Consider the following 450,709-nt stretch of genomic DNA (forward strand, 5'->3'; position numbering starts at 1 on the left):
CCGACCGGACGGGCCGCAAGAAGCCGCTGCTGGCGGTGGCCGCGTACACCGGTGCCACGGCGACGGCGGCGATGTTCTTCCTCGGCGGGGAGCGCTACCTGCTGGGCGGGTTCCTGCTGATCGTGGCGAACGCGGCCCTGTCGGTGTCGATGGTGCTCTACAACGCCTACCTGCCGCAGATCTCCACCCCGGACGAGCGGGACACCGTCTCCTCGCGGGGCTGGGCCTTCGGCTACACGGCGGGCTCGCTGATGCTCGTGGTGAACCTGGTGCTGTACCTGGGCCACGACTCCTTCGGCCTCTCCGAGGGCGACGCGGTACGGGTCTGCCTGGCCTCGGCGGGCCTGTGGTGGGGGGCCTTCGCACTGATCCCGCTGCGCCGGCTGCGGGACCGTGCGGTGGTCCGGGAGGCGGGCGGCGCGCCGGCCGTCAGCGGCTGGAAGCAGCTGGTGGCCACCTTCAAGGACATGCGGCGCTACCCGCTGACCCTGTCGTTCCTGCTCGCGTACCTGATCTACAACGACGGCGTGCAGACCGTGATCTCCCAGGCCTCGGTCTACGGCTCCGAGGAGCTGGAGCTGGAGCAGTCCACGCTGATCGGCGCGGTGCTGCTGGTCCAGGTGCTGGCGGTGGCGGGCGCGCTGGCGATGGGCCGGCTGGCCCGCACGTACGGGGCGAAGCGGACGATTCTGGGCTCGCTGGCCGCGTGGGCGCTGACGCTGGCCGCGGGGTACTTCCTGCCGGCCCGGACCCCGGTGTGGTTCTTCGCGCTCGCGGCGATGATCGGGCTGGTGCTGGGCGGCAGCCAGGCGCTGTCGCGTTCGCTGTTCTCGCACCTGGTTCCGGCGGGCAAGGAGGCCGAGTACTTCTCGGCGTACGAGATGAGCGACCGGGGGCTGAGCTGGGTGGGGCCGCTGGTCTTCGGCCTGACGTACCAGGTGACGGGCAGCTACCGGGACGCGATCATCTCGCTGGTGGTGTTCTTCGCACTGGGTTTCGTGCTGCTCGCGCGGGTGCCGGTGCGGCGCGCGGTGGAGGCGGCGGGCAATCCTGTTCCGGTACGCCTGTGAAGCGCGGATCCGGACCCGGGCGGGCCCGGATCCGACCCCTCCGCCGCCCGCCCGGGATCCGGACTCACGAACGAATCCCGAACGAATTTCGACGTTGTGGCAAAGGGCCGGTAGTGTACGCCTTTGGCCTGCCAGGCGGACCGTTACTGCGCGCACAAGAAGTGTAGACGTTGGGTGACATCTGCTGCCAGATGTGACAAAACGGGCAGTGGTGGGTACAACAAGGGGCGGCACGACGGGCGACGCATTGACCCGGAGCGGGAATCTATACCGCCGACCGGACGTTGACCGGATGACGACGACAGCGACACCTGTCCTGTGGGCGACAAGCCCGGGAGGCACGATTCATGAGTGAGCGAGCTCTCCGCGGTACGCGGCTCGTGGTTACCAGCTACGAGACGGACCGCGGCATCGATCTGGCCCCGCGCCAGGCGGTGGAGTACGCATGCCAGAACGGACATCGATTTGAGATGCCGTTCTCGGTTGAGGCAGAGATTCCGCCGGAGTGGGAGTGCAAGGCGTGCGGCGCCATGGCACTCCTGGTGGACGGGGACGGGCCCGAAGAGAAGAAGGGCAAGCCTGCGCGAACGCACTGGGACATGCTCATGGAGCGGCGCACCCGCGAGGAGCTGGAGGAGGTGCTGGCCGAGCGGCTGGCCGTCCTGCGCTCCGGCGCCATGAACATCGCCGTGCATCCGCGCGACAGCCGCAAGTCCGCCTGACCCGCGGACACCGTGCAGTAGCCGAGGGGCCCCGCCACATCAGTGGCGGGGCCCCTCGGCTTTCGCGTGTGCCGCTCCCGGGCCCGCCGGCGCGGCCGCCCGCTACGGTGCCAGCGGGGGGCGGTAGGCGGCGTCCGGCCCCGGCGAGCGCGGGGGGCCGTCCTCACGGATCACCTCGCCCTGGACGACCTTGCCGTCGGGGTGGTGGATCCGGGCCCGGGTGAAGGCGTCGCCGAAGCCGCCCGGGGCGCCCGCGGCCATCTTCCGCTCCAGGGTGCGCTCGGCCCGGCGGCCCGCGAAGGCCCGTACGGGCGGCAGCAGCAGGAGCAGGCCGGCCAGGTCGGAGAGCAGGCCCGGCATGATCAGCAGCAGGCCGGCCAGCATGGTCATCGCGTTCCCGGAGCCCCTGGGGGGCTGCGGGGCGGTCGGTATGCCGCCCGCCATCGCCTGCTCCTGGGCCTGCTGGAAGCTGCGGGTGAGGTTCTTGAAGGCACGGCGTCCGGCCCGCTTGATGACCACCACGCCGAGCACCAGGCCGCCGGCGAGGAGCGCCGCCACGGTGAACCCGCCGGCCGCCCCGGCGACCAGGCTGAGCAGCCAGATCTCCAAGATCAGCCAGGCGGCGACCGCCAGGGGGATGAAGGTGCGGGCGGGCGAGCGCCGCCGGGGGGCCGTCGGAGTGCCCGTGCTCGAAGGGCCGATGCCGGTCGTCATACACCCAGTGTGCCTGGACCACCGTAAAACCGGGCTCAGCCGGAGGTACCGGGCATCCCCTAGGGGACGCCCGGCGCCCGAGGGGGTCAGCGGCGCTTGCCGGCCAGCTTGGCGGCGCGCTCCTTCAGGCCCCACTGGGTGACCCGCAGGAGGGCCTCGACCACGATGTCCTTGCTCATCTTGCTGTCGCCCAGCTCGCGCTCGACGAAGGTGATGGGCACCTCCACGACCCGGAAGCCCTTGCGGACGGCCCGGCGGGCCAGGTCCACCTGGAAGCAGTAGCCCGCCGAGGCGACCTCGTCGAGGCCGAGCCCCTCCAGGGTCTCGCGGCGGAAGGCCCGGTAGCCGCCCGTCACGTCGCGGATCGGGACGTCCAGCATGAGCCGGGAGTACGTGGACCCGCCGCGGGAGAGGAACTCGCGGCTCTTGGGCCAGTTGACGACGCGGCCGCCCGGCACCCAGCGGGAGCCGAGCACCAGGTCGGCGCCGCCCAGCGCGGTGAGCAGCCGGGGCAGCTCCTCCGGCTGGTGGGAGCCGTCGGCGTCCATCTCGACGATGACGCCGTAGCCGTTCTCCAGGCCCCAGGCGAAGCCCGCGAGGTAGGCGGCGCCAAGGCCTTCCTTGCCCTTGCGGTGCATGACGTGGACGTGGTCGTCGGCGGCCGCCAGCTCGTCCGCGAGCTTGCCGGTCCCGTCGGGACTGTTGTCGTCCGCGACCAGGATGTGGGCCTCGGGGACGGCGGCGCGGACCCGGCCGGTGATCAGGCCGATGTTCTCGGCCTCGTTGTACGTCGGAATGATCACCAAGGTGGTGCCGAGCGGTCCGTACGTCCGCTGCCCGCCGTCGCTCACTTGTACCCCTTGTGTGTTCTTCGTCCGTCCCGTCACGACAGGATGATTTTAGAACAGCCGGCGACCGGGACCGGCGGCCCTTCGGGCCGGACCGGCTCCCGCTGGCTGCGGGCCGCCGTGACCGTTGTCTACTGGGCCGCCGGGCCCGGTCCGGGGCCACCCTCCGGCACGCGCCGGGAGCCGCCCCGGCCGGCGAAACCTTCCCTCGCCCCCGGGGCGCGGGCGCGCGGAGCGGACGGAGCCGTCCGGTGGGGACGTCCCGTGGTGGGCCCGGCCGAACCTATCCGGGCCGGGCCGCCCGTACCGCACCGGTGCCCGGTGGATCACCCCTGTGGCCGTACGAAAACCTCCCGGCCGCCGACCACCGTCGCCAGGCACACCGGCAGGTCCCCGCCGGGGCTCAGGTCGGGCAGGCCGGGGGTGCCGGAGCGGGGGTCGGTGGACCAGCGGGCGACCCGGTCGTCGGGCGCCTGGACGACCAGTTCCCCGGTCCGCCAGACGGCGTAGTCGGCCGGGGCGCCCGGTACGAGGATGCCCGCGTCGTCGCGGCCCAGCGCGCGCCAGCCGCCGCGGGTGTGGGCGGCGAAGGCGGCCCGTACGGAGATCCGGTGCCCGGGCGTGCGGTGGAAGGCGGCCGCGCGGACCGTGCCCCAGGGGTCGAGCGGGGTCACGGGCGCGTCCGAGCCGAAGGCCAGCGGGACGCCGGCCTTGAGCATGGCGGCGAACGGGTTGAGGGTGCGGGCGCGCTCGGCGCCGAGCCGGTCGGCGTACATGCCGTCCTCGCCGCCCCAGGCCGCGTCGAAGGCGGGCTGTACGGAGGCGGTCAGGCCGAGTTCCGCGAACGCCGCGATCGTCTGCGGGGTCATCATCTCGGCGTGCTCGACGCGGTGCCGGGCGGCCCTGATCCGGGCCAGGCCCACCTTCTCGGCGGCCGCGCGGACGCCCTCGACCACGGCGGCGACGGCGGCGTCCCCGATGGCGTGGAACCCGGCCTGCAGGCCCGCCTCGGTGCAGGCGGCGACGTGCTCGGCGACCTCGGCGGCGTCCAGGTAGCCGGTGCCGGTGTGCGGGGCGTCCGCGTACGGGGCGTGCAGGCAGGCGGTGTGCGAGCCGAGGGCGCCGTCCACGAACAGGTCGCCGGCGGCGCCGACCGCGCCGAGCTCCTCGGCCAGGGCGAGGTCCCGGTCCGCCCAGTAGCCGTGGACGCGCGGCCCGGGGTGCTCGGCGGCCAGGGCCAGCAGGCCCGTGAAGTCCTCGGCGGAGGAGATGTCGGGCCCGCCGCACTCGTGCACCGAGCCGATGCCGAGGGAGGCCGCCCGGTCCAGGGCCGCCCGCTGCGCCTCGGCGCGCTGGGCGGGGGTGACGGCGGCGAGCGCGGCCCGGCGGACCGCGTGGTGGTCGTCCTTGGTGAGCGGCACGTCGTCGCCGTGCGGGTGCACCTGGGGGACGAGGTCCAGCAGGGCCGTGGTGACCACCGCGGAGTGGACGTCGACGCGGCTCAGGTAGAGCGGGCGGCCCCCGGTGGCCTCGTCGAGCTCGGAGCGGCGCGGGGCGCGGCGCTCGGGCCAGCGGGCGGCGTCCCAGCCGTGCCCGAGGAGCACCCGGTCGGCGGGCCGCCGGCCGGCGTACGCGCGGACCAGCCCGAGGGCCTCGGAGAGGGAGCGGGCGCCGCTCAGGTCGAGGCCGGTGAGGGCGAGACCGGTGGAGGTGGTGTGGACGTGGGCGTCGGTGAAGGCGGGCGTGACGAGCGCCCCTCCGAGGTCGACGACCTCGTCCACGCCCTGCGCGAAGGCGTCGGCGGCGCCCTCGGAGCCGACCCAGGCGACGTGGCCGCGCTCGACGACCATCGCGGTGGCGAAGGGGTCGGCGGGGCTGTGCACCTCGCCTCCGCGCAGGAGGACGGTTCGGGAGGGCGGGGTGGCTCCGGCGGCTTCGGCGGAGGGGGTGCGGTCGGTCATGGGGACCAGTCTCGCCCCTCCGCTCGCCGCGGATCTCCCCGGGTGGGGTGGGGGTGCCGCTGCGCGGGCCGGTCCCCTACCCGCCCTTCCACCGTTCCCAGGGGCTCCGCCCCAGACCCCGCGCCTCAAACGCCGGCGAGGCCGGAGCGGGGCGGGGGTGGGTGGGGCGCCTCGAGCGCCGGCGGGCTGGATTCGCGGGGCCGGGATCGGCTAGACGCGCGGCGGGCGGGCTTCGTAGGGGGTGCTGAGGACGACCGTGGTGCGGGTCGAGACGTGGGCCAGGGCGCGGAGGCGGCCCAGGAGGTCCTCCAGTTCCAGCGGGCTGGCCACCCGGACCTTGAGGATGTAGTTCTCGTCGCCGGCGACGCTGTGGCAGGCCTCGATCTCGGGCACGCCGGCCAGCCGGTCCGCGATGTCGTCCGGCGCGCTCGGGTCGAACGGCTTGACCGAGATGAAGGCCGTCAGCGGGAGCCCCACGGCCTCGGGGTCCACGACGGCCGCGTACCCGCGGATGACGCCGCGCTGCTCCAGCCTGCGTACTCGCTGGTGGACCGCCGACGTGGACAGGCCCGTGGCCTTGCCCAGGTCCGTGTAGCTCATCCGCCCGTCCCGCACGAGCAGATCCACGATCTGGCGGTCCAGCTCCTCCATTGCGCTCATAGCCGCACAACCTATTGCCCCGAACGGCTTCCGGCACAGCGGTGTCCACGCAGAAGTGGCACCTGCGGCGGGCATGTGACCAAAGCCACAGGCGTGTACGGGCGTACATCCCGCTCTGGTGGTTACTCGTGCCGCGCGGCGGGAAGTGCTTGGTGTGGCCGTGGCCGAAGTACCTGCCCGCCCGGCCCACCCAAGGGGGAGTACATCCATGCTGAACACCAAGCGCGCCGGTCGCACCGAACCGGAGCCCCTGGAATCCGTCGAGACCGGCTACGCGGACGACGGGGAGTACCTCGAACCCGGCGACGCCGAGTACTTCGAGGTCCGCCACGCCGTCTGCCCGGACTGCGGGCAGTCGATCGCCCTCGTCGCGGACGAGGAGCACCTGCCGCAGCACGCGCTGTGCCTGACCCCGTGGAACCCGTTCGGGCTCACGGTGTGCGCCGGCACCGGCCGCCCGGTCTCCGACGCCCTGCCGACGCTGGGCGCGCTCCTGCCGGAGCAGCAGGAGCTTGAGGCCATCGTGCACCTCGCCCTGCCCCAGGGCCTGGACTGGCGGACGCAGCCGTTCTCGCACGTCGGCGGGCCGGGCTCGCGTCCCGTGCGGCCGGCGGCGGCCGCGCCGCCGAGCCGGAGCCAGCACGCGCAGGCCGCCTGATCGGCGGCTACCAGTAGGTGCCCTGCACCATGCCGGCCAGGCTGGCGTGGTGCAGGATCAGCCCGTCGGGGTCGGCGGGGACCTCCACCTCGCCGAAGTGCGCCTGGCGGTAGGCGATGCGCAGCATGACGATCCCGTGCCGCAGGGCCGCGTACAGGGTGTGGAACTCCATGTCCCTCGGGGTGTGCCCGGTGAGTTCGGCGTAGCGGCGTTCCAGGTCCTCGCGGCGCAGGAAGCCGGGCAGGCCCGGCTGGCCGAAGCTCACGGTCAGGTCCTGGAAGAACCGGTGCAGGTAGACGGTCCAGCCGAGGTCGACCTCGCGCGGGGCGTAGGCCGCCATCTCCCAGTCGAGGACGGCCGCCGGCCGGAAGCCGTCGTAGATGACGTTGCCGATGCGGGCGTCGCCCCAGTTGAGGACCGGTTCGCCCTCGTCGGCGGGCCAGAGTTCCTCCAGCCGGTCGAAGGCCCGCTCCAGCAGGGGCGAGCGCGCCAGCCCGGCCACCACCCACTCGTAGTAGGCGCGCTGCGCGTCGACGTGGCGGCGCAGCGGGCTGCCCTCGCCGTCCGGGAGCAGGAACTCGGCCTCCTTCGCGGGGAACCGGTCGTGCAGCCGGGCGAGGAGGGAGATGCTCGCCTCCTGGAGTTCGGCGCGCTCGGCGTCGGTGGCGGAGTGCAGCCAGTTCCCCTCGTAGGTGTAGGGCATGACGTCGGGCGGTACGCGGCCCTCGGCGCGGGCCATCACGAAGAACGGCGCCCCGAGCGGGGCCGGGTCCTCCTCCAGCCACAGCACGCGCGGGACGGGCAGGTCGGTGTGCTCGGCGACCAGGCTCATCACGCGGTGCTGGCGGGGCATGTCGTAGGTGGGGAAGACGGTGTAGGCGGCCGGGTCGGCGGCCAGCCGCAGGGCGCAGGCGCGGACGGGGGCGTCGGGGTGCTCGATGTCGAAGAGCAGGGTCTCGCTGGACATGCCGTTGGAGCCGGGGACGGTGGTGTTGACGACCTTCGCGCCGGGGAGCCGGCCGTCGAGCCAGGCCGCGAGGCGGCGGCCGAGTTCCTCGGGCTCTCGGGTGGAGGTACGGGGGCGGGGTGCCGTGGCCATGGCCGGTCCTTCCTGTCTCGGGGGCGGGTCAGGGGGCGACGGAGGAGTAGTCGGCGAAGCCGCTGGGGTCGTGGCGGCCGAAGCTGCCGTGTTCGAAGATCCCGAAGCCGGTGCGCCCGTCGAGGGTGAACCGGGCGGAGTGGTCGGTGACGCCGAAGGCGGCCATGGGGTGGGCGGCCGGGTCGGAGAGGTCGTAGGTGCGGCGGTCGGTCCAGCCGCGGCCCTGCCAGGTGCCGTGCTGCCAGTCGGCGGCGGGCGGGTAGCCGGCCCCGACGGCGAGCGGGGAGGAGTTCAGGATCTCGACGCCGAGTTCGAGGGGTTTGCGGGAGGGGTCGGCGAGGTGGACGACGGCGCGCTCGGGGTGGCGGGTGCCGGAGCGGTAGCCGATCTCGGTCTGGGGCCAGCCGAGCTGTACGTCGTGGCGGCCGCTGTCCTCGGGGAAGACCTGCACGGCCTCGTTGAGGGTGCGGTGTCCGTCGGCGTCCTCCTGGACGATGACCATCAGGAAGCGGTCCTCGAAGCGCACGGGTACCCAGAGCCAGTGGAAGCCCTCGGGGCGCATCTCCTCGGCGGCCCGGCCGCCGTCCTCGCCGGGTATCGGGCGCACTCCCCAGCTGCGGTCGCGGGTGCCGGTCCACTCCCCCGGCGTGAGGGTGAACTCCTCGCCGCGGGCCCGGACGGTGCCGGTGACGTTCCCCGCCTGGACGAAGCGGCGGCCTTCGAGCATGAGGCGGTCGCCGCGGCGCTGGACGTGGTGGGGTTCCCAGACGGCGGGGAACTCGGCGGTCCAGGTGACGTCGTACGAAAGGCCGTGCGGGTCCGCCGGATCGGGTGCGCAGCGCAGGGTGAGCTTCTCGAGCGGTACGTCGACGGTGATCGACAGGGGGCCGACGGAGAGGTTCATCCGGTCGTCGGTGAGGGCGTCCGAGGCGCGGACGGCGAGGAGGTCGTCGCCCAGGCGCAGGGTGGCGTAGGCGTCGATGACCCCGGCGTTGGGGTAGACGCCGAGGCCGAGGATGAGGACGGCGCGGCCGGCGTGGTCGAAGACGTGGAAGATGCAGCGGTCGTAGGCGTTCCGGTCGCCGCTGACGTGGTGCTTCATCGACAGCGGGGCCTGGTGGACGGGGTATTCGTCGAGGGCGACGGGGCGGTCCGCGGGCACGGCAAACCTCCTGGGGCGCGGGGGCGGTCAGGGCTGCTGAGCGGATATGACGGTACGTCAGAAACCGTGCCGGGTGCCAGGGTTGCGGCACGCCCTGCCACGGCGGCAAGGCGAGCCACCGCCCGGCTGCGCGAGGCCCCGTTCCGCCCCGCGCGAGGAGGTCAGGGGCAGGTCTCGCCGAACTGGACCACGTTCAGCTCCACCGGCCCGCCGTTGAGGGGGTTGCCCGCCTTCGGGAGCTGGGCGCACACCTGCCAGTTCGTCTCCAGCCGGACCGTCCGGCCCTGGAGGGAGTCCTTCACGGTGACGTTCACGCCGGAGGGCAGGGCGTCCCGGGCCGCCTTCACGGACTTGCGGTAGAAGTCCGGGGTCGCGCCGGCCGCCGCCGACGGCAGCCCGGGGTCCGTGGCGGGGCAGGCCTCTTCGACCTTCACCGCGCCGAAGTCGATCCGGGCGTCGGTGGACGCGGAGCCGGGCCCGGGGCTCTGGAAGCACACCTTCCAGTTCCGGTCGAAGGCCTGGGCGCGCCCGCGGCCCAGCCCGTCGTGCGAGGCGAGGCGGTGGAAGCCGGCGGCCTGCGCCTCGTCCTGCGCGGCCTGGAGCCCCTTGCCGACGAGGTCGGGGAGGGTGCCCTGCTTCGCGGCGGGCGGGGACGCGGAAGCGGGGGCCGAGGCCGGGGCGGAACCGTTCGAGGCCCCGCCGGAGGGCTTCGCGTCCTGGCAGCCGGTGAGCGCGAGGAGCGCGGCGGCGGCCACGACCGCCGGCCGGGTGTGATGTGTACGCATCAGCCCATGATCGCCACCATCCGGGCCCGCGGACAGTGGGAAGGGTCGAACAGATGGGCGCGGACCGGGCCGGGTTACCCCCGTGCCGGGTCCGGCGTTGGCGGTGCATGACCACTCTCGAAACGCCGTCGGCGAGAGCGGGGCGCAGGCGGCGTCCCACCGCGCCGGGTTACGAAGAATCGGTTCAGCGGACGGTCCCGGCCCCGGGCGGCCAGCACGGCCGGCCGCGCCACCCCGACCCGCCCATCTACGGCGACCTCCTCGCCCGCTGGGCCGCCGACGGCCGCACCCTGCCGGGACGGCGCGACCCGGAGTGGTCCCGCATCGCGTCCTCCCCGATCTGGCCGAGCGGGCCGCTGTACGAGTCCTGAGCGGGCGCGCGTCCGCGGGTTCACCGGGATGGGGGCATCATCGGGCCTCCTTCGCGCAGCGTCTTCCAGATGGTGGCGAGCGCAAGGAGCTGCGCCAGGCAGAACGCTACCGAGGCGAAGCGCATCTGGTAGACGTACGCGACGAGGCCGGCGCTGGTCTGCCAGTAACGCCGCTCGCTCTGGAAGGTCTGCACGTCCATCACCAGGCCGGTGAACGTCATGACCGAGGCGAAGGCGGCCATGGCCGGGTTCGTCCCCTCCATGCTCTGGCCGATGGTCTGGGCGATCACCTGGTGGGCGAAGACCGGAACGGCGAACGCGACGGCGACTCCGAACGCCTTGCTCGGCCCGTGGCGGCCGGGGAGGTCGCGCCAGAGCGCCCCCAGGAAGAACCCTCCGGCTACCCAGGTGGACTGCCAGAAGAGGATCTCGGCAAGGATCTGGAGGAAACCGCCGCCGTACCGGGTGGTCACGACCCACGATTCGTTCCGGATCATCTCTGTCCAGTACATCAGGGCCGTAGCGGGCAGGCCGACCCAGCATGCGACGAGCGCACCCCGGCAGGCATTGCCCCACCAGGTGACCATGGGCCCGCAGGCGAACGGCAGGTCAACCGGCCGCACCCCCTCCGGCAGACACCGGTCCAGCTCGTCGATCTCGTGCTCGATCGACTCCTGCGTGGGAGTCCGTTCGCCCGACTGCCCGGCGCCCGCGCGCTGCAGCCGCGACTGAAGGTGTCGGAAGCGTCTTGCCAGGCGCAGCAACTCGGAACGGTCGGTCCTCGAGACGGTCTTCCCCAGCGGAGCGTTGTCCGCCGACGGCTGCTCCAGCACGGACCGGGACTGCCCCAAGGCGAGCAGGCCCCAGGCTGCCGCAAGACTGACGATCAGGATGACGATGTCGCCCGAGAAGCCGTAGTACACGGCATAGCTGGGCACCGCCGTGAGGACGAACAGCGCCACCAGCAGGAACTTTTCGGCTTGGTCGGGCGTGAACGCGTCTTCCGCGCGCTGTTCGGAGCGGCAGACCCGGAGCGCCCCCACCAGGGCCAGCGCGTTCAAGTAGGATGCGACAGGCGTCAGGTTGTAGAGAGCGTCCTGGGGAAATTCCCACCAGCGCGCATCGTAGAAGACCGCCCATTGCTTCCTGTACTCCTGCCAGCCGGGGTCGGCGAGCCACGTGACGTGCTCCCAGTACCGCTGAGAAGCGACGAAGGACCACAGGACCGCCGAGGCCGCCACCACGAAGGAGACCGCCACCACCAGCCGGCGCGGCAGGCCTCCGTCACCCATGAGCAGGGCTCGCTGTCCGAACGAGACCAGCCCGAGGACGCATACGAAGACGGCCGCCAGAAGGACCAGCGGCACGATCCAGGAGCCGGGCGGCTGGATCGTGGCGTCGCTGCTGGTCAGCAGCGTGGATTCGGACCATTCGACATAGACACAGGCTGCCGCCAAAAAGAGGGTGAAAGCGGACGCCCCGATGAGGAAGGCCTTCCCCACCCTGCCCAGGAAGCACAGGACGAGCCCGAGCACCAGCAGGGTGAAGAGCCAGACATCCGACTCGTAGTTCTTCGCCCAGGACATCTGTCGGCTGATCAAGCGGAAGGCGTTGTCGCCCAGGTAGACCACGACGACCAGCAGCGCCTGCAGGAGCACCCAGGTCCTCATCAGCTTGAGCGACCCTTCCTCCCTCGGCGTCATATCGTCCCCCAGACTTCGCCGGAGACTTCTGACACTGAGCAGCAGCAGCACGCTCGCCTCCAGGTACCAGACGACACCCGAGGCGCTCTGGAGGCCGAAGGTCTCCCAGAACTCGCCCGTCGTCCAGGTGATGGCGCTCCACTGCTGGGGCGCGGGCGGGCGGAACACCACTCGGAAGGCCTGCTCGCCCTTCAGGTTTCGCCACCGCAGCTCGGTGCCCTTCTCGCCGAAGGCCGGCGCCGGAGTGACCGACATGGCACCGGGGCCACCCAGCCGGACCTGCACGTCTTCCCAGGTGGCCCGGGCGAGGTTAGCGGGCGGCCGCAAGGCGATGGTCCACTCGTTCCTTTCCGCGCCAAGCTGCCAGGGCCCCACGGGAAACGTGCCGAGCGACCCGACCCATGCGACGGCCTCGTAGTGGACGGTTGTCCAGGTGCCATCCGCCGTCACCGTCAGCGGCTTGAGACGCTGTTCCTGGTCGTAGACCTGCTTCTTGTTGACCTTGCCCAGCAAGCAGCGCAGCGCTGAGCGGTAAAGCGGGGAGCGCGGGTCCAGGAGCAGGTCGGGGGCTGGCCCCCAACCGTTTGGGACCCGGATCTCCATCACGCTGGTGAGGAAGGTGTCGTCACGGCCGCGGTGGTCGAAATCCGCCGATGCCGTCACCTTCGCCCCGCCGAGCTGGTCCGCCCGGCAGGGGTCCGCCGCGGCCCGGGCCCCCGGGGCCTGGACGGCCAGGAAGGCGAGCAGCAGCAGTACGTACGGCAGGAGCAGCCCGGAGCGTCTGAGGCGGGTCACCGGCCATGATCTTCTCCGGCGGGCCCGTACGGCTCCCGGCGACACGGCAGAACCCCCGCGGGTTCAGCCCGGCGGCCGAGAGCCTTTCACCCGTCCGGCGTCAGCGGGTCTCGGGGCCGGCCAGGTGGCGGGCGATGACCATGCGCTGGATCTGGTTGGTGCCCTCCACGATCTGGAGGACCTTCGCCTCGCGCATCAGCCGCTCCACCGGGAAGTCCGCGGTGTAGCCGTAGCCGCCGAGGATCTGCACCGCGTCCGTGGTGACGGCCATGGCCGCGTCCGTGCAGAAGAGCTTGGCCATCGCCGCCTGCCGGGAGAAGGGCTTGCCCGCGTCCCGCAGCCGCGCGGCCGCGAGGTAGAGCGCCCGGCCCGCCTCGATCTTGGTGGCCATGTCGGCGAGCATGAAGCGCAGCCCCTGGAAGTCCGCGATGGGGTGTCCGAACTGCCTGCGGCCGAGGGCGTACGAGACGGCCTCGTCCAGAGCCGCCTGGGCCACGCCTATGGCGCAGGCCGCGATCCCGAGCCGGCCGGCGTCCAGGGCCGCCAGGGCGATGGTGAAGCCCTGCCCCTCCTCGCCGATCCGCCGGGAGTCGGGCACGCGGACGCCGTCGAAGTGCAGCTGGGCGGTGGGCGAGCCCTTCATGCCCATCTTCTTCTCGGGGACGGCCGCCGTCAGGCCGGGGGCGTCGCCGGGGACGAGGAAGGCGGTGATGCCCTTGGCGCCCGGGGCTCCGGTGCGCGCGAGGACGGTGTAGAAGTCGGCGACGCCGCCGTGGGTGATCCAGGCCTTGGTGCCCGTGATCACCCAGTCGTCGCCGTCCCGGACCGCCTTCGTGGTCAGCGACGCGGCGTCCGAACCGGCGGCCGGCTCGGAGAGGCAGTACGCGCCGAGCAGTCCGCCACCGAGCATGTCGGGCAGGTGCGCCGACTGCTGCTCCTTGGTGCCGTAACCGGCCAGGCCGTGGCAGGCCAGCGAGTGGACGCTGACGCCGAGGCCGACGGTCAGACGGGCGGCCGCCAGCTCCTCCAGCACCTGGAGGTAGACCTCGTACGGCTGCTCGCCGCCGCCGAACTCTCCGGCGTACGGGAGGCCGAGCAGGCCGGCCTCGGACAGGAGGGTGAAGACCTCGCGGGGGAACCGGCCGGTCTCCTCCTCGTCCGCGGCGTGCGGGCGGATCTCCCTCTGGGCGATCTCGCGTACGAGCGCGAGGAGGTCCCGGGACTCCTCGGTGGGCAGCTGTCGGTCCACCGGCTGCGGGGCGCGGTCGGTCATGGCGGCGCTCTCCTCCCTCGTCGGGCACGGCGGCGACGCGTGAGGTGTGGGACGCGCCGCCGGGTCTCGGTGCTCTCACAGCCGAATGCTGCCCTCCCGGGTTACGGAACGGCTCGCTCAGCGGCTGCGGCGGGTTGAGTATGCCCGATCAGGCGCTTTACGTCACCGGTACATGATTGCCATGATCATTCGAGCCGCTCGCGGCATCCTCGGGGGCCGCTGGAGGAGCCGGACAGTCGGGGACGAACTCCTCGATCACGGTCAGCGTCGCCCGCAGCTGTCGCACGAGCAGGGCGGCGAGGTCCTCCCGCCCGGGGCGCGCCGCGGCCGGCGGAGTGCCGATCCAGTCGAGGGTGGCGCCCTCGACCCCGGAGAGCCAGCCGACGAGGGCGAGCCGGGCCAGGGGCGGGACCTCGCGGCGGCCGTAGGCGCCCTCGGCGATGGTGGCGACGAGCTCTTCGCGGACGGAGTCGCGGATGGCCTGCACCTCGTCGTCGGAGCCGACCCCGCCGGTGACGATGGTGCGGTAGGCGGCGCGGTGGTGCTCGGCGTAGTGGAGGTAGCCGTCGATGGTGCGGCGGGCCCGTTCGGCGGCCGGCAGGCCGGTGTCCCCGCCGGCGCGGGCGACGAGGCCGGCGACGGAGTCCTCGACGATCGCGAGGTAATAGCCGCGCTTGCTCTTGAAGTAGTAGTAGACGAGCCCCTTGGCGACGCCGGCCTGGCGCGCGATGTCGTCCATGGAGAGGGCGTCGTACGGGGTGTCGGCGAACAACTTCCGTCCGATGGCTATGAGTTCGGCCCGTCGAACCTGCGAACGCAGGGCCGCGCCGCGCTGTTGACTATTATTCAAATTCAGCCCTAGCCTCGAACCGCCACAGGATTTGCCCGCAGTATGGCAGACCTGCCTGTCGCGCTCCTTTCGCACCGATCCTCCGGAATCCACACGGGAGGCACATCATGGGCAAGGGCAACAGAGCGGCCGTCGAAGGCCGGGTCGACTGGCGGAAGTCGGCGCTCGTCGCGCTGCCGGCGGCCGCCCTGGCGGGGGTGCTGGGGGTGGTGACGGCGCAGGGGGCGCTCGCCGCTTCCTTCGCCGTCTCGGGGACATCCTTCCAGGTCTCCTCCTCCAAGCTGAGCAGCAAGGGGCTCGCCTCCTACGTGCACACCGACCGCTCCGTCGACGGCAAGGGGCACCCCGTCGCGCTGCTGGGCATCGGGGAGGCCACCCTCAGCGACATCTGCCAGTCCGCCGAGGTGGACACCCCGCTGGGGAAGGTCGTGTTCAAGCTGACCGCCGGCGGGCCGGCCGGGAACGTGACCGCCAGCAACCTGGTCATCGACGGCGAGGACCTGGGCGGGGACGCCACCTTCGGCACGGCGCAGATCGGCCGGGACGCCTCCACCCTCGACCAGGTGGACGGGGTGCGGGGCGAGCCCGGCAAGTTCGGGCTCCAGGCCGGGAACATCGAGGTGGTGGGCGTGAAGTCGCACGCCTGGTCCGCGACCGGCGGCAACTTCCGGCTCAAGGGCCTGAAGCTGGACGTGAGCCTGGACGGCGGGAAGTGCTTCTAGGGCCCCTGGCGCCACCTCCACCGCAGCCGCCCGGCCCGCGGGCGCGGCTGCGGGCGTGGCGGCGGACCAGGCCGTTCTGGGGCGGGCTGCTGCTGGTCCTGGGCGGGGCCGAGCTGCTGCTGGTCCCGCTCTCGCCGCTGACGGTGCTGGTCAGCCTCGGGCTGGGCGGGATCGCGGCGATCGGGATCGGGGCCGCGCTGATCGTGGCGGGGCTGTTCCTGTGGTTCCTGCCGCAGGCGCGGGCGTACGTGTCGGTGCACGCCCTGCTGCTGTCGGTGCTGTCCTTCGTGGCGACCAACCTGGGCGGGTTCCTCGTCGGGATGCTGCTCGGGATCGCGGGCAGCGCCCTGGGCTTCGGCTGGACTCCGCTGCCCGGGGGAGGGGACGGAGAGGGGGCCGGGGAGCAGGCGGCGGGCGGGGAGGCGGCAGGTGGGGCAGCACGGCTGGCGGCCGCCGTGCTGCCCGTCGTACTGCTGGCCGCGCTGGTCTCGGGGACCCCGCAGGCGCGGGCGGAGCCGGTCGCGGCGGGGCCGCCGGCGGCGGCCCGTACTCCCCCGACGGTCACCACCTCGCTGTTCGCGCCGCGGGGCTTCGCGCTGGCCGGCGTCACCGAGCTGCCCACGGCGGACGGGCCCCGCAGGGTGCTGGTGCTGAGGATGGCGGCGGCGTCGCTGCGCGACTACCGGCTGCACACCCGCGACGGGCGCGAGGAGTACGCGCTGGCGGCCGACTCCCTGGAGCTGCGCGGGGACGTGACCCTGTACCTGACGAGGTTCAGCGGGTGCATCGAGGGGCTGCTGTGCGTCACCTTCAGCCCCGACGGACTGCCGGCCCCGCCGGTCATCCCGCCGTTCGTGTTCATGACCCGGGTCAGCGCCGAGCAGGCGCTGGTCACCTCGGACGTGATCGCCACGGAGGGGCTGCGGCTGGGAGCCTCGTGACGGCGCCGGGCCGGGTCAGAGCAGGCCGGGGGTCAGAGCAGGCCGAGCTGGGTGACGAACATGGCCACGACGACCACCAGGGTCCAGCCGAGCACGTGCTCCAGCCAGGCGGAGTCTTCCTTGGGGCCGCCCGTGCCGACGAGGCGGCGGGCGCGGGCGGAGAGGGCGGCGGTGTGTGCGGTCATGCCGTCCAATGTGCCAGCATTCGCGGCATTCACGGTATATGACGAGGGTCACTGGTGGCTCCGGTCACGCCGCCGGGCCCCGGCGCCCTCCGGTACGCGGAGGTGCTGCCGGGGCCCGGCGGCGGGATGGGCTCCCGCTCAGGTCGTCATGCGCCGGCGCCCGCCCATGGAGACCATGGCGAGGCCCAGGCACAGCATGACCGCGCCGGTGATGACGTTGCTGACGACACTGCGGGTGGTGTCCATCTCACCGGCGATGGCCCAGGGGGCCACGATGGTCCAGGCGCCGATCGCGACGGCCGTCCAGGCCATCGCGTGCGTGCGCTCGTACGCCGTCCCCAGTCCGCCCATGCACAGGCAGAAGGCCAGACCGGCGATCAGGTTGTTGACGGCCAGCGGGCCCAGCACGCTGAACCCCGCTATCCAGGGCGAGGCCGCCAGATACAGGCCCGAGATCAGGGCCAGCGCCTCCACGGCCTGCGCGGCGGGAGTGCTCGTCACCCGCTCGAACCGAGTCCGCATCTCGGCAAGGTCCGGGTGACGTTCGATACTTGAATGGGTGGTCATGGCGGGCTGCCTCCTAGAGAAGCCTTACACGCCCTTTATGCCCATATTCCGCCCGTTAAGCCACACGGGCGAGCGGACCTTTCCCGCCGGCCGGTCCGCCCGCGCCTCACAGCACCCCGACCTCCCGCAGGGCCCTGACCTGGTCCGCGCCGGGCCTGGCCGGGGCGTAGAGGTAGCAGACGCCGCCGGTGCCCGAGACGGTCTTCCCGGCGGCGTTGCGGCGCTTGGTGCGCAGCCACGCGTTCTCCCACTCCCGGCGCCGGTAGACGCGGCGGACGGAGTCGTTGTCCGGCGAGTTCGGGTCGTTGGCGATCACGTCCCCGGCGGCGGTGAAGCCGATCACCGTCATCAGGTGCCCCGCGGTGCCGTAGCCCGCCCCGGTGAGCTCCTGCGCGAGGAAGGACTGCGAGGTGATGACCGGGATCCCCGCGCGGACCAGGGTCTCCAGGTCGGTCAGGGAGGTCAGCCGGGTCACGACGCCGGCCAGGTCGCGGTAGGTGGCCGCGTAGGCGGCGTTGAAGGGCCAGTTCCCGCAGCCCTTGTACGCGGCGTCGTAGGTGGAGCGGGCGGCGTGGCAGACCTGCGGGTCGGCGTAGTCGCGGCGGACCCAGCCCAGGGAGGCGGCGCTGGGCCTGCGCCCCCAGTACTCGATGATCATCTGGGAGGAGGTCGGGCTGCACCAGGCCTCGCCGCCGTTGTCGTACTCGGGGTACTGGCCGGCGTGGACCTCCTGGGAGTAGCGCGGGACCTTCAGCTCGTGCGCCCGGCCCGAGGGGGCGGCCGCCGGGACGGTGAAGCGGTCGGGCACGGCGGAGGCCATCGCCCCGGCCAGCCAGACCCTGGGGCCCTGCGCGGCGCCGGGCCTGCGGTGGAGGGTGAGGCGCAGCTGCCAGCCGGTGATGCGCAGGCCGGCGGCCGCGGCGGGGGCGTCCACGGCCAGGGTGTCGGTCCAGACGGTGGTGCGGCCGTCGGTCTGGCCGTCGACGGAGGTGCGGCGGATGTCGCCGTCGCCGGCGGCCCAGCGGCCCATCACGTACCAGCGGCCCGAGGTGCCGTCGCCGTAGGAGGGGCGCAGTTCGGTCTGGATCCAGGTGCCGGCCGGGGTGCGGGCGTTCCAGGACGCGATGGCCTCGGTGGCGGCGACGGTGGTGCGGTGCACGGGGGAGGTCCAGGTGGCGTACTCCCAGGTGGACTTCCGGGCCGTGTGCGGGTCGGTGTACTCGGTGCGGCCGGCCGGGGCCGCCATCTCCAGCCCCGGCCGGGCGCCGGCGACGGCGGTGGTGCCTCGGTGGGTGCCGGCCTGCCAGTGGGCGTACGCGTACCAGAACCGGTTGTCGACCGTCCGGGCCGGGGCCGCGCCGGCGGGAGCTGCCGCGGCGGTGTCCCCGGGGACGCCCTCGGCGGGGCTCCGGCCGGGGGCGGCTGCGGCCGGGTCGGAGGGGGCCGGGCCGGAGGCGGCCGGGCCGGAGGCCGCCGAGGCCCGTCCGCCGGGGACGGTGGCCGCGGTGGCGGCGGCGAGGGCGACGGCCAGCAGGGCCCTGCGTGGCGTGGGTGCGGTCATCGGCTTGTTCCCCCAGGGGGTCGGTCTGGTGGTGCGGCTGCTCCACCCTTCCAGTTCCCGGCCGTGCGGCGGCGAAGCCCGGGGCCCGTGTCGGGGGCCCTTACCCTGGCCGGGTGGAGCCACAGCAGTCACTTGAGTCACTCGCACGGGAGCTCGCCGCCCTGCCGCCCTCGCTCGGCCCGGTGCGGCTGATCGGCATCGACGGGCACGCCGGGTCGGGCAAGAGCACCTTCGCGGAGCGGCTCGCCGAGGCCCTGGGCGGCGCCCCGGTGCTGCACCTGGACGACGTGGCCACCCACGAGGAGCTGTTCGGCTGGACGGGGCGGCTGCGGGAGCAGGTGCTGGAGCCGCTGGCCGCCGGGCGGCCCGCGCACTGGGCCCCGTACGACTGGGTGGAGCGCCGCTTCGGTGCCGAGCGGGTGCTGGAGCCGGCGCCCGTGCTGCTCGTCGAGGGCGTGGGGGCCGGGCGGCGGGCGCTGCGGCCCCGCCTGGCACGGCTGCTGTGGATGGAGACGCCTCGGGAGAGGTCCTGGGGACGCGGGCGGAACAGGGACGGAAAGGATCTTTCCGACTTCTGGGACGGATGGGAGCGCGCGGAGCTCGCGCACTTCTCGCACGACCCTTCACGCCCCTTCGCGCACACCTTGGTACACCAGAGTGGTACGGGATACGAGTGGACTTCCGGGGCTTCTGCGACGCCGGGAACGCCCCCTTCCGTCACCGAGCGTCACGGACTCCCCCAGGCCTGAGCGGTCGCGCGCCGACGGCCGGACGGGGCTTCCCCGACCCGCTTGACCCGGGCCCGGCAACCGCCGTACGTTCTGAATGCGCGGTCCGCAAGGGCCGCCGCGGACACGAAGCCCCCGATTGTTCCCCCGTGATCGGGGGCTTCGTTCTGCCCCGGACCGGTGCGGGACGCGTCGCTCCGCCCACCCTTGTTCACCCTGAGTTACCCTGCGCCTGCGGGGTACGCCCACGACCCGTGCCCACCGCACCCTGGGTAAGGTGCGTCACCGCAGGTACGATGCAGCCCTGATTTCATCGGCGGGGTCGACAACTCTGGTGCGCGACGCGGAGTTTGCCGCGCACCACGGGGCATGCTTGTGGGGGATGTGATGGACTTCGGCATGCCGGGCAGCGCACACGCTCCGGCCGAACTCGCCTGGCTCCGCGGGGTCGACGCCTGCACGATGGGCGCGTACCCGCAGGCCGAGGAGGAGTTCCGCACGGCCGTCGGGCTCGATCCCACCATGGCCGACGCCTGGCTGGGCCTGCACGCGCTGCGCGTGGACACCACCAACGCCTTATTGCGGATGTACGCCCACCGGGACCGCTTCGGCGAGCAGCGCACCCGCCACCGGCGCACCCTCAACTCCTGGTACTGGCTGGGCTGGTGGGTGCAGCCGGTGCTGGAGAGCCGCCGGGACCTGCTGCTGGCCCACGCCTCGCACTGGCTGGACGGCCGCCACGTGCCCGAGCTGGACCAGGCCCTCGCCGCGCTGCCGCCGGTCGACACCGACCCCCAGGTCCGGTTCCTGCACGCCTGCCGGGCCTACCTGGTCAAGGACTGGGAGCAGCTGGTACGGCACACCGAGCCGCTGGTGCTCGACCCGCTGCTCGGGATCGAGGCGGGGCTCTTCGGCGGGATGGCCCGGGTCCGGCTGGAGATGTACGGGCAGGCGGAACCGATGCTGTCGGCCGCGCTGATGAGGTGCCGCAGCGAGCAGCCCCAGCGCAAGGAGCTGCGGTACTGGCTGGCGCGGGCCCGCGAGGGCACCGGGCGCAGCGCGGCGGCGCTGCCGCTGTACCGGGCAGTGCACCGGGTGGACCCGGCGTTCATGGACACCGCGGCCCGGCTGACGGCGATCGAGGACAGCACCGATCCCGACGACATGGCCGGGCTGGCCGACGCCTTCGGGTACGGCGGGTACGGCGGCCACCTGAGCGAGGGCTTCGCCGGACACTACGCGGCGGTCGCCCTGGGCGGCGGGGGCGGGGGCGGCGGGGGCGGCCCGGTCCAGGACATCGCGCCGGACGGGCAGGTGGACGCCGATCCGCCGACGCCCGGGGAGCCGCCGGGAACGGGCCGGCTGGAAGGCGTACGGCACCGGCTGCCGGTGCCCCCGCAAGGCGCCCCGCCCGGACTGCCCACCGGTCCGCCCGATCCGGCGCTGCTCGCCGAAGCGCTGGCGGAGCTGGAGCGGATGGTCGGCCTGGAGCCGGTGAAGCGGCAGGTGAAGGCCCTGTCGGCGCAGCTGCACATGGCCCGGCTGCGGGCCGCGCAGGGCCTTCCGGTGCAGCCGCCGAAGCGGCACTTCGTCTTCTCGGGCCCCTCGGGGACGGGCAAGACCACGGTGGCCCGGATCCTGGGGCGGGTCTTCTACGCGCTGGGGCTGCTGGGCGGGGACCACCTGGTGGAGGCGCAACGGGCCGACCTGGTCGGTGAGTTCCTCGGGCAGACGGCGGTCAAGGCGAACGAGCTGATCGACTCCGCGATCGGCGGGGTGCTGTTCGTGGACGAGGCGTACAGCCTGTCCAACTCGGGCTACAGCAAGGGCGACGCGTACGGCGACGAGGCCCTCCAGGTGCTGCTGAAGCGGGCCGAGGACAACCGCGACCACCTCGTCGTCATCCTGGCCGGCTACCCGGCGGGGATGGACCGGCTGCTGGCCGCCAATCCGGGACTGTCCTCCCGGTTCACGACCCGCGTCGACTTCCCGAGCTACCGGCCGGCGGAACTGACCGCGATCGGCGGGGTGCTGGCCGAGGCGAACGGGGACTGCTGGGACGAGGAGGCGCGGGAGGAACTGCGCAGCATCAGCGGGCACGTGGTGGAGCAGGGCTGGATCGACGAGCTGGGCAACGGGCGGTTCCTGCGCACGCTGTACGAGAAGAGCTGCGCGTACCGGGACCTGCGGCTGGCGGGCTTCGCCGGCGAGCCGTCGCGGGAGGACCTGGCCACGCTGCGGCTGCCGGACCTGATGCAGGCCTACGGGGAGGTCCTCTCGGGGCGGGGGCCGAGCCCGGCCTGACGCTTCGGCTGCCGCCGCGCCCTCCCCGGGGGCCCGGGCCCCCGCGCTCAATAGGCCGGCGAGGCTGGATTTTGCCGGTAGGGTCGGACTGCAACACGACGCGAAGGGGAGCCTCAGTGGCGCGGGTTGCAGTGATAGGCGGGGGTGTCAGCGGGCTGGGAACGGCCCTCTTGCTCGGGCGGCGGGGCCATGCGGTCAGCCTGTACGAGCAGGACGTACGGGGCGTCGGGGAGGACCTCGACCGGGACTTCTTCGACTGGCACCGGCCCCGGGTCCCGCAGGCCGCGCAGCCGCATTCCTTCCTCGCCCCCGTACGGTCCGTGCTGCGCGCCGAGGCCCCCGACGTGTACGCGGACCTGCTGGCGCGCGGCGCCCGGGAGTACCACGACTTCGACTGGTTCGGCGAGCACCCGCCGGCGCGGGACGGGGACGACGAGCTGGTGACCCTGCGGACCCGCCGCATCGTCCTGGAGGCCGCGCTGGCCTCGGCGGTGCGCCGGGAGGCGGCCGTCGAGGTGCGCCAGGGCAGCCGGGTGAGCGGGCTCCGCTTCGCCGAGGGCAGCCCGCCACGGGTCACCGGCGTGCGGGTGGGGGACCGGGAGGAGCCGGCGGATCTGGTCGTCGACGCGTCCGGGCGGCGTTCGCCGGTTCCCGGCTGGCTCACCGCGGCGGGCTGCCGGCCGCCGGTGGTCGACAGCCACCGCACCGGACTGGCGTACTTCTGCCGCTGGTACGCGCTGCGGCCCGACGGCCCCCGGGACCCGGGGAGGGTGAAGACCGGCTCGGCCGCGCCGTTCGCGCTCGCCGGGGTGTTCCCGTCCGACAACGACACCTTCGCGGTGCACCTGGTGCTCTCCACGGCCGACCCGACCCGCAGCGCGGTCACCGACCCGGCCGTCTTCGAGGCCGCCGCCCGCCGCTTCCCCGCCGCCGCGGCCTGGCTCGGACTGGATCCCGAACCGCGGTCGGCCGTGCTGCCCATGGCGGGCCTGCCCAACCGCTGGACCTCCCTGACCGACGGCGCCGGGCCCGTGGTCACCGGCCTGGTCAACACGGGCGACAGCCTCGTCCACACCAACCCGACCCTGGGCCACGGCGTCGCCTTCGGTCTGCTCGCCGCCCGGTACCTGGCCGCCCACGCCGACGAGACGGCCGCGGACCCGGCCGGCTACCACGACTGGACGGCCCGGACCCTGCGCCCGTGGTTCGACGAGCAGGTGGCCGCCGACCGGGTCAACGAGCGGCGTCTGGCCGAGGGCGCCCCGGCCACCGACCGACGGGCGGCAGCCGTGGGCGCCTGCGCCTTCGAGGACCCGGTCGTCATGCGGGCCCGGGCCAAGGTCCGCCACCTGTTGCTGCCCGCCGCCGACGCCTACGGCACCGAGGAGGTGGACCGGCAGGTGACGGCCTGGCTGGAGGCCAACCCGGACTTCGCGCCGGGGCACGACGGGCCGACCCGGGACGAGTGGGAGGCACTCGTCCCGGGCTGAGCCGGATCAGGCGCGGGCGAAGGGCCGGTGGGCGGGGTCGCGGACCTCGCCGACCAGCATTTCGAGGACGTCCTCCAGGGCCACCAGGCCCAGGATCCGGCCCGACGGGTCGGCCACCTGGGCCAGGTGGGTGGCGTCGCGGCGCATGACGCTGAGGGCGTCGTCCAGCGGGAGGGTGGAGCACAGGGTGGTCATCCGGCGCCACACCCGCTGCGGCACCGCCCGCTCGCGGTCCTCCAGGTCCAGGACGTCCTTGACGTGGAGGTACCCCATGAAGGCCCCCGTCTCGGTGCGGACGGGGAAGCGGGAGTAGCCCGTGCGGACCGTCAGCTGCTCGATCTCGCGGGGCGTGACGGCCGGGCCCACCGTGACGAGGCGGTCCCGCCTGAGCAGGACGTCGGTGACCGGGCGGCTGCCCAGCTCCAGGGCGTCCTCCAGGCGCTCCTGCTCGACCGGTTCGAGGAGCCCGGCCTGCCGGGAGTCCTCCACCAGCCGGCCCAGCTGCGCGCTGGTGTAGACGGCCTCGACCTCGTCCTTCGGCTCGACCTTGAACAGCCGCAGGACCAGCGCCGCGCACGCGCCGAGCGCCGTGGTGACGGGGCCGCAGAGGCGGGCGAAGGCGACCAGGCCGGGGCTGAACCACAGGGAGGTCTTCTCGGGCGCGGCCATGGCGAGGTTCTTCGGGACCATCTCGCCGATGACCAGGTGCAGGAAGACCACCGCCGACAGGGCCACCACGTAGCCGAGGGGGTGGATCAGGCCCTCGGGCACGTGCAGGGCGTGGAAGACGGGCTCCAGCAGCCGGGCCACCGTGGGCTCGGCGACGGCGCCGAGGGTCAGCGAGCACATGGTGATGCCGAACTGGGCGGCGGCCATCATGCGCGGCAGGTTCTCCAGGCCGTACAGCACCTGGCGGGCCCGCTTGGAGCCGGCGGCCAGCGGCTCGATCTGGCTGCGGCGTACGGAGACGAGCGCGAACTCGGCGCCGACGAAGAAGCCGTTGGCCAGGACGAGGAGCAGGGCGAAGACGAGCTGCAGCGCGTTCACAGGGCGGCGCCTTCCAGCTCGGCGGCCGGGCGGCCGCTCGCGGGGGCCGGCACGGCCGTGAGGCGTACCAGGCGCACCCGCTCCGCGCGGTTGCGCCGGACCTGGCGGACGGACAGCTTCCAGCCGGGCAGCTCGGCCCGGTCCCCGGGTGAGGGGATCCGGCCGAGGAGGTCGGCCACGAGCCCGGCGACGGTCTCGTAGGGCCCCTCGGGCACGTCGAGGCCTATCCGGCGCAGGGTCTGCACGCGGCAGCTGCCGTCGGCCTCCCAGGAGGGGCGGCCGTCCTCGCCGGGTACGGCGGCCAGTTCGGGGCTGTCGTCCTCGGCGAGGTCGTGCTCGTCGCGGACCTCTCCGACGAGTTCCTCCACGATGTCCTCCAGGGTGACCACGCCGGCGGTGCCGCCGTACTCGTCGACGACCACGGCCATGGGCTGTTCGCTGCGCAGCCGCTCCAGCAGCGGCTGGACCGGCAGGGAGCCGGGGACCAGCAGCGGGGCGACGCAGATCCGGGCGACGGAGGTGCGGGCGCGTTCGGACTCGGGCACGGCGAGGGCGTCCTTGAGGTGGACGACGCCGGTGACCTCGTCGATGCGCTCGCGGTAGACCGGGAAGCGGGACAGGCCGGTGGCGCGGGTCAGGTTCAGCACGTCGGCCGCGGTGGCCGTGTCCTGGAGGGCGCTGACCTTCACGCGGGGGGTCATGACGTGCTGGGCGGTGAGCTCGCCCAGCGACAGGGTCCGTACGAAGAGGTCGGCGGTGTCCTGCTCGAGGGCACCGGCCTGGGCCGAATGGCGGACCAGGGAGACCAGCTCGCCGGGGGTGCGGGCGGAGGCCATCTCCTCGGCGGGCTCCACTCCGAGCGCCCGCACGAGGCGGTTGGCGACGGAGTTGAGGCCGGCGATGACGGGCCGGAAGGCCCGGGAGAAGACCTGCTGCGGGCCGGCCACGAAGCGGGCCACCTGGAGCGGCCGGGAGACCGCCCAGTTCTTCGGGACGAGCTCGCCGACGACCATCTGCACGGCGGAGGCGAGCAGCATGCCGGTGAAGACGGCGATGCCGGAGACGGCTCCGGCGGGCAGGCCGGTGGCGGCGAGCGGCCCGGACAGCAGGGCGGCGAGCGCCGGTTCGGCGAGCATGCCGACGACGAGTGAGGTGATGGTGATGCCGAGCTGGGTGCCGGAGAGCTGGAAGGACAGCTCCCGCAGGGCTTCGACGACCGTGCGGGCACGGCGGTCGCCCTCGGCTGCGGCGCGCTCGGCCTCGGGCTTCTCGACGGTGACGAGGCCGAACTCGGCCGCCACGAAGAAACCGTTGGCGAGGATCAGTGCGAAGGCCGCCACGAGCAGCAGTAGCGGGATGGTCATGCCGCCGCCTCCGTGGGGAGGGCGGCGCGGGTACTACCGGACGATCCGTCCATTGCTGGAGGGAGTCACTCCTCTGGTCGTAGGGTGCCCACGGGCCACGGGGTCCCGGGGCGGTGGGAGGGCACACGGGTGCGCCCCGCCACCAGGGTAGTCATTGAGATCGCCGCCGCAATGGGACGCAGCGACGAGGCCCGGCCGGGTCAGTGGTCGTTTGTGCCGGTTCCGTGGGTTTCGGCGAGGGCGCGCAGGGCGCGGGCGTCGCCGATGGCCCGGGCCTTGGCCACGCCGGGCTGGATGCCGAGGACGGGAAGACTGGTGCCGTCGTTGAGGTCGAGGAAGACCCACGGGTCGCCGGGGCGGAGGTTGACGCGGAGGATCTGCGCCCACTCCAGGCGGCGGGTGGTGGTGAGGTTCACCACGGTGACGCCGTTCTCGTCCGCGACCACCTTGGGGCGGCTGAGCAGGACGAGGACGGAGGCCATCAGGGCGGCGGTGAAGACGAAGCTGACCCGCTCGCCGGGGCCGAGGTTCTCCAGGAGCAGCCCGATCGCCGTGATGGTGGCGAACATGACGGTCCCGACGCTGAGCAGCACCGCCCGGGTGCGGTTCGGCCGGAAGGTGACCGGCAGGGCGGGCGGGGCGGGGCGGGCGGCGGACTCGCTCATGGTGCGCTGGGCCTTCTGGGGTGACGTACGGGAGGACGGCGCGGGGGTGGTGCGCCGTACGGGGGCGTGGGGGCGGGAGGGTCCGGGTGCGGACCCTCCCGTCCGGAGCCGCCCTAGAGGCGGCAGGCGTGGATCGAGGTGGTGAGGATCGCGCGCGCGCCGAGTTCGTACAGGTCGTCCATGATCCGCTGGGCCTCCTTGGCGGGGACCATCGCGCGGACCGCGACCCAGCCCTCGTTGTGGAGCGGGGAGATCGTCGGGGACTCCAGGCCCGGGGTGAGGGCGACGGCGCGCTCCAGGTGCTCGGCGCGGCAGTCGTAGTCCATCATCACGTAGCTGCGGGCCACCAGGACGCCCTGGAGGCGGCGCAGGAACTGCGCGACCTTGGGGTCCTCGACGCCGGCGCCGGTGCGGCGGATGACGGTCGCCTCGGACTGGAGGATCGGCTCGCCGATGACCTCCAGGCCGGCGTTGCGCAGGCTGGTGCCGGTCTCGACGACGTCGGCGATGACCTGCGCGACGCCGAGCTCGATGGCGGTCTCGACGGCGCCGTCCAGGTGGACGACGGAGGCGTCGATGCCCTGGTCGGCGAGGTGCTTGGCGACGATCCCCTCGTACGAGGTGGCGATCGTCATCCCGCCGAAGTCCTCGGGGCCCTTCGCGGTGCCGGGCTTGGTGGCGTAGCGGAAGGTGGACCGGCCGAAGTTCAGCGGCAGGATCTCCTCGGCGTTGGCGCCGGAGTCGAGCAGGAGGTCGCGGCCGGTGATGCCGATGTCCAGCTTGCCCGAGGCGACGTAGATCGCGATGTCCTTCGGGCGGAGGTAGAAGAACTCGACCTCGTTGTCGGGGTCGACCGTGACGAGTTCCTTGGACTCCTTGCGCTGGCGGTAGCCGGCCTCATGGAGCATCGCCGACGCCGGTCCGGAGAGTGAACCCTTGTTGGGGACGGCGATGCGCAGCATGGGCTTCCTTTGGTGCGTGGGTGCGAAGGGTGTGGGCGGGGCGGGGCCCCGGTACTGCGGGCTCCGGTACGGGGCTCCGGCCTAGAGGTGCGCGTAGACGTCGTCGAGGGAGATCCCGCGCGCCACCATCATCACCTGGACGTGGTAGAGCAGCTGGGAGATCTCCTCGGCGGCGGCTTCCTTGCCCTCGTGCTCGGCGGCCATCCAGACCTCGGCGGCCTCCTCGACGATCTTCTTGCCGATGGCATGGACGCCCTTGCCGACGAGCTCGGCGGTGCGGGAGGTGCTGGGGTCGCCGTTGGCGGCCTTGTGCTGGAGCTCCGTGAAGAGCTCTTCGAAGCTCTTGGTGGGTTCGTTCGCCATGATGCCCTTAGAGTACGGGCTCACCCGGGTCCCGCGGTGCCGGGGTTCACTCCTTGGACTACCGCCAGGGTTCGCTGACGGTACGCAGCGTCATCGCGGTGGCGACGGCGGCGGTGACCGCTTCGTGCCCCTTGTCCTCGTTCGACCCCTCAAGGCCCGCGCGGTCCAGCGCCTGCTCGTCGTTGTCGCAGGTCAGGACGCCGAAACCGACGGGGACTCCGGTGTCGATCGACACCTGTACGAGGCCCTGGGTGACGCCCTGGCAGACGTAGTCGAAGTGCGGGGTGCCGCCTCGGATGACCACGCCGAGGGCGACGACGGCGTCGTAGCCGCGGCCGGCCAGGACCTTGGCGACGACCGGGAGTTCGAAGCTGCCGGGGACGCGGAGCAGGGTGGGCTCGTCGATCCCCAGCTCGTGCAGGGCGCGCAGGGCGCCGTCGACCAGACCGTCCATGACCTTCTCGTGCCACTGGGCCGCGACCACGGCCACCCGGAGGTCTCCGCAGTTCTTCACGCTCAGTTCGGGTGCGCCCTTGCCGCTCACAGCTCTGCTCCTCGGTGTTTCGGTTCGTGTGGGTCTGGTGGGTCGGTGGTTACTGGTTGCCGCAGGCGGAGGTCGGTACGGCACCCTCCAGCCAGGGCAGGTCGTGGCCCATCCGGTCCCGCTTGGTGCGCAGGTACCGCAGGTTGTGCTCGCCGGCCTCGACGGGCATGGGTTCCCGGCCGGCGACGGCGATGCCGTGGCGGACGAGGGCGTCCGACTTGTCGGGGTTGTTGGTCAGCAGCCGGACGCTGCGGACGCCGAGGTCGGCGAGCATCTGGGCGCCGGCCCCGTAGTCGCGGGCGTCGGCGGGCAGGCCGAGTTCCAGGTTGGCGTCCAGGGTGTCGCGGCCGCGTTCCTGGAGCTCGTAGGCGCGCAGCTTGGACAGCAGTCCGATGCCGCGGCCCTCGTGCCCGCGCAGGTAGACGACCACGCCGCGGCCCTCGGTCTGGATGCGGGCCATGGCGGCCTGGAGCTGGGGGCCGCAGTCGCAGCGCTGGGACTGGAAGATGTCGCCGGTCAGGCATTCGGAGTGCATCCGGACCAGGACGTCCTCGCCGTCGCCGACCTCGCCGTGGACGAGGGCGACGTGCTCGACGCCGTCGACGGTGGAGCGGTAGCCGTACGCGGTGAAGTCGCCGGCGGCGGTCGGCAGGCTGACCTCGGCCTCGCGGCGGACGGTCGGCTCGGAGGAGCGGCGGTAGGCGATCAGGTCCTCGATGGAGATGATCGTCAAGCCGTGCTTGCGGGCGAAGGGGATCAGCTCGGGCAGCCGCAGCATGACCCCGTCCTCGCCGGCGATCTCCACGATGGCGCCGGCCGGGCGCAGGCCCGCGAGGCGGGCGAGGTCGACGGCGGCCTCGGTGTGGCCGTTGCGGACCAGGACGCCGCCGGGCTTGGCGCGCAGCGGGAAGACGTGGCCGGGGCGGACGAAGTCGCCGGCCTCCGAGGTGCCGTTGGCCAGCAGGCGCAGCGTGGTGGCGCGGTCGGCGGCGGAGATGCCGGTCGTGACGCCGTGCTCGGCGGTGGCGTCGACGGAGACGGTGAAGGCGGTCTTCATCGACTCGGTGTTGTGCTGGACCATCTGCGGGAGCTCCAGGCGCTCCAGCTCGGGGCCCTCCATCGGCGCGCAGATCAGGCCCCGGCACTCGCTCATCATGAACGCGACGATCTCGGGGGTGGCCTTCTCGGCGGCGATGACGAGGTCGCCCTCGTTCTCGCGGTCCTCGTCGTCGACGACGACCACGGGGCGGCCCGCGGCGATGTCGCGGATGGCCTGCTCGACGGGGTCGAGCCGGAAGGTCTCCTGGTCGGCCGCGTCCGGCACGGACTTGAGGATGGTGGTCATGCCGTTGCTCCTTCGAGAACCGTGGCGGGGGTGGTGCGCGAGCGCTGGTACCAGTCGTAGGCGCCCCACAGGACGAGCGCGAAGTAGACGACGTAGACGAGGCCGGAGAAGGCCAGGCCGCTGTTGAAGGCGAGGGGGACGCCGACGAGGTCGACGAGGAGCCAGGCGAACCAGAACTCGACCAGGCCGCGGGCCTGGGCCACCATCGCCACGATCGTGCCGACGAAGATGTAGGCGTCGGCCCACGGGCTCCACGACAGGTTCGGGAAGAGGGTGAACAGGCCGCCCACGGCGAGGGTGCCGGCGGCGGCTCCGGCGAGGAGCAGTCCGCGCTCCTTCCAGGTGGCGGTGCGGACGGCGATGGAGCCGTCCTGCGCCTTCCGGCGGCCGAGCTGCCAGGCGCGCCAGCCCCAGACGGCGACGGAGATCACCAGGAGCTGCTTGCCGACGCCGCCCGCGAGGTGGGCGGAGGCGTAGGCGGCGACCAGGATCAGGCCGGAGAGGAGCTGGGCGGGCCAGGTCCATATGGAGCGGCGCCAGCCGAGGGCGAGGGCGGCCAGGCCCATCAGGTTGCCGATCATGTCGGACCAGATGACCTTCTGCCCGAAGACCTCGAAGGCCTGGGTGTTGAGCCAGGTCAGGGCGGTCACTGCGCCGTCTCCTTCGCGTGGAGGGGGTTCACGCCGGCGGCCAGCAGGCGCTCGACGTACTTCGCGAGGACGTCGACCTCGAGGTTGACCGGGTCGCCGCTCTGCTTGAGGCCGAGGGTGGTCAGCGCGAGGGTGGTGGGGATGAGGCTGATGGTGAAGTAGTCGGCGGCGGCCTCGACCACGGTGAGGCTGACGCCGTCCACAGTGATAGAGCCCTTCTCTACGACGTACCTTGCGAGGTTCTCCGGCAGGGAGACCTTGACGATCTCCCAGTGCTCCGAGGGGGTGCGGGAGATGATCCGGCCGGTGCCGTCGACGTGTCCCTGGACGAGGTGGCCGCCGAGCCGTCCGCCGAGCGCCATGGGGCGCTCCAGGTTGACGCGGGAGCCGGCGGCGAGGGCGCCGAGGCTGGAGCGGTTGAGGGTCTCCTGCATGACGTCGGCGGTGAACTCGCCGCCCTCGGTCTCGACGACGGTCAGGCAGACGCCGTTGACGGCGATCGAGTCTCCGTGCTTGGCGCCCTCGGTGACGACGGGGCCGCGCAGGCGGAAGCGGGAGGCCTCGGCGAGCTGCTCGACGGCGGTGACCTCGCCCAGTTCTTCGACGATTCCGGTGAACACTCAGTGCTCCTTGGGGGCGTTGGCGGGAACGGCGGTGATGCGCAGATCGGGTCCGGTGCGGACGGCCTCGGTGATCTCGAGGCGTACCGCGCCGGCGATGTTGGTGATGCCGGCGCCGGCGAGGGCGGCGGGGCCGGCGCCGAGGAGGGCCGGGGCGAGGTAGCCGACGACGCGGTCGACGGCGCCGGCCTCGAGGAGGGCTCCGGCGAGGGTGGGTCCGCCTTCGAGGAGGACGGAGCGCACGCCGCGCCCGTACAGCTCGGCGAGGAGGAGGTCGAGGGGGAGGCGGCCGTCGCGCAGCGGCAGCCGCAGCACGTCGGTGCCGGGCAGGTGCGCGGTGTCGGCGTCCTCGCCGGTGACGATCAGGGTGGGGGCGGCGTCGTCGAGGATGCGGGCGGTCGCCGGGAGGCCGGCGCGGGTGTCGAGGGCGACGCGCAGCGGCTGGACGGCTCCGTCGACGCCGCGGACGGCGAGGTGGGGGTCGTCGGCGCGCAGGGTGCCGCCGCCCACGAGGACCGCGTCGGCCTCGGCGCGCAGCCGGTGGACGTCGGCGCGGGACTCGGGGGAGGTGATCCAGCGGCTGCTGCCGTCCTCCGCGGCGCTGCGGCCGTCGAGGGTGGCGGCGTACTTCCAGGTGACGTGGGGACGGCCGAGGCGTACGGAGGTCAGCCAGGCGGTGTTGCCCTGTTCGGCCTCGTCGGCCAGCAGGCCGGCCTCGGTGGCGATCCCGGCGGCGCGCAGGGTGGCTCCGCCGCCGCTGGCCTGCGGGTTCGGGTCGGAGACGGCGTAGACCACGCGGGCGATGCCGGCGTCGGCGAGGGCCTGGGCGCAGGGGCCGGTGCGGCCGGTGTGGTTGCAGGGTTCGAGGGTGACGTAGGCGGTGCCGCCGCGGGCGGCGTCCCCCGCCGCGCGCAGGGCGTGGACCTCGGCGTGCGGGCCGCCGGCCCGCTCGTGCCAGCCTTCGCCGACGACGGCGCCCGCGGGGTCGGTGATGACGCAGCCGACGACGGGGTTGGGGCTGGTGGAGCCGAGTCCGCGGGAGGCCAGCTCGATGGCCCGGCGCATCGCGGTGATGCTCGGGTCGGGTGCTGCCTGCGCGGCGTCTGTCGCCACCGGGTCCTCCTGCCTCATCGGGCACGGACTCCGGGGCCTGTCGGGATACGACAGATGAAGCGGGTAGCGCACGCGGGGACGCCGGGGCCGGGAACACGGTCCTCGGGACGCGTATCCGCTGGGATACGCCGATGGACCGCCGACGGCGGCGTACCGGTGACTGGCCCGCCGCGCACTGCCTCCCATCCGGACTTTAACCGTCGGTCCAGGAATTTCACCTGGTCAACCGGCCGCTGGATGCGGACGGGTCGCGGACTATACCGCCGGTTCGGAATTACACCGACCCCGGAGTGCGCTGCTACTGGTACTAGGGCCAGTGTGCCACGGGCGGTCGGGGGCCATGCGGGTGAGGTGCTGTGGCCTGGCTCACAGGAGGGCCGTTCTCGAGCGCCCCTATGGCGCCGGCGGTGCCCCGGCCTCCCCCCGCCCCGCTTTGGTCCAGACCTATTGACGGGTTGGTCTAGTCCTCTTAACGTTCCCTTCATCTTCCCCGGGAGCCGGCCTGTCGACGTGCGCACGTCACGGGCCAACCAGCGCCACTTTCCTGCCTGTTGCCGCACGTTGGCCCCCTGCCATCCTCCCCTCCCCAGGAGGCACCATGCTGTCCCCCACACGTACGAGAGCGATGCTCCTGGCATCCGGCGCCGCGATAGCCGGACTGCTGGTCGGCGGCCTCTCGGCCGGCGTGTCCCACGCCGCGGACAACGAGAGCTGTCGCCCGGACGGGCTCTACAAGACCGCCGGCGTCGACGTCCCGTACTGCTCGGTCTACGACGCCGAAGGCCGCGAGAAGATGGGCGCCGACCACCAGCGGCGCGTCATCGGCTACTTCACCGGCTGGCGCACCGGCAAGGACGGCACGCCCGCCTACCTCGCCAGCAACATCCCGTGGTCCAAGGTCACCCACCTGAACTACGCCTTCGCCCACGTCGGCGCCGACAACAGGATCTCCGTCGGGGCGGACAACGCGAACAACGCCGCCACCGGGATGACCTGGCCCGGCGTCGCGGGGGCCGAGATGGACCCGGCCCTCCCGTACAAGGGCCACTTCAACCTGCTGAACAAGTTCAAGAAGCAGTACCCGAACGTGAAGACCCTGGTCTCGGTCGGCGGCTGGGCCGAGACCGGCGGTTACTTCGGCGACGACGGCAACCGGGTCGCCTCCGGCGGCTTCTACTCGATGGCCACCAACGCCGACGGTTCGGTCAACCAGGCGGGCATCGACACCTTCGCGGACTCCTCGGTGGAGTTCGTCCGCAAGTACGGGTTCAACGGCGTCGACATCGACTACGAGTACCCGACCACCATGAAGGACGCGGGCAACCCGCTGGACTGGCAGCTGTCGAACGCCCGCCGGGCCGGCCTGGTCAAGGGCTACGACGTCCTCATGAAGACGCTGCGCGAGAAGCTCGACCGCGCGGGCGCCGCCGACGGCAAGCACTACCTTCTCTCCGTCGCCGCCCCCTCCTCCGGCTACCTGCTGCGGGGCATGGAGACGTTCCAGATGCAGAAGTACCTGGACTACGTCAACATCATGTCCTACGACCTGCACGGCGCCTGGAACGAGTACGTCGGCCCCAACGCCTCCCTCTTCGACGACGGCAAGGACGCCGAACTGGCGGCCGCCGGCGTCTACGGCAGCGCGCAGTACGGCGGCGTCGGCTACCTCAACACCGACTGGGCCTACCACTACTTCCGCGGCTCGATGCCCTCGGGCCGGATCAACATCGGCCTGCCGTACTACACCCGCGGCTTCAAGAACGTGCAGGGCGGCACGGACGGCCTGTGGGGCAAGGCCCCGGCCACCAGCTGCCCGGCGGGCGCCGGTCTGACCAAGTGCGGTGACGGCGCGGTCGGCATCGACAACCTCTGGCACGACAAGGACGCCAACGGGGTCGAGTCCCCGGCGGGCTCCAACCCGATGTGGCACGCCAAGAACCTGGAGAAGGGCGTCGTCGGCGACTACGTCACCAAGTACGGCTTCCCCGCGAACACCACCCTGACCGGCGCCTACGCCCGCAAGTACGACTCCACGCTGGTGGCGCCGTGGCTGTGGAACGCGCAGAAGAAGGTCTTCCTGTCCACCGAGGACGAGCAGTCCGTCGCGGCCAAGGCCGACTACGTGGTCGACAGGGGCATCGGCGGCACCATGGTCTGGGAGCTGGCCGGCGACTACGCGTACAACGCCGCCAAGGGCCAGTACGAGGCGGGCGACACGCTCACCTCCCTGATGTACGACAAGTTCAAGGCCGCCGCCCCGTACGGCGCGAAGAAGGCGGGCGCCACCGTGCCGCCGGCGTCGGCCGTGGACATCAGGACGGAGTTCACCGAGTTCAAGCTGGGCGACTCCAACTACCCGATCACCCCGAAGCTCAAGATCACCAACAACACGAAGAGCACGCTGCCCGGCGGCACCGAGTTCCAGTTCGACTACGGCACCTCGGCGCCGGCCAATGCCTCGGACCAGTCCGGTTTCGGTACGAAGGTGATCGCCACCGGCCACACCGGCAACAACGTCGGCGGCCTGAAGGGCGACTTCCAGCGGGTCTCCCTGAAGCTCCCGGCCTGGCAGACGCTGGCCCCGGGCGCCTCCGTCGACCTGGCGTTCAACTACTACCTGCCGGTGTCCACGCCCTCCAACTGGACGGTGAACATCTCCGGCACCACCTACGCCCTCGCCGGCGACCTGGCGCGCGGCACCACCACCGGCGAGCCGGGCGGCGGCAGCACCCCGCCGACCACTCCCCCGACCACCCCGCCCACCACTCCCCCGACGACCCCGCCGACCACCCCCGGGACCTGCACCTCCCCGGCGTACGTCGCGGGCACGGTCTACAACTCCGGGAACGTGGTCTCGCACAAGGGCCACACCTGGAAGGCCCAGTGGTGGACGCAGAACGAGGAGCCCGGCACCACCGGCCAGTGGGGCGTCTGGAAGGACCAGGGCGCCTGCTGACCCCCTGCGGACGAGCGTGAACGAGGACCCGGTGGCCCGGCGGCCACCGGGTCCTGTCGCGTCCGGGGCCCGCCTCCGCGCGGGCTGTCACATTCCGCGGCCCCCGGCTGTCTCCTGGGAGAAGGCAGCCCCACGTGGAAGGACGACCCACCATGAGCACGATCCTCGTCACCGGCGGCACCGGGAACCTCGGGGCCCTGGTCGTCGCCCGGCTGCGCGGCCGGGGCCACGAGGTCCGGGCCCTGAGCAGGTCCTCCGCCGAGTACCCGGTCGACCTGCGCAACGGCAGCGGGCTGGACGCGGCGATGGCGGGCGCGGAGGTCGTCGTGCACTGCGCGAGCTCTCCGCGCGGCGGCGACGACGTCGCGGCCCGGCACCTGATCGCGTCGGCCCGGCGCGCCGGGACCGTCACCAACCTCGTCTACATCTCGATCGTCGGGGTGGACGTGGTGCCGCTCGGCTACTACCGGACGAAGCTGCGGGTGGAGCGGATGCTGGAGGGGTCCGGGCTCGGGGTCACCCTCCTGCGGACCACCCAGTTCCACGACCTGGTGGCCCAGGTGACGGCCGCCGCGGCGAAGCTCCCGCTGGTCCCGCTGCCCAAGGGCGTACGGGTGCAGCCCATCGCCGTCGAGGAGGTCGCGGACCGGCTGGCGGAGCTGGCCGGGCCGGCTCCGGCGGGCCGGGTCGCGGACATGGGCGGGCCCGAGATCCGCACCCTCCAGGAGTGGGGGCGGACCTACCTCGCGGCGACGGGGAGCAGGCGGAGGGTGGTCGCGCTGCCGCTCGCGGGGAAGGCGTACGCGGGCTTCCGGCGCGGCGGGAACCTGGCCCCCGCCCAGGCGGTGGGCCGGACCACCTTCGGGGAGTTCCTGGAGCGGCGGGGGTAGAAGGCGCCCGGCGGGCGCCCCGGCCTCGCGGCCTCAGCCCCCGAACAGGTCGTCCTGGGCGGCGGCCCGGGCGGCCAGGCGGGCTCCCTCCAGGACGGCCGGGCCGCCGAGCGCGGTGGCGCGGACCTCCGTCGGGACGGGGGTCAGGGCGGCCAGGCGGTCCGCGACGCGGGCGGCGAGGCCGGGGCCGCCCGCGTGGCCGAGCTCCCCGCCGAGGACCACGCAGCCCGGGTCCAGGACGGCGGCGACGGCCGCCGCCCCGAGGGAGAGCCGCTCGGCGAGGGCGTCGAGGAAGGCCTCCCCCGCCGCGCCGGCCACGGCCTGCTCCACGGGCCCGGTGAAGCCGTGCTCCGCCGCCAGGGCGGCCACCGCCGCGCTCCCGGCCAGGGAGTGGAAGCCGCCGCCGCAGTCGGTGGCGGAGGGCAGCCCTGCGGTCCCGGGGACGGGCAGGAAGCCGATCTCGCCGGCCCCGCCGGAGGCGCCCCGGCGCAGCCGCCCGTCCAGGACGACGGCGGCGCCGACGCCCGCGCCGAGCCACAGCAGCACGAAGGAGTCCAGGTCCCGCGCGGCTCCGGCGCGCTGCTCGGCGACGGCCGCCAGGTTGGTCTCGTTCTCCACGAGCACCCTGGCCGGCAGGGTCTCCTGGAGCGCGGCCACGAGCTCCCGGTGCCAGGCGGGCAGCCCGCCGGTGTCGCGCAGTCCGCCGTCCGCCGGGGCGACCAGTCCGGGCGCGCCGACGACCACGGTGTGCAGCTCCCGGGCGCCGGCCTCCCGGGTCAGCTCCGCCAGCCGGGCCACGGCCTCGCCGACCGCGTCGACGGGCAGGGCGGCGCGGGCCAGGGGGCGGCCGAGGAGATCGGTGACCACGGCGGTCGCGCTGTCGGTCCGTACGTCCAGGGCGGCCAGGTGGGCGCGGCCCGCGACGATCCCGTAGAGACGGGCGTTGGGGCCGCGGCGCTGTTCGCCGGACTCCCCCACGACCTCGATCAGCCCGGCCGCGCCGAGCCGTTCGACGAGGTCGGCGACGGAGGGGCGGGACAGCCCGGTCAGCCGCTTGAGCTGGGGCGCCGTCAGGGGCCCCTCCTCCTGGAGGAGTTCGAGGGCGAGGCGGTCGTTGATGGCCCGGGCCGTGCTCGGCGAGGCGGGGGACGGCGCGGCCGTCGCGGCGGGGGTCAGCACCTTGGCAGGGGTCACGGCGCCCATCTTAGGGAGGCGGAAGGCTCTAACTATCAGGCAGGCTCCCTGATAGTTTACTTCCCATGACCGGGGAACCCGAACTCAGCCCGGCGCGCCTGCGCCACGCCCGCTTCGCGATCGCCGCCGTCTTCTGCGTCCACGGAGGCGTCACCGGCTCCTTCGCCACCCGCATCCCCTGGATCCAGGAGCACGCCCAGCTCGGCGCCGGCACCCTGGGCCTGGCGCTCGCCTTCCCGGCCCTCGGCGCGGCGCTCGCGATGCCGCTGGCCGGGCGGATCAACCACCGCTTCGGCGCCCGCACCGCCCTGCGCGGGCTGCTTTCCCTGTGGACCCTGTCGCTGGTCCTGCCGGGCCTGGCCCCGAACCTGTGGACCCTGTGCGGGGCGCTCTTCGTCTACGGGGCCACCGCCGGGATGTCGGACGTGGCGATGAACGCCCTCGGCGTGGAGACGGAGAACCGGCTGGGCCGGTCGGTCATGTCCTCGCTGCACGGCATGTGGAGCGTCGGGGCGCTGCTCGGTTCGGCCGCCGGTACGGTCGCCGCGCACGCGGGGGCCGACGCCCGGCTGCACCACCTGGTCGCCGCGCTGGCCCTGACCGCCGCCGGGCTGGTCGCCGTACGCGGGGTGCTGGACCTGCGCGCCGCCCGCGAGGAGGAGGCCCCGCCGCGCTTCGCCCGGCCGCCGAGGGCGGCCCTGCTGATCGGCGGGGTGGGCTTCTGCGCGGTCTTCGCGGAGGGGGCGAGCCTGGACTGGTCGGCGGTGTACCTGCGGGACGTGCTGGGCTCGGCGGCCGGGCCGGCCGCGGCCTCCACCACCGCGTTCGCGCTGACCATGGCGCTGGCCCGGCTGGCCGGGGACCGGGTGGTGGACCGGTTCGGGGCGGTGCGGACCGTGCGGGCGGGCGGGGTGCTGGCCGTCGCGGGCGGGCTGCTGGTGGTCGGCGTCCGGGAGCCGGCGGCGGCCATGGCGGGCTTCGGGCTGATCGGGCTCGGCATCGCGGTGGTGGTGCCGCTCGCGTTCGCGGCGGCGGCGCGCAGCGGGCCGGCTCCGGCGCAGGCCATCGCCGGGGTCGCGACGATCACGTACACCTCGGGGCTGGTCGCGCCGTCGGCGATCGGGGCGGTGGCGGACGCCAGCTCGCTGGTGGTGTCGTTCGGGCTGGTGACCCTGCTGGCGTGCGCGCTGACCTTGGGGGCGGGGATGCTGCGGACCGGGCGGGCGCCGGGCGGGGCCACTCCCGCCAATCGGGACGAACCAGCACCTATCCGGCCGTAATATATCCGCTGGCCCGCTGCGGTGATCCCTTGCCGATCTCCTCGGTGATCTTCCTGGTGATCTACCGGCAGGGGCCAGGATCCTTGATCGGCCGACGGAACGGAAGTGGTGGGACATGGGCTTCGGCGTGCGCTGGACCCTGCACGGAGACGGGCGGACGCCCGCTCCCGGCGCGGTGGTGCGGCCCGAGGAGCGGCTGTCGTGGCCGCGCACCGCCGGACTCGGCGCCCAGCACGTCGTGGCGATGTTCGGCGCCAGCTTCGTCGCCCCGGTCCTCATGGGCCTGGACCCGAACCTGGCGATCATGATGTCGGGCATCGCGACGGTGATCTTCCTCCTCGCGACGCGCGGGCGGGTCCCCTCCTACCTGGGCTGCTCCCTCTCCTTCGTGGGCGTCGCGGCGGCGATCCGGGCGGGCGGCGGGGACAGCGCGGTGGTCACGGGCGCGGTCTTCACCGTGGGCGCGGCGCTCTTCCTCGCGGGTCTGGCCGTCCAGCGGTTCGGGGCGCGGATCATCCACGCGGCGATGCCGCCGGTGGTGACGGGCGCGGTCGTGATGCTGATCGGCTTCAACCTGGCGCCGGTCACGGCCTCGACGTACTGGCCCCAGGACCAGTGGACGGCCCTGCTGACCATGCTGTTCACCGGGCTCGCGGTGGTGTGCCTGCGCGGGTTCTGGTCGCGCATCGCGATCTTCCTGGGCCTGGTGTTCGGGTACGCGGTCTCCTGGGTCTTCGACCTGGTCTTCGGCAAGATCCACTCCACGGTGGGCGGGCCCGAGGCCGTGGACCACTGGCGGCTGGACCTCTCCGGCGTGGGCGAGGCCGACTGGATCGGGCTGCCGTCCTTCCACGCGCCGTCCTTCGAGTGGTCGGCCATCCTGATCGCGCTGCCGGTGGTGATCGCGCTGATCGCCGAGAACGCCGGACACATCAAGGCCGTCGGCGAGATGACCGGCGACCCGCTCGACGACAAGCTCGGCACCGCCATCGCCGCCGACGGCGCGGCGTCCATGCTGTCCACCGCCGTCGGCGGCCCGCCGAACACCACGTACTCCGAGAACATCGGCGTCATGGCCGCCACCCGCGTCTACTCCACGGCGGCCTACTGGGCCGCGGCCGGCTTCGCCCTGCTCTTCGGCCTGTGCCCCAAGTTCGGCGCGGTCGTGGCCGCGATCCCCGGCGGCGTGCTGGGCGGCATCACGGTGATCCTGTACGGCATGATCGGCCTGCTCGGCGCGCAGATCTGGCTGAACGGCCGGGTGGACCTGCGCAACCCGCTGAACCTGGTGCCGGCCGCGGCGGGCATCATCATCGGCGTCGGCGGGGTCAAGCTGCACTTCACCGACAGCTTCGAGCTGGGCGGGATCGCACTCGGCACGATCGTGGTGATCACCGGCTACCACGCGCTGCGCTACTTCGCCCCCGCGCACCTGAAGGAGCAGGAGCCGCTGCTGGACTCCGGCACGTCGGACTACGACGCGGACGCCGACGCGGACACCGACGCCGGGGGCGGCAAGCGGGGTTGACGCCCCTTCGCCCGAACCGGCGAAGCGCACGGCCAAGTTCCCCGCGCGGGGCGTCCGGGCTGGGACGCTGCCCTGCATGGAAGCGGTACTCGCGCGGATGCGCGCCCTGGACGAGCGGCTCCCCGCGCAGGACGGTGTCGCCGTCTTCAACCGGGTGTACATGACCGTGACGCAGACCCTGCACCGGCGGATCGGCCAGGGCGAGTTCCCGGCGCCGCGGCGGGCGCAGACGCTGGCCGTGCGGTTCGCGGAGCGGTACCTGACGGCGGTGGAGGCGGACCGGGCGCCGGCCTGCTGGCGCCCGCTGCTCCAGTACCGGCGCCACCCGGGGGTGCGGCCGCTCCAGCACGCGCTGGCCGGGATCAACGCCCACATCGGGCACGACCTGGCCCTGGCGGTGGTGTCCACCTGCCGCGCCCTGGACTGCCCGCCGACGGCCCTCGAAGCCGACTTCCACCGGGTCGGCGACACCCTGGTCTCCCTGGAGGAGCGCATCCGGGAGGACCTGATGCCGGGCCCCGACCTGCTGGAGGTCGCCGACCCGCTCACGCACCTGCTGGGCTCCTGGAGCCTGGAGCGGGCCCGGGCGGGGGCCTGGGCGTCGGCCCGCCTGCTGTGGACGCTGCGGCGCTCCCCCGACCTGGCGGAGGAGTTCGAGGAGTCACTCGACGCCGGGGTCGGCCTGGTCGGGCGGTGCCTCCTCACGCCGACGGCCCGCCGCTCCGCTGCGCGGTGCTGCCCCTGGTGACCCCCCGCTGCGCGGGCCGCGTGACCGGCTGGTGCCGCCGCGGGTGCGGGGGCCGCTGCGCGGGCTGCTCCCCGCCCCGCCCTTCGCCCGTTCCCTGGGGGCTCCGCCCCCAGACCCTCGCGCCTCAAACTCCCCCAGCTACCGCTGGGAGGTGCCCCCAGGCGGGGCTGAGATGTGCTGCGCACGTCCAGCCCGCGCGGCGTTTGAGCGTACCGGGCGCGGAGCGCCCGGTATCGGGGTCAGGGGCGCAGCCCCTGGGAACGGTGGAAGGGCGGGTAGGGGACCTCGCCCCGCGCAGCGGACAACCACCCGCACCCAACCCCACCACCCCGGCCCAAACGAAACCGGCCCCGCCCCGCACACACCGGACGGAGTCCGGTGCAGCGGCGCGAAGCCGGTAAGGCGCCCTGGCGCCGCACCGCGCGAGCGGTGCGTCGGGAAGGGCTAGTCCTCGGGGAGTTCGACCGGGGCGATCTCGTCGAAGACGTCGCCCGGGCCCGGGTTCGCGGCGTCCGTGGACCCGCCGAGGTGGTGCATGACACCCCAGACGGCGTTCAGCGCGGTCTGCACCGCGCCCTCGGCCCAGCCGGCCGTCCAGGAGATGTCGTCGCCCGCGAGGAAGATGCCGCGCTTGTCCTCGGGGAGGCGGTCCTGCATGAAGTGGGTGTACAGGCGCCGCTGGTAGCGGTAGTGGCCCGGCAGGTTGGCCTTGAACGCGCCCATGAAGTAGGGCTCGTTCTCCCAGGACACGGTCACCGGGTTGCCGATGATGTGGCGGCGGATGTCGACCTTGGGGTAGATCTCGCCGAGGGACTTCAGCATGACCTCCATCCGCTCGTTCGCGGACAGCGGCAGCCACTTGAGGCTGTCGTCGCACCAGGTGTACGACAGGCAGATCACGGCCGGCTGGTCCGGGCCGTTGTCCAGCAGGTACGTGCCGCGGGTCATGCGGTCCGTGAGGGTCATCGACATGACGTCGCGGCCCGTCTCCTCGTCCTTGTCGAGCCAGAAGGGGCGGTCGACGGGGATGAAGAGCTTGCTGGACTCCATGTAGTGGGTGCGCTCGATCGCCGTCCAGTGGTCGATCGGGAAGAGCGTGTCGTCGCACGCGATCTTCGACAGCAGCATCCACGACTGGGCCGTGAAGATCGCGGCGCGGTAGGTGCGGATGTCGCCCGACGCGTCGGTGACGGTGATGCGGTTGCCGGCCGTGCGGTGCAGGCGGGTGACCGCCGGGCGCGGGGTGCCGTCGTGCAGGGACGACAGGGACGTGCCCTGGGCCCAGTACAGGATCTTCTCGGGCTCGCGCTCCCACAGGCGCAGCGGCAGCTGCTGCGAGCCGCCGACGATGCCGCGGTGGTGGTCGTCCGCCTCGGTGTAGACGACGCGCAGGATCTCCAGGATGGAGTTCGGGAAGTCGGTGTCCCAGCCGCCGGTGCCGAAGCCGACCTGGCCGAAGATCTCGCGCTTGCGGAAGGACTTGAAGGCCTCGGACTTGCAGAGGAAGCCGTAGAAGGTCTCGTCGTCGAGCTTCTCGACGAGCTTCGCCCAGATCTCGCGGATGCGCGGGACGTCCCGCTCGCGCATCGCGGTGTTCATGTCGGAGAAGTCGGCGCCCTCGTCAAGGCAGGCGTTCCACGCGGCGGCGACGTCGCGGTAGACCTGCGGGAGGTCGGCGATGGTCTCGGCGTAGTGGGTCTCGCCCTTGAGGTCCACGACCGTCGAGGGGGTGGCCTCGGACAGCGGGTTCGGGAAGGGCTGGGTCTGCAGGCCCACGAGGTCGATGTAGTGCTGGAGCGCGGTGGAGGACGGCGGGAAGCGCATGGCGCCCATCTCCGCGGTCAGGCCCTCGGTGCCGGCGCCCTCGAAGCCGACGGTGCGCAGGCGGCCGCCGATCTGGTCGGCCTCGTACACGACGGGCTTGAGGCCCATCTTCATCAGCTCGTAGGCGGAGATGATGCCGGACAGGCCGCCGCCGATGACGGCGACCTCGGTGCCGTGCTCGGTCGCCGGTATCTGGCCCAGGCCCGCCGGGTGGGCGAGGAAGTCGTCGTAGGCGTACGGGAAGTCCGGCCCGAACATGGTGATCGGGGGCTGGCCGTCGCTGTGCGGAACGGCGGTGGTGGGCACCGTGGACGTCATGGGGGTACGTCTCCTTGCGGCAGAACGGGCGGGGCGGGAGGGCTGGGGGCGGAGCTGGGGCTCAGACGAGGGAGGCGTAGAGCCCGGGGCGGCGGTCGCGCAGGTACGGGTTGGTCTCGCGGGAGGCTTCCAGGAGCTCCGGGTCGACCTGGCCGAAGACCATCTCCTCGCCGCGGCCGGCCCGGGTGCGGGTGACCCCGTCGGGGCTGGCGAGGCAGCTGAGGCCGACGAACTCGAACTCGCCCTCGGGGCCGGTCCGGTTGACGTACGCGATGTACATCTGGTTCTCGAAGGCCCGTACGGGGACCAGCTGTTCGGCGACGAACTGGAAGGGGTGCATCTGCGCGGTCGGGACCAGGAGGAGGTCGGTCCCGGCGAGCGCGTGGGCCCGTACGTTCTCGGGGAACTCCACGTCGTAGCAGATCATGATGCCGACGCGGAGGCCGTTCAGGTCCGCCTGGACGACGGCCGTGTCGCCGGGGGTGAAGGCGTCCTGCTCGAAGCAGCCGAAGAGGTGGGTCTTGCGGTAGTTCGCCAGCCGGGCACCGTCGGGGCCGATCAGCTGCGCCGAGTTGTAGACGGTGTCGCCGTCCCGCTCCGGGTAGCCGTACAGGACGGCGATCCCGTGGCGGCGGGCGATGCCCGCGATGGCGTGGGCGGACTCGCCGTCGGCCGGTTCGGCGTACCCCGGCACTTCCTGGAGGTCCAGCGCGTAGCCGGTCAGGTACATCTCCGAGGTCACGAGGAGCCCGGCCCCGCCCTGTGCGGCGCGCGACGCGGCCTCGTCGAGCCGCTTCAGGTTCTCGGCGGTGTCGCCGAGCCGTCCGGAGCTCTGGAGGAGTGCGGTGCGCAGCGGGGGCATGGGCGTACCTCTGTGACAGGTGGGGTGGGGGTCGTAAAACGGTACGTTCGGGCGTTCGACCTGGACAAGCCGTGACCGTTGCGCTGGGCGCATCGATTCGTTGCGCGTTCCGGTGGATGTGCGGTGATTCGTTGCGCGGCGGGTTTCCGGTGGCCCCGGGGCCGGTGCGGGGGCCCGGGCGGGACCTGACATCCGGGGGAAAACCGGCTGCTCAGCCGGGTCCCGGGGGCTTACCCTGCGGCCGACCGGCACGGCACTCCGGAAGGATCCCGCACGACATGTCCGCCGAGAATCCCGTCTCACCGCTCGACAACCCGGTGTGGGCCTCCCTGAACGGCCCGCACCGTGCCTTCGCCGAGTACGCGGGCAGCGGCGCGGCCCGCTACCTGCGGTCCGCCACCCCCTTCGCCGCCCTCGCCGACCCGCGGGACCCGTCGGCCTGGGCGGACCTGGCGGCGCTGGCCGGCCCGGGGCAGGAGGTGTGGCTGACGGGCCTGCTGACGCCGCCGGCGGGCTGGGAGACGGTGGCCGTGATCCCCGGGGTCCAGCTGGACGGCCGGGCGGTGCGGGTCGAGCACGCGCCGGAGGCGGTCCGGCTCGGCCCGGCCGACGTGGAGGAGATGACGGCCCTGGTGGAGCTGACCGAGCCGGGCCCCTTCCTGCCCCGCACGGTCGAGCTGGGCACCTATCTGGGGATCCGGCACGAGGGCCGGCTCGTGGCGATGGCCGGGGAGCGGATGCGGCCGCCGGGCTGGAGCGAGATCAGCGCGGTGTGCACCCATCCGGACTTCCGCGGCCGGGGCCTGGCGGCCCGGCTCGTGCGGGCGGTGGCGGCGGCGATCCGGGACCGCGGCGACCTGCCCTTCCTGCACGCGGCGGCGGGCAACACGGGCGCGGTGCGGCTGTACGAGTCCATGGGCTTCACCCTGCGCCGGGAGCCGGTGTTCATCGGGGTGCGCTCCCCGAAGGAGTAGATGATCTTCCGTAACACGCTTTAACACGGGGTTCATTGAGTGCCGCCGGAGTTGCCCGTAGCGTCGGCGGTACGGGAGCGCGGGCGGCGGGAAGACGGCCGTGGCGATGAACACGCGGGCAGATCAGCGGTCGTCCGGACCGCCTCCGCGCTCCCGTTTTCCCGGCGGGCGGTTTCAGTGGGCTCCCAGCGGTCACACGCGGGGCGAGGCCACTGGAAGGAGCCGACATGACCGACCTCTCACACCTGCCCGGCGCCGCCCTCCACCACTGGCAGTGGCAGTCGCGGGCCGCCTGCCGCGCGCTCGGACCCGGCAGGTTCTTCCACCCCGCCGGTGAGCGAGGGGAGGAACGCGACGACCGGGACCGGGCGGCGAAGGAGGTCTGCGCCCGCTGCCCGGTCCGCGCGGCTTGCCTGGAGCACGCCCTGCGCACCCGTGAGCCCTTCGGTGTCTGGGGCGGGCTAACGGAGGAGGAGCGCCGCGCGCTCACCGGCCGTACGGCCCGCCCGCTGTCCGTGTGACTACCGCTGCCGCTCTGCCCAGGCGCGGGCGAAGAGCTCGTGCGGGGGCAGTGGTGCGAGCAGGCGCAGCAGCGGCGGGTGGAGGGTCGTGCCCGAGGCGGCTGCCAGGTGCGGGGCCAGTTTGGTGTGTTCCACCGGCAGGTGCGGGGCCTTGAGCTCCGTCCACGGCCCCGGGGTGAACAGGCTGCGTCCCGCGCGGGCCCGCTTGCCGCTCTCCACGGCGCCGGTGGCCGCCAGCTCCGCCTGGGCGGCCTTGTGCCGGGCCGCCGTCCAGCCGTTCCAGCGGCGGACGGCGCGGTCCGTCGGGCGGACCAGGGCCAGCAGCTGGAGGTACAGGGCGGCGGCGTCCGCGCCGACCCCCAGGACACCGGCGGCCTCGGCGACCAGCTCGGGGGCGCTCAGCGCCGGGTTCGCCTCGTAGCCGCCCTCGGGCACCGGCGTGTCCGCGGCGCGGGCGGCCAGCCGGGCGAGGCCGTCGAAGAGGTCCCGGTGCCCGCGCACGACGGTCAGCAGGTAGCCGCCCCGGACGCCGGCGGCGATCCGCTCGGCCCGCGCCAGCCGCCGCGGGTCGGCGAGGGCGGCGATCCGCAGGAAGGCGTCCCCGCTGGGCACGGCCACCACGAAGACCCCGTCGTCGAGGGCCGTGGAGGGGCCGGCGGCGCCCTCCCACAGCGGCTCGGGGCAGGGCAGTACGGGCCCCTCGTACGGGGTGAACGCCGGGTCGTCCTGCGCGATGCCGGCCAGCTCACCGAAGAAGCCGCTCAGGGGGACGAGCGCGCCCGGGCCGTCGAACCGGTCCCGCAGCCGCCCGTACAGGGCCAGGGCGCCCCGGGCCCCGGCGTCGCCGACGGGCCGTTCCGTGAGGGCCCAGGCGATCACGGAGGCGGCGGTGTGGTGGGCGGGTTCCCCGTGGATCCAGCTGCCGGCGGTGCCGTCGGGAGCGGCGTGGTGGAGGTCGATCCCGCCCCTGCGGTTGCCGACGAGTACGAGGCCCTCCGCCCCGGAGGGCGTCCCCTCGGGGGTCCGCCCGGCGGGCAGGGCCCGGGCCCAGGGCAGGGGCAGGCCCAGGTCGGCCTCCAGTGCGGCGGCCAGCTCCTCGTCCACGGGCTCCTCGGAGCCCAGCAGGCCGGTCCACACGGCCGCCATCCGCTCGGCGGCCCGGACGGTCCCGCCCGGCTGCCACAGCTCGGCCACGTCCTGCGGCAGGCCGGCGGCGAGGACGGCGCAGCGGCCCGCGTCGCCGAGTTTCCGGGAGAGCCCCCCGTACTCCTCGGCGAGGGACTTGTTGGCCCTGAACGGCGCGGCGGCCAGCAGCTTGAGGTGCTCGCCGTGGTCCTCGCGGGCCGGGAACCCGGCGAGGACCAGGGCCGCGACGGTCTCCCGGACCCCGGTCAGCCGGGCGAAGGCCTCGCGGGCGGCGGGTTCCGCGGGCAGCGGGCCCCGCTCGGCCAGCAGCTCCAGCAGCCGGGGCAGGCGTACGGAGTCCGCGTCCTCGACGGTGGTGGTCCGGCAGTCCTCGGCGCCTTCGGGGGCGGGGTCGGCGGCCCGCTGGAGGAACCAGGCCCGGCCGCCGCGGACGGCCCCGGAGGCCAGGGTGTGCCCGGCGGCGCGGAGGGCGGCGAGGGCCTCCTCCGCCGCCCGGCCGGTGCGCCAGGTGCCGCCGGCTTCGGCGAAGGGCTGCCCGCTCCAGGTGTCCAGCAGCGCGGCCAGGGCCGTCCGCTCCTCCTCGGGGGTGGTCGCGGCGGCGGCCCGCCAGGCGACGGCGCCGATCCGGCCGAGCAGCGGCTCCCAGGGCTCGGGGTCGGCGGGCCGGGCCAGCACGCGCGCCTCGTCGCCGATCTCGCCGCGCAGGTGGCGCCCGTCGGCGGCGACGGCGGTGAGCATGGCGGGCTGCCGGGTGGGCTCGGGGTCGTTGTAGTAACGGCGGCGGAGCGACAGCAGCGGGTGGAGGGCGGGGGCGAGCACGGAGTCGGGCACCTCGGTGCGCAGGGTGACGACCGGTGCGGCCCGCATCAGGGCGGTGCGGCGGGCGAGCGAGCGCAGCCGGCGCAGCACGTCGGCGGCGAGCCGGGCGGCCCGGTCGGCTCCGGCGGCGATGCGCGGTTCGAGGCCGCCGGGCAGGGCGGGGGCGGGGTCGCCGGCGAGGGCGGCGTCGAGGAGGGCGCGTACGGCGGTGTCGTCGAGGGTGCGCAGGGTCGTGGAGGAGGCCTCGCAGCGCGGGGTGAGGAAGTGCCAGTAGGCGGGCGGCGGTACGGGGCCCGCGGCTTCGCCGAAGCCGGGGGTGTGGCGCTCGTCGGAGCCGGGGAAGCCGGGCACCTGCCACAGGAGGGAGTTGTCCTCGGCGGCGTGGCAGCGGATGGACGCCTGGCCGGTGAGCACCCCGTCCTCGCCACCCTGGGGCATCCGGACCACGCCCCAGGGCCTGCGGCCCAGGCGGCGGCTGCGGTAGGAGGCGCGGCGGCCGTCGATGCCCTCCAGGACGAACGAGGTGGGCGAGGGGCCGGCGTAGGGGGTGTGGTTGAGGACGCGGAAGCCGACGAGCCGGCCGTCCTGGCCGAGCGGGGACGCGGGGGCGCCCTCGGGGAGGGCGGCGAGGGACTGGCAGGAGGCGGAGAAGCGCTGCGTGCCGGGCGGCAGTGCGGCGGCGGTGTGGAACTCCGGGGGCGTGGTGTCGGGGAGCACCTCGCCGGTCTCCGGGTGGACGCGGGTCAGGACCTGTCCGGTCCGCGGGCCGACGCCGCCGGAGCTCCAGTAGCGGCGGCCGTCGCTCATCTGGGCGTCGTAGGAGCCGATGCCCTCGCGGCCGCCGGGGCGCAGGACGGAGCCTCCCTCGTGGCGGCCGCCACCGTCGGGGGTCTGGAAGTGGTAGCCGAGGTCCCTGCTGCCGCCGTAGCCGCGCAGGCCGAGCTGCTGCTCGGGCTCGAAGACGTCCTCCGGGCGGTCGGCCCAGAACGCCCGGTCGCCGGAGGAGGCCTTGGGGGTGGTGCCGTAGGCGACCAGGAAGGCGCCGCCGACGTGGTGCACGGTGTGCGCGGTGGCTTCCCCGGGGAGCCGGAAGGTGCAGGAGGCGCGGGGGCCGGCGTGGTCGACGGTGACGGCGCGGTCGGGGCCGTAGACGGTCAGCAGGGGCCAGGTGCAGGTGACTCCGGTGACCGCGTCGGGGCCGCCGAGGGTGGCGACGGCCTCTTCCAGGGCGGGCCAGCCGTACTCCTCGGGGAGGCCTGCGCGCAGGGCGCGGGCGAGCGGGCCGGTGAGGTCCGGTGCGGCGAGGGCTTCGTCGATGCCGTCGAGGGCGCGGGCGGTGGGCCGGTCGAGGAGGGTGGCGAGCTCGTCGACGGCCTCGTCGGCCGCGGCCAGGCCGCCGCCGCGCAGGGCGGCGAGCAGGCCCTCGATCCGGCCGTGGACCTCGGCGGTGATGCCCGCGTTGTGCGGGAGGCGGGTGATGGCGGTGCCGGAGCCGCGCAGGCGGGCGTGGACGGTGCCCTCCAGGCGGGGGCCGAAGACCGGGTCGGCGGCCAGGGCCTTCAGGTCGCGGCGGGAGCGGGCGTCCCAGAACACCAGGCCGACGGCGGGGCCGGGGTCCTGGACGGCGATGCCCTCGGACAGGCAGGCGTCGAGGAGGTCGGCGTCCAGTCCCCGGTGGGTGTGGCGGTCCTCGTGCAGGCGCAGCGGGCTCTGGGCGGCGCGCAGCCGGGGGGCGAAGAGGGTGAGGAGCTCGAAGAGTTCGGCGGGCATGGGCTGGCGCATGAGGCCGCTGCCGCAGCGGCCGTGGGCGTAGCGGCCGGCGTAGCGGGAGAACCATTCGGTGAGGCCGCCCTGGGGGGCGATGCGCCCGGCCGCGGCGGCTTCGGCGACGCCGCAGCCGAGGAGCAGGCGCAGCCAGGAGGAGGCGTCGGTGCGGCTCTCGGGGAAGAGCTCGAGGAGCAGGGCCGCGGTCTCCTGCGCCGGGGGGTGGGCGGTGAGCGGCTTGGCGGCGGCGTCGAACAGCCGGTCGGGGACCTCCTTGCCCTTCGCGGCGCCGAGGACGAGGCCGAGGACGCGGGCCTCCTCGGCGGTGTCGAGGCCCGCGGCGCGCGCGGAGAGGCGGACGCGGCGGGCCAGGTCGGCGGGGAGTTCGCCGGGCGAGGCGGCCCAGGCGCGCAGGACGCGTACGTACTCCTCGTGGGCGGCGGCGGGCTCCAGGGCCTCGGCCAGCCAGGCCTGGTGGCCGCTGAGTTCGGTGGCGGGGAGGGCTCCGGCGCGGGCGAAGAGCAGGACGTTGGCCCGGTGCCAGTCGGGGTCGACGGGGAGGCGGTGGCCGCGTTCGGCCTTGCGGGCCAGGGTGTAGGCGCGGGCGGCGGAGCGCAGGTGCCAGGCGATGAGCTTGTGGCCGATGGTGTCCCAGAACCAGGGCAGGTGGGCGGGGTCCAGGTCCCGGACGCGCCGCTCCAGGCCGTCCACGTAGCGGCCGGGCTTCTCGTAGGCCAGGTGGATCGTGCCGAGGGCCTCGTCGAGCAGCGCGACGGCGGCCGGCGCGGAGCCGGGGTCGTGGGCGCGGGCCCAGTCGGTGTAGGCGGTCGAGAGGTGCGGGTCGGCCGGCGGCTGGATCTGGATCTTCATGCGCCCGATGGTGGCACGCGCCGCTGACAGCCCCGCGTCCCGTCCCCGGGTACGCCGACGCCCCCGCCGGACGGCCGGCGGGGGCGTGGGGGTGCCCGTTACGCGGGTGCTCCCGAGGTGAAGCGGCGCAGGAGCGGGCTGAGGACGAGTACGGACTTGGTCCGTTCGACGAAGGGTTCGCCCGCGATGCGCTCCAGGACGCGCTCGAAGTGCCTCATGTCGGAGGCGAAGACCTGGACGAGGGCGTCCGCGTCGCCGGTGACGGTCGACGCGGACACCACCTCGGGGTACCGCTCCAGCCCCCGCCGGATGTCGTCCGGAGAGGTGTTGTGGCGGCAGTAGATCTCGATGAAGCCCTCGGTCTCCCAGCCCATGGCGGCCGGGTCGACGCGGACGGTGAAGCCGGTGATGGCACCTTCGGCCCGCAGCCGGTCCACGCGCCGCTTGACGGCGGGGGCCGAGAGCCCGACCTCGGAGCCGATGTCCGCGTAGGAGCGGCGGGCATCCTCGGCGAGGGCGTGCACGATGCGTTCGTCGAGATCGTTCAGTCGCACTGCGGGTGGATCACTTCTCTGCTGTGGCCACCTCAGCTTCGGTGGCCAGTCGGGAGCGGCGGACGCCGTACAGGAAGTAGAACACGAGGCCCACGATCATCCAGCCACCGAAGACCATCCACGTGGCCATATCGAGGCTGAACATCATGTAGCCGCAGGCGAGGACACCCAGGATGGGGGTGACGGGGAAGAGCGCCACCTTGAAGGTGCGCGGCATGTCGGGGCGGGTCCGGCGCAGGATGACGACGGCGACGTTGACCAGGCCGAAGGCGAAGAGGGTGCCGATGCTGGTGGCGTCGGCGAGCTTGCCCAGCGGGATGAAGGCGGCGAGGACGCCGCAGAACAGGGAGACGATCACCACGTTGGCGCGGGGGGCGCCGGTCTTCTCGTCGACCTTGGCGAAGACCTTGGGGACGAGGCCGTCGCGGGACATCGCGAAGAGGATGCGGGTCTGGCCGTAGAGGACGGCGAAGACGACGGAGAAGATCGCGACGATGGCACCGCCGGCGAGGACGACGCCCCAGACGCTGGTGCCGGTGACGTCGGTCATGATCTGGGCGAGCGCGGCCTCGGTGCCCTCGAAGTCCTGCCACGGCATGGCGCCGACGGCGACGAAGGCGACGAGGACGTAGAGGACGGTGACGATGGCCAGCGAGAGCATGATCGCCCGCGGCAGGTCCTTCTTGGGGTTCTTGGCTTCCTCACCGGCGGTGGAGGCGGCGTCGAAGCCGATGTAGGAGAAGAAGAGGGTGGAGGCGGCGGCGCTGATGCCGGTGACGCCGAGCGGGGCGAGGGGGGTGTAGTTGCCCGCCTTGATGCCCATGATGCCGATGCCGATGAAGAGCAGCAGGGTGACGATCTTCACCGCGACCATGATCGAGTTGACCGTGGCGCTCTCCTTGGCGCCGCGCATCAGGAAGACCATCGAGAGCAGGACGACGACCAGGGCCGGCAGGTTGATGAAGCCGCCCTCACCCAGCGGTGCGGAGACCGCTTCGGGGATGGTGACGCCGATGGTCCCGTCGAGGAACTCGTTGAGGTACTGGCCCCAGCCGACGGCGACGGCCGCGACGGAGACGGCGTACTCCAGGACCAGGCACCAGCCGCAGATCCAGGCTATGAGCTCGCCCATGGTGGCGTAGGCGTACGAGTACGAGGAGCCGGAGACCGGGACGGAGCCGGCCAGCTCGGCGTAGGAGAGGGCCGAGAACAGGGCGGTCAGGCCCGCGATGACGAAGGAGATCGTCACGGCGGGGCCGGCCTTGGGGGCGGCGGTGCCGAGGACGACGAAGATGCCGGTGCCCAGGGTGGCGCCGATGCTGATCATGGTCAGCTGCCACATGGTGAGCGAGCGGCGCAGCGTGCCGCCCTCGCCCTGGCCGCCCTCGGAGACGAGCCGCTCGACCGGCTTGCGCCGCATGAGCGGGTTCACGGGCTTGCGCGTCTCCGGGGAGAGCGTGGGTGCCTGGCCCTGATCGAGCACGGGGGGACTCCTTTGACACTGCGGATGGGGACGGTTCGGGCGTCGACCGCAGCGGTCCGGAGCAGTTGTCAGACAGGAGTGAGCCCGTCTGGGCATGAGGGGACCGCCGAGCAGGCGGTCCGCGCCACTCCACGTACAGGGGGTGAGCCTACGAGCAGAGTGATACCGCCCGTAATGCACCATCCTTGCACATTGGCGGACGATCGTTGCGCGGATCCGCCCGGCATGGTCGTTTGTTGCGCACGGATGATCGATCGCTGCACAGGGCCCCGCCGCGGGGGGTTCCCGGCCGCGCCACCCTGGCCGCTCAGTGGTGCGGTCCGCCACGGTCGAACCGGGCCCGCGCGGGGTACGGGTGAACGCAGTGGCCCGGGGGGGTGGACCCCGCGGCCGCCGCACCGCTCGGGCCGGGGGGAAGGAGCGCGACGCCGCCGACGCACCGCCGGGCCGGGTCGCCGAGACCGCCGACACCACGCCCGCCCCGCCCTCCCGCCCCGCCGCCGGCCTCGTACGTGAGGGGCCGGCGCGACGTTCCCGTACCCGACGATCGGAGACCGGATTGAGACCACCACTGGGCCCCGACGGCAGCTGGCAGGACCCCGGGCCCTTCCTGCGCGGGGTCGCCTGGCTGGACCGGGGCCGCCCGGTGCGCGCCGACCCGGACGACACCATGCGCCTGCCCTGGGACACCGGCGAGCGGGCCACCCTCCCCATCGGGGTGCGGCTGGAGTTCACCACGCGCACGGCGCACGCGGTGGAGATCCGCTACCGGGCCGCCGTGCCCGGCCCCACCGACGCGCTGCGCGACCTCTCGCACGGCTTCGCCCTGTGGAACCGGCACGGGCTGCTCACCGAGGTCTTCACCGAGCCCGCCGCGGAGTCCGTCGTACGCCTGGACCTGCCGGAGCAGCGGCAGGGCCCGTTCACCCTGCACCCGCCCGAGGGCCAGTCCCCCCTGATCCTGGGGCTGCGCGGCATCGGCGGCGACCTCGCCCCCGCCCCCGGGGCCCCCCGCTGGGTGGTGCACGGCGACTCCATCACCGAGGGCTGGTGGTCCACGCGGCCCGCCCACGGCTGGCCCGCCGTCGCCGGCCGCGCGCTGGGCTTCGACACCGTCAACCTCGGCTACGCCGGCGCCGCGCGCGGCGAACTCGCCACCGCCGAGCAGCTCGCGGCGCTCCCCGCCGACGTCCTCACCCTCGCCTTCGGCACCAACTGCTGGTCCCGCGTCCCCTTCACGGCCCCGCTGCTGTACGAGACCACCCGCGTGTTCCTCGACCTGGTCCGCCAGGGCCACCCCCGCACCCCCCTGCTGCTCCTGTCCCCCGTGCTGCGCCCCGACGCCGAGCGCACCCCCAACCGCCTGGGCGCCACCCTGGGCGCGCTGCGGGACGCGATGGAGCGGGCCGTCCGGGACCGGATCGCCGCCGGGGACGGCCGGCTGGCCCTGCTGCCGGGCCGGGACGTGCTCGGACCCGAACACCTCGCCGACGGGCTGCACCCCAACGACGCCGGACACCAGGTCCTCGGCCTCGCTGTGGTCACGGCCCTGAGGCGGGCCGGGTTCGACGGCGGGTGAGTGAGACAGGCCATACCGCTCCCGCTGAACAGGGCGCCCCCGCGGTGCCGTGTCCCCCACAAGCAGCCGGGTCCCCGGGCCGCGCACGACGCGGCGGACCGGAGCCGGACCCGGCGGACACACAGTGGGAGAGAACACCATGGGCATCAAGCGCGGAACCACCCTGGCCGCCGTAGCGGTCGTCGTCACCCTGGCGGCGACCGCCTGCGGGACGAACGTCAAGGGCGGCGCGACCGGTCCGGCCGGGGCCGCGTCCGCCCAGGCTCCCGCCGCCGACCCCTACGCCGACGGGCAGCAGCCCGCACAGCAGGCCGGTGCCGCGAAGCCCGCCGGACAGCTGGCGATCGCGGCCACCGACCAGCTCGGGTCGGTGCTCACCGACAGCGCCGGCTTCACCCTGTACCGCTTCGACAAGGACACCGCCAAGCCGCCGGCCTCCAACTGCGACGGGGACTGCGCCAAGGCCTGGCCGGTGGTCGCGGCGGGCGAGGTCACGGCAGCCGCCGGCATGGACCCCGCCCTGCTGGGCGAGGTGGTCCGCAAGGACGGCGGCAAGCAGCTGACGGTGGCCGGCTGGCCCGTGTACCGCTTCGCCAAGGACACCAAGGCGGGCGACCTGAACGGGCAGGGCGTCGGCGGCACCTGGTTCGCCTTCGCCCCCGACGGCAAGAAGGCCGCGAAGGCGGCGGCCTCCCCCGCCCCCGCCGGCGCCGGACAGGCCTCGGGCGCGCTGACGGTGGCCAAGGACCCCAAGCTGGGCGACCACATCGTCGACGGCAACGGCATGACGGTCTACCGCTTCAAGCCCGACACCGCCTGGCCCATGGTCTCCAAGTGCACCGGCGACTGCCTGGCCAAGTGGCCGGTGGTGCCGCCGGTGGACAAGGCGAACGCCAAGGGGATCATCGAGAAGAACTACCTGGTCCTGGACCGCCCCGACGGCAAGAAGCAGCAGACGGTGAACTGCTGGCCGGTCTACACCTTCACCGGTGACAAGAAGGCCGGCGACACCAACGGCCAGGGCGTCGGCGGCACCTGGTACGCCGTCGCCCCCGACGGCGGGCTCATCACCGCCCAGTGACCCCCACCCCAAGTCGCGCGGCCCCCGCCCCCTCCCCCCGGCGGGGGCCGCGCACCGTTTGCCGCGGCGGACGCCTTCCCTAGACTCGGCCCCATGCTGCGCGTACTGGCCGTCGACGACGAGAAGCCGCTCCTGGAGGAACTCCTCTACCTGCTGCGCTCCGACCCGCGCGTGCGCAGCGCCGAGGGCGCCTCGGACGCCACGGAGGCCCTGCGCCGGATCACCCGCGCGGTGGAGAGCGGGCCGGACGGGCCCGACGCTATCGACGTGGTCTTCCTGGACATCCAGATGGCCGGGCTGACGGGGCTGGACATCGCCCGGCTGCTGGCCGGGTTCGCCCGGCCGCCGCTGATCGTGTTCGTCACCGCGCACGAGGGCTTCGCGGTGCAGGCCTTCGACCTGAAGGCGGTGGACTACGTACTGAAGCCCGTACGGCCGGAACGGCTGGCCGAGGCGGTCCGGCGGGCCCGCGAACTGCTGGCCCGGCCCGTGCGGGAACCGCGGCCGGAGCCGGAGCGGGCGGCCGTCCCCGCGCCGCGCCGCACGCCGGGCGCGGCGCCGGCCGTGGAGCGGGCGCCGGAGCAGATCGCCGTCGAACTGGGCGGCGTCACCCGGTTCGTGGCCATCGCGGCCATCGCGTACGTGGAGGCCCAGGGAGACTACGCCCGGCTGCACACCGACGAGGGCAGCCACCTCGTGCGGATCCCGCTGTCCACGCTGGAGGAGCGCTGGGCGGCCCGCGGCTTCGTCCGCATCCACCGCCGGCACCTGGTGGCGCTGGCCCGGATCGACGAACTCCGGCTGGACGCGGGCACCACCAGCGTCCGCGTGGGCGCGGCCGAGCTCCAGGTGAGCCGCCGCCACGCGCGCCAGCTGCGGGACCTGCTGATGCGGCAGGCCACCGGCTGACGGGCCGCCACCCGGCCGCGGGCGGACCGGCGTACGACCGCCCGGCGTACCAACGCGCCGTTCGTCGCGCGGGGAAGGGCGTACGGCGATCCGCCGGGCCCGTCGGCCGCAGGGCCGCCCTCCGTGGTCCGTCGCCGGGGCCGCGCCCGCATATCGTGGATTATCCGGCCCGGGAGGAGCGACATGTCCGAGATCCAGGCGCTGTTGGACGCGCTGAGCGGACTGCCCCGCACCCGCCCGTCGGGGCCCGCCGAGGCCGAGCAGCTGCTGGCCCGGCTGCGGAGCGCGGCCGCCCGCTGGGCCGACGTGCTGTTCGAGGCGCAGGAGGACGCCCGCCGCGTCCTGCCCCCGCGTGCGGAGGCGGCCCTGACGCTCGCGTTCCGGCGCGCGGAGGAGTCGTACGTGGAGCTGGAGATCGCCCTGCGCGACTGCGCGGAACACCGCGATCCGGCGGTGTGATCCAGGGGCCGGATCAGGCCTGTCGTCCCGCCGGAGGCGCTGCGTAGACTCCCAGGATCCCCTCCCCCGTCGAAGGACCCTCCGGTGAACCAGACGTACGCGCTGACCGCGGTCACCGCCGTCGTGCTGGTGACGGTGCTGGTCGGCGCGCTGGGGCTGCGGATATCCCGGACCACCTCCGACTTCTACGTGGCTTCGCGGACCGTCGGCCCCCGGCTGAACGCGGCGGCCATCAGCGGGGAGTACCTCTCCGCCGCCTCCTTCCTCGGCGTCGCCGGGCTGGTGCTGCTCCAGGGGCCGGAGATGCTCTGGTACCCCGTCGGCTACACGGCCGGGTACCTGGTGCTGCTGGTGCTGGTCGCGGCGCCGCTGCGGCGCTCGGGCGCGTACACCCTGCCGGACTTCGCGGAGGCCCGGCTCCAGTCGCAGGCCGTGCGGCGGATCGCGGTGGTGTTCGTGCTCGGGGTCGGCTGGCTGTACCTGCTGCCGCAGCTCCAGGGGGCCGGGCTGACGCTGACCGTGCTGACGGGGGCCCCGCACTGGGCGGGCGGCGTGGTCGTCGCCTTCGTGGTGACGGCGGCCGTCGCGGCGGGCGGGATGCGCAGCATCACCTTCGTACAGGCCTTCCAGTACTGGCTCAAGCTGTGCGCCCTGCTGGTGCCCGCCTTCTTCCTGCTGGCCGCGTGGGCCGGGGACGGGGCGCCGCGGGCGTCCTTCGACGCGCGGGCGGTCTTCCGGGAGCACACCGCGGTCACCGTCGGGCAGGACGTCCGGCTGTCGCTGGACGAGCCGCTCACTGTGACGGTGACGGGGCGGGTGGACGGGCTGGACCACGCGGACGCCCCGGTGACCCTGGCGGCCGGCCGGCACACGGTACGGGCGCACACCCGGCTGGAGTTCGCCCGCGGGGCCGTCGTCCCGCAGACCGCGTCCCGGGCGGGCGCGGCGCCGGACTCCCCCGGCTGGGCGAGGCCGCTGTCGGCGGGCGACCGCGAGCACCGGCTGTACGCCACGTACGGGCTGATCCTGGCCACCTTCCTCGGCACGATGGGGCTGCCGCACGTCGCGGTGCGCTTCTACACCAGCCCCGACGGCCGGGCCGCCCGGCGGACCACCCTGGTGGTGCTGGGGCTGCTCGGGGTGTTCTACCTGCTGCCGCAGGTGTACGGGGCGCTGGGCCGGATCTACGCGCCCGAGCTGGCGCTGACGGGGGACGCGGACGCGGCGGTGCTGGTGCTGCCGGAGCGGATGCTGGGCGGGGTCCTCGGGGAGCTGCTGGGGGCGCTGCTGGCGGGGGGCGCGTTCGCGGCGTTCCTGTCGACGGCGTCGGGGCTGACGATGGCGGTGGCGGGGGTGCTGCACCAGGACGTGCTGCCGCGGCGGGGGGTGGGGAGCTTCCGTCTGGCGGTGGTGGTGGCGATGGCCGTGCCGCTGGCGGGCGGGGCGGTGGGCACGCGGGTGCCGGTGGCGGACGCGGTCGGGCTGGCCTTCGCCGTGTCGGCGTCCTCGTTCTGCCCGCTGCTGGTGCTGGGGATCTGGTGGCGGGGTCTGACCCCGCCGGGTGCGGTGGCCGGGCTGCTCACGGGCGGCGGTGCGGCGCTGGGCGCGGTGCTGGCGACGCGGGGCGGGGTGGCGCCGCGGGGGTGGGCGCACGCGCTGCTGGCCTGGCCGGCGGTGTGGTCGGTGCCGCTGGGGTTCCTGACGATGGTGCTGGTGTCGCTGGCCACCCGGTCCCGGGTCCCGGCGGGGACGGCGGCGGCGCTGGCGCGGCTGCACCTGCCCGAGGGCGTGGCCGGGGAGCGGGCGGCGGGGGGCGCCTGGTGAGCGGGGCCGCGCTCGGGGTGCTGGCGGCGGCGGGGGCGGTGCTGCTGCTGGGGCTGGGATGGGCCGGGGGGCGGTGGCAGGCCCGGCGCGGGGAGCGGGCGGCGGGGCTGGAGCTGGGCACGCCGGTCGAGCGGGCCACCTTCCTGACGCTGCACACGGCTTCGCTGGCCGCTCCGCCGCTGCGGGCGGGCCTGACCGAGGACGCCGCCCGCAAGGCGGCGCGGCGGCTGCGGTCGCTGCTCGGCACGGAGGCGCTGTGTCTGACGGACCGGGAGGCGGTGCTGGCCTGGGACGGCCCGGGTGCCGACCACCACGAGAGGCGGGCGATGGCCCGGGTGGCGGTGATGCTGGAGTCGGGGCGCAGCCAGAGCCTGCGGACGGAGTGCCAGCGGCCGGAGTGCCCGCTGAGGTGGGCGGTGTTCGCGCCGCTGACCGGTGAGGACGGGGTGCTGGGGGCGCTGGTCGCGTACGGGTCGCGGGAGTCGGCGGTGCTGGTGCGGGCGGCGACGGAGGTTGCGCGGTGGGTCTCCGTGCAGCTGGAGCTGTCGGAGCTGGACCGGGCGCGGACGCGGCTGATGGAGGCGGAGATCAAGGCGCTGCGGGCGCAGATCTCCCCGCACTTCATCTTCAACTCCCTCGCGGCGATCGCCTCGTTCGTGCGGACGGATCCGGAGCGGGCGCGGGAGCTGCTGCTGGAGTTCGCGGACTTCACGCGCTACTCCTTCCGCCGGCACGGGGAGTTCACCACGCTGGCGGAGGAGCTGCGGTCGATCGAGCGGTACCTGGCGCTGGCCGGGGCCCGGTTCGGGGACCGGCTGAAGGTGACGTTGCAGGTGGCGCCGGAGGTGCTGCCGGTGGCGCTGCCGTTCCTTTGCCTGCAGCCGCTGGTGGAGAACGCGGTCAAGCACGGGGTGGAGGACTCCACGGAGGAGTGCCGGATCACGATCGCGGCGCGGGACGCCGGCGCGGAGGCGGTGCTGACCATCGAGGACAACGGCGTGGGGATGGATCCGGAGCGGCTGCGGCGGATCCTGGCCGGGGAGCGGGCCGGGTCCGCGTCGGGGATCGGGCTGCCGAACGTGGACGAGCGGATGCGTCAGGTGTACGGGGACGCGTACGGGATCGTCGTGGAGACGGGTCTCGGGGCGGGGACGAAGGTCACCGTGCGGATCCCCAAGTACCGTGCGGGCGTGCACAGTTCGGCCCCGGGCCGGCCGGGCGCGCCGCCGGCGTAGGCCGCCGGGGACGCCCGTGGCCCCGGGCCCGCCGCGAGGGCGGGGCCGGGGCCACGGGGACGGCGGGTCAGCTCCAGCTGGCGTGCAGCGGCTTGCCCTCGGCGTAGCCGGCGGCGGACTGGATGCCGACGACGGCCTTCTCCTCGAACTCGGCCAGCGAGCCGGCACCGGCGTAGGTGCAGGAGGAGCGGACGCCCGCGATGATCGAGTCGATGAGGTCCTCGACGCCCGGGCGGGCCGGGTCGAGGAACATCCGCGAGGTGGAGATGCCCTCCTCGAACAGCGCCTTGCGGGCGCGGTCGTAGGCGGACTCCTCCGAGGTGCGGTTGCGCACGGCGCGCGCCGAGGCCATGCCGAAGGACTCCTTGTACAGGCGGCCGTCGGCCGACTGCTGGAGGTCGCCCGGGGACTCGTACGTACCGGCGAACCAGGAGCCGATCATGACGTTGGAGGCGCCGGCGGCGAGGGCCATGGCCACGTCGCGCGGGTGGCGGACGCCGCCGTCGGCCCAGACGTGCTTGCCGTACTTCTTGGCCTCGGCGGCGCACTCCAGCACCGCGGAGAACTGCGGGCGGCCCACGCCGGTCATCATGCGGGTGGTGCACATGGCGCCGGGGCCCACGCCGACCTTGATGATGTCGGCGCCGGCGTCGATGAGGTCCTTGACGCCCTCGGCGGCGACGATGTTGCCTGCGACGATCGGGACCTTCGGGTCCAGGGCGCGGACGGCCTTGATCGCGTTGATCATCGACTCCTGGTGGCCGTGGGCCGTGTCGATGACGAGGGTGTCCACGCCGGCGTCGAGGAGCTGCTTGGCCTTGCCGACGAAGTCGCCGTTGATGCCGACGGCGGCCGCGATGCGGAGCTTGCCGTTGGCGTCGGTGGCGGGGGTGTACAGGGTCGCGCGCAGGGCGCCCTTGCGGGTCAGGATGCCGACGAGCCTGCCGTCCTTGTCCACGGCCGGGGCCAGCTTGCGGTGGCCCGCGTCGAGCTGGTTGAAGGCGTCGCGGGGGTCGATGTCGGCGTCGATGAGCAGGAGCTCCTTCGACATGACCTCGGAGAGCTGGGTGAAGCGGTCCACGCCGGTGAGGTCGTGGTCGGTGACGACGCCGACCGGGCGGTTGTCCGCGTCGACGACCACTCCGGCGCCGTGGGCGCGCTTGGGCAGCAGCGACAGGGCGTCGGCGACGGTCTGGGTGGGCGCCAGCGTGATCGGGGTGTCGAGCACGAGGTGGCGGGTCTTGACCCAGGAGATGACGTCGGTGACGACCTCGATCGGGATGTCCTGGGGGATGACGACGATTCCACCGCGGCGGGCGACGGTCTCGGCCATGCGGCGGCCCGCGATGGCGGTCATGTTGGCCACCACGAGCGGAATGGTGGTGCCGGTGCCGTCGGGCGAAGAGAGGTCCACGCCCTGGCGGGAGCCGACCGCGGAGCGGCTCGGCACCATGAACACATCGTCGTACGTCAGGTCGTACGGCGGCTTCAGGTCATTGAGGAAACGCACGTGCTGAACATCCCAGTCGATCGAAGGATCTTTCTACGGCCTCGACGGGGCAGCCAGCCGAGGAAACGCACGTACTTCATTCTCCCACGACCTGGCGTTCACGCCGCCCCGGCCGATCGTCCAGGACATTCCGGGCCGCATGGTCTGTTCCTACGGGACCTTGGTCCCGGAGGGCGGGATCGCGGCGTGGCGCGGACAGTGGGAGGTGGACGGATCCACCTTTCGGGACGGAACCCTTCGGGACGGAGGAGCGATGGCGAGGACGACGCGGGAATCGGCGCCCGTCGAGATCGAGGGCGGCGGTCTGGAGGTCCGGGTCGAGGAGATCGGGGGTGACCTCAGCGTGGGGTTCTTCCGGCTCCCCGAGGGGACGGACATGACCGAGGCGGTCAGGGGTCTGCCGGGTGACATGTGCCAGTGCCCGCACTGGGGGTACCTGCTCAAGGGCCGCCTCAGGATGCGCACGGCCGACGGGGACGAGGAGTACGAGGCGGGTGACGCCTTCTACTGGGGGCCGGGGCACATCCCCGTGGCGCTCGCGGACACCGAGTACGTGGACTTCTCCCCGACCGCGGAGTTCCGGAAGGTCATCGACCATGTGAAGGGCCTGCCGGGGTAGCGCCGGCCGGTGCGGGGCGGTGGATCGGGGCGCGGCCGCCGGTCAGGGGGGTCGCGGGGGCCCCGTGGCGGGCGGCGGTGAACTCGGCGGCGATGGCCAGGGCCGTCTCCTCGGGGGTGCGGCCGCCCAGGTCCAGGCCGATCGGTGATCTGAGCCGGGCCAGCTCGGCCTCGGTCACCCCCTCGGCCCGCAGCCGGGCGGTCCGGTCCTCGTGGGTGCGGCGGGAGCCCATGGCGCCGACGTACGCCAGCGGCAGCCGCAGCGCCCGGGTGAGGACGGGTACGTCGAACCTGGCGTCGTGGGTCAGGACGCACACGGCCGTACGGGTGTCCAGGCGCCCGGCGGCGGCCTCCGCGGCCAGGTGCCGGTGCGGCCAGTCCACGACCACCTCGTCGGCGCCGGGGAAGCGGTCCGGGGTCGCGAAGACGGCCCGGGCGTCGCAGACCGTGACCCGGTGGCCGAGGAAGGCCCCGATCCGGGCCAGGGCGGCGGCGAAGTCGACGGCCCCGTAGACGATCAGCCGGGGTCGGTCGGCGGCGGATTCCACCAGCAGGGTGAGCGGGTCGCCGCAGAGCCCGCCGGCGGTGCCCAGTTCGGCGGTGCCGGTCCGCCCGGCCAGCAGCAGGGCCCGGACCCGCTCGGCGGCGGCCCGGTCGAGGGCGGCGCCGCCGCCGAGGCCGCCCTGCCAGGAGCCGTCGGCGTGGACGGCCAGGGCCCGCCCGAGCCGCCCGGGCGGCCCGGAGACCACCCGGGCCAGGGCGGCACGGGTCCCGCCGGCGGCGGCGTCCAGCACCGCCCCGATGACGGGCCGCACGGGGTCCCGGCCGCGTACCGGGGTGACCAGCACCTCCAGGGTTCCGCCGCAGGTCAGGCCCACCGCGAAGGCGTCGTCGTCGCTGTGGCCGAAGCGGTGGACGCCGCCGGTCCCGGTGGCGATGGCCTCCAGGCACAGCTCGTGCACGGCGGATTCCACGCAGCCCCCGGAGAGGGAGCCGAGCGCGGTGCCCCCGGCGTCCACCGCCAGCGAGGCCCCGGGTCCTCGGGGCGCGCTGCCGCTGACGGCGACGACGGTGGCCAGGGCGAACTCCCGGCGCTCGGCGTACCAGGCCCGCAGCCCGGCGGTGATGTCGAGCATCAGCGGATGTAGGCGCGGCGCGCCGACTGTTCGGGGATCAGGGGCCGGGGCGGCAGGACGGCCGGCGGCCGGGGGGCGCCGGGGCCCTGGTAGCGGGCGGGGGCGCTGCGGGGCACCGGGTCGGGGGTCCGCCCGCCGGTGCCGAGGAGCCGGGCCGCGTGGGCCACGCTCGCGAGGGTGGCGTGGTGGTGCCAGCCGCGGAAGGAGCGGCCCTCGAAGTCACGGATGCCGACGGGTTCGCAGGTCTCGGTGAAGTCCAGCGCGACCCGGTCGGTGAGTTTGGCCAGCAGGAAGAGCTGGGCGAGCGGCCGGTCGCCGATGTTGGTGATCCAGAACTCGGAGGGCAGCAGGGAGGTCTCGGTCCAGGCGCCCATCAGGAGCAGCGGGGCGGGCGGCGCGGGCGCGGGGCGTTCCTCGCCGGGGGTGGCGAGTATGGCGGCCGAGGTGAGCAGGGTGACCGCTCCCTCGGTGCGGCCGTGCCGGGTCCATTCGACGACCCGCCGCTGGGAGCGCAGCGAGTCGATCAGTTCGCGGGCGGGCGCGGTGTACGGTCCGGGCCGCTGGCGGCCGGCGCCGCCGAAGGAGACGGGCAGGGAGCCGTCGACCTTGAGGACGAAGGGGATGTCCTGGAGGGCGAAGGCCTCGATGGTCTGCGGGAGGTCGGTGTTGGAGACCTCCATGACGACCGGGCGGCGTTGCAGCTGCCAGGTCGCCGCCATGCGCTGTACGGCGTGCACGGCGTCCTGTGCGGGGGTGAGGGACCGTGCGGTGTCGGGGATCCCGGCCCTGCGGCGCAGCAGTTCGCTGGTCCACGGGGCGGGGAGGGTGAGGGTCCATTCGACGGGGAAGCCGGCCTCGCTGGAGGCGAGCCAGATCCCGGAGGCCTGCTGGCAGTTGGCGGTGCGGCCGAGCTGGGGTACGAACTGCCGGCCGACGCCCACGGAGCGGTCGCCGGCCTTCTCGATGACCATGGGCTGCACCACCCAGGCCAGCGGGCGCTGGGCGGTGCGTTCGAGGTGCTGGGCGAGGGACCGGCGTACGGGGGTCCAGTCCCAGGGTGATTTGCTGATGAACTGCTGGAGGCTCTGCTCGACGGAACTCGCCCCTGTTCCGGCGATGTTTCGGATCGTTTTCTTCCCGGTGGTGCGGACGAGCCCGTTCAGATAAACGCGGGCCCAGTTCCGCTGGTCCCGCCGGGGTAAGGACTCGAAGAAAAGCGCGATCAAATCGTCGATCAATTCGGAGATTTCCCTCGTGGAATCCTCCGGCAGCACTGCGCGAACCATCTGGGCCTCCCCCGCGACCAGACTAGATCCTTGACCCTACTTGACCGCGGAGAACGGCCGTAGGCCCGGGCGGCTACTTCCTGAGGTCGCTGGCAGATTCGAGCCGCTCTTCCTCTACCACGAGCGGGATCGGGATTTGGTTCGCAGCGTAGTAGAGCGCGATCAGGAAGTGTGCGACGAGAGTGAGAGGTGCCGAGAAGAAGGACAGAACGACGGTCAAGGGGTAGGCGACCGCGCCGAGCCCGAATCGGACGCGGGTGGCCCGGGCCCCGTCTTTGTCCACGGTTTCGTGGAAGAGGTGCCCGACCTTGGTGACGTACCACCAGAAGGCCAGGAAGGCGAGAGCGTACACGACGGTCCACGCGCTGTAGAGGATTGCGGCCACATTGGCCGATTCCCCGTCGGTGAGGTGCTCGGCGAGCACGTTGGTGGTGTACGGAATCACCGATACCACCATCAGCACCAGGAGATTCAGGAACAACAGCGGCCTGTCGACCCGCTTGAGGTGACTGAAGATCGTGTGGTGGTTCACCCACATGACACCGATGATGAGGAAACTCACGACATAGGCCGCGTAGTGCGGCCATTGCTCCCAGAGCCCGTGCCACAGCTCCGACCCCTGCCCTTCCGGAACCTTCAATTCCAGCACCAGAATGGTGATCACGATGGCGAATACGCCGTCGCTGAACGCCTCTACCCGGTTGGTTTCCTGCTCCATGGCCTCCCCTTCGTGAAATTCATTCACACGTGCGGGGAGGGCGTGGTCCGCGCCCTCCCCGCACACGCTACCCAGGAAAGGGCCGTCAGCCGCCGAAGCCGGCCGTCTGGCGCCAGATCCGGCCATCGCGGACGACGAGCGTCCCGAACGCGTTCTCCGGCTCGCCGTTCAGGTTCATGATCGCCCGGTAGAAGATGGTGTCCTCGGTCTCGACGTACTCCTGCAGTTCGACCAGCGTGGGCTTCAGGGTGAGATAGCCGGTGAACGTCTCGCGAACCGCCTCGATGCCCACCGACGCCCCCTCGAAGCGCAGCAGCACGGCGTCGTCGGTGTAGTTCTTCATCACCGCCTCGATGTCCAGGGCGGCCAGCGCGTCCATCTGGCGGACGAAGACCGGGTGCAGCCTGGCGATGTCGTACTTGGCCATGTTCGACTCCCTTTCAGGGTGTGGAGGTTGGTTCGGCTCCGGCGGGCGGTTCGGCGCAGGCGGCGGCCGCGTTCAGCGGCAGCCGGACGACCATCCGGGTCTCCCCCGGCCTTGAGCGGGCCGTGATCGACCCGCGGTGGCGCTGGGTCACGATGCGGTAGCTCAGGTGCAGGCCGAGGCCCGTCCCCTTGCCCACGTCCTTGGTGGTGTAGAAGGGCTCGAAGATCCGCGGCAGGGAATCCGCGGGGATCCCGCGGCCGGTGTCCGTGATCTCCACGACCAGGCAGGCCCCCTCGGCGCGCACCCGCAGGGTCAGGGTTCCGGAGCCCTCCATGGCCTCGGCCGCGTTGTCGACCAGGTTGGTCCACACCTGGTTCAGCTCGCTGGGGTAGCCGTCCAGTTCGGGCAGCCCCGCCTCGTACTCGCGCACGATGGTGATGCCCGGCAGCTTCGAACGCAGCACGATCAGGGTGTTCTCCAGGCCGTCGGGCACGGAGAACCGCTGCTCGGGGGCGCGGTCGAGGTTGGCGTAGTCCCGGGTGGCCGAGACCAGCTGGGAGATCCGGGGCCCCGCCGCGCGCAGCTCGGCGGCCAGCGAGCGGGCCTCCAGCAGGGCCGCCAGGTGGTCGAGGGCGGCGGGCAGGGTGGCCTCGCCGATGCCCTCCAGCCGCTCCAGCAGCCAGCCCAGCTCCAGCCCGAGGTCGGCGGCGCCGGAGCCGAGCAGCCCGGGGCGCTCCGCGCCGGCCGCCTCCGCCCAGTCGGCGATCTCCTCCTCGGCGTCCGCCTGGGCGAGCGGGTCGGTGGTGTCCGGCGGCGGGAGCTTGTCCAGCTCCTCGGCGAGCCGGTCCAGCACGGGGCGTTCCGCGCCGGTGGCGGCCGCGCCCCACGCGCAGGCGGTGGCGGTGAGCCGGTCCAGGGCGGGCGCCAGCTCCTGCGCGGCGCGGGCGACCGCGGCGGCCGGGTTGTTCAGCTCGTGCGCGAGGCCGGCGGCCAGGGTGCCCAGGGCCTCGACGGTGGCCCGTTTGCGGGCCTGGACCTCGGAGGACTTGATCCGCCAGGCCAGTACGGGGATCAGGACGGCGGCGACCCCGTGGCAGCGGGTCAGCATCTCGAAGAACACCGGCTTGGGATAGGCGACGACGGTGGTGGCGGGCCCGCTCGCGGACGCGGTGGCCACGTACGATCCGTCGGTCAGCAGCGGCAGTTCCCCGGTGAAGCGGTGGGCGGCGGAGGGTTTGCCGTCGTGGTCCTCGGCGGCCGCGCTCTCCTCCTCGGTGGAGTGCCGGGTGAGGACCTCCTCGCGGCCGTCGACGACCTTGGTGACGACCAGTCCGCCGGAGAGCAGGACGTGGAATCCGGTGGCCTCCTCGCCGTCGCGGAAGAGGACCTCCCCGTCGGCGAGGACGCGCGGCTCGGAGACGGAGGCCAACCAGTCCAGCTGGTCCTCGGTGAGCTGCGCGAAGATCTCCAGTCCGCGCAGCGCCGTTCGCAGTTCCGCGGTGCTCATGCGGTGCTCCCCTCGGCCCTGGTGCGCGCGGCCAGCCGCAGGGTCGTCAGCAGGGCCAGCGCGCACACCCCGGCGACGGCCGCCATGAAGCCGACCGAGGTGCGCTGCAACCCGTGGATGTTGGTCAGGAGTCCGGCGAGGACCGCCGGGACGCTCATGGCGAGGTACGCGAAGACGTATACGGCGGCGGTGAGTTCGCCCCGGTGCGCGGGGTCGGCGAGTGCGCTGAGGGCGCGGAAGGAGCCGAGGAAGGCGGCCCCCCAGCCGCTGCCGAGCACGGCGGTGGCGACGAGGAACACGGCCGCCGAGCCGGTGCCCAGCGAGAGGAGCACCAGGGCGAGCCCGGCGAGCAGCCCGAGCAGGCCGAGCACGGCGGTGCGCAGTGCGTCGGTGCGGCCGAGCAGCAGCTGGGCGGCGGTGGCGGCGCCGGCGAGCAGGGCCACCGTGGCCCCGCCCAGCAGGTAGTTGGTGCTGCGGAACAGGGACAGGGCCAGGTGCGGTCCGAGCGAGAGGTAGAAGCCGCCGACGGTCCAGACGGCCACCACGGTCAGCGCGAGCACCGCGAAGCGCCGCCGCACGGCGGCCGGTACCCGGATCCGGTGCGGGACCACCCGCAGGCGCCCGTCCGCCCCGGGCGCGCTCTCGGCCATCCGGCCGACCCCGACCAGCGCGAGGGCGAAGGCCCCGGCCAGCAGGAGGTAGCTGAGTACGGTGGGGGCGGGCGCGTACTGGACGAGCAGTCCCGCCCCGAGGCCGCCCAGGCCGATGCCGACGGTCGGGCCGGCGCTGTTGACCTGGGCGCCCAGCGCGGGCCGGTTGCTCGGGCTGAGCTCCAGCAGGGCGGCGCCCATCGCCCCGGTGGCCAGGCCCACCGCCAGCCCCTGGACGGCGCGGGCGGCGAGCAGCAGGCCGAGCCCGCCGGCCCCGGCGAACAGGCCCATGGAGACGATCGCCAGGACCAGGGCGGCGGCCAGGACCGGTCGCCGGCCCAGGGTGTCCGAGAGGGACCCGAAGAGCAGCAGCCCGGCGAGCACGGTGACGGCGTACACGGCGAACACCACCGTGACGTCTCCGGAGGACAGCCCCCATTCCTGCTGGTAGAGCACGTAGAGGGCGGAGGGCACGGAGGACGACAGCATCAGCAGGACGAGGACCGCGCCCACCACCCGGAAGCCGGAGGCCCTCGCCGTGCGGGCGGTGCCCCCGCTCGCGGTGTCTCCCGTGTCCCTCGTCTCGGTCGGTTCGGCCACTGCGGTCAACTCCCCTCCTCCCGGCCGCCCGGGGCGGTCAGGCGGTGTTCAGGGCCGCCCGGGCCAGCGCGCGGGCGGTGAGCACGCCCGCGAGGTGGCCCAGGTATTCGGCCGAGGTGCCGCGCCCGGGTACGAACAGCTCCCGGGGCTCGGCTCGGAAGGCCGCCAGCACCGCCTCGGTCGTGTACGGTCCCCCGCGCAGCCGGTCCTCGACCCCGCGCAGGCGCAGGGGGCGCGGGGTGGCTCCGGTGACCGCGATCCGCGGCCCGTCGGGGGTGACGCGTACGGCGGCGGCGCACAGCGGGTAGCGGGTGGCCCGGTCGGCGGCCTTCTCGAAGGCGGCAGCGGGGCCCGCGGCGGGCACCAGCAGGGCGGTGACCACCGATCCGGCGGGCACGCCCGAGGCGGCGAACCGCTCGGCGGTGACGGTGGTGCGCCCGGCGGGGCCGGCGAGTTCCACCCGGGCGTCGGCGGCCAGGGCCGCCACGGGCAGGTCGGTGGCGCGTCCGGCGGCGGCCAGGTTGCCGCCGGCGGTGCCGAGGTTGCGGACCTGGGGGTCGCCGTTGGCGCGGGCCGCGGCGGCCAGCTCCGGTGCCTCGGCGAGCACCAGCGGGTGCGCGGCGAGTTCGGCGAGGGTGGTCAGGGCCCCGATGCGCAGGGACCCGCCGGCCCGGCCGACGCCGCGCAGCTCCGCCAGGTGCCGGACGTCCACCAGCAGCCGGGCCCGCTCCGCGCCGGTGCGCAGGCCGGGCAGCAGGCTCTGTCCGCCGGCCAGTACGCGGGCGGCGGGGTCGGCGAGCAGGGCGAGTGCCTCGTCCAGGGCGGCGGGGCGGACGTAGTCGAATTCGGTGAGGATCACGGGGCTTCCCCTCTCAGGCGGCGCCAGACCTTCTCGGGGGTGAGCGGCATGTCGATGTGCCGTACGCCCAGGTTGGACAGGGCGTCGACGACGGCGTTGACGACGGCGGCGGCGGGCGGCACGGTGGCGATCTCCCCGGCGCCCTTGGCGCCGAGCGGGTTGTGCGGGGAGGGGGTGACGGTCCTGCCGAGGGTGAAGAAGGGCGCGTCGGCGGCGCGGGGCAGGGCGTAGCTCTCCAGGTCGGAGCTGACGAGGACGCCGTTCTCGTCGTACTCGGCGGCCTCCATCAGGGCCTGGCCGAGGCCGTGCACGATGCTGCCCTCGATCTGGCCGGCGACCACCTTCGGGTTGCCGATGTTTCCGGCGTCGTCGACGGCGGTGTAGTCGACGACCTCGGTCTCGCCGGTGAGTTCGTCGACCTCGACGACGGCGATGTGCGTGCCGAAGGGGTAGTTGAAGTCCGGCGGGTCGAAGTGGGTGGTCTCGTCGAGGGCCGGCTCGATCTCGGGGGGCAGTCCCCAGCCGTACCACATGGCCATGGCCAGTTCGGCGAAGGTCTTGGCGTTGTCCGGGTTGCCCACCTCGTGGACCCCGCCGTCCGCGTAGACGACCCGGTCCTCGGGGACGCCGAGGAAGACGGCTCCGGCCCGGACCAGTTTGGCCTTGATCTTGCGGGCGGTGAGCGCGATGGCGGGGGCGGCCATGCTGTAGGAACGGGAGCCGTAGGTGCCCTGTCCGTAGGGGGCCTTGAGGGTGTCGCCCTCGTGGACCTGGACCTGGCCGGGGTCGATGCCGAGCTCGTCGGCGGCGACCTGGGCGAAGACGGTGCCGTGGCTCTGGCCGGTGGAGGCGGAGCCGACGGTGACGGTGACCTCGCCGGTGGGGTGCACGCGGATGTTGGCGCTCTCCCAGGTGCCGCCGAGCATGCCCTCCTTGGACATCCGGGTGGAGGGGCCGACGCCGCAGACGGCGACGTAGGTGGCGATGCCGACGCCGAGGCGCTTGCCGCGGGCGCGGGCGGCGGCCTTGCGGGCGGGCATGCCGGCGTAGCCGGAGAGTTCGAGGGCCCGGTCGAGGTTCAGCCGGTAGTCGCCGGAGTCGTAGGTCCAGCCGAGGCCGTTGTCGTACGGGAACTTCTCCTTGGGCACCAGGTTCCGGCGGCGGACCTCCGCCGGGTCCATGCCGATCTCGGCGGCGTAGCGGTCGACGAGCCGTTCCATCAGGAAGGCGGCCTCGGCGCGCCCGCTGCCGCGCTGGGCACCGAGCGGGACGGTGTTGGTGAAGGCCGCGTACACCTCGCAGAAGGCGGCGGGGATGTCGTACATGCCGCTGATGGAGCGTCCCATCAGGGCGGTGGCGACTCCGGGGCCGATGGTGGAGGGGTAGGCGCCGAGGTTGGCGTAGCTGGTGCAGCGCACGGCGGTGATGCGGCCGTCGCGGGTGCCGGCGAGGGTGACGTGCTGGCGGTGGTCGCGGCCCTGGACGGTGGAGTTCATCAGGCCGGTGCGGGTGTCGACCCATTTGACGGGGCGGCCGCCGAGGGCCTTGGACAGCAGCAGGACCAGCGCCATGTCCGGGTAGAGGTAGCCCTTGGTGCCGAAGCTGCCGCCGACGGTCGGGGCGATCACCCGGAGCTTGTTGAAGGGGATGCCGAGGACCAGCGCGGAGAGCAGGAAGCGGTGGTTGTGCGGGCCCTGGGTGGAGGCGTGGAGGGTGTACTCGCCGGTGGCCGGGTCGTACACGCCGACGGCTCCGCGCGGCTCGATGGGGCTGTTGATGGTGCGCTGGTTGACCAGGTCCAGCTCGACGGTGACCTCGGCGGCGGCGACGGCCGCGTCGGTGCGGTCCTTGTCCCCGCAGGTCCAGTACGCGTTCAGGTTGCCGGGGACGGCCTCGTGGAGCTGGGGCGCGCCGTCGGCGAGGGCGTGGTCGGCGCGGGTGACGACGGGCAGCGGCTCGTACTCGACGGAGATCGCGGCGAGCGCGGCGGCGGCCTGGCGCGGGGTCTCGGCGACGACGACGGCGATCGGGTCGCCGACGTGGCGGACGGTGTCGCCGGTGAGCACCGGACGGGCGCCGGGCAGGCCGTAGGGGTGGGGCGGGAAGTGGCTCTCGACCCCGCCCGGTATCCAGATGCAGGGCAGCGGCATCACGTCGGGGAAGTCGGCGGCGGTGGCCGCCTTCAGGACGCCCGGGAGCTGCTCGGCGGCCTTGGTGTCGATGGAGAGGATCCTGGCGTGGGCGACCGGGCTGCCCAGGATGGCCATGTGGACGGTGCCGGGCAGGTCGATGTCCGCGACGTACGTGGCTTCGCCGCGCAGCAGCCCGGGGTCCTCCCGGCTGTCGAGGGGCCGGCCGAGGACGCCGGCCGGCTCCTGGGAGTCCTGTGCGGGGGTGGTGGTGGTCATCGTGGTCACCGCCCCTCGGGTTCGGCGGGGGCGCAGGCGCGCTGCACGCCCCGGACGACGCTGTGGTAACCGGTGCAGCGGCACAGGTTGCCGGTGAGCCATTCGCGGATCTCGGGCTCGGTGGGGGGCGGGCCGCCGGCGGCGCCCTCGGCGCGCGCGGTCTCGACGAGTTCGCCGAGGGCCATCACCATGCCGGGCGTGCAGAACCCGCACTGGGTTCCGTGCTCCTGGCGCAGTGCCTCCTGGAGGCCGGTCAGCTCTCCGCCGGGGGTGGTGACGCCCTCGATGGTGGTGACCTCGGAGCCCGCGGCGGAGGCGGTGAGGATCAGGCAGCTCTTGACGGACCTGCCGTCCAGGCGGACCACGCAGGTCCCGCACTGGCCGGTGTCGCAGCCCACCTTGGTGCCGGTGAGGCCGAGTCCGTCGCGGAGCCGTTCCACGAGGAGTTCGTTCGGCGGGGCCGCGAACTCCTCGGGTCTTCCGTTCACGTGCAGGGTGAGTTCGATGCGCGTCAGATCCATGCGAGCGCCTGCGCTTCCGTGAGCGACCGGTTGAAGAGGGGACCGCCGGGCTGCTGGAGGATTCCTCCGGAGTGCAGCGGGCCGGTGTCGACGGGGGCGTATCCGAGGTCGGTGATGATTCCGGCGACGACGTCCTTCGCCTTGGGGTCGTCGCCCGCCGTGTAGTGGGCGAGGCGTTCCGACGCCGTGCGGCCGGAGGCGGTGCCGGCGACGGCGAGGGTTTCGAAGTGCATGGTGTTCAGGGACTTCACGACCCGGGCGCCGGGGTACCACTCGGCGACGAGTTCGCTGGATCCGCGGCCGCCGAGGTCGGCGGGGGTGCCGGGGCCGCTGAACGCGTTGGTGGCGTCCACCAGCACCTTGTCCTGCACGACGTGCGGGGGCAGCAGCCCGCGCACTCCGGCGAAGGGCACCATCAGCACCAGCAGGTCGGCCTCGGCCGCCGCCTCGACGGGGTGCGCCGCGGTGGCGGCGGGGCCGAGTTCGGCCAGGAGCGGGGCCAGTGAGTCCGGCCCGGTGGCGTTGGCGAGGACGACCGGGTGGCCGGCGGCCACGAGGATCCTCGCGAGGGCCGAGCCGATCCGGCCGGTGCCGATGACGCCTGTCCGCATGAGTGGCTCCTCGATGATGGGGTGTCAGTCCATGCCGATCCAGACCGACTTGGTCTGGGTGTAGCTCTCCAGGGATTCCGGTCCGCACTCGCGCCCGTAGCCGGAGGCCTTGTAGCCGCCGTAGGGCACCGAGGGGTCGTACTGGTTGTAGCAGTTGACCCAGACCGTCCCGGCCTTGATCTGGGAGGCGACCCGGTGGGCCCGCCGCAGGTCCTTGGTGTGGACCCCGGCGGCGAGGCCGTACGCGCTGTCGTTGGCGATGCGGACGGCGTCCTCCTCGGTGTCGAAGGGGATGATCGACAGGACCGGGCCGAAGATCTCCTCCTGGGCGATCCGCATGCCGTTGTCGACGCCGGTGAAGACGGTGGGCAGGAAGTACAGGCCCTGGCTGGAGGCCCCTTCGGGGGTCCAGCCGGTGCCTCCGGTGCGCAGCAGGGCGCCTTCCTTCTCGCCGACCTCGATGTAGGAGCTGACCTTGTCGAACTGGGCGCGGTGGGCGAGCGGGCCGAAGAGGGTCTCGGGGTCGCGCGGGTCGCCGGGCTTGAGGGCGGCGGCCCGGCGGACCAGGCGTTCGACCAGCTCGTCGTGGACGGGGCGCTGGAGCAGGAGGCGGGAGCCGGCGGTGCAGATCTCGCCCTTGTTGTAGTAGATGCCGAAGAAGGCGAGCTCCTCGGCGGCGTCGAGGTCGGCGTCGGCGAAGACGATGTTGGCGGACTTGCCGCCGAGTTCCATCGTGACCTTCTTCAGGGTGCCCGCGGACTTGCGGATGATCGACTGGCCGACCGCGGTGGAGCCGGTGAAGGCGATCTTGTCGATGCCGGGGTGGCCGGTGAGGGTTTCCCCCAGCTCGACTCCGGGACCGGTGACGACGTTGAGGACGCCGTCGGGGATCTCCGCTTCCTGGAAGAGCTCGGCGATCTTCAGGGCGGTGAGCGGGGTGGCCGGGGAGGGTTTGTGGACGACCGTGTTCCCGGCCGCGAGGGCCGGGGCGATCTTGGTCATGGAGAGCAGGAGCGGGAAGTTGAAGGGGGTGATGGCGCAGACCACGCCGAGGGGTTCGCGCAGGGTGTAGGCGAGCTGTCCGCCGGCGGGTGCCCGGGAGGAGCCGTCGACCCGGGTGACCGCGCCGGCGTAGTAGTGCATCAGCTGGGCGGCCATGGGTGCGTCGACGGTGCTGGAGAAGGCGAACGGCTTGCCCATGTCCACCGTCTCCAGCAGGGCTATCTCCTCCAGGTCCCGTTCGATCAGCTCACCGACGCGGTTCAGCCGCAGCGCGCGCTCCTGGGCGGACAGCCGGCTCCACGGGCCTTCCTCGTAGGCCGCGCGGGCGGCCGCGACGGCGGCGTCCGCGTCGGTCGCGGCGGCCTGGGCGACCGGCACGACCTCCTGGCCGTCGATCGGGCTGATGTCCGGTTCCGTACGGCCGTCCCGGGCGGGGACCCATTGGCCGCCGATGAACAGCTTCCCGGGGTTGGCCAGGGGGTGGTCGCTGAGCACGCGCTTGGTCATGGCTGCACCTTCCGGTGTGGCGGGGGCTAGCCCTCGGCGAGCTGCCGCAAGAAGGTCTCGGCGAGGGCCTTGGAGGAGTAGGGGTTCTGACCGGTCGTGAGCCTGCGGTCCACGACGACGTGCGAGTCCCAGATCGCGTCGGCCTTCTCGTACCGGGCGCCGAGTCTGGTCAGCTCGGCCTCCAGGATCAGCGGGAGCCGGCCGGCCATGTTGGTGACCAGTTCCTCGTCGTGCGAGAAGGCCGTCATGCGGTATCCCTCGAAGGGCCAGTGGCCCTCGCCGTCCCGCAGGGACAGCAGTGCGGTGTGCCCGTGGCAGACGGTGGCGATCGGCTTGTCCTGGCCGATGGCCCAGCGCAGCAGCTGCGCCAGTTCGTCGGACTTGGGCAGGTCGCCGATGGCTCCGTGGCCGCCGCTGATGTAGATGCCGTCGTACTCGGCGACGTCCTTCTCGCCGAGGGACTCGACCGCGAGGGGGTTCTTCAGCTGGGGGGCCTGCTCGATGACGCGGACGTACTCGGCGGCGTTGGCCGCGTCCTCGTCCGGGGAGCCCTCGGGGCGGACCCACCTCAGGAAGTCGGGGTCGATGCTGGTCTGGTCGACCGTGGGGACCCGGCCGCCGATCGTCGCCACGTCGACGGTGTGTCCGGCCGATCGGAAGAGGGTGTAGGGAACGGCGAATTCCTCGGCCCAGAATCCCGAGGGGTGCTGTTCCCCGTCCAGCAGGTGGAGGGTGGCCTTCGCCGTCACGACGACGAGAATCCTCATGATTCTCTCCTTGTTCTGGATCGCTGCCGATTCAACACGCCCCTTCGCGAGGGGCGTAAGAGGACTGCGTCAGGCCCGCGATACTTCGTCACGTGCGCCCAACGCGGTGAGGATCGTGCGGAATTCACCGACCAGGGGGTGGTCGGGAAGGGCTTCCGCGAATATGCGCTCTCCGTAGAGGGCCGCCATTTCCGGAACGTACGGGAGAATTCCGGCCAGGGGGGCGCCGTATACCTCCTCGGCCCTGCGGGCCACTTCCCGCCGGTCCACGCCCTCGGGTGCCATGCTCAGCACCAGGGCCCGCCGGCAGGCCAGCCGCCCGGCCAGGGCGATGGTCTCCTCCGCTCCGGAGAGGTCGACCCGGTCGGCCCTTGCCATGATCATTACGATGTCGGCGCTGCCCATGGCGGTCACCGACTCGTTGTTGAGCCCGGCGTGCGTGTCGAGCAGCAGGAAGTCGAGCGCGTGGCTCTCCGCCAGCCGGTCGAACCCCTCCGGGAGCAGTCCCACGTCGTACCCTGTGGTCATGAGCTCCCGCAGGGCCGCCGTCCCGGTCCGGGCCGGTACGACGTACAGCCCGGGCACGGCGGTGTCCCGGGCCGCGGTCTCGATCTCGCAGCGGCCGAGCAGGTAGTCGGCCAGCGAGCCGGTGCCGGGACCCAGCCGGAACAGCTGGTCCAGGGTGGGTGACTGGAGGTCGGTGTCGACCATCCCCACCCGGCGCCCCGCGGCCGCCAGCAGCAGCGCGAGGTTCGCCAGCACCGCGGACTTGCCGGTGCCGCCGCGGTGCGAGTGCACCACGATGGTCCGGGTCATCACGCCACCACCCGGTAGCCGGTGTCGTCCGCGTGCGGCCCCCGCGCCGCACGCGGCCGGTGCACGGCCAGCATGGTGACGTCGTCGTGCTGTTCGGCGGTGCCGGTGTGCTCGCGCACCGCCCGGTCCATCAGGTCGACCGCGTCCCGGCCGCTCGCCGGGGGGCCGGCGAGCAGTTCCAGCATCCTCTCGTCACCGAGGAAGCTGCCGTCGGGGCAGCGGGCCTCGGGTACTCCGTCGGTGAACACGAAGAGGGTGTCGCCCGGGTTCAACTGGGCGTAGCCGAGGGTGTAGACGCAGTCGGGCAGCACCCCGACCGCGGGTCCCGTGACGTCCAGGGCCCGGGGCACGGAGCCGTCGCCGGAGAGGAGCAGGGGCGGGTTGTGGCCGCCGTTGATGTAGACGAGGCTGCCGGTCAGCGGGTCCAGGACGCCGAAGAACAGGGTGGCGAAGTAGCCCTGCCGCAGGTGGTTGCGGGTGAGGTAGCCGTTGGTGGCGGTGACCGCGTTGAGCAGCGGGGTGGCGCCGACGACCGGGGTGCGGCGGCTGCCGCCGGTGCGGCCGGCGGCCATCAGGTGCTGGAGTCCGCTGTTCTCGGCGGTGTGGCGCAGCAGGGAGCGGATGAGGGCCATGAACAGGGCGGCGCCGACTCCCTTGTCGCAGACGTCGGCGACGACCACGGCGAGGCGCCGGCCCCGGGACAGCTCGAAGACGTCGTAGAAGTCCCCGGCGACCTGCCGGGCCGGCCGGAAGCGGACGTCGATCTCCCAGCCGTCGGGTACGGGCAGGGCCTCGGGCAGGAAGCCGGCCTGGATCTCGCGGCCGATCTCCAGCTCCTTCTCGTACCCCATGAGTTCGGCGCGGGCGTCGGCCTCGCGCAGGGTGCGGCCGAGTCCGGCCCGTTCGGTGCAGCTGTGCACCCGGGCTCCGACGAGGGCGGGCAGGAAGGGGGGGACGAGGTAGTCGTGACCGAGGCGGACGTGCCGCTCCAGGGCGGCGAAGTCCCGGACGGTCCAGACGACGACGATGGGCGCGCCGGCCCAGCGCCGCAGCCGGCGCACCGCGCTGCGTACGGCCTCCCCGTCGGCTTCGGCCGGGGCGAGCAGCACGTCCGCGGCGGGCAGCAGTTCGAGGCGGCCGCGCAGGAGTTCCCCCAGGGTGCGGGGGACGAGCTCGGCGTCCATCCGCCGCAGCGCGTCCAGCAGTTCGATGGGCGGCGGCGGGTACACGTCCAGGATGATCACGGTCGTGGAGGGCATGCGTCCGTCCCCTCATCGGCCTTCACGGTCAGCGTGCTGATGTTGCGGCCGTCCCTGCGGGCATAGGCGTACGAGTCCACGCTGGTCAGGGCCAGGTGGATGCCGAGGCCTCCGACCCGCCGCCGTTCCGGGGGGATCCCGGGGGCGGGGGGCAGGCGGCCGGCGACGGGGTCGAACGCGGGGGCGGTGTCCTCGATGACGATCCGCACCCCGTCGGGGCCGGCGCGGCCGCGGACGGTGATCCGTCCGCCGCCGCCCCGGTACCCGTGCATCACGATGTTGGTGGCCAGCTCGTCCACGGCCAGCCGGATCCGGTAGGTGGCCCCCTTGCCGAGGCCCGCCCGGCCGGCCAGCCTCAGGACGAACGCGGCGATCTCGCCCAGTGCCCCCACCGTCGCGGGCACGTCCAGCACAGCGGGCTTCCTCGCCAGTTCCACCATCTCAGTCACCGTTCCGCAGGTCGTGCTCAGTCATCGGAGAGGACGATGCTGCGGTCGAGCCCCGCCGTACGGATGGTCCGGGCGACGGGCTCGATGGCGCCGGTCACCTTGATGGTGACCTCGCCCCCGACCTTCTGCTGGGCGAAGACCAGGGAGCGCAGGCCGGCGCTGGCCATGTAGCCGACCCCGGCCATCCGGATCTCCACGGTGGCGGTGCCGTGCCCGGCGGCCTTCTCGATCGTCTGGTGGAACTCGGGGGCGGTCTTGGCGTCCAGCTCGCCCGTCAGTTCGATCACGGTGGTGTCGCCCTCGATGCTCAGGGACACGGAAAGCGGCATGTCAGTCTCCTTCGGTCTGGGCGGTTCAGTCGTCCCCGGGTTCGGGTCCGGTCGCGCGGCCGACCAGGATCACGACCGAGCGCGGGCCGATCAGGTACTTGCCGGCGTTGTCGAGCTCCTGTTCCGCGCCCGGCGTGCGGATGTCGTGCGGTGCCTCGGCGCCGGTGTCGGCGAACAGGTGCCAGCTGCGGCCGCCGGGCAGGGCGGGCAGTTCCAGGTCGTGCGCCTCCCAGTGGGAGTTCATGGCCACGTACACCACGTCCTGGTCGCCGGTGCCGCAGCGGGCCACCGCCAGGAGCCGGCCGTCCGCCGACCAGTCGGGCTGCCAGGCCCGCTCCCCGTGCCAGCTGATGTCGGGCAGGCCGAGGCCGTCCCGGAGCCGTCCGGTGGGGTGCGAGGTGGAGCGCAGCTCGCGGTGGTGTTTGCGGAAGGCGATCAACTGGCGCGTGAAGCGCAGCAGTTCGGCGTTCTGGTCGACCTGGTCCCAGTCGAACCAGGACAGTTCGTTGTCCTGGCAGTACGTGTTGTTGTTGCCCTGCTGGGTCCGCGCGACCTCGTCCCCGGACAGCAGCATCGGGATGCCCTGGCTGGTGAGGAGGATCGCGAGGGCGTTCTTCATCTGGCGCAGCCGCAGCGCGTTGACCTCGGGGTCGTCCGTTGGCCCCTCCACCCCGCAGTTCCAGCTGTTGTTGTCGTTGGCGCCGTCGGCGTTGCCCTCGCCGTTGGCCTCGTTGTGCTTGTCGTTGTACGAGACCAGGTCGGCCAGGCTGAAGCCGTCGTGCGCCGTCAGGAAGTTGACGGAGGCCGACGTCCCCCGGCTGGAGTAGAGGTCGGGCGAGCCCGCGATCCGGGTGGCCAGCTCGCCCGTGACACCGGGGTCGCCCTTGAGGAAGCGGCGGACGGTGTCGCGGTACTTCCCGTTCCACTCGGCCCAGCGCCCGTACGCCGGGAAGTTGCCGACCTCGTAGAGGCCGCCGGCGTCCCAGGCCTCGGCGATGAGCTTGGTGTGCCGCAGCACCGGGTCGAAGGCGAGCATCTCCAGCAGCGGCGGGTTGGGCAGCGGGGTGCCGTCCAGGTCCCGGCCGAGGATCGCCGCGAGGTCGAAGCGGAAGCCGTCGATGTGGTAGTCGGCGACCCAGTGGCGCAGGCAGTCTAGGACGTAGTTGCGGACCACGGGGTGGTTGCAGTTGACCGTGTTGCCGGTGCCGCTGAAGTTGAAGTAGTACCCCTCGGGCGTGAGCATGTAGTACGTGGCGTTGTCCAGGCCCTTGAAGGAGATGGTGGGGCCCTGCTCGTTGCCCTCGGCGGTGTGGTTGAAGACGACGTCGAGGATGACCTCGATGCCGGCCGCGTGCAGGTCCTTGATCAGGGTGCGGAACTCGTCGCCCTGCATCCCGTAGCGTCCGGTGGCCGCGTAGCCGGCCTTCGGCGCGAAGAAGGAGACGGTATTGTAGCCCCAGTAGTCGTAGAGCTTCTCGCCGGTCTCCGGGTTGCTGCGCGGGTTGTCGCTCTCGTCGAACTCGAAGACGGGCAGCAGCTCGATGCAGTTGATCCCGAGCTCCTTCAGGTACGGGATCTTCTCCCGCAGCCCCGCGAACGTGCCGGGGGCCGTGACCTGCGAGGAGGGGTGCCGGGTGAAGCCGCGCACGTGGGTCTCGTACACGACGAGGTCCTCGGCGGGGATCCGCAGCGGGGTGTCGTCGCCCCAGTCGAAGTCCTGGAGGCAGACCCGCGAGCGGTACTGGTAGCCGCGGCTGCGGTCCGGTTCCACGCCCCACACGTCACGGCCGGCGATCAGCCGGGCGTAGGGGTCGGAGAGGACCTGCCGGGCGTCGAAGCGGTGGCCGCTGGCCGGGTCGTAGGGGCCGTCGGCCCGGTACCCGTACTCGATGTTCTCGTGGTCGAGGCCGAAGACCGTCATGGCGAAGACGCTGCCGGTGCGGAACTCCTCGGGGAATTCCAGCTCGGCCATCGGCTCGGGCTCTCCGCGCTTGTAGATGACCAGCGTCATGGAGGTCGCCTGGTCGGAGAAGACGGAGAAACTGACCCCGCCGGGGACCACGTTGGCCCCGAAGGGGAACGGCTTGCCCGCGCGGACGCGGTACCCGCCCACCTCGTGGGTCGGGTACGCGTCCACGCGCAGCACCTGATCGGAACGGGCCTCGCTCATCGCGCTGCCCTGGCCCTGGTCGCGGCCGCCTCGCCGGTCTCGAAGAAGTCGAGGAACCCGGTGGCCGACATGACGAACCGGACTTCCTCGCTCACCCCGTACAGGGTGACCGCGACCCCGGCGTGCTGCGCCTCGCGGTAGACGACGAGCAGCGTGCGCAGCCCGGCGCTGGAGACGTAGGTGACGGCGGTCAGGTCGATCCGCAGCGGCCGGCCCTCGCGGACCAGCGGCAGCAGGGACTCCAGCAGGGTGCCGGAGGTCTCGCTGTTGATCTCTCCGGTCGCGACGAGCACGGTGGCCGTCTTGTTCCGGCGTTCCTTCACGTTCAGACTCATTGCCTGCTTTCCCCTCTTGTTGGGGCGCCCCCCGTGGGCACTACTGCTTCACCGGCCGGAGCCGGACCTTGACCTTGACCCGGCCCTGGACGTCGGGGAGGTGGACGGTCAGCGCCTCGGCGTCGAACTCCTCGTAGGGCTTCTCGTCGATCTCCACGGACGCGATCCGCACCGAGCCCGCGGGCAGCAGGTCGGGCGAGACGCGCAGGATCCGGTCGGGCAGGTCGGTCGGGTCGGGCTGGAAGTGGAAGTCCATCTCCCGGCCGTTGATGAGAAGGTTGTTGTAGACGGCGGCCAGGTAGCAGAGCTCCGCCGAGTGGTACATGGACATCGAGTGGCTGCCCTTGAGCCGCTCCGTGCCGAGCAGGTACGGCGTACCGCTGGCGAGCACGTTGAAGTAGACCGCTCCCTCGTCGTGGTCGAGGAAGAAGGTGTTGTAGAAGGCCTGGGCCTGCCGCGCCTCGCGCAGGTTCGCGTCGCCGCCGACCGTGCCGTTCAGGATGAGGTAGGCGAGGATCGCCTGCTCCTGCTGCCACCACGCCTTGCGGTCGTGCCAGGCGAACCGGTACGCCTCCTGGTCGCCCTCCTTCACCCGCTCCACGACGTCGTACCAGCCGCCGCGCTGCCGGTCGCTGCCCACGGCCGGCATGATCTCGCCGATCTTCCGGGCGAGCTGCTCGTAGGCGGGCTTGGCCTTCAGCGAGTTCATCCGCATCAGGTTCCAGGCGATCTTCAGGTTGTGGCCGACGACCGCGCGGTTCTGCTGCCAGCTGTGCGCGGTGTCGTGCGACCAGTCGCGGAAGAAGCGCTCCTGGACGAACGGGCTGTTCTTGTAGTCCGGGAAGCGGTCCGCGATGGTGTCGAAGGTGTACTCCAGGAAGTCGGCGTACCTCTGCTCGCCGGTCGCCAGGTACAGGTTGATGAGGTACGCGGGCGCGTGGTCGCCGACCGAGTTCCAGTTCTTGCGCTCGGCGTTCTCGCCGAGGGACTCGTGGTCGGCGCTGAACAGGATCGGGTCGATGTGCGAGTAGTAGCCGCCCTGCTCCTCGTCCTTGAAGAACTTGTCGAAGAGCCGGATGGTGGCGTCCGCGTCGTTCTTGATCCGGACGTCGCCGGTGATCCGGTAGGTCTGGACGGGGCCGGCCAGCGCGTAGATCTGCTCGTACATCGGGATCGCGTCGTAGTCGTCGGAGAACTCCGAGGTGAAGAGCTTGCGCTCGCTGTCACCGTCGACGCTGATGCCGTGGTACCAGAAGACCACGTCCTCCTCGCTGTCGACGACCCGCATGTGCTTGCGCAGGTACTCGGTGCCGCGCTCGGCGATCTCCAGGTACTCGTCCTTGCCGGTGAGCAGGTAGGCCGAGGCCATGCCGTAGACCAGGCGGGAGATGGTGTCGGTCTCCTGGACGTGGCTGGCGGTCTTGTCGCCGCCGAGGCGGACCTCGGTGCGGTACTCGGTGAAGTCCACCGGTCCGTCGCCGAACTGCGCGCGCTTGTAGAAGTCGGCCAGCGACTCGATCTGCCGGATCCACCAGCCGGCCTCCTCGAAGCGGTAGTCCTCGGCGCCGCGGCCCAGGAACACCAGCCGCTTGGCGTCGAAGCGCCCTCCCTGCTCGGGGTAGTGGACGCCGTAGGCGAAGAGGAACCGGCCCGGGGAGAGCATCTCGTCGACGTGCCCGGAGGCGTCGACGTACGGCTCGTCCAGGTTGCGGACCAGCTCGGCGCTGGGGCCGGAGGCGAGGGAGACCTCGAACTCGCGGTCGTCGGTGGTCTTCAGCCGCAGCAGCCGGGACGAGGAGTCGAAGCGGACGACGTAGCCCGCGATCGTGTCGGAGAAGGAGAAGGTCAGCGAGCCCGCCATGTCATGCACCGTCCTTGTCGTGTGAGCGGTCGTCCTCGTACCCCTGGCTGACCTCGACGATCACCCCGTCGGGGTCGCGCACCCAGACGGTCCGCCAGCCGCAGATGAAGTCGTCGAAGTCCAGCGGTCCCAGCGTCACCTCGGCCGCGTCGCCCAGTTCCGCGAGGAACGCGTCGACGCTGTCGGTCTGGAAGGCCAGGTGGCGTATCCGGCCCGGGGCCGGCGGACCGTCTTCGTGCGCGGTCCGGGCGGGCTCGGTGGCCGCCGCGAAGAGCTCCAGGTACGCGTCCCCCTTGCGCAGGAACACGATCCGCGACTCCCCGAGGTCGACGACCCGGGCCCGGGTGAAGCCGAAGTACCGGGTGTAGAACTCCTCGGTGGTCTTCTGGTCGGCGCAGTTGAGGCCGACGTGGGACCAGACCAGGTTCCCCATCAGGTGCTCCCCCGGCCCCGGCCCGCGGCGAGCAGTTCGATGATCCGGCGGGCGAAGAGGTGGTGGTGGGCGCCGGTGCGGCCGGTGACGAGGTCGCCGTCGACCACCACGTCCTCGTCGACGTACTGGGCGCCCATGTTGCGGACGTCGCCGATGAGGTTGTTGTGGCAGACGACCTTGCGGCCGCGGACCTTGGCCGGGATCGAGGAGGCCAGCCACATGCCGTGGCAGATGATCCCCTTGAGGACGGCCGGCTCCTCGAAGGCCCGGCGCAGGAACTCGGTCGCCGGGGCGAGGACGTCCACGTCCTCGGTGTAGCGCAGCCGGTCGGCGACCATCCCCGAGGGCACGATCAGCGCGGCGTAGCGGCGCAGCTCCTCGTCGTCCAGCCCCTCCAGGGACTTGGTCGCGGTGAAGGGCGCCCGGTACTCGTGCCCGGTGAAGGTGATGGAGTCGTTGCCCCACAGCCGGGTCAGGAAGTCGACCTCGGCCCCTTCCTCGGCGAACCGCCGCTGGTAGTAGAAGATCTCCGGTTCGTAGAAGTCGCTCTCGACCAGGACCGCGATCCTGGTCCCGGTCAGCGCCCCCTCGCGCAGGACCACGTCAGGCACGGGAGATCCCCCTCAGGAAGTCCGCCGCGCGCTCGGCGATCATCGCGATGGCGGTGTGGCAGTTGCCCGACGGGACGGCGGGCATCACGCTGGCGTCGACGACGCGCAGGTTCCGTACGCCGTGCACCCGCAGTTCGGGGTCGACGACGGCGAGGTCGTCGACGCCCATGCGGCAGGAGCCGGCCTGGTGGTGGTAGCTCTCGGACTTCTGCCGGACGAAGGTCCGCAGCTCCTCGTCGGAGACGAAGCCCGGTCCGGGCTGGAGCTCCTGCTTGTACCAGGGCGAGAAGGCGGAGGTGGCGAAGAGCTCCCGGGCGAGTTTGACGCCCTGCACCATCCGTTCCAGGTCCCAGCGGTCGCCCAGGTAGTTCGGGTGGATCAGCGGGTGGGCCAGCGGGTCGGCGCTCGCGAGCCTGATCCAGCCGCGCGAGACCGGGCGTACGACGCCGGGCAGGATGGAGACGGTGTTCGGGTGGTCCTTGCCGACGATCACGTCGAACGGGACGTGGACGAAGGCGATCTGGAGGTCCGGGGCGGGCAGTCCGGGCCGGGAGGACAGGAACAGGGCGCTCTCGGAGAGGTTCTGCGCGGGAGGCGGGAGTTCCTGGGTGACCTCGGCCATCAGCCCGGTCAGGACGTGGTTGTGGAAGTTCTCCCCGACCCCGGGGACGGCTGCCGTGACGGCGATGCCGTGCTCGCGCAGCCGCTCGGGGTGCCCGATGCCGGAGAGCAGCAGCAGCTTCGGGGACTCGATGGCCCCGGCGGCGACGATCACCTCGCGCCGGGCCCGTACGGTGTGGAGTCCGGGGGCCGCGGCGGTGCTGTGGCCGTCGCGGACGGTGCGGCCAGGGACGTCGGCGGGGGCCTGGAGCTGGGCGTACTCGACGCCCGTGCAGGTGTCCCCCTCGAAGAGCAGCCGGGTGGACTGGGCGCTGGTGCGCAGGGTCAGGTTGGGGCGGCCGAGCGCCGGCTCCAGGTAGGCGGCCAGGGTGCCCTGGCGGCGGCCGTCGGCGACGTCGATGTGGTGCCAGCCGGTGCCGAAGAGGCCGCGCCGGGGGCCGTCGGTGTTGAAGTCGGCTATCTCCTGGTGGCCCAGTTCGACGGCGGCGTCGATGAAGGCGCGGGAGACCGGGTTGGGCCCGTGCCGTCCGGCGTGGGTGATCCGCTGCGGCCCGGTCGTGCCGGTGGTGGCCGCGGTGGCGTCCTCCTGGCCCTCCAGCAGGGCGAAGTAGGGCAGGACGTCCTCGTACGCCCAGCCGGCCGCGCCCTGGTAGGCCCAGTTGTCGAAGTCCGAGGCGTGGCCCCGGATGTGCATCATGATGTAGAGGTTGCTGCTGCCGCCGGGGGCCTTGCCGCGCGGTTCGTACGTGCGGCGGCCGCCGAGGCCCGGCTGCGGGACGCTGGTGTAGCCCCAGTCGACGGGCCCGCCGAGCAGCTTGTACCAGGAGGACGGGTCGTCCACCTCGGGCGGGATGCGGGGACCGCCGGCCTCCAGGACCAGGACGGAGACGTCCGGGTCCTCGGAGAGGCGGTTCGCGAGGACGCTGCCGGCGGTGCCGGAGCCGACGATCACGTAGTCGTACTGTTCCGTGGCCACTATTCCGGTCCCCTCAGCCCTGGCTCAGCACCTGGAAGGGGGCGGTGTCGTGGTAGTTCGCCATGTAGGCGATCCGTCCGTCCACGATCTCGAAGTAGTTCATCACCTCGGCCTCGATGGCCTCGCCGGAGGCGCTGACGGCGCTGAGGTGGGAGACGGCCGCGGCCTTGGTCCCGTCGACCAGGAAGTGCACGGGCTCGTTGCGGAAGACCCGGTACATGGTCCCCATGCCCTTCATCATCGAGCGCAGGGTCTCCAGGCCCTCGATGTGTCCGGCGAGCTGCTCGTCCATGACCTGGTCGTCGGCGAACAGGTCGCACCAGCGGTCCCAGTCCCCGGCGTTGGCGTACTGGTAGTACTTGGTCAGGATCTCTCGGGCGTCCATCGCGTCTCTCATCCCCCTATCGGTCCCTGCGGGTGCCGTCCGGCGCGAACGGTGCCCAGAACTGGCTGAAGGCGGCCGCCGTGTCCCCGAAGAGCCCGTCGCGGCCCTCGGTGATCCGGCCGTCCCGCCACCGCATGAAGTGGAAGACCTGGTAGTCCATCCGCTCGTACGGGGAGGCGCTCGCCGGGTCGGCGCCGTCGCGCAGGGCCACGTTGCGGCACACGTCGGCGCTGCAGTCCTCCCCGACGAGGACCGCCTCCAGGTCCATCCGGAAGGTGCCGCCGGTGAGCTTGTGGGTCTGGCCCATCAGCTCCAGGAAGGCGTCCAGGCCCTCGTACCAGCCGGCCAGCGGGTGGTTGCCCGGCACCAGCCAGCGCAGGTCCTCGGAGTAGTGCTCCAGGATCCGCGCGCGGTCGCCGGAACCCAGGGCCCGGTAGGCGGACTCGACCTGCTCCCGTGTCACTCCCGTCATCGCCGCCGCCCCTCAGAGCGAGCCCGAACCGGGCATCGGCGCCAGTTCGTTGACGGTGTACTGCTTGATCAGCGGGCCGTCGTCGCCGGCGACGAGCGTCCAGGTCTGGTCGGCGTCGAAGCCCAGCCACTGGCTGCGGGCGGTCGGCGGGTCCCAGATCTTGGCCTGCCAGTTGACGAGGACCCGGACGATGGCGCGGTCGCCCTCGATGACGGGCTCCACCTTGGTGACCGTGTGCACCTCGTCGAAGAACCGGTGGGTGACGGCGTCGTACCAGCGGCCGAAGCCCTGGTGCCCGAGGAAGGTGTCCTCGGGGACCTTGAACTCCAGGTCCTCGGTGATGAGGGCGAGGACCTGCTCCAGCGGGAGGTGCCGGTCCAGGGCCACGTACCAGTTCTCGGCGAAGGCGCGGATCGCGTCCTCGGTCAGCCGCTCGGCGGGCATGCGGTCTCCTCCTGTCCGTCGGTGTGTCGCGTGGTGTGCCCGGCCGGGCCGGGTGCGGGCACTGCTCAGACCTGGACGTCGACCAGGTACGGGCCGGGGTGGGCCAGCATCCGGGTGACCGCGGCCGCGGCCTCGTCGGGCTTCTCCACCCGGGTCCCCTCGGCGCCCAGTGCCCGGGCCAGCCCGGCGAAGTCGATCTCTGGGTGGGAGAGGTCGAAGGAGCCCGGGAAGGCGTGCTCCGCGATGTCCCGCTCCCGCCAGTACTGGGCGATGTTGTCGTCGAGCAGCCGGTACTTGCGGTTGTTGCAGACCACGAACTTGGCGGCGATGCCGTGCCGGACGGCCGTCCACAGCGCCTGGTAGGTGTACATCGAGCCGCCGTCGCCCGCGAAGCCGACGACGAGCCGGTCCGGGTGGGCGAGCTTGGCGCCGACCGCCCCCGGGAAGCCGACGCCGAGGGATCCGCCGCGGGTGAGGTGGTAGTCGCCGGGGCGTTCGGGCGGCAGGTGGCGGGTGACCAGCGGGGAGGTGGTGAGCGCTTCGTCGAAGACGATCAGGTCCCCGCGGGTGCGTTCGGCGAGCGTCCGCAGGAAGACGGCCATCGGCGTGTCGTCGTCCGTCCGCTCCAGCGCGGCCCGGGCCCGCTCGCGGGTCCGCACCTCCAGCCGTGCGGCGGCCGCCGCCCGCCGGGCCGGGGTCAGCCGCTGTTCCAGTACGCCGGCCAGGGCGCGCAGCGCGTGCCGCGGGTCGGCGGCCAGGCCCAGGTCCACGGGGTGGTTCTTGGCGATCTCGTAGGCGTTGAGGTCGATGTGGACGACCTTGGCGCCGGGCCGGAAGGGGTTCTCCAGTTCGGGGAACACCTCGGGGAAGACGTAGGTGCCGACGATCAGCACCCCGTCCGCCCGCCCGATGAGCTCCTTGCTGTGCGGGCCGAACATGTGGCCGGTCTGGCCGCGGCGCAGCGGGTGCGAGGCGGCGATGTTCACCTCGGACGAGTCGACCTCGTACACGTCGGCGCCCAGCAGCTCGGCGACGGCGGCGAGTTCGGCCTGCGCCCCGGAGAGCGTGACCCCGTCCCCGACGAGGACCACCGGGTGCTCGGCCCCGGCGAGCAGCTCGGCCGCCCGTCCGACGGAGGCCGGGGAGGGCGCCACGTCGGTGAGCGGCACCGTGGCGGGCAGGACGGGCTCGGAGTTGAGCTCGTCCAGCACGTCCATCGGCAGGGCCACGAACACCGGCCCGCGCGGCGGGGTCAGGGCGATCTTGACGGCCCGCCGGATCGTGCGGAGCACGGACCGGGGGTCGGTGACGCGGGTCGCGTACTTGGTGACGGGTTTGGCCATGGCGACCAGGTCGCAGGCCATCTGCGCGTCCATGGCGTCGTAGCGCACCCCGGCGTCGCCGGCGACCACGACGAGCGGGGTGTGGCCGCGCAGCGACTGGTAGAGCATGCCGATGCCGTTGCCCAGCCCCACACCGGAGTGCAGCTGGAGCAGGGCCGCACCGCCGGTGGCGCGGGCATAGCCGTCGGCGATGCCCGCGGCCACGGTTTCCTGGAGGGCGAGGACGTACTGGAAGTCCGCCGCCGCGTCCACCGCGTCGAGGAATCCCTGTTCCACCGTTCCCGGATTTCCGAACATGACGTTCAGACCGTCGGCCTTGAACTGTTCGATGAGCCTTTCCCGTCCGGGAGTGGCTTCGGTATTCATCGGACTCCCCCTTTTTCCGCTACCACCCGTAACGGGTGAGACCTTCCTCCAGGACTTCCACGATCTTCTGCCCCGTGAGGTACGAGTCGGGGGTGGAGCGGCCGGTCACGAAGGGATAGTCGACTATCACCGAGAGCGGGTGGCCGAAATTCCCGTGGTAGGCACCGCGCGGGCCGGTCGCGTCGCGCAGGATGTACTCCAGCGGATACGGGGGCGGACCCATGTTGAAGTCGGTGCCGAGGAATCCGGTGCCGTCCTTGTAGTCGTACTCCTTGCAGTGGCCGGTGACGTGCTTGCCCCAGATGATGCTCTTGCGGTCGCCCCAGTCACGGGCGAAGGCGAGGCAGGCGACGCCGTAGCACTCGGCGGCGACGACCTTGCCGGCCTTCTCGAAGGCCAGGATCAGGGCGTGCACCCGCTCGTTGTTGGCGAGGTCGGCGATCGGACCGCTGCCGCCGACGATGAGGATCGCGTCGTAATCCGCGATGTCGGCGTCGAGCTTGTCCAGATCGCGGTGGTACTGCTCCAGCTTGCGCAGGTATTCCCCGTCGCTCGTGTACGGGCGTTCGGGGACCCACGCCTCGATGTCCAGCGGTGAGTCGAGCCGGTTCGACTGCTCGAACTCGCGGCCCAGCCGGGCGTTCTCCTCGGTGGTCACCGAGCGGCCCAGCGGGGGGTCGACGTAGTTCGCGTCGAGACTCGGCGGAAGTGCGTGCGCGCGCTTTCCGGTCGGCGTGGCGAATACGATCTCGTAGCCCCGCTCGTCGAACTTGGAAACGGGACCGATGAGTTCCTCGGACCAGTAGCCGTGTTCGGAGACAATGACCAGAATCTTTCTGCTCACAGATTCCTCCAGGCGCCGCCTGTTGTCGTTTGCGTTCCCCACACTGCGTGCGGCCGGGGCCCTCGTCAAAGGGCGTGAATGCGACTTCGTGAGGTAGCGGGCAAGGTCGTGGCACCACCTCACGTAGTCGCCCGGCGAGGTCAGGAAGTACCCGCCGGACTTCCTGACCTCGGCCGGATCGGTGAACCGTTCGGGGGTCGCCGACTTATGGTCTGGACGCGCCGTGATGGACGGGCGCGACGGGGCGTACGAATGCGCGAGGAGAGGGACGGGGACGATGACGACGGATTTGCTGTGCACACACGTCGACCAGATACGTCCGGTGAAGCCATCCGCGGAGGGCTGCGAGGAGTGCCTGCGGCTGGGCGACGGCTGGGTGCACCTGCGGATGTGCCTGAGCTGCGGCCACGTCGGATGCTGCGACTCGTCGAAGAACCGCCACGCCACCCGGCACTACAAGTCGACCGCGCACCCGGTCGCGGCCTCGCACGAGCCCGGCGAGGACTGGGCCTGGTGCTACGCCGACCAGCTGATGCTGGACCCGGCGTGAACGCGGCCCCGGAGGGCGCCGCCCCCGCCACGACCGCCGCCGCCACCGCCGGCGCGGGCACCGCCGAGCGCGCCGAGAGCCGCAAGCCCGTCATCCTGGCCGTGGACGACGACCCGCAGGTGCTGCGGGCCGTCCGCCGCGATCTGCGCAGCGCCTACGGCGACCGCTACCGGGTGCTCGGCGCCTCCTCGGCCGCCGACGCGCTGAAGATCCTGGACTCGCTCGACGAGCGCGGCCACGACCCCGCGCTGTTCCTCGTCGACCAGCGGATGCCCGACGTCACCGGGGTGGAGTTCCTGCTGGAGGCGGTCAGCCGGTTCCCGGACGCCCGCCGGGTCCTGCTCACCGCGTACGCGGAGACCGACGCGGCCATCACCGCCATCAACCGGGTACGGCTGGACTACTACCTGCTCAAGCCGTGGGACCCGCCGCACGAGCGGCTCTTCCCGGTGCTGGACGACCTGCTCTCCGACTGGCTGGCCACCTACCGGCCGGCCTACGACGGCATCATCGTCGCGGGCCACCTGGTCTCCCCCGGCACCCACGCCGTCCGGGACTTCTTCACCCGCAACGGGCAGCCGTTCCGCTTCCTGAACGTCGAGCGGGACCCCGAGGCGCTGACGGTGATCGCCGCCGCGCAGGCCGACGCGGCGCTCCCGCTGGTCCGCTTCCCGGACGGCTCGGTGCTGGCCGCCCCGACGGACACGGAACTCGCCCAGCGGCTGGGCCTGGCCACCACCGCCTCCCGCCCCCACTACGAGTGCGTCATCGTCGGCGCCGGCCCGGCCGGGCTGGCCGCCGGCGTGTACTCGGCCTCCGAGGGCCTGTCCACGCTGATGCTGGACTCCCGCGCCCCCGGCGGCCAGGCCGGCACCTCCAGCCTGATCGAGAACTACCTGGGCTTCCCCTCGGGCCTCTCCGGCGGGGACCTGACCCGCCGGGCCACCATCCAGGCCTCCCGGTTCGGCGCGGAGATCCTGCACCCCGTCGAGGTGGTCTCCCTGACCCGCGACGACCCGGCGAAGATCCTGACCCTGGCCGACGGTACGGAGATCAGCGCGGAGACGGTGCTGCTGGCCACCGGGGTCTCGTACAACCGGCTGGAGGCCCCCGGCGCGGACCGCTTCGAGGGCGCCGGCCTGTACTACGGCGCGGCGACCACCGAGAGCTCGGCCTGCATCTCCCAGCACGTGTTCATCGTGGGCGGGGCCAACTCGGCCGGGCAGGCGGCCGTCCACTTCGCCAAGTACGCGGCCCGGGTGACGATCCTGGTGCGCGCGGCCTCCCTGGACGCGAGCATGTCCCGCTACCTGATCGACGAGATCGACCGCACGCCCAACATCGAGGTGAAGGTCCGCACCACGGTCACCGCCCTGCACGGCGGGGAGCACCTGGAGCGGATCACCCTGCACGACGCCGACACGGGCGGGGACCGGGAGGTCCCGGCGCGGTTCATGTTCACCTTCATCGGCGCCCGCCCGCACACGGACTGGCTGGCCGGGGTGGTCGAGCGGGACGAGTACGGCTTCGTCCTCACGGGGTCCGACCTGATCGCCAACGGCGGTGAGCTCCCGGCGGAGTGGAGCCTGGAGCGCGCCCCCTACCCGCTGGAGACCAGCGTCCCCGGCGTCTTCGCGGCGGGCGACGTGCGCGCGCACTCGGTCAAGCGGGTCGCCTCGGGCGTGGGCGAGGGCGCGATGGCGGTCTCCCTGATCCACCGCTACCGCTCGATGGGCTGAGAGCGAACGCCCGGGGGCTTGCGATCACGAGGAGAGCGGATGCAACGTTGATTACATGATTACAGCCGAACAGAGCGAGAAGCTCCGCGCGTGGTTCGCCGAGCGCCTGCCGGTGGACGTCTACGAGTCACTCGTCTCGGTCACCGTCGACCGGGAGGAGATCACGGTCGTCGGAAAGGTCCCGGCGTCCGAGTCGGTCAAGGAGTTCCGCGAGCGCACCCGCGAGCAGCGGATGGAGGTGGCGCGCGAGGCGGAGGAGCTCTACCGCCGCAAGGTCGCCTGGGGCGTGCGGTCGGGTGAGGAGACGGTCCTCTTCACCCACCTCGCCGTGCCCGTCATGACCCGGCTGCGCCAGTCCGAGCGGCAGGTGCTCGACACCCTGGTCGCCGGCGGCGTGGCGCGCAGCCGGGCGGACGCCCTGGCGTGGTGCGTACGCCTCGTCGGCGACAACACCGACGCCTGGCTCACCGAGCTGCGGGACTCCCTCGACAAGGTGCGTCAGGTGCGTGCCCAGGGCCCGGACCTCCAGAAGTCTGGGTCCGAGTGACGGAAAACCTGTCCGGGTACGCATGATCCCGGAAAGGTAGCCGGGACGACCTGACACCAGGGAGAGGCACGCAACCCATGACCACCACCGTCGAGTACATCCGCTACCGGATCGCCTCGCAGGACCAGCAGGCGTTCGAGGACGCGTACGCGAGGGCCGCCGAGGCCCTGGCCGCGTCGCCCGAGTGCATCGACTACGAGCTGGCCCACAACACGGACGACAGCGAGCGGTACATCCTCCGCATCCGCTGGACCTCGGTCGACGCCCACCTCAACGGCTTCCGCAAGGGCGAGCACTTCCCGGCGTTCTTCAGCGCGATCCGCCCGTACGTGACGAACATCGAGGAGATGCAGCACTACTCCGTCACCGGCGTGGTGGGTCCGGGAAAGGCCGCCGGACAGTCATGAGCACGACTCCCACGATCTACGAGTGGATGGGCGGGGCCGAGGCCCTGGAGAGGCTCACCGACGCCTTCTACGCCCATGCGCTGCGCGACGAGGTCCTCGCCCCCGTCTTCGAGGGCATGGACTCGGAACACCCCCGGCACGTCGCGGTCTGGCTGGCCGAGGTCTTCGGCGGCCCGGCCGGCTACTCGGCGCACCACGGCGGCCACCAGCACATGGCCACCAAGCACCTGGGGCGCGGCATCACCGAGCGGCAGCGCCGCCGCTGGGTGGACCTGCTGCTGGACACGGCGGACGAGGTCGGCCTGCCCACGGACCCGGAGTTCCGGGCGGTGTTCGTCTACTACATCGAGTGGGGCACCCGGATGGCGCTGATCTACTCGGGCCCCAACCCGCCGCCGGTGGACGCGGCGAAGATCCCGGTCTGGTCCTGGGGCCAGACCCCGCCCTGGCAGCCGCAGGCGGCGAAGGCGGAGTGAGACCCGCTCGGGGGCCGGCCCGGACCGGCCCCCGAGCGGACTCGCCACGGCCACTTGGGCGGAACGGTGACGTCCCGTCATGAGTCGGCAACAGTGCGCCGGGAGCGGGACTCCGGCGACTTCGCAGGGGCATATCCGGGAGGTCGGCACCACCTCCCCACCCATGCGAAGCACACGGGGGCCCACCATGAGCACCGCCCGCAACAGATGGCAGACCTACGCCCTGGGAGCGGCGGCCGTCGCCGCGCTCCTCACCTCCACCGCCTGTGACTCCGGCAAGGACGACGGCAAGAACCCCACCGCCACCCCGTCGGCGTCCGCCTCCGCGCCCGCATCCCCCGGCGCGAGCGCCGCGCCGGGCACGGGCCCCTCGGTCTCCGCGAGCCCCTCGGGCGGGAAGGCCGGTCCTTCGCCGAGCGGCTCGGCCGCCCCCACGACCGGAGGGCAGTCGGCCGCCAGGGCGTGCAGCCACGACGACCTGTCGATCACGCCGTCCCTGTGGAAGTCGGACTCCGGCCAGAACCTCCTGATCACCGCCGCCAACATCAGCGGCACGGCCTGCACCCTCTACCACCACCCGTACGTCGGCTTCGGCACGGTGGTCGCGGGCCCGCTCCCGCCGATGGGCTCCGCGCCGCGGTCGGCCGCCGCCCTCCAGCCGAAGGAGAGGGCGTACGCGGGCGTGTACATGTTCCGCGGGGGCGAGCGGACGGTCGCCGTCACGGCGCTGTCCATGGGCTACCAGGACCGCGCGCCCGGCAGCAACAAGGAATCGGCGTGGCTCGAACAGGGCCTGGCCGCCTGGACCGGGGACCTGAACGTCGGCCGCGACGCCAAGGTGACGTACTGGGACAAGGACCTCCGCGCGGTGGAGGACCAGCTGTTCCGGCCGGGCAAGGGTTAGGCCGACAGCAGTACCGTCAGCGGGGGCGCCCCGTCGTCGTGCTCCCGCTGCTCCCGCCAGAAGTCCACGGCCCCCTCCAGGACCTCCGTCAGGGTGGCCCAGTCCTGCGGGCGCTCGGCCGCGTAGCCGCGCCAGGAGGTCACCGCCAGCAGCCGCGCGGGGGCCTCGGGGAGCCAGGACAGGTCGGCCAGCACGTCGGCCAGCGCGTCCCAGTTCCCGCCGAACCACTCCGGTGCCGCGAGGGCCCGCGCGCACCGCCGCATCAGCGCCGCCTTGCTCCGTACGCCGTTCAGGTCCAGCCGTACGACGTGCCAGCCGGCCTCCTCGGCTGCGGCCAGTGCGGGGGCGAGCGGCTGCGGGTCGAGGGTCATCGGAGAACCGCCCTGAAGGTGTCGTAGTGGTCGTCCGTGTAGTAGAACTCCCCGCCCCCGCCCGTCACGATCCGCCGGGCGCCGCGGTCGCGCTCGCCCGGGGTGCGCACGGTGAACTCGTGGTAGTAGCCGCGCTTCTGCTGCGGCAGGACCTTCTCGAAGTTCCCGAAGACGGTGCCGTCCTGCCGGTACGGGTACGGCCCGCCCTTGTCGATCAGGGCGAGCACCTCGCGCGCCTGCGGGGGCAGCTCGTCGGCCCGTACGGTGGGCATCCCCTTCGCCCACGCGGGAGCGGGCGCGGCGGTGCTCGCCGCGGACGAGGGCCGCGCCGGGGCGGCCCCGCCACCGCAGCCCGTCAGGGCGGCGGTCAGCGCGGCGCACAGGAACAGGGCCCCGAGCACGCGTGACAACGACCGGGGCACGTTCCTGAGGATCATGCCCCGATCGTGCCAAATATCCGATTCCGTGGCGAATCGCCCGGCGGGGTCAGAGGACGGACATCTTGCCGTAGGGGCTCAGGACGCGCATCCGCACGGAACCGAAGTCGACGAGGACGGCCTCTTCCTCGACACCGATGACCCGGCCGAGGCCGTGCTGGTCATGGCTGACCCGGTCGCCCACCTCGAACCGCCTCACGGGTGGCTCAACGGGGGCCCTGAACGGGCTGGACGGCAAATGACGGCGAGGTACTGCTGATTTGGTCATTAGCGTCAGTATGCGCCCGCGGAGCCGCTCGGGGGCAGAATCCGACGGTCTCGATTGCAGCACCATTCGCCACGCGCACCGCGGGGGCTCCCCCGCGGTGCGCGGGCTTGGGCCGGTCAGTCGTCCGGGTCGGCCCGGTCCAGCGCCGGCCGCAGACCGGGCTCGGACTCGGTCAGCAGGTAGTCGGCCACCGCCGTGTCCGTCACCAGGCTGGTCACCAGCCCGGAGCGGAGCACCGCGCCGATCGCCGAGGCCTTGCGCAGCCCGCCCGCGATCGCCACGACCTCGGGGATCCGGCGCAGCCGGTCGGCCTCGACGGTGATGCAGCGCTCGCCCAGGTCCCGGCCGACCCGGCGGCCGTCCCGGTCGAAGAGGTGGGCGGACATCTCCGCCGCGACGCCGAGCGAGGCGTAGTGCGCCCGCTCCTCGTCGGTCAGCATGTCGTGGACGGTCGAGATGCCCGGCTCCCAGGAGCCGATGGAGACGGCGGCGACGGTGACCTTGTCGAAGTACTCGAAGGCCCGCGCGATGCCGGTCTGGCTGCGCAGCGCGGCCGCGGTCGCCGGGTCCGGGAGCAGCATCGGGGCGTAGATCGGGTGCGCGTCCCCGCCGGAGACCTGCGCGGCCCGGCGTACGGCCTCCACGGAGCCGCGCTCGGCGGTCCCCGCGTCGTACACGCCGGTCAGCTGCACGACGGTGCACGGCGGCAGCCGGTGCAGGGACGCGGCCATGTGGATGGTCGACCGCCCCCAGGCCAGGCCGAGCACGTCGCCCTCGTTGACCAGCTCGCCGAGCAGGTCGGCCGCGACCGCTCCGAGGTTCTCCGGGTCCGGGGCGTCCTCGCTGGCGTCGGCCGGGGACTCCACCACGACGGCGTGCCGCAGCCCGTAGCGGGCGCGGAGCGCGTCGGAGCGCTCCGCGTCCAGTTCGGCCGGCACCCGGATCTCGATGCGGACGAGGTCCCGTTCGAGGGCGGTCTCCAGTACCCGGGCCACCTTGAAGCGGCTCACGCCGAACTCCTCGGCGATCTGGATCTTGGACTTGCCCTCCAGGTAGAAGCGGCGCGCCATGGCCGCCGCCTGCACCAGCTCCGCGGGTCCCATCCGCAGGGCTGACCGTCCCGCCGACATTGCAGACACCGCGCTCTCCTCACTGCTGTTCACACTGTCGTGTTCACACTCTCGACTCGCCGTTCATCCTGTCAGATCCAACGGCCATTGATCAGCCTGGACGGCTTCCGTTCACCGAGCCGTCCCCTGGCGCCCGCCTCAGTGGTCGCAGGCCCAGGGCGCGGCGGCGATGGCCGCACCCGCCTGGTCGCGCAGCGTGCGCACCGCGGCGGCCGGGTCGACCGCCCCGTAAACGGCGCTGCCGGCCACGAAGACGTCGGCGCCGGCCTCCGCCACCCGCTCGATCGTCGTGGCCGAGACCCCGCCGTCGACCTGGAGCCAGAGGTCCAGCCCGTGCTTGGCGATCAGCTCCCGGGTCCGGCGGACCTTGGGCAGCATGATGTCCAGGAAGGACTGGCCGCCGAAGCCGGGCTCGACCGTCATGATCAGCACCATGTCGAGCTCGGGCAGGATGTCCTCGTACTGCTCGATCGGGGTGCCCGGCTTGAGGGCCATGGCCGCCCGGGCGCCCTTGGCCCGGATCTCCCGCGCCAGGCGCACCGGCGCCGCCGCGGCCTCGGCGTGGAAGGTGACCGATCCGGCCCCGGCCTCCACGTACTGCGGAGCCCAGCGGTCCGGGTCCTCGATCATCAGGTGCAGGTCCAGGGGGATGTCCGTGGCCCGGCTGAGGGATTCGACGACCGGCACACCGAGGGTGAGGTTCGGGACGAAGTGGTTGTCCATGACGTCGACGTGCAGCCAGTCGGCCCCCTCGACGGCCTTCGCCTCCTCGGCGAGACGGGCGAAGTCGGCGGACAGGATGCTGGGATTGATCTGAACGGCCATGCCCCAAGCCTGCCATGCCTGCGGGCACTTCCGGCCACGGCCCCGGAACCCGGCGTTCTCGTAGCGGAGCTTAATTGATCTTGGCGCGAACCGTCGCCCGCCCTTCGCGGTGGGGCTGCGCGGAGCCCGTCGGCCCCGGTCCGCCCCTCCCGGCGGGTGCGGCCGTCCGGCTCACGTTCGCGCCGGCCCTGGTGCCGCCGGTCCGGACCCGGCGCTCCACGGGACAATGACCGTCCCCACGGCCTTCCGGAGGACTGCGTGAAGACGGCTCTGACCAACGCCCGGGTCTTCGACGGCCGCCGGCTCCTCTCCCCCGCCACGGTGGTCATCGAGGGCCCCTGATCGGAACCGATCCCCGCGGGGCCCGGGTCGTCGACGCCGCCGGTGCCGCCCTGCTGCCGGGGCTGATCGACGCCCACGTCCACCTGCACGGCGTCCAGGACATGGAGCGGCTGCGCGACCACGGCGTCACCACCGCCCTCGACATGGCCACCTGGCCGCCGTCGCTGGTCGACTCCCTGCGCGGCACCGCCGGGCTCACGGACATCCGCAGCCCCGGCACGCTCGCCATCGCGGCGGGCGGACTGCACTCCGCGATGCCCGGGGTCCCCGAGGACAGCGTCGTCACCGGCCCCGGCGACGCGGAGCGCTTCGTCGCGGCCAGGGTGGCGGAGGGCGCCGACTACATCAAGATCGTGGCGGAGCGGCCCGGCCCCGGGGCCCTGGAACAGCCCGTGCTCGACGCCCTGGTGACCGCGGCCCGCGCGCACGGCAGGCTCGTCGTCGCCCACGCGGCGGCCGGAGAGGCCTACGCCATGGCACAGCGGGCCGGGGCCGACGTGATCACCCACGTCCCGGCGGAGCGGGCCCTCGACGGGGCCGAGGCGGCCCGCATGCGCGCCGGCGGACGGGCCGCCGTACCCACCCTGACGATGATGGAGGGCCTCGCCGCGGCGGGGGTCCTGGGCGTGGACTACGGACACGCCCGGGCGAGCGTCGCCACCCTGCACCGGGCGGGCGTCCCGGTCCTCGCGGGCACGGACTCCCACACCACCCCGGGCGTCCCCTTCGCCCCGGCGCACGGCAGCAGCCTGCACCACGAGCTGGAACTGCTCGTGGACGCCGGGCTTCCCCCGCTGCACGCCCTGCGCGCCGCCACGTCCCTGACCGCCCGCCACTTCGGCCTCACCGACCGGGGAGCCGTCGTACCGGGCCGCCGCGCCGACCTCGTGCTCGTCGACGGCGACCCGCTGGCGGACGTCCGGGCGACGCGCCGGATCCTGCGCGTCTGGTGCGGCGGCGTGGAGCACGCCGCCGCCTGACCGCCTACGCGGTGCGGCGCAGCAGGGCCAGGTACATGGCGTCCGTACCGTGCAGGTGCGGCCACAGCTGGACGTCCGGGCCGTCGCCCAGCGCCGGCACGCCCGCCATGTACGGGCGCGCGTCGATCAGTTCCGCCGCCACCGGGGAGTTGCCCGCGCCCCGGCCGCGGAGCACGTCCTCGACGACCACGCGGGTCTCCGCCAGGTGCGGGGAACAGGTGGCGTACCCCACGACACCGCCCACGCGCACCGCGGACAGCGCCTCGCGCAGCAGCGCCCGCTGGAGCGGCGCGAAGCCCTCCAGGTCCTCGGGGCGACGCCGCCAGCGGGCCTCCGGACGGCGCCGCAGCGCTCCCAGACCCGAGCAGGGGACGTCCATCAGGACCCGGTCGAAGGAGCCCGGCAGCCACGCCGGCCGGGTGCCGTCGGCCGCGATCACCTGGTACGGGCCCGGGTTCCCGGACAGCGCCTTCTCGACCAGGCGCGCCCGGTGCGGCTGCTTCTCGGAGGCCAGCAGGAACGCCCCGCGCTCCGCCGCCAGCGCGCCCAGCAGCGCCGCCTTGCCGCCGGGGCCCGCGCAGCCGTCCAGCCACCGCTCGTCGCGGCCCTCGACCGGGGCCGCCGCCAGGGCCATCGCCACCAGCTGGCTGCCCTCGTCCTGCACGCCGGCGCGCCCCTCGCGGACCGCCTCCAGCGCGCCCGGCTCGCCGCCCTCCGCCATCCGGACCGCGTACGGGGACCAGCGCCCCGGCAGCGCCGACTCCTCGCCGAGCGCCTCGACCAGCTCCTCGGGCGTGGACCGGCCGGGACGGGCCACCAGCGTCACCTCGGGCCGCTCGTTGTCGGCCTCCAGGAGGTCCTCGATGCCGGCCCGGCCGCCGCCCAGCGCGTCCCACAGGGCGCTGACGACCCAGCGCGGGTGCGAGTGGTAGACCGCCAGGTGCTCCTCGGCGTCCTCCTCGTACGGCGGCGCGACCCGCTCCAGCCAGCCGTCCAGGTCGTGCGCGGCGATCTTGCGCAGCACGGCGTTGACGAACTTCGCCCGCCCGTCGCCGAGCACCACGCGCGCCAGCTCCACGCTGGCGGACACCGCCGCGTGGGTGGGGATGCGGGTGCCCAGGAGCTGGTGCGCGCCGAGCGAGAGCACGTCCAGGACCGGCGGGTCCACCTCCCGCAGCGGCCGGTCCACGCAGGCGGCGATGACCGCGTCGTACGTGCCCTGCCGGCGCAGCGTCCCGTAGACCAGCTCGGTCGCCAGGGCCGCGTCCCGCGCCTGGAACTTCTCGTCCTGCCGGGCCTTCTTCAGCAGCGGGGGCAGGACGAGGTTCGCGTACGCGTCGCGCTCGTCCACCGCCCGCAGCGCCTCGAAGGCCAGCATCCGGACGGGGTCCTTCTGCGGCCGGCGGTAGGGCTTGGCCTGCTTGCCGGTGCCGGACTTGGGGGCGGGACGACGACGGGGCTGTTCGCTCACGTGAAAGGTGCTCCGGAGGTACGAGGTGCGATGCGGTGCGGTGCTGTGCGGTTGCGTGGGGCCGCTCGGGATCAGCCTACGTCGGCGGCGCCCAGGCGCTCGCCGGGAGCGATGCGCACCCCGCGGGCCCAGTCGGCGCCCTTCATCGGCTTCTTGCCCTGCGGCTGCACCCAGAGCAGCTCGACGGCGTGCGAGCCGGTGCCGACGTACACGTTGTTCTTGCCCGGGGCCAGCACGCCCGGGGCGAGGTCCGTGCGGTCGGGGACCAGCCCGACGGAGATCAGCTTGAGGCGCTCGCCGCGGAAGACGGTCCAGGCGCCCGGCGCGGGGGTGCAGCCGCGCACCACGCGGTCGGCGCGCAGCGCGGGGGCGTTCCAGTCGACGCGGGCGTCCTCGACGGTGATCTTCGGCGCGAGGGAGACGCCGTCGGCGGGCTGCTCCATGGCACGCAGGCTGCCGTCCTCGATCCCGTCGACGGTCGCGGACAGCAGCCCGGCCCCGGCGAAGGCCAGGCGGGTCAGCAGGTCGCCGCTGGTGTCGGTCGGGCGGATCTCCTCGGTGAGGACCCCGAAGACCGGGCCGGTGTCCAGGCCCTCCTCGATGCGGAAGGTGGAGGCGCCGGTCACCTGGTCGCCCGCCATGATGGAGTGCTGCACGGGGGCCGCGCCGCGCCAGGACGGCAGCAGCGAGAAGTGCAGGTTGACCCATCCGTGGCGGGGGATGTCCAGCGCACTCTTGGGGATCAGCGCCCCGTACGCGACGACGGGGCAGCAGTCCGGGGCGATCTCCCGCAGCCGGGCCTGGAACTCCGGGTCGCGGGGCCGGACGGGCTTGAGGACCTCGATCCCGGCCTCCTCCGCGCGCTCGGCGACGGGGCTGGCGACCAGCCGGCGGCCCCGCCCGGCGGGGGCGTCGGGCCGGGTGACGACGGCGGCGACCTCGTGGCGCCCGGAGGCGATCAGGGCGTCCAGGGCGGGTACGGCGACCTCGGGGGTGCCTGCGAAGACCAGCTTCACTGGGTCCTACCTCGCTATCTCGGCTGTCAGCAGCACACCAGTCTATGGGACGGACACCCGGGCCCACCTGCGGTATCGGGGGGCGTACGCACACACACGCGCCTCTCGCATATGCCGACACGCCCCCAGTGCGTGACCTGGGCGCCCGCTGGCGCGTTGGTCAAGAGAGATTGACCGAAACGGGCCGCGATCAAGACGGTGACTGCGGCCCGATCCGCTCTCCAGCACCGGTTCGAGAGGCTTCTCCATGGCCGACCACGCCACCCATGACGCCCAAGCACGGGCCAGCCTGCACCTCCTGGTGCGGGACATCGAGCGGGTTCGCCGACAGGTGGACGCACTGCGTACGCTCACGGCCCAGCTCGGCAACGTGTACCGCCCGCGCCGCTCCGGGCCCTCCACGGGCTTCGTCGTCTACGGCAGGGCCCCCGCCCCCACCGTCCGGCTCGCCCAGGAACTGAGGGACAGCGTCGAGACGCTGGTCACCGCGGCGGTGGACTTCGACCGCTCGCTCGGCTTCTCCTGGGACGCCGTCGGTTCGGCGCTCGGCGTCACCAAGCAGGCCGTGCACCGCCGCTACGGGGCACGGCGCGCGCAGGCCGCCGAGGCGGCGGAGCCGCTGGCCGAGGGCACCACGACGCGGACGCTGGGCCCGCTGCCCACCATCCCGGCGGCGCGCTCGGTGCCGCCGCAGCCCGTCCGCGAGGAAGCCCAGGCCTCCGCGGCCCGCCAGTCGGCCTTCCCCGGCCCCCGCAACGGCTGACCCCACCCCGCCGCCGGGCCGCCGACCCCCGACGGCATCCAGGGGCATGCATGCCGGGCCCGTCACCCCGTTCCCCAGGGGTGGCGGGCTCCCGCCTGCCCGCCGCCCCGCCTCGGGGGTGGCGGGCGCCCTGCGGGGCTGTCCCCTACCCGCCCTTCAACCGTTCTCGCCTCAAACGCCGGCGGGGCTGAAAGAGCCGGGCGCTGCGCGCCCGGTGCGCTCGGACGCCGCGCGGGCTGGATGTGCGCAGCACATCCCAGCCTCGCCGGCGTTTGAGGCGCGGGGGTCTGGGGGCGGAGCCCCCAGGGGGTCCGGGGCGCAGCCCCGGGGAACGGGCGAAGGGCGGGGCGGGGAGCAGCCCGCGCAGCGGCAGCGCGCCCGCAGACGACCCACCGGCCCCGGCCACCCGAACCGCCCCCGCTCACGGGCCGGCGGACGGAGTCCGGCGCAGCGACGCGAAGCCGGGGAGGCCCCCTGGGGCCGAGCCGCGCGAGCGGCGTGAAGAAGGGGTCAGCCGATGTCCGGCGGGTCGATCCGGATGCGGATCGGGTCCCCCGCCTGCGCGCCCCGCGCCATCCGCACGGCCTGCGCCGACTTCAGCGCGGCCGCCAGCGCCGCCCCGCTGCCGGGCGGCACCCGGATCAGCGCCCGCTCCCCCGCCGACGGCTCCCCCCGCCGCCCCGGCAACGGCACGGGCCCCAGCACCTCCGCGTCCGCCGGCAGGGCGGCGCTCTCCAGGAAGGCCTCCAGGGCCTCGGCCCGCCCCGCCACCGCCGCCATCCGGGACACCGGCGGGAACCCCAGCTGCGCCCGCTCCGCGAGCTCCCGCACCGCGTGCCCCACGGGATCCCACCGCACCAGCGCCTGCACCGGCCGCAGCGTCGGTTCGGCGACCACCACCACCTGCCCGTCGGCCCGGACCAGCGAGGCGGCGGCGATCCAGCGGCGCAGGGCGTCCTCCCCCGCCCGCAGGTCGGGCCGGGTCAGCATCGCCCAGCCGTCCAGCAGCAGCGCCGCCGCGTACCCGGCGCCCGCCGCGACCGGCTCGGCGCCCGGGGTGCACACCACCAGCGCGGGCCGGTCGGGCACCTCGTCCAGCACGTGGTCCCGCCCGGAGGTGCGCACCGGCACGGCCGGGAAGGCCCTGCCCAGCTCCTCGGCGGTCCGCCGCGCGCCCACCACCTGGGCCCGCAGCCGGAACGAGCCGCACTCCTCGCAGTGCCAGGCGTTCTCGGCGCGCCCGCACCACCCGCAGTGCAGCTCCCGCTCGTCGGGGGCCTCCAGCGGCCCGGCGCACACCCGGCAGCGGGCCGGCGTCCGGCAGCGCTCGCACGCCAGCCGGGGCGCGTACCCGCGCCGGGGCACCTGGACCAGGACGGGCCCGCTCTTGAGGCCCTCGCGCACGGTCTCCCAGGCCAGGCTCGGCAGCCGCGCCGCGCGGGCCGCCCCGTCCCGGGCCAGCTGTTCGTCCCCGACGGTGCGGATGCGGGGCGCGGCGGCCCGTACGGTCTCCCGGTCGGCGACGATCGGCCGGGCCCAGCCGGTCTCCACCAGCTGGGCGGCCTCCACGGTGCAGCTGGTGCTCCCGGCCAGGAAGCCACAGCCTTCGCTGACCGCGCGCAGCTCCAGCACCTCGCGCACGTGCGGGAAGGGGGCGTGGATGTCGCCGTGGCTGGAGTCGCCGTCGTCCCACACCGCCACCAGCCCGAGGTCCCGTACGGGCGCGAACATGGCCGCGCGGGTGCCGACCACGGCGCGGACCGAGCCCCGGCTCACCGCGAGCCACTGCCGGTAGCGCTTCTCGGGGCCGGAGTCGGCGGTCAGCAGGGCGTGCCGGCCCTCGCCCAGCAGGGCGGTGAGGGCCGCGTCGACCCGGGCGGCGGTGCGCCCGTCGGGCACCACCGCGAGGGCCCCGCGCCCGGAGGCGAGGGTGGCGGTTATGGCCCGGGCCAGCTCGTCCGCCCAGCCGGGCCCGGGCAGGGCCGTCCACACCGCGCGGGGGGTGCCGCCGGTGGCGAGGGCGCGCAGGAAGGCGGGCCCGGCCCCGTAGCGCGTCCAGCCACCCGGCTCGGGCACGGCCGGCGGCGGCAGCGGTTCGGGCGAGGGCTTGGCCTCGGCGCGGGCGCTGCGCGGCGGCAGGGCCAGCTGGAGCACGTCGGCGAGGCTGCCGGCGTACCGGTCGGCGACGGCCCGGGCCAGGGCCAGCAGGCGGGGCCCGAGGACCACCTCGGGCGAGACGACCTGGGCGAGGGCGGCCAGGGCGCCGTTGTAGTCGGACTCGGCGCGCCTTTCCACGATGAAGCCGTCGATGAGCCCGCCGCCCTCGCGGCGCCCGCCGTGCACCCGGTGCCCGCCCGCGCCGAAGCGGACCCGGACGCGCACGCCGGGCTGGGCGGCCTCGGACAGCTCGGCGGGTACGGCGTAGTCGAAGAGCCGGTCGAGGTGGAGGACGCCCTTGTTCACCAGGACCCGGGCGACGGGCAGTTCCTCGGCCACGGCGGCCCCGCGCCAGGTGCGCGGCTTGGCCTTGGGCGCCTTGGCCTTGGCCTCGGCGACCATCTCCCGGATCAGGGCGAGCTGTTCCGGCTGGGACTCGTTGGCGCTGCTCACAGAGGCATTCTGGCAAACCCCACTGACAGCGAACGGCCCCGGACCGTCGTGGTCCGGGGCCGTTCGCGTTCGTCCGGTGCTACAGGCCGGCGGCGGCTACTACAGGCCGGCGGCGGCGCGCAGCGCGTCGACGCGGTCGGTGCGCTCCCAGGTGAAGTCCGGCAGCTCGCGGCCGAAGTGGCCGTAGGCGGCGGTCTGGGCGTAGATCGGGCGCAGCAGGTCGAGGTCGCGGATGATCGCGGCCGGGCGGAGGTCGAAGACCTCGGCGATGGCGTCCTCGATCTTCTGGACGTCGACCTTCGCGGTGCCGAAGGTCTCGACGAAGAGGCCGACGGGCTCGGCCTTGCCGATGGCGTAGGCGACCTGGACCTCGCAGCGCGCGGCCAGGCCGGCGGCGACCACGTTCTTGGCGACCCAGCGCATTGCGTAGGCGGCCGAGCGGTCCACCTTCGACGGGTCCTTGCCGGAGAAGGCGCCGCCGCCGTGGCGGGCCATGCCGCCGTACGTGTCGATGATGATCTTGCGGCCGGTCAGGCCGGCGTCGCCCATCGGGCCGCCGATCTCGAAGCGGCCGGTCGGGTTCACCAGCAGCCGGTAGCCCTCGGTGTCCAGCTTGATGCCGTCCTCGACGAGCTGCGCGAGCACGTGCTCGACGACGAACTCGCGGATGTCGGGCGCGAGCAGCGAGTCGAGGTCGATGTCGGCGGCGTGCTGCGAGGACACGACGACCGTGTCGAGGCGGACCGGCTTGTCGCCGTCGTACTCGATGGTGACCTGGGTCTTGCCGTCGGGGCGCAGGTACGGGATGGTGCCGTTCTTGCGGACCTCGGACAGGCGGCGCGAGAGGCGGTGCGCGATGTGGATCGGCAGCGGCATCAGCTCGGGCGTCTCGTCCGTGGCGTAGCCGAACATCAGGCCCTGGTCGCCGGCACCCTGCTTGTCGAGCTCGTCCTCGTCGCCCTCGACGCGGGACTCGTAGGCCGTGTCGACACCCTGGGCGATGTCGGGCGACTGGGCGCCGATGGACACCGACACGCCGCAGGAGGCGCCGTCGAAGCCCTTCTTGGACGAGTCGTAGCCGATCTCGAGGATCTTCTCGCGGACGAGCTGGGCGATCGGCGCGTACGCCTTGGTCGTCACCTCGCCCGCGATGTGCACGAGACCGGTCGTGATGAGAGTCTCCACGGCCACACGCGAGGTCGGGTCCTCGGTGAGGAGCGCGTCGAGGATCGTGTCGCTGATCTGGTCAGCGATCTTGTCGGGGTGACCCTCGGTCACGGACTCCGAGGTGAACAGGCGACGGGACACAACGCTCCCTGGGGTTGCAGCGGCTGCTGGCTGATCATTTGGCGGAACCACACCGGGGGCTGCGCCCGATCACGTTCCAAGTGCAGTTTATCGGTCGCCACCGTCCGCAGGACCACCCGTCTCGCCCAATGGGAGCCGTGTGACCTGCGGCACTCCATTCTTGCGCACGGATGTACCCACGAGAAGGAAAACGCTCAGGCGCGGCGAAGATCACGTCGGGGGGCGAGTCGCGGGGCGACCTGGTCCCAGATGACATCCGCCAGAGCTTCCTTCGGACCATAGGGTACGGGAGTCTCTGACCCGTCCGAAGCGAGGATGACGGCCTCGTTCTCCTCGGAACCGAAGGTCTTATCCGCGCCGACCTCATTGACCACGAGGAGGTCGCACCCCTTGCGCCGGAGCTTGGCCCGGCCGTTGGCGAGCACGTCGTCCGTCTCGGCGGCGAAGCCGACGACGATCTGGCCCTCCGGGGCCCGCTCGGCGGAGACCTCCGCGAGGACGTCGGGGTTGCGCACGAGGGCCACCGGCTCGGGGTCCCGGCCGTCCTTCTTCTTGATCTTGCCGTCGGCGTACACGGCCGGGCGGAAGTCGGCCACCGCCGCGGCCATCACCACCGCGTCGGCATCCGCGGCGGCCTTGAGCACGGCCTCGCGCAGCTGGAGGGCCGTCCCCACCCGTACGACGTCCACCCCGGCCGGGTCGGGCAGCGCGGTGTTGGCGGCGACCAGGGTGACCCGGGCCCCGCGCGCGGCGGCGGTGCGGGCGAGGGCGTAGCCCTGCTTGCCGGAGGAGCGGTTGCCGAGGAAGCGGACCGGGTCCAGCGGCTCGCGGGTGCCGCCGGCGCTGACCACCACGTGCCGACCGGCGAGGTCGGGCTCCGCGCCGCCCCGGGCCAGCACCCTGCGGCAGACCTCGAAGATCTCCTCGGGGTCGGGCAGCCGGCCCTTGCCGGTGTCCTTGCCGGTCAGCCGCCCGACGGCGGGCTCGATGACGACGGCGCCGCGGCGGCGCAGCACGGCCACGTTCTCCTGGGTGGCGGGGTGCTCCCACATCTCGGTGTGCATCGCGGGCGCGAAGACCACCGGGCAGCGGGCCGTGAGCAGGGTGTTCGTGAGGAGGTCGTCGGCCAGCCCGTGGGCGGCCTTGGCCAGCATGTCGGCGGTGGCCGGGGCGACGACGACGAGGTCGGCCGCCTGGCCGATGCGGACGTGGGGCACCTCGTGGACGGTCTCCCAGACCTCGGTGGAGGCCGGGTTCCCGGAGAGCGCGGCCCAGGTGGCCTCGCCGACGAAGTTCAGGGAGGCCGCCGTGGGCACCACCCGTACGTCGTGCCCCGACTCGGTCAGCCGGCGCAGGAGCTCGCACGCCTTGTACGCGGCGATCCCGCCGCTGACCCCCAGCACGACCTTCGGCTTGTCCACTGCTTCTCCCGTGATCGGTTGCATCGGTACCTATGACACACCACAGGCCCGGCAGCGGTGCTGCCGGGCCTGTGGTGGCGATGTCGCGCCCTACTGGGCCGGGGCCTCGATGGCCTCGGAGGTCAGCAGACCCGCGTTGATCTCGCGCAGGGCGATCGAGAGCGGCTTCTCGTGGACGTGGGTGTCCACCAGCGGGCCGACGTACTCCAGCAGGCCCTCACCGAGCTGCGAGTAGTACGCGTTGATCTGACGCGCACGCTTGGCCGCGTAGATCACGAGGCTGTACTTCGAGTCAGTGGCCTCGAGCAGCTCGTCGATCGGCGGGTTGATGATGCCCTCGGGCGCGGTGATGGAAGAGGACACGCTCTACCTTCCGAAGATGGATAAAAGATCAGACAACTGCCATCAAGGCTAGCAGCTCACGGGCTACGTCCTCGACGGAGGTGTTGACGAGGGTGGTGTCGAACTCCGACTCGGCAGCGAGTTCGGTCTTGGCGGCGTCGAGCCTGCGCTCGATGACCTCGGCGGACTCGGTGCCCCGGCCGGTGAGCCGGCGGACCAGCTCGTCCCAGCTCGGCGGGGCCAGGAAGACCAGCCGGGCCTCGGGCATCGACCCGCGGACGAGCCGGGCGCCCTGGAGGTCGATCTCCAGCAGTACCGGCTCGCCGTTGTCCAGGCGTTCCAGTACCGCGCCGCGCGGTGTGCCGTAGCGGTTGCCCGCGAACTCGGCCCACTCCAGCAGCTCGCCGTTGGCGATCAGCTTGTCGAACTCGTCGTCGTTGACGAAGAAGTAGTGGATGCCGTGTCGCTCACCGGGCCGCGGCTTGCGGGTGGTGGCCGACACCGAGAGCCATACCTCGGGGTGGACCTTGCGCATATGCGCGACGACCGTGCTCTTGCCGACCCCCGAGGGGCCGGAGAGCACGGTCAGCCGCGGACGAACCTCTGCTGCCATAGAGCGATTATCCAGGTTCTCGGGACTGCCTGAGAACGCCGGGAGAACTTCGGGCGACGCCTCAGGCGCCGCTACCGCCGAACTCGCGCTCCAGAGAGGCGATCTGGTTGGAGCCGAGACCTCGGACACGCCGGGACTCGGAGATGCCGAGGCGCTCCATGATCTGCTTGGCGCGGACCTTGCCGACGCCGGGCAGCGACTCGAGAAGGGCGGAGACCTTCATCTTGCCGATGACGTCGTTCTCCTGTCCCGTCTTGATGACGTCGTGGAGGGAGGCGCCGGAGTGCTTGAGTCGATTCTTCACCTCGGCCCGCTCCCGGCGAGCCGCGGCGGCCTTTTCGAGCGCTGCTGCGCGCTGTTCAGGGGTAAGGGGCGGAAGAGCCACGCCTACGTCACCTCGGATGTCGAACTGTCGGATACGGACCGGCGGGGAGCCCGTGGGCACCACGCCGGGCGAGGTCCCGAACAGCGATGGAATTCGCTCGCTGCTCGTTCACTCTGGTCGGAGACTAGCGGCCAAGGCCGCTCCAGTCAGCGAGAACGGACGAAAAGTCCTGGTCAGCCTCCACTGAACCGTACATCACAGACATATCACCCCGGTTTTGTCCGGGGAAAGACGTTCGATTTTCGAGATCCCGTGTGCACGCGCCGCTCCGGCGCTCTCCGGATCAGCCCGCGACGGCCTCGCGCACCTCGTCCGCGAAGTGCTTCGCGGAGGCCCGCAGGGCGGCGGCGTCCGGACCGTGCTTGAGGACTCCCCGGGAGACGTTCGGGACCACGTTGGCGACCGCCGCGCCGAAGACCGCCGGGAGGTCGGCCGCCGTCGCGCCCTGGGCCCCGATGCCCGGGGCCAGCAGCGGGCCGTTGATGTCCAGGTCGAAGGAGGACAGGTCGCCCAGCGTGGCGCCGACCACCGCGCCGAAGGAGCCCATCGGCTCGGCGCCCGCGTTCTCCGCCGCCAGGTGGGCCAGCATGGTCGCGCCGATCGAGCGGCCGTCCTCGCGGACCGCGCGCTGGACCTCCGCGCCCTCCGGGTTGGAGGTCAGGGCCAGCACGAAGAGGCCGGCGCCCGATTCCCTGGCCAGTTCCACGGCCGGGGCGAGGGAGCCGTAGCCCAGGTACGGGGAGACCGTCAGGGCGTCCGAGAACAGCGGGGAGGACGGGTCGAGGAAGGCCGAGGCGTACGCGGCCATCGTGGAGCCGATGTCGCCCCGCTTGGCGTCCATGACCACCAGGGTCCCGGCGGCGCGGGCGTCCGCGACGGTCCGCTCCAGGACCGCGACGCCCTTGGAGCCGAACCGCTCGAAGAAGGCGGCCTGCGGCTTGAAGACGGCGACGGAGTCGGCCAGGGCCTCGACCACCGTGCGGGAGAACCGCTCCAGGCCGGCGATGTCGTCCGCCAGGCCCCAGGAGGCCAGCAGCGCGGCGTGCGGGTCGATCCCCACGCACAGCGGGCCCCGGGCGTCCATGGCGGCGCGCAGACGGGCTCCGAAGGGGGTCACAGGGCTCACGGCGCGGCCTTTCGGGTCTCGGCGCCCACGGCCTCGGCCAGGGTCGCGTAGGGGCTGGCGGCCAGGCGCGCGGCCAGGCCCTTGTGGATGGCGCGGGCGTAGAACGGGCCCTCGTAGATGAAGGCGCTGTAGCCCTGGATCAGCGTGGCACCCGCCAGGATGCGCTGCCAGGCGTCCTCGGCGTTCTCGATGCCGCCGACGCCCACCAGGACGAGGCGGTCGCCCACGCGCCCGTACAGGCGGCGCAGGACCTCCAGGGAGCGCTCCTTGACCGGGGCGCCGGAGAGTCCGCCGGTCTCCTCGACCAGGGCCGGGTCGGACTTCAGGCCCAGGCCCTCGCGGGCGATGGTGGTGTTGGTGGCGATGATGCCGTCCAGGCCCAGTTCGAGGGCGAGGTCGGCGACCGCGTCGACGTCCTCGTCCGCGAGGTCGGGGGCGATCTTGACCAGCAGCGGGACCCGGCGGCCGGTGACGGAGCGGTCCGCGGCCTCGCGCACGGCGGTCAGCAGCGGCCGCAGGGACTCCGTGGCCTGGAGGTTGCGCAGGCCCGGGGTGTTCGGCGAGGAGACGTTGACGACGAGGTAGTCGGCGTGGCGGGCCAGGCGCTCGGTGGAGACCACGTAGTCGGCGGCGGCCTCGGCCTCCGGGACCACCTTGGTCTTGCCGATGTTGACGCCCACGACCGTCCGGAAGACGGGGTTGCGGGCGGCCAGGCGGGCGGCGACGGCGGCCGAGCCCTCGTTGTTGAAGCCCATGCGGTTGATCAGCGCCCGGTCGGCGACCAGGCGGAAGAGCCGCTTCTTCGGGTTGCCGGGCTGCGCCTGCCCGGTGACGGTGCCGATCTCGACGTGGTCGAAGCCGAGCATCGACATGCCGTCGATGGCGACGGCGTTCTTGTCGAAGCCGGCCGCGAGCCCGAAGGGGCCGTGCATCCGCAGGCCGAGGGCCTCCGTGCGCAGGGAGTCGTACCGGGGCGCCAGGGCGGCCGCGACGAAGGTGCGCAGCACCGGGATGCGGGCGGCGAGGCGGATCCACCGGAAGGCCGCGTAGTGGGCCCGCTCGGGGTCCATCCGCTTGAAGACCAGGTTGAAGAACAGTTTGTACATCGTCCGAAAAGTCCCTTCTGCGCTCACGAAGAGGGGGACACCCGGCGCGGATCGCGCGTCCGGTGTCCCCCTCTCGCTCACGGGCTGCTAGTCGCGGGCGGCGTTGAGGTGCTCCGCGTGCTCCTGGAGGGAGCGCACGCCGACGTCCCCGCGGTTGAGCGCGTCGATGCCCTGGACGGCGGCGGCGAGCGCCTGGACCGTGGTCAGGCACGGGACGCTGCGCGCCACGGCCGCCGTACGGATCTCGTAGCCGTCGAGGCGGCCGCCGGTGCCGTACGGGGTGTTGACGATCAGGTCGACCTGGCCGTCGTGGATGAGCTGGACGATGGTCTTCTCGCCGTCCGGGCCCTCGCCCTCGCTGAGCTTGCGCACGACGGTGGCGTTGATGCCGTTGCGGCGCAGCACCTCGGCGGTGCCGGAGGTGGCGAGCAGCTCGAAGCCGTGGGCGACGAGCTCACGGGCCGGGAAGATCATCGAGCGCTTGTCGCGGTTGGCGACGGAGATGAACGCGCGGCCCTTGGTCGGCAGCGGGCCGTAGGCGCCGGCCTGCGACTTGGCGTACGCCGTGCCGAAGACCGTGTCGATGCCCATGACCTCGCCCGTGGAGCGCATCTCCGGGCCGAGGACGGTGTCCACGCCGCGGCCGTGGATGTCGCGGAAGCGCGACCACGGCATGACGGCCTCCTTGACGGAGATCGGCGCGTCCAGCGGCAGGGTGCCGCCGTCGCCGGCCTTGGGCAGCATGCCCTCGGCGCGCAGCTCGGCGATGGTGGCGCCGAGCGAGATGCGGGCGGCGGCCTTCGCGAGCGGGACGGCGGTCGCCTTCGAGGTGAAGGGGACGGTCCGGGAGGCGCGCGGGTTGGCCTCCAGGACGTAGAGGATGTCGCCCGCCATCGCGAACTGGATGTTGATCAGGCCGCGGACGCCCACGCCCTTGGCGATGGCCTCGGTGGAGGCGCGCAGGCGCTTGATGTCGAAGCCGCCGAGGGTGATCGGGGGCAGGGCGCAGGCCGAGTCGCCGGAGTGGATGCCGGCCTCCTCGATGTGCTCCATGACGCCGCCGAGGTAGAGCTCCTCGCCGTCGTAGAGGGCGTCGACGTCGATCTCGATCGCGTCGTCGAGGAAGCGGTCGACCAGCACGGGGCGGGTCGGGGAGATCTCCGTGGACTCCGCGATGTACGACTCCAGGCGGGTCTCGTCGTAGACGATCTCCATGCCGCGGCCGCCGAGCACGTAGGACGGGCGGACGAGGACCGGGTAGCCGATCTCGTCGGCGATCGCCTTCGCGCCGGCGAAGGTGGTGGCGGTGCCGTGCTTGGGCGCGGGCAGGCCGGCGTCGGCGAGGACCTGGCCGAAGGCGCCGCGGTCCTCGGCGGCGTGGATGGCCTCCGGGGAGGTGCCGACCACGGGGACGCCGTTGTCCTTGAGCGCCTGGGCGAGACCGAGGGGGGTCTGGCCGCCGAGCTGGACGACGACACCGGCGATGGGGCCGGCCAGCGACTCGGCGTGGACGATCTCCAGCACGTCTTCCAGCGTCAGCGGCTCGAAGTACAGGCGGTCGGAGGTGTCGTAGTCCGTCGAGACGGTCTCGGGGTTGCAGTTGACCATCACGGTCTCGTAGCCGGCGTCGCTGAGGGCGAAGGAGGCGTGGACGCAGGAGTAGTCGAACTCGATGCCCTGGCCGATGCGGTTCGGGCCGGAGCCCAGGATGATCACCGCCGGCTTGGTGCGCGGCGCGACCTCGGACTCCTCGTCGTAGGACGAGTAGAAGTACGGGGTCTTCGCGGCGAACTCGGCGGCGCAGGTGTCGACCGTCTTGTAGACCGGGCGGACGCCGAGGGCGTGGCGGACCTCGCGGACGACGTCCTCGCGCAGGCCGCGGATCTCGGCGATCTGGGCGTCGGAGAAGCCGTGGCGCTTGGCCTCGGCGAGCAGCTCGGGGTGGAGCTTCTCGGCGGCGGCGAGCTCGTCCGCGATCTCCTTGATCAGGAAGAGCTGGTCGACGAACCAGGGGTCGATCTTCGTGGACTCGAAGACCTCCTCCTGGGTGGCGCCGGCGCGGATGGCCTGCATGACGGTGTTGATGCGGCCGTCGGTCGGGCGGACCGCGGTGGCCAGCAGTTCTTCCTTGTCGCCGGGCTCGCCGACGAAGGTGAACTGGGAGCCCTTCTTCTCCAGGGAGCGCAGGGCCTTCTGGAGGGCCTCGGTGAAGTTGCGGCCGATGGCCATGGCCTCGCCCACCGACTTCATGGTGGTGGTGAGGGTGGCGTCGGCGGCCGGGAACTTCTCGAAGGCGAAGCGCGGGGCCTTGACGACGACGTAGTCGAGGGTCGGCTCGAAGGAGGCCGGGGTCTTCTCGGTGATGTCGTTCGGGACCTCGTCCAGCGTGTAGCCGATGGCCAGCTTGGCGGCGATCTTGGCGATCGGGAAGCCGGTGGCCTTCGAGGCGAGCGCGGAGGAGCGGGAGACGCGCGGGTTCATCTCGATGACGATGACGCGGCCGTCGTCCGGGTTGATCGCGAACTGGATGTTGCAGCCGCCGGTGTCGACGCCGACCTCGCGGATGATCGCGATGCCGATGTCGCGCAGGCGCTGGTACTCGCGGTCGGTGAGGGTCATCGCCGGCGCGACGGTGATCGAGTCGCCGGTGTGGACGCCCATCGGGTCGAAGTTCTCGATGGAGCAGACGACGACCACGTTGTCCTTGGTGTCGCGCATCAGCTCCAGCTCGTACTCCTTCCAGCCGAGGATGGACTCCTCCAGGAGCACCTCGGTGGTCGGGGAGAGCGTGAGGCCCTGGCCGGCGATGCGGCGCAGCTCCTCCTCGTCGTGGGCGAAGCCGGAGCCGGCGCCGCCCATGGTGAAGGAGGGGCGCACGACGACGGGGTAGCCGCCGAGGGTGTCGACGCCCTTGATGACGTCGTCCATCGAGTGGCAGATGACCGAGCGGGCGGACTCGCCGTAGCCGATCTTGCCCTTGACGGCCTCGACGACGCCCTTGAAGAGGTCGCGGTCCTCGCCCTTGTTGATGGCCTCGACGTTGGCGCCGATGAGCTCGACGCCGTACTTCTCCAGCACGCCCTGCTCGTGCATGGAGATGGCGGTGTTGAGCGCGGTCTGGCCGCCGAGGGTCGGGAGCAGCGCGTCGGGGCGCTCCTTGGCGATGATCTTCTCGACGAACTCGGGGGTGATCGGCTCGACGTACGTGGCGTCGGCGATCTCCGGGTCGGTCATGATCGTCGCCGGGTTGGAGTTCACCAGGATGACCCGCAGGCCCTCGGCCTTGAGGATGCGGCAGGCCTGGGTGCCGGAGTAGTCGAACTCCGCGGCCTGGCCGATGACGATCGGGCCGGAGCCGATGACCAGGACGGACTGGATATCGGTGCGCTTAGGCACGCTCGGCCTCCATCAGGGCGGTGAAGCGGTCGAAGAGGTACGCGGCGTCGTGCGGGCCCGCGGCGGCCTCGGGGTGGTACTGGACGGAGAAGGCCGGCTGGTCGAGCAGCTGGAGGCCCTCCACGACGTTGTCGTTCAGGCAGACGTGCGAGACCTCGGCGCGGCCGTAGGGGGTCTCGGACACCTTGTCGAGCGGCGCGTCGACGGCGAAGCCGTGGTTGTGCGCGGTGACCTCGACCTTGCCGGTGGTGCGGTCCTGGACCGGCTGGTTGATGCCGCGGTGGCCGTACTTCAGCTTGTAGGTGCCGAAGCCGAGCGCGCGGCCCAGGATCTGGTTGCCGAAGCAGATGCCGAAGAGCGGGGTCTTGCGCTCCAGGACGCCCTGCATGACGGAGACGGGGCCGTCGGCGGTGGCCGGGTCGCCCGGGCCGTTGGAGAAGAACACGCCGTCGGGGTTGACCGCGTACACGTCCTCGACGGTGGCGGTGGCGGGCAGCACGTGCACCTCGATGCCGCGCTCGGCCATCCGGTGCGGGGTCATGCCCTTGATGCCGAGGTCCACGGCGGCGACGGTGAAGCGCTTCTCGCCGATCGCGGGGACGACGTACGCCTCCTTGGTGGCGACCTCGGCGGAGAGGTTGGCGCCCTTCATCTGGGGGGCCTCCTGGACGCGGGCCAGCAGGGCCGCGTCGTCGGCGATGGCCTCGCCCGAGAAGATGCCGACGCGCATGGCGCCGCGCTCGCGCAGGTGGCGGGTCAGGGCGCGGGTGTCGACGCCGCTGATGCCGACGACGCCCTGCTTGACGAGCTCCTCGTCCAGCGAGCGCTGCGAGCGCCAGTTGGAGGGGATGCGGGCGGGGTCGCGGACGACGTAGCCGGAGACCCAGATGCGGGAGGACTCGGGGTCCTCGTCGTTGACGCCGGTGTTGCCCACGTGCGGGGCGGTCATCACGACGACCTGGCGGTGGTACGACGGGTCGGTGAGGGTCTCCTGGTAGCCGGTCATGCCGGTGGAGAACACGGCTTCGCCGAAGGTCTCCCCCACTGCGCCGTAGGCGCGGCCGCGGAAGATGCGGCCGTCCTCCAGGACGAGTACGGCGGGAGCTTTGGCTGCTCCCCTGGTGGAGGTCGTCATCGTTCGGCGCCTTCCGTCGTGATGGATTGGTTCATGGAGTTGATGGCCTCGACCCAGGCCGCGTGTTCGGCGGCCCGGTCGGAGCGGAATCCGGAGTCGATCAGCTTGTCGCCGTGCGCCCATGTGACGACGAGCAGACCGCCCTCGGTGAGTACCTTGCCCGCGATTCCCTTGTCGAGGCGGGCGCCGCGCAGCTGCGCGGCCGGTACGAAGAAGTCGGTTGCCCCCGGACGGACCACGTCGAGGCCCGCGTCGGTGAGGGTGAGCTCGACCCGGCTGCGGACTCCGAGCCCGTGGGCGACGATCCGGTCGAGCCACTGCCCGGCGGTGGTGGACCCGTGGTACCGGCCGGTCAGGGCCAGCCGGTGCTCGGGGAGACCGTCGGGGGCGGCGGGCAGCTCGGGCAGATCACTCTGCAGAGCGCCGCGCCATTTCCAGCCCTGCCGCATCAGCCAGTACACGAACGCGATGAAGACGAGCAGACCGATCACCCACGCGATGCGGGCGCCCCAGTCCGTCACCTCCGCCGACTGTCGTTCGGCGGCCTCGGCGGCCAGTTGGATCACTGCAGGTGTCACGCCAGTTTCCCGTCCACGACCGTTGCCCGGCCCCGCAGGAAGGTGTGAGTGACGCGACCCGGCAGCTCGCGGCCCTCGTAGGGCGTGTTGCGGCTGCGGGAGGCGAAGTGTGCGGGGTCCACGACACCACGGTACGAGGTCTCGACCAAGGTCAGGTTCGCGGGTTCACCTGCCGAGACGGGCCGGCCGTGCCCCGCGAGGCTTCCGATGCGCGCCGGGGCGTGCGACATGCGCTCCGCGACGCCCGCCCAGTCGAGCAGTCCGGTCTCCACCATCGTCTGCTGGACGACGGAGAGCGCGGTCTCCAGGCCCACCATGCCCATGGCGGCGGCGGCCCACTCGCAGTCCTTGTCCTCGTGCGGGTGCGGGGCGTGGTCGGTGGCGACGATGTCGATCGTGCCGTCGGCGAGCGCCTCGCGCAGGGCCATCACGTCGCGCTCGGTGCGCAGCGGCGGGTTGACCTTGTAGACCGGGTCGTACGAGCGCACGAGCTCGTCGGTGAGGAGCAGGTGGTGCGGGGTGACCTCGGCGGTGACGTCGATGCCGCGGGACTTGGCCCAGCGGACGATCTCGACGGAGCCGGCGGTGGAGAGGTGGCAGATGTGCACGCGGGAGCCGACGTGCTCGGCGAGCAGGACGTCGCGGGCGATGATCGACTCCTCGGCGACGGCCGGCCAGCCGCCCAGGCCCAGCTCGGCCGAAACGACGCCCTCGTTCATCTGGGCGCCCTCGGTGAGGCGGGGCTCCTGGGCGTGCTGGGCGACGACGCCGCCGAAGGCCTTCACGTACTCCAGGGCGCGGCGCATGATCACGGCGTCGTCCACGCACTTGCCGTCGTCGGAGAAGACGGTGACGCGGGCGGCGGACTCGTGCATGGCGCCCAGCTCGGAGAGCTTCTTGCCCTCCAGGCCGACGGTGACGGCGCCGATGGGCTGCACGTCGCAGTAGCCGGACTCCTTGCCCAGGCGCCAGACCTGCTCGACGACGCCGGCGGTGTCGGCGACCGGGAAGGTGTTGGCCATGGCGAAGACGGCCGTGTAGCCGCCGGAGGCCGCGGCGCGGGTGCCGGTGAGGACCGTCTCGGAGTCCTCGCGGCCGGGCTCGCGCAGGTGGGTGTGGAGGTCGACGAGGCCGGGGAGGAGGACCTGGCCCTCGGCCTCGATGACGGTCGCGCCCTCGGCGGACAGGTTCTGGCCGACCTCGGCGATGGTCTCGCCGTCGATCAGGACGTCCTGCGCCTCGCCGCCGAGGACCTTCGCACCGCGGATAAGGATCTTGCTCATGGTTACTTGTTCTCCTCGGTACGGGCGGCGGCGGGGGTGGTGACGGCGGGCTCGGAGCCTCCGAGCAGCAGGTAGAGGACGGCCATGCGGATCGAGACGCCGTTGGCGACCTGCTCGACGACCGTGCAGCGGTCGGAGTCGGCGACCTCGGCGGTGATCTCCATGCCGCGGACCATGGGGCCGGGGTGCATCACGATGGCGTGCTCGGGCATCTTGGCCATGCGGGCGGCGTCCAGGCCGTAGCGGCGGGAGTACTCGCGCTCGGTCGGGAAGAAGGCGGCGTTCATCCGCTCGCGCTGCACACGCAGCATCATCACCGCGTCGGACTTCGGCAGCACCTCGTCGAGGCCGTACGAGATCTCGCAGGGCCAGTTCTCGACGCCGACCGGCACCAGGGTGGGCGGGGCCACCAGGGTGACCTCGGCGCCGAGGGTGTGCAGCAGCTGGACGTTGGAGCGGGCGACCCGGCTGTGCAGGACGTCGCCGACGAGGGTGATGCGGCGGCCGTTCAGGTCCTTGCCCAGCCCGGCGTCCCGGCCGACCAGCCGGCGGCGCATGGTGAAGGCGTCGAGCAGCGCCTGCGTGGGGTGCTCGTGGGTGCCGTCGCCGGCGTTGATCACCGGGGCGTCGATCCAGCCGGAGGTGGCGAGCCGGTAGGGGGCGCCGGAGGCGTGGTGGCGGATGACCACGGCGTCCACGCCCATGGCCTCCAGGGTCTGGGCGGTGTCCTTGAGGGACTCGCCCTTGGAGACGCTGGAGCCCTTGGCGGCGAAGTTGATGACGTCGGCGGAGAGGCGCTTCTCGGCGGCTTCGAAGGAGATCCGGGTACGGGTCGAGTCCTCGAAGAACAGGTTGCAGATGGTGAGGCCGCGCAGGGTGGGCAGCTTCTTTATCGGCCGGTCGGCGACCCGGGCCATCTCCTCGGCGGTGTCGAGGATCAGGACGGCGTCGTCGCGCGTGAGGTCGGCGGCCGAGATGAGGTGGCGCTTCATCTGGGTGCTCCGTAAGTCTGGAGGGCAGGCAGGCGGGGCTGACGGGTGTGCGGGCAGGGCAGGCCTCGGCACGGGCTCCCGCGAGGGGTCCCGTACGCGCGGCGGTTACTGCCCTGCTGCCTGGGCGGTCCGCTGGCCGAGCAGCACGGCGTCGCGGCCGTCCTCCTCCTGGAGCTGGACCTTGACGGTCTCGCGCAGCGAGGTGGGCAGGTTCTTGCCCACGTAGTCGGCACGGATCGGGAGTTCGCGGTGGCCGCGGTCGACGAGGACCGCGAGCTGGACGGCGCGGGGGCGGCCGATGTCGCCGAGCGCGTCGAGGGCGGCACGGATGGTGCGGCCGGAGAAGAGGACGTCGTCGAGGAGGACCACCAGGCGGCCGTCGATGCCGTCGCCGGGGATCTCGGTGCGGCCGATCGCCCGGGCGGGCTTCAGGCGCAGGTCGTCGCGGTACATGGTGATGTCGAGGGAGCCGACCGGGATCTTCGTCCCGGTGATCTCCTCCAGCTTGGCGGCCAGCCGGCGGGCCAGGTACACACCGCGGGTGGGAATGCCGAGGAGCACCACGTCGTCGGCGCCCTTGGCGCGCTCGACGATCTCGTGGGCGATGCGGGTCAGGACCCGGGCGATGTCCTGCGCCTCCAGAACGGGGCGCATTTCCTCGTCGGCCGAGACCTGGGAAGTCGTGCTGTCCATGAAAAGGACCTCCTTCTCCGCCTCACGGGACGGACCTTAAAGGACGTCTGATGTACGCCGTCCACGGTACCAGGGACGGGCGGGGGTCCTCGCACCGGGGGCCGGCGGCACCCCTCGTAAGAGGGCGTGGAAGAGCATTCGGCTTGACGCATCCAAGTAACGCTGCGTAACCTCACAGTGAGTTACCAGCCGCGCGGCGGAGCCGCATGGTCTCCATGTAGTCACAGCGTCACAGCGTCCGGGAGCGTTATGTCCAGCGAATACGCCAAACAGCTCGGGGCCAAGCTCCGCGCCATCCGCACCCAGCAGGGCCTCTCCCTCCACGGTGTCGAGGAGAAGTCCCAGGGCCGTTGGAAGGCCGTGGTGGTCGGTTCCTACGAGCGCGGGGACCGCGCCGTGACCGTCCAGCGCCTCGCCGAGCTGGCGGACTTCTACGGGGTTCCGGTCCAGGAACTGCTGCCGGGCACGACCCCCGGCGGTGCGGCCGAGCCGCCGCCGAAGCTGCGCCTCGACCTGGAGCGCCTGGCGGGCGTCCCCGCCGAGAAGGCCGGCCCCCTCCAGCGCTACGCGGCGACGATCCAGAGCCAGCGCGGCGACTACAACGGCAAGGTGCTGTCGATCCGCCAGGACGACCTGCGCACCCTGGCCGTCATCTACGACCAGTCCCCCTCGGTCCTGACCGAGCAGCTCATCAGCTGGGGCGTCCTGGACGCCGACGCGCGTCGCGCGGTGGCCCACGAGGACATCTAGGCCCCGCAGAGCCGTCCCGGCTCAGCAGAAACGTTACCGGCGGGTGCCGGCGCCCCAGGGCGCCGGCACCCGCCGGTTTTTTCGTCGGTCGACCGGCACAACGGCGGAGGGCCCGTGGCGCGCATGCGCCGCGGGCCCTCCGCTCAGCCGTCCGGCTCCGGGCTATTCGCCCCGGCGCAGGCTCGGCTTCAGGTCCTTGAAGCGGGCCAGCAGGCCGTTCACGAACGCCGGCGAGTCGTCCGTGGAGAACTCCTTGGCCAGCTGCACGGCCTCGTCGATCGCCACGACGTCCGGGGTCTCGTCGACCCAGATCAGCTCATAGGCACCAAGCCGCAGGATGTTCCGGTCGGCGACCGGCATGCGGTCGAGCTCCCAGTCCACGGCGTAGGTGACGATCAGGTCGTCGATGCGCTTCACCTTGTCGGCGTAGCCCTCGACGAGGTCCATCGTGAAGGCGCTGACCGGCGGCTGCCGGTCGTCCGACCGCGAGTGGCGGATCCAGTCCGCGAGGACCTCGCGCACGGGCACGCCGCGCTGGTCGGCCTCGAAGAGGATCTGGAAGGCGCGCTTGCGCGCGTTGCTCCGGGCAGCCACGGTTAGCTGTTCACCCGGCCGAGGTAGGCGCTGGTGCGGGTGTCGACCTTGATCTTCTCGCCGGTGGTGACGAAGAGCGGGACCTGGATCTCGTGGCCGGTCTCCAGCTTGGCGGGCTTGGTGCCGCCGGTGGAGCGGTCGCCCTGGACGCCCGGGTCGGTGTGCTCGATGGTCAGCTCGACGGCGGCCGGGAGCTCGACGTAGAGCACCTCGCCCTCGTGCTGGGCCACGGAGGCGGTGAAGCCCTCGATGAGGAAGTTGGCGGCGTCGCCGACGGCCTTGCGGTCGACCATCAGCTGGTCGTAGGTGCTCATGTCCATGAAGACGAAGTAGTCGCCGTCCATGTACGAGAACTGCATGTCACGGCGGTCGATCGTGGCGGTGTCGACCTTCGTGCCGGCGTTGAAGGTCTTGTCGACGACCTTGCCGGAGAGCACGTGCTTGAGCTTGGTGCGCACGAAGGCCGGGCCCTTGCCGGGCTTGACGTGCTGGAACTCGACGACGGACCAGAGCTGGTCACCGTCGAGCTTGAGCACCATGCCGTTCTTGAGGTCGTTCGTGGAAGCCACGGTTGCGGAATCTCCTGCACTGGAAGACCAGGGGTGCGCGCACGGTCCGGCGGTGCGGACTAGAGCGCGAGCAGTTCCTTGGTCGTAATGGTGAGTAGCTCGGGACCGCCGTCCGCCTCGGGGCGCACGACGAGCGTGTCATCGATCCGGACACCTCCCCGGCCCGGGAGGTGAACCCCCGGCTCGACGGTGACCGGCACGCAAGCGTCCAGTTTACCCATTGCCGTGGGTGCAAGCTGCGGGTCCTCGTCGATTTCGAGGCCCACCCCGTGTCCCATCCACCCCGCGAGGGCTTCACCGTGCCCTGCGGAGTCCAGTACGGAACGTGCCGCGTGGTCCACTTCCCGGTACGCGGCACCGGGCACCAGGGCCTGCCGGCCGGCCCGCTGGGCGGCGAAGACCAGGTCGTACAGCTCGATCTGCCAGTCGGCCGGCGTGGTCCCGATCACGAAGGTGCGGCCGATCTCGCAGCGGTAGCCCCGGTAGTTGGCGCCGAGGCAGACGGAGAGGAAGTCCCCCTCCTCCACCCGCCGGTCGGAGGGCCGGTGGCGGGAGCGGCCCGAGTGCGGGCCGGTGCCCACGGAGGTCGGGAACGCCGGACCGTCCGCGCCGTGGTCCACGAGCCGGCGCTCCAGCTCCAGGGCCAGGTGGCGTTCGGTACGGCCGACGAGGATCGACTCCAGCAGCTCGCCGAGGGCCTGGTCGGCGATCTCGGCGGCGATCCGCAGACAGGCGATCTCCTCCTCGTCCTTGACCACCCGTTGCTGTTCCACCGCCGTGCCGAGGTCGGCCAGCCGCAGCCGGGGCGCGACCGAGTGCACGGCCCGGTGCCGGCCGACGGTGAGGTGGTGCTCCTCGACGGCGAGGGAGTCGGCCCGGTTCGCCGCGGCCAGGTCGGCTGCGGCCACGGCCGGGTCGGCGCCGGGTGCGGGCAGCACGGAGACCCGCAGCCCCTCGTCGAGCCGCCCCTCCTCCGCCTCGCCGGTGGGCGCCCCGGGGCAGAACAGCACGTCGTCGGCGGGTCCGACCAGCAGGACGGCGCCCAGCGGGGACGCCCCGGCGAGGTAGCGGACGTTCGCCGGACGCGTGACCAGGGCTGCCGAGTTGCCCGCGGCGGCGCAGCGCTCGCGGAGCAGGCCCCTGCGGGCCTCGTACACGTCTGACATGTATTCGAGCCTACGAGCGCCCCGCGCATCCGGCCCGGCGAGCGCGTCCGGACGGGGCCGGGACCACGCCCGTCCACAGCCGCGCGAGCCCTACCAGCGGGGCGGGCTCGCCAGCGCCCGGGCGAGGGCCTCGTCCAGGGCCCGCGCGGTGCCCTCGACGTCGAGGTGGGTGTTGTCGATGATCGGCAGCCCGGATCCGTACCAGCCCGCCATCCTGCCGTGGATGCGGGCGACCTCCTCGTCGGAGAGCCGGCGGTTGCCGGAGCGGGCCGCGTTGCGGTCGAGGACCACGTCCAGGCCGGGCAGCAGCACCACCGGCAGCAGGGCCGGCCCCACGTGCCGCTTCCAGCCGCCGAGGCCCACCACGGGCCGGTCCGGGAAGACGGCGTCGTCGAGGATGCAGGAGATCCCGTTCGCCAGGAAGTTGCGGGCGGCGAAGCCGCAGGTGCGGCGGGCCAGGCGGTACTGGGCCTCGGAGTGCTCGTTCCAGCCGGCCTGCGGGTCCGCGAAGCCCGAACAGACCCATTCGCGGACGTCGTCCAGGCTGATGTGCGCCGTCGGCACCGGGCGGGTGCGCGCCCAGTGCCGGGCCACGGTCGTCTTGCCCGCTCCCGCTGGGCCGATCAGCAGGACGGCGAGCACCGTCGCGCCGGTGCCGGGCGCGGCAGGGCCGGACGCGGGGGCCGCGGCGGGAGGCAGCGGGATGTGCCCCGTCGCGTCGGGGACCGGTGTCACCGGCCAGCCCTGCGCAGGGGGTATCGGCGGCTGCGGGGGAACCGCCGGGTGCTGTCCCGGCGGCCCCCAGCCCCCCACTCCGTGCTGCATCCGCGCCACTCCGTCTCGTTCAGGCGACTGATGCGAGAACGTTATCTCAGGCCGTGACCTCTTCCGCCAGCGCACGCAGCGCCAGGCGGTAGGAGCCCAGCCCGAAGCCCGCGACGGTGCCGGTCGCCACGGCCGCGATGACCGAGGTGTGCCGGAACTCCTCCCGGGCGTACGGGTTGGAGATGTGCACCTCGATCAGCGGCGCGGTGCGCTGCGCGGCCGCGTCCCGCATCGCGTACGAGTAGTGCGTGAAGGCGCCCGGGTTGATGACGACCGGGATCCTGCCGTCGGCCGCCTCGTGCAGCCAGCGCACGAGCTCGCCCTCGTCGTTGGTCTCGCGGACCTCCACGTCGAAGCCGAGCTCGGCGCCCAGGGTGCGGCAGCTCTCCACGAGGCCCGCGTACGAGGTGGCCCCGTACACGTCGGGCTCGCGGGACCCGAGCCGGCCCAGGTTCGGGCCGTTCAGGACCAGCACCCGGCGGCTCACGCGGAGACCTCGCCGTAGGCGGCGACCAGGTGCGCCGGGTCCGGGCCCTCCAGCACGGTGGGCTTGGCCAGGCCGTCCAGGACGATGAAGCGCAGCAGGTTGCCGCGGGACTTCTTGTCGACCTGCATGGTCTGGAGCAGCTTGGTCCACTGGTCGCCGCGGTAGGTCAGCGGGAGGCCCACCGAGGCCAGCACCGCCTTGTGCCGGTCGGCGGTGGCGTCGTCGAGCCGCCCGGCCAGCCGGCCGAGCTCGGCCGCGAAGACCATGCCGACGGAGACCGCCGCGCCGTGCCGCCACTTGTAGCGCTCGTTCTTCTCGATGGCGTGCGCGAGGGTGTGGCCGTAGTTGAGGATCTCCCGCAGGCCCGACTCCTTGAGGTCGCTGGAGACCACGTCGGCCTTGACCTGGATGGAGCGGACGATCAGCTCGGCGGTGTGCGGGCCGGCGGGCGTGCGGGCCGCCGCCGGGTCCTCCTCGATCAGGTCGAGGATCACCGGGTCGGCGATGAAGCCGGCCTTGATGATCTCGGCGAGGCCGCTGACGTAGTCGTTGACCGGCAGCGACTCCAGCGCGGCCAGGTCGCAGAGCACCCCGGCCGGCGGGTGGAAGGCGCCGACGAGGTTCTTGCCCTCGGCGGTGTTGATGCCGGTCTTGCCGCCGACGGCCGCGTCCACCATGGCCAGCACGGTGGTCGGGACGGCGATCCAGCGCACCCCGCGCAGCCAGCTGGCCGCGACGAAGCCGGCCAGGTCGGTGGTGGCGCCGCCGCCCACGCCGACGATGACGTCGGTGCGGGTGAAGTTGGACTGGCCGAGCGCCTTCCAGCAGTACGCGGCCACCTCGACGGTCTTGGCCTCCTCGGCGTTCGGCACATGGATGGCGACCGCCTCGTAGCCCTGCTCCGCCAGGTCCGCGCGCAGCGCCTCGCCGGTCTCGGCCAGCGCCTCGGGGTGGATCACGGCGACCCGCTGGGCCTTGGGGCCGATCAGGCCGCCCAGCTCGCCGAGCAGCTGCCGGCCGACCAGCACGTCGTACGCGTCGTGTCCGGCGCTGGCGCCGACGTTGATCCGCGTCACCTGGTCTGTCATACGTCCTTCAACTCCAGAGCGTCGAGGACCGCCTGGGCGACCTCTTCGGGGGTGCGGTCGTCGGTGGCCACGACGACGCGCGCGACTTCGGTGTACAGGTGGCGCCGGGCGTCCATCAGCTCGCGCCACTGGCGGCGCGGGTTGACGGCGAGCAGCGGCCGGGCGGCGCCGAGCCCGACGCGGCGCACGGCCTCCTCGACGTCCATCGACAGGTAGGCGACGGGAAGCCCGGCCAGCAGGGCACGGGTGCCCTCGTCGAGGACGGCGCCGCCGCCGAGGGCGAGGACTCCGGTGTGCTCGGCGACGGCGGCCGCGACGGCCGCCCGCTCCAGCTCACGGAAGTACGGCTCGCCCTCGTCGACGAAGATGTCGGAGATCTCGCGGCCCTGGGCCGCGACGATGTCCGCGTCGGTGTCCCGGTAGGGGACCCCGAGCCGGCGGGCGAGCACGCCGCCCACCGTGGACTTGCCGGAACCCATGGGTCCGACGAGTACGACCAGGGGGCCGCCCGTCACCGGATCTGCAGGTTGTCGAGGTAGGACCGCACGTTGCGGCGGGTCTCGGCGACCGAGTCGCCGCCGAACTTCTCGACCACGGCGTCGGCGAGGACCAGCGCGACCATGGCCTCGGCGACGATGCCCGCGGCGGGCACGGCGCAGACGTCGGAGCGCTGGTGGTGGGCCACGGCGGCCTCGCCGGTGGCCACGTCGACGGTGGCCAGGGCGCGCGGCACGGTCGCGATGGGCTTCATCGCGGCGCGGACGCGCAGCAGCTCGCCGGTGGTCAGGCCGCCCTCGGTACCGCCGGAGCGGCCGGAGGTGCGCCTGATGCCCTCGGGGGTGGAGACGATCTCGTCGTGGGCCTGGGAGCCGGGCACGCGGGCCAGCTCGAAGCCGTCGCCGACCTCGACGCCCTTGATGGCCTGGATGCCCATGAGCGCCGCGGCGAGGCGGGCGTCGAGGCGGCGGTCCCAGTGGACGTGGGAGCCGAGACCGACGGGCACGCCGTACGCGAGGACCTCGACGACGCCGCCGAGGGTGTCGCCGTCCTTGTGGGCCTGGTCGATCTCCGCGACCATCGCCTTCGACGCGTCGGCGTCGAGGCAGCGGACCGGGTCGGCGTCGAGCTTCTCGACGTCGGCGGGGGTCGGGTAGACGCCGTAGGGGGCCCGGGCCGAGGCCAGCTCCACCACGTGCGAGACGATCTCGATGCCCGCGACCTCCTTGATGAAGGAGCGGGCGACGGCGCCGAGGGCGACGCGGGCGGCGGTCTCACGGGCGCTGGCGCGCTCCAGGATCGGCCGGGCCTCGTCGAAGCCGTACTTCTGCATGCCCGCGAGGTCGGCGTGGCCGGGGCGGGGGCGGGTCAGCGGCGCGTTGCGGCCGGTTTCCTTGAGCAGCGAGGGGTCCACCGGGTCGGCCGACATGACCGTCTCCCACTTGGGCCACTCGGTGTTGCCGACCATGATCGCGACCGGGGAGCCCTGGGACAGACCGTGGCGGACGCCGCCGAGGAAGGTGATCTCGTCCTGCTCGAACTTCATGCGGGCACCGCGGCCATAGCCGAGCCGGCGCCTCGCCAGGTGGTCGGCCACCAGCTCGGTGGTGACCGGGACGCCGGCGGGAAGGCCCTCCAGCGTCGCGACCAGTGCCGGTCCGTGCGACTCTCCTGCGGTCAGCCAACGCAACCTGCTCAACGATGCTCCTCATGCTCGCGCCTGGCACTGCGACGACCCGTCCGGATGCGCGGACCGGACGGCCGTACCCGAATCCTCCCACGTCCGGACCGTCCCGCGGATCTCGGTCCAGCTGACGGACGGCCCGGAAGGCCGGACGTGTGCCATGGTGCCCGGTGCGGCTATCGGCTCCCTACGTACGGGGCCTCAGTGGCGGGCGCGCAGGGCCGCCTCGCCGGCGGCGCGCATGGCGGCCAGGGGGCCGGGGGTGCGGCCGGTCATCTGCTCGACCTGGAGCACGGCCTGGTGGACGAGCAGGTCCAGGCCGCCGAGGAGGGTGCCGCCGCGCCCGGACCAGGCGGCGGCCAGGGCGGTGGGCCAGGGGTCGTAGAGGACGTCGAAGAGGGTGCCGGGCGCGTCGGGGACGGCGGCGGCGAGCTCGTCGGTGGCTCCGGCCGGTGTGGTGGCGATGACCAGCGGCGCCTCCAGCGCGCGGGCCGCGTCCGACCAGTCGGCCGTACGGACGTCGACGCCGAGCCGCTCGCCCCACCGGCGCATCTCGTCGGCGCGGGCGGCCGAGCGGACGTACGCGGTCACCTCGCCGGTGCAGATCCGGGCGAGGGCGGCGAGCGCCGAGGAGGCGGTGGCCCCCGCCCCGAGGACGGCGGCGGCGGGCACCTTCTCGACGCCGCGCTCGTGCAGGGCGGCGATCAGGCCCGGGACGTCGGTGTTGTCGCCGAGGCGGCGGCCGTCATCGGTGAACACCACCGTGTTGACGGCCTCCACCGAGGCGGCGGTGTCGCTGATCCCGTCGAGCAGCGGGATGACCGCCCGCTTGAGCGGCATGGTCAGCGACAGCCCGGCCCACTCGGGGCCGAGGTCCGCCACGAACCCGGGCAGGGCGGCCTCGTCGATCTCGAACCGGTCGTAGGACCAGTCGTCGAGGCCGAGCTCCCGGTACGCGGCGCGGTGCAGCACCGGTGAGAGGGAGTGCTCGATGGGCGAACCCAGCACCGCGGCCCGTATCCGTGACATGTCCTGCCTACCCGCCGTTCTTCTTCTGCGCCTGGCGCTCCTGGAACTCCGCGACGAGCTTCAGGTGCTCGTCGTAGGTCTTGGTGAAGGTCGTCTTGTTGCCGTCGACCGACACGAAGAACATCCAGCCGCCGTGGTCGGGGTTGAGCGTAGCGCTCACGGCGTCCGTGCCCGGGTTCCCGATCGGGCCGGGCGGCAGCCCCTTCACGAAGTGCGTGTTGTAGGGGTTGTCGAACTTCTGGGCTTCCTTGAGGTTGAAGTTGATCTCGCTCTGGTTCTTGACGTAGTTGTACGTCGAGTCGAACTCGATCTTCTGGTTCGTGACGTCGTTGGTCTTCTTGAGGCGGTTGTAGACCACCTCGGACATCTTGCGGAAGTCGTCGTGGTTCTTGCCCTCGGCGTTGACGAGGCTGGCGACGGTGATCACCTGGAGCGGGTTCTCCAGGTTCAGCTCCTTGGCCTTGGCCTCGACGCCCATCTCCGCGTACTTGTCCGCCGCGTTCTTGACCATCTGGCGGAGCAGCGACTCGGGCGTGCTCTCCTTCTTCAGGTCGTAGCGCGCGGGGAGCAGGAAGCCTTCCAGCGGGTCGATGATCTTGGGGTTGTTGCCGGCCCAGGCCGGCAGGCCGAGGTTCTTGGACTCGCGCAGGGCGATGTCCTTGGTGGTGCCCTCCGGCTTGCCGAGCTTCTTGTCGATCGCCTCGTAGATCTTGGTGTTGCGCCAGCCCTCGCCGATGGTGATGACGTTCAGCTTGGTGGGGTCGATCATCACCGCGACGGCGGCGGCCGCCGACATCTTCTTCTTCAGCGGGTAGACGCCGGGCTGGATCGACTGGCCGCCGGGCTTGGCCTTGGCCGCGTCGACGAACGCCTGCGCACTGGCGACGACGCCGGCCTGCTTGAGGATGCGGCCCATGGCGCCGAGGCCGGCGTCCTTGGGGATCTCGACCTCGACGATCTCCTCGGTGCCCTCGCCGGCGAAGTCCTCGGCCGGGGCGAAGCGGTCGTGGAGGTAGTTGTAGCCGTAGTAGCCGCCACCGCCGACCACACCGATGATCACGACGGCGGCGACCAGGCACGCGGTGCCGCCGCGTTTCTTCTGTTTGCCGCCCTTGCCGCCCTTGGCGCGGCCGCCGGCCCGGCGCCCGCGCGGCTCGTCGCCGTCGTCGGAGCCGCCGCCGGCGGGCAGGAGCGCCTCCTCGGGCTCCTGCTCGTCGAGCGGCTCCTCGACCGGTTCCGGTTCCAGGTGGCGCAGGCCGGGCGGCTGCGGCGGCGGGTAGGCCTCGGCCGTGGTGTACAGGTCGGGGGCCTCGCCGGGGTAGGCCCCGGCGGTCTGCTGCGCGTACGGGTCGGCGCCGGCGTACGGGTCGACCTGTACGGCCGCGGCCGCGTACTGGCCCTGGCCGGTGTCCCAGCCCTGGCCGTTGCTCCCGCCGTCGTACACGGGCTGCGGGGCCATCTGCTGGGCGGCCATCTGCTGGGCCATCTGCTGCTCGGCCATCTGCTGGTACTGGAGCTGCTGCGCGTAGGCGGCCTGCTCGTCGTACTGCTGCGGATACTGGCCCGTGAACTGCTGCTGGTACTGCGGCTCCTGCGGGTACTGCTGCTGAACGTCCCCGCCGTAGGGCACCTGCGCCTGCTGCGTCTGGTGCGCGGTCCACCCCTGGTCCCCGTAGAGGGGGTCCTGGGGGTTCCACGGTTCGGAGCCGTGGCCCCGGCCATAGTCAGTCATGGGTCCCCTAGAGCCGCGAGACGAAGGCCGCGGCTTCTGTCGGCCGCGGCACCCGGTTCCGCCTCTTTGGTGGTGAGCGACGGCTGTTCGAATGCCGTCTCATCGCGCGGAACGTTACCGTATCGCGATCAGACAACCACTTCGACGCACTCACCGGGCGGATTACCTGATACCCGTTCGGTCTCAAGAGCGTTCTGGAGGATAACCACAGCGGCCGCCTGGTCGATGACCGACCTGCCCTTCTTGGCGTTCCGGCCGGAGGCCCGCAGGCCCTGGGCGGCGGTGACCGTGGTCATCCGCTCGTCCACCAGCCTGACCGTCACCGGCTTGATGCCCTTGGCCAGTTCGTTCGCGAATGCGCGCACCTTGGCCGCGGCCGGCCCCTCCCGCCCGCTGAGCGAGCGGGGGAGGCCGACCACCACTTCGAGGGGCTCGTACTCCTCGACGAGCTGCCGCAGCCGCCGGTGGGCGAAGGGGATGTCCCGGCCCGGGACGGTCTCCACCGGCGTGGCGAGCACCCCGTCGGGGTCGCAGGACGCGACCCCGATCCGGGCGTCTCCGACGTCGATGGCCAGTCGGCGGCCTCGGCGCAGGGTCATCGTCAGGCCGTCTCTGCCACGAGGCGCTCGACGGCGGCGATGGCCTCGGGCACGGCGCCCGGGTTCTGGCCGCCGCCCTGGGCCACGTCCGGCTTGCCGCCACCGCCGCCGCCGAGGGTCTTGGCGGCGGTGCGGACCAGGTCACCGGCCTTGAGGCCGCGCTCGCGGGCCGCCTCGTTGGTGGCGATGACGGTCAGCGGGCGGTCGTTCGCCACGGTGAACAGCGCGACGACGGCCGGGCGGTCGCCCTGGATGCGGCCGCGGACGTCGAGGACCAGCTTGCGCAGGTCGTCGGCGCCCGTGCCGTCCGGCACCTGGCCGACGACGAGGGCGACGCCGCGGATGTCCTGGGCGTTCGAGGCGAGACCGGCGGCGGCCTGGAGGACCTTCTCCGCGCGGAACTTCTCGATCTCCTTCTCGGCGTCCTTCAGCTTGCCGAGCATGGTGGAGATCTTCTCCGGCAGCTCCTCCGGACGGCCCTTGACCAGCTCCTGGAGCTGGGCGACGACCGTGTGCTCCTTGGCGAGGAAGTTGTACGCGTCGACGCCCACCAGGGCCTCGACGCGGCGCACGCCGGAGCCGATGGAGGACTCGCCGAGCAGCTTCACCAGACCCAGCTGGGCGGTGTTGCCGACGTGCGTGCCGCCGCACAGCTCCTTGGAGAAGTCGCCGATGGTGACGACGCGGACCCGCTCGCCGTACTTCTCGCCGAACTCGGCGATGGCGCCCTGCTTCTTCGCCTCGTCGATGCTCATGATCTCGGCGGTGACGTCGAGCTCGCGGGAGAGCACGTCGTTGATCTTCTGCTCGACGTCGGTGAGGACCGAACCGGGGACGGCGTTCGGCGAGCCGAAGTCGAAGCGGAAGCGGCCGGGGCTGTTCTCGGAACCGGCCTGGGCGGCCGTCGGGCCGAGGGCGTCGCGCAGCGCCTGGTGGGTCAGGTGCGTGGCCGAGTGGGCGCGGGCGATGGCCCGGCGGCGGTTGACGTCGATGGCGGCGTACGCGGAGGCGCCCACCGTCACCTCGCCGACCTGCACGGAACCCTTGTGCACGGAGACGCCCGGGACGGGCTGCTGCACGTCGCGGACGACGATGACGGCGCCCGAGTCGAGCTTGATCCGGCCCTGGTCGGCGAGCTGGCCGCCGCCCTCGGCGTAGAAGGGGGTGCGGTCGAGGACGACCTCGACGTCGTCGCCCTCGGAGGCGGCGGGCGCGGAGACGCCGTTGACCAGGAGGCCGACGATGGTGGACTCGCCCTGGGTGGTCGCGTAGCCGGTGAACTCGGTGGCGCCGGAGCCGTCGGCGATCTCCCGGTAGGCCGACATGTCGGCGTGGCCGGTCTTCTTGGCCTTGGCGTCGGCCTTGGCGCGGTCGCGCTGCTCCTGCATCAGGCGGCGGAAGCCGGGCTCGTCCACGGTCAGGCCCTGCTCGGCGGCCATCTCCAGGGTGAGGTCGATCGGGAAGCCCCAGGTGTCGTGGAGCAGGAACGCCTTGTCGCCGGAGAGGACCGTGCCGCCGGTGGCCTTGGTCTCGGTCACGGCGGTGTCGAGGATGTTGGTGCCGCCCTTGATGGCCTTCAGGAAGGCGGCCTCTTCGGCGAGGGCGACGGTCTCGATGCGCTTGCGGTCGGTGACCAGCTCCGGGTACTGCTGCCCCATCGTGTTGATCACGACGTCCACCAGGTCCTGGACGACCGGGCCGGTGGCGCCCATGAGGCGCATGTTGCGGATGGCGCGGCGCATGATGCGGCGCAGCACGTAGCCGCGGCCCTCGTTGCCGGGGGTGACGCCGTCACCGATGAGCATGACCGAGGTGCGGATGTGGTCGGCGACCACGCGCATCGAGACGTCGGTGTTCTGGGCGGCGCCGTACCGCACGCCGGTCAGCTCGGTGGCCTTGTCCATGACCACGCGCAGGGTGTCGGTCTCGTACATGTTCTGCACGCCCTGCAGGATCATCGCGAGGCGTTCGAGGCCGAGACCGGTGTCGATGTTCTTCGACGGCAGGTCGCCGAGGATCGGGAAGTCTTCCTTCCCGTCGCCGGCGCCGCGCTCGTACTGCATGAAGACCAGGTTCCAGATCTCCACGTAGCGCTCGTCGTTGACGGCGGGGCCGCCCTCGACGCCGAACTCGGGGCCGCGGTCGTAGTTGATCTCCGAGCACGGGCCGCAGGGGCCCGGGACGCCCATGGACCAGAAGTTGTCCTTCTTGCCCAGGCGCTGGATGCGCTCGGCGGGGACGCCGATGACGTCACGCCAGATCGTCTCGGCCTCGTCGTCGTCGAGGTAGACGGTGATCCAGAGCTTCTCCGGCTCCAGGCCGTAGCCGCCGTCCGCCACGGAGCTGGTGAGCAGCTCCCAGGCGTACTTGATGGCGCCTTCCTTGAAGTAGTCGCCGAAGGAGAAGTTGCCGCACATCTGGAAGAACGTGCCGTGGCGGGTGGTCTTGCCGACCTCTTCGATGTCCGGCGTACGGACGCACTTCTGCACGCTGGTGGCCCGGGGGGCCGGCGGCTTGGTCTCGCCGAGGAAGTACGGCTTGAACGGGACCATGCCCGCGTTGACCAGCAGCAGAGTCGGGTCGTCCGCGATGAGCGACGCCGAAGGGACAACGGTGTGACCGCGCTCCTCGAAGAAGCTCAGCCAGCGGCGGCGGATTTCAGCCGACTCCATCAGTGGTCCTCATTCCGGTTGTACGAAAGGTTCGAACGGTGGGTGTTCTGGTGGTGCTCGATGGCCCGCAGCCGCCGCGGCCCGGGGAGGGCGGTGACGTTGTCGGGCCGGTCGGGGTCCTGGTGCAACCCCAGTGCGTCGTTCAGCTCGTCCTCGCGCTGCGTCATTCCCGCCTTGACGTCGAGGGCGAAATCCTTGAGGCGGTGCCCCGCTTCCACGGCCTTGTCGGCGGCCTGGGCGGCGAGGCTCTCCGGGGTCAGCTTCTTCAGCTGGCGGTTGACCTTGGTGGTGGCCCACACGCCGGCGGCGGCGCCTGCGGTGAACCAGAAGGCTCGGCGGAACATCGGCGGTCTCAGCCCTTCTGCTTCCGGCGCCGGGCCGGCGGCACCGTACGGCCGACGATCACGGTTCGCCGGGTGGTCTTCTGCGGGGCGTCCTCGGTGCGGCCCAGCGCCTTGCGCACGCCGTAGCCGAAGGCCGCGACCTTGACCAGGGGTCCGCCGAAGGTGGAGGCCACGGTGGAGGACAGCGCGGAGGCGTTGGAGGTGACCTCCTGGACGTCGCTCGCGATGGCGTCGACCCGGTCGAGCTGGGTGCGCGCGGAGCGGACGGTCGTGGAGGCGTCCGCCAGCAGCGGGACGGCCTGCTCGGTGACGTCGGCCACGAGCTTGGTGGTCGCGCGGAGCACCTGCGCGAGCCGTACCAGCACCACGGCGAGGAAGGACACCAGGATGGCCCAGAAAACGGCCACGAGGATGCCGGCCACCTCTCCACCGGACACGTTGCACCGCTCCCTGATCTGCTTGCCTACGGTTTCTCTACGGATCTACTGCGGAGAAAAGTCTCCCCCCGACCCTATCGCGCCGGAGATCCGCCGCAGTACCGGAATTCCGGGTCCGGTGCGGTGGGTGCCCGGTCCGCGCCCGGCAACGCGAAGGCCCGCCGCCCCCCGGAGGGGACGGCGGGCCGATGCCAGCCTGTGAGGGCTACGGCCGCTGGATCAGCGGGCGTAGTACTCGACGACGAGCTGCTCGTCGCAGATGACCGGGATCTCCTTGCGGTTCGGGTCGCGGTCGAGGCGGAAGGCCAGGGCCTTCAGGTTGACCTGCAGGTAACGCGGGGTCTCACCCTCACCGGCGTAGCCACCCTCGCGGGCGACCTGGAAGGGGTGCTTCTCGCGGCTGCGCTCGCGGACCGTGATGACGTCGTCGGGACGCACGCGGAACGACGGCTTGTCGACCTTGCCACCGTTGACCTCGATGTGGCCGTGGACGACCATCTGGCGGGCCTGGTAGATGGTGCGGGCGATGCCGGCACGCAGGACCAGGGCGTCCAGACGACGCTCGAGCTCGACGACCAGCGCCTCGCCCGTCTTGCCCTCGGCCTTCTTCGCGCGGTCGTACGCGCGGGCCATCTGGCGCTCGGAGATGTCGTACTGGGCGCGCAGACGCTGCTTCTCGAGCAGACGGACCTTGTAGTCCGAGTTCTGCTTGCGGCCACGGCCGTGCTCGCCCGGCGGGTAGGGGCGGGCCTCGAAGTACTTGACGGCCTTCGGCGTCAGGGCGATGCCGAGAGCGCGAGACTTCTTGACCTTGGGTCGCTTCTGGTTCACGGGGAACCTACCTCCATGTAAGTTAGGTGAGGCTTACCTTATCGAGGAGGACGTAATGTCTCGACCACATGGGATCCCCCTGCCCAGTGCGCAGCGCAGTTCGGATTCAGACGTAACAGAATCCGCTTGCGCCGACGATAAGCAAGGTCAGCCGCGTCCCAGGGAAGGCGTTCGGCAGCTCACCGGAGCCGAACGCGTACGAACCCTCGTAGAGTCCAACGCCTCAGTATCCCTCACGCTGCCGGGTGCTCATGACCAGGCCGAGTGGTGGACAGGGGTGCCGGCCGCGCGGACCGTCACCCCGGACGGGGACGTGATCCTCCTGGTATCAGGGGAATCCGCGGCTGCCAGGGCAGCCGCTCACGCCCAGGACGACGACCTCACCGCCGTGATCGAGATCACGGATGTGGCGCCGGTGTCCGTGCCCCATCGTATCCGAGGCCGCGCCCGCCTCACCGGGTGGCTGACCCCGGTCCGCGGCGACGACCGCGCGGGGTGCGCGGCGCTGCTCGCGGAGCGGCAGCCGGTCGGCGAGCTGCTGGCCCTGACCGAGTCGCAGGACCCGCCGTACACCGGGCGCCCCGCCTGGATGATGCTGCGCCTGGAGGTCGGCGAGGTCGCGCTGGACGACCTCTGGGGCGCCGAGCAGGTCGACCCCGACGAGCTGGCGGGGGCCGAGCCCGACCCGCTCGCCGCCCACGAGACGGAGCTGCTCCAGCACCTCGCCTCCGCCCACGCCGACCGCGTCGCCGACCTGTGCGGGCTGCTCGGCTCCCGGGAGGCGGCCGGCCTGACCGCCGTCCCGCTGGCCCTGGACCGCCTGGGACTGCGCGTGCGCTTCACCGCGGGCCCGGGCCGGCCCTCCCCCGCCCCCTCCTTCGACGCACGCTTCGACTTCCCGGAGCCGGTGGCGGACGTCTGCGGGCTGCGCCGTGCCATGCGTGCCCTGTTCGCCGCCGCCGCTCACTGAGGGCAGGGTCAGGCGCCGCCGCGCAGCCTCTCGCGGACCTTGTCCACCACGTCCGCGTACCGCGCCTCCGCCCCGTACCGCGTCGGCTCGTAGTACCGCTTGCCGTGGATCTCGTCCGGCGCGTACTGCTGCGCGGCGATCGCGCCCGGCACGTCGTGCGGGTAGACGTACCCCACCGCGTGCCCCAGCTTCGCCGCCCCCTTGTAGTGCCCGTCCCTCAGGTGCGCCGGCACCGCGCCCGCGAGCCCCGCGCGGACGTCGGCCAGCGCCGCGCCGATCGCGGTCGTGGCGGTGTTCGACTTCGGGGCCAGCGCCAGTGCGATGGTCGCGTGCGACAGGGTCAGCGCGGCCTCCGGGAAGCCGATCATCGCCACCGCCTGGGCGGCCGCCACGGCCAGCGGCAGGGCCGTCGGGTCCGCCAGGCCGATGTCCTCGCTCGCGGAGATCATCAGGCGCCGCGCGATGAACCGGGGGTCCTCGCCCGCGTCGATCATCCGGGCCAGGTAGTGCAGCGCGGCGTCCACGTCCGAGCCCCGGATCGACTTGATCAGGGCGCTGGCCACGTCGTAGTGCTGGTCGCCGTCCTTGTCGTAGCGGACCGCCGCCCGGTCGACGGCCTCCTCCAGCGTCTGGAGGGTGATCTCCTCCTCGCCCTTGGCGATGGCCGAGCCGGCCCCCGCCTCCAGCGCGGTCAGCGCGCGCCGGGCGTCACCGCCGGCGATGCGCAGCAGGTGCGCCTCGGCGTCGGCGGGCAGGGTCACCGCCCCGCCCAGGCCCCGTTCCTCCGTGAGGGCGCGCCGCAGCAGGGCGCGCAGGTCCTCGTCGGTCAGCGGCTCCAGGGTGAGGAGCAGCGAGCGCGACAGCAGCGGGGAGATGATCGAGAAGTACGGGTTCTCGGTGGTCGCCGCGATCAGGGTGACCCAGCGGTTCTCCACGGCGGGCAGCAGCGAGTCCTGCTGCGCCTTGCTGAAGCGGTGGATCTCGTCGAGGAAGAGGACGGTCTCCTTGCCGTAGCCGCCGGCGGCGCGCTTGGCGCCCTCGATGACGGCCCGGACCTCCTTGACGCCCGCGGTGATCGCGGAGAGCTCGACGAACCGCTTCCGGGTGGCCTGGCTGACGACGTACGCGAGGGTGGTCTTGCCGATGCCGGGCGGTCCCCAGAGGATCACCGAGGAGGCTCCGGCCGGTCCGCCGGCGCCCTCCCCCACCAGCCGTCGCAGCGGCGAGCCCGGCTTCAGCAGGTGCTGCTGGCCGACGACCTCGTCCAGGTTGCGCGGGCGCATGCGGACGGCGAGCGGGGAGCTCGCGGGGTCCTTTTCCCGGCGGTCCTCGGCTGCGGCGGTGAAGAGATCTGGTTCCACACAGGAAGCCTATGCGAGGCCACTGACAGCGCGACGGCGCTCAGGTCCGGCTCAGGAGGTCCAGAAGTCCCACCAGCGCGTCAGGATCAGCATGCCGATGATCCCGATGTGCAGGACCGGCAGCACCCAGGTGAACTCGTCCAGGAAGCCGCGAAGCCACGCGGGGGCGGGCAGCAGGCCCTGGCGCACGTTGTGCGAGGTGACGTACCAGAACATCAGGATGGTGGCGACCCAGGCCAGGCAGCACCACAGGCAGAGCGAGTTGATGTTGTACAGGGACTGGTACGTCAGCCAGGCGCAGAACCCGACGCCGAAGAGGGTGCCCGCGTTCAGCGTCAGCCAGTACCAGCGGGCGAACCGGGCCCCGGCCAGCAGGCTCATGCCGACGCAGATCACGATCCCGTAGGCGACCAGGCCGAGCATCGGGTTGGGGAAGCCGAAGACGGCCGCCTGCTCGCTCTTCATGATGTTGCCGCAGGAGACGACCGGGTTCAGGGAACAGCCCGGGACGAAGTTCGGGTCCTCGAGCAGCTTGAACTTGTCGATGGTGATCACCCACGCGGCCAGCAGGCCCGCCGCTCCGGTGATGACCAGCAGCAGGGCGAGCGCCCGGCTCCCGCCGAAGGTCCGCGGAGCGGTGTCCGCGCCTGCGCCTGTTGTCGTCATCCCGATCCCGCCCGCTCCGCTTCCGCAAGGTCATCAAGCAGGGGCCATTGTGCCGTACGGCGGCGGGCGCCATCCGTTCGCGGAGGATAAGGACGGCCGGGAAACACCCCGGTTCCCGGCCCGGAAAAGCGCCGGGGGCGGAGCGGGGAGGACTCCCCCGCCCCGCCCCCGGCGGGCGGTCCGGACGTCAGGCCAGACGGGCCCGCACCTCGGCGACCAGGTCGGAGACGGCCACGGCGGCCTGCTCGCCGGACTCCATGTCCTTGAGCTGGACGACGCCCTCGGCGAGGTCGCGGTCACCCGCGACGATCGCGAGGCGCGCGCCGCTGCGGTTGGCGTCCTTCATGGCGCCCTTGAGGCCCTTTCCACCGTAGGACATGTCGGCCGCGACCCCGGCCCGGCGCAGCTCGGTCACCAGTGCGAAGACGGCCGGCTTGGCCTCGCCCAGCGCGACCGCGAACACCGCCGTCGACGCCGGGATGTCGAGCTGCACGCCTTCCGCCTCCAGGGCGAGGACGGTGCGGTCCACGCCGAGCGCCCAGCCGACGGACGGCAGCGCCGGCCCGCCGATCATCTCGGACAGGCCGTCGTAGCGGCCGCCGCCGCCGACGGCGGACTGCGAGCCCAGGCCGTCGTGGACGAACTCGAAGGTGGTGCGGGTGTAGTAGTCGAGGCCGCGCACGAGCTTCTCGTCGTCCTCGAAGGCGACGCCGGCGGCCGTGACCAGGGCCCGGACCTCCTCGTGGTACGCCTTGCACGCGTCGCACAGGTAGTCGCGCAGCACGGGCGCGCCGGCCAGCTGCTTCTGCACCTCGGGCCGCTTGTCGTCGAGGACGCGCAGCGGGTTGATCTCGGCCCGGCGGACGGTCTCCTCGTCGAGGTCGAGACCGCCCAGGAAGGTCTGGAGGGCCTCCCGGTAGACCGGGCGGCACTCCTTGTCGCCGAGCGAGTTCAGCAGGATGCGGAAGTTGCGCAGGCCGAGCGAGCGGTACGCCTGGTCGGCGAGGATGATCAGCTCGGCGTCCAGGGCCGGGTCCTCGGCGCCGATGGCCTCGGCGCCGACCTGCGAGAAGTGGCGGTAGCGGCCCTTCTGCGGCTTCTCGTAGCGGTAGTACGAGCCCGAGTACCAGAGCTTAACCGGCAGGTTGCCCTTCTTGTGCAGGCTCGACTCCAGGGCCGCGCGCAGCACGGAGGCCGTGCCCTCGGGGCGCAGGGCGAGCTGGTCGCCGCCCTTGGTGGTGAAGGCGTACATCTCCTTGGAGACGATGTCGGTGGACTCGCCGACGCCGCGGGCGAAGAGGCCGACGTCCTCGAAGCCCGGGGTCTCGATGTAGCCGTAGCCGGAGTTCCGCAGGGGCGCGGAGATGGCCTCGCGCACCGCCAGGTACGTCACGGAGACCGGCGGGATCAGGTCGTACGTGCCCTTGGGGGCCTGAAAAGTAGCCACGAAACTCTCGTCACATTCCTCGTCGTGGGGCGGCGGTGCCGTCCCCCAGGCCGGCGGCGACTTCCCGCAGGTACGGGTTGGTCGCGCGCTCGCGGCCGATGGTGGTCTGGGGACCGTGGCCGGACAGCACCACGGTCGAGTCGTCCAGCGGCAGGCACACGCGGGCCAGCGACTGGAGCATCTCGGCGTGGGAGCCGCCGGGCAGGTCGGTGCGTCCGATGGAGCCGGCGAACAGCAGGTCGCCCAAGAAGAAGACGGGCGGGACGTCCGCCTGCTCGGGCATCCGGAAGGTCACCGACCCCTTGGTATGCCCGGGCGCGTGCGCCACGGAGAACTCCATCCCGGCCAGCTTCAGGGCGGCGCCGTCGGTGAGCTCGCGGACGTCGTCCGGCTCGCCCACGGTCAGCTCCCCCATGAGCGGCATGCCGATGGAGCGGCCGAGCGCCTTCTCCGGGTCGCTCATCATGTAGCGGTCCTGGGGGTGGATCCAGGCCGGTACGTCGTGTGCTCCGCACACCGGGACCACCGAGGCCACATGGTCGATGTGGCCGTGGGTGAGGACGACGGCGACGGGCTTGAGGCGGTGCTTCTTCAACGTCTCCTCGACGCCCTGGGCGGCCTGGTGGCCCGGGTCGATGATCACGCACTCCTCACCGGCGGCGGGGGCGACCAGGTAGCAGTTGGTGCCCCAGGCCCCGGCGGGGAATCCGGCAATCAGCACGTTCGTCCTCAATCGTCGTCCGGTGGGCGGCACCGGATCGGAATCTGCTGCTCAGAGCGTACCGGCGCCCCTCATCACACAGCGAACCCATATACGGTACGGCCTAACCCAGCCCGGACAGCGGTACCAGAGACGCACAAGGAGACGACCCGGTGGTCACGAGCGATCAGCGTCGGCGACAGCTCGCCAGGGAGAAGTACGAGCGCCAGCAGAAGCGACGCGCGGAGGCCCGGCGCAGGTCGCGGCAGCGCCTGGCGGTCATCGGCGCGGCCTCGGCCGTGGTGATCGCCACGCTGGTCGGCCTCGTCGTGGGCGGTGTGTTCGACAGCGGGGACACGAAGGACTCGGCGGCCGACCCCTCGTCGTCCCCGTCGGCGCCGACGCCGAAGAAGTCGCCCTCGCCCGCCATGGCGATCGACGACAAGGCGAAGTACACCTTCGACCTGAAGACCAGCGCGGGCGACGTGAAGTTCGAGATGGACGCGGCGAAGACCCCGCAGACGGTCAACTCGTTCAAGTCGCTCGCCGACAAGGGCTTCTTCGACAAGACCAAGTGCCACCGCCTGGTCACCGGCGGGATCTTCGTCCTCCAGTGCGGCGACCCGGAGGGCACCGGCATGGGCGGTCCCGGCTACAACGTCCCGGACGAGAACCTGGACTCCCTGGGCAAGCCCAACGAGCAGGGGCAGGTGGTCTACCCGGCCGGCACGGTCGCGATGGCCAACACCGGCCGTCCCGGCACCGGCGGCAGCCAGTTCTTCCTCGTCTACAAGGACAGCCCGCTCGCCCCGTCGTACACCCCCTTCGGGAAGATCGACGCGGCCGGTCTGAAGGTGCTGGAGGAGGTGGCCAAGGCCGGGACCGCGGACGGCGCCCAGGACGGGGCCCCCAAGACCCCCGTGACCATCGAGAAGGGCACCGTCACCAAGAACTGACCGGGCCGCGCGGCCCCGGGCCCGGCCGGCCCGCCGCCCGTACGTCGATATTCCGTCGTGCGGGATGCGGACAGCCGGCCCGGCGGTCGCCTATGTTGGCGTTGTGCAGGGCGGGCGCTGCCCGCCCCAGGAAACTGTGGACGATGCCCGGGGGTCCACCCCCGGCGGGCATCAGGTGGAGGAGGCGCTGTGAGCAGCGACCCGTGGGGCCGAGTCGACGAGACCGGCACCGTGTACGTGCGTACTTCCGAGGGCGAGCAGGTCGTCGGCTCGTGGCAGGCGGGCACCCCTGAGGAGGCCCTGGCCTACTTCGAGCGCAAGTACGAGGGCCTGGTGGTCGAGATCGGCCTCCTCGAACGGCGGGTTCGGACCACTGATCTGTCCGCCAAGGACGCCCAGACGGCGATCGAGCACCTGCGTACCCAGGTCGACGAGCACCACGCCGTCGGCGACCTGGAGGCGCTCCGCGTCCGGCTCGACAAGCTGGTGGCGACGGTGGACTCGCGGCGCGAGGAGCGCAAGGTCCAGAAGGCCAAGCAGGCCGACGAGGCCCGTACGGCCAAGGAGGCCCTGGTCACCGAGGCGGAGCAGCTGGCGCAGAGCGACCAGTGGCGCAGCGCCGGTGAGCGGCTGCGCGCGCTGGTGGACATCTGGAAGGGTCTGCCCAGGCTCGACCGCAAGTCGGACGACGAGCTGTGGCACCGCTTCTCGCACGCCCGCTCGGCCTTCTCCAAGCGCCGCAAGGCGCACTTCGCGGCGCTGGACGCGCAGCGCGAGGACGCCCGCAAGGCCAAGGAGAAGCTGGTCGCCGAGGCCGAGTCGCTGTCGGGGTCGACGGACTGGGGTCCGACGGCCGCCCGCTACCGCGAGCTGATGGACAGCTGGAAGGCGGCCGGCCGGGCGCAGCGCGAGGCCGAGGACGACCTGTGGAACCGCTTCCGCGGAGCCCAGGACGTGTTCTTCGCGGCGCGCGGCGAGGTCTTCGCGGAGCGCGACGCCGAGCAGGTCGAGAACCTGAAGCTGAAGGAGGAGCTGGCCGTCGAGGCGGAGAAGCTCCTGCCGGTGACGGACCTGAAGGCGGCGCGGGCCGCGTTCCGCTCCATCAACGAGCGCTGGGAGGGCATCGGCCACGTGCCGCGCGACGCCCGTCCGAAGGTAGAGGGCCGGATGCACGCCGTGGAGCGGGCCATCCAGGAGGCCGAGGAGGGCGAGTGGCGGCGTACGAACCCGGAGGCGCGGGCCCGTGCGGCCGGTCTGACGGGTCAGCTGCAGGCGGCCGTCGACAAGCTGCGTGAACAGATCGACGCGGCGCGCGCGGCCGGCAACAACGCGAAGGCGGACAAGCTGGCCCGGGAGCTGGAGGGCCGGCAGGCCCTGCTGGACCAGGCGCTGAAGGGCCTGGAGGAGTTCGGCGGCTGACGCCGCGCGCTCCCGCTCCCTGGGCTTTCCGACGGACGGGCACCACCGGTTTTCGGCCGGGTGGTGCCCGTCCGTCGTTCCGGGCGTACGGCGTCCCCACCCGCCCCGCCGGGTGCGGCCCTCCGTTATCAGGTCGACGCAGCCTGCGGGTCTGTCGCACCTCGATCATGTGTACCGTTGTACGGTGCCGCCTCGGCGGACCCCCAGCCGGGCGAGGACCAGGATCGAAAGTGACGCATACCCACATACGCGCGGATGTCCCAGAGACCCGTCCCGTCGCGCGGCACGCCGCCGACAAGAGGACACCGGGACGCCCGGGGGTCGGGCGGCGCGTACTCGCCAGTCTGCGGCGGGCCCGGAAGGCGCTGCTGATCCACATCGGGCTGCGGGCCGTCGGGCTGGCCGTGATGGCCGTCTGGGCCCGCCGCGAGGGCGTGGGGCCGCTGGAGGTCCTGGGCGGGCGCTGGGACTCCGACTTCTACCTCCACATGGCCGAGCACGGCCTGACGACGGAGATGCCCGCCTCCTGCGGCCCGGTGGGGCCGGGGTGCCAGATGGCGTTCTTCCCCGTCTACCCCCTGGTGGTGCGGTGGACGGTGAACGTCACGCACCTGCCCGTGAACTGGGCGGCGATCGGGGTGGCGCTGCTCGCGTCGGTGATCGCCGCGTGGGGCGTCTTCGCCGTCACCGACAAGATCTACGGGCGCCGGGTCGCCCTCTTCACCTGTGCCCTGTTCGCGATCGTTCCGGCGGCGCTGGTCCAGTCGATGGCGTACACCGAGCCGGTGTTCCTCGCCCTGTCGGCGTGGGCGATGTACGCGGTGCTGACGAAGTCCTGGCTGACGGCCGGTGTGCTGGCCTTCCTCGCCGGTGCCACGCGTCCCTCGGGGTCGGCGATCGTCGCGGCCGTGGTGCTGGCGGGCGTCTGGGAGATCGTGCAGTGGCGCCGTAGGCGGCGCGTGCAGCGTCCGCCCGTGGGGCGGATCCTGGCGGCCTCGCTGATCGCGCCGCTGGGCTGGTTCGGCTACGTGGGCTTCGTGGGCCTGCACTTCGGCCGCTGGGACGGCTACTTCGAGCTCCAGGACCGCTGGGGTTCGAAGTACGACGGCGGCATCGACACGCTGCGGTCGCTGAAGAAGACCTTCACGGACACGCACCTCACCCTCAACCACGTCGTGGTGTCGCTGACGGTGGTCGCGGCCGTGGTGCTGTTCGTCATGATCACGCGCAAGCGCCGGCCCCCGGCGGTCGTGTGGGTCTTCACGGCCATGATCATGCTGGTGGCGCTGGGCGGCGCGGGCTTCTACTACTCGAAGATGCGCTTCATCATGCCCGCCTTCCCGCTGCTGTTCCCCTTCGCGCTGGCCCTGGCCAGGGCCCGGCGGAGCACGGTGATGTGGGTCGTCGGGGCGGCCACGGTGGTGTCCGCGCTCTTCGGCGGCAACCTCAACTTCGTCTGGTGGGCCAACCCCTGATCCGCCGGCCGCCCGTGACGGCAGTGGGCGCCACCCCCTCGGGGGTGGCGCCCACTCGCGCTTGCGGCTTCCGGCTTCCGCTTCGGGTTCCGCTCGCCGTTCCCGTTTCCCGTTCCGCTACGGCCTGCGGGCCGAGGTGACGCGGTACACGTCGTAGACGCCCTCGACACCGCGTACGGCCTTCAGGACGTGCCCCAGGTGCTTGGGGTCGCCCATCTCGAAGGTGAACCGCGAGGTCGCCACCCGGTCGCGGGAGGTCTGCACGGCCGCCGAGAGGATGTTCACGTGCTGGTCCGACAGGACCCGGGTGACGTCCGACAGCAGCCGGGACCGGTCCAGCGCCTCGACCTGGATGGCCACCAGGAAGACGGAGGACTGGGTCGGCGCCCACTCCACCTCCAGCATCCGCTCGGGCTGCTGGGAGAGGGAGTCGACGTTGACGCAGTCGGCCCGGTGAACCGATACGCCACTGCCGCGGGTGACGAAGCCGATGATCGGGTCGCCCGGCACCGGGGTGCAGCAGCGGGCCAGCTTCACCCACACGTCCTCGACGCCCTTGACGACCACGCCGGGGTCGGCGTTGCCGCGCCGCTTGGTGCGGGCGCGCGACGGCGGGACGCTCTCCTCGATGTCCTCGTTGGCGGCCTCCTCGCCGCCGAGGGCCTGCACCAGCTTCTGCACGACGCCCTGCGCGGCCACGTGGCCCTCGCCGATCGCCGCGTAGAGGGAGGAGATGTCCGGGTAGCGCATCTCGTGCGCCAGGGTGACGAGGGAGTCGCCCGTCAGGATGCGCTGGATGGGCAGGTTCTGCTTGCGCATGGCCCGGGCGATGGCGTCCTTGCCGTGCTCGATGGCCTCGTCGCGGCGCTCCTTGGAGAACCAGGCGCGGATCTTGTTGCGGGCCCGCGGGGACTTGACGAAGCCGAGCCAGTCGCGGGACGGGCCCGCGCCCTCGGCCTTCGAGGTGAACACCTCGACGAGGTCGCCGTTGTCCAGGGTCGATTCGAGCGGCACGAGCCGGCCGTTGACCCGTGCCCCTATGGTGCGGTGGCCGACCTCGGTGTGGACCGCGTACGCGAAGTCCACGGAGGTCGCGCCGGCGGGCAGCGCGATGACGTCGCCCTTGGGGGTGAAGACGAAGACCTCGTTGCGGGAGAGGTCGAAGCGCAGCGAGTCGAGGAACTCGCCCGGGTCCTCCGTCTCCTTCTGCCAGTCGAGCAGCTGGCGCAGCCAGGCCATGTCGTTGACGGTGTCCTGGCCGGCACTGCCCTTGGCGGCCTGCGGGACGTCCGTGCGGACCTTGGAGGCGCCGGCGACGGTCTGCTGCTTGTACTTCCAGTGCGCGGCGATGCCGTACTCGGCGCGGCGGTGCATGTCGAAGGTGCGGATCTGGAGTTCGACCGGCTTGCCGTTGGGCCCGATGACCGTCGTGTGGAGCGACTGGTACATGTTGAACTTGGGCATCGCGATGTAGTCCTTGAACCGGCCGGGGACCGGGTTCCAGCGCGCGTGCACGGTGCCGAGGGCCGCGTAGCAGTCCCGGACGGTGTCCACGAGGACTCGGATGCCCACCAGGTCGTAGATCTCCGCGAAGTCACGGCCGCGGACGATCATCTTCTGGTAGACGCTGTAGTAGTGCTTGGGTCTGCCCGTGACGGTGGCCTTGATCCGGGCCGCCCGCAGGTCGACCATCACCTCGTCCGTGACGAGGGCGAGGTACTCGTCGCGCTTGGGCGCCCGCTCGGCGACGAGGCGCACGATCTCGTCGTACATCTTGGGGTAGAGGATCGCGAAGGCGAGGTCCTCCAGTTCCCACTTGATCGTGTTCATGCCGAGGCGGTGGGCCAGGGGCGCGTAGATCTCGAGGGTCTCGCGGGCCTTCTTCTCCTGCTTCTCCCGCTTGAGGTAGCGCATGGTGCGCATGTTGTGCAGGCGGTCGGCGAGCTTGATGACCAGGACGCGCGGGTCCTTCGCCATGGCGACGACCATCTTGCGGACGGTCTCGGCCTGGGCGGCCTCGCCGAACTTGACCCGGTCGAGCTTGGTGACGCCGTCGACGAGGAGGGCCACGGCGTCGCCGAAGTCGCGGCGCAGCTGCTCCAGGCCGTACTCGGTGTCCTCGACGGTGTCGTGCAGCAGGCCGGCCATCAGGGTGGCCGGGTCCATGCCGAGCTCGGCGAGGATGGTGGTCACCGCGAGCGGGTGGGTGATGTACGGGTCGCCGCTCTTGCGCTTCTGACCGCGGTGCCAGCGTTCGGCGACCTGGTAGGCCTGCTCGATCTGGCGCAGCGTCGCCGTCTCGATCTTCGGGTCGTTGCTGCGGACTATGCGGAGCAGGGGTTCCAGTACCGGGTTGTACGGGTTGGAACGCTGCACACCGAGGCGCGCCAGCCGGGCGCGCACCCGGTTGGAGGACCCGCCCGGCCTGGCCGGAACGGGCTTGACCGGCGGGGCCGGCGGGGGCGTGGCTGCGGCCGCCGCGGCCGGGTCGGCCTTCGGGTCGGGCTGTGCGGCGGAGAGTGGCTGGACCTCGTCTGGCAAGAGCGCTCCTCTGGGATCCGGGGCCCCGGTCAGGTCCGGATAACCCATGGTAGCGAGGGTTCCGCCGCCCCGTTCTCCTCGGCCGCCCACTGGGACACGGCCCCAGGCCCACTCCGGCCCGCCTGTATGGCGACCCCGCCGCCCGGCATCCGGCCCCACGCAAGTCCAGCCCCGCCGGCGTTCGAGGCGCGGGGGTCCGGGGGCAGAGCCCCCGGCAGCGGCGCCGCACACGAAAACGGCGGGCACCCGGAGCATCCCGGGCACCCGCCGCATCGGCGGAGCGGACGTCAGACCACGAGCAGCGCGTCCAGGGGTACGTCGCCCAGGGCCGGAGCCAGCTTCTCCCGGCCCGGGAGGAACGACAGCTCCATCAGGACGGCCACCCCGGCGACCTCGGCACCGGCCCGCCGGATCAGCTCCAGCGAAGCCTCGGCGGTACCGCCGGTCGCGAGGACGTCGTCGATGACCATGACCTTGTCACCGGCCGCCAGGTCCTCCGCGTGGACCTCGATCTCGGCGGTGCCGTACTCCAGCTCGTACGACTGCGCGAGCGTGGCGCCGGGCAGCTTGCCGGCCTTGCGCACCGGGATGAAGCCGATGCCCGCCTGGACGGCGACCGGGGCGGCGAGGATGAACCCGCGCGCCTCCAGGCCGACGATCTTGGTGGCGCCGTACCGGACGGCCAGCTCCACCAGCGCCTCCGTCAGCGCCGCGAAGGCCTTCGGGTCGGCGAGCAGCGGGGTGATGTCCTTGAACACCACGCCCGGCTTCGGGTAGTCCGGGACGTCCTTGATCCGGCCGAGCAGCAGCTCGCGGAGTTCGGGGGTGGAAGAGGGCGCGGTCACCGGCGCCGCCTCCCCTGGCCGCCCTGGGCCACGACCTGCGGGACGTCGTCCCCGTCGGCGCCCTCGGCGTCCTCGCCCTTGGCGGCCGCGGATGCGCGCTTGGCGAGGACCCGCTTGGTCAGCGCCTTCATCGCCGGCTCGCGCTCCTTCAGGTCCACGACCAGCGGGGTCGCGATGAAGATCGAGGAGTACGCACCGGCCGCGAGGCCGACGAACAGCGACAGCGAGATGTCGTTGAGCATGCCCGCGCCGAGGAAACCGCCGCCGATGAAGAGCAGGCCCGCGACCGGGAGCAGCGCGACGACGGTGGTGTTGATCGAGCGGACCAGCGTGCCGTTGATGCTGCGGTTGGCGATCTCGCTGAAGGTGTAGCGGGTCTGCTTGGTGATGTCCTTCGAGCCCTCCTTCAGACCGTCGAAGACGACGACGGTGTCGTAGAGGGAGTAGCCGAGGATGGTGAGCAGACCGATCACGGTGCCCGGGGTGACCTCGAAGCCGACCAGCGCGTACACGCCGACGGTGATGGTGAGGTCGTGGATCAGCGCGATCAGCGCGGCGACGGCCATCCGCCATTCGAAGGCGATGGCGAGGTAGATCACCACGAGGACCATGAAGACGCCGAGGCCGGTCCAGGCCTTGTTGGCGATCTCCTCGCCCCAGCTCGGGCCGACCAGGTCGGCGTTGATCTGGGCCGCGTCGACCTTGAGGTCGGTGCCGAGCTGCTTCTTCACGGACGCGGCGTCGTCGGTGTCCAGACCGGAGATCTGGATCCTCAGTCCGCCGTTGCCGAGCTGCTGGACGATGGCGTCGTGACCCGAGGCCTTCTCCGCGCTCTCGGTCGCGTGGGCGACGGAGACGGTCGTCTTCGGGGTGGTGAAGACGGCACCGCCCTTGAACTCGATGCCCATGTTGAGGCCCTGAACGGCCAGGGCCACGATCGCCGTGATGGTGATCAGGATGGAAACGCCGTACCAGAGAAAGCGCTTGCCGACGAAGTCGTAGCCGACCTCACCGCGGTACAGCTTGGCGCCGAGATCTCCCAGCTTCGACATCTCTCACGCCTCCTTTGCGTCGACGGGGGCGGGAACGGGCGCGCCGCGGCGGGACCGGCGCAGCGGCGGCTTGGCGCCCAGCCGCTTCGGGTCCAGCCCGGACCACGGGTGTCCGCTGGAGAAGAACTTCGTACGGGCCAGCAGGGTCATGACCGGCTTGGTGAAGAGGAACACCACGGCCACGTCGAGCAGGGTCGTCAGACCCAGCGTGAAGGCGAAGCCCCGCACCTTGCCGACGGTGACGACGAAGAGCACCGCGGCCGCCAGGAACGACACGAAGTCGGAGACCAGGATGGTGCGGCGGGCACGCGGCCAGGCGCGCTCGACGGCCGGACGCAGGGTGCGGCCCTCGCGGATCTCGTCGCGGATGCGCTCGAAGTACACGATGAACGAGTCGGCGGTGATGCCGATCGCGACGATCGCGCCGCAGACGGCCGGCAGGTTCAGGGCGAATCCGATGCCCTTGCCCAGCAGGGCCATGATCGTGTACGTGAGGATCGCGGACACCAGGAGGCTGACGATGGCGATGAAGGCCAGGCCGCGGTAGTAGACCAGCAGGTAGATCACGACGAGCGCGAGGCCGATGGCGCCGGCGATGAGGCCGGCCTTCAGCTGCTCGCCGCCGAGCGCGGCGGTGACGGTGGTGACGCTGTCCTCCTGGAAGGACAGCGGCAGCGCGCCGTACGAGAGCATGTTGCCCAGGTCCTGCGCGGACTGCTGGGTGAAGCCGCCGGAGATCTCGGCGTTGCCGCCGGTCAGCGCCTGGCTGACGGACGGGTCGGAGATGACCTCGCCGTCGAGCACGATCGCGAACTGGTTCTGCGGGGACTGCTTGGTGGCGAGCTCACCGGTGATCTTGGCGAACTTGTCGGCGCCCTTGTCGGTGAACTGCATGGTGACGATCCACTGACCGCGCTGCTGGTCGATGACGCCCTTGGCGTCCTTCACGTCCGTACCGGCGACCTGGGCCGGACCGAGGATCCACTTGCCCCACTGGTTGCCGCGCTGACCGCAGGCGACCATCGGGTCCTCGGGCTTGACGCCCTGGCCCGCGGCGGCGCGCTGGTCCTCCTTGGTGCAGTCCAGCGTGGCGAACTTCGTCTGCAGGTTCGCGAGGGCCGGGTCGGCCGACGGGGTCGGCGCGGGGGCCGGGGCCGAGGCGGAGGGCGTGGCCTTGCTGTCGTCTGCCTTCTTCGACTCGCTCGCCGAGGGCGAGGGAGTGGGGGTGCCCGGGGCCTTGAGGGCCTCGCTGAGCACACGGCCCTGGGAAGTGGCGCTGGACGACGGGGTGGCCGACGCGGAGGGCTTGGAGCTGCCCTCGGGCTTCGGGGCACCGGAGCCGCTCGCGGAGGGGCTCGGGGACGCGCCCGTGGACGTGCTCGGCTTCGGCTCGGGAGCGGCGGGGGCACCGTCGGCGAAGGCCAGCACGGGGCGGAAGTACAGCTGGGCGGTGGTGCCGACCTGATCGCGGGCCTGCTGCTCGTTCGTCCCCTTGGGGATGTTCACGATGATGTGGTCGCGGCCCTGCGTCTGGACCTCGGCCTCCGAGACGCCGAGACCGTTGACGCGGCGCTCGATGATGCCGACCGCCGTGTTCATGTTGGTCTCGTTGACGGCGTCCGGCTTGCCGGGCTCGCTCTTGGCCTTGAGCGTGATGCTCGTACCGCCGGCGAGGTCGATGCCCAGGCGGGGCGTCGTCTGCTTCGTGAGGAACATCCCCGCGGTGAGCGCCACCATCGCGATCAGGATGATGGCCAGGGCGCGCCCCGGCCTCCCCTGAGCCCCCGTGGGCCGCCGGCCCTTCTTCGGTGCTGCCACCTTGTCGTTTCTCCCTGTCCAACCGTCCCGCGCCGGGTCAGCGCGCGGACGGCCACGAAATGTGTGGTGGGGACCCCTGCCCCCCGCAGAAGTTCACTGCGGGAACCGCGGCGGATGCCGGTCGGACACCACCGCGGTCCCTGCCGGCCGCTACTTGGCGCCGGGCTCGCCGTCGGTCTTGCCGTCCTTCGGCTCGTCGTCGCCCTTGGGCTCGTCCTTCTTGCCCAGGTCGAGCTTGGGGGCGTCGCCCTCGGTCAGCGAGGAGGCGTCGTCGGGGACGACCGGCGCGTCCTCCTCCGTGGTCTCGGAGAAGCCGTGGACGATCCGGTTGTACTCGGCGTCCTCCAGCACGGCGCCGATGGCGTTCTTCGCGTAGACCGCGTGGACACCGGGGGCCACCTCCAGGGTGACGGTGTCCTCGCCGATCTCCTTGACCGTGGCGTACATGCCGCCGATGGTGCGCACGCCGGTGCCGGTCGTCATCTGGTCGCGCATCGAAGCGGCCTGGGCCTGCTTCTTCTTGGCGGACCGGGTCATCAGGAACATCGCCCCGATGAGCACGATGAACGGGAGCAAGAAGCTGATGTTGTTCACGGGACGAGGATCCTTCGCACGGCCGCGCCGGGGAGCGGCCATTTCTACGGGGGTGGGCACGCCGACCCGAAGGGTCGGCATCGGCGGAGTCTAGGCGAGTCCGCACCGATGGAACAACGCCCAGCATGGCACCGCAGTTCCTGACCGGTCGAACCTCCGCGCCGTCAGGCCCCGAAGAGGCCCTGTTGTCCGCTTGTTCCGCCGCCGCCCTGCTGGGGCGGGACGAGCCCCAGGTGGGCCCATGCGGCGGGGGTCGCGATCCGGCCGCGCGGGGTACGGGCGAGCAGCCCCTCCCTGACGAGGAAGGGCTCGGCGACCTCCTCGACCGTCTCGCGCTCCTCTCCCACGGCGACGGCGAGGGTGGACAGCCCGACGGGCCCGCCGCCGAACAGCTTGAGCAGCGCCTCCAGCACGGCCCGGTCGAGCCGGTCGAGCCCGCGCGCGTCCACCTCGTACACCTGGAGGGCGGTGGCGGCGATCTCACGGGTGATCACCCCGTCGGCCTTCACCTGGGCGTAGTCGCGCACGCGGCGCAGGAGCCGGTTGGCGATGCGCGGGGTGCCGCGGGAGCGGCCGGCGATCTCGGCGGCCCCGGCGGTGTCGATCTCGACGTCGAGCAGGCCGGCGGAGCGGCGGACGACCCGTTCCAGCTCGGCGGGGGCGTAGAACTCCATGTGCCCGGTGAAGCCGAAGCGGTCCCGCAGGGGCGGGGGCAGCAGGCCCGCCCGGGTCGTCGCCCCGACGAGGGTGAACGGCGGCAGCTCCAGCGGGATGGCGGTGGCACCGGGGCCCTTGCCGACGATCACGTCGACGCGGAAGTCCTCCATGGCCATGTACAGCATCTCCTCGGCGGGCCGGGACATGCGGTGGATCTCGTCGAGGAAGAGGACCTCCCCCTCCTGGAGGGAGGACAGGATCGCGGCGAGGTCCCCGGCGTGCTGGATGGCGGGGCCGGAGGTGATCCGGATGGGCGCGCCCATCTCGGCGGCGATGATCATGGAGAGGGTGGTCTTGCCGAGGCCGGGCGCGCCGGACAGCAGCACGTGGTCGGCGGTGGCGCCGCGCTGGCGGGCGGCCTTCAGCACGAGGTCCAGCTGCTGGCGGACCTTCTCCTGGCCGACGAACTCGCCGAGGTCCTTGGGACGCAGCGCCGCCTCGACGGCGGTGTCCTCCCCGTCGGCGGCGGCCGCCACGATCCGGTCGTCGCTCTCGTCGTCCCAGTTCACGGTGTTCAGTCTGCCTTCTACGTCGTTGCGGTGGTGGTCGGGGGGGTCCCGTGCCGGGGGCCTTGCCGTTCCGGGTGCGGGGGCTGCGCGTGTACCGCTGCGCGGGGCGGTCCCCTACCCGCCCTTCCCCCGTTCCCAGGGGCTCCGCCCCTGACCCCGCGCCTCAATCGCCGGCGGGGCTGGGAGAACCGGGGCTCCGTCCCCGGACCCCGGTGCGCTCAAGCGCCGCGCGGGCTGGATTTCGCGCAGCGAAACTCCAGCCCCGCCGGCGCTTGAGGCGCGGGGGTCTGGGGGCGGAGCCCCCGGAAGGGGGTCCGGGCGCAGCCCGGGGAACGGGCGAAGGGCGGGTAGGGGACCCCGGCCCCGCGCAGCGGCACGGCACGGCACGGCGCGGCGGGAGCCCGTCAGCGGGCCCGGTTCAGGGACTGGAGCGCGGCCCGCAGCAGCTGCGGCACGGGCGCCGACCCGCCGGAGGCAATGGCCGCCTCGGCCTGCGGCGTCACCGCCGACACCGCCTCCTCCGCGTCCCGCGACGCGTACCCCAGCCCGATCAGCGCGGCCGTGAGCTGCTCCGTCCACGGCGCCGGCCCCGCCGCGGCGGGCGCGCGCTGGGCACCGACCGCCACGCCACCCGGCGCGCCCAGCTTCCCCTTCAGCTCCAGCAGCAGCTTCTGCGCCCCCTTCGGCCCGATCCCCGGCACCGCCGTCAGCGCCTTCGCGTCGCCCGCGGCGAACGCCACCCGCAGCGCGTCCGGGGTGTGCACGCCGAGCATCGCCTGGGCCACCCGGGGGCCGACCCCGCTCGCGGTCTGGAGGAGCTCGAAGACCTGGCGTTCGTCGTCGTCGGCGAAGCCGTACAGGGTGAGGGAGTCCTCGCGTACGACGAGGGAGGTGGCCAGTCTCGCCTGCTCGCCCACCCGGAGCCCCGCGATGGTGTTCGGCGTGCACTGGACGGCCATGCCCACCCCGCCGACCTCGATCACGGCCAGGGTGGGGGCGAGCGCGGCGACCTGGCCGCTGACGAAGGCGATCATCGGGTACGGCCTTTCAAGGCTGAGGCGGCGTGTTGCACCACCGCCCGCTGGAGGCGGTTCTGGGCGGGGGCCCGCCAGATGTGGCAGATGGCGAGGGCGAGCGCGTCGGCGGCGTCGGCCGGCTTCGGCGGCTCGGCGAGCCGCAGCAGCCGGGTCACCATCGCACCGACCTGCGCCTTGTCGGCGCGGCCGCTGCCGGTGACGGCGGCCTTGACCTCGCTCGGGGTGTGCAGGGCGACCGGTATCCCGCGGCGCGCGGCGCACAGCATGGCGACGGCGCTGGCCTGGGCGGTTCCCATCACGGTGCGCACGTTGTGCTGGCTGAAAACCCGCTCCACGGCGACGAACTCGGGACGGTGCTCATCGAGCCATTCCTCGATGCCCGCCTCGATCGCGACGAGCCGTTGCCCCAGCTCGGCGTCGGCGGGCGTCCGCACGACCCCGACGCCGATCATGGTCAGGGGCCGTCCGGCGACTCCCTCGACCACGCCGACACCGCACCTGGTCAGCCCCGGGTCCACACCCAGTACGCGCACTCCGCCCCCCTCTTCCGACACCTGTGCGTGCAGGCTATCGGCCCGCACCGACAATGCGACGGCGGGCCGACAGGGTGTGTCCTGTCGGCCCGCCGGGAAGAGCGGAGGGTGCGGCGCCGGTCAGGCGTCGACCTTCTCCATGACCTCGTCCGAGACGTCGAAGTTGGCGAAGACGTTCTGCACGTCGTCGCTGTCCTCGAGCGCGTCGATCAGCTTGAAGATCTTGCGCGCGCCCTCTTCGTCGAGCTCGACCTGCATGGTCGGGACGAAGCTGGAGTCGGCGGAGTCGTAGTCGATGCCGGCTTCCTGGAGCGCGGTGCGGACCGCGACCAGGTCGGTGGCCTCGCTGATGATCTCCCAGGTCTCGCCGTTGTCGTTGACCTCTTCGGCGCCGGCTTCCAGGACCGCGTCCAGGACGTCGTCCTCGGAGAGCCCGGCCTTGGGCAGCAGGATGACGCCCTTGCGGTTGAACAGGTACGAGACCGAGCCCGGGTCGGCCATGGAGCCGCCGTTGCGGGTCATGGCGACGCGGACGTCGGAGGCGGCACGGTTGCGGTTGTCGGTGAGGCACTCGATGAGCACCGCGACACCGTTGGGGCCGTAGCCCTCGTACATGATCGTCTCGTAGTCGGCGCCGCCGGCCTCGAGGCCGCCGCCGCGCTTGACCGCGGAGTCGATGTTCTTGTTCGGGACCGACTGCTTCTTGGCCTTCTGAACGGCGTCGAAGAGCGTCGGGTTGCCGTCGATGTCGGCACCGCCCATACGGGCCGCGACCTCGATGTTCTTGATCAGCTTCGCGAAGAGCTTGCCGCGCTTGGCATCGATCACGGCCTTCTTGTGCTTCGTCGTAGCCCATTTAGAGTGGCCGGACATCCGCCTGTCTCCTTCGCGTAACCAACAGTGTTCGTCTCCGATCCTACCGGGAGCGCGTCACAGCCCCGCGCGCACCATGTCGACGAAGTACGCGTGCACGCGATCGTCGCCGGTGAGTTCGGGGTGGAACGAGGTCGCCAGGACGTTGCCCTGGCGCACGGCGACCGTGTGGCCGTCGTACGTGGCGAGCACGTCGGCGTCGGCGCCGACCGACTCGACCCAGGGGGCGCGGATGAAGACGCCCTCGACCGGGCCGCCCTCTATGCCCGCGAAGTCGATCCGCGCCTCGAAGGACTCGTTCTGGCGGCCGAAGGCGTTGCGGCGCACGATCATGTCGATGCCGCCGAGCGTCTCCTGGTCCTCACGGCCGTCGAGCAGCTTGTCGGCGAGCATGATCATGCCGGCGCAGGTGCCGTAGACCGGCATGCCGGCGCGCACGCGCTCGCGCAGCGGCTCCAGCATGCCGAAGAGCACGGCGAGCTTCGACATGGTCGTGGACTCGCCGCCGGGGATCACCAGCGCGTCGACCTCGGCGAGCTCCTCGGGACGCCGGACCGGCCTGGCCACGGCGTCAGCCGCGGCCAGGGCGATCAGGTGCTCCCGTACGTCGCCCTGGAGGGCCAGGACACCAATAACGGGTGTGGTCATGGCAGTGACTACCAGCCGCGGTTGGCGTAGCGCTCGGCCTCGGGGAGGGTGTCGCAGTTGATGCCGACCATGGCCTCGCCCAGGTTGCGGGACGCGTCCGCGATGACCTTCGGGTCGTCGAAGAAGGTGGTGGCCTTCACGATGGCTGCGGCGCGCTTGGCCGGGTCGCCGGACTTGAAGATGCCGGAGCCGACGAAGACGCCCTCGGCACCGAGCTGACGCATCAGGGCGGCGTCGGCGGGGGTGGCGACACCACCGGCGGAGAACAGCACGACCGGGAGCTTGCCGAGCTCGGCGACCTCCTTGACGAGCTCGTACGGGGCGCGCAGCTCCTTGGCGGCGGCGTACAGCTCGTTGTTGTCGTAGCCGCGCAGCTGGGCGATCTCGTTCTTGATCTGGCGCAGGTGGCGGACGGCCTCGACGACGTTGCCGGTGCCGGCCTCGCCCTTGGAGCGGATCATGGCCGCGCCCTCGGCGATGCGGCGCAGGGCCTCGCCCAGGTTGGTGGCGCCACAGACGAAGGGGGTGGTGAAGGCCCACTTGTCGGAGTGGTTGATCTCGTCGGCCGGGGTCAGGACCTCGGACTCGTCGATGTAGTCGACGCCGAGGGACTGGAGGACCTGGGCCTCGACGAAGTGGCCGATGCGGGACTTGGCCATGACCGGGATGGAGACGGCCTCGATGATCTCTTCGATCATGTTCGGGTCGGACATGCGGGCCACGCCGCCGTCCTTGCGGATGTCGGCGGGGACCCGCTCCAGGGCCATGACGGCCACGGCGCCGGCGTCCTCGGCGATCTTCGCCTGCTCGGCGTTGACCACGTCCATGATCACGCCGCCCTTGAGCTGCTCGGCCATGCCGCGCTTGACGCGGGAGGTGCCGATCGCCGACTCAGCGGACTGGGAAGAGGTGGGAAGCGTGCTCACGGGTTGACCTCACTCGAAACGAACGCGAAGGGAAGACGGGTGGTACTTCGCTGAGAAAACCCCACCGACCAGTCCACTACAAGGGCCAATGTGGAGCCGGTGGCTCTTTCATTTGTCCCCCGCGGCCCTATGAACTCAGGCGGGGCGGTCCGCGAGGTCCACCGGAGGCTCATCGTCCATCTCGAAGGCCAACGGGAACGGCGCGTGTCCCGCCAGTCTGAACCATCGGACCTTGCGGTGGCGGCGCAGCGCGCGGGCGGCCCGTACGGCGTCGTTGAGGAACCGGCGCGCCATGGGCACCCGGCGCACCGCCGCGGCCAGCTCCTCGGCCGCCTCCACCCCGCCCGGGGCGGCCTTGAGCACCTCCACCTGGTCCGCGTCGGCGAACACCGCCCGCAAGGCCTGGCTGAGCTCGCTCTCGGCGACCTCCCGGTACTCCTCCTCGGCCTGCCGCGCGGCGTGCGCGGCCTCGTACAGCACGAGCGAGGACGCGGGGTCGAGCGCCCCGGAGGTGGCCACCTCCAGCACCACCGAAGCCCGCCGCACGAGCTGCGCGTCGAGTGCGGCCCGGGCGGCGTCCATCCGCGTGTGCAACCGGTCCAGCCGCCCGGCGGTCCAGCTGAGGTAGACCCCGACGACGGCGAGCGCCACCGCGATCCAGACAAGGTTTTCGATCACGGGCGGCGACACTACCCGCTACGGGCCCCTACGTGTCCCGCGTGAAGCCCAGGCGGGTGCGGAGGGGGACGCGTTCGTCGGTGGCGACGGCCGCCGCGCCCGCGGTGACCGTTTCGTAGACCGCCAGGATGTCCGCGCCGACCGTCGACCAGTCGAAGCGGCGCACGTGCGCCGAGCCGCGGGCGCTCAGTTCCGCGCGGCGGGCCGGGTCGCGCAGGAGGGCGGTCGCCGCCGCGGCCAGGGAGGCCGCGTCCTCGTTGGCGAACAGTTCGCCCGCCGCGCCCTGGTCCAGTACCTGGGCGAAGGCGTCGAGGTCCGAGGCCAGGACGGCCGCGCCCGCCGAGAGGGCCTCGACGAGGATGATGCCGAAGCTCTCGCCGCCCGTGTTGGGGGCCACGTAGACGTCCACGCTGCGCAGCAGGCGGGCCTTGTCCTCGTCGGAGACCATGCCGAGGAACTCCACCCGGGAGCGCAGGTGTTGCGGGAGGGAGGCCACCGCCTCCTCCTCGTCGCCGCGGCCGGCCACGAGCAGGCGTACGTCGGGGCAGGCCTCGGCGATGGCGGGGAAGGCGGCCATCAGGACCGGGAGGCCCTTGCGGGGTTCGTCGATGCGGCCGATGAAGCCCAGGGTCTGCCCGGACCATTCGGGGTTGGGGTCCGCCTTGGCGAAGAAGTCGACGTCGACGCCGTTCGGGATGACCACCGCGTCCCCGCCCAGGTGTTCGACGAGGGTGCGGCGGGCGTACTCGCTCACCGCGATCCGGGCGCTGATCTTCTCCAGCGCCGGCTGGAGGATCGGGTACGCGGCGATCATCGCGCGCGAGCGGGGGTTGGAGGTGTGGAACGTCGCCACGATCGGCCCCTGGGCCGCCCAGCAGGACAGCAGGCCCAGCGAGGGCGAGGCCGGCTCGTGGATGTGGATGACGTCGAAGACGCCCTCGTGCAGCCAGCGGCGTACCCGGGCGGCGGAGAGGAAGCCGAAGTTCAGCCGGGCGACGGACCCGTTGTAGGGCACCGGCACCGCCCGTCCCGCCGAGACCACGTACGGGGGCAGCGGGGTCTCGTCGTCCGCCGGGGCCAGCACCGACACCTCGTGGCCCTGGCGGATCAGGTGCTCGGCCAGGTCGCGGATGTGGAACTGGACGCCCCCGGGCACGTCCCACGAGTACGGGCACACGATGCCGATCTTCACTACGGCCGCTCCTCCAGGTCGTCGAGCCACAGCCGTTGCAGCATGTGCCAGTCCTGCGGGTGCTCCGCGATGCCCGACGCGAAGGCGTCCGCCACCGCCTGGGTCATGGCGGCGGTCTTCTCGGCCCGCGTGCCCTGCTCGGGCACCTCCACCGCGGGGTGGAAGCGGCCGTACATCTTCGGGGTGTCGCCGTAGTACAGGGTGGCCGGCAGCAGCACCGCGCCGGTCTGCTGCGCCAGCAGTGCGGGACCCGCGGGCATCCGGGCCCGGGAGCCGAAGAAGTCCACCTCGACCCCGGAGGCCGACAGGTCCCGGTCGGCGACCAGGCAGACCAGCCCGCCGGAGCGCAGCCGGCGGGCGAGGGTGCCGAAGGAGGCGCCGCCGTTGTGCGGCAGGACCTCCATGCCCAGGCTCTCGCGGTAGGCGACGAAGCGGTCGTAGAGGGACTCGGGCTTGAGCCGCTCGGCGACGGTGGTGAAGGGCAGGCCGAGGTGGCCGGTGACCCACGCGCCGGCGAGGTCCCAGTTGGCCAGGTGCGGCAGGGCGGCGATGACCCCGCGGCCGGAGGCGAGGGCCTCGCGCAGGAGGTGGTCGTCCTTCAGCTGGACGTCCTCGCCGAAGCGCGCGGGGTCCATGGCCGGCAGCCGGAAGGACTCCATCCAGTAGCGCATGTACGAACGCATGCCCGCGTGCGACAGCTCGCGCAGCCGCTCGGGGGTCGCGTCGGGCACCACGCGGGCCAGGTTGGACTCCAGCCGCAGCACGCTCTTGCCGCGCCGCTTCCAGGCCACGTCCGCGATCTTGCGGCCGAGGGCCACCGCCGCCGGCTCGGGCAGCTTCTTCACGCCCGCCCAGCCGAGCCCGTACAGCCCGTCGACCAGCTTGTCCTGCGCCTTCCCCATCAGAGGGCACCGCCTTCGGCGCGGGCGGCGGCCGCGTCGGCCTCGGCCGCCTCACGGCGGACGGTGACCACCCGCTGGACCAGCGTGACCAGCGAGCCCGCCGCCACGACCCAGAGCGCGACCGGCAGCAGCACCCCGAGCCACGAGGGCGCCCCGAAGGTCTGCAGCCCGGACAGGCCCGCCGCGACCAGGGAGATCACCAGGCGCTCGGCGCGCTCGACGAGCCCGTTGACGGCGACCGGCAGCCCGATCGCCTCGCCGCGGGCCTTCGTGTACGAGACCACCTGCCCGCTGGCCAGGCAGAAGATCGCCACCGCGCAGAGCACGTTGTCGTCGCCCAGGCCCGCGTACCAGAGCGCGAGGCCGCCGAAGATCGCCGCGTCGGCCACCCGGTCGAGCGTGGAGTCGAGGAACGCGCCCCACCGGCTGGAGCTGCCGGCCTGGCGGGCCATGTTGCCGTCCACCAGGTCGGAGAAGACGAAGAGGGTGATGGTGATCGTTCCCCAGAAGAGCTCGCCCCGGGGGAAGAAGACCAGCGCTCCGGCCACCACTCCGGCGGTGCCGATGAGGGTGACGGCGTCCGGGCTCACCCCCCGGCGCAGGAGAAACGCGGCGAACGGCGTGAGAACACGCGTGAAGAAAGCACGCGCGTACTTGTTCAGCATGGCCTTCCCAGAGGGTCGCTGGGCCGAGGGGCCACCACGGCCTCCGGCTGGCCCATCGTAGCCAGGGCCCCGCGCCCGCAGTGCCCCGCACCCACCGGTTCGCTCCGGTTCGGTCCCGCTCCCCGCCCGCCACGGCCCCCGTCACCCTCCCGTCGCGCAGCCGACCGTGGCCGGTACCACGTATGGACGCAGTGTGACGGCAGTGCAAAGCTCGAAGGACCCCGATCACCCTCCTCACCGCGACACCAGGAGGCACGAGAAGCATGGGAGCCACATCACACCAAGCCGGAGCCGCCGGCAGGGCACTGACGGCCGACCGCCCCGATTCCGTACGGAACGTCGTGCTGGTCGGCCACAGCGGGGCCGGGAAGACCACGCTGGTCGAAGCCCTGGCCCTCACCGCGGGGGCCGTGAACCGGGCCGGACGGGTCGAGGACGGGGGCACGGTCTCGGACTACGACGAGATCGAGCACCGCCGCCAGCGCTCCGTCCAGCTGTCCCTGGTCCCCGTCGAATGGGCCGGAATCAAGATCAACATCCTGGACACCCCCGGATACGCCGACTTCGTCGGGGAACTCAGGGCCGGTCTGCGCGCCGCGGACGCGGCCCTCTTCGTCGTCTCCGCCTCCGACGGGATCGACGGAGCCACCCGGATGGTCTGGGACGAATGCGAGGCGGTCGGCATGCCGCGCGCCATCGTCGTCACCCATTTGGAGGCAGCCCGCGCCGATTACTCCCAGATGACCGCCGTCTGCGGAGAGATCTTCGGCGCCGACGACCCGGACGCCGTCATCCCGCTCTACCTCCCGCTGCACGGACCGGCCGGACCCGACGGCCACGCCCCCGTCAACGGCCTGCTGGGCCTGCTCTCCCGCCGCGTGTACGACTACGCCTCCGGCGAGCGCGCCGAACGCGACCCGGACCCGGCCGAGCTCGCCCTCATCGACGACGCCCGCTCCCGCCTCATCGAGGGGATCATCGCCGAGAGCGAGGACGAGACCCTCATGGACCGCTACCTCGGCGGTGAGGACATCGACGTCAAGACGCTGATCGACGACCTGGAGCGGGCCGTCGCCCGGGGCACCTTCCACCCCGTCCTGATGGCCGCCCCCGCCGCCGACGGCGCCCGCCAGGGCCTGGGCACCGTGGAACTCCTCGAACTGATCACCGGCGGCTTCCCCACCCCCGCCGAACGCGCCCCCGTCGCCGTCACCGCCCCCGACGGCTCCCCCCGCCCCGCCGTCACCTGCGACCCGGCCGGGCCGCTCCTCGCCGAGGTCGTCAAGACCTCCTCCGACCCCTACGTCGGGCGCGTCTCCCTCGTCCGCGTCTTCTCCGGCACCCTGCGGCCCGAGGAGACCGTCCACGTGTCCGGACACGGCCTCGAGGACCGGGGGCACGAGGACCACGACGTCGACGAACGGATCGGCACCCTCACCTCCCCCTTCGGCAAACAGCAGCGCACCCTCGCCTCCTGCATCGCCGGCGACCTCGCCTGCGTGGCCAAGCTCACCCGGGCCGAGACCGGCGACACCCTCTCCGCCAAGGACGCCCCGCTCCTCATGGAGCCCTGGCCTATGCCCGAGCCGCTGCTCCCCCTCGCCGTCGAGGCCCACAGCAAGGCCGACGAGGACAAGCTCTCCCAGGGCCTGGCCCGCCTCGTCGCCGAGGACCCCACCCTGCGCCTGGAACAGAACCCGCACACCCACCAACTCGTCCTGTGGTGCCTCGGCGAGGCCCACCAGGACCTCGTCCTCGAGCGGCTCAAAACCCGCTACGGCGTCCATGTCGACCCCGTTCCCCACAAGGTCAGCCTCCGCGAGACCTTCGGCGCCAAGGCCGCCGGACGCGGACGGCACGTCAAGCAGTCCGGCGGCCACGGCCAGTACGCCATCTGCGAGATCGAGGTCGAACCCCTCCCGCCCGGCAGCGGCATCGAGTTCGTCGACAAGGTCGTCGGCGGCGCCGTCCCGCGCCAGTTCATCCCGTCCGTCGAGAAGGGCGTACGGGCCCAGGCCGCCCGGGGCATCGCGGCCGGCTATCCGCTGGTCGACGTACGCGTCACCCTGCGCGACGGCAAGGCGCACTCGGTGGACTCCTCCGACGCCGCCTTCCAGACGGCCGGCGCCCTCGCCCTGCGCGAGGCCGCCGCCGACACCCCGATCCACCTGCTGGAGCCCGTCGCCGAACTCGACGTCGAGGTCCCCGACGAGTACGTCGGGCCGGTCATGAGCGACCTCGCGGGCCGCCGCGGCCGCGTCGTCGGCACCGAACAGGCCGGTCCCGGCCGGTCCCGGGTGCGCGCCGAGATCCCCGAGATCGAGATCGGCCGCTACGCCGTGGACCTGCGCTCCGTCTCCCACGGCACGGGCCGCTTCAGCCGCACGTACGCCCGGCACGAGCCCATGCCGCCGCACCTCGCGGACAAGATGCGCGAACAGACCGAGAAGGGAAGCCAGTTGACATAGCACCCCGGTTACCGCCCACCCAACCGGCTTGCGGTGGGCGGTATTTCCCTGTCCCATGAGCATGGGGACGGGTACGCATATAGGCTCTTCGCCGCGACGGAGAGCACAACGGACCACAACGGAGCGCGACACGGGCGGGAAACGACCGGGCGCGACACGCCGCCGGCGACGGCGGCACGACTAGCACGACGGCACCACGGGCAAAGAGCACAGTGGCACGGCGATGGGGGCAGCGGTGGCGGACGACGGTTTCGACTTCAGGCCCGGAGCACAGATTCCTCTCCAGGGGGGCGGCGGCCAGACCGCGGCGACCAACGCCCTCGCCTCCGCCGCGTACCGCGACGGCGGCAGGGACACCAAGCTGGAGACCCTTCTCACGGCGAACAGCGAGAACCACCCGGCCTCGGTCAAGGCCCCGAAGATCTCCCTCCTCGAACCCAGCCTCGGCGAGGCGTTCTGCCGCGCCGTCGAGGCCCGCACCCTCGGCGCCGGCCGCAAGCCGCTCATCCAGTCCTTCGGCGCCGACCCGCAGACGGTCGTCGAGCACTGCCTGGCCGCCTCCCGCATCCGCAAGGAACGCGACCGCAAGCTGCGCCTGATCATGCTGGTCGCCGGAGTGGTGTTCCTGCCCGGACTGCTGCTCTGGCTCGGCCTCTTCCAGCTGCGCAAGACCCTGTCCAAGGGCGGGGGCAGGAAGAGCACCTGGATCGGCACCGCCCTGCTCGTCGGCGTCGTCCTCGTCGGCGCCGTGCTGCTCTACCGGGTCGTCTACCGCCAGCCGGGCAGCGGCCTGCTGGAGCTGTACCTGCTCGGCGCGCTCGTCGCCCCCGTCCTCGGCTGGTACCTGGCCCGCCGGATCTGCGAGAACACCGCCGCCGACCTGCGCTCCCGCTGGGACGGCCTGCTCGGCGGCGGCGCCCCCGTCGCCGCCAAGATCCCCGAGGCGGTCCCCGTCAACCCCGACGAGAAGGCCCGCGAGGACCTGCGCCACCAGCTGGCCAAGCTGACCGCCGAGAACCGCAGCAACTCCGTCTTCTACGCCGGCCCCAAGGGCATCCTCGGCATGGGCACCCGCTGGGGCAGCTGGCAGATGGCCGAGGAGCTGAACCCCAAGAGGGACGGGCACGAGATCCACCCGTTCCGCAGCTGGGACGTCATACGCGCGATCGACGCGCAGCTGCGCAAGCTGGAGCGCGGCCCCCTGCACACCGGCGGCTTCCCGCCCGCCTCCCTCCAGCACTGGATCGTCACCCCCGTCGGCGAGGGCGCCGCCGAGGTGGCCCGCCCCAGCGGCGACAGCGTCGACACCTTCCTGGTCAAGCCGCACGAGATCACCCGGATCTGCAACGAGCAGCAGTTCAGCGCCGGCAACCGGCACTACCTCGGCATCCAGTACCCGCTCTGGGACGGCCAGCTCGTCATCACGATGCTGGTCACCGTCACGGTCCTCTACAAGACCCTGCGCGTGGACGTCACCGCCCACGCCCTCGGCCCGGTGCACGGCCTGTTCACCACCAAGTCCAAGGCGCCGGTGATCGAGGTCCCCAAGTCCATCCGCTTCTGGGAGACGGTGGAGCGCCCGCTGCCGCTGGTGGACACCATGGAGGTGGTGCGCCTCGCCGCGCGCGCCCCGCTGACCTGGTACCCGCCGCTGCTGGAGTACTTCGGCGGCAAGCTGGTCCTGCCCGAGCCCTTCGGGCTGCGGCACGTCTGGGCGGGGTCCATGTGGCGCCACCGCTTCATGGCGGACGACGCGCTGCGCACCGTGGCCCCCGTGCTGCGGTCGGTGCACGCGGCCACGTTCAAGGTGCTGGAGGAGAACGGCGTGGACACCGCGGCCTTCACCAACCGGTCCTCGATCATGAACGGCCTCATCCAGGAGCCCGCCCCGCGCAAGGCGGACGTCTACGACGCGTAGGCGGCCGGGCCCCGCGGGCTGACGCGGGGCCCGGGCCGGTCAGTCGTTCGGCCAGGCGTCGGCGAGCATCTGGCGGGTGTCCGCGAGCAGTTGCGGCAGGACCTTGGTGTGACCGACGACCGGCATGAAGTTCGTGTCGCCGCCCCAGCGGGGCACGATGTGCTGGTGCAGGTGCGCGGCGATGCCGGCGCCGGCGGCGCTGCCCTGGTTGAGTCCGATGTTGAAGCCGTGCGCGCCCGAGGCCTTCCGCAGCGCGACCATGGCCCGCTTGGTCAGGTCCGCCAGCTCCGCCGTCTCGGGGCCGTCGAGCTCCGTGTAGTCGGCGACGTGCCGGTACGGGACGACCATCAGGTGGCCGCCGTTGTAGGGGTAGAGGTTCAGCACCGCGAAGACGTGCTTGCCCCGCGCCACGATCAGGCCGTCCTGGTCGGACATCTCCGGGATCCCGCAGAAGGGGCAGCCGTCCCCGGCTTCCGGGCCGGTCGGCTTGTTCTCGCCCTGGATGTAGGCCATCCGATGGGGGGTCCACAGTCGCTGGAACCCGTCGTGCGTGCCCACACCGTTCTGCCGCTCCGGCTCAATCGTCATGCCATGCAGCATATGACCTCGTCCGGAGGAACGAGCGGGGCCCCCGGAAAGTGATCGCTTTCCGGGGGCCCCGCTCGTGGGTGCGGCCTGGATCAGACCTGGACGCGGTCGGCGACGACCTTGGCCAGCTTCGCCAGCGCCTCGTCCTTCGGGATGCCGTTCTCCTGCGAACCGTCGCGGTAGCGGAAGGAGACTGTGCCCGCGGCCATGTCCTCGTCACCGACGATGATCATGAAGGGGACCTTGAGCTTCTGGTGGTTGCGGATCTTCTTCTGCATCCGGTCGGAGGACGCGTCCACCTCGACCCGCAGGCCCTGCTTCTTCGCCTCGGCGGCGAACTCCCGCAGGTAGTCCACGTGCCCGTCGCCGATCGGGATGCCGACCGCCTGGACCGGGGCCAGCCACGGCGGCATGGCGCCCGCGTAGTGCTCCAGCAGCACGGCGAAGAACCGCTCGATGGAGCCGAACAGCGCACGGTGGATCATGACGGGGCGCTGGCGGGAGCCGTCCGGGCCGGTGTACTCCAGGTCGAAGCGCTCCGGCAGGTTGAAGTCCAGCTGGACGGTCGACATCTGCCAGGTGCGGCCGATGGCGTCGCGCGCCTGCACGGAGATCTTCGGGCCGTAGAAGGCCGCGCCGCCCGGGTCGGGGGTCAGCGGGAGGCCCTGCTTCTCGGCGACCTGCTGGAGGACCGCGGTGGCCTCCTCCCAGACCTCGTCCGAGCCGACGAACTTCTCCGGGTCCTTGGTGGACAGCTCGAGGTAGAAGTCGGTCAGACCGTAGTCGCGCAGCAGGTTCAGCACGAAGGTGAGCGTGCGGTCGAGCTCCTCGGCCATCTGCTCACGGGTGCAGTAGATGTGCGCGTCGTCCTGGGTGAAGCCGCGGGCCCGGGTCAGGCCGTGGACCACGCCCGACTTCTCGTACCGGTACACGGTGCCGAACTCGAACAGGCGCAGCGGGAGCTCACGGTAGGAGCGGCCGCGCGCGTCGAAGATCAGGTTGTGCATCGGGCAGTTCATGGGCTTGAGGTAGTAGTCGGTACCACCGTCGAGCTGCATGGGGGGGTACATGCCCTCCGCGTACCAGTCCAGGTGGCCGCTCTTCTCGAAGAGGGCGCCCTTGGTGGCGTGCGGGGAGTAGACGAACTCGTAGCCCTCCTCCTCGTGCCGACGGCGCGAGTAGTCCTCCATCACCCGGCGGATGATGCCGCCGCGCGGGTGGAAGACGGCGAGGCCGGAGCCGATCTCGTCCGGGATGGAGAAGAGGTCGAGCTCGTTGCCGAGCTTGCGGTGGTCGCGCTTCTCGGCCTCGGCGAGGAAGTCGAGGTGCGCCTTCAGCTCCTCCTTCGAGGGCCAGGCGGTGCCGTAGATGCGCTGGAGCATCGGGTTCTTCTCGCTGCCGCGCCAGTAGGCGGCCGCGTTGCGCATCAGCTTGAACGCCGGGATGTTGCGGGTGGTGGGCAGGTGGGGACCGCGGCAGAGGTCCTTCCAGCACAGCTCGCCGGTCTTGGCGTCCAGGTTGTCGTAGATGGTCAGCTCGCCGCCGCCCACCTCGACGTCGGCGCCGTCGTCGCTCGACGCGGAGCCCTTGATGCCGATGAGTTCCAGCTTGTACGGCTCGTCCGCGAGCTCCTCGCGGGCCGCCTCGTCGGAGACCACGCGGCGGGCGAACTTCTGCCCGCGCTTCTGGATCTCCTGCATCTTCTTCTCGATGGTCTTCAGGTCATCGGGGGTGAAGGGCTTGGCGACGTCGAAGTCGTAGTAGAAGCCGTCGCGGACCGGCGGGCCGATGCCCAGCTTGGCCTCGGGGAACAGCTCCTGCACGGCCTGCGCCATGACGTGCGCGGTCGAGTGGCGCAGGATGTTGAGGCCGTCCTCGGAGGAGATCTCCACCGGCTCGACGGTCTCGCCGTCCTTCACCTCGTACGAGAGGTCCTTCAGCTCACCGGCGATGCGCGCGGCGACGATGGTGCGCTCGCCGGCGAAGAGCTCCGCCGCCGTAGTGCCCGTGGCCACCACGCGCTCGTCCCGCTCGGAATCGCGTTGGATGATCACACGGACGTCTGACACCGGTCTCTCCTGACTCAGGGGGCACGCGAGCGAACGCTGCGCGCCTGAATCGTACCGAGCCGAGTGGCCGCGCCGCGAAACGGTTACCGGCGGCGCACCCGAGCCCGGCCGCGGGGCCCGCCGGCGGGCACCGGCCCGGCCCCCGCCCCGCGGCGGGCCGGGAAATTCCCGCGGCCCGCCGCCGCGGCGCGGGTAGCGTGGCCGTTCCCGCCCGACCCCCGAAAGGAGCGGCCGCGATGCCGCAGCCCCGCCCGCTGGACCTCGCCGACGACGCGACGGCCGCCGCCGTGCACCGGATCGGCCGGGCCGCGTACGCGGTCGAGGCGGAGCTGATCGGCTTCGACGGCATCCCGGCGCTCGCCGAGGGCCTGGAGGAGATGCGGAGGCGGCCGCTGCGCTGGCTGGGCGCGGTGACGGACGCGGGCGCCGTCGCGGGGTTCCTGGCCTGGGAGGAGACGGGGGACGGGGTGTCGGTCGACCGGCTGTGCGTGGACCCGGCCTGGTTCCGCCGGGGCGTCGCCTCGCTGCTGGTGCGCCACGCCCTGGCGGAGCTCTTCCCGGGCCGCCGCGTCGAGGTCACCACGGGCGCGGCCAACGCCCCGGCGGTCGCCCTGTACGAGCGCCTCGGCTTCACCCGGGGCGCGGACTTCTCCCCCGTCCCGGACCTGCGGATGGCCTCCTTCACGCTGGCCGGGACCAGGTAGCCGCCGCGCGGGGGAACCGGTCGGAGGGCGGGTACGTCCCAGGGGCGCCCGAAGCACAGGGGACCCAGGGGGAACGAGGAACCATGCGCCGTACCGCAGTCACGCTGACCTGTATCGCCGCCGCGCTGCTCACCGGCTGCGGGGCCGCCGGTGGTTCCGGCGCCGGGGCCGAGCCGCCGGCGCCGCCCGCGCCGGTGTCCGTACCGCCCTCGGCAGCGCCGTCCGCGGGCGGGGCGCCGCCCTGCCCGGGGGCCGGCCGCTCCGAGCCGGGCGCGCCGCCCACCACCATCGACGGGACCCCCGCGAACACCCCGGAGGCCCTGAGCCTGTCGCAGGCCGTCGGCGCCCAGGGCTACGGGGCCTTCGCGGACGTGTACGGCACGCACACCACCGACCGGCCCGCCGGCCGGGTCGCGGTGTGCGTGACCGACCTCGCCCGGGGCCGTCTGCTCCTGGAGGCCGCCCGCAAGGCCGACCCGTCCGTGGACCCGGGCCGCGCCGACCTCTACCTGAGCCGCTACACGCACCGCGAACTCAGGGCCGCCGTCGGCCGGCTCACGGCCGACCAGGGCCGGCCGGCCTTCCCGCTGTACACCTTCTCGGCGGCCCGGGACGCGTCCGGGGTCGTGGTGACGAGCACCGAGGCGGGCGCCGCGTCGAAGGACCTGAAGGCCCGGCTGGAGCAGATCACCGGCGGCGTCCCGGTCACGGTCGAACGCGGCGACCCCGCGACCACCCTGGAGGGCGGCAAGCCCCCCAAGAGCCCCGACACCGCCGCCCCGGTGGCGCCCTAGTCGTCCGACGGCAGCACGTCCTCGGCGTCGTAGGCCGCTTCCAGGGACTTCATCAGCCGCTCCCGCTCCATCTCGTCGAGCGGGACCGGCGTCACGTCCGTGGCCCCCGCGAGCCGGCGGAAGCCGCCCCGGCGCGAAAGCCGGCCGCTGACCCGGACCGGCATGCCGGCCAGGTGGGCGTGAACGGCGATCCGGTAGCCCTCCTCGTCGAGCGCGGCCCGTACGTACGGGACGTCCGCGCCCGACAGCACCCGCAGCCGGACCGTGCCCCCGCCGCCCGACGCCGAGCGCCGCATCCGGACCACGGCCCCCGCGAGCCGCACGGCGACGGCCGGCTCGGCCCGGGTGTAGCGGGCGGCGGCCTCGCGCAGCACCGGCAGGTCGCCCGGCGAGAACTCCACCGGCTCGGGCCGGGCCGCGCACCCGGCCGGAACCCCGGCGGCCGGTGCCCAGGCCAGCGTGATCCGGGCGCCTTCGGAGCCCCGGACCAGGGAGACCAGCGCCTCGGCGAGCTCCCGGCTGACGCCCGCCGCCACCGCGGCGTCGAAGGCCTCCATGCCGCCGGTCGCCCTCCGGTAGTCCACCGCCTCCCGCGCCGCGTGCAGCGCGTGGTGCAGCCGCGTCACCACCCCGCGCCCCCCGGCCACGGGTACGTACGCGGCAAGCCGGCGGCCGCCCGGGGCGGGCCCCACCAGGACGCCGTCCAGGAACCGCTCGGCCTGTGCGCGGTGGCGGGCGCCGTAGTACCCGGCGCGGGCGCGGTCGGCGAGGGCACCGGCCAGCAGCAGCCGTCGGGCGGCCGAGCGCAGCCGTTCCTGCGCGGGCCAGGCGGCCTCGCCCTGGAAGCCGTACGGCCCCTGCGGCACCTCCCGCTCCCAGCGGACCTCGTCGCTGGGCACGCTCAGCCCGAGGAGCACCTCCCGCGCGGACGGCACCCCGCTGCGGGACAGCGCGGTGAGCGCCTCCTCCACCAGGTCGGCGCAGTCGGGGAAGCCCCGGTTCTCGGGGACGAGCAGGCTGGTCCCGGTCCGGTCGGGCGGGGTCCAGCGCCCGTAGCGGCCCGCCGCCCCGCCCCGGCGCAGCCAGCCGTGCCGGTGCAGCAGCGCGCCGAGGACCTGCGGGTCGACCTGCCCGGGATCGGGTGTGCCGGGGGCGGGTCCGGGGCGGGGCAGCGGTTCGAGGTGCGCGGGGTACCGGTCCATCAGGGTGTCCCTCCCGACCCGACCCGGGTCATGATCTCGCACAGCGCCCGGTCGTCGAAGATCCGCTCGGTGGGGATCCGTACGGTGGTGCGGCGCCGGCCGGTCACGGGGTGACCGGCGAGGTTGGTCCAGTAGCAGCAGTGCCGCAGGTCGAGCCGGTCGTGGCCGGCGCTCAGCCACTGGTCCCGCTGACGCGGTACGAGCATCACCACGAGGATCTTGTGGACGGCGACGGGTGTCCGCGCCAGCTTCACCAGGTGCTCGTTGTCCAGGGTGAAGCCGAAGCTGGCCCCGGCGGGGCGGGGCGGTGTCTGGTAGGTCGCCTTCAGCTGCACCTTGATGGTCACCTCGTCGTCGACGACGTGCTCGGGTGCGCCGTGGCTGACGTGCCAGTCGACGCCGTTGTCGGGGAAGGGCTGGGAGAGCGAGCAGCCGGCCGCGGCCGCTACGGCGTGCAGGTAGCCCACCTGGAGGGTCTCCATGCAGGCGGTGGTGGCGAGTGTGCCGCGCAGCGGTCCGGTCGGCGGATCGCCCTGTCCGTGCAGCACCCCGCCCGGTTCGGGCTGTGTGAGCGCCATGGCCGGCTCCCCATGCCTTCCGGGCCCTGCCGTGAACGGTGAACGGGAGTGGCGGGGTGACGACCGGTCATGCGTGCGACCCCCCGAGGGAGTTGTCTCCGCACCCGGCTGCCGCCAAACGGCGTACGGGGCAAACGGCACGGGTATCAGGGACTCGGCGGGGGTCGGCGCGTCATGGGGCGGAGGTGCCCGGTGCGGCCCATCCGCCGACCGGGGACAGGGAGTTCGCCATGACACGCTGGTACGAGGGGCCGCTGGCCGCTTTCGACACGGAGACCACCGGGGTGGACGTCGAGCAGGACCGGATCGTGTCCGCCGCGCTCGTCGTGCAGGAGTGTGCGGGCGGCCGGGTCCGCTCCACGCGGTGGCTGGTCAATCCCGGCGTCCCGGTGCCGCCGGGCGCCACGGAAGTGCACGGTCTGACCGACGAGCACCTCCAGCGCAACGGCCGGTGGCCGGCGCCGGTGGTGGAGGAGATAGCCCGGGCGCTGGGCGAGCAGCAGATGGCGGGGCGGCCGGTGGTGGTGATGAACGCGCCGTTCGACCTGACGCTGCTGGACCGGGAGTTGCGCCGGCACCGGGCGTCGTCGCTGGCGCGGTACCTGGACAACAGGCCGCTGACGGTGCTGGATCCGCGGGTGCTGGACAAGCACCTGGACCGCTACCGCAAGGGCCGCCGCACGCTGACGGACCTGTGCGCGCACTACGGGATAGAGCTGGAGGGGGCGCACGACGCCTCGGCGGACGCGCAGGCGGCGCTGGAGGTCGTACGGGCGGTCGGCCGCCGGTTCGCGGCGCGGCTGGAGCGGCTGACCCCGGCGGAGCTGCACACGCTCCAGGCGGTGTGGCACGCGGCCCAGGCGCGGGGGCTCCAGGCGTGGTTCGCCCGGCAGGGCACTCCGGAGGCGGTCGATCCGCACTGGCCGCTGCGCCCGGAGCTGCCGCAGGCCGCCTGACCGGCCGGGTCCGGACCCGGGGAGCGGTGCCGGAAAATGCGGAAGGCCGGTCCGTCATCAGACGGACCGGCCTGTCCCGGTGGGCGATACTGGGATCGAACCAGTGACCCCTTCGGTGTGAACGAAGTGCTCTCCCGCTGAGCTAATCGCCCGGGAACGCACTGAACAATACAAGAGCCTCGGGGCCGGATCAAACCGCTTCGGGCGGGGCGGCCAGCAGGGCCCGCAGGCCGCGCCGCCCGGCCCGCATCATCAGCGCGTGGTTGAGCCGGAACAGCGGCCGGCCGACGAGCGCGAACCTCCGCAGCAGGGCGGCCCGCACCTCGACCTCCTGCTCGTAGACCGCCCGCGTGCGGCCGGCGCCGGCCGCGCCCCGGGGGCGTACGGTCCAGCGCGCCCAGCCCTCGATGTCACCGCTCAGGGCCGCTTCGAGGACCCCGCGCGCCGGGTCGCGGAGCAGGTCGGTGACGGTGACGCGGATCCCGTACGGGAGGACCGAGCGGATCAGCACGGTCCCGGTGCGCCCGTCGATCCGCTCGGCCCGGCGGACCTGGGGCCACCAGTGCGGGTAGCGGGCGGCGTCGGCGAGCAGGGAGTAGACGAGCGCGGGCGGGGCGTCGAGGTCCCACACGCTGCGGAACCGGTAGTGCGTCCAGCGCGGCATGGTTCCAGTCTGGCCCGCCGGGGCCCTTCGACGGGGGCGGTCTCCCGAGTAGGTACTCACCGTTCATCTGAGTACGCACGCCCATGTCCTGATGGCGTGACGGGCGCCACACTCCGGCTATGGACTCCCCCCTTCCGCCGGCTCACGAGCTGGCGCTCATCGACGGCGAGCTGGCGCGACTGGAGGCCCGGCGCGGCTACTTGCTGGCCCGCCGGGACTGGCTGCTGCGGCTCCTGGCGGCGCAGCCGGTGCCGTCGGGGCGGTTCGGGCCGGCCGCGCCGTTCGGGCCGCCCGTGCCCGTGGCCCCGGCAGCGAAGCCGAGCGCCCAGAACGTGCTGCTGACGCTGGGCGCGGTCCTGCTGGCGGTGGCCGCGCTGGCGTTCACCCTGGTCAGCTGGGGCTCCCTGGGGGTCGGCGGGCGCTCGGCGGTGCTGGCGGTGCTGACGGCCGCGGGACTGGCGGCGCCCGCCGCGCTGCTGCGGCGCGGGCTGCGGTCGACGGCCGAGGCGGTCGCGGGGGTGGGGCTGCTGCTGACGGTGCTGGACGCGTACGCGGTGCGCGCGGCCGGGCTGTCCGGTGCCGACGGGGTGGCGTACGCGGCGGGGGCGTCGGCGGTGCTGGCGGCGGGCTGGGCCGGGTACGGGGCGGCCCTGGGCCGGCTGCGGCTGCCGGTGCTCGCCGCGGTGGGGGCCGCGCAGCTGCCGTTGCCGCTGGCGGCGGCCGCTGCGGGGGCCGGCCCGCTGGGGGCCGGCGCGGCGCTGCTCGCGACGGCGGCGCTGGACGCGGCCCTGGCGGTGGCGGTGGCGCGCCGGGCGGTACGGGTGCCCGCGTGGGTGTGCTCGGGGGTGCTGGGCGGGGCGGCGCTGGCGGTGGGGCTGGCGTGGTCCCTCGCGGAGCCGGGCGCGGCCGGGCCGGCGCTGCTGCTGGCGGCGGGGGGCCTGCTGGGCGTGGCGGTGGCCTGGCGCGAGCCGCGGGCTTCGGCGGCCGCCCTGGCCGGGGGCCTGGCGGCGGTGTCGGCGGCCGGGGCGCTGGTCCCGGCCGGGGCGGGCTCCGCGTGGTGGGCGGTGGCGGCGCGGGTGGCGGCGGCGCTCGCGCTGTCGGCGGCTGCGGTGCGGGCGGGCTCGGGCGCGGGTGCCGTCCCGGGGGCGGTGCGGCGCGGGCTGCTGCGGGCGGGGGTGGCGGTGGCCGCCGTCGGGGCGCTCGCGGGGCTGACGGCGGTGGCGGTGGCGCTCGTGGCCCGGGCCGCGGTGCTGCGCGAGGTGTGGGCGGCGACGGCCCCGCAGCAGGCCGGGCCGGGTGCCGGGCCGGCGGCGGCGCTGCTGCTCGCGGCGGGCGCGCTGTGGCTGGCGGGCGGCGGCCCGGCGGGCGGCGCGCTGCCGGCCGGTGCGCTGCCGCGGCCGGTGGCGGGGGCGGCGGCGGTGGTGTGCGGCGGGGCGGCGCTGTTCGCGGCCCCGGTGCGCCCGGGCGTTCCGGTTTGGGCGGTGTTCGCGGCGCAGCTCGGGGTGGTGCTGGCGGCCGGGGTGGCGGCGGTGCGGGCTCCGGCGCGGGAGGTGGCATTCGCAGCCGGGGGGTGCGCGGCCGTGGGGGCCCTCAGCGTGTCCCTGGCGGCGCTGGACGGCCGGGCGGCCACCTTCGCGGTGTTCGGGCTGCTGGGCGCCTGCTGCGCGCTGGGAGCCGCCCACAGGGCCGCGGCGGCGGCATTGCGGGCGGGCTGCGCGGTGGCCGCCGTCGGGTACGCGGTGGCGCTGGTGGTGGCGCTGGGCGCGGTGGCGGGGCTGCCCTGGTCCTGGCGGGCGGTGGCGGTGCTGGTGGTCCCGGCGCTGGTGGCGGGGTCGGCGCCCCGGCTGGGTCCGGTGCGGGTGGCCGCGGAGGCGGCGGCGGCCGGAGCGGGGGCCCTGGCGGTGGCGGTGGCTCTGGCGGCGGGTGACGCGCCGGTGCTGGCGCTGGTGCTCGGGCTGGCGGGGGCGGTGTGCGCGGGGGCGGCGTTGCGGCCGGAGCGGCGCGCGCTGGGCTGGGCGGCCGGGGTGCTGTTCACGGCGGCGGCCTGGGTGCGGCTGGCGGCGTGGGGGGTGGCGGTGCCGGAGGCGTACGCGCTGCCGGTGGCGGTGCCGGCGCTCGTGGTGGGGCTGCTGCGCCGCCGCCGGGATCCGGGGGCCTCGTCCTGGTCCGCGTACGGCCCAGGGCTGGGGGCGGCGCTGCTGCCGAGCCTGGTGGCCGCCTGGGGCGACGCGTACTGGCAGCGGCCGCTGCTGCTGGGGACGGCGGCGCTGGCCGTCACCCTGGCGGGGGCGCACCGCCGGCTCCGGGCGCCGCTGCTGCTGGGCGGTGCGGTGCTGGCGGCGGTGACGCTGCACGAGCTGGCCCCGTACGTGGTGCAGGTGGTGGGCGTGCTGCCGCGCTGGCTGCCGCCGGCGCTGGCGGGCCTGCTGCTGCTGGTGGTGGGCGCGACGTACGAGAAGCGGCTGCGGGACGCGCGCCGGCTGCGGGCGGCGATCGGGCGGCTGCGCTGAGGGCCGCTACGGGGAGGGCCGCTGCCCCGAGGACTCCTGGGCCGAGGGCCCGGGGCCGGCGCGGGGAGGGCGTACGACAGAGGCCCGGAGACTCTTCCGAGTCTCCGGGCCTCTGCTCCGGGTGGGCGATACTGGGTTCGAACCAGTGACCCCTTCGGTGTGAACGAAGTGCTCTCCCACTGAGCTAATCGCCCGGACGCACCGCAAACATTACCGCATGTCAGCGGTGCTCCGTGACCACCCCTGAGCGGGGGACCGGCCGGTCACTGGTCCTTGATGTCCCACGGCAGGGTGAGGCCGTACTTCCACAGGTAGAACCCGATCAGCACGGCCGCTATGGCGAGGCCGACGCTGGTGAGGATGATGTTGCGGCGCCGCACCTTCGGGTCGAGGGCCTTCTGCGCGGCCTCGGTGACCTTGCGCTTGGTCCAGCGCAGGGCGAGGGACGCCCAGGCGAACTCGGTGGCCCAGATCGCGAGGCCGGCGAAGATCGCGACCCAGCCGGGGCCGGGCAGGACGAGCATGGCGACGCCGGCGCCGATGACGGCGAGGCCGACGACGAAGACGCCGACCTGCCAGCTCAGGTGCAGGCTGCGGTTGGCCTTGATGAAGGCGGGTGCCTTCGACTCGTGCTGCGGCGCCTCTTCGGCGGTCGGCTCGCTGTTGGCGGATTCGTTGGTTCCGCGGTCACTCCCCGTATTCATGGCGCCGAATCTACCGGAGTCGGAAGCACACGTGAATGCGGGTTTGGATCCGCCGTCCGAGGGACCCAGAGGTCCGCAAAACGGTCAGAGGGGTTTACAACGGCACCGTAGGTGGCATGTCGATTTCGCCGACGTGCGAATCCCCGAGCGCACACTGAGCGAAAGGCCCTGGCGCTTATGAACACCACGGTCAGCTGCGAGCTGCACCTGCGCCTCGTTGTGTCGAGCGAGTCTTCACTGCCTGTTCCCGCGGGCCTGCGGTATGACACGGCCGATCCCTACGCCGTGCACGCCACCTTCCACACCGGCGCCGAGGAAACGGTCGAATGGGTGTTCGCCCGCGACCTCCTCGCCGAGGGCCTCCACCGGCCCACCGGTACCGGCGACGTCCGCGTCTGGCCGTCCCGCAGCCACGGTCAGGGCGTCGTCTGCATCGCCCTGAGCTCACCGGAGGGAGAAGCGCTGCTCGAAGCACCCGCCCGAGCCCTCGAGTCGTTCCTCAAGCGGACGGACGCCGCGGTCCCACCCGGGACCGAGCACCGGCACTTCGACCTCGACAAGGAGCTGTCCCACATCCTGGCCGAAAGCTGAGCCAGGCCCCCGGCCCGCCACCGTCCGACTCGGGGCGACGGTGCGCGGCGGACAACCACATACGGCAGTGCCGGCGCTGTCTCCGCGGAAGCCACCCGCGGGGGCGGCGCCGGTGTGCTCGGGTACCTTTCCCGCGGTAAGCGCTATTGTCGGCCCCCAGCGGGCGGCAGCGGCCCGCCGCCGCAAGGCCCGGCCCCCAGGGAGCGACCCCGTGCAGATCCCCCACGACACCCGTCGCGCGCTCGACGTCGTCGTCGCGCTGGTGAACACCGCGGCCGAACCGGGGCAGCCGGACGCCCTCTCGGACCTCAAGGCGCTGCGCGGCTTCGTCGAGGAGCACGCGATCAGCGACGTCGGCGAGCTGAGCGCCCGCGACCTCGCCGGGGTGCGGACGGTCCGGGGCAAGTTCGCCCAGGTCTTCGCGGCACCGAACTCCCGTGCGGCCGCCGCACTGATCAACGAGCTGGTCGCCACGGCCGGCACCACCCCGCAGCTCACCGACCACGACGGCTACGACTGGCACGTGCACTACTTCGCGCCGGGTGCCTCGGTGGGCGACCACCTCGCGGCGGACGGCGGCATGGCGCTGGCCTTCATCGTGGTCTCCGGGGAGCAGGAGCGGCTGCGCCGCTGCGAGGCCCCCGACTGCCGGCGGGCCTTCGTGGACCTGTCCCGGAACCGCTCGCGCCGCTACTGCGACAGCCGGACCTGCGGAAACCGGCTGCACGTGGCCGCGTACCGGGCCCGCCGCAAGGAGGCGGACGTCCGGCCCGAGGGCTCAGAGCAGGTAGAGGTCGTGCAGGGCGGCGAGCAGCAGCAGGGTCCCGACCACCGCTAGGAAGATCATCAGGGGCGGCTGGGAGAGCGCGTAGAGGCACCCGCGCCCTTCGGCCGCGACGGGCGGGGAGGCCTCGGGGGCCAGAGCGGCGGCGGCCCGGGCGATGGGGGCCTCGGAGACGGGAGCCGTCGGCTCACCCTGCGATGTGTCGGGCATGTCGGGGCGATGATCGCGCAGGGCACCCCCGCCCCGCCCCCAACACGCCATGACCGGCGCGGCAGTTCGCCGTCTCTCCCCGGATCAGGTGGTTCGGCGCGGATTCCCGCCCGCACCGGCCGCGCTTGCGCTACGAGGACCCGGTCGGCCGTGTGTCGGTCGCGGGCCCGGCCGCCGGGGTGCGGGACGGTGGGCGCGGTGGGCGGCCGTCCGCGCCGGGCGGCCCGGGCGCACGCGCGAGAGGCTCCGCATGACCGACAAGGGCATTACCCCGACCAGCCGGCGGGCCCTCCTGCTGACCGCCGGATCCGCCGGGCTCGCCGCGCTGACGGCATCCTGCGCCCGCCCGGCCGCACCGGGCCGGGCCGCACCGGCGCCGTCGGGCGCCGCCCCGGGCTGCGTCCTGGCCGTGGCCTCCGGCGCCGGCCCGAACTACTCCGGCCGCGGCCGGACCCGCGCGGACGTCACCGAGGGCCGCGAGGGCGTGCCGCTGCGGCTGGAGCTGACGGTGGTGCGCGTGAAGGACGGCTGCCGGCCGCTGGCGGGCGCCGCCGTCGACATCTGGCAGGCCGACGCGTCGGGCGCGTACTCGGAGGGCAGGCAGACCTGGCTGCGCGGGGTCCAGGTCACCGACGCCGCCGGCCGCTGCGTCTTCGAGACGATCGTGCCGGGCTGGTACGCGGGGCTGGCGCCGCACATCCACTTCAAGGTCCGGCCCGACGAGCGCTCCGAGACGACCTCGCAGTTCTTCCTGCCCGACGCCTTCCTGAAGGAGGTCTACGGGCGGCAGCCGTACGCGCGCCGCAAGGCCCCCCGCGACCCGAACGGCAACGACGACCGCTACCGGGCCGCCGACGGGAAGATGACCCTGACCCCCGCCCCGGACGGCACCGGCTACCGCGCGGCGTTCACCGTGGGCCTCGCGTAGGCCGTCGCGCGGATCAGATCCCGTGCTTCTTGAGGATCGCCTCGATGTCGGAGAAGTCGTCCTCCGGGGCCGCCGCCGGGGCGGAACCCGCGTTCCGGCGGTCGCCCGTGCCCAGGGAGGGAACGGAGGCGTCCGGGGCGACGGCCTCCCGGCCCGGGTCCGCCCCGGCCACCTTCGGGGCCTTCCCGGCCCGGCCCGGGCCGCGGCGCTCCACGGCCCGGGTGGTCATGAACAGCACCCACGCCAGGCCCAGCAGGCCGAAGCCGATCCAGACGGTCGGCTCGAAGACCATCCCGGACACCCACTCCACCATGCCGGTCAGCACCAGGCCCACCGGCACCAGGGAGTACGCCGTGATCCGCGTCGCGGCGAGGAAGCGCTTGCGGTACGCGGTCACTGCGGCGATGCCCAGGCCCGCCGCGGACACCGCGCAGCAGATGGTCTCGGCGAGCATGCGGTCCTCCGGCGGTCGGCGACGGGCGGTCTGTCCCTTCCATCCTGCACCGGCCCCCACCGCGGCGGCCATGCCCACGGGCCCGCGCGCCCGGATCTCCGGGAGATCTCGGGGTCGGATCTCCTCCTCAGGGGGTCTGGGAGACTGTCCGCATGACCGATTCCGTGATCCTCGAAGTCTGGTGCGAACTCCAGTGCCCGGACTGCCACAGCGCCCTGGACGACGTGCGCGCCCTGCGGGCCCGCTACGGCGACCGGCTGGACGTCCGGCTGCGGCACTTCCCGCTGGAGAAGCACAAGCACGCCTTCGCCGCCGCGCAGGCGGCCGAGGAGGCCGCGGAACAGGGCCAGGCCTGGCCGTACGCGGAGGCCGTGCTCGCCCGCACCGCCGAGCTGGGCGAGCGCGGCGAGGCCGTGCTGCTCGACGTGGCGCGTGAACTGGGCCTGGACGTGGAGGAGTTCGACACCGCTCTGATCGACGGCCGGCACATCCTGATCGTCGACGCCGACCAGGCCGAGGGCAAGGCCATCGGCGTGAGCGGCACCCCGACGTACGTCATCGGCGGCGAGCGCCTGGACGGCGGCAAGAGCCAGGAGGGCCTGCGCGCCCGCATCGAGGAGATCGCGGACCGGCTGCTCGCGGGCGAGAGCGCCTAGGAGGCACCCGGGGTCACGGCGGGCGGGCGCGCTTCCGCCGTGGCCGGGTACGGCCGGCCCGCGAGCCAGGCCGCGATCCGCCGCCGGAACTCGGGGTTGCCGTACGGGTTGTCCCAGCCCGCGATCCACTCCAGGTGGCCCAGGACCTCCGCCGAGCGGTGCGGGTGGGCCACCGCGACCACGTCGACGCCCCTCTCCCCCGTCGAGCAGATGACGTACACGCTGCCGTCGAGCGCCATCATGCCGAAGCCCGGGTGGCCCGCGCGCACGCCGAGGAACGCCGACCCCGCACCCCGGCCCATGACGTCCCAGCGCTCCAGGAGCCGTACCCGCGTCCAGAGCGCGGGCGGCATCACCCGGGGGCCCTCGTGCATGTTCCGCAGGGCGGCCGCGTGCGTCCGGGTGCCCTGCGGGAGCATGACGAGGAACTCCCGGCGGTGGTCGAAGAGGCCCGTGGAGACGGCGAGCCCGTACCAGTCCTCGTTGAGCCGCTCCACCAGCCGCGGGGTGTCGTACGGGTGGGAGAAGTACCCGGCGACGTCCTCGGCCCCGTACGAGCCGACGAACGGCACCACACCGTCCGGCACGGCGTCCGGGATCACTTCCAGGCCGGCCCGCCGCAGCGGCCGGTACACCTTGCGCTCGCGCTCCTCGGCACCCATCGGGCACCAGGCTAGATGAGGTCCTTGCCGTAGTTGAGGCCGGTCGGCCGGTAGCCGAGGGACTCGTACAGGCGCAGGGCCGGGGTGTTGGCGGTGAACACGTGCAGCGCCAGCACCCGGTGGCCGGCGGCGATGGCCGTGCGTTCCGCGAGCAGCATCAGGTCGCGGCCGTACCCGTGCCCGCGGTGCTCCTCGGCGACGGCGACGTCGTAGACGTACGAGCCCTCCCCGGCCGCCGCCACCCACAGGTGGCCGACGGGGGTGCCCGCCGCCTCCAGGACGGCGAAGGTGACGCCGGGGGTGGCGAGCCCCCGCGGGAGCTGCGTGTCGTGGTCGGCCCGCGCCTTGGCGCGGGCGGCCTCCTCCGGCATCCCCCGGGCGACCCAGCTCGCCGCGTAGTCGGTGCGGGCCCGTGCGTCCCAGGCCGCGTACTCGTCCGCGGTCATGGGCCGGCCCAGGACCCCCTCGGAGAGCGCGGGAGGCACGGCGGGGAGCTCCTTGGCCATGGTGCGGCCGGTCTCGGTGTACCCGAGGGCGGCGGCGAGCCGGAGCCCGCCCGGGGAGCCGGCCGGGACGCAGATGCTCACCCGGCGGCAGCCCCAGCCGCGCAGTACCTCCTCGGCGGCGAGGGCCGCGACGGTGGCCCGGCCGCGACGGCGGTCCGGCTCGTCGATGGCCAGGTCCCGGATCTCCCCCACCGTCGGCCCGAAGGGCGTGTCGGCGGCGATCAGCAGCGCCCCGACGCGCCTGCTGTTGACGCGGACCTCGTACGGACGCGAGCGCGCGCCGGAGTCGCTCTGCTGAAGCGGCCCGCTCGGCCGCAGGGTGGTGGTCATCGTCGAGTTCTACCCGCCCGGCGCCGCCGTGACCACGGGGCGTGGGGCGCCCCGGGGGAGGCTCAGGGGTCGATGTCGGAGGCGGCGCGCTCGTCGAAGACGCGCATGGCCTTGGCCGTGACGGGGCCGGGGGTGCCGGTCAGGAGGCGCCCGTCGACGCGGTGGACGGCCTGTACGTCGCGCAGGGTGGAGGTCAGGAAGACCTCCTCGGCGCGTTCCAGGACGTCGAAGGGGAGGTCGGTCTCCTTCGCCCCGGTCCATGCGACGGCCAGTGCGCGGGTGATGCCCGCGAGGCAGCCCGAGGCGACAGGCGGGGTGTGGATCTCGCCGTCGAGGACGACGAAGACGTTGGAGCCGGTGCCCTCGCAGAGCTGTCCGACGGTGTTGGCGAAGAGGGCCTCGGAGGCTCCCGCCCGGGCGGCCCGGTCGAGGGCGACGACGTTCTCTGCGTACGAGGTGGTCTTCAGGCCGGTCAGCGCGGAGCGCTCGTTGCGGACCCAGGGGACGGTGATCACGGCGGTGGTGTCGGGCCGGCGGGTGGTCTCGCCGACGGCGACGACCAGGGTGGGTCCGGCGTCGCCGCGGTCGGAGCCCAGCGGGGAGAGCCCGCCGGTGTAGGTGATCCGGAGCCGGCCGAGCGGGACGGGGTTGGCCTCCAGTACGGCGGCACAGGCGCGGCGGACCTCGTCGAGGTCGGGGTCCGGCAGGCCCAGGCCGCGCGCGGAGCGGGTCAGCCGCTCCAGGTGGCGGGTGAGGGCGAAGAGGGTGCCGTCCTGGGCCTTGACCGTTTCGAAGACGCCGTCGCCCACGGTCAGCCCGTGGTCCAGTACGGACACCTTCGCGTCATCGGCGTCGCGCAGCGTGCCGTCGAGCCAGATCCTCACCGTACGGTTCCTCCACTCAGGTCGTGCGTCGTCTCGTGTACGCCGGGCAGGGGCTCGCCGGAGGCCAGTGCGACCAGCCGGGCGGCCTTCAGCTCGGTCTCGGCCCATTCCCGTTCGGGGTCGGAGCCCCAGGTGATCCCGGCGCCCGTGCCGAAGCTCAGGCGGGGGCCGCCGGGTGCCTCGCGGTCGATCCAGAAGGTGCGGATGCCCACGGCGAGCGCGGCGGTGCCGCGGTCGGCGTCGACCCAGCCGATGCCCCCACAGTAGGGGCCGCGGGGGGCGGTCTCCAGCTCTTCGATGATCCGCAGGGCGGAGGACTTGGGGGCGCCGGTGACCGAGCCGGGCGGGAAGGTGGCGGCGAGCAGCTCGGGCCAGCCGCTGCCCTCGGCGAGTTCGCCGCTGACGGTGGAGACGAGGTGGACGAGGCCGGGGTGCTCCTCCAGGGCGCACAGTTCGGGGACGGTGACGGAGCCGGTGGAGCAGACGCGTCCGAGGTCGTTGCGGACGAGGTCCACGATCATCACGTTCTCGGCGTGGTCCTTGGGCAGCAGGTCGGCGGCGGTGCGCCCGGTCCCCTTGATGGGTCCGGACTCGACCTGGCGGCCGTGGCGGCTGAGGTAGAGCTCGGGGGAGGCGGTGGCGATCTCGACGCCGTGGGCCCTGAGCCGAATCGTTCCTGCGTAGGGGGCGGGGTTGCCGCGCGCGAGGAGCGAGGTCAGGGCGTCCACGTCGGCGGAGGCCGGGTCCGGCAGGGGCGCGGACATCACGCGGCAGAGATTGGCCTGGTAGACCTCCCCGGCCGCGATGTACTCGCGGATCCGCCGGACGCCGGCCACGTACGCGGAGCGGTCCAGCGAGGAGGACCAGCGTTCGGCGGCCGGGCCGCGCCAGGCCCCCGGCACGGGCGCGGGCACGGGGTCGGGGCGTATGTCTCCGAAGCGCGCGCAGACCAGCCGGCCTTCGAAGTCTGCGGTCACCGCCCAGAACCCGGTGGAGTCGAGGGCCGAGGGGTCGCTGGTGACGTCTCGGAGGTCGGTCGCGAGAAGGCCGCCGAAGCGGGCCAGGGGAGGCAGGTCGTGCACGGCTGCGAGTCTATGACCGGTGGCGGGATGGCGCCGGTGAGGTGACCGACGGGTGACCTTTGGTGATCGGGTGGCAGCACGCTGCGGAAACGCGTTTTTGAGCTGGCCCGGGAATCCGCTAGAGTTCAACACGTCGCCAGGGAGCGCCGGGGAAAAACCCGGAGCGAACACGGTGACACTGCGGACGTAGCTCAGTTGGTAGAGCACCACCTTGCCAAGGTGGATGTCGCGAGTTCGAGTCTCGTCGTCCGCTCTGAGTGGGGGATCTTCCCGAGAACCCCTGCACACTCCGAGGTGGAGTGGCCGAGAGGCGAGGCAACGGCCTGCAAAGCCGTCTACACGGGTTCAAATCCCGTCTCCACCTCCATGGACGATTAGCTCAGCGGGAGAGCGCTTCCCTGACACGGAAGAGGTCACTGGTTCAATCCCAGTATCGTCCACTTGGTTCCTCACGGATCCACCCGCGCGATTAGCTCAGCGGGAGAGCGCTTCCCTGACACGGAAGAGGTCACTGGTTCAATCCCAGTATCGCGCACGCAACACCGCCCGACCTGCGGCTTCGCATCACGCGAAGAAGGTCCCCGCGCGATTAGCTCAGCGGGAGAGCGCTTCCCTGACACGGAAGAGGTCACTGGTTCAATCCCAGTATCGCGCACCGCACCGGAAGCCCCGGCCGTCATGACGGCCGGGGCTTCCGCGTTGCCGGACAGGCGGACAGGCGGACAGCCGGGCACGTGGACGTCCGGGCACGGGTGCGTCCGGGCACGCGAAAAAGGGTGCTGCCCGTCCGACTCCCCAGTCGTACGGGCAGCACCCTTCACCTGCCGTCCGCCGCTCCCCCGTCCCCACGGGGTGCGACAGGCCGATGTCCCGGCCCGGACCGCTCTTCCGGGCCCGGGGCGCCGCTCAGCGCCCCAGCATCACGCCCACGGACGACGCCTGCGCCGCCACCTGCTCGAAGCCCCCGAAGAGGAAGAGCAGGAGGGCGGCCAGGGGGAGGACCATGGCCGCGGCCACCAGCGGGTGCCGCGTGCCGGACTCATGGCCGTTGAACGCGAATGCCTTGCGTCCCTGCCGTGCGATGTCCGCCATGGTCCTCTCCCTGTCGTCTGGCAGCGGCGGGCCCGTGACCTCGGGGGACGAGTGCGCCACCCGCCGCTTGTCTTCAACACTAGGCGGCCGGAAGGCTCCTGGCCTCATGCCCTCGTACCCCTTGGCGGGCCTCCAGGAGGATGACGGGGCCGGCCCCCGCGTACTCCCCTGGGTGGAGATCCCTCCCCCGTGATGGGGGTCTTCCCGGAGGGGGCTATCGGAGCGTAGTGACTTCGCTCACTTCCGTCACTCCCCGCACACGCATGTCTTCGTACGGGGCGTTGACGACCCCGCCCGCCGCGGCGGCCCGGTCCCCCTCGGATCCGGCCCGCCGCGGAGCCGGTGTGGGCGCCAATCCCCTTGGCCCGAGGGCCGTTTGGACCGGAGTGCCGGTGGCGGGCCGCAGTGGGGTGCGGGAGCCGACGCACCCTCAAGTGGCCTGCCCCGCACTGAGAATCGAATCCCTCCGGGAGGGCGCGGCCTCTGAGCGCCCGTGCCGGATGGTCCGTAAGCTGTGCCAGATCAGCAGGACGACCGTCAGCGGGGTGGACATGGCGATGATGCGGCTCCGGCGCGAGGACCCGCGTGTCGTCGGCTCGTTCAGACTGCACCGGCGGCTCGGTGCCGGCGGCATGGGCGTGGTCTACCTGGGGTCGGACCGGCGCGGCCAGCGCGTGGCCCTCAAGGTGATCCGGCCCGACCTGGCCGAGGACCAGGAGTTCCGCTCCCGGTTCGCCCGCGAGGTGTCCGCGGCCCGGCGGATCCGCGGCGGCTGCACGGCCCGGCTGGTCGCCGCCGACCTGGACGCGGAACGCCCCTGGTTCGCCACCCAGTACGTGCCCGGCCCCTCGCTGCACGACAAGGTCGCCGAGGAAGGGCCCCTGACGGCCGCGCAGATCGCCGCGATCGGTGCCGCGCTCTCCGAGGGCCTGGTCGCCGTGCACGAGGCGGGGGTGGTCCACCGGGACCTGAAGCCCTCGAACATCCTGCTCTCCCCCAAGGGCCCCCGCATCATCGACTTCGGCATCGCCTGGGCGACCGGGGCCAGCACCCTGACCCACGTGGGCACCGCGGTCGGCTCCCCCGGCTTCCTCGCGCCCGAGCAGGTGCGCGGCGCCGCCGTCACCCCGGCCACGGACGTGTTCGCGCTGGGTGCCACGCTCGCCTACGCGGCCACCGCCGACTCGCCCTTCGGACACGGCAGTTCCGAGGTGATGCTGTACCGCGTGGTGCACGAGGAACCGCACCTGGCCGGCGTCCCGGACGCGCTCGCGCCGCTGGTACGGGCCTGCCTGGCCAAGGACCCCGAGGAGCGGCCCACCACGCTCCAGCTGTCGATGCGGCTCAAGGAGATCGCCGCCCGCGAGGCGCAGGGGCTGGGCGACGGACGCCCGCCGGCGCAGCGGGCCCGCGTGGAGCGGCCCGCGGCACGGCCCGACGGGCGGGGCCCGGGCCACGCGGACCGCGGCACGGAGCGGCGTACCGGGGGCCCGACCCCCGTCGCCAGGCCGCAGGGCCCCCACAGCGGGCCCCAGTCGCGGCCCTCCTCGCCCCGCAACCCCGGATCCACCGCCGGGCGCACCGGCGGCCGCACGGGCCCGCGTACGACCGGCACGGGGCGCCGCCCCTCGCGGCCGGACCCGAAGCTGCTACGGCAGCGGCTGATCGTGTTCGTCGTGGTGACCCTGATCGTGGCCCTGGGCATCGCCCTCGCGCAGAAACTCTGAAGGGGTGCCCCGCCGGCCGGCGGGGCACCCCTTCGTGCGGGACTACGGCCGCGGCTACGCGCGGCCGCTGCCCGCCACCGCGTAGAAGGCGACGGCCGCGGCCGCGCCCACGTTCAGCGAGTCCACGCCGTGCGCCATCGGGATGCGCACCCACTCGTCGGCGGCGACCAGCGCCTGCGTCGAGAGCCCATCGCCCTCCGCGCCCAGCATCAGCGCGACCCGGTCCAGGGTCTGCGGGGCCGCCACGTCGATCGGCGAGGCCTTCTCGTGCGGGGTGAGGGCGAGGAGCTTGAAGCCCGCCTCCCGCACCGTGTCCAGGCTCTTGGGCCATGCCTCCAGGCGGGCGTACGGGACGGAGAACACCGCGCCCATCGACACCTTGACCGAGCGCCGGTACAGCGGGTCCGCGCAGTCCGGCGACAGCAGCACGGCGTCCATGCCGAGGGCGGCGGCGCTGCGGAAGATGGCCCCGATGTTGGTGTGGTCGTTGACCGCCTCCATGACGGCCACCCGGCGCGCCGACGCCAGCAGCTCCTGCGCCGTGGGCAGCGGCTTGCGCTGCATCGAGGCGAGCGCGCCGCGGTGCACGTGGTAGCCGGTGACCCGCTCGGCGAGGTCGGGGCTGACGGCGTAGACGGGGGCGGGGAGCTCGTCGATGACGTCGCGCATGACGTCGACCCACTTGGCCGAGAGCAGCATCGACCGCATCTCGTACCCGGCGTCCTTGGCCCGCCGGATGACCTTCTCGCCCTCGGCGATGAACAGGCCCTCGGCGGGCTCGCGGCGGCGCCGGAGTTCGACGTCGGTCAGGCCCGTGTAGTCGCGCAGGCGCGGGTCGTCGGGGTCTTCGATGGTGATGAGATCAGCCACAGGGTGATACTGCCTTGTCCTGGGTGCGGTGCCAACGGCCTGTCAGGCGTCGGTGAGGGGGGCGTTGACGCGTACGACGTCACCGATGACGATGACGGCCGGCGGGCGGACCTCCTGCGCCTTGACGGTCTCGCCGACCGTGGCGAGGGTGGCGTCCACCCGGCGCTGGGCGGCGGTGGTGCCCTCCTGGACGACCGCGACGGGCGTGTCGGCGGAGCGGCCGTGGCGGACCAGGGCCTCCGCGATCAGGCCGATCTTGTCGACGCCCATGAGGATGACGATCGTGCCGGTGAGCTTGGCGAGGGCCGCCCAGTCGACCAGGGAGCGCGGGTCGTCCGGTCCGACGTGCCCGCTGACCACGGTGAACTCGTGCGCGACCCCGCGGTGGGTGACGGGGATCCCGGCGGCGCTCGGCACCGAGATGGAGCTGGAGATGCCGGGCACGACGGTGCACGCGATCCCCTCGGCGGCGAGCGCCTGGAGCTCCTCCATGCCGCGGCCGAAGACGTACGGGTCGCCGCCCTTGAGCCGGACCACGGCCTTGCCGGCCTTGGCGTGCTCGATCAGGGCGTTGTTGATGGCCTCCTGGGCCATGAAACGGCCGTACGGGATCTTCGCGGCGTCGATGACCTCGACGTGCGGCGGGAGCTCGTCCAGCAGGTCGCGGGGGCCGAGCCGGTCGGCGATGACCACGTCGGCCTCGGCGAGCAGGCGCCGGCCGCGCACGGTGATCAGGTCCGGGTCGCCGGGCCCGCCGCCGACGAGGGCGACACCGGGGACGCGGGGCCGGGCGGCGCTCAGGGAACCGTCGCGCAGCCCCTCGACGACCGCGTCGCGCACGGCGGCGGAGCGGCGCGGGTCGTTGCCGCTGAGCACGGCGACGGTGACGCCCTCCACCCGGCCGGTGGCCGGGGTCCAGGCGGTGGCGGCATCGGCGTCGTCGGCGCGCACGCACCAGACGCGGCGGGCCTCGGCCTCGGCGGAGGCGGCGTCGTTGGCGGCCCGGTCCCGGGTCGCGATCAGCGCGTACCAGGCACCTTCGAGGTCACCGTCCTGGTAGCGGCGCCGCTCCCAGCGGATCTCGCCGGTCGCCGCCATCACGTCCACGGAGGGGGTCGCGGAGGGGGAGACCAGCAGCACGTCGGCCCCTGCCGCGACGAGCGCGGGAAGCCGGCGCTGGGCGACCTGCCCGCCGCCGATGACGACGACGCGGCGCCCTGCCAGACGGAGTCCTACGGGGTAGGCGGGGTGTGCCGGGTTTGCCATGGCGGTTGCGGCTCCTGATGCGGCGGGGTGTGGACGGCGGCTGCCGCTGCTGCGCTGGAGCGGCTGGTCGGGCACACGGTGCGGGGCACCCGCCCGGGACCACGATACGACCCATCGCCGCCGGGGGAACCTGCGGGGCCGAAGTTCGCGGAGGAGGTTTCGCCTGGTCGGGGTGGTGATGGCGGGATCCCGGCGGCCCGGATCGGAGCGGGCGGGGGCTTTCCCGTCAGTCCCATCGTCCTTCCGGTCCGGGCCGGTCCCTCAAGGGCGCTCCTTCGTCGCGTCGCTACGCGATGGCCTTCGGCCACCCTTGACCGACCGGCCCGAACCGGAAAGCCGAAAGACTGCCGGGAAACCCCCAAGAAACGGCACGGACGATCCTTGGAGGAGCGGGTCCCTCAGCGATGAGGCGAGGGGCCGGGCGCCGGCCCGCCCGACATCCGGCCCCCACATCTGCGATTCCGGGCCAGGGGCGCGACAACCCGCACGAGAAGACGACCAGAGCAGCCCAGGAAGCCGACAGGCGCGACAGATCGCTACACGCTCCCCATTTCTCAGCGTCCGACGACCGTCCGGGGCCGATACCCGCACGAGAGGCCGACGAGGCCGTCCTCCGGCTCCGAGGGACGCACCGGATCGCTACGCGCGTCCCTCATCCCGGCGCCTGCGGGCCGTCTGGGGCTGGTCTTGGGCGGGCTGGACGTTGTCCACGGCGGTCGTGAGCTCTCGGCCGGAAGCGCCCCGGATGTACGCCAGCTCCATCCAGCGCTCGATGCCGGTGTCGGAGACGTTCTCGTTGACCACGGCCATCAGCACGCCCTCGGTCCCAGAGGCGATGTCGCGCACCCGGCGGCGGAGCAAGCGGTGCGGAACGTACTCGTACTGCTCACTCATGGGCCGGCTCCTCGAAGGAGTCGAGGAAGCGCTCCCAGCCCCGCAGTGCCCGGTCGAGCAAGTCCTGGCTGGGCACGGACACCGTCTGCGCCCCGCAGACGGGGGTTTCGGGATCGAGCGGATCACTGGCGCTACCGGAAAGGGTCCTGCTAGGACCATTGCGTTTCTGTGGGGGCACTGCATCTCTCCACGGTCTCGGTCAGGCAGCTGTGACCAGTGAACTGCCCCAGGCGTTTGGACGGATGGGCCAGGAGGCATGGCCATTCCAGAGACATGGCCACGTTTCATGGCCGGGGGACGACGATGACGAACAAGGCCGAAAGGCACGACGGCGTGGAGCCCATCGGGCAACTGCTTCGCCGCCTGCGTATGGCGAGCGGACGAACCCAGGAAGGTCTTGCGGCAGACCTCTCGAAGCGGCGGGGATATCCGCTGGAGCAGGCCACAGTGTCGAGATGGGAGAACCAGGAGCGTCTTCCGGACCCTGCGTCGCGGGCGCTGTTGGCTGCAGAGTTCGGCGTGCCTGAAGAGGAACTGTGCCGCGCCGTCGCCTTCGCCCGACGGCTTCGCCGGCTGGAGCAGCAGACCGATCAGGAGAACGATGTGAATCGCCGAGGATTCATGGCAGGCGCTGGGGTCGCCGTCATACAACCGTCGTCATTGCTGGCATCGGGGCGAAGGATCGGCGCCGACGTGGCGGACCAGCTGGGTCAGAAAACGGCCCGGCTCAGGCGACTGGACGACTTCGTGGGCGGTGGTGACACCTACCGTATGTACGTCCGTGAGCTGGCGGGCACGACCCGGCTGACGGATGAAGGCGTCTACTCCGAGGGCACGGGGCGTGCCCTGCGGGGAATCGTCGCCGAACAGGCCCAGCTCGCAGGCTGGGCAGCGTACGACGCCGGCCACTACCCGGAGGCTCGTAGCCACTACATGACCGCTTTGGCCGCGTCCCGAGCAGCGGAGGACTCGGCACTGGAAGGCAACTCGCTGGCGTTTCTCGCATACCTGGAATGGACTGTCGGCGGGAGCGCCGGGGTCAAGTTCGCAACGGCCGCGTACGAGGCACTCGGCACGGACGCCGCACCGGCGGTGCGGGCGCTACTGGCGGACAGGCTGGCATGGCAGCACGCGACTTCCGGCGGCGCCCGCGAAGCGGACTACTTCCTGAAGGCCGCGGAGGAAGCCGTCCACCGCGAGAGTGATGTAACGACGCCCGACTGGGCCTACTGGGTTGACCGCGACGAGATCGCGATCATGACGGGGCGGTGCTGGGCGGAACTGCACCGCCCATTGCGCGCCATCCCGGCACTGGAGGACGCCCTCAGCAGGTACGACGACACCCGGGCACGAGACAAAGCGTTGTACCTCTCCTGGCTCGCGTCGGCCTACCTCGACGCCGGCGAGGTCGAGCACGCAACCTCGATCACAAGTCGAGTACTCGACCTCTCCGAGGGACTCTCGTCGGTCAGACCGGCGGCGCGGGCACGAGCCATGGTCAAGCGGCTGGAGCCCCACCGCGCTCTCGCCCCGGTCGGCGCGCTGCTGGAGCGTGTGCATTCCTAGCGTGTGGCCCTGGTGATCCAGTCCAGGTACTCGGAGCGACCCGCATCGATGCCGAACGCGATGACCTCGGGCGAGTCGTACGGATGGTTGTCCACGAGGTGGCCCTCCAGGTCCTCCCGCCGATCTTCTGCCGTCCGGAAGGCCACCTGGTACTCGGTCCCCTCGGACACCTCGCCGAGATGCCGATACGTGGTCTCGATCGGTCCGGTCACCTGCCCGGAGGCCGCCAACCCCGCCTCCACCGCCGACCGTGACAGCTTCCGCGCAGCGTCGTGAGTGTCCACGGTCGTGATCACAATCAAGAAGTCAGCCATGCCGACAACGTATCTCCCGCACAAACCCATCGGGCCGGGTTACGAGTACGCGGCCTCGATGACCGGCTATCGGGCCGGCCAGTTCGGTGAGGCTGTCGCCCCACAAGGTCGGCAGCTCCACGGCATCAGGCGTCTCCCGCTTGGATGGTGGCCCACGGCCCCCGCCGGAGGAGGGCACTCTGCATACCCGCCGCCGAAGCAGGCCGCAGGTCAGATCTGGCAGACACAGGTCATCGGCCGAATCACCGAATTCCTGTCCGCTGAGACGCTGCCAACGCCTGCCAGCAGTGGGCGGATACAGTGCGCTGGGGCATCGCGGGATGCCGGTCATGGGGGGACGGCATGGGACGCAGCAAGCTGCCCGTGGAGAACGTCGGCAAGAGCGACTTCTGTCTCTTCGTCGAGCCGTACGGCGAGGACTACTACCTGAAGCCGGGCGAGGTCTTCACGGTTGCGCCGGCAGACGAGGGGATCGACGTCTGGTTCACCACCCTCGTCTGGGAGGGCGGCATCACCGTCTGGCTCTACGAGGACGGCGACCCGACCAGGATCGTCTTCGAATGCACGGTCACCGACGCCAACGGAACGGTGCTGGAGTGCGGTCACCAGAGGCCGCCCGCGCCGACCGGCTCCGACCGGGCTTCGTAGGGACCCCAGACGGGCCGCAGGCGCCGAGACGCGAGGAGCGCGTAGCGATCTGTCGCGCCTGACGGAGCCCTTCGCTGTCCTGATCGCCGTCTCATGACAGCAGCGGCCCCGGACGGTCGACGGCCGCCAAGCAAGGAGGAGCACGTAGCGATCTGCTGCGCCGTGGGGGCTCCGCCGGTGGACTTGGTCAACCTCTCGTGCGGGTAGTCGCGCCCCTGGCCCGGAATCGCGGATGTGAGGCCCCGGATGCCCGGCGGGGCCGGCGCCCGGCCGCTCGTCTCAGCACTGAGATGCCCGCTCCTCCAAGGATCGTCCGTCCCGTTTCTTTGGGGGCTTCCCGTCAGTCTTTCGGCATTCCGGGGCGGGTCGGTCTGTCAAGGGTGGCCGAAGGCCATCGCGAAGCGACGCGACGAAGGAGCGCCCTTGACAGGCCGGCCCGAACCGGAAGGACGATGGGACTGACGGGAAACCCCCAAACCGGCTCTGATCCCGCCCGAGGGGATACCGCTCCCCGGCCACCGGCCCGCAGACGGGGAGGCGGGTGGGCAGCCGCCGACCGGCCCCCACCCCCTCGAGGGGGAGATAGCAGGCCCGAACCCCGAAAAGCCCCGGGGCCGGACACCCTCTGGTGTCCGGCCCCGGCGCGCAGGAAGGTGCGTACCCGCTACTTCTCCGTCACGCCCGCCGAGTCGAACGTGGCCACCTCGTGCATCGCGCGGGCCGCGCTCTGGACCAGGGGGAGGGCCAGGAGGGCGCCGGTGCCTTCGCCGAGGCGGAGGTCCAGGTCGACCAGGGGGCGCAGGCCGAGCTTGTTGAGGGCGGCCACGTGGCCCGGTTCCGCGCTGCGGTGGCCCGCGATGCAGGCCGACAGGGCTTCGGGGGCGATGGCGCGGGCCACCAGGGCGGCCGCGCCGGCGCTCACGCCGTCCAGGATGACCGGGGTGCGCAGGGAGGCGCCGCCGAGGAGGAGGCCGACGATCGCGGCGTGCTCCAGGCCGCCGATGGCCGCCAGGACGCCGATCGGGTCGTTCGGGTCGGGCTGGTGGAGCTCCAGGGCGCGGCGTACGACCTCGACCTTCCGGGCGTGCGTCTCGTCGTTGATGCCGGTGCCGCGTCCGGTGACCTCCGCCGGGTCGACTCCGGTGAAGACGGAGATGAGGGCGGCCGACACCGTGGTGTTGGCGATGCCCATCTCGCCCGTCAGGAGCGCCTTGTTGCCGGCCGCGACGAGGTCGCGCGCGGTCTCGATGCCGACCTCGATGGCCGCGATGGCCTCCTCGCGGGACATCGCGGGGCCGACGGACAGGTCGTCGGTGCCGGGGCGGACCTTGCGCGGGAGCAGGCCCGGGGTGGCGGGGAGGTCCCCGGCCACGCCGACGTCGATGACGCAGACCTCGGCGCCGACCTGGTTGGCGAAGGCGTTGCAGACGGCCCCGCCGCCCAGGAAGTTGGCCACCATCTGCGTGGTGACCTCCTGGGGCCACGGGGTGACGCCCTGGGCGTGGACGCCGTGGTCACCGGCGAAGATCGCGACGGCGGCGGGCTCCGGGATCGGCGGCGGGCAGACCCGCGACAGGCCGGACAGCTGCGCGGAGATGATCTCCAGCATGCCGAGCGCGCCCGCCGGCTTCGTCATGCGCTTCTGCCGCTCCCAGGCCTCGCCGAGTGCCTTCGCGTCGAGCGGCCGGATGGAGGCCACGGTCTCGGAGAGCAGGTCGTGCGGGGCCTCGCCGGGCAGCGCGCGGCGCCCGTACGTCTCCTCGTGGACGACCCAGGCCAGCGGACGCCGCTGCGACCAGCCCGCCTGCATCAGCTCCGGCTCCTCGGGGAACTCGTCGACGTACCCGACGCACAGGTACGCGACGACCTCCAGGTGCTCGGGGAGCCCCAGCGCGCGGACCATCTCCCGCTCGTCGAAGAAGCTGACCCAGCCGACGCCGAGGCCTTCGGCGCGTGCGGCGAGCCAGAGGTTCTCGACGGCGAGGGCGGAGGAGTACGGGGCCATCTGCGGCTGGGTGTGCCGGCCGAGGGTGTGGCGGCCGCCGCGGGTGGGGTCGGCGGTGACGACGATGTTCACCGGGGTGTCGAGGATGGCCTCGATCTTCAGTTCCTTGAACTGCTTGGCCCGGCCCTTGGGCAGCGACTTGGCGTAGGCCTCGCGCTGCTTCTGGGCGAGCTCGTGCATCGTCCGGCGGGTCTCGGCGGAGCGGATGACGACGAAGTCCCAGGGCTGCGAGTGGCCGACGCTGGGCGCGGTGTGGGCCGCCTCCAGGACGCGGAGCAGCACCTCGTGCGGGATGGGGTCGGTGCGGAAGCCCTTGCGGATGTCGCGGCGCTCGCGCATCACGCGCAGGACGGCTTCGCGCTCCGCGTCGGCGTATCCCGGGGCCGGCTCGCCGACGGGGCCCGCGGGGGCCGGCTCGGCGGCTTCGGCTTCGGCTTCGGCGGCCTCGGCCGGGGCGGGCTCGGTGGCCTCGGCGGCCTGTACGGGCTGGGGCTGCGGCTCGGCGACGGGCTCCGGCCCGGCTTCGGCGGCGGCTTCGGCGGGCGCCTCGGCCTGGACCACCGCTTCCGCGGGGCCCGCCTCGGCGGCGACCGCCGTCACGGCGACGGGAGCCGCGTCGGGCTCGGCGGCCTGCGCGGGCTCGGCCGGGGTCTCCGGCGCGTCGGGCGCGGCTGCGGCGGCGGGAGCGGCCTCGGCCGGGGCGCCGGCGGCGGGAGCGGGGGCCTCGGGGGCCGTCGGGGCCTCTTCGGCGGCGGGAGCGGCCTCGGCAGCGGCCTCCGGCGCGGGCTGGGCGGCGGCGTCGGCCGCGACGGGGGCGGCGGCGACGGGCTCGGCCGTCCACGGGGCACCGGCCTGCGGCGGGACCTCGCCGGGCTGGGGCGCGGCGGGAGCGAGGTCGAGGTACTCGGGGCCGGGGGCGGCGGCCGGCTCGGCCTCGGGGGCCTGGGCGGCGGCTTCGGAAGCCTGGGCGGCGGCCTCGGCGGCGGCGGCCTCGGCGGCGATGGCGGCGGCCACCTGGGGGGCCAGCACCACGACGGGCTCCGCGGGGGCGGGCTCCGCAGGGGCGGGCTCCGTGACCACGGGCTCCGCGGCAGCGGACTCCACGGCGACGGGCTCCGACGCGACGGCCACGGCTTCGGCGGGCACGGCTTCGGCGGGATCGGCTTCGACGCCCGCGGCTTCGACGGCTTCGGCGGCCACGGCAGGCTCCCCGACGACGGGCTCCCCCACCACGGCCTCCGCCACGACGGCCTCCGCCTGCGCGGCGGGAACGCCCTGCTCAGCCGCAACACCCTGCGTGGCGGGAACACCCTGCTCGACGACCGGCGCTGCCTGCTCAGCCGCGGCAGCCTGCTCGGCCGCCACGCCCTGCTCGGCCGGCGCAGCCTGCTCAGCGGGAACGGCCTGCGCCACACTGGACGCCGCCTCCACACCGGACGCCGCCTCCACGCCGGGCGCAGCCTGCGCATCAGGCGCCGCCTCCACACCGGGCGCCACCTGCGCGTCAGCCGCCACCTGCACCCCGGGAGCCACCTGCACCCCGCCAGCCGCCTGGACACCCGGCGCGACCTGCACCCCGCCAGCCGCCTGGACACCCGGCGCCACCTGCACACCCGGCGTCATCGTCGCGGCCGACGGTGCCGGCGCGGCCGCCGGCCCCCGGTCGGCGAGGGAGCGTACGACTCCCCCGGTGGCGTCGGGCACGGGCGGGCCCATGTGCAGCGGGCGGCGCGGCGGCATCACGGCGGCCGCGGGCGGGACCTGCCCGGCGGCGGGGGCCGCGGGCGGGACCACGAGGCCGCCGAGGTCGAGGGAGCCGGAGTCGCGGCCGCCGGTCTCGTGGGCGCCGGCGCTGTACGCGGCGGGGTCGGCGAAGGTGCCGGGGGCGGGGTAGCCCGCCTCGGGGAAGCCGGGTGCGGGCTGTCCCGGCGCGGCGGGGGCGGGGAAGGCTTCGGGGTAGCCGGGCTCCGGGAAGCCGAGTGGGCCGGGCTCGGGGTATCCGGCGGCGGGGGCCTGCGGGTACTCGGTGTAGACGGGTTCCGCCGGGAAGTCGCCGGGGAAGGACGGGACCGGGGGGACGACCTGCGGGTCGCTCCAGGAGCCCTGCCCGTGGCCGCTCGGCATCAGCAGCAGTTCCTCGTCCTCGGCCTCGGACGGGTCGTCCACGAGGTCCTGGAAGGCGTAGCCGGCCGGGGCCTGGGGCGGCATGGGGGGCAGCGGCGGCATCTGGGGGACCTGCGCGGGACTGCCCTGCTGATCCACCATGCCCGTGTTGTCCGGGTGACCCTCGCCCGGGACCTGGCCGGTGTCAGTCATGCGTACCCCTCGCCCATCGGTGTTGCCTCTTCGATCGCCCGGCCGCCCAGCGGGCCCTCCGTGCGGACTTTGCCGTGCGGGGTCGTCGCGCGGTGCGCCGTCTCTCGTGCGCACGCACAACAACTCCTGAGCATTGTCGCGCTCGTCGGCCTCCGTGTCGGCCAGAAACCGGCACGGTCCGCTGTGGACTGCGCCACGTCGCGCGTCCACCAGGGCGGTACGACGATCGGCCAGCCTACCCCGGGCTCCGCGTCAGCGGTTCACGGGGCGTTCGCCTGCCAGCAGGAACACCACGGAACGCTCCTGTTCCGCCCAGGTCCGGGGGGCGAGGCCGACGGACTGGAGGAGCGCGCACTCGACGGCGTACCCGTGTTCGGTGAGGGTGCGTCCGATCGCCTCGGCCTCGTCGCGCGTCGAGGCGTGGCTGACGATGCGTTCGGGGCGTCGTTCGGCGACGGCGGCGATGACGGGGGGTCCGCCGCCGCCGACGCGGACGACGTCGGGTTCCGGGAGGCTCTCCAGTACGTGTGGAGCGCGGCCCGAGACCACCTGGATCTGGACACCGCGCTTGCGGGCGGCGGCGGTTACGCGTTCGCAGGCGCGGGGGTCGGCGTCGACGGCGATGACGGCGGCGCCGTGGGCGGCGGCGTCCACGGCGAGGGCTCCGGTGCCGGCGCCGATGTCCCAGAGGAGGTCTCCGGTGCGGGGTCCGAGCCGGGCGAGCTGGGCGGCGCGCAGCTGGACGGACTCCCCTTCACCGGGCCGGGGTCCGTCCGCGGCGGGCTGCGGGCGGGCCCAGCCGCGTACGGGGGCGGGTCCGGGGCCGCGGCCGAGCAGCCAGCCGGGGTCGGCGGCGGTGGGGGCGTGGCCGGCGCCGCCGATGACGATGACGACGTTGGGGTCGCGCCAGCTGTGGTCGGCGGCGGCGTCGGAGGTGAGGACGGTGACGCGTTCGCGGTCGGTGCCGAGTTCCTCGCAGATGACGAAGGTGCGGTGGATCCCTTCGAGGAGCAGGGCGAGTTCGGCGGGGCCGGCGCCGGGTGAGGTGAGGACGGCGACCTTGGTGTGGGCGCGGCAGACGTTGACGGCGCGGCGCAGGGTTCGGGGGTGGGCGACGACGACCTGGGCGTCGTCCCAGGGCATTCCGGCGCGGGCGAAGGCGGCGGCGACGGCGGAGACGGCCGGGACGACTTCGACTTCGAGGCCGTGTTCGGGGGCGCGGAGGGTGCGGACGACGCCGAAGAAGCCGGGGTCGCCGTCGGCGAGGACGACGGCGGTGCCGCGGTGGCCGGCGATGCGGCGGGCGGCGAGGCCGAGACTGCCGAGGCGGATGCGTTCCGCGCCGGGCGGGATCTCGGGGAGCGCGAGGTGGTGGGCGGCTCCGGCCACGAGGGTGGCGGCGGAGAGCGCGGAGCGGGCGGCCGCGGTCAGGGGGGAGCCGTCCCATCCGATCACCGTGACCCGGTCGGCCATCGTCGTCGGTCTCCTGGAGTGGGGGGTGGGAGAAACCGCCTTCGGCGCCTTCGGCCTCGTGAGGTGGTTTCAGGGGTTTTCAGGGGGTCACGGTGAGACTACCCGGTCATCGGGCCGGTCCCGGTCGGCTTGCGGCCCGGTCCCGGTCGGCCATCGCGCCGGCGCCGGCCGGCCCGCGGTCAGCGGCGGTCGGCGCCGACGGCGTAGCCGTGTGCGCCGGCGCGGCGGCGCAGGGGGTAGCCGTCGTCGTGGCCGGGGCGGCCGGCGGGGCCGGGGCGGGCGTGGCGGCTCTCGTACACGTCGTACTCGTCGGTGTCGTCGAGGTCCTCGGGGACCAGGCTCCAGACGATGAGGTCGGTGCGGGTGTCGGTCCAGCTGCCGTCCGCGGCCTGGGTGCGCACTATCGCCACGTTGCGCAGGACGCCTTCGCTGATGCAGCCGATCTTCTGGGCGACCTGCTGGGAGGCGGTGTTGTCGGCGGCGGTGCGCAGTTCGAGTCTTTCGAAGCGCTGGTCGCGCAGGAGCCACTGGGCGACGGCGAGGACGGATTCGCTGGCGTAGCCCTCGCCCCGGGCCCAGGGGGCGGTGACGTAGCAGGCTTCGGTGGTGCGGGTACGCCAGTCGGTGTTCTGGAGGTGGACGACGCCCACGAGGCGCTGGGTGAGGAACTCGGTGACGGCGAGGACGATGCCGCGGCCTTCGGTGCGCTCGGCGTGGGAGAGGGCGGTGGCCCAGGCGCGGGCGTGGGCGGGGGTGTAGGGGTGCGGTACGGAGGTCCAGGCGGTGACCTGCTCGTCGTTCATCATCTCGGCGAGCGCGGTGACGTCGTCCTCCTCGAAGGGGCGCAGCACCAGCCGGTCCGTGCTGATGGTGACGTCCGGGAAGGTGGTAGTCATGCGCAGCTCCATGCCTGGGACCGTGGGGCGGGACCGTTCGTGCCGGCCCGTTCGTACGGGACCGCCGTGCGGGACCGTTTGTGCGGGTCGTAGGCCACAGCATGCAGCATCGGCCGGGGGATGTGCAGGGCCGGGCTGCCCGGAAGCGGGCAGGGCCCGACAAGCCCGCGGCCCCGCGCGCCCGGGTGGGTGCGCGGGGCCGGGAATCCGGCGTCTACCAGGCGGTCTTGGGTCAGGCGGCGGGGGTGCCGAAGGCCGGGATGACCGAGCCCTGGTACTTCTCCTCGATGAACTTCTTGACCTCGTCGGTGTTCAGGAGCTTGGCGAGCTTCTGGATGCGCGGGTCGTTCTGCTTGCCTTCCTTGACCGCGAGGAAGTTGGCGTACGGGTTGCCCTCGGCCTTCTCCAGGGCCAGGGCGTCCTTGGCGGGCGAGAGCTTGGCCTCGAGGGCGTAGTTGCCGTTGATGACGGCGGCGTCGACGTCGTTCAGGGCGCGCGGGACCGTGGCGGCCTCCAGCTCCTTGAACTCCAGGCCCTTCTTGTCGGTGATGTCGGACAGCTTGGCGCTGGTGCCGACCCCGTCCTTGAGGGTGATCAGCTTGTTGGCGGCGAGCAGCTGGAGCGCGCGGCCCTCGTTGGTGGTGTCGTTGGGGACGGCGACGGTCTGGCCGGGCTTGAGGTCGGTGAGGGCCTTGAGCTTCTTGGAGTAGAGGCCGAGGGGTTCCAGGTGGACGTTCACGACGGGCACGATGTGCGTGCCGTTCTTCTTGTTGAAGTCGTCGAGGTACGGCTTGTGCTGGAAGAAGTTGCCGTCGACCTGGCCCTGCTCGGTGGCGGTGTTGGGCAGGACGTAGTCCGTGAACTCCTTCACCTCCAGCTTGAGGCCGTCCTTGGCCGCGAGCTTGTCCTTGACGAAGTTCAGGATGTCGGCGTGCGGGCTCGGGGAGGCGGCGATGACCAGGGGCTTGGTCTCGTCGACCTTGCCGCCGTCGGTCTTGGCGGCCGTGGACGGGTCCGAGGAGCTGCCGCAGGCGGTGAGGCCGAGGGCGAGCGCTGCGGAGGCGGCGGCGATGGCGGTGAGCTTGGTGTTCTTGCGCACGAAGAGTGCCTTTCTTGCTTTTCGCGGGTGTTCGCGGGGTGGTGGCCCAAGCACGACAAGTGCGGGCTTTCCTTTGTGGGGAAGTCTGGGGTGGGGCTGTCAGGCGGTCCGGCCGCGGCGCGCGAGGACGCGTACCACGCCGTCGCCGATCAGCTGGATCACCGTGACGAGGGCGATGAGGACGGCGACGGTGGCGAACATGAAGCCGGTCTCGAAGCGCTGGAAGCCGTAGGTGATGGCCTTGGAGCCGAGTCCTTCGCCGCCGACGGCGCCCGCCATGGCGGAGTAGCCGACGAGGGTGATCACGGTGGTGGTGACGGCGGCGACCAGGGAGGGCAGGGCCTGCGGGAGCAGGACCTTGCCGACGAGGGTGGGGATGCCGCCGCCCATGGACTCGACGGCCTCGATGAGGCCGTGGTCGACCTCGCGGACGGCGGTCTCGACGAGCCGGGCGAAGAAGGGGACGGCACCGATGGCGAGCGGGACGATCATGGCGGTGGGGCCGATGAAGGTGCCGACGACGGCGGTGGTGACCGGGATCAGGAAGATCAGCAGGATGATGAACGGCAGCGAGCGGCCTATGTTCACGATCACGCCGAGGACCTTGTTGAGCGGCTGGTTCTGCAGGAGGCCGCCCTTGTCGGTGAGGACGAGGAGGATGCCGATGGGCAGTCCGCCGAGGACGGTCACCAGGGTGGACCACAGCACCATGTAGAGGGTGTCGTACGTGCCCTGGGTGAGCAGGGGCTGCATCTCGGACCAGGTCACTTGGCACCTTCCTTGACCAGTGCGGCGATCTCGGAGTCGAGGTCGGAGTCCTCGTCGACGATGTCGACCTGGAGGCCCTGCTCGCGCAGGAAGCCGACGGGCACCACGTTGTCCTCGTAGCGGCCGGGGAGTTCGATGCGCATGCGGCCGATCTGGCGGCCGGCGACGGTGTCCATCGCGGCGCCGAGGATCGAGATGTCGATGTTGTACGTGCGCGAGAGCTGGGAGATGACCGGCTGGGTGGCGGCCTCGCCGTGGAAGGTGACGTCGACGACGGTGCGGTCGGGGCCGGTGGCGCTGCCGCTGACCGGGAAGAGTTCGGCCGCGAGCTCGGAGCCGGGGGTGGCGAGCAGTTCGGCGACGGTGCCGGACTCGATGATCCGGCCCTTCTTCATGAGGGCGGCGGAGTCGCAGACGGCCTTGACGACGTCCATCTCGTGGGTGATGAGGAGGACGGTGAGGCCGAGCTGGCGGTTGAGGTCGCGCAGCAGCTGGAGGATGGAGCGGGTGGTCTCGGGGTCGAGGGCGCTGGTGGCCTCGTCGGAGAGGAGCACCTTGGGGTCGCCGGCCAGGGCGCGGGCGATGCCGACGCGCTGCTTCTGGCCGCCGGAGAGCTGGGTGGGGTAGGCCTTGGCCTTGTCGGAGAGGCCGACGAGGTCGAGGAGTTCCAGGGCCTTGCGGGAGCGTTCGCGGCCGGAGACGCCGAGGATCTCCAGGGGGAGCTCGATGTTGGCCTGGACGGTGCGCGAGGACAGCAGGTTGAAGTGCTGGAAGACCATGCCGATGCGGCTGCGGGCCTCGCGGAGTTCCTTGCCGGCGCGGCGGCCGCGGCCGGCGAGGGCGGTGAGCTCGACGCCGTCCACGGTGACGGTGCCGCTGGTGGGGCGTTCCAGCAGGTTCACGCAGCGGATGAGGGAGGACTTGCCGGCGCCGCTCTGGCCGATGACTCCGTATACCTCGCCCTCGCGGACGTGCAGGTCGACGCCGTCCAGGGCGGTGACCTCGCGGCCACGGGACTGGTAGACCTTCGTGAGGCCCGATGTGGTGATCACAGGATTTCCGTCGCTGTCGAGTGCACGGGGTGCGGGTTGCCGTGCACGGGGCAAACATCTGGGGACGCGATACGGGTCTAACCGTCACAAAACGATGGTGTCGACGCGTGCGCGGGGCAGGAGCGGTCCGTACCGGGGATCAGTCGGCGGTGTGGTGCGACTGGGGCGCGGAGCTGCCCGGCCGGTCTCGCTTCGGGGCGCGAGACTGCGTGAAAGGGGCCCTCAGAAGGCGCACATTCGACACATACAACGAGCACCGGGCGTCATCGTCGCCTCGGTCGCAAGGGTGCGGCTGCTCGTCGTGGTCATGTGCCCCAGTAAAGCAGACATGGCGACTCACCGATCAATGCTGTCCGGATAGCGGACGGAAACCGGTCGCCATCCGGACAGGAGTGGACTGGACCAGCCAGTCGGCGGGGTCCGTCTCCAGCGTGATCCCATCCGCGCTGACCAGCGCGGACACGGCCGACAGGGGCCGGGACGAACACGTCCGCGTGGAGCTCGAGGGCCTGGTGCGTTGTGGTCAAGGCCACGGTCCGCCACGGTCCGCATGCCGGCCGGGCGTCCGCCCGTACGTGCCGAGCGTCCGCCCGTACGTCCCGCGACAGCGGCCCGGCGATGCCGCGAGGGGCGGGCGCGTCGGGCCTCGAGGCCCGTAATACCCTCGCTGCATGCTCGTCGCCCTGACGGTCGCCATCGGCGCGGCCGCACTCGCCCTCGCCGCCTGGTGCGGCCACGCCGCATGGCGGGACCAGCCGACCAAGGACTGGCACTTCATCGGCATGGCCGTGGTGACCGCGCTGGTCCTGGCCCAGCTGGTGATCGGCCTGGTCCAGCTGGGCCGGGGCGAGAAGCCCGAACAGGGCACGGTGATCTTCGTGGCCTACCTGCTGGGTGCCTTCGCGGCGGTTCCGGCGGCCGGGATGCTCTCGCTGACCGAGCGCACCAAGTGGGGCTCGGTGACGGTGGCCGCGGGCGCGGTCGTCCTCGCCGTGCTGGAAGTACGGCTCTACGACATCTGGGGATCCGGTGCCTGACACGACGACCGCCCCGCCCGCCGGGCGCAAGCGACTGGTCTCCGGTCCCGGGCTGCTGCTGGTGTGGCTCTACGGGGTGATGGTGGTCGGCGCGCTCTCGCGCTCGGTCTACCAGATCTCCACCGAGTTCGACCGGGCGCCGCTGGCGTACTCGCTGTCGGCCGCGGCGGCCGTGGCGTACGCGTTCATCACGTACTCGCTGGTGCGCGGCGGGGAGACGGCCCGCCGGGCGGCGCTGGTGTGCTGCGGCGTCGAGCTCGCGGGCGTGCTGGCCGTCGGGACCTGGACGCTGGTGCGGCCCGACTCCTTCCCGGACGCCACCGTGTGGTCGGACTTCGGGATGGGCTACCTCTTCATCCCCGTGATCCTGCCGGTGACCGGGATGCTCTGGCTCCGCTCGAAGCGCTGAGCCCGCGGGCGCCCTGGGCGGTGCCCGGAACCGGTCCGGGGGCGTCCCGCCGTCGCTGCGGAACGCCCCCGGACCGGATGGCCGCTACGCGCTGACGGCGTAGTCGGTGTCCTTGGCGTCCTTCTCCAGGATGACCAGGCGCACGCCGTCGGAGGCCGTGCGGTTGCCGACCTGCGCGTACCCGGCCTTGCGGTAGAGCCGCAGGTTGGACTCGCTCTTGTGGCCCGTGTGCAGGCGGAAGCGGGTCGTTCCGGCGTGCCCGGCGAGGGCTTCCTCGACCCCGCGCAGCAGCCGGGCGCCGAGGCCGTGGCCCTGCAGCCGCGGGTGCACGCACAGCTTGGCGATGCTCGCCGTGCCGTCCTCGCCGACGCTGCCGCGCACCGCGCCCACCACCTCGTCGCCGAGCCGGGCGACCAGGACGGTGTCCGAGGCGAGTTCCGCCTTCAGGGAGTCCAGGGACTGGGTCAGGGGCTGGATGAGGTAGTTGCCGTACAGCTCGGCCTCCCGCTGGAACGCCAGATACTGCAGCTTGAAAATCTGCTCGGCGTCTTCGGCGGCCGCCGCCGAAATGGTCACGCTCATGCCCATGTGCGCATGCCTCCCGCTCACCTGGTAGCTCTCCGGTCTACCGCTCCTTTCCCCACGGGTCAGGAGCCGCAACCTCGACAGCGAGCATTCTGCGCAGACATCCCAGGCAACGGGAACGTACCGGTCCCAAACTTCCTTGTGAGATACCCAACTCTCCTGCGATTTCACGGTAAGTCATGTCTCTGGGCGACAGAAGTGCGGCCATCAGCTCCGGACAGCGTCCCGGCAATCGGGCGACCGCCGATCGGAGGGCCCGGTTCGCCTCGCCGTGCAGCAGCGCGTCCTCGGGCTCGCCGGCCGCGTCCACCGCCGGGGTGGTGCCGTACGGGACCTCCCGGTGCGCCCGCCGCCGGGCACGGCGGGCCTCGGCGCGCACCGCCCGCCGCAGCCAGCGGGCGCGGCCGGCGGGGAAGGGGGCGCGGGGGCCTCGTTCCAGCAACCGCACCCAGACGGCTTGTTCCAGGTCGGCGGCCTCCACCCCGGCGGCCGGTGCTTCCGCGGCCGCCTCGGCGGAGAGCAGCGGGCCCAGCTCCGTGAGCAGGTCGGGTTCCCGTATCAGGTCCATGCCGGGCGGGACGCGGGTGCCGGGCCGGGCGGTTTCCCCGCCGGGCCCGGCCCACCCGTTCGGGGGCTGGGGGCTAGCGGTTGACGCCACGTCCGGGGCGGAAGGCCTCCGCGGCCAGGAGTCCGGTGTCCGGGTTGTCGGTGAAGATGCCGTCGACACCCAGTTCGAAGTACCTCTTGAAGGCGCCGAGCGCGTCGCCGTAGGCCGCCGGGTCGGTGCCCTTGCGGTATTCGGCCGGCAGGAAGCTGTTCTCGTTGCGGGCGGTGTAGGGGTGCAGCACCAGTCCCTTGGCGTGGGCGTCGCGCACGAGGGTGGTGGGGGTGCCGAGCCTGCCGGCCGCGTCGCGCGGCACGATCAGGTCGAGGGTGGGGCCGATGCCCTGGGCGAAGCCGGCGATCCACTTGAGGCCCTCGGGCTTGACCAGGTCGGCGACGGTGCGGGGGTCCTTGGCCGTCTCGAAGTCCCAGGGGCGGGTGTTGGCCGCGGAGAGCAGCACCACGCGCGGGGCGGAGACCAGGCGGGAGAGCCGCTGGATGCTGGAGGGCTCGAAGGACTGGAGGAACACGGCGGCGTCGCGGCCGTCGCGCCCGTAGCGGCGCAGCAGCTTGGCGAGGGGCTCCTCCAGGCCGAGGCCGAGGCCGCGGAAATAGGTGGGGTGCTTGGTCTCGACGTGCAGCCAGACCCGCTTGTCGCGCAGCCGGCCCTCGCGGTTGGCCCAGCGCAGCACCTCTTCGAAGGTGGGGACCGCCCACTGGCCGTCGTAGAGGGTGTTGCGCTGGCGCACGGCGGGGATGCGTTCCTTCGCGCGCAGGGTCTTCAGTTCGGCGAGGGTGAAGTCCTCGGTGAACCAGCCGGTGACGGAGACCCCGTCGACGGTCTTGGTGGTGCGGCGGCCGGTGAACTCGGGGTGGTCGGCGACGTCGGTGGTGCCGCCGATCTCGTTCTCGTGGCGGCAGACGAGGTGGCCGTCCTTGGTGGGGACGAGGTCCTGCTCGATGACGTCGGCGCCGAGGTCGAGGGCCAGCTGGTAGGAGCCGAGGGTGTGCTCGGGGCGGTAGCCGCTGGCGCCGCGGTGGCCGATGACCAGGGGGACGGGCAGGTCGCGGTAGCCGCCGCCGTCGCCGTGGCCGCTGCCGGAGCGGTCGTCCGCAGCGTCGGCGGTTCCCGCCGTGAGTCCGGTGATGCCGGTTCCGGCCGCCAGTACGGCCGCTCCGAGCACCGTGCGCCGTGCTGCCCCACCCTGTGTCATCTGTGCCACTCCTCGTCCTGGACCGGGCCCGCGGCCCCGGGATCTCCGGGGGGCGTGAAGGCCCCGGTCGGCGTGGCGATGGTAGGCAAGGCAGGGTGGCGTGGGGGTGGGCTCCGGCGGAACATGGCGCAAACGCGTGTCAACACTGCGTATCCACCTCGTGAACCCGATGTGCCAACAGGGGCGGGCCGCGAGTATCGTCCTCACCTGCACTACCGCCGTGTGGTGCGAAAGCCGCTTTTCGATGCCGGAGGGCTCACGTTGTTCCGTACCGCGCTCATCAAAGCCACTGTCGGACCGGTCATGCGCCTGATGTTCCGCACCAAGGTGGAGGGGCTCGACAACATCCCGGGCACGGGTCCGGTGATCCTGGCGGGCAACCACCTGACTTTCATCGACTCGATGATCCTGCCGCTGGTGTGCGACCGCACGGTCCACTTCATCGGCAAGGACGAGTACGTGACGGGCAAGGGCCTCAAGGGCCGCCTGATGGCGTGGTTCTTCACGGGCTCCGGCATGATCCCGGTGGACCGCGACGGTGCGAACGGCGGCGTGGCCGCGCTGATGACGGGCCGCCGGATCCTGGAGGAGGGCAAGATCTTCGGGATCTACCCCGAGGGCACCCGCTCCCCCGACGGCCGGCTCTACCGCGGCCGCACCGGCATCGCCCGCCTGACCCTGATGACGGGCGCCCCGGTGGTCCCGTTCGCGGTGATCGGCACGGACAAGCTGCAGCCCGGAGGCGCGGGCATGCCGCGCCCGGGCCGGGTGACGATCCGCTTCGGCGAGCCGATGGAGTTCTCCCGCTACGAGGGCATGGACCGCGACCGCTACGTGCTGCGCGCCGTGACCGACTCGGTGATGGCCGAGGTCATGCGGCTGTCCGGCCAGGAGTACGTGGACATGTACGCGACGAAGGCGAAGGCGGCCTGAGTCCGGCGGCCGCGGAGTCCGGGATCCGGGGAAGCCGGGAACCGGGGAATCCGGGCCTCACTGCCGCTGGAGTGACCGGCTGACGCCCGCCGCCGTGGTGGTGGCGAGGACCCAGCCGGTCACGATCAGCAGGTATGACAGCCACTGGTACCAGCCGGCCGGCGCGAAGGCGCCCTCCTGCCCGAAGCCGATGATCGGCAGCATCAGGTCGAGGGTGTAGAAGAGCGGGTTGAACTCCGGAGCCTCCCCGGCCTTCAGCGCCCGGGGCGGGGTGATCCCGTACGCGACGGTCCCGGTGAGCGTCAGTGCCAGCAGCCAGGCCGCCGCGCGCATCGGCCGGAAGCCGTAGCCGACGGTGGCGTCCTGGAGCAGGCCCCAGAGCCGGGTGCGGCGGGGCTGGGTGCGCCGGTGGCGGCGCAGTTTGGCCAGCTGGGCGGTGCGTGCGGCCGCCTCGTCGCCGACGGTGCGGTAGGCGGCGGCCAGCTGCTCGTACGCGTACGGCAGGTAGCCGTCCTCCTCGCGCTCCAGCAGCGGCAGCCGCTCCTCGGCGGGCAGGTGGGGGTGGAGCAGCCGGTAGCTGAGCCCGTCGGTGCGGACCGTGGCCGGCCAGACGGACGGTTCGGCCCAGAGCATGTCGAACTGGCTGCGGCGCAGGTTGACGATGCCGTCGATGGTGGGGCACTTGCGCAGCCAGAACTCCCCCATCACGGCGGAGCTGGCGCGCAGGGCCACGCCCCCGGGGTTGGACAGGCTGGCGCGGGTCAGTATGGCCTGGCCGGGGATGCGGGCGCCGGTGAGGTTGACCATGCCCTCGGCGTGCAGCCGGTGGCCGCGCAGGTCGGTGCCGACCACGAGGGTCTCGGCGTGCAGGGCGATGCCGCCGGGGTTGACGAGCCTGGCGCCGTCGAGGCTGATCTGGCCGGCGATGCCGGCGCCGTTGATGCGGAACTGGCCGTGGACGGTGAGGCCGTCGGCCATGATGTCCGTTCCTATTTCCGCGTGGTTGAGCTGGAGCGGCGGCTCGTCGACCTCGTCGGCCTCGCTGCCCTGCCGGATGACGGCGCCCTGGAGGAAGAGCCCGCCGGCGATCCTGGCGCCCGCGAGGCGGACGGGGCCGTCGATGCGGCAGCCGGAGAGCCTGAGCACGATCTCGACGCGCACGGTGGCGGCGGTCAGGCCCGGGAGGGTGGAGTCGCCGAGGACGAGGGCGCGCAGCTGGGCGCCGTACATCATGGGCTTGCGTTCGAACCAGCAGGACCGCATCCGGATGGGGTGGTCCACGACCGCGTACTTCAGGTCGAGCTTGCCGGTGATCCTGGCGCCGTAGAGCTTGATCCCCGCGACGTGCCCCTCGTCGGCGGCGCCCCCGACGAGGAGGTTGCGCAGCACCTCGGCGCGGACGCTGCGTGCGGCGCCCCAGGAGGCTCCGTCGTGGGAGCTCTCGTGGGGGCTCTCGCGGAAGTCGACCGCCTCGCCGCGCGGGAAGGCGTCGACGACGCGGCGCTCGGCCGGGGTCAGGTCGTTGATCTCCATCGCCGGGATGGTGTCCCGGGGCCCGACGGACTGTCAATTCCGTTCGGGCCGCCGGGACACCGCGTCGCGGCGCGGTGCGTCAGTGCTCGACGCCGTCCTGGAGTTCCTGGCCCCTGAGCAGGAACCAGGCGGCCGCCGCGGTGGCCAGCAGGACGGCGGCGCCGACGCCCGAGGCGAGCCGCAGGCCGTCCACGAAGGCGTCCTGGGCCGCGCCGACCATGGTGTGGGCGGTGGCCGGGTCCAGGGTGCGGGCGGCCTCCACGGCGCCGCCGAGCGATTCGTGTGCGGCGTCGGCGACCGGGGCGGGGACCGAGGCCGGGGCGGTGAAGCCCTGGTAGACGCCGGTGACGACGGAGCCGAGCAGGGCGATGCCGAGGGCGGCGCCGAGTTCGTACGCGGTCTCGGAGACGGCGGAGGCCGAGCCGGCCTGCTCCTTCGGGACGCTGGAGAGAATGACGTCGGCGGTGACGGTGAAGGAGAAGCCGGCGCCGAGGCCGACGACGAGCAGGGCGGCGCCGAGCAGCGGGTAGCCGGTCTCGCGGTGGATGACGGTGAGGGCCGCGAGGGCCAGCCCTATGGCGGCGAGGCCGCCGGTGACGATGACGCGTACGGAGTGCTTGCGGGCGTACCTGCCGGCGACCAGGCCGGTGGCCACCGCGCCGATGGCGGCGGGCAGTTCGGCGAGTCCGGCTTCGAGCGGGTCGCGGCCCTGGACCAGCTGGAAGAACTGGGAGAGGAAGAAGACGAGTCCGGAGAGGCCGAAGACGGTCAGCAGGTCGGCGAGGACCGCGCCGGAGAAGCCGCGGTGCTTGAAGAGCCGCATGTCGAGCAGCGGGGAGGCGAGGGCGAACTGGCGGCGGACGAAGGCGTAGAGGCATGCGGCGCCGACGGCGGCGGCGATCCAGACGCCGGCGGTGGCGCCGTGGGTGGCCGCTTCCTTGACGGCGTAGACGACGCCGATGACACCGACGAGGGACAGGGCGACGCTGATCAGGTCCCAGGGGCCCGCGACGGGGTTCTTGGACTCGGGCAGCAGCCGGATGCCGACGAGGACCAGGGCGATCATCACCGGGAGGTTGATGAGGAAGACCGAGCCCCACCAGAAGTGCTGGAGCAGGGCGCCGCCGACGACGGGGCCGATGGCCGCGCCGGCGGAGGCGGTGGCGCCCCAGATGCCGATGGCGAGGCTGCGTTCGCGCGGGTCGTGGAAGATGTTGCGGATCAGCGCGAGGGTGGACGGCATCAGGGTGGCGCCGGCCACGCCGAGCAGGGCGCGGGCGGCGATCATCATCTCGGGGCTGGTCGCGTAGGCGTTCAGGACCGAGACGGCGCCGAAGGCGGTGGCGCCGGTGAGGAGGAGCTTCTTGCGGCCGATGCGGTCACCGAGGGAGCCCATGGAGACGAGCAGGCCGGCGATGACGAAGGAGTAGATGTCGCCGATCCACAGCAGCTGGGTGCCGGACGGCTTGAGGTCCTCGCTGAGGGACGGGGTGGCGAGGCCGAGTACGGTGGCGTCGACCGCGACCAGCAGGACGGCCAGGACGAGCACGGAGAGGGCGAGCCAGCGCCCCCCGCTCTTCTCCTCCGCCCCCGTCCCCCGCTGCAGCTGTTCGGTTCGGATCATCACTCCACGCTCCGTCGTGCGCCACCGAGCAGCAGCTCGGTGATCATGTACTGGAAGTCCTTGGCCGCGACCCGGCCGTCCATGACGGCCCAGGCGCAGCTGCCGACGAGCCCGTAGAGGGCCTCGGTGAGCCAGGCGGGGCTCAGGTCGATGCGGATGTCGCCCTCCTGCTGTCCGCGCTTGAAGAGCGCGTTGACGCGGGTGTCGAGGCGGGCCCAGCCCTCGTTGACCTGGTCGCCCTCGAAGAGCTGGTTCTCAGTGACGAGGAAGGCCAGCAGCTGGGCGTTGGGCTCGGTCTCGGCGATCAGCCGCCTGATGGCGTCCACGGCCGTCCCCTCGTCGAGGCGGGCGCGGTCGAAGGCGCCCTCGAACTCGCGGATGCCGAGGTCTTCGAGGGCGCGTACGAGGGCGTCGCGGCCGGCGAAGTGCCGGTGGAGGGTGGCGCGGCCGATGCCGGCGGCGCGGGCGACCTCGTCCATCGTGGCGGTCGACTTGCGGGAAAGCAGGGCCGCCGCGTCGCGGAGCACCTGGTCACGATCCATGGCCATGAGACAAGCATAACCCGAATGAGACGTGGCTGTCTCATTCGTTGATCCGGATCAAGAAAACGGGTCGCCACGAGGGCGGCCCGGCGAGAAGGGTGGAGCCATGAAGCCCCTGCTGCTGATCGACGTCGACGGTCCCCTGAACCCCTACGCCGCCCAGGCCCAGCGCCGCCCGGAGGGCTACACCACGCACCGGATGCAGCCCACCGGCTTCACCGACGGCAAGCCGCTGCGGGTCTGGCTGAACCCGGGCCACGGCGCGGAACTGCTCGCGCTGGCGGACGCGTACGACCTGGTCTGGGCCACCACCTGGAAGGACGAGGCGAACGACTGGATAGGGCCGCACCTGGGGCTGCCGCCGCTCCCCTTCATCGACTGGCCGGCGATGCACGGCCGGGCGCCGCGCGGCACCTTCTGGAAGACGCAGTACGTCCTGGAGTACGCGGGCGGGCGGCCCTTCGCCTGGATCGACGACGACATCACCGCCATGGACCACGAGTACGTGGACCAGCACCACCCGGCGCACGCCCTCCTGAGGTACGTGGACGAGCGGATCGGCCTGACCCGCGCGGATTTCGACGCGCTGGCGGACTGGGCGGCCGGACGGTGACAGGAGGTGATTCAATCATCACTCCCCGCAATCGGGGGTTTGATGCGCATCTTGATCATTTGGAGTGACCGTCACCGCAGGGCCTTCTCCCGGCGGCCGCCGAGGGAGGAGAGTCCTCCCCGGTGAGCCCTTTCCCGGGGTGGGCCACCTGCACGGATTCCTCCACATGCAGGGAGACAGTCATGAACGCATCCAGGAAGCTCACCCTCACGGCGGCGGCGCTGGCGCTGACGGTCGGCGGCGCGCTCGCCGTGTCCTCGGCCTCGGCCGAGCCGGCGGTCGCCTCCCACTCCATGGCCACGACCACGGCGTGGGCCAAGGTCGCCGCGAACGGCCAGGTCCTCGGTGGCCAGGGCATCACCGGCATCAACAAGTTCGGCATCGGCCGCTACAACATCACCACGTCCTCCGGCCTGAACGGCTGCGCCCTGCTCGGCACCGTCAACACCAACGGCGGGAACGACCCCGGTCCGGGCAGCTCGTCCATCCTGGTCGGCCAGGTGAACGGCAACACCCTCTTCATCCGCACCGCCACCCCGTCCGCCGGCGGCACGGCGGCCGTGGACAGCGACCGGCCGTTCTCCGTCACCGTCGTCTGCTGACACCCGGACACGCCGGAGGGGCGGCGGGGGCCGTGTGGGCCCCCGCCGCCCCTCCGGGCGCCACGGCTACTGCTTGTGGACCGCCCAGGCGTGCTGGATGACCAGGTCCGCCTTCAGCTCGGTGAGCTGGACCGCGACCGCCGAGGGGGCGGTGCCGCCCCGGCCGTTGCGGGAGGCGAGGGCACCGGGCACGTTGAGGACGGTGCGGACCTGCGGGGTCAGGTGCTCCGAGATCTTCGCGAACTGCTCGTCCGTGAGCTCGTCCAGCTCGATGCCGAGCGCCTCGCACTCCTTGACGCACTCGCCGGCGACCTCGTGCGCGACCCGGAAGGGCACGCCCTGCTTGACCAGCCACTCGGCGATGTCGGTGGCGAGGGAGAAGCCCGCCGGCGCCAGCTCCTCCATCCGCTCCCGGTTGACCGTGAGGGTGGCCATCATCCCGGTGAAGGCCGGCAGCAGCACCTCCAGGGTGTCGCAGGAGTCGAAGACCGGCTCCTTGTCCTCCTGGAGGTCCCGGTTGTAGGCCAGCGGCAGCGCCTTGAGGGTGGCCAGCAGGCCGGTCAGGTTGCCGATGAGGCGGCCCGACTTGCCGCGCGCCAGCTCCGCGATGTCCGGGTTCTTCTTCTGCGGCATGATCGAGGAGCCGGTGGAGAAGGCGTCGTGGAGGGTGACGAAGGAGAACTCCTTCGTGTTCCACAGGATGATCTCCTCCGCGATCCGGGACAGGTTGATCCCGATCATCGCGGTGACGAACGCGAACTCGGCGACGAAGTCCCGCGAGGCCGTGCCGTCGATCGAGTTGCCGACCGAGCCCCGCTCGAAGCCCAGGTCGGCCGCGACCGCCTCCGGGTCCAGGCCGAGCGAGGAGCCCGCGAGGGCGCCCGACCCGTACGGGGAGACCGCCGTGCGGGTGTCCCACTGCCGCAGCCGCTCCGCGTCCCGGGACAGGGACTGGACGTGGGCCAGGACGTGGTGGGCGAACAGGACGGGCTGCGCGTGCTGGAGGTGCGTACGGCCCGGCATCGCCGTGTCCGGGTGCGCCTCGGCGAGGCCGACCAGCGCGTCCTGGAGGTCGGCGAGCAGTCCGCCGATGATCCGCGCGTGGTCGCGCAGGTACATCCGGAAGAGGGTGGCCACCTGGTCGTTGCGGGAGCGGCCGGCGCGCAGCTTGCCGCCGAGGTCGGGGCCGAGCCGCTCCAGCAGGCCGCGCTCCAGGGCGGTGTGGACGTCCTCGTCGGCGACGGTGCCGGTGAAGGAGCCGTCGGCGACGTCCGCCTCAAGCCGGTCGAGGCCCGCGATCATGCGGTCGAGCTCCTCGGCCGTGAGCAGGCCCGCCTTGGCGAGCACCCGGGCGTGGGCGCGCGAGCCGGCGATGTCGTACGGCGCGAGGCGCCAGTCGAAGTGGACCGACGCGGACAGCTTCGCGAGGGCCTCGGACGGGCCGTCGGCGAACCGGCCGCCCCAGAGCCGGACGTCACCGTTGTTGCTGCTCACAGCTACTGCTCCTCTGAGGGTGGTGGTGCGGCGGTCTCCCCGCCGCGCAGGAAGCGGGGAGGCCGTCTCGGTACAGCGTCAAACGATTCACGGCGCGATGCGACGCGCGACCGGCCGGGGTGTAGGCATAACTATGCATTGCTCCGTATGTTTCGTCAATCGAGGTCCGGTGCCCCACCGCTGACCAGCCCGTATATCGAGGGCGTGAACCGGCTGCCGCCGTCTACGATCACGCGAGCGGAACGACCCTGGGGAGGGCACATGTGGAGCGCCGCCGAGGACGAGTCATGGGGGCGCAACGCGGCCGCCGGTCTGCTGGAGGGGCACGAGTCCCCGGCGGCCGCCCTGCTCGCCGGGAACGGCCCGGACGCCTGGACCGGCTTCGACCGGGAGGTGCGCCGCCTCCTGCGCTGCCGCCCCACCCCCGAGGGCGGCGGCCGGCTGGAGGCCCGGCTGTGCCACCCCGACGGACGGGTACGCATGGCCGCGCTCGCCGCGTGGCGCAACCCGCCCCTGGAGCTCCTGGTGATCCGGTGCGCCGACTGGGTCCCCCAGGTCCGCGACCGCGCCCGCAGGGTGCTCGGCCGGGCGGTGGCCCGACACCCCGTCCGCAATCGGGACCGGGCCCGCCGGGCGCTGAACCGGCCGGTGGCGGACGACCCCGCCCGGGTGCTGACGGCACTCGTCCCGCTCGCCCTGCGGCTGGCCGGACGCGAGCACGGAGGCTGGGCCGTGGAGCAGCTGGAGGCCGCCCTGAGCGGCCGGTACTCCCTCCTCGCGGCGTGGTGGCGCCCCGGGCTGCCCTCGACGACCTGGAGCCGGAACTCGCTGACCGCCGCGCAGCGCGAGGCCATGCTCGAGCGCCTGGCGGGCAGCGCCGACCGGCCGACGCGCCGCTTCGCCGCCCGCGTCGCCGTGGCCTGCGGGCAGTACGGAACGCGGGAGCTGGCCCGGCGGGCCGCCGCCGAGGGCGATCCGGTGACCGCCCGGACGTGGACCGACGCCGCCCTGGCGGCGATGGCCGCCGGCGGGCCGGACGACCGGGCCGTCGACATCCTGCTCGGCTCCCGCTCCGCGCCCGTCCGGGCCGCCGGGGTGACCGCCCTGCGCCGGGCCGGGCGGGCGGCCGAGGCGGCGGACCACCTCGCGGACCGGGCCGGCCAGGTGCGGGCCTGCGCCCGCTGGCTGCTGCGCCAGGACGGCGGTGACCCGTACGCGCACTACCGCGGGCTCGTCACGGACCGGCAGCGGGTGACCCGGTACGCGGTGGCCGGCTTCCGGGAGGTGGCCGGGCGGGCCGACGGGCCGCTGCTGCGCGCCCTGCTGGACCACCCCGAGGGGCCGGTGCGGGCCACCGCCCTGGCGGGGCTGCGCGGGCTGGGCCTGGTGGTCGAGGACGCGGTGCTGCTCGGGATGCTGGAGGACCCGTCCGCCTCGGTGTCCCGCGAGGCCGCGCTCGGCCTGCTGGGCGTGGCCGAGCGGCTGGACTCCGCCGCGCTGGCGGACCGGACCGGCCCCGAGTGGCCGCCGCACACCCGCAGGGCGGCGTTCCGGCTGCTGCGCGGCCGGGGCGGGAGCGCCGAACTGCGGGCCTGTGTCGCCATGATGACGGACCCGGACCCGGTGCTGGGCCTGTACGCGCGCAGCACCGTGCTCGACTGGAACTGGCTCAGCACCCTGGGCGAAGGGGAGGCGCACCAGGCGGAGCTCGGCGCCCTGCTGGCGCGGGCGGCCCAGGTCCTGGACGTCCGCCGGCTGCGGCTGCTGTGACACCCCGCCACGGCCTGCCTGCGCGGCGGCCGCGCCCGTCGGCCGTACCGTCTGGGGTGTGCTGCGTACCGCCCTGCTCACGGGCTCGCTGATCCTCGCCGGCCTCTTCCCCTACGGTCCGGACCCGCTGCCGGCCCGGCTCGCCGACACCGGCGGCGGGAGCCAGCTGATCACCGCCGTCGCCCCGGCGCCCGGGTCCACGACCGGGGTGCTGACCTGGTGGGACCGGCGTGCGGGCCGCTGGTTCGAGGCGGGCAGCGCCCCGGCCCGCTTCGGGGCGAACGGCCTGACCGAGGGCACGACCCGGATCCAGGGCACCGACACCACCCCGGCGGGCCTGTACGACCTGCCGTACGCCTTCGGCATCGCGCACGCCCCGGTCGGAACGGCGTACCGGTACCGCAGGGTGACGGACCGTTCGTGGTGGTGCCAGGACAACGCCTCGGCCGCCTACAACCGGTGGACGGAGCCGCTGCCCGCCGACTGCGCGCCGGGCGAGTCCGAGCACCTGGTGACGTACGCGCGGCAGTACGCGCACGCCCTGGTCATCGGCTTCAACTACGACGAGCCGGTGCGCGGCCGCGGCGCGGGCATCTTCCTGCACGTGGACGGCAGGGGCGCCACGGCCGGCTGCGTCTCCGTCCCCCGTGGCGCCATGCGCGAGCTGCTGCGCTGGGCCGATCCCCGCCGCCGCCCGCACATCGCGATCGGCACGGAGACCGGCCCGCTGGCCGTGACCCGGTACTGAGGGGGCGCGGCGGAGGAGGGCCTAGCCCTCCTTCTGCGCCAGCCGCAGGAGGTGGTCGGCCAGGGCCTGGCCGCCGGCCGGGTCGCGGCTGATGAGCATCAGGGTGTCGTCGCCCGCGATGGTGCCGAGGATGGCGTGGAGTTCGGCCTGGTCGATCGCCGAGGCGAGGAACTGGGCCGCGCCGGGCGGGGTGCGCAGGACCACGAGGTTCGCGGAGGCCTCCGCCGAGATCAGCAGTTCGCCGGAGAGGCGCCGCATGCGCTCCTCCTTGGCCGACTCGCCGAGCGGGGCCTGCGGGGTGCGGAAGCCGCCCTCGCTGGGGACCGCGTAGATCAGCTCGCCGCCGGTGTTGCGGATCTTGACCGCGCCCAGCTCGTCGAGGTCGCGGGAGAGCGTCGCCTGGGTGACGCTCAGCCCGTCGTCCGCGAGCAGTTTGGCCAGCTGGCTCTGGGAGCGGACCGGCTGCCGGTTGAGGATGTCCACGATCCGGCGGTGGCGGGCGGTGCGGGTCTGCGGGACGGAGGGGCCGCCGTTCTGCTCGGGTTCCTGCGCCTGGCTCATCGTCGTCTCATTCTCCGGATCGTCCCGCTTCGTCGAGGATGCCGGGAAGTGCCCGGACGAACGCGTCCACCTCTGCCTCGGCGATGACGAACGGCGGCATCAGCCGTACCACGTCGGGGGCGGGCGCGTTGACCAGGAATCCGGCCTGCTGGGCCGCGAGCTGCACCTTCGGCGCGAGCGGCTCCGTCAGCACGATACCCAGCAACAGGCCGGACCCGCGGACGTGGGAGACCAGCCGGTGACCGGAGGATTCGATTCCGGAGCGCAGGCGCTCGCCCCGGGCCTTGACCCGGTCGAGGAGTCCCTCGGCCGCGATGGTGTCGATCACGGCGAGGCCGGCGGCGCAGGCGACGGGGTTGCCGCCGAAGGTGGTGCCGTGCTGGCCAGGCTGGAGCAGGTCCGCGGCCGGGCCGAAGGCGGCCACCGCGCCGAGGGGCAGGCCGCCGCCGAGGCCCTTCGCGAGCGTGACGAGGTCGGGCTCGACGCCCTCGTGCTGCTGGTACTCGAACCAGCTGCCGCAGCGGCCGATGCCGGTCTGCACCTCGTCGAGGGCGAGCAGCGTCCCGGTGGCGCGGGTGATCTCGCGGGCGGCCGTCAGGTAGCCGGCCGGCGGGACGACCACGCCGTTCTCGCCCTGGACGGGCTCGATGAGGACGAAGGCGGTCTCCTCGGTGACGGCGGCGCGCAGGGCCTCCACGTCGCCGTAGGGGACGTGCGTCACCTCGCCGGGCAGCGGAAGGAAGGGCTCCTGCTTGCCGGGCTGGCCGGTGAGGGCCAGGGCTCCCATGGTCCGGCCGTGGAAGCCGCCGGTGGTGGCGACCATGTGGGTCCGCCCGGTGAGCCGACCGATCTTGTACACGGCCTCGACCGCTTCGGCACCGGAGTTGCAGAAGAACACGCGCCCCTCGCGGCCGAAGAGCTGGAGCAGCCGCTCGCCGAGCGCGAGGACGGGCTCGGAGGCGTAGAGGTTGGAGACGTGGCCGAGGGTGGTGATCTGCTCGGTCACGGCGGAGACGACCGCCGGGTGGGCGTGGCCGAGGGCGTTGACCGCGATGCCGCCGACGAAGTCGGTGTACCGCTTGCCGTCCGCGTCCCAGACCTGCGCGCCCTCACCGCGTACGAGGGCCAGCGCGGGGGTGCCGTAGTTGTTGGCCAGCGCCCCCTTCCAGCGGGCGGCGTAGCGCTCGTTGCCGGTCTCCTGACCGGCCGTCCCCTGGTTGGCGCTCACGTACCGTCCCCTCCCTGTCCGTCGGGCACGACCATCGTGCCGATTCCCTCGTCGGTGAAGATCTCCAGCAGGATCGAGTGCTGGACCCGCCCGTCGATCACCCGGGCCGTGCTGACGCCGCCGCGCACGGCGTGCAGGCAGCCCTCCATCTTCGGCACCATGCCGCTGGACAGCTCGGGCAGCAGCTTCTCCAGCTCGCTGACGGTGAGCCGGCTGATGACCTCGTCGCTGTTGGGCCAGTCCGCGTAGAGACCCTCGACGTCGGTGAGGACCATCAGCGTCTCCGCGCCGAGCGCGGCGGCCAGCGCGGCGGCGGCCGTGTCGGCGTTCACGTTGTACACGTGGCCGTCGTCGGCGCTGCGCGCGATGGAGGAGATGACCGGGATCCGGCCGTCGGCGAGCAGGGCCTCGATCGCGCCGGTGTCGATGGCGGTGATCTCGCCGACCCGGCCGATGTCGACGGCTTCGCCGCCGATCCGCGGGGTGTGCTTGGTGGCGGTGATGGTGTGGGCGTCCTCGCCGGTCATGCCGACGGCGAGCGGCCCGTGCTGGTTGAGCAGGCCGACCAGCTCGCGCTGGACCTGGCCCGCCAGGACCATGCGTACGACGTCCATGGCCTCCGGGGTGGTGACCCGCAGGCCGGCCTTGAACTCGCTGACCAGGCCCTGCTTGTCGAGCTGGGCGTTGATCTGCGGGCCGCCGCCGTGGACGACGACGGGCCGCAGGCCGGCCTGGCGCAGGAAGACGACGTCCTGGGCGAAGGCCGCCTTCAGGTCCTCGTCGATCATGGCGTTGCCGCCGAACTTGATGACGACGATCTTGCCGTTGTGGCGGGTGAGCCAGGGCAGCGCCTCGATGAGGATCTCGGCCTTGGGGAGCGCGGTGTGGCGCCTCGCGGTGCTCATGAGCTGTAGGCGCTGTTCTCGTGGACGTACTCGGCCGTCAGGTCGTTGGCCCAGATGACCGCCGACTCGGAGCCGGTGGACAGGTCAGCGGTGATGTGGACCTCGCGGTCCTTCATGCTCACCAGGTCGCGGTCCTCGCCGACGGAGCCGTTCTTGCAGACCCAGACGCCGTTGATGGCGACGTTCAGCCGGTCCGGGTCGAAGGCCGCCCCGGTGGTGCCGATGGCGGACAGGACGCGGCCCCAGTTGGGGTCCTCGCCGTGGATGGCGCACTTGAGCAGGTTGTTGCGGGCGATGGACCGGCCGACCTCGACCGCGTCCTGCTCGCTGGCCGCGCCGATGACCTCGATGCGGATGTCCTTGCTGGCCCCCTCGGCGTCGCCGATCAACTGGCGGGCGAGGTCGTCGCAGACCGTCCGTACGGCGTCGGCGAAGGCCTCGTACGCGGGTACCTGGCCACTGGCGCCGGAGGCGAGCAGCAGCACGGTGTCGTTGGTGGACATGCAGCCGTCGGAGTCGACCCGGTCGAAGGTGGTGCGGGTGGCGTCGCGCAGCGCCTTGTCGAGGGTGGCGCTGTCGAGGTCGGCGTCGGTGGTGAGGACGACGAGCATGGTGGCCAGGCCCGGGGCGAGCATGCCCGCGCCCTTGGCCATGCCGCCGACCGTCCAGCCTCCCCCACCCTCCGGGCGGGGGGACCCCCCGGAGACGGTGGCGGTCTTGTGGACGGTGTCGGTGGTCTTGATGGCGATGGCCGCGTCCTCGCCGCCGTCGGCGGAGAGGGCGGCGGCGGCCGTCTCGATGCCGGGGAGCAGCTTGTCCATGGGGAGCAGGACGCCGATCAGGCCGGTGGAGGCGACGGCGATCTCGCCGGCGTTGTGCTCGCCGCCGGGATCCTGCTCGTTGAGGGTGGCCGCGACCTTCTCGGCGGTGGCGTGGGTGTCCTGGAAGCCCTTGGGGCCGGTGCAGGCGTTGGCGCCGCCGGAGTTGAGGACGACGGCGCTGACGGTCCCGCCGCGCAGGACCTGCTCGGACCAGCGCACGGGGGCGGCCTTGACGCGGTTGGAGGTGAAGACGCCCGCGGCGGCCAGTCGCGGCCCGTTGTTGACCACGAGGGCCAGGTCGGGGTTGCCGTTCGCCTTGATCCCGGCGGCGATGCCCGCCGCCGTGAATCCCTGTGCAGCCGTCACGCTCACGGCGCCACTCCCATCGTGGAAAGACCCAGCGCCTCGGGGAGCCCGAGGGCGATGTTCATGCTCTGCACCGCACCGCCGGCGGTGCCCTTGGTGAGGTTGTCGATCGCGCTGATGGCGATGATCCGCTGGGCGGAGCCGTCGTACGCGACCTGGACGTGGACGGCGTTGGAGCCGTACACCGCCTTGGTGGTGGGCCACTGGCCCTCGGGCAGGAGCCGGACGAAGGGCTCGTCGGCGTAGGCCTTCTCGTACGCGGCGCGCAGCGACTCGGCCGTGGTGCCGGGCAGGGCCCTGGCGGAGCAGGTCGCGAGGATGCCGCGCGCCATGGGCACGAGGTGCGGGGTGAAGGAGACCGAGACGCGCTCCCCGGCGAGCGGGGAGAGGTTCTGCACCATCTCGGGGGTGTGCCGGTGGCCGCCGCCGACGCCGTAGGGGGTCACGGTGCCCATGACCTCGGAGCCGAGCAGGTTCGCCTTGAGGGCCTTGCCGGCGCCGGAGGTGCCGGTGGCGGCGACGATCACGGCCTCGGGTCCGGCGAGCCGCGCCTGGTAGGCGGGGTAGAGAGCGAGGGAGACGGCGGTCGGGAAGCAGCCGGGGACGGCGATGCGCCGGGTGCCGGCGAGGGCGGCGCGGCCGCCGGGGAGCTCGGGGAGCCCGTAGGGCCAGGTGCCGGCGTGCGGGGCGCCGTAGAACCGGTCCCAGTCGGCGGAGTCCTTCAGCCGGTGGTCGGCGCCCATGTCGACGACGAGGACGTCGTCGCCGAGCCGGGCGGCGACGGCTGCGGACTGGCCGTGCGGCAGGGCGAGGAACACCACGTCGTGGCCGGCGAGGACCTCGGGCGTGGTCGCCTCCAGGGTCCGTCCGGCGAGCGGGAGAAGGTGCGGCTGAAGCGGGCCGAAGGCCTGTCCGGCGTTGGAGTGGCCGGTCAGCGCGCCGATCTCGACCTCGGGGTGCGAGAGCAGCAGGCGCAGGACTTCACCGCCCGCGTATCCGCTCGCTCCGGCCACCGCTACACGTACCACCATCGGACCCTCCTCCTCGATGGCATGACTATACGTACCTATGCAGTTTTATGCAAAGCCTTCCCGGTCGCCGCCGCCCTGTCCGAAAGGGGTCCTGACTCAACACTCCCGCTCGTACTCGACCTGCTCAAGCGGGTGGCCGTCGCCGAAGTCCGTGGCCCGCACCTGTCCGGTCCCGGCGAAGCCGCACTTGGCGTAGAAGCGGCGGGAGCGCGGAGTGTCCCGCAGGGTCCACAGGTGGGCGCGGGGGAAGCCGTCCGCGCTCAGCCGGGCCAGCGTCGCCTCCATCAGGGCCGGGGCGACGCCGGTGCCCCAGCCGTCGGGGTGGGCGTAGAAGCTGAGGATCTCGGCGAGGCCCGGCCGGGTCCCGGAGGCGCGGGACCAGGACATGGCCAGGGGCCGGCCGTCCGCCTCGGCCAGCAGCAGCGTCCGGGGGTCCTCGGCGAGGCGCGCGTGCCAGCGGGTGCGGCGGCTGCGGACGCCCTCGGCGGCGAACTCCGGCGCGAAGAAGGGCGCGTACGCGGCCTCCCAGGCGGCGGCGTGGATCTCGCCGAGGGCGTCGCCGTCGCCCGGGCCGGCGGCGCGGACCGCGATCACGCGGAGACCGCCGGGGCGGCGGCGAGCGGGTGGCGGACCCAGACGTTCGGCTCCACGTAGACCGCGCGGTCGTGCTCCGGGTCGCAGTGGACGGTGCTGAGCGCCCCGGGGACGTGGACCGGGCCCGGGGTGTCGAAGGGGAGTCCGGTCCACCGGCGCCACTCGTCGAGGGTGCCGCTGATGGTCATCGACACCGGGGCCACGGAGTCGATCACCGCCCCCGCCCGGACGTGGACCCGCAGCCACGGGTCGTACGGCAGGCCGTCCTCGCGGGTGCGGTACGCGTACTCCGCCATCGGGGTCTGCGGCTCGGCGGGCTTCCCGCTCGGCCGGACCGGCGCCACGACCTCGGTGAACCCGGCCGCGCGGGCTCCTTCGCGCATGGCGGTGAGCATCCGGCCGGAAAGGCCCTCGCCCTGCCGGCCGCGGGCGACCGAGATCTCCAGGGCGCTGACCGTGTCCGGCCGGACGCCCCGCCGCCGGTCGGAGAAGGCCCACATCAGGACCCGGTCCCAGCCCTGGCCGGGCAGCTGCCCGCCGCGCTCGGGGGTGTGCAGCGCGAAGGGGACGCTGAAGGCCCGGGACACGACCTCGTCGCCGTCGGTGGCGATGAAGACGTACTCGGGGAACTCGGCCACCAGGCGCGGGTAGAGCAGCCAGGCGATCGGGTCGTGCTGGGAGAACTCGGGCCAGGAGTCCTCCATGTCCCAGAGGCGGGGGGCCAGTTCGGGGCGGACGGCCAGGGAGGTGATCTCGATCTCGGTCATACCCGCAGGCTAGGGCGGCTCCCCCGGCGCCTCAACGGGGTTTACGCGCCCCCGCCCGGCCCCCCTCCCGGCCCTCCGGCCCGGCCGCCGGCCCGGCCCCCGAGCAGTTCCCCGGGCAGCCCGCCCCGCAGCCGCTGCACGGCCTCCACCAGCTCCCCCGGCCCCGACACCCCGGCGAAGCTCAACCGGACGTGCGCGGCGGGCGGTTCGGCGCAGAAGTACGGGCGGCCCGGGGTGACCGCCACTCCGGCGCGCAGGGCGGCCGCCGTGAACGCGGCGTCGTCGCCGTCCCCGCCGGGGCGCACCCAGAGCTGGAAGCCGCCCGTGGGCAGGTGGGTGAGTTCGGCGCCGGGCAGCTCCCGCCGCAGGGCGCCGGCGAGGACCTCGCGGCGGTGGCGCAGCTCGGCGGCGACGGCCCGCAGGTGGCGCGGCCAGGCGGGGGCTCCGACGAGTTCGAGGGCGGCCTCCTGGAGGGGGCGGGGCACGAAGAAGCTGTCGACGACCTGGATGGCCCGCAGCCGGTCCAGGACCGGGCCCCGGGCGGCGAGCGCGCCGACGCGCAGGCTGGCCGAGGTGGCCTTGGTCAGGGACCGGACGTGGACGACGACCCCGTCGCAGTCCTGGGCGGCGAGCGTCGCGGGCAGCGGGCCGGCGTCCTCGTGGGCGAGGTTGCGCGCGTAGTCGTCCTCGATGACGAAGGCCCCGGCGGCCCGCGCGATGCGCAGCACCTCGGTGCGGCGCGCGGCGGACAGCACGGCGCCGGTCGGGTTCTGGAACAGCGGCTGGCATACGAAGACCCGTGCGCCGGTGGCTTCGAAGGCGGCGGCCAGCAGCTCCGGCCGGACCCCGTCGGCGTCGACCGGGACGGGTACCGGCCGGCAGCCGGAGGCGCGGGCGATGGCCAGCAGCCCGGGGTAGGTGGGCGATTCGACCAGGATCGGCGCGCCGGGTGGGGCGAGCGCCCGTACGGCGGTGGTCAGGGCGCTCTGCCCGCCGGCGGTGATCAGCACGTCGGCGGCGCCGACCGAGCCGACGGCGCCGCCGATCTCGCGGGCGAACCAGTCGCGCAGCTCGGGCAGCCCCTCCATGGGCGGCCGCCCCCAGGCCCCGGGCCGGCGTCCGGCGCGGGCCAGGGCCGCCGCCATGGCCCGCTCGGGCTGGAGGGTGGGGTGCAGGTAGCCGCCGTTGAGCTCGATGACCCCGGCGGGCGGTACGGCGAGGGAGTTCGCGACGCCGCTGGCGTCCACGGAGCGGGGGACGACGTCCCCGGCGCCCTCGGCGCTGAGGGCGACCTCCTGCCAGGAGGTGTCACCGGGCGCGGGGCCGCTCGTCCGCGGGCGGGCGCGGAAGGCGCCCGCGCCGGGCCGGGTGACGACGAGCCCCTCGGCGGCGAGCTGCGCGAGGGCCCTGGAGACGGTGACGGGGCTGACCCGGTAGCGCTCGACCATGGCCCGGCTCGACGGGAGCTTTCCACCTGCCGGGTAGCGGTCGAGTTCCGATCGAAGGGATTCTGCCAGTTCTGCCACGCTGCTACGCTCGTACATGACAGCACAGAATAGCGCTACTCGCCCGGCCTCGATAGCGGTGCAGCCGGTGGGCCACCGGACCGCCGCGCGCAGCGGCACCGCCCTCGCCCTGCTCGGGGTGGTCGCCTTCTCGCTGACCTTCCCCGCCACCGCCTGGGGTCTGGAGAGCTTCGGCCCCTGGTCCCTCGTCGCGCTGCGCAGCGTCCTGGCGGCCGCCGTCGCGGGCGCCTTCCTGCTGGCCGGGCGGGTGCCGCTGCCGGCCCGGGAGCACTGGGCCGGGCTCGCCGTGGTGGCGGGCGGCGTGGTGGTGGGCTTCCCGCTGCTGACCACGCTGGCCCTGCGGACCTCCACCACCTCGCACGCCGCCGTCGTGGTGGGGCTGCTGCCGCTGACCACCGCCGCCTTCTCGGCCCTGCGCACGGGCAACCGCCCCTCGGGCCGCTTCTGGGCCGCCGCCGTCGCCGGGGCCGTGGTGATCCTGGCCTTCACCCTGGCGCAGAGCGGCGGCACCCCCTCCGCCGGCGACGCCTACCTCTTCGGGGCCCTGCTGGTGTGCGCGGCCGGCTACACCGAGGGCGGCCGGCTGGCCCGCTCGGTGCCCGGCTGGCAGGTGATCGGCTGGGCGCTGGTGCTGTGCCTGCCCCTGAGCCTGGCCGGCGCCGCGTTCGCGCTGGCGTCCGAGCCGGTGCACCTCACCTGGCACGGGGTGACCGGTCTGGTGTGGGTGGCGGCGGGCTCGAACTTCTTCGGCCTCTACGTCTGGTACCGGGGCATGGCCGAGATCGGCACCGCGCGCGCCAGCCAGCTCCAGCTCGCCCAGCCGCTGCTGACCCTGGTGTGGTCGGTGGCGCTGCTCGGGGAGCACCTGTCACCGGCCACACCGCTGGCCGCCTGCGCGGTCCTCGTCTGCATCACCGTGACCCAACGGGTCAAATAGCCTCGGAACGGCCTAAACTACTGGCACCGGATCGGACCGGTTCCGAGGAGGTCAGCAGATGCGCGCGACCGAGGGCGACCAGCTGGTGCAGCACGGCAGGATCGTGGGCCAGCACGACAGGGTGGGCGAGATCGTCGAGGTCCTGGGCGAGAACGGCGCCCCCCCGTACCGGGTCCACTTCCCGGACGGGCACGACGCCGTCATGTCCCCCGGCCCCGACTGCGTCGTCCGCCACCCGGACGAGCCCGAGGGCAAGTCCCCCACCTGGCACTGAGTCAGCGCGGCGGCACGGCCGTCGGATAGTGGTCGGCGACGACCCTGGCCAGCGCACCATTGGGGTCCGCGACCACGTACTTCCCCGAGAAGTACGCGTGGCCGCGGACCTCCGCGTACCGCGCGGCGAGGGTCAGGTGCCGCGACAGCTCGGCGGGGTCGCGCCAGGCCGCGGTGGAGCTGCGGGCGTCGCAGCGGTACAGCGCCTCGCCCACGTACAGGTCCACCCCGGTGCCGGCGACCGTCTTCGCCCACCAGCGCACGACCTCCGCGTAGTCGGCCGCCGCGTACCCGATGTGCCAGTACGCCTGCGGGACGACGTAGTCGACCCAGCCCCGCAGGACCCACTTGCGGGTGTCCGCGTAGAGGTCGTCGTACGTCTGCAGGGCCCGGGTCGCAGAGCCGAGCCGGTCGGTGCCCTGGTTGCGCCACACCGCGAACGGGCTGATGCCGAAGCGGACCGCCGGGCTGCGCCCCCGCAGCTTCTGCGACATCTCGCGCACGAGGGTGTCGGTGTTGTCGCGGCGCCAGGCGGCACGGGAGGTGAAGGCGCCGCCGTGCTCCGCGAAGGCGTCGTCGTCGTCGAAGTACTCGCCCGCGACGGGGTACGGATAGAAGTAGTCGTCCCAGTGCACCGCGTCGACCGGGTAGCGGTTGACGGCGTCGAGCATCGCCTCCTGGACGAAGGCCCGCACCTCGGGCACCCCCGGGTTGTAGTACAGCTTCCCGCCGTAGGCGACGGTCCAGTCCGGATTGCGGCGGGCCGGGTGCGAGGCCGCGAGCCGGGAGCGGTCCGTGTGGTTGGCCACCCGGTACGGGTTGAACCAGGCGTGCAGCTCCAGCCCGCGCGCGTGCGCCTCGGTGACGGCCGTGCCCAGCGGGTCCCAGCCCGGGTCCTTGCCCTGCGTCCCGGTCAGCCACTGCGACCAGGGCTCCCGCGTCGACGGCCAGAACGCGTCGGCGGCCGGGCGGACCTGGAGGATGACCGTGTTGAGGCGGCGCGCCACCGCCGTGTCGAGGAGCCCGACCAGCTCCGCCCGCTGTTCCCGCGCGGACAGTCCGCTCTCGGAGGGCCAGTCGACGTTCTGTACGGTCGCGATCCACATCCCCCGGAACTCCGCGGCCCCCGCGCGGCCGCCGGCGGGCGTCCGCGCCGGGCGCACCCCCGGTGGCCCGGCCGGCTCCCGTACCGCCGCTGCCGCCCCGGGCTCCGCGGCCCCCGCCGCCGCCGGGCCCGCGGCCGTCGTGGCCAGCACTCCCGCCGCCCCCGCCAGCAGTCCCCGCCGTCCGATGTGCGCCATGTGACGACTCCGTTCCTCTCCGTGACAATCCTCTGCGTGGGCACAGCATGCCCCGCCCCGGGCCGCCGACGGGGGCAACGCGGGAGTAACGTCGGGGGGCGTGGCGGGCGCCGGGATGCAGTTACCACTGCCGAACACGGGGGACCCGCGATGGATGAGCAGCGAAAGGCACGATGTGACGGACCTCTCTACCCTCCCGACCGACATCACCAGGGTCGGCGTGGTGGGCTGTGGCCAGATGGGCGCGGGCATCGCGGAGGTGTGCGCCCGCAGCGGTCTTGAGGTGAAGGTCGCCGAGACCACCGGGGAGGCCCTGGAGATCGGGCGCACCCGGCTGCACAACTCGCTGACCAAGGCCGCCGAACGCGGCAAGATCAGCGAGGAGGAGCGGGACGCCACCCTGGGCCGGCTCACCTTCACCACCGACCTCGGCGAGTTCGCCGACCGCGACCTCGTCATCGAGGCCGTCGTCGAGAACGAGCAGGTCAAGACGGAGATCTTCCAGGTCCTGGACCAGGTGATCACGCGCCCGGACGCGATCCTCGCCTCCAACACCTCCTCGATCCCGCTGGTCAAGCTGGCCGTGGCGACCTCGCGGCCCGACCAGGTCATCGGCATCCACTTCTTCAACCCGGCGCCCGTGCAGCGGCTCGTCGAGCTGATCCCGGCGCTGACGACGAGCGAGGACACCGTCAAGCGGTCCGAGGCCCTGGTGCGGGACGTGCTGAACAAGCACGCCGTCCGCGCCCAGGACCGGTCCGGCTTCGTCGTCAACGCGCTGCTGGTGCCGTACCTGCTGTCCGCGATCCGGATGTTCGAGTCGGGCATCGCGAGCCGCGAGGACATCGACAACGGCATGGAGCTGGGCTGCGCCCACCCGATGGGCCCGCTCAAGCTGTCCGACCTGATCGGCCTGGACACCATCGTGTCGATCGCCGAATCGATGTACGCGGAGTACAAGGAGCCCCTGTACGCCGCTCCCCCGCTGCTCCAGCGCATGGTCGACGCGGGCCGCCTGGGCCGCAAGACGGGCTCGGGCTTCTACCCGTACGGCTGAGGCCGGGAACGCCTAGGGGCGGTTCAGCCTCAGGTGGTGCAGCAGGAGGAGCCCGGCCGCCATGTTGGCGGCCGGGACCTCCCCGCGCGCGATCATGTCCGGCACCAGCTTCAGCGGGACCCACTCCCGGCGCGAGGACTCGAAGGCGTCCTCGGGTTCGCCCACGTAGGAGGCCCCGTCCGCCCAGTAGAGGTGGTGGCGGGCGTCGGTCAGGCCGTTGGAGGGCTCCACGGTCATCAGGTGGTGGAGCGGGCCGGGCCGCCAGCCCGACTCCTCCTCCATCTCCCGCGCGGCCGCCGCCTCCACCGTCTCCCCGTCCTCGACCACCCCGGCGGGCAGCTCCCAGCCCCAGCTGCCGGTGATGAACCGGTGCCGCCACAGCAGCAGCACCTCGTCGGCCTCGTTGACGGCCGTGGCGACGGCGACCGGCCGCAGCCGGATGACGAAGTGGTCCAGGTGCCGGCCGTCGGGGAGTTCCACGTCCGCGAGGTTCACATCGAACCAGCGGTTCTTGTACACGGTCTGCTCACTCAGGTTCGTCCACTGCACGGTAATGCCACCTTCCGCATCCGTTGGTGGCAACATGGCAGCAGCAGACGCCCTCACAGGGGAACGCGCAGCGCCCCGTCGATGAGGTACGCGGTCTCCTGCGCACCGGAGCACCCGCTGCTCAGCAGCTGCTCCCGGACGGCTCGCAGCCGGTCCCGCAGGCGCAGCGACTCCATCCCCTTGGCCCGCTCGGCCATTTCGGCCGCCGAGGCCACCGCCCGGTCGGCCTCCCCCTGCCGCAGCTGGATCTCGCACAGCATCGCGAGGCGGTGCACCCGCCCCCGGTCGTGCGCCGGCGTCCCCACCGCCTCGGCCGCCTGCTCGTGCGCCCCCGCCAGGTCCCCGAGGCTCAACAGGGCCTCCGCCACCTGTACGTTGACCAGCCCAGGCTGGACGTAGCCGGTCTCGGCGGGCTCGGTGCCGGGTCTGATCCGCTCGGCGGCCGCCTCGGCGCGCCGGATGCACGCCAACGCGGCTGCGGCGTCGCCGAGTTGCGCGTAGGCCTTGGCCTGCATCGCGTACAGGTCGGCGCCCAGCGCCGGCGTGGTGTCCGGGCCGGCGGCGCGCAGCGCGGCCTCCGCGAAGGCCACGGCCTGGCGGTACTCCTTCAGGTGCAGCGACTGGTTGACGAGCAGGGCGATCACGTACGCCCCGAGCCCCCGGTCCCCGCTGGCCTTGGCGAGCCGCAGCGCCTGGTGGAAGTAGCGCTGGGCCAGGCCGTGGGCGTCGGAGTCGTACGCGCAGATCCCCGCGACCGCCACCAGGGAGCCGGTCGCCCGGTGCAGCGGGCGGCCGATCTCGTCGGAGTAGGTCCCGCGCAGCATCGGGGCGGTCTCACTGCCGAGGAAGCGCACGATCCGCGCCCGGGTGGCCATCCCGCCGGCCCGGCGGTACATCAGCTCGTAGTGCACCCGGGCGGCCCGCAGGACCTCGATGTGCTCGGGCCCGATCCGCTGCCGCCCCACCCGGGACACGTCCGCGTCCTCGGGCGGGTTCTCCCACTCCCACACCGGGATCACGGCCGGGGTGCCGGTGAGGGCCTGCGCCGTGAGCTGTGCGGGCCGGCCCAGCTCGTCGGAGCGCCACAGGGCCGTGGCACGGTCGACGAAGCCGCTGAGCCGGGTGCCGTGCGGGCTCTGCCGGCCGGGGATCCCGAGCCCGATGTCGTCGAGCCCGACGGGGCGTCGCAGCCGCCCGCCCAGCACCTCGCAGATCAGGTCGGGCACCTGGCCGCGGGGGCGCTGCCCCTTCAGCCAGCGGGAGACCGCCGTGTGTTCGTAGCGCAGCGCGAGTCCGCGGGACCGGCCCGCCTGGTTGACATGCGCGGCGAGTCCGGCGTGGGAGATGCCCGCCTCGGCGAGGAGGGCGTCGAGCAGTGCATTGGGCTGCATGGGCCCCTCCAAGGGCTCGTCCGCTTCAGGCTAGTGGCTGAGCGGTGCGCGCGGGGGCGTTCCGGGTTTCCTTCACACGGGGTGTGAACCGAGTGCGCGCATAAATGCGTTGCGCACCCTGCCGCTCGGGGGGCCCGGGGCGGTTCACTTAAGAGCCTCGCCAAGGAGGCCGCCCGGTCGTCGGCTCCCCCTCGTACAGTGCGACGACCCGGCACCCGCGCCGCCCGCCCCCGCTGTCTGCCCGACACTCCATGGCGGGCGCGGGCGGCGCACCACGGCTCCGCCGCGGTCCGGTTGGTCGCCGGGCCGCGCCGGGGCCGGGCCGGTTCCGTACCGGGTCCGTCCACCGGCCCGGTCCGGAACGGCTCCGCCGGTGACACGGGTCCGCCCGGGCCGTACCACTCCCCCCGGCCGGGCGGACCCGCACCGGTCGCCGCGCGGCCGTGGGACACCGCGCCTGCGGCGGGGCCGCCCTACCGGTGCGCCCGCACCCAGCCGCGCGGGCGTACCGCTGCGCGGGGCTGGTCCCCTACCCGCCCTTCACCCGTTCTCGCCTCACACGCCGGCGGGGCTGATTTCAGCCCCGCCGGCGTGTGAGGCGCGGGGGTCTGGGGGCGGAGCCCCCAGGGAACGGGCGAAGGGCGGGTAGGGGACAGCCCCGCAGGGCAGCCTGCCGGGCGGCGGCCGCGCGGGGTCCGGGGCGGAGCCCCGGCAGGGCACCCCGGCCCACCCGAACGGGTGAGGGGCGCGCCCGGGATCCCGGACGCGCCCCTCGGTACAGCCCAGCGGCAGCGCTACGCGCCCCGCAGCACCGCCCCGGTCCGCTCGCCGGCCAGCGCCACCGCGGCATCGCGCGCCGCCGTCGACTCCTCGGCGGTCAGCGTGCGGTCGGCCGCGCGGAAGCGCAGCGCGTACGCGAGGGACTTCTTGCCCTCGCCGACCTGCTCACCGGTGAAGACGTCGAACAGCCGCAGCGACTCGAGCAGTTCGCCGGCGCCCTTGCGCAGCGCGTCCTCCACCGCCGAGGCGGGGACGGACGAGTCGACGATCAGCGCGACGTCCTGGGTCGCCACCGGGAAGGTGGAGATCCGGGGCGCCTGCACGACCTCGCCGCCGGCCGCTGCGAGGCGGTCCAGGTCGAGCTCCATGGCGCTGGTGCGGGCCGGCAGGCCGAGCGCCTTGACCACGCGCGGGTGCAGCTCGCCGGCGTGGCCGATGACCTGCTCGACACCGTCGAGGGTGACGACCAGCTCGGCGCAGCGGCCCGGGTGCCAGGGGCCGTACTGGCCCTGGCGGACGACCAGCTCGGCGCCGGCCTCGACGGCCAGCACGCGGGCGGCCTGGACGGCGTCCGCCCAGTCGGCCGGACGACCCTTGCCCCACCAGCCGGCCTGCTCGCGCGCACCGGCCAGCACGACCGCGGCGTACCGCGGCTGCGCGGGCAGGGCCGCGTCGAGGGTGGCGACCTCCTCGTCCGTGGGGCGCCGGTCGACGGGCAGGCGTACGGCGACGCCCGGCTCGGCGGCGGCGCGGAAGACCGAGCCGGTCTCGAAGAGCGCGAGGTCGTGGCTGCCCCGGCTGTCGTTGCGGCGCAGCGCGCCCAGCAGGCCCGGCAGCAGCGTCGTGCGCAGCGCCGGCTCCTCGTCGGACAGCGGGTTGACCAGCTTGACGACCTGGCGGCTCGCGTCGTGCGCGGGCAGCTGGAGCTGGTCGAAGACGGCCTCGCCGATGAACGGGTAGCTCAGCGCCTCGACGTAGCCGGCGCCGGCCAGGGCGCGGCCGACCCGGCGGTGGAGCTGCTGGCGCGCGGTCAGGCCGCGGCCGGAGGGCACCTGCGGGAGGGTGGACGGGAGGTTCCCGTAGCCCTCCAGCCGGATGACCTCCTCGGCGAGGTCGTTGGGTTCGGCGAGGTCGGGCCGCCACGAGGGGACGGTGACGACGAGCTCGTCCTGGCCGTAGACGTCGCAGCCGATCTCCTGGAGGCGGCGCACGACGGTCTCGCGGCCGTAGTCCATGCCCGCGACCCGGTCCGGGTGGTCGGCGCTCATCGCGATGGTGCGCGGCGCGCCCGGGGCGGTGAGCTCGGTGACCCCGGCCTCCGCGGTGCCGCCGGCGAGCAGCACGAGGAGGTCGACGGTCCGCTGCGCGGCCGCGGCGGCGGCCTGCGGGTCGACGCCCCGCTCGAAGCGCTTGGAGGCCTCGGAGGAGAGCTTCAGGCGGCGGGCGGTGCGCGAGATCGACACGGAGTCGAAGTGCGCGGCCTCGATGACCACGTCGGTGGTGCCGGTGACGACGCCCGTCTCGGGGTCCGTGACGGAGTCGGCGATCTCGGTGTTGGCGCCGCCCATGACACCGGCGAGCCCGATCGGGCCGCTGCTGTCGGTGATCACCAGGTCCTCGGCGTCGAGGGTGCGCTTGACCCCGTCGAGGGTGGTGAACTTCTCGCCCTGCTCGGCACGGCGGACGCCGATCGCGCCGTCGAGGCGCGCGCGGTCGTAGGCGTGCAGCGGCTGGCCGAGCTCGAGCATCACGTAGTTGGTGACGTCGACGGCCAGCGAGATCGGGCGCATGCCCGCCTTCTGGAGGCGGCGCGTGAGCCAGATCGGGGACCGCGCCTCGGGGTCGAGGCCGGTCACCGTGCGGGCGGTGAAGCGGTCGCAGCCGGCCGGGTCGGAGATCTGCACGGCGTAGCCGTACGAGTTCGGCGCGGGCACGTCGAGCAGCGCCGGGTCGCGCAGCGGCAGGCCGTACGCGGTGGCGGCCTCGCGGGCCACACCGCGCATGGACATGCAGTAGCCGCGGTCCGGGGTGATGTCGATGTCGAGGACCTCGTCGACGAGCTGGAGCAGCTCGATCGCGTCGGTGCCGGGCTCGTACTCCGGCGGCAGCACGATGATGCCGTGCGTGCCGTCGTCGCCCATGCCGAGCTCCTCGCCGGAGCAGATCATGCCGTGGGAGGTCTTGCCGTACGTCTTGCGCGAGGCGATGGCGAAGTCGCCGGGCAGGACGGCGCCGGGCAGGACCACGACGACCTTGTCGCCGACGGAGAAGTTCCGGGCGCCGCAGACGATCTCCTGCGGTTCGCCGGTGCCGTTGGCGGTGCCGACGTCGACCGTGCAGAAGCGGATCGGCTTGCGGAAGCCCTCGAGCTCCTCGATGGTCAGCACCTGGCCGACGACGAGGGGGCCCTTGAGGCCGGCGCCGAGCGTCTCGACGGTCTCGACCTCGAGGCCGGCGTCGACCAGCTTGGCGGCCACGTCACGGCCGGTCTCGCCCGCGGGGAGGTCGACGTACTCCCGCAGCCAGGAAAGCGGGACGCGCATCAGATCTCACTCCCGAACGGCCGGGTGAAGCGCACGTCACCCTCGACCATGTCTCGCATGTCTTCAACGTTGTGACGGAACATCAGCATCCGCTCGATGCCGAAGCCGAAGGCGAACCCGCTGTACTTCTCCGGGTCCACGCCGCAGGCGGTGAGCACCTTCGGGTTCACCATGCCGCAGCCGCCGAGCTCGATCCAGCCCTCGCTGGAGCAGGTGCGGCAGGGGCGGTCGGGGTTGCCCACCGACTCGCCGCGGCAGACGTAGCACTGCATGTCCATCTCGGCGGACGGCTCGGTGAACGGGAAGAAGTGCGGGCGCAGCCGGGTGGTGGTCTGCTCCCCGAAGAGCTCCTTGACCATGTGGTCGATGGTGCCCTTGAGGTCGGCCATGGTCAGGCCCTCGTCGACGGCGAGCAGCTCGACCTGGTGGAAGACCGGGGTGTGCGTCGCGTCGAGCTCGTCGGTGCGGTACACGCGGCCGGGGCAGACGATGTAGACGGGGGGCTTGCGCTCCAGCAGCGAGCGCGCCTGCACCGGGGAGGTGTGGGTGCGCAGCACGACGCCGGACTCGTCGCCCTCGGTGCCCTTGGGGCCCTGGACGAAGAAGGTGTCCTGCATCTGGCGCGCCGGGTGGTCGGGCGTGAAGTTGAGGGCGTCGAAGTTGAACCACTCCGCCTCGACCTCGGGTCCTTCCGCGACCTCGTAGCCCATGCCGACGAAGATGTCCGCGATGCGGTCCATCAGCGTGGTCAGGGGGTGGCGGGCGCCGGCGGGCACGCGGTCGTAGGGCAGCGTGACGTCCACCGCCTCCTCGACCAGCACCCGCTCGTCGCGCTCGGCCTCCAGCTGGACCGTGCGGGCCCCGAAGGCCTTGTTCACGGCGCCGCGGGCCTGTCCGACGCGCTTGCCCGCGTCGGCCTTGGCCTGGGGCGGCAGGGCGCCGATCTCGCGGTTGGCGAGCGCGAGGGGCGAGCGGTCGCCCATGTGCGCGGTCTTCGCCTCGCGGAGCTCGTCGAGGTCGCCGGCGGACGCGAAGGCGGCGAGCGCCTCGTCCCGCATGCGCTCGATCTCTTCCGGTTTCAGTGCCTCGACCTCGACAGGGTCGTACGACTTGTTCGGTGCCGACATCTCTTCCCGTACTTCCGATGGCTGGCTGGTGGGTCCCCGCACGACTTGATCGAAACGCCTCGGGCTCGATCGGCACAAGGACACAAAGGTGCCAAAGGACGAGTCTAAGGGCCGCCGGGGGTGGAGGAGCCCGTGGGCCGCCCGGTGGGACTCTCCGCAGGGTTACTGGGTGAGGTAGGCCGGGGCGCTCACGGGCAGGATAAATCGGAACTCGGCGCCGCCTCCGGGGCCGCGGCCGACCGTGATGGTGCCGCCGTGCGCCTCCACGATGCCCTTGACGATGTACAGGCCCAGGCCGGTGCCGCCGCGCTTGCTCCCCCGCCAGAAGCGGGTGAAGACGCGGGCCATCGACTCCTCGGGGATCCCGGGGCCTTCGTCGGTCACGGTGACGGCTGTTCCCTTCTCGTGCGGTGCCACGTCGATGGTGACCGTTCCGTCGCCGTGGCGCACCGCATTTTCGAGGAGGTTGCCGAGGATCTGGTCGATCTTGTCCGGGTCGGCCCAGCAGTCGGGCAGCGGGCTGCTGACCCGTACGAGGAACCGCTCGGGCGCCTGGCCGTTCGCGGTGAGGGCCTGGACGTGCCGGCCGACGGCGGCGGCGAGGTCGACGGGCTGGCGGCGGACCTCCAGGCGGCCCGAGTCGATGCGGGAGATGTCGAGGAGCTCGGCGATCAGCCGGGTGACGCGGTTGGCGTCGGCGTCGACGGTCTCCAGCATCAGCCGCTTCTGGTCGTCGGTGAACCGCTCCCACTTGGCGAGCAGCGTGGCGGTGAAGCCCTTCACGGAGGTCAGCGGGGAGCGCAGCTCGTGCGCGACGGTGGCGATCAGCTCGGCGTGGCTGCGTTCGGTGCGGCGGCGGGCCTCGGTGCCGCGCAGGGTGACGACGAGGCGGCTGAGGGGGCCGGTCGGGTGGGTGCGCACGTAGCGGGCGGAGACGAGCACCTCGCGCCCGCCGGGCAGCAGCAGGTTCCGCTCGGGCTGGCCGCGCCGGGTGGCGAGCCCCCCGTACGGGTCGGTCAGCGTCCACCAGCGGCGGCCTTCGAGGTCCTCCAGGGGCAGCGCGCGTTCGATGCGGGCGCCGAGGGCCTGGCCGGCGGGGATGGCGGTGATCCGGGAGGCGGCCCGGTTGAAGCAGACGACGTGCCCGGTGTGGTCGGCGACGACGAGCCCGTCGGGCAGCTCGTCGGGGTCGATGACGGGGTCCGGGGCGGTCGCGCCCGGCCGGGCGGGGGCCTCGCGGTCCGCGGCGCGCGCGGCGGGGCCCGCCTGTGGCGGTACGAAGCCCAGGGTGTCCGGGGCCGCGGCCGGCGGCACTGCGGGGCCCGCCGCGCCGGACCCGGCGGCGGACTCGCCGGGGCGGCCGGCGGCCGGCTGCCCGGCGGCGTACCGGAACCGCTCCTCGGCCTCGCCGCCGGCCTCCGGCGCGCTGTTCGTACCGACGGTCATGTCCCCGTACCCCACATCTCCGGGTAGCGCAGTGAGCCCCCGGACGGCCACACTACTAGCTGGGGGTCACGGAGCGGCACCCTCCGGGTGCCCGCTGTGCACGGGCGGACGCGTAGAGGCACACGGCGGCGGCCGTCGCGAGGTTCAGGCTCTCGGCCCTGCCGTGGATCGGGACCCGGACGACGGCGTCCGCGAGCGCCCGGGTCTCCTCGGGCAGGCCCCAGGCCTCGTTGCCGAAGACCCAGGCGGAGGGCCCGCCCATGGTGCCCGCGTCCAGCTCGGCGTCCAGGTCGTCCTGCCCGGCCCCGTCGGCGGCGAGGATCCGCACCCCGGCGGCCCGCAACCCCTCCACGGCCTGCTCCACCGGCACGCCGACGGCGACGGGGAGGTGGAAGAGGGAGCCCACGGAGGCGCGTACGGACTTCGGGTTGTACAGGTCGACGGAGGCGTCGGTGAGCACCACGGCGTCGGCGCCGGCCGCGTCCGCGCAGCGCAGCACCGTGCCGGCGTTGCCGGGGTCGCGGACGTGGGCGAGGACGGCGACCAGGCGGGGCCCGGCCTTGAGGATGTCCTCGAACGGGGAGTCCAGGAAGTGGCAGACGCCGACCAGGCCCTGCGGGGTCACGGTCTGCGAGACGTCGGCGAGCACCTCGTCGGAGGCGTAGTGGACCCGGGCCCCGGCCAGCAGCGCGGCCTCGACGATGTCGGCGTAGCGCTCGGCGGCCTCGACGGTGGCGAACAGCTCGACCAGGGTCGCGCCGTGGGCCCCGCGGTGCTCGACCGCCTCGCGGACGGCCTGCGGGCCCTCGGCGATGAACCGGCGCTCCTTCGTGCGGAAGTTGCGCCGCGCCAGCCGGCGGGCGGCGGCCACGCGCGGGGATCGGGGGGAGATCAGCTCGTGGTGACCCAGGTCGGCCATGGTCTCTGCGGTCTCTCTCGGGGTGCGGGCCGCGCGGGGCGCGAGCGGTGCGGGCACGGGCGGCGGTGCGGGGGCGCGTGCGCCCGTGCGGGGAAAACACTCGGACCCGCAGGCGCATCGCCTGCGGGTCCGAGGATGCCGACTGCTGACGCGGCCGGCCAGGCCTTAGGCAGCGGCCTTCGGCGCGTTGACGTCGGCCGGGAGGGCCTTCTGCGCGACCTCGACCAGCGCGGCGAACGCGTTGGCGTCGTTGACGGCCAGCTCGGCGAGGATCTTGCGGTCCACCTCGATGTTGGCGGCCTTCAGACCCTGGATGAGGCGGTTGTACGTCATGCCGTTCTGGCGGGCAGCGGCGTTGATGCGCTGGATCCACAGCTGACGGAAGTCGCCCTTGCGCTTCTTGCGGTCGTTGAAGTTGTAGACCAGCGAGTGGGTGACCTGCTCCTTGGCCTTGCGGTACAGGCGCGAACGCTGACCGCGGTAGCCGGAGGCCGCCTCGAGGATCGCCCGGCGCTTCTTGTGGGCGTTTACTGCCCGCTTGACGCGTGCCACTTTTTACTCCTTGTAGCGGGGCCGTGGATGTCGTCACACGACCCGGAATTCGATGGGGTCCCGGTGCTGACGTCCCGCTCCCTCAGGGGGAGCGGAGGACATCAGATGCCGAGAAGCTTCTTGATCTTCGCGGCGTCGCCGGGAGCCATCTCCGCGTTGCCGGTCAGGCGACGGGTCAGGCGGGACGACTTGTGCTCGAGCAGGTGGCGCTTGCCGGCGCGCTCACGGAGCACCTTGCCGGAGCCGGTGACCTTGAAGCGCTTCTTGGTACCGCTGTGCGTCTTGTTCTTCGGCATGGCGCCGTTATCTCCTCGTCGGTGGCGCCCCCGCCGGTCCGGGGACCGGCTCGCGGGAGCGTCATGTTGTTGGGTGATCCGGGACGGTGTGTACCGGGATCAGGCCTCGGTGTCGGCCTCGGCGGAGGCGTCGGCCTCGGGGGAGGCGTCTGCCTCGACCTCGGCGGCCGGGGCGTCCTCCGTCTCGGCCGGAGCCTCGGCGGCGGTACCACCCTGGCGCTCGGCCTTGCGGGCGGCCTGCGCCTCGCGGGCTTCGGCCATCGCCTCGGTCTTCTTCTTGTGCGGACCGAGAACCATGATCATGTTTCGGCCGTCCTGCTTCGGGTTCGACTCGATGAAGCCGAGCTCCTCGACGTCCGAAGCGAGACGCTGCAGCAGTCGGTAGCCGAGTTCCGGCCGGGACTGCTCGCGACCACGGAACATGATCGTGATCTTGACCTTGTCGCCCTGCTTGAGGAACCGAACGACGTGACCCTTCTTGGTGTCATAGTCGTGCGGGTCGATCTTCGGCCGGAGCTTCATCTCCTTGATGACCGTGTGCGCCTGGTTCTTGCGCGCCTCACGGGCCTTCATGGCCGACTCGTACTTGAACTTGCCGTAGTCCATGAGCTTGCAGACGGGCGGACGCGCGGACGCGGCGACCTCGACCAGGTCCAGGTCGTATTCCTGCGCGAGCTCAAGCGCCTTCGCAAGCGGAACAATGCCCACCTGTTCGCCGCTGGGACCGACGAGTCGCACCTCAGGGACGCGAATCCGATCGTTGATGCGGGGCTCGGTGCTGATGGATCCTCCTCGGTAGCACCACACGGCTGCCTGGCAGGCAACCGCTGACGTCTTTTGTCGTCAGACCTCAACCGCGGCGGAGAATGAAAAATGCCCCGCCGGGCACAGGCAGGGGCTCCAAAACAACCGGAGCACCGCCGCGTGCGAACCGCGGGGCGCAACTCGACGGCTTCCCATCGTCCGTACGGAACGATGGACACCGCCTGACCGGAAGACCCGCCTCCCCGGAGGGTGGTCGGGTGGGAGATCGGAGCCTCCACTTGTGGGCCGGGCACACAGGTGTCCGGCCGGTCGATGTCCATAGTACCCCACGCATTGCAAGGCCGCCGCACGACCTATCGTGGAGCGCATGACTGACGCGACGCCCTCCGATTCCACCCCTCCCGACTACGACGAGATGACCCGCGACATCGCGGACGTCCCGGCCGTCGAGGTCATCACCACGGTGGCCGTCCACCTGCTGAGCGCCGCGGCGGTCAACCTGGGCCTGGACAAGCCCGACTCCGAGCACAAGGACCTCGACGAGGCCCGCAAGCTGATCACCGCCCTGGCCGGCCTGGTCACCGCCAGCGCCACCGAGATCAGCTCCTTCCACGCGGCCCCGCTGCGCGACGGCCTGAAGTCGCTCCAGCTCGCCTTCCGCGAGGCCTCGATCGTCCCGGACGAGCCGGGCCAGGGCCCGGGCGAGAAGTTCACGGGTCCCGTCTACGCCTGATCCTTCTTCCGGTTCCGTTTCGCACCTCGGAGGGCCGCCCGCGCGTCGCGCGGGCGGCCCTCCGGCGTGTGTACGGGGTCTTCAGCGCGTGAAGAGCGGCTCGCCCGGCGGGACCGGGCCGCCGGGCGGGAGCAGGGCCAGGTCCAGGCCGCGTACGAGCCGGCCGCGCAGGGTCTCGTCCGCCGCCAGGGCCTCGGCCACCCGGCGGGCCGCCGGGGCCGGCTCGGCGTCGGCGCTGAGCACGACGGCCAAGGTGCCGTCCGCGTCGGCGCCGCCCCGGCCCAGGTGGGCGCGGAGCACGGCGGGCTCGGCGGCCACGGCCGCGCGTACCGCCTCGCGCACGGCGGGGTCCGCCAGCGGGTCGGCGTCCGTGCGGCCCTCGGCCAGCGCGAGCAGCGCCGGGCCGGTCAGCTGGTACGGGACGGGGCCCGCCAGGTCGATCACGACCGTGTCGGCCTTCTCGTGCGCGGCGGCGGCGAGCGCCTGGTGCAGCGGGACCGCCACCGGCCGGGCCGCCGGGTCCCACAGGGCGAGCGAGGCGATCGAGGTGAAGGCCGGCAGCGCCCGCCGGTTCCCCGCCGTCAGCGTCGGCACGGCCATGTCGCTGGTCTTCTCGCGCTTGAGGCCGGTCTCCGGGTCCGTCTCGACCTCGCCGAGCATCGCCACGACGGGCACCAGCAGCCGGGCGTCCTTCAGCGCCGCCAGCAGCTGCGGTTCGGCCGCCCGGTCGGCCGCCCAGGCCGCGAGGGCGGCGCTCAGCCGGGGGTCGGCGGTGCCGTCGTCGTCGGAGAAACCGGGGTCTGGAATGTTCTTGGTCGCCACAATCAACCGACCCTATCCCGACGTGTCCCACCGTGCGGCGCGCGGGCGGCGGGCCAGTACGGCGGCCAGCACCAGCAGCACCGCTCCCCCGGCCGCGGCCGCGGGCACCCCCGGCACCTTCCGGCGCCCGGCCGGGCGGGCGTGGTCGGGTCCGGGGCCGAAGTAGCGCCGCCCGGCGGCGACGGCCGCGGGGACGGGCGGCTCGGGGCGCAGCGCTGCGCCCGCCTGGAGCGCGGCGACGGGGTCGACCGTGCCGTGGCCCCGGGCGTCGTCGCGGCCGCCGGCCGGGCGCTCGGCGGCGGTGTCCTCCAGCAGCTTCTTGACCTGGGCCGGGGACAGCCCCGGGTGGGCGGCCTTGACGAGGGCCACGGCGCCGGAGACGAAGGCCGCGGCGGCGCTGGTGCCCCAGCCCTCGTAGTAGGAGCGGTCGGGGTCGGCGATGACCACGTCGACGCCGGGGGCGCTGACGGTGGCGTACCAGTGGCGGGTGGAGAACGGCGCCTTGCGGCCCTGGCGGTCGACGGCCGCGACCGCGATGACGCCGGGGTAGGCGGCGGGGTAGGAGGTGTGGTCGCCGCGTTCGCCGCCGTTGCCCGCGGAGGCGACGACGACCACGCCCTTGCCGAGCGCGTACTGGACGGCCTCGTCCTCGGCGGCCTCGTGGTGCGCGGAGTCGCTGTCGTCGCCGAGCGACAGGTTGATCACGTCGGCGCCGTGGTCGGCGGCCCAGCGGATGCCCTCGGCGAGGGCGCCGGACTTGCTGTCGCGGGCCTTGTCCCGGCCGGGGTCGCCCTCTTCGAGGATCACCCGGACCGGGAGGATCTTCGCGTGGGGCGCGATCCCGAGGACGCCTTGGGAGCGGTCGGGGCCGTGGCCACGCCCCGCGATGATGCTGGCCATCGCGGTGCCGTGGCGGGCCCAGGCGCGGTCGCCGCGGCCGGCGCCCATGCCGACGAGGTCGGCGCCGTCGAGGACCTGGCCGCCGAGGTCCGGGTGGGTGGCGTCCACACCGGTGTCGAGGACCGCGACGGTGACCCCGTCGCCCTGGGTGGTGCCCCAGGCCTCCTCGGCGCGCAGGGCGAGCAGGCCCCACTGACGGTCGCGGATGGTGTCGGCGGCGGCGGGGTGGGCGGCGGTCACGGCGAGGAGGGCGGCGGCGAGGCCGGTGGCGGCCGCCGCGCGCAGGGGGAGGGGGGTCATCGGGCGGCCCCCTTCGAGGGTGCCGCGCCCGGCGCGGCGTCCGGCACCGTGTCCGGGGCGGCGAGGGCGCTGAGGGCCTGTCCCACGCGGTCGGCGGCGGCCTTCGCGTCGTGGCCGAGCCCGGCTTCGGCGACGGTCCCGGTCGCGCCCTCGCGGAGCGCCTCCTCGGCGGGGACGGGCGCGGCGACGGTGCGGCCGTCGGCGAAGGCGGAGACGGTGTAGACGACGGCCGGGGCCTCGGCGGAGACCGTCGCGGTCCAGGCGGCGCGGCGCGCGTCGGCGTACTCGTAGGCGGGCGGGACGGTGAGGCGGCCCCGGAGGGCGGCCATGGCGCCGGCGTCGGCGGGGGTGAAGACCAGGCCGACGGTGACGAGGGAGCTGCGGGTGGCGTCGGTGTAGGTGGCGCGGAGCACGCGGGTGCAGCCGGTGGCGGCGAGGGCGGTCCGCCAGTCGGCGGGGAGGGCGGCCGCGCAGTCGGCGTCGGGCGCGAGGGCGATCCGGGTCCAGCGTCGGTCGGCTCCGCCGGGGCCGGCGTCGGGGGCGTCCAGGACGGGCGGCAGCAGGCTGTCCGCGGGGGCCGACCGCCACAGCGAGGCGGCCCGGCGGTAGGCGGCGTCGGGGGGCAGGGGGCGGTGCGCGGCGCGGTGGTCGCTCCAGGCGGTGGCGGCGGCGCCGGCGAGGAGGGCACTGCCGAGGAGGGCGCACGTGATGGCCGTGACGACCCGTACGGGGTGGCGGCGGGGGCGGTGCGGCGGGGGCGGCGGCGGCTCGGGGGCGTCCAGGACCTCGGTCCGTGGTGTCGTCGTGGTCATGCGGCGGCTCCGCCCCCCGGTTCCGTACGGCTGCCTGCCCGTACTTTACGTGCCCGCCGGCGCACCCCCACCCGCCCTTGCCCTGGCCGGGCCCTTGCCCTGGCCGGGCCCTTGCCCTGGCCGGGCTTCACCGGGGGCCGGGCCCTTGCCTTGGCCGGGCCGTCGCCGGGGGCCGGGCCCTTGCCCTGGCCGGGCCGTCGCCGGGGGCCGGGCCGTTGCCCTGGTGGGTGCCGGCCTGGCAGGGCGGGCCGCTGCGCGGGGCGGAGGTCCCCTACCCGCCCTTCCACCGTTCCCAGGGGCTCCGCCCCTGACCCCGCGCCTCAAACGCCGGCGGGGCTGAAGTACCGGGGCTCCGCCCCTGTCCCCGTTGCGCTCAAACGCCGCGCGGGCTGGATGTGCGCAGCACATCTCAGCCCCGCCGGCGTTTGAGGCGCGGGGGTCTGGGGGCGGAGCCCCCAGGAGGGGTCCGGGCGCAGCCCGGGGAACGGGCGAAGGGCGGGGCGGGGAGCAGCCCGCGCAGCGGAACCCGGCCAACGCCCGGCCAGGGCAGGGGCCTACCCACCGGTACAAGCGTCTGGCAAGCTGCGCCCCATGACTTCGGACCGGACCCGGTACGACCGGGCGACCGCGCATCTGGACGCGCCCCTGGCCATCGTGGACCTGGCCGCCTTCGACGCCAACGCCGACGACCTCGTCCGCCGGGCCGGCGGGAAGCCGGTGCGGGTCGCGAGCAAGTCGGTGCGGTGCCGGGCACTGCTCGAACGGGTGCTGGCCCGGCCCGGGTTCGCCGGCGTGATGTCGTACACCCTCTCCGAGTCGCTGTGGCTCGCGCGCTCCGGGTTCGAGGACGTGCTGCTGGCCTATCCGTCGGCCGACCGGGCCGGCTTCGCGGAGCTGGCCGGTGACGCGAAGCTGGCGTCCGCGGTGACGGTGATGGTGGACGATCCGGCACAGCTGGAGCTGATCGATCGGGCGCGGGACGGCGGGGCCGAGGAGATCCGGGTCTGCCTGGAACTGGACACCGCCCTGCGGTTGTTCGGGGGCCGGGTGCGGGTCGGGGCGCGGCGGTCGCCGCTGCGGGAGCCGGGGCAGCTGGCGGACCTGGCGCGGGCGGTGGCGTCGCGTCCGGGGTTCCGGGTGGTCGGCCTGATGGGTTACGAGGGGCACGTCGCCGGGGTCGGGGACGCGCTGGCCGGGCGGCCGGTGCGGTCGCGGATGATCCGGCTGATGCAGAGCACGGCCCGCAAGGAGCTGGCCGTCCGGCGGGCGGAGGCGGTGCGCGCGGTCCGGGCGGTGGTGCCGGACCTGGAGTTCGTCAACGGCGGCGGTACGGGCAGCGTGGCGGAGACGGCCGCGGAGGAGGCGGTGACGGAGATCGCCGCCGGGTCGGGGCTGTACGTGCCGCGGCTGTTCGACAACTACACGACGTTCCGGGGGCGTCCGGCCGCGCTGTTCGCGCAGCCGGTGGTGCGGCGGCCCGGGGTGGGGGTGGTGACCGTGCTGGGCGGGGGCTATCCGGCCTCGGGGGCGGCGGGCGCCGACCGGCTGCCGGTGCCGTACCTGCCGGCGGGGCTGCGTTACGACCCGCAGGAGGGTGCGGGCGAGGTGCAGACGCCGCTGCTGGGGAGCCCGGCCGACGACCTGCTGATCGGCGACCGGGTGTGGTTCCGGCACGCGAAGGCCGGGGAGCTGTGCGAGCGGTTCGACACCCTGCACCTGGTGGAGGGGGACCGGGTGGTGGACTCGGTCCCGACCTACCGGGGCGAGGGGCGCACCTTCCTGTAACCCTCCCTCCAGCCCTCGCCGTCAGAAGACGGTGTCCGTCTGGTCGGGGATGACGCTCGCGTCGCCCCGGCGGACGGGGCCCGCGGTGCCGTCGTGGTCGACGTAGCCGGTGGTGGAGCAGGGGTAGGGGCCGGTCTTCTGCTTCTTCGGTTCGATGAACATCGGGTTCACGATCCACTTGCCGTCGCCGTTGTCGTAGGCCCGGCACATGAGTTCGTTCTTGTTGCGGTTGAGGACCAGGCGCAGGCCGGTGGCGTCGCGCAGGAACGAGATGTCGGTGTCGGAGTCGCCCGCGGCGAAGACCTGGCGGCGGGCGGCCGGCTGGACCTTCTCGGCGGCCCTGCCGCGGACGCCGAAGACCTCCTTGTTGATCCAGCAGCGCTTGCCGTCGATGTAGGTGGTCATGGTGTCGGCGCCGTCGGGGACGGATCCGCAGCCCTGGAGGTGGGCGGTGAGCCTGCCGTCGCGGGTGGTGGTGTTGCGGATGCCGATGACGTGGGCGGCGTCGATGCCGACGCCCCGGGCCCAGACCTCGACGACGGGCTGCGGGGAGGCGGAGCTGATCCAGACGTCGAAGCCGGCGCGCTGGAGTTTCCCGACGAGGTCGCGCTGCTGGTCGTAGTAGCGGACCCAGCCGGTAGCGGTGCCGGTGCCGACCTGCTGCTTGGTGCCGATGGGCGCGGCGAGGTTCTCGGTGCGGGCGGCGGCCGCGAAGGCGCGTACCTGCTTCGCGGTCCAGCCCTGGGTCAGCTGGGCCAGCCAGGCGTAGCCGGGTTCGGTCGTGCGGCGGTCCCAGCCGGCGAAGGCGGCGGCGCCGGTGCGGGTGGCGGCGGTGCCGTAGACGGCGTTGATCTCGTCGGCGCAGGCGGCGCCGGCGGGGGTGCCGGTGGGCAGGGGGGTGCCGGGGCGGGCGAGGGGGCCGCAGGCGGCGGCGAGGGCCTGGGCGGCGGCCGGGGTGAGGTGGCGGCTGGTGGTGGTCCAGTCTCCGTCGGCGGGCTGGCGGATCCTGCCGTTGCGCAGGAGCCAGAACATGGTGGCGTCGCCGACGTCGTTCTTGACGACGGTGTTGTCCCAGTCGAAGACGGCTACGGGCTTGGCGCGGGCCGGCCGGTGCGGGGCGCAGCTGCCGTACTGGTCGATGAGCTGCTGGAGGCGGGCCTGGTTGTCGCCGTACCAGCCGGCGGCGAGTTCCGGGGTGGTGCAGGCGGGTTGCGCGGCGCGGGCGGGGCCGGCGGCGGTGAGGCAGCCGGCGGCCATGAGGGCCGCGGCGCCGGCGGCCAGGAGCCGGCGTCTGGTGGTGGGTCGGGTCACGGGCACTCCTCGTGGGGATCGTGGCGGGCCGGTGGAGCACGACAGCCGGGCGTCGTGCGACGCCCGGCTGTCGGGTGGGGGGTTCGGTGTGTGCGGGGTTTACAGGGGGGTGACGTACGCGCCGGAGATGCCGCCGTCGACCAGGAAGTCGGTGGCGTTGATGAAGGAGGAGTCGTCGCTGGCGAGGAAGGCGACGGCGGCGGCGATCTCGGTGGGTTCGGCGAACCGGCCGAGCGGGATGTGCACGAGGCGGCGGGCGGCGCGCTCGGGGTCCTTGGCGAAGAGCTCCTGGAGCAGCGGGGTGTTCACGGGCCCGGGGCAGAGGGCGTTGACGCGGATGCCCTCGCGGGCGAACTGGACGCCGAGTTCGCGGGACATGGCGAGGACGCCGCCCTTGGAGGCGGTGTAGGAGATCTGGGAGGTGGCGGCGCCCATGATGGCGACGAAGGAGGCGGTGTTGATGATGGAGCCGCGGCCCTGGCGCTGCATGTAGGGGAGGGCGGCCTTGCAGCAGAGGTAGACGGAGGTGAGGTTGACGTCCTGGACGCGGCGCCAGGCGTCGAGCTCGGTGGTGAGGATGGAGTCGTCGTCCGGGGGCGAGATGCCGGCGTTGTTGAAGGCGATGTCGACGGAGCCGTAGGTGTCGTAGGCCGTCTTGAAGAGGGCGTCGACCTGCTCCTTGTCGGTGACGTCGACCTGGACGAAGGTGCCGCCGACTTCTTCGGCGGCGGCCTTGCCCGCGGCGGGGTCGATGTCGGCGCAGACGACGTTGGCGCCTTCGGAGGCGAGGCGGCGGGCGGTGGCGAGGCCGATGCCGCTGCCGGCTCCGGTGATGACGGCGGTGCGGCCGACCAGGCGGCGGCAGACGATCTCTTCGGTGCGGTCGGTCATGGGGTTCAGGCCTCCGTGCTGATGAAGACGTTCTTGGTCTCGGTGAAAGCGGTGAGGGCGTCGGGTCCGAGCTCGCGGCCGAGCCCGGACTGCTTGTATCCGCCGAAGGGGGTCCAGTAGCGGACGCTGCTGTGGGAGTTGACGGACAGGTTCCCGGCGCGGACGGCGCGGGAGACGCGCAGGGCGCGGCCGACGTCGCGGGTCCAGAGGGAGCCGGAGAGGCCGTACTCGGTCGCGTTGGCCAGGCGTACGGCGTCCTCCTCGTCCTCGAAGGGGAGGATGACGGCGACGGGTCCGAAGACCTCCTCGGCGGCGACGGGCGCGGTGGGGTCGACGTCCGTGACGAGGGTGGGCGGGTACCAGAAGCCGGGGCCCTCGGGGGCCTTGCCGCGGATGGCGCTGAGGTCGTCGGTGACGTAGGAGCGGACGCGGTCGAGCTGGGCGCGGGAGATGAGCGGGCCCATCTGGGTCTTCTCGTCGAGCGGGTCGCCGACGGCCACGGACTCGATGCCGGGGGCGACGAGTTCGAGGAAGCGGTCGTAGGCGGTGCGCTGTACGAGGATCCGGGTGCGGGCGCAGCAGTCCTGGCCGGTGTTGTCGAGGAAGGCCATGGGGGCGGCCGCGGCCGCGGCTTCGAGGTCGGCGTCGGCGAAGACGATGTTGGGGCTCTTGCCGCCGAGTTCGAGGGTGACGCGCTTCACCCGGTCGGCGCACTTGGCCATGATCTGCTTGCCGGTGCGGGTGGAACCGGTGAAGACGATCTTGGCGACGCCGGGGTGTTCGACGAGCGCGTCGCCGGTGACCGCTCCGTGGCCGGGGAGCACCTGGAAGAGGTGTTCGGGGATCCCGGCTTCGAGGGCGAGTTCGGCGAGGCGCAGGGCGGTGAGGGGGGTGGTCTCGGCGGGCTTGAGGATGACGGCGTTGCCCGCGGCGAGGGCGGGTGCCAGGCCCCAGGCGGCGATCGGCATGGGGAAGTTCCAGGGCGCGATCACGCCGATGACGCCGAGGGGTTCGAGGAAGGTGACGTCGATGCCGCCGGCGACGGGGATCTGGCGGCCGGAGAGGCGTTCCACTCCCCCGGCGGCGAAGTCGAGGAGGTCGCGGACGTTGCCGGCTTCCCAGCGGGCGTTGCCGATGGTGTGGCCGGCCTCGCGGACCTCGAGCCGTGCCAGTTCCTCGATGTGGCCGTCGACGACGGCGGCGAAGCGGCGCAGGAGTCTGGCCCGGTCGCCGGGGGGTGCCGCCGCCCAGGCGCGCTGGGCCCTGGTGGCCCGGGCGACGGCGGTGTCGACGTCGTCCCGTGTGGCGGCCGGGACGACGGCGACGGTTTCCTCGGTGGCCGGATTCAGTACTTCCAGCGCATCGGACACGTGGGGGCCTCTCTGGGGTCGGTTCGGGGGTACCGGGCTTCCGGGGTCTTACAGGCGTTCGAAGGAGCGGCGCAGCTCCCAGTCGGTGACCGCGGAGTCGTAGGCGTCGAGTTCGACGCGGGCCATGTTGCGGTAGTGGGCGACGACCTCGGGGCCGAAGGCGGCCTTGGCGATCTCGCTGTTCTCCCAGAGCTCGGCGGCTTCGCGGAGGGTGGCGGGGACGTGGGCGTAGTCGGCGGTGTAGGCGTTGCCGGTGCAGGCCTCGGGCAGCTCCAGGCGGTTCTCGATGCCGTACAGGCCCGCCGCGACCAGGCCGGCGACGGCCAGGTAGGGGTTGACGTCGCCGCCGGGGAGGCGGTTCTCGAAGCGGGTGGAGCGGCCGTGGCCGACGACGCGCAGGGCGCAGGTGCGGTTGTCGAAGCCCCAGGCGACGGCGGTGGGGGCGAAGGATCCCGGGCGGAAACGCTTGTACGAGTTGATGTTCGGGGCGTAGAGAAGGGAGAAGTCGCGCAGCGCGGCCAGCTGACCGGCCAGGAAGTGCCGCATCACCGGTGACATTCCGTCCGGTCCGTCCCCGGCCATCACGTTGCGTCCGTCGGCGTCGGTGAGCGAGAGGTGGATGTGACAGGAGTTGCCCTCGCGCTCGTCGTACTTGGCCATGAAGGTGAGCGAGACGCCCTCCTGGGCGGCGATCTCCTTGGCGCCGGTCTTGTAGACGGCGTGCTGGTCGCAGGTGGTGAGCGCCTCGTCGTAGCGGAAGGCGATCTCGTGCTGTCCGAGGTTGCACTCGCCCTTGGCGGACTCGACGACCAGGCCGGCGGCCTGCATCTCGTTGCGGATGCGGCGCAGGAGGGGCTCGACGCGGCCGGTGCCGAGGACGGAGTAGTCGATGTTGTACTGGTTGGCGGGGGTCAGGCCCCGGTAGTTGGCGTTCCAGGCCTGTTCGTAGGTGTCCTGGAAGACCATGAACTCCAGCTCGGTGCCGACCATGGCGGTGTAGCCGAGTTCGCCGAGGCGGTCCAGCTGGCGGCGCAGGATCTGGCGGGGAGCGGCGAGGACCGGCGAGCGGTCGTTCCAGGCCAGGTCGGCCATGATGAAGGCGCTGCCGGGGTTCCAGGGGATGCGGCGCAGGGTGGCGGTGTCGGGGTGCATGGCGAAGTCGCCGTAGCCCCGGTCCCAGGAGGACATCTCGTAGCCGTCGACGGTGTTCATGTCGGTGTCGACGGCGAGGAGGTAGTTGCAGCCCTCGGTGCCGTGGGCGAGTACCTCGTCGAGGAAGAACTGTGCGGCGAACCGCTTGCCCTGGAGCCGTCCCTGCATGTCGGGGAAGGCCAGGACGACTGTGTCGATCTCACCGCTCGCGACGAGGGCCCGGAGCTCCTCGGGTGCGAGCGGCGGCATGCGGTCTACCACTGGAATCTCTCCTTCGGTGAGCCGAGGAGGCCTAAGGTATTGAATAGAACCATTGCTTGGGAAGGGGAGGAACCGAGATGACCGACACGGAGAGCGGCGCTGGCGCGATCGCGCGGCTGAATCCCGTGCTGCGGCAGGTGCGGGCGGGCAACGGTTTCGAGGAGGCCCTGGAGCAGATCCTCCAGGTGGTCCGGCTGGGTCTGGTGCCGGGCGGGGAACGTCTGCCACCCGAGCGCGAGTTGGCGGAGCGGATGGGGATCAGCCGGGTCACCCTGCGCGAGGTGCTCAAGGTGCTCCAGGACCAGGGCCTGGTGGAGGCCCGGCGCGGCCGGTACGGCGGGACGTTCGTGCTGGCCCGCCCCGACACCCCGGCCGGCGGCGCCGAGGAGGAGCTGCGCCGGCGCGTGGCCGGGGTGGACATCGAGGACGTGCTGCGCTTCCGCGAGGTGCTGGAGGTGGGCGCCGCCGGGCTGTGCGCCTCGCAGGGACTGTCGCAGGAGCAGGCCGAGCGGCTGCTCGCGGCGCTCGCGGCGACCCACGACGCCCCGCTGGCCGAGTACCGCCGCCAGGACACCCTCTTCCACCTCGCCCTGTGCGAACTCGCCGGCTCCGCCACGCTGACGGCCCAGTACGCGGCCGTCCGGGCGACCGTGAACGAGCTGCTGGACTGCATCCCGCTGCTGGTGCGCAACCTGGAGCACTCGCAGCAGCAGCACACGGTCCTGGTGGAGGCGGTGCTGGAGCGGGACGCCGAGGCGGCCCGGGCGGTGATGCGCGAGCACTGCTGCGGGACGGCGGCCCTGCTGCGCGGGTTCCTGACCTGAGGCGCCGGGGACGTACGGGGGTCCGGTGGCCGGTGGCCACCGCGGGCGCGGGGAGGTTTTCGTAACCGCTGTTTAACGCAGGGGTCTTGCGCGCTCCACACCCTTGACGCAAAGGTACGCCTCACAACCATTGCCCTAGGCAGGAGCGCACATGGCCGACGACATCGCACCCGTGCCCGTATCCGCACCACCCGCCGCGAAGGGCGACGCCGACGCGGAGTACCTGGAGCGCCGGACCCTGCGCCGCGGCAGCGCCGGCTGGCTGCTGCTGACCGGGCTCGGCGTCGCGTACGTCGTCTCCGGCGACTTCTCCGGCTGGAACGTGGGCCTGGACAAGGGCGGCTTCGGCGGCCTGGCCATCGCCACCGTCCTGATGGGCGCCATGTACGCCTGCCTGGTCTTCTCCCTCGCCGAGCTGTCCACGATCCTGCCGACGGCCGGCGGCGGCTACGGATTCGCCCGCCGCGCCCTGGGCCCCTGGGGCGGCTTCCTCACCGGCACCGCCATCCTCATCGAGTACATCCTGGCCCCGGCGGCGATCGTCATCTTCATCGGCGACTACGTCGAATCGCTGGGCCTGTTCGGGCTGACGTCCAGCTGGCCCGTCTACCTCGGCTGTTTCGTCGTCTTCATCGGCGTGCACCTGTGGGGCGTGGGCGAGGCGCTGCGCTTCAGCCTCGTGGTCACCGCCGTCGCGGTCGCCGCACTGCTGATCTTCGCGCTCGGCGCCCTCACCGAGTTCGACGCGGGCTCGCTCGACAACATCGCCGTGGACACCGACGCCTTCGGCTCCAGCTCCTGGCTGCCCTTCGGCGTCCTCGGCATCTGGGCCGCCTTCCCCTTCGGCATGTGGTTCTTCCTCGGTGTGGAGGGCGTCCCGCTGGCCGCCGAGGAGGCCAAGGACCCGGTCCGCTCGATGCCGAAGGCCCTCGCCATCTCCATGGGCATCCTCGCCCTGCTCGCCCTGATCACCTTCTTCGCCGCAACCGGCGCCCAGGGCGCCGACGCCGTGAAGACCGCCGGCAACCCCCTGGTCGTCGCCCTGGAGGGGGACGGCGGACCGACCGCGCTCAGCCGCTTCGTCAACTACGCCGGACTCGCCGGGCTGGTGGCCTCCTTCTTCTCCCTCATCTACGCCGGCTCCCGCCAGCTCTTCGCCCTCTCCCGGGCCGGCTACCTGCCGCGCTTCCTCTCCCTCACCTCCAAGCGCAAGGCCCCGTACCTCGGACTGGTGATTCCCGGCGCCATCGGATTCGCCCTCGCGGCGGCCACCGGCAACGGGGCGCGGATGCTGAACATCGCGGTGTTCGGCGCGACCATCTCGTACGCCCTGATGGCCCTGTCCCACATCGTGCTGCGCCGCCGCGAGCCCGGCCTGGACCGGCCGTACCGCACCCCCGGAGGGGTGCTGACCTCCTCGGTCGCCTTCGTACTGGCCCTTTCGGCCCTCGTCGCCACCTTCCTGGTGGACAAGGACGCGGCACTCATCGCACTCGCCGTGTACGCCGTCGCCCTCGCCTACTTCGCGATCTACAGTCGGCACCACCTGGTGGCCTCGGCACCCGAGGAGGAGTTCGCCGCGCTTGCGGAAGCCGAGGCGGAGTTGACCCGCGACTGAGAACCTTGTCCCGCCCCTTGATACGGCACCAACCTGGAGGTAATACCGTGCCCAGGCCGCTCATCGGCATCACCGCCTATGTGGAGGAATCCACCCGCTACAACGTGTGGGACCTCCCGACGTCCCTCGTCCCCTCCGGCTACTACGAGCTGGTCCAGGCGGCGGGCGGCGCGGCCGTGCTGCTGCCGCCGGACGAACCGGAGCGGGCGGCGGAGGTGCTGGGCCGGCTCGACGGCCTGATCGTCTCGGGCGGCCCGGACGTCGACCCCGCCCGCTACGGTGCCGCGCGCGACCCCCGTACGGGTCCGCCCGCGCGGGTCCGCGACGAGTGGGAACTGGCCCTGCTCGCGGCCGCCCTGGACTCCGACCTGCCCGTGCTGGGCATCTGCCGCGGCATGCAGGCCCTGAACGTGGCCCTGGGCGGAACGCTGGTCCAGCACATCGACGGCCACGTCCACACCCCGGGCGTCACCTCCTGGCACCCCGTCAACCCCGTGGCGGGCACCCGCTACGCGGAGCTGGTCCCGGAGAAGGCGGAGGTCCCGACCTACCACCACCAGGCGGTGGACGTCGTCGGGCGCGGCCTGGTCGTCTCGGCGTACGCCGACGACGGCACGGTGGAGGCCATCGAGGACCCGGACCGCTCCCGCTACGTCCTGGGCGTCCAGTGGCACCCGGAGCGGGACAAGGACACCCGGGTGATGGCCTCCTTCGTCGAGGCGGCGGGCGCCCGCCGGACGCTGCCGGAGCCGGTGGGGGTCTCCGTCTCCTGACGCCCGACGTCCACCCGCGGGCCGCACGGATTCCCCACCGTGCGGCCCGCGGGCACGAATGGCCCCTTCGGCGGGCGGCGCGCACGCTGGAAGGATGCGGACCGAGGCCAACGGCACGGCCACCGGACCGGTGTCCGGGTTCCTGCAGAACCCGGTCGTCGGGATGGCGCCGTGGATCGTCTTCTCCCTGCTGGTCGGCCCGGGACGGTTCGAGATCGCGGTCGGGGTCGCCCTGGCCTCGGCCGTCGTCCTGGTGGTGCTGGGCCGGGTGGTGCACCGGGGCAGCTCGTGGAAGCTGCTGGAGGTCGCCGACGTGGTGTTCTTCGCCGCGCTCGCCGTCATCGGCGCGCTCGCGAGCGACGGCACCCTGCGCTGGCTGGAGACGTACGCGGGCGAGATCGCGAACCTGACCCTGACGGTGATCGCCTTCGGCTCGATGGCCGTCCGGATGCCCTTCACCCTCCAGTACGCCCGCGAGCAAGTCGATCCGTCGCTGTGGCACGCGCCGGCCTTCCTCCGCACCAACTACGTGATCACCGGCGTGTGGGGGCTGGCCTTCCTGGTGGCGGCCCTGGCGGGCGCTTTCGGGGACCTGGTGCTGCGCGACCCCGACAACATCTGGACCGGCTGGATCATCCAGGTCCTGGCGATCGTCGCGGCCCTGCGGTTCACCGTCTGGTACCCGGAGGTCGTACGCGCCCGGGCGCGGGGCGAGGCCGCGCCGGGCGGGGCCTCGCTGCTGCTGCCGGTGGCGGGGCTGCTCGTACCGGTCGGCATCGCGGTGCTGGTGTTCGACGGCGGGGCCTGGTGGCTGGGCGTGGCCCTGATCGTCGCGGGCGGACTGCTGACGAAGGCACTCCGCGCGCGCGCCGCGTCCGGGCCGCGCCCGGCCGACCGGATCAGCTGAAGACGACCGAACGGAGCTTCAGCCGCTCGCTGCCGCGGCCCACGATCGGGCGCAGCGAGAAGAAGTCGCCCTCGCACTCGGGCTCCGTGAACACGGTCGCCGTGGCGTTGGTCCGGTTGCGCGGGGAGTGCGCGGGCTCACTGGCGTTGGGGTCCGCCACCTCGGGAAGGGTGATGCACTCACGGCTCTCGGGCTCGAGCAGGATCCGGATGTGCGGCCGGCCGTCCAGGCCGATGAAGGTGTACTGGAATTCGCCGACCGCGGCGGAGGCGGACTGCGGGACGGCCAGCAGGAGCGTGAGGGCGCCGAGGGCGGCGATGGAGGCACGGCGGAGTCGCATGGGGAATCCCCTCGTTCGGAATGGCAACAAACTTGCGGCAGCGACCTTTCCGGGGGGCCTGGCGGAGGTCACCGCCCGCCACGCGCCGAAACGATTCCCCGTCACCCGTACGGCCCCCGCCGTCCCGGGGTACGCCGCTGCGCGGAGCGGTCCCCTACCCGCCCTTCCACCGTTCCCGCCTCAAACGCCGGCGAGGCTGGAGTGCGCGCAGCGCGCTTCCAGCCTCGCCGGCGTTTGAGGCGCGGGGGTATGGGGGCGGAGCCCCCAGGGGGTCCGGGGCGCAGCCCCGGGGAACGGAGGAAGGGCGGGGCGGGGAGCAGCGCCGCAGGCACCCGCACCCGGCACCGCGCCGCGACACGCACCCACACCGCCGGACGGCTAGCGGCGCCGGGTCAGCGAGAGCAGGTCCCGCGCCGGCCCCGCCGGCCGGGTCCCGGTCGGCCAGACGGCGCGCAGGGCGCGGGCCAGGGCAGTCCCCGGCACGGGGACGGACACCAGCCGCCGCGCCGCCAGCTCGTCCACCAGCGCGAGTTCCGACAGCACGCAGGGCCCGGCTCCGCTCAGCGCCGCCGCCTTGACGGCGGTCGTGGAGGCCAGCTCCAGCAGCGGCTGGGCCAGCCCCCCGGACGGCGCCAGCGCCGCGTCCAGCACCTGCCTGGTGCCCGAGCCGCGCTCGCGCAGGATCAGCGGGCTGCCGGCCAGCTCGGCCGGCTCCACCCCCTTCGAGCGCCGCGCCCACGGGTGCGTCGGGGCCACCGCCACCACCAGGCGGTCCTGGGCGATGACGGCCGAGTCCAGCCCGTCGGGGACGCTGAGCCCCTCCACGAAGCCGAGGTCGGCCTCGTGCGCCAGGACCCGCTGGGCGACGTCGGCGGAGTTCCCGGCGTGCAGGGACACGGCCGTGTCGGGGCGTTCCCCGCGCAGGGCGATCAGCCAGCCGGGCAGCAGGTACTCGGCGATGGTCATGCTGGCGGCCACCCGCAGCCGCGAGTCACGCCGCCCGCGCAGCGCCTGCGCGCCCACGTCGAAGGCCTCGGCGGCCTCCACCACCCGCCGGGCCCAGTCGGTGACGAGCGCGCCCTCCGCCGTGAGCGTCGAGCCGCGCGGGGAGCGGTCCACCAGCGCGACCCCGAGCCGCGCCTCCATCGCCCGGATGCGGCTGCTCGCGGCCGGCTGCGTGATGCCCAGCCGGCGTGCGGCGCCGCTCAGGCTGCCGACCCGGGCCACCGCGAGCAGCAGTTCCAGCGCGCCCAGGTCCGGCACGCGGTGCGCGAGCGGGACCGACTCCTCGTTACCCATAACATCAGTTTATGGCCTCATAGGCGTGCGGCCTCTGCCGTCCGGCCCGGCCCGACGGGACGCTGGACCCATGGCCACCACCGCCCTGCACCCCCGCACCACCGCCGCACCCGTCCTGCGGACCCACAAGGTCCCGCGGCTGCGCCACCTCGCCCCCAACTGGTACGCCTCCGTCATGGGCACGGCGATCATCGCCAACGCCGGCGCGACCCTCCCGTACCAGCTCCCCGGCCAGCGCGTGGCCTGCCAGCTCCTGTGGGCGCTGTCCGCCGTGGCCCTCGCCGTGCTGCTGACCGCCCGCGCCGGGCACTGGCTGCACCACCGCGACCAGGCCCGCGCCCATCTCCTCGACCCCGCCGTCGCCCCCTTCTACGGCTGCCTCGCGATGGCCCTGCTGGCCGTCGGCGCCGGCACCCTGACCGTCGGCAAGGACCTGATCGGGGCCGGCGCCGCCGTCGCCGCGGACACCGTGCTCTTCACCGCCGGCACCGCGACCGGGCTGGTCATGGCCGTCGTCGTGCCCTACCTGATGGTGGTGCGGCACAAGGTGGAGGCCTCCCAGGCCACCCCCGTGTGGCTGCTGCCCGTGGTCTCCCCCATGGTCTCCGCCGCCGTCGGGCCCCTGCTGGTCCCCCACCTGCCCGCCGGGCAGGCCCGCGAGGCGCTGCTGCTCGCCTGCTACGCCATGTTCGGCATCAGCCTGCTGGCCACCCTGCTGCTCCTCCCCCTGGTCTTCGGCCGGCTGATCGTGAGCGGGCCCCTGCCCCTGGCGCTGACCCCGACCCTGTTCCTGGTCCTGGGCCCCCTCGGCCAGTCCACCACCGCCGTCAACCAGCTCGCCGACGTGGCCCCCGGCGCCGTCGACGCCCCCTACGCCGGTGCCCTCGGCGCGTTCGCCGTGGTCTACGGGGTCCCCGTGATGGGCTTCGCTCTGCTGTGGCTGGCCCTGGCCGCCTCGATGCTGGTGCGGGCCGCCCGCGACGGCATGGGCTTCGCGATGACCTGGTGGGCGCTGACCTTCCCCGTCGGCACCTGCGTCACCGGCGCCGCCGGGCTGGCCCGCCACACCGGGCTGGACGCCTTCGCCTGGCTGGCCGCCGCCCTCTTCCTCGGCCTGGTCACCGCCTGGCTGCTCGCCGCCGCCCACACCCTGCGCGGCCTGTTCGCCGGCCGCCTGCTCCCCGCCACACAGGCGGCCTAATCCCGAAGGGCCGCCGCCAGCACCCGGGGGGCCTCCGCCAGGGAGGGCCCGTACCAGGTGAGGTGGCGGCCGCTGACCAGTGCGGCCCGGAGGCCCGGAAAGGCCTCCGGGCCGTCGTGCGCGGTGAAGGCGTACGGCTCGTCGGGGAGCACGACCAGGTCGCAGCCGCTCGCGGCGAGCTCCTGCGCGGGCACCCTCGGGTACCGCTCGGGGTGGCCGGCGTACGCGTTGCGCACCCCCAGCCGGGCGAGCAGGTCGCCCGCGAAGGTGTCGCGGCCGAGCACCATCCAGGGCCGCCGCCAGACCGGGACGAAGGCGGTGAGGTCCCCGACGGGTTCCACGGCCGCCCAGGCCTCCTCGGCCCGGTCCAGCCACTGCGGGCGCTCCAGCCCCAGCGCCCCCACCAGTACGCGGTCCAGCTCGGCGAGGGCCTGCGGCAGGTCCCGGATCTCGGTGACCAGCACCTCCAGCCCGGCCGCGCGCAGCGCCTCCAGGTCGGGGGCCCGGTTCTCCTCCTCGTTGGCGATCACCAGGTCGGGGCGCAGCTCCACGACGGCGCGTACGTCGGGGTTCTTCGTGCCCCCGACGCGCACCGCGTCCCCGAGGTCCGCCGGGTGCGTGCACCAGTCGGTGGCGCCCGCCAGCACGCCGGGCGCGCTGACCGCCACCGCCTCGGTCAGGGAGGGCACGAGCGAGACGACGCGCACCGGCTCAGTGCTCCGGCGAGGGCGGCTCGGCGGTGGCGTGGATGTGGTCGCCGACCGCGACGACCAGCAGCCGGGTGTCCTCGGTGACCGCGCGCCAGCGGTGGCGCACTCCGCCGGACAGGAACAGGGCGTCCCCGCTCTCCAGCCGGTAGGCCCGCCCCTCGGCCTCCACCTGGCAGGCGCCGGAGACCACGTACATGAGTTCGTCGTTGCGGTGCTGGTACTCGCGGCCGGCGTCCTGGTCGCCGGTGAACTCCAGCGCGTGCAGCTGGTGGTGGCCGCGCACGAGGGGGCGTACGCCCATCACCGGGGTGAGTCCGGACTCGTCGCCGGCCCGTACGAGGTCCACGGTGCGCGCGGTGTCGGAGGCGGCCAGCAGGTCCACGGCCGTGGTCTCCAGGGCGTCGGCGACCCGCTCCAGCGAACGCATGCTGGGGCGGGCGCGCTCGTTCTCTATCTGGCTCAGGAAGGGGACGGACAGGCCGCTGCGCGCCGACACCGCGGCGAGGGTCAGGTGCAGCGCGCGGCGCCGCTTGCGGACGGCGACACCCACCCGCAGCGGCTCCTTGGAGTCCTTCTCCTTGTCGTTGGCGTCGGTCGCGCCCGCCCGCGCGGGCGCGTACTCCCTGCCGTCGTCGGCGTCCGCGATGCTTCCGTCGTCCTTGCCGTTCATGGGGGCTGCCCTCCCCTGATCCTCGTCGCACATGGATGTGCTGTAAGCACCTTACGCAGCAACCGCCCCCGGATTCGCGCGCAAGAGCCCACCGGGCCCCGACCCGGTGGATTCCCGTCGTCGCCACGTCACCCTACGTGGCCCCCGCCGGCGTGCCACAGCGCACGGTCGCCGTCGAGGACCACCACGTCACCGGCGGGGCGGACCAGCATGCGGGCGCCGGGGTGGCCGGCGGTGCCGCTGCTCCACAGGTTCGTGCCCGAGGCGCCGCGTACGGTCAGCTCGCCGTCGGCGGAGAAGACGGCCTCGTTGCCGGTGCCCTCCGTGCCGGCGCTCCACAGGAGTGAGCCGGCCTGGTCGAGCAGGACGAGGTCGCCGTCGGCCTTGAGGGTCAGGCGCACGCTGCCCGCGTCGAGGACGTCGCCGGCGCGCAGGACGGTGCCGCGGTGGACCTCCAGGGAGCGGTCGAGCTTCCCCTGGGCCAGGGCGCGCAGGGTCGGCAGGGAGGGCGTGAAGGCGTAGAGGGCGCCCTCGGTGCGGACGAACCGGCCGAAGCCCAGGGTGGTGGCGCGGCTTCCGGTCGCGGACTCGGTCTCGAAGGTGACGGGGGACTCCGGGCCGAGGACCGGGTCGGCCCCCACGCGGGGGTTGCGGGCGGGCGGGAAGTCGACGTCGTTGATCCACCGCTTGGTGAGGAACTCGAACTGCTGCACGAGGTCGGCCTGGTAGCCGACGAAGACCAGGCCGCGCGGGGCCTCCTGCTCGCCGGCGGGCCGGTCGAAGTCGTAGGCCGGGCCGAAGGGGATGCCGCGCCGGATGATCCGCCGTCCGTCCAGGTCGGCTGCGGCCAGCGGGGGCCGGCCGGGGACGAGGACGAGGCCGTCGCGCGGGTTGCCCTTGCGGATGTGCGCGAACAGCGGGGTGTGCCAGCCGTCGGGGTCGTCCGCGTACTTCAGGGCGGCGTCCGGGTCGGTGCCGAGGGGGGCTGGCTGCTCGGCGAGCGGGCAGCCGGCGATGGGGGTGCCGCCGGGCCAGCGGCCGACGAGGCGGGCCGCGACCCAGGTCGCGGTGGCCTCCGGCGGCGCGGCCCCGGACTTCTTCAGGCCGGCCAGCCGCTCCCGGGCCTGGGCCCACCAGCCGGGGACGTCCTGGGCGAGCCGGCGGACCACCTGGAAGGAGCCGCCGGTGGCCCAGGCGGGCAGCCCGGCGGGCCGCCGCCCGACCTTCTCCTGTCCCACGAGGAACTCCCCGGGCGGCACCAGCCGGGTGCCGGGCTTGCCCTTCACGGTGGTCCCGTCCGCCGGGTCGGGTGCGTGGAAGCCGCGTACGCCGGGCTGGCTGATCCCGTCGGAGAAGCCGAAGTGCTCGTGCCCCTTCAGCGCCCCCGGGAGCTTGCCCGCGTCCTGCCGGAAGACGACCTCACCACCGGCCGGACCGAGGGCCTTGGTGTGGCGGGCGACCGCCGCGGCGAGCTTGGCGGGGTCGTCGGCGGACAGGCCGAGCACGGCGTGGACCGCGTGCTCGGGCCCCTCGGCGCCGAACAGCCAGGAGCCGGGCGCGCTGTCGCCGGTGTCTCCGAGCTGCTCCGCCCGCACGGCGGGGCCCTGGGCGAACGCCTCCGCGGTGCTGCCGGCGGGCAGGGCCGGGAAGGGCTCGCGGCCGGCGAGCAGGCGCAGCCCGGCGTGGGTGAGGGACAGCCCGGTCCACTGGGCGGAGAGCCCGGCCGGGTCGGCTCCGCCCGCCTTGAGCCGGGCCGCGCTGAAGGCGGCGTTGAAGCGGGCCATCTCCTCGGTGGTGGAGAGCTCCGGCACCAGCCGGCCCAGCCAGGTCCGGGCCCGTGCGGCGTCGCGGAAGTGCAGGAGCAGCAGGCAGGCGTGGTCCTTGCGGGAGCCCGCGAGGATGTCGCCCTGGGTCGTGCGGTCGGAGCGCAGGGGCAGGGCGGCGGCCCGGCCGGGGGCCGCGGCGGGCCGGGCCGGCGCCCCCGGGGGTGCCGCCGTCGCCGCCGTCGCCGTGCTGGCGGCGTACGGGCAGACGGTGAGCGCGGCGGCGGCCGCCGCCCCGGCCCTGATGACGGTCCTGCGGGCGGGGGGCTGGGGCTGCACGTCGTCCATCGGGTCTCCTGGGTGTGGGGCGGGCGGAAGAGGTCGGGCGGGGCGGTCGGCGGGGCGGTTCACCGAGGGCTGGGCCGGTTCAGGTCAGCCGGATCCAGCGCGCGACGCTGGGTACGCCCTTCGCGTCGAGGAGGAAGAGCATGTGGTGGCCGGGGGCCGCGGCCGCGGACGCCGGCGGGGCCTGGAGGGTGAGGAGCCCGCCCTCCCGCCGTTCGATGCGCAGCTCGGTCCGTCCGCGGACGGCGGCCCCGGCGGCGTGCGGAGCTCCGGCCGGGGCCAGCAGCACGGCCCGCCGTACCCGGTCCGGGGTGCCGGTGCGCACCAGGAAGCGGTCCCCGGGGGCGAGGGGGGCGGCCGGCACCTCGTCCAGGGCGGGCCGGGGCCCCTGGTACAGGTAGGCGGGCTCGTAGATCTCGATGGTGCCGTGCATGTCGTCGCGGAGGTCGGCGTCGTGGGCGGTCTGCTGCAGTTCGTCGCCGGTGAGGGCGACACGGCCGTCGGGCAGCACCAGCGCGCTGGAGTGGTGGCCGCGCGGCAGGCGCTGCACCGGGCCGAGCCGCCAGCCGCCCCGGGGGTCGCGCAGCTCCAGCTGGCGGTACCTCAGGTCGGGGGCGGGGCTGAGCAGGCCGCTGGCGTAGTCGTGGATGTCGTAGGCGCCGCTCGCGGTGAGCAGGGTCCCGTCGGGCATCAGGACGGTGTTGTCGCCGGGGCGGCCGGCGGCGGGCGCGTACGAGGGACCGGCGGCCGCGACGGGGTGCCCGAGGACGGGGAAGCGTTCCACCGCCGGGGGCCTGGTCCCCCACAAGGGCCCCGTCCCGCTGCCGGTGAAGGCCGTCCGGCGGGCGGCGGCCGTCTCCTGCTCGCGGCTCCAGGTCTCGCTCCAGGGGTCGAAGACCAGCGAGAGCCCGCTGCCGGCGGTGCCGCCGAAGACGCCGAGCCGGCCGCTGGGCAGCAGGGCGTGGCCGGTGCGGAAGAAGGGGGCGGTCGTGGGCGGGGTGACCTTGGTGAACGATCCGGCTCCGGTGCCCTTGGCGGGGTCCCACAGGAAGGCGCGGCCGGCACCGGTGTGCTCGAAGGAGAACAGCAGCACCTTGCCGGTGGGCAGCAGGGCGGTGTGCGCGCCGAAGTCCGGGGAGTCGAAGTACGCGGTGAAGGCGCCGTACACCGCCGGGCGGAAGCCCGCGTTCGCCCTGGCTTGAGACTCCGTCAGGGACGCGAGGCGGGCCGCCCTGGCCCCGTCCGGGCGGTCGGCCTCGTCGCGGATCGCGAGGCGGGTCCGGGCCTGCGCCTCGGCGTGCTCAGGACCCAGGCCCCGCGACTCGGCCGGCGAGACCTCCCGGCGGACGCGCTCGCGCAGCTCGCCGGGGCTCTGCCGGGCGGGCGCGGCCGGGTCCGGCGGCGGCGCGTCACGGGCCGCGGCGGGGCCGGCGGGGAGCAGGGACAGCACGGTGCTCGCGACGAGGGCGCGGGCGACTCCGCGACGGGGCATGCGGAACCCTCACAGGACGGGGAAGGGGCACGGCCGGACGGGCGGAGCGCCCTGCCGGTGATCCACACCTTCCGCGAGGGTCCGCGAACGCGCGCGCCGGGCGAACTGTTTGAGTGACGATCAGGTCACCCGGGGTGACGCGGAGACCCGTGCCGGCGTTGCGGCATCATCGTCTGCGTGACGACACGACGCCTGATGCTCCTGGACACCGCCTCCCTCTACTACCGCGCCTACTTCGGCGTGCCGGACTCCGTGAAGGCCCCCGACGGCACGCCCGTCAACGCGGTGCGCGGGCTGCTCGACATGATCGGGCGGCTGGTGCAGGACCACCGCCCGGACGACCTGGTGGCCTGCATGGACGCCGACTGGAGGCCGCACTGGCGGGTGGAGCTGATCCCCTCCTACAAGGCGCACCGGGTCGCGCAGGAGACCGAGACCGGCCCGGACGTGGAGGAGACCCCGGACACCCTGCTCCCGCAGGTGCCGATCATCGAAGCGGCCCTGGACGCGTTCGGCATCGCCCGGGTGGGGGCCGCCGGGTACGAGGCGGACGACGTGATCGGCACCCTGACCGGCCGCGCCATCGGCCCGGTGGACATCGTCACCGGCGACCGGGACCTCTTCCAGCTGGTGGACGACGCCCGGCAGCGCCGCGTGCTCTACCCGATCAAGGGCGTGGGGACGCTCCAGGTGACGGACGAGGCGTGGCTGCGCGAGAAGTACGGGGTGGACGGCCCCGGGTACGCGGACCTCGCGCTGCTGCGCGGCGACCCGAGCGACGGCCTGCCGGGCGTGCCGGGGATCGGCGAGAAGACTGCGGCGAAGCTGCTGGACGCGTACGGGGACCTGGCCGGGATCCTCGCGGCCGCCGGCGACCCGAAGTCGAAGCTGACCCCCACCCAGCGCAAGCGCCTGGACGAGTCCCGCCCGTACCTCGCCGTCGCCCCGAAGGTCGTCCGGGTGGCCGCGGACGTCCCGCTGCCGGCCTTCGACCCGGCCCTTCCCTCGTCTCCCGCTCGCCCCGAGATGGTGGAGGCGCTCGCCCATCGGTGGGGTCTGGGAGGAGCGATGTCACGTCTGAGCAGCGCGCTGCGGCGATGAGGTGCTAAGTTAGGTAATCCTAAGCTTCGTAAGGCGTAAGGGGAGACACCGTGGCAGAAGGACGCGCCCGCACCGTCGGCACCGCAGTCGTGGTACGCACCGAACGACTGACGCCGCACATGGTCCGCCTCGTGCTGGGCGGCGACGGGCTGGCGGGCTTCGACGCGGGTGCCCACACGGACCACTACGTCAAACTCCTCTTCGAACCCGAGGGCGTGCGCTACGCCGAGCCGTGGGACCTGGACGTCATCCGCGCGACGCAGCGCCGCGAGGCCTGGCCCCGCCAGCGCGCGTACACCGTCCGGGCCTGGGACCCCGCCCGGCTGGAACTGACCCTCGACTTCGTCGTCCACGGCGACGAGGGCCTCGCCGGCCCCTGGGCGGCCCGGGTCCAGCCCGGCGAGCTCGTCCACTTCCTCGGCCCCGGCGGCGGCTACTGCCCGGACCCCCGGGCGGACTGGCACCTCCTCGTCGGCGATGAGAGCGCGCTGCCGGCCATCGCGGCGTCGATGGAGCGGATGCCGGCGGGCGCGCGGGTGCAGGCCTTCATCGAGGTCGAGGGCCCGGCGGACGAGCAGGACATCCGCACCCCGGACGGCATCACCCCGGTGTGGCTGCACCGCGGCGACCGCCCGGTGGGCGCGGCCCTGCTGGAAGCCGTCACCACCCTGCACTTCCCCTCCGCCGACGTCCACGCCTTCGTCCACGGCGAGGCGGGCTTCGTGAAGGAACTCCGCCGCCACCTGCGGCTGGAACGCGGCGTGCCGCGCGAGCGGCTGTCGATCTCGGGCTACTGGCGCCTGGGCGAGACGGACGAGGGCTGGCGGGCGATGAAGCGCGACTGGAACGCCACGGTCGAAGCCGAGCAGGACCTCCCGGCCGCGGCCGCCGCGTAGGGCGTTCCCGCCTGGCCGTCGGCCGCCGCGCGGGGCGATCTCCCCGCCCCACCCTCCGCCCGTTCCCAGGGGCTCCGCCCCAGACCCCGCGCCTCAGACGCCGGCGAGGCTGAAAGAGCCGGGCGCTCCGCGCCCGTCGCGCTCGCGCGGAGCGCCAGACCCACCCTCCAGCCCCGCCGGCGTGTGAGGCGAGAACGGTTGAAGGGCGGGGAGGGGCAAGCCCCGCGCAGCGGACAACCACCCGCGGGCGGACAATGGCGGCATGCGTACGCTCCGCGCAGTCGGACTGGCCGGGGCCGCGATGCTGCTCGGCGTCGCGGCCGCGCCCGCGGGCCCCGCTCCCCCGCCCCCGCCCGAGCCCCGCATCACCGACGCCGCCGTCACCGCCGCCGTGAACCGGCTCGACGCGACCATCACCGACGGCATGCGCCGCACCGGCGTCCCGGGGGTCTCGGTGGCCGTCGTCCACGACGACAAGGTCGTCTACCTCAAGGGCTTCGGCCTCCGCCGCACCGGCGACACCGCCAAGGTCGGCCCCGACACCGTCTTCCAGCTGGCCTCCGTGTCCAAGCCGGTCACCACCACCGTCATCGCCGGCGCCCTCCCCTCCCCCGACGCCTGGGACCGGCCCCTCGCCGCCACCCTCCCCGGCTTCGCCCTCAAGGACCCCTGGGTCACCTCCCACGTCACCCCCGCCGACCTCCTCTCGCACCGCAGCGGCCTCCCCGACCACGCCGGGGACCTCCTGGAGGACCTCGGCTACGACCAGGCGTACATCCTCGGCCACCTCCACGAGGAGCCGCTGACCCCGTTCCGCGCGAGCTACGCCTACACCAACTTCGGGTTCACCGCCGCCGCCGAGGCCGTCGCCCGCGACCGCGGCGTGAGCTGGCAGAAGCTCAGCGAGGACACCCTGTTCAAGCCCGCCGGGATGACCCGCACCAGCACCGAGTTCGCCGCCTACGCCAACGCCCCCGACCGGGCGTCGGGCCACGTGAAGAACCCCGACGGCACCTGGAGCCCCCGCTACGTCCGCGACGCCGACGCGCAGACCCCCGCCGGCGGGACCAGCTCGACCGCCCGCGACATGTCCCGCTGGCTGCGGCTCCAGCTGAACACCGGCACCCTCGACGGCCGGCGCGTCATCCCCGCCGACACCCTCACCCGGACCCGAGTCCCCGAGATCGTCTCCCAGGCCCAGACCCCCCGCGGCACCCCGCAGTTCTACGGGCTCGGCTGGAACGTCAGCTACGACGACGCCGGCCGGCTGCGCCTGAGCCACTCCGGGGCCTTCGAGCTCGGCGCCAACACCCACGTCACCCTGCTCCCCCTGGAACGCCTCGGCATCGTCGTCCTGACCAACGGCTCCCCCGTCGGCCTGGCCGACTCCATCGCGCTCGACTTCTTCGACGTCGCCGAGCACGGCAAGCCCACCGCCGACTGGCTGCCGCTCCTCGCCGCCACGTACGAGCAGCTCGACTTCGCGCTCCGGTCCCCGACCGACTACGCCCACCCGCCCGCCGGCGCCAAGCCCGCCCGCGACGCCGCCGCCTACACCGGGACCTACGACAACCCCTACTACGGCCCCCTCACCGTCACCGCCGACGCCAAGGGCGGCCTGACCCTGTCCCTCGGCCCGAAGCCCCTGCGCTTCGCCCTGACCCACTACGACGGCGACACCTTCAGCTTCGAGACCACCGGCGAGAACGCCGTCGGCCGCACCGGGGTGTTCTTCTCCGAAGACGAGGACGGCGAGGACGGCAAGGTCCGCGTCGAGTACCTCGACCAGAACCACCTCGGCACCTTCACCCGCAGGTAGCGGCCTACCCTGGTCCCGATGACCCGCAGATCCCACATCCCGCCCGCGCCCCTCCCCCAGCAGGCCGGTATCGACCCGGTCCGGATGCGCCTGCCCCCCGACCACGAGGGCCGCTGGCCCACCCTCGGCGCCTACCTGACCGAGCGGTACGCCGGCACGCGCGGCTCCGAGTCCATGGCCCGGCTGCTCTCCGGCGGCCGGGTGCTCGGCGAGGGCGGGCGGGTGCTGCGGCACGAGGACCCGTACGAGCCGGGCGGCTGGCTCTGGTTCCACCGGGACATGCCGCCCGAGCCGGCCGTGCCCTTCCCGATCCGTGTGGTCCACCGCGACCGGCACCTCCTGGTGGTGGACAAGCCGCACTTCCTGGCGACCACCCCGCGCGGCACCCACGTCACCGAGACCGCCCTGGCCCGGCTGCGCCGGGAGCTGGACCTGCCGGCGCTGAGCCCCGCCCACCGCCTGGACCGGATGACGGCCGGGCTGGTGATGTTCAGCATCCGGCCCGAGGACCGCGGCGCCTACCAGCTGCTGTTCCAGCAGCGCCGGGTGCGCAAGGAGTACGAGGCCCTCGCGCCCCACGACCCCGCGCTGGAGCTGCCCCGGCTGGTCCGCAGCCACATCGAGAAGACCCGCGGGGTGATGGCGGCGGTCGAGGTGCCCGGCGCCGAGCCGAACGCCGAGAGCCTGGTCGAGCTCACCGGCGTAGGGGACGGGCTGGGCCGCTACCGGCTGACCCCGCACACCGGCCGCACCCACCAGCTGCGGGTGCACATGAACTCCCTGGGCCTGCCCATCCTGGGCGATCCCGTCTACCCGGTGGTCGCCGAGGCGGCGGACCCGGCGGACTACCGGCGCCCGCTCCAGCTGCTGGCGCGCACCCTGGCGTTCACCGACCCCGTCACCGGCGTCGAGCACCGGCTGGAGACCGGGCTCACCCTCCAGGCGTGGGAGGACCGGGCGGGCTGGGAGGCGGGCCCGGCGGCGTGAGCCCGGCGATCCGCAGGGCCGCGTCGGCCGCGGCCTCCGCGAAGACCGCGACCGGGCGGCCGGGATCGGAGCGGCGGACCAGCATGACGCCCTCGATCAGGCCGAAGACCAGGTCGTTGCGCAGGGCCAGCCCGCCCCGCTCCCGCGCCAGTTCGGCACCGGCGGGGGTGGCGGCGAGCAACGCCCGGTAGCCGTCGCGCAGTTCCCCGCGCATCCGGCGGAACCGTGCCAGCCGCGGCTGCCTCAGCTCGGGCAGCAGGTAGAGGGCGCCCAGGTCGTACGGGCCGCCGCACAGCAGCAGCACGTCCGAGCGGCACAGCTCCCACAGCCGCAGGGCGGCCGGCCGGGCGTTGTCGGCCAGCAGCCTGCGCACCAGGGCCAGCGAGGGCGCGACCGTGGACTCCAGGAGTTCGGCGAGGAGTTCCTCCTTGGCGCCGAAGTAGTGGTACATCGTGGCCTGGCGCATTCCGGCCCGTTCGGCCACCGCCCGGGTGGTGGTGGCCGCGTACCCCCGGACGGTGAACAGTTCGGCCGCCGCGCAGAGGATCTCCTCGCGCGGCGGCCGGCCGCTGTCCCGTCTCAGCCGGTCGGCGCGCGGCCGGCCGACCCGTCTCGGGCCTTCGCCCGTTCCCCCGCTCATACGCCCGATCGTCGCACAGCACACCGGCGAGGGATCATGGCAAGAGGTCAGATCCGGCCGTCGGGGGCTTCGGACGAAGCCCCAAAACCGCCTAGCCGACCGAGCTGTAGGCCACTACGCCCCGCAGCAGGGCGTCGACGGCCTTGCGGGCGTTGCGCGCGACCGTGCTCCCGCCCGCCGAGGACGGCGGGGCCGTCGAGGCGGGGGCCGCCTGCGCGATCTGCCCGAGGACGTCGATGACCTGCTTGCACCAGCGCACGAAGTCACCGGCCGGCATCTCCGCCTCGCGCAGCACCTCGTCCAGGCTCTTGTCGGAGGCCCACTGGTAGGCCGCCCACGCGAAGCCGAGGTCCGGCTCGCGCTGGCCCACGCCCTCCGCCTGGTTGATGCGGTGCTCCTCCTCCAGCGCGTCGAGCCGGCCCCAGATGCGGACCATCTCGCCCAGCGCCGCCTTCGCCGCGCCGCCCGGCACCTTGGGCGGTGCCGCGTCGTCGGACTGCCGGGCCTCGAAGACCAACGCCGAGACGCAGGCGGCCAGTTCCGCCGGGTTCAGGCCCTCCCAGACGCCCTCGCGCAGGCACTCCGAGGCCAGCAGGTCCAGCTCGCCGTAGAGCCGGGCCAGGCGCTTGCCGTGCACGGTGACCTCGTCCTCGCGCAGGTAGTCCAGCTCGGTGAGCAGCGCGTGGATGCGGTCGAAGGTGCGGGCGATGGTGTTCGTCCGGCCCTCGATGCGCCGCTCCAGCTGCTGCGTGTCCCGCTTGAGCCGGTGGTAGCGCTCCGCCCAGCGGGCGTGGTCCTCGCGCTCGTCGCAGCCGTGGCAGGGGTGCGCCCGCAGTTCGGCGCGCAGCCGGGCGATCTCGCGGTCGTCGGCCGCGGCGGCCCGGCCCGGCCGGTGCCGCTTCGGGTCGATGTGGCCGGCCTTGTTGCGCAGCGCCGTCGCCAGGTCCCTGCGGGACTGCGGGGAGCGCGGGTTGAAGGTCTTGGGGATCCGCATCCGGTCGATGGCCTCGACCGGGACCGGGAAGTCGATCGACGCGAGCCGCTTGACCTGCCGCTCGGCGGTGAGCACCAGCGGGCGCGGGCCCTCGTGGTACTCGTACCCGCGGTGCCCGTTGCTGCGGCCGCCGGGCACGCCCGGGTCCAGGACCAGTGCGAGGCCGGCGAACTTGCCGGTGGGGACGTGGATGACGTCGCCCGGCTTGAGCTTCTCCAGCGAACTGGCCGCCTGGGCCCGGCGCTGGGCCGCGCCCTGCTTGGCGAGGTCGGTCTCGCGGTCCTTGAGGTCGCGGCGCAGCCGCGCGTACTCCTCGAAGTCGCCGAGGTGGCAGGTCATGCCCTCCTGGTAGCCCTCCAGGCCCTCCTCGTTGCGCTGGACCTGCCGGGAGATCCCGACGACCGAGCGGTCGGCCTGGAACTGCGCGAAGGAGGTCTCCAGCAGTTCGCGGGAGCGGTGCCGGCCGAACTGGGAGACCAGGTTGACGGCCATGTTGTACGAGGGCTTGAAGCTGGAGCGCAGCGGATAGGTGCGGGTGCCGGCGAGGCCGGCGAGCTGCACCGGGTCCATGCCGCGCTGCCACAGCACCACCGCGTGGCCCTCGACGTCGATGCCGCGCCGTCCGGCCCGGCCGGTGAGCTGGGTGTACTCGCCGGGGGTGATGTCGGCGTGCTGCTCGCCGTTCCACTTGACGAGCTTTTCCAGGATGACCGTGCGCGCGGGCATGTTGATGCCGAGCGCGAGGGTCTCGGTGGCGAAGACGGCCTTGACGAGGCCGCGTACGAACAGCTCCTCCACGACCTCCTTGAAGGTGGGCAGCATGCCCGCGTGGTGCGCGGCGATGCCCCGCTCCAGGCCTTCGAGCCACTCGTAGTAGCCGAGGACGTGCAGGTCCTCGGTGGGGATGGAGGCGGTCCGCTCCTCGACGATCTCGCGGACCCGCAGGCGCGCCGTGTCGTCGTTGAGCCGCAGGCCCGCGTACAGGCACTGCTGGACGGCGGCCTCGCAGCCGGCCCTGCTGAAGATGAAGTTGATGGCGGGCAGCAGGCCGTCGTTGTCGAGGCGGGCGATGACCTCGGGGCGGCCCGGGGTCCAGATCCGGCCGCGGGAGCGGCGTTCGCGCTCGCGGTCGGCCTCGCGGACCATCTTGCCGCGGCGCCGGTCCTTGGGGCTGTAGCCGCGGCTGTTCTCCTCGCGGGCCATGCGCAGCAGGTCGGGGTTGACCTCGCGGCGGGCGGAACCGCGGCCTCCGTGGTCGGACTCCTCCTCGAAGAGGTCGTAGATCCGCCGGCCGGCCATCACGTGCTGCCACAGCGGTACGGGGCGCTCCTCGGAGACGATGACCTCGGTGTCGCCGCGGACGGTGTCGAGCCAGTCGCCGAACTCCTCCGCGTTGGAGACGGTCGCGGAGAGCGAGACGAGGGTCACCGACTCGGGGAGGTGGATGATCACTTCCTCCCAGACGGCGCCCCGGAACCGGTCGGAGAGGTAGTGCACCTCGTCCATCACGACGTAGCCGAGGCCGCCGAGCGCCTGGGAGCCCGCGTAGAGCATGTTGCGGAGCACCTCGGTGGTCATCACGACCACGGGGGCGTCGCCGTTGACGCTGTTGTCGCCGGTCAGCAGGCCCACCTTGGCGGCGCCGTAGCGCTTGACGAGGTCGGCGTACTTCTGGTTGGACAGGGCCTTGATGGGCGTCGTGTAGAAGCACTTGCGGCCCTGCTGGAGGGCGAGGTGCACGGCGAACTCGCCCACGATGGTCTTGCCCGAGCCGGTCGGGGCGGCCACCAGGACGCCCTTGCCGGCCTCCAGTGCCTTACAGGCTTCGATCTGGTACGGGTCCAGGTCGAATGCGTACATCTCGCGGAAGGGGGCCAGGGCGGAGGCCTCTTCGGCGGCGCGGATCCGGGCAGCGGCGTACCGCTCGGCGGGTGAGAGTTCTTCGGTCATCTTGTCTTCGAGACTACCCGTCGCCTCTGACAACAGTCGCGATCATTTATGTGAGGAGCCGGACCGCCCCGGGAACGCACTCGGCGGTCACCGGGAGGGCGCCCAGCGGCTCCCCGTCGGCGTAGGCGGTCAGGTCCGGGGCTTCGAGGGTGACCTTGGCGGCGCGGTGGACGGTGACCTTGGGGTGGGACAGGTGCGTCCCCTTGTAGACCTGCGGGAACACCGTGAGCAGGGTGCCGCGGCCGCAGTCGCCGACCACGGTGACGTCGAAGAGCCCGTCGTCGGGCAGAGCGTCGGCGCATATGCGCATCCCGCCGCCGTACGAGGTGCCGTTGCCCACCGCGACGAGGGTGGCCTCGGTCTCGATGACCGGGCCGTCGTCGAGGGTGATCCGGTAGGGGAAGGGCCGGAAGGCGGCCAGCTCCAGGGCGATGGCCAGGTCGTACTTGAAGCGCCCCAGCGGCAGCCGCATCCGGTTGCCGCGGTCGTTGACCCGCGAGTCGAAGCCGGAGCACAGCACGGTCCCGTACCAGCTGCCGGCCGCCCGGCCGAGGTCGATCTCCCGGATGCGGCTCTCCTTGAGGGCCTCGGCGGCCAGCCGCCCGGCGCCCGCGGGGTCGCCCACGGGCAGCCCGAGGGAGCGGGCGAAGTCGTTGCCGGTGCCGGCCGCGACCACGCCGAGCGGGACCAGCGTCCCGGCGAGGGCCTGGAGGGCGAGGGAGACCACCCCGTCGCCGCCCACCGCGATCACCGCTCCGGTGCCCCCGCGGACGGCGGCGCGCAGCCGGTCCAGGGCGTCGGAGGCGTCCGTGCCGACGACGGTCCGTACGCAGAAGCCGGCGGCCCGGAGCGCGGAAGCGGCCGGCCGCGCGGCGTGCGCGCCCCGGCCGCGTCCCGCGGTGGGATTGACGAAGAGGGTGATCTCAGCGGTCACCCACCGGAACCTACCTGTCAGGTGGCGTCGTCGTAACCGTTGATCTGGCGGCGTCCGCCGTCGTCCTGGCCGGGCAGCGAGGAAGCGGACGGGGCGGCTTCCGCGGCACCGATCGGGGCCGGGGTCAGGTCCAGCTCGGATGCCTCGTCGTCGTCGAGCCCGGCGTCGGGGTCGTCGCGCCGGCGCCTGCGGTCGTTCAGCAGGCAGATGCCCAGGGCGATGAAGTAGAGGGCGACGATCGGGGAGGCGAGCGTGAGCATGGTGAGCGGGTCGCCGGTGGGCGTCGCGAAGGCCGAGAAGACCGTGATGCCGAGCACCATGGCGCGCCACCAGCTGCCCAGCCGCTTCGCGGTGAGGACGCCGGTGAAGTTCAGCAGCACCAGCATCAGCGGCAGCTCGAAGGCGAGGCCGAAGACCACGACCATGCGCGTGACCAGGTCGAGGTAGTCGTCGACCGGGAGCAGGTTCTTGACGTGGTCGGGGGTGAACCCGAGGAGGATCTCCGCGGTCTGCGGCAGGATCTTGTACGCGAGGACCGCGCCGGCGACGAAGAGCGGCGCGCCGACGGCGACGAAGCTCAGCGCGTACTTCTTCTCGTTCCTGTGCAGGCCGGGGGCGGCGAACGCCCACAGCTGGTACAGCCAGACCGGGGCGGAGAAGACGATGCCCGCGGACAGGCCGACCTTCAGCGCGATGGAGAAGGGCGCGGTCAGGCCGTTGGTGGTCATCTCGGCGCAGGGGGCGCCGTTGCGCTGGTGCGTGGCGCCGTTGGTGCAGCCCACGGACGACAGCATCGGCTCCAGCAGGAAGTCGATGATCGGCCGGTAGTAGTAGGCCGCGACCACCGTGATCACGACGATCGCCAGAACCGACTTCAGCAGCCGGTTCCTCAGCTCACGCAGGTGCTCGACGAGCGGCATCCGCCCTTCGGCGTCCTTCGCCTGCCGGTCCTTCTTCCCCTGCTTGCGGGCAGACTTGAGCAACCCACGTCCCTTGTCTCGTTGCAGTGACTGGCGTGACGGGCGACCGCCGCGCGTCAGCCCTGGGTGGTGCGGTTGGTCTCGTTCACCGGCCGGGCGCTGGTGACGTCACCGGGCGAGGCCTGGATGGTCCGGGGGGCCACGGGCTGCTGCGCGGCCTGGTCGGCGGCGGGAGCGGCGTCGGCGTCGGCCTCGCCGTCCTTCTTCATGGCCTTGGCCTCGCTCTTGAGGATGCGGGCCGACTTGCCGAGCGAGCGGGCCATCTCGGGGAGCTTCTTGGCGCCGAACAGCAGCACGATGACAGCGATGATCAGAAGGATCTCAAGGGGCTTCAGATTGCCGATCATGTGTGTCTTCCTTCTCACCGAAACGGCTGGTTGTGGTGGCCTTGGGCGATACCGGACAAAGATCCGGTACCGCTCTGACATGGATCGTAACCCCCGAGGGTTAACGCCCGGCAATCCCCGGGGGTACCCGCGAGTGCCTGCCGCACCGACGGTACGGGTCCGGCTCCGCGGTTTCCATATCCAGAGGACTACATGCTCGTGGCGCGACCGCTACGGGGCCGCCGCCCGCCCGGCCCGGGCGAGGTCGGCGGCGGCCCGTTCCAGGTCGCCCGAGGCCTCGGTGATCCGGCGGCTGGCCAGCGCGACCTGCCCGGCCAGCCGCCGCACCTCCAGGAAGACCCGCAGGGCGAGGACGGACAGGACGGCGAGCCCGAGGAACCCCAGGACGATCGCGAGCATCGGCCACAGCATGCCCAGAGCCTAGCGCGCCCCCCTCACACGCTGCGCAGGGTGCTCACTCCCCCGCCCGTCAGGAGCTCCACGATGCGCTCACCGGCGGGTTTGCGGACGGCCGCCGCGCACTCGGGGCAGGTGAAGGAGTAGAAGGTGGCGCGCCGGCTGCCGCCGATCGCCAGCCGCAGCGCGTCCGCCGCGAGCTCGAAGCGCGCCCGGCACTCGGGACATGCCGCCTTGAACGTGACCGGTACGAGACCTGCTGACCGCGACATCGCTCCCGCTCCCCCTAGACCTGTTCCCCGTACCCCGCGAGTGCCTCTCCAGCGGCCTTCCGGGCGCTGTCCGCCAGCTCCGGAGGCGACACGATCCGACCGTCGCGGCCCAGGCGCAGCGCGAGCCGGCGCAGCGAGGCCGGGTCGGGGCTGCGCAGCGTGATCCGCAGGCCGCCGTCGGTGAGCTCCTCGGCGCTGTCGTGCGGGTAGTACTCGGCGACCCAGCGGCCGCCGGGGCCCACCTCGACCACCACCTCCGGGTCCTCGGCGGCCGGCTGCACCAGGCCCACCGACAGGTCGCGGGGCTCGATGGCGGGCGGCTCGGCCCGCTCGTCGAGGAGGCGGATCTCGGCGACCCGGTCGAGCCGGAAGGTGCGCCGGGCCTCGGACAGGTGGCACCACCCCTCCAGGTAGGTGTGCCCGACGGCGAAGAGGCGGATCGGGTCGACGGTGCGCTCGGTGAGCTCGTCGCGGGCGGGCGAGTAGTAGCGCAGCCAGAGCCGGCGCCGCTCGGAGATGGCCCGGTCGACGTCCGCGAAGACGCCGCCCTCGGACTCGAAGGTCACCGACAGCCGGGAGCTGGCCCCGGCGGCCTCGCCGGCGGCGGCCTCCAGCTTGGCGGTGGCCCGCAGGAGCGCGTCCCGGTCGCTCTCCCGCAGCCCCGGCAGGGTCGCGACCGCCCGGGCGGCGACCAGCAGGGAGGTGGCCTCGTCGGCGGCGAGCCGCAGCGGCTCGGCGGTGGACTCCCCCGAGGCGTCGGCGTTGTGCCACCAGATGCGGTCGCCGTCGGTGTCGATGTCGAGCAGGTCCCCGCCGCGGAAGCTGGTGCCGCACATGGGCAGCACGTCGAGGTCCGAGATCAGCTCGTCCTCGGTGATCCCGAAGGCGCGGGCGACGTCCGCGACGTGCGCGCCGGGGCGCTCGCGCAGGTAGGTCACCAGGGACAGCATCCGGCGGGTCTGGTCGATGGCGTTGGCGGCCATGCTGCTACGTCTCCCCCTCAGGGCGTTGCTGCTGTTGTTGTTCGGGCGGGTTCAGCCCCGGGCGACGGCGCGGAGCCGGTCCACCACGTCGGCCCGCAGGTCGGCCGGCCCCACCACGACGACGTCGGGGCCGAACTCCACGAGCCAGGCGTCCAGCCCGTGCCCGTAGGGGATCTCCAGCTCGTCCCAGCCGTCGCCGCCCTCACGCACGGCCGTGGCCTTGGCCCGCAGCGGGTAGCCCGCCCCGGCGCGCAGCCGGATCAGCGCCGAACGCTCGGCGCCCTCACCGGCCCAGGCCGCCACGGTCTCCCGCACGGTCACCACGTCCGGTACGTCGGCGGTGTACTTCCCGGCCCGGGAGCGGACCTTGCCGGTGATCCGGGAGAGCCGGAAGACCCGCTCCGCCCCGCGGTCGCGGTCGTAGCCGGCCAGGTACCAGTGCCCGCGCCAGCACTCCAGGGCCCACGGCTCCACCTGCCGGGGCTCGGGCCGGGCGGCGTTGGACTTGCGGTACTCGAACACCACCGGCCGCCGGTCGCGGCAGGCCAGCATCAGCGGCTCGAAGGCCGCCTCGTGGACCGGGATCCGCGGTTCGATGGCGCTGTGCTGGCCCTCGTACGGGTCGCCCGCCTCCGGCATCCCGCCCGCGCGGAGCTTCTGCAGCGCGCCGCTGGCCGCCCCGGCCAGGCGCGCCTGCTGCCACACCTTGGCCGCCAGCCCCAGGGCGGCGGCCTCCTCGGCATCCAGGGAGACGGGCGGCAGCCGGTTGCTGTCCCGGCGGGCCAGGTAGCCGGTCTCGCCCTCCAGGTTCTCCACGGTCTCGATCACCAGACCGAGCTCGCGCAGATCGTCCTTGTCCCGCTCGAACATCCGGTTGAAGGACTCGTCGTTCCCTGCTTCGAGGTAGGCCTCGATGGAACCGCGCAGCTCACGCTTGCTGAGGGGACGGCGCGTCCCCAGCAGGCACAGCGCCAGGTTCATCAGCCGCTCGGCCTTGGCGATCGCCATCGACGCCCTTCCCCCCACTCTTCGGCACACACTCGTGACCGTTGACCGTACCGCCCCCACGGTCCCCGGCAAAAGCGAGGGCCCCCGCCTCACGGCGGGGGCCCTCGGTGATCACAGCGGGTGAGATCAGACGCGCATCAGGTCGCAGACGAAGATCAGCGTCTCGTTCGGCTTGATGGCGCCGCCGGCACCGCGCTCGCCGTAGGCGAGGTGGGCCGGGATGGTCAGCTTGCGACGGCCGCCGACCTTCATGCCCTGGACACCCTGGTCCCAGCCCGGGATGACCTGGCCGATGCCCAGGATGAACTCCAGCGGGGCGCCGCGGTTCCAGGAGGCGTCGAACTCCTCACCGGAGGAGAAGGCCACGCCCACGTAGTGGACCGAGACCTTCTTGCCGGCCTCGGCCACCGGGCCGTCGCCCTCCCAGATGTCCTCGATGACCAGGTCGGCCGGGGCCGGACCCTCGGGGAAGTCGATCTCGGGCTTCTCGAGCTCGCGCACGGAACTGCTCCTCATACGTACGAAACGATGTACAACCGGAACAGTCTTACACTGCTCCGACGATGTCGACGACGAAGACGAGGGTGGAGTTGGCCGGCAGGTCCTCACCCTTGGCCTGGTCCTTGTACGCCATCTCCGGCGGGATCACCAGCAGCACGCGGCTGCCGACCTTCTTGCCCACCAGGCCCTTGTCCCAGCCCTCGATGACCTGACCCTGGCCGATCTTCGTCGAGAACGGCTGACCCGTCTTCCACGAGGTGTCGAACAGCTTCGCCGAGTCCTTGCCCTGGTTCGGGGCCCACGCCGCACCGCTGTACTGCATGTAGACGGTCTGGCCGTTCTTGACCTCGGGACCCTTGCCCTCGATCAGGACCTTGTCGACCAGCTCCTTCGGCGGGTCGTTCTTCGGGATCGTGATCGTCGCGGCCTTGTCCTCGTCGGCCTTCACCTGCGGGAGGTCGGACGCGATCGGCGCCTGGGTCCCCTCGGCCTTGTTCGGCAGCACGGAGTCCACGTCGAGGACGAACACCAGGTTGTCCTTCGGGCCGACGCCCAGCTGCGGCTGGCCCTGCTCACCGAAGGCCGCCGCCGGCGGGGCCACGACCAGCAGACGGCTGCCGACCTTCTTGCCCAGCACCGCGTCACTGAACAGCGGCAGGATCTGCGGCGAACCCGCCGGGACGACGAGCGGCTGGCCGTTCTCGTCGTAGGAGCCGCTCAGCTCCTTGCCGCTCTTCCAGACCTTGCCCGTGTACTTCGTGACCACGAGATCGTCCTTCTTGATCTCCGGCCCGCTGCCCTCCTTGACGGTGTTCACCACGAACTTGCCGCTCGGCTCGCCCTTGGGGACGGTGATCTCCGCCTTCTTGCCGGCCTCACCGGCGACCGTCGGCATCGGGTCGGCCGACGCCACCGCCTTCGGCACCTCGGTCTTGCCGGCACTGGCCGACGGGGACGCCGAGGAGTCCTTCTTCTCGTCGTCGCCCCCTCCGCAGGCCGCGGTGAGCATCAGAGCCGGCACGATGAGCGCGGCAGCAAGTCGGCGTCGCACAATGGTCCTCAGGGTCGCTGGAATGGTCCGTCGTAGCGGCCCACTCTACGGGCTGACCCCTGCGCGACAAGGCGGTGGCGTGCGGGAACCCCGCACGCCACCGCGTACGGGGTTCCCGGCCGGACCGCGTCACATCCCGGCGATCAGCTTCTCCACCCGGTCGTCCACCGACCGGAACGGGTCCTTGCACAGAACCGTCCGCTGCGCCTGGTCATTGAGCTTCAGGTGCACCCAGTCGACCGTGAAGTCCCGCCGCTGCTCCTGCGCCCGGCGGATGAAGTCGCCGCGCAACCTGGCCCGGGTGGTCTGCGGGGGCACCGACTTGCCCTCGAAGATCTTCAGGTCGTTGCACACCCGCGCCGCCTGCCCCTTGCGCTCCAGCAGGTAGTACAGGCCCCGGCGACGGTGGATGTCGTGGTACGCGAGGTCTATCTGGGCGACCCGCGGGTTGGACATCGTCATGTTGTGCTTGGCCCGGTACCGCTCGATCAGCTGGTACTTCATCACCCAGTCGATCTCGGTGCCGATCCGGTCCAGGTCCTGCGCCTCGACGGCCTCCAGCGTGCGGCCCCACAGCTCCAGCACCTGCGCCACGACGCCCGTGTTGATGCCCCGCCGGTCGGCGAAGTCGAGCGCCTTGTCGAAGTACTCCCGCTGGATCTCCAGCGCCGAGGCCTCCCGGCCGGAAGCCAGGCGCACCTTGCGCTGGCCCGTGATGTCGTGGCTGACCTCCCGGATCGCCCGGATCGGGTTCTCCAGGGTCAGGTCCCGCATCACCGTCCCCGCCTCGATCATGCGCAGGACGAGATCGGTGGCACCCACCTTGAGCAGCATCGTCGTCTCGGACATGTTCGAGTCACCGACGATGACGTGCAGCCTGCGGTAGCGCTCCGCGTCGGCGTGCGGCTCGTCGCGGGTGTTGATGATCGGACGGGAACGGGTCGTGGCGGAACTGACGCCCTCCCAGATGTGCTCGGCCCGCTGGCTGACGCAGTAGACCGCGCCCCTGGGCGTCTGCAGCACCTTGCCCGCGCCGCAGATCAGCTGCCGCGTGACGAGGAACGGAATCAGGATGTCCGCGAGGCGGGAGAATTCTCCGTGCCGGGCCACGAGATAGTTCTCATGACAGCCGTACGAATTGCCCGCCGAGTCGGTGTTGTTCTTGAAGAGGTAGACGTCGCCCGCGATTCCCTCCTCGTGCAGGCGGCGTTCGGCGTCGACGAGCAGGCCCTCGAGAATGCGCTCGCCCGCCTTGTCGTGAGTGACCAGTTCGGTCAGGTTGTCGCATTCGGGTGTTGCATATTCCGGATGCGAACCCACGTCGAGGTAGAGGCGGGCGCCGTTCCGCAGGAAGACATTGCTGCTGCGGCCCCATGACACAACACGGCGGAAGAGGTAGCGCGCCACTTCGTCAGGAGACAGTCGGCGCTGTCCCCTGAACGTGCACGTGACGCCGTACTCGTTCTCCAGCCCGAAAATGCGGCGGTCCATGACTGAACATTACGCCTTCCGCACACTTCTGAAACCGAGTTCGAGAACGGCGTTCCGGTCAGTTCTTGATCAACGGCTCCCGGACGGCCTCCGCCGCACCCTCCGCCGACCCCGCCACCGCACGGCTGCGCCCCGCACCGGCCATCGCCCGCTGAGTCAGCATCAGCACCAGCAGCGCCGCCGCGCCACCACCACAGGCCACCGCGAAACCGGCCGGCACACCACCCCGTTCCAGCGCCGGACCCGCCGCCGCCGTACCGATCGCCGCACCGACCCCGAAGAAGGTCACCAGCCAGGAGAAGGCCTCCGTCACCGTGCCCGCCGGCGCGTGCCGGTCCACCACGATGAACGCACACGCCAGCGAAGGCGCCAGGAACACGCCCGCCAGCGCCGCCAGCGCCGTCATCGCCACCGGACCCACGTCCAGCAGCAGCGGCAGGTAGCAGACGGCCAGCAACGCCACCAGCAGCCGCAGCCGCCGCTCCGGCGCCCCGGCCCACTGCCGCGCCCCGTAGAACACCCCGCCGACCAGCGCGCCCAGGCCCACCGCCGCCATCAGCCAGCCGTACACCGCCTGCCCGCCGTTCTCGTCCGCGTACGCCACCGCCGCCACCGCGATCGAGCCCAGCGCCATGCCGATGAAGAAGAACGCCCCCAGCAGCGCCAGCAGCCCGCGCGAGCGCAGCGCGCCCAGCCAGTGCGCCTCGCGCGGCGCCGAACGCCAGGTCCGCGAAGGCTTCGAGAGCACCACCACCAGCACGCCGACCAGACCGACGCCGTTCAGCACCAGCAGCGCCACCGCCGGGGACCACAGGGCCACGCACAGGGTGACCAGCAGCGGCCCGACCGTGTACATGATCTCCTGGGCCACCGCGTCCATCGCGTACGCCGCGTGCACCCGCTCCTCACGGCCGCCCAGCACCCCCGGCCACAGCGCCCGCAGGCCGCCCTCCAGCGGCGGGGTGAACAGACCGGCGACCACCATCGCGGCGTACGCGGCCGCCACCGAGCCCGTACCGGCCAGCGCGAGCCAGACCATCCCCGCCGCCGACACCAGGGCCGCCGGCAGCTGCACGCGCGGCTGCCCGTACAGGTCCACCGCCCGGCCCAGCAGCGGCTGGCCGACGGCGTTGGCGACCCCGTACACGGCCGCCAGCGCGCCCGCCAGGCTGTAGCTGCCGCCCTGGTCCCGGACGAAGAGGACGATCGCGATCGCCGCCGTGGCGTTCGGCAGCCGGCCTATCAAGGTGCCCGCCAGCAGCCTCGCGGCATACCTGGTCCTGAGCAGCTCCGCGTAACCCGCGGCCATGACCGCCCCCTTCTGCCCGGACCCACGCCCGGGGTAATACGTATAACGAGACACGTCATACGTACCATGGCGGCAGACCCGGGGTCCACCCGGCGAACCCCCCACACCCGCCCCACCTCGCATTCCAGGAGCTACCTGTGACGAGACCCACCAGCCGCGACGTCGCCACCGCCGCCGGGGTCTCCCAGGCCACCGTCTCCCTCGTCCTCGGCGACAAATGGCGCGGCCGCGTCTCCGAACGCACCGCCGCCCTCGTCCGCGAAGCCGCCACCACCCTCGGCTACCGCCCCAACCTCGCCGCCCGCAACCTCCGCCTCGGCAGCACCCGCACCGCACTCCTCGTCGTCCCCGCCCTCACCAACGAGTTCTTCGCCCGCGTCTACACCGGCGCCGCCCGCGTCGCCGCCGAACACGGCTTCGGCGTCGTCCTCTACCCCTCCCCCGAAGGCACCGGCCCCGCCCGCGACCCCTTCGCCTCCGCCCGCGCCGCCCTCGACGGCGTCATCGCCTCCTCCATGGCCACCGACGCCCTCGACGCCCTCGGCGGCGACGGCCTCCCCCTCGTCATGCTCGACAGCGACCCCGCCTCCGGCCGCGCCGCCGCCCACGTCAACCTCGCCATCACCGACGGCATGCACCAGGTCACCCACCACCTCCTCGGCCTCGGCCACCGCCACTTCCTCCACCTCGCCGCCGACGTCGACACCTGGACCTTCGACATCCGCGCCCAGGCCCTCGCCACCCTCCTGCGCCCCCACGCCACCCTGCGCACCGCCCGGGCCGCACTCACCGTCGAGGCCGCCCGGGAGGTCGCCGGGACCGCCCTCGCCGACCCCGCCGACCGGCCCACCGCCGTCATCTGCGACGACGACATCCTCGCCGCCGGCGTCTGCAAGGCCGCCCGGCGCCTGGGCCTGCGCGTCCCCGAGGACCTCTCCGTCACCGGCGTCGACGACCTCGCCCTCGCCACCGCCGTCGAACCCGAGCTCACCACCGTCGCCCTCCCCGCCGAACGCGTCGGCGAACAGGGCATGACCGCCCTCCTCGCCGTCCTCGACGGCACCCCCTGGACCGCCCCCGAGATCCCCGTCCGCCTCACCGTCCGCGACTCCACCGGCCCCGCCCCCGCCGCCTGAGGCCCCGGACACGCGAAAGCCCCGGCCCACCCCTCACGGGGCGGGCCGGGGCCCACGCACCACCGCCTACTCGGCGTCGTCCTCCGACGCCTCGTCGTTCGAGACGGCATCCGCCTGCACCGCCGCCGGGACGTCCGCCTCCAGCAGCCGCGCCAGCTGACGGCCCCGGATCCGCTTGAACTTGCGCTGCTGCGACCGCGTACGGTCCAGTACCGCGACCTCCAGCCGCTCCGCCGGAATGGCCTTGTCCGCACCGTTCGCCTGACTCGACAGCGCCTGCACCGCCAGCTTCAGCGCGTCCGGCAGGCTCATCCCGTCCTGGTGCCGCTGGTCCAGGTAGGTGCTGATCTGCTCGGCGTTCCCGCCGACCGCGACCGAACCGTGCTCGTCCACGATCGAGCCGTCGTGCGGCAGCCGGTAGATCTGGTCACCCGCGGCCGTCGCACCGACCTCGGCCACGACCAGCTCCACCTCGTACGGCTTCTCGCCGGCCGAGGAGAAGATCGTGCCGAGCGTCTGCGCGTACACGTTGGCCAGACCGCGCGCCGTCACGTCGTCACGGTCGTAGGTGTACCCGCGCAGATCGGCGTAGCGCACGCCGCCGATCCGCAGGTTCTCGTACTCGTTGTACTTGCCGGCGGCCGCGAAGCCGATCCGGTCGTAGATCTCGCTGAACTTGTGCAGCGCACGGGACGGGTTCTCGCCGACGAACACGATGCCGTCGGCGTACTGCAGCACGACGAGGCTGCGGCCGCGGGCGATGCCCTTCCGGGCGTATTCCGCCCGGTCGGCCATGGCCTGCTGGGGTGACACATAGAACGGAGTCGACACCGGTTATCCGTCCCTTTCTTCTGGGCGCCTGGGCGCGAGACGAGGATGGTCAGAGCAGGGCGGCGCGCGGTCCGTCGGGCTCCTGGAGCCGACGGTCCGTCACCTTGCGGGCGAGCTCCTGCGACTCGTCCTCGTCCAGCCTGCGGAAGCCCTCGTCGGTGATGACGGTGACGATGGGGTAGATGTGGCGGTACAGGTCCGGCCCGCCGGTCGCCGAGTCGTCGTCGGCGGCGTCGTACAGCGCCTGCACGACCAGCGTGGTGGCCTGCTCCTCCGACAGGTCGGGGCGGTACAGCTTCTTCATCGAACCCCGGGCGAAGATCGAACCGGAACCGGTGGCGGCGTAGCCGTGCTCCTCGGAGCGGCCGCCGGTCACGTCGTAGGAGAAGATCCGGCCCTTCTCCTTGGCCTCGTCGTAGCCCGCGAACAGCGGCACGACGGCGAGCCCCTGCATGGCCATGCCCAGGTTGCTCCGGATCATGGTCGAGAGCCGGTTGGCCTTGCCCTCGAGCGACAGAGTCGCCCCCTCGACCTTCTCGAAGTGCTCCAGCTCCAGCTGGAACAGCTTGACCATCTCCACGGCCAGGCCGGCCGTACCGGCGATGCCGACCGCGGAGTACTCGTCGGCCGGGAACACCTTCTCGATGTCCCGCTGCGCGATCATGTTCCCCATCGTCGCCCGCCGGTCACCGGCGAGCACGACCCCGCCGGGGAAGGTCACGGCGACGATGGTCGTCCCGTGCGGCGCCTCGACGATCCCCTCGGGCAGCCGCCGGTTCCCCGGCAGCATCTCGGGCGCGTGCGCACCCAGGAAGTCCATGAAGGACGACGACCCCGGCGTCAGGAAGGCTGCCGGTAGACGCCCTGTGCTACGAGTGTTGGGTTCCACAGGTTTCCTTCCACGTAAGCGGCTGCACGCCTCATGACGTCCGGCCGATCCTTGTACCGCCCCATGGCTGCGCGGCAGCCGGACAGTGCGCCTCGGACCATACCCGTCTGATGATCACTAAGGCAGTCAGACCTTCGAATCGAAGGCAAAAGGGGCCTACTGGCCACCCTTCTGAACGAACGACCGCACGAAGTCCTCAGCATTCTCCTCGAGTACATCGTCAATCTCGTCAAGAACCGAGTCGACGTCGTCGGAGAGCTTCTCCTGCCGCTCCTTGAGGTCGGACTGCGCTTCCGCGGCCTGCTCCTCGACCTCTTCGGTCGAGCGAGTGGCCTTCTGCTGTCCGCCGCCGGTGTCCTTGGTCGCCATGTCTACCTCACCCCGCTCGGTTCGCACGCTCACACGGAGAGACCCCGGGATTCGGGACCTCTCAAGATCAGACCCTACGTCGGACCCTACAAGGAGGGCCCGGCGTTCGTCCCCGTACTTTCACAACGTCCGGGTGCCTTCATGATTCCCGGGCCGGGGCCCTTTCAGGCCCCGAAGGCGGCATTCACTGTCCGGAAAGCACCCGGACCAGGTCCTCCGCCGTGCGGCAGCGGTCCAGGAGCTCCTTGACGTGGTTGCGGGTCCCCCGGAGGGGCTCCAGGGTGGGGACCCGCTGGAGGGAGTCGCGGCCCGGGAGGTCGAAGATCACCGAGTCCCAGGACGCCGCCGCCACGTCGTCCGCGTACTGCTCCAGACACCGGCCGCGGAAGTACGCCCGGGTGTCCTCCGGCGGCTTGCTCTCGGCCCGCTCCACCGCCGGCTCGTCCAGCAGCCGCTTCATCTTGCCGCGGGCGGCCAGGCGGTTGTACAGGCCCTTCTCGGGCCGTACGTCCGAGTACTGGAGGTCCACCAGGTGGAGGCGGGCCGCGTCCCAGTCGAGACCGTCACGGCGCCGGTAGCCCTCCAGGATCTCCCGCTTGGCGATCCAGTCCAGCTCCCCGGCCAGGCTCATCGGGTCGGTCTCCAGCCGGCCCAGTACGTCCTCCCAGCGTCCCAGGACGTCCTTGGTCTGCTCGTCCGCGTCCGTCCCGAACCGCTCGTCCACGTACTTCCTGGCCAGCTCGAAGTACTCCATCTGGAGCTGTACGGCGGTCAGGGTGCGCCCGCTGCGCAGCGTGATGAGGTGCTGGAGGGAGGGGTCGTGGGAGACCTGGTGGAGGGTGCGGACGGGCTGGTCCACGGCGAGGTCGACGTTGATGAAGCCGTCCTCGATCATGGACAGGACGAGCGCGGTCGTGCCCAGCTTGAGGTACGTGGAGATCTCGGAGAGGTTCGCGTCGCCGATGATCACGTGGAGACGGCGGTACTTCTCGGCGTCCGAGTGGGGTTCGTCGCGGGTGTTGATGATGGGCCGCTTGAGGGTGGTCTCCAGCCCGACCTCGACCTCGAAGTAGTCGGCCCGCTGGCTGATCTGGAAGCCGTGCTCGCGGCCGTCCTGGCCGATGCCGATGCGGCCGGCCCCGGTGACGACCTGGCGGGAGACGAAGAAGGGGGTCAGGTGGCGCACGATGTCCGAGAAGGGGGTCTCCCGCTTCATCAGGTAGTTCTCGTGCGTGCCGTAGGAGGCGCCCTTGTTGTCGGTGTTGTTCTTGTAGAGGTGGATCGGCTGGGCGCCGGGCAGCTGGGCGGCCCGCTCGGCGGCCTCGGCCATGATCCGTTCGCCGGCCTTGTCCCAGAGGACGGCGTCGAGGGGGTTGGTAACCTCGGGCGAGCTGTACTCGGGGTGGGCGTGGTCGACGTAGAGGCGCGCGCCGTTCGTGAGGATGACGTTGGCGAGGCCGATGTCCTCGTCGGTCAGCTGGCTGCTGTCGGCGGCCTCGCGGGCGAGGTCGAAGCCGCGGGCGTCCCGCAGCGGATTCTCCTCCTCGAAATCCCAGCGGGCGCGTCGCGCCCGGTGCATCGCCGCCGCGTAGGCGTTGACGATCTGGGACGAGGTGAGCATGGCATTGGCGTTCGGGTGCCCCGGAACGGAGATCCCGTACTCCGTTTCGATCCCCATTACTCGCCGTACGGTCATGCGGCCCTCCTTGCCCGGCGGCGCTCCCGTTCGGGAGCGGCGCTCAAGTACCGCTGGTGCTCCGGTGCGTCGTGTGCGGTGCCCGTCCCCGCGCTGCGCGACCGGCGGTACGGAAGAGCCTAGAACCACTCCGCGCTGGTGGGGAGATCATTTCAGTCATTGAATTCGCCTTGTCACCGGCTGAAAAGGGCGGGGCCAAGGCCGGCCGTGAATGCGGGGCGGTAAAGCAGTCGGCCGCGGGTGCCATGTGAGGCACCCGCGGCCGCCTCGCTCCGTCAGAGGTACTGACCTGTGTTCGCCACCGTGTCGATGGAGCGTCCGGTGTCCGCGCCCTGCTTTCCGGTGACGAGCGTGCGGATGAATACGATCCGCTCGCCCTTCTTTCCGGAGATGCGGGCCCAGTCGTCCGGGTTGGTGGTGTTGGGCAGGTCCTCGTTCTCCTTGAACTCGTCCACGCAGGCCTGGAGGAGGTGGGAGACCCTCAGGCCCTTCTGGTTGTGTTCGAGGAAGGCCTTGATGGCCATCTTCTTGGCCCGGTCCACGATGTTCTGGATCATGGCGCCGGAGTTGAAGTCCTTGAAGTACAGGACTTCCTTGTCGCCGTTGGCGTACGTGACCTCGAGGAAGCGGTTCTCCTCGGATTCGGCGTACATCTGCTCGACCACGGTCTGGATCATGCTGTGGACGGCCACCTGGGGCGAGCCGGAGTGTTCGCTGAGGTCGTCCGTGTGGAGCGGGAGCGAGGCCTTGAGGTACTTGGCGAAGATGTCCTTCGCCGCCTCGGCGTCCGGGCGCTCGATCTTGATCTTCACGTCGAGGCGGCCGGGGCGCAGGATGGCCGGGTCGATCATGTCCTCGCGGTTGGAGGCGCCGATGACGATGACGTTCTCCAGGCCTTCCACGCCGTCGATCTCGGCGAGCAGCTGGGGGACGATGGTGTTCTCCACGTCCGAGCTGACGCCGGATCCGCGGGTGCGGAAGAGGGATTCCATCTCGTCGAAGAAGACGATGACGGGGGTGCCCTCGCTCGCCTTCTCCCTCGCACGCTGGAAGACGAGGCGGATGTGCCGCTCGGTCTCGCCGACGTACTTGTTGAGGAGCTCGGGTCCCTTGATGTTCAGGAAGTACGACTTGCCGGCCGCCTGCCCGGTCACTTCCGCGACCTTCTTGGCAAGGGAGTTGGCGACGGCCTTGGCGATGAGCGTCTTGCCGCAGCCGGGCGGGCCGTAGAGCAGGATGCCCTTCGGGGGCCGCAGTTCGTGCTCCTTGAAGAGGTCGGGGTAGAGGTACGGGAGCTCGACGGCGTCGCGGATCAGCTCGATCTGGTCGCCCAGGCCGCCGATCTTGTCGTAGTCGATGTCCGGGACCTCTTCGAGGACCAGGTCCTCGACCTCGCTCTTGGGGACGACCTCGTAGACGTAGCCGGAGCGGGGTTCGAGCAGGAGGGCGTCGCCGGGGCGGATGGTGATGTCCAGGAGCGGCTCGGCGAGCCTCACCACCCTCTCCTCGTCGGTGTGCCCGACCACCAGGGCGCGCTCGCCGTCCTCGAGGATTTCCTTGAGGGTGACGATGTCCCCGGCCCGCTCGAATTCCATGGCCTCGACCACGTTGAGCGCTTCGTTGAGCATGACCTCCTGGCCGCGCCGGAGGTCTTCCGGGTCGACGCTGGGGCTCACGTTCACGCGGAGCTTGCGCCCGCCGGTGAAGATGTCGACGGTGCCGTCCTCGTTCGCCTGAAGGAAGACACCGAAGCCGGCCGGCGGCTGTGCGAGCCGGTCGACTTCTTCCTTGAGGGCCACGATCTGGTCGCGGGCCTCACGGAGGGTGTTCGCCAGGCGTTCGTTCTGCGCGGAGACGCCTGCCAGATTCGTCTGGAGCTCGACGATCCGCTCTTCGAGAATCCTCGTGTGCCGCGGAGAGTCGGCGAGCTTGCGTCGCAGGACGGCGATTTCCTGCTCGAGATAGGCAACCTGGCCAGCGGGGTCCTCAGACCCTCGCCCGGGCCGGATGCCGCGGTTGATGTCGTCGTCGTGGGCTGCCACGGTCCTCACCTCCTCCAAGGGGAGCTGGACGCTTCCTGACCCTACCTGGGCTGGTGGTGATTGAAACCCCTAGATCACAAAGACGGTAGAGGTGTGTCCGATCTTCACCCTTGCGTACTCCCTCACGCCAGGGAAATACCCACCGTTCAACATCGGAAAGCAGCCGGTTGTAAGGTCGAAGCGTTCAACACCCGCCAGGGCTGGCGCGACTTGCCGCGAGTCGTGTTCGGGGCGGATCACTCAGAGCAGGAAACGGCAGGAGATATGACCGTGCAGCAGGAGGCCCCGACAGGTGGTTCCGACGGGGCCGGGGAGCCGCTGGAGGTCTGGATCGACCAGGACCTGTGCACCGGGGACGGCATCTGCGTGCAGTACGCCCCGGAGGTGTTCGAGCTGGACATCGATGGTCTGGCGTACGTGAAGAGCGCCGACGACGAACTGCTGCAGGAGGCGGGGGCGACCACTCCGGTTCCTCTGGTGCTCCTGCAGGACGTGGTCGATTCGGCCAAGGAATGTCCGGGGGACTGCATCCACGTGCGCCGCGTTTCGGACAGGGTCGAGGTGTACGGCCCGGACGCGGAGTGACGCTTCAAACACGTCCCGCGGCTGAATCCGTCAGCTCCTGGCGGAATTTCCCGACGGCCCAGCGCCAGGTGGCGAGCTCCTTCACATCGGGTTCGTAGCGCGGCACGGAGGGTGAGGAGTAGCCGAGCAGGCGTGCGGTGACGGTGCCGTCGCCGATGGTGAGGTCCGTCACGGTGCGTCGGCGTCCGGCGTCGAGGAGGGTGGCGACGACCCGGGGGGCGGAGCCCTCCTGCGGGCCCTGGGCCAGTACGTAGAGGGCGTGGGGCGGGGTGCCGGTGCCGGCGTCGCAGCGGACGGCCGCGACGGTCTCGGGGCGGCCGTCGCCGTCGAGGTCGCCCTGGGCGGTTTCGGTGACGGTGTGCGGGGTGCCCTTGCAGTCGAGGGGGTACGCGGCCGCGTGCGCGTCGGGGGCCGTCGCTGACGGGGCGGCGTCCGGGCCGGGCGCGGGGGTGGCTCCGGTGGCCCGGCCTGGCTGGAGCAGTCCGGCGCCGGCTATGACGGCGGCGAGGGCGGTGGCCGTGGCGAGCCAGTGGAGGGGCCTGGTGCGACGGTGCGCCAGGTCGGTGGGGCTGTGCAGCACGCCGGGTGTCTCCTGTGCGAAGGGTGACGGGGAGCCAGCATCGTGCCACACGTCACACGGGAGTGGAACGGCCGGGTCCGACCCGCACGAGGCCGCCTCCCGGCAACGAGAAGGCGCTGTGGCGCAGTTCCCGGTTCACAGGGGGAACTGCGCCACAGCGCCTTCGTGTTGGCGGGGTGCGCTACGCGGAGCGGTCGCTGCCGGGGCCCTCGTAGTCCTCGCCGTAGGCGCCCTTGGAGGGGCGGCGGCGGCGCATGGGGGGCTCGACGCCGTCGGCGAGGCGGCGGGCGGTGACGAGGAAGCCGGTGTGGCCGATCATCCGGTGGTCGGGGCGGACGGCGAGGCCTTCGACGTGCCAGTTGCGGATCATCGATTCCCACGGCTGCGGCTCGGCGTAGCAGCCGAACTCGCGGATGGACTCGACGGTGCGCGAGAGCTGGGTGGTGGTGGCCACGTAGCAGCAGAGGATGCCGCCGGGGACGAGGGCCTTGGAGACGGCCTCCAGGCACTCCCAGGGGGCGAGCATGTCGAGGATGACGCGGTCGACGTCGGTGTCGGACAGATTGTCCTGGAGGTCGCCGACGGTCAGCTGCCACGCGGGGTGGGGGCCGCCGAAGTAGCGCTCGACGTTGGCCGTGGCGATCTCTGCGAAGTCCGCGCGGCGCTCGTAGCTGTGGAGCATGCCCTGGTCACCGATGGCGCGCAGCAGGAAGCTGCTGAGGGAGCCGGAGCCCACTCCTGCCTCCACGACGCGGGCGCCGGGGAAGATGTCGGCGAAGGCCAGGATCTGGCCCGCGTCCTTGGGGTAGACCACGGCGGCGCCGCGGGGCATGGACAGGACATAGTCGGGGAGCAGGGGGCGCAGCGCGAGGTACGCGACGTTCCCCGTGGTACGGACAACACTGCCCTCGGGAGCACCGATCAGCTCGTCGTGGGGGAAGGAACCCTTGTGGGTGTGGAAATTCTTCCCGGCTTCGAGCGTGAACGTGTAGTGGCGGCCCTTGGGGTCGGTGAGCTGAACCTGGTCCCCGACCTCGAAGGGCCCGCGTCGGCGGGCGGCACCGGTCGGTTCGGACATGTGACCAGTGTATTGGCTTCAGGACTGGGGCCGCGCCATGGCCTTCACGAAGGCCTTCTCGACGTCGAGGGTGGACAGGACGCCGTAGATCTCGCCGGTGGGTTCGAGGACGAGGTATTCGGTGGCGGGGGTGGCGCGGAGGTGGTCGAGGAGTTCTTCGCCGGTGAGGTCCGCGGAAACCTTCATGCCGTCGGTGAGGTCCTGGGCGAGGGTGCTGACGGCGACCCAGGGGCGGCGGTGTTCGGGGACGGAGGCGATGGCTGTCTCGCGGACGATGGCGGTGGGGTCGCCCTGGCCGTCGACGACGACGAGGGCGCGGGCTCCGGCTTCGTTGGCGCGGCGGAGGGCTTCGGAGAGGGGGGTGGCGGTCTGGACGGGGATGGCGCGGCGGGTGAGGGCGCGGGCGCGGAGTTCGGGGAGGTGTTCGCGCAGGCGGGCCATGCGGAGGCTGTTGCCGGCGCCGGTCCAGATGATGGCGGCCAGGATCGCGGCGAGGAGGGCGTCCATGACGGTGTCCATGCCGCCGATTTCCCGGGTGGGGTTGCCGAGGACCCCGGTCTGGGTGAGGAGGGGCAGTCCGATGAGGACGGTGACGGCGAGGGCGCGGCCGACCCAGGCGGCGGCGACGGTGCCGGTCATGGGTTTGCCGGTGATGCCCCAGATGACGGCGCGGAGCATGCGGCCGCCGTCGAGGGGGAGGCCGGGCAGGAGGTTGAAGGCGGCGACGAGGAGGTTGGAGATCATCAGGCCGGCGAGGAGGACGCCGGGGACGGTGGCGGGGTGGACGGCCTTCATGCCGAGGTAGAAGGCTCCGGCGAGGGCGAGGGAGAGGAGGGGGCCGACGAAGGCGAGGGCGAATTCGCGGCCGGGGGTCTCAGACTCCTTCTCGATCTCGGAGACGCCGCCGAAGAACTGGAGCTGGATGCGGCGCACGGGGAGTTTGTAGCGGAGCGCGGCGATGGTGTGTGCCAGTTCGTGGACGAGGACGGAGGCGTAGAAGGCGACGGCGAAGAAGAGGGAGACGAGGTAGCGGGCGGGGCCGAGGTCGGGCAGGACCCGGTCGAGCTGGTCTCCGAAGACCCAGGTGATGAGCGCGGCGACGAGGAACCAGCTGGGCGAGACGTAGACGGGCACGCCGAAGGGGCGGCCCATGAGGATGCCGCCGCCCGGGTCGGAGCGCTTGGACCTGCGCTCGCCGGATTCGTCGGTGTCTGCCACGGTTTTCCTTCGTTCGTGCGGTGCTTGCGGGGGGTCGCGTCGCGTCGGTGGCGCGGTGCGCTGTTGCGCGGTGTGATGCTCCGATCATGCAGGGCGAGGGGCCCGTAGTCGATGGTATGCGCGTGCTGTCTGTCCCGGGTCGTAGGGTTTTACGCATGACGACGACCCCCGGTGCCGGTTCCGCAGATGCTTCTACGGGTGTTTCCCGGCCGACCTCGCTGTCCCCGTCGCGGGCCGGTGACTTCATGCAGTGCCCGTTGCTGTACCGGTTCCGGGTGATCGACCGGCTTCCGGAGAAGCCGAGTGCGGCGGCGACGCGGGGGACGCTGGTGCACGCGGTGCTGGAGCGGCTCTTCGATCATCCGGCGCACGAGCGGACGGTGCCGCGGGCGAAGGAGCTGCTGCCGGGGCAGTGGGAGCGGCTGCTGGAGGCGAAGCCGGAGCTGGCGGACCTGTTCCCGGAGGGGGACGAGGGGGCGGGGCTGGCGCGCTGGCTGTCGGAGGCGGAGGCGCTGGTGGAGCGCTGGTTCACGTTGGAGGACCCGACGCGGCTGGAGCCGGTGGAGCGGGAGTTCTTCGTGGAGGCGGAGCTGGAGTCGGGGCTGCGGCTGCGCGGGATCATCGACCGGGTGGACGTGGCGGCGACGGGTGAGGTGCGGATCGTCGACTACAAGACGGGCAAGGCGCCGCGGCCGGAGTACGCGGAGGGTGCGCTGTTCCAGATGAAGTTCTACGCGCTGGTGGTGTGGCGGCTGCGGCAGGTGGTGCCGCGGCGGCTGCAGCTGGTGTATCTGGGGAGCGGGGACGTGCTGACGTACGACCCGGTGCCGGCGGACCTGGAGCGGGTGGAGCGGAAGCTGCACGCGCTGTGGGAGGCGATCCGGGAGGCGACGGAGACGGGTGACTGGCGGCCGCGGCCGACGAAGCTGTGCGGGTGGTGTGACCATCGGTCGGTGTGTCCGGAGTTCGGGGGCACTCCCCCGGTGTATCCGCTGGTGGTGCGGCCTCGGGACGGGGCGGATCGCCCGGCCGGTTCCTGATCGGCCGGCCAGGGCAGAATGGGCGGCGTCCGCCGTTGCCGCCCGATGAATACGAGGTACCCCGTGGCGATCCGCGTCCTGCTGGTCGACGACCAGCCACTGCTGCGCACCGGCTTCCGGATGATTCTGGAGGCGGAGGGGGACCTGGTGGTGGTGGGTGAGGCCGGGGACGGTCTGCAGGCGTTGGAGCAGGTGCGGGCGCTGCAGCCGGACGTGGTGCTGATGGACATCCGGATGCCACGGATGGACGGGGTGGAGGCGACCCGGCAGATCACCGGGCCGGAGCGGAACGGGCCGGCGAAGGTGCTGGTGCTGACCACGTTCGATCTGGACGAGTACGTGGTGGAGGCGCTGCGGGCGGGGGCGAGCGGGTTCCTGTTGAAGGACGCGCCGGCGACGGAGCTGGTGCAGGCGATCCGGGTGGTCGCGGCGGGTGAGGCGATGCTGGCGCCGAGCATCACGCGGCGGTTGCTGGACAAGTACGCCGGTCATCTGCCGTCGGGTGAGCAGGGTCTGCCGGACACGCTGGGGACGCTGACCGAGCGTGAGGTGGAGGTGTTGAGGCTGGTGGCCCGGGGGCTGTCGAACGCGGAGATCGCGGCGGACCTGTTCGTCAGCGAGACGACGGTGAAGACGCACGTGGGGCACGTGCTGACGAAGCTGGGTCTGCGCGACCGGGTGCAGGCGGCGGTGTACGCGTACGAGAGCGGTCTGGTGCGGCCGGGGGCGCAGTAGGGCGTACGGCCCCGCGGGTACGGCTGCGCCCCGGCTCCCTTCTCGGGTGCCGGGGCGCAGGTGTGTCCGGGGCCGGGTCAGCCCTTGCTGATCTCCCAGAAGCGGAAGACCGTGGAGGCGTCCAGGGACCACTGGAGGCCGGTCACGTTCTGGCGGGCGACGGCGTACTGCTTGCTCTGCCAGAGCGGGAGGATCGGGAGCTCGTCGGCGACGATGTCCTGGAGGCGGGTGTAGTCCGTGTTGGCCGCGGTGCGGTCGGACTTGGTGGAGGTGGCGGGGATGATGGTCCCGCTGATCTCCTTGTTGTCGTAGTTGTTGCGCAGGACGTTGTCCGGGCCGAAGAACGGCTGGGTGAAGTTGTCGGCGTCGGGGTAGTCGGGGACCCAGCCCTTGACGTAGACGCCGTACTTGCCGGCGTCGATGTCCTTCTCGTACTGCTCGAACTCGACGGACTTGACGTCGGCGTCGAAGAGGCCGCTGTCGTTGAGCTGCTTGGCGATGACCTGGAACTGGTGGTCGGTGGAGGGGCCGTAGCGGGACGGCGTGGACCACAGGGTCAGCTTGATCTTGCCGGTGATGTTGGCGGCCTTGAGGACCGCCTTGGCCTTCTCCAGCTGCGGCGAGCCGCCGTAGCGGTCGAAGTAGGGGGTGGTGTGTCCGGCGATGCCGGCCGGGACGATCGAGTAGAGCGGGGCGGCGGTGCCCGCGTACACGTCCTTGACGAGCGCTTCGCGGTCGACGAGGTAGGCGATGGCCTTGCGGACGGGGAGCTTGCCGACGACGGGGTCGTTCACGTTGAAGACCATGTGCTCGACTTCTGCGCCGGTGCCCTGGACGACGTCGACCTTGTTGTCGCCGGTCTTGGTGGCGGCGAGGCCGGCGATGTCCTTGGCGGCGAGGCCGCGGAAGGCGAAGTCGACGTCGCCGCTCTCCAGGACGGTCTTGAGGCCGGCCTGGTCGCCGTTGAAGAACTTCAGCGTGACGCCGGTGTTCTTGGCCTTGGCCTTGCCGCTGTAGGAGTCGTTGACGGAGAAGTTGGCGCTCTTCTCGCTGAAGGCGTCCAGCTTGTAGACGCCGGACCCGACGGCCTTGTTGTCGGTGCGGAGCTTGTCGGCCGGGTATTCCTTGTGGTCGACGATGGCGCCCGCGCCCGACGCGATCTTGCTGGGGAAGGTGGCGTCGGAGGACTTCAGCCTGAAGACGACGGTCTTCTCGTCGGGGGCCTCGATGCTCGCGATCGACGACAGCATGACGGCGGGGCCGTTGGCGTCGTTGATCTTCAGCGTGCGTTCGAAGGAGAACTTGACGTCCTTCGAGGTGAGGCTGTTGCCGTTGCTGAACTTCAGGCCGCTGCGCAGGGTGCACTTGTACACCTTGCTGTCGCCGCCCTCGAAGTTGCAGGCCTGGGCGGCGTCGGGCTCGGGGGTGGTGCCGCCCTTGGGGAACGTCAGCAGGGACTGGAAGACGTTGTTGAAGAGCAGCCAGGAGCCCGGGTCGTAGCCCGATGCGGGGTCGACGGACTTCACCTTGTCGGATATGCCCATGACCACGCCCTTGCCGTTGCCGGCGGCGGAGCCGTCCTGCGAACCGCAACCGCTGAGCAGCGCTGCGGCAGTGGCCGCGCCGAGCGGGGCTGCCAACCACTGGTTACGTCTCTTCACGCGAATTCCTTCACAGTCTTGTCTGTCGTTGCGCCGGCCTGCGACGTCCGCCGCCGGTCCTGCCGGTCTCAGCCGCTGACACCCCGGCCGAGTTCCCACAGCTGGAGGTCGGAGATGGCGTTGACCGACCATTCCACTCCGGTGATCCCGTCGCGTGCGGCGACGTACTGCTTGCCCTGCCACAGGGGCAGGACGGGGACGTCGTCGGCGACGATGTCCTGCATCTCCGTGATCGCGGGCACGGCGACGTTGCGGTCGGCCGCGCGGCGGGATTCGGGGATGAGCCTGGTGCGCACCGCGGTGTTGGCGTACGGCGTGCCCAGGAAGTTGTCCTGCTCCAGGAACGGGGCGAGGAAGTTGTCGGGGTCCGGGTAGTCGGGGAACCAGCCGAGCCCGTAGGCGGCGTAGTCGCCCTTCTTCTGGGCGGGGCGGAAGGTGCCCCACTCGTTGCCCTGGACGGTGATGTCGAACAGCTGGGTGGAGTTCAGCTGGGCCTTGAGGGCGTCGAACTCGGCGGCGGTGCCGTCGCCGTAGTGGTCCGTGGTGTAGTTCAGGGTGAGCTTGACGGGGGGCTTGACCCCGGCGGCCTTGAGGATGTCGGCGGCCTTGGCGGTGTTGGCCTCGCCGTACTTGTTGTAGAACGAGTTGACGTGGCCGGGCACGGCGGTGGGGACGAGCGAGTACAGGGGCTGCGCGGACTTGCCGTAGACCTTGGAGATGACGTTGTTGCGGTCGACGGCGGCGGCGAGGGCCTGGCGCACGGCCTTGTTGCTGACGGTCGGGGCGTCGGTGTTGAAGCCGATGTAGCGGATTTCGAGGCCGGGCATCGGGGTGAGCTTGACGCCCTTGGGGGGAGTCTTGGCGAACTCGGCGATCTGGGCGGGCGACAGGGTGCGGGAGACCACGTGGATCTTCCCGTCGGTGAGCGCCTTGCCCATGGTGGCGGAGTCGTCGAAGGTGCGCAGTTCGACCTTGTCGTTCTGCGGCTTGATGTCGCCCTTGTAGTTCGGGTTCTTGGTGAAGACGGCGCGGACGAGGTGGTTGTCCTTGACTTCGGCCTTCATCGTGTAGGGGCCGGAGCCGTCGACGGTGAAGCCGGGGCGGAGCTTCTTGGCCTCGTAGTTCTTCTCGCTGACGATGCCCGCGGCGGGGGTGGCGAGCTTGTACGGGAAGGTCGCGTCGGCGGTCTTGAGGTGGAAGACGACGGTGTCGGTGCCCTTGGTCTCGACGGTGTCGAGGGTGGAGAGGAGGGCGGAGGGGCCGTTCTCGTCCTTGATCGCGCGGACGCGGTCGATGGAGAACTTGACGTCCTTGGCGGTGACCGGGTCGCCACTGGCGAACTTCAGGCCGGGCCGCAGGGTGCAGCGGTAGCTCTCGTTGCCGGTGTCGGTGAAGCGGCAGTCGGAGGCGGCTTCGGGGACGGGCTGGCCGCCGCCGCGCGGGGTGTGCACGAGCGTCTGGACGGTCTGGCGCAGGATGTTCCAGGCGCCGGCGTCGTAGGCGTAGGCGGGGTCGAAGGGGGCGGGAGCGTAGTCGGCGGCCTCGAACCGGTCGGTGGTGCCGACGACGATCGCTCCGGACGCTGCTCCTCCGCCGCTCGCGCTGCCGCATGCGGACAGCGCGGGGGTGAGCAGGCCGATCGCGGCCGTCAGCACCATGGTCTTGCGGTTCATGCTGGAAGTACTCCCTCACCCGGCACTTGTTCAAAGCGGCGTAGAGGGCACTTCGCGGCGGTCGCCCGTTCAGGGCGGAACGATCGGGCCGGTGTTTGACGATCGGTCCACGCGCGTACCGGCGCAAGGGTGCGCGGCCGGTGCGGCAAGGGTGCGTGCGGAGTGCCCGCGTCGACATTAGTGGGCTGGGGCGGGATGGCTGGAACTGGCAGGAGTTGGGGTGTAATCGCACCGTGATGGGTGCGGACTTACCGCTTATGCCGGAGTCCTCGCAGATGCGGTCAGGAGATGATCAATCCGGACACAAGGGAAGCCCCCGGAGCCGGTGTGGGAGCTCGGCGGGGGCTTCCCGGGTGACCAAGGTCACCTGAAATGTCGCGTACGGAGAGGATGGAATTTCGGCCTCCGGGGTTAAGAGCGGAAGATCCTCTCGTCGGACCTCCAGCTCGCCCCCGTTCTGTTCGGTACGGAGCGTGCGCGCTCAGTTCATCGTAGTGATGAGCGAGCGCAGGAAGGGGAGGTCCACGTCCTCGAGCGAGCGCACGATGGTCCGGCCGGGCGCGGGCGCGATGACGCCGACGGAGGGGACGGCCACGACGCGGCAGCCGGCCGCCTCGGCGGCGGCGACCCCGGTGGCGGTGTCCTCGATGACGGCGCAGCGCGAGGGGTGCGCGCCGAGGGTGCCGGCCGCGAGCAGGTACGGGTCGGGGTGGGGCTTCGTACGGGGTACCTCGTCGCCGGCGACCGTCAGCGTGAAGCGGTCGCGGCCGAGGGTGAGCAGCACCTGGTCGATGACGCGGCGGTGCGAGGCGGAGACCAGGGCGGTGGGCACGTTGTGCCGGGCCAGCTCGCTCAGCAGGCGCTCGGCGCCGGGCATCAGGGGGACCCGGTCGGCGATGCGGGCCTCGAACCGCTCGTTGAGCAGGACGCTCAGCTCGGCGAGGCCGATGGCGGCCCCGGTCCGCTCGATGAGGAAGGACGCGCTGCGGCTCATGGGACCGCCGACGACCACGTCCCGCCAGGACTCCTCCAGGCGGTGGCCTAGCTCCAGGAAGATCTGTTCCTCGATCTCCCACCAGAAGCCCTCGGTGTCGACGAGGGTGCCGTCCATGTCCAGCAGCACCGCCTGCAGGGCGTGCCCGTCGGCCGTGCGGGCGACGGGTGCGGGAACGGTGCTGGTCATGCGTACGCCTCTCGTGGGGACGACAAGGCCGGTCACCTCGCCCCGCAGGGGACATCCCCTGGGGAACAGGTGACCGGCCTGTTTGGGACCGACCAGTGTACGCCGGTCCGCGTCAGCGTGCGTTGAAATACTTCGCTTCGGGGTGGTGAATCACCAGAGCGTCGGTGGACTGCTCGGGGTGGAGCTGGAACTCCTCCGAGAGGTGGACGCCGATCCGCTCCGGCTGGAGGAGGTCGGCGATCTTGGCACGGTCCTCCAGGTCGGGGCAGGCGCCGTAGCCGAGGGAGAAGCGGGCACCGCGGTACTTGAGGTCGAACATGTCCTCGACCTTGTCGGGGTCCTCGCCGCCGAAGCCGAGCTCGGCGCGGACGCGGGCGTGCCAGTACTCGGCGAGGGCCTCGGCGAGCTGGACGGAGAGGCCGTGGAGCTCCAGGTACTCGCGGTAGGAGTCGGACTCGAACAGCTTGGCCGTGGCCTCGCCGATCCTGGAGCCGACGGTGACCACCTGGAGGCCGATGACGTCGGTCTCGCCGGAGTCCTCCGGGCGGAAGAAGTCGGCGAGGCACAGGCGGCGGCCGCGGCGCTGGCGCGGGAAGGTGAAGCGGGTCCGCTCGTTGCCCTGCTCGTCGAGGATGATCAGGTCGTCGCCCTTGGAGACGCACGGGAAGTAGCCGTAGACCACGGCCGCTTCCAGGAGGTTCTCGGTGTGCAGCTTCTCCAGGAGGCCGCGCAGACGCGGACGGCCCTCGCTCTCGACGAGCTCCTCGTACGTGGCCCCGCCGGCGCGGGCCTGCTTGAGGCCCCACTGGCCCTTGAACAGGGCGCCCTCGTCCAGCCAGGAGGCGTAGTCCTTGAGCGGGATGCCCTTGATGACGCGGGTGCCCCAGAAGGGCGGGGTGGGCACCGGGTTGTCGACGGCGACGTCGGAGCGGGCGCCGGACTCCTCCGGCTCCTCCACCGGGAGGGCGGGGGTGTCCCGCTTGGCCACGCGGCGCTGCTTGAGCTCGGGCAGGGCGGCGCCGGGGACGCCGCGCTTGACGGCGATCAGCGCGTCCATCAGCCGCAGGCCTTCGAACGCGTCCCGGGCGTAGCGGACCTCGCCCTCGTAGATCTCGTGGAGGTCCTGTTCGACGTAGGCGCGGGTGAGGGCGGCGCCGCCGAGGATCACCGGGTAGTCGGCCGCCAGCTTGCGCTGGTTGAGCTCCTCCAGGTTCTCCTTCATGATCACCGTGGACTTCACCAGCAGCCCGGACATGCCGATCACGTCGGCCTTGTGCTCCTGCGCGGCCTCCAGGATCGCCGAGACCGGCTGCTTGATGCCGATGTTCACCACGTTGTAGCCGTTGTTGGTCAAGATGATGTCGACCAGGTTCTTGCCGATGTCATGGACATCCCCGCGGACCGTGGCCAGCACGATCGTGCCCTTGCCCTCGTCGTCCGTCTTCTCCATGTGCGGCTCGAGGTAGGCGACCGCCGTCTTCATCACCTCCGCCGACTGCAGGACGAACGGCAGCTGCATCTGCCCGGAACCGAACAGCTCACCGACGACCTTCATGCCCTCCAGCAGGGTGTCGTTGACGATGTCCAGCGCCGGCCGGGACTGCAGGGCCTCGTCCAGGTCCGCCTCCAGGCCGTTCTTCTCGCCGTCGATGATCCGCCGCTGGAGCCGCTCCTCCAGCGGCAGCGCCAGGAGCTCCTCCGCACGGCCGGCCTTCAGCGACTTCGTGTTCACCCCCTCGAAGAGGGCCATCAGCTTCTGCAGCGGGTCGTAGTCACCCTCACGCCGGTCGTAGATCAGGTCGAGGGCGGTGCTGACCTGCTCCTCGTCGAACCGGGCGATCGGCAGGATCTTCGACGCGTGCACGATCGCCGAGTCCAGACCCGCCTTGACGCACTCGTCCAGGAACACCGAGTTCAGCAGCACCCGGGCCGCCGGATTCAGACCGAAGGAGATGTTCGACAGACCCAGCGTCGTCTGCACGTCCGGATGACGGCGCTTGAGCTCACGGATCGACTCGATCGTCGCGATCCCGTCCTTGCGCGACTCCTCCTGCCCCGTGCAGATCGTGAACGTCAGCGTGTCGATCAGGATGTCCGACTCCCGGATCCCCCAGTTCGACGTCAAATCCTCGATCAGGCGTTCGGCGATGGCGACCTTGTGCTCGACCGTACGGGCCTGGCCCTCCTCGTCGATCGTCAGCGCGATCAACGCAGCACCATGCTCCCGCGCCAGACGCGTCACCTTCGCGAACCGCGACTCGGGCCCGTCACCGTCCTCGTAGTTGACCGAGTTGATGACCGCACGCCCGCCCAGCTTCTCCAGCCCCGCCTGGATCACCGGCACCTCGGTCGAGTCCAGGACGATGGGCAGGGTGGAGGCGGTGGCGAAACGCCCCGCCAGCTCCCGCATGTCCGCGACACCGTCACGGCCCACGTAGTCCACGCACAAATCCAGCATGTGCGCGCCCTCACGGATCTGGTCCCGCGCCATCTCCACACAGTCGTCCCAGCGGCCCTCCAGCATCGCCTCACGGAACTTCTTCGACCCGTTCGCGTTCGTCCGCTCACCGATCGCCATGTACGAGGTGTCCTGCCGGAACGGCACCGTCTGATAGAGCGACGCCGCACCCGCCTCCGGCTGCGGACTGCGCTCGGTCACCGCCGTGCCCCGCACCCGCTCCACCACCTGCCGCAGATGCTCCGGCGTCGTACCACAGCAGCCGCCCACCAGCGACAGCCCGTACTCACGGACGAAGGTCTCCTGCGCGTCCGCCAGCTCGGAGGCCGACAGCGGATAGTGCGCGCCCTGCTTCGTCAGCACCGGCAGGCCCGCGTTCGGCATGCACGACAGCGGGATCCGCGCGTTGCGGGCGAGGTAGCGCAGGTGCTCGCTCATCTCCGCCGGACCCGTCGCACAGTTCAGACCGATCATGTCGATCCCCAGCGGCTCCAACGCCGTCAGCGCCGCACCGATCTCCGACCCCAGCAGCATCGTGCCGGTGGTCTCGACGGTGACGGAGCAGATGAGCGGGACGGTGACGCCGAGGGCCTCCATGGCGCGGCGGGCGCCGATGATGGAGGACTTGGTCTGGAGGAGGTCCTGGGTGGTCTCCACGAGCAGCGCGTCCGCGCCGCCGGAGATGAGGCCCTCGGCGTTGATCTGGTAGGCGTCGCGGATCTGGGCGTAGGTGATGTGGCCCAGGGTGGGCAGCTTGGTGCCGGGGCCGATGGAGCCGAGGACCCAGCGCTGCTGTCCGGTGGAGGCGGTGAACTCGTCGGCCACCTGACGGGCGATGCGTGCGCCGGCCTCGGACAGCTCGAAGTTGCGGTCGGGGATGTCGTACTCGGCGAGGGCCGCGTAGTTCGCGCCGAAGGTGTTGGTCTCGACGCAGTCCACGCCCACGGAGAAGTAGGCCTCGTGGACCGAGCGGACGATGTCCGGGCGGGTGACGTTGAGTACCTCGTTGCAGCCTTCCAGCTGCTGGAAGTCCTCCATCGAGGGGTCCTGTGCCTGGAGCATGGTTCCCATGGCTCCGTCGGCGACGACCACCCGGGTCGCGAGCGCCTCTCGGAGGGCATCGGCCCGTGTCTGGGTGTCTGCGGGCGGGTTCGGCAACGAGGCCATGGTTGAGCTCCCTGGGCTGCGACGGCTGTCGGCTTTGCACCCTCTGTGTCAAGGGTGCACGCGGTCAGGGTAACCGCGCGGCGGCGGCCCCGGTGAGGGCGTCCCACGTGGCGGACTGCATCCTGTGGCCGGGAGCCGCGTGGGAGGGTGCCCCGGTCGCGCCGCACCGGGAATCACCCAACCATGCACGAGGTCGACATCGACCGATAGTGTTCAGCATTGTCGAACTACGTCAGCAGGAGGCTGCGCGATGGCACGGAACATCCAGTCGCTCGAACGAGCCGCTGCGATGCTGCGGCTCCTGGCCGGCGGGGAACGCCGGCTGGGTCTCTCGGACGTGGCGTCCTCCCTTGGCCTGGCCAAGGGCACGGCGCACGGGATCCTGCGCACGTTGCAGGCCGAGGGTTTCGTGGAGCAGGACCCGGCTTCGGGGCGCTACCAGCTGGGCGCGGAGCTGCTGCGGCTGGGGAACAGCTACCTGGACGTGCACGAGCTGCGCGCCCGCGCGCTGGTGTGGACGGACGACCTGGCGCGGGCCAGCGGCGAGAGCGTGTACGTGGGGGTGCTGCACCAGAGCGGGGTGCTGATCATGCACCACGTGTTCCGGCCGGACGACAGCCGTCAGGTGCTGGAGGTGGGGGCGATGCAGCCGCTGCACTCCACGGCCCTGGGCAAGGTGCTGTCCGCCTACGACCCGGTGGCGCACACGGAGGCCCTGGACGGGGAGCGGGAGGCCTTCACGCCCCGCACGGTGACCGACGCGGCGGGTTTCGAGGGCGTGCTGGACCTGACCCGGGCGCGGGGCTGGGCGTCGGACGTCGAGGAGACCTGGGAGGGGGTCGCCTCGGTGGCCGCCCCCATCCACGACCGGCGCCGGATGCCGGTGGGCGCGGTTGCCGTCGCGGGCGCCGTGGAGCGGGTCTGCGGGGAGTCCGGGGAGCCCCGGCCGGCCCTGGTGGCCTCCGTACGGGACTGCGCGCGGTCGGTTTCGCGCGATCTCGGCGCGGGCCGGTTCTGAGCTTGACCTGACGCCTTCGGTCCACCCCATGGCCGCCTTCACGGGCCATTCGGGTGGACTTTGGCGTTTTCCGACCAGCCAGTGGCTGGATTTGGTCGATCGTACCGAGTGGTAACGATCCGGTTCTTTGACCTGGTCAGCCCTTGACGCGTTCTTCACCCAGGCGGAAAACTGCCGTTCATCGGTCGGCATTGTCGAACAGCTACCGGCAATACGCGTTAGGCTGTGGCGAGGCCATGGACCGGTGAAGCACTCACCGAGTGTGTGGACCACCGGAGGGACCCGGTGTCCGCCCACCCCTGGACGTAAGACAAAGGAGTCGCGGGTGTCCAGCTCCGACATCTTCATCGGCGAGACCATCGGTACCGCCCTGCTCACACTGCTCGGCGGCGGCGTGTGCGCCGCCCTCACGCTCAAGAGCTCCAAGGCCCGCGGCGCGGGCTGGCTCGCGATCACCTTCGGCTGGGGCTTCGCGGTCCTGATCGCCGCCTACGTCTCCGCGCCGCTCTCCGGCGCGCACCTCAACCCGGCGGTCACCGTCGGCATCGCCGTGAAGACCGGCGAGTGGGGTGACGTCCCCGTCTACTTCGCGGGCCAGCTGCTGGGCGCCATGCTCGGCGCGGTCCTGATGTGGGTCACGTACTACGGCCAGTTCGCCGCGCACCTGGCGGACCCCGAGAACATCAGGGACGCCAAGCTCGGCCCCGAGGACCCGCACCCGCACGACCAGGCCGGCCCGGTGCTCGGCATCTTCTCGACCGGCCCCGAGATCCGCAACGTGGTCCAGAACCTCGCCACGGAGATCATCGGCACCTTCGTCCTGGTCATCGCGATCCTGACGCAGGGCCTCCAGGACGGCGGCAAGGGCCTCGGCGTCGTCGGCGTCCTGATCACCTCCTTCGTTGTCGTCGGCATCGGCCTCTCCCTCGGCGGTCCGACCGGCTACGCCATCAACCCGGTCCGCGACCTCGGTCCCCGCATAGTCCACGCCCTGCTCCCGCTGCCCAACAAGGGCGGCTCGGACTGGGGGTACTCCTGGATCCCGGTGGTCGGCCCGCTCGTCGGTGCCGCGCTCGCCGGCGGTCTGTACAACATCGCGTTCGCCTGATCAGCATCGGCCCGCGTTCGTAAGATCCGCACCGCATCCTGATTCCGCCTACTCATAGACCTGCCAGGAGCAGCCACATGACCAGCAGCACCGGCCCCTTCATCGCCGCGATCGACCAGGGCACCACCTCCTCCCGCTGCATCGTCTTCGACCGCGACGGCCGCATCGTGGCCGTCGACCAGAAGGAGCACGAGCAGATCTTCCCGAAGCCGGGCTGGGTCGAGCACGACGCCGTCGAGATCTGGACCAACGTCCAGGAGGTCGTCGCCGGGGCCATCGCCAAGGCCGAGATCACCGCCGCCGACGTCAAGGCGGTCGGCATCACCAACCAGCGCGAGACCACCGTCCTGTGGGACAAGAACACCGGCGAGCCGGTGCACAACGCACTGGTCTGGCAGGACACCCGCACCGACGCCCTGTGCAAGGAGCTCGGCCGCAACGTCGGCCAGGACCGCTTCCGCCGCGAGACCGGCCTGCCGCTGGCGAGCTACTTCGCCGGTCCGAAGGTCCGCTGGCTGCTCGACAACGTCGAGGGCCTGCGCGAGCGCGCCGAGGCCGGCGACATCCTCTTCGGCACCATGGACTCCTGGGTCATCTGGAACCTCACCGGTGGCGCCGAGGGCGGTGCGCACGTCACGGACGTCACCAACGCCTCGCGCACCATGCTGATGAACCTGCACACCCTGGCCTGGGACGAGAAGATCGCGGAGTCGATGGGCGTCCCGCTCAACGTGCTCCCCGAGATCAAGTCCTCCGCCGAGGTCTACGGCCACGTCAAGGACGGCGTCCTGGCCGGCGTCCCGGTCGCCTCGGCGCTCGGTGACCAGCAGGCCGCCCTCTTCGGGCAGACCTGTTTCGCCGAGGGCGAGGCGAAGTCCACCTACGGCACCGGCACGTTCATGCTGATGAACACCGGCGACAAGATCATCAACTCCTACAGCGGCCTGCTGACCACGGTCGGCTACCAGATCGGCGACCAGAAGCCGGTCTACGCCCTGGAGGGCTCCATCGCCGTCACCGGCTCGCTCGTCCAGTGGATGCGCGACCAGATGGGCATGATCAAGACCGCCGCCGAGATCGAGACCCTCGCGCTCTCGGTCGAGGACAACGGCGGCGCCTACTTCGTGCCGGCCTTCTCCGGCCTGTTCGCCCCGTACTGGCGCTCCGACGCCCGCGGTGTGATCGCCGGCCTCACCCGGTACGTCACCAAGGCGCACATCGCCCGTGCCGTCCTGGAGGCCACCGCCTGGCAGACCCGCGAGATCACCGACGCCATGACCAAGGACTCCGGCGTCGAGCTGTCGGCCCTCAAGGTCGACGGCGGCATGACCTCCAACAACCTGCTGATGCAGACGCTCTCGGACTTCCTGGACGCCCCCGTGGTGCGCCCGATGGTCGCCGAGACCACCTGCCTCGGCGCCGCCTACGCCGCCGGCCTGGCCGTCGGCTTCTGGCCCGACACCGACGCCCTGCGCGCCAACTGGCGCCGCGCGGCGGAATGGACCCCGCGGATGCCCGCCGACCAGCGGGACCGCGAGTACAAGAACTGGCTCAAGGCCGTCGAGCGGTCCATGGGCTGGATCGACGACGAAGACGCCAGCTGACGCACCGGCTGAGCCGATCGACGAGGAGCTGAAAGAAATATGAGCACCCTGCAGAGCGTTCCCGCCCTGGGCACGCACCCGACTTCCGGTGCCAACGCGAGCCGCGCGGAGACCCGTGAGCAGCTCTCGAAGGCCACGTACGACCTGCTGGTCATCGGCGGTGGGATCCTGGGCACCTCGGTGGCCTGGCACGCCGCCCAGTCGGGTCTGCGGGTTGCGATGGTGGACGCCGGCGACTTCGCCGGCGCCACCTCCTCGGCCTCCTCGAAGCTGGTCCACGGCGGTCTGCGCTACCTGCAGACCGGCGCGGTCAAGCTGGTGGCGGAGAACCACCACGAGCGGCGGGTGCTGGCCAAGGACGTGGCCCCGCACCTGGTCAACCCGCTCACCTTCTACCTGCCGGTCTACAAGGGCGGTCCGGTGGGTGCGGCCAAGCTGGGCGCGGGCGTCTTCGCCTACTCCGCCCTCTCGGCCTTCGGCGACGGCATGGGCAAGGTCATATCGCCGGCCCGTGCCGTCGCCGACAACCCCGGCCTCAAGACGGACAACCTCAAGGCCGTCGCGGTCTACTACGACCACCAGATGAACGACTCCCGCGTCGCCGTGATGACGGTCCGCGCGGCCGTCGAGTCCGGCGCGGTCGTCCTCAACCACGCCGAGGTCACCGGCCTGCGCATGACGCGCGGCCGGGTCAGCGGCGCCGAGCTCAAGGACCGCCTGGACGGCACCGAGTTCGGGGTCGACGCGCGCGTCGTGCTCAACGCCACCGGCCCGTGGGTGGACCACCTGCGGCGCATGGAAGACAAGCACGCGATGCCGTCGATCCGCCTCTCCAAGGGGGCGCACATCGTCATGAAGCGCAAGTCGCCGTGGAAGGCCGCCATGGCCACCCCGATCGACAAGTACCGCATCACCTTCGCCCTCCCGTGGGAGGACCAGCTGCTCCTCGGCACCACCGACGAGGTGTACGAGGGCGACCCGGCGGACGTGCGCGCCACCGAGAAGGACATCGAGCAGATCCTGGACGAGGCCGCGTTCTCCATCAAGGACGCCGACCTCGACCGCTCGCTGATGACGTACGCCTTCGCCGGCCTGCGCGTGCTCCCCGGCGGCCCCGGCGGCGTCGAGAAGGCCAAGCGCGAGACGGTCGTCTCCGAGGGCGCGGGCGGCATGCTGTCCGTGGCCGGCGGCAAGTGGACCACGTACCGGCACATCGGCCGCGTGGTCATGGACAAGCTCGCCAAGCTCCCGGGCAGCCCGCTGACCGACGACATGGAGCCGGTGAAGTCCCTCGTGCGCCGCGTCCCGCTGCCCGGTGTCGCCAACCCGAACGCGGTGGCGCACCGCCTGCTCGTGGACCGCGAGCCCGGCGCCCGCATGGACCCGCTGACCGCCCGCCACCTGGCCTCGCACTACGGCTCGCTCGCCTTCGACATCGCCCGCCTGGCGAACGAGGACCCGGCGCTGGCCGAGCGCATCCACCCGGACGGTCCGGAGATCTGGGCGCAGGTCGCCTACGCCCGTGACAACGAGTGGGCCGAGACGGTCGACGACGTGCTGCGCCGCCGTACGACGGTGACCGTCCGCGGCCTGGACGACGAGGCCGTACGGGCCCGCGTCGAGGAGATGCTGGGCCGCAAGGCATAGCTCGTACGCGGGTGGGGAAGAGGGGCGGTTCCGAGGGGAACCGCCCCTCTGTCGTGGGCTGTGGCCGACGTACCCCGAAGGCTTAGGCTGGCCCACGTACGCAAGGAACTTCGGAAGGAGACCTGGGTGATCGAGCTTGAGGGCGTGCCCGAGCTGATCGACCCGGTCATGGTGGCCGCGTTCGAGGGCTGGAACGACGCGGGAGACGCCGCCTCCGGTGCGGTGGCGCACCTGGACCGGGAGTGGAAGGGCGAGGTCTTCGCGGCGCTGGACGCCGAGGACTACTACGACTTCCAGGTCAACCGGCCGACGGTGTGGCTGGACAACGGGGTCAGGAAGATCACCTGGCCCACGACGCGGCTCTCGGTGGTCCGCATCGGCGGCACGAAGCCGCGCGACCTGGTGCTCGTACGGGGCATCGAGCCGTCCATGCGGTGGCGGTCGTTCTGCAACGAGCTGCTCGGGTTCGCGCACGAGCTGGGCGTCGAGATGGTCGTCATCCTGGGCGCGCTGCTGGGCGACACCCCGCACACGCGGCCGGTGCCGGTGAGCGGGGTGACCTCGGACGCGGACCTGGCGCGGACGATGGACCTGGAGGAGACGAAGTACGAGGGCCCCACGGGGATCGTGGGCGTCCTCCAGGAGGCCTGTACGCATGCGGGGGTCCCGGCGGTGTCGCTGTGGGCGGCGGTGCCGCACTACGTGTCCCAGCCGCCGAACCCGAAGGCGACGCTGGCGCTGCTGAACCGGCTGGAGGACCTGATCGACATCCGGATCCCGCTCGGGGAGCTCCCGGAGGACGCGCGGGCGTGGCAGCTGGGCGTGGACCAACTGGCCGCCGAGGACAGCGAGGTGGCGGAGTACGTCCAGACGCTGGAGGAGGCGCGGGACACGGCCGATCTGCCGGAGGCGTCGGGGGACGCCATCGCGCGGGAGTTCGAGCGGTACCTGCGGCGGCGGGACCCTTCCGCTGCCGCGGAGCAGCCGGGTGACGGCTCGTACCTGCGGGACACCTCCAGCGGCCTGACGCGGCCGGCCCGCCGCCGTGACCCCTCCGGGGAGGACCCGCAGCCCCCGGTCACGCCGCCGGACCCGGAGGAACCGGGGGACACCCCCGAGCCGTAACCCCGCGGGGCGGGCTGTGGGCGCCGCTGCGCGGAGCGGTCCCCTACCCGCCCTTCGCCCGTTCCCCGGGCTCCGCCCTACCCGCGCCCCAAGCGCCGGCGGGGCTGAAATCAGCCCCGCCGACGATTGAGGCGACGGGCGCGCAGCGCCCGTACCGGGGTCAGGGGCAGCACCCCTGGGAACGGTGGAAGGGCGGGTAGGGGACCGCTCCGCGCAGCGGCCCACCCACCCGCACACGACCAGGCTCCGGGTACGGCGATGCCCCCGAGCTCGGGCGGAGCCGGGGGCATGGCAGCCGGTGCTACAGGGCCACGCCCAGCAGGGCGTCGACCGTGCGCGAGACCAGGCCCGGGGCCGACTCGTCGTCGCCGTCGGAGGCGTTCTGGGCGTCCACCCACGCGTCCACGGCCGCCAGCGCCGCCGGCGCGTTCAGGTCGTCGGCCAGGGCCGCGCGGACCTCCTCCACCAGTGCCTCGGCCGGCAGGCCGTCCGGCCGGGACACGGCCGCGCGCCAGCGCGCCAGACGGGCCTGCGCCTGCGCGAGGACGTCGTCGGTCCACTCCCAGTCCGCGCGGTAGTGGTGCGCGAGCAGGGCCAGGCGGATGGCCGCGGGGTCCACCCCGGCCCGCCGCAGGGCGGAGACGAAGACGAGGTTGCCCTTGGACTTCGACATCTTCTCGCCGTGCAGCGCGACCATGCCCGCGTGGACGTACGCCTTGGCCATCGGGAACTCGCCCGTCAGGGCCTGCGCGTGCGAGGCGCCCATCTCGTGGTGCGGGAACGCCAGGTCGGACCCGCCGCCCTGGATGTCGAAGCCCATGCCCAGGTGCTCCAGGGCGATGGCCACGCACTCGATGTGCCAGCCCGGCCGGCCGCGGCCCAGGGAGCCGCCGTCCCAGCTCGGCTCGCCCTCGCGGGCGGCCATCCACAGCATCGGGTCGAGCGGGTTCTTCTTGCCCGGGCGGTCGGGGTCGCCGCCGCGCTCGGCGGACAGGGCCCGCATCGCTGCGGCGTCGAGGTGGGAGACACCGCCGAAGTTCGGGTCGGCCTCCACCGAGAAGTAGACGTCGCCTTCGAGCTCGTACGCGGCGCCCGCGTCCCGGAGCCGCTCCACCAGCGGCACGATGCCCGGTATGGCCTCGACGGCGCCGATGTAGTGCCGCGGCGGCAGCATGCGCAGGGCGGTCATGTCCTCGCGGAAGAGGGCCGTCTCGCGTTCGGCGAGCTCGGTCCAGTCGTGCCCGTCGCGCAGCGCCCGCTCCAGCAGCGGATCGTCCACGTCCGTGACGTTCTGGACGTAGTGGACCTGCCGCTTGTTGTCGAGCCACACGCGCTGCACGAGGTCGAACGCGTTGTAGGTCGCCGCGTGACCGATGTGGGTCGCGTCGTACGGGGTGATACCGCAGACGTAGAGGCGTGCGACGGGACCGGGGTCGAGGGTGATCGTCCCCTGGGTCGCGGTGTCGTGGATCTGGAGGTCGCGGCCCTTGCCGGGCAGGGCGGGGACCTCAGAAGCGGGCCAGGCATGCATGGCTCGAGCCTAACCGGACGAGTGTTCCGGAAACGAATGGGACCAGCACTGTTGGCTTGATCGGCGCTCTTGCGGTCTGGCCGGTTCTGTGCGTCCGCGATCATCCGCGGACGTCCCTGCTCAGACGGGCGGCCAGGGGATCGAGGGCCACTGACCGGACGGCTGCGGATGCCTCCCGTCCCGCAGCAACTGCGCCACGCGGGCCCGTACGGCGGCCAGCTCGACGGGGGTGATCAGTTCGCCCAGCCGGGTGGCGAGCGGCGCCCCGTCGGCCAGCTGTTCCTCCAGCGACCCCAGGACCTCGCGGGCCTCCTCCGTGAGCGGCTCCCCCGCCCAGCCCCAGAGCAGGGTGCGGAGCTTGTCCTCCGTGTGGAAGCTCACGCCGTGGTCGATCCCGTAGAGCCGGCCGTCCGGCGCGGGCAGCAGGTGGCCGCCCTTGCGGTCGCCGTTGTTGATCACGGCGTCCAGTACGGCGAGGCGGCGCAGCCTGGGGTCGTCGGCGTGCACGAGGAGGGCGGTGCGGCCCTCCCCGACCTCGGCGAGGGCGACCGGCTTCCAGCCCTCCCCCGCCTCCTCGCCCTCGACCAGGGCCAGCAGTGCGGATTCCGGCTGTTCTCCGGCCTCGATCCAGTGCTGGACCATGCCCTCTCCGTACGGGCCGTCGCGCAGCACGGTGGTGGGCACCAGCCCCCACCCGGTGGCCTCGGAGACCAGATAGGCGGCGCGCTCGCGCCGGGCGAGGTTCCCGTCGGGGAAGTCCCACAGCGGCCGCTCGCCCTTGACGGGCTTGTAGACGCACTCGGCGCTGCGCCCCTCGTGGGCGACGGTGCACAGCAGGACCGCGTTGGAGGCCTCGGTGATGCGGCCGCGGACGGTGAGCTCACCGCGGGTGAGCAGCTCCTCTATCGGGGTCACCTCGCTCACGCCTGGCGCCGGTACCCGTTCTGGCGGGGGCAGACGTGCCCTTCGGGGTCGAGGGGCAGGCTGCACAGCGGGCACGGCGGCCGGCCCGCGTTGACCACGTCGAGGGCCCGCTTGGCGAAGGCCCGGGCCTGGGCGCCGGAGAGGCGGACCCGCAGCATCGGCGGGCCGTTCTCCTCGTCCTGGAGCAGGCGTTCCTCCGCCTCGGCGAGGTCCTCCTCGGATTCCGCCTCCAGTTCGACGAGCGCCTGCGCCTCGACGATCATCCGCTGTTCCTCGCCGTCCCAGGCGAGGGCCATGGTGCCGACGCGGAACTCCTCCTCGACGGGGACGTCCAGCGGTGCGGTGTCGGCGGCCTCGGCGGGGGCCACGGCCGGGACGGGCGCGTTGCCGCCGGTGCGCCGCACGACCTCGTCGAGCAGTTCGTCCATCCGCTCGGCCAGCGCCGCGACCTGGGTCTTCTCCAGGGACACGCTGGTGACGCGGGCGCCCGAGGAGGCCTGGAGGAAGAAGGTCCGGCGTCCAGGCAGACCGACCGTGCCGGCCACGAAGCGGTCCGGGGGGTCGTAAAGGAACACCTGACGGGGCACGTCCAGTCTCCAAGTCTGAGGCAGGGGCAGGGCTGCTCGTGTGCTGTTGGCCCTGCCACCCTACTGCTCCGTTCGATCAGGCCGCGCCCGCGCCGCCCCCCACGACGGCGTTGCCGCCGCCCTCGGTCTCGGAGTCGGCGGAGGCGGCCGGGCGCGGGATCAGCGGGGCCAGGTCGCCGGTGTCGCCGAGGCGCAGCAGGAAGGGACGGGTGGGGGTGTAGCGGATCGCGGTGACCGAGCAGGGGTCGACGTGGATCCGCTGGAAGAGGTCGAGGTGCATGCCGAGGGCGTCGGCGACGAGGGACTTGATGATGTCGCCGTGGGAGCACATGAGGAAGGCGGCGCCGGGGCCGTGCTCCTCCTCGATCCGCGCGTTCCATTCGCGTACGGCGTCCACGGCGCGGGCCTGCATGGCGCGCATGGACTCGCCGCCGGGGAAGGCCGCGGCCGAGGGGTGCTGCTGGACGATCTTCATCAGGGGTTCGTCGGCGAGTTCGGAGAGCTTGCGGCCCGACCAGTCGCCGTAGTGGCACTCGCCGATCCGCTCGTCGGTGTGCAGGGGCAGGTCGGGGCGGGCCGCGAGCAGCGGGGCCAGGGTTTCCCGGCAGCGCTGGAGCGGGCTGGAGACGGCGGCGGCGAGGGGGATCCCGTCGAGCCTTGCGGGCAGGGCGGCGGCCTGCCCGGCGCCGTGTTCGTCGAGGGCCACTCCCGGGGTCCATCCGGCGAGCAGACCTGCGGTGTTGGCGGTGGACCGCCCGTGTCGTACGAGGATCAGCGTGGCCATGCATGCAGGGTATGCGGTGACGTCGGCGTGCGGGCGGGCGCGGGTCGGGGAAGAATGCCCGGCGTGATTGTCGACTGCGCGATGTACCGGGACGGCCGCCGCTCGCGGGCTCCGGAGGACTTCTCCGCCGCGCTGGAGGAGGCCCGGGCGCACGGTGACGCCTTCCTGTGGGTGGGGATGCACGAGCCGACGCCCGCGGAGTTCGAACGGGTGAGCCGTGAGTTCGGGCTGCACAAGCTGGCGGTGGAGGACGCGCTGACGGCGCACCAGCGGCCGAAGCTGGAGGTGTACGACGACTCGCTGTTCGTGGTGCTCAAGCCGGTGCTGTACGACGACGACGAGGACACGGTGACCACGGGCGAGCTGATGGTGTTCATCGGTGACTCCTTCGTGGTCACGGTGCGGCACGGCGAGGGGGCCGCGCTGGCGGCCGTGCGCCACCGGCTGGAGCAGGAGCCGGACGTGCTGCGGCACGGCCCGACGGCGGTGCTGTACGCGGTGTCCGACGCGGTGGTGGACCACTACATCGAGGTGGCGGCCGAGCTCCAGGCGGACCTGGAGGAGCTGGAGGCCGAGGTGTTCGCGCCGAACGCCCCGGACTCGTCCAAGGGCACCGCGGCCCGGATCTACGGCTTCAAGCGGCAGGTGCTGGAGTTCCGCCGGGCGACGAGCCCGCTGCTCCAGCCGATGGACCGGCTCGCCTTCGGGAACGTGCCCTTCGTGCACGACCACGCCCGGCCGTTCTTCCGGGACGTGGCCGACCACCTGACGAAGGCGAACGAGTACATCGAGGGCCTGGACCGGCTGCTGTCGGACGCCCTGTCCGCGCACCTGGCGCAGATGGGCGTCCGGCAGAACGACGACATGCGCAAGATCTCCGCCTGGGCGGCGATGGCGGCCGTGCCGACGATGGTGGCGGGGATCTACGGGATGAACTTCGACCACATGCCGGAGCTGCGCCAGCCCTGGGGCTATCCGGCTGTGGTGGTGCTCATGGCGGGGCTGTGCCTGGCCCTGCACAGGATGTTCAAGCGGCGCGGCTGGCTGTGAGCCCTCCCGCGTTCCGCGGCGGGGTTCAGGCGAACTCGTGGGTGGTCCTCGGTACGCCGCCGCCCAGCGGGTCGCGCCGCTCCGGCGGGCGCAGGCCGACCATGCGGTGCCAGCCGCTGAACCGCTCGTACGCGTACACCGCGCGGATGCCCGCGGCGAGGGCGGCGGCCTTGGGCGCGGGCCAGCGCAGGAGCCGGCCCATGTGGTCCATGACGGCGAGGCTGACGTCCCGGTAGACGCCGATCTCGGCGAGGGCGCTCTCGCGCAGCACGCGCTGGATGGTCCGGCCGTGCCCCTGGCGGGCGAGGCGGAGCAGTTCCTCGTGGCAGTACGCGAGGTGGTTGTCCTCGTCGTTGCTGATGACGCGGACGGCCTTGCCGACCTCGGGGTGGTCGCCGAAGTGGCGCAGCAGCATCACCATCTGCTCGGAGGCGCGCTGTTCGGTGACCCGGCTGTGGGCGAGGTAGACGACGATGTCCTCCTCGCTGAGGGGCTCGTCGCGGCGCAGCTTGTCGTGCGCGAGGCCGATGCCGCGGCGTTCCAGCAGCATGGTGTAGTCGGTCTCGGGCGGGACGGGGACGGCGGGCAGGCCGCGCTTGCGCAGCAGGGCCCGGAAGATCCGGCCGTGCTTGTCCTCGTCGGCGCCGTGCCGGGTGATCTTGGGGGCCAGTTCGCGCATGCCGTCGGGGACGAGGGCGGCGATGCGGGCGTTCTCCCAGCCGCCCTGGGACTCCCCGCTGGCGGCGATGGAGCAGAACAGCTGGAAGGAGTCGTCGTGGTCGACGATCTCGTGGAACAGGCTGCGGGCTGAGAGCATGCAACGAGTCAAATGCGGATCGACCGGGCGGGCAACCGATGCGTGGCCGCACTCGGCCGAATGAACGAAACCGGCGGGCGCCCGGCGGGGCGTAACCCCGGGGGCGGGCCGGGCGTTGTTCGCTGTGTCGGCCGTGGCGGGGAAGACCCCCCGAGCCCCCACCACGGCCGCTGACTCCTTCTGGACGCCGTCCCCGCACTGCTGCGCAGGCTGCGGGCGGCCGCGTCGGACTCGGTCCGACGACGGCCCCCCGGTCAGGCCAGGCCGGCGAGTTCCAGGGCCTCGGTGCCCGCCCGCAGGGCGGCGAGGCGCTCGTCGAGGGTGAAGCCTGCCGGGGCCAGCGTGAGGGTGGTGACCCCGGCGTCGGCGTAGGCCCGCATCCCGTCCGCGATGCGCTCCACGGAGCCGAGCAGGGTGGTCGAGTCGATCAGCGAGTGCGGGACCGCGGCGGCCGCCCCGGCCTTGTCGCCGCCCAGGTACTTGGCCTGGATCTCGGCGGCCTCCTTCTCGTAGCCCATGCGCTGGGCGAGCTGGTTGTAGAAGTTCTGCTTCGGGCTGCCCATGCCGCCGACGTAGAGCGCGGTGTAGGGGCGGAACACGTCCGCGAGGGCGTTCACGTCGTCGCCGAGGGCCAGCGGGACGGTCGGGCAGACGTCGAAGCCGTCCATCGTCAGCCCGGCCTTCTCGCGGCCCGCGCGGATGTGCCGCAGGGCGGTCTCCTCCAGGTGCTCGGCGGCCGGGAAGATCAGCAGGGCGCCGTCCGCGATCTCGCCGGTCTGCTCCAGGTTCTTGGGGCCGATGGCGGCGATGTAGAGCGGGATGTGGGGACGTTCGGGGTGCACGGTCAGCTTGAGCGGCTTGCCGGGGCCGCCGGGCAGCGGGAGGGTCCAGTGCTCGCCGTCGAAGCTCAGCCGTTCGCGGGACATGGCCTTGCGGACGATCTCCACGTACTCGCGGGTGCGGGCGAGCGGCTTGTCGAACTTCACGCCGTACCAGCCCTCGGAGACCTGCGGGCCGGAGACGCCGAGGCCGAGCCGGAAGCGGCCCTTGGTGAGGGAGTCCAGGGTGGCGGCGGTCATGGCCGTCATCGCGGGCTGGCGGGCCGGGATCTGGAAGATGGCCGAGCCGACGTCGATCCGCTCCGTCTGGGCGGCCACCCAGGCGAGCACGGTCGCGGCGTCGGAGCCGTAGGCCTCGGCCGCCCAGCAGACGTCGTAGCCGAGCCGGTCGGCCTCCTGGGCGACGGCCAGGTTGTCGGCGTCCATGCCCGCACCCCAGTAGCCGAGATTGATGCCGAGCCGCATGTGTCGTCCCCTAACGGATGTACCGGTTTACCGATCAGTAACGTGGGTCTGCGGGGGACTGTAGCGCGCCAAACGGCCCCGCGTCAGTGCCCCAGTAGTCTCAGCGCTCATGGAGCAGAGGCATCTCGGCCGCACCGGACTGCGCGTCTCCCGGATCGGCCTCGGCACCCTGACCTGGGGCCGTGACACCGGCGAGGAAACCGCCGCCGAGCAGTTGAAGACGTTCTGGGAGGCGGGCGGCACGCTCGTCGACACGGCCGACGTGTACGGCGCCGGAGAGGCCGAGTACCTGCTCGGGCAGCTGGTGGGCTCCGTGCTGCCGCGCCGGGACGTCGTCATCGCGACGAAGTCGGGCAGCGTCCCGGACCCCGACCGCCGCTTCAACGGCTCGCGCGGACACCTCCTGGCCGCCCTGGACGACTCCCTGGACCGCCTCGGCACCGACTACGTGGACCTGTGGCAGGTCCACGCCTTCGACCCGCACACCCCGCTGGAGGAGACCCTCCAGGCCCTGGACCTGGCCGTGTCCAGCGGGCGGGCCCGGTACGCGGGCGTGTCGAACTTCAGCGGCTGGCAGCTGGCGAAGGCCGCGACGTGGCAGCTCGGCGCGCCCGGGACGCGGACCCGGCTGGCCTCCACCCAGATGGAGTACTCGCTGCTCCAGCGGGGCGTGGAACGCGAGGTGCTCCCGGCGGCGCTGGATCTGGGGGTGGGTCTGCTGCCCTCCTCCCCGCTGGGCCGCGGGGTGCTGACGGCCAAGTACCGCGACGGGACGCCGGCCGACTCCCGGGGCGCGTCGCCGGCGCTGGCCGCGCTGGTGGAGCCGTACCTGGACGAGGCGGCGGGCCTGATCGTGGACGCCGTGGTCACGGCCGCGCAGGGGCTGGCGGTCACCCCGCTCCAGGTGGCGCTGGCCTGGATCCGTGACCGGCCGGGGGTGGCCGCCCCGATCGTCGGCGCCCGGACGGCCGCGCAGCTCGGGGCGGCACTGTCGGTGGAGGCCCTTACCCTTCCGGAGGAGATCCGCCGGGCGCTGGACGACGTGTCGGCGCCCGTGCACCGCTACCCGGATCAGGACTGGAGCACGCTGTGAGCACGGCCCCCGACCCCGCCAACCCCGCTGCCGCGGAGGACCCGTACGAAGCCGCCGCCGGGCCGGAGGCCCCTGAGCGCGCCGCCGGGGCCGGGACCGGGGAGCCCTCCCCCACCGGGGCCGCTGCCGGCCCGGCGGACGCCGAGGTCCGTGACGGCGGTACCGACCCCGCGGACGCCGAGGTCCGTGACGGCGGTACCGACCCGGCGGACGCCGAGGGGCGTGACGGCGGCACCGACCCGGCTCCGGCCGGCGCGGCGGACACCGCCGGGCCGGCGGACGCGGCCGACGAGCTGGGGTCCGGCGCGGCGGAGACCGACTCTGGCGACGGCGTGACCGATCCCGCGGGCCCGGGCCACGGCCCGGACGCCGACGAGCCGCAGACCGATGAAGCGGACGCCCACAGGCCGCAGGCCGGCGAACCGGATGCCCACGAGCCCCAGGCCGGCGAACAGGACGCCGACGGGACCCAGTCCAGGGAACCGGACGCCGACCGGCCGCAGGCCGGTGGGGGTCCAGGGGCGGAGCCCCTGGTTTCGGGAAGGGGCGGGGTGGGGGAAAGCCCCGCAGGGCCCGACGCTGACCCCGACGCGGAACAGGACGACGCCGGGGAGCCGACCGGGGCCGAGCACGGGCGGGACGGCGCCGGGACGGGAACCGCAGGGGCCGAGCACGGGCAGGACGGCGCCGGGGCGGAGGCGGCGGCGCAGGTGAGCGAGGCGCAGGCCGAGTTGGCCGCGCAGAAGGTCGAGCGGGAGCGGATCGCCCGGCGGAAGGCGGAGCGCGAGGGGCCCGTCGACGCCGGCGCCAAGCTCAGCGGCAGGGCCGCCGACCTGCTGGCCGCCGTACGGGCCGTGGAGAGCGGCGCCAAGCCGCCCGCCCCCCTCTACTTCGACGAGGCCCCCGCCGCCCCCCGCAAGGCGGCCCCCGCTCCCCCGCAGCCCCGCCCGGCCGCGGCGCCCCCCACACCCGCCCCCGCCGTCGCGGACATCGGTGCCGTCCGCGCCGTCCTCGCCCGCGGCGGGGCCCCCGAGGCGCTGGCCGGCCAGACCGCCGCCGTCCTCGGCGAGGGCGCGGCCGAGCAGCTCACCGAGGACCCCTGGCGGCTGCTCGCCGTCTCCGGGGTGCGCCCGACGCAGGCGGACGGCTTCGCGCAGGCCCTGCTCGGCCCCGCCGCCGGTCCCGCCGACGAGCGCCGCGGCGCCGCCCTGCTGGGCTGGCTGCTGGACCAGGCCGCCGCCAAGGGGCACACCGCCCTGGAGGCCCCGGTCCTGGAGAAGGCCCTCGCCCAGTACGGGGTACCGGCCCCCGCCGAGACCCTGGAGGCGGCCATCGGCGACGGCGCGGTCCTGGTGTTCCACGAGCCGCTGGGCCCGCCCGCCGCCGAGGACGAGGAGCCGCCCGTACGGCTCCTCGTGGGCCTGGAGGCGCACGCCCTGGCCGAGGAGGCCCTCGCGGACGGCCTGGCCCGTCTCGCGGGCACCTTCGCCGGGCCGGCGGACTGGTCGGCGGTGGCCGACGGCCCCGCGGCCGAGCTGGTGCGGGCCGTCGCGGGCCACGGCCTGGTCACCCACACCGGCGGCGAGGCCGCCCGCGCCGAACCGGCGGCCCTGCTGGCGGCCGCCCGGCGGCTCGGCCTGCGCGCCGTCCTCGCCGCGCACGCCCCCGCGCCGGACGCCGTCACCGTGGCCGGCCTGCTCGCCGGCACGGAGGGCCCCGGGCGGGACTCCGACGGCCGCTTCGACCTGGACCTGCTGATCGTCCTGGACGCCCCGCAGCTGGACGTGGAGCAGGCCGCCGCGCTGGTGGAGTCCGTGCCCGACGGGGCCCGCCTGGTGCTCTCCGGCGACCCCGGGGTGCTCGGATCGGCCGGGCCCGGCCGGGTGTTCGCCGACGTGCTGGCCGCCCGCGCCTTCCCGCAGGTGGTGTCCCGCACCCCGGACCCCGGCCCGATCGGCGAGCTGGTCTCGGGGATCGGCGTCGGGGAGCTGAACCGGGTCGACGCCCCCGGCAAGGAGGTCGTCATCGTCCCCGTGCGGGACGCCGGCGAGGCCGTGCACCGCACCGTGCAGCTGGTGGCCGAGTCGGTGCCGCGCGCCTTCGGGATCCCGGCCGAGGAGGTGCAGGTCATCGTCCCGGGCCACGGCGGCCCGGCGGGGACCCGGGCGCTGAACGCGGCCCTCAAGGAGCGGCTGAACCCCGGCCCGGGCCGGTTCGCCGGCTTCGACCCGGGCGACCGGGTGGTCCACGTGCCGTCGCCCGGGCGGGCGCTGCCGGCCCGGGTGGTGTCGGCCGACGCGCAGGGGCTGCACCTGGACGCGGGGGGCGCGCGGGTCGTCGTACCGCAGGACCGGGTGGAGGCCCAGGTCCGGCACGGCTGGGCGGTGACGGCGCACCAGGCGGTCGGCCGGCGCTGGCCGGCGGTGGTCGCCGTACTGCCGGGGGACGCGGCGCAGGCCCTGTCCCGGGACTGGGTGTACACGGCGTTCGGGCGGGCCGAGCGGCACCTGTCCGTGGTCCACGGGGTGGAGGAGGCGCTGCCGCGCGCGGTGGCGCAGGGGCTGCCGAAGCCGCGTACGACCCGGCTGACGGGTCTCCTGCGGGCCCTGGCGGCCGCGCAGGAGGAGCAGCCGTAGCGGTTCGGGGACGAAGACCGCGCCCCGCCGGCCGGTGTCGGCGGGCGGGGCGCGGGGTGGGCGGCGTCGGAGGAGGGGGTCAGGCCGGGGCGAGACCGGACTCGGCGGGGCTCTCCTCGTCGTCGGCGTCGTCGTCGAAGTCGGCCTCCTCGTCGAAGACGGAGCTCACTTCGAAGCGGTGCAGCACGTCCTGGGGATCGGCCTGCCCGAACGGCGAGTTGAGCCAGTCCCCCGGTTCCGCGACCTCCTCCAGGGCGGCGATCCAGAGGGTGGAATCGCCCTCCTCCAGGCCGAACTCCTTGTAGCGGGAGGCGATCTCGTCGGGCTCGTACTCCCCGAAGAGCACGCCGAGCGCTCCGGCGGTCCCGCCGTCGTCGAGGAGTTCGGCGTCCCGGTCGTGCGCGGCGACCCGTTCGGCCTGGGCGATCAGCCGCGCCGGTTCGACGACGGCGTAGTCACGGCGGATGAGCACGCTGAACGCGGCGGGCTCGGCGGGGCCGGTGTACGGGGCACCGGTCTCGGGTGTGGGGATCTCGAAGGGGGTCACCTCGTCGTAGCGGTCGTAGAGGAGTTCGTCGTACTCCTCGGCCGCGGCGGCGAGTTCGTTGAAGGCGGCGTAGACGGCCGGGTCCTCGTCCCCGATCCTGCTCTCGACCGCGGCGAGGTGACGGTCGAGTGCGGCCTTGACCGCCTCGGCGGCGGCGCGTACCTCGGCAACAGTGGGCAGAGCGGCATCAGACATAGTGCAGACGCTATCCGTAGCGGGCCGGTGCCCGCACAATAGATGCGATGCCGGAATACGAATTCGTCGACGTGTACGTGCCCCGAGGTACGCCCCGCAAGGAGGCGACCCGCCTGCTGACCGATCATGCGGAATACGGAAATTGGGAGCTGGACCGCCTGACCCTGTACCGGGACGGCAGCCGCCGGGCCCGGTTGCGCCGCCGGATCATCCGCCAGCTGCGCGCGACCTGGTGACGCGGGCCCCGGGAAGGGGGCCCGCGTCGTGAGGGCCCGTCAGGCGGAGTTGCGGGCGCGCCGGTAGAGCACGGCGCCGGCCAGCAGCAGCCCGCCGGCCAGCGGTACGCCGGCCGTCAGGGCGTCACCCGCGCCCGTGGCGGCGAGGCCGGCCCCGGCCCTCGGGCCGGGCGTCTGCGCGCCGGTCGGCTGGCCGCCGGGGTTGCCGGGGGTATGCGCGCCGGGGTGGCCCGGAGTCTGCCCGCCGGGGCTTCCCGGAGTGTGGCTGCCAGGGTTGCCGGGGGTCTGGCCGCCCGGGTTGCCCGGCGTGTGCCCGCCCGGGTTGCCCGGCGTGTGCCCGCCCGGGTTGCCCGGGGTGTGCCCGCCCGGGGTACCCGGATTGCCCGGGGTTCCGGGGTGGCCCGGGGTTCCGGGGTGGCCCGGGGTTCCGGGGTGGCCCGGAGTACCGGGGTGACCCGGGGTTCCGGGGTGGCCCGGGGTACCCGGATTGCCCGGGTTTCCGGGGTGGCCCGGGTGATCGTCGTCGTCGCACGGCTCGTCGTGCCCGCCGCCGGGGTGGCCCGGGTTACCGGGGTGTCCCGGGTGCTGCGGCTTGGCCGACTCGTTGGCGCAGCGGTTGCCGAAGGCCGGGTTCAGGCCCCCCACCACCGTCACCGTGTTGCCGCACACGTTCACCGGCGCGTCCACCGGTGCCTGCACGTTGTTCCCGGACAGGAGGCCCGGAGAGTTCGCGGCGTGCCCCGACGCGCCCGAGTCCGCCTGGGCCTGACCACCGGCGAACGCGAGGACACCTCCCGCGGCCGCCATCGTGATCAGCGTCTTCCTCGTGACCTGAACCGGTCGTCGCATCTGTACTCGTCCCCTGGTGTGTACGTTCCGTCCGGCGCGCGGGCCGTACGGGCTCCCCCGCCCGTCACGCCGAAGAAGTGAGCTTCCGGGCCGTAAAAGCCCGGTGGCCCCGGAGCGCTGGATTGCGCTCCGGGGCCAGAACTTCAGAAGCGTCAGGCGTTGACGCAGGTGTTGCCGAAGGCCGGGTTCAGCAGGCCGATGACGTTCACGGTGTTGCCGCAGACGTTGACCGGGACGTGAACCGGAACCTGGACGACGTTGCCGGACAGGACACCGGGGGAGCCGATGGCCGCGCCCTGGGCGCCCGCGTCGGCGGCGGCCATGCCCGCACCCGCGAGAACCAGACCACCGGTGGCAGCCGCAGCGGCGACAACCTTCTTGAGCATTGTTCCTCCTAGTAGGCAAGTGCGGTCCCAGCCGCGGACCGCACCACCTGTAACGAGGAGGGATCACCAGGGCTACGAGCGTATGAGCGCATTCACTCTTCTCAGTGGAATCCGCACACCTTCCCGATTCTCCGGCGTTATGGGGCGACGAGCCCGCCTCAGGCGTTGTCGATGAACCGGTCCAGGACCCGGACGCCGAACTTCAGCCCGTCGACCGGCACCCGCTCGTCGACGCCGTGGAACATGCCGGCGAAGTCCAGCTCCGGCGGCAGCTGGAGCGGCGCGAAGCCGAAGCAGCGGATGCCGAGGTCGTCGAAGGACTTCGCGTCCGTCCCGCCGGAGAGCATGTACGGGACCGCCCGCGCGATCGGGTCCTCGGCCCGCAGGGCGCCCTGCATGGCGTCCACGAGCCGCCCGTCGAAGTCCGTCTCCAGCGCCTTGTCGGCGTGGACGTCCTCGCGCTTCACGCGCGGGCCGAGGATCCGGTCGAGGTCGGCGAAGAACTCGTCCTCGTAGCCCGGCAGGAAGCGGCCGTCGACGTGGGCCGTGGCCTGGCCGGGGATGACGTTGACCTTGTAGCCGGCGCCGAGCATCGTCGGAGCGGCCGAGTTGCGCAGGGTCGCGCCGACCATCTTGGCGATCCCGCCGAGCTTGGCGAGCGTGGCGTCCATGTCGTCGGGGTCGAGCGGGGTTCCGAGGGCGTCCGAGAGCTCGTCGAGGAAGTGCCTGACGGTCTTCGTGACGCGCACCGGCCACTGGTGGCGGCCGAGGCGGCCGACGGCCTCGCACAGCTCGGTGATCGCGTTGTCGTTGTTGGTCATGGAGCCGTGCCCCGCGGTGCCCTCGACCGTGAGGCGCATCCAGTGCATGCCCTTCTGGGCGGTCTCCACGAGGTACAGCCGCAGGTTCTCGTTGACCGTGAAGGAGAAGCCGCCGACCTCGCCGATGGCCTCGGTGACGCCCTCGAAGAGCCCGGGGTGCTTGTCCACGAGGTGCCGGGCGCCGTACGTGCCGCCCGCCTCCTCGTCCGCGAGGAAGGCCAGCACGATGTCCCGCGGGGGCTTGCGCCCGCTGCGCATGCGGTCGCGTACGACGGCCAGCGTCATCGCGTCCATGTCCTTCATGTCGACCGCGCCCCGGCCCCAGACGCAGCCGTCGGCGATCTCGCCCGAGAAGGGGTCGTAGGTCCAGTCGGCCGCGTTGGCGGGGACGACGTCGGTGTGCCCGTGGATCAGCAGGGCCGGCCGTGAGGGGTCCTCGCCCTCGATGCGGGCGACGGTCGACGCGCGCCCCTTGTGCGACTCGAAGATCTGCGGCTCCAGCCCGACCTCGGCCAGCTTCTCGGCGACCCACTCGGCCGCCTTGCGCTCACCGGGGCCCGAGTGGTCCCCGTAGTTGCTGGTGTCGATCCGGATGAGGTCCCGGCAGAGGTCGACGACCTCGTCCTCGCCGGAGACGGCCTTGCCCGCGCCCGATGCGCTCACGCTGTTCCTCCCACTGATCAGTACCGGCTACCCCCACCATCCTCGCGCCCCCGGGCGCTGTGCCCAAGGGCGTTCCGAGCCCGTCCGGGGGGTGTGATCGGGGGCCTCCGGCGTTTGGTAATGTTTTCCACGTCGAGGCGGCCCGCGAGGGACGCCGGACGCACACCTTGTCCGGGTGGCGGAATGGCAGACGCGCTAGCTTGAGGTGCTAGTGCCCTTTATCGGGCGTGGGGGTTCAAGTCCCCCCTCGGACACCAACAGAAGGACCCCGCTCAGGCGGGGTCCTTCTTCGTTCCCCGGGGGTCCCCGGGAGCGGAGCAGGGCGTGGATCAGGGCGTGGACCGGCCACCCCGGAATGTTTGGTAATGTTTTCCATGTCGCAACGGGCCGCGAGGAACGTGAGACGCACACCCTGTCCGGGTGGCGGAATGGCAGACGCGCTAGCTTGAGGTGCTAGTGCCCTTTATCGGGCGTGGGGGTTCAAGTCCCCCCTCGGACACCAACAGAAGGACCCCGCTTCGGCGGGGTCCTTCTTCGTTCCCCGCGGGCGCGGAACACGGAGAGGGCCCCCGGGCCGGGATCTCGGATCCCGGCCCGGGGGCCCTCTCGTACGGGCGGACCGGGTCAGTCGGCGGCGTTGGCGGACGCGAGCTCGGTGACGCGGCGGCGGACCAGGAACCAGCCGCCGACGAGGGCGGCGGCGATCGCCGGGAGGAACATGACCGTGGTGCGGCCGACGCCGCCGTCGCTCCACATCAGGACCAGGACCGCGACCAGGAAGACCAGGGTCACGATCTGGGTGTACGGGGCCCAGGGCAGGCGGTAGGACGGGCGCTCGACCAGGCCGTTCTTGGAGCGGTGCCAGAAGAACAGCGAACAGAGCATGACCATGGCCCAGGTGCCGAGGATGCCGATGGAGGCCAGGTTGAGGACGATCTCGAAGGCCTCGCCCGGCATCCAGTAGTTCAGGCCGACGCCCGCGACGCCGAAGCCGGCGGTGAAGAGCACGCCGCCGTAGGGGACCTTGCCCTTGTTCATGACGCCGGTGAACTTGGGGGCGGAGCCCGACATGGCCATCGAGCGCAGGATCCGGCCGGTGGAGTAGAGGCCGGAGTTCAGGCTGGACAGGGCGGCGGTCAGGACGACCAGGTTCATGATGCCGGCGGCGCCGGGGACGCCGAGCTTGTCGAAGACGGTGACGAAGGGGCTCTGGTCGGCCGAGTACGCGGTGTACGGGAGGAGCAGGGCCAGCAGGACCACGGAGCCGACGTAGAAGAGGCCCACGCGCCACATGATCGAGTTGATCGCCTTCGGCATGATCTTCTCGGGGTTCTCGGTCTCGCCGGCGGCGACGCCGCAGAGCTCGACGGAGGCGTACGCGAAGACCACGCCCTGGACCACCAGGAGCATCGGCAGGACGCCGGAGGGGAAGATGCCGCCGTTGTCGGTGATGTTGGCCAGGCCCGGGGTGTTGCCGCCGATGTCGTGGCTGGTGGCGACGAGGTAGATGCCGACGATCAGGAAGACCACCAGGGCGGCGACCTTGACCAGGGAGAACCAGAACTCCATCTCGCCGAAGTACTTCACCGAGATCAGGTTCGCGGTGAGGACGACGGCCAGGGCGATGAAGGCGAGCAGCCACTGGGGGACGTCGGTGAACATCGACCAGAAGTGGGCGTAGGTCGCGGCGGCCGTGATGTCGGCCACGGTGGTCGTGGACCAGTTGAGGAAGTACAGCCAGCCGGCCGTGTAGGCGCCCTTCTCCCCCATGAACTCGCGCGCGTACGAGACGAACGCGCCGGAGGACGGGCGGTAGAGGACGAGCTCGCCGAGGGCCCGGACCACGAAGAAGGCGAAGACGCCGCACACCGCGTAGGCGATGGCCAGGGAGGGGCCGGCGCCGGCGAGGCGGCCTCCGGCACCGAGGAAGAGGCCGGTGCCTATCGCGCCGCCGATGGCGATCATGTTGATGTGGCGGGACTTGAGGTCCTTGCTGTAGCCCTCGTCACCGGCGTCGACGGGACGGCGGGACGGCTCGGCGGGGGCCTCGGCCAAGGTGCGATCACTCATGTGGGACTTCGCCTTCGTGGTTCGGTCAGGCAGGTCCGGCGTCCGCGCGCGGGGGAGCTGGGTGGTTTCCCCCGTATCGCGGTTCCGGTGATTTTGTCGCCATAGGAGACCACGTGCCTCCGCCACCCGCCAAAATCGGCCACCGGACGCGGAAGCCCCCGGCGACCATGGAAACGGTCTCCGGGGGCTCCCCAGGGGTGCGAATACGAGGCCTGCGGGCGGTCAGGCGCCCGGTCCGGCGTCGGCGGCCTGGTCGAGGCGGAAGGCCTCGTTGCCCAGGCCGATCCGGGCGTGGGCCTCGGGACGGCGGGACTTCAGGACCAGTCCGTGGACCAGTCCGCCCAGGGCGGCGACGGCGATGATCGCGGGCAGGGTCCAGCTCAGCGCGGAGCCCTGCTCGGCTCCGACCAGGACGGCGAAGTCCTTGACGGTGTAGACGACGATGCCGACCAGGGCGAGGCCGGCCAGGCCCGCGGCGGCGAGGCGCCACACCTGGGCGCCGGCGGTGCCGCGGCGGACGAAGAAGGCGATGACGGCGAAGGAGGCGGCGGCCATCAGGGCGGTCACGCCGAGGGCGCCGACGCTGCCCATCCAGGTGAACAGGTGCAGGACGGGGGCGGTGGGGTCGCCCGTCGGCGCGGAGTCGGTGACGGCGAAGACGAGGACGACCACGGCGGCGACGACGGTCTGCAGGAGGGAGCCGGTGGCGGGGGCGCCGGTGCCCGGGTTGGTGCGGCCGAAGCGGGCCGGGAGCAGGCCCTCGCGGCCCATCGCGAAGGCGTAGCGGGCGACGACGTTGTGGAAGCTGAGCATGGCGGCGAACATGCCGGTCACGAAGAGCACGTGCAGGACGTCGGTGAAGGCGGCTCCGAGGCGGCTCTGCGTGAGCTCGAAGAGCAGGCCGGGGCCGGCCTCGGCGGAGGCCTTCACGATGCCGGCGGGGCCGGTGGCGACGGAGAGGGCCCAGGCGCTGAGGGCGAAGAAGAGGGCGACGAAGCCGATGGCGAGGAACATCACGCGGGAGACGACGATGTGCGGCTTGCTGGTCTCCTCGGCGTAGACCGGGGACTGCTCGAAGCCGACGAAGGCGGCGATGCAGAAGCACAGCGCGGTGCCGAGGCCGGCGCCGCCGAGGGTGCCCGGGTCGAAGGCGTCCAGGGAGAGGCCCTCGGGGCCGGGCTTGCCGAGGGCGGCGGCGTCGAAGACGACGACGAGGGCGCACTCGACGAGGAGCAGGACGCCGAGCACCTTGGCGTTCAGGTCGATCTTGAGCCAGCCGAGCGCGCCGGTGGCGGCGACCGCGATCAGGGCCGGGATCCACCAGGCGACCTGGGTGTCGAGGTAGGTGGCGAAGAGGCCGGAGATCTCGAAGCCGAGGATGCCGTAGACGCCGACCTGCATGGCGCTGTAGGCGACGAGGGCGACGAGGGAGGCGGAGGCGCCGGCGGTGGGTCCGAGGCCGCGGGCGATGTAGGCGTAGAAGGCGCCGGCGTTGTGGACGTGCCGGCTCATCTCCGCGTATCCGATGCCGAACAGGGCGAGGACGACGCCGAGGATGACGAAGAGCAGCGGCTGGCCGACGATGCCCATGACCCCGAAGATCGTGGGCATGACACCTGCGACGACCATCAGGGGCGCGCTGGCTGCGAGGACGGAGAGCAGCAGTCCGGCGGTGCCGAGCCGGTCCGCGCGCAGGGCGCGGTCCTGGCCCTTGTACGTGCGTATCTCGGCCGCGGAGTCGGCTGGGAGCGTGGTGGATCTGCCCGTCGGCATGGCAGGGTCCTTTCGGGGGTGACTGGTCAAGCGGTGCCGAGCGCGGCACTGCGCGCGGCGAGGAAGGCCTTGTGCGGATCGCGGTCCGGGTAGGACCAGGGGGCGCGGGTGGCATGGCTGCCGATGCGGTGGAAGAGGGCGGCCGCTTCGGCGGGGCGGCCTTCGCAGAGCTTGGCGTGGGCGAGGAAGTTGAGGTCGACCCGGTTGCGGGGGTGGTCCTCCCGCTCCCACTCCAGCCACCAGTCGAAGGCGGAGCGCAGTACCTGGCGGGCGCGGCGTCCGGTCCAGTGCTCTTCGGCGGCGGTGGCGGTGGCGCTGCCGCGGGCGGCGGCGAGGACGCGGAAGCGCTCGGCGTGGGCGATCACGGGCAGGACGGCGAGGGGCGAGTCGGCCGGGGACTCCTCGGCGGCCCAGGCGGCGAAGTCGTAGACCTCGTGGAGCGGGTCGTGGCCGGAGGCGGGGGCGCGTTCGGCGAGCTTGGCGACCATGAGGTGGTGGGCGTGGTGGTGCTCGCGGTGGCGGGCCCGGACCTGGTCGAAGTGGCGGCTGAACTCCTCTTCGGTGCCGAAGGCGCGGGCGAGCATGAGGAGGCCGAGCCAGGGGGTGGGGTCGGCGGGGAGCAGCGCGGCGGCGTGGCGGCAGGCCGCGTCGGCGGCTTCGGGGCTGCCCTTGCCACGCAGGGCGGTGGAGACGGCGGCGCAGGCGAGGAGGGTGGCGGCGTCGGCGCTGCCGGGTTCGGCGAGCAGCCATTCGCGGGCCCAGGCGGTGGCCGCGGGGGTCTCCGCGAGGACGACGAGGCGGTGGCCGCGGCGGTCCCAGTCGTCGCCGGTGGCGACGAGGAGGGCGCGGGCCTTGGCCCAGCGGCCCTGGGTGAACTGGCTGCGGACGCCGACGAGCTCGGTGTCGCACAGGGCGGGGTCGAAGAGCTGGGCGTCCCGCTTGCGGGCGCGGCCGAGGGGCGGCGGCGGAGGCGGGGACATCCGCGGGTTCCCTCCAGGACGCGGGCGCGGGTGGACTGCGTACGCGGGTGCGCGCACGGGGGCACGGGTGGGGCGGGGCGGTTCGGTGGTACGCGTGGGGTGCCGGCGGCGCGGCTCGATCGTGCCGGTGGTCAGTCCGGATGATCACGCACAGCAAACCGGTAGGCACAGCTCCGCGTCAAGGTCCGGTCCACTGGGTGGCGCGTTTCAACTGGTGAGCAGAAGGGGCGAGTTGGGACGCAAGTGACGGTTCGAAATGCGGGTGCGACCTGGGAGGACGGTTCGTAGGGTGGCCGCATGACGAACCACGGCGGTCTGCCGCCCTTCGAGCTGGGCTTCCCGGGAGAACTGCGCGACCGGCTGGTGGCCGCCGTGCTGAGCGGGGCGAAGACCACGACGACGGCCCTGCTCGAGCAGTACCGGGCCGCGGACGAGGCGCTGCCCCGGCCGGGCGAGCGCAGGGCGCTGGTGGACTCCGACGAGCGGCCACTGGCCGTCGTGGAGGTGACGGACGTACGGGTGCTGCGGCTGGCCGAGGTCGATCTGCGCCATGCGCTGGACGAGGGCGAGGGTTACGCCTCGGTGGCCGAATGGCGCTCCGCGCACGAGGGGTTCTGGCACGGCGAGCCGTCGCGCGCGGAGCTGGGCGACCCGGCGTTCACGGTGGACGACGACACCCTGGTGGTCACGGAGCGCTTCAGGGTCGTCCTCACGGCCTAGCCGACCGCGCGGGCCGCGGCGCGGCCCGCGGCGCGGCCCGAGAAGACGCAGCCGCCGAGGAAGGTGCCCTCCAGCGCGCGGTAGCCGTGGACGCCGCCGCCGCCGAAGCCGGCCGCCTCGCCGGCCGCGTAGACGCCGGGCAGGGGGTCGCCGGAGGGGGTCAGGACGCGGGAGGACAGGTCGGTCTCCAGGCCGCCCAGGGACTTGCGGGTCAGGATCGAGAGCCGGACGGCGATCAGCGGGCCGGCGGCGGGGTCGAGGATGCGGTGCGGGGCGGCGGTGCGGATCAGCTTGTCGCCGAGGTACCTGCGCGCGCCGTGGATGGCCGTCACCTGGAGGTCCTTGGTGAAGGGGTTGGCGATCTCCCGGTCGCGGGCGGTGATCTCGCGGCGGACGGCGTCCTCGTCGAGCAGGTCCTCCTTGGTGAGCTCGTTCATCCGGCGGACCATCGCCGACAGGTCCCGCTCCACGATGAAGTCCGCGCCGCGGTCCATGAAGGCCTTGACCGGTCCGGGGACCGCCTGCCGGGCCCGGTTGATCACCTCGCGGACGGACCTGCCCGTCAGGTCGGGGTTCTGCTCGGAGCCGGAGAGGCCGAACTCCTTGCCGATGATGCGCTGGTTGAGCACGAACCAGGTGTGGTCGTGGCCGGTCCGCATGATGTGGTCGAGGGTGCCGAGGGTGTCGAAGCCGGGGAAGAGCGGTACGGGCAGCCGCTTGCCGGTGGCGTCGAGCCAGAGCGAGGAGGGGCCGGGCAGGATGCGGATGCCGTGCCGGGACCAGATGGGGTTCCAGTTCTCGATGCCCTCGGTGTAGTGCCACATCCGGTCCTTGTTGATGTGGCTGGCCCCGGCGGCCTCGGTGATGCCCAGCATCAGGCCGTCGACGTGCGCGGGGACGCCGGAGAGCATCCGCGCGGGCGGGGTGCCGAGCCGCTGCGGCCACTGGGCGCGCACGAGGTCGTGGTTGCCGCCGATGCCTCCGCTGGTCACGATCACCGCCTGGGCCCGCAGGCTGAACGCCCCGACCGTCTCGCGGCTGCTCGCGGTGCCACGTTCGGCGTCCGAGGGGGCCAGGACCTCGCCGGTGACGGTGTCCACGGCGCCGGCGGTGGCCGACAGGCCGGTGACGCGGTGGCGGAAGGCGAACCGGACCAGCCCGCGGTCCGCGCCGGCGCGGACCTTGCGGACGAAGGGCTCCAGCAGGCCGGGGCCGGTGCCCCAGGTGATGTGGAAGCGGGGCACGGAGTTGCCGTGGCCGTTCGCGTCGTAGCCGCCGCGTTCGGCCCAGCCGACCACCGGGAAGAAGCGCACCCCGCGGGAGTGCAGCCAGGACCGCTTTTCGCCGGCCGCGAAGTCCACGTACGCCTCGGCCCAGCGGCGCGGCCAGGCGTCCTCGTCCCGGTCGAACCCGGCGGTGCCGAGCCAGTCCTGGAGGGCGAGCTCGCGGCTGTCCTTGATCCGCATGCGGCGCTGCTCGGGCGAGTCCACGAAGAACAGCCCGCCGAAGGACCAGTGCGCCTGGCCGCCGATGGACTGCTCCGGCTCCTGGTCGAGGAGGATCACCCTGCGGCCCGCGTCGACGAGCTCGGCGGTGGCCACGAGGCCCGCGAGGCCCGCTCCGATCACGATCACGTCAGCGTCGTACGTCATGCCTGCCGGTCCTCCGGTCGGTCGGTGGTGGGGCAGATCCTTGGCTACGGAGCGGTAACCAGTCAACAGCGGTGGTTGGATGGCTTCGTGGATCCCGCTGACGAGGTACTGGACGTGGTGGACCGGGACGACCGGGTCGTGGGGCGGGCGCGCCGGGGCGAGGTGTACCGGCGGGGGCTGCTGCACCGGTGCGTGTTCGTCCTGGCCAGGGACGCGCAGGGGCGGGTCTTCGTGCACCGCCGGACCGCGTCGAAGCTGGTCTTCCCCTCGTACTACGACATGTTCGTGGGCGGGGTGCTGGGCGCCGGGGAGGAGTACGCGGACGCCGCGCTGCGGGAGGCCGGGGAGGAGCTCGGGGTGAGCGGGCTGCCGAGACCGCGGCCGCTGTTCAAGTTCCTCTACGAGGGCCCGGGCGGCGGCTGGTGGTCGTACGTGCACGAGGTGCGGTGCACCCTGCCGGTGGCCCCGCAGGCCTCGGAGGTGGACTGGCACACCTGGCTGCCGCAGGAGGAGCTGGACCGGCGGGTCGCGGGCGGGGACTGGGCGTGGGTGCCGGACGGGCTGGAGGCCTACCGGCGGCTGCGCGCGTTCCGGGAGGGCGGGGGCGGGGGCCCGTCCGGGGGCGGGCATGTGCCCGGGGGCGGTACCCAGCCCGCGCCGGGTTCGTGACGGGGACGTAAATTGGCCGTGTGATCGACTTCGTCAAGGACGTGCGCCTCTGGTTCGCACCAGGGCGTCTGCGGGACGAGGGCGAGACGCCGGACTACCGCTTCTCCCTCGCCAACGAGCGGACCTTCCTCGCCTGGATCCGCACCTCGCTGGCGCTGGTCGGCGGCGGGTTCGCGGTGGACCAGTTCCTGCCGGACCTGCGGTGGGGGGTGCGGGTCGGGATGGCCCTCACGCTGCTGGCGGTGGGGGCGGCCTGCGCGCTGCGGGCCGTGAACCACTGGGTGCGGTGCGAGCGGGCGATGCGGCGGGGCGAGGACCTGCCGGTGTCCCGGTTCCCGGTGGCGCTGAGCCTGGGCGTGGGGCTGGTGGCGGCGGCGATGGTGGTGGTCGTGCTGCTGGGCTGGACGGCCGGGCGGTGACCCGTCCCGGTACGGCGGCCCGTGACGCGGGGCTCCAGCCCGAGCGGACGCGGCTGGCGTGGCGGCGTACGACGCTGGCCTGCTCGGTCACGGCGGTGCTGGCGCTGCGGCAGGCCCTGCACGGGACGGGCTCGCGGGTCGAGGTGGCCGCGACGGCGGTGATCGCGCTGATCTGGGTGGCCTTCCTGTGGGTGGCGCACCGGCGGGTGCGGGAGCTGGCCGCGGCCCGGCCGCCGGGGCTCTCGCCGCGGGTGGCGCTGGCGGCGGTGCTGTGTTCGGTGGGCCTGGCGGTGTTCGCGATGGCGCTCATCGTCTGAGGCGGTCGTCCGGACGATCAGATGGCCCTACGGTCCCACTAGTGCCGCGCCACGGGGACACAACGGGCGACCCGGGAGGTCGCGCACTAGCCTCGGCCGCATGACGACCCTGCACCAGGAACACCCCACGCACGCCCACGAGCACGGCCCCGGCTGCGGGCACACGGCGGTCCGGCACGGCGACCACCTGGACTACGCGCACGACGGCCACCTGCACCGGCAGCACTCGGGGCACTGGGACGAGTGCGAGACCTCCGAGCACGCCCCGCACGAGGAGCACGACCACCGGCACGGCGAGGGCTGCGGGCACGACGCGGTCCCGCACGGCGACCACCTCGACTACCTGCACGACGGGCACCGGCACGCCCCGCACGACGGCCACTACGACGACCACTGACGTCCCCGGCCGGCCCCCGGCCGCCCCCGCTCTCCCCGGCCCGGCCCCCGGCTGACAGGATGCCGACGGTCCGTCACAGCGATCCGGGGAGAGCGTCCATGACCGTCGAAGAGCCGTACGTCGTCCAGCCCGCGGCCGGAGTGCACGCCTACGTCCAGCCGGACGGGGGCTGGTGCCTGAACAACGCCGGCTGGATCAGCGACGGCGGCCGCACCCTGCTCGTCGACACCGCCGCCACCGAACGGCGCGCACGGGCCCTGCGCGATGCCGTCACGGCCTCCGGGGCGCCGCTGCCCCGGACCGTGGTCAACACCCACCACCACGGCGACCACACCTACGGCAACGCCACGTTCGCCCCCGAGGCCGTGATCGTCGGCCACGACCAGGCGCGCGCCGAGCAGCTCGCCGCCGGGCACCAGCTGGAGCTGATCTGGCCCGCGACCGACTTCGGGGCGATAGAGATCACCGCCCCCGACCTCACCTACAGCGACCGGCTGACCCTGCACGTCGGCGACACAGAGGTGCGGGTGATCCACCCGGGCGTGGCGCACACCACCGGCGACTCGGTCGTGTGGCTGCCCCGGCAGCGGGTGGTGTTCACCGGTGACCTGGTCTTCGCCGGCGGCACCCCGTTCCTGGCGATGGGCTCCCTCGCCGGTTCGCTGCGCGCGCTGGAGCTGCTGCGCTCGCTGGACGCGGAGACGGTCGTACCGGGGCACGGGCCGCTGACCGACGCCTCGGCGTACGACGCGACCGAGCGCTACCTGCGGTTCGTGGCGGAGCTGGCCCGGCAGGGCCGGGAGAAGGGGCTGACCCCGCTGGAGCTGGCGCAGGGGGCGGACCTGGGCGAGTTCGCGGCCTGGCGGGAGAGCGAGCGGCTGGTGGCGAACCTCCACCGGGCCTACGCCGAGCTGGGCGGGGAGCCGGAGGGAGTGCCGCTGGACATCCTGGCGGTGCTGCGGGACATGACGGTGATGAACGGCGGGACGCCGATCCTGTGCCACGCGTGAGCTGAGCGCGGCCGGCCGGGGGGATTCTTCCGGCCACCCCCTGGACGGCATACCGACTGGTCGGCATGATGGCCCCGGACCGAGAATCCCGTCGTCGACCCGTACGGAGGCGCGCGCCATGACCCCAGCCGATCCCCGAGGCCTCGATCTGCGGAGGCTGCGCGGCCATCTGGACGCCGCGCGGCCCGGGCTCACGGCGGGGCCGCTGAGCGGCCGGCTGATCGAGGGCGGCCGGTCGAACCTGACGTACGCGGTCACCGACGGCACCTCCCGCTGGGTGGTGCGGCGCCCGCCGCTGGGGCACGTCCTGGCCACCGCGCACGACATGCGCCGCGAGCACCGGGTGATCTCGGCCCTGCACGGGACCGCCGTACCGGTGCCCGAGGCGCTGCTGCTGTGCGAGGACGAGGAGGTGCTGGGGGCGCCGTTCTACGTCATGGAGCACGTGGACGGGACCCCGTACCGCACCGCCGGGCAGCTCGCGGAGCTCGGCCCCGAGCGCACCCGGCGGGCGGTGCTGGGCCTGGTGGACACCCTGGTCGACCTGCACGCGGTGGACCCGGACGCGGTGGGACTGGGCGACTTCGGCCGGCCCGAGGGCTTCCTGGACCGGCAGCTGCGCCGCTGGGGCAAGCAGCTCGCGGCCTCCCGGGGCCGGGAGCTCGCCGGGATCGACGAGCTGCACGGGGCGCTGGGGCGGGCCCTGCCCCGCTCCCCCGCGCCGACCGTGGTGCACGGGGACTTCCGGCTGGACAACGTCCTGATCGGCGGGCCGGACGACGCGGTCCGGGCGGTGCTGGACTGGGAGATGTCCACGCTCGGCGATCCGCTGACGGACCTCGGCCTGCTGGTGATGTACAGCTCCGACCTGGGCCTGGCCGACTCCCCGGTCAGCACGACGAGCGGGGCGCCCGGCCATCCGGCGCCCGCCGAGCTGGTCGAGCGGTACGCCGCCCGCTCGGGGCGGGACACCGCGTCGATCGCCTGGTACACGGCCTTCGCCTGGTTCAAGCTCGCCGTGATCCTCGAAGGCATCCACTACCGGTACGTGCTCGGGCAGACGGTCGGCGCGGGCTTCGACCGGATCGGCGAGCTGGTCCCGGTCTTCATCGAGCACGGACTGACCACCCTCCAGGAAGGCTGAGGAGCCGCACCGCATGGACTTCGCATTCGACACCCGGACCGAGGAACTCCGCGAACGGCTGCTCGCGTTCATGGAGGAGTACGTCCACCCGGCGGAAGCCGTCGCCGCCGAGCAGCGCGCACGGCTGGCCTCGCCCTGGGACACCCCGGCCGTCTTCGGCGAACTGAAGGCCGAGGCGCGCCGCCAGGGGCTGTGGAACCTCTTCCTTCCCGACGCCGAGTACGGCGCCGGGCTGACCAACCTCCAGTACGCCCCGCTGGCGGAGATCACCGGCCGCAGCCCCCACCTGGCGCCGATGGCGACCAACTGCGCGGCCCCGGACACCGGGAACATGGAGCTGCTCGCGCAGTTCGGCGACGAGGCGCAGAAGAAGCAGTGGCTGGAGCCGCTGCTGGCCGGGGAGATCCGCTCCGCCTTCGCGATGACCGAGCCCGAGGTGGCCTCCTCGGACGCGTCGAACATCGAGACGCGCATCGAGCGCGACGGTGACTCGTACGTGGTCACGGGGCGCAAGTGGTACATCTCGGGGGCGATGAACCCGGACTGCAAGGTCTTCATCGTGATGGGCAAGACCGACCCGGAGGGCGAGGATCCGCGCCGCCGGCAGTCGATGGTCCTGGTCCCGCGCGACACCCCGGGCGTGGAGGTGCGCCGGGCGATGACGGTGTACGGGTACGCGGACCACGACCACGGCGGCCACGCCGAGGTGGTCTTCGACGGGGCCCGGGTCCCGGCGGGGAACCTGATCGGCGGGGAGGGCGCCGGCTTCGCCATCGCCCAGGCCCGGCTGGGTCCGGGCCGGATCCACCACTGCATGCGGCTGATCGGGATGGCGGAGCGGGCCGTCGAGCTGATGTGCCGGCGCGCGGTGGGGCGTACGGCCTTCGGGAAGGAACTGGCCGCGCAGGGCGTCGTGCAGAACTGGATCGCGGACGCCCGGGTCACCATCGAGCAGCTGCGGCTGCTGGTGCTGAAGACGGCCTGGCTGATGGACACGGTCGGCAACCGGGGCGCGCACACCGAGATCCAGGCCATCAAGATCGCGACCCCGCGCGCGGTCGTGGGGATCCTGGACCAGGCGGTGCAGCTGCACGGCGCGGGCGGGGTCAGCCAGGACTTCCCGCTGGCCGAACTGTGGGCGGCGGCCCGGACCCTGCGGCTGGCGGACGGGCCGGACGAGGTGCACCAGCGTTCGCTCGCGCACCGCGAGCTGAGGCGGTACCGGGCCTGAGCGGGCCTTCCGCGGCGGGGCCGGCGGGTGGGGCGCCTCCGGTGGCCCCGGCGAACCGGCCGCGCCGACGGCTCACGCGCCGACGGAGCCCCCGGACGCCGGGGCGGGGCCGGACGCCGGGGCGGGGCCGGACGCCGGGGCGGGGCCGGACGCCGGGGCGGGGCCGGACGCCGGGGCGGGGCCGGACGCCGCCGCGATGACCTCGTCTAGGACCTCGCGGGAGCGCAGGAGGTCGCCGATCATCCGGTCGATCCGGTCGCGTTCGCCGGACAGCTCGGCCACCAGGGCCGGGGTGGCGCGCACCGAGGGGCCGCCGTCCTCGTCCCGCATGCAGGGCAGGATCTGCCTGATCCGGGAGCTGTTCAGGCCGGCCGCGTAGAGTTCCTGGATCCGGATGACCCGGTCGACGGCCCGCTCGGGGAAGTCCCGGTGGCCGCCGGGCGTCCGGTCGGACGCCAGCAGGCCCTGCTGCTCGTAGTAGCGCAGCGAACGCTCACCGACCCCGGTGCGCGCCGCCAGTTCACCGATCCGCACGGCCACCTCCCGGGCTCCCGCCCTTGAACTTGACACCGGTGTCAGGTTCTACGGTACCGGCATGACGCAGACACGACAGACCCCCGCCGCATCCCGCCTCTTCGAACCCGCCCGCCTCGGCGGCCTGGAACTGTCCAGCCGTCTGGTGATGGCCCCGCTGACCCGCAATCGCGCCGGGGCCGACGGGGTGCCCGGCGAACTCATGGCCGTCCACTACGCGCAGCGCGCCTCGGCCGGCCTGATCATCGCCGAGGGCACCACCCCGAACGCGGTCGGACAGACCTACCCGAACATCCCCGGCATCCACACCCCGGCCCAGATCGCCGGGTGGCGCCGGGTCACCGACGCCGTGCGCGCGGCGGGCGGGCGGATGTTCCTCCAGCTCCAGCACGGCGGCCGGGTCGGGCACCCCGACACCAGCGGGCTCGTACCGCTCGCGCCGTCCGCCGTGCGCTTCCCCGAGCCGCTGCAGACCCCGGGCGGGCCGCGGGAGGGCGTCACGCCCCGCGTGATGAGCGAGGAGGACGTCCGCTCCACCATCGCCGACTTCGCGAGCGCCGCCCGCAATGCCGTCGAGGCGGGCTTCGACGGGGTCGAGGTGCACTCGGCCAACGGCCACCTGCTCCACCAGTTCCTCGCCGGGAACACCAACCTGCGCACCGACGCGTGGGGCGGGTCCGTCGAGAACCGGATCCGGTTCCCCGTGGAGGTGGTCCGGGCCGTCGCCGAGGCCGTCGGGCCGGAGCGGGTCGGCGTGCGCGTCTCCCCCGGGACGAACGTCAACGGCGTACGGGAGGACGACACCGAGCTCCTGTACCCGGCGCTCGTCGCGGCCCTCGCGCACGTGGGGCCGGCCTACCTGCACCAGGTCCACTCCGACCCGGACCGGCCCCTCTTCGCGGAGATCCGCGCGGCCTGGCCCGGCACCCTGATCGCCAACCCCCGGCTCTCCCACGAGGAACTCGCCGCCGACGCGGGCCTGCTCAAGGGCGAGCGGCTGCTGGCCGCGGGCGCCGACCTGGTCGCGCTGGGCCGGGGCTTCCTGGCCAACCCCGACCTGGTGGAACGCCTGCGCACGGGCGCGCCGCTCAACGCGCTCCGCCCCGAGTTCCTGATGCACGTACACGGCCCCGAGGGCTACAACGACTACCCCGCTCTGGCCCCGGCCCCCGCCTAGGGACGCAGGGAGCGCAGCAGCAGGTCGGCGAGGTGGTCGGCGACCTGGTGCGGGGTGAGCGGGCCGTCCGTGCGGTACCAGGTGGAGAGGTGGTGCACGGAACCGAAGTAGTAGTCGACCACCAGGTCGGCGGGCGTGGCCGTGGCGAAGACACCGCCGCGCATGCCCTCCTCGACCAGCGCCCGGAACCGCTCGTGGTAGCGCCGGCGCTCGGCCCGTACCTGCTTGTACTGCTCCGGGCCGAGCTGGTGCATCGACCGGAAGAAGATCATCGCGTCGTCGAGGTTCTCGATGGTGGTGACCACGACGTCGGCCGCGGCCGCGCGGAGCCGCTCCTCGACGGGGGCGTCGGAGTCGGCCACGGCGTCGAGCCGCTGCTGCTGGAGGCGCAGCATCCGCGCGTACACCTCGTGCAGCAGGTCGTCCTTGGAGCCGAAGTAGTGATAGAGGGCGCCCTTGGTCACCCCGGCCGCCTCGACGATCTCCTGGACGGAGGTGCGGTCGTAGCCGCGTTCGGCGAAGAGCCGCGTGGCGACGGCCAGCAGCCGCTGCGGCACCGGGGTCTCCCGGTTTCCGTCCTCGGGGCCCTCGGTGGTCCTGGCGGCCATGGCGCTCGCCTTCCTCTCCTGATCCTCCGACTGTTTTCAGCCGCGGTCGCGCAATTCTCGTCGCAGGATCTTGCCACTGGTGGTCTGCGGAAGGACAGGCAGGATCTCGACCCGGCGCGGGTACTTGTACGCGGCCAGGCGGTCGGCGCAGTACGCGGCGAGTTCCGCCGGTCCGGCCGAGGCGCCCGGCCGCAGGCTCACGTACGCCTTCACCGTCTCCCCGCGGTAGGGGTCGGGCACGCCGACCACGGCCGCCTCGCGCACGGCGGGGTGGGTGTAGAGCACGTCCTCCACCTCCCGGGGCCAGACCTTGAACCCGGAGGTGTTGATCATGTCCTTCTTGCGGTCGACGACGTAGAGCCAGCCGTCGGGGTCCATGAACCCGATGTCCCCCGTGCGCAGTTCGCCGTCCGGGAAGGCGGCGGCGGTGGCGTCGGGCAGCCCCCAGTAGCCGGGGACGACCTGCGGCCCGCGCACGGCTATCTCCCCGGCCTCCCCGAGCGGGAGCTCGGCGCCGTGCTCGTCGAGGATCCGTACGAGGGTCTGCGCGCCCGGGACCCCGACGGAGAGGGTGCCGGTGGCGGGGTCGACGGGCGCTTCGAGGTGGGCGGGGACCGAGGCGCAGGGGGCGGTGCACTCGGTGAGGCCGTAGCCGTTGCGCAGGTAGAACCCGAAGTCGGCGCGGAGGCGTTCGACGAGGGCGGGCGGGAGCGGTGCGCCGCCGGAGGAGAGCACCTGGAAGGAGGCGAAGTGGTCCCGGGTGGCGTCGGGGTGCGCGGCGAGCGCCGTGAAGGCCGTGGCGGGGCCGATGGCGTAGGCGGGCCGGTGTTCGAGGAAGGCGTCGAGGACGGCCCCGGGGTGGAAGCGGTGCGCCAGGACGAGGGTGCCGGCGTTGACGAAGCAGGCGGCGAGCTCGCAGACGAGGCCGGTGATGTGGAAGAGCGGGGCGAGCGCGAAGTACCCGGCGCCCTCGGCGAGGGGGTGGCCGGTGACCTGCCGGGTGGCGTTGTAGGTGATGGCCCCGTGCGGGTTCATGGCCCCCTTGGGGGTGCCGGAGGTGCCGGAGGTGTAGCTGATCAGGGCGGTGTCGGCGGCGGTGAGGCGGGGGTCGTCCGGAGCGGGGTGCCCCTGGCGGGCCACGAGGACCAGATCAACGGCATCCACCCCCGCGGCCGCGGGCCGGGCCGGGGCCGAGCCCGAGGCCGAGGCCGCGGGCCGGGCCGAGGCCGGGGGCCGGGCCGGGGCCGCGGGCCGGGCCGAGGCCGGGGGCCGGGCCGAGGCCGGGGGCCGGGCCGGGGGCGGGGCCGAGCCCGAGGCCGAGGGCGGGGCCGAGGGCGGGGTCGAGGGCGGGGTCGAGGGCGGGGTCGAGGGCGACGGCGACGGCGGGGCCGGGGGCGGGAAGACGCGGGGGTCGTTGCGGGTCTGGAGGTCCGTGCTGCGGGTCGTCAGGACGGTGCGGACGGCCGAGCCGGCCACCGCCTCCCCCAGGTACTCCCCCCACGGACCCGCCTCGCACACCAGCGCGACCGCCCCGGAGTCCCGCAGGACGTGCCCCGCCTCCCCCGCCTTGTACATGGGGTTCACCGGCACGACCACCGCCCCGGCCTTCCACGCGCCCAGCACCGCGAGCACGAAGTGCGGGGTGTTCTGGAGCATGACCGCCACCCGGTCGCCCCGCCCGACCCCCCGCCCGGCGAGGTACCCGGCGACGGAGTCGGACAGCGCGTCGGCCTCGGCGTAGGTGATCCGGCCGTCGAAGTACGCGAGGGCCGTGCGCTGCGGCGCCCGGGCCGCGGCGGCCCGGAAGGCGTCGGGCACGCTCGCCGGGGGCGTCACCGGCGCCAGCTGGGCGGGGCTCAGCCGGCCCAGCCACGGCCGGGCGGCGTACGGGGACCCGGAGGGACCCGTCACGACCCCTCCCACGTGCGCTGGAGGCGGTTCATGCCGCGCAGCCACCGCTCGGGGTCGCTCGCGCGGGCGGCGTGGAAGCGCGCCACCTCGGGGTGCGGGAGGATCAAGAACCGGCCCTTCTCCATGCCGTCGAACAGTGCTTCGGCGACCGTCTCCGGCTCGATCGCGGTCGGCGCCAGGACCAGTTCCCCCGCCGAGCCGGAGGCGGTCAGCATGTCGGTGCGCACCCCCTGCGGGCAGATGGCGTGGACCTGTACGCCCCGGTGGCGGTAGGTCAGCGACAGCCATTCCGCGAAGGCGAGGGCTCCGTGCTTGGTGACACTGTACGGGGCCGCTCCGATCATGGTCAGCAGCCCGGCGGCGGAGACCGTGGACACGAAGCGGCCGCTGCCGCGCTCCAGCCAGCCGGGCAGCAGGGCCCGCGCGGCCCGTACGTGCGCCATGACGTTGGTGTCCCAGGCGGCCTCCCAGACGGCCTCCTCCGCGAAGGCGTCGCCGCCCGCGGCGAGTCCGGCGTTGGCGCAGTACACGTCGACCGTGCCGCCGAGGGCCTCGCGGGCCTCCCCGACGACCGCCGAGGCGTCGCCGGGGACGGCGATGGCCCGTGCGCCGGTCGCGGCGATGGCTCCGGCCACGGCGGCCGCCTTGGCGGCGTCGAGGTCGTTGACGACGACGGTGGCCCCCTCGGCGGCGAAGCGGTGGGCGAGGGCCGCGCCGATGCCGCCGCCCGCGCCGGTGACGACGACTCGCTGGTCCTGGTACGCGCTCACGCTCACGGGTTCACCTTTCGTCGCTGCCGACGGCCGACGGCCGACGGCCATCGACCGGCCGGACCGGCCGGATCCCGGCAGACTAACCAGTCGGTATGTGACGGCGGAAGGGGCGCGGGCCCTAGCGTGGCGGGATGACGCTGTCGCGACGCGGGGTGCTGGGGATGGCGGGGGCCGTGGGCGCCGCGGGGGCCCTGGGGGGTGCGGCGGCGGGGCCGGCGGCCGCCGACGGGCGGGTGCGCACCGGCTTCGAGCGGCTCGCCGCCGACGGGTACGCGGAGCTCGCCGGGCAGCGGGTCGGGGTGGTCACCAACCCCACCGGGATCACCGCCGACGCCCGCCACCTGGTCGACGTACTGCACGCCGACGAACGGGTGGACCTGGTCGCGGTGTTCGGGCCGGAGCACGGTTTCCGCGGTACGGCACAGGCCGGCGGCTCCGAGGGGGCCGGCCGCGATCCGGCGACGGGGCTGCCGGTGTACGACACGTACGGCAGGAGCGGGCAGCAGCTCGCGGACGTGTTCACGGCGGCGGGCGTCGACACGGTCGTCTTCGACATCCAGGACGTCGGGGCGCGCTTCTACACCTACATCTGGACCCTGTACGACTGCATGCGCGCGGCCGCGCTGGCCCGCAAGGCGGTGGTGGTGCTGGACCGGCCCAACCCGGTGGGCGGGCGGCGGGCGGCCGGGCCGGTGCTGGATCGGGCGTACGCGAGCTTCGTGGGCCGGGAGCCGATCGCGCTGGCGCACGGGATGACGGCGGGCGAGCTGGCCCTGCTGTTCAACGGCGAGTTCCTGAAGGGCGCCGGCCCCCGGCTGCGGGTGGTGCCGGTGTCGGGGTGGCGGCGGGACTCCTTCTTCGGGGAGACCGGCCTTCCGTGGCTGCCGCCGAGCCCGAACGTGCCGACCCCGGACACGGCCCTCGCGTACGCGGGGACCTGCCTCTTCGAGGGGACCAACCTGTCCGAGGGCCGGGGCACGACCACGCCCTTCGAGGTGGTGGGCGCGGAGGGCGTCGACCGGCGCTGGGCGGAGGCGGCGAACGGGCTGGGACTGCCCGGGGTGTGGTTCCGGGAGACCTGGTTCACGCCCGCCTTCTCCAAGCACGCGGGCAAGGTCTGCGGCGGGGTCCGGCTGGTCGTGCACGATCGGGAGGCCTTCGATCCGGTCCGGGCGGGCATCGGGCTGCTGGTGACGGCGCGGCGGGCGTGGAGCGGCTTCGTGTGGCGGGCCGACCACTGGATCGACCGGCTGGCCGGCTCGGACCGGGTGCGGACGATGGTGGACGCGGGCGCGGGGGTGGACGAGATCGCGGCCGCCTGGGCCGGCGGCCTGGCCGGGTTCTCCGCGGTGAGGGCGGGGTATCTCCTCTACCCGTGACCCCGGGCGGGGGCCGCCCCTCCTCTCCTCAGGCCTGTGGCGGGCCTCCCGCGGACCGGTGCCGTCACGGGTCTGGCCGACGCCGCCCGGCGGCGGGATGCTGCGAGCACCGGAGGCGGCGCGCGGGAAGGGGGAGGCCATGGTGGACAGCGGTGGTGCGGCGGCGTTCGGAGCCGGGATCGGGGTGGGTCCGTACCAGGAGCTGACCTTCGACGCCCAGGGCGACGTGGACCCGGCCACCCGGGCGGCGGTGGCCCGGATCGAGGCGACGGACCTGCTGGTCTTCGCGCACGGCTGGAACAGCGACCGGCCCACCTCCACCCGGCTGTTCGACCGCTTCTTCGCCCCCTTCCCGGGGCTGGTGGGGGCCGGGGTGCGGCTGGGGTACGTGGGGGTGGTGTGGCCTTCGATCCGCTTCCCGGACGAACCGATCCCGGACTTCGACCCGCCCGGCATCCTGGCGGACGCGGGGGCCGGGACCGCTCTCGACGACGCCACGCGCGCGGCCCTCGGGGCGTTCTGGCCGGGGCGGGAGGCGGACCTCGACCGGGTCGCCGCGCTGCTGGCGGAGCAGCCCGAACCGCTCGCCGCGCTCCCCGGGTTCGGGGCGTCGGTACGCCGGCTCGTGGACGCCGACCCGGTGGGCGCGGCCGTCGCCCCGGAGGTGCCGGCCGTCTTCGTACGGGACACCGTCGAGGTGTGCCGGGCGCTGGCGGAGGCCCTGGCCGGTGCCGGGGGCGCTCCGTCGGTCGCGCTCGGCGACGGGGCGCGCGCCCTGTGGGGCGGGGCCAAGGAGCTGCTGCGCCAGGCCACGTACTACGAGATGAAGAAGCGGGCCGGGGTGGTCGGCGAGCACGGGCTCGGGCCGGTCCTCACCGACCTCGCCGGACGCCGGCCGGCCCTGCGCGTGCACCTGGTCGGGCACAGCTTCGGCGCCCGGGTGGTGTCCTTCTCGCTGCGGGCCGTGCCGGACGGGGCGCGGCACGTGAAGTCGCTGACGCTGCTCCAGGGGGCCTTCTCCCACTACGCGTTCAGCGAGCGGCTGCCGCACGACCGGCGGCGCGGCGGGGCCCTGGGCGGGCTCCAGCGCCGGGTGGACGGACCGGTGGTGGCCTGCCATTCCGCGCACGACTCCGCGCTGCGCGTGTTCTACCCGCTGGCTTCCCGGATGGCGGGGGATTCGGCCGGTCTGCTCGGCTTCGACGAGCGGTGGGGCGCGGTCGGGCACGACGGGGTGCAGGCGGTGCCCGGTGCGCCGCGGCTGAGCCTGGAGGCGGCCCTGCGGGGCGGCCTGCCGGCGGCCGGTTGCGTCAGCGTGGACGCGGGCTCCGTGGTCCGCCGCGGCGGTGCTCCGTCGGGGGCGCACAGCGACATCTGCCATGAGGAACTGGCCCGGATCGTGGTCGGGGCGGGGCGCATGGGGCGCTGAGTTCCGGCCATGTGCCACCCGCACGCCTCGACCGCCCCCGCATGCGCCCACATCCTGCCGGGCATGTTGGGCACGTCGCGGGGGGTCGCTTCGTTCGACGGAGTGACGCGGGCAGTGGTGTGGGCATGGCACGGCGGAGGTGAAGGTACGGTGGCAGGTTTTCGGAGTCTCGCCTATCAGGTGCGCGACGCGCGCAACGACCGGGCATTGCGGCGCCATTCGCTGCGCCGCTGCCTGGAGCGGTTCGCGCCGTACGGGCACCGGGCGACGTGGTGGCACCTGTGCGACCGGCACGGGATCGCGCCGGAGGACCGGGGCGCGGACCCGCTGCGGCTGGTCGCGGCGCTGGAGGAGCTGGAGGAGGCGCGGGCGGTCTGGCTGGAGTACGAGAGGCAGTTCGCGGAGCGGCGCAGACGTGAGAAGCACGACGGGGTGCGGCGGCCAGAGTGGGCCTGGGGCGGCAGTGGGGACGCCGTGGTGCGGTGCGCCGACCCGGGTGTGCGGCCGGACGGGACGCTGGGTGAGGTGCTGCGGCGGCTGATCGCCGCCCTGGAGTCGGAGCCGGGGACCGTGTGCCCGGTCTGCGGCGAGGAGGAGCTGCGCTGGCCGGCCGCGCTGTCGGGGCCGTCGGCGTGGGCCGGTGCGTGGTCGTGGGACGGGCCGGTGTGCGGCGGCTGCGGGATCGTGGTGCCCCGGCCGGCGCTGGCGGGGGCGGCGGTGGGACACCAGGCGGCGGGCGCGGCGTGAGCCGGGCGGACGGCGGCGGCGTGAGCCGGGCGGACGGCGGCGGCGTGAGCCGGGCGGACGGCGGCGGCGTGAGCCGGGCGGACGGCGGCGGCGTGAGCCGGGCGGACGGCGGCGGCGTGAGCCGGGCGGACGGGCCGGGCGGGTGCGGCCGGGCGGGCGCGGGGGTGCTCCAGGTCGCGCTGAACGGCTCGCGGGACGCGGCCGACGGGGCGGCGGTGCCGCTGTCACCGGGGGATCTGGCCCGGTCGGCGCTGGAGGCGGTGGCTGCCGGGGCGGGCGAGGTGCTGGTGCACCCTCGGACCCCGTGCGGGCGGGAGAGCCTCTCGCCCCGCGTGGTGGGGCCGCTGCTGGAGGAGATGCGCGGCGCGGGGGTCCGCGTACCTCTGACGGTGCCGGCGGGGGTCACGGCCGAGCCCGATCCGGCGGGGCGGCTGGAGCGGGTGCGGTCCTGGACGGTGCTGCCGGACCGGGCGGCGGTGCCGTTCGCGGAGCCCGGGGCCCGGGAGCTGGCGGCGGCCCTGCTGGAGCGCGGGGTGGCGGTGGACGCGGTGGTCCCGCTGGGCGGCGGAGCCGGGCCGGAGCCGCTGGCCCGGTTCCTGGAGTGGGCCGTGCCGGAGCCGGCCCGGGTCCGGCTGGTGGCGGAGCTGGCGGAGGCCGACCCGGCGCTGGTGGCGGGTCTGGGGTGGCTGCCGCCGGTGCCGGTGGTGCTGTACGGGCGGGAGGACGCCGCCTGGCCGGTGCTGCGGCTGGCCGCGCGGTGCGGGGCGGGCGCGCGGATCGGCGTGGCGCAGGTGCTGCGGCTTCCGGACGGGCGGGCGGCGCGTTCGAACGCCGAACTGGTGGCGGCCGCCGTCGGCTTGGGTGCCGCGGCCGCCACGGGGACGGCTACTGGGACAGCCGGGAGCCGATGAGGCGCTCGCCGAAGACGTCGTCCGGGTTGGACAGCGCGCAGCTCTTCAGCGAGAGGCAGCCGCAGCCGATGCAGTCGTCCAAGTGGTCGCGCAGGCTGCTCAGTTGCCTGATCCGCTGGTCCAGTACGGTGCGCCAGTTCTCGGACAGCCGCGCCCAGTCCTCGCGCGTGGGGGTGCGCTCCTCCGGCAGCTGGGACAGCGCCTCGCGGATGCTGGCGAGCGAGATGCCCACGCGCTGGGCGGCCCGCACGAAGGCGACCCGGCGCAGCACCTCACGGCTGTAGCGGCGCTGGTTGCCGGAGGTGCGGCGGCTGCTGATCAGCCCCTTGGCCTCGTAGAAGTGCAGGGCGGAGACGGCCGCTCCGCTGCGCGCGGACAGCTGACCGACGGTGAGTTCGTGGACCTTCTCGGGAATCTGCGGCACGCGGCCGAGCCTAGTCGGACGTCCGTTGACAGACGTACCGGGACCCCAGCATGCTGAGCAAGCGCTTATTCGACTGAGGGGCCGGAAACGGCTGTGGGCAGCGGGAGACAGGGGCAGGGCATGGCCGGACCGAGGATCTTCACATCAGCCGAGGAGCTGCGCGCGGGGATCGGCGAGCCGCTCGGACCGAGCGGGTGGCTGGAGGTGGACCAGAAACGGATCGACCTCTTCGCGGATGCGACCGGCGACCACCAGTGGATCCACGTGGACCCGGAGCGCGCCGCCTCCGGCCCCTTCGGCTCCACCATCGCGCACGGCTATCTGACGCTGTCCCTGCTGCCGAGCCTGGTCCCGCAGATCATGCGGGTCGAGGGCATGCGGATGGGCATCAACTACGGCACGGACAAGGTGCGTTTCCCCGCGACGGTCCCGGTCGGCTCGCGGCTGCGCGCCACCGCCGTGATCACCTCGGTCACCGAGGCGGGCGGCGGCGTACAGGTCGCGGCGACGGTGACCGTGGAGCGCGAGGGCGGCGAGAAGCCGGTGTGCGTCGCGGAGTCGGTGTCCCGCTACTACTTCTGAGCCGCCGCGGCGGCCGGGCGCGCGCCCACCATGCGGAGCACGAGGTCGGCGTACAGCGCGCCGACCTCGTCGGGCGTGCGCTCTCCGGCGGTGCTGAACCAGCGGGCGACGTCGATGCACAGCGACAGCACGGCGAGCGTGGTCCCGGGGACGTCGGGAACGTCGAACTCCCCGGCCCGCACGCCGTCGGCGAGGATCCGGCGCACGGCGGCGTCGCTCAGCCGGCGCAGGGCGACGATCTCGGTGCGGTGCTCCGGGGCGAGCGCGTCGAGCTCGTACTGGACGACGCGCGCGGTGGTGTGGTGCGCGGCGTGCCAGCGCACGAAGGACCGCACGGCCGCGTCCAGCCGGTCGGCGGCGGCCCCCGGGCCGGAGGCGGCGGTCTCCAGGATCTCCAGCGCCTTGTCGTGGCCTATCCGGCTGATCCGGTGGAGCAGTTCTTCCTTGGTCTTGTAGTGGATGTAGAGCGCGGCCGGGCTCATGCCGGCGCGGCCGGCGATGTCGCGGGTGGTGGTCGCGTGGTACCCGCGCTCGGCGAAGGCGTCGACGGCCGCCACGAGCAGCCGCCGCGCGGCGTCGGGGGTGACCTCCGACCACGGCACGTAGCCGCCGCTCGTCTCCGCCGCGCTGTCCATCGCTCGCCCACCCTCTTCGTCCTGTAGGAAGGCACCAGCTTACCGGAGGGTGAGCAAGCGCTTAGGGGAGTCGGCGCCGCGGGGCTACTTCGGCGAGAAGGGGTCGTACTCCGCCATGATCTTCTCCATCCGTGCCTGGTCGACCCGGCTGACGATCTGCGTCGCCTCCTGCCGGTCGCGGACCACCTTGGCCAGGGTGAAGGCGGAGGTGGTCAGGTAGAGGACGGCGATCCCGAGGAAGGCCCGGACCCAGCCGTCGACGTCCATGGTGTAGATCCCCACGGCGACGGCGGCCAGGGCGATGCCGAAGGAGGCGACGGCCTGGCCGTAGTAGGCGCCCGTGTGCTGCTGCTTGACCGGTGTCTCGTTCATGGGCCCAGCATCGGGCGCCGTGACGCGGGCCACATCCGCGCGGGTACTCAGACGCGTACTCATGAGCACGGGTCTCAGAAGGCGGAGACCCCGGTACGGGCCCGGCCGATGAGCAGCTTCTGGATCTGGCTGGTGCCCTCGTAGAGGGTCATGACGCGGGCGTCGCGCAGCAGCTTGCCGGCCGGGTACTCGTCGACGTAGCCGTAGCCGCCGTGCACCTGGAGGGCGTTGCTCGCGGCGCGCACCGCGGCTTCCGAGGCGAAGAGCTTGGCGGTGGAGGACTCGGTGGCGAAGGGCTGCCCGCGGTCGATCAGGTCGGCGACCCGCCAGGTCAGCAGGCGGGCCGCGTCGACGTCGACCGAGATGTCGGCGATCAGCTCCTGCACCAGCTGGTGCTGGGCGATCGGCTTGCCGAACTGCTCGCGCCGGGCCGCGTACGAGACCGCCGCGTCCAACGCCGCCTGGGCGATGCCGACGCAGCCGGCGGCCACCGACATCCGGCCCTTGGCCAGCGCCGACATCGCCACGGAGAAGCCCTTCCCCTCGGGGCCGAGCATCGCGGAGGCGGGGACGCGGACCGCGTCCAGGGTGAGTTCGGCGGTGGCCTGGCCGCGCAGGCCGAGCTTGCCGTGCACCTCGCGACGGGTCAGGCCGGGGCTGCCGGCGGGGACCAGGAAGGCGGAGATCCCCCGGTGGCCGGGGATCGCCGGGTCGGTCCGGGCGAAGAGGAGGACCACGTCGGCCCAGGTGCCGTTGGTGATGAACATCTTGCTGCCGCTGACGACGTACGCGTCCCCCTCGCGCACCGCGCGGGTGGTGAGGGCGGCCGCGTCGGAGCCGGTGCCGGGCTCGGTCAGGCCGAAGCAACCGAGCGCCTCGCCGGAGCACAGGCGGGGCAGCCAGCTCCGCTTCTGCTCCTCGGTGCCCCAGGCGGCGACGGTCTTGGCGACCAGGCCGAGGGAGACGGAGACGATGCCGCGCACGGCGGAGTCCCCGCGGCCGAGTTCCTCGGTGACGAGGACGTAGGAGAGGTGGTCGCCGCCGGAGCCGCCGTACTCCTCGGGGACGGTGAGGCCGAGGAAGCCGAGGTCGCCCAGCTTCTTCACGAGGGAGCGGTCCACGCTCTCGGCGCGGTCCCACTCGGCGGCGTACGGGGCGATCTCGCGGTCGGTGAACGCGCGGGCCAGGCGGCGTACGGCCTCCTGCTCCTCGCTCAGCTCCAGGTTCACGGGGCCCTCCGGGGCGTGGTCCGGCCGCTCGCGGGGCTCTTAAACTAGCGGCGGTAGTTTATGGCGGGGCAGGGCCTACTATGTGGCGCATGGCCAGACCGCGCAAGCCCCTCCTCAGCAGAGACCGCATCGTCGAGGCGGCGGGCGCGCTCGTGGACGAGGAAGGCCTGGAGGCGGTCTCGACGCGGCGGCTGGCCGCCGCCCTCGGGGTGAGCGGGCCCTCGCTCTACAACCACTTCAGGACCAAGGACGCGATCCTGGAGGCCGTCGCGGACGCGGTGAGCGCGAAGGTCGACCTGTCGATGTTCGAGGGCGGGTCGGGCGGCGGGACCGGCGGCGGGTCGGGCGGCGGCAAGGACTGGCGGGGGGCTCTGTACGACTGGGCGCACTCGTACCGGGAAGCCCTGTCGGACCACCCGAACATCGTGCCCGTGCTGGCCCGCGGCCCGGGCCGGCGCCCAGCGGGGCTGCGGCTGGCCGACGCCGTGTTCGGGGCCATGACCGCGGCGGGATGGCCCCCGGCCCAGGCGACCCGGATCGGCGCGCTGATGCGGTACTTCATCCTGGGCTCGGCGGTGGCCTCGTTCGCCGGCGGCTTCGTGGATGACGAGACGGCGTACGACCCGGCGGACTACCCGCACCTGGGCCAGGCCCACCTGCTGGCGGAGCGGCGGCGGGAGGTGGACGAGGGCGCCTTCGAGACGGGCCTGACGGCCCTCCTGGACGGCCTGACCCTCCAGTACGAGGCCCTGCGGGCGGGCGCGCCCGGGGCGTAGGCCCCGGGGCGGCGCGCCCTCCTGCCCCCGGGTGTCAGAAGACCACCAGCGACCGGCCGCCCTTGCCCGCGACCATCGCGTCGAAGGCGGCCGGGATGCCGTCCAGGGTGATGCGGTCGGTGACCAGGGAGCCGAGGTCGAGGCGGCCGGCCCGGACGTGCTCGGCGATCACCGGGAGGTCGCGGGCCGGGTCGCTGTTGCCGTACACGCAGCCGCCGAGGGTGCGGGCGAAGTGGAAGATCTCCAGCGCGTGGAAGGCCACCTGCTGGTCCTTGCCCCCGATGCCGACGACCGTGGTGCGCCCGCCCCGGCGGGTGGACTCCCAGGCCGTGCGGATGGTCGCGGCGCGGCCCACGCACTCCACGGCCACGTCGGCGCCCTGCCCGCCGGTGAGCCCGCGGATCTGCTTGGCGGTGGTGTCGGAGGCGAGGACGAACTCGGTGGCCCCGGCGGCGCGGGCCAGCTCCTCCTTGGCCGGGGAGACGTCCACGGCCACGATCGGCCCGGCCCCGGCGATCCGGGCGGCCTGGAGCGCCGCGAGGCCGACCCCGCCGACGCCGAACACCGCGACCGACTCGCCCGGGCGGACCCGGGCGTTGTGGTGCACGGCGCCGTAGCCGGTCAGGACGGCGCAGCCGAGGAGGGCTGCCTCGGCCAGCGGGATCCCGGCGGGCGCGGGCAGCACGCAGTTCGCCGCGACGACGGTCTCCTCCGCGAAGGCGGCGACGTTGAGCCCGGGGTGCAGCTCGTTGCCGTCGGCGTCATGGGCGTGGACCGCGCCGACCCCGGTCAGAGCCTTGGCGCAGAGCCAGACCTCGCCGATCCGGCAGTGGTGGCACTCCCCGCAGGACGGCGCCCAGTTGAGCACCACGCCGTCGCCCGGGGAGACGTGGCTGACGCCCTCGCCGACGGCGAGGACCGTCCCCGCGCCCTCGTGGCCGAGGACGGCGGGGACGGGCACCCGCATGGTGCCGTCCGTGAGGGACAGGTCGGAGTGGCAGACCCCGGCGGCGGCGAGCCGCACCCGGACCTGCCCGGGTCCGGGCTCGGGCAGCACGATGTCCCGTATCTCCAGCGGGGCTCCGACGGCGGGCAGGATGGCGGCGCGGACCATGGTCGTCGTCTCCGTGTCTTCGGGGCTGCGTGGGCTGCGGATCTTCGGGAGCCGCAGGTCTTCGGCAGGGGCTGCGGCGGGGCTTCGGCGGTCAGAACTGCAGGGACTTGGTCTGGAGGTACTCCCCCAGGCCGTGCGCGCCCAGCTCGCGGCCGACGCCCGACTGCTTGTAGCCGCCGAAGGGTGCGAGCACGTTGAAGCGGCCGCCGTTGATGTCCACCTGGCCGGTGTCCATCCGGCGGGCGAACGCCACGGCCGTCTCCTCGTCCGCCGCCCACACCGCGCCGCCCAGGCCGTAGACGGTGCCGTTGGCGATGCGCAGGGCGTCGTCGTGGTCCTCGTAGGGGAGGATCGCCAGCACGGGGCCGAAGATCTCCTCCTGGGCGATGGTCATCTCGGGGGTGACGTCCGCAAAGACCGTCGGCGCGATGAAGTACCCGCGCTCGTGGGGCGCGTCGGGCCCGCCCGCGACGAGGCGCGCGCCCTCCGCGACGCCCTTGTGGATGTAGGAGCGCACGCGGTCGCGCTGGGTGGCGTTGACGACCGGCCCCAGGCGCGTGGCCCGGTCGCGGGGGTCGCCCGACGGGTAGCCGGCGACGGCGGTGGCCGCGAGGGCGACGGCCTCCTCGTGCTGGTCCCGGTGGACGAGCATGCGGGTGAGCGCGTTGCAGCTCTGGCCGGTGTTGTTCATGACGTGTCCGACGCCCGCCGCGACGGCCTTGGCCAGGTCGGCCCCGGGCAGGATGACGTTCGCCGACTTGCCGCCCAGTTCGAGGGCGACGCGCTTGACGGCGGCGCCGGCGATGGCGCCGATCTTCCTGCCGACGGCGGTCGAGCCGGTGAAGGAGACGAGGTCGACCCCCTCGTGCTCGGCCAGCGCCTGGCCGGCGACCGGGCCGGTACCGGTCACCAGGTTGAAGACTCCGGCCGGGACGCCCGCCTCGTGCACGGCTTCGGCGAAGAGCTGTGCGGTCAGCGGGGTGTCCTCGGCCGGCTTGAGGACGACGGTGCAGCCGGCGGCGAGAGCGGGTGCCACCTTGGCAACGACCTGGTGCAGGGGATAGTTCCAGGGCGTGATGGCCCCGACCACGCCGACCGGCTCCATGAAGACGGTGGAGTTCCCGACCCGCTCCTCGAAGGCGTAGGAGCCCGCGAGTTCGGCGTACGAGGAGGCCACCGCGATCGGGGCGCCCACGTGCACCGCCTCCGCGAAGCCGAGCGGGGAGCCCAGCTCGGCGGTGATGGTCTCGGTGAACTCGCCCTTGCGGGCCACGAGCACGTCGCGCAGGGCCGCGATGAGCGCGGCGCGTTCGGCGGGAGCCGTGGCCGCCCAGCCGGGAAAGGCCGCGCGGGCCGCGCGTACCGCCGCGTCCACGTCCTCGGCCGACCCGGCCGGAACGGCGCCGATGACCTGCTCGTCGGCCGGGTTGACCACCTCGATCCGGCCCGTTCCGGCGGCGGGCCGCCATTCCCCGCCGATGTACATCCCGTCGTGGGCCTTCATGGCATTCCTCCCGAGCACCTACGAGCGCGTGGACCTGACCTCGCCGACAACACCCTACAAACTAGCGCCGGTAGTTTTCTGCCCGCCAGGGGGCCGGGGGCTCAGATGATGCCGAAAACCATCCCCGCGGCCAGGACCACGACGGAGGTGAGGGCCGCCCATTTCACGGTGAAGCGGGTGTGGTCGCCGAATTCGACCCTGGCCATGCCGACGAGGACGTAGACGGCCGGAACCAGCGGGCTGGACATGTGCAGGGCCTGCCCGACGAGGGAGGCGCGGGCGATCTCCAGCGGGGAGACGCCGTGCGCGGCGCCCGCTTCGGCCAGTACCGGCAGGACACCGAAGTAGAAGCCGTCGTTCGACATGAAGTAGGTGAGGGGCAGGCTCAGCAGGCCGGTGACCAGGGCCATGTGCGGGCCCATCCCCTCGGGGATGGCGCCGACGAGCCAGTCGGCCATGTGCTTGACCATGCCGGTGCCGGTGAGGACGCCGGTGAAGACGGCGGCGGCGAAGACCATGCCGGCGACGTTGAGGACGTTGTCCGCGTGGGCGGCGATCCGGGCCTTCTGGTCCGGCATGTGGGGGAAGTTCACGGTGAGGGCGAGGGCCGCGCCGAGCAGGAACAGCACGGGGATGGGCAGCAGCTCCATGATCATCGCGGCGAGCAGGGCGACGGTGAGGCCCGCGTTGAACCAGTAGAGGTGCGGACGCAGCGTCGCGCGCCGGGGGTCCAGCCCCTGGAAGCCGTCACCGTCGGCCGGAACGCCATCGGCCGGCGCGGCATCCGAGGCCCCGGCGGCGGGGGGTCCGGCGGGGGCTTCCGCGACGGGGGCGCCGGCGGCGGGGGCTTCCGCGGCGGGGGCGGAGCCGGCGGTACGGGTGTCACGGGCGGTCTCCCCGGCGCCGGGACCGGCGGCCACCAGGGACTCCTCCGCGGTCTCCGCGCCGGGCATCACGAGGGAGCCGACCCGGCGGCGCTCCCGGACGCCGAGGACGTAGGCCAGGGCGAAGACGAACAGCAGGCCGACCGCGAGGGCCGGGATCATCGGGACGAAGATGTCCGCGGCGTCGAGCTTGAGGGCCGTGGCCGCACGGGCCGTGGGGCCGCCCCAGGGCAGGGTGTTCATCACGCCGTTGGCGGTCGCGGCGACACCGGTCATGACCACGAGGCTCAGCCCGAGCCGCTTGTACAGCGGGTACATGGCCGAGACCGTGATCATGAACGTGGTCGACCCGTCCCCGTCGAGCGAGACGATCGCGGCGAGGACGGCCGTGCCGACCACCACCCGCACGGGATCCGCCTTGCAGAAGCGCAGGATGCCCCGGACGATCGGGTCGAAGAGGCCGACGTCGATCATCACGCCGAAGTAGACGATGGCGAACATCAGCATGGCGGCGGTCGGGGCGAGCTTGCCGACGCCGTCGATGACGTAGTCCCCCAGGTGCGCGCCCTTTCCGGCGAACACGCAGAAGAGCGCGGGGATGAGGACGAGCGCCGCGATGGGCGACATTTTCTTCAGCATGATCAGGACCAGGAAGGTCGCGATCATGGCGAAGCCGAGGAAGGTCAGCATGCAGGGAAGGTAGGTGCCGCCTCCTTGGGCCAACAAGACGTCCACGCGTGAGCAATACGAGCAAAACCCCAGCTCAGGGCAGGGGTGTCAGGGTGACGGGGAAGCCGTTGAGCACCGCCGTGCCCGACAGCGGATCGAGGCGGGTGCCGTCGAGCAGCTGGTTGACGTTGACCCCCGGGTCGGCTCCGGCCACCGAGAGCCGGGTGCCGTCACGGTCGTGGCCCCAGCCGTGCGGGAGGCTGACCACCCCCGTGCGGACGGCGTCGGTGACCTCCACCGGCGCCTCCAGGCTGCCCCCGTCGGCGGTGATCCGGGCGCGGCCGCCGTCGGCCAGGCCGAGCCGGTCCGCGTCGGCGGGGTGGACCTGGAGGGTGCACCGGTTGGAACCTCCGGTGAGGGCCGGGACGTTGTGCAGCCAGCTGTTGTTGGAGCGCAGGTGGCGGCGGCCCACGAGCACCAGGGCGGCGGGGCGGGCGGCGAGCGCCGCGCGCAGCCCGGGGAGCTCGGCCGCGATCGGCTCGGGGAGCAGCTCGATCCTGCCGCTGCGGGTCCGGAGCAGGCCCGGCAGCCGGGGCCGCAGCGGGCCCAGGTCGATGCCGTGCGGGTGGGCGAGGAGCCGCTGCAGGCTGAGCCCGTCCGGGTGGTCGGCGGCGCCGAACAGGTCTCCGTACGGGCCCAGCCGCAGCATCAGGTCGAGCCTGCGCTCCGGGCCGGACTCGCCGGTGAGGAGACCGGCCAGGGCGGCCGGGTCCGCTCCGTGGAGCGGGGAGCGGGGGTCGGCGGTCTCCTTGGCGAGGGCGGCCCGGATCGCCGTGTCGTCGACGGCGGACGGCTGGGCGGTGCCGTGCGCGCCGGAGACGGCCAGGACGAGTCGCGCGTGGATCTCGCACTCGTCGAGCCGGTCCGCTTCGAGGGGGACGGCGGGCCGGGTGTAGCGGACCTGGTTGCGGACGGCGAACCCGTTGAAGGCGAAGTCGTGGTGGGCGCTCTGCGAGGGCGGCGGCGGGGGCAGGACGACGTGGGCGTGGCGCGAGGTCTCGTTGAGGTACGGGTCGACGCTGACCATGAAGTCGAGCCCGGCGAGGGCCGCGTCGAGCCGCCGCCCGTCGGGGGCGGACAGCACGGGGTTGGCCGCGATGGCGATCAGGGCGCGGATGCGCCCCTCCCCCGGGGTCTCGATCTCCTCGGCCAGGGCGGCGGTGGGCAGTTCGCTCTTGACCTCGGGGTGTCCGCTGACCCGGCTGTGCCAGCGGCCGAGGGCGAACCCCCTGCCGGGCCCGGCGGGCCGGGGGCGCGGACCGGCCGCCGGGAGCGGGAAGAGGGCTCCGCCGGGGCGGTCGAGGTTGCCCGTGAGGATGTTCAGTACGTCCACCAGCCAGCTCGCGAGCGTCCCGTGCTCGACGGTGCAGCTGCCGATCCGCCCGTAGACGGCGGCGGTCGGTGCGGCCGCCAGCTCCCGGGCGAGGGCGCGGATCCGGTCGGCCGGCAGGTCGCAGGCGGGGGCGACCGCCTCAGGAGTGAAACTCCCCAGGGCTTCGGCGAGTTCCCGGAGTCCCTCGGTGTGTTCCGTGAGCGCTCCGGGGTCGGCGAGCTTCTCGGCGAGGAGGGTGTGGGCGAGCGCGGCGAGCAGCAGGGCGTCGCTGCCGGGGCGCGGCGCGAGGTGCGTGTCGGCGAGCTTGGCGGTGCGCGTGCGGCGCGGGTCGACGACGACGAGCGTGCCGCCGCGGGCCCGGAGCGCCTTGAGCTTGCCGGGGAAGTCGGGGGCGGTGCACAGGGAGCCGTTGGATTCGACCGGGTTGGCGCCGATGAGCAGGAGGAAGTCGGTGTGGTCGAGGTCGGGCACGGGGATGGCGAGGGGGTCGCCGAAGAGGAGCCCGCTGGAGACGTGCTTGGGCATCTGGTCGAGGGTGCTGGCGGTGAAGAGGTTGCGGGTGCCGAGGGTGTTGACGAGGAGCGGCGGGTAGAGGGCGCCGGCCATGGTGTGGACGTTGGGGTTGCCGAGCACGACGCCGACGGACTGGGGGCCGTGGTCGCGGACGAGGGCGGGGACGGCGACGGCGACGGCGTCGTAGGCCTCGTCCCAGGTGGCCTCGCGAAGCCGTCCGGCGCGGCGGACGAGGGGGGTGCGGAGCCGGTCGGGGTCGGCGTCGAGGGCGCCGAAGGCGGCCCCCTTGGGGCAGATGAAGCCGCGGCTGAAGACGTCGTCGCGGTCACCTCGGGCTCCGGTGACGGTCGTGCCCTCGATGGTGAGGGTGAGGCCGCAGGTGGCCTCGCAGAGGGGGCAGATGCGCGGGGCGGTGCGGGGCATGGGGCCCTCCTGGGGGCGGCAGGCTGCGGCGCGGGGCACGGCGGGGCCCGAGCATACCGACCGGTAGGCACGGCGGGGAGGGGGTTGCGGCACCCGGTTGCGCCCGGGCGGGATCCGGCCCGGGCGGGATCCGGCCCGGGCGGGATCCGGCCCGGGCGGGATCCGGCCCGGGCGGGATCCGGCGGGGCGGACCACGGGGAAGCCGGAGGGACCCGGTCCCGCGGGTCAGTCCAGGACGCGGGCCAGGTAGGCGTGCATCATCGCCCGGGTCTCGGCGACGATGCCGGGGTCGCCGGCCGGGTCGGCACGGAAGGCCAGCTGGACCAGCGCGTCGGTCGCCTCGACGGCGACGAGGACCGCCCGGGACAGTCCGGGGTCCGGGGTGAGACCGAGGTGGGCGCACAGCAGCCCGGTCAGGCGTGCGGCGACCAGGTGGTTGGGGTCGGAGGCGGGGCCTTCGGAGGGCGGGGCGGGCACCCCGAAGTCCACGAGGGCGAAGCCGGGGACGCTGCGCTTCATGGCCAGGTACTCGTCCAGCACGGCGTCCACGACGGGCCGCCAGTGCGTGCCCGGCAGCAGGGCGAGCCGCCGCTCGATGCCCTCGGCGTACTGCTCCAGGTTGCGCTGGGCGAGGGCGACGGCCATGGCGCGCTTGTTCCCGAAGAAGCGGTAGACCGAGCCGATGGGCACGCCGGCCCGCAGGGCGACGGCGCGGGTGCTGAGGTTTTCGTAACCGCTCTCGTCGAGGAGTTCGGCGCAGGCGTCGAGGATCCGGGCGAGGCGGTCGGCGCTGCGCTGCTGGACCGGGGTCCTGCGCAGGGGGTGGGCGGGAGGCACGGGGTCCATCATGCCGCTCCTGGCTCCTGGGTCCAGTGGCGCGGGTGCCCGCTCCTCAGTTCAGGAGCAGGGTCAGCCCGCCGATCGTGTACGTGATCATCAGCGCGAGCAGCGGCAGTTGGCCCGCCACCGCCTTCGCCGGGGGGAAGAGGCGTACGGAACGGTCGTGCGCGGCGATCACACCGAGTACGTGGCCGGCCACGACGGCGATCACCTGGAGGGCGGCGAGAGCCCCCGGACCCAAGGGGGGACTGGGATCGGGGGCGTTGTCAGTGCCGAGTGCCATGCTTACCGTACGTGGTCCTTCGGTGACGAGGAGGGAGAAGTAATGGGCGGTGAGATAGCCGAGGGCGATCGGCACGAGTGAGTGCGCGAAGGCGGTCAGCGGCCGGGGGTGCGGGCCGCTGACGAGGCGGGTGGCCGCCGCGCACAGGCAGTACAGGGTGGCGACGAGGGCGACGGAGGCGAGCAGTCCGAGCGTGGCCGTGGGGGTGCGGCCGAGGGGGGAGGTCTGAAGGGTGTTGATCCAGGCGGGGTTGTCGCAGTAGCCGTCGTAGGCGGTGGAGCCGAGCAGGACGCAGACGGTGGCGAGGAGTCCGGGCCGCTCGGGCGTCGCGTCGAGTCCGTGGAAGGGGTTGCGCAGGACCAGGCGGCCGTCGCCGCGGCGGCCGAGGGGGGAGAGCCTGGCCAGGAGGTCGGAGTAGACCTCGAAGGCGTCGGCTCCGGCGAACCAGCTCTCGCCGAAGCGGGCGGCGAGCAGCAGGTGGCCGGCGGTGTAGGCGGTGAGGGCACACAGGAGGGTGGTGGTCGATGCGGGATCGGGAGCGACGAGTTCGAGCCAGGTGAAGCCGAACAGTCCGGCGGCGGCGGGCCATTGGCCGGCCCGGGGCGGCAGGGGGCGGCCGGCCCCGGGCGGGCGGTGGCGGGCCCGGGCGAGGAGGCGGTGCAGGGTGCGCAGCGGGTTGAGGAGGCGCCAGACGGGGCCGAGGAGGAGGGAGGCGGGCACGATCCCGACCCACAGCAGGACGTAGACGGCGCCGGGAGCGGGGTTGCGGCCGGGGTCGTCGGGACCGAGGAGGAGGTGGAGGAGCACGGTGAGGGCCGCGGCGAGGCCCAGTCCGCGCAGGGTGGTGCGGGTGGCCGGCGCGTCGGCCGCCCGTTGGAGCCCGGCGGGCAGGGCGAGGCCGGAGCGGTCGCCGCGGAAGCGGGAGGCGGACCAGAGGAGGCCGAGTGCGAGGAAGGAGACGAAGAGAGCGGTGAAGGCGCCGGCGAAGGCGTAGAAGGGGGAGACCGGCAGGTCGTGCTGGGAGCCGATGCCGTGCGCGAGCAGGCCCGATGGGCGGGGCGGGAGAAGGACCACGGGTTCCGTCGGGCTCATCGGACGAGGAGCTGGGTCAGGACGAGCCGGGACTCGTGGGTCTCGACCTCGAAGAGGCCCGTGCGGTCGGCCGTCAGGACCAGGGTGGCCTCCTGGCCGGCGGGCAGGGCGAGTTCCTCGTCGTAGCCGTGGACGTGCAGGGTGTCGGCGCGGTCGCTGGTGACGCGCAGGGCCAGGCGCTCGCCGCGCCTCAGTTCGGTGCGGCCGGTGGTCGGCACCACCTTTCCGTCCTGGACGGCGAGGGTGACGGTCCGGTCGGCCGGCGGGGCGGGCGGGGCCGTCCGTGTCGCCGGGGAACCGGTCGGGGCGGGTGCGGGGTGGCTGTGGGTTCCCTGGCCCGGGGGGCCCGCGGTCAGCTCGACGGCCGCTTCGACCGGCTTGCCGGCGACGGCCCAGGCGGTGTGGTCGTCGGCGTACAGGCGGACGGTCAGGGTGTGCACGCCCTCGGGAACCTGTGCCGCGGGCAGGTGGAACCAGGGGCCGTACACCCGGGCCAGCTTGCGGCCGTCGAGCTCCAGGTGGGCGTGGCCGGTGCCGGTCAGCGCCGCGCCGCCGACGCTGTCGGGGGTGAAGCGGAAGCCGGTCACGGCCAGTTGGAGGTTCCAGCCGTCCTCGGGGTCGGGGCGGGCGGTGAGCTTCACCTGGGGTGCGCCCTGGGCCGGGACCTCGCGCAGGCGGTGGCCACCGGCGTCCTGGGCGTCGAGCAGGGTGCCGGCGCCGCCGGTGGCCTGTTCGTGGGTGGTGCCGGGTTTGTGGTGGGTGGTGGCCCGGCCGCCGCAGGCCGTGGCCGCGCCGCCCGCGAGCAGCAGGAGCAGGGCCACCAGCGCCGCCGTGCGGGCGGAGCGGCGGTGGGGGCGGGTCCGGGCCCCGGGGGTCCGGCACGCGTCGCACCGGACGCGGGTCTGTGCGGGCACGTTCACGGCGGGCACGTTCACTGCGGGCCTCCGGGGCGGGGCGGGGTCAGGGGGTGGTGCCGTCGGGGCGGGGGGCCGGGGGGTCGGCGGTGGCGCTCGGGGCGGGGGCCGGGCCCGCCGGGACGGGGGTGCGGTCGCCGGCGCCGTCGTCGCCCGGGCCGGCGGGCCGGGCGGGGGCGGCCGGGCCGGGGCGGGCCGAGGCGACGACCGCCCACAGCACCCACACCACCGCGACCAGGGCCCGCACCCAGGCGGGGCTGAGCGGGATCCACGGGATCATCAGCACCGCCTTGTCGAAGGCGTCCAGCAGGGTCAGGGCGCCCAGGAGCAGGGTGAGGCGGGCCAGCCAGGGGCGTCCGCGGCGCAGGGCCAGGCCTGCGCCGGTCCACCACAGGCCGAGCAGGAGCAGGGCCAGTGCCGGGACGGGGGTGCCGGTCAGGGGCGTCGTGGAGCCGGCCACGTCCAGGGCCAGCCCGGCCAGGCCGGACAGGGAGGCCGCGGTGCCCAGCCGGGAGCCGCGCAGGCGCCGCCACCACAGGGTGCCGCCGACCAGCAGCAGTACCGCCGCGACCGCCAGCGCGATCTGCGTCTCCACGCGCTCCAGGCCCCGGGCGCCGTACCAGTCGCAGCCCGCCGGGAGCTTGCGGGCCTGGACGTTGTAGTCGGCGCAGACCATCAGCTGGGTCAGCTTCACCGGTTCGCCCACCAGCCGGGCCGAGGAGCCGCTGACCTGTCCGCGTTCCTTCCCGCACCGCGGGAGCGTGCCCGGGGTGGAGCCGTCGGGGCCGTCCTGCCAGCAGTTCCCGCGGCCCTGGCCGTCCCACCACACGTCGGTGCCGTTCGGGCGGGAGGCGCCGGACCGGTCCTTGCCGAGCACGTTGCCCGCGTACCGGTTGTGGTGGGAGGTGTCGGTCTGCTTGGACCACTTCTCCTCGCCCCGGATGAAGGCGGGGACGGCGCTGAGGAAGAAGCCGGCGCGCCGGTGGCCGTACACCCAGTTGCCCTCGTAGAGGTTCCAGTTGCCGCCGGCGGTGATGATGCCGGTGCCGGGCGGCATGGAGATCTGCGGGCAGACCACCCCCTGCTCGTAGCCGCGTTCGGCGGGCGGCTTGGCGCAGGTGCCGTCGGCGACGTAGGGGTAGTAGTCGGCGTTGTTGTCGTGGATGAGGTTGCGTTCGAAGCGGGCGTGGTTCTGCGGGAGTCCGGGGTGTCCGGGGAAGGCGCTGTCCATGGAGGCGCCGCCCATGTTCTGGTCGAACTCGTTGTCGTGGACCCACACGGAGTCCCCGGCGGTGCCGGAGTAGCCGACCATGTTGTGGTGGCTGCGGCAGCCGGTGATCTCGATGGAGTAGCGGGGCACGTCGTAGCCGCGGCCGTCGTTGATGTCGGAGGCGCTGCCGGGGTAGATCCCGGAGTCGCCGTTGCCGTAGGACTCGCAGTTCTTGTAGAGGCCGTGGTCGCTGGCGAAGGTCAGGAAGCCGTACTCGTCGTTCCAGCGGGTCAGGACGTCGTCGATGACGAAGCCGTCGCCGGCGAGCACGTACAGCGAGTTGAAGGTGGTGCGCTGCGCGGTGAAGTTCCGGAAGTAGATGCCGTTGGACCGGTCGGCGCGGATGGCGTTCAGCTTCTGGTACCGGGCGTCGACGACCACGTCCGTGCGGGCCGCGCCGGTGCCCTCGATCTGCAGGTTCGTCTTGCCGAGGATGGCCACGAGGTTCTGGTTGTGGCGGCACTTCTCCTGCTGCTCGTAGGACAGGATCTGGTAGCCCAGTGAGGAGTTGGGGGCCTTGAGGTTCGCGCACTCGCCCGTGGGTGCGGGCAGGGAGGGCTCCTCCTCGTAGAGGCCGGGCAGGATCGCGATGTTCATCCCCGGCCGGTCGACGGCGTCCACGGCCTGCTGGAGGTGGCGGTAGCCGCTCTTCTCGCAGCGCTCGTAGAGGTCGAGGTTGCGCTGCCGCAGCTGCGGCGGGAAGGCGGCCACGCGGCGTTCGAAGTCGGGCCGGTCGGTCTTGCAGACCAGCAGGTCGGGCTCGGCCGCCGCCCGGTAGACGGGGACGGATCCGCTGCCGTCGGGGAGGGCGACGGGGCGCTCCTCGTGCGCGCGGGCGGCGGGCGCGGCCACGAGGAGGGACAGGAGGGCGAGGAGGGCGGCGAGGAGCGCCGCCGGCACGGCAGGGAACCTGCGGGTCCACGACATGCGCGAGAGAGTAGAGCAATGTTCATCTTTTGGGATCCCCCCGCGCGAAATCCCTCCGGCGGCGACCGGATCGTGGCCGATCGCCGCAAGACGGCGTTGACGGGGAGGGGCCCGGAATCCTACTGTCGACCATAGGATTCCTTCGAGGGAGCGGGAGCAGCCCATGAGTGAGCAGGCCAGGAAGACGGCGGAGGCGCTGGAGTACCTCACCGGCTTCGGGAACGAGCACAGCTCGGAGGCCGTGCCCGGCGCGCTCCCGCTCGGCCGCAACTCCCCCCAGCGCGCCGCCCTCGGCCTCTACGCCGAGCAGCTCAGCGGCAGCGCCTTCACCGAGCCGCGCCGCCACAACCGCCGGTCGTGGCTCTACCGGATCCGCCCCTCCGCGGCCCACCCGGCCTTCACCCGCGTGGACAACGGCGCCCTGCGCACGGCCCCCTTCACCGACGCCGTCCCGGACCCCAACCGGCTGCGCTGGAACCCGCTGCCCGACCCGGCCCCCGGCACCGACTTCCTGGCCGGCCTGTGGACCCTCGGCGGCAACGGCGACGCCACCCAGCGCACCGGCATGGCCGTCCACCTCTACTCGGCCAACGCCGACATGACCGACCGGGTCTTCAGCGACTCCGACGGCGAGCTGCTGATCGTCCCCGAGCGCGGCGGCCTGCTGCTGCGCACCGAGCTCGGTCTGCTGAGCGCCCGCCCCGGCGAGGTGGCGCTGATCCCGCGCGGCGTCCGCTTCCGCGTCGAACTGCTGGACGACGACGCCCGCGGCTACGTCTGCGAGAACTACGGGCAGCCCTTCGAGCTGCCGGACCTCGGCCCGATCGGCGCCAACGGCCTGGCGGCGGCACGGGACTTCCGGGCGCCGGTGGCCGCGTACGAGGACGTGGAGCGCCCGACCGAGGTGGTCAACAAGTTCTGCGGCAACCTCTGGTCCGCGACCTGCGGGCACTCGCCGCTCGACGTCGTCGCCTGGCACGGCACGCACGTCCCGTACGTCTACGACCTGCGCAGGTTCAACGTGATCGGGTCCATCAGCTACGACCACCCCGACCCGTCGATCTTCACCGTGCTGACCTCGCCCTCCGACACCCCGGGACTGGCGGGCGTGGACTTCGTGGTGTTCGCCCCGCGCTGGCTGGTCGGCGAGGACACCTTCCGGCCGCCGTACTTCCACCGCAACGTGATGAGCGAGTACATGGGCCTGATCGAGGGCGCCTACGACGCCAAGGCCGAGGGGTTCGTACCCGGCGGCGGCTCGCTGCACAACATGATGTCCGCGCACGGTCCGGACCGGGAGACCTTCGACAGGGCCAGCGCCGCCGAGCTGAAGCCGCAGAAGATCGACGACGGCCTGGCCTTCATGTTCGAGACCCGCTGGCCGATCACCGCCACCCCCCAGGCGGCGGGGGCGGAGCACCTCCAGCGCGGTTACGACGGCGTATGGGAGGGTCTCCAGCGGCACTTCCGCGCCTAACATGCCGGTGTCCCCCTGCGCACCGCCCCGCCCCGTCGTCCTATGACGGCCGGCCCGTACGGAGAACGACCCGTGACCGCCTTCGCCCCCGACTCCCTGGTACTCAACCGGAAGCTGCCGCTCTGGTACCAGGTGTCCCAGTCCCTGCGCGCCTCGATACTGGGGCGCACTCCGGACGCCCCGCTGCGGCTGCCGACCGAGGAGCGGCTCGCCGAGCACTACGGGGTGAGCGTGCTGACCATGCGCCAGGCGCTCAAGGAGCTGGAGGGAGAGGGCCTGATCAGCCGGCACCGGCGGCGCGGGACCTTCATCGAGCCGGGTGCGATGCGCAGCGCCCCGGTGCGGCTGCTCGGCTCGGTGGACGCGATCGTGGCCCAGCAGTCGGGTGACCTGACGACGGTGCTGGGCCGTGAGCGGACGCCCGTGGCCGGGGAGCTGCTGGAGCACTTCCCGGACACGGCGGAGGTGGTCACGTACCGCAGGCTCCGGCGCGACGGGGGGAGCGGGGAGCCCACCAACTGGGCCGAGAACGCGGTCCGTCCGGAGCTCGCCGACGCCGTGGACCTGGCCGACCTGGAGCGCTGGCCGATGACGAAGGTGCTGCGCGACGTGGTCGGCGTACGGATCAGCCGGATCACGGACACCGTGGAGGCGCGGCTCGCCGACCCGGTCACGGCCGAGCTGCTGGAGGTCCCGCTGCTCAGCCCGATCCTGCACTACACGGGCGTGACCTACGACGAGGACGGGCGGGTCGTGGACGTGGCCCGGATCCGCTACCGGGGCGACCGGTTCTCCTTCACGGTGACGGTCGAGGCGCCCTGATCCCGGCGGCCCGGCCGCGTCCCCGGCCGGGCACGGGCACTACTTCTGCTGCTCGTTCTCCTCGGCGAGGCGTTCGCCCTCGGCCTGCGAAGGCGTGGTGCGCATCGCCTGGGGGTGGTGGCGCTGCTCCCGCTCCCGGTCGTCCATGTCCTCGTCGAGCCGCTCGCCCTCGGCCTGCGACGGGGTCGAATACTCGTCGTACATGCTCATCGCCGGCTCCTCGGTCGGTACGGGTGCGTACACCGGTCGGTACGGATCCGTACGTACACGGCGTATGCCCACATAAGGAGCGTAACGCTTCGGCCGGGACACGGCCCCGCCCCGGCGGGCCGTCGCTACCATCGGCCGGGTGAGCGCTGACGTACCGCTGCTGGACGATCTGATGCCCTGGGCCGTGGACGGCCTGCGCCTGGGCCGGGACTGGGTGGCGGCGCCCGACCCCGCCGTCCTGCGCGCCCGCTGGACGGCCCTGACCGACGCCGAAGGGGCGGAGCGGGAGCGGCTGTTCCGCCCGAGCCGGACCCGTACGCCCTCCGCCGGGGCGGCCGCGCTGCCCGGCCAGCGCTCGGCCACCGCCCGGTTCGCCGACGCGCCGGGCGCCTTCCCGGACCCCGTACGGGTGCTCCGCGCGCCCTTCGACGAGCAGTGGCTGCTGCCCGACCAGCGGCTCATCGACTCCGCCCGCCCCGAGCTGTGGCGGGTGCGCGACGCGCAGCAGGTGTTCCTGCTGGAGGCCCCCGGCCTGCTGGCCACCGCCCACCTCCCGGCGGGCCGGCTGGGCCGGATCCGGCCGCTGCACCGGCGGCCCGGCGGGGCCGAGCCGAACCTCGCGCCGGGCCTCCTGGCCCTGCTGGGCGGGCGCCACGGCGGCTGGGTCACCCCGGAGGACGTGCTGTGCTGGATCCTCGCCGCCGGCCGGCCGGGGCCCCGGGGGTACGAGGTCCCGCTGGCGGCCGACCCGGAGCGCTGGAGGGCCGGCCTGGAGCTGGGACACCGCCTGCTGACGGTCCAGCTGCGCGGGGCGCGCGGCGGGGAGCCGCCCCGGCTGCCGGGCGGGCGGCGGCCGTACGTCCGGGCGGCGGTCACGGGCTGGCCGGCCGGGCTCGGCCACGACGCGGAGTCCGAGACGCTGACCCTCGGGGACGGGGCCGTCTCCCCCGTCCCGGTGGAGGCCTGGGAGTACGAGGTGCAGGGGGTCCGGGTGCTGGAGGCGTGGTTCGCCGCCCGCTGCGCGCACCGGGATCCGCAGGCCGGCGGCCTGGAGGGGCTGGGGCCCGCGGAGTGGCCCCAGTCCTGGACCTCGGAGCTGCTGGCCCTGGTGACGACGCTGGCGCTGCTGGCCGCGCTGGCGCCGGAGCGGGAGGCGTTCACCCCCGGGCCGCTGCTGCCCGCCGCGGAGCTGGAGGCCGCCGGGGTGCTGCCCCCGCCGCGCTGGGCCCGGCGTCCGGCCTCGGTGCTGGACCACCAGGAGGAGGGGCCGGGCGGGCAGTTCGCGCTGCTCTGACAGGCGCGGGGGCCCGGGCGGGCAGCGCCCCGGCGGGCGGCACGGGCGGGCGAGTTCGCGCCGCCCCGACACGGGCGGCGGCCCGGGCCGGCGGCACCCCGGCGGCCCGGGCCGGCGGTTCACGCCGCTCCCGCACGCGCGGCGGGCACGGGCCGGCTGTTCACGCCCGTCCGGCAGGCGCAGGGCCCGGGCCGGCTGTTCACGCCCGTCCGGCAGGCGCAGGGCCCGGGCCGGCGGTTCGCGCCGTCCTGACCGCCGGCCGGGGACCCCTCAGGACCACCCCGCCAGCAGCCGGGACACGGCGCGGTCGAAGACGTCCGTCATGTCCGTGCCGGCGGCGGTGACCGGGGTGCCCTCGGTGAGGGCCGCCGTGAGCCTGGGGTACTCCCCCGTCGCCAGCCGGGAGCCGAGCCAGGCCGTCCGTACGCCTTCCTCGGCGGCCTCGCTCCAGGGGAGCGAGCGGGCCCGTTCGGCCAGGGCCAGTTCCCCCGCCACGAAGGTGGCCACCATGCCGTTGACGGACGCGATGAGCTCCAGTTTCTCGCCCCCGGACGCCTCCAGCGGCTCCAGGCAGGCCAGGCTGTGCTCCAGATACCGCAGGGCGTTGGGGCCGAAGCCGTAGACCGGGCTCAGCAGCCGGGGCAGCCAGGGGTGGCGGCGCATCAGGGCGCGGGTCTGCCGGGCCAGGGCGAGCAGGTCGTCCCGCCAGCGGCCGCTCGGCGGGGTGAGGTCGTACTCGCCGCTGACCGCGTCGACCATCAGCTCGTACAGGTCCTCCTTGCGGGGGACGTAGTTGTACAGGGACATCGTCCCGGCGCCGATCCCGGCCGCCACCCGCCGCATGGAAACGGCCTCGATCCCCTCCGCGTCGGCGATCCGTACGGCCTCGGCGGCGATCGAGTCGCGGCTGTGCGCGGGCCGGGGCCCGCGGCCGGCCCGCTGCGGGCGGGCCCAGATCACTTCTGGTTCAGCGGGGCGCCCGCCGGCTGTCATCGGTCACATCACCTCGTCGTTGGTCTCCGCCCCCATCTTAGTTACGTACACCGTACGTAGTGCGGTAGGGTGCGACGCATGACGACTACGTACGCTGTACTTAGTGAGGGTCTGGAGAAGCACTACGGCGAGGTGCACGCCCTGCGCGGGCTCGACCTGGCCGTGCCGGAGGGCACCGTCTGCGGACTGCTGGGCCCCAACGGCGCGGGCAAGACCACCGCCGTGCGGATCCTGACCACGCTCACCGCCCCCACCGCCGGACGCGCCCTGGTCGCCGGCCACGAGGTCACCGCCGACCCGGCCGCCGTCCGCCGCGCCATCGGCGCCACCGGCCAGTACGCCTCCGTCGACGGGGACCTGACCGGCCGGGAGAACCTCCGGCTGTTCGCCCGCCTCGCCGGACTGCGGGGCCGGGCCGGGCGCGGGCGCGCGGACGAGCTGCTGGAGCGCTTCGGCCTCGGGGAGGCCGCCGACCGGGTGGCCGCCGGCTGGTCGGGCGGCATGAGGAGGCGTCTGGACCTGGCCGCGGGCCTGGTCACCCGCCCCCGCGTGCTCTTCCTCGACGAGCCCACCACCGGACTGGACCCGGCGGCCCGGGAACAGATCTGGACGGCGGTGCGCGGCCTGGCCGACGAAGGGACCACGGTGCTGCTGACCACCCAGTACCTGGAGGAGGCCGACCGGCTCGCCGACGACATCGTGGTCGTGGACCGGGGCCGGACCGTCGCCACCGGCACCCCGGCCGCCCTCAAGGCCCGGATCGGCGCCCGCGCCGAGGTCACCGTCGAGGGGCCTGCCGCCCTCGCGGGCGCCGCCGCGGTCCTCGACCAGCTCACCGGGGGCCGCCCCGCCCTGGACGAGGAGCGGCTCACGGTCGGCGTGACCGTGCTCGACGGCGCGCTCACCCTGCCCCGGATCATCCGCGAGCTCGACACCGCCGGGATCCCGGTGACCGACGCGAGCCTGCGCCCGCCCACCCTCGACGAGGTGTTCCTGCGCCTCACCCGGACCCCCACCACCCCCGCCGACGAGAAGGAGCACGCGGCATGACCACTCTGCTGTCGGACGGCGGCGCCGTCCTCACCCGCCAGCTCCAGAAGGCCCGGCACGCCCCGGCCCTGCTGGTGCTGACCCAGACCATGCCGATCGCGATGCTGCTCTTCTTCGGCTACGTCTTCGGCAGCGCGCTCGCCATGCCGGGCGCCGAGTACCGCGAGTTCCTGGTGCCCGGCCTGCTCGCCGCGACCGCCGCCAACGGCCTCATGACCGGCATGTTCACGGCCGCGCAGGACGCCCACCGGGGCGTCATGGACCGTTTCCGGACACTGCCGATGAGCCGGGCCGCGGTCCCGCTGGGGCAGACCGCCGCCGACCTGCTGACCACGGCGGTGTCGATGGTGCCGCTGATGCTGGTGGGGCTGGCGATGGGCTGGCGGGTGGAGAACGGGCTGCCCGGTGCCCTGGGGGCGCTCGGCGTGCTGCTGCTGTTCCGGTTCGCCGCCGCCTGGGTGGGCACGTACCTGGGGCTGGTGAGCCGCAGCGAGGAGGCCGCGGGCCAGCTCGGCAGCGCCACCTTCGTGCTGCCGATGCTGTCCAGCGCGTACCTGCCGACGGCCGGACTGCCCGGCTGGCTGCGGACGGTCGCGGAGTGGAACCCGATCAGCGCCGTCGCCACCGCCGTACGGGAACTGTGCGGGAACGCGGGCGGCGCGGCCACGGCGCCGGGCGCGGCCTGGCCCGCGTCGCATCCGGTGGCGGGCGCCGTGCTGTGGTCGCTGCTGCTCCTGCTCCTGTTCGTGCCGGCGGCCACGCGCCGGTTCGCGCGCGGCCGGGGCTGAGGACGGGTCAGGACCCCTCCCCGTGGCGGACGTCAGGGCAGCGGTGCGATCGGGACCTGCACGCTCACCGGGACCGTCTCGGCGTGCTGGTTGCCGTCGAGCGCGTCCGTCAGGGACGTCTGGGTGTCGGCCGTGAAGCGGCAGCCGACGACGGCGATGCCGCACACCCGGTAGCGGACGACCACGGAGGCGGTGGCGCCGGAGCGGATCGAGCCGACGGTCTGCGGCACCGGGCCGAGCCGGGTGATCCCGGGGCCCGTGGGCGGGGCGTCGAGCAGCTTGACGTTGAAGGCGTCACCGGAGCCCGTGTTCCGGATCCGGTACTCGACGCTCAGCGTGCGGGAGAGGTAGTTGCCGAGGCCGCCCCAGTAGGCGCGGTGGGTCACGGCCACCTGGGGCTGGAGGAGCGAGACGGGGCCCGTGAGGTTGAGGCTCCACGGCTTGCCGGTGCCGGGGGTGGCGTCGGCCGTCACCGTGAACGATCCCGTGCCGGTGGCGCCCCGGTAGGCGTTCGCCGGGGTGGAGTCCGGGACGACGGTCCAGGTGCCGGACCCCGTCACCGTGGTGCCGTTGTACGAGAGGGTCGGGGAGGAGCAGGTCCCGGCCTCCAGGGCCAGCGTCAGGGTGCCCCTGGCGTTGGACAGGGCGACCCGGGCGTCGTCCCCGGGGAGCGCGGCCTGGGTGGCTCCGACCCGGAACGGCAGGCTGACGCCGAGCTGGGAGGGGAGCGAGGAGAAGGCGCCCGGGTTCAGCGAGGCGCTGCCGGTGAGCAGCCGGCCGTCGGTGAGCGGGCCCGAGGGGCAGGCGGGGGCGCCCGTGACGACGCCAGCCGCACTGGAGGCGCTCACGTTCAGCGGGTCCGGGACGCGGCCCGCCGCACCGGCCGGTGCCGTGGTCACCGCCACCCCCGCCAGCAGCGCTGTCACCACGACCGCCGTACGCCGGACTGCGGAGCGGGCGGGGGATGCGGCGGCGGTCGGGGCTCTCATGGGCGACCCTTCGGTACGGCGCGAGGACGGACGCCCGCACCTTACGCATACAATCCGGTCATTTCGCCGGACCTGTGTTCCGGACACGGGTGACAGACCCGGCTTCCACCCGGTAGGCAGACCCCATGGCTACCGACCCCACGGCTACAGACCCTTCAGACCCTTTGGCCACAGACCCCCGGGCCACCGAGCCCCTCCCCCTCGCCGGCCTCACCGTCGTCGCCGTCGAACAGGCCGTCTCGGCCCCCTTCGCCACCCGCCAGCTCGCCGACCTCGGAGCCAGGGTGATCAAGGTCGAGCGGCCGGACGGCGGCGATTTCGCGCGCGCCTACGACACCGCCGCCCAGGGTCTGGCCTCGCACTTCGTGTGGGCCAACCGCGGCAAGGAGTCCCTCGCCCTCGACCTGAAGGACCCCCGCGGGCTGGAGGTGCTCCACGGCCTGCTGGAGGACGCCGACGTCTTCGTGCAGAACCTCGCGCACGGGGCGGCCGCCCGGCTCGGCATCGACGCGGCCTCCCTGTGCGCCCGTTACCCGCGCCTGGTCGCCGTGGACGTCTCCGGCTACGGCCCCGAGGGCCCGTACGCCCACAAGCGCGCCTACGACATGCTCGTGCAGTGCGAGGCGGGGCTGGTCTCGGTGACCGGCACCCCCGAGCGGCCGGTGAAGGCGGGCATCCCGGCCGCGGACATCGCGGCCGCCATGTACGCCTTCTCGGGCGTGCTGGCCGCCCTGCTGCGCCGTGGCGTCACCGGGCGCGGCGGCCCGGTGGAGGTGTCGATGCTGGACGCGCTCGCGGAGTGGATGGGGCATCCGCTGCACCACACCATGCACGGCGGGGAGCAGCCCGTACGGACCGGCCTCGCGCACGCGGTGATCGCGCCGTACGACGCCTACGCGACGGCCGACGGGGACCGGGTGCTGCTGTCGGTGCAGAACGACCGGGAGTGGCGGCGCCTCGCGGCCGGGGTGCTGGACCGGCCGGACCTGGCGCAGGACCCGGCGTACGCGACGAACGCGGCCCGCACGCGCGGTCGGGAGAAGACGGACGCGGTGGTGGCACAGGCCCTCGGCCGGCTCGGCGCGGACGAGGCCGTGGCGCGGCTGGAGGCGGCCGGGATCGCCTGTGCGCGGCTCAACTCGGTGGCGCAGCTGGCCGGGCACCCGCAGCTGGCGGCGCGGGACCGCTGGCGGGAGGTGGATTCGCCGTCGGGCCCGCTGCGGGCGCTGCTGCCGCCGATCGGGCTGCCGGGCGGCGCGGAACCGCGGATGGGTGCGGTGCCCGCGCTCGGCGAACACACCGACGCGCTGCTGCGCGCCCTGGGGATGACGGGCGCGCAGATCACGGCATTGCGCCGGGACGGTGTGGTCGCCTGAGGCCGGGGTGGCGCCGGGGGTTCCCGGAAGACGCCGGACGGGAGGACGGGGCCGGGTCGCAGCCGGACGGGGGACCGGCTGCGCTGACGGTCAGGTGCGGCGGCTGCCGAAGAGCGTGCGCCGCAGCCTGCGCAGCGGTGCGAAGAGCGCGACGCGCGCGCTCCGGCTCCGCTGGACGTGGGTGTGGTCGCGCGAGGTGAGCTCGCGCATCAGCAGGGTCGCCTCGGCCACCTCGTGGCGCGGGGCGGCGGGACCGCCCAGCACGGCGAGGTGGCGGTCGAGGCGCGAGCTGACCGCGCTGCTGCCGCAGGTGATGGCAGGCACGCGGGGCGGCCTGCTGCGCATCGTTATCTGTTCCATGTCTCTCCCCACCCGTACGAGGGCACCCGGCCCGGGCAGGGTAACCCTATCGCCCCCGCAACGCCCGCGGGTATCCCGGTGGTGTGAATTACCCCTGTAATTACGGGTAGTTGACGATTACTCAGCGGAGTCGACCGTCACTCTCCGTGCCAATGGGCCGACTTGGAGGGCCCTGTACAGCAGTCGGTGACAGTGTCGTCACGACGGGGGCCACCCGGCCCGCACTGCGCTAACTTGGAGTGATCACCCGGTGACGCAGGGGGGCTCGCGTGAACGGTAGCGAAAGCGGGGACGCCGGGCGTGTCATCGCCGGCCGGTACCGGCTGCTCGGCCGGTTGGGGCGCGGCGGCATGGGCGTGGTGTGGCGGGCCCGGGACGAGGTGCTGGGCCGCGAGGTCGCCGTCAAGGAGGTGCGGGCCCCCGCGGGGCTGGACGCGGCCGAGGTCGAGCGGATGTACCGGCGGCTGGAGCGGGAGGCGTGGGCGGCCGCCCGCGTCTCGCACCGCGGGGTGGTCACGGTCTACGACGTCGCGAGCGAGGACGGCCGCCCGTGGATCGTGATGGAGCTGGTGCGCGGGCTCTCCCTGGCGGAGGTGCTGGAGGGCGAGGGCCCGATGACCCCGCAGCGCGCCGCGCACATCGGCGAACAGGTCCTGGCCGCGCTGCGGGCCGCGCACGGCGCCGGGGTGCTGCACCGGGACGTGAAGCCGGCCAACGTGCTGGTCGCCAATGACGGCAGGGTGGTGCTGAGCGACTTCGGGATCGCCCGTCTGGAGGGCACGGCCGCGCTCACCATGACCGGCGAGGTGGTCGGGTCCCCCGAGTTCCTGGCCCCGGAGCGGGCGTTGGGGAACGAGCCCGGCCCGGAGTCGGACCTGTGGTCGCTGGGGGTGATGCTCTACGCGGCCGTGGAGGGGGTCTCGCCCTTCCGCAAGGACACCCCGCTGTCCACCCTGCGGGCGGTCGTGGAATCGGAGTTGCCCCCGCCGCGCCGGGCCGGGCCGCTGGAGCCGGTGCTGGAGGGGCTGCTGCGCAAGGACCCGGCCGAGCGGCTGTCCGCCGCGGAGGCCGCCCGGATGCTGCGGATCGTCGGCGCGGGCGGGGCGGTACGGGACCCCGGCGGGCCGGTGTCGGGGGCGGACGCGCCGACGGTCGCCGCACGGGCCGGGGCCGGGGCGGGGCACGGGTACGGGCGGACCCCGCCGGTGCCGGTGCCGCTGCCGGCACCCGCGGCGGAATCCGGGGGCGGCTCCCGCGGGCCCGCGGGGGCGGTGCTGACCCTCGGGATCGTGGTGCTGCTGCTGGGGCTGGTCCTGCTGGGGTGGCTGCTGCTGCGGGACACCTGGGGCGAGGAGGAACCGGGGGACACCCCCTCGCCCTCGGCGGCCCCCTCGGCTTCGGCCTCGGCCTCGGCGTCCGCTTCGGCATCGGCATCGGCCTCGGCCTCGGCATCCGCCGGTGCCACCGCCGCGCAGAGCGTCACCCTGTACGCCCACGCCACGCGCCCCGAGTACCGCGGGAGCTGCCCGCCGGCCGAGGTGGCCGCGCCCGCCTTCACCGGGACCATCGAGGTGGCCCGGATCCCGGCGGTGGTGGAGTACCGCTGGGTCAGGCGCGGTGCGGGCGGCGGGCCGGCCTCCGACTGGCAGAGCATCGTGTACGAGGAGGGCGGTGCGCGTACCCGCCAGCTGAACCACACCGAGCCGGGCGATCCGGCCGGCGCGAGTTTCCGCGACGCGGTCCGGCTGGAGGTCCGGGCACCGGCGCAGACGGCTTCCGCGTGGCTGGAGTACTCCCTGACGTGCGTGAAGGAGACCCCGACGGGCGGGGCCTCCTCCCCCGGTTCCCCCGGCCCCTCCGGTTCCCCGGCCGGGACGCCGACGCCCGCGCCCACACCGAGCGCGGGCGTCAGCCCCTAGGGACGGGTCCCGCGGATCAGACCTTGCCGGAGAAGACGGGCAGGTAGCCGCCGGACTGCCCGGCGGCCGTGGGGTGGTACGACTCGCCGATGTTGGTCCAGTTGACGCTGTGCAGCCAGGCACTGCCGGAGCAGATCTCGTGGCCGGTGAAGGCTCCGACGACCGAGGCGAAGGTGTAGCCGTGGTCGGCGGCGCGCTTGGCGATGGCGGCGTTGAGGTGGTCCGCCGCGCCGTTGATGGCGGAGCGTTCGCCCTCCGTCAGGCCGGCGACGCAGGTGCCGCTCAGCTTGTAGAAGCGGGGATAGCCGAGGACGACGACCTTGGCCGAGGGGGCGCGGCCGCGGATCGCGTCGTAGACCTGGTCGAGCTGGCCGGGGAGGGTGGTGTCGACGTACCGCTTGGCCTCGTTGGCCCGGTTGACGCAGGTGGATTCGGACTGCAGGACGCAGGTCGTCATCACGTCCGAGAACCCGGCGTCGTTGCCGCCGACGGTGATGCTGACGAGGTCGGTGCCGGAGTTGAGGGGGCCGAGCTGACCCGAGAGCACGTCACCGGTACGGGCGCCCGAGCACGCGGTGAAGGAGAAGGTCTGCGGGGAATGGGCGGCGGCCCACAGGGCCGGGTAGGCGCGGGTGGTGCGCTTGCAACTGCCACTGGAACTGTCGTAGTTGCCGGCGCCGACGCCGGAGGAGTACGAGTCGCCGAGGGCGACGTAGCCGAAGTCGGCCTGCGCGGCGGAGGCCTGGCCGGCGCCGAACAGGGCGGCGCCCGCGGCGAGTAACAGGGAGGAGGTCAGGGCGGCGAAACGCGACATTCTCTTGCTCATGTGTGTGCGGCTCCTCGTGGGGGGGGTTACCACTGAGTCCGTGGTACAAGCAGCCGGGCCTGGCCGGAAGTGTTCATGCCAAGAATGTTCGGGGCGGGAATCTTCACCCCGGCCGCGTTTGAAGAGGGAACCCGTCCACCCGATCCGGCGAAACACAGGTGCACGGGGGCACTTCGTGCCGGATCATGGGCGCCATGCCAGCAGACCCGCATGACGCGCTGCCGATCCGGCTCCATGTCGACGACAGCGACTCACCGTCGGATGTCGTCGACGCGCTGTTCCTCGGCCGGTTCGCGACCGGCGAGCAGCCGTACGCGCAGAGCGTCACGATCGAGCGGGTGAAGGCGGAAGCCACCCTGCTGCCCCCGCGCGCCACCGTGCTCCGCGCGGCCCGCGACACCGACCGCAGCGCCACGCTCGCCGAGGGCGAGGGCTGGACGGTCCTGGTCTCCCGCTGGAGCCGGGGGGCGGACGTGACCGTGACGGCGGTCAGCGACGAACTCGCGGAGAAGGTGCTGGGCGAGGCCACCGAGGGGGCGCGGGACGAGCCCGAACCGCAGCCGGAGAACGTCACGATGGGGTTCTGGTACGTCTCCCCGCGCCGCGGCCCGTACCGCACGACCCGGCAGATCTCCGCGGGCACGTGGGAGGACGTCCGGCCGAACTACACGGCGCCGGTGGCGCTGGCGATGGACCGGCTGATGAAGGTCACCCCGGACGACATCGCCGGCCGGCTGCTCCTGCTGCACGGGCCGCCGGGCACCGGCAAGACCTCGGCGCTGCGCACGCTGGCGCGGTCGTGGCGGGACTGGTGCCAGGTGGACTGCGTCCTGGACCCGGAGCGGCTGTTCAACGACGTGGGCTATCTGATGGACATCGCCATCGGGGAGGACGAGGGCACCGCGAAGGGCCGGTGGCGGCTGCTGCTGCTGGAGGACTGCGACGAGCTGATCCGCGGCGAGGCCCGGCACACGGCGGGCCAGGCGCTGTCCCGGCTGCTGAACCTGACGGACGGGCTGCTGGGGCAGGGCCGCAACGTCCTGGTCGGCGTCACGACGAACGAGGACCTCGAACGCCTCCACCCGGCGGTGGTCCGCCCGGGGCGGTGCCTGGCCCGCATCGAGGTCGGCCGGCTGACCCATCCGGAGGCGGTGGACTGGCTCGGCACGGACGAGGGCGTCTCCCGCGAGGGCGCCACCCTGGCCGAACTCTTCGCCCTCCGGCGGGGGACGGGGCCGGCGGCCGTGCCGGCGCAGCCGGCGCGGGAGGCGGGCCTGTACCTGTGACTCCGTCCGGCGGTTTACGGGGCCGGGGCCGGCCGGCCGGGGGCGCGTGTGCCGGTCGGTCGGGGCGGGGGCGCCGCTGCGCGGGGCGGAGTCCCCTACCCACCCTTCGCCCGTTCCCCGGGCTGCGCCCGGACCCCTCCTGGGGGCTCCGCCCGCAGACCCCCGCGCCTCAAACGCCGGCGGGGCTGGATGTATCCAGCCCCGCCGGCGTTTGAGCGCACCGGGCGCGCAGCGTCCGGTACCGGGGTCAGGGGCGGAGCCCCTGGGAACGGTGGAAGGGCGGGTAGGGGACCCAGCCCCGCGCAGCGGCACACCCACCCGCACACGCCCACCGGCACCAGCAACGCGAACCGGCCCCGCCCCGCCCCGACAGCCGGAGGCTGTCGCAGCGGCGCGAAGCCGGGGAGGCCCCCCAGGGGCCGAGCCGTGCGAGCGGCGCGTCAAGAAGGAGTGCGGCGCGTCAAGAAGGAGTGGCGTAGCGGGCGCGGACGGCCTCGGCGGCGGCCGCCACGGCTTCCGCCTCCGTGAGGCCCAGCCGGTGGGCCCGGTCCGCGAACGCCTGCGCGGCGGCGGCCGCCTCCCGCGAGGAGCCCTCCGCCGCCGCGACGAACGTCCCGTGCCGCCCGCGCGTCTCGATCAGCCCGTCGGCCTCCAACGCCCGGTACGCCTTGGCGACGGTGTTCGCGGCCAGCCCCAGTTCCTCCGCCAGCCCCCGCACGGTCGGCAGCTTGTAGCCCGCCGGCAGTGCTCCCGACCGGGCCCGGTCCGCGATCTGCGCGCGCAGCTGTTCGTACGGGGCGGCCGAGCCGGCCGAGCCGTCGATCCTGATCCTGAGGTTGGTCGAGGTCACGGGCCGATTCTCCCCCATCCGGCGCGTAATTCGCAGGCGCCGCAGGGTTCTCCGCCCGTAACGTCCGCCCCATGACCATCCACGTCCGCGACGTCCGCCCCGAGGACCTCCCGTCCGCCGAGGCCGTCGTACGGATCCGCCGTGCGGCCCTGCCCTTCATGATCAGCACCCCCTCCGCCGTCGCCCACGAACTCACCTCCGCCCGCCCGGAGAAGCACTACCGTCTGCTCCTGGCCGAGACCCCCGACGGACGTCCCGTCGGCACCGCGCAGGCGGGGGTGTCCTTCGTGAACGTCCACGTCGACCCCGCGCACCAGGGCCTCGGCGCCGGGACCGCGCTGCTGCGCGCCGCCGAGGAGCACCTCGCGGCGAGCGGCGCGGTGGACGTGTACGCCTGGGTGCTGGACGGGCCCGCGCACCGCGGCTTCGCCGAGCGGCACGGCTACCGCGCCGGCCGCAGCGCGCACTTCCTGCGGCTGGACCTGGCGGCGGGCGGCCTGCCTCCCCTGCCCGGGGAGCTGCCCGCCGGGGTGGAGCTGCGGCCCGGGTCGGCCTTCGCCGCCGATCCGCGCCCGCTGTACGAGGCCGACGCCGAGGTGACGGCCGACGAGCCGGGGGACGTGCCGATCGAGCTGGACGACTACGAGGACTGGCTGGACACCGTCTGGCGCCAGCCGACCCTGGACCACGAGCTGACGACGGTCGTCCTCGTCGACGGGGCGGTCGCGGCCTTCACCGCGGCGCGCACGGACGGCGCGACCCGCTACGGCACGGCGATGACCGGCACCCGGCGCGCCTTCCGCGGCCGCGGGCTGGCCAAGCTCGCCAAGACCGACTCGCTGCACCGGGCCCGCGCGGCCGGGTACACCGAGGCTTTCACCGGCAACGACGCCGGAAACGACCCGATGCTCGCGATCAACGCGTGGCTGGGGTACGAGACCTGCGCGACCGAGACGCGCTTCGCCAAACAGCTGGGAGCAGCCCGATGACCGTGTCCTGGACCGTGACCCTGACCAAGGCCGGCCGCACCAAGATCAGCTATCCGGCGGCGCAGGTCGCCGACGACGGGGACCGGATCTCGGTGCGCGCCCCCTGGGCCGCGGAGGGGGTGAAGGACTTCGGGTTCGTCCGCTTCGAGCCCGGTGACGTGTTCGTGGAGCACTTCTGGAGGACGCGCTGGTACGCGGTCAAGGAGGTGTGGACCGGTGAGGGCGTCCTCAAGGGCTGGTACTGCGACGTGACGCGGCCCGCCGTGGTCCGCGGCGGCGAGATCGTGGTCGACGACCTGGACCTCGACCTGTGGGTGTCCGCGGACGGGAAGTCCGTGCTGCGGCTGGACGAGGACGAGTTCGCGGCGAGCGGGCTGGCGGAGAGGGACCCGGAGGCGGCCGCCCGGGCCGTACGGGCGCTGGACTCCCTGGAGGAGCGGGCGCACACACCGGAGGGGCTCGCCGGCCTCCTCGGGTAGGCGCCGGTCGGGGGGTTCCTGTCGGCCCGCTTAGGCCTTCCTTAAACGAACCCTAAGGATCCCCTCGCGGGGCCCCGTCGGGGCCGAACGGGCTTGTCCGCGGGCTAGCTTGGCGGGGCCAGGGAGGGCCGCCGGCCGGTTCCGCTGGCGCTTCCCCGCCTTGCGCCCGAAGGAGATCCACCCATGCCCGCACGCCGTTCCCGCACCGCCGCCCGTTTCGCCGCCGCCGGTCTGGCCCCGCTCGCGGTGGCCGCGTACGCCGCCGGGCCGGCGGCCGCCCACGGATCGATGACGGACCCGGTCAGCCGGGTGGCGGCGTGCTACGCGGAGGGTCCCGAGGCCCCGAAGTCGGCGGCGTGCAAGGCGGCCGTCGCGGCGGGCGGGCCGCAGGCGTTCTACGACTGGAACGGCGTGAACATCGCCAACGCGGCCGGGCAGCACAGGTCGCTGATCCCGGACGGGCAGCTGTGCTCGGCGGGCAACGCCAAGTACAAGGGGCTGGACCTGGCCCGCGCCGACTGGCCGGCCTCCCCGATGACGGCCGGCGCGCACACCTTCCGCTACAAGGGGACCGCCCCGCACAAGGGCTCCTTCGAGCTGTACGTGACGAAGGACGGCTACGACCCGTCGAAGCCGCTGAAGTGGTCCGACCTGGAGCCGGCGCCGTTCGCGAAGGCCACCGACCCGGGCATGAAGAACGGCGACTACGTCTTCGGCGGCACGGTCCCGAAGAAGACCGGCCGCCACCTGATCTTCAGCATCTGGCAGCGCTCGGACAGCCCGGAGGCGTTCTACACCTGCTCGGACGTGGTCTTCGGCAAGGACGGCGGCGGCAGCGGTACGGCGCCCGGTACGGGAACCGCCCCGAGCGCGAAGCCGTCGGCCGGCTCCTCCTCCGCCAAGCCCGTGGAGCCGCCCAAGGCGCCGACGGACCAGCAGATCTCCGACGGCGCGGGCAAGTCGACGATCGAGCACAACGGCCACGGGGACAACGACCCGAAGACGAACGGCAGCGCGGCCGCCACCCCGATCGCCGCCGCCCCGGCCCCCGGCGGGGACTCCGCCGCGCCCTCGCCGGCCGGCACAGGCGCCGGCACCGGCGCCGGCACCGGCGGGGACCTGGCCGCGACCGGCGGCAGCTCCGCGACCCCGCTGATCGCGGTCGCCGGGGCCGGGGCGCTCGCGGCCGGTGCGGCCGTACTGTTCGCCATGGCCCGCCGCCGCCGCGCGACGGCGACGGCCGGCCGGGACGTCCGCTAGCGGACGGGCGCCCGGCCCGCGCCGGGCACGCACCGGGCGGGCCGCCCGCGCCCCGGTCTCAGTCGAAGACCGAGGCGCAGGTGGTGCGTTCGGCGTGGGCCGGGTCGAGGGCGTTGAGGGCCTCGTGCCAGGCGATGCGGTCGGTCAGGCCGATGGCCACGTGTTCCGAGAGGTCCAGCGGGCACAGGTCCTGGAGCACGACGTTGCGGACGTCCGGCCCTTCGAGGAAGGCGCTCCGGTACGGGGTGACCACCTCGTCGTACCTGGTGGCGATGACCGTGTACTTCACCCCGGGGACGGTGTCGCCGCCCGCGTTCAGCTTCTGCTGGAAGGCGGAGCCGGCGATCTGGTCGGCGAGTCCGGGGGTGGCGGTGCTGATCAGGTCCTCGGCTCCGGGGAAGTACGGGAGCAGCTGGGCGAGTCCGGACAGGGTGGTGCCGTGGTTGTCGGGGGCGAGGCCGACGAGGGCGTTGACCTTGGCGGCACCGCCGAGGAACTTGAGGTAGTAGCGGGGCATCATGCCGCCCTGGGAGTGGCCGACCAGGTCCGCCTCGGGGGCGCCGGTGGAGGCGAGGACCTTGTCGACGAAGGCGTCGAGCTGGCCGGCGGACTTCTCGATGGGCCCGAGGCCGTTGAAGAAGGGGACGCCGGGCAGCTGGCCGTAGTCGAGGGAGTAGACGCAGTAGCCGCGGTGGACCAGGTAGGGGGCGAACCCGAGCCAGTTGTCGACGGAGTTCCCGAAGGTGCCGTGGACCAGGACGACGGGCCGGGGATGGGCGGCGGACGGCTTGCAGGACCAGTTGTTCCAGCCGCTGCTGGGGGCCGAAGCGGCCTGGGCGGCGCCGGTGGGGGCGACGAGGGCGGCTGTGGCGAGGGCGAGGACGGCCAGCGGGCGGAGCAGGCGTCTCCAGGGCAGCATCGTGTGATCTCCTTGCGGGTCAAGGGGAATGCGTGGGGGTTCGTCCCGTGATCCGGATCACAAGGGGGGCTGCTGCGGCTAAATTACGGTCCAGTAGCAAAACTTGGAAGTTACGCGGCGGTAAAAACTGGCGTGTCGAGCCTGCCTCCAGTGCCGCACGGGAACAATGGACGCCCCTGGACCCGGACTTGAGGTGAGCGCCCGCCATGCAGACGGCCCCCGGAGCCGGCACCGCCCTGGCCACCCCGCCCCGGCTGGCGACCGATCCGCTGGTCGCCGCCGTCACGGAGGCCGCCATACGCGTACTGGCGCCGGAGGCCGAGCGGACCGCCGTCGACGGGGTGCCGCGCACCCACCTGGACGCACTCGCCGCCGCCGGCGCGTACGGGCTGGTCGGATACGAACCGGACCCGGCCGAGGGGCTGACGGCCCGCCAGGTGTTCCGGGAGGTGCACGAGGTACTGGCGGCGGTGGACCCCTCGACCTGGTTCGTGTGGACCCAGCACGTCCCGCTGGCCAAGGCCCTGCTCCAGGCGGCCGGCCCGGCGGGGGACGCCCTGCGCCGGAGCAGGCTGGCGGACCTCGCCTCCGGGAAGACGCGCGCCACCGCCGGCTTCGCCTTCCTGCGCCATCCGCGCCCGCCCGTCACCGCCCGGCGGGTCCCGGGCGGATGGCGGCTCGACGGGCGGATGCCCTGGGTGACGGGGTGGGACCTGGCCGACACCCTGTTCGCCGGCGCGGTCGGCCCGTCGGACGAGGCGGTCCTGGCCCTGGTCGACCGCACCGACAGCGGCCTGGGCTCCGCCGCGGGGGCCCCGCTGTGGGCGATGGGCGGTACGCACACCGCCACCGTCGAGCTGCGCGACGTCCGCGTGCCCGACGAGCGGGTGGCCGGGGTGCTGCCGCGGACCGACTGGATCCGCGCCTACGACCTGGAGAACGCCGACGCGCAGCCCGCCGTCTTCGGCCAGCTCCGCGCCACCGCCGCCTTCCTCCTCCAGTCACCGCCGTACGAGGACCTCGGCCTGCGCCTCGCCGAGCGCACCGCCCGGCTGCGCGCCGAGGCCTACGCCCTGCGCGACGAGGTCCCGCGCGGGGAGCGCACCGGGGACCGCCTCACCCTGCGGGCCGCCGCCCTGGACCTGGCCGTCCGGGCGGCGGCGACCTGCGTGGCGGTGGCGGGCGGCCGGGCCGTCCAGTACGGGCACACCGCCGGCCGGCTCTCCCGCGAGGCCCAGTTCCACCTGATCCAGGCCCAGACCACCCCGCTGCGCGCGGAGACGGCCCGGCTGATGCTCGACGGGGTCTGAGCGCCGCCGCACCGGGCCCGCCACCGACGCGGGGCGGACCGTGCCGGGGCCGAACCGGGCGTTGGCGCGGTCAATGGCGGCCTCCACCGTCAGCCGGGACTCGCGGACCGGGTCCAGCGTGAGCTGGCGGGTCACGTCCTCCGCGGCCGTGAGGTCCTCCGCGCGCAGCACCATCCCGGTCAGCCGGGCCCGTTGCAGGCCGGCCGCGTCCATCAGCCGGTACGCGAGGGTGCGCAGGTCCTCGTCGTGGGCCGAGGGCTCCGCCAGCCGCCGGGACCTCTCCCACCGGGTGCCGCCCGCGAAGCGCAGGGTCAGCGACAGGGACCGGGCGGCCTGGCGGCGTCCGCGCAGCTGTGCGCCGAGCCGGACCACGAGGCCGAGCAGCTCGGCCCGGGCGTGCGGGCCGTCCAACTCCTGGCGGGTGAACCCGGTGCGGACGGCGGCGGAGGAGGGCAGGTCGCGCGGGGTGACCGGGCGCGGGTCGATCCCGCGGGCCCGCTCGGCCGCGAGCCGGCCGGCCCGTTTGCCGAGGATCCGCTCGACGACCCCGGGCGGGACGTGGGTGAGCGCCCCGACGGTGTGCAGCCCGTACCGGCGCAGCGCCTCGGCCTGCCGGGAGCCGAGCCCGTACAGCTCCTCCACCGGGAGCGGGTCCAGGAAGCCCGCCACCGCCTCCGCGGGCACGGCCAGCACCCCGCCGGGCCCCTGGATCCGGGCGGATGCCATGGACGCCACCGCCCAGGTGGCGGCGACCCCGATCCGGACGTCGGTGCCCAGCCGGGCCACCGCGCGCAGCCGGACCACCTCGGCGATGCGGGCGGCGTCGGCGCCGAAGTACCGCTGGGCGCCGCGGACCTGGACCAGCGCGGCGCGCGGCGGCAGGGCCTGGACGAGCGGGGAGAACTCGCGCAGCAGCTCCAGCACCTCGCGGTAGCCCTCCCCGGGCAGGGTGGGGGCGCAGCGGACGTGCAGCACGCCGGCCGCTGTGGCGGCGCTCATCCCGCGCTCCCCGGGCTGGAGTGCCACAGCTTGCGGCCGGTGGCGGCGCGTTCCCCGGGCGGCTGGAGGTCGGCCCAGGGGTTCATCTCGTAGCCGGTGGGGAGGTGGATGCGGCGGCCGTTGCCGGTGCCGCCTCCGTCGCCCTCGCCCTCCCCGGGGAGGGGTTCGGCGAGGCGGGCCGTGACCGCCTCCAGGCCGCTGTGGGCGCGCAGTTCGGCCAGCTCGGCGAGGTTCCAGGCGGCGGACCCGACCACGCTCAGGCTCTGCGGGCCGCGGCGCTGCACGACTCCCCGTACGAGCAGCAGGAAGGAGTGGAAGACGGTGTGCGCGCAGGCCTCCTGGCTGTCGTCGAAGAAGGCCAGGTCGACCAGGCCGGTGCCGTCGTCGAGGGTGGTGAAGATGACGCGGCGGCCGGAGCGGATCGGCGGGGTCTGGGTGGCCGCCTTGGCGCCCGCGACGAGGACGGTCCGCCCGTGTCCGGTGTCCCGCAGGCGGGCGGCCGGGGTCACGCCCAGCTCGGCGAGGAAGGCGTGGTGGTCGTTCATCAGGTGGCGGGAGGCGTCCATGCCGAGGACGCCGAGTTCGGCGCTGAGCCGTTCGGCGTCGCTCAGGTCGGGCAGGCCGACGGGAGCGGTGGACCGGCCGCCGCCGAGGGGCAGTTGGGCCGCGCCGCTGGTGCCGGCGGCGCGCTGGGCGCCGTGCAGTTCCGTCACGTGCAGGAGCAGGTCGCGGCGGTTGGCGCCGAACGCGTCCAACGCGCCGACCTGGGCGAGCCGTTCGGCGACCGGTCGGCCCGGGTGGGCGCGGTCCCAGAAGTCGCGCAGGGAGGCGTACGGCTGTCCGGCCTCGATCCGGCGGGCCTCGGCTTCGCTGATGCCGTGGACGTCGGAGAGGGCGAGCCGCAGCCCCCACCGTTCCGGCCCCCTCCCCTCCTGGGCATCGGACACCAGTTCGATGCGGTGGGCGGCCGCCGAGCGGTTCACGTCGAGCGGCAGCACCGGCACGCCCCGCCGCCGGGCGTCCGCCAGCAGCAGCCGCTTCGGGTACATCCCGGGGTCGTGGGTGAGCAGCCCCGCGTAGAAGGCCGCCGGGTGGTGGGCCTTGAGCCACGCCGACTGGTAGGTGGGCACGGCGAAGGCCACGGCGTGGGCCTTGCAGAAGCCGTAGCTGCCGAAGGCCTCGACGATCTCCCAGGTCCGGGCGACCACCTCGGGCGCGTAGCCGCGCCCGGCGGCCGTCGCCGCGAACCAGGCCTTGATCCGGCCCTGGGAGTCCGGGTCGGAGAGCCCGCGCCGCACCCGGTCGGCCTCGTCGCGGCCGCAGCCGGTCATGACGTGCACGATCTCGATGATCTGCTCGTGGAAGACCACCACCCCGTACGTCTCGCTCAGTGCGTCGGCCAGGTCCGGGTGCGGGAAGCGGACCGGGGCCCGCCCGTGCCGGGCCTCGATGAAGGGGCGCACCATGTCGGCGGCGACGGGGCCGGGCCGGAAGAGGGAGATGTCGACGACCAGGTCGTGGAAGGAGTCGGGCTGGAGCCGGCCCACCAGGTCGCGCTGTCCGGGGGACTCGATCTGGAAGCAGCCCAGCGTCTCGGCGGAGCGGATCAGTTCGTACGTCGGCCCGTCGCCCGGGGGGACCTGCGCGGGGTCGTCGAGGTCGAGGTCGAGGCCCGTGGCCCGCTTGAGCTCGGTGACCGCGTGCGCCATCGCGGACTGCATGCGCACGCCCAGCACGTCGAGTTTGAGCAGCCCGAGGTCCTCCACGTCGTCCTTGTCGAACTGGGACATGGGGAAGCCCTCGCCGCTGGTGGGCACCACCGGGGTGCGGGCGAGCAGCGAGGCGTCGGAGAGCAGCACCCCGCACGGGTGCATGGCGGTCCCGCGCGGCAGCGCGTCGAGCGCCTCGACGAGGTCCCACAGCCGCTCGTGCTCCTGTGCCCGCCCCTCGCGCAGCTCGCGGAGTTCGGGCAGTTCGGCCAGGGCCGCGCGGGCGTCGCGGGCCCGGATGTGCGGGAAGGCCTTGGCGAGCCGGTCGACGGCGGCCGGGTCCATGGACAGGGCGGCGCCGACGTCGCGGACGGCGTGGCGGACCCGGTAGGTCTCGGGCATGGCGACGGTGGCGACGCGTTCGGCGCCGAAACGGCCGATGATCCGGCGGTAGACCTCCAGCCGGCGGGCGGATTCCACGTCGATGTCGATGTCGGGCAGCACGCGGCGGCGCTTGGACAGGAAGCGCTCCATCAGCAGGCCGTGCTCGACGGGGTCGGCGTGCGCGATGCCGAGGAGGTGGTTGACGAGGGAGCCCGCGCCGGAGCCGCGCGCGGCCACCCGGATGCCCGTCTCCCGTACGTCGTCCACGACCTGGGCGACCGTCAGGAAGTACGAGGCGTAGCCGTGGTGGGCGATGACGTCGAGCTCCTCCTCCATCCGGTCCCAGTACGCGCGCCGCCCGGCGTAGCCGCGCAGCACCATGCCGGCGGAGGCGCGGGAGGCGAGCACCCGCTGGGCGGTGCGGCGGTCGGCGCCGACGAGGCGGGCCTCGGGGAAGTGCACGGAGCCGATGCCGAGGTCGTCCTCGGGGTCCACGGAGCAGGCCTCGGCGGTCTCCCGGGTCCGGGCGAGCAGCCGGCGGGCGTCGGCGGCGCGCAGTCCGGCCGCCTCGGCGATCCGTTCGGCGGCCTCGGCCATGGCGGCGGGGTCCTTGAGCCACCGCTCGCCGCTGTCGCGGGTGGTGCGGGGGCCGAGGGGGACGAGCCTGCGGGCGGCGTCGAGGACGTCGGCCACGGAGCCCTGGCCGGGGTCGGCGTACCGGACGGCGTTGGTCAGCACGGCCGTGACGCCCTGCTCGGCGGCGAAGCCGACGGTACGGGCGGCCAGGCGCAGCGAGCCGGGGCCGGTGCCGGTGCGGCCGTGGTGGACGGCCTCCAGGCGCAGGGCGTCGCCGTAGACCTCCCGCCAGGGCGCGAGCAGCCGCGCGGCCCGGTCGGGTCGTCCGGCGGCGAGCGCCCGGCCCACCTCGGAGCCGGGCCCGAGCAGCACGAACACCCCTTCCCCGCGCAACGCCTCCCACGACAGCCCGCGGCCCGCGGCGGAGCCCGCCCCCGCGAACCGGCCGTCGGCGTCGAAGCCCCCCGGCACCACGAGCCCGTCGCCGGAGCCGCCACCGGCCCCGTCGGCCCACCCGGCCGGGCCGGAGCCGGGGACCGGGACGGGGCCCGCGGCCCCGGCTCCCTCTCCCCGGCCGGCCGGGGCGAAGGCGGTCGTGACCATCCGGCACAGTTCCGCCCAGCCGGCGGCCCCGTCCCGGGCCAGGAAGAGCGCGCGCGGGGCGGACTCGTCCACGAAGGCGCCGCCCCTGACGGGGGTGCGCCTGCGGTACGAGGCCTCGCCGGCCGGGCCGGAGCCGCCCGGCCGGTCGGCGGGCGATCCCCCGGGGGGCACGGCCAGATCCACGCCGAACAGCGGCCGGATCCCGGCCGCGGCGGCCGCCTTCGCGAACCGCACCGCGCCCGCGAGGCTGTCGCGGTCGGTGAGGGCGAGGGCGTCCATGCCGCGCTCGGCGGCTCGCCGCGCCAGCCGCTCCGGGTGTGAGGCCCCGTACCGCACGGAGAACCCCGAAACGGTGTGCAGATGCGTAAAACCAGGCACCCGCGGCCCTCCTGCTTCGCTCGACCTTCGACCTCCCCCTTCTCCACCATAGAGCAATTCGAATACCCGTGCGAAACACTTGTTCGATCATCCATTCGGGCCTCCCCTGCTGCGCGGGAACCCCGGCGCGCCGAGCGTGGCACCATGACCCACCCCACCAAGAGCAGCGGCTTCCTCGCCGAGATCAAGGACGCCGTGACCGCCCGGGCAGCCCTGCTGGTCGTGGGGGTGCTGGCCCTCCAGCTGGCGTTCATCACCTCCTACATCGGGGCCTTCCACCACCCGAAGCCCAGCGAGATCCCGATCGCGGTGGCCGCCCCCGCCGAGGCCCTCGCCGCGCAGACGGTGAAGGCCCTCGACGCCCTGCCCGGCGGTCCGCTCGACCCGCGCGCGGTCGAGGACGAGGCGGCGGCGCTCGCGCAGGTCCGGAACCGGGACGTGGACGGCGCCCTGGTCGTCGACCCGGCCGGCACCACCGACCGGCTGCTGGTCGCGAGCGGTGCCGGGGCCTCGCTCTCGCAGGCCCTGGAGCAGGTCGTCGGCGCGGCCGAGAAGGCGCGGGGCCGCACGGTCCGGGTCGTCGACGTGGCCCCCGCCGACCGGGGCGACAGCCGCGGCCTGAGCTCCTTCTACCTGGTGATCGGCTGGTGCGTGGGCGGCTACCTGTGCGCGGCGATCCTGGCGATCAGCGCCGGCGCCCGGCCCGCCAACATGCACCGCGCGGTCATCCGGCTCGGCGCGCTGCTGCTGTACTCGATCGCCGCCGGGCTGCTCGGCACGGTCATCGCCGGCCCGGTGCTGGGCGCGCTGCCCGGTCCGCTCATGGCCCTGTGGGGGCTGGGCACCCTGGTGGTCTTCGCCGTCGGCGCCCTCACCCTGGCCCTCCAGGGGGTCGCCGGCGTGGTCGGCATCGGCCTGGCCATCCTGGTGGTCGTGGTGTTCGGCAACCCGAGCGCCGGCGGTGCCTACCCGTACCCGCTGCTGCCGCCGTTCTGGCGGGCGATCGGTCCGGCCCTGCCGCCGGGCGCCGGTACGTACGCCGCGCGTTCCCTCACGTACTTCAAGGGCAACGGGGCGGGCGGCCCCATGCTGGTGCTGGCCGCCTGGGCGGTGGCCGGCTCCGTGATCACCCTGGTCTGCGCCGTCACGCGCCGCGGCCGCCCCGGGGCGGCGGTGGGCAGCGGCCTCCCCGGCGACGCCCCGTCCGTCCCCCGCTTCACCGGGACGTGATCACCGCCCCGGGCGCTCAGCCCGCCGCCCGGTGGACGATCCCGCCCGCCACCACCACCGTCTCGGCCACCGTGCCGGGGATGGACTCCGGGGCGATCCGCAGGATGTCGCGGGACAGCACCACGAAGTCGGCGGCCTTGCCGACCGTGAGGGAACCCCGCTCCTCCTCCAGGAAGTTGGCGTGGGCGGAGCCCATCGTGTAGCCGTACACCGCCGTCTCCACGTCCACCGTCTCCTGCGGCCGCCAGGGTTCGCCGCCGTCCAGGGGGCGGCGGGTGACGGCGGTGTAGATGCCGATCATCGGGTCCATCTCGGCGACGTTCCAGTCGCTGGAGAAGGCCAGCACCGCCCCCGCCGCGTGCAGGCTCCGCATCGGCCAGGCCTTGTGCCAGCGCTCCTCGCCCACGTTCCGGGCCCAGTCCTGGCCCGGGCCGGCGATCTCGGGCGCGCAGTGCCTGGGCTGCATGCAGGCGACCACGCCCAGCTCCGCGAAGCGGGGCACGTCCTCGGGGTCCAGGCATTCCACGTGGACGACCTGGTGGCGGGCGTCGCGCGGGCCGTTCACCGCCCGGGCGTGCGCGACGGCGTCGAGGACGGTGCGGATGCCCCGGTCGCCGGTGGCGTGCACGAAGCACTGGAAGCCCCGCGCGTCCAGCTTCGCCAGCAGCTCCGCGAACTCCTCCGCCGGGTAGAAGGTCTCGCCGCGGTGGTGCCCGCAGCCGGTGTACGGCTCCAGCAGCGCGGCCGTACGGGGTTCCACCACGTCGTCGATGTACAGCTTGAGCGGGCCGACCCGCAGCCGGTCGTCCGCGAAGCGCCGGGCCGCGTCGGCGAACTCGTCGAGGTCGGCGTCGCCGGTGCCGCGCGGGTGGAACAGCGCCGCCACGATCCGGGAGCGCAGCCGCCCCTCCGCCCGCGCCCGTTCGAAGAGTTCGAGGTCGTCGAGGGAGTTCTGCGGCTCGACCACCGTGGTGATGCCGAAGCCGATGGCGTCGTCGAGGCTCTTGGCGAGCCGCCCGTACTGCCGGTCCGGTGACGCCCACGGCACGCCGAGCTCGCGCAGGGCCCGGTGGCCCGCGCGGGAGAGGCCCTTGACGGCGAAGTCCGTGACGAAGCCGGTGGGCTCGCCGGTCTCCGGGTCGGTGGCGGCCGTGCCGAAGGGCAGGTCGGTGCGGTCGCGGCCGACGCCGAGCCGGCGCAGGGCGGCCGTGTTCAGCCAGGCGGTGTGGACGTCGTACGAGAGCACGATCGCCGGTACGTCCCCGGTGACCGGGTCGAGGTCGGCGGCGCACGGCATCCGCCCGCCGGGGACGGCGGAGTAGTCGAAGCCCTCGGCCTCGATCCACTCGGCGTCCGGGTGCTCGGACCGCCAGGCCCGGATCCGGTCGTGGATGCCCTCCAGGGTGCGCGCCCCGGCGAGCTGGACGCAGGCGTCGTCGGAGCCGAGCCGGACGTGGTTGTGGGCGTCGATGAAGCCGGGCAGGACCAGCTTCCCGGCGGCGTCGATCCGCTCCGTGTCCGGCCCGGCCCAGGCGGCGGCCCCGTGGTCGGGGCCGATCCACACGATGCGGCCGTCACGCACGGCGAGGGCCTCGGCCTCGGGCAGGTCCGGGTCCACGGTGTGGATGCGGGCTCCGGTGAGCAGCAGGTCGGCGGGGTGGTTCACGGGTGGTGCTCCTGTCGCGGGGGTGGAGGGGTCAGGCGGCGGCGGGGACGGCGGCGGGGGTCCGGCGGTACAGGGCCGTGTAGGCGAGGCCGGAGACGACGGCGCCGAGGAGGGTGAGGTCGGCTCCGCCGAGGGGTGCCACGAGCGGTCCGGTCCACAGCTCGGAGTCGCAGGTCAGGGCGGCGAAGGCGATGCCGGCGAGGAGGGCGGCCAGGCCGGCCGGGTGGTAGCCGGAGCGGTACCAGTAGGCGCCGCCGGGGCCGGTGGTGTGCAGGGCGTGGCCGTCGTAGCGGCAGCGGCGCAGCAGCATGTCGGCGAGGAAGACCCCGCCCCAGGGCGCGAAGACGATGATCAGGAGCGAGAGGAAGGAGGTCAGCGCGCTGGTGAAGTCGGTGAGGAAGAGCGCGGCGAGGGAGCCGGCCCCGGTGATGGCGGCGCTGACGACGATGGCCTTGGCGCGGGTCCACGGGATGCCCAGGACCTGGAGGTTCAGGCTGGACGAGTAGAGGGTGATGATCGAGTTGGTGACGGAGCCGCCCAGGACGAGCGCCAGGAACAGCGGCTGGAACCAGACGGGCAGCAGGCTTTCGGTGCCGGCGACGGCGTCGGTCATGTCGGTGCGGGTGGCGGCGGCGACGCCCGCGACGCCGAGGGCGACGGAGGAGAGGAAGCCGCCGAGGGCCCCGTACCAGGTGATCGACTTCAGAGAGGTGGTGCGGGGCAGGTAGCGGGTGTAGTCGGCGGGCATCGGCAGGTAGGAGAAGGGGGCCGCCAGCATGATGACGAAGGCCAGGCTCCAGCCGGAGGCGCCGGGCACGGTGGCCGCGGGGGCGGAGGTGTCGGCGCCCGGGAGCAGGAAGGCGAGCAGGGCGGCGAAGCCGGCGGCGAGGACGTAGGCCATCCAGCGTTCGGCGAACTGGACGGTGGCGTGGCCCCACATGGCCACGACGAAGGTCAGGGCGAGGGTGACGAAGAGGGCGGTGGCGCGGGCGGGGGTGCCGTGGAGCAGGCCCAGGTCCTCCAGGAAGACCTCCAGGGCGAGGGTGCCGACGACGGTGTTGAGGATGGTGTAGCCGATGCCGACGAGCCAGTTGAGGACTCCGGCGGGGAGGTTGCCCCGGACGCCGAAGGCGGCGCGGGAGATGACCAGGGTGGCGGTGCCGGTGCGGATGCCGGACAGTCCGGCGGCGCTGATGGCGAAGAAGGCCAGTCCGCCGGTCACGACCACGGCGGTGGCCTGCCAGAAGGTGAGGCCGAAGGCGACGGCCAGGGCCCCGTTGATCACGTAGGTGAAGGTCAGGTTGGAGCCGAACCAGAGCCAGAAGAGGTCACGCGCGCTGCCGTGCCGTTCGGCGTCCGGGATCGGATCGATGCCGCGCGTCTCGACTCTGAAGATCTCGTCACTCATCGTGCACGCACCTTGATCTTGAATGGCGTTCTAAGTTCTTGAATGGCATTCAAGATGAGGGGTGCGTCCGACCCCCGTCAAGACCCTGTCCGGGATAAGGTCGGTCCACGAAGATCGGGAGGCGGCAGCGGTGGCAGGAGCGGCACGGCGGCGCGACGGGCAGATCGCCCAGGAGCGGATGCTGGAAGAGGCCATGACGGCGATCGCCGAGGACGGGCTCGCGTCGCTCACCATGTCCAAGCTCGCCGACCGCCTCGGCACCAGCGGCGGCCACATCCTGTACTACTACGGCAGCAAGGACCGGCTGCTGCTGGAGGCGCTGCGCTGGAGCGAGGAACAGCTCGCGGCCGAACGCGCGGCCCTGCTGCGCCGCCGGGTCACGGCCGCCCGCAAGCTGGAGCTCTTCCTGGAGCTGTACCTGCCCCGGGGCCCCCGCGACCCGCGCTGGACGCTGTGGATCGAACTGTGGGCCCGTACGCCGTCCAACGAGGACCTGCGCACCGCCCAGGAGGAGATCGACGCGGGCTGGCACGCGGACCTGGGGGCGCTGCTGGCCAAGGGCGTGGAGCAGGGCCGCTTCGCCCCGACCGACACGGCCGCCCGGGCCTCGGAGCTGCTCGCGCTGCTCGACGGGCTGAGCACGCGGGTGGTGCTGGGCCAGCGGGACGCCGACCGGGCGCGGGCCCTGGAGCGGGCGCGCTCGGCGGCCGCCCTGCTGGTCGAGCACCGCTGAACCCCCCGACGGGGTACGGGGGTTCGGCGGTGCCGCGCGCGGGGGCGGGCCGTGGCGGGGGCGCGCGGGAACACCGCAGGACCGGGGCCTCCAGCACGCCCGTGACGGCCTTCACCGGAATTTCCCTCCCAGTGCGCCCTACCGCGCTCCCCCACCGGGGAGCACAATCGGCCTGACTGCCCGAGCCGGACGTGAGGGGGGAGCGCGTGCGCAAAGAGGTGCGCACCGCGGACGGCCGCGTTCTGACGGCCGAGCGGTGGGGCGACCCGGACGGCAGACCCGTCTTCCTCCTCCACGGGATGCCCGGCAGCCGGCTCGGCCCGGCCCCCCGCGGCATGGTCCTCTACCAGCGGCGGACGCAGCTCATCGCCTACGACCGGCCCGGCTACGGCGGCTCCGGACGCCACCCGGGCCGCTCCGTCGCCGACGTGGCCCACGACGTCGCCGCCGTCGCCGACGCCTTCGGGCTGGACACCTTCGCCGTGGCCGGCCGCTCGGGCGGCGCCCCCGGCGCCCTGGCCTGCGCCGCCCTGCTGCCGGAGCGGGTGACCCGGACCGCGGCCCTGGTGCCGCTGGCCCCCCGGGACGCGGAGGACCTGGACTGGTTCGCCGGAATGGCCGCCTCGAACGTACGGGAGTACACCGCCGCCACCGACGACCCGGAGGAGCTCGCGGCCCGGCTCATCCCGCGCGCCGCCGGCATCGCCCGCGACCCCGGCCGGCTCCTGGACGAGCTGCGCCGGGAGCTGACCGCGAGCGACCGCATGATCGTCTCGGACGCGGGACTGCGGTCGATGCTGCTGCGCAACTACCGTGAGGGGGTGCGCGCTTCGGCGTACGGCTGGATCGACGACATCCTCGCCTTCAGCAGCCCCTGGGGCTTCGACCCCGCCGGCATCCGCTGCCCCGTCCTGATCTGGCACGGGGAGCTCGACGTCTTCTCCCCCGTGGGCCACGCCCGCTGGCTGGGCCGCCGCATCCCCGGCGCCACCACCGCCATCGACCCGGACGCCGCGCACTTCGCGGCCCTGCGCGCCCTGCCCGACGTACTCACCTGGCTGCTGCGCGAGCCACTGGGGGAACAGCAGCCCGCCTAGGGCGCCGACCTGCGGCGATGCGGTCCGAGGCGGGCGGACGGAAAACGGGGGGACACGGCTGGGCCAACGGCCGGGCGCGGGTTCTCGATAAATGAGTCACGCTTTCTATAGAACGCTTGACCAGGCGTCATGCCTCGGTTGCCAATGGGGTGTGGACGAGTAAAGTCCACGCTTGACAGCAGCGACGCGCTGGTTGTCTTTCCCGCCCATTTCACATGGCCTTCCCCGAGGACGGTGTCGTGAACACTTCCGCAACCCCCCCGACCAGCACGGTCAAGGACCGCCGCGTTCCGCTCGCGAAGATCGACGTGCGCAGCGCTTCCGCCGCCGCGGTCCTCGAGCGCGTCCTTCCGTCGGAATCCGGTCGTCGCGTTCAGGCACCGGTCTTCAACTCCGCGCTCTGACGATCAGTTATGCGCTCTAGACTGGTGGAATGACCCGCACGATCGCTTTCCGCGAGATCGTCCTGAAGGTTCACAGCAGATGCGATCTCGCTTGTGATCACTGCTATGTCTACGAACACGCAGACCAGAGCTGGCGAGCCCGGCCGAAAGTGATCTCCCCCCAGGTCATTTCCCAGACCGCGTCGCGGCTCGCCGAACATGCCCGTGACCATGCACTCCCCTCCGTCACGGTGATCCTCCACGGAGGGGAACCCCTGCTGGCCGGCCCCGACCGACTGCGCCTCGTGTGCGCGGAGTTCACCCGCGCACTCTCCGGCGCCGCCGAGCTCGACCTGCGGATCCACACCAACGGGCTCCAGCTCAGCCGCCGTTACCTGGACCTCTTCGCCGAGTACGGCGTCCGGGTCGGCGTCTCCCTCGACGGGGACCGCGCGGCCAACGACCGCCACCGCCGCTTCGCCGACGGCCGCACCAGCCACCCGCTGGTCCTGGCCGCCCTGGAACTGCTGCGCTCCGCGCCCTACCGGCACCTCTACCAGGGCCTGTTGTGCACCGTGGACGTGGCCAACGACCCGGTCGCCGTGCTCGACGCGCTCGTCGCGCTGGAGCCGCCGCGGGTGGACTTCCTGCTCCCCCACGCCACCTGGCAGACCCCGCCGGAACGGCCCGACGGCGCGCCCGACGCGTACGCGCGCTGGCTGCTGCGCGTCTTCGACCGCTGGGAGCGGCTGGAACGGCCGGTGCCCGTCAGGCTCTTCGAGTCCCTGGAGTCCACGCTGCGCGGCGGGCCCAGCCTGACGGAGTCCCTGGGGCTGGCCCCGACCGACCTGGTCGTGGTGGAGACGGACGGGACGCTGGAGCAGGTCGACTCCCTCAAGAGCGCCTTCGAGGGCGCCGCCGCCACCGGGTTCGACGTCTTCCGCCACGCCTTCGACGAGGTCGCCGCGCACCCCGGGGTCCGCGCCCGGCAGCTCGGGCTCGCCGGCGTCAGCGGCACGTGCCGCCGCTGCCCTGTCGTACGTTCGTGCGGCGGCGGCCTGTACACGCACCGCTACCGGGAGGACAACGGCTTCGACAACCCCTCCGTGTACTGCTCCGACCTGCGCGAGCTGGTGGACGGCGTCGAGGGGCGCACCGCCGCCCGGCAGACCGCGCCCGAGCTGGCCGACCCGGCCGTACTGGCCCGGTCCCAGGAGGAGCTGACCCGGATCCTGCTGGCCCGGCTGCACGGAGACCTCGCGGGGGACCCCGCCTGGGCGCGGGCCTGGGAGCTGCTGGCCGAGGTGGAGGGGGCCGGGGAGGCGGGCGCGGACGCGCTGGACGCCGTACTGGCGCACCCGTTCACCCGGACCTGGGTGCTGGAGGCCCTGGACGCCGTGCGGGAGGGGCGCCCGGACGGCCCGGCCGCGGCCGGCCGGCTCGCCGCGCTGACGGCCGCCGCCGTGCTGCGGGGCGGGCTGGAGCTGCCGGCCGAGGTGGCCTACCGGGACGGGGAGGTGTACCTGCCGACGCTGGGCCTGCTGCGGCTCGGGGAGCCGGGCACCCGGGGCCGCGCCCTGCTGCACGCCACCGGCGAGGGGTACGCGGTCGTCCGGGCGGGGCGCACCGAGCACCGCTTCGGCCCGGCGGCGGGGGACGCGCGCTGGCTGCCCGTACGGACCTGGTCGCCCGGGCCCGGGGAGCCGGAGGTGGCGCTGGAGGACCTGGACCCGTACCGCAACTGCTTCGCCCGCCCGCCCCGGCTCCGGCTCGGCGCCGGGGAGGCCGAGGAGTGGCGGGGCCGGCTCGGCGCGGCCCGGGCACTGCTGCTGCGCACCGTCCCCGGGTTCGCGCGGGCGGCCGTCGCCGGGCTGGGCACCCTCACCCCCCTCGCCGGCGGCCCGCGGGCCGGGGGCTGGGGCGAGGCCGGGCGGCACGGGCCGGGCGCGCTCGGGGTGCCGTACGCGGCCGGGGTCCGGGAGACCGCGCTGGCCCTGCTGACCGGGCGGCGCCGGGCCCGGCTGCGGGAGCTGACCGAGGTGGCCGACCTCTACGCGCTGGACGGCGCCTGGCAGCACCCCTCGCCCTGGCGGACCCGCCCCGTGCCGGTGTCGCGGCTGCTGGCCGACGTGCACGAGCGGGTCGCGGTGGAGGCGTACCGCCGGGCGACGGGCACCCAGGAGCCGGGCGGCTCGGACCGGATCCACCGGGCGCTGGACCGGCTGGCGGGGGCGGCGGAGCTGACGGTGAGCGGCAAACGGCTGGTGGAGGAGCTGCGCTGGGAAGTGAAGGCGGTCGACGCGTGAGCGCCCCGGTCGGCCGCTACCGGCTCGCCGCCCAGCTGCGGCTGCTCGGCGTGCGCCCCGGGCAGAGCCTGCTGGTGCACGCCGCCCTCGGAGCGACCGGCCTGCGCGCCGGGACGCTGCGCGACGCCCTGCTGGGGGTCCTCGGCCCCCGGGGCACGCTGGTCGTCCCGGCCTTCACCGCGGAGAACTCCCTCACCTCCACCGCCCACCTGGCCCGCGTCGCCGGTCTGGACGAGGCCGGGGCGGCGGCCTTCCGGGCCCGGATGGAGCCCTTCGACCCCGAGCGCACCCCGAGCCAGGGCGTGGGCGTCTTCGCCGAGGTGGTCCGCACCACCCCCGGCGCGGCCCGCAGCGGTCATCCGCAGACCTCCTTCGCCGCGCTCGGCGCGGACGCGCACCGGCTGTGCGCGGGGCACCGCACCGAAAGCCACCTGGGTGAGGATTCCCCGCTGGGAAAGCTGTGCTGGGAGGGAGGAAAGGTGCTCATGATCAATGTGGGATTTTCGGCCTGTACCGCTTTCCATCTCGCGGAGTACCGAATTCCGAAGCCCCCCTTGCGGATGTACGACTGCGTGGTGAAGGTGAACCTTCCGGGCGGGCACGGGGGGCGGGGAGGGCGCTCCGACGCGGGTGAGTGGACGACGTACGAGGACGTCGCGCTGGACGACGGGGATTTCGAGGAGATCGGCCGGGCGTTCCCGGATTCCCTGGTGCGCGGGGGGCGGGTGGGAGGGACTTCCGCGGTGTTGTTCTCGATTCCGGACGCCGTTGACCACGCCCAGGCCTGGATGACCGAAAACAGACGCTGATTGACTGAACCATGAGGGGATGTGGCGAAGCAGCTCCGGAATGATGTTTCTTCGCTCGCAGCTTCGGGACGGGGGTCGTGTGCCCGCATCAGTACAGCCGTACTTCTTCCTCAGTTATGCGCATACACCGAGGTTCGGGCCGGGAGGACCCGATCCCGACATGTGGGTGGAGCGTCTCTTCCGTGACCTGTGCAGCCACATCATGGCGCTCACGGACCTGCCCGCCGGGTCCGAGGCCGGCTTCATGGACCGGGAGATACGCAGCGGCGAGGGCTGGTCGGAACGGCTCGGGGCGGCGCTCGCCACCTGCCGGGTCTTCGTCCCCCTGTTCTCGCCGCGCTACTTCGCCAGCGAGATGTGCGGGAAGGAGTGGTTCGCCTTCGCGCAGCGCACCATCCAGCACGGTGCGGTCAGCAACCAGCCGGCCGCCGAGGCCATCGTCCCCGCCCTGTGGGTACCGGTACCGCCCTCCCAACTGCCCGGCCCGGCCGAGCGGTTGCAGTTCAACCACAACACCTTCGGCGAGCGCTACGTCACCGACGGGCTGTACGGCCTGATCAAGCTGCGCGGGTACGCCGAGCAGTACGAGCAGGCCGTCTACGAACTGGCCCGGCGGATCGTCCGGGTGGCCGAGACCGTGCGCCTGCACCCGGTGCGCCCGCTGGACTACCGGGTGGTGCCCAGCGCGTTCGGGCACAGCGGCGGCCAGGGCCCCGTTCCCGGCGGCAGTCCCTCTCGCACCCTCCACGTGACCGTGGCCGCCGCTTCCCGGCACGACCTGCCGGACGGCCGCAGCCCCGAGTACTACGGGGAGAGCGCACTCGACTGGAACCCGTACCACCCGACCTCGCAGCGGCCCGTCGCATACGTCGCCGAGGACCTGGTCCGGAACCTCAACTACCAGACCACCATGTCCTCCTTCGACGACGAGGCCGGCCACTTCGACAGCAAACAGCCGCCCACCCGCCCCGAGATCCTGATCGTCGACCGCTGGGCGGTGGAGGACGAACAGCGCCGCCAGCGGCTGGCCGCCTTCGACCAGGAGCACCGCCCGTGGATCAACGTGGTCGTGCCGTGGAACCGGTACGACCACCAGAGCCGGGCCAAGGAGGCCGAGCTCGCCCGCCGGCTGGAGGAGACCCTGCCCGTCAAGATGAGCCAGGGCCGGGCCGCCTGCCGGGCCGCGGCCAACGGCGTGGCCAGCATGGAGACGCTCGGGCAGATCCTGCCGCAGGTGGTGGAGGCGGCCGCCCAGCAGTACCTCAGACACGCGCAGGTCTACCTGCCGGCCGGGAACACCTCCACCGAACGACCGCGGCTGCTGGGCCCGATGGGGATGGGCGGGCCGCCTCCGTTACCACCGCCGGCCCCCTTCCCGCCCGCACGGCGGCACGACGGCGCGAGCGGCCCGGACGGCGAGACCGACGAGCACGGCGAAGACACCGACACAGACCCGGGGGGACGCGGATGACAGCCAGTCGTGACAGCCGAGACGGACGCATCGTCACCTTCTACTCGTACAAGGGCGGCACCGGCCGCACGATGGCCCTCGCCAACACCGCCTGGATCCTCGCCGCCAACGGCAAACGGGTCCTCGCCGTGGACTGGGACCTGGAGGCCCCGGGCCTGCACCGCTTCTTCCACCCCTTCCTGGACCCCTCCACCCTGGGGGCCACCACCGGCGTCATCGACCTGATCAGCGAGTACGCCTGGGCCGCCACCAGCCCCGTGCAGCGCGCCGCCGACTGGCACAAGGAGTACGCGCGGATCCAGCCGCACGCCGTCTCCCTCACCCCGGAGACCCACGGCTGGGAGTTCCCGGACGGCGGCACCCTCGACTTCGTCTCGGCGGGCCGGCAGAACCGCGAGTACTCGGCGACCGTGTCCACCTTCGACTGGGACAACTTCTACGACCGGCTCGGGGGCGGCCTCTTCTTCGACGCCCTGCGCGCCGACATGAAGGCCAACTACGACTACGTCCTGATCGACAGCCGCACCGGCCTGTCCGACATCGCCGACATCTGCACCGTCCACCTCCCCGACGTCCTGGTGGACTGCTTCACCCTGTCCGACCAGTCCATCGACGGCGCCGCCTCGGTGGCCCGGCAGATCGACGAGCGGTTCAACGACCGCGGCATCAAGATCTACCCGGTGCCCATGCGCATCGACGAGGGCGAGAAGGAGAAGGCGGACGCCGGCCGCGCCCTGGCCCGCCTGAAGTTCGACCGCTTCCCCAACGGCCTCGTCGGGGACGAGCTGACCTCCTACTGGGGCGCGGTGGAGATCCCGTACCGCCCCTACTACGCCTACGAGGAGACGCTGGCCACCTTCGGCGACGAGGCCGGGCTGACCAACTCCCTGCTCTCCGCCTTCGAACGGCTCACCACGGTGGTCACCGGCGGCGAGATCACCTCGATGCCGGTGATCGGCGAGGAGGTGCGGCTGCGGATCCGCGACGCCTTCACCCGCCGCCGCCCGGCGCTGCCCGCCGACCTGTTCCTCTCCTACGTCGCCGAGAACCGGATGTGGGCCGACTGGATCGAGTCGGTGCTCACGCGGGCCGGGTTCCGGGTGGTCCCCAAGGACGTGTCCGCCGAGCGCGCGCCCGACGCCGCCGCCGGCGACACCCTGGGCGGGACGGGGCTCAGCGTGGACACCGCCGCCCGGACCGTGGTGCTGCTCTCCAGCGCCTACCTCAAGTCGGCCCGGGCGGTGGACGTGTGGAACCGGGCCGCCGCCGAGGACCCGACCGGAGGCCGGCGCCACCTGATACCGCTGCGGGTGGGCGACGTACGCCTGGCCACGCCCTACATCGACCGGAACCCGGTGGACCTGTTCCGGCTCGACGAGGTGCACGCGACCGCCGCCCTGCTGCGCGCGGTGGAGCGGCCCATGGCGCTGCCGGACACCGTGTCCAGCGCCTCGCACCCCGGCCCCCGCTTCCCGGGCACGGTCCCGAAGATCTGGAACGCGCCGCCCCGCAACCCCGGCTTCACCGGCCGCTCCATCGTGCTGGAGCGGATGCGCGACCAGCTCGGCGGCGGCATGGCCGTGGTGCTGCCGCAGCCGCAGACCCTGTACGGGCTCGGCGGCGTGGGCAAGACCCAGGTGGCGCAGGAGTACGTGCACCGTTTCATGGCCGACTACGACCTGGTGTGGTGGATCTCCTCGGAGCAGCCCGACGACGTGCGCGCCTCCCTCGCGGAGCTGGCCGTACGGCTGGGCGCGCAGGCCGGCGAGGACATCGAGGCCGCCTCCAAGGAGGCGATCGACCTGCTGCGGCGCGGGGTGCCGACCTCGCGCTGGCTGCTGGTGTTCGACAACGCCGACGATCCCGAGACGCTGAAGCGGTTCTTCCCGCCGGGCGGCCCGGGGCACGTGCTGGTGACCTCGCGCAACCAGTCGTGGTCCCAGTACGGGGACGCGCTGCCGGTGGACGTGTTCCTGCGCGAGGAGTCCATCGAGCACCTCCAGCGCCGGGCCCCGGGCCTGAGCAAGGAGGACGCCGAGCAGGTGGCCGTGGCCGTGGGCGACCTGCCGCTGGCCGTCGAGCAGGCGGGCGCCTGGATCTCGGAGACCGCGACGCCGGTGTCGGTGTACCTGGAGCAGCTCGCCGAGCAGACGGCGCGGGTGCTGAGCCTGAACCAGCCGGAGGGCTACCCGCAGCCGGTGGCGGCGACGTGGAACGTGTCGATCGAGCGGCTCCAGTCCCGCTCCCCGGCCGCGGTGCGGCTGCTCCAGCTGTGCGCGTTCTTCGCGCCGGAGCCGATCTCCGCGAACCTGCTCTACAGCAAGGAGATGATCGACGCGCTCAAGCCGTACGACCCATCGCTCCAGGAGAAGCTGGTGCTGGGCCGGGTGATCCGGGAGATCGGCCGGTTCGCGATGGCCAAGGTCGACCAGGTCGGCAACAGCATCCAGGTGCACCGGCTGGTGCAGGCGGTGATCCGGGCGCAGCTGTCGCAGGAGGAGCAGCTCGAGGCGCGGCACGCCGTGCACCGGATCCTGGCGGGGGCCCGCCCCGACGACGACGAGCCGATAGACAACCCGGAGACCTGGCCGAGGTTCAACACGATCTGGCCGCACCTGAACCCGTCCGAGGCACGGTTCTGCTCGGAGCCGGAGACCCGCCGGCTGCTGATCGACCGGGTGCGGTACCTGTGGAAGCGCGGTGACTTCAAGGCGGCGTACGCGCTGGGCGAGGAGCTGCGCGAGGCCTGGCGGGAGATGCTGGGCAGCGACGACCTCCAGTACCTGTACCTGCGGTTCCACCTGTCGAACATCCTGCGCTCCCGGGGCCGGTTCGTTGAGGCGAAGGAGCTGGACGAGGTGACGCTGGAGCGGCAGCGGGCCGCGCTGGGCCCCTCCCACCCGCACACGTACATGACCACCAGCGGTCTGGCGATGGACCTGGGCGCGCTGGGGCAGTACGGGAAGGCGATGGAGCTGGCGACGGCCGCGCACGAGGGCTTCGGGCAGATCTTCCACGAGGCGCACCCGCGCACCCTGGCGGCGGCGAACAACCTGGCGCTGAACCTGCGCATGGTCGGGCAGTACGCGCGGGCCCGGGAGATCGACCAGGAGGTCTTCGACCGGCGCACGGAGGTGCTGGGCCCGGACCACCCGTACACGCTGTCCTCGGCGCAGAACCTGGCCCGGGACCTGCGCGAGGTGGGCCGGTACGAGGACTCGGTGCAGCTGCTGAGCCGGACGTACGAGATCTACAAGCGGACGCTGGGCCGGGCCTTCCCGGGCACGCTGTCGGCGGCGAAGAACCTGGCGGTGTCGCTGCGGCGGGCCGGGGAGCTGGAGAACGCGCTGCGGCTGACGACGGCGACCCGCAACCGGTACCGGGCCAAGTACACCTCGGTCAATCCGGACCTGCTGGCCTGTGAGCTGAACCTGGCCTCGGACCTGTTCGCGACGGGTGATCCGGGCGCGGCCCGGGACCTGGCGCAGGAGGTGGTGGACGAGTACATGAAGGTGCCGGGCGAGAAGCACCCGTACACCCTGGCGGCCGTGAACAACCTGGCGGTATTCCACTGGGGCACGGGCGCCGCGGAGACGGCGGAGCCGCTGCTGCGGCAGACGATCCGCAGCATGCGGGAGGTGCTGGGCGACGACCACCCGCACACGATCTTCGCGCACCTGAACCTGGCGAACGCGCGGGCGGACCTGGGCGACCCGGACGGGGCCCTGGAGCTGGAGCGGATCGCGGTGGTGCGGCTGCGCGAGGCGCTGGGGGCGCACCATCCGGAGACCCTGGCGAGCGCGTCGAACATGGCGGTCAGCCTGGACATGGTGGGCCGCAAGGAGGAGGCGGCCCGGGTGCGGGCGGAGGCGGTGTCCGAGCTGACGCGGCTGCTCGGGGAGGACCACGGTCTGACCCGGTACGCCCGTGACGAGCGGCGGGTCCACCGGGACCTGGAGCCGCTCGCGGTGTGATCCGACGGCGGGCGGCGGGGCCTCGCGGCTCCGCCGCCCGGGAGCGAGCGCAGGGGGCGCCGTGACCGACAGCATGACCTTTCGCAACGAGGACCTGCCGGTCCTCTTCCACCACACCGATCAGGCGGCGGTCTCCCGGCAGCGGGAGTCGACGCACGCCACGCGCGCGCAGCTGCTGCTGCTGGTCGCGGCCGCGGGGGCCGCGGCCCTGCCGGCCGGGCCGGCGGTGGGCGGGCTGCACGTGTTCGCGGCGGTGAGCGCGCTCGCGTACGCGGGGGTGCTGGCCGTGGGCGTACGGGCGGGCAGTCGGCGGGCCCGTCCGCAGTGGCAGCTCAACCGCAGCGCGGCCGAGTTCATCAAGTCCCTGGCGTGGCGGTACGCCGTGCACGGGGCGCCGTTCGGGTCCGAGGCCGCCGGGCCGGAGGAGGTGTACCGGGCGCGGCTGGAGAAGGGGCTGGACGAGCTGCGCAAGATGGGCTGGGAGGATCCGCGGGCGGCGGGGCTGGTGCCGCAGGGTGCCGAGATCACCGGTGCGATGCGGCGGCTGCGCGGGCTGGACTACCAGGTGCGCAGGGAGACCTACGTCCGGGACCGGCTGATCGAGCAGCGCAACTGGTACCGGCGCAGGACGGAGGGGTCGCGGCGGGCGACGGCGCTGTGGTCGTGGACGATCGTGCTGCTGACGTGTCTGGCGCTGCTGCTGGCGGTGCTGGGCGCCTTCGGCTCGGGGCCCGGGGCGGGGCCGGCGGGGTTGCTGAGCGCGGCCGCGGCGGCGGGGATCGCCTGGAACGAGGTGCGCCGCCACCATCCGCTGATCGAGGCGCACACGCTGATCGAGCAGGACCTGGCGGCGATGATGGTGGTGATGCAGACGACCATCACGGAGTCGCAGTGGCCGTCCGCCGTGTACGAGACGGAGCGGTACGTGTCGCCGCAGCACACGGACTGGCTTGCGCGGCACAGCAGTTGACCCCGGCGGCGGGGCGTGGCTCAGTCGCGGGCCACGCCCTCGCGCCAGATGACGGTGACGGGTTTGCCGAGGGCGCGGGCGTAGGCGACGATCTCGGCGGTGCCGCCGTGCCCGCGCGCGGGGAGGCCGTCCCAGACGGCGACGAGCCGGTCGCAGCAGTCGGCGATGTAGGTGCCGGCGGCGTAGTAGGCCTCGTCGGTGGAGCGGGCGAAGTCCAGCCGGACCTCCTGGGCGGCGCGGCGCCTGAGCCGGCGGTAGCCGGCGAGGGCGTCGGGGTCCTCGAAGGTGTCCTCGTAGTCCTCGCTGGGGATGACGACGGTGAGGTCGGCGCCGTGTTCCAGGGCGATGTCCGCGAAGAGCTGGTCGGCTCCGTCGGCGAGGCTGGAGAAGGCCTCCAGCGGGCCCGGGTGGCCCGCGAGCACGGCCCGCAGGCATTCCTGCACGTGGCCGAGCACCTCATCGGGAATCGACCGGTGGCCGGTCACTCCGATGCGCTTCATACGAGCTCCTCCCCCGCGGGTGCCCAGGACATCCTGGACATCCTCCCAGAAGGAGGGAGGACGTCCAGGGGGCCTGCGGCGGGAGGCGGAGGTCAGTAGACGCTGACGCCGTAGGCGTTCAGGGCCTCCACGACGGGCTGGAAGAAGGTGGTCCCGCCGGAGGAGCAGTTGCCGCTGCCGCCGGAGGTGAGGCCGACGGCGCGGCTGCCGGAGTAGAGGGGGCCGCCGCTGTCGCCGGGTTCGGCGCAGACGTTGGTCCTGATCATCCCGTAGACGACGTCGCCGCCGCCGTAGTTCACGGTGGCGTTGAGGCCGGTGACGGAGCCGCTGTGGATGCCGGTGGTGGAGCCGCGCCGGGTGACGGACATGCCGGTGGTGGCGTTGACGGCGCTGGTGATGTCCTGGCTGCCGACGGTGCCGGGCGGGACCGGGCTGTTGCTGGCGTACTTGATGAGCCCGTAGTCGTTGGTGGGGAAGCTGGATCCGGCGGTGCTGCCGACGACGGTGGTGTGGGAGGAGTTGCTCCACCAGGTGCCGGCGCCCTCGGTGCAGTGGCCGGCGGTGAGGATGTAGTAGTTGCTGCCGCTGCGGACGTTGAAGCCGAGCGAACAGCGCCAGCTGCTGGCGTAGATGGCGTCGCCGCCGGAGAGCAGCTTGGTCAGCTTGCCGGGGGTGCGTTCGACGCGGAGCGCGGCCGCGTCGGGGCCGGCCTCGCGGCGGATTCTGGCGATGTCGGCGGCGGTGACGGTGGAGTCGGCTGTGACGACGAGGGTGCCGGTGGCGGGGTCGGTGTGCCATGCGGTGCCGGCGACGTCGGCGCGCAGGACGGAGGCTCCGGCGGCGGCGAGGCGGGCTGCGCTGAAGCCGTTGCCGTTGTCGTCCGCGGTGGCGGCGGTGGGGGCTGCGAGGGCCGCCGTCGCGGCCAGGCCTGCGGCCAGCGCGAGCAGGCGGAGGCGGGTACTGCTGTTGGTCCTCACTTCACGTCCTCCCGGGTGGGGGTCGGGGGCCCGGCTGGGGTGGGGGTGCCGGAGCCCGTGAGCGGCGGTGGGGGGACACTGCGGGGGCGCGGCCGGGAAGCCGCACTCTCGTCGTGACCCTGACAAGTCCGCCGGGTGACGCTGAACGGGAGTGTCCTGGCGTCAGTTACCGGCGGCAAGGGCGCCTTTCAGCCGTCGCTCGCCGGCGGCGACCGCGAAGGGCAGGGTGTTCCCGGGCGGCGGGAACGGGCAGATGAAGTGGTCGGCGAAGGCGCAGGGCGGGAGTTGGGCCCGGTTGAAGTCGACCGTGAGGGACCCGTCCGGGGCGGGAGTGCCGGGGTGCAGGAAGCGGAAGCGGTAGCTCGAGCCGCCGCTGGTGGCGTCCGCGAAGACGGCCCAGAGGCTGCCGTCGGCTTCGTCCACGGCCACCTGGAGGGCGTGCACGACGCCCGCGCGGACGAAGGTCAGCTCGCCGCCGAGGCCGAGGCCCCGGGCGTGCCCGTCGGCGTTCTCCACCTCGACGGTCCTGCGCTCGGGGTACGGGCGGAAGTGCCCCGGCAGCGCGAGGGCGGGGTCGTACGGGGTGGCCTCGACGCCGGCGAAGGCGCGCCGGGCCGGGGCGGCGGGGTCGTAGACGCGGACCGCCCACTGCCCCTCACGCCGGATCACCACGAGCCGTACCTCCCCGGCCGCGAGCCGGGAGTGCGCGGGCCGGCCCTCGTCCGCGGCGAGGGCGGCCTCCCCTATGAGGGGCCGCCCGTCGAGCTCGACGCCCTCCTCGGCGCGGGCCGTCAGCAGGACCCCGCCGTCGTGGGCGCGCCAGTGCCCCGGAACGGCCGGAAGTCGACCTTCCGGGTAGTCGGCGAGCCAGTGCGTGCCCGTCAGGGCGAGGGGTCCGTACGGGGCGGAGACGGTGGCCGTCCGGTGCTCGTGCCACTCCCGCCAGGCCTTGGTTTCCGCGTCGTCGCTCATGCCGCTCAGCCCTTCCCCCGCGGACCGGGCGGGAACCTTCCGGTAACCCGTCCGGACCTGGGGGAATTGACGCCGCCTCAGCAGTCGCAGCCGCACCCGTCGCAGCAGCAGCCGTCGCAGTTGCAGCAATCACAGCAGTTGCTGCAGGAGTCGCAGTTCTCGCAGCACTCGCAGGCGTCGCACCAGGGGTCGCGCTTCTGCCGGGACCAGGGGCCCTCGTGCTCCGTGCAGCAGAGCTGGCAGGTGCAGAAGAGGCCGATGGCCACCGCGCAGCCGGCCAGCAGGCCGCGGCGCGGCCTCTGCGGGGGGAGCCCGCCGAATCCGCCGCCACCGCCACCGCCGGGGCCGCCCGGGCCCATCGGCGGCGGCATCCCGGGCCCGCCGGGGGCGTACGGGTTCGCCTGGCCGCCGGCGTACGGACCGCCCTGGCCGTACCCGGCCGCGTATCCCTGCGGGGGCTGCCCGTACCCCTGCTGCCCGTACCCCTGGGGAGGCTGCCCGTACCCCTGGCCCGCCGAGTTCGTCGCCGTGTGCCCGCACGAGGAGCTGCCGAACGCCCGGTCCACGGAGGTGCGCAGCTCGTGCACCAGCAGCCGGTGGGCGAGCCCCGCGTCGGCGAACTCCACCTCGCGCAGGGACAGCCGTATCCCGTGCAGCGCGTCGTCGCACAGCCGGCGGGCCTCGGCGAGGGAGGTGCCGGTGGCGGTGAGCGGGTTCCAGGCGCCCGTCCGCGCGTCGGCGGCCTGGTCCTCGACGGCGTCCAGCAGGTGCGCGAGCCGCCCGAAGTACCGGCCGGCCTCGGCCAGGGCCGCGCCGTTGCCTGGCCGTCCCGCCAGGACCGCGGTATGCGCGAAGGCGGCCGCGGTCGCGGTCTCCGTCGGCTCGGTGACCACCAGCACGGAGGTGCCGGGGCCGGCCAGGCTCTCGATGCCGCCCTGGCGGTCCACGGCGTCCACGAGCACCGCCGTGTCGAAGCCGAGCGAGGCGCCGGTGCGGGCGCCGGCCCGGTCCCAGCCCCGGGCCACCTTGCGCGCGGCGGCGGCGATCGGCGCGCGGGCCAACAGGCCGTCCCGGTCGGCCACGTGGTCCCGCACCTTCGCCGAGGCCAGCACGAGCGACACGGCGGCGGCGAGCCGGGCGCCCTCGCCGTTGGCGACCGGAGCGGTGCGCATGCCGCGCAGCGGGCAGGGTCCTGCGGTGCGCCGGGCGCCGGGCAGCGGACCGGCCTGAGCCTCCGTCAGGACGGAGACCAGCAGCCCGTCGTAATTGGTGACGATCCGGGCGAACTGCCCGTGGTCACCGCGAAGTGCCAGGCAGAGGCCGCACAGATGGGCCATCCACTCCGTTTTGAAGCGCTCGCCCAGCCGGTGCGCGCAAGGTCTGACGATGCCGAACAACCGCTTCCCCCGTGTGTCATACGCAAGATTCCGGGGCATCGTATCCAGCCGGGCCGATCACTCGTACGCCCCAGTGCCTCACCCGGACGGCGGCAGTGGTCGTATTTTCACTCAGTCAGCAGCGGTAGCGTCCGGGAAGCTCGTCCGTGCAACGGATGTTCTGCACCAGTCCCGTCACGAAACATCTGCGCGGCGGCTATCCACTTGGCGCGTTGTCAGCATCATGGACGACCATAGGGGCAGCGGAGAAGAAGACAGACTGGCCACGGTGAAAGGAGGCGTCCATGGGTTCGGTACGCAAGGCGAGTGCGTGGTTGGGTCTCGTAGAGGACAGCGACGACGAGCGGTACTACGACGACGACTACGCGGAGGCGGTGGAACGCCAGCAGGGCTCGGTCTCCGGCCCCGGCGACCAGTGGGTCACCGACCCCCGGGTGAAGGTGGCCTCGGATTCCGCGGTCGAGCGCGGGCGCCGCATCGCGACCGTGACCCCCGACGGCTTCCGCGACGCGCGCGGCATCGGCGAGCTGTTCCGCGAGGGCGTCCCGGTCATCGTGAACCTGTCGTCGATGGACCCCACCGACGCCAAGCGCGTCGTCGACTTCGCGGCCGGCCTGACCTTCGGGCTGCGCGGGTCGATCGAACGGGTGGCGACCAGGGTCTTCCTCCTGACCCCGGCCGACACCCAGATCGTCAGCGGTGAGGCGGGCGGCCGCTCCCGCGACTTCTTCAACCAGAGCTGAGCCCGGGGGTACCTCCCAGCGGTAGGCGGGGGATCCTCACCGGCCTACCGGAAGGCGTCGAGCCCGGTGAGCGCCTTGCCCAGGACCAGCTGGTGCATCTCGACGGTGCCCTCGTAGGTGAGGACCGACTCCAGGTTGGTCGCGTGCCGCATGACGGGGTACTCCAGGGAGATCCCGTTGGCCCCGAGGATGGTCCGCGCGGTGCGGCAGATGTCGATGGCCTCGCGGACGTTGTTGAGCTTGCCGAAGCTGATCTGCTCCGGCCGCAGGGTGCCCGCGTCCATGCGCCGGCCCAGGTGGTGGGCGAGCAGGATGCCCTTGTGGAGTTCCAGCGCCATGTCCGAGAGCTTGGCCTGGGTGAGCTGGAAGCCGCCGATCGGCCGGCCGAACTGCTCCCGCGTCCTCGCGTAGTCGAGCGCCGCCTCGAAGCTGGCGCGCGCCGCGCCCATCGACCCCCAGATGATCCCGTACCGGGCGTGGCTCAGGCAGCCCAGCGGACCCTTGAGCCCCGTGACCTCCGGAAGCACCGCGTCCGCGGGCAGCCGTACGTCGTCCAGCACCAGCTCGCTCGTCACCGACGCGCGCAGCGACCACTTGTGCTTGATCTCCGGCGCCGAGAAGCCCGCGCTGTCCGTGGGGACGGCGAAGCCGCGGATCCCCTCGTCCGTCTGGGCCCAGACGACGGCCACGGCGGCCACCGAGCCGTTGGTGATCCACATCTTGCGGCCGTTCAGCACCCAGTCGGAGCCGTCGCGCTTGGCGTACGTGCGCATGGCGGCCGGGTCGGAGCCGATGTCGGGCTCGGTCAGCGCGAAGCAGCCGATCAGCTCGCCGGCCGCCATGCCGGGCAGCCACCGCTGCTTCTGCTCCTCCGAGCCGTACTTCCAGATCGCGTACATGGCGAGGGAGCCCTGGACGGAGACCAGCGAGCGGATCCCGGAGTCGGCGGCCTCCAGTTCCAGGCAGGCCAGGCCGTACTGGACGGCGCTCGCGCCGGCGCAGCCGTAGCCGGTCAGGGACATGCCGAGCGCGCCGATGGAGCCGAGCTCGCGGGCCAGCTCGCGGATCTGCGGGAGCTCGCCGTCCTCGTACCACTGGGCGATGTGCGGCAGGACCCGGTCGGCGGCCCAGGAGCGGACGGTGTCGCGGACGGCGAGGTCCTCGGGGCCGAGCAGCTCGTCGAGTCCGAGCGGGTCGGTGGGGGCGAACGGGGTCTTCGGCGCGGACAAAGGGGCCTCCCGGCGGCCACGTGGGGCGAAACCTAGCGGTGCAAGTTTGTCGCCGACCGGGCCCCGGGTCCACCCCCGGCTCCGGCAGGGGGGAGCGGCTCAGCCCTGGCGGCCGGGCCTGCCGCCGACCGCGGGATCGCGCTCGTGCTGCGCCGGGGCGGGGATCCGCGCCCCGGGGGCCGGCCGGGAGGGGGCCGCGGGCTGCGCGGGCAGGCGTACGGCGGCCCCGGCATCGGCGTCCGCGTCCACGGCGGTCGCACCGCACCCGGCGCCCCCGTCCGGCTCGGCGTTCTCCATGGTGCGCGGCAGCTTCAGCGCCATCACGGCCCCCGCGAACAGCAGGCAGGCGCTCACGACGAGGGTGACGTGCAGCCCGTGCACGAAGGAGTTCCGGGCGGCCGTGTGCAGGGACTCCCCCGCCGCTCCGCCGAGGTGGGCGGCGATCTTGTAGGCCTCGCCGAGGGAGTTCGCGGCGCCGGCCGAGTCCGCGGCGGGCACGCCGGGGACGTCGAGCAGGCCGGGCCGGTAGGCGGCGTTCATCACGCTGCCCAGCAGGGCGATGCCCATGCCCGCGCCGAGCTGGTAGGAGGTCTCGCCTATGGAGGCGGCGCCGCCGGCGGCGTCCACCGGGGCCTCGCTCAGCATGGACTCGTACGCGGCGAAGAGGGTGGTCTGGAGCCCGAAGCCGAGCAGGATGAAGCCGGTGGTCAGCAGGACGGGCCGGTCGTCGTGGCCCATCAGCGTCAGCAGCAGCACCGCGCCGGCGGTGAGCACGAAGCCCAGCGAGACCATCGTGCGCGGGCCGACCCGCTGGAGGGTGTAGGAGCCGGTGGCACCGGCGGCCATGGCGGCGAAGGTCAGCGGCAGCAGCCGCAGACCGGTCTCCAGCGGGCTGAGCTCCAGCACCAGCTGGAGGTACTGGACGGCGAGCAGCTCCAGCCCGACCAGCGCCAGCATGGCGAGCACGATGCAGCCGACGGAGGTGGAGAACGCGGCCCGGGAGAACATCCGCATGTCGATCAGCGGGTGCTCGCGCCGCTTCTGGCGGCGTACGAAGAGGACCAGCAGGAGCACTCCGAGCAGCAGCGGGACCAGTGCCCCGGGATCGGAGAGCTGCCGTTCCGCGCCGATCCGCTTGATGCCGAGCACCGCGCCGAGGACGCCGGCGGCGGCCATCAGCGCGCCGAGCACGTCCCAGGGCCCGTCGGCCGAGCCCCTCGACTCGGGCAGCAGCCAGCGGCCGAGCGGGAGGATCAGGGCCATCAGCGGGATGTTGATGAGGAAGACCGAGCCCCACCAGAAGTGCTGGACGAGGAAGCCGCCGAGCACGGGGCCACTGGCCGCGCCGACCGCGGCGACGGCGGTCCATATGCCGATGGCGAGGGCGCGCTCGCGCCGGTCGGGGAAGACCTGGCGCAGGATCGACAGGGTGGCCGGCATGATCATCGCCCCGCCGACGCCGAGCAGGGCGCGGGCGGCGATCAGGACCTGGGCGTTGTCGGCGAGTGCGGCGATGGCGGAGGCGACGCCGAAGAGGGTGTAGCCGAGGAGCAGGATCCGGCGGCGGCCGACGCGGTCGCCGAGGGTGCCGAAGAGGATCAGGAGCGCGGCGCAGACCAGCGGGTACGCGTCGACGATCCACAGGAGTTCCTGGGAGCCGGGGCGCAGGTCCTCGGTGACGGAGGGGACGGCCACGTGCAGGATGGTCGCGTCGAGCGCGACGAGCACGAGGCTGACGCACAGGACCGCCAGGACCACCCAGCGGTTGGCCCCGCCGGAGGCGGCGGCGACCCGCTGCCGGAGGGAGGGCTTCCTGTCGCCGGCCGTGTTCGTCCCCGACATGCTCGTACCTCCCAGGTGGTCCCTCGCACTCGGCGGACAGCGTCGTGGACCGCCGCGGGGTGGTGCGCTGTGCGGCGTCCTACGGGGTCCGGCATCGACACGCGAGTGAAGGGTCAGCGTACGCGAGTTCGCGTGCCCGCCACGTGGCCAAGCTCTCATCCCGGCGGCGGCCGACGTGTGGTGTGCGCCACGCGCCCCGGCCCGCCCTCCCCCCGCGCGCACGCCCGCTCACGCTCCGTGTCCACGGTTTTCGTCTTCGCCGGTCGCGGCGCCGATACTCGTCCCCGTGACCACTGTGCCCGTTGACGCCGCCCCCGCGAAGTACCCCGGACTCCGCCGTGCCGCCCCCGCGCTCGCGGCCTTCGCCGCGGTGCGGCTGCTGGGGCTGGCGGTGCTCGCGCTGTGGTGCGCGGCGGCCGGCAGCAGCCCGCACACCCTGCTCTCGGCCCGCTGGGACTCCCTCTGGTACGCGCGGATCGCCGCCGAGGGGTACGGGTACGAGGTGGTCCTGCCGAGCGGGGCCGTCCACTCGAACCTGGCGTTCTTCCCGCTGCTGCCGTGGCTGGAGCGGCTGGTGGCGGCGCCGACGGGGCTGTCGTACGGGTCGGCGGGCCTGGTGGTCTCGGCGGTGGCGGGGCTCGCCGCCGCGTGGGGCGTCTTCGCCGTCGCCGACCTGCTGCACGGGCGGCGTGCCGGGGTGCTCGCGGTGGCGCTGTGGGCGGCGCTGCCGGTGGGGATCGTGCAGTCCATGGCGTACAGCGAGTCCTTGTTCACCGCCCTGGCCGCCTGGGCGCTGTACGCGGTGCTGCGCGGGCGGTGGGTCGTGGCGGGCCTGCTCGCGGCGGGGGCGGGGCTGACCCGGCCGGTCGGGGCGGCGGTGGTCGCGGCGGTGTGGGTGGCGGCGGCCCTGGCCTGGCGGCGCGGGGAGCGCTCGTGGCGGATGGCGGCCGGGGTGCTGCTGGCCCCGCTCGGGGCGGCGGCGTACGCGCTGTGGGTGGGGGCCCGGACCGGCGGCGGGCCGACGGGCTACCTGGACGTGCAGGCGGGCTGGGGCAACGGCTTCGACGGGGGCTGGGCCTTCGCGCGGTTCGTCGGGGCGCGGCTGGCCTCCCCCGCCTTCGCCGCCGGGGCGGGGCTGATCGCCGGGGTGCTGCTGGTGCTGTGGCTGTACCGGCTGTGCGTGCGCGACCGGCAGCCGGCCGCGCTGCTGGTGTACTGCGGGATCGTGGTGGCGCTGGCCCTGTGCGCCTCCGGGTACTTCGGCTCCAAGCCCCGGCTGCTGCTGCCGGCGTTCCCGCTGATGCTGCCCCCGGCGGTGGCCCTGGCGCGGTGGCGGACGGGGCGGGCGGCGGCCGTGCCGGTCGTGCTGGCGCTGGCCTCGGCGGTGTACGGGGCGTTCTGGCTGAACGGTTCGGGCCCCCCGTAGGACGGGCCGGGGCGATCACGGAATGGATCATTCCAATCCATGGTTGTGCAAAGGAATTGAGCCGCCGCGATAAATACCGTGTAAGTATGCCGATAATTGCGGCGGCAGTACTCCCGGAGTTGAATCCGGGGAGTTCCAACAAGTGCCGGAACAAGGCGAATTAAGTCCCCCGTGAGACGCACTCCACATCACATGGTCATCACAAAGCGCGCGATTCGCCCGGGGTGCGCTTCGACGCGCGGTAACGTCGATTGAGTGCGTACTGACCAAATGCTTGCCCGTCTGGAGCCGGTGTTCGCCCGGCTCGACCGGGAACCAGAGCGACCGGCTCATCTGCAAACTCCGCAGATGAGCCGGCACCGCATCGTGCTCCTCTCCGCGACGCTCGCCTTCTACCTGGTGATCGTCGTGCTCGTGCTGACGACCTCCTGGCTCGTCCGCCTGGACTGGCAGATCATGTTCTTCCGGCCCTACGAGCAGTGGCCGCAGGTGCACGCCTTCCTCGACTACCTCGTCGTACTCGGCCAGCGCGGACCCACCGCGGTGATGGTCGCGGCCTGGCTCGGCTGGCGCTCCTGGCGCCAGCACACCCTCCGCCCGCTGATCGCACTCGGCGTGGCGCTGCTGCTCCTGAACATCACCGTCGGCTCCGTCAAGCTCGGCCTCGGCCGGCTCGGCCCGCACTACGCCACCCAGATCGGCTCCGCCGAGCTCTTCGCCGGCGGCGATATATTCCCTTCCGGCCACACCGCCAACGCCGTCGTGACCTGGGGGATCCTGGCCTACCTGGCCTCCACCACCGTCACCCGGCGGGTGCTGTCCATCCTCTCCGGCGTCCTCTCGCTGAGCGTCGGCGCCACCACCGTGTACCTCGGCACCCACTGGGTGAGCGACGTGCTCCTCGGCTGGACCGCCGGGCTCCTCATCATGCTGGCGCTGCCCTGGTTCGAGCCGCTCATCGCCCGCACCGAGGCCTACGTCTTCGGACTGCGCGAGCAGTGGCGCCGCCGGCTGGAGGAGGGCCGGGTCTCCGAACCGGTCGCCGCCGCGCTCACCCCGCTGCTCTCCGCGGGCGGGAAGTGGCAGCGCGGACGCACCCCCGCCGCCGAGGACGGGGTCCCGGCGGCCGCCGCCGCCCAGGCCCCCGCCGGGCACTCCCCCGCGCTGCGCCCCGCCGCGCACACGCACCAGGTCGCCCGGCAGCACGTCATCCGCTCCGAGCGCACCCCGATCACCCCGGGCGGCAGCCGCCGGCCGGCGCACACCGAGCGGGCCTCCGCCCGGGGGGCCTCGGCCCGCCCGGCCACCGGGGGCTGACCCGACGCGGGGCCGGTACGCACAGCCCCACCCCGCACCGCGAGAACGGCGGGCCGGTCCGACGGACCGGCCCGCCGTCGGCGTTCATATACCCGGACGCGTCAGCCCGCTGAGCGGATGTTCCTCCGTACCGGGTCACGCTTGTGTCACGGGTTGTCGACGGTCGCCCGCGGTAATCCCCGCTTTACGGGCCCCCTTTCGAATTCCGCCGCGCAACCCGAATTCCCCGCCCCGGACTTACTCCCGCGGGGCTTCGACGGCCCGCCCGAGAAGGTCCCGCAGAGCCCGGATCCGGTCCGTCAGCTCGGGCGGCTCCACCACCTCGAACTCACAGCCGATCAGCATGACGTGAATCACCAGGACGTCGAGGCTCACCGCCCCGGTGCGCAGCAGGCAGCTCTCCGCGTCGACCGGCTCCAGCACCCCGTCCGAGGGCCCGACGATCCGCGCCGCCTCCTGCGCCGGGACGCGCAGCCGCACCACGGCCCGGGCCGCGTACGCGCGGTGCGACACGCCCTGGGACACGTACGCGGCGAGGTCCTCGGCGGGGGCCGGGCGCGGGACGAAGCGCGGGCCGTGCGGCGGGCGGGGCTCGATCCGGTCCGCGCGGAAGGTCCGCCAGTCCTCCCGGTCGAGGTCCCAGGCGACGAGGTACCAGCGGCGCTCGGAGCACACCAGCCGGTGCGGCTCGACGGTGCGGCGGCTGACGCTGCCGCCGTGGTCCCGGTAGCCGAACCGGAGCCGCTCGCCGTCCCGGCAGACGGCGGCGAGGTCGGTGAGCACGGCCGGGTCGACGGTGTCGCGGCCCGGCCCGCGCAGCATGGGCACCGTGAACTCGTTGAGCGCGGAGACCCGTCGGCGCAGCCGCGACGGCAGCACCTGCTCCAGCTTGGCCAGGGCCCGTACGGAGGCCTCCCCGATCCCCTCGACGCCGTTGCCGGCGGCCGTGCGCAGGCCGACGGCGACCGCGACGGCCTCGTCGTCGTCCAGCAGCAGCGGCGGCAGCTCGGCCCCCGCCCCGAGCTGGTACCCGCCGCCGGTGCCGGGGCTGGCGTTCACGGGGTACCCGAGCTCCCGGAGCCTGTCGACGTCCCGCCGCACGGTCCGGGGGGTCACCCCGAGCCGGTCGGCGAGGTCGGCACCGGTCCATTCCCGGTGGGCCTGCAACAGGGACAGCAGGCGCAGCAGTCGCGCGGAGGTCTCAAGCACCCCGCCATTCTCCTCGCGGCCCCGTCACCCCGTCCCCCGGCCCCGTGGCGGCGCCGACGACGGCCGGGGCGGGGCAGCGCCGACGACGGCTGGGGCGGGGCCGGCGCCGACGACGGCTGGGGCGCGGGCGGCCCGGGCCGGGGCGGGGCCGACGGCAGCTGGGGCGCGCGCGGTGCGGGCCGCTGCGCGGGGCTGGGTCCCCTACCCGCCCTTCGCCCGTTCCCCGGGCTCCGCCCGGACCCGCGCCTCAAGCGCCGGCGGGGCTGACTTCAGCCCCGCCGGCGATTGAGGCGACGGGCGCGCAGCGCCCGTACCGGGGTCAGGGGCAGCGCCCCTGGGAACGGTGGAAGGGCGGGTAGGGGACCCAGCCCCGCGCAGCGGCCCACCCGCAGACAGCGGACGACCTCAGCTCCCCGGCGCGCGGGCCGGCTTGGGAACCGCCGCCCCGGCGGGCGACGGCTTCCCCGCCGGGGCCGCCGGGGCCGGCTTCGACAGGGCCGGACCGGAAGGGGTCGGCTTCGACGGGGCAGAACCGGCAGGGGTCGGTTTCGGTGGGGCCGGACCGGAAGGGGTCGGCTTCGACAGGGCCGGACCGGCAGGGGTCGGTTTCGGTGGGGGGAGGGTGAGGAGGGTGCCCGGGGTCAGGCGGGCGGGGTCCGGGCCGATCAGGGGGCGGTTGGCTTCGTACAGGGGGCGCCACCCGCCGAGGATCCGGCGGCGGTGCGCGATGCCCTCGAGGGTGTCCCCCGCCCGCACCACGTGCATCCGCCCCGCCAGCCCGTACCGCTTCGCGCACACCGGCCACGCCTCCCACCCCTGCACCGCCAGCAGCTCCTCCGCGATCCGGATCTGCTGGTCCCGGGTGGCAAGGTCCGCCCGCGCCGCGTACGCCAGCCCCCCGTGCTCCTCCCAGGTCGGCTGCCAGAACTGCAGGCCCCCGTAGAAGCCGTTGCCCGTGTTCACCGCCCAGCGCCCGCTGCTCTCGCAGTCCGCGACGCAGTCCCAGGGCCACTCCCCGCCCGGCCCGCAGTCCCCCGGCCCCGTCCCGATCACGCCCGGCGAGCCCGGGTGCGCGGCCCCCGCGGGGCCCGGTGCCGGCGGTGGGGGCGCGGCGGCCGCGCCGGCACCCGACGGGAGAACGAGCACCAGCGCGGCGACCGCCGCGGCCACCACCGCGGCCGCCGCCCTCCGCGTACACAGATCGGGCATCGGCACACGCTACGGAGCCCCCCGCCGCCGCTCCCGCCCCGCCACGCGGCACTCCCCCGCGCTCCACCCGGACGGCTGACGCACCGGACGACCCACACACCCCCGAGACGTTCGGAAAGCGGCTCCAACTGCACATGGAAGAACAACAGTTGACACGAAAGGAAAGCCGCGGTCGGACGGTTCACTCTTCCGGGTGGCCGGTTCGATTCCGTTCCCTCAAACGGCGTGACCCCGGCCGCCGCCGATCCGTTGATCCCGGCGAGCCGGGAACCCCCCGGCCTCCGCACGAATGAGGAGCCACCCCGTGCCGCGCATGCTCGACGTCAGTGATGAGGTACGTGCCGAGATCGGTGACGAAGAAGCCGACAGGCTGCTCACCGGCGACGACGCCCCGGGCAGTTACGACTGCACCTCCTGCCGCACCCCCGGCGACCCGGAGACGGTCCGCACCAGCACCGTGCTGTTCGTGGGCGAGGAGACCGCCGTCCTCGCCTTCGCCCACGCCGACTGCATCCCCTCCCAGGTCGTGCCCGTCTCCGAGGAGCAGCTCCAGGGTGCGGTGCGCAGCATCACCGGCGACAGCCCGGCCCCCGCCCCCGAGCAGGCCGGCGCGGAGTCCCCGCAGTCCGTCCCCGGAGGCCAGGCCGTCCTCGGCATCACCAGCGGCCTCGTCCTGATCGCCGGGGAGCTGCACCCGGCGCTGGTCGTCGAGCCGACCGCGCCCATCGCCCGCCCCGGCACCACCGGCCCCGGCGACGACTTCCTCCCCCTCCTCATCGAGCAGGGCTTCATCCCGGTCACCGACACCAACGAGGTCCCCTCCCCCCTGGCCGGCTGGTCGGTCCTGCTGGCCGCCGGGCAGCTGCACGCCGTGCTCCAGCCCGGCACCGACGGCGGGCCGCAGGTGGCCTGGTGGCAGGCCCACCAGGCGCTGGGCGTCACCGACGGCTGGCGGGCCGCCGTCAACAAGACGCAGCGCGTGCTCATCTACGCCGCCCCGGTCGGCTCCATCGGCCAGCAGCCGCGCGAGGACCTGCTCCGCGACGCCCTGGACAAGGCCGCGAGCAACGGCAAGCTGGTCGGCGCCTCGATGCCGCTGGCCGGTACGCCGGGCGCCTGAGCCCCACCCCTTCCCGCCGGAACGGCCGTCCGCCCCTGCCGAGGGGGCCGGACGGCATGCGCCGGGGGTGCGCGGTCCGTCCCGCGCACCCCCGGCGATCTGCGTTTTCCGCCCCGTCACCCCGCATCCGCAGGCCGCCGGTTTCGTTGGCTGATACGTGCATTCATACGACCCCTCCCGCGCCCCGTTCCGTGCGAGCAGCGCCTCGCACACCCCGATCTACGACAGCCTGTACTCGGAGTACCTGCGCGCCTTCCGGGCGCTGCCGGGCGACCGTACGGGCGAGGAGGACCTCGGCTTCACCGCGTTCTCGTACGGCACCGGGTACGGCGGAACCCCGTACGGCGGCGGCACGGCCGGTACGGTCGGCTCCTACGGCGGCGGCGCCGGTAGCGGCTGGAGCGGTTCCCCGTGGCAGCAGGCCGACGGCTGGCAGCCCTCGTACGTCCCGCAGCAGGTGGTCCAGCCGCTGTACTCGTACGCGGGCGCCGGCTCCGGATACGGCGGCGGGCGGCAGCACCAGACCGGGATGCAGCACATCCCGGCGGCCCTGCCGCCCGCTCCGCGCCGGGGCTACTGACCCCGGAGCGCCGCTACTTCTTCTTCTTGTACTGCGCGCCGCGCTTCTCGCGCACCCGCACCGAGATGTGCAGCGGGGTTCCCTCGAAGCCGAACTCCTCGCGCAGGCGGCGCTCGATGAAGCGCCGGTAGCCGTGCTCCAGGAAGCCGGAGGCGAAGAGGACGAACCGCGGCGGCTTGCTGCCCGCCTGGGTACCGAACAGGATGCGGGGCTGCTTGCCGCCGCGGATCGGGTGCGGGTGGGCCGCGACGATCTCGCCGAGGAAGGCGTTCAGCCGGCCGGTGGGGACGCGCGTCTCCCAGCCCGCGAGGGCGGCCTCGATCGCCGGGACCAGCTTCTCCATGTGGCGGCCGGTCTTCGCGGAGACGTTGACGCGGGGCGCCCAGGAGACCTGCTGCATCTCGGTCTCGATCTCGCGTTCGAGGTAGTAGCGGCGCTCCTCGTCCAGCTCGTCCCACTTGTTGTAGGCGATGACGATCGCACGGCCGGCCTCGACGGCCATGGTGATGATGCGCTGGTCCTGGACGCTGATGTTCTCGGTGGTGTCGATCAGGATGACCGCCACCTCCGCCTTCTCCACGGCGGCGGCCGTGCGCAGCGAGGCGTAGTAGTCGGCGCCCTGCTGGAGGTGGACCTTCTTGCGGATGCCCGCGGTGTCCACGAACTTCCAGGTGACGCCGCCGAGCTCGATCAGCTCGTCGACCGGGTCGCGGGTGGTGCCGGCCAACTCGTTGACGACGACGCGGTCCTCGCGGGCGACCTTGTTCAGCAGGGAGGACTTGCCGACGTTCGGGCGGCCGATGAGGGCGATGCGGCGCGGTCCGCCGATGGCCGTGCCGCCGAAGGTCTGCGCGGGGGCCTCGGGCAGGACCTCGAGGACGGCGTCCAGCATGTCGCCCGTGCCGCGGCCGTGCAGCGAGGAGACCGGGTATGGCATGCCGAGGCCCAGGGACCACAGGTAGGCCGCGTCGGCCTCGCCGCTCTGGCCGTCGACCTTGTTGGCGCACAGGACGACGGGCTTGCCGGCGCGGCGCAGCAGCTTGACGACGGCCTCGTCGCTGTCGGTGGCGCCGACCTTGGCGTCCACGACGAAGACGACGGCGTCCGCGGTCTCGATGGCGTACTCGGCCTGGGCGGCGACGGAGGCGTCGATGCCGAGGACGTCCTGCTCCCAGCCGCCGGTGTCGACGACCTTGAAGCGGCGGCCGGCCCACTCGGCCTCGTACGTGACGCGGTCGCGGGTGACGCCCGGCTTGTCCTCGACGACCGCTTCGCGGCGGCCGATGATGCGGTTCACCAGGGTCGACTTGCCCACGTTCGGGCGGCCGACGACGGCGAGGACGGGGAGCGGGCCGTGTCCGGCCTCCTCGATCGCGCCTTCGACCTCTTCGAGGTCGAAGCCTTCCTCCGCGGCGAGCTCCATGAACTCCGCGTACTCGGCATCGCCAAGTGCTCCGTGGTCGTACTGGTCGTTCATGAAGTCCGTTCCTCGTCGTTCGTGGTGATCGGTGGCACCCGCGCAGCGCGGTTCCACTACTGGGTTCAAGTCTCGCTCAGCGCCCGGTGAGGCGCTTGGCGTCGGCCAGGTGGGCGGTCAGCCGTCCCTGGATGCGTGCGGTGGCCTCGTCCAGCGCGGTGCGCGTACGACGGCCCGTGCCGTCGCCGGCGTCGAAGGCGGAGCCGAAGACCACGTCGACCCGGCTGCGCAGCGGCGGCAGGCCCTTGACGATGCGGCCCTTGGCCTCGGTGCTGCCCAGGACGGCCACGGGGACGACCGGGGCACCGCTGCGGACGGCGAAGTAGGCGAGCCCGGCGCGCAGGGACGCGAAGTTCCCCTCGCCCCGGGTGCCCTCGGGGAATATCCCCAGGGCGCCGCCGTTCTCCAGCACGCCCAGGGCGCGGCTGATCGCGGTGCGGTCGGTGCCGGCGCGGTCCACCTTCACCTGCCCGATCCCCTCCAGGAACGGGCCGAGCGGGCCGACGTACGCCTCCTTCTTGATCAGGAAGTGCAGCGGCCTCGGCGCGGTGCCCATGACCATGGGTCCGTCGATGTTGTGCGCGTGGTTCACGGCCAGGATGACGGGGCCGGAGGCGGGCACCTTCCAGGCGCCCAGCACGCGCGGCTTCCACAGCCCATACATGAGGCCGATGCCGATGCGCCTGCCGACCGCCGCACCCCTGGGGGAGGGCGTACCGCTCACTTGGCGCGCCGCTCTTCGACCAGGGTCACGACGCATTCGATGACCTGGTCGAGGGTGAGTTCGGTGGTGTCGACCTCGACGGCGTCGCCGGCCTTGGCCAGCGGGGAGGTCTTGCGGCCGGAGTCGGCTGCGTCCCGCTTGATCAGCGCTTCCCTGGTGGCCGCGAGGTCGGTGGCCTCCTTGCCGCGCAGTTCGCCGCTGCGGCGGGCGGCGCGGGCCTCGGGCGAGGCCGTCAGGAAGACCTTGAGGTCGGCGTCGGGCAGGACGGTGGTGCCGATGTCCCGGCCCTCGACGACGATCCCGTCGGCCTCCTGGGCCGCCTCGGCGGCGATGGAGCGCTGGAGGTCGGTGATCAGGGCGCGCACCTCGGGGACGGCGCTGACGGCGCTGACCTTGGAGGTGACCTCCTGGGTGCGGATCGGGCCGGAGGCGTCCAGGCCGTCCACCGTGATGGTGGGGGCGGCCGGGTCCGTGCCGGAGACGATGGCCGGCTTGCCGGCGGCGAGGGCGATGGCCTGCGGGTCGTCGGTGTCGACGCCGTTGGTGATCATCCACCAGGTGATGGCCCGGTACTGGGCACCGGTGTCCAGGTAGCGCAGCCCGAGCTTGGCGGCCACGGCCTTGGAGGTGCTGGACTTGCCCGTGCCGGAGGGACCGTCGATGGCGACGATCACGGCGGACGGAGCGGCGGTTTCCACGGTGCGGGCACCTTCCTGGTTGCGCGTACGTGTGCGGGCGCGCCAAAGGCGCCCCCGCACCAGGTTACCGGCCCCGGGGGCCCGCCGTTCCCGGCCGGTCGCGCCCGGCTGCGGGGACCCGCCGCCGGGGACCCGCCGCCGGGGACGACCGCCGGGGCACGGCTACTGCTGCCGCAGCGCCCAGCCCCGCTCGCGCAGCTCGGCGGTCAGGGCGGCGACCGCCCGGGGTTCCACCATGAGCTGCACCAGGCCGGCCTGCTGGCCGGTGGCGTGCTCGATCCGCACGTCCTCGACGTTGACGCCGGCGCGGCCGGCGTCCGCGAAGATCCGCGCCAGCTCACCCGGCTTGTCGCTGATGAACACGCCCACGGTCTCGTACGCCATGGGCGCCGCGCCGTGCTTGCCGGGGACCCGGACCCGGCCGGCGTTGCCGCGCCTGAGGACGTCCTCGATGCCGGCCGCGCCGCCCTTGCGCGCGGCCTCGTCGGCGGACTGGAGGCCGCGCAGCGCCTCGACGGTCTCCGCCAGGTCGGCGGCGATGCCCGCGAGGACGTCGGCCACCGGTCCCGGGTTGGCCGAGAGGATCTCCACCCACATCCGGGGGTCGGAGGCGGCGATGCGGGTCACGTCGCGGATGCCCTGCCCGCACAGCCGGACGGCCGTCTCGTCCGCCTCCTCCAGGCGGGCGGCGACCATGCTGGAGACCAGCTGCGGGGTGTGCGAGACGAGGGCCACCGCCCGGTCGTGGGCGTCGGCGTCCATCACGACGGGGACGGCCCGGCACAGCGCGACGAGTTCCAGGGCCAGGTTGAGGACCTCGTGGTCGGTCTCCCGGGTCGGGGTCAGCACCCAGGGCCGGCCCTCGAACAGATCGGCCGTCGCGGCCAGCGGGCCGGAGCGCTCCTTGCCGGCCATGGGGTGGGTGCCGATGTAGGCGGAGGTGTCGGCGCCCAGCGCCGCGAGCTCGCGGCGCGGGCCGCCCTTGACGCTGGCCACGTCCACGTAGGCGCGGGCGAGGCCGCGTCCGATGGCGTCGGCCAGGGCGGCGGCGACGTGGGCCGGCGGTACGGCGACGATCGCGAGGTCCACCTGGCCCTCGGGGGCGTCGTCGGTGCCGGCGCCCAGGGCGGCGGCCGTGCGGGCCTGCGCCGGGTCGTGGTCGGCGAGGTGGACGCTGATGCCCCGGGCGGTCAGGGCGAGCGCCGCGGAGGTGCCGATCAGTCCGGTTCCGATGACGACGGCGGTTCTCACGGGGTGCTCCAAGGGTGATCACGTAACGACGGGGCCGGGCCTGACTCAGGGTAGCCACTCGGTACCGCGAGAGGACCCGGCGGTCCGCCCTGTGGACGGTGCCGGGTCCTCGTGGACGATCTCGCCGGATCAGAGGTTCTGCTTCCGGATGATCTCCTCCAGCGACTCGGTCGGGACCTGTCCGTTCGGGGTCAGCTTGTCGACGGCCTGCGGGAGCGTCCGCGCCAGCTGGTCGGCGGCCTCGTCGGGGCTGACGCCGGCCTGCTGGGCAGCCTGCCGGAGGGCGTCGTCCGGGAGCGCCTCCTTGATCTGGGAGCCGCTCACGGGCTGGTTCTCGCCGGTGCCGATCCAGGACTGCGCCTGGTCGGCGAGCCCGGACCTGGTCAGCATGTCCAGCAGCCCGCCGAGGGGGTTGTCCGCCCCGCCCCGGGCGCCCGCGGCCGGGGCGCCCGCGGCACCGCCGCCGCCCAGCAGGGCGCCGAGGAGCGCGCCGAGGACGTCGCCCCCGCCGGCCGCCGAGCCGCCGCCGGCGCTGCCGCCGCCCTGGCCGCCGCCGAGGAGTCCGCCGAGGAGTGAACCGAGGTCATTGCCCGCCATGTCCTGTGTGCCTTTCGAAGGGGGACCGGGCGCACGCGCGTCAGCGACGGGCCCGGCTGCGAGACACGGACAATGTCACCCGGATCACCCCGTACCGCCACCTGGCGCACGGCCGTCCGGCAGGGTGCGGTAGAACCACCGGCATGATCTTCCACATCGTTCCGCTCGCCGACTGGAGCGCGGCTCCCGGCTCCCCGTACGCCCCCGGCTCGCTCGCCGCCGAGGGCTTCGTGCACTGTTCGGCGGACCGGGCCACCATGCTGGCCATCGCGGACTCCCACTACCGCGGGGTGGCCGGCGTGCTGCTCGCCGTGGAGCTGGACGAGGCCGCCCTGACGGCGGAGGTCCGCCGGACGGGGCCCGGGGACCCGTACCCCCACGTCCACGGACCGCTGAACCGCGACGCCGTGTCCCGCGTGTGGGAGGTCGTACGCACTTCCGGCGGCCCGGCGGACCTGGTCCCCTGGCTCGCGGAGTGAGACGGACGGTGTGGCGGGCTTCTCCTGGGGCCCGGCGCACGCCAGGATGCACCTCGCATCCCGGCCATCCAGCAAGGAGCCCCGCATGACCGACTCGAACACCGCCCGGCGCACCGTACTGGCGGCCGGAGCCGCCGTCCTGGCGGGCGGCACCCTCGCCGCCTGCGGGTCCGACACGGACAAGCCCGGCACCGGCGCCGGCAACGCGTCCGCCGGGCAGACGGGCGGCGCGTCCCCCGGGGCCTCCGCGCCGGGCGCGGGCGCGGAGCCGCTGGTGAAGGCCGCCGCGGTACCGGTCGGCGGCGGCACCGTCATCAAGGAGCAGAAGGTGGTGGTCACCCAGCCGACGGCCGGCTCCTTCCGCTGCTTCACGGCCGTCTGCCCGCACCAGGGCTGCCTGGTGGACAAGGTCGAGAACGGCACGATCGACTGCCCCTGCCACGGCAGCAAGTTCAAGGTCGCCGACGGGGCCGTGGTCCACGGGCCCGCGGTCAAGCCGCTCGCGGAGAAGAAGATCACCGTGTCGCCGGAGGGGGAAATCTCGCTCGCCTAGCGGGCGCCGCCCCGCCTACCCTCCCGGGATGGACGACCTCACCCTGGTCCGGGACCACACGATCTACGCCTGCGTGATGGGCTCCCGCGCCTTCGGACTGGCCACGGAGGCGAGCGACACCGACCGGCGCGGTGTCTACCTCGCCCCCACGCCGCTCTTCTGGCGGTTCGAGAAGCCCCCGACCCATGTCGAGGGGCCCCGGGAGGAGGAGTTCTCCTGGGAGCTGGAACGCTTCTGCGAGCTGGCCCTGCGCGCCAACCCGAACATCCTGGAGTGCCTGCACTCCCCGCTGGTGGAGCGGCTCACCCCGGTCGGCGAGGAACTGCTGTCCCTGCGCGGGGCCTTCCTCTCCCGCCGGGCCCACACCACCTTCAGCCGGTACGCGGTCTCCCAGCACCGCAAGCTCCTCGCGGACGTCCGCGTCCACGGCGCCCCGCGCTGGAAGCACGCCATGCACCTGCTGCGCCTGCTGGCCTCCTGCCGCGACCTGCTGCGCACCGGCCGCCTCACGATCGCGGCGGGCCCCGACCGCGAGCGGTTCCTCGCGGTCAAGCGGGGCGAGGTCGGCTGGGACGAGGTCGACGCCTGGATGGCCCGCCTCGCCGAGGAGTCCGAGGCGGCCCTCTCCACCAGCCCGCTCCCCGACGGCCCGGACGAGGCCCGCGTCGCGGACTTCCTCCACCGCACCCGCCGCGCCTCGGCCCTCTAGAGCCCCGCGCGGTGGCGCACGACGAACTCGTCGAGCTCCTCGTACGCGCTCACGTACTCCGGCAGCGCCGTGCCGGCCTGCGCCGCGTCCAGCACCGCGTGCAGCGCGTCCAGGTCCCGCGCGACCGCCTCGGCCGAGGGCCCTTCGTACCCGCCGTGCTCGGCGGCCGCCTTGGCCTCGATCAGCCCGGCCAGGTATGCGGGCGCCTCCGGAACCTCCCCGAGCAGGGTGGGCAGGTGCGCCTGCACCTCGGCGGAGCGCATGAGGTGGATGCCGGTGAGCAGCGCGCGGAAGGCGTAGAGCAGGGGTTTCAGCTCGGTCGTCTTCTCGAAGAGCCGCCACTGGGTGGTGGCGAAGCCCCGGTAGTGGTGGGCGTGGTGGTTGGTGAGCACGCCCGGGGCCAGCGCGGCCAGCTCCGCGTGCGCCTCGGTCGTGTGGACCACGAGCGGGGACAGCAGCTGTTCCAGCACGTAGCCGTTGCGCCGCAGCATGAGGCGGACGAACTTGCGCAGGTCGTGCGTGACGAGGTCCAGCTCGACCCCGTCGTCCTGCCACATGCGGGTCCGGGTCTCCTCCGGGTCGCGCAGGCCGAGCAGGGCGCGCGGCGGCAGCAGGTGGGCGCCGCGCAGGTCGATGTCGGAGTCCCGGGAGGGGAAGCCGTACAGGTGGGCCCCGGAGACGGTGGCGAAGAGCAGCGGGTCGGGCTGCTCCGCGACCACGGGGGCGAGGTCGATGCCCGTGGCGTCCAGCACGGGTCACGCGTCCCAGAGGGTGCCGAAGGCGAGGAGTTCCTCGCGGTACTCGATGCGGCCCTCCCAGTCGCGGGGCCAGACGTCGGCGCCGAGGTGGGCGCCGGCGAAGGCTCCGGCCAGGCAGGCGATGGAGTCGGAGTCGCCGGCGGTGCAGGCGGCGCGGCGCAGCGCGAGGAGCGGTTCGTCCGGGAAGAGCAGGAAGCACTGGAGGGCGGTGGCCAGGGCCTCCTCGGCGATCCAGCCCTCGCCGGTGGTCAGGCAGGGGTCGGTCTCCGGGGAGGGGGTGCGCAGGGCGGCCGCGAGCCGGTCCAGGACCGCCAGGCACTCGTCCCAGCCCCGGGCGATGAAGGACTCCGGGGAGGCGTCGGCGCCGGTGCGCGTCCACAGGTCGCCGAGCCAGCGCTCGTGGTAGCGGGTGCGGTTCTCCAGGGCGTACGAGCGCAGCTGCCCGACCAGGCCGGTGACCTCGGCGCCCTGCGCGAGGAGGTGCACGGCGCGGGCGGTCAGGTCGGAGGCGGCCAGGGCGGTGGGGTGGCCGTGGGTGAGGGCCGACTGGAGCTGGGCGGCGCCGGCCCGCTCCTCGTCGCTCCAGCCGGGGACGAGGCCCACCGGGGCCACGCGCATGTTGGCGCCGCAGCCCTTGGAGCCGGTCTGGCTGGCCTCCCGCCAGTCGCGCCCGGGGTCCTTGAGCAGGGCGCAGGCGCGCAGGCAGGTGTTGCCGGGCGCACGGTTGTTCTCCGGGGACCGGTACCACTCGACGAACTCCTCGCGGACCGGCCGGGCCAGTCGCAGCGGGCCGACGCTGCCGCGCTCGGCGGCGGTCCGTATGCCGCGCGCCAGGGCCAGGGTCATCTGGGTGTCGTCGGTGACGATCGCGGGCCGGGGCAGCCGCATCTGGCGCCACGGGCCGGTCTTGGCGAGGATCGAGGGGACGTCGTTGAACTCCGTCGGGAAGCCGAGGGCGTCGCCGAGGGCCAGGCCTACGAGGGCGCCCGTCGCGGCACGCTTGGTGGCGGTCACTGGGTGGGTCCTTCCGAGGGGCGGAGCAGGGGCGGGTGGAGGGTGGTCGCCGGGCCGGCCCGGTACAGCGCGGCGGGTTTGCCGCGGCCTCCGGTCAGCCGGGCGGCGCCGGGCACGGCCTGCACGAAGCCGGGCGTGGCGAGCACCTTGCGGCGGAAGTTGGGGCGGTCCAGGGAGGTGTCCCAGACGGTCTCGTAGACGGCCTGGAGCTCCCCGAGGGTGAACTCGGGCGGGCAGAAGGCGGTGGCCAGGCAGGTGTACTCCAGCTTGGAGCCCACCCGCCGCCGGGCGTCCGCCAGGATCAGCCCGTGGTCGAAGGCGAGGTCCGAGGCCCCGGCCACAGGCACCCACCGGGCCCGGTCGGCGTCGCCGCCGCCCTCCGCGGCCGGTTCGGGCATGTCGGGGACGAGGGCGGTGAAGGCGACCGACACGACCCGCATGCGGGGGTCGCGGTCCGGTTCGCTGTAGGTGCGCAGCTGTTCCAGGTGCAGGGCGGCGACCAGCGCGGGCGGCAGGCCGGTCTCCTCTTCGAGCTCCCGGCGGGCGGCCGTCTCGGCGGACTCCCGGGGCAGGACGAAGCCGCCGGGGAGCGCCCAGGCGCCCGCGTACGGTTCCTGGCCGCGCCGGATCAGCAGGACGTGCAGGGCGCCGCCGCGCACGGTGAGGACGGCGAGGTCGACGGTCACCGCGAAGGGCTCGAAGGCGTACGGGTCGTAGTTCACCGGCGCTCCGGGAGGGGCGCGGCGAAGTGCCAGCCTTCGCGGAGCAGGCCGTCGACCGCTGCCACGGCCGCGTCGAGCCGGGTCCGCCGGTCCCCGCTCACGACCGCGAAACGCCTGCCGGTGCGGGTGAGCTCCCGGCGGAAGCGGGCGGTCATCCAGGGTCTGAGCTGCGGTCCGTCGCGCAGCCCGTCGTCCTCGAAGGGCACTCCCTCGTGGTCGGTGAGCAGGTACAGGTCGCGGGGGCGGCGGGCGGCGATCCTCTCGACCTCGGCGTTGCGGCCGCCGAGGTAGCGCGCGTGCCAGATGCCGGTGGCGAAGGAGTCGGTGTCGCAGAACAGCACCGGAGAGCCGAGCCGGGCGGCCCGCTCCTCCTCCTCGTCCTGGCGGCGGGCGATCACCGGGAACTCCGCCGAGGTGAAGGTCACGTCCTCCCAGGAGGCCGCCGGGTCGACGGCGCGTGCGGCGGCGAGCTTCTCCTCGCTGTACCGCCGTCCGTACTCGGCGACCCAGCCGGTCTTGGCCCACACCCCGCCGCGGCGGCGGTAGTGCGCGGCCAGCTCCCGCGAGAGGGTGGTGGTGCCGGTGGACTCGGCGCCCAGGACGACGACCCTGCGGGTGAGGGCGGCCCGTACGCCGGGTCCGAGGAACTCCCAGGTGGCGGCCGGGTCCTCGCGCACGGCGGTCCCGGACACCGGGAACAGGCTGCGCGCCGGGTCCACGCAGACCTCCTCGGCGCCGAAGCGGCGGGCGAGTTCGCTCCCGTACTCCTCGGAGGTGAAGACGGCGTCCACGCGCCGGCGCACCGCGCCGCGGAAGATCGCCATGTGCGCCTCCCAGATGCCGGGGTCGTGCAGGTCGACGGGGACGTCGTCGACCGCGCCGACCACCTCCGCGCCGGGGTGCTCCTCGCGCATCCAGGCGACCCGGTCGGCGAGCGGTACCGACTCGACGGAGGCGGCGCAGACCAGCACGGTCAGCCGCTCGCACTGGTCCTGGGCGGTGCGCACCAGGTGGTGGTGGCCGGCGTGCGGCGGGTAGAACTTGCCCAGCACCAGCCCGTGGCCGTAGCGCTTCGGCCCGCTCATGCGGTCGCCTCCAGGGCCGTACGGGCGCCGCGCGCCGGGAGCGTGCGGTGCCAGCCGACGAGGCCGGCCACGCACAGGGCGAGGAAGCCCGCGTAGAGGACCGAGGTCAGGTACAGCCCCTTGTACGCGTAGAGCGGGATGTAGACGAGGTCGGCGGCGATCCACAGCCACCAGGACTCCAGGAGCTTGCGGCACTGCCCGTAGGTGGCCATGAGGGAGAGCCCGGTGGTGAGGGCGTCCCAGAAGGGGACGGTGGAGTCGCTGACCCGGCCGAGCAGCAGGGTCAGGGCGGCGGTCCCCACCGCCCCCGCCACCAGCAGCCAGGCCCATTCGGCGCGCGTGGTGCGGCGCACCGGCAGGGCACCGGCGGTTCCTGGTCCACCCCCGTGGGTCCAGGACCACCAGCCGTAGGCGGCGAGGGCGATGAAGACGATCTGGAGCCCGGCGTCGGCGTAGAGGCCCGCCCGGGTGAACAGCACGATGAAGAAGAGGTTGTTGGCGATCCCGACCGGCCAGTTGGCGATGTGCTGCCGGGCCACCAGCCAGACGCACACGGCGCCCGTGGCGAAGCCGAGGATCTCGGTCCAGCTCGTGTTCCAGCCCATACGGCCCACCCGCTCCCTTTAATAGTCACCCTGACTATAAACACGGGTGGCAGCCCCGGGCAAGGCGCCGCGGGGCAGTCGCGGGGACAGTGGCCCGGACACGCGGAAGCCCGCGGTGCCGGGGGGCACTGCGGGCTTCGACGGGGCGGGGGCGCGGACTACAGACCGACCTCGCGCATGAGCATGCCGACCTCGGTGTTGGTCAGGCGGCGCAGCCAGCCCGACTTCTGGTCGCCCAGCTCGATCGGGCCGAAGGAGGTCCGCACGAGCTTGTCGACCGGGAAGCCGGCCTCGGCCAGCATGCGGCGGACGATGTGCTTGCGGCCCTCGTGGAGGGTCACCTCGACCAGGTAGTTCTTGCCGACCTGGTCGACGACGCGGAAGTTGTCGGCGCGGGCGTACCCGTCCTCCAGCTCGATGCCCTCCTTGAGGCGCTTGCCGATGTCGCGCGGCAGGCTGCCGGTGATCGCCGCGACGTACGTCTTCTGCACGCCGTACTTGGGGTGCGTCAGGCGGTGGGCCAGCTCACCGTGGTTGGTGAGGAGGATGATGCCCTCGGTCTCGGTGTCGAGCCGGCCGACGTGGAAGAGGCGGGTCTCGCGGTTGGTGACGTAGTCGCCCAGGCACTGGCGGCCGTCCGGGTCCTCCATGGTGGAGACGACGCCGGCGGGCTTGTTCAGCGCGAAGAACAGGAACGACTGGGTGGCGACCGTCAGGCCGTCCACCTTGATCTCGTCCTTCGGCTGGACGCGCTTGCCCTGCTCGGTCACGATCTCGCCGTTGACCTCGACGCGGGCCTGCTCGATCAGCTCCTCGCAGGCACGCCGCGAGCCCATGCCGGCCCGGGCCAGCACCTTCTGCAGGCGCTCGCCCTCCAGCTCGGCGCCGGGGAAGGTCTTCGGGGTCTTGATCACCGGCTTGTCGGCGTACCGGTCGCGCACGCGCTCCTCGATCCGCGCGTCCAGCTCGCGGGGGCGGGACTGGCCGCTGCGGCTGCCCGGACCGCTGCGCGGGCCGCCGGCGCCGCCGATGCCGGGGGTACGGGAGGGGGTGCGGGGTCCGCCCTTGGCACCGCCGCGCGCCGACGCGCCGCGGGCACCGCCGCCGCCGGCGCGGGGGCCGCTGCGACCGCTGCGCTCGCCCTCGGGGCCCACGTCGTAGCGGCGCTCCTCGGGGCGCGGGTTGCGGATGCGGGGGGCCGGCTGGTCGCGGTCGCGCGAGTCGGAGCCGCCCTGGTAGCCGCCACCGCCCTGGTAGCCGCCGCGGGAGCCGCCGGAGCTGCCGCCCCGGTAGCCGCCGCCGGAGCTGCCACCGCGGGAGCCGCCGGAGCCGCTGCCACCGCCGGAGCCGCTCCCGCGGTAGCCGCCACCGCCGCCGGAGCCGCCGCCGCGGGCGTTACCGCGCCCGCCGCCGCCGCTGCCGCCGCTGTTCCTGTTGCCGCCACCGTTGCCGTTGCCGCTGCTTCGCATCAAAGTTCCGTCGTCTTGTCGTCGTCTACGTCAGTGTCCGGTGCGTCCGGATCGAACGACGGCACACCTTCTTGCGTCTCGGCTTCGATCGCGTCCGCCTCGGGAAGGAAGGGCGCGAGCTCCGGGAGCTCGTCCAGGCCGCGCAGGCCCATCCGCTCCAGAAAGTAGTTCGTCGTCCTGTACAGGATCGCACCTGTTTCGGGTTCCGTGCCCGCCTCGGTCACCAGACCCCGCTGGAGCAGGGTCCGCATGACCCCGTCGCAGTTCACCCCGCGGACCGCCGAGACCCGCGAACGGCTCACCGGCTGGCGGTACGCGACCACCGCCAGGGTCTCCAGGGCCGCCTGGGTGAGCCGGGCCTGCTGCCCGTCCAGGACGAAGGCCTCCACGGCCGCCGCGTACTCGGGCCGGGTGTAGAACCGCCAGCCTCCGGCGACCAGCCGCAGCTCGAAGCCGCGCCGCTGGGCGGTGTACTCGTCGGCGAGCGCGCTCAGGGCGTCCGCGACCTCGCGCGGGGTGCGGTCGAGCACCTTGGCGAGGTGCTCGGTGGTCGCCGGCTCGTCCACGACCATCAGCACGGCCTCCAGCGCGCCCTTCAGCTCCAGCCGCTCCCGCACCCCGTTCGTTCCGCTCATTCCGCCACCTCCACGACTCGGTCGAACTCGTCCGTCACCCTCGGCATCCCGTCGCCGTCCCCGCCGCACCAGCGCACGGTGAGCCGCAGCAGCGCCTCGGGCTGGTCCAGGGTGACGGCCCTCTCCCGGTACAGCTCCAGCAGCGCCAGGAACCGGGCGACGACGGTGAGGGTGTCCGGGGCGTCCTCGGTCAGCTCCTGGAACGTCGCCTCGCCGCGCGCCTTGAGCAGGCGTACGACGTGCCCGGCCTGCTCCCGCACGCTGACGAGGGGGGCGTGGATGTGGTCCACGTACACCTGCGGCGCGGCCTTGGGCTGCATGGCCCGCACCGCGAGCCGGGCGAGGCCGTCGGCCCCGATGCCGATGACCACCTCGGGCAGCAGGTCGGCGTGGTGCGGCTCCAGCCCGACGGTGCGCGGGTGGCGCCTGCCCTCCGCCTCGGCGCGGTCCTGGAAGATCGCGGCGATCTGCTTGTACGCCTTGTACTGGAGCAGCCGCGCGAACAGCAGGTCCCGCGCCTCCAGCAGGGCGAGGTCGGCCTCGTCCTCGACCTCGGCGGCGGGCAGCAGGCGGGCGGTCTTGAGGTCGAGCAGGGTGGCGGCGACCACCAGGAACTCGGTGGTCTGGTCGAGGTCCCAGTCGGGGCCCATGGCGCGGATGTGGGCCATGAACTCGTCGGTGACCTTGGAGAGGGCGACCTCGGTGACGTCGAGCTTGTGCCGGGAGATCAGCTGGAGCAGGAGGTCGAAGGGCCCCTCGAAGTTGTCGAGCCGCAACGTGAACCGCCCGTCGCCGGCGGCGCCCGGCCGGTCGGGGACGGGCCCGGGGGCCTCGGCGCCCGGCCGGTCGGGGACGGGCCCGGGGGCCTCGGCGGCCTCGGCGGCCTCGGCGGCCTCGGCGGCCTCGGCGGCCGACGATACGGGCCCTGCGGCCCCGGCCGAGCGGTCGGCGGACCGGTCGGTGTCTTGCGCGCAGCCCGCGCCGCCGTCAGGCGGAGCGTCAGGGGCCTGCGGAACGGCGCCGGCCTCCTGGCTACCCCCGAGCGGTTCGCGGGCCGCAGCGGGGGCCTCAGCGGCCTCCTGGGCCGCCCCGGGGCCACGGCCCAGGCTCCGGCGGGCCGGGCGGGGGGCGGTGTCTTCGTTCGGGGGCATCGCGGTCCAGGGTGGTACGGGTTTCGGCCGAGCGGCCACGGGTGCAGCCTAGGCCCTGGCCGGGCGGAACCCCGTCTCCCGCTGCGCGGGGCCGTCCCCTACCCGCCCTTCGCCCGTTCCCCGGGCTCCGCCCGGACCCGCGCCTCAAACGCCGGCGGGGCTGAAGAACCGGGGCTCCGCCCCGGTGCGCTCAAACGCCGCGCGGGCTGGATTTCGCGCAGCGAAATTCCAGCCCCGCCGGCGTTTGAGGCGCGGGGGTCTGGGGGCGGAGCCCCCAGGGGGGCCGGGGCGCAGCCCCGGGGAACGGGCGAAGGGCGGGGCGGGGAGCAGCACCGCGCAGCGGCGCGCCCGCCCGCACACGCTCACCGGCACCAGCCACCCGAACCGCCCCCGGGCCCAACGGCCGGAGGCCGGGCGGCGGCGCGCCGAAGAAGGGGGCTAGCGGCCCCGGAGGCGGCGGACCAGGATGCTGGCGTCGCCCCGCGACTCGAGGTCGGCCAGGACCACCGCGACCGCCTCCCGCACGATGCGGCCCCGGTCGACCGCGAGCCCGTGCTCCCCGCGGAGCACCAGGCGGGCGTGCTCCAGGTCCATGAGCTCCTCCGCGGAGACGTAGACCGTGATCTTCTCGTCGTGCCGCTCGCGTCCGCTCGGACGCCGGTTCGCGCCCCGGCTCGGGCCCTTGCCCTGCCGGGGGCCGCCGCCGGCAGAACCTTCCTGCGGCCTGCGCTGCGCGCCCACCGAACCCGCCCCCGGCACCCCGGGCACCCCGGCCTCCGCGGCCTCGCGCCCCCGGGCCTCCCCCGTGCCCCGCGTCGTGCCGTCCACCGGTGCTGCCGCGTGCTCCGCTCCCGTACCGCTGCCCGGCGCCTCCTCGGCGCCCCGCCGCGGCGAGGACGACTGGAGGGCCATCCCCCCGGTCGTGCGGAACAGTTCGTCGGCTCCGGGCAGACTCACTCGGCGGGACACCGGGCGAGCACCTCCCTGGCCAGCTGGCGGTAGGCGGCGGCGCCGACGGAGTTGGACGCGTACGTGGTGATCGGCTCGCCGGCGACCGTGGTCTCCGGGAAGCGCACCGTGCGGCCGATGACCGTGTGGTAGACGTGGTCGTCGAAGGCCTCGACCACGCGCGCGAGCACCTCGCGGCTGTGCACCGTGCGCGAGTCGTACATCGTGGCGAGGATGCCGTCGAGTTCCAGCTCGGGGTTGAGCCGCTCCTGGACCTTCTCGATGGTCTCCGTCAGCAGCGCGACACCGCGCAGCGCGAAGAACTCGCATTCCAGCGGCACGATGACCTTGTGAGCCGCCGTCAGGGCGTTCACCGTCAGCAGGCCGAGCGAGGGCTGACAGTCGATCACGATGTAGTCGTAGTCCGCCATCAGGGGCTTCAGCGCCCGCTGGAGCGTCGACTCGCGCGCGACCTCGCTGACCAACTGCACTTCGGCGGCGGACAGGTCGATGTTGCTCGGCAGCAGGTCCATGTTGGGGACCGCGGTCTTGAGCAGCACCTCGTCGGCCGACATGCCCCGCTCCATGAGCAGGTTGTAGACCGTCAGGTCGAGTTCCATCGGGTTCACGCCGAGGCCCACGGACAGCGCGCCCTGCGGGTCGAAGTCGACGAGCAGCACGCGGCGCCCGTACTCGGCGAGGGCGGCACCCAGGTTGATGGTCGACGTGGTCTTGCCCACGCCGCCCTTCTGGTTGCACATCGCGATGATCTTCGCGGGACCGTGGTCGGTCAGCGGACCCGGGATCGGGAAGTACGGCAGCGGCCGTCCGGTCGGGCCGATCCGCTCGCGGCGCTGGCGGGCAGCGTCGGGGGCGAGGGTGGCCGCGTACTCGGGGTCGGGCTCGTATTCCGCGTCGGGGTCGTAGAAGTGCCCCTCGGGCACCTGGTCGTAGTCGGCGAAACCAATGGGCGTATCGCCACCGTGGTCGCCGGCCGTGGAGTTCACGTCTAGGCCGTCCATGCTCTTTTGGGGCGTCGTCATGTGCTGGTGGTTTGCGAAGGTGCGGACCGCGACGGAGCCGACAGCTTCGAGCCCGGCAGGACCCTGTCCCCGCTCAGGCGTCCCTGCTCGACCACCTCCAGGAGCAAATGTCGACTCATTCACAAGTCGTCTTACCTCCTCGGACGTGACCAGGACACTTATCGATAGGTCAGCGTTGCACCATGCCGACGGTTGGCGACTCTATGGCGTGTCACCGCCCAGCGGCAACACAATCCGCCGGACCCGGCACGATGTGTCGGCAACCGAACACCACTCTGTCAAGGGCGTGCGCGCTGTCACTGCGAAGTTTCGCGGGTGTGCGAAAGGGTTAAAGGGTTACGTTCGAGGCGAGTTGAGCGGGCTCCGCGGGGCCGCCGCAAACGCGTCCGGCCGGACCTTGCGGGCAAGGTCCGGCCGGATACGTGAGATTGACGTCAGTCGTTGACGGTTCAGCCGAGCAGCGTGCTGAGCTCGAGGGTCTCGAGGCCGTGGGCCTCGGCGACCGGGCCGTAAACGACCTTGCCGTCATGGGTGTTGAGGCCCAGGGCCAGCGCCGGGTCACGGCGCAGCGCCTCGGCCCAGCCGAGGTTCGCGAGCTGCACGATGTACGGCAGGGTCGCGTTCGTCAGGGCGTAGGTGGAGGTGTTCGGAACCGCGCCCGGCATGTTGGCGACGCAGTAGAAGACCGAGTTGTGGACCTGGAAGGTCGGCTCGGCGTGGGTGGTCGGACGGGAGTCCTCGAAGCAGCCGCCCTGGTCGATCGCAATGTCGACAAGGACACTTCCGGGCTTCATCTTGGCGACGAGCTCGTTGGTGACCAGCTTCGGGGCCTTCGCACCCGGGATCAGCACGGCGCCGATGACGAGGTCGGCCTCGACGACGGCCTTCTCCAGCTCGTAGGCGTTGGAGACGATCGTCTTGATCTTCGTGCCGAAGATCTTGTCGGCCTCGCGGAGCTTGTTGATGTCGCGGTCGAGCAGGGTCACGTGGAAGCCCATGCCGATGGCGATCTGCGCCGCGTTCCAGCCGGAGACGCCGCCGCCGATGACCACGCACTCGCCGGCGTGGGTGCCGGGGACACCGCCGGGGAGGACGCCGCGGCCGCCGGCCGAGCGCATCAGGTGGTAGGCGCCGACCTGCGGGGCCAGGCGGCCCGCGACCTCGGACATCGGGGCGAGCAGCGGCAGCGCGCGGTTGGCGAGCTCGACCGTCTCGTAGGCGATGGCGGTGGTGCCGGACTCCAGCAGGGCGTCCGTGCACTCGCGCGAGGCCGCGAGGTGCAGGTAGGTGAAGAGGGTCTGGTCCTTGCGGAGGCGGTGGTACTCCTCCGCGATGGGCTCCTTGACCTTCAGCAGGAGGTCCGCGGTCTCCCAGACCTCGTCGGCGGTGCCGAGGATCTCGGCACCGGCGGCGACGTACTCGGCGTCCGTGATCGAGGAGCCGACACCGGCGTTCTGCTCGATGAAGACCTGGTGGCCGTTGCGGACCAGCTCATGCACGCCGGCGGGCGTGATGGCGACCCGGAACTCGTTGTTCTTGACCTCGCGGGGGATGCCGACCTTCATCGTCGATCACGGTCCTTGACTCAGGGGATATTACGGGGCACTTCCATACATACCCGCCCACAAGAACGCGCAACGGGATGCACCACTGATGTCGTGGTGAAGCCAGTCTAATGAAGGATGAGGCGCTGTCTAGCCTTGCAAACCAATAATTTCAGTCGGACACACTACGGATTTCGCAGGCCGCGGGGTCGTCTCCCAGCAATCTGTCTGCTGCGGAGCGGTGCAGCCTCGCCGCCGCCGGGTCGCCCAGACGGTCCAGCGTGTCGGCCAGCCGGACCTGCAGTGCGGCCTGGAGCCGCTGGTCCCCCGCCCGGCGCGCCAGCTCGACGGCCTCGCGGCAGGTGTGCAGCGATTCCTCGGGCCGGCCGGCGTATTCCTGGACCCGCGCCATCTCGCTCAACGCCTTTGCCTGGCCCGGGACATCGGCCAGCCGGCGGTAGCCCGCGGCGGCCGCCCGCCAGCTGCGCAGGGCCTCCCCGTAGCGGCCCGCGTAGGTGTGCACGTTGCCGAGCCGGCCGTAGAGCCTGGCCTCGTCCGCGCGCTCGCCGCGGGCCAGGGCGTGGGCGAGGGCGCGGCCGAACCAGTCGGAGGCCCGGGGCCAGTCCGCCAGCTCCTGGTACGCCCCGCCTACGGATTCCATCGCGCGGCCCGTCGCGTACGGGTCCTTCGCGGCCTTCCCGGCGCCCAGCGCGGCCCGGTACCGCGCCAGCGCCTCCTGGGTCCGGCCGGTCTCGGCGTCCAGATCGGCCAGGTTCAGCAGGGCGGCGGCCCGCTCCCGGTGCAGGCCGCGCCGCTCGGCCACGTCCAGGACGAGGCGGTGCAGCCCGTACAGCTCGGGGGCGGCCGCGTCGGTGCCCCGGTGCCCGGCCAGGGCCCGGACCAGGGCGGAGACGAGCCGGCGGGCCAGGGTGTCCAGGCCGCCGTCCGCCACGGCCAGGTGCGCGGACGCGGTCAGCGCGGGCAGCCGGGTCTCGAGCCAGGTGGCGGCCGCCCGGCGGTCGGGGAAGCGCAGGGCCCGGGGCGTCCCGTCCAGGTGCTCGCGCAGCAGCCCGTCGTCGTCCTCGTCGGTGTCGGCCATGGCCCGGCAGGAGGTGAGCAGCCGTACGGTCCGCTCCAGCATCCGGGCCCGCGCCAGCTGCACCTCGGCGGGACGCTCCTTGGTCTCCAGCAGGGCCTGGAGGAAGGGCGCGAGGCAGCCGGGCAGCAGGAAGAGGCCGTCCGGGGCGTGGCGTACGAGGCCCAGCGCGGCGAAGTCCTCCAGGGTGGACTGGGCCGCGGCGACCGAGCAGCCGGCCAGGGCCGAGGCGGTGTGCGAGTCGAGGTGGCCGGCCGGGGCGAGCGGCAGCAGGTGCAGGGTACGGCGGGCGGGCTGCGGCAGGGACTCGTACACCAGCCGGAAGGCCCGGCCCAGCGGGCCGGTGGTGCCGGGCGGCATCTCGTGGAGCTGCTTGGCGAGGTCGGCGACGGCGGCCTTGGGGTGGGCGGCGAGCCAGCCGCCGGCCAGGGTGAGCGCCGCGGGCAGCCCCCCGCACTCCTCGGCGAGGGTCTCGGCGGCACGGGGGTCGACGGCTACGCGGGTGTCGCCGATGATCCGGGCGAGCAGGCCGACGGCGGAGGCGGGGTCGAGGCCGCCGAGGGTGCAGGGGCGGACGTCGGGGATCCCGGTGAGCGGCCCCTCGGCGGTGACCACGACCAGGCACTCGGGGGTGTCCGGGAGCAGGGCGTCGACCTGCTGCGGGTCGGCGGCGTCGTCGACGAGCAGGATGGCGCGGCGGTCCTTGAGGGCCTCCCGCAGGGCGGCGCTGAGGTCGTCCTCGCCGGCCCCCGGCGGGGTGCGTTCCCCGAGCGCCTCCAGCAGGGTCCGGGCGGCCCGCTCGGTGGCGACGGTCTCCCCGCCGGGCTCGGTGAGCCGGACCCGGAGCAGGCCGTCGGGGTACTGGGGGGCCACCTCGCGTACGAACGCCTCGGCGAGGGCGGTCCGCCCGGACCCGGGCCGCCCGGCGACGAGCAGCACCCGCGCGCGGGGCGCCTTCGCCTTGCGGCCCGAGAGGGTGTCGAGCCCGGTCCGCGCGATGTCCTCGCGCAGCTCCTTGAGCTCACGCCGCCGCCCGACGAAATCCGCCACGGATCCGCTCCTCTCCCTGCCTTCGGGTTGCTGAGCGTAGTTCACGCAGAGCGACGGGCTGCGGGGAGCGCGGCCCGTAGATCGCCCGATCGGATCAGCCGATGTCCCTATTTCTGAACGCGCCACTCGCGCGGCTCGGCCGCAGGCGGCCACTCCCTCTTAACGCGCCAGACTCCGTCCGGCGGCCTGCCGGGCGGGGCCGGTTCGGGTGGCGGGGCCGGTGGGTCGTCTGCGGGTCCGCTGCCGCTGCGCGGGGCCGTCCCCTACCCGCCCTTCGCCCGTTCCCCGGGCTCCGCCCGGACCCGCGCCTCAAACGCCGGCGGGGCTGAAGAACCGGGGCTCCGCCCCGGTGCGCTCAAACGCCGCGCGGGCTGGATGTGCGCAGCACATCCCAGCCCCGCCGGCGTTTGAGGCGCGGGGGTCTGGGGGCGGAGCCCCCAGGGGGGCCGGGGCGCAGCCCCGGGGAACGGGCGAAGGGCGGGGCGGGGAGCAGCGCCGCGCAGCGGGACACGCAGCTGCCCCGGCGCACCCCGGCCCGCGCAACGGCTACGGCTACGCCTCGTACGGCCGGGCAGGCCAAGGGGCGTCGGCCGGGCGGAGCGCCGCCAGGCCGCCCTCGGAGGCCAGCGCGGCGGTGAGGGCCAGGACGCCGGTGACCAGCGCCGGGTTGCCCAGCTCGCCCGCCAGGATCCCGCGGACCAGCCGCTCCCGCGCGACCCACTCCACCTGCATGTCGGCCTCCTCGGAGGAGGCCTCCGCGTACCGCTCCCCCTCCGCGTCCGCCACGTCCCGCGCGAGGAAGACCCGGATCGCCTCGTCGGAGCCGCCCGGGGAGGCGAAGAAGTCGGCCAGCACCCGCCAGTCCCCCGCCTTGACGTACGCCTCCTCGTACAGCTCCCGCTGCGCCGCGTGCAGCGGGTTCTCCCCGGGCACGTCCAGCAGCCCGGCGGGCAGTTCCCACAGCCGGTGCCGGACGGGGTGGCGGTACTGCCGGATCACCAGCACGCGGTCGTCCTCGTCCAGGGCGAGCACGCACACCGACCCCGGGTGCACCTGGTAGTCGCGGCGGGACACCGAGCCGTCCGGCATCCGCACCTCGTCGGAGCCCACCGCCGTCTTGGCGCCCTGGAAGGGGCGGCTGGTCGACACCGTCTCCCAGGTCTCCGACATGTCCTTGATGGCGATCCCCATGGCCAGTGCCCTCCACAACGCGCGACAGCCGGGTACGGATGATCCGTACCCGGCTGCCTACGTTACCGAGCGTCAGCTACCGCGCGTCAGCCCTGCTGCTGGCGCTCCACGGCGGCCTTGACCAGGCCCGCGAAGAGCGGGTGCGGCCGGGTCGGGCGGGAGCGGAGCTCCGGGTGGGCCTGGGTGGCCACCAGGTAGGGGTGGACCTCGCGCGGGTACTCGACGTACTCGACGAGCTTGTTGTCCGGGGAGGTGCCGGAGAAGACCAGGCCGGCCTTCTTCTCCAGCTCGCCGCGGTAGGCGTTGTTGACCTCGTAGCGGTGGCGGTGGCGCTCGTCGACGTACGCGTCGCCGTAGACCTCGCGGACGATCGAGCCCTCGGCCAGCTTGGCCGTGTACATGCCCAGACGCATGGTGCCGCCCAGGTCGCCCGCGCCCTCGACGAAGGCCAGCTGCTCCTCCATGGTCGAGATGACCGGGTGCGGGGTCGAGGCGTCGAACTCGGTGGAGTTCGCGTCCTCGATGCCCGCCAGGCTGCGCGCGGCCTCGATGACCACGCACTGCAGGCCCAGGCACAGGCCCAGCAGCGGGATCTTGTTCTCGCGGGCGTAGGTGATCGCGCCGACCTTGCCGTTGACACCGCGGTCGCCGAAGCCGCCGGGCACGCAGATCGCGTCCACGTCGCCGAGCTGCGCCGCGGCACCGGCCGGGGTCTTGCAGTCGTCGGAGGTGACCCACTTGATCTGGACGCGGGCCTTGTTGGCGAAGCCGCCGGCGCGCAGCGCCTCGGTCACCGACAGGTAGGCGTCCGGCAGGTCGATGTACTTGCCGACGAGCGCGACCTTGACCTCGTGGTCGGGGTTGTGGACGCGGTCCAGCAGGTCCTCCCACACCGTCCAGTCGACGTCGCGGAAGGGCAGGTCGAGCTTGCGCACGACGTACGCGTCCAGGCCCTCGGTGTGCAGCACCTTCGGGATGTCGTAGATCGACTTGGCGTCGATCGCCGCGACCACGGCCGCCTCGTCCACGTCGCACATCAGCGAGATCTTGCGCTTGATGGAGGTGGGGACGTCGCGGTCGGCGCGCAGCACGATCGCGTCGGGCTGGATGCCGATGTTGCGCAGGGCCGCGACGGAGTGCTGGGTGGGCTTGGTCTTCAGCTCGCCGGAGGGGCCGATGTAGGGGAGCAGCGAGATGTGCACGACGAAGACGTTGTCGCGGCCGACCTCGTGGCGGACCTGGCGGACGGTCTCCAGGAACGGCAGCGACTCGATGTCGCCGACCGTGCCGCCGACCTCGGTGATGACGACGTCGACGTCCTCGGTCGCCATGCGGCGGATGCGGTGCTTGATCTCGTTGGTGATGTGCGGGATGACCTGCACGGTGTCACCGAGGTACTCGCCGCGGCGCTCCTTGGCGATGACCGTGTTGTAGACCTGGCCGGTGGTGACGTTGGCCGAGCCGTCGAGGTCGACGTCGAGGAAGCGCTCGTAGTGGCCGATGTCCAGGTCGGTCTCGGCGCCGTCGTTGGTGACGAACACCTCGCCGTGCTGGAAGGGGTTCATGGTGCCGGGGTCGACGTTCAGGTACGGGTCGAGCTTCTGCATCGTGACCCGCAGGCCGCGCGCCTTCAGCAGCGCACCCAGGCTGGAGGCCGTCAGGCCCTTGCCGAGGGACGAAGCGACACCCCCGGTGACGAAGATGTGCTTGGTCGTCATGGATTTGGGCGGCATCGCCAAGAGGGGGCTCCCGTGGTCGCGAGGTGAGGTGCGTCCGGCGACTTCTCCCGTTTCCGGGGGTGCCGAAGCTGCGGTTTCGGGGCCCCTGATTCGCACAGGCAGACCACCGGTCCACGGGGTACCAGCCTATCAGCGCCCGGGACGGTCCGCCTCCGGGCGCGCTGCGCGACGCCGGGCGCCGCTCCCCCGGTCGGCCGTTACCGCAGGTCACCCGTTTGGCCGAGTGACATTGTCCCGATACTTAAGGAGATCACTAGGGTTCGCTCATAACGTGCTCGCACACCGCTGCACATCGTCGCCGAGCAGTCCGGCAGACGGCGTAACAACGCCGGTTCCGGCAATCTAGGACTCGACGCGGGGATCCCTGCGCACAGGAGACCGCGCGACAGCGCATTGCAAGCGCCCTTCGGGGCGGACGTGGCCGTTCGACTGGAGACCAACGTGTCCGGGCGCATCGAGGATTACGCACTGATCGGGGACATGCAGACCGCGGCGCTGGTCTGCCGGGACGGCTCGGTGGACTGGTTGTGTCTGCCACGTTTCGACTCCCATGCCGTCTTCGCGAGCCTTCTGGGCACCGAGGAACACGGGTTCTGGCGCATCGGCCCGGCGTTCCCCTCGGGTGCGGAGCCGCCGCGGGCCGCCCGCCGGCGCTACCGGGGGGACTCCCTGGTGCTGGAGTCGGAGTGGGACACCCCGCGCGGGACCGTCCGCGTCGTCGACTTCATGCCGCCGCGCGAGGACCACGCGCCGCAGCTGATCCGCATCGTGGAGGGCGTCAGCGGGCGCGTCCCGATGCGCTCGGCGCTGCGGATGCGCTTCAGCTACGGGCGGGTCGTGCCGTGGGTGCACAAGGTGGACGGGCGCACCGTGGCCGTCGCCGGCCCGGACTCGGTCTGGCTGGACTCCGACGCGCAGACGTACGGCAAGGACCTGACGACGTACTCCGACTTCACGGTCGGGCCCGGCGACCGCGTGGCCTTCGCGATCAGCTGGCAGCCCTCCCACAAGGGCGCCCCGGAGACCCCGGACGCGGCGGCGGCGCTGGAGGCGACCAGCGAGTTCTGGCGCGAGTGGGTGGACCTGTGTACGTACCACGGGCCCTACCGGGAGGCGGTGATCCGTTCGCTGATCACCCTCAAGGCGCTCACGTACGCGCCCACGGGCGGGATCGTCGCCGCGCCGACGACCTCCCTCCCCGAGGAGATCGGCGGCGTCCGCAACTGGGACTACCGCTACACGTGGCTGCGCGACGCCGCCATCACCCTGTCCTCGCTGCTGCGCACCGGCTACCGCGGCGAGGCCGCCGCCTGGCGGGACTGGCTGCTGCGCGCGGTGGCCGGCGACCCGGAGAACCTGCAGATCATGTACGGGATCGCCGGCGAGCGCGAGCTGGGCGAGACCGAGCTGGACTGGCTGCCCGGCTACGAGAACTCGGCGCCGGTGCGCGTCGGCAACGGCGCCGCCCACCAGCTCCAGCTCGACGTGTACGGCGAGGTCACCGAGGCCCTGCACCTGGGCCACATGACGGGCCTGGCCCGCAACGACTACGCCTCGGTGCTCCAGCTGAAGCTGATCCGCTACCTGGAGACCCACTGGATGGAGCCGGACGAGGGCATCTGGGAGGTGCGCGGTCCCCGCCGCCACTTCGTGCACTCGAAGGTGATGGCGTGGGTGGCCGTGGACCGCACGATCAAGCTGATCGAGAGCGGGGACGCGGACGGCCCGCTGGAGCGCTGGCGCGAGATGCGCGACGCGATCCACGCGGACGTGTGCGAGAAGGGCTACGACCCGGAGCGCAACACCTTCACCCAGTCCTACGGGTCGCGGGAGCTGGACGCCTCCCTGCTGCTGATCCCGCAGATGGGCTTCCTGCCGCCCGACGACAAGCGGGTCATCGGCACCATCGAGGCGATCCAGCGCGAGCTGTCGACCCCGGACGGTTTCATCCTGCGCTACCCGACGGCCGGCGAGGAGGCCGGGGTGGACGGGCTGGAGGGCGACGAGGGGGCCTTCCTGGCGTGCTCGTTCTGGATGGCCGACGACCTCGCCATGATCGGCCGGGTCGACGAGGCCCGCCGGCTCTTCGAGAAGCTGCTGGCGCTCCGCAACGACCTGGGGCTGCTGGCGGAGGAGTGGGACCCCAAGCTCCAGCGTCAGGTGGGCAACTTCCCGCAGGCCTTCAGCCACGTTCCGCTGATCGACACGGCGCTGCGGCTGACGGCGAGCGGGGCCTACGGCGGCTGACGCGCGGGTCCGGGGCCGCCCACCTAGCCTGTAAGGGTCCTTTGCCCTCCACGGGAAAGGGGGGTGGCCATGGCGCCCCTCTCGAAGGCGGGCGCGGCCCTCGCCGCGCTCCGCGAGGATCTGGCCGGTGACGTCTTCGCCCCGGACGACCCGGGGTACGACGGGGCCCGGACCCTGTTCAACGCGATGATCGACCGCAGGCCGGCGGTGATCGCCCAGTGCGAGGGCGCCTCGGACGTGGTGACGGCGGTGCGCTTCGCCCGCGAGCTGGACCTGCCGATCGCGGTGCGCGGCGGCGGGCACAGCGTGGCGGGGATGTCCCTCAACGACGGCGGCCTGGTCGTGGACCTGCGCCGGATGCACGCGGTGACCGTCCATCCGGCGGCGCGGGCCGCGCACATCGGGGGCGGTGCCGTGATGAGCCACCTGGACCGGGCCTGCGAGCCGTACGGGCTGGCGACCACCGGGGGCCGCGTCTCCACCACCGGCGTGGGCGGCTTCGTCCTGGGCGGCGGCACGGGCTGGCTCGACCGGAAGTTCGGCCTGGCGGTGGACAACCTGCTGGGCGTGGACCTGGTCACCGCCGACGGCGAGCTGCTGCACGTCACGGCCGACGACCACCCGGACCTGTTCTGGGGGCTGCACGGCGGCGGCGGGAACTTCGGCGTCGCGACCTCGCTGACGCTGCGGCTGCACGAGCTGCCGCAGATGTCGATCGCGTTCCTGCTGTACCTGCCGGAGCGCGGCCCGGACGTGGTGCGCACCTTCCGGGACGTCATCGAGTCGGGTCCGCCGGAGGCGGGCGGCGGCGCGATCTACATGACGGCGCCGCCCGAGGAGTTCGTCCCGCCGCACCTGGTGGGGCTGCTGGTGGCAGGCGTACTGCTCACGTACGCGGGCCCGGAGGAGGGGCTGCGCAAGCTGGCCGAGCCGCTGCTGGCGATCCCGCACGAGGTGGAGATGGTCACGCCCATCCCGTACGCCGACCTCCAGTGCATGATCGACGACCCGCCGGGCCTTCGTAACTACTGGTCGGCCGAGTACCTGACCGGTGCGCCGGACGCGTTCGTGGACGCGTTCTGCGCGCGGGCCGGCTCGATGCCGGTGCCGACGGGCACCCAGCACGTGCTGTTCCCGCAGGGCGGGGCCATCGCCTCCGGCCCGGCCGGCTACCCGGTCCCCTACCGTGACGCGCCCTGGGCGGTGCACCCGTTCGGGATGTGGGAGGACCCGGCCGACGACGACCGGGTCCGGGAGTGGGTCAGGGAGGTCCGCGCCGACGCCCGCCCGTGGAGCACCGGCGCGGTGTACCTCAACTTCACCGGGGACGAGGGCGCGGACCGGGTCGCGGCCGGCATGGGCGCCGAGAACATGCGGCGCCTGGGCGAGCTGAAGCGGCGTCACGACCCGGACAACGTCTTCCGCTTCAACCACAACATCAAGCCCCTGTGAGGCGCCCCCGCGCGCGTCCGGGGCGAGGGCGTCAGGTGAGGGCGGCGATCACCTCCCGGGCGGCCCGCTCGCCCTCGGTGGCGCCGCCCTCCATGAAGCCCTGGAAGTCGTAGCTGCAGTGCTCGCCGCCGATGTGGATCCGGCCCTGCGCGGTGCCCTCGTACTTGGCGTAGCGGTGCAGGTAGCCGGTCGGCCAGTACGAGTACGCGCCGAGCGAGTACGGGTTGCGGTGCCAGGCGGAGAGCTGGGCGCGGCCGGTCCAGGCCGCCTTGGTGCCGGGGTAGAAGGAGTCGATGCCGGTGAGCATCCGGCCCGCGAGGGCGCGTACGTAGGGGTCGGAATCGGTGGCGAAGGGGCTGCCGGGGGTGAGCGAGCCGGCCAGGGTGCCGCCGCCGTACTGGAGCAGGATGCCCCCGTTGCCCGGCTGGACCTTGGTGGTGTCCCAGGTCTGCTGGACGTCCAGGTCGGTGAAGCAGTCGCCGGCCGACACCCCCGGCCAGGGGCCGCGGCCGCGCCAGGGGCGGCTGGTGAACTGCATGTTGAGCTTGGTGCAGTAGCCCATGCGGGCGTCCCGCAGGAGGTTCCTCATCAGCGGGTCGAAGCCCGCCTGGGAGGTGTCGATGCGCTGGAGGACCGGCAGGGGCAGGCACAGGACGGTGTGGTCGGCGACGGCCGTGCGGGTGGCGCCGGAGTCGTCGAAGGTGAGGGTCTGGGTGCCGTCGGCGTTGGCGCGTACGGCGAGCAGCGAGCGGCCCATGACGAGCGTGCCCGGGGTGAGGGCGGCGGCGATGGCGTTCGGGAGGCGGTCGTTGCCGCCGACGACGTGGTAGCGCTCGTTGGACAGGCCCCAGACGTTGAAGTTGCCGGGGTTCGGCTGGTAGCCCATCAGCAGGACCAGGGCGAGGGCGGACTGCTGGTCCGTGTCGGCCCCGTACTCGACGTTGTACGCCACGTCGATGAACCGGCCCAGCTGCGAGGTGTGGCCGCCCGGGATACGGGTCTCGATCCACTCGTACAGGGTCATGTCGTCGAGGGCGGTCCCGGCCGGGGTGGAGCTGTTCCAGCTGACCTCGCCGGCTTCCTGGAGGTCGCGGCGCAGCGCCTGGTAGACGGCCTTGAAGTCCTCGTCGGCCTGGGTGCGCGGGTAGTAGGTCCCGTTGAACCACAGGACTTCCTCGGCTCCGTTCGGGCCGCCGCCGAGGAAGTCCTCGACGGGCAGGTCGAAGCGGCGGCACAGTTCCAGGATCTTCTTGTGGCTGGTGTCGATCAGCTCGCCGCCGATCTCGGAGGTCTGTCCGTACGCCCACAGGGAGCGCTGGGTCCACATGCGGCCGCCGACGCGGGCCGGGTTGGCCTCGTAGAGGGTGCAGGGGACGCCCGCATCCTGGAGGGTGAGCGCGGCGGTGAGGCCGGAGATCCCGGCGCCGACGACGGCGACGCGGGCCGGGGCGGCGGGCTTCTTCGCGGGGGCGCCGTCCACGGCGTACGCGGTGGCGGCCGTCGCCGAGGTGGCGAGGGCGGTGCCGAGGCCGAGCGCGGCGGCTCTGGAGAGGAGTTCGCGGCGGGTGGAGCCGCGTACCTCGGCGACGGGAAGCCGCAGCCGGCGGGCGGCGGAGTGCTCGGCGGCGAGTCGCTGGAGCGCGTTCATCAGTGGCGTACGGGCCATGGCGGTGGCTCCTTCTCAGACGTTCGCGGCGGAGGGGCTGGAGTCGTCGGCGGGCTCGCCGGCGGGCTCGTCGGTGCGTTCGGCGGAGTCCTCCAGGACCACCCGCCCGATCACCTCGTAGCGTGCGGGGGCCTTGAACTTCAGCCAGAGGCCGAGTCCGAGCCCGCCGAAGAAGACGGACCCGACGATCCACGGGATCAGCGTGAAGAAGAACGAGTCGGCGGCGAGCCCGGCCGCCGTCCTCATGTTGACCAGCAGCAGGACGACCACGGCGGCCATGGCGACGCCCCCGGCCAGCGGTGCCGTGAAGGTGCGGAACCAGTGCCGGTCCTCGGGGTGGTTCTTGCGGAAGTAGCCGATCACCGCGAAGGAGCAGAGGGTCTGAACGATGAGGATCGCCATCGTGCCGAGGATCGCGAGCAGCGTGTACAGGTGGACGTACGGGTCCTGACCGGTCAGCCAGAACAGCCCGACCAGGCCGGTGGCGATGGCCGTCTGCACCAGGGAGGAGACGTACGGCGACCCGTGCTCGGCGTGCGTACGGCCGAGGGCCGGGTGCAGGAAGCCCTCGCGGCCGATCGCGTAGAGGTAGCGGGCGGCGCACTGGTGGAAGGCCATCCCGCAGGCGAAGGAGCCGGTGAGCAGCAGCCACTGGAAGGCGTCGACGGCCCAGGCGCCGATGAAGGCGTGGGTGGGGGCGAAGAAGAGGTCGAGGGGGCTGGTGGAGGCGGAGAGCTCCACGGACCGGGAGAGGCCGTTGCCGGCGATGGTCATCCAGGAGACGTAGATGTAGAAGAGGCCCACTCCGACGACGGAGATGATGGTGGCCTTGGGGATGACCCGCTTGGGGTCGCGGGACTCCTCTCCGTACATCGCGGTGGACTCGAAGCCGACCCAGGACCAGAAGGCGAAGAAGAGGCCGAGTCCGGCGGAGGTGCCGGTGAAGGCGTTCTTCGGGTTGACGGGCTCCAGCGGGATGCCGTCGGGACCGCCGCCCGCGATCAGTACGGCGGTGGCCACGGCGAAGAGCACCGCGATCTCGGCGACGAGCATCACGCCCAGCGCCTTGGCGGTGAGGTTGATGTCGAAGTGGGCGAGGACGGCGGTGACGGCGAGCATGGCGGCCGCGTAGAGGATCCACGGCAGGTCCACGCCGAGCTGGTCGTGGACGGTCGTCTTGGCGAAGTAGGAGAAGACGCCGACGATGGAGGCCTCGAAGACGATGTACGCGAGGACGGCGAGCATCCCGGAGGCCATGCCGGCGATCCGGCCGAGGCCGTGCGAGATGTACCCGTAGAAGGCGCCGGCGGCGGTGATCCGCTTGGCCATGGCCACGTAGCCGACCGCGAAGACGGTGAGGACGACGGTCGCGAAGAGGTATCCGGCGGGGGCGCCGGTGCCGTTGCCGAAGCCGACCGCGATGGGGAGGTTGCCGGTCATGGCGGTGATCGGCGCGGCGGTGGCGACCGCCATGAAGACGACGCCGACGAGGCCGACGGAGTTGGCCTTCAGGCGCTGGACCGGGGGTGCGGCCCCGGCGGCGGCGGGCGGAGGCGTGGCGCTGGCTCTGCTCATGGGTCCTCGTTCCTGCTTGCTGGTCTGTCGTGCCGGCCTGTTTTCCTGCTCTGTCCGAGGGCCGACACTCTCCACCGGCGTGACGCACGCCACAATCGGCACGGGGTCCGATAATCTTCTTGCCGGAGCGACGAGTTGTCGGTCCGGACGGGGGGCATATCGGACTCCGTAACCGCCCGGTGATGTGCGCGGAACAAGGCGGCCGGTAGCGTCCGCGATATGGACAACCAGGGCGGAATCACGGTTCAGCGGGCACTTGAGCTGCCGGGGCTGCGCGGCGGGCTCCCGGAGGTCGTCGCCTGCGCCGACCGGCTGGGACGGACCGTCCGCTGGGTGCACGCGGGCGAGGTGCCGAACATCGCCTCACTGCTCAAGGGCGGCGAACTGCTGCTGACCACCGGACTCGGGCTGGGCACCCGCCCGGCCGAGCAGCGCGCCTTCGTACGCCGCCTCGCGGACCGGGGCATCGCCGCGCTGGTCGTGGAACTGGGCCCGCGCTTCAGCCGGCTGCCCGCCACGATCGTCGAGACGGCCAAGGCCGCCGGGCTGCCGCTCGTCCAACTCCACCGCGAGGTCCCCTTCGTGACGGTGACGGAGGAGGTCCACACCGAGATCGTCAACGGCCACTACGCCCTGCTCCAGCGCGCCGAGGAGGTCCACCGGCGCTGCACGGAGGCCCTGCTGGGCGGCGGCGGCATCCCCCAGGTACTGCGCATCCTGGCCGACTTCACCGGCAACCCCGTGTTCCTGGAGACCCCCGACGGCCAACTCCTCTACGCGGCCGGACCGGTGGCCGGGGAGGCGGCGGCCGACCCCCTCCAGGTGTGGGAGGGGCTGCGCGGGCAGCGCGCGGCCGAGCCGTCGGCCAACGCGGTCGTGGTCGACGTACCCGGCGGCGGCCACGGCACCGGGTCGGTCCGGGCGCGGGTCGTCCTGGTCGGGGTGGCGGCGCCGCTGCTGCCCGTGCACCGGATGGCGGCCGAGCGCACGGCGGGGGTCCTCGCGGTGGTGCTGATGCAGGCCCGGCAGGAGGAGGAGCTTGCCGCGCGCGGCCGGGGGGACTTCCTCACCGACCTGGCGGAGGGCCGCATCTCGGCGGAGGACGCCCCGGCGCAGGCCCGGGTCCTGGGCTTCCGGCCGGGGACGGGGCCGCTGCTGCCGATCGTGATGCGGCTCTCCACCGACCTGGGGGTCTCGGGGAACTGGGCGGTGCTGGCCCGGGCGGTCCTGGAGGAGCTCTCCTCGGTCGGGGTACCGGTGCTGCTCGGCGTCCGCCCGGTCGAGGGCCGGGTACCGCTGCTGGTCTCCCTGCGCACCGAGTCGGAACGCACGGCCGTCGCCGACCGGGTCGCCGCCGCACTGCGGGCAGGCGTCGAACGGGCCGGCCTCGACCGGGCCTCCGCCCCGCCGGCCGTGGTCGTCGGCGTCGCGGGCGGCTGGGCGGCCGCCTCCTCGGGCCTGCGGCACGCCGCCGAGACCGCCACCGCCGCCCACGGCCTGCCGGCCCGGCCCTGGTACGACGCCCGCCGCCTGGACATCGACCTGCTGCTGTGGCGGCTGCGCGAACACCCCGACCTGGCGGCGTTCGTGGACCGCGCGATCGGCGCCCTACGGGTCCACGACGCCACGTCCCGCCCCCCGCTGCTCCCCACCCTGGAGACGTACCTGGCCCACGCGGGCCGCAAGGCCGAGACCGCGCGCGAGCTCCACCTGAACCGCCAGACCCTGTACAACCGCCTGGCCCGCATCTCGGAACTCCTGGGCACGGACCTGGACGACCCCGAAACGGTCCTCTCCCTCAGCCTGGCCCTCCGCGCACGACGGCACACGGCGTCCTGAGGGGGGTGGGGGGTGCGGGCTCGGGCGCGCTATCTCCCCCTCGACCCCGTGGGGTGGGGCGGGGGTTGCCCACCCACCTCCCTGGGTGCGGGGGGGGGTGGCCGGGGGCGGTATCCCCACGGACCGGATCAGAGCTCGTTGGGGGCTTCCCGTCAGTCCCATCGTCCTTCCGTGCCGTGCCGGCCTGTCAAGGGCGCTCCTTCGTCGCGTCGCTTCGCGATGGCCTTCGGCCACCCTTGACAGGCCGACCCGCCCCGGAAAGCCGAAAGACTGCCGGGAAACCCCCAAAGAAACGGCACGGTCCAGAGAAGGGCGGACGGGTCCCTCAGCGATGCGCGAGGGGCCAGTGGCCGGCCCGCCGGGCATCCGAGCCCCCAGATGTCCAGTTTCCGGGCCAGGGGCGCGACTACCCGCACGAGAGGTCGATCAGAGCGACCTACGGAGCCTCCAGGCGCAGCAGATCGCTACGCGCTCCTCATCTCTCAGCGTCCGACGACCGTCCTGGGCTGATACCCGCACCAAAGGACGAACAGATCGACCTGGGGATCCGGCAGGCGCGACAGATCGCTACGCGCTCCTCTGATCTCGGCGGCCGGCGGCCGTCTTGGGCTGGTCATGTCGTCGGGGGTCAGGGCTGCTCGCCCATGGCTTCGCGGAGCCAGTCCAGGGTGCCTTGGGCGAGGAGTTCGTCGGCGAGGCGCTGGGCGGATTCGGTGGTCAGGCGGCCGCGGCTGTTGTCGATCCAGCGCTGTGCGTTCGCGTAGCCCTGGGCCTTGTACTCGATGCCCTGGAGCATGCACTCCAGCTTGTCGGCGTCCCGGGCGCAGATCGATTCGGGTGTTTCCTTGGCCTCGTACTCCGCCACGAGATCCTGGATGGTTGCGGCGAGGAGGTCCGGCATGCCGGCCGTCTGGTCGGCCGTGATCGCGGTGGGGTCGGCGGAGGGCGAGTACTTCTTGCCCAAGTGGTTCACATCGCCGCTGCGGGTTTCCTGGGTGTCGTGCCACACGGCGAGGAAGGCTGCGCGAGCCGGGTCGGCGCCCTCCAGCTTGGCGATGACGGAGGCGATCAGGGACGTGCGCCAGGAGTGTTCGGCCACGCTCTCGGGGTTGTTGACGCCGGCCATCCACCAGCCCGTGCGGCGGGCGTTCTTGAGCGTTCCGGCTTCGTAGAGGAAGTGGGCCACCGCGGACAGGTCGTCAGCCACATCTGTCTCCTTCTCACGCCTCGGCGAGGCGGATCGCGTACCGAATGCCTTCGAGCTCCCGACGCGCTCCGGTCGAGGGCTCGGTGCCATCCAACAGCACGGGCATCCGAACCCGCAGGTCTCGGGCAGTGGAAACGGCTGTCTTCAGGAGGCTGGGACGGGCCGCCAGGAGTGCCCAGAGGGTGTGCACGTTCAGGTCGAAGTAGCCGTGGTGCGGCCTGAGCCCCTTCACCAAGTGCCGGAAGAGCTTGTGTCCTTGCCAGGAGGTGGGATCGGTCTCCACGATGAAATCGTCGGAGAGCTGAGGGTGCGCGGCCTCTCCGATCCAGTACGCCCAGTAGTTGAGGTTGGCGGTTTCGCCCAAGTCGTCGTCTTCGAGCGTGGTGGAGATGAAGTGCCCCATGCGCTCCCGATCACCTTGACGGGCCGCGACGGTGGCCACGGAACGGGCAGTGAGCCAACGGGTGAGCCAGTCGTCGGGTCGCTCCGCCTTCTGCTTCTGCATCAGCCAGTCGACGGTGTCTGCCGACTGGTCGTAGCCCGCGAGGTAGAGGGCTTGGCGGCGCAGCAGAAACTGATCGGCAGCACGGGCTTCTTCGGCTGTCTTGCGCAGGTGTTGGAAGAACTGGGCCCGTTCTGCCGCACCCAACGCGGGCCCGCTTGGCACGGGGCCGCGCCGGGAACGCGACGAAGGAGGCAGCGCACGCATGGACTCCGGCGCTTCACCGTTCAGCGGCCAGGCCAGGACTTCCACCAGGTCGCGTTGCATGACCCACGAGCCGAGAGGGCTGACGCTGCGCGGCCCATCCCCTTCCAGGGCACTCAGCAACAGGACATCTGCCTCCATGGCCCTTTCCAAGGCCGCGAGCAACGCTGCCGGAGTCCCCATGCGCATGAGCCGATGACGGTGTCCGAGCATCTGACCGACGGAGAGAGCCGTGAGCGGCCGTCTGCCGGATTCCCATCCCGCGACGGCGTCCGTCGAGAGCTGAAATGCCTCCGCGAGGCTCTCCTGCGTGTGGCCGAGCTGCTCCCGGATGATCCGGAAGACATACCCGGAAACCGTTCCGAAACGGCTGGGCCGTCGACTTCCCGGACTGGTGGTCAGGGTGGAGCGTCCCTTGCCGACCACAGCACCTCCCCGCCCTCGGATCTTTCTCCAAGTACCCGTACCGGCAGTCACTTCGACCGGCAGGACTACGCACCTACTCTCGTAAGCGCAGTGACAAGCAAACCACTCAGCGTAACGACATGGGGCCGTCTTGAACACAGCAGAAAAGGACGCCGAACAGGCAGGGCCTCCGGGCAACAAGCGTCCCTTCGCAGCCTGGCCGGAGCCAAGGGGCGTTTCCGCACCCAGTCCGGGGCTTCTCTTCCGAGCGCGCGCCGGGTGGGAACGATTCGTCGACTCCATGGAGGAGGACATGGATGAGTGACTGCTACGAGTACGTCCCCCACCACCTCCTCCACCGCCGTGTCCGAGACATCGCCTCAGGCACTGAGGGCATCCTCATGGCAGTGATCAACGAGAACGTCTCCGACACCGGCCTCGAACGCTGGATGGAGCTCGCCTACATCCGGGGCGCCTGCGGCCGCGAATTCACCACCGCAGTCACGAACGTCGAACCCGCCCCGGACCAGCCCAAGACGGCGGCCGGCCACCGAGATCAGAGAAGCGCGTAGCGATCTGTCGCGCCTGTCGGATGCCTAGGTGGATCTGTTCGTCCTTTGGTGCGGGTATCAGCCCGGGACGGTCGTCGGACGCTGAGATTCGAGGAGCGCGTAGCGATCTGACGCGTCTGGGGGGTCTGGAGGCCGCTCTGATCAACCTCTCGTGCGGGTAGTCGCGCACCCGGCCCGGAATCGCGGACGTAGGGGCCGTATGCCTGGCGGGCCGGCGCCCGGCCCCTCGCCTGGTCCCTGACGCACCCGCTCCTTCAAGGATCGTCCGTCCCGTTTCTTTGGGGGTTTCCCGGCAGTCTTTCGGCTTTCCGGTTCGGGTCGGTCTGTCAAGGGTCGCCGAAGGCGATCACGAAGTGACGCGACGAAGGAGCGCCCTTGACAGGCCGGCCCGAACCGGAAGGACGATGGGACTGACGGGAAGCCCCCAACCATCGATGAGACCGCCCCAGGGGATCCCGCCCCCGGCCCCCGCCCCGCCCCCACCCCTCGAGGGGGAGATAGCGGGCCCGCGCGGCGCCTCACGGGATCGGGCGGTCCATCAGTTCGTCGTAGACCGCCAGGACCTGCGCCACCGTGTCGTCCTCCGACGGCCACGTCGCCGCCTGGGCGCGGCCCGCCACCGCGAGGGCGGCGCGGCGGTCCGGGTCGTCCAGGAGGGCGGCGACCGCACCCGCCAGGGCGCCCGAGTCGCCGTACGGGACCAGGACGGCCGCGTCGCCGACCAGTTCCGGGACCGCGCCGACCTCGGTGGCCACCAGGGCCACCCCCGCGCGCAGGGCCTCCTGCGCCAGCAGGGAGCGGCCCTCCCAGCGGCTGGGGAGGACGGCGACGTCCGCCGCCGCCAGCAGGCGGTCCGCGTCGCGGCGGCGGCCCAGGAGCCGTACCGGGAGGCCCTCCTCCTCGATGCGCCGGGTCAGTTCGGGCCGCAGCGGCCCCTCCCCCGCGATCACCAGCAGCGGCTGCGGCTCCATCACCCGCCACGCCCGTGCCGCGTCCAGCAGGACGGAGTACCCGCGCCGCGCGACCAGGCTGCCGACCGTGATGATCAGCGGGCGTTCCACCGCGCCGAGCTCCGCCCGGGTCTTGCCGGCGTCGGGCAGCGCCGCCGCGGGCGGTACGGCCACCGCCGCCAGCCGCGCGTCCCGCGCCCCGCGCCGCCGCGCGAGGTCGACCTGGTCGGAGGAGGAACCGAGCACCACCGCCGCGGCCCGGGCCACGTGCCGCTCCAGGAGCCGGCTCAGCCGCCCGAGCGCCCCTTCGGGCTCCGGCACGCTGCCGTGCCAGGTCACCACCAGCGGCACCCGCCGCCCCCGCCCGAGGCCGTGGCGCAGCGCCAGGGCGGCCCGCATCCCGGCCCGGATCCCGTGGGCGTGCACCACGTCGGCGCCGGCGCAGGCGGCCCGCAGGGCGCTCACGGCGTCGGGGGTGAACTCGGCCCCGGCGCCGGTGAAGTCGTACTCCCCCTCGGCCGCGACGGGGGCGCACACGGTGACGCGTACGCCCCGCGCCGCCAGTCCCGTCGTCAGGGACCGCACATGGGCGCTGCTGCCCGCGCCCGCACCGCCGAGGACCTGGACGGCACGCAGCGGGGGCCGCCCGTACGGCTGTGCGGGAGGCGGGAAGGAGGCCGGGGAGCTGCTCACGGGCCGTAGCTCCAGGGTGAGGAGTCAGAGACGTCGCCCAGGATGCCAGTCCGCACGCGCGTTCCGGGACCATACGGGTGCGGATCCCGTACGAGATACCGCAGTGCGCCCCCCAGCCTCACCCACACGGGCTAACGGGTCCGGCGGTCACGCGTCCGCGCGCGCCGCCTCCAGCAGTTCCTCGGCGTGGGCCCGGGCGGTCTGGGAGTCCTCCTGGCCGGCCAGCATCCGCGAGAGTTCCCGGATCCGGTCCTCGCCCTCCAGGACCGTCACGCCGGAGCGGGTCACCGAGCCGTCGACGGTCTTCTCCACCAGCAGCTGGCGGTCCGCGAAGGCCGCCACCTGCGGCAGGTGGGTGACGACGACGACCTGCGCGGACTTGGCGAGCTTCGCGAGCCGCCGACCGATCTCGACGGCCGCCTTGCCGCCGACGCCCGCGTCGACCTCGTCGAAGAGGTACGTGGGCACGGGGGTGGTGCCGGCGAAGACGACCTCGACGGCCAGCATGACGCGGGACAGTTCGCCGCCGGAGGCGCCCTTGGCGATCGGGCGGGGCTGGGCGCCGGGGTGCGGGGCGAGCAGCAGCTCGACCTCGTCCGCGCCCGTGGGCCCGTACGCGACCGGCCGCCCGTCGACCTCGACGCCCTCGGCGTCCTCGGTCTGGCGGATGTCGATGGTCACCCGGGCGTGCGGCATGGCCAGGGAGGCCAGCTCGGCGGTGACCGCGGCGGCGAAGCGTTCGGCGGCCTCCGTCCGGGCGTCCGTCAGGGCCTGCGCCAGCAGCGACAGCTCCTCGCGCAGGGCGTCCCGCTCGGCGGTGAGTTCGGTGATCCGCTCGTCGTCGCCGTCGAGTTCCAGCAGCCGTGCCGAGCCCTTCTGGGCCCAGTCGAGCACCGCGTCGACGGACTCGCCGTACTTGCGGGTCAGCTGGGTCAGGGCGGCCCGGCGCTCCTCGACCGCGGCCAGCCGCAGGGGATCGGCGTCCAGGTCGTCGGCGTACCCGGCGAGTTCCCCGGCGACGTCGGCGAGCAGGATGCCCAGCTCCCCGATCCGGTCGGCGAGCCCGCCGAGCACCGGGTCGTGGGAGCGTACGGACTCCAGCGCGCGGTGGGCGCCGGCGACGAGGGTGTTGGCGTCGACGCCCTCGGGGTCCTCGACGTCGCCGGCCAGCGCCCCGTGCGCGGCCTGCGCGGCGGACGCCAGGGATTCGGCGTGGCCGAGCCGTTCGGCCTCGGCCGCGAGCTCGGCGTCCTCGCCGGGCAGCGGTTCGACGGCGGCGATCTCGTCCAGCCCGAAGCGCAGCAGGTCCGCCTCCTGCGCCCGTTCGCGGGCGCGGGTGGTGATGGCGTCCAGCTCGGCGGTGGCGGCGCGCAGCCGGCGGTACGCGCCGGCGTACTTCTCCAGGGGGACGGCGACGGCGTCGCCCGCGTACCGGTCGAGGGCCTGGCGCTGGCGGGCCGGGCGCAGCAGGCCCTGCTGGTCGGTCTGGCCGTGGACGGCGACGAGTTCGTCGGCGAGTTCGGACAGGAGGCCGACGGGCACGGAGCGGCCGCCTACGTGGGCGCGGGAGCGCCCCTCGGCGGACACGGTCCGGCTGATCAGCAGGGCGCCCTCGTCGAGCTCGGCCCCGGCCTCCTCGGCGCGTACGGCGGCGGGTGCGTCCGGGGGCATGACGACGCGGCCCTCGACCACGGCGGCCTTGGCCCCGATCCGTACGAGGGCCGGGTCGGCGCGGCCGCCGAGCAGCAGCCCGAGGCTGGTGACGACCATCGTCTTGCCCGCGCCGGTCTCGCCGGTCACCGCGGTGAAACCGGGCGACAGCTCGACCACCGCGTCGTCGATGACCCCGAGCGACCGTATCCGCATCTCCTCAAGCACGGGACGACCATACCGAGGTTTCACGGGTGCCATGTGACCTCACCCGCCCGAAGCCTCTCGCACGAATGTGCTATTAGCGGTTCCGGGTGCCCTAGTGCGGGGCTCCGCGCCAGCCCGAGACCGGCAGGGCGAACTTCGCCACCAGCCGGTCCGTGAACGACGCGTGGTGCAGCCGGGCGAGCCGCACCGGCACCGTCCCCCGGCGCACCTCCACGCGCGCGCCGGCGGGCAGCTCCAGCGTCCTGCGCCCGTCGCACCACAGGGCACCGTGCGGGGTCCCGTTCTGCACCTCCACCGCCAGCACCGACGTCGGCGAGGTCACCAGCGGCTTCGCGAACAGCGCGTGGGCGCTGATCGGCACCATCAGCAGCGCCTCCACCTCCGGCCAGACCACCGGCCCGCCCGCGGAGAACGCGTACGCCGTGGAACCCGTCGGCGTCGCGCAGACGATCCCGTCGCAGCCGAAGCCCGTCACCGGGCGCCCGTCGATCTCCAGGACCACCTCCAGCATCCGCTCGGCGGACACCTTCTGGACGGCGGCCTCGTTCAGCGCCCAGTCCCGGTGCACGATGTCGCCGTTGGTCCGTACGAGGACGTCGAGGGTCATCCGCTCCTCGACCTCGTACGACCGGGTCACCACCCGGTCCACGACCTTGTCCAGGTCGTCGCGCTCGGCCTCGGCGAGGAACCCCACCCGGCCCAGGTTGACGCCCAGCATCGGCACCCCCGACCCGCGCGCGAACTCCGCCCCGCGCAGCAGGGTCCCGTCCCCGCCCAGCACGATCAGCAGCTCGCACCCGCCGAGCACCTTGGGCGTGCACTCCGGTACGAGCTCCACCTCGGGCGGCAGCGGCAGGTCCCGCGCCTCGTCCTCCAGGACCCGCACCCCGATCCCCGACTTCAGCAGCCCCTGCACCACCAGTTCGGCGCTGCGGATCGCCGCGGGCCGGCCGGTGTGCGCGACCAGGAAGACGGTCCTCGGCCCCGCCTGCACGACGGCCTCCCCCGGGCCCGCCCCCTCCGATTCCACCCGACGTGCTGAACCTGCTGAACCTGCTGACACATCCGTCACTGCGGCCCCTCCGCCACTGCACGATCGACATCCCCCGGGTCGAGTGCCGGTGCCCCCGCCCGAAGCCACAGAAAGTACTCGACGTTCCCCGACGGCCCCGGCAGCGGGCTCGCCGTCACACCGAGCACACCCAGCCCCAGCTTCCAGGCCTGCGCCGCGACGTCCTTCACGGCCTCGGCCCGCAGCTCGGCGCTGCGCACCACGCCCCCGCTGCCCAGGCGCTCCTTGCCCACCTCGAACTGCGGCTTCACCATCAGCACCAGGTCGGCGTCCGGCGCCGTGCACCGCACCAGCGCGGGCAGCACCAGGCCGATGGAGATGAAGGACAGGTCCCCCACGACCAGGTCGACCGGCACGCCGTCGATCAGCTCCGGCGTCAGCTCGCGCACGTTCGTACGGTCCTTGACGGTGACCCGCTCGTCGCTCTGCAGCGACCAGGCCAGCTGCCCGTAGCCGACGTCTACGGCGACCACGTGGGCCACGCCCGCGCGCAGCAGCACGTCGGTGAACCCGCCCGTCGAGGCGCCCGCGTCCAGCGCCCGGCGGCCCTCGACCGCCAGCCCCAGCGGCCGGAACGCCGCGAGCGCGCCGGCCAGCTTGTGGCCGCCCCGGGAGACGTAGTCGGGGTCGCTGTCGTCCTTGAGGACGACGAGCGCCGCGCTGGTCTCGACCTGGGTGGCCGGTTTGGTGGCGGTGGTACCGCCCACGGTGACCCGGCCCGCGGCGATCAGCTGGGCCGCGTGCTCGCGCGAGCGGGCCATGCTGCGGCGTACCAGTTCGGCGTCCAGGCGGCGGCGTGCCACTCCTGCCACGTTCGGTTCAGCTCCTGTTTTCGTAAGGTCCGGGGACGGGCGTCGCGTCCAGCGCGTCCAGCGCCTCGCGCAGTCCCCTGTGCACATCCTCGTACACCTCGACGTGCCCGTCCGCCGCCAGGTCGTCCGCGTCCGCCAGCCGCTCCAGGTGCGCGTCAACCTCGGCGTGGCCGGTGGGGGTGCGTACGAGGCCCAGCGGAGCGGGCCCGGCGGCCGGCCCGGCCGCCGGCTCGGCGGCGGGGGCCGCGGGCTCGGCGGCGGGGGCCGCGGGCTCCCGGGGGTCGTCCGGAACGCTCCCGGACTGTGCGTCGGTCATGCCACGACGCTACCCCGAAGCGCGGCCGCCACCACCCGCGGCTCTGCGGTACGGTCGTGATCACCATGGCTACGATCCAGGAGTGCCGCACGGCACTCGACCGACTCTCCGACAACCTGGCCGCGGCGGACGGCGACGTCCGCGGCGCCGCCGCCCTCGACCGGTCCCTGAGCTGCCACATCACGGACCTCGACCAGACCTTCTCCGGCCGCCTGGCCGGCGGCCGGATCCGGGTGGACGGGGTCACGCCCGGACCGCCCCGGTCCAAGGCCGAGATCCGGCTGGCGATGACCGGCGACGACCTGGTGGCGATGGTCGCCGGCGAGCTGAAGTTCGCCAAGGCCTGGGCCTCGGGCCGGGTCCGCCTGGAGGCGGGCTTCCGCGACCTCCTCCGCCTCAAGAGCCTGCTGTAGCCCTTGACGCGCCTCAGACGGAGGCCCTCGCACGGGCGTGCCGCGCGGCCGGGACCACCAGCGGCGTACCGGTCTCCGGGTCGTCGATGACCTGGCAGCGCACCCCGAACACCTCCTCCACCAGCCCGGCGGTGACCACCTCGGCCGGCGGGCCCTCGGCGACGACCACGCCCCCGCGCAGGGCGATCAGGTGCGTGGCGTAGCGCGCCGCGTGGTTGAGGTCGTGCAGCACCGCGACCAGGGTCCGGCCCTGGCTCTCGTGGAGTTCCGCGCACAGGTCGAGCACGTCCAGCTGGTGCTGGATGTCCAGGTAGGTCGTCGGCTCGTCCAGCAGCAGCAGCGGCGTCTGCTGGGCCAGGGCCATCGCGATCCACACCCGCTGGCGCTGGCCGCCCGACAGCTCGTCCACGGCCCGGTCGGCGAGCTCGGCGACGCCGGTCGAGGTCATCGACTCGACGACGATCCGCTCGTCCTCCGCAGACCACTGGCGCAGCAGCCCCTGGTGCGGGTAGCGCCCCCGCGAGACCAGGTCGGCGACCGTGATGCCGTCCGGGGCGACCGAGGACTGCGGGAGCAGCCCCAGCGTCTTCGCGACCTTCTTCGCCGGCAGCGAGGAGATCGCCTGCCCGTCGAGCAGCACCCGCCCGGCCGCCGGCTTCAGCATCCGCGACAGGGCCCGCAGCAGCGTGGACTTGCCGCAGGCGTTGGGGCCCACGATCACCGTGAAGGAGTTGTCGGGGATCTCCACCGACAGGTCCTCCGCGATGACCCGCTGGTCGTAGCCGAGGGTCACGTTCTCCGCGCTCAGCCTCTGCACTTGCCCACTCCTCGTTTCGACCCGCTCGTTCATATACGTCCCGCCTTGCGCTCGGTGACGAGCAGCCAGAGCAGGTAGACACCGCCGACCAGCCCCGTGACCACGCCCACCGGCAGCTGGTCGGAGCCGAAGGCCCGCTGCGAGGCCAGGTCCGAGGCCAGCAGCAGCACGGCGCCCATCAGCGCGCCGGTCACCAGGTTCGACCCGGGTGACCGCGACAGCCGCCGGGCCAGCTGCGGCGCGGCCAGCGCGACGAAGCTGATCGGACCGGCCGCGGCGGCGGCCGCGGTGGTCAGCAGGACCGCCGCCAGCATCAGCAGCATCCGGGTCCGCTCCACGGGCACGCCCAGCGCGTACGCGGCGTCGTCACCCATCTCGATCATCCGCAGCGCCCGGCTCTGCCCGAGGACCAGCGGGAACAGCACCGCGCAGACCGCCAGCAGCGGCCACACCTGCGCCCAGTCCCGCCCGGCCAGCGAACCGGTCAGCCACACCATCGCCCGCGTGGCCTCGACGATCTGCGCCCTGGCGATCAGGTACTGGATGAGCGCCACGAGGACGGCGGACGCCCCGATGCCGACGAGCACCAGCCGGTAGCCGTGGATCCCCTGTTTGTACGCGAGGAGGTAGATGACCGCGCCGGTCACCAGGCCGCCGACGACCGCGCCCAGCGCGACCTCGGTGGCGCCGCCCTTGAACAGGACGATGACGACGAGCGCGCCGACGGCCGACCCGTACCCGAAGCCGAGCATGTCCGGGGAGCCGAGCGGATTGCGCGAGACGGACTGGAAGACCGCCCCGGACATCCCGAAGGCCGTGCCCACCAGCACCGCGACCAGGACCCGCGGCAGCCGCAGGTCGTTGACGATGAAGTCGTCGGCCGGCGTCCCGTTGCCGAGCAGGGTCTGCACGACGTCCCAGGGCGCGATCTCGAAGTCGCCGGTTCCGATCAGCACGACGGCCAGCACCAGCGTCGCCGCGGCCAGCAGCAGGCCGGTCGCCAGCGCCCGCGGCTCGACCCGCAGCGAGGTGCCGCCGGGTCCGCGCAGGGCCCGGAGCCGCGCGACCGGGGCGGCGGGCTTCGGTGCGGCCGGGTCCGCGGTCGGGTTCGCGTCGGCGGGGGTCGCGGTCACAGCTGGGCCATCCTCTTGCGCCGAACCAGGTGGATGAAGACGGGGCCGCCGATGAGCGCCGTCACGATGCCGACCTGGAGCTCGGACGGCCGCGTGACGACCCGTCCGATCACGTCGGCGCCGAGCAGCAGCACGGGCGACAGGACGGCCGAGTACGCGAGCACCCAGCGCATGTCGGGCCCGGTCACCAGGCGGGCCAGGTGCGGGATCATCAGCCCGATGAAGATGATCGGCCCGCACGCGGCCGTCGCGGCCCCGCAGAGCAGGGTGATGGCGGCCATCGCCAGGATCCGGGTCCGCGTCAGGTGCGCGCCGAGCGCCCGCGCGGTGTCGTCGCCCATCGCCATCGCGTTGAGGGGGCGGCCCAGCGTCAGCGCGAGCACGGCGCCGGCCAGCAGGAAGGGGGCCACCTGCCGGACGGTGTCCATATTGGCCGAGGCCAGCGAGCCCACCGTCCAGAAGCGCAGCTTGTCCAGCGCCTTGGTGTCCGTCAGCTGCACGGCGTTGATGTAGCCGACGAGGGCCGCGCTGGCCGCCGTACCGGCGAGCGCCAGGCGCACCGGGGTCGCGCTGCGGCTGCCGCCGAGGACGTAGACGACGACCGAGACGACCGCGGCACCGAGGAAGGCCCACCAGATGAACTCGTTCAGCGTGGCGGCCCCGAGGAAGCTGATGGCCGAGACGACGGCCGCCGCGGCGCCCGCGTTCACCCCGAGGATGCCGGGCTCGGCCAGCGGGTTGCGGGTCAGCGCCTGCATCACCGCGCCGGACAGGCCGAGCCCGAGCCCGACCAGCAGCCCGAGGACCGTGCGCGGGACCCGCAGGTCCCGTACGACCACGTCGTTCGTGCTGCCGGAGTAGTGGAACAGGCCGTGCCAGACCTCGTCGAGCGGTATCGGCTTGGCGCCCACGGCGATGCTCGCCACCGCGACCAGGGCCAGCACGGCGAGGGCGATCAGCAGGCCGGCCACGCGCGCCGCGTGCCGCGGGCGGGCCGCGGGCGGCGGCGCGCCCTGCTCGGTTCGGGGGGGACTCTCAGCCAACACGAAGGTTAGGTTAGCCTACCCTGCACCATTTCCGATCACCCGGACGGCCGACCCCGCGAGCCCGAACCCGCCGCGCCCGCCGAGCCGCCGAGCCCGCCGAGCCGCCGAACCCGCGCCCGCCGAGCCCGCCGCGCTCAGAACCCCAGCTTCGCCAGGGCCTTCTCCACGTCGCCCCCGTACACCCCGTCCCCGGCCCGCGACCAGGCCGCCGCACACAGCGCCCGCAGCCCGTCGACCGGATCGCCCGGATCGCCCGCACCCCCGGCACCGCCCGCCGGCTCCACGTCCAGGCCGCCGTCCACGTGCACCGCGGTCCAGCCGCCGCACCGCCGCCCACCCGCGGGCTGCTCCACCACCTCCGGCTGACCGGTCAGCAGCCCCCGCAGGTCCCGGTCCACATAGGTCGGCCGGTGCCTCGGCTCGGCCCGCAGCAGCTGCACCGCGTCCGTCACCCCGGTCAGCACCAGCAGCGAGTCCACGTCCCCGTTGAACGCGCCCTCGATGTCGGTGTCCAGCCGGTCCCCCACCACCAGCGGCCGCTCCGCCCCGGTCCGCAGCACCGTCTCCCGGTGCATCGGCGGCAGCGGCTTCCCCGCCACCTGCGGCTCCGCGCCCGTGGCGATCCGTACGACCTCCACGGCCGCCCCGTTGCCCGGCGCGATGCCCCGCGCACCCGGAATCGTCAGGTCGGTGTTCGACGCGAACCACGGCACCCCGCGGTTGACCGCGTACGCGGCCTCCGCGAACCGCCCCCACGCCAGGTCCGGGCCGCCGTACCCCTGCACCACCGCCGCCAGCCCCTCCTCGTCGGCGGACTCCACCGGCACCAGCCCGCGCTCGCGCAGCGCCACCCGCAGCCCCTCGCCGCCGACCACCAGCACCTTCGACCCCGGCTCCACCTGGTCCGCGATCAGCCGGGCCACCGCCTGCGCCGAGGTGATCACCTCACCCGCCTCGGTGGGGATCCCCAGCTCCGTCAGGTGCTCCGCGACCGCGTCCGGGGTCCGCAGCGCGTTGTTGGTGACGTACGCCAGGTGCATCCCGCCCTCCCGGGCCACGGCCAGGGACTCCACCGCGTGCGCGATGGCGTGCCCGCCCGCGTACACCACCCCGTCCAGGTCCAGCAGTGCCGTGTCGTACGCCTGGTGCAGACTCCGCTCACTGCCCGCGGGGCCGGTCCTGCTCTGCCGGGTCATCTGGCCACTCCTCCTGAACCGTTCCAACGCCGCTCGAGACATCGGGATTCTTACGATCGATCTTGTCCGATTTTGCGCTACCCCGTGACTGCCCCGCTCATCCCGCATCGCGAGACGGGTCTTACCATGCACCAATGACCACACCTGGCAACGCGGAGCACGGGCTGCGCCTGATCCCCTTCAACGGACTGAGGTACGTCCCGGAGCGCGTCGGCAGCCTGGCGGCAGTGACCTCGCCGCCGTACGACGTGGTCGTACGCCCCGACGGAGTCGACTACCTCGAGTCCGCCGACCCGCACAACATCGTCCGGCTGATCCTGCCGCAGGCCGGAACCCCGGCCGCACGCAACGAGCAGGCCGCCCGCACCCTGCACGACTGGCTCGCCGAGGGCGTCCTCAGCGCCGACCCGCGGCCCGCGCTCTACGTGTACGAGCAGCGCAAGCCCGGCCTCCTCCAGCGCGGCGTCATCGGCGCCCTGGCCCTCTCCCCCGCCGAGGCGGGCGTGGTCCTGCCGCACGAGGACGTCATGCCGGACGTGGTCACCGACCGGGCGGGCCTGATGCGCGCCACCTCGGCCAACCTGGAGCCCCTCCTCCTCACCTACCGGGGCGACGGCCCCGGCACCGGAGCGGCCGGCGTCGTGGAGGAGACCGCCGCGCGCGAGCCGCTGCTGTCCACCGTCACCGAGGACGGCTTCCGCCACAGCCTCTGGGCCATCACCGACCCGGACGAACTGGCCGTCGTCACCGCCGACCTCGCCCACCGCCAGGCCCTCATCGCCGACGGCCACCACCGCTGGGCGACGTACCTGCGCCTCCAGGAGGAGCACGGCCCCGCCACCCCCTGGGACTTCGGCCTGGTCCTCCTCGTCGACACCGCCCGCTACCCGCTCCAGGTCCGGGCCATCCACCGGATGCTGCGCCGGCTCCCCCTCTCCGAGGCACTGGCCAAGGTCGAGGGCTCCTTCCGGGTCCGCCCCGTCGAGGGCCCGCTGCCGCTGGCCCTGGAGGCCCTCGCGGACGCCTCGGAGCGCGGCAACGCCTTCCTCCTCACCGGTGACGGCTCCTACCACCTGGTCACCGACCCGGATCCGGCCCTCATCGAGCGCACCGTCCGGCCGGACCGCCCCGAGGCCTGGCGCCGGCTGGA

General features: G+C 73.2%; 409 protein-coding genes, 9 tRNA genes, 3 pseudogenes and 1 riboswitch (2 of these 422 cut by a window edge). Of the genes and pseudogenes, 139 read left to right on the top strand and 282 right to left on the bottom strand.

Translation table 11 applies throughout. From position 1 onward, the window contains the following. Both D1J60_RS06355 and D1J60_RS06360 read left to right on the top strand, forming a co-directional pair. Positions 1-1,070, top strand: the 3' portion of a protein-coding gene (locus D1J60_RS06355) for an MFS transporter (RefSeq protein WP_125603819.1). Its footprint begins 313 nt before the window's first position; 1,070 of the gene's 1,383 nt are visible here — the last part of the coding sequence; its start codon lies off the left edge, out of view; it ends in the stop codon at positions 1,068-1,070. A 347-nt stretch (positions 1,071-1,417) separates the two neighbouring features. After that, the gene (locus D1J60_RS06360) at positions 1,418-1,792 is read left to right on the top strand and encodes an RNA polymerase-binding protein RbpA (protein WP_007262928.1); all 375 of its coding nucleotides are present in this window, start codon (positions 1,418-1,420) and stop codon (positions 1,790-1,792) included. Between the two features lie 102 nt (positions 1,793-1,894). Here the strand turns inward: D1J60_RS06360 and fxsA (D1J60_RS06365) are convergent, their stop codons facing one another. From fxsA (D1J60_RS06365) to D1J60_RS06380, 4 genes are all read right to left on the bottom strand, one after another. Next, entirely contained in the window at positions 1,895-2,506 is a 612-nt protein-coding gene (gene fxsA, locus D1J60_RS06365) for an FxsA family membrane protein (protein WP_125820454.1), read from the bottom strand. 86 nt (positions 2,507-2,592) lie between these two features. Then, positions 2,593-3,357 carry a polyprenol monophosphomannose synthase gene (locus D1J60_RS06370; RefSeq protein WP_042800610.1) on the bottom strand — a complete coding sequence of 255 codons (765 nt, stop codon included), beginning with the start codon at positions 3,355-3,357 and terminating at the stop codon, positions 2,593-2,595. 323 nt (positions 3,358-3,680) lie between these two features. After that, positions 3,681-5,315: an amidohydrolase gene (locus tag D1J60_RS06375; protein ID WP_125820456.1), complete on the bottom strand. Its 1,635-nt coding sequence runs from the start codon at positions 5,313-5,315 to the stop codon at positions 3,681-3,683. Between the two features lie 210 nt (positions 5,316-5,525). Beyond that, positions 5,526-5,966, bottom strand: a complete 441-nt coding sequence (locus D1J60_RS06380; RefSeq protein ID WP_164721043.1) for an Lrp/AsnC family transcriptional regulator — start codon at positions 5,964-5,966, stop codon at positions 5,526-5,528. Positions 5,967-6,183: 217 nt separating this feature from the next. On the opposite strand from D1J60_RS06380, the gene D1J60_RS06385 reads away from it, so the two are divergent. Next, positions 6,184-6,633: a hypothetical protein gene (locus tag D1J60_RS06385; RefSeq protein WP_125602968.1), complete on the top strand. Its 450-nt coding sequence runs from the start codon at positions 6,184-6,186 to the stop codon at positions 6,631-6,633. A gap of 7 nt (positions 6,634-6,640) precedes the next feature. Here D1J60_RS06385 and D1J60_RS06390 read toward each other — a convergent pair whose 3' ends face one another. From D1J60_RS06390 to D1J60_RS06400, 3 genes are all read right to left on the bottom strand, one after another. Next, the gene (locus D1J60_RS06390; RefSeq protein WP_125820457.1) at positions 6,641-7,732 is read right to left on the bottom strand and encodes a phosphotransferase family protein; all 1,092 of its coding nucleotides are present in this window, start codon (positions 7,730-7,732) and stop codon (positions 6,641-6,643) included. Between the two features lie 28 nt (positions 7,733-7,760). Continuing rightward, a complete protein-coding gene (locus D1J60_RS06395; protein WP_125820458.1) occupies positions 7,761-8,894 on the bottom strand; it encodes a hypothetical protein in 1,134 nt (377 codons plus the stop codon). A 161-nt stretch (positions 8,895-9,055) separates the two neighbouring features. Further along, positions 9,056-9,679, bottom strand: a complete 624-nt coding sequence (locus tag D1J60_RS06400) for a hypothetical protein (protein WP_125820459.1) — start codon at positions 9,677-9,679, stop codon at positions 9,056-9,058. 107 nt (positions 9,680-9,786) lie between these two features. Here D1J60_RS06400 and D1J60_RS06405 point away from each other — a divergent pair, with 107 nt between their 5' ends. Then, positions 9,787-10,050: a hypothetical protein gene (locus tag D1J60_RS06405; RefSeq protein WP_125820460.1), complete on the top strand. Its 264-nt coding sequence runs from the start codon at positions 9,787-9,789 to the stop codon at positions 10,048-10,050. A 20-nt stretch (positions 10,051-10,070) separates the two neighbouring features. Here D1J60_RS06405 and D1J60_RS06410 read toward each other — a convergent pair whose 3' ends face one another. The 3 genes from D1J60_RS06410 to D1J60_RS06420 form a co-directional block, all read right to left on the bottom strand. Then, positions 10,071-12,548, bottom strand: coding sequence for a DUF6185 family protein (locus D1J60_RS06410; RefSeq protein WP_125820461.1), 2,478 nt, complete (start codon positions 12,546-12,548; stop codon positions 10,071-10,073). Positions 12,549-12,648: 100 nt separating this feature from the next. Further along, positions 12,649-13,821, bottom strand: coding sequence for an acyl-CoA dehydrogenase (locus tag D1J60_RS06415; RefSeq protein ID WP_125602972.1), 1,173 nt, complete (start codon positions 13,819-13,821; stop codon positions 12,649-12,651). A gap of 157 nt (positions 13,822-13,978) precedes the next feature. Further along, positions 13,979-14,671 (bottom strand): TetR/AcrR family transcriptional regulator, encoded by a 693-nt coding sequence (locus D1J60_RS06420; RefSeq protein WP_125820462.1) that lies wholly within the window; start codon positions 14,669-14,671, stop codon positions 13,979-13,981. Positions 14,672-14,778: 107 nt separating this feature from the next. On the opposite strand from D1J60_RS06420, the gene D1J60_RS06425 reads away from it, so the two are divergent. Together D1J60_RS06425 and D1J60_RS06430 are read left to right on the top strand one after the other, a co-directional pair. Continuing rightward, entirely contained in the window at positions 14,779-15,393 is a 615-nt protein-coding gene (locus D1J60_RS06425; protein WP_164720851.1) for a DUF6230 family protein, read from the top strand. Continuing rightward, a complete protein-coding gene (locus D1J60_RS06430; RefSeq protein WP_206436490.1) occupies positions 15,384-16,334 on the top strand; it encodes a DUF6114 domain-containing protein in 951 nt (316 codons plus the stop codon). The genes D1J60_RS06425 and D1J60_RS06430 overlap by 10 nt, the downstream gene beginning before the upstream one ends. A 32-nt stretch (positions 16,335-16,366) precedes the next feature. Here the strand turns inward: D1J60_RS06430 and D1J60_RS06435 are convergent, their stop codons facing one another. The 3 genes from D1J60_RS06435 to D1J60_RS06445 all read right to left on the bottom strand — a co-directional run bounded on the left by D1J60_RS06435 (position 16,367) and on the right by D1J60_RS06445 (position 18,647). Further along, positions 16,367-16,519, bottom strand: coding sequence for an SCO1431 family membrane protein (locus tag D1J60_RS06435; RefSeq protein WP_125820463.1), 153 nt, complete (start codon positions 16,517-16,519; stop codon positions 16,367-16,369). Positions 16,520-16,657: 138 nt separating this feature from the next. After that, positions 16,658-17,086, bottom strand: a complete 429-nt coding sequence (locus tag D1J60_RS06440; RefSeq protein WP_125820464.1) for an SPW repeat protein — start codon at positions 17,084-17,086, stop codon at positions 16,658-16,660. A gap of 106 nt (positions 17,087-17,192) precedes the next feature. Then, positions 17,193-18,647 (bottom strand): peptidase C39 family protein, encoded by a 1,455-nt coding sequence (locus D1J60_RS06445; RefSeq protein ID WP_125820465.1) that lies wholly within the window; start codon positions 18,645-18,647, stop codon positions 17,193-17,195. A 113-nt stretch (positions 18,648-18,760) separates the two neighbouring features. Between D1J60_RS06445 and D1J60_RS06450 the strand changes: the two genes are divergently transcribed. From D1J60_RS06450 to D1J60_RS06460, 3 genes are all read left to right on the top strand, one after another. Continuing rightward, the gene (locus D1J60_RS06450) at positions 18,761-19,396 is read left to right on the top strand and encodes a hypothetical protein (RefSeq protein ID WP_125820466.1); all 636 of its coding nucleotides are present in this window, start codon (positions 18,761-18,763) and stop codon (positions 19,394-19,396) included. Between the two features lie 366 nt (positions 19,397-19,762). After that, complete coding sequence (locus D1J60_RS06455) at positions 19,763-21,679, top strand: AAA family ATPase (protein WP_125820467.1); 1,917 nt, start codon at positions 19,763-19,765, stop codon at positions 21,677-21,679. 116 nt (positions 21,680-21,795) lie between these two features. Further along, complete coding sequence (locus D1J60_RS06460) at positions 21,796-23,169, top strand: FAD-dependent oxidoreductase (protein WP_125820468.1); 1,374 nt, start codon at positions 21,796-21,798, stop codon at positions 23,167-23,169. Positions 23,170-23,175: 6 nt separating this feature from the next. On the opposite strand, the gene D1J60_RS06465 is transcribed toward D1J60_RS06460, so the two are convergent. The 10 genes from D1J60_RS06465 to ribD form a co-directional block, all read right to left on the bottom strand. Next, entirely contained in the window at positions 23,176-24,216 is a 1,041-nt protein-coding gene (locus tag D1J60_RS06465; protein WP_125604577.1) for a hemolysin family protein, read from the bottom strand. After that, positions 24,213-25,580, bottom strand: a complete 1,368-nt coding sequence (locus D1J60_RS06470; protein ID WP_125604575.1) for a hemolysin family protein — start codon at positions 25,578-25,580, stop codon at positions 24,213-24,215. Before D1J60_RS06470 ends, D1J60_RS06465 begins: the two co-directional genes overlap by 4 nt. Before the next feature lie 200 nt (positions 25,581-25,780). After that, positions 25,781-26,245 carry a PH domain-containing protein gene (locus D1J60_RS06475; protein ID WP_125820469.1) on the bottom strand — a complete coding sequence of 155 codons (465 nt, stop codon included), beginning with the start codon at positions 26,243-26,245 and terminating at the stop codon, positions 25,781-25,783. Positions 26,246-26,358: 113 nt separating this feature from the next. Continuing rightward, positions 26,359-27,207 (bottom strand): ATP phosphoribosyltransferase, encoded by an 849-nt coding sequence (gene hisG, locus D1J60_RS06480; RefSeq protein ID WP_125603397.1) that lies wholly within the window; start codon positions 27,205-27,207, stop codon positions 26,359-26,361. 81 nt (positions 27,208-27,288) lie between these two features. Further along, positions 27,289-27,570: a phosphoribosyl-ATP diphosphatase gene (locus D1J60_RS06485; RefSeq protein ID WP_125820470.1), complete on the bottom strand. Its 282-nt coding sequence runs from the start codon at positions 27,568-27,570 to the stop codon at positions 27,289-27,291. Between the two features lie 58 nt (positions 27,571-27,628). Beyond that, positions 27,629-28,114: a 6,7-dimethyl-8-ribityllumazine synthase gene (gene ribH / locus D1J60_RS06490; RefSeq protein ID WP_125603399.1), complete on the bottom strand. Its 486-nt coding sequence runs from the start codon at positions 28,112-28,114 to the stop codon at positions 27,629-27,631. 49 nt (positions 28,115-28,163) lie between these two features. Next, complete coding sequence (locus D1J60_RS06495) at positions 28,164-29,459, bottom strand: bifunctional 3,4-dihydroxy-2-butanone-4-phosphate synthase/GTP cyclohydrolase II (protein ID WP_125820471.1); 1,296 nt, start codon at positions 29,457-29,459, stop codon at positions 28,164-28,166. Then, positions 29,456-30,109 carry a nicotinamide mononucleotide transporter family protein gene (locus D1J60_RS06500; RefSeq protein WP_125820472.1) on the bottom strand — a complete coding sequence of 218 codons (654 nt, stop codon included), beginning with the start codon at positions 30,107-30,109 and terminating at the stop codon, positions 29,456-29,458. The genes D1J60_RS06495 and D1J60_RS06500 overlap by 4 nt, the downstream gene beginning before the upstream one ends. Beyond that, positions 30,106-30,729: a riboflavin synthase gene (locus tag D1J60_RS06505; protein WP_125820473.1), complete on the bottom strand. Its 624-nt coding sequence runs from the start codon at positions 30,727-30,729 to the stop codon at positions 30,106-30,108. Before D1J60_RS06505 ends, D1J60_RS06500 begins: the two co-directional genes overlap by 4 nt. Then, entirely contained in the window at positions 30,730-31,794 is a 1,065-nt protein-coding gene (gene ribD / locus D1J60_RS06510) for a bifunctional diaminohydroxyphosphoribosylaminopyrimidine deaminase/5-amino-6-(5-phosphoribosylamino)uracil reductase RibD (protein ID WP_125823900.1), read from the bottom strand. A gap of 216 nt (positions 31,795-32,010) precedes the next feature. Beyond that, positions 32,011-32,140, bottom strand: a riboswitch (FMN riboswitch). A 300-nt stretch (positions 32,141-32,440) separates the two neighbouring features. On the opposite strand from ribD, the gene D1J60_RS06515 reads away from it, so the two are divergent. Together D1J60_RS06515 and D1J60_RS06520 are read left to right on the top strand one after the other, a co-directional pair. Next, positions 32,441-34,798 (top strand): chitinase C-terminal domain-containing protein, encoded by a 2,358-nt coding sequence (locus tag D1J60_RS06515; protein ID WP_125820474.1) that lies wholly within the window; start codon positions 32,441-32,443, stop codon positions 34,796-34,798. Between the two features lie 152 nt (positions 34,799-34,950). Then, positions 34,951-35,688 (top strand): SDR family oxidoreductase, encoded by a 738-nt coding sequence (locus D1J60_RS06520; protein WP_125820475.1) that lies wholly within the window; start codon positions 34,951-34,953, stop codon positions 35,686-35,688. A 33-nt stretch (positions 35,689-35,721) separates the two neighbouring features. Here D1J60_RS06520 and D1J60_RS06525 read toward each other — a convergent pair whose 3' ends face one another. After that, on the bottom strand, positions 35,722-36,891 hold the full coding sequence (locus D1J60_RS06525; protein WP_125820476.1) for an ROK family transcriptional regulator: 1,170 nt from the start codon (positions 36,889-36,891) through the stop codon (positions 35,722-35,724). A gap of 56 nt (positions 36,892-36,947) precedes the next feature. On the opposite strand from D1J60_RS06525, the gene D1J60_RS06530 reads away from it, so the two are divergent. The 3 genes from D1J60_RS06530 (at position 36,948) to D1J60_RS06540 (ending at position 40,438) form a co-directional block, all read left to right on the top strand. After that, positions 36,948-38,162: an MFS transporter gene (locus D1J60_RS06530; protein WP_125820477.1), complete on the top strand. Its 1,215-nt coding sequence runs from the start codon at positions 36,948-36,950 to the stop codon at positions 38,160-38,162. 115 nt (positions 38,163-38,277) lie between these two features. After that, the gene (locus D1J60_RS06535; RefSeq protein WP_125820478.1) at positions 38,278-39,690 is read left to right on the top strand and encodes a solute carrier family 23 protein; all 1,413 of its coding nucleotides are present in this window, start codon (positions 38,278-38,280) and stop codon (positions 39,688-39,690) included. A gap of 76 nt (positions 39,691-39,766) precedes the next feature. Then, on the top strand, positions 39,767-40,438 hold the full coding sequence (locus D1J60_RS06540) for a DUF5995 family protein (protein ID WP_125820479.1): 672 nt from the start codon (positions 39,767-39,769) through the stop codon (positions 40,436-40,438). A 444-nt stretch (positions 40,439-40,882) separates the two neighbouring features. Here the strand turns inward: D1J60_RS06540 and D1J60_RS06545 are convergent, their stop codons facing one another. Next, positions 40,883-42,580: an NAD(P)/FAD-dependent oxidoreductase gene (locus D1J60_RS06545; protein WP_125605716.1), complete on the bottom strand. Its 1,698-nt coding sequence runs from the start codon at positions 42,578-42,580 to the stop codon at positions 40,883-40,885. Positions 42,581-42,641: 61 nt separating this feature from the next. After that, positions 42,642-43,442 (bottom strand): carbon-nitrogen hydrolase family protein, encoded by an 801-nt coding sequence (locus tag D1J60_RS06550; protein WP_125820480.1) that lies wholly within the window; start codon positions 43,440-43,442, stop codon positions 42,642-42,644. A gap of 278 nt (positions 43,443-43,720) precedes the next feature. Between D1J60_RS06550 and D1J60_RS06555 the strand changes: the two genes are divergently transcribed. Both D1J60_RS06555 and D1J60_RS06560 read left to right on the top strand, forming a co-directional pair. Beyond that, positions 43,721-44,416 carry a GNAT family N-acetyltransferase gene (locus tag D1J60_RS06555; protein ID WP_125820481.1) on the top strand — a complete coding sequence of 232 codons (696 nt, stop codon included), beginning with the start codon at positions 43,721-43,723 and terminating at the stop codon, positions 44,414-44,416. Between the two features lie 227 nt (positions 44,417-44,643). Next, positions 44,644-44,937, top strand: a complete 294-nt coding sequence (locus tag D1J60_RS06560) for a WhiB family transcriptional regulator (RefSeq protein ID WP_125820482.1) — start codon at positions 44,644-44,646, stop codon at positions 44,935-44,937. Here the strand turns inward: D1J60_RS06560 and D1J60_RS37170 are convergent, their stop codons facing one another. The 3 genes from D1J60_RS37170 to D1J60_RS06575 all read right to left on the bottom strand — a co-directional run bounded on the left by D1J60_RS37170 (position 44,938) and on the right by D1J60_RS06575 (position 51,573). Further along, a complete protein-coding gene (locus D1J60_RS37170; RefSeq protein WP_164720852.1) occupies positions 44,938-49,536 on the bottom strand; it encodes a hypothetical protein in 4,599 nt (1,532 codons plus the stop codon). It lies immediately after the preceding gene. Between the two features lie 98 nt (positions 49,537-49,634). Beyond that, positions 49,635-50,090 (bottom strand): Lrp/AsnC family transcriptional regulator, encoded by a 456-nt coding sequence (locus D1J60_RS06570; protein WP_007262967.1) that lies wholly within the window; start codon positions 50,088-50,090, stop codon positions 49,635-49,637. Positions 50,091-50,100: 10 nt separating this feature from the next. Beyond that, a complete protein-coding gene (locus D1J60_RS06575) occupies positions 50,101-51,573 on the bottom strand; it encodes an amino acid permease (RefSeq protein WP_125820483.1) in 1,473 nt (490 codons plus the stop codon). A 559-nt stretch (positions 51,574-52,132) separates the two neighbouring features. Here D1J60_RS06575 and D1J60_RS06580 point away from each other — a divergent pair. From D1J60_RS06580 to D1J60_RS06605, 6 genes are all read left to right on the top strand, one after another. Further along, entirely contained in the window at positions 52,133-53,152 is a 1,020-nt protein-coding gene (locus tag D1J60_RS06580) for a GDSL-type esterase/lipase family protein (RefSeq protein WP_206436491.1), read from the top strand. Positions 53,153-53,291: 139 nt separating this feature from the next. After that, positions 53,292-54,233, top strand: coding sequence for an SCO0930 family lipoprotein (locus D1J60_RS06585; RefSeq protein WP_125820484.1), 942 nt, complete (start codon positions 53,292-53,294; stop codon positions 54,231-54,233). Between the two features lie 93 nt (positions 54,234-54,326). Continuing rightward, positions 54,327-55,142 carry a LytTR family DNA-binding domain-containing protein gene (locus tag D1J60_RS06590; RefSeq protein ID WP_125820485.1) on the top strand — a complete coding sequence of 272 codons (816 nt, stop codon included), beginning with the start codon at positions 54,327-54,329 and terminating at the stop codon, positions 55,140-55,142. Between the two features lie 183 nt (positions 55,143-55,325). After that, positions 55,326-55,601, top strand: coding sequence for a hypothetical protein (locus tag D1J60_RS06595; protein ID WP_125605385.1), 276 nt, complete (start codon positions 55,326-55,328; stop codon positions 55,599-55,601). An 84-nt stretch (positions 55,602-55,685) separates the two neighbouring features. Beyond that, positions 55,686-57,425: a cation acetate symporter gene (locus D1J60_RS06600; RefSeq protein ID WP_125820486.1), complete on the top strand. Its 1,740-nt coding sequence runs from the start codon at positions 55,686-55,688 to the stop codon at positions 57,423-57,425. Continuing rightward, positions 57,422-58,660 (top strand): histidine kinase, encoded by a 1,239-nt coding sequence (locus D1J60_RS06605; protein ID WP_125820487.1) that lies wholly within the window; start codon positions 57,422-57,424, stop codon positions 58,658-58,660. Before D1J60_RS06600 ends, D1J60_RS06605 begins: the two co-directional genes overlap by 4 nt. A gap of 67 nt (positions 58,661-58,727) precedes the next feature. On the opposite strand, the gene D1J60_RS06610 is transcribed toward D1J60_RS06605, so the two are convergent. Further along, positions 58,728-60,170 (bottom strand): GuaB1 family IMP dehydrogenase-related protein, encoded by a 1,443-nt coding sequence (locus D1J60_RS06610; protein ID WP_185899798.1) that lies wholly within the window; start codon positions 60,168-60,170, stop codon positions 58,728-58,730. A gap of 253 nt (positions 60,171-60,423) precedes the next feature. On the opposite strand from D1J60_RS06610, the gene D1J60_RS06615 reads away from it, so the two are divergent. Next, positions 60,424-60,789, top strand: a complete 366-nt coding sequence (locus D1J60_RS06615; protein ID WP_164720853.1) for a hypothetical protein — start codon at positions 60,424-60,426, stop codon at positions 60,787-60,789. On the opposite strand, the gene D1J60_RS06620 is transcribed toward D1J60_RS06615, so the two are convergent. The 27 genes from D1J60_RS06620 to D1J60_RS06750 all read right to left on the bottom strand — a co-directional run bounded on the left by D1J60_RS06620 (position 60,758) and on the right by D1J60_RS06750 (position 87,501). Then, positions 60,758-61,924 carry an XdhC/CoxI family protein gene (locus D1J60_RS06620; RefSeq protein WP_125820488.1) on the bottom strand — a complete coding sequence of 389 codons (1,167 nt, stop codon included), beginning with the start codon at positions 61,922-61,924 and terminating at the stop codon, positions 60,758-60,760. The two genes, D1J60_RS06615 and D1J60_RS06620, sit on opposite strands and share 32 nt — an antisense overlap. Further along, positions 61,924-63,162: a transposase gene (locus D1J60_RS06625; protein WP_164720854.1), complete on the bottom strand. Its 1,239-nt coding sequence runs from the start codon at positions 63,160-63,162 to the stop codon at positions 61,924-61,926. Before D1J60_RS06625 ends, D1J60_RS06620 begins: the two co-directional genes overlap by 1 nt. Before the next feature lie 121 nt (positions 63,163-63,283). Further along, positions 63,284-63,928, bottom strand: a complete 645-nt coding sequence (locus D1J60_RS06630; protein WP_125600748.1) for a TMEM175 family protein — start codon at positions 63,926-63,928, stop codon at positions 63,284-63,286. Positions 63,929-64,013: 85 nt separating this feature from the next. Next, on the bottom strand, positions 64,014-64,355 hold the full coding sequence (locus D1J60_RS06635; RefSeq protein ID WP_125600751.1) for a nuclear transport factor 2 family protein: 342 nt from the start codon (positions 64,353-64,355) through the stop codon (positions 64,014-64,016). A 13-nt stretch (positions 64,356-64,368) separates the two neighbouring features. Next, on the bottom strand, positions 64,369-65,862 hold the full coding sequence (locus tag D1J60_RS06640) for an ATP-binding protein (protein WP_125600754.1): 1,494 nt from the start codon (positions 65,860-65,862) through the stop codon (positions 64,369-64,371). After that, complete coding sequence (locus D1J60_RS06645) at positions 65,859-67,112, bottom strand: MFS transporter (RefSeq protein ID WP_241253534.1); 1,254 nt, start codon at positions 67,110-67,112, stop codon at positions 65,859-65,861. The genes D1J60_RS06640 and D1J60_RS06645 overlap by 4 nt, the downstream gene beginning before the upstream one ends. Before the next feature lie 37 nt (positions 67,113-67,149). After that, positions 67,150-67,971, bottom strand: coding sequence for an FAD binding domain-containing protein (locus D1J60_RS37175; protein WP_164720855.1), 822 nt, complete (start codon positions 67,969-67,971; stop codon positions 67,150-67,152). Next, positions 67,968-70,379 carry a xanthine dehydrogenase family protein molybdopterin-binding subunit gene (locus tag D1J60_RS06655; protein ID WP_125820492.1) on the bottom strand — a complete coding sequence of 804 codons (2,412 nt, stop codon included), beginning with the start codon at positions 70,377-70,379 and terminating at the stop codon, positions 67,968-67,970. Before D1J60_RS06655 ends, D1J60_RS37175 begins: the two co-directional genes overlap by 4 nt. A gap of 5 nt (positions 70,380-70,384) precedes the next feature. Next, positions 70,385-70,900, bottom strand: a complete 516-nt coding sequence (locus D1J60_RS06660) for a (2Fe-2S)-binding protein (protein ID WP_125820493.1) — start codon at positions 70,898-70,900, stop codon at positions 70,385-70,387. Beyond that, the gene (locus D1J60_RS06665; RefSeq protein WP_125820494.1) at positions 70,891-71,511 is read right to left on the bottom strand and encodes an NAD(P)-binding domain-containing protein; all 621 of its coding nucleotides are present in this window, start codon (positions 71,509-71,511) and stop codon (positions 70,891-70,893) included. The genes D1J60_RS06660 and D1J60_RS06665 overlap by 10 nt, the downstream gene beginning before the upstream one ends. 24 nt (positions 71,512-71,535) lie before the next feature. Beyond that, complete coding sequence (locus tag D1J60_RS06670; protein WP_125600772.1) at positions 71,536-73,020, bottom strand: aldehyde dehydrogenase family protein; 1,485 nt, start codon at positions 73,018-73,020, stop codon at positions 71,536-71,538. Between the two features lie 26 nt (positions 73,021-73,046). Beyond that, positions 73,047-73,787, bottom strand: coding sequence for a type 1 glutamine amidotransferase domain-containing protein (locus D1J60_RS06675; protein ID WP_125820495.1), 741 nt, complete (start codon positions 73,785-73,787; stop codon positions 73,047-73,049). 69 nt (positions 73,788-73,856) lie between these two features. Next, positions 73,857-74,603: a MinD/ParA family protein gene (locus D1J60_RS06680; protein ID WP_125820496.1), complete on the bottom strand. Its 747-nt coding sequence runs from the start codon at positions 74,601-74,603 to the stop codon at positions 73,857-73,859. After that, complete coding sequence (locus D1J60_RS06685; RefSeq protein ID WP_125820497.1) at positions 74,603-75,862, bottom strand: PP2C family protein-serine/threonine phosphatase; 1,260 nt, start codon at positions 75,860-75,862, stop codon at positions 74,603-74,605. Before D1J60_RS06685 ends, D1J60_RS06680 begins: the two co-directional genes overlap by 1 nt. Continuing rightward, entirely contained in the window at positions 75,844-76,302 is a 459-nt protein-coding gene (locus D1J60_RS06690; protein WP_241253535.1) for an anti-sigma regulatory factor, read from the bottom strand. The genes D1J60_RS06685 and D1J60_RS06690 overlap by 19 nt, the downstream gene beginning before the upstream one ends. 26 nt (positions 76,303-76,328) lie before the next feature. Continuing rightward, positions 76,329-76,640, bottom strand: coding sequence for an STAS domain-containing protein (locus D1J60_RS06695; protein ID WP_125595758.1), 312 nt, complete (start codon positions 76,638-76,640; stop codon positions 76,329-76,331). Positions 76,641-76,665: 25 nt separating this feature from the next. Next, positions 76,666-78,810 (bottom strand): glycogen debranching protein GlgX, encoded by a 2,145-nt coding sequence (gene glgX / locus D1J60_RS06700; RefSeq protein WP_241253170.1) that lies wholly within the window; start codon positions 78,808-78,810, stop codon positions 76,666-76,668. Beyond that, positions 78,807-79,145: an STAS domain-containing protein gene (locus D1J60_RS06705; RefSeq protein WP_125595761.1), complete on the bottom strand. Its 339-nt coding sequence runs from the start codon at positions 79,143-79,145 to the stop codon at positions 78,807-78,809. The genes glgX and D1J60_RS06705 overlap by 4 nt, the downstream gene beginning before the upstream one ends. 40 nt (positions 79,146-79,185) lie before the next feature. Continuing rightward, complete coding sequence (locus D1J60_RS06710) at positions 79,186-81,006, bottom strand: AGE family epimerase/isomerase (protein ID WP_125820499.1); 1,821 nt, start codon at positions 81,004-81,006, stop codon at positions 79,186-79,188. Between the two features lies 1 nt (position 81,007). Next, complete coding sequence (locus tag D1J60_RS06715) at positions 81,008-81,439, bottom strand: VOC family protein (RefSeq protein ID WP_125820500.1); 432 nt, start codon at positions 81,437-81,439, stop codon at positions 81,008-81,010. Continuing rightward, entirely contained in the window at positions 81,439-82,050 is a 612-nt protein-coding gene (locus tag D1J60_RS06720; protein ID WP_125820501.1) for a DJ-1/PfpI family protein, read from the bottom strand. Before D1J60_RS06720 ends, D1J60_RS06715 begins: the two co-directional genes overlap by 1 nt. Then, positions 82,043-83,647: a GMC oxidoreductase gene (locus D1J60_RS06725; RefSeq protein WP_125820502.1), complete on the bottom strand. Its 1,605-nt coding sequence runs from the start codon at positions 83,645-83,647 to the stop codon at positions 82,043-82,045. The genes D1J60_RS06720 and D1J60_RS06725 overlap by 8 nt, the downstream gene beginning before the upstream one ends. A gap of 13 nt (positions 83,648-83,660) precedes the next feature. Next, entirely contained in the window at positions 83,661-84,032 is a 372-nt protein-coding gene (locus tag D1J60_RS06730; protein WP_125820503.1) for a nuclear transport factor 2 family protein, read from the bottom strand. 16 nt (positions 84,033-84,048) lie between these two features. Continuing rightward, positions 84,049-84,504: a nuclear transport factor 2 family protein gene (locus D1J60_RS06735; protein ID WP_125820504.1), complete on the bottom strand. Its 456-nt coding sequence runs from the start codon at positions 84,502-84,504 to the stop codon at positions 84,049-84,051. Between the two features lie 12 nt (positions 84,505-84,516). After that, a complete protein-coding gene (locus D1J60_RS06740; RefSeq protein WP_125820505.1) occupies positions 84,517-84,948 on the bottom strand; it encodes a nuclear transport factor 2 family protein in 432 nt (143 codons plus the stop codon). 65 nt (positions 84,949-85,013) lie between these two features. Continuing rightward, positions 85,014-86,657, bottom strand: a complete 1,644-nt coding sequence (locus D1J60_RS06745; RefSeq protein ID WP_125820506.1) for a thiamine pyrophosphate-binding protein — start codon at positions 86,655-86,657, stop codon at positions 85,014-85,016. A 19-nt stretch (positions 86,658-86,676) separates the two neighbouring features. Continuing rightward, positions 86,677-87,501, bottom strand: coding sequence for a type 1 glutamine amidotransferase domain-containing protein (locus tag D1J60_RS06750; protein ID WP_125595786.1), 825 nt, complete (start codon positions 87,499-87,501; stop codon positions 86,677-86,679). A 277-nt stretch (positions 87,502-87,778) separates the two neighbouring features. Between D1J60_RS06750 and D1J60_RS06755 the strand changes: the two genes are divergently transcribed. The 6 genes from D1J60_RS06755 to D1J60_RS06780 all read left to right on the top strand — a co-directional run bounded on the left by D1J60_RS06755 (position 87,779) and on the right by D1J60_RS06780 (position 92,124). Beyond that, positions 87,779-88,051, top strand: coding sequence for a UBP-type zinc finger domain-containing protein (locus tag D1J60_RS06755; protein WP_125595789.1), 273 nt, complete (start codon positions 87,779-87,781; stop codon positions 88,049-88,051). A 101-nt stretch (positions 88,052-88,152) separates the two neighbouring features. After that, positions 88,153-89,790: an FAD-dependent oxidoreductase gene (locus D1J60_RS06760; protein ID WP_241253536.1), complete on the top strand. Its 1,638-nt coding sequence runs from the start codon at positions 88,153-88,155 to the stop codon at positions 89,788-89,790. A gap of 55 nt (positions 89,791-89,845) precedes the next feature. After that, positions 89,846-90,337 (top strand): hypothetical protein, encoded by a 492-nt coding sequence (locus D1J60_RS06765; RefSeq protein ID WP_125595796.1) that lies wholly within the window; start codon positions 89,846-89,848, stop codon positions 90,335-90,337. A 77-nt stretch (positions 90,338-90,414) separates the two neighbouring features. Then, positions 90,415-90,744 carry an antibiotic biosynthesis monooxygenase gene (locus D1J60_RS38815; protein WP_125820507.1) on the top strand — a complete coding sequence of 110 codons (330 nt, stop codon included), beginning with the start codon at positions 90,415-90,417 and terminating at the stop codon, positions 90,742-90,744. Then, positions 90,741-91,220, top strand: coding sequence for a group II truncated hemoglobin (locus D1J60_RS38820; RefSeq protein WP_125595802.1), 480 nt, complete (start codon positions 90,741-90,743; stop codon positions 91,218-91,220). The genes D1J60_RS38815 and D1J60_RS38820 overlap by 4 nt, the downstream gene beginning before the upstream one ends. A gap of 187 nt (positions 91,221-91,407) precedes the next feature. Next, positions 91,408-92,124 (top strand): DUF4232 domain-containing protein, encoded by a 717-nt coding sequence (locus tag D1J60_RS06780; protein ID WP_125820508.1) that lies wholly within the window; start codon positions 91,408-91,410, stop codon positions 92,122-92,124. On the opposite strand, the gene D1J60_RS06785 is transcribed toward D1J60_RS06780, so the two are convergent. The 5 genes from D1J60_RS06785 to rpe form a co-directional block, all read right to left on the bottom strand. Further along, positions 92,121-92,495 carry a barstar family protein gene (locus D1J60_RS06785; RefSeq protein ID WP_125820509.1) on the bottom strand — a complete coding sequence of 125 codons (375 nt, stop codon included), beginning with the start codon at positions 92,493-92,495 and terminating at the stop codon, positions 92,121-92,123. The two genes, D1J60_RS06780 and D1J60_RS06785, sit on opposite strands and share 4 nt — an antisense overlap. Beyond that, positions 92,492-92,932, bottom strand: a complete 441-nt coding sequence (locus D1J60_RS06790; RefSeq protein WP_125820510.1) for a ribonuclease domain-containing protein — start codon at positions 92,930-92,932, stop codon at positions 92,492-92,494. Before D1J60_RS06790 ends, D1J60_RS06785 begins: the two co-directional genes overlap by 4 nt. 49 nt (positions 92,933-92,981) lie before the next feature. Then, entirely contained in the window at positions 92,982-93,200 is a 219-nt protein-coding gene (locus tag D1J60_RS06795) for a CarD family transcriptional regulator (RefSeq protein ID WP_125595814.1), read from the bottom strand. A 116-nt stretch (positions 93,201-93,316) separates the two neighbouring features. Next, positions 93,317-94,330, bottom strand: coding sequence for a sugar-binding domain-containing protein (locus D1J60_RS06800; protein ID WP_125823903.1), 1,014 nt, complete (start codon positions 94,328-94,330; stop codon positions 93,317-93,319). A 138-nt stretch (positions 94,331-94,468) separates the two neighbouring features. Beyond that, the gene (gene rpe / locus D1J60_RS06805) at positions 94,469-95,155 is read right to left on the bottom strand and encodes a ribulose-phosphate 3-epimerase (RefSeq protein ID WP_007263012.1); all 687 of its coding nucleotides are present in this window, start codon (positions 95,153-95,155) and stop codon (positions 94,469-94,471) included. Positions 95,156-95,413: 258 nt separating this feature from the next. Here rpe and D1J60_RS06815 point away from each other — a divergent pair. After that, positions 95,414-96,477, top strand: a pseudogene (locus D1J60_RS06815) (amidohydrolase family protein). Positions 96,478-96,481: 4 nt separating this feature from the next. Here D1J60_RS06815 and D1J60_RS06820 read toward each other — a convergent pair. Next, complete coding sequence (locus tag D1J60_RS06820) at positions 96,482-97,948, bottom strand: transcription antitermination factor NusB (protein ID WP_125820511.1); 1,467 nt, start codon at positions 97,946-97,948, stop codon at positions 96,482-96,484. A gap of 71 nt (positions 97,949-98,019) precedes the next feature. Beyond that, positions 98,020-98,964: a methionyl-tRNA formyltransferase gene (gene fmt / locus D1J60_RS06825; RefSeq protein ID WP_125595826.1), complete on the bottom strand. Its 945-nt coding sequence runs from the start codon at positions 98,962-98,964 to the stop codon at positions 98,020-98,022. A gap of 247 nt (positions 98,965-99,211) precedes the next feature. Between fmt and D1J60_RS06830 the strand changes: the two genes are divergently transcribed. Beyond that, entirely contained in the window at positions 99,212-99,727 is a 516-nt protein-coding gene (locus D1J60_RS06830; protein ID WP_125595829.1) for a hypothetical protein, read from the top strand. Between the two features lie 510 nt (positions 99,728-100,237). Here the strand turns inward: D1J60_RS06830 and D1J60_RS06835 are convergent. The 14 genes from D1J60_RS06835 to pyrR form a co-directional block, all read right to left on the bottom strand. Further along, complete coding sequence (locus tag D1J60_RS06835; protein ID WP_125820512.1) at positions 100,238-102,337, bottom strand: primosomal protein N'; 2,100 nt, start codon at positions 102,335-102,337, stop codon at positions 100,238-100,240. Positions 102,338-102,436: 99 nt separating this feature from the next. Further along, a complete protein-coding gene (metK, locus tag D1J60_RS06840; RefSeq protein WP_007263020.1) occupies positions 102,437-103,645 on the bottom strand; it encodes a methionine adenosyltransferase in 1,209 nt (402 codons plus the stop codon). A gap of 194 nt (positions 103,646-103,839) precedes the next feature. Next, entirely contained in the window at positions 103,840-105,066 is a 1,227-nt protein-coding gene (gene coaBC, locus D1J60_RS06845) for a bifunctional phosphopantothenoylcysteine decarboxylase/phosphopantothenate--cysteine ligase CoaBC (RefSeq protein ID WP_125820513.1), read from the bottom strand. A 90-nt stretch (positions 105,067-105,156) separates the two neighbouring features. Next, the gene (gene rpoZ, locus D1J60_RS06850; RefSeq protein ID WP_004948662.1) at positions 105,157-105,429 is read right to left on the bottom strand and encodes a DNA-directed RNA polymerase subunit omega; all 273 of its coding nucleotides are present in this window, start codon (positions 105,427-105,429) and stop codon (positions 105,157-105,159) included. A gap of 28 nt (positions 105,430-105,457) precedes the next feature. Continuing rightward, positions 105,458-106,021 (bottom strand): guanylate kinase, encoded by a 564-nt coding sequence (gene gmk / locus D1J60_RS06855; RefSeq protein ID WP_125594215.1) that lies wholly within the window; start codon positions 106,019-106,021, stop codon positions 105,458-105,460. 61 nt (positions 106,022-106,082) lie between these two features. Further along, complete coding sequence (locus D1J60_RS06860) at positions 106,083-106,406, bottom strand: integration host factor (protein WP_030234009.1); 324 nt, start codon at positions 106,404-106,406, stop codon at positions 106,083-106,085. A 283-nt stretch (positions 106,407-106,689) separates the two neighbouring features. Continuing rightward, positions 106,690-107,532, bottom strand: coding sequence for an orotidine-5'-phosphate decarboxylase (gene pyrF / locus D1J60_RS06865; protein WP_125820514.1), 843 nt, complete (start codon positions 107,530-107,532; stop codon positions 106,690-106,692). Next, positions 107,529-108,638, bottom strand: coding sequence for a quinone-dependent dihydroorotate dehydrogenase (locus D1J60_RS06870; RefSeq protein ID WP_125820515.1), 1,110 nt, complete (start codon positions 108,636-108,638; stop codon positions 107,529-107,531). Before D1J60_RS06870 ends, pyrF begins: the two co-directional genes overlap by 4 nt. A gap of 87 nt (positions 108,639-108,725) precedes the next feature. Continuing rightward, complete coding sequence (gene carB, locus D1J60_RS06875; RefSeq protein ID WP_125594212.1) at positions 108,726-112,034, bottom strand: carbamoyl-phosphate synthase large subunit; 3,309 nt, start codon at positions 112,032-112,034, stop codon at positions 108,726-108,728. Continuing rightward, on the bottom strand, positions 112,027-113,169 hold the full coding sequence (carA, locus tag D1J60_RS06880; protein ID WP_125820516.1) for a glutamine-hydrolyzing carbamoyl-phosphate synthase small subunit: 1,143 nt from the start codon (positions 113,167-113,169) through the stop codon (positions 112,027-112,029). The genes carB and carA overlap by 8 nt, the downstream gene beginning before the upstream one ends. Then, positions 113,166-113,747: a hypothetical protein gene (locus D1J60_RS06885; protein WP_125594210.1), complete on the bottom strand. Its 582-nt coding sequence runs from the start codon at positions 113,745-113,747 to the stop codon at positions 113,166-113,168. The genes carA and D1J60_RS06885 overlap by 4 nt, the downstream gene beginning before the upstream one ends. Beyond that, the gene (locus tag D1J60_RS06890; protein ID WP_125820517.1) at positions 113,744-115,030 is read right to left on the bottom strand and encodes a dihydroorotase; all 1,287 of its coding nucleotides are present in this window, start codon (positions 115,028-115,030) and stop codon (positions 113,744-113,746) included. The genes D1J60_RS06885 and D1J60_RS06890 overlap by 4 nt, the downstream gene beginning before the upstream one ends. A gap of 2 nt (positions 115,031-115,032) precedes the next feature. Next, on the bottom strand, positions 115,033-116,022 hold the full coding sequence (locus tag D1J60_RS06895) for an aspartate carbamoyltransferase catalytic subunit (RefSeq protein ID WP_125594208.1): 990 nt from the start codon (positions 116,020-116,022) through the stop codon (positions 115,033-115,035). Between the two features lie 105 nt (positions 116,023-116,127). Then, on the bottom strand, positions 116,128-116,715 hold the full coding sequence (gene pyrR, locus D1J60_RS06900) for a bifunctional pyr operon transcriptional regulator/uracil phosphoribosyltransferase PyrR (RefSeq protein WP_125594207.1): 588 nt from the start codon (positions 116,713-116,715) through the stop codon (positions 116,128-116,130). A 249-nt stretch (positions 116,716-116,964) separates the two neighbouring features. Here pyrR and bldD point away from each other — a divergent pair, with 249 nt between their 5' ends. Then, positions 116,965-117,465 (top strand): transcriptional regulator BldD, encoded by a 501-nt coding sequence (gene bldD / locus D1J60_RS06905; protein ID WP_007263032.1) that lies wholly within the window; start codon positions 116,965-116,967, stop codon positions 117,463-117,465. Between the two features lie 162 nt (positions 117,466-117,627). On the opposite strand, the gene nusB is transcribed toward bldD, so the two are convergent. The 15 genes from nusB to rpsD all read right to left on the bottom strand — a co-directional run bounded on the left by nusB (position 117,628) and on the right by rpsD (position 131,519). After that, entirely contained in the window at positions 117,628-118,059 is a 432-nt protein-coding gene (gene nusB, locus D1J60_RS06910) for a transcription antitermination factor NusB (RefSeq protein ID WP_125594206.1), read from the bottom strand. A 2-nt stretch (positions 118,060-118,061) separates the two neighbouring features. Next, the gene (gene efp / locus D1J60_RS06915; protein WP_007263034.1) at positions 118,062-118,628 is read right to left on the bottom strand and encodes an elongation factor P; all 567 of its coding nucleotides are present in this window, start codon (positions 118,626-118,628) and stop codon (positions 118,062-118,064) included. 59 nt (positions 118,629-118,687) lie between these two features. Beyond that, positions 118,688-119,794 (bottom strand): aminopeptidase P family protein, encoded by a 1,107-nt coding sequence (locus D1J60_RS06920; RefSeq protein ID WP_125820518.1) that lies wholly within the window; start codon positions 119,792-119,794, stop codon positions 118,688-118,690. Between the two features lie 90 nt (positions 119,795-119,884). Next, the gene (locus D1J60_RS06925) at positions 119,885-120,619 is read right to left on the bottom strand and encodes an AAA family ATPase (protein ID WP_241253171.1); all 735 of its coding nucleotides are present in this window, start codon (positions 120,617-120,619) and stop codon (positions 119,885-119,887) included. Positions 120,620-120,665: 46 nt separating this feature from the next. Next, positions 120,666-121,106 (bottom strand): type II 3-dehydroquinate dehydratase, encoded by a 441-nt coding sequence (gene aroQ / locus D1J60_RS06930; protein WP_125594202.1) that lies wholly within the window; start codon positions 121,104-121,106, stop codon positions 120,666-120,668. After that, entirely contained in the window at positions 121,103-122,194 is a 1,092-nt protein-coding gene (gene aroB / locus D1J60_RS06935; protein WP_125820520.1) for a 3-dehydroquinate synthase, read from the bottom strand. Before aroB ends, aroQ begins: the two co-directional genes overlap by 4 nt. Continuing rightward, positions 122,191-122,709, bottom strand: a complete 519-nt coding sequence (locus D1J60_RS06940; protein WP_125594200.1) for a shikimate kinase — start codon at positions 122,707-122,709, stop codon at positions 122,191-122,193. The genes aroB and D1J60_RS06940 overlap by 4 nt, the downstream gene beginning before the upstream one ends. After that, positions 122,706-123,890: a chorismate synthase gene (aroC, locus tag D1J60_RS06945; RefSeq protein ID WP_125820521.1), complete on the bottom strand. Its 1,185-nt coding sequence runs from the start codon at positions 123,888-123,890 to the stop codon at positions 122,706-122,708. The genes D1J60_RS06940 and aroC overlap by 4 nt, the downstream gene beginning before the upstream one ends. 186 nt (positions 123,891-124,076) lie before the next feature. Further along, positions 124,077-124,904, bottom strand: coding sequence for a shikimate dehydrogenase (locus D1J60_RS06950; protein WP_125820522.1), 828 nt, complete (start codon positions 124,902-124,904; stop codon positions 124,077-124,079). A gap of 7 nt (positions 124,905-124,911) precedes the next feature. After that, positions 124,912-126,636 (bottom strand): endolytic transglycosylase MltG, encoded by a 1,725-nt coding sequence (gene mltG, locus D1J60_RS06955; protein ID WP_125820523.1) that lies wholly within the window; start codon positions 126,634-126,636, stop codon positions 124,912-124,914. 128 nt (positions 126,637-126,764) lie between these two features. Then, positions 126,765-127,235: a Holliday junction resolvase RuvX gene (gene ruvX, locus D1J60_RS06965; protein WP_030028999.1), complete on the bottom strand. Its 471-nt coding sequence runs from the start codon at positions 127,233-127,235 to the stop codon at positions 126,765-126,767. Positions 127,236-127,237: 2 nt separating this feature from the next. Further along, on the bottom strand, positions 127,238-129,907 hold the full coding sequence (gene alaS / locus D1J60_RS06970) for an alanine--tRNA ligase (RefSeq protein ID WP_125820524.1): 2,670 nt from the start codon (positions 129,905-129,907) through the stop codon (positions 127,238-127,240). Further along, positions 129,907-130,251: a DUF6167 family protein gene (locus D1J60_RS06975; protein WP_125594195.1), complete on the bottom strand. Its 345-nt coding sequence runs from the start codon at positions 130,249-130,251 to the stop codon at positions 129,907-129,909. The genes alaS and D1J60_RS06975 overlap by 1 nt, the downstream gene beginning before the upstream one ends. Positions 130,252-130,259: 8 nt before the next feature. Further along, positions 130,260-130,688, bottom strand: coding sequence for a DUF948 domain-containing protein (locus D1J60_RS06980; RefSeq protein ID WP_007263046.1), 429 nt, complete (start codon positions 130,686-130,688; stop codon positions 130,260-130,262). Between the two features lie 219 nt (positions 130,689-130,907). Next, entirely contained in the window at positions 130,908-131,519 is a 612-nt protein-coding gene (gene rpsD, locus D1J60_RS06985; protein WP_007263048.1) for a 30S ribosomal protein S4, read from the bottom strand. A 55-nt stretch (positions 131,520-131,574) separates the two neighbouring features. On the opposite strand from rpsD, the gene D1J60_RS06990 reads away from it, so the two are divergent. After that, positions 131,575-132,489 (top strand): DUF2470 domain-containing protein, encoded by a 915-nt coding sequence (locus D1J60_RS06990; RefSeq protein ID WP_125820525.1) that lies wholly within the window; start codon positions 131,575-131,577, stop codon positions 132,487-132,489. 8 nt (positions 132,490-132,497) lie between these two features. On the opposite strand, the gene D1J60_RS06995 is transcribed toward D1J60_RS06990, so the two are convergent. From D1J60_RS06995 to D1J60_RS07010, 4 genes are all read right to left on the bottom strand, one after another. Next, positions 132,498-133,850: a replication-associated recombination protein A gene (locus D1J60_RS06995; RefSeq protein ID WP_125594193.1), complete on the bottom strand. Its 1,353-nt coding sequence runs from the start codon at positions 133,848-133,850 to the stop codon at positions 132,498-132,500. Positions 133,851-133,901: 51 nt separating this feature from the next. Next, positions 133,902-134,516, bottom strand: a complete 615-nt coding sequence (locus D1J60_RS07000; RefSeq protein WP_125820526.1) for a vitamin K epoxide reductase family protein — start codon at positions 134,514-134,516, stop codon at positions 133,902-133,904. A gap of 187 nt (positions 134,517-134,703) precedes the next feature. Further along, on the bottom strand, positions 134,704-135,963 hold the full coding sequence (gene hisS, locus D1J60_RS07005; protein WP_125820527.1) for a histidine--tRNA ligase: 1,260 nt from the start codon (positions 135,961-135,963) through the stop codon (positions 134,704-134,706). A 10-nt stretch (positions 135,964-135,973) separates the two neighbouring features. After that, a complete protein-coding gene (locus D1J60_RS07010) occupies positions 135,974-136,684 on the bottom strand; it encodes an MBL fold metallo-hydrolase (RefSeq protein ID WP_125820528.1) in 711 nt (236 codons plus the stop codon). A gap of 152 nt (positions 136,685-136,836) precedes the next feature. Here D1J60_RS07010 and D1J60_RS07015 point away from each other — a divergent pair, with 152 nt between their 5' ends. The 3 genes from D1J60_RS07015 (at position 136,837) to D1J60_RS07025 (ending at position 140,513) form a co-directional block, all read left to right on the top strand. Further along, positions 136,837-137,619 carry a peptidylprolyl isomerase gene (locus D1J60_RS07015; RefSeq protein ID WP_125820529.1) on the top strand — a complete coding sequence of 261 codons (783 nt, stop codon included), beginning with the start codon at positions 136,837-136,839 and terminating at the stop codon, positions 137,617-137,619. A gap of 189 nt (positions 137,620-137,808) precedes the next feature. Beyond that, entirely contained in the window at positions 137,809-139,038 is a 1,230-nt protein-coding gene (locus D1J60_RS07020) for a DUF349 domain-containing protein (RefSeq protein ID WP_125820530.1), read from the top strand. Positions 139,039-139,268: 230 nt separating this feature from the next. Then, positions 139,269-140,513, top strand: coding sequence for a glycosyltransferase family 39 protein (locus D1J60_RS07025; RefSeq protein WP_241253172.1), 1,245 nt, complete (start codon positions 139,269-139,271; stop codon positions 140,511-140,513). Between the two features lie 117 nt (positions 140,514-140,630). On the opposite strand, the gene D1J60_RS07030 is transcribed toward D1J60_RS07025, so the two are convergent. The 15 genes from D1J60_RS07030 to pgsA form a co-directional block, all read right to left on the bottom strand. After that, a complete protein-coding gene (locus tag D1J60_RS07030) occupies positions 140,631-143,054 on the bottom strand; it encodes a bifunctional (p)ppGpp synthetase/guanosine-3',5'-bis(diphosphate) 3'-pyrophosphohydrolase (RefSeq protein WP_125820531.1) in 2,424 nt (807 codons plus the stop codon). 287 nt (positions 143,055-143,341) lie between these two features. Beyond that, positions 143,342-143,899, bottom strand: coding sequence for an adenine phosphoribosyltransferase (locus tag D1J60_RS07035; RefSeq protein ID WP_125820532.1), 558 nt, complete (start codon positions 143,897-143,899; stop codon positions 143,342-143,344). Next, a complete protein-coding gene (gene secF, locus D1J60_RS07040) occupies positions 143,896-144,951 on the bottom strand; it encodes a protein translocase subunit SecF (RefSeq protein ID WP_125820533.1) in 1,056 nt (351 codons plus the stop codon). Before secF ends, D1J60_RS07035 begins: the two co-directional genes overlap by 4 nt. A gap of 3 nt (positions 144,952-144,954) precedes the next feature. Then, on the bottom strand, positions 144,955-146,769 hold the full coding sequence (secD, locus tag D1J60_RS07045) for a protein translocase subunit SecD (protein WP_125820534.1): 1,815 nt from the start codon (positions 146,767-146,769) through the stop codon (positions 144,955-144,957). A 150-nt stretch (positions 146,770-146,919) separates the two neighbouring features. Then, entirely contained in the window at positions 146,920-147,363 is a 444-nt protein-coding gene (yajC, locus tag D1J60_RS07050) for a preprotein translocase subunit YajC (RefSeq protein ID WP_260618494.1), read from the bottom strand. A gap of 164 nt (positions 147,364-147,527) precedes the next feature. Continuing rightward, on the bottom strand, positions 147,528-148,589 hold the full coding sequence (ruvB, locus tag D1J60_RS07055; protein ID WP_185899134.1) for a Holliday junction branch migration DNA helicase RuvB: 1,062 nt from the start codon (positions 148,587-148,589) through the stop codon (positions 147,528-147,530). 404 nt (positions 148,590-148,993) lie between these two features. Further along, complete coding sequence (ruvA, locus tag D1J60_RS07060; RefSeq protein WP_125594183.1) at positions 148,994-149,623, bottom strand: Holliday junction branch migration protein RuvA; 630 nt, start codon at positions 149,621-149,623, stop codon at positions 148,994-148,996. Further along, the gene (ruvC, locus tag D1J60_RS07065) at positions 149,620-150,159 is read right to left on the bottom strand and encodes a crossover junction endodeoxyribonuclease RuvC (protein ID WP_125594182.1); all 540 of its coding nucleotides are present in this window, start codon (positions 150,157-150,159) and stop codon (positions 149,620-149,622) included. The genes ruvA and ruvC overlap by 4 nt, the downstream gene beginning before the upstream one ends. A 120-nt stretch (positions 150,160-150,279) precedes the next feature. Beyond that, a complete protein-coding gene (locus D1J60_RS07070; RefSeq protein ID WP_125594181.1) occupies positions 150,280-151,032 on the bottom strand; it encodes a YebC/PmpR family DNA-binding transcriptional regulator in 753 nt (250 codons plus the stop codon). A 57-nt stretch (positions 151,033-151,089) separates the two neighbouring features. Continuing rightward, complete coding sequence (pdxT, locus tag D1J60_RS07075) at positions 151,090-151,680, bottom strand: pyridoxal 5'-phosphate synthase glutaminase subunit PdxT (protein ID WP_125820535.1); 591 nt, start codon at positions 151,678-151,680, stop codon at positions 151,090-151,092. A gap of 8 nt (positions 151,681-151,688) precedes the next feature. Next, positions 151,689-152,606 carry a pyridoxal 5'-phosphate synthase lyase subunit PdxS gene (pdxS, locus tag D1J60_RS07080; RefSeq protein WP_007263067.1) on the bottom strand — a complete coding sequence of 306 codons (918 nt, stop codon included), beginning with the start codon at positions 152,604-152,606 and terminating at the stop codon, positions 151,689-151,691. Positions 152,607-152,741: 135 nt separating this feature from the next. Next, on the bottom strand, positions 152,742-153,284 hold the full coding sequence (locus D1J60_RS07085; RefSeq protein WP_042800642.1) for a membrane protein: 543 nt from the start codon (positions 153,282-153,284) through the stop codon (positions 152,742-152,744). 28 nt (positions 153,285-153,312) lie between these two features. Continuing rightward, positions 153,313-154,476: a glycosyltransferase family 4 protein gene (locus D1J60_RS07090; RefSeq protein ID WP_125820536.1), complete on the bottom strand. Its 1,164-nt coding sequence runs from the start codon at positions 154,474-154,476 to the stop codon at positions 153,313-153,315. Beyond that, a complete protein-coding gene (locus D1J60_RS07095; protein ID WP_125820537.1) occupies positions 154,476-155,378 on the bottom strand; it encodes a phosphatidylinositol mannoside acyltransferase in 903 nt (300 codons plus the stop codon). Before D1J60_RS07095 ends, D1J60_RS07090 begins: the two co-directional genes overlap by 1 nt. Then, the gene (gene pgsA, locus D1J60_RS07100; RefSeq protein ID WP_125594174.1) at positions 155,378-156,043 is read right to left on the bottom strand and encodes a phosphatidylinositol phosphate synthase; all 666 of its coding nucleotides are present in this window, start codon (positions 156,041-156,043) and stop codon (positions 155,378-155,380) included. The genes D1J60_RS07095 and pgsA overlap by 1 nt, the downstream gene beginning before the upstream one ends. 263 nt (positions 156,044-156,306) lie before the next feature. On the opposite strand from pgsA, the gene D1J60_RS07105 reads away from it, so the two are divergent. Together D1J60_RS07105 and D1J60_RS07110 are read left to right on the top strand one after the other, a co-directional pair. Next, on the top strand, positions 156,307-158,511 hold the full coding sequence (locus D1J60_RS07105) for an elongation factor G-like protein EF-G2 (RefSeq protein ID WP_125820538.1): 2,205 nt from the start codon (positions 156,307-156,309) through the stop codon (positions 158,509-158,511). Positions 158,512-158,746: 235 nt separating this feature from the next. Further along, on the top strand, positions 158,747-160,429 hold the full coding sequence (locus tag D1J60_RS07110; protein ID WP_125820539.1) for a hypothetical protein: 1,683 nt from the start codon (positions 158,747-158,749) through the stop codon (positions 160,427-160,429). 39 nt (positions 160,430-160,468) lie between these two features. On the opposite strand, the gene D1J60_RS07115 is transcribed toward D1J60_RS07110, so the two are convergent. Both D1J60_RS07115 and thrS read right to left on the bottom strand, forming a co-directional pair. After that, on the bottom strand, positions 160,469-161,029 hold the full coding sequence (locus D1J60_RS07115; protein WP_125603369.1) for an HIT domain-containing protein: 561 nt from the start codon (positions 161,027-161,029) through the stop codon (positions 160,469-160,471). An 80-nt stretch (positions 161,030-161,109) separates the two neighbouring features. After that, positions 161,110-163,086, bottom strand: coding sequence for a threonine--tRNA ligase (gene thrS, locus D1J60_RS07120; protein WP_125603368.1), 1,977 nt, complete (start codon positions 163,084-163,086; stop codon positions 161,110-161,112). A gap of 236 nt (positions 163,087-163,322) precedes the next feature. On the opposite strand from thrS, the gene D1J60_RS07125 reads away from it, so the two are divergent. After that, positions 163,323-163,790 carry a GNAT family N-acetyltransferase gene (locus D1J60_RS07125; protein WP_125820540.1) on the top strand — a complete coding sequence of 156 codons (468 nt, stop codon included), beginning with the start codon at positions 163,323-163,325 and terminating at the stop codon, positions 163,788-163,790. An 83-nt stretch (positions 163,791-163,873) separates the two neighbouring features. Beyond that, positions 163,874-164,584 (top strand): hypothetical protein, encoded by a 711-nt coding sequence (locus tag D1J60_RS07130; RefSeq protein WP_125820541.1) that lies wholly within the window; start codon positions 163,874-163,876, stop codon positions 164,582-164,584. Here the strand turns inward: D1J60_RS07130 and D1J60_RS07135 are convergent. Together D1J60_RS07135 and D1J60_RS07140 are read right to left on the bottom strand one after the other, a co-directional pair. Next, positions 164,581-165,786 (bottom strand): hypothetical protein, encoded by a 1,206-nt coding sequence (locus D1J60_RS07135; protein WP_241253173.1) that lies wholly within the window; start codon positions 165,784-165,786, stop codon positions 164,581-164,583. The genes D1J60_RS07130 and D1J60_RS07135 overlap by 4 nt on opposite strands. Further along, positions 165,786-166,364 carry a DUF4365 domain-containing protein gene (locus D1J60_RS07140; RefSeq protein ID WP_125605234.1) on the bottom strand — a complete coding sequence of 193 codons (579 nt, stop codon included), beginning with the start codon at positions 166,362-166,364 and terminating at the stop codon, positions 165,786-165,788. Before D1J60_RS07140 ends, D1J60_RS07135 begins: the two co-directional genes overlap by 1 nt. A gap of 230 nt (positions 166,365-166,594) precedes the next feature. Between D1J60_RS07140 and D1J60_RS07145 the strand changes: the two genes are divergently transcribed. Continuing rightward, on the top strand, positions 166,595-167,320 hold the full coding sequence (locus D1J60_RS07145) for a 3'-5' exonuclease (RefSeq protein WP_125820542.1): 726 nt from the start codon (positions 166,595-166,597) through the stop codon (positions 167,318-167,320). 80 nt (positions 167,321-167,400) lie between these two features. Here the strand turns inward: D1J60_RS07145 and D1J60_RS07150 are convergent. Then, positions 167,401-167,472, bottom strand: a tRNA-Val gene (locus D1J60_RS07150). A 38-nt stretch (positions 167,473-167,510) separates the two neighbouring features. Beyond that, positions 167,511-167,984 (bottom strand): SRPBCC family protein, encoded by a 474-nt coding sequence (locus D1J60_RS07155; RefSeq protein ID WP_125820543.1) that lies wholly within the window; start codon positions 167,982-167,984, stop codon positions 167,511-167,513. Between the two features lie 119 nt (positions 167,985-168,103). On the opposite strand from D1J60_RS07155, the gene D1J60_RS07160 reads away from it, so the two are divergent. After that, positions 168,104-170,494, top strand: coding sequence for a hypothetical protein (locus D1J60_RS07160; protein WP_125820544.1), 2,391 nt, complete (start codon positions 168,104-168,106; stop codon positions 170,492-170,494). Positions 170,495-170,616: 122 nt separating this feature from the next. On the opposite strand, the gene D1J60_RS07165 is transcribed toward D1J60_RS07160, so the two are convergent. Next, a tRNA-Val gene (locus D1J60_RS07165) sits at positions 170,617-170,688 on the bottom strand. Positions 170,689-170,757: 69 nt separating this feature from the next. Next, a complete protein-coding gene (locus D1J60_RS07170) occupies positions 170,758-171,198 on the bottom strand; it encodes a TIGR02611 family protein (RefSeq protein ID WP_125820545.1) in 441 nt (146 codons plus the stop codon). Between the two features lie 177 nt (positions 171,199-171,375). Between D1J60_RS07170 and D1J60_RS07175 the strand changes: the two genes are divergently transcribed. Beyond that, positions 171,376-171,789, top strand: coding sequence for an SsgA family sporulation/cell division regulator (locus D1J60_RS07175; RefSeq protein ID WP_030011909.1), 414 nt, complete (start codon positions 171,376-171,378; stop codon positions 171,787-171,789). Positions 171,790-172,000: 211 nt separating this feature from the next. After that, positions 172,001-172,627 carry a CGNR zinc finger domain-containing protein gene (locus D1J60_RS07180; RefSeq protein ID WP_125597141.1) on the top strand — a complete coding sequence of 209 codons (627 nt, stop codon included), beginning with the start codon at positions 172,001-172,003 and terminating at the stop codon, positions 172,625-172,627. Here the strand turns inward: D1J60_RS07180 and D1J60_RS07185 are convergent. After that, positions 172,568-172,783 (bottom strand): hypothetical protein, encoded by a 216-nt coding sequence (locus D1J60_RS07185; protein ID WP_125820546.1) that lies wholly within the window; start codon positions 172,781-172,783, stop codon positions 172,568-172,570. The genes D1J60_RS07180 and D1J60_RS07185 overlap by 60 nt on opposite strands. 250 nt (positions 172,784-173,033) lie before the next feature. On the opposite strand from D1J60_RS07185, the gene D1J60_RS07190 reads away from it, so the two are divergent. Then, entirely contained in the window at positions 173,034-173,711 is a 678-nt protein-coding gene (locus tag D1J60_RS07190) for an intradiol ring-cleavage dioxygenase (RefSeq protein WP_241253174.1), read from the top strand. A gap of 13 nt (positions 173,712-173,724) precedes the next feature. On the opposite strand, the gene D1J60_RS07195 is transcribed toward D1J60_RS07190, so the two are convergent. Further along, positions 173,725-174,165 (bottom strand): hypothetical protein, encoded by a 441-nt coding sequence (locus D1J60_RS07195; protein ID WP_125820548.1) that lies wholly within the window; start codon positions 174,163-174,165, stop codon positions 173,725-173,727. 152 nt (positions 174,166-174,317) lie between these two features. Here D1J60_RS07195 and D1J60_RS07200 point away from each other — a divergent pair, with 152 nt between their 5' ends. Beyond that, positions 174,318-174,821 carry a DsbA family protein gene (locus D1J60_RS07200; protein ID WP_125820549.1) on the top strand — a complete coding sequence of 168 codons (504 nt, stop codon included), beginning with the start codon at positions 174,318-174,320 and terminating at the stop codon, positions 174,819-174,821. On the opposite strand, the gene D1J60_RS07205 is transcribed toward D1J60_RS07200, so the two are convergent. The 4 genes from D1J60_RS07205 to D1J60_RS07220 all read right to left on the bottom strand — a co-directional run bounded on the left by D1J60_RS07205 (position 174,818) and on the right by D1J60_RS07220 (position 178,285). Continuing rightward, positions 174,818-175,483 (bottom strand): hypothetical protein, encoded by a 666-nt coding sequence (locus D1J60_RS07205; RefSeq protein WP_125820550.1) that lies wholly within the window; start codon positions 175,481-175,483, stop codon positions 174,818-174,820. The genes D1J60_RS07200 and D1J60_RS07205 overlap by 4 nt on opposite strands. Positions 175,484-175,494: 11 nt before the next feature. Next, positions 175,495-176,319, bottom strand: coding sequence for a GNAT family N-acetyltransferase (locus D1J60_RS07210; RefSeq protein WP_125820551.1), 825 nt, complete (start codon positions 176,317-176,319; stop codon positions 175,495-175,497). A 62-nt stretch (positions 176,320-176,381) separates the two neighbouring features. Then, positions 176,382-177,203, bottom strand: a complete 822-nt coding sequence (locus D1J60_RS07215; protein WP_125597164.1) for an aminodeoxychorismate lyase — start codon at positions 177,201-177,203, stop codon at positions 176,382-176,384. Beyond that, entirely contained in the window at positions 177,200-178,285 is a 1,086-nt protein-coding gene (locus D1J60_RS07220) for a chorismate-binding protein (RefSeq protein ID WP_164720856.1), read from the bottom strand. The genes D1J60_RS07215 and D1J60_RS07220 overlap by 4 nt, the downstream gene beginning before the upstream one ends. Before the next feature lie 180 nt (positions 178,286-178,465). Here D1J60_RS07220 and D1J60_RS07225 point away from each other — a divergent pair. The 5 genes from D1J60_RS07225 to D1J60_RS07245 all read left to right on the top strand — a co-directional run bounded on the left by D1J60_RS07225 (position 178,466) and on the right by D1J60_RS07245 (position 178,940). Continuing rightward, positions 178,466-178,538 (top strand) — tRNA-Gly (locus D1J60_RS07225). Positions 178,539-178,578: 40 nt separating this feature from the next. Next, positions 178,579-178,652 (top strand) — tRNA-Cys (locus D1J60_RS07230). Between the two features lies 1 nt (position 178,653). Then, positions 178,654-178,725 (top strand) — tRNA-Val (locus tag D1J60_RS07235). A gap of 23 nt (positions 178,726-178,748) precedes the next feature. After that, positions 178,749-178,820, top strand: a tRNA-Val gene (locus D1J60_RS07240). Between the two features lie 48 nt (positions 178,821-178,868). Continuing rightward, positions 178,869-178,940: transfer RNA gene (locus D1J60_RS07245), tRNA-Val, on the top strand. A gap of 251 nt (positions 178,941-179,191) precedes the next feature. Here D1J60_RS07245 and D1J60_RS07250 read toward each other — a convergent pair. After that, positions 179,192-179,377, bottom strand: a complete 186-nt coding sequence (locus D1J60_RS07250; protein ID WP_125597167.1) for a hypothetical protein — start codon at positions 179,375-179,377, stop codon at positions 179,192-179,194. Between the two features lie 551 nt (positions 179,378-179,928). On the opposite strand from D1J60_RS07250, the gene D1J60_RS07255 reads away from it, so the two are divergent. Further along, positions 179,929-181,104 carry a serine/threonine-protein kinase gene (locus tag D1J60_RS07255; protein WP_125823906.1) on the top strand — a complete coding sequence of 392 codons (1,176 nt, stop codon included), beginning with the start codon at positions 179,929-179,931 and terminating at the stop codon, positions 181,102-181,104. A gap of 54 nt (positions 181,105-181,158) precedes the next feature. Here D1J60_RS07255 and D1J60_RS07260 read toward each other — a convergent pair whose 3' ends face one another. The 3 genes from D1J60_RS07260 to D1J60_RS07270 form a co-directional block, all read right to left on the bottom strand. Then, positions 181,159-181,974, bottom strand: coding sequence for an RNA methyltransferase (locus D1J60_RS07260; protein WP_007263096.1), 816 nt, complete (start codon positions 181,972-181,974; stop codon positions 181,159-181,161). Positions 181,975-182,016: 42 nt separating this feature from the next. After that, positions 182,017-183,240, bottom strand: coding sequence for a uroporphyrinogen-III C-methyltransferase (gene cobA, locus D1J60_RS07265; protein ID WP_125820552.1), 1,224 nt, complete (start codon positions 183,238-183,240; stop codon positions 182,017-182,019). A gap of 639 nt (positions 183,241-183,879) precedes the next feature. Further along, positions 183,880-184,134, bottom strand: coding sequence for a hypothetical protein (locus tag D1J60_RS07270; protein WP_125820553.1), 255 nt, complete (start codon positions 184,132-184,134; stop codon positions 183,880-183,882). 303 nt (positions 184,135-184,437) lie between these two features. On the opposite strand from D1J60_RS07270, the gene D1J60_RS07275 reads away from it, so the two are divergent. After that, positions 184,438-185,700, top strand: a complete 1,263-nt coding sequence (locus D1J60_RS07275; RefSeq protein ID WP_164720857.1) for a helix-turn-helix transcriptional regulator — start codon at positions 184,438-184,440, stop codon at positions 185,698-185,700. Here D1J60_RS07275 and cutA read toward each other — a convergent pair. After that, positions 185,697-186,014 carry a divalent-cation tolerance protein CutA gene (cutA, locus tag D1J60_RS07280; RefSeq protein ID WP_125820555.1) on the bottom strand — a complete coding sequence of 106 codons (318 nt, stop codon included), beginning with the start codon at positions 186,012-186,014 and terminating at the stop codon, positions 185,697-185,699. The genes D1J60_RS07275 and cutA overlap by 4 nt on opposite strands. Positions 186,015-186,356: 342 nt before the next feature. Between cutA and D1J60_RS07285 the strand changes: the two genes are divergently transcribed. Further along, entirely contained in the window at positions 186,357-186,662 is a 306-nt protein-coding gene (locus tag D1J60_RS07285) for a hypothetical protein (protein WP_125820556.1), read from the top strand. 664 nt (positions 186,663-187,326) lie between these two features. Here D1J60_RS07285 and cobT read toward each other — a convergent pair. From cobT to D1J60_RS07315, 6 genes are all read right to left on the bottom strand, one after another. Next, positions 187,327-190,983 carry a nicotinate-nucleotide--dimethylbenzimidazole phosphoribosyltransferase gene (gene cobT, locus D1J60_RS07290; protein WP_125820557.1) on the bottom strand — a complete coding sequence of 1,219 codons (3,657 nt, stop codon included), beginning with the start codon at positions 190,981-190,983 and terminating at the stop codon, positions 187,327-187,329. Between the two features lie 252 nt (positions 190,984-191,235). Further along, positions 191,236-192,456 carry a precorrin-6y C5,15-methyltransferase (decarboxylating) subunit CbiE gene (cbiE, locus tag D1J60_RS07295; protein WP_125820558.1) on the bottom strand — a complete coding sequence of 407 codons (1,221 nt, stop codon included), beginning with the start codon at positions 192,454-192,456 and terminating at the stop codon, positions 191,236-191,238. A 179-nt stretch (positions 192,457-192,635) separates the two neighbouring features. Next, complete coding sequence (locus D1J60_RS07300) at positions 192,636-193,352, bottom strand: GNAT family N-acetyltransferase (protein WP_125820559.1); 717 nt, start codon at positions 193,350-193,352, stop codon at positions 192,636-192,638. A gap of 232 nt (positions 193,353-193,584) precedes the next feature. Continuing rightward, a complete protein-coding gene (locus D1J60_RS07305) occupies positions 193,585-194,451 on the bottom strand; it encodes a MetQ/NlpA family ABC transporter substrate-binding protein (protein ID WP_125597312.1) in 867 nt (288 codons plus the stop codon). 99 nt (positions 194,452-194,550) lie between these two features. Next, entirely contained in the window at positions 194,551-195,219 is a 669-nt protein-coding gene (locus D1J60_RS07310) for a methionine ABC transporter permease (protein WP_125597309.1), read from the bottom strand. After that, entirely contained in the window at positions 195,216-196,271 is a 1,056-nt protein-coding gene (locus D1J60_RS07315) for an ATP-binding cassette domain-containing protein (RefSeq protein WP_125820560.1), read from the bottom strand. The genes D1J60_RS07310 and D1J60_RS07315 overlap by 4 nt, the downstream gene beginning before the upstream one ends. A gap of 671 nt (positions 196,272-196,942) precedes the next feature. On the opposite strand from D1J60_RS07315, the gene D1J60_RS07320 reads away from it, so the two are divergent. Both D1J60_RS07320 and D1J60_RS07325 read left to right on the top strand, forming a co-directional pair. Further along, positions 196,943-197,308 carry a hypothetical protein gene (locus tag D1J60_RS07320; RefSeq protein WP_125820561.1) on the top strand — a complete coding sequence of 122 codons (366 nt, stop codon included), beginning with the start codon at positions 196,943-196,945 and terminating at the stop codon, positions 197,306-197,308. Then, positions 197,301-197,717 (top strand): hypothetical protein, encoded by a 417-nt coding sequence (locus D1J60_RS07325; RefSeq protein WP_125597301.1) that lies wholly within the window; start codon positions 197,301-197,303, stop codon positions 197,715-197,717. The genes D1J60_RS07320 and D1J60_RS07325 overlap by 8 nt, the downstream gene beginning before the upstream one ends. Positions 197,718-197,801: 84 nt before the next feature. Here the strand turns inward: D1J60_RS07325 and D1J60_RS07330 are convergent, their stop codons facing one another. The 3 genes from D1J60_RS07330 to D1J60_RS07340 form a co-directional block, all read right to left on the bottom strand. Continuing rightward, the gene (locus D1J60_RS07330; RefSeq protein WP_125597298.1) at positions 197,802-198,305 is read right to left on the bottom strand and encodes a GNAT family N-acetyltransferase; all 504 of its coding nucleotides are present in this window, start codon (positions 198,303-198,305) and stop codon (positions 197,802-197,804) included. A gap of 37 nt (positions 198,306-198,342) precedes the next feature. Beyond that, on the bottom strand, positions 198,343-198,870 hold the full coding sequence (locus tag D1J60_RS07335; protein WP_125820562.1) for a sigma-70 family RNA polymerase sigma factor: 528 nt from the start codon (positions 198,868-198,870) through the stop codon (positions 198,343-198,345). 73 nt (positions 198,871-198,943) lie between these two features. Beyond that, positions 198,944-200,119 (bottom strand): glycerophosphodiester phosphodiesterase, encoded by a 1,176-nt coding sequence (locus tag D1J60_RS07340; protein ID WP_125820563.1) that lies wholly within the window; start codon positions 200,117-200,119, stop codon positions 198,944-198,946. A gap of 303 nt (positions 200,120-200,422) precedes the next feature. Between D1J60_RS07340 and D1J60_RS07345 the strand changes: the two genes are divergently transcribed. Further along, positions 200,423-201,052, top strand: a complete 630-nt coding sequence (locus D1J60_RS07345) for a lysophospholipid acyltransferase family protein (protein ID WP_042803043.1) — start codon at positions 200,423-200,425, stop codon at positions 201,050-201,052. A gap of 57 nt (positions 201,053-201,109) precedes the next feature. Here the strand turns inward: D1J60_RS07345 and D1J60_RS07350 are convergent, their stop codons facing one another. The 3 genes from D1J60_RS07350 to D1J60_RS07360 all read right to left on the bottom strand — a co-directional run bounded on the left by D1J60_RS07350 (position 201,110) and on the right by D1J60_RS07360 (position 204,757). Continuing rightward, on the bottom strand, positions 201,110-202,585 hold the full coding sequence (locus tag D1J60_RS07350) for a membrane-associated oxidoreductase (RefSeq protein ID WP_125820564.1): 1,476 nt from the start codon (positions 202,583-202,585) through the stop codon (positions 201,110-201,112). A gap of 79 nt (positions 202,586-202,664) precedes the next feature. Further along, positions 202,665-204,209 (bottom strand): MFS transporter, encoded by a 1,545-nt coding sequence (locus D1J60_RS07355; RefSeq protein ID WP_206436493.1) that lies wholly within the window; start codon positions 204,207-204,209, stop codon positions 202,665-202,667. Further along, a complete protein-coding gene (locus D1J60_RS07360) occupies positions 204,209-204,757 on the bottom strand; it encodes a TetR/AcrR family transcriptional regulator (RefSeq protein WP_125820565.1) in 549 nt (182 codons plus the stop codon). Before D1J60_RS07360 ends, D1J60_RS07355 begins: the two co-directional genes overlap by 1 nt. 100 nt (positions 204,758-204,857) lie before the next feature. Between D1J60_RS07360 and D1J60_RS07365 the strand changes: the two genes are divergently transcribed. Then, positions 204,858-205,364 (top strand): HAD domain-containing protein, encoded by a 507-nt coding sequence (locus tag D1J60_RS07365; protein ID WP_125820566.1) that lies wholly within the window; start codon positions 204,858-204,860, stop codon positions 205,362-205,364. A gap of 182 nt (positions 205,365-205,546) precedes the next feature. Further along, on the top strand, positions 205,547-205,966 hold the full coding sequence (locus tag D1J60_RS07370; protein WP_125820567.1) for a hypothetical protein: 420 nt from the start codon (positions 205,547-205,549) through the stop codon (positions 205,964-205,966). A 66-nt stretch (positions 205,967-206,032) separates the two neighbouring features. Here D1J60_RS07370 and argH read toward each other — a convergent pair whose 3' ends face one another. Next, entirely contained in the window at positions 206,033-207,460 is a 1,428-nt protein-coding gene (gene argH, locus D1J60_RS07375) for an argininosuccinate lyase (protein WP_125820568.1), read from the bottom strand. A gap of 261 nt (positions 207,461-207,721) precedes the next feature. Here argH and D1J60_RS07380 point away from each other — a divergent pair, with 261 nt between their 5' ends. After that, positions 207,722-209,230, top strand: a complete 1,509-nt coding sequence (locus D1J60_RS07380) for a hypothetical protein (RefSeq protein WP_125820569.1) — start codon at positions 207,722-207,724, stop codon at positions 209,228-209,230. A gap of 58 nt (positions 209,231-209,288) precedes the next feature. Beyond that, complete coding sequence (locus D1J60_RS07385) at positions 209,289-209,978, top strand: L,D-transpeptidase family protein (RefSeq protein ID WP_125597266.1); 690 nt, start codon at positions 209,289-209,291, stop codon at positions 209,976-209,978. A 21-nt stretch (positions 209,979-209,999) separates the two neighbouring features. Here D1J60_RS07385 and D1J60_RS07390 read toward each other — a convergent pair whose 3' ends face one another. The 8 genes from D1J60_RS07390 to D1J60_RS07425 all read right to left on the bottom strand — a co-directional run bounded on the left by D1J60_RS07390 (position 210,000) and on the right by D1J60_RS07425 (position 217,795). Beyond that, positions 210,000-210,539, bottom strand: coding sequence for an arginine repressor (locus tag D1J60_RS07390; RefSeq protein ID WP_007263124.1), 540 nt, complete (start codon positions 210,537-210,539; stop codon positions 210,000-210,002). A 7-nt stretch (positions 210,540-210,546) separates the two neighbouring features. After that, on the bottom strand, positions 210,547-211,767 hold the full coding sequence (locus D1J60_RS07395; protein WP_125820570.1) for an acetylornithine transaminase: 1,221 nt from the start codon (positions 211,765-211,767) through the stop codon (positions 210,547-210,549). Beyond that, on the bottom strand, positions 211,764-212,672 hold the full coding sequence (argB, locus tag D1J60_RS07400; protein ID WP_125820571.1) for an acetylglutamate kinase: 909 nt from the start codon (positions 212,670-212,672) through the stop codon (positions 211,764-211,766). Before argB ends, D1J60_RS07395 begins: the two co-directional genes overlap by 4 nt. Next, positions 212,669-213,865, bottom strand: coding sequence for a bifunctional glutamate N-acetyltransferase/amino-acid acetyltransferase ArgJ (gene argJ, locus D1J60_RS07405; protein ID WP_125820572.1), 1,197 nt, complete (start codon positions 213,863-213,865; stop codon positions 212,669-212,671). The genes argB and argJ overlap by 4 nt, the downstream gene beginning before the upstream one ends. Further along, positions 213,862-214,890: an N-acetyl-gamma-glutamyl-phosphate reductase gene (gene argC / locus D1J60_RS07410; protein ID WP_125603672.1), complete on the bottom strand. Its 1,029-nt coding sequence runs from the start codon at positions 214,888-214,890 to the stop codon at positions 213,862-213,864. Before argC ends, argJ begins: the two co-directional genes overlap by 4 nt. 96 nt (positions 214,891-214,986) lie before the next feature. Further along, positions 214,987-215,484: a GNAT family N-acetyltransferase gene (locus tag D1J60_RS07415; protein WP_125820573.1), complete on the bottom strand. Its 498-nt coding sequence runs from the start codon at positions 215,482-215,484 to the stop codon at positions 214,987-214,989. Beyond that, positions 215,481-216,251, bottom strand: a complete 771-nt coding sequence (locus tag D1J60_RS07420) for an N-acetyltransferase (RefSeq protein WP_125820574.1) — start codon at positions 216,249-216,251, stop codon at positions 215,481-215,483. The genes D1J60_RS07415 and D1J60_RS07420 overlap by 4 nt, the downstream gene beginning before the upstream one ends. A 41-nt stretch (positions 216,252-216,292) precedes the next feature. Next, a complete protein-coding gene (locus D1J60_RS07425; RefSeq protein WP_206436494.1) occupies positions 216,293-217,795 on the bottom strand; it encodes a PLP-dependent aminotransferase family protein in 1,503 nt (500 codons plus the stop codon). Here D1J60_RS07425 and D1J60_RS07430 point away from each other — a divergent pair. Continuing rightward, the gene (locus D1J60_RS07430; RefSeq protein WP_125820575.1) at positions 217,794-218,714 is read left to right on the top strand and encodes a DMT family transporter; all 921 of its coding nucleotides are present in this window, start codon (positions 217,794-217,796) and stop codon (positions 218,712-218,714) included. The genes D1J60_RS07425 and D1J60_RS07430 overlap by 2 nt on opposite strands. A 58-nt stretch (positions 218,715-218,772) precedes the next feature. After that, positions 218,773-218,988, top strand: coding sequence for a DUF1918 domain-containing protein (locus tag D1J60_RS07435; protein WP_125820576.1), 216 nt, complete (start codon positions 218,773-218,775; stop codon positions 218,986-218,988). Between the two features lies 1 nt (position 218,989). On the opposite strand, the gene D1J60_RS07440 is transcribed toward D1J60_RS07435, so the two are convergent. Further along, entirely contained in the window at positions 218,990-220,288 is a 1,299-nt protein-coding gene (locus D1J60_RS07440; RefSeq protein WP_125820577.1) for a family 10 glycosylhydrolase, read from the bottom strand. Positions 220,289-220,442: 154 nt separating this feature from the next. Here D1J60_RS07440 and D1J60_RS07445 point away from each other — a divergent pair, with 154 nt between their 5' ends. Further along, positions 220,443-221,345 carry a 3-hydroxybutyryl-CoA dehydrogenase gene (locus D1J60_RS07445; RefSeq protein ID WP_125600634.1) on the top strand — a complete coding sequence of 301 codons (903 nt, stop codon included), beginning with the start codon at positions 220,443-220,445 and terminating at the stop codon, positions 221,343-221,345. Positions 221,346-221,357: 12 nt separating this feature from the next. On the opposite strand, the gene D1J60_RS07450 is transcribed toward D1J60_RS07445, so the two are convergent. The 9 genes from D1J60_RS07450 to infC form a co-directional block, all read right to left on the bottom strand. Continuing rightward, positions 221,358-221,894, bottom strand: coding sequence for an NUDIX domain-containing protein (locus D1J60_RS07450; protein WP_125600665.1), 537 nt, complete (start codon positions 221,892-221,894; stop codon positions 221,358-221,360). Between the two features lie 53 nt (positions 221,895-221,947). After that, positions 221,948-223,285: a transcriptional regulator gene (locus D1J60_RS07455; protein WP_125820578.1), complete on the bottom strand. Its 1,338-nt coding sequence runs from the start codon at positions 223,283-223,285 to the stop codon at positions 221,948-221,950. A 794-nt stretch (positions 223,286-224,079) separates the two neighbouring features. Beyond that, positions 224,080-226,608: a phenylalanine--tRNA ligase subunit beta gene (gene pheT, locus D1J60_RS07460; protein ID WP_125600640.1), complete on the bottom strand. Its 2,529-nt coding sequence runs from the start codon at positions 226,606-226,608 to the stop codon at positions 224,080-224,082. After that, positions 226,608-227,735 carry a phenylalanine--tRNA ligase subunit alpha gene (gene pheS, locus D1J60_RS07465; protein ID WP_125600644.1) on the bottom strand — a complete coding sequence of 376 codons (1,128 nt, stop codon included), beginning with the start codon at positions 227,733-227,735 and terminating at the stop codon, positions 226,608-226,610. Before pheS ends, pheT begins: the two co-directional genes overlap by 1 nt. Positions 227,736-227,897: 162 nt before the next feature. Next, entirely contained in the window at positions 227,898-229,181 is a 1,284-nt protein-coding gene (locus D1J60_RS07470; RefSeq protein WP_125820579.1) for an ATP-binding protein, read from the bottom strand. 55 nt (positions 229,182-229,236) lie between these two features. Then, the gene (locus D1J60_RS07475; protein ID WP_125600668.1) at positions 229,237-230,091 is read right to left on the bottom strand and encodes an RNA methyltransferase; all 855 of its coding nucleotides are present in this window, start codon (positions 230,089-230,091) and stop codon (positions 229,237-229,239) included. A gap of 174 nt (positions 230,092-230,265) precedes the next feature. Continuing rightward, positions 230,266-230,652, bottom strand: a complete 387-nt coding sequence (gene rplT / locus D1J60_RS07480; protein ID WP_007263143.1) for a 50S ribosomal protein L20 — start codon at positions 230,650-230,652, stop codon at positions 230,266-230,268. A 101-nt stretch (positions 230,653-230,753) separates the two neighbouring features. Continuing rightward, complete coding sequence (gene rpmI, locus D1J60_RS07485) at positions 230,754-230,948, bottom strand: 50S ribosomal protein L35 (RefSeq protein ID WP_030770466.1); 195 nt, start codon at positions 230,946-230,948, stop codon at positions 230,754-230,756. Between the two features lie 99 nt (positions 230,949-231,047). Continuing rightward, positions 231,048-231,755: a translation initiation factor IF-3 gene (gene infC / locus D1J60_RS07490; protein ID WP_125820580.1), complete on the bottom strand. Its 708-nt coding sequence runs from the start codon at positions 231,753-231,755 to the stop codon at positions 231,048-231,050. A 325-nt stretch (positions 231,756-232,080) separates the two neighbouring features. Here infC and D1J60_RS07500 point away from each other — a divergent pair, with 325 nt between their 5' ends. Next, positions 232,081-232,446: a DUF1844 domain-containing protein gene (locus D1J60_RS07500; protein WP_125600656.1), complete on the top strand. Its 366-nt coding sequence runs from the start codon at positions 232,081-232,083 to the stop codon at positions 232,444-232,446. Between the two features lie 81 nt (positions 232,447-232,527). On the opposite strand, the gene D1J60_RS07505 is transcribed toward D1J60_RS07500, so the two are convergent. Genes D1J60_RS07505 through D1J60_RS07515 form a run of 3 tightly spaced genes read right to left on the bottom strand, consistent with a single transcriptional unit; the run spans position 232,528 to position 235,280 of the window. Continuing rightward, positions 232,528-233,268: an SseB family protein gene (locus D1J60_RS07505; RefSeq protein ID WP_125820581.1), complete on the bottom strand. Its 741-nt coding sequence runs from the start codon at positions 233,266-233,268 to the stop codon at positions 232,528-232,530. 12 nt (positions 233,269-233,280) lie between these two features. Then, entirely contained in the window at positions 233,281-234,468 is a 1,188-nt protein-coding gene (gene mycP, locus D1J60_RS07510; RefSeq protein WP_125820582.1) for a type VII secretion-associated serine protease mycosin, read from the bottom strand. Continuing rightward, positions 234,465-235,280, bottom strand: coding sequence for a hypothetical protein (locus D1J60_RS07515; protein WP_206436495.1), 816 nt, complete (start codon positions 235,278-235,280; stop codon positions 234,465-234,467). The genes mycP and D1J60_RS07515 overlap by 4 nt, the downstream gene beginning before the upstream one ends. 591 nt (positions 235,281-235,871) lie before the next feature. Between D1J60_RS07515 and D1J60_RS07520 the strand changes: the two genes are divergently transcribed. Beyond that, positions 235,872-237,065, top strand: a complete 1,194-nt coding sequence (locus D1J60_RS07520) for an amino acid deaminase/aldolase (protein ID WP_125820583.1) — start codon at positions 235,872-235,874, stop codon at positions 237,063-237,065. A 21-nt stretch (positions 237,066-237,086) separates the two neighbouring features. Here D1J60_RS07520 and D1J60_RS07525 read toward each other — a convergent pair whose 3' ends face one another. The 4 genes from D1J60_RS07525 to D1J60_RS07540 all read right to left on the bottom strand — a co-directional run bounded on the left by D1J60_RS07525 (position 237,087) and on the right by D1J60_RS07540 (position 242,050). Beyond that, entirely contained in the window at positions 237,087-238,376 is a 1,290-nt protein-coding gene (locus tag D1J60_RS07525) for a haloacid dehalogenase-like hydrolase (protein WP_241253175.1), read from the bottom strand. Between the two features lie 99 nt (positions 238,377-238,475). Then, positions 238,476-239,267, bottom strand: a complete 792-nt coding sequence (locus D1J60_RS07530; protein ID WP_007263151.1) for a 3-oxoacyl-ACP reductase — start codon at positions 239,265-239,267, stop codon at positions 238,476-238,478. Positions 239,268-239,272: 5 nt separating this feature from the next. Further along, on the bottom strand, positions 239,273-240,637 hold the full coding sequence (locus D1J60_RS07535) for an aldehyde dehydrogenase family protein (protein ID WP_125820584.1): 1,365 nt from the start codon (positions 240,635-240,637) through the stop codon (positions 239,273-239,275). A gap of 48 nt (positions 240,638-240,685) precedes the next feature. Continuing rightward, positions 240,686-242,050, bottom strand: coding sequence for a glutamine synthetase family protein (locus D1J60_RS07540; protein WP_125820585.1), 1,365 nt, complete (start codon positions 242,048-242,050; stop codon positions 240,686-240,688). Between the two features lie 77 nt (positions 242,051-242,127). Between D1J60_RS07540 and D1J60_RS07545 the strand changes: the two genes are divergently transcribed. The 4 genes from D1J60_RS07545 (at position 242,128) to D1J60_RS07560 (ending at position 246,172) form a co-directional block, all read left to right on the top strand. Beyond that, a complete protein-coding gene (locus D1J60_RS07545) occupies positions 242,128-242,874 on the top strand; it encodes an FCD domain-containing protein (RefSeq protein ID WP_125820586.1) in 747 nt (248 codons plus the stop codon). A 151-nt stretch (positions 242,875-243,025) separates the two neighbouring features. Continuing rightward, positions 243,026-244,492 carry an ethanolamine permease gene (gene eat / locus D1J60_RS07550; RefSeq protein WP_241253176.1) on the top strand — a complete coding sequence of 489 codons (1,467 nt, stop codon included), beginning with the start codon at positions 243,026-243,028 and terminating at the stop codon, positions 244,490-244,492. A 47-nt stretch (positions 244,493-244,539) separates the two neighbouring features. After that, the gene (locus D1J60_RS07555; protein WP_164720858.1) at positions 244,540-245,265 is read left to right on the top strand and encodes a gamma-glutamyl-gamma-aminobutyrate hydrolase family protein; all 726 of its coding nucleotides are present in this window, start codon (positions 244,540-244,542) and stop codon (positions 245,263-245,265) included. Positions 245,266-245,359: 94 nt separating this feature from the next. Next, positions 245,360-246,172, top strand: coding sequence for a hypothetical protein (locus D1J60_RS07560; protein WP_241253177.1), 813 nt, complete (start codon positions 245,360-245,362; stop codon positions 246,170-246,172). Here the strand turns inward: D1J60_RS07560 and D1J60_RS07565 are convergent. Together D1J60_RS07565 and D1J60_RS07570 are read right to left on the bottom strand one after the other, a co-directional pair. Then, a complete protein-coding gene (locus D1J60_RS07565; RefSeq protein WP_125820588.1) occupies positions 246,165-246,512 on the bottom strand; it encodes a hypothetical protein in 348 nt (115 codons plus the stop codon). The genes D1J60_RS07560 and D1J60_RS07565 overlap by 8 nt on opposite strands. A gap of 378 nt (positions 246,513-246,890) precedes the next feature. Further along, entirely contained in the window at positions 246,891-247,811 is a 921-nt protein-coding gene (locus D1J60_RS07570) for a LysR family transcriptional regulator (protein WP_125820589.1), read from the bottom strand. Positions 247,812-247,881: 70 nt separating this feature from the next. Between D1J60_RS07570 and D1J60_RS07575 the strand changes: the two genes are divergently transcribed. Continuing rightward, positions 247,882-249,012 (top strand): TDT family transporter, encoded by a 1,131-nt coding sequence (locus D1J60_RS07575; protein ID WP_125820590.1) that lies wholly within the window; start codon positions 247,882-247,884, stop codon positions 249,010-249,012. Here the strand turns inward: D1J60_RS07575 and D1J60_RS07580 are convergent. The 4 genes from D1J60_RS07580 to D1J60_RS07595 all read right to left on the bottom strand — a co-directional run bounded on the left by D1J60_RS07580 (position 249,009) and on the right by D1J60_RS07595 (position 253,992). Further along, complete coding sequence (locus tag D1J60_RS07580) at positions 249,009-249,719, bottom strand: helical backbone metal receptor (RefSeq protein ID WP_125820591.1); 711 nt, start codon at positions 249,717-249,719, stop codon at positions 249,009-249,011. The genes D1J60_RS07575 and D1J60_RS07580 overlap by 4 nt on opposite strands. 4 nt (positions 249,720-249,723) lie before the next feature. Continuing rightward, the gene (locus tag D1J60_RS07585) at positions 249,724-250,272 is read right to left on the bottom strand and encodes an XRE family transcriptional regulator (protein ID WP_125602831.1); all 549 of its coding nucleotides are present in this window, start codon (positions 250,270-250,272) and stop codon (positions 249,724-249,726) included. A 248-nt stretch (positions 250,273-250,520) separates the two neighbouring features. Next, entirely contained in the window at positions 250,521-252,503 is a 1,983-nt protein-coding gene (locus D1J60_RS07590) for a peroxidase (RefSeq protein WP_241253178.1), read from the bottom strand. A gap of 79 nt (positions 252,504-252,582) precedes the next feature. Beyond that, positions 252,583-253,992 carry a galactose oxidase-like domain-containing protein gene (locus D1J60_RS07595; RefSeq protein ID WP_125820592.1) on the bottom strand — a complete coding sequence of 470 codons (1,410 nt, stop codon included), beginning with the start codon at positions 253,990-253,992 and terminating at the stop codon, positions 252,583-252,585. 195 nt (positions 253,993-254,187) lie between these two features. Here D1J60_RS07595 and D1J60_RS07600 point away from each other — a divergent pair, with 195 nt between their 5' ends. The 4 genes from D1J60_RS07600 (at position 254,188) to D1J60_RS07615 (ending at position 258,795) form a co-directional block, all read left to right on the top strand. After that, positions 254,188-255,093: a 5'-3' exonuclease gene (locus tag D1J60_RS07600; protein ID WP_125823912.1), complete on the top strand. Its 906-nt coding sequence runs from the start codon at positions 254,188-254,190 to the stop codon at positions 255,091-255,093. A 50-nt stretch (positions 255,094-255,143) separates the two neighbouring features. Continuing rightward, a complete protein-coding gene (locus D1J60_RS07605; protein ID WP_185899802.1) occupies positions 255,144-255,989 on the top strand; it encodes a siderophore-interacting protein in 846 nt (281 codons plus the stop codon). 262 nt (positions 255,990-256,251) lie between these two features. Then, a complete protein-coding gene (locus D1J60_RS07610; protein WP_125820593.1) occupies positions 256,252-257,808 on the top strand; it encodes a serine hydrolase in 1,557 nt (518 codons plus the stop codon). A gap of 18 nt (positions 257,809-257,826) precedes the next feature. Beyond that, positions 257,827-258,795, top strand: a complete 969-nt coding sequence (locus D1J60_RS07615) for a pseudouridine synthase (protein WP_125820594.1) — start codon at positions 257,827-257,829, stop codon at positions 258,793-258,795. On the opposite strand, the gene D1J60_RS07620 is transcribed toward D1J60_RS07615, so the two are convergent. From D1J60_RS07620 to D1J60_RS07680, 13 genes are all read right to left on the bottom strand, one after another. Continuing rightward, on the bottom strand, positions 258,740-259,435 hold the full coding sequence (locus D1J60_RS07620; protein WP_125820595.1) for a TetR/AcrR family transcriptional regulator: 696 nt from the start codon (positions 259,433-259,435) through the stop codon (positions 258,740-258,742). The two genes, D1J60_RS07615 and D1J60_RS07620, sit on opposite strands and share 56 nt — an antisense overlap. Positions 259,436-259,526: 91 nt before the next feature. After that, positions 259,527-262,379 (bottom strand): DEAD/DEAH box helicase, encoded by a 2,853-nt coding sequence (locus tag D1J60_RS07625; protein ID WP_125820596.1) that lies wholly within the window; start codon positions 262,377-262,379, stop codon positions 259,527-259,529. Between the two features lie 46 nt (positions 262,380-262,425). Next, positions 262,426-263,313, bottom strand: coding sequence for a diacylglycerol kinase (locus D1J60_RS07630; protein ID WP_125820597.1), 888 nt, complete (start codon positions 263,311-263,313; stop codon positions 262,426-262,428). Between the two features lie 17 nt (positions 263,314-263,330). Then, positions 263,331-264,296 carry a twin-arginine translocase subunit TatC gene (tatC, locus tag D1J60_RS07635; RefSeq protein ID WP_125820598.1) on the bottom strand — a complete coding sequence of 322 codons (966 nt, stop codon included), beginning with the start codon at positions 264,294-264,296 and terminating at the stop codon, positions 263,331-263,333. 53 nt (positions 264,297-264,349) lie between these two features. Beyond that, positions 264,350-264,640 carry a Sec-independent protein translocase subunit TatA gene (tatA, locus tag D1J60_RS07640; RefSeq protein WP_125600220.1) on the bottom strand — a complete coding sequence of 97 codons (291 nt, stop codon included), beginning with the start codon at positions 264,638-264,640 and terminating at the stop codon, positions 264,350-264,352. Positions 264,641-264,850: 210 nt separating this feature from the next. Then, a complete protein-coding gene (locus D1J60_RS07645; RefSeq protein WP_125600217.1) occupies positions 264,851-265,051 on the bottom strand; it encodes a hypothetical protein in 201 nt (66 codons plus the stop codon). Positions 265,052-265,074: 23 nt separating this feature from the next. Continuing rightward, positions 265,075-265,308, bottom strand: coding sequence for a hypothetical protein (locus D1J60_RS07650; RefSeq protein ID WP_007263172.1), 234 nt, complete (start codon positions 265,306-265,308; stop codon positions 265,075-265,077). Positions 265,309-265,322: 14 nt separating this feature from the next. Next, the gene (locus D1J60_RS07655; RefSeq protein WP_125600214.1) at positions 265,323-266,291 is read right to left on the bottom strand and encodes a WYL domain-containing protein; all 969 of its coding nucleotides are present in this window, start codon (positions 266,289-266,291) and stop codon (positions 265,323-265,325) included. A gap of 51 nt (positions 266,292-266,342) precedes the next feature. Continuing rightward, positions 266,343-267,299 carry a WYL domain-containing protein gene (locus D1J60_RS07660; protein WP_125820599.1) on the bottom strand — a complete coding sequence of 319 codons (957 nt, stop codon included), beginning with the start codon at positions 267,297-267,299 and terminating at the stop codon, positions 266,343-266,345. Between the two features lie 126 nt (positions 267,300-267,425). Beyond that, entirely contained in the window at positions 267,426-267,800 is a 375-nt protein-coding gene (locus D1J60_RS07665) for an FKBP-type peptidyl-prolyl cis-trans isomerase (RefSeq protein ID WP_241253179.1), read from the bottom strand. A 46-nt stretch (positions 267,801-267,846) separates the two neighbouring features. Next, positions 267,847-268,851: an FKBP-type peptidyl-prolyl cis-trans isomerase gene (locus D1J60_RS07670; protein ID WP_125820601.1), complete on the bottom strand. Its 1,005-nt coding sequence runs from the start codon at positions 268,849-268,851 to the stop codon at positions 267,847-267,849. A gap of 129 nt (positions 268,852-268,980) precedes the next feature. Continuing rightward, complete coding sequence (gene pafA / locus D1J60_RS07675) at positions 268,981-270,342, bottom strand: Pup--protein ligase (RefSeq protein ID WP_007263177.1); 1,362 nt, start codon at positions 270,340-270,342, stop codon at positions 268,981-268,983. Between the two features lie 58 nt (positions 270,343-270,400). Continuing rightward, positions 270,401-271,651, bottom strand: a complete 1,251-nt coding sequence (locus tag D1J60_RS07680; RefSeq protein WP_125600204.1) for an MFS transporter — start codon at positions 271,649-271,651, stop codon at positions 270,401-270,403. A 137-nt stretch (positions 271,652-271,788) separates the two neighbouring features. Here D1J60_RS07680 and D1J60_RS07685 point away from each other — a divergent pair, with 137 nt between their 5' ends. Continuing rightward, positions 271,789-272,787, top strand: coding sequence for a LacI family DNA-binding transcriptional regulator (locus D1J60_RS07685; protein ID WP_125820602.1), 999 nt, complete (start codon positions 271,789-271,791; stop codon positions 272,785-272,787). A gap of 66 nt (positions 272,788-272,853) precedes the next feature. On the opposite strand, the gene prcA is transcribed toward D1J60_RS07685, so the two are convergent. From prcA to arc, 6 genes are all read right to left on the bottom strand, one after another. Next, on the bottom strand, positions 272,854-273,618 hold the full coding sequence (gene prcA / locus D1J60_RS07690; RefSeq protein ID WP_125598767.1) for a proteasome subunit alpha: 765 nt from the start codon (positions 273,616-273,618) through the stop codon (positions 272,854-272,856). 49 nt (positions 273,619-273,667) lie between these two features. After that, complete coding sequence (prcB, locus tag D1J60_RS07695) at positions 273,668-274,507, bottom strand: proteasome subunit beta (protein WP_125820603.1); 840 nt, start codon at positions 274,505-274,507, stop codon at positions 273,668-273,670. After that, the gene (locus D1J60_RS38825) at positions 274,459-274,725 is read right to left on the bottom strand and encodes an endonuclease domain-containing protein (protein WP_125820604.1); all 267 of its coding nucleotides are present in this window, start codon (positions 274,723-274,725) and stop codon (positions 274,459-274,461) included. The genes prcB and D1J60_RS38825 overlap by 49 nt, the downstream gene beginning before the upstream one ends. Continuing rightward, positions 274,664-274,876 (bottom strand): ubiquitin-like protein Pup, encoded by a 213-nt coding sequence (locus D1J60_RS07705; RefSeq protein WP_042803062.1) that lies wholly within the window; start codon positions 274,874-274,876, stop codon positions 274,664-274,666. Before D1J60_RS07705 ends, D1J60_RS38825 begins: the two co-directional genes overlap by 62 nt. Positions 274,877-275,060: 184 nt before the next feature. Further along, positions 275,061-276,572 carry a depupylase/deamidase Dop gene (dop, locus tag D1J60_RS07710; protein ID WP_125820605.1) on the bottom strand — a complete coding sequence of 504 codons (1,512 nt, stop codon included), beginning with the start codon at positions 276,570-276,572 and terminating at the stop codon, positions 275,061-275,063. A 275-nt stretch (positions 276,573-276,847) separates the two neighbouring features. Next, positions 276,848-278,614, bottom strand: a complete 1,767-nt coding sequence (gene arc, locus D1J60_RS07715; protein ID WP_125598779.1) for a proteasome ATPase — start codon at positions 278,612-278,614, stop codon at positions 276,848-276,850. A 264-nt stretch (positions 278,615-278,878) separates the two neighbouring features. On the opposite strand from arc, the gene D1J60_RS07720 reads away from it, so the two are divergent. After that, complete coding sequence (locus D1J60_RS07720; RefSeq protein ID WP_042800683.1) at positions 278,879-279,199, top strand: ferredoxin; 321 nt, start codon at positions 278,879-278,881, stop codon at positions 279,197-279,199. Between the two features lie 4 nt (positions 279,200-279,203). Here D1J60_RS07720 and D1J60_RS07725 read toward each other — a convergent pair whose 3' ends face one another. From D1J60_RS07725 to D1J60_RS07735, 3 genes are all read right to left on the bottom strand, one after another. Next, entirely contained in the window at positions 279,204-279,779 is a 576-nt protein-coding gene (locus D1J60_RS07725) for a hypothetical protein (RefSeq protein WP_125820606.1), read from the bottom strand. A 181-nt stretch (positions 279,780-279,960) separates the two neighbouring features. Then, positions 279,961-280,857 carry a tRNA (adenine-N1)-methyltransferase gene (locus D1J60_RS07730; protein WP_007263187.1) on the bottom strand — a complete coding sequence of 299 codons (897 nt, stop codon included), beginning with the start codon at positions 280,855-280,857 and terminating at the stop codon, positions 279,961-279,963. Between the two features lie 18 nt (positions 280,858-280,875). Then, a complete protein-coding gene (locus D1J60_RS07735; protein ID WP_125820607.1) occupies positions 280,876-282,075 on the bottom strand; it encodes a site-2 protease family protein in 1,200 nt (399 codons plus the stop codon). A 155-nt stretch (positions 282,076-282,230) separates the two neighbouring features. Here D1J60_RS07735 and D1J60_RS07740 point away from each other — a divergent pair, with 155 nt between their 5' ends. Together D1J60_RS07740 and D1J60_RS07745 are read left to right on the top strand one after the other, a co-directional pair. Continuing rightward, a complete protein-coding gene (locus D1J60_RS07740; RefSeq protein WP_185899513.1) occupies positions 282,231-283,115 on the top strand; it encodes a RecB family exonuclease in 885 nt (294 codons plus the stop codon). A 63-nt stretch (positions 283,116-283,178) separates the two neighbouring features. After that, positions 283,179-283,850 (top strand): response regulator transcription factor, encoded by a 672-nt coding sequence (locus tag D1J60_RS07745; RefSeq protein WP_125598788.1) that lies wholly within the window; start codon positions 283,179-283,181, stop codon positions 283,848-283,850. Positions 283,851-283,927: 77 nt separating this feature from the next. Here D1J60_RS07745 and D1J60_RS07750 read toward each other — a convergent pair whose 3' ends face one another. The 4 genes from D1J60_RS07750 to metH form a co-directional block, all read right to left on the bottom strand. Then, positions 283,928-285,511 (bottom strand): ABC transporter substrate-binding protein, encoded by a 1,584-nt coding sequence (locus tag D1J60_RS07750; protein ID WP_125820608.1) that lies wholly within the window; start codon positions 285,509-285,511, stop codon positions 283,928-283,930. A 68-nt stretch (positions 285,512-285,579) separates the two neighbouring features. Continuing rightward, on the bottom strand, positions 285,580-287,184 hold the full coding sequence (locus tag D1J60_RS07755) for an ABC transporter substrate-binding protein (RefSeq protein ID WP_125820609.1): 1,605 nt from the start codon (positions 287,182-287,184) through the stop codon (positions 285,580-285,582). Positions 287,185-287,665: 481 nt separating this feature from the next. After that, positions 287,666-288,367, bottom strand: a complete 702-nt coding sequence (locus D1J60_RS07760; RefSeq protein WP_125598797.1) for an HAD family phosphatase — start codon at positions 288,365-288,367, stop codon at positions 287,666-287,668. 112 nt (positions 288,368-288,479) lie between these two features. After that, positions 288,480-291,992 (bottom strand): methionine synthase, encoded by a 3,513-nt coding sequence (metH, locus tag D1J60_RS07765; protein WP_125820610.1) that lies wholly within the window; start codon positions 291,990-291,992, stop codon positions 288,480-288,482. A 250-nt stretch (positions 291,993-292,242) separates the two neighbouring features. On the opposite strand from metH, the gene D1J60_RS07770 reads away from it, so the two are divergent. The 5 genes from D1J60_RS07770 to D1J60_RS07790 all read left to right on the top strand — a co-directional run bounded on the left by D1J60_RS07770 (position 292,243) and on the right by D1J60_RS07790 (position 298,494). Then, a complete protein-coding gene (locus tag D1J60_RS07770) occupies positions 292,243-293,010 on the top strand; it encodes an IclR family transcriptional regulator (RefSeq protein WP_125820611.1) in 768 nt (255 codons plus the stop codon). A gap of 325 nt (positions 293,011-293,335) precedes the next feature. Beyond that, complete coding sequence (locus tag D1J60_RS07775; RefSeq protein ID WP_125598838.1) at positions 293,336-294,118, top strand: MIP/aquaporin family protein; 783 nt, start codon at positions 293,336-293,338, stop codon at positions 294,116-294,118. Positions 294,119-294,195: 77 nt separating this feature from the next. Next, on the top strand, positions 294,196-295,722 hold the full coding sequence (gene glpK, locus D1J60_RS07780) for a glycerol kinase GlpK (RefSeq protein ID WP_125820612.1): 1,527 nt from the start codon (positions 294,196-294,198) through the stop codon (positions 295,720-295,722). Positions 295,723-295,761: 39 nt separating this feature from the next. Then, a complete protein-coding gene (locus D1J60_RS07785) occupies positions 295,762-297,369 on the top strand; it encodes a glycerol-3-phosphate dehydrogenase/oxidase (protein ID WP_125598832.1) in 1,608 nt (535 codons plus the stop codon). A 126-nt stretch (positions 297,370-297,495) separates the two neighbouring features. Continuing rightward, the gene (locus D1J60_RS07790) at positions 297,496-298,494 is read left to right on the top strand and encodes a PAC2 family protein (protein ID WP_125820613.1); all 999 of its coding nucleotides are present in this window, start codon (positions 297,496-297,498) and stop codon (positions 298,492-298,494) included. Between the two features lie 301 nt (positions 298,495-298,795). On the opposite strand, the gene mshC is transcribed toward D1J60_RS07790, so the two are convergent. The 4 genes from mshC to D1J60_RS07810 form a co-directional block, all read right to left on the bottom strand. Further along, positions 298,796-300,025 carry a cysteine--1-D-myo-inosityl 2-amino-2-deoxy-alpha-D-glucopyranoside ligase gene (gene mshC / locus D1J60_RS07795; RefSeq protein ID WP_125598826.1) on the bottom strand — a complete coding sequence of 410 codons (1,230 nt, stop codon included), beginning with the start codon at positions 300,023-300,025 and terminating at the stop codon, positions 298,796-298,798. Positions 300,026-300,145: 120 nt separating this feature from the next. Continuing rightward, positions 300,146-300,940 carry an SCO1664 family protein gene (locus tag D1J60_RS07800; RefSeq protein ID WP_125823913.1) on the bottom strand — a complete coding sequence of 265 codons (795 nt, stop codon included), beginning with the start codon at positions 300,938-300,940 and terminating at the stop codon, positions 300,146-300,148. A gap of 5 nt (positions 300,941-300,945) precedes the next feature. Next, positions 300,946-301,536, bottom strand: a complete 591-nt coding sequence (locus D1J60_RS07805; protein ID WP_125598820.1) for a DUF3090 domain-containing protein — start codon at positions 301,534-301,536, stop codon at positions 300,946-300,948. 76 nt (positions 301,537-301,612) lie between these two features. Continuing rightward, complete coding sequence (locus D1J60_RS07810) at positions 301,613-302,320, bottom strand: histidine phosphatase family protein (protein ID WP_125598817.1); 708 nt, start codon at positions 302,318-302,320, stop codon at positions 301,613-301,615. 54 nt (positions 302,321-302,374) lie between these two features. Here D1J60_RS07810 and corA point away from each other — a divergent pair, with 54 nt between their 5' ends. Continuing rightward, complete coding sequence (gene corA / locus D1J60_RS07815; protein WP_125598814.1) at positions 302,375-303,370, top strand: magnesium/cobalt transporter CorA; 996 nt, start codon at positions 302,375-302,377, stop codon at positions 303,368-303,370. 25 nt (positions 303,371-303,395) lie between these two features. Here corA and D1J60_RS07820 read toward each other — a convergent pair whose 3' ends face one another. Then, entirely contained in the window at positions 303,396-304,187 is a 792-nt protein-coding gene (locus tag D1J60_RS07820; protein WP_125820614.1) for a ferritin-like domain-containing protein, read from the bottom strand. A 254-nt stretch (positions 304,188-304,441) separates the two neighbouring features. Next, positions 304,442-305,491, bottom strand: a complete 1,050-nt coding sequence (locus tag D1J60_RS07825; RefSeq protein ID WP_125598808.1) for an LLM class F420-dependent oxidoreductase — start codon at positions 305,489-305,491, stop codon at positions 304,442-304,444. A 109-nt stretch (positions 305,492-305,600) separates the two neighbouring features. On the opposite strand from D1J60_RS07825, the gene D1J60_RS07830 reads away from it, so the two are divergent. Together D1J60_RS07830 and D1J60_RS07835 are read left to right on the top strand one after the other, a co-directional pair. Then, the gene (locus tag D1J60_RS07830; protein WP_125598804.1) at positions 305,601-306,584 is read left to right on the top strand and encodes an aldo/keto reductase; all 984 of its coding nucleotides are present in this window, start codon (positions 305,601-305,603) and stop codon (positions 306,582-306,584) included. 551 nt (positions 306,585-307,135) lie between these two features. Then, positions 307,136-309,220, top strand: coding sequence for a helix-hairpin-helix domain-containing protein (locus D1J60_RS07835; protein WP_241253540.1), 2,085 nt, complete (start codon positions 307,136-307,138; stop codon positions 309,218-309,220). A 79-nt stretch (positions 309,221-309,299) separates the two neighbouring features. On the opposite strand, the gene D1J60_RS07840 is transcribed toward D1J60_RS07835, so the two are convergent. Continuing rightward, entirely contained in the window at positions 309,300-309,962 is a 663-nt protein-coding gene (locus tag D1J60_RS07840; protein WP_125820615.1) for a hypothetical protein, read from the bottom strand. 47 nt (positions 309,963-310,009) lie between these two features. Here D1J60_RS07840 and D1J60_RS07845 point away from each other — a divergent pair, with 47 nt between their 5' ends. Continuing rightward, complete coding sequence (locus tag D1J60_RS07845; protein WP_007263208.1) at positions 310,010-310,198, top strand: DUF5703 family protein; 189 nt, start codon at positions 310,010-310,012, stop codon at positions 310,196-310,198. A 39-nt stretch (positions 310,199-310,237) separates the two neighbouring features. On the opposite strand, the gene D1J60_RS07850 is transcribed toward D1J60_RS07845, so the two are convergent. From D1J60_RS07850 to D1J60_RS07860, 3 genes are all read right to left on the bottom strand, one after another. Next, a complete protein-coding gene (locus D1J60_RS07850) occupies positions 310,238-311,047 on the bottom strand; it encodes a chaplin family protein (RefSeq protein ID WP_125820616.1) in 810 nt (269 codons plus the stop codon). A 152-nt stretch (positions 311,048-311,199) separates the two neighbouring features. Beyond that, positions 311,200-311,433, bottom strand: a complete 234-nt coding sequence (gene chpH, locus D1J60_RS07855; RefSeq protein ID WP_125601690.1) for a chaplin ChpH — start codon at positions 311,431-311,433, stop codon at positions 311,200-311,202. A gap of 158 nt (positions 311,434-311,591) precedes the next feature. Next, a complete protein-coding gene (locus tag D1J60_RS07860) occupies positions 311,592-312,917 on the bottom strand; it encodes a M20/M25/M40 family metallo-hydrolase (protein WP_007263210.1) in 1,326 nt (441 codons plus the stop codon). 169 nt (positions 312,918-313,086) lie between these two features. On the opposite strand from D1J60_RS07860, the gene D1J60_RS07865 reads away from it, so the two are divergent. Both D1J60_RS07865 and D1J60_RS07870 read left to right on the top strand, forming a co-directional pair. Beyond that, a tRNA-Leu gene (locus tag D1J60_RS07865) sits at positions 313,087-313,174 on the top strand. 157 nt (positions 313,175-313,331) lie between these two features. Continuing rightward, a tRNA-Leu gene (locus D1J60_RS07870) sits at positions 313,332-313,419 on the top strand. 122 nt (positions 313,420-313,541) lie between these two features. Here D1J60_RS07870 and D1J60_RS07875 read toward each other — a convergent pair. From D1J60_RS07875 to D1J60_RS07885, 3 genes are all read right to left on the bottom strand, one after another. Next, positions 313,542-314,987 carry an amino acid permease gene (locus tag D1J60_RS07875; protein WP_125601687.1) on the bottom strand — a complete coding sequence of 482 codons (1,446 nt, stop codon included), beginning with the start codon at positions 314,985-314,987 and terminating at the stop codon, positions 313,542-313,544. Positions 314,988-315,209: 222 nt separating this feature from the next. After that, positions 315,210-316,760, bottom strand: coding sequence for an APC family permease (locus tag D1J60_RS07880; protein ID WP_125820617.1), 1,551 nt, complete (start codon positions 316,758-316,760; stop codon positions 315,210-315,212). Positions 316,761-316,786: 26 nt separating this feature from the next. Continuing rightward, positions 316,787-317,740: a hypothetical protein gene (locus tag D1J60_RS07885; RefSeq protein ID WP_125820618.1), complete on the bottom strand. Its 954-nt coding sequence runs from the start codon at positions 317,738-317,740 to the stop codon at positions 316,787-316,789. 297 nt (positions 317,741-318,037) lie between these two features. Between D1J60_RS07885 and D1J60_RS07890 the strand changes: the two genes are divergently transcribed. Beyond that, complete coding sequence (locus D1J60_RS07890) at positions 318,038-318,460, top strand: ASCH domain-containing protein (RefSeq protein ID WP_125820619.1); 423 nt, start codon at positions 318,038-318,040, stop codon at positions 318,458-318,460. On the opposite strand, the gene D1J60_RS07895 is transcribed toward D1J60_RS07890, so the two are convergent. Beyond that, positions 318,457-320,112, bottom strand: coding sequence for an FAD-binding dehydrogenase (locus D1J60_RS07895; RefSeq protein WP_125820620.1), 1,656 nt, complete (start codon positions 320,110-320,112; stop codon positions 318,457-318,459). The two genes, D1J60_RS07890 and D1J60_RS07895, sit on opposite strands and share 4 nt — an antisense overlap. Positions 320,113-320,199: 87 nt before the next feature. On the opposite strand from D1J60_RS07895, the gene D1J60_RS07900 reads away from it, so the two are divergent. The 7 genes from D1J60_RS07900 to D1J60_RS07930 all read left to right on the top strand — a co-directional run bounded on the left by D1J60_RS07900 (position 320,200) and on the right by D1J60_RS07930 (position 325,299). Continuing rightward, positions 320,200-320,781, top strand: a complete 582-nt coding sequence (locus D1J60_RS07900) for an NUDIX domain-containing protein (protein WP_125820621.1) — start codon at positions 320,200-320,202, stop codon at positions 320,779-320,781. A 20-nt stretch (positions 320,782-320,801) separates the two neighbouring features. After that, complete coding sequence (locus D1J60_RS07905) at positions 320,802-321,200, top strand: DUF202 domain-containing protein (protein WP_125820622.1); 399 nt, start codon at positions 320,802-320,804, stop codon at positions 321,198-321,200. Next, positions 321,197-321,517 carry a DUF202 domain-containing protein gene (locus D1J60_RS07910; protein ID WP_125820623.1) on the top strand — a complete coding sequence of 107 codons (321 nt, stop codon included), beginning with the start codon at positions 321,197-321,199 and terminating at the stop codon, positions 321,515-321,517. Before D1J60_RS07905 ends, D1J60_RS07910 begins: the two co-directional genes overlap by 4 nt. Before the next feature lie 100 nt (positions 321,518-321,617). Continuing rightward, on the top strand, positions 321,618-321,914 hold the full coding sequence (locus D1J60_RS07915) for a hypothetical protein (RefSeq protein WP_125820624.1): 297 nt from the start codon (positions 321,618-321,620) through the stop codon (positions 321,912-321,914). 98 nt (positions 321,915-322,012) lie between these two features. Beyond that, positions 322,013-322,924 carry an MBL fold metallo-hydrolase gene (locus tag D1J60_RS07920; protein ID WP_125820625.1) on the top strand — a complete coding sequence of 304 codons (912 nt, stop codon included), beginning with the start codon at positions 322,013-322,015 and terminating at the stop codon, positions 322,922-322,924. 118 nt (positions 322,925-323,042) lie between these two features. Next, entirely contained in the window at positions 323,043-324,068 is a 1,026-nt protein-coding gene (locus D1J60_RS07925) for a phosphotransferase family protein (RefSeq protein ID WP_125820626.1), read from the top strand. Positions 324,069-324,081: 13 nt separating this feature from the next. Then, the gene (locus D1J60_RS07930; protein WP_125820627.1) at positions 324,082-325,299 is read left to right on the top strand and encodes an acyl-CoA dehydrogenase family protein; all 1,218 of its coding nucleotides are present in this window, start codon (positions 324,082-324,084) and stop codon (positions 325,297-325,299) included. Positions 325,300-325,371: 72 nt separating this feature from the next. Here the strand turns inward: D1J60_RS07930 and D1J60_RS07935 are convergent, their stop codons facing one another. Then, entirely contained in the window at positions 325,372-325,833 is a 462-nt protein-coding gene (locus D1J60_RS07935; protein ID WP_125820628.1) for a MerR family transcriptional regulator, read from the bottom strand. A 61-nt stretch (positions 325,834-325,894) separates the two neighbouring features. Here D1J60_RS07935 and D1J60_RS07940 point away from each other — a divergent pair, with 61 nt between their 5' ends. Next, entirely contained in the window at positions 325,895-327,010 is a 1,116-nt protein-coding gene (locus D1J60_RS07940; protein ID WP_125820629.1) for an alkene reductase, read from the top strand. Here the strand turns inward: D1J60_RS07940 and D1J60_RS07945 are convergent. The 3 genes from D1J60_RS07945 to D1J60_RS07955 are packed head-to-tail and all read right to left on the bottom strand — an operon-like array spanning position 327,007 to position 330,305. Next, positions 327,007-327,618: a TetR/AcrR family transcriptional regulator gene (locus D1J60_RS07945; RefSeq protein ID WP_206436497.1), complete on the bottom strand. Its 612-nt coding sequence runs from the start codon at positions 327,616-327,618 to the stop codon at positions 327,007-327,009. The genes D1J60_RS07940 and D1J60_RS07945 overlap by 4 nt on opposite strands. 36 nt (positions 327,619-327,654) lie before the next feature. Next, a complete protein-coding gene (locus D1J60_RS37955) occupies positions 327,655-329,529 on the bottom strand; it encodes an AMP-binding protein (RefSeq protein WP_241253180.1) in 1,875 nt (624 codons plus the stop codon). After that, the gene (locus D1J60_RS07955) at positions 329,526-330,305 is read right to left on the bottom strand and encodes an SDR family oxidoreductase (RefSeq protein ID WP_206436498.1); all 780 of its coding nucleotides are present in this window, start codon (positions 330,303-330,305) and stop codon (positions 329,526-329,528) included. Before D1J60_RS07955 ends, D1J60_RS37955 begins: the two co-directional genes overlap by 4 nt. 128 nt (positions 330,306-330,433) lie before the next feature. On the opposite strand from D1J60_RS07955, the gene D1J60_RS07960 reads away from it, so the two are divergent. From D1J60_RS07960 to D1J60_RS07975, 4 genes are all read left to right on the top strand, one after another. After that, positions 330,434-331,681: a DUF1343 domain-containing protein gene (locus tag D1J60_RS07960; protein WP_125820630.1), complete on the top strand. Its 1,248-nt coding sequence runs from the start codon at positions 330,434-330,436 to the stop codon at positions 331,679-331,681. Between the two features lie 139 nt (positions 331,682-331,820). Beyond that, entirely contained in the window at positions 331,821-333,110 is a 1,290-nt protein-coding gene (locus D1J60_RS07965) for a serine-threonine protein kinase (RefSeq protein WP_206436499.1), read from the top strand. Between the two features lie 150 nt (positions 333,111-333,260). Beyond that, positions 333,261-333,857 carry a hypothetical protein gene (locus D1J60_RS07970; protein ID WP_125820631.1) on the top strand — a complete coding sequence of 199 codons (597 nt, stop codon included), beginning with the start codon at positions 333,261-333,263 and terminating at the stop codon, positions 333,855-333,857. Beyond that, positions 333,854-334,768, top strand: coding sequence for a 3-keto-5-aminohexanoate cleavage protein (locus D1J60_RS07975; protein WP_347147184.1), 915 nt, complete (start codon positions 333,854-333,856; stop codon positions 334,766-334,768). Before D1J60_RS07970 ends, D1J60_RS07975 begins: the two co-directional genes overlap by 4 nt. Here D1J60_RS07975 and soxR read toward each other — a convergent pair. Further along, on the bottom strand, positions 334,743-335,192 hold the full coding sequence (gene soxR, locus D1J60_RS07980) for a redox-sensitive transcriptional activator SoxR (RefSeq protein WP_125602659.1): 450 nt from the start codon (positions 335,190-335,192) through the stop codon (positions 334,743-334,745). The genes D1J60_RS07975 and soxR overlap by 26 nt on opposite strands. Before the next feature lie 120 nt (positions 335,193-335,312). Between soxR and D1J60_RS07985 the strand changes: the two genes are divergently transcribed. After that, positions 335,313-335,774, top strand: coding sequence for a MaoC family dehydratase (locus tag D1J60_RS07985; RefSeq protein WP_125602661.1), 462 nt, complete (start codon positions 335,313-335,315; stop codon positions 335,772-335,774). Here D1J60_RS07985 and D1J60_RS07990 read toward each other — a convergent pair. The 3 genes from D1J60_RS07990 to D1J60_RS08000 all read right to left on the bottom strand — a co-directional run bounded on the left by D1J60_RS07990 (position 335,765) and on the right by D1J60_RS08000 (position 338,010). Continuing rightward, complete coding sequence (locus tag D1J60_RS07990; RefSeq protein WP_125602663.1) at positions 335,765-336,409, bottom strand: TetR/AcrR family transcriptional regulator; 645 nt, start codon at positions 336,407-336,409, stop codon at positions 335,765-335,767. The genes D1J60_RS07985 and D1J60_RS07990 overlap by 10 nt on opposite strands. A gap of 84 nt (positions 336,410-336,493) precedes the next feature. Then, a complete protein-coding gene (locus D1J60_RS07995; protein WP_125602665.1) occupies positions 336,494-336,781 on the bottom strand; it encodes a YiaA/YiaB family inner membrane protein in 288 nt (95 codons plus the stop codon). 74 nt (positions 336,782-336,855) lie between these two features. Next, the gene (locus tag D1J60_RS08000; protein ID WP_125820632.1) at positions 336,856-338,010 is read right to left on the bottom strand and encodes an acyl-CoA dehydrogenase family protein; all 1,155 of its coding nucleotides are present in this window, start codon (positions 338,008-338,010) and stop codon (positions 336,856-336,858) included. Positions 338,011-338,099: 89 nt separating this feature from the next. Between D1J60_RS08000 and D1J60_RS08005 the strand changes: the two genes are divergently transcribed. After that, positions 338,100-338,786: a TetR/AcrR family transcriptional regulator gene (locus D1J60_RS08005; RefSeq protein ID WP_125602669.1), complete on the top strand. Its 687-nt coding sequence runs from the start codon at positions 338,100-338,102 to the stop codon at positions 338,784-338,786. A gap of 34 nt (positions 338,787-338,820) precedes the next feature. On the opposite strand, the gene D1J60_RS08010 is transcribed toward D1J60_RS08005, so the two are convergent. From D1J60_RS08010 to D1J60_RS08045, 8 genes are all read right to left on the bottom strand, one after another. After that, complete coding sequence (locus D1J60_RS08010) at positions 338,821-339,900, bottom strand: Zn-dependent alcohol dehydrogenase (RefSeq protein WP_125820633.1); 1,080 nt, start codon at positions 339,898-339,900, stop codon at positions 338,821-338,823. A gap of 91 nt (positions 339,901-339,991) precedes the next feature. After that, positions 339,992-341,404 (bottom strand): aldehyde dehydrogenase family protein, encoded by a 1,413-nt coding sequence (locus tag D1J60_RS08015; RefSeq protein ID WP_125820634.1) that lies wholly within the window; start codon positions 341,402-341,404, stop codon positions 339,992-339,994. A 101-nt stretch (positions 341,405-341,505) separates the two neighbouring features. After that, a complete protein-coding gene (locus tag D1J60_RS08020; RefSeq protein WP_125820635.1) occupies positions 341,506-342,978 on the bottom strand; it encodes a citrate:proton symporter in 1,473 nt (490 codons plus the stop codon). A 73-nt stretch (positions 342,979-343,051) separates the two neighbouring features. Beyond that, on the bottom strand, positions 343,052-345,286 hold the full coding sequence (locus D1J60_RS08025; RefSeq protein ID WP_125820636.1) for a molybdopterin-dependent oxidoreductase: 2,235 nt from the start codon (positions 345,284-345,286) through the stop codon (positions 343,052-343,054). Positions 345,287-345,511: 225 nt separating this feature from the next. Further along, positions 345,512-346,132 (bottom strand): TetR/AcrR family transcriptional regulator, encoded by a 621-nt coding sequence (locus D1J60_RS08030; protein ID WP_125823918.1) that lies wholly within the window; start codon positions 346,130-346,132, stop codon positions 345,512-345,514. Positions 346,133-346,178: 46 nt separating this feature from the next. Continuing rightward, a complete protein-coding gene (locus tag D1J60_RS08035) occupies positions 346,179-347,501 on the bottom strand; it encodes a hypothetical protein (protein WP_125820637.1) in 1,323 nt (440 codons plus the stop codon). Next, a complete protein-coding gene (locus D1J60_RS08040; protein ID WP_125823919.1) occupies positions 347,498-348,325 on the bottom strand; it encodes a hypothetical protein in 828 nt (275 codons plus the stop codon). The genes D1J60_RS08035 and D1J60_RS08040 overlap by 4 nt, the downstream gene beginning before the upstream one ends. Before the next feature lie 136 nt (positions 348,326-348,461). Then, on the bottom strand, positions 348,462-350,612 hold the full coding sequence (locus D1J60_RS08045; protein WP_125820638.1) for a right-handed parallel beta-helix repeat-containing protein: 2,151 nt from the start codon (positions 350,610-350,612) through the stop codon (positions 348,462-348,464). A gap of 163 nt (positions 350,613-350,775) precedes the next feature. Between D1J60_RS08045 and hmgA the strand changes: the two genes are divergently transcribed. Further along, positions 350,776-352,089, top strand: a complete 1,314-nt coding sequence (gene hmgA / locus D1J60_RS08050; protein ID WP_125820639.1) for a homogentisate 1,2-dioxygenase — start codon at positions 350,776-350,778, stop codon at positions 352,087-352,089. A 72-nt stretch (positions 352,090-352,161) separates the two neighbouring features. Beyond that, positions 352,162-352,911 (top strand): GntR family transcriptional regulator, encoded by a 750-nt coding sequence (locus D1J60_RS08055; protein WP_125603515.1) that lies wholly within the window; start codon positions 352,162-352,164, stop codon positions 352,909-352,911. A 39-nt stretch (positions 352,912-352,950) separates the two neighbouring features. On the opposite strand, the gene D1J60_RS37180 is transcribed toward D1J60_RS08055, so the two are convergent. Next, positions 352,951-353,121 (bottom strand): hypothetical protein, encoded by a 171-nt coding sequence (locus D1J60_RS37180; RefSeq protein ID WP_164720859.1) that lies wholly within the window; start codon positions 353,119-353,121, stop codon positions 352,951-352,953. A 172-nt stretch (positions 353,122-353,293) separates the two neighbouring features. On the opposite strand from D1J60_RS37180, the gene D1J60_RS08060 reads away from it, so the two are divergent. Beyond that, positions 353,294-354,415: a type ISP restriction/modification enzyme gene (locus D1J60_RS08060; RefSeq protein ID WP_164721045.1), complete on the top strand. Its 1,122-nt coding sequence runs from the start codon at positions 353,294-353,296 to the stop codon at positions 354,413-354,415. 270 nt (positions 354,416-354,685) lie between these two features. Here D1J60_RS08060 and D1J60_RS08065 read toward each other — a convergent pair whose 3' ends face one another. Beyond that, positions 354,686-355,408: a TetR/AcrR family transcriptional regulator C-terminal domain-containing protein gene (locus D1J60_RS08065; RefSeq protein ID WP_125820641.1), complete on the bottom strand. Its 723-nt coding sequence runs from the start codon at positions 355,406-355,408 to the stop codon at positions 354,686-354,688. A gap of 78 nt (positions 355,409-355,486) precedes the next feature. Between D1J60_RS08065 and D1J60_RS08070 the strand changes: the two genes are divergently transcribed. After that, positions 355,487-356,458 (top strand): ATP-binding cassette domain-containing protein, encoded by a 972-nt coding sequence (locus tag D1J60_RS08070; RefSeq protein WP_125820642.1) that lies wholly within the window; start codon positions 355,487-355,489, stop codon positions 356,456-356,458. Then, on the top strand, positions 356,455-357,246 hold the full coding sequence (locus D1J60_RS08075; protein WP_125820643.1) for an ABC transporter permease: 792 nt from the start codon (positions 356,455-356,457) through the stop codon (positions 357,244-357,246). The genes D1J60_RS08070 and D1J60_RS08075 overlap by 4 nt, the downstream gene beginning before the upstream one ends. 32 nt (positions 357,247-357,278) lie before the next feature. Here D1J60_RS08075 and D1J60_RS08080 read toward each other — a convergent pair whose 3' ends face one another. Beyond that, positions 357,279-358,235 (bottom strand): hypothetical protein, encoded by a 957-nt coding sequence (locus D1J60_RS08080; RefSeq protein ID WP_125820644.1) that lies wholly within the window; start codon positions 358,233-358,235, stop codon positions 357,279-357,281. Positions 358,236-358,399: 164 nt separating this feature from the next. On the opposite strand from D1J60_RS08080, the gene D1J60_RS08085 reads away from it, so the two are divergent. Next, entirely contained in the window at positions 358,400-359,611 is a 1,212-nt protein-coding gene (locus D1J60_RS08085) for a CaiB/BaiF CoA-transferase family protein (protein WP_125820645.1), read from the top strand. A 90-nt stretch (positions 359,612-359,701) separates the two neighbouring features. Here the strand turns inward: D1J60_RS08085 and D1J60_RS08090 are convergent, their stop codons facing one another. After that, entirely contained in the window at positions 359,702-359,971 is a 270-nt protein-coding gene (locus tag D1J60_RS08090; RefSeq protein WP_007263256.1) for a hypothetical protein, read from the bottom strand. 269 nt (positions 359,972-360,240) lie between these two features. On the opposite strand from D1J60_RS08090, the gene D1J60_RS08095 reads away from it, so the two are divergent. Beyond that, positions 360,241-361,890: a serine/threonine-protein kinase gene (locus D1J60_RS08095; RefSeq protein WP_125820646.1), complete on the top strand. Its 1,650-nt coding sequence runs from the start codon at positions 360,241-360,243 to the stop codon at positions 361,888-361,890. Between the two features lie 16 nt (positions 361,891-361,906). On the opposite strand, the gene D1J60_RS08100 is transcribed toward D1J60_RS08095, so the two are convergent. Beyond that, a complete protein-coding gene (locus D1J60_RS08100) occupies positions 361,907-362,716 on the bottom strand; it encodes an SGNH/GDSL hydrolase family protein (RefSeq protein ID WP_125820647.1) in 810 nt (269 codons plus the stop codon). Between the two features lie 194 nt (positions 362,717-362,910). Between D1J60_RS08100 and D1J60_RS08105 the strand changes: the two genes are divergently transcribed. After that, on the top strand, positions 362,911-364,002 hold the full coding sequence (locus D1J60_RS08105) for a DUF5925 domain-containing protein (protein WP_125820648.1): 1,092 nt from the start codon (positions 362,911-362,913) through the stop codon (positions 364,000-364,002). A 460-nt stretch (positions 364,003-364,462) separates the two neighbouring features. On the opposite strand, the gene D1J60_RS08110 is transcribed toward D1J60_RS08105, so the two are convergent. Then, positions 364,463-364,870, bottom strand: a complete 408-nt coding sequence (locus tag D1J60_RS08110; RefSeq protein WP_125820649.1) for a GntR family transcriptional regulator — start codon at positions 364,868-364,870, stop codon at positions 364,463-364,465. 53 nt (positions 364,871-364,923) lie between these two features. Between D1J60_RS08110 and D1J60_RS08115 the strand changes: the two genes are divergently transcribed. The 3 genes from D1J60_RS08115 (at position 364,924) to D1J60_RS08125 (ending at position 367,580) form a co-directional block, all read left to right on the top strand. Next, the gene (locus D1J60_RS08115) at positions 364,924-365,841 is read left to right on the top strand and encodes a GNAT family N-acetyltransferase (protein WP_125820650.1); all 918 of its coding nucleotides are present in this window, start codon (positions 364,924-364,926) and stop codon (positions 365,839-365,841) included. Beyond that, the gene (locus D1J60_RS08120; protein WP_125820651.1) at positions 365,838-366,320 is read left to right on the top strand and encodes a DUF402 domain-containing protein; all 483 of its coding nucleotides are present in this window, start codon (positions 365,838-365,840) and stop codon (positions 366,318-366,320) included. Before D1J60_RS08115 ends, D1J60_RS08120 begins: the two co-directional genes overlap by 4 nt. 183 nt (positions 366,321-366,503) lie before the next feature. After that, the gene (locus D1J60_RS08125) at positions 366,504-367,580 is read left to right on the top strand and encodes a lytic polysaccharide monooxygenase (protein WP_125820652.1); all 1,077 of its coding nucleotides are present in this window, start codon (positions 366,504-366,506) and stop codon (positions 367,578-367,580) included. 58 nt (positions 367,581-367,638) lie between these two features. Here the strand turns inward: D1J60_RS08125 and D1J60_RS08130 are convergent, their stop codons facing one another. From D1J60_RS08130 to dnaE, 3 genes are all read right to left on the bottom strand, one after another. Next, complete coding sequence (locus tag D1J60_RS08130) at positions 367,639-368,499, bottom strand: alpha/beta fold hydrolase (protein WP_125820653.1); 861 nt, start codon at positions 368,497-368,499, stop codon at positions 367,639-367,641. Between the two features lie 1,001 nt (positions 368,500-369,500). Beyond that, a complete protein-coding gene (locus D1J60_RS08135; RefSeq protein WP_125820654.1) occupies positions 369,501-370,808 on the bottom strand; it encodes a hypothetical protein in 1,308 nt (435 codons plus the stop codon). Next, positions 370,805-374,458, bottom strand: a complete 3,654-nt coding sequence (gene dnaE, locus D1J60_RS08140) for a DNA polymerase III subunit alpha (protein ID WP_125820655.1) — start codon at positions 374,456-374,458, stop codon at positions 370,805-370,807. The genes D1J60_RS08135 and dnaE overlap by 4 nt, the downstream gene beginning before the upstream one ends. Positions 374,459-374,602: 144 nt before the next feature. Here dnaE and D1J60_RS08145 point away from each other — a divergent pair, with 144 nt between their 5' ends. Further along, complete coding sequence (locus D1J60_RS08145; protein ID WP_125820656.1) at positions 374,603-375,688, top strand: DUF3533 domain-containing protein; 1,086 nt, start codon at positions 374,603-374,605, stop codon at positions 375,686-375,688. Between the two features lie 16 nt (positions 375,689-375,704). Here D1J60_RS08145 and D1J60_RS08150 read toward each other — a convergent pair whose 3' ends face one another. After that, positions 375,705-377,354: an amidohydrolase gene (locus D1J60_RS08150; protein ID WP_125820657.1), complete on the bottom strand. Its 1,650-nt coding sequence runs from the start codon at positions 377,352-377,354 to the stop codon at positions 375,705-375,707. A gap of 31 nt (positions 377,355-377,385) precedes the next feature. Further along, a complete protein-coding gene (locus D1J60_RS08155; protein WP_125820658.1) occupies positions 377,386-378,762 on the bottom strand; it encodes a cytosine permease in 1,377 nt (458 codons plus the stop codon). A 130-nt stretch (positions 378,763-378,892) separates the two neighbouring features. Here D1J60_RS08155 and D1J60_RS08160 point away from each other — a divergent pair, with 130 nt between their 5' ends. From D1J60_RS08160 to D1J60_RS08195, 8 genes are all read left to right on the top strand, one after another. Beyond that, complete coding sequence (locus D1J60_RS08160; RefSeq protein WP_125605603.1) at positions 378,893-379,495, top strand: TetR/AcrR family transcriptional regulator; 603 nt, start codon at positions 378,893-378,895, stop codon at positions 379,493-379,495. Between the two features lie 206 nt (positions 379,496-379,701). Further along, positions 379,702-380,592, top strand: a complete 891-nt coding sequence (locus tag D1J60_RS08165) for an alpha/beta hydrolase (protein ID WP_125602411.1) — start codon at positions 379,702-379,704, stop codon at positions 380,590-380,592. Positions 380,593-380,831: 239 nt separating this feature from the next. Beyond that, positions 380,832-380,996, top strand: a complete 165-nt coding sequence (fxsA, locus tag D1J60_RS08170) for an FxSxx-COOH cyclophane-containing RiPP peptide (RefSeq protein WP_221890447.1) — start codon at positions 380,832-380,834, stop codon at positions 380,994-380,996. A 29-nt stretch (positions 380,997-381,025) separates the two neighbouring features. Continuing rightward, a complete protein-coding gene (gene fxsB, locus D1J60_RS08175) occupies positions 381,026-383,281 on the top strand; it encodes a radical SAM/SPASM protein FxsB, inactivated metallohydrolase extension form (protein WP_125820659.1) in 2,256 nt (751 codons plus the stop codon). Then, positions 383,278-384,090: an AAC(3) family N-acetyltransferase gene (locus tag D1J60_RS08180; protein ID WP_125602417.1), complete on the top strand. Its 813-nt coding sequence runs from the start codon at positions 383,278-383,280 to the stop codon at positions 384,088-384,090. Before fxsB ends, D1J60_RS08180 begins: the two co-directional genes overlap by 4 nt. Positions 384,091-384,133: 43 nt before the next feature. After that, the gene (locus tag D1J60_RS08185) at positions 384,134-385,561 is read left to right on the top strand and encodes a TIR-like protein FxsC (protein WP_164721046.1); all 1,428 of its coding nucleotides are present in this window, start codon (positions 384,134-384,136) and stop codon (positions 385,559-385,561) included. Beyond that, positions 385,558-389,535 (top strand): FxSxx-COOH system tetratricopeptide repeat protein, encoded by a 3,978-nt coding sequence (gene fxsT, locus D1J60_RS08190; protein WP_125820660.1) that lies wholly within the window; start codon positions 385,558-385,560, stop codon positions 389,533-389,535. The genes D1J60_RS08185 and fxsT overlap by 4 nt, the downstream gene beginning before the upstream one ends. Before the next feature lie 73 nt (positions 389,536-389,608). Further along, the gene (locus tag D1J60_RS08195) at positions 389,609-390,505 is read left to right on the top strand and encodes a DUF4231 domain-containing protein (protein ID WP_125823920.1); all 897 of its coding nucleotides are present in this window, start codon (positions 389,609-389,611) and stop codon (positions 390,503-390,505) included. Between the two features lie 20 nt (positions 390,506-390,525). Here D1J60_RS08195 and D1J60_RS08200 read toward each other — a convergent pair whose 3' ends face one another. The 4 genes from D1J60_RS08200 to D1J60_RS08215 form a co-directional block, all read right to left on the bottom strand. Further along, positions 390,526-391,005, bottom strand: coding sequence for a hypothetical protein (locus tag D1J60_RS08200; RefSeq protein WP_125602423.1), 480 nt, complete (start codon positions 391,003-391,005; stop codon positions 390,526-390,528). Between the two features lie 92 nt (positions 391,006-391,097). Then, positions 391,098-391,982: a S1 family peptidase gene (locus tag D1J60_RS08205; protein WP_125820661.1), complete on the bottom strand. Its 885-nt coding sequence runs from the start codon at positions 391,980-391,982 to the stop codon at positions 391,098-391,100. Between the two features lie 162 nt (positions 391,983-392,144). Further along, positions 392,145-392,954, bottom strand: coding sequence for a DUF1684 domain-containing protein (locus tag D1J60_RS08210; RefSeq protein ID WP_125820662.1), 810 nt, complete (start codon positions 392,952-392,954; stop codon positions 392,145-392,147). 77 nt (positions 392,955-393,031) lie between these two features. Continuing rightward, positions 393,032-394,351 carry a DUF5685 family protein gene (locus tag D1J60_RS08215; protein WP_125820663.1) on the bottom strand — a complete coding sequence of 440 codons (1,320 nt, stop codon included), beginning with the start codon at positions 394,349-394,351 and terminating at the stop codon, positions 393,032-393,034. A gap of 284 nt (positions 394,352-394,635) precedes the next feature. On the opposite strand from D1J60_RS08215, the gene sepF reads away from it, so the two are divergent. Next, complete coding sequence (sepF, locus tag D1J60_RS08220) at positions 394,636-395,094, top strand: cell division protein SepF (protein WP_007263282.1); 459 nt, start codon at positions 394,636-394,638, stop codon at positions 395,092-395,094. Positions 395,095-395,138: 44 nt separating this feature from the next. On the opposite strand, the gene D1J60_RS08225 is transcribed toward sepF, so the two are convergent. Together D1J60_RS08225 and D1J60_RS08230 are read right to left on the bottom strand one after the other, a co-directional pair. Next, positions 395,139-396,323 (bottom strand): acyl-CoA dehydrogenase family protein, encoded by a 1,185-nt coding sequence (locus D1J60_RS08225; protein ID WP_125820664.1) that lies wholly within the window; start codon positions 396,321-396,323, stop codon positions 395,139-395,141. Positions 396,324-396,422: 99 nt separating this feature from the next. After that, positions 396,423-398,165 (bottom strand): MFS transporter, encoded by a 1,743-nt coding sequence (locus tag D1J60_RS08230; RefSeq protein WP_125820665.1) that lies wholly within the window; start codon positions 398,163-398,165, stop codon positions 396,423-396,425. A gap of 295 nt (positions 398,166-398,460) precedes the next feature. Between D1J60_RS08230 and D1J60_RS08235 the strand changes: the two genes are divergently transcribed. Continuing rightward, a complete protein-coding gene (locus D1J60_RS08235) occupies positions 398,461-399,591 on the top strand; it encodes a glycosyltransferase family 39 protein (RefSeq protein WP_125823921.1) in 1,131 nt (376 codons plus the stop codon). A gap of 255 nt (positions 399,592-399,846) precedes the next feature. Continuing rightward, a complete protein-coding gene (locus tag D1J60_RS08240) occupies positions 399,847-400,908 on the top strand; it encodes a phosphatase PAP2 family protein (RefSeq protein ID WP_125820666.1) in 1,062 nt (353 codons plus the stop codon). A gap of 255 nt (positions 400,909-401,163) precedes the next feature. On the opposite strand, the pseudogene D1J60_RS08245 reads toward D1J60_RS08240, so the two are convergent. Then, positions 401,164-402,117: pseudogene (locus D1J60_RS08245) on the bottom strand (YafY family protein); the annotation flags it as partial. 612 nt (positions 402,118-402,729) lie between these two features. After that, positions 402,730-403,326: pseudogene (locus D1J60_RS37965) on the bottom strand (transglycosylase family protein); the annotation flags it as partial. A gap of 304 nt (positions 403,327-403,630) precedes the next feature. Here D1J60_RS37965 and D1J60_RS08255 point away from each other — a divergent pair. Together D1J60_RS08255 and D1J60_RS08260 are read left to right on the top strand one after the other, a co-directional pair. After that, positions 403,631-404,446, top strand: coding sequence for a hypothetical protein (locus D1J60_RS08255; RefSeq protein ID WP_125820669.1), 816 nt, complete (start codon positions 403,631-403,633; stop codon positions 404,444-404,446). A 157-nt stretch (positions 404,447-404,603) separates the two neighbouring features. Beyond that, entirely contained in the window at positions 404,604-405,026 is a 423-nt protein-coding gene (locus D1J60_RS08260) for a hypothetical protein (protein WP_125820670.1), read from the top strand. A gap of 13 nt (positions 405,027-405,039) precedes the next feature. Here D1J60_RS08260 and der read toward each other — a convergent pair whose 3' ends face one another. The 5 genes from der to D1J60_RS08285 all read right to left on the bottom strand — a co-directional run bounded on the left by der (position 405,040) and on the right by D1J60_RS08285 (position 409,773). Then, a complete protein-coding gene (gene der, locus D1J60_RS08265; RefSeq protein WP_125600081.1) occupies positions 405,040-406,503 on the bottom strand; it encodes a ribosome biogenesis GTPase Der in 1,464 nt (487 codons plus the stop codon). 76 nt (positions 406,504-406,579) lie between these two features. Next, a complete protein-coding gene (locus D1J60_RS08270) occupies positions 406,580-407,263 on the bottom strand; it encodes a lysophospholipid acyltransferase family protein (protein ID WP_125820671.1) in 684 nt (227 codons plus the stop codon). Next, on the bottom strand, positions 407,224-407,925 hold the full coding sequence (cmk, locus tag D1J60_RS08275; RefSeq protein WP_125600074.1) for a (d)CMP kinase: 702 nt from the start codon (positions 407,923-407,925) through the stop codon (positions 407,224-407,226). The genes D1J60_RS08270 and cmk overlap by 40 nt, the downstream gene beginning before the upstream one ends. Positions 407,926-408,087: 162 nt before the next feature. Continuing rightward, on the bottom strand, positions 408,088-409,176 hold the full coding sequence (locus tag D1J60_RS08280; RefSeq protein WP_125600071.1) for a prephenate dehydrogenase: 1,089 nt from the start codon (positions 409,174-409,176) through the stop codon (positions 408,088-408,090). Positions 409,177-409,305: 129 nt separating this feature from the next. Next, a complete protein-coding gene (locus D1J60_RS08285; protein WP_125820672.1) occupies positions 409,306-409,773 on the bottom strand; it encodes a YidB family protein in 468 nt (155 codons plus the stop codon). A gap of 143 nt (positions 409,774-409,916) precedes the next feature. Between D1J60_RS08285 and D1J60_RS08290 the strand changes: the two genes are divergently transcribed. The 3 genes from D1J60_RS08290 to D1J60_RS08300 all read left to right on the top strand — a co-directional run bounded on the left by D1J60_RS08290 (position 409,917) and on the right by D1J60_RS08300 (position 411,514). Next, positions 409,917-410,252: a DUF952 domain-containing protein gene (locus tag D1J60_RS08290; protein WP_125820673.1), complete on the top strand. Its 336-nt coding sequence runs from the start codon at positions 409,917-409,919 to the stop codon at positions 410,250-410,252. Between the two features lie 85 nt (positions 410,253-410,337). Next, positions 410,338-410,805, top strand: coding sequence for a Rieske (2Fe-2S) protein (locus tag D1J60_RS08295; RefSeq protein ID WP_125820674.1), 468 nt, complete (start codon positions 410,338-410,340; stop codon positions 410,803-410,805). A gap of 28 nt (positions 410,806-410,833) precedes the next feature. Beyond that, entirely contained in the window at positions 410,834-411,514 is a 681-nt protein-coding gene (locus D1J60_RS08300) for a nucleotidyltransferase domain-containing protein (RefSeq protein ID WP_125820675.1), read from the top strand. Here the strand turns inward: D1J60_RS08300 and D1J60_RS08305 are convergent. The 14 genes from D1J60_RS08305 to D1J60_RS08370 all read right to left on the bottom strand — a co-directional run bounded on the left by D1J60_RS08305 (position 411,511) and on the right by D1J60_RS08370 (position 427,558). Continuing rightward, a complete protein-coding gene (locus D1J60_RS08305) occupies positions 411,511-412,266 on the bottom strand; it encodes a nucleotidyltransferase domain-containing protein (RefSeq protein ID WP_125820676.1) in 756 nt (251 codons plus the stop codon). The genes D1J60_RS08300 and D1J60_RS08305 overlap by 4 nt on opposite strands. A gap of 3 nt (positions 412,267-412,269) precedes the next feature. After that, on the bottom strand, positions 412,270-413,286 hold the full coding sequence (locus D1J60_RS08310) for an ADP-ribosylglycohydrolase family protein (RefSeq protein WP_125820677.1): 1,017 nt from the start codon (positions 413,284-413,286) through the stop codon (positions 412,270-412,272). Beyond that, positions 413,283-414,008: an NUDIX domain-containing protein gene (locus D1J60_RS08315; protein ID WP_241253182.1), complete on the bottom strand. Its 726-nt coding sequence runs from the start codon at positions 414,006-414,008 to the stop codon at positions 413,283-413,285. The genes D1J60_RS08310 and D1J60_RS08315 overlap by 4 nt, the downstream gene beginning before the upstream one ends. Next, on the bottom strand, positions 414,005-415,093 hold the full coding sequence (locus tag D1J60_RS08320; RefSeq protein WP_125820678.1) for an AAA family ATPase: 1,089 nt from the start codon (positions 415,091-415,093) through the stop codon (positions 414,005-414,007). Before D1J60_RS08320 ends, D1J60_RS08315 begins: the two co-directional genes overlap by 4 nt. After that, positions 415,090-415,698 (bottom strand): nicotinamide riboside transporter PnuC, encoded by a 609-nt coding sequence (pnuC, locus tag D1J60_RS08325; RefSeq protein ID WP_125820679.1) that lies wholly within the window; start codon positions 415,696-415,698, stop codon positions 415,090-415,092. Before pnuC ends, D1J60_RS08320 begins: the two co-directional genes overlap by 4 nt. Positions 415,699-415,856: 158 nt before the next feature. Further along, on the bottom strand, positions 415,857-417,167 hold the full coding sequence (locus D1J60_RS08330) for a pseudouridine synthase (RefSeq protein ID WP_125820680.1): 1,311 nt from the start codon (positions 417,165-417,167) through the stop codon (positions 415,857-415,859). Further along, positions 417,167-417,802: an SMC-Scp complex subunit ScpB gene (gene scpB / locus D1J60_RS08335; RefSeq protein ID WP_125820681.1), complete on the bottom strand. Its 636-nt coding sequence runs from the start codon at positions 417,800-417,802 to the stop codon at positions 417,167-417,169. The genes D1J60_RS08330 and scpB overlap by 1 nt, the downstream gene beginning before the upstream one ends. Beyond that, positions 417,799-418,953, bottom strand: a complete 1,155-nt coding sequence (locus D1J60_RS08340; protein WP_125820682.1) for a segregation/condensation protein A — start codon at positions 418,951-418,953, stop codon at positions 417,799-417,801. Before D1J60_RS08340 ends, scpB begins: the two co-directional genes overlap by 4 nt. A 438-nt stretch (positions 418,954-419,391) precedes the next feature. Further along, a complete protein-coding gene (locus D1J60_RS08345) occupies positions 419,392-419,922 on the bottom strand; it encodes a hypothetical protein (protein WP_125820683.1) in 531 nt (176 codons plus the stop codon). After that, the gene (locus D1J60_RS08350) at positions 419,907-421,067 is read right to left on the bottom strand and encodes a ParA family protein (protein WP_125604141.1); all 1,161 of its coding nucleotides are present in this window, start codon (positions 421,065-421,067) and stop codon (positions 419,907-419,909) included. The genes D1J60_RS08345 and D1J60_RS08350 overlap by 16 nt, the downstream gene beginning before the upstream one ends. Positions 421,068-421,393: 326 nt before the next feature. After that, positions 421,394-422,509 (bottom strand): alanine dehydrogenase, encoded by a 1,116-nt coding sequence (ald, locus tag D1J60_RS08355; protein ID WP_007263308.1) that lies wholly within the window; start codon positions 422,507-422,509, stop codon positions 421,394-421,396. A gap of 151 nt (positions 422,510-422,660) precedes the next feature. Next, positions 422,661-424,634, bottom strand: a complete 1,974-nt coding sequence (locus D1J60_RS08360) for a tetratricopeptide repeat protein (protein ID WP_241253183.1) — start codon at positions 424,632-424,634, stop codon at positions 422,661-422,663. Between the two features lie 552 nt (positions 424,635-425,186). Beyond that, the gene (locus tag D1J60_RS08365) at positions 425,187-425,819 is read right to left on the bottom strand and encodes an NUDIX hydrolase (protein ID WP_125823923.1); all 633 of its coding nucleotides are present in this window, start codon (positions 425,817-425,819) and stop codon (positions 425,187-425,189) included. A gap of 92 nt (positions 425,820-425,911) precedes the next feature. Beyond that, the gene (locus D1J60_RS08370; protein ID WP_125602700.1) at positions 425,912-427,558 is read right to left on the bottom strand and encodes a CTP synthase; all 1,647 of its coding nucleotides are present in this window, start codon (positions 427,556-427,558) and stop codon (positions 425,912-425,914) included. A gap of 423 nt (positions 427,559-427,981) precedes the next feature. Between D1J60_RS08370 and D1J60_RS08375 the strand changes: the two genes are divergently transcribed. Both D1J60_RS08375 and D1J60_RS08380 read left to right on the top strand, forming a co-directional pair. Next, complete coding sequence (locus D1J60_RS08375) at positions 427,982-429,811, top strand: glycoside hydrolase family 15 protein (RefSeq protein WP_206436500.1); 1,830 nt, start codon at positions 427,982-427,984, stop codon at positions 429,809-429,811. Positions 429,812-429,880: 69 nt separating this feature from the next. Further along, positions 429,881-431,263 carry an FAD-binding oxidoreductase gene (locus D1J60_RS08380; protein ID WP_125820685.1) on the top strand — a complete coding sequence of 461 codons (1,383 nt, stop codon included), beginning with the start codon at positions 429,881-429,883 and terminating at the stop codon, positions 431,261-431,263. Positions 431,264-431,294: 31 nt separating this feature from the next. On the opposite strand, the gene D1J60_RS08385 is transcribed toward D1J60_RS08380, so the two are convergent. Both D1J60_RS08385 and D1J60_RS08390 read right to left on the bottom strand, forming a co-directional pair. Next, positions 431,295-432,929 (bottom strand): NAD(P)/FAD-dependent oxidoreductase, encoded by a 1,635-nt coding sequence (locus D1J60_RS08385; RefSeq protein ID WP_164720860.1) that lies wholly within the window; start codon positions 432,927-432,929, stop codon positions 431,295-431,297. A gap of 15 nt (positions 432,930-432,944) precedes the next feature. After that, complete coding sequence (locus tag D1J60_RS08390; protein WP_125820686.1) at positions 432,945-434,504, bottom strand: APC family permease; 1,560 nt, start codon at positions 434,502-434,504, stop codon at positions 432,945-432,947. 219 nt (positions 434,505-434,723) lie between these two features. On the opposite strand from D1J60_RS08390, the gene D1J60_RS08395 reads away from it, so the two are divergent. Next, positions 434,724-436,343, top strand: a complete 1,620-nt coding sequence (locus D1J60_RS08395) for a PucR family transcriptional regulator (protein WP_125820687.1) — start codon at positions 434,724-434,726, stop codon at positions 436,341-436,343. A 628-nt stretch (positions 436,344-436,971) separates the two neighbouring features. Here the strand turns inward: D1J60_RS08395 and D1J60_RS08400 are convergent. Next, entirely contained in the window at positions 436,972-437,550 is a 579-nt protein-coding gene (locus D1J60_RS08400; RefSeq protein ID WP_125820688.1) for an HD domain-containing protein, read from the bottom strand. Positions 437,551-437,563: 13 nt separating this feature from the next. Beyond that, positions 437,564-438,682, bottom strand: a complete 1,119-nt coding sequence (locus tag D1J60_RS08405; RefSeq protein ID WP_125820689.1) for a helix-turn-helix transcriptional regulator — start codon at positions 438,680-438,682, stop codon at positions 437,564-437,566. Between the two features lie 296 nt (positions 438,683-438,978). Between D1J60_RS08405 and D1J60_RS08410 the strand changes: the two genes are divergently transcribed. Continuing rightward, on the top strand, positions 438,979-439,233 hold the full coding sequence (locus D1J60_RS08410) for a hypothetical protein (protein WP_125820690.1): 255 nt from the start codon (positions 438,979-438,981) through the stop codon (positions 439,231-439,233). A gap of 518 nt (positions 439,234-439,751) precedes the next feature. Here D1J60_RS08410 and D1J60_RS08420 read toward each other — a convergent pair. From D1J60_RS08420 to D1J60_RS37185, 5 genes are all read right to left on the bottom strand, one after another. Continuing rightward, a complete protein-coding gene (locus D1J60_RS08420) occupies positions 439,752-440,876 on the bottom strand; it encodes a glycosyltransferase family 4 protein (RefSeq protein ID WP_125820691.1) in 1,125 nt (374 codons plus the stop codon). 147 nt (positions 440,877-441,023) lie between these two features. Continuing rightward, on the bottom strand, positions 441,024-442,742 hold the full coding sequence (gene recN / locus D1J60_RS08425; protein ID WP_125823925.1) for a DNA repair protein RecN: 1,719 nt from the start codon (positions 442,740-442,742) through the stop codon (positions 441,024-441,026). Positions 442,743-442,845: 103 nt separating this feature from the next. Beyond that, a complete protein-coding gene (locus tag D1J60_RS08430; protein ID WP_125820692.1) occupies positions 442,846-443,748 on the bottom strand; it encodes an NAD kinase in 903 nt (300 codons plus the stop codon). 74 nt (positions 443,749-443,822) lie between these two features. Then, positions 443,823-444,638: a TlyA family RNA methyltransferase gene (locus D1J60_RS08435; RefSeq protein ID WP_125820693.1), complete on the bottom strand. Its 816-nt coding sequence runs from the start codon at positions 444,636-444,638 to the stop codon at positions 443,823-443,825. Between the two features lie 7 nt (positions 444,639-444,645). Beyond that, positions 444,646-444,954, bottom strand: coding sequence for a hypothetical protein (locus D1J60_RS37185; protein ID WP_164720861.1), 309 nt, complete (start codon positions 444,952-444,954; stop codon positions 444,646-444,648). A 65-nt stretch (positions 444,955-445,019) separates the two neighbouring features. Between D1J60_RS37185 and D1J60_RS08445 the strand changes: the two genes are divergently transcribed. Further along, positions 445,020-445,367 carry an SCP2 sterol-binding domain-containing protein gene (locus tag D1J60_RS08445; RefSeq protein ID WP_125602956.1) on the top strand — a complete coding sequence of 116 codons (348 nt, stop codon included), beginning with the start codon at positions 445,020-445,022 and terminating at the stop codon, positions 445,365-445,367. Between the two features lie 13 nt (positions 445,368-445,380). Here the strand turns inward: D1J60_RS08445 and D1J60_RS08450 are convergent, their stop codons facing one another. From D1J60_RS08450 to D1J60_RS08465, 4 genes are all read right to left on the bottom strand, one after another. After that, complete coding sequence (locus tag D1J60_RS08450) at positions 445,381-446,217, bottom strand: ABC transporter ATP-binding protein (RefSeq protein ID WP_125820694.1); 837 nt, start codon at positions 446,215-446,217, stop codon at positions 445,381-445,383. Continuing rightward, entirely contained in the window at positions 446,214-447,233 is a 1,020-nt protein-coding gene (locus D1J60_RS08455) for an iron chelate uptake ABC transporter family permease subunit (RefSeq protein ID WP_125823927.1), read from the bottom strand. The genes D1J60_RS08450 and D1J60_RS08455 overlap by 4 nt, the downstream gene beginning before the upstream one ends. An 80-nt stretch (positions 447,234-447,313) precedes the next feature. Next, positions 447,314-448,360, bottom strand: coding sequence for an iron chelate uptake ABC transporter family permease subunit (locus tag D1J60_RS08460; RefSeq protein ID WP_125820695.1), 1,047 nt, complete (start codon positions 448,358-448,360; stop codon positions 447,314-447,316). A 137-nt stretch (positions 448,361-448,497) separates the two neighbouring features. Beyond that, positions 448,498-449,559, bottom strand: coding sequence for an HAD hydrolase-like protein (locus D1J60_RS08465; RefSeq protein WP_125820696.1), 1,062 nt, complete (start codon positions 449,557-449,559; stop codon positions 448,498-448,500). Positions 449,560-449,693: 134 nt separating this feature from the next. Here D1J60_RS08465 and D1J60_RS08470 point away from each other — a divergent pair, with 134 nt between their 5' ends. Next, positions 449,694-450,709: the 5' portion of a DUF1015 domain-containing protein gene (locus tag D1J60_RS08470; protein WP_125820697.1), read on the top strand. The gene runs 256 nt beyond the window's last position; 1,016 of the gene's 1,272 nt are visible here — the first part of the coding sequence; the start codon lies at positions 449,694-449,696; its stop codon lies off the right edge, out of view.

The organism is Streptomyces sp. W1SF4, assembly GCF_003950035.1.
In the GTDB taxonomy this organism is placed as follows: domain Bacteria; phylum Actinomycetota; class Actinomycetes; order Streptomycetales; family Streptomycetaceae; genus Streptomyces; species Streptomyces racemochromogenes.

What these genes read in the sequence shown, in the direction of transcription:
- D1J60_RS06360 (WP_007262928.1), top strand. Translation starts at nt 1,418, where the DNA reads ATGAGTGAGCGAGCTCTCCGCGGTACGCGGCTCGTGGTTACCAGCTAC.
- fxsA (WP_125820454.1), bottom strand. Translation starts at nt 2,506, where the DNA reads ATGACGACCGGCATCGGCCCTTCGAGCACGGGCACTCCGACGGCCCCC.
- D1J60_RS06375 (WP_125820456.1), bottom strand. Translation starts at nt 5,315, where the DNA reads ATGACCGACCGCACCCCCTCCGCCGAAGCCGCCGGAGCCACCCCGCCC.
- D1J60_RS06380 (WP_164721043.1), bottom strand. Translation starts at nt 5,966, where the DNA reads ATGGAGGAGCTGGACCGCCAGATCGTGGATCTGCTCGTGCGGGACGGG.
- D1J60_RS06385 (WP_125602968.1), top strand. Translation starts at nt 6,184, where the DNA reads ATGCTGAACACCAAGCGCGCCGGTCGCACCGAACCGGAGCCCCTGGAA.
- D1J60_RS06390 (WP_125820457.1), bottom strand. Translation starts at nt 7,732, where the DNA reads ATGGCCACGGCACCCCGCCCCCGTACCTCCACCCGAGAGCCCGAGGAA.
- D1J60_RS06400 (WP_125820459.1), bottom strand. Translation starts at nt 9,679, where the DNA reads ATGCGTACACATCACACCCGGCCGGCGGTCGTGGCCGCCGCCGCGCTC.
- D1J60_RS06405 (WP_125820460.1), top strand. Translation starts at nt 9,787, where the DNA reads ATGACCACTCTCGAAACGCCGTCGGCGAGAGCGGGGCGCAGGCGGCGT.
- D1J60_RS06415 (WP_125602972.1), bottom strand. Translation starts at nt 13,821, where the DNA reads ATGACCGACCGCGCCCCGCAGCCGGTGGACCGACAGCTGCCCACCGAG.
- D1J60_RS06425 (WP_164720851.1), top strand. Translation starts at nt 14,779, where the DNA reads ATGGGCAAGGGCAACAGAGCGGCCGTCGAAGGCCGGGTCGACTGGCGG.
- D1J60_RS06435 (WP_125820463.1), bottom strand. Translation starts at nt 16,519, where the DNA reads ATGACCGCACACACCGCCGCCCTCTCCGCCCGCGCCCGCCGCCTCGTC.
- D1J60_RS06440 (WP_125820464.1), bottom strand. Translation starts at nt 17,086, where the DNA reads ATGACCACCCATTCAAGTATCGAACGTCACCCGGACCTTGCCGAGATG.
- D1J60_RS06445 (WP_125820465.1), bottom strand. Translation starts at nt 18,647, where the DNA reads ATGACCGCACCCACGCCACGCAGGGCCCTGCTGGCCGTCGCCCTCGCC.
- D1J60_RS06455 (WP_125820467.1), top strand. Translation starts at nt 19,763, where the DNA reads ATGGACTTCGGCATGCCGGGCAGCGCACACGCTCCGGCCGAACTCGCC.
- D1J60_RS06470 (WP_125604575.1), bottom strand. Translation starts at nt 25,580, where the DNA reads ATGACCATCCCGCTACTGCTGCTCGTGGCGGCCTTCGCACTGATCCTC.
- D1J60_RS06475 (WP_125820469.1), bottom strand. Translation starts at nt 26,245, where the DNA reads ATGAGCGAGTCCGCCGCCCGCCCCGCCCCGCCCGCCCTGCCGGTCACC.
- hisG (WP_125603397.1), bottom strand. Translation starts at nt 27,207, where the DNA reads ATGCTGCGCATCGCCGTCCCCAACAAGGGTTCACTCTCCGGACCGGCG.
- D1J60_RS06485 (WP_125820470.1), bottom strand. Translation starts at nt 27,570, where the DNA reads ATGGCGAACGAACCCACCAAGAGCTTCGAAGAGCTCTTCACGGAGCTC.
- D1J60_RS06495 (WP_125820471.1), bottom strand. Translation starts at nt 29,459, where the DNA reads ATGACCACCATCCTCAAGTCCGTGCCGGACGCGGCCGACCAGGAGACC.
- ribD (WP_125823900.1), bottom strand. Translation starts at nt 31,794, where the DNA reads ATGCGCCGGGCCATCGAGCTGGCCTCCCGCGGACTCGGCTCCACCAGC.
- D1J60_RS06515 (WP_125820474.1), top strand. Translation starts at nt 32,441, where the DNA reads ATGCTGTCCCCCACACGTACGAGAGCGATGCTCCTGGCATCCGGCGCC.
- D1J60_RS06520 (WP_125820475.1), top strand. Translation starts at nt 34,951, where the DNA reads ATGAGCACGATCCTCGTCACCGGCGGCACCGGGAACCTCGGGGCCCTG.
- D1J60_RS06525 (WP_125820476.1), bottom strand. Translation starts at nt 36,891, where the DNA reads ATGGGCGCCGTGACCCCTGCCAAGGTGCTGACCCCCGCCGCGACGGCC.
- D1J60_RS06530 (WP_125820477.1), top strand. Translation starts at nt 36,948, where the DNA reads ATGACCGGGGAACCCGAACTCAGCCCGGCGCGCCTGCGCCACGCCCGC.
- D1J60_RS06535 (WP_125820478.1), top strand. Translation starts at nt 38,278, where the DNA reads ATGGGCTTCGGCGTGCGCTGGACCCTGCACGGAGACGGGCGGACGCCC.
- D1J60_RS06540 (WP_125820479.1), top strand. Translation starts at nt 39,767, where the DNA reads ATGGAAGCGGTACTCGCGCGGATGCGCGCCCTGGACGAGCGGCTCCCC.
- D1J60_RS06545 (WP_125605716.1), bottom strand. Translation starts at nt 42,580, where the DNA reads ATGACGTCCACGGTGCCCACCACCGCCGTTCCGCACAGCGACGGCCAG.
- D1J60_RS06550 (WP_125820480.1), bottom strand. Translation starts at nt 43,442, where the DNA reads ATGCCCCCGCTGCGCACCGCACTCCTCCAGAGCTCCGGACGGCTCGGC.
- D1J60_RS06555 (WP_125820481.1), top strand. Translation starts at nt 43,721, where the DNA reads ATGTCCGCCGAGAATCCCGTCTCACCGCTCGACAACCCGGTGTGGGCC.
- D1J60_RS06560 (WP_125820482.1), top strand. Translation starts at nt 44,644, where the DNA reads ATGACCGACCTCTCACACCTGCCCGGCGCCGCCCTCCACCACTGGCAG.
- D1J60_RS37170 (WP_164720852.1), bottom strand. Translation starts at nt 49,536, where the DNA reads ATGAAGATCCAGATCCAGCCGCCGGCCGACCCGCACCTCTCGACCGCC.
- D1J60_RS06585 (WP_125820484.1), top strand. Translation starts at nt 53,292, where the DNA reads ATGGGCATCAAGCGCGGAACCACCCTGGCCGCCGTAGCGGTCGTCGTC.
- D1J60_RS06590 (WP_125820485.1), top strand. Translation starts at nt 54,327, where the DNA reads ATGCTGCGCGTACTGGCCGTCGACGACGAGAAGCCGCTCCTGGAGGAA.
- D1J60_RS06595 (WP_125605385.1), top strand. Translation starts at nt 55,326, where the DNA reads ATGTCCGAGATCCAGGCGCTGTTGGACGCGCTGAGCGGACTGCCCCGC.
- D1J60_RS06615 (WP_164720853.1), top strand. Translation starts at nt 60,424, where the DNA reads ATGGCGAGGACGACGCGGGAATCGGCGCCCGTCGAGATCGAGGGCGGC.
- D1J60_RS06620 (WP_125820488.1), bottom strand. Translation starts at nt 61,924, where the DNA reads ATGCTCGACATCACCGCCGGGCTGCGGGCCTGGTACGCCGAGCGCCGG.
- D1J60_RS06630 (WP_125600748.1), bottom strand. Translation starts at nt 63,928, where the DNA reads ATGGAGCAGGAAACCAACCGGGTAGAGGCGTTCAGCGACGGCGTATTC.
- D1J60_RS06635 (WP_125600751.1), bottom strand. Translation starts at nt 64,355, where the DNA reads ATGGCCAAGTACGACATCGCCAGGCTGCACCCGGTCTTCGTCCGCCAG.
- D1J60_RS06640 (WP_125600754.1), bottom strand. Translation starts at nt 65,862, where the DNA reads ATGAGCACCGCGGAACTGCGAACGGCGCTGCGCGGACTGGAGATCTTC.
- D1J60_RS06655 (WP_125820492.1), bottom strand. Translation starts at nt 70,379, where the DNA reads ATGACCACCACCACCCCCGCACAGGACTCCCAGGAGCCGGCCGGCGTC.
- D1J60_RS06660 (WP_125820493.1), bottom strand. Translation starts at nt 70,900, where the DNA reads ATGGATCTGACGCGCATCGAACTCACCCTGCACGTGAACGGAAGACCC.
- D1J60_RS06665 (WP_125820494.1), bottom strand. Translation starts at nt 71,511, where the DNA reads ATGCGGACAGGCGTCATCGGCACCGGCCGGATCGGCTCGGCCCTCGCG.
- D1J60_RS06670 (WP_125600772.1), bottom strand. Translation starts at nt 73,020, where the DNA reads ATGACCAAGCGCGTGCTCAGCGACCACCCCCTGGCCAACCCCGGGAAG.
- D1J60_RS06675 (WP_125820495.1), bottom strand. Translation starts at nt 73,787, where the DNA reads ATGAGGATTCTCGTCGTCGTGACGGCGAAGGCCACCCTCCACCTGCTG.
- D1J60_RS06680 (WP_125820496.1), bottom strand. Translation starts at nt 74,603, where the DNA reads ATGACCCGGACCATCGTGGTGCACTCGCACCGCGGCGGCACCGGCAAG.
- D1J60_RS06685 (WP_125820497.1), bottom strand. Translation starts at nt 75,862, where the DNA reads ATGCCCTCCACGACCGTGATCATCCTGGACGTGTACCCGCCGCCGCCC.
- D1J60_RS06690 (WP_241253535.1), bottom strand. Translation starts at nt 76,302, where the DNA reads ATGGTGGAACTGGCGAGGAAGCCCGCTGTGCTGGACGTGCCCGCGACG.
- D1J60_RS06695 (WP_125595758.1), bottom strand. Translation starts at nt 76,640, where the DNA reads ATGCCGCTTTCCGTGTCCCTGAGCATCGAGGGCGACACCACCGTGATC.
- glgX (WP_241253170.1), bottom strand. Translation starts at nt 78,810, where the DNA reads ATGAGCGAGGCCCGTTCCGATCAGGTGCTGCGCGTGGACGCGTACCCG.
- D1J60_RS06705 (WP_125595761.1), bottom strand. Translation starts at nt 79,145, where the DNA reads ATGAGTCTGAACGTGAAGGAACGCCGGAACAAGACGGCCACCGTGCTC.
- D1J60_RS06710 (WP_125820499.1), bottom strand. Translation starts at nt 81,006, where the DNA reads ATGGCGGGCTCGCTGACCTTCTCCTTCTCCGACACGATCGCGGGCTAC.
- D1J60_RS06715 (WP_125820500.1), bottom strand. Translation starts at nt 81,439, where the DNA reads ATGGGGAACCTGGTCTGGTCCCACGTCGGCCTCAACTGCGCCGACCAG.
- D1J60_RS06730 (WP_125820503.1), bottom strand. Translation starts at nt 84,032, where the DNA reads ATGGACGCCCGAGAGATCCTGACCAAGTACTACCAGTACGCCAACGCC.
- D1J60_RS06735 (WP_125820504.1), bottom strand. Translation starts at nt 84,504, where the DNA reads ATGACGGGAGTGACACGGGAGCAGGTCGAGTCCGCCTACCGGGCCCTG.
- D1J60_RS06740 (WP_125820505.1), bottom strand. Translation starts at nt 84,948, where the DNA reads ATGCCCGCCGAGCGGCTGACCGAGGACGCGATCCGCGCCTTCGCCGAG.
- D1J60_RS06745 (WP_125820506.1), bottom strand. Translation starts at nt 86,657, where the DNA reads ATGAATACCGAAGCCACTCCCGGACGGGAAAGGCTCATCGAACAGTTC.
- D1J60_RS06755 (WP_125595789.1), top strand. Translation starts at nt 87,779, where the DNA reads ATGACGACGGATTTGCTGTGCACACACGTCGACCAGATACGTCCGGTG.
- D1J60_RS06765 (WP_125595796.1), top strand. Translation starts at nt 89,846, where the DNA reads ATGATTACAGCCGAACAGAGCGAGAAGCTCCGCGCGTGGTTCGCCGAG.
- D1J60_RS38815 (WP_125820507.1), top strand. Translation starts at nt 90,415, where the DNA reads ATGACCACCACCGTCGAGTACATCCGCTACCGGATCGCCTCGCAGGAC.
- D1J60_RS38820 (WP_125595802.1), top strand. Translation starts at nt 90,741, where the DNA reads ATGAGCACGACTCCCACGATCTACGAGTGGATGGGCGGGGCCGAGGCC.
- D1J60_RS06780 (WP_125820508.1), top strand. Translation starts at nt 91,408, where the DNA reads ATGAGCACCGCCCGCAACAGATGGCAGACCTACGCCCTGGGAGCGGCG.
- D1J60_RS06785 (WP_125820509.1), bottom strand. Translation starts at nt 92,495, where the DNA reads ATGACCCTCGACCCGCAGCCGCTCGCCCCCGCACTGGCCGCAGCCGAG.
- D1J60_RS06790 (WP_125820510.1), bottom strand. Translation starts at nt 92,932, where the DNA reads ATGATCCTCAGGAACGTGCCCCGGTCGTTGTCACGCGTGCTCGGGGCC.
- D1J60_RS06795 (WP_125595814.1), bottom strand. Translation starts at nt 93,200, where the DNA reads ATGACCAAATCAGCAGTACCTCGCCGTCATTTGCCGTCCAGCCCGTTC.
- D1J60_RS06800 (WP_125823903.1), bottom strand. Translation starts at nt 94,330, where the DNA reads ATGTCGGCGGGACGGTCAGCCCTGCGGATGGGACCCGCGGAGCTGGTG.
- rpe (WP_007263012.1), bottom strand. Translation starts at nt 95,155, where the DNA reads ATGGCCGTTCAGATCAATCCCAGCATCCTGTCCGCCGACTTCGCCCGT.
- D1J60_RS06830 (WP_125595829.1), top strand. Translation starts at nt 99,212, where the DNA reads ATGGCCGACCACGCCACCCATGACGCCCAAGCACGGGCCAGCCTGCAC.
- gmk (WP_125594215.1), bottom strand. Translation starts at nt 106,021, where the DNA reads ATGGCAGCAGAGGTTCGTCCGCGGCTGACCGTGCTCTCCGGCCCCTCG.
- D1J60_RS06870 (WP_125820515.1), bottom strand. Translation starts at nt 108,638, where the DNA reads ATGTACAAACTGTTCTTCAACCTGGTCTTCAAGCGGATGGACCCCGAG.
- carA (WP_125820516.1), bottom strand. Translation starts at nt 113,169, where the DNA reads ATGACGACCTCCACCAGGGGAGCAGCCAAAGCTCCCGCCGTACTCGTC.
- D1J60_RS06890 (WP_125820517.1), bottom strand. Translation starts at nt 115,030, where the DNA reads ATGAGCAAGATCCTTATCCGCGGTGCGAAGGTCCTCGGCGGCGAGGCG.
- D1J60_RS06895 (WP_125594208.1), bottom strand. Translation starts at nt 116,022, where the DNA reads ATGAAGCGCCACCTCATCTCGGCCGCCGACCTCACGCGCGACGACGCC.
- pyrR (WP_125594207.1), bottom strand. Translation starts at nt 116,715, where the DNA reads ATGGACAGCACGACTTCCCAGGTCTCGGCCGACGAGGAAATGCGCCCC.
- bldD (WP_007263032.1), top strand. Translation starts at nt 116,965, where the DNA reads ATGTCCAGCGAATACGCCAAACAGCTCGGGGCCAAGCTCCGCGCCATC.
- D1J60_RS06920 (WP_125820518.1), bottom strand. Translation starts at nt 119,794, where the DNA reads ATGTCAGACGTGTACGAGGCCCGCAGGGGCCTGCTCCGCGAGCGCTGC.
- D1J60_RS06925 (WP_241253171.1), bottom strand. Translation starts at nt 120,619, where the DNA reads ATGCAGCACGGAGTGGGGGGCTGGGGGCCGCCGGGACAGCACCCGGCG.
- aroB (WP_125820520.1), bottom strand. Translation starts at nt 122,194, where the DNA reads ATGACAGACCAGGTGACGCGGATCAACGTCGGCGCCAGCGCCGGACAC.
- D1J60_RS06950 (WP_125820522.1), bottom strand. Translation starts at nt 124,904, where the DNA reads ATGTCACGGATACGGGCCGCGGTGCTGGGTTCGCCCATCGAGCACTCC.
- mltG (WP_125820523.1), bottom strand. Translation starts at nt 126,636, where the DNA reads ATGACTGACTATGGCCGGGGCCACGGCTCCGAACCGTGGAACCCCCAG.
- ruvX (WP_030028999.1), bottom strand. Translation starts at nt 127,235, where the DNA reads ATGACCCTGCGCCGAGGCCGCCGACTGGCCATCGACGTCGGAGACGCC.
- alaS (WP_125820524.1), bottom strand. Translation starts at nt 129,907, where the DNA reads ATGGAGTCGGCTGAAATCCGCCGCCGCTGGCTGAGCTTCTTCGAGGAG.
- D1J60_RS06975 (WP_125594195.1), bottom strand. Translation starts at nt 130,251, where the DNA reads ATGTTCCGCCGAGCCTTCTGGTTCACCGCAGGCGCCGCCGCCGGCGTG.
- D1J60_RS06990 (WP_125820525.1), top strand. Translation starts at nt 131,575, where the DNA reads ATGTCTCGACCACATGGGATCCCCCTGCCCAGTGCGCAGCGCAGTTCG.
- D1J60_RS07000 (WP_125820526.1), bottom strand. Translation starts at nt 134,516, where the DNA reads ATGACGACAACAGGCGCAGGCGCGGACACCGCTCCGCGGACCTTCGGC.
- secF (WP_125820533.1), bottom strand. Translation starts at nt 144,951, where the DNA reads ATGTCGAAGCTGGGAGATCTCGGCGCCAAGCTGTACCGCGGTGAGGTC.
- ruvA (WP_125594183.1), bottom strand. Translation starts at nt 149,623, where the DNA reads ATGATCGCCTTCGTCAGCGGCCAGGTCGCCGCGCTCGCCCCCACCCTG.
- D1J60_RS07070 (WP_125594181.1), bottom strand. Translation starts at nt 151,032, where the DNA reads ATGTCCGGCCACTCTAAATGGGCTACGACGAAGCACAAGAAGGCCGTG.
- pdxT (WP_125820535.1), bottom strand. Translation starts at nt 151,680, where the DNA reads ATGACCACACCCGTTATTGGTGTCCTGGCCCTCCAGGGCGACGTACGG.
- D1J60_RS07095 (WP_125820537.1), bottom strand. Translation starts at nt 155,378, where the DNA reads ATGGGGAAGGCGCAGGACAAGCTGGTCGACGGGCTGTACGGGCTCGGC.
- pgsA (WP_125594174.1), bottom strand. Translation starts at nt 156,043, where the DNA reads ATGCTGAACAAGTACGCGCGTGCTTTCTTCACGCGTGTTCTCACGCCG.
- D1J60_RS07105 (WP_125820538.1), top strand. Translation starts at nt 156,307, where the DNA reads ATGGGAGCCACATCACACCAAGCCGGAGCCGCCGGCAGGGCACTGACG.
- D1J60_RS07115 (WP_125603369.1), bottom strand. Translation starts at nt 161,029, where the DNA reads ATGCTGCATGGCATGACGATTGAGCCGGAGCGGCAGAACGGTGTGGGC.
- D1J60_RS07125 (WP_125820540.1), top strand. Translation starts at nt 163,323, where the DNA reads ATGCCGCAGCCCCGCCCGCTGGACCTCGCCGACGACGCGACGGCCGCC.
- D1J60_RS07130 (WP_125820541.1), top strand. Translation starts at nt 163,874, where the DNA reads ATGCGCCGTACCGCAGTCACGCTGACCTGTATCGCCGCCGCGCTGCTC.
- D1J60_RS07135 (WP_241253173.1), bottom strand. Translation starts at nt 165,786, where the DNA reads ATGGACCGGTACCCCGCGCACCTCGAACCGCTGCCCCGCCCCGGACCC.
- D1J60_RS07140 (WP_125605234.1), bottom strand. Translation starts at nt 166,364, where the DNA reads ATGGCGCTCACACAGCCCGAACCGGGCGGGGTGCTGCACGGACAGGGC.
- D1J60_RS07145 (WP_125820542.1), top strand. Translation starts at nt 166,595, where the DNA reads ATGACACGCTGGTACGAGGGGCCGCTGGCCGCTTTCGACACGGAGACC.
- D1J60_RS07155 (WP_125820543.1), bottom strand. Translation starts at nt 167,984, where the DNA reads ATGCCGCGCTGGACGCACTACCGGTTCCGCAGCGTGTGGGACCTCGAC.
- D1J60_RS07160 (WP_125820544.1), top strand. Translation starts at nt 168,104, where the DNA reads ATGGACTCCCCCCTTCCGCCGGCTCACGAGCTGGCGCTCATCGACGGC.
- D1J60_RS07170 (WP_125820545.1), bottom strand. Translation starts at nt 171,198, where the DNA reads ATGAATACGGGGAGTGACCGCGGAACCAACGAATCCGCCAACAGCGAG.
- D1J60_RS07175 (WP_030011909.1), top strand. Translation starts at nt 171,376, where the DNA reads ATGAACACCACGGTCAGCTGCGAGCTGCACCTGCGCCTCGTTGTGTCG.
- D1J60_RS07185 (WP_125820546.1), bottom strand. Translation starts at nt 172,783, where the DNA reads ATGCCCGACACATCGCAGGGTGAGCCGACGGCTCCCGTCTCCGAGGCC.
- D1J60_RS07190 (WP_241253174.1), top strand. Translation starts at nt 173,034, where the DNA reads ATGACCGACAAGGGCATTACCCCGACCAGCCGGCGGGCCCTCCTGCTG.
- D1J60_RS07195 (WP_125820548.1), bottom strand. Translation starts at nt 174,165, where the DNA reads ATGCTCGCCGAGACCATCTGCTGCGCGGTGTCCGCGGCGGGCCTGGGC.
- D1J60_RS07200 (WP_125820549.1), top strand. Translation starts at nt 174,318, where the DNA reads ATGACCGATTCCGTGATCCTCGAAGTCTGGTGCGAACTCCAGTGCCCG.
- D1J60_RS07205 (WP_125820550.1), bottom strand. Translation starts at nt 175,483, where the DNA reads ATGGGTGCCGAGGAGCGCGAGCGCAAGGTGTACCGGCCGCTGCGGCGG.
- D1J60_RS07210 (WP_125820551.1), bottom strand. Translation starts at nt 176,319, where the DNA reads ATGACCACCACCCTGCGGCCGAGCGGGCCGCTTCAGCAGAGCGACTCC.
- D1J60_RS07250 (WP_125597167.1), bottom strand. Translation starts at nt 179,377, where the DNA reads ATGGCGGACATCGCACGGCAGGGACGCAAGGCATTCGCGTTCAACGGC.
- D1J60_RS07255 (WP_125823906.1), top strand. Translation starts at nt 179,929, where the DNA reads ATGGCGATGATGCGGCTCCGGCGCGAGGACCCGCGTGTCGTCGGCTCG.
- cobA (WP_125820552.1), bottom strand. Translation starts at nt 183,240, where the DNA reads ATGGCAAACCCGGCACACCCCGCCTACCCCGTAGGACTCCGTCTGGCA.
- D1J60_RS07270 (WP_125820553.1), bottom strand. Translation starts at nt 184,134, where the DNA reads ATGAGTGAGCAGTACGAGTACGTTCCGCACCGCTTGCTCCGCCGCCGG.
- D1J60_RS07275 (WP_164720857.1), top strand. Translation starts at nt 184,438, where the DNA reads ATGACGAACAAGGCCGAAAGGCACGACGGCGTGGAGCCCATCGGGCAA.
- cutA (WP_125820555.1), bottom strand. Translation starts at nt 186,014, where the DNA reads ATGGCTGACTTCTTGATTGTGATCACGACCGTGGACACTCACGACGCT.
- D1J60_RS07285 (WP_125820556.1), top strand. Translation starts at nt 186,357, where the DNA reads ATGGGACGCAGCAAGCTGCCCGTGGAGAACGTCGGCAAGAGCGACTTC.
- cobT (WP_125820557.1), bottom strand. Translation starts at nt 190,983, where the DNA reads ATGACTGACACCGGCCAGGTCCCGGGCGAGGGTCACCCGGACAACACG.
- cbiE (WP_125820558.1), bottom strand. Translation starts at nt 192,456, where the DNA reads ATGGCCGACCGGGTCACGGTGATCGGATGGGACGGCTCCCCCCTGACC.
- D1J60_RS07300 (WP_125820559.1), bottom strand. Translation starts at nt 193,352, where the DNA reads ATGACTACCACCTTCCCGGACGTCACCATCAGCACGGACCGGCTGGTG.
- D1J60_RS07320 (WP_125820561.1), top strand. Translation starts at nt 196,943, where the DNA reads ATGCTCGTCGCCCTGACGGTCGCCATCGGCGCGGCCGCACTCGCCCTC.
- D1J60_RS07330 (WP_125597298.1), bottom strand. Translation starts at nt 198,305, where the DNA reads ATGGGCATGAGCGTGACCATTTCGGCGGCGGCCGCCGAAGACGCCGAG.
- D1J60_RS07335 (WP_125820562.1), bottom strand. Translation starts at nt 198,870, where the DNA reads ATGGACCTGATACGGGAACCCGACCTGCTCACGGAGCTGGGCCCGCTG.
- D1J60_RS07340 (WP_125820563.1), bottom strand. Translation starts at nt 200,119, where the DNA reads ATGACACAGGGTGGGGCAGCACGGCGCACGGTGCTCGGAGCGGCCGTA.
- D1J60_RS07345 (WP_042803043.1), top strand. Translation starts at nt 200,423, where the DNA reads ATGCGCCTGATGTTCCGCACCAAGGTGGAGGGGCTCGACAACATCCCG.
- D1J60_RS07350 (WP_125820564.1), bottom strand. Translation starts at nt 202,585, where the DNA reads ATGGAGATCAACGACCTGACCCCGGCCGAGCGCCGCGTCGTCGACGCC.
- D1J60_RS07355 (WP_206436493.1), bottom strand. Translation starts at nt 204,209, where the DNA reads ATGATCCGAACCGAACAGCTGCAGCGGGGGACGGGGGCGGAGGAGAAG.
- D1J60_RS07360 (WP_125820565.1), bottom strand. Translation starts at nt 204,757, where the DNA reads ATGGCCATGGATCGTGACCAGGTGCTCCGCGACGCGGCGGCCCTGCTT.
- D1J60_RS07365 (WP_125820566.1), top strand. Translation starts at nt 204,858, where the DNA reads ATGAAGCCCCTGCTGCTGATCGACGTCGACGGTCCCCTGAACCCCTAC.
- D1J60_RS07370 (WP_125820567.1), top strand. Translation starts at nt 205,547, where the DNA reads ATGAACGCATCCAGGAAGCTCACCCTCACGGCGGCGGCGCTGGCGCTG.
- D1J60_RS07380 (WP_125820569.1), top strand. Translation starts at nt 207,722, where the DNA reads ATGTGGAGCGCCGCCGAGGACGAGTCATGGGGGCGCAACGCGGCCGCC.
- D1J60_RS07390 (WP_007263124.1), bottom strand. Translation starts at nt 210,539, where the DNA reads ATGAGCCAGGCGCAGGAACCCGAGCAGAACGGCGGCCCCTCCGTCCCG.
- argB (WP_125820571.1), bottom strand. Translation starts at nt 212,672, where the DNA reads ATGAGCACCGCGAGGCGCCACACCGCGCTCCCCAAGGCCGAGATCCTC.
- argC (WP_125603672.1), bottom strand. Translation starts at nt 214,890, where the DNA reads ATGGTGGTACGTGTAGCGGTGGCCGGAGCGAGCGGATACGCGGGCGGT.
- D1J60_RS07420 (WP_125820574.1), bottom strand. Translation starts at nt 216,251, where the DNA reads ATGACCGAGATCGAGATCACCTCCCTGGCCGTCCGCCCCGAACTGGCC.
- D1J60_RS07430 (WP_125820575.1), top strand. Translation starts at nt 217,794, where the DNA reads ATGACAGCACAGAATAGCGCTACTCGCCCGGCCTCGATAGCGGTGCAG.
- D1J60_RS07425 (WP_206436494.1), bottom strand. Translation starts at nt 217,795, where the DNA reads ATGTACGAGCGTAGCAGCGTGGCAGAACTGGCAGAATCCCTTCGATCG.
- D1J60_RS07435 (WP_125820576.1), top strand. Translation starts at nt 218,773, where the DNA reads ATGCGCGCGACCGAGGGCGACCAGCTGGTGCAGCACGGCAGGATCGTG.
- D1J60_RS07440 (WP_125820577.1), bottom strand. Translation starts at nt 220,288, where the DNA reads ATGGCGCACATCGGACGGCGGGGACTGCTGGCGGGGGCGGCGGGAGTG.
- D1J60_RS07445 (WP_125600634.1), top strand. Translation starts at nt 220,443, where the DNA reads ATGAGCAGCGAAAGGCACGATGTGACGGACCTCTCTACCCTCCCGACC.
- D1J60_RS07455 (WP_125820578.1), bottom strand. Translation starts at nt 223,285, where the DNA reads ATGCAGCCCAATGCACTGCTCGACGCCCTCCTCGCCGAGGCGGGCATC.
- pheT (WP_125600640.1), bottom strand. Translation starts at nt 226,608, where the DNA reads ATGCGCGTCCCGCTTTCCTGGCTGCGGGAGTACGTCGACCTCCCCGCG.
- pheS (WP_125600644.1), bottom strand. Translation starts at nt 227,735, where the DNA reads ATGTCGGCACCGAACAAGTCGTACGACCCTGTCGAGGTCGAGGCACTG.
- D1J60_RS07470 (WP_125820579.1), bottom strand. Translation starts at nt 229,181, where the DNA reads ATGACCGTCGGTACGAACAGCGCGCCGGAGGCCGGCGGCGAGGCCGAG.
- rpmI (WP_030770466.1), bottom strand. Translation starts at nt 230,948, where the DNA reads ATGCCGAAGAACAAGACGCACAGCGGTACCAAGAAGCGCTTCAAGGTC.
- D1J60_RS07500 (WP_125600656.1), top strand. Translation starts at nt 232,081, where the DNA reads ATGACTGACGCGACGCCCTCCGATTCCACCCCTCCCGACTACGACGAG.
- mycP (WP_125820582.1), bottom strand. Translation starts at nt 234,468, where the DNA reads ATGACCCCCCTCCCCCTGCGCGCGGCGGCCGCCACCGGCCTCGCCGCC.
- D1J60_RS07515 (WP_206436495.1), bottom strand. Translation starts at nt 235,280, where the DNA reads ATGACCACGACGACACCACGGACCGAGGTCCTGGACGCCCCCGAGCCG.
- D1J60_RS07520 (WP_125820583.1), top strand. Translation starts at nt 235,872, where the DNA reads ATGACTTCGGACCGGACCCGGTACGACCGGGCGACCGCGCATCTGGAC.
- D1J60_RS07530 (WP_007263151.1), bottom strand. Translation starts at nt 239,267, where the DNA reads ATGACCGACCGCACCGAAGAGATCGTCTGCCGCCGCCTGGTCGGCCGC.
- D1J60_RS07545 (WP_125820586.1), top strand. Translation starts at nt 242,128, where the DNA reads ATGACCGACACGGAGAGCGGCGCTGGCGCGATCGCGCGGCTGAATCCC.
- eat (WP_241253176.1), top strand. Translation starts at nt 243,026, where the DNA reads ATGGCCGACGACATCGCACCCGTGCCCGTATCCGCACCACCCGCCGCG.
- D1J60_RS07560 (WP_241253177.1), top strand. Translation starts at nt 245,360, where the DNA reads ATGCGGACCGAGGCCAACGGCACGGCCACCGGACCGGTGTCCGGGTTC.
- D1J60_RS07565 (WP_125820588.1), bottom strand. Translation starts at nt 246,512, where the DNA reads ATGCGACTCCGCCGTGCCTCCATCGCCGCCCTCGGCGCCCTCACGCTC.
- D1J60_RS07570 (WP_125820589.1), bottom strand. Translation starts at nt 247,811, where the DNA reads ATGGGTAACGAGGAGTCGGTCCCGCTCGCGCACCGCGTGCCGGACCTG.
- D1J60_RS07575 (WP_125820590.1), top strand. Translation starts at nt 247,882, where the DNA reads ATGGCCACCACCGCCCTGCACCCCCGCACCACCGCCGCACCCGTCCTG.
- D1J60_RS07590 (WP_241253178.1), bottom strand. Translation starts at nt 252,503, where the DNA reads ATGGACGACGTGCAGCCCCAGCCCCCCGCCCGCAGGACCGTCATCAGG.
- D1J60_RS07595 (WP_125820592.1), bottom strand. Translation starts at nt 253,992, where the DNA reads ATGCCCCGTCGCGGAGTCGCCCGCGCCCTCGTCGCGAGCACCGTGCTG.
- D1J60_RS07600 (WP_125823912.1), top strand. Translation starts at nt 254,188, where the DNA reads ATGCTCCTGGACACCGCCTCCCTCTACTACCGCGCCTACTTCGGCGTG.
- D1J60_RS07610 (WP_125820593.1), top strand. Translation starts at nt 256,252, where the DNA reads ATGCGTACGCTCCGCGCAGTCGGACTGGCCGGGGCCGCGATGCTGCTC.
- D1J60_RS07615 (WP_125820594.1), top strand. Translation starts at nt 257,827, where the DNA reads ATGACCCGCAGATCCCACATCCCGCCCGCGCCCCTCCCCCAGCAGGCC.
- D1J60_RS07620 (WP_125820595.1), bottom strand. Translation starts at nt 259,435, where the DNA reads ATGAGCGGGGGAACGGGCGAAGGCCCGAGACGGGTCGGCCGGCCGCGC.
- D1J60_RS07625 (WP_125820596.1), bottom strand. Translation starts at nt 262,379, where the DNA reads ATGACCGAAGAACTCTCACCCGCCGAGCGGTACGCCGCTGCCCGGATC.
- tatA (WP_125600220.1), bottom strand. Translation starts at nt 264,640, where the DNA reads ATGATCGGCAATCTGAAGCCCCTTGAGATCCTTCTGATCATCGCTGTC.
- D1J60_RS07645 (WP_125600217.1), bottom strand. Translation starts at nt 265,051, where the DNA reads ATGCTGTGGCCGATGCTCGCGATCGTCCTGGGGTTCCTCGGGCTCGCC.
- D1J60_RS07650 (WP_007263172.1), bottom strand. Translation starts at nt 265,308, where the DNA reads ATGTCGCGGTCAGCAGGTCTCGTACCGGTCACGTTCAAGGCGGCATGT.
- D1J60_RS07655 (WP_125600214.1), bottom strand. Translation starts at nt 266,291, where the DNA reads ATGGCCGCCAACGCCATCGACCAGACCCGCCGGATGCTGTCCCTGGTG.
- D1J60_RS07660 (WP_125820599.1), bottom strand. Translation starts at nt 267,299, where the DNA reads ATGGCGATCGCCAAGGCCGAGCGGCTGATGAACCTGGCGCTGTGCCTG.
- pafA (WP_007263177.1), bottom strand. Translation starts at nt 270,342, where the DNA reads ATGGACCGCCGCATTTTCGGGCTGGAGAACGAGTACGGCGTCACGTGC.
- D1J60_RS07680 (WP_125600204.1), bottom strand. Translation starts at nt 271,651, where the DNA reads ATGGCCGCGGGTTACGCGGAGCTGCTCAGGACCAGGTATGCCGCGAGG.
- D1J60_RS38825 (WP_125820604.1), bottom strand. Translation starts at nt 274,725, where the DNA reads ATGTACTCGAGGAGAATGCTGAGGACTTCGTGCGGTCGTTCGTTCAGA.
- D1J60_RS07705 (WP_042803062.1), bottom strand. Translation starts at nt 274,876, where the DNA reads ATGGCGACCAAGGACACCGGCGGCGGACAGCAGAAGGCCACTCGCTCG.
- dop (WP_125820605.1), bottom strand. Translation starts at nt 276,572, where the DNA reads ATGACCGTACGGCGAGTAATGGGGATCGAAACGGAGTACGGGATCTCC.
- D1J60_RS07720 (WP_042800683.1), top strand. Translation starts at nt 278,879, where the DNA reads ATGACCGTGCAGCAGGAGGCCCCGACAGGTGGTTCCGACGGGGCCGGG.
- D1J60_RS07730 (WP_007263187.1), bottom strand. Translation starts at nt 280,857, where the DNA reads ATGTCCGAACCGACCGGTGCCGCCCGCCGACGCGGGCCCTTCGAGGTC.
- D1J60_RS07740 (WP_185899513.1), top strand. Translation starts at nt 282,231, where the DNA reads ATGACGACGACCCCCGGTGCCGGTTCCGCAGATGCTTCTACGGGTGTT.
- D1J60_RS07755 (WP_125820609.1), bottom strand. Translation starts at nt 287,184, where the DNA reads ATGAACCGCAAGACCATGGTGCTGACGGCCGCGATCGGCCTGCTCACC.
- D1J60_RS07760 (WP_125598797.1), bottom strand. Translation starts at nt 288,367, where the DNA reads ATGACCAGCACCGTTCCCGCACCCGTCGCCCGCACGGCCGACGGGCAC.
- metH (WP_125820610.1), bottom strand. Translation starts at nt 291,992, where the DNA reads ATGGCCTCGTTGCCGAACCCGCCCGCAGACACCCAGACACGGGCCGAT.
- D1J60_RS07770 (WP_125820611.1), top strand. Translation starts at nt 292,243, where the DNA reads ATGGCACGGAACATCCAGTCGCTCGAACGAGCCGCTGCGATGCTGCGG.
- glpK (WP_125820612.1), top strand. Translation starts at nt 294,196, where the DNA reads ATGACCAGCAGCACCGGCCCCTTCATCGCCGCGATCGACCAGGGCACC.
- D1J60_RS07785 (WP_125598832.1), top strand. Translation starts at nt 295,762, where the DNA reads ATGAGCACCCTGCAGAGCGTTCCCGCCCTGGGCACGCACCCGACTTCC.
- mshC (WP_125598826.1), bottom strand. Translation starts at nt 300,025, where the DNA reads ATGCATGCCTGGCCCGCTTCTGAGGTCCCCGCCCTGCCCGGCAAGGGC.
- D1J60_RS07810 (WP_125598817.1), bottom strand. Translation starts at nt 302,320, where the DNA reads ATGGCCACGCTGATCCTCGTACGACACGGGCGGTCCACCGCCAACACC.
- corA (WP_125598814.1), top strand. Translation starts at nt 302,375, where the DNA reads ATGCCCGGCGTGATTGTCGACTGCGCGATGTACCGGGACGGCCGCCGC.
- D1J60_RS07820 (WP_125820614.1), bottom strand. Translation starts at nt 304,187, where the DNA reads ATGCTCTCAGCCCGCAGCCTGTTCCACGAGATCGTCGACCACGACGAC.
- D1J60_RS07825 (WP_125598808.1), bottom strand. Translation starts at nt 305,491, where the DNA reads ATGCGGCTCGGCATCAATCTCGGCTACTGGGGTGCGGGCATGGACGCC.
- D1J60_RS07830 (WP_125598804.1), top strand. Translation starts at nt 305,601, where the DNA reads ATGGAGCAGAGGCATCTCGGCCGCACCGGACTGCGCGTCTCCCGGATC.
- D1J60_RS07840 (WP_125820615.1), bottom strand. Translation starts at nt 309,962, where the DNA reads ATGTCTGATGCCGCTCTGCCCACTGTTGCCGAGGTACGCGCCGCCGCC.
- D1J60_RS07845 (WP_007263208.1), top strand. Translation starts at nt 310,010, where the DNA reads ATGCCGGAATACGAATTCGTCGACGTGTACGTGCCCCGAGGTACGCCC.
- D1J60_RS07850 (WP_125820616.1), bottom strand. Translation starts at nt 311,047, where the DNA reads ATGCGACGACCGGTTCAGGTCACGAGGAAGACGCTGATCACGATGGCG.
- chpH (WP_125601690.1), bottom strand. Translation starts at nt 311,433, where the DNA reads ATGCTCAAGAAGGTTGTCGCCGCTGCGGCTGCCACCGGTGGTCTGGTT.
- D1J60_RS07875 (WP_125601687.1), bottom strand. Translation starts at nt 314,987, where the DNA reads ATGAGTGATCGCACCTTGGCCGAGGCCCCCGCCGAGCCGTCCCGCCGT.
- D1J60_RS07880 (WP_125820617.1), bottom strand. Translation starts at nt 316,760, where the DNA reads ATGCCGACGGGCAGATCCACCACGCTCCCAGCCGACTCCGCGGCCGAG.
- D1J60_RS07885 (WP_125820618.1), bottom strand. Translation starts at nt 317,740, where the DNA reads ATGTCCCCGCCTCCGCCGCCGCCCCTCGGCCGCGCCCGCAAGCGGGAC.
- D1J60_RS07890 (WP_125820619.1), top strand. Translation starts at nt 318,038, where the DNA reads ATGACGAACCACGGCGGTCTGCCGCCCTTCGAGCTGGGCTTCCCGGGA.
- D1J60_RS07895 (WP_125820620.1), bottom strand. Translation starts at nt 320,112, where the DNA reads ATGACGTACGACGCTGACGTGATCGTGATCGGAGCGGGCCTCGCGGGC.
- D1J60_RS07915 (WP_125820624.1), top strand. Translation starts at nt 321,618, where the DNA reads ATGACGACCCTGCACCAGGAACACCCCACGCACGCCCACGAGCACGGC.
- D1J60_RS07920 (WP_125820625.1), top strand. Translation starts at nt 322,013, where the DNA reads ATGACCGTCGAAGAGCCGTACGTCGTCCAGCCCGCGGCCGGAGTGCAC.
- D1J60_RS07925 (WP_125820626.1), top strand. Translation starts at nt 323,043, where the DNA reads ATGACCCCAGCCGATCCCCGAGGCCTCGATCTGCGGAGGCTGCGCGGC.
- D1J60_RS07930 (WP_125820627.1), top strand. Translation starts at nt 324,082, where the DNA reads ATGGACTTCGCATTCGACACCCGGACCGAGGAACTCCGCGAACGGCTG.
- D1J60_RS07940 (WP_125820629.1), top strand. Translation starts at nt 325,895, where the DNA reads ATGACGCAGACACGACAGACCCCCGCCGCATCCCGCCTCTTCGAACCC.
- D1J60_RS07945 (WP_206436497.1), bottom strand. Translation starts at nt 327,618, where the DNA reads ATGGCCGCCAGGACCACCGAGGGCCCCGAGGACGGAAACCGGGAGACC.
- D1J60_RS07960 (WP_125820630.1), top strand. Translation starts at nt 330,434, where the DNA reads ATGACGCTGTCGCGACGCGGGGTGCTGGGGATGGCGGGGGCCGTGGGC.
- D1J60_RS07965 (WP_206436499.1), top strand. Translation starts at nt 331,821, where the DNA reads ATGGTGGACAGCGGTGGTGCGGCGGCGTTCGGAGCCGGGATCGGGGTG.
- D1J60_RS07985 (WP_125602661.1), top strand. Translation starts at nt 335,313, where the DNA reads ATGGCCGGACCGAGGATCTTCACATCAGCCGAGGAGCTGCGCGCGGGG.
- D1J60_RS07990 (WP_125602663.1), bottom strand. Translation starts at nt 336,409, where the DNA reads ATGGACAGCGCGGCGGAGACGAGCGGCGGCTACGTGCCGTGGTCGGAG.
- D1J60_RS07995 (WP_125602665.1), bottom strand. Translation starts at nt 336,781, where the DNA reads ATGAACGAGACACCGGTCAAGCAGCAGCACACGGGCGCCTACTACGGC.
- D1J60_RS08005 (WP_125602669.1), top strand. Translation starts at nt 338,100, where the DNA reads ATGGCCAGACCGCGCAAGCCCCTCCTCAGCAGAGACCGCATCGTCGAG.
- D1J60_RS08010 (WP_125820633.1), bottom strand. Translation starts at nt 339,900, where the DNA reads ATGGTCCGCGCCGCCATCCTGCCCGCCGTCGGAGCCCCGCTGGAGATA.
- D1J60_RS08015 (WP_125820634.1), bottom strand. Translation starts at nt 341,404, where the DNA reads ATGAAGGCCCACGACGGGATGTACATCGGCGGGGAATGGCGGCCCGCC.
- D1J60_RS08020 (WP_125820635.1), bottom strand. Translation starts at nt 342,978, where the DNA reads ATGCTGACCTTCCTCGGCTTCGCCATGATCGCGACCTTCCTGGTCCTG.
- D1J60_RS08025 (WP_125820636.1), bottom strand. Translation starts at nt 345,286, where the DNA reads ATGCCCCGCACCGCCCCGCGCATCTGCCCCCTCTGCGAGGCCACCTGC.
- D1J60_RS08030 (WP_125823918.1), bottom strand. Translation starts at nt 346,132, where the DNA reads ATGGACCCCGTGCCTCCCGCCCACCCCCTGCGCAGGACCCCGGTCCAG.
- D1J60_RS08035 (WP_125820637.1), bottom strand. Translation starts at nt 347,501, where the DNA reads ATGAGCCCGACGGAACCCGTGGTCCTTCTCCCGCCCCGCCCATCGGGC.
- D1J60_RS08045 (WP_125820638.1), bottom strand. Translation starts at nt 350,612, where the DNA reads ATGTCGTGGACCCGCAGGTTCCCTGCCGTGCCGGCGGCGCTCCTCGCC.
- hmgA (WP_125820639.1), top strand. Translation starts at nt 350,776, where the DNA reads ATGAGTGAGCAGGCCAGGAAGACGGCGGAGGCGCTGGAGTACCTCACC.
- D1J60_RS37180 (WP_164720859.1), bottom strand. Translation starts at nt 353,121, where the DNA reads ATGAGCATGTACGACGAGTATTCGACCCCGTCGCAGGCCGAGGGCGAG.
- D1J60_RS08060 (WP_164721045.1), top strand. Translation starts at nt 353,294, where the DNA reads ATGCCCTGGGCCGTGGACGGCCTGCGCCTGGGCCGGGACTGGGTGGCG.
- D1J60_RS08065 (WP_125820641.1), bottom strand. Translation starts at nt 355,408, where the DNA reads ATGACAGCCGGCGGGCGCCCCGCTGAACCAGAAGTGATCTGGGCCCGC.
- D1J60_RS08070 (WP_125820642.1), top strand. Translation starts at nt 355,487, where the DNA reads ATGACGACTACGTACGCTGTACTTAGTGAGGGTCTGGAGAAGCACTAC.
- D1J60_RS08075 (WP_125820643.1), top strand. Translation starts at nt 356,455, where the DNA reads ATGACCACTCTGCTGTCGGACGGCGGCGCCGTCCTCACCCGCCAGCTC.
- D1J60_RS08080 (WP_125820644.1), bottom strand. Translation starts at nt 358,235, where the DNA reads ATGAGAGCCCCGACCGCCGCCGCATCCCCCGCCCGCTCCGCAGTCCGG.
- D1J60_RS08090 (WP_007263256.1), bottom strand. Translation starts at nt 359,971, where the DNA reads ATGGAACAGATAACGATGCGCAGCAGGCCGCCCCGCGTGCCTGCCATC.
- D1J60_RS08100 (WP_125820647.1), bottom strand. Translation starts at nt 362,716, where the DNA reads ATGAGCAAGAGAATGTCGCGTTTCGCCGCCCTGACCTCCTCCCTGTTA.
- D1J60_RS08105 (WP_125820648.1), top strand. Translation starts at nt 362,911, where the DNA reads ATGCCAGCAGACCCGCATGACGCGCTGCCGATCCGGCTCCATGTCGAC.
- D1J60_RS08110 (WP_125820649.1), bottom strand. Translation starts at nt 364,870, where the DNA reads ATGGGGGAGAATCGGCCCGTGACCTCGACCAACCTCAGGATCAGGATC.
- D1J60_RS08115 (WP_125820650.1), top strand. Translation starts at nt 364,924, where the DNA reads ATGACCATCCACGTCCGCGACGTCCGCCCCGAGGACCTCCCGTCCGCC.
- D1J60_RS08120 (WP_125820651.1), top strand. Translation starts at nt 365,838, where the DNA reads ATGACCGTGTCCTGGACCGTGACCCTGACCAAGGCCGGCCGCACCAAG.
- D1J60_RS08125 (WP_125820652.1), top strand. Translation starts at nt 366,504, where the DNA reads ATGCCCGCACGCCGTTCCCGCACCGCCGCCCGTTTCGCCGCCGCCGGT.
- D1J60_RS08130 (WP_125820653.1), bottom strand. Translation starts at nt 368,499, where the DNA reads ATGCTGCCCTGGAGACGCCTGCTCCGCCCGCTGGCCGTCCTCGCCCTC.
- D1J60_RS08135 (WP_125820654.1), bottom strand. Translation starts at nt 370,808, where the DNA reads ATGAGCGCCGCCACAGCGGCCGGCGTGCTGCACGTCCGCTGCGCCCCC.
- D1J60_RS08145 (WP_125820656.1), top strand. Translation starts at nt 374,603, where the DNA reads ATGACCCACCCCACCAAGAGCAGCGGCTTCCTCGCCGAGATCAAGGAC.
- D1J60_RS08155 (WP_125820658.1), bottom strand. Translation starts at nt 378,762, where the DNA reads ATGAGTGACGAGATCTTCAGAGTCGAGACGCGCGGCATCGATCCGATC.
- fxsB (WP_125820659.1), top strand. Translation starts at nt 381,026, where the DNA reads ATGACCCGCACGATCGCTTTCCGCGAGATCGTCCTGAAGGTTCACAGC.
- D1J60_RS08185 (WP_164721046.1), top strand. Translation starts at nt 384,134, where the DNA reads ATGTTTCTTCGCTCGCAGCTTCGGGACGGGGGTCGTGTGCCCGCATCA.
- fxsT (WP_125820660.1), top strand. Translation starts at nt 385,558, where the DNA reads ATGACAGCCAGTCGTGACAGCCGAGACGGACGCATCGTCACCTTCTAC.
- D1J60_RS08195 (WP_125823920.1), top strand. Translation starts at nt 389,609, where the DNA reads ATGACCTTTCGCAACGAGGACCTGCCGGTCCTCTTCCACCACACCGAT.
- D1J60_RS08200 (WP_125602423.1), bottom strand. Translation starts at nt 391,005, where the DNA reads ATGAAGCGCATCGGAGTGACCGGCCACCGGTCGATTCCCGATGAGGTG.
- D1J60_RS08210 (WP_125820662.1), bottom strand. Translation starts at nt 392,954, where the DNA reads ATGAGCGACGACGCGGAAACCAAGGCCTGGCGGGAGTGGCACGAGCAC.
- sepF (WP_007263282.1), top strand. Translation starts at nt 394,636, where the DNA reads ATGGGTTCGGTACGCAAGGCGAGTGCGTGGTTGGGTCTCGTAGAGGAC.
- D1J60_RS08230 (WP_125820665.1), bottom strand. Translation starts at nt 398,165, where the DNA reads ATGTCGGGGACGAACACGGCCGGCGACAGGAAGCCCTCCCTCCGGCAG.
- der (WP_125600081.1), bottom strand. Translation starts at nt 406,503, where the DNA reads ATGAACGACCAGTACGACCACGGAGCACTTGGCGATGCCGAGTACGCG.
- D1J60_RS08270 (WP_125820671.1), bottom strand. Translation starts at nt 407,263, where the DNA reads ATGCGTCGTGACCCTGGTCGAAGAGCGGCGCGCCAAGTGAGCGGTACG.
- D1J60_RS08285 (WP_125820672.1), bottom strand. Translation starts at nt 409,773, where the DNA reads ATGGCGGGCAATGACCTCGGTTCACTCCTCGGCGGACTCCTCGGCGGC.
- D1J60_RS08290 (WP_125820673.1), top strand. Translation starts at nt 409,917, where the DNA reads ATGATCTTCCACATCGTTCCGCTCGCCGACTGGAGCGCGGCTCCCGGC.
- D1J60_RS08295 (WP_125820674.1), top strand. Translation starts at nt 410,338, where the DNA reads ATGACCGACTCGAACACCGCCCGGCGCACCGTACTGGCGGCCGGAGCC.
- D1J60_RS08300 (WP_125820675.1), top strand. Translation starts at nt 410,834, where the DNA reads ATGGACGACCTCACCCTGGTCCGGGACCACACGATCTACGCCTGCGTG.
- D1J60_RS08320 (WP_125820678.1), bottom strand. Translation starts at nt 415,093, where the DNA reads ATGAGCGGGCCGAAGCGCTACGGCCACGGGCTGGTGCTGGGCAAGTTC.
- pnuC (WP_125820679.1), bottom strand. Translation starts at nt 415,698, where the DNA reads ATGGGCTGGAACACGAGCTGGACCGAGATCCTCGGCTTCGCCACGGGC.
- D1J60_RS08330 (WP_125820680.1), bottom strand. Translation starts at nt 417,167, where the DNA reads ATGCGAAGCAGCGGCAACGGCAACGGTGGCGGCAACAGGAACAGCGGC.
- scpB (WP_125820681.1), bottom strand. Translation starts at nt 417,802, where the DNA reads ATGAGCGGAACGAACGGGGTGCGGGAGCGGCTGGAGCTGAAGGGCGCG.
- D1J60_RS08340 (WP_125820682.1), bottom strand. Translation starts at nt 418,953, where the DNA reads ATGCCCCCGAACGAAGACACCGCCCCCCGCCCGGCCCGCCGGAGCCTG.
- ald (WP_007263308.1), bottom strand. Translation starts at nt 422,509, where the DNA reads ATGAAGGTCGGCATCCCCCGCGAGGTCAAGAACAACGAGTTCCGGGTC.
- D1J60_RS08370 (WP_125602700.1), bottom strand. Translation starts at nt 427,558, where the DNA reads ATGCCGCCCAAATCCATGACGACCAAGCACATCTTCGTCACCGGGGGT.
- D1J60_RS08380 (WP_125820685.1), top strand. Translation starts at nt 429,881, where the DNA reads ATGGCGCCCCTCTCGAAGGCGGGCGCGGCCCTCGCCGCGCTCCGCGAG.
- D1J60_RS08385 (WP_164720860.1), bottom strand. Translation starts at nt 432,929, where the DNA reads ATGGCCCGTACGCCACTGATGAACGCGCTCCAGCGACTCGCCGCCGAG.
- D1J60_RS08390 (WP_125820686.1), bottom strand. Translation starts at nt 434,504, where the DNA reads ATGAGCAGAGCCAGCGCCACGCCTCCGCCCGCCGCCGCCGGGGCCGCA.
- D1J60_RS08395 (WP_125820687.1), top strand. Translation starts at nt 434,724, where the DNA reads ATGGACAACCAGGGCGGAATCACGGTTCAGCGGGCACTTGAGCTGCCG.
- D1J60_RS08410 (WP_125820690.1), top strand. Translation starts at nt 438,979, where the DNA reads ATGAGTGACTGCTACGAGTACGTCCCCCACCACCTCCTCCACCGCCGT.
- recN (WP_125823925.1), bottom strand. Translation starts at nt 442,742, where the DNA reads ATGCGGATACGGTCGCTCGGGGTCATCGACGACGCGGTGGTCGAGCTG.
- D1J60_RS37185 (WP_164720861.1), bottom strand. Translation starts at nt 444,954, where the DNA reads ATGACCGACGCACAGTCCGGGAGCGTTCCGGACGACCCCCGGGAGCCC.
- D1J60_RS08445 (WP_125602956.1), top strand. Translation starts at nt 445,020, where the DNA reads ATGGCTACGATCCAGGAGTGCCGCACGGCACTCGACCGACTCTCCGAC.
- D1J60_RS08450 (WP_125820694.1), bottom strand. Translation starts at nt 446,217, where the DNA reads ATGAACGAGCGGGTCGAAACGAGGAGTGGGCAAGTGCAGAGGCTGAGC.
- D1J60_RS08465 (WP_125820696.1), bottom strand. Translation starts at nt 449,559, where the DNA reads ATGACCCGGCAGAGCAGGACCGGCCCCGCGGGCAGTGAGCGGAGTCTG.